Annotated in this window: 436 protein-coding genes, 13 tRNA genes, 1 other RNA gene and 1 pseudogene (1 of these 451 running past the window's edge); 167 read left to right on the top strand and 284 right to left on the bottom strand. The window is 71.5% G+C overall.

The window, feature by feature from the left end; genetic code table 11:
- The 6 genes from AAD528_RS02255 to AAD528_RS02230 all read left to right on the top strand — a co-directional run.
- Nucleotides 1-982, top strand: partial view of an aconitase X gene (locus tag AAD528_RS02255; RefSeq protein WP_345750402.1) — the 3' portion only. 293 nt of this gene lie to the left of the window's left edge; 982 of the gene's 1,275 nt are visible here — the last part of the coding sequence; the start codon falls outside the window, past its left edge; its stop codon occupies nt 980-982.
- A complete protein-coding gene (locus AAD528_RS02250; protein WP_345750401.1) occupies nt 979-1,428 on the top strand; it encodes an aconitase X swivel domain-containing protein in 450 nt (149 codons plus the stop codon). Before AAD528_RS02255 ends, AAD528_RS02250 begins: the two co-directional genes overlap by 4 nt.
- Before the next feature lie 90 nt (nt 1,429-1,518).
- Nucleotides 1,519-2,622 carry an ABC transporter substrate-binding protein gene (locus AAD528_RS02245; RefSeq protein WP_345750400.1) on the top strand — a complete coding sequence of 368 codons (1,104 nt, stop codon included), beginning with the start codon at nt 1,519-1,521 and terminating at the stop codon, nt 2,620-2,622.
- 87 nt (nt 2,623-2,709) lie between these two features.
- Nucleotides 2,710-3,540: an ABC transporter ATP-binding protein gene (locus AAD528_RS02240; RefSeq protein WP_345750399.1), complete on the top strand. Its 831-nt coding sequence runs from the start codon at nt 2,710-2,712 to the stop codon at nt 3,538-3,540.
- Nucleotides 3,540-4,337 carry an ABC transporter permease gene (locus tag AAD528_RS02235; protein WP_345750398.1) on the top strand — a complete coding sequence of 266 codons (798 nt, stop codon included), beginning with the start codon at nt 3,540-3,542 and terminating at the stop codon, nt 4,335-4,337. Before AAD528_RS02240 ends, AAD528_RS02235 begins: the two co-directional genes overlap by 1 nt.
- A 78-nt stretch (nt 4,338-4,415) precedes the next feature.
- Entirely contained in the window at nt 4,416-5,213 is a 798-nt protein-coding gene (locus AAD528_RS02230; RefSeq protein ID WP_345750397.1) for an IclR family transcriptional regulator domain-containing protein, read from the top strand.
- 5 nt (nt 5,214-5,218) lie between these two features.
- Here AAD528_RS02230 and AAD528_RS02225 read toward each other — a convergent pair whose 3' ends face one another.
- Together AAD528_RS02225 and AAD528_RS02220 are read right to left on the bottom strand one after the other, a co-directional pair.
- Nucleotides 5,219-6,589, bottom strand: coding sequence for an FAD-dependent oxidoreductase (locus AAD528_RS02225; protein WP_345750396.1), 1,371 nt, complete (start codon nt 6,587-6,589; stop codon nt 5,219-5,221).
- Nucleotides 6,586-8,304: a dihydroxy-acid dehydratase domain-containing protein gene (locus tag AAD528_RS02220; RefSeq protein ID WP_345750395.1), complete on the bottom strand. Its 1,719-nt coding sequence runs from the start codon at nt 8,302-8,304 to the stop codon at nt 6,586-6,588. Before AAD528_RS02220 ends, AAD528_RS02225 begins: the two co-directional genes overlap by 4 nt.
- 180 nt (nt 8,305-8,484) lie before the next feature.
- On the opposite strand from AAD528_RS02220, the gene AAD528_RS02215 reads away from it, so the two are divergent.
- The 7 genes from AAD528_RS02215 (at nt 8,485) to AAD528_RS02185 (ending at nt 14,369) form a co-directional block, all read left to right on the top strand.
- The gene (locus AAD528_RS02215; RefSeq protein WP_345750394.1) at nt 8,485-9,039 is read left to right on the top strand and encodes a UGSC family (seleno)protein; all 555 of its coding nucleotides are present in this window, start codon (nt 8,485-8,487) and stop codon (nt 9,037-9,039) included.
- Between the two features lie 22 nt (nt 9,040-9,061).
- Nucleotides 9,062-9,307, top strand: a complete 246-nt coding sequence (locus AAD528_RS02210) for a hypothetical protein (protein WP_345750393.1) — start codon at nt 9,062-9,064, stop codon at nt 9,305-9,307.
- A gap of 46 nt (nt 9,308-9,353) precedes the next feature.
- Nucleotides 9,354-9,833, top strand: coding sequence for an acyl-CoA thioesterase (locus tag AAD528_RS02205; RefSeq protein ID WP_345750392.1), 480 nt, complete (start codon nt 9,354-9,356; stop codon nt 9,831-9,833).
- A 71-nt stretch (nt 9,834-9,904) separates the two neighbouring features.
- Nucleotides 9,905-11,161, top strand: a complete 1,257-nt coding sequence (locus AAD528_RS02200; protein ID WP_345750391.1) for an aminotransferase class V-fold PLP-dependent enzyme — start codon at nt 9,905-9,907, stop codon at nt 11,159-11,161.
- 16 nt (nt 11,162-11,177) lie between these two features.
- Nucleotides 11,178-11,618 (top strand): Fe-S cluster assembly sulfur transfer protein SufU, encoded by a 441-nt coding sequence (gene sufU / locus AAD528_RS02195; RefSeq protein WP_345750390.1) that lies wholly within the window; start codon nt 11,178-11,180, stop codon nt 11,616-11,618.
- Nucleotides 11,619-11,682: 64 nt separating this feature from the next.
- The gene (locus AAD528_RS02190; protein ID WP_345750389.1) at nt 11,683-13,053 is read left to right on the top strand and encodes an O-acetylhomoserine aminocarboxypropyltransferase/cysteine synthase family protein; all 1,371 of its coding nucleotides are present in this window, start codon (nt 11,683-11,685) and stop codon (nt 13,051-13,053) included.
- Entirely contained in the window at nt 13,050-14,369 is a 1,320-nt protein-coding gene (locus tag AAD528_RS02185; RefSeq protein ID WP_345750388.1) for an LLM class flavin-dependent oxidoreductase, read from the top strand. Before AAD528_RS02190 ends, AAD528_RS02185 begins: the two co-directional genes overlap by 4 nt.
- Nucleotides 14,370-14,373: 4 nt before the next feature.
- Here the strand turns inward: AAD528_RS02185 and AAD528_RS02180 are convergent, their stop codons facing one another.
- Nucleotides 14,374-15,252: an acyl-CoA thioesterase gene (locus AAD528_RS02180; RefSeq protein WP_345750387.1), complete on the bottom strand. Its 879-nt coding sequence runs from the start codon at nt 15,250-15,252 to the stop codon at nt 14,374-14,376.
- Nucleotides 15,253-15,348: 96 nt separating this feature from the next.
- On the opposite strand from AAD528_RS02180, the gene AAD528_RS02175 reads away from it, so the two are divergent.
- A complete protein-coding gene (locus AAD528_RS02175) occupies nt 15,349-16,011 on the top strand; it encodes a DUF8185 domain-containing protein (protein WP_345750386.1) in 663 nt (220 codons plus the stop codon).
- A gap of 6 nt (nt 16,012-16,017) precedes the next feature.
- Here AAD528_RS02175 and AAD528_RS02170 read toward each other — a convergent pair whose 3' ends face one another.
- The 3 genes from AAD528_RS02170 to pepN form a co-directional block, all read right to left on the bottom strand.
- A complete protein-coding gene (locus AAD528_RS02170; RefSeq protein ID WP_345750385.1) occupies nt 16,018-16,449 on the bottom strand; it encodes a globin in 432 nt (143 codons plus the stop codon).
- A gap of 13 nt (nt 16,450-16,462) precedes the next feature.
- Nucleotides 16,463-17,686: a mechanosensitive ion channel domain-containing protein gene (locus AAD528_RS02165; protein ID WP_345750384.1), complete on the bottom strand. Its 1,224-nt coding sequence runs from the start codon at nt 17,684-17,686 to the stop codon at nt 16,463-16,465.
- A gap of 84 nt (nt 17,687-17,770) precedes the next feature.
- Nucleotides 17,771-20,320: an aminopeptidase N gene (pepN, locus tag AAD528_RS02160; RefSeq protein ID WP_345750383.1), complete on the bottom strand. Its 2,550-nt coding sequence runs from the start codon at nt 20,318-20,320 to the stop codon at nt 17,771-17,773.
- A gap of 222 nt (nt 20,321-20,542) precedes the next feature.
- On the opposite strand from pepN, the gene AAD528_RS02155 reads away from it, so the two are divergent.
- The 6 genes from AAD528_RS02155 to AAD528_RS02130 are packed head-to-tail and all read left to right on the top strand — an operon-like array spanning nt 20,543 to nt 26,033.
- Nucleotides 20,543-21,727: a ferrochelatase gene (locus AAD528_RS02155; protein WP_375339577.1), complete on the top strand. Its 1,185-nt coding sequence runs from the start codon at nt 20,543-20,545 to the stop codon at nt 21,725-21,727.
- A 32-nt stretch (nt 21,728-21,759) separates the two neighbouring features.
- The gene (locus AAD528_RS02150; RefSeq protein ID WP_345750382.1) at nt 21,760-22,275 is read left to right on the top strand and encodes a ribose-5-phosphate isomerase; all 516 of its coding nucleotides are present in this window, start codon (nt 21,760-21,762) and stop codon (nt 22,273-22,275) included.
- A complete protein-coding gene (locus tag AAD528_RS02145) occupies nt 22,275-23,303 on the top strand; it encodes an Fpg/Nei family DNA glycosylase (protein ID WP_345750381.1) in 1,029 nt (342 codons plus the stop codon). The genes AAD528_RS02150 and AAD528_RS02145 overlap by 1 nt, the downstream gene beginning before the upstream one ends.
- Nucleotides 23,282-23,845 (top strand): GNAT family N-acetyltransferase, encoded by a 564-nt coding sequence (locus AAD528_RS02140; RefSeq protein WP_345750380.1) that lies wholly within the window; start codon nt 23,282-23,284, stop codon nt 23,843-23,845. The genes AAD528_RS02145 and AAD528_RS02140 overlap by 22 nt, the downstream gene beginning before the upstream one ends.
- A gap of 20 nt (nt 23,846-23,865) precedes the next feature.
- A complete protein-coding gene (locus tag AAD528_RS02135) occupies nt 23,866-24,519 on the top strand; it encodes an FMN-binding negative transcriptional regulator (protein WP_345750379.1) in 654 nt (217 codons plus the stop codon).
- Nucleotides 24,516-26,033 (top strand): amidohydrolase, encoded by a 1,518-nt coding sequence (locus AAD528_RS02130; RefSeq protein ID WP_345750378.1) that lies wholly within the window; start codon nt 24,516-24,518, stop codon nt 26,031-26,033. Before AAD528_RS02135 ends, AAD528_RS02130 begins: the two co-directional genes overlap by 4 nt.
- A gap of 78 nt (nt 26,034-26,111) precedes the next feature.
- On the opposite strand, the gene AAD528_RS02125 is transcribed toward AAD528_RS02130, so the two are convergent.
- On the bottom strand, nt 26,112-26,594 hold the full coding sequence (locus tag AAD528_RS02125) for a Dps family protein (protein ID WP_345750377.1): 483 nt from the start codon (nt 26,592-26,594) through the stop codon (nt 26,112-26,114).
- 190 nt (nt 26,595-26,784) lie between these two features.
- Between AAD528_RS02125 and AAD528_RS02120 the strand changes: the two genes are divergently transcribed.
- The 5 genes from AAD528_RS02120 (at nt 26,785) to AAD528_RS02100 (ending at nt 30,396) form a co-directional block, all read left to right on the top strand.
- The gene (locus AAD528_RS02120; protein ID WP_345750376.1) at nt 26,785-27,339 is read left to right on the top strand and encodes a gamma carbonic anhydrase family protein; all 555 of its coding nucleotides are present in this window, start codon (nt 26,785-26,787) and stop codon (nt 27,337-27,339) included.
- Between the two features lie 95 nt (nt 27,340-27,434).
- Nucleotides 27,435-27,508: transfer RNA gene (locus tag AAD528_RS02115), tRNA-Gly, on the top strand.
- A gap of 693 nt (nt 27,509-28,201) precedes the next feature.
- Nucleotides 28,202-28,275 (top strand) — tRNA-Pro (locus tag AAD528_RS02110).
- A gap of 75 nt (nt 28,276-28,350) precedes the next feature.
- Nucleotides 28,351-29,832, top strand: a complete 1,482-nt coding sequence (gene tig, locus AAD528_RS02105) for a trigger factor (RefSeq protein WP_345750375.1) — start codon at nt 28,351-28,353, stop codon at nt 29,830-29,832.
- 72 nt (nt 29,833-29,904) lie between these two features.
- Nucleotides 29,905-30,396, top strand: coding sequence for a tetratricopeptide repeat protein (locus AAD528_RS02100; protein ID WP_345750374.1), 492 nt, complete (start codon nt 29,905-29,907; stop codon nt 30,394-30,396).
- Nucleotides 30,397-30,416: 20 nt separating this feature from the next.
- Here the strand turns inward: AAD528_RS02100 and treZ are convergent, their stop codons facing one another.
- From treZ to glgX, 3 genes are read right to left on the bottom strand one after another with little or no spacing between them, the layout of a single operon-like run.
- Nucleotides 30,417-32,117 carry a malto-oligosyltrehalose trehalohydrolase gene (gene treZ, locus AAD528_RS02095; RefSeq protein WP_345750373.1) on the bottom strand — a complete coding sequence of 567 codons (1,701 nt, stop codon included), beginning with the start codon at nt 32,115-32,117 and terminating at the stop codon, nt 30,417-30,419.
- On the bottom strand, nt 32,117-34,435 hold the full coding sequence (treY, locus tag AAD528_RS02090) for a malto-oligosyltrehalose synthase (RefSeq protein WP_345750372.1): 2,319 nt from the start codon (nt 34,433-34,435) through the stop codon (nt 32,117-32,119). Before treY ends, treZ begins: the two co-directional genes overlap by 1 nt.
- Nucleotides 34,432-36,606 carry a glycogen debranching protein GlgX gene (gene glgX / locus AAD528_RS02085; RefSeq protein WP_345750371.1) on the bottom strand — a complete coding sequence of 725 codons (2,175 nt, stop codon included), beginning with the start codon at nt 36,604-36,606 and terminating at the stop codon, nt 34,432-34,434. The genes treY and glgX overlap by 4 nt, the downstream gene beginning before the upstream one ends.
- A gap of 210 nt (nt 36,607-36,816) precedes the next feature.
- On the opposite strand from glgX, the gene AAD528_RS02080 reads away from it, so the two are divergent.
- The 4 genes from AAD528_RS02080 to AAD528_RS02065 all read left to right on the top strand — a co-directional run bounded on the left by AAD528_RS02080 (nt 36,817) and on the right by AAD528_RS02065 (nt 40,306).
- A complete protein-coding gene (locus AAD528_RS02080) occupies nt 36,817-37,410 on the top strand; it encodes an ATP-dependent Clp protease proteolytic subunit (RefSeq protein WP_345750370.1) in 594 nt (197 codons plus the stop codon).
- 38 nt (nt 37,411-37,448) lie between these two features.
- Nucleotides 37,449-38,117, top strand: a complete 669-nt coding sequence (locus AAD528_RS02075) for an ATP-dependent Clp protease proteolytic subunit (RefSeq protein WP_345750369.1) — start codon at nt 37,449-37,451, stop codon at nt 38,115-38,117.
- Between the two features lie 166 nt (nt 38,118-38,283).
- Nucleotides 38,284-39,555: an ATP-dependent Clp protease ATP-binding subunit ClpX gene (gene clpX / locus AAD528_RS02070; RefSeq protein WP_345750368.1), complete on the top strand. Its 1,272-nt coding sequence runs from the start codon at nt 38,284-38,286 to the stop codon at nt 39,553-39,555.
- Between the two features lie 22 nt (nt 39,556-39,577).
- The gene (locus AAD528_RS02065) at nt 39,578-40,306 is read left to right on the top strand and encodes a hypothetical protein (protein ID WP_345750367.1); all 729 of its coding nucleotides are present in this window, start codon (nt 39,578-39,580) and stop codon (nt 40,304-40,306) included.
- Between the two features lie 176 nt (nt 40,307-40,482).
- Here the strand turns inward: AAD528_RS02065 and AAD528_RS02060 are convergent, their stop codons facing one another.
- Nucleotides 40,483-42,540, bottom strand: a complete 2,058-nt coding sequence (locus tag AAD528_RS02060) for a M3 family metallopeptidase (protein ID WP_345750366.1) — start codon at nt 42,538-42,540, stop codon at nt 40,483-40,485.
- 86 nt (nt 42,541-42,626) lie between these two features.
- Between AAD528_RS02060 and AAD528_RS02055 the strand changes: the two genes are divergently transcribed.
- Nucleotides 42,627-43,235: an ArsR/SmtB family transcription factor gene (locus AAD528_RS02055; RefSeq protein ID WP_345750365.1), complete on the top strand. Its 609-nt coding sequence runs from the start codon at nt 42,627-42,629 to the stop codon at nt 43,233-43,235.
- Entirely contained in the window at nt 43,232-43,480 is a 249-nt protein-coding gene (locus AAD528_RS02050; protein ID WP_345750364.1) for a hypothetical protein, read from the top strand. Before AAD528_RS02055 ends, AAD528_RS02050 begins: the two co-directional genes overlap by 4 nt.
- 53 nt (nt 43,481-43,533) lie before the next feature.
- On the opposite strand, the gene AAD528_RS02045 is transcribed toward AAD528_RS02050, so the two are convergent.
- Both AAD528_RS02045 and valS read right to left on the bottom strand, forming a co-directional pair.
- The gene (locus tag AAD528_RS02045; protein ID WP_345750363.1) at nt 43,534-43,776 is read right to left on the bottom strand and encodes a hypothetical protein; all 243 of its coding nucleotides are present in this window, start codon (nt 43,774-43,776) and stop codon (nt 43,534-43,536) included.
- Nucleotides 43,776-46,340, bottom strand: a complete 2,565-nt coding sequence (gene valS / locus AAD528_RS02040) for a valine--tRNA ligase (RefSeq protein WP_345750362.1) — start codon at nt 46,338-46,340, stop codon at nt 43,776-43,778. The genes AAD528_RS02045 and valS overlap by 1 nt, the downstream gene beginning before the upstream one ends.
- Nucleotides 46,341-46,532: 192 nt before the next feature.
- Between valS and AAD528_RS02035 the strand changes: the two genes are divergently transcribed.
- Nucleotides 46,533-46,685, top strand: a complete 153-nt coding sequence (locus tag AAD528_RS02035) for a ribbon-helix-helix protein, CopG family (RefSeq protein ID WP_345750361.1) — start codon at nt 46,533-46,535, stop codon at nt 46,683-46,685.
- Complete coding sequence (locus tag AAD528_RS02030) at nt 46,682-47,404, top strand: hypothetical protein (protein ID WP_345750360.1); 723 nt, start codon at nt 46,682-46,684, stop codon at nt 47,402-47,404. The genes AAD528_RS02035 and AAD528_RS02030 overlap by 4 nt, the downstream gene beginning before the upstream one ends.
- Nucleotides 47,405-47,411: 7 nt before the next feature.
- Here the strand turns inward: AAD528_RS02030 and AAD528_RS02025 are convergent, their stop codons facing one another.
- Nucleotides 47,412-48,068 (bottom strand): pentapeptide repeat-containing protein, encoded by a 657-nt coding sequence (locus AAD528_RS02025; RefSeq protein ID WP_345750359.1) that lies wholly within the window; start codon nt 48,066-48,068, stop codon nt 47,412-47,414.
- A 234-nt stretch (nt 48,069-48,302) separates the two neighbouring features.
- On the opposite strand from AAD528_RS02025, the gene ileS reads away from it, so the two are divergent.
- The 4 genes from ileS (at nt 48,303) to ndk (ending at nt 53,939) form a co-directional block, all read left to right on the top strand.
- Entirely contained in the window at nt 48,303-51,659 is a 3,357-nt protein-coding gene (gene ileS / locus AAD528_RS02020; protein ID WP_345750358.1) for an isoleucine--tRNA ligase, read from the top strand.
- A 65-nt stretch (nt 51,660-51,724) separates the two neighbouring features.
- On the top strand, nt 51,725-53,095 hold the full coding sequence (locus AAD528_RS02015) for a bifunctional folylpolyglutamate synthase/dihydrofolate synthase (protein ID WP_345750742.1): 1,371 nt from the start codon (nt 51,725-51,727) through the stop codon (nt 53,093-53,095).
- Nucleotides 53,092-53,490 (top strand): DUF4233 domain-containing protein, encoded by a 399-nt coding sequence (locus AAD528_RS02010; RefSeq protein ID WP_345750357.1) that lies wholly within the window; start codon nt 53,092-53,094, stop codon nt 53,488-53,490. Before AAD528_RS02015 ends, AAD528_RS02010 begins: the two co-directional genes overlap by 4 nt.
- Before the next feature lie 32 nt (nt 53,491-53,522).
- Nucleotides 53,523-53,939 (top strand): nucleoside-diphosphate kinase, encoded by a 417-nt coding sequence (ndk, locus tag AAD528_RS02005; protein ID WP_345750356.1) that lies wholly within the window; start codon nt 53,523-53,525, stop codon nt 53,937-53,939.
- Between the two features lie 67 nt (nt 53,940-54,006).
- Here ndk and AAD528_RS02000 read toward each other — a convergent pair whose 3' ends face one another.
- Nucleotides 54,007-54,603 carry a vitamin K epoxide reductase family protein gene (locus AAD528_RS02000; RefSeq protein ID WP_375339563.1) on the bottom strand — a complete coding sequence of 199 codons (597 nt, stop codon included), beginning with the start codon at nt 54,601-54,603 and terminating at the stop codon, nt 54,007-54,009.
- A 265-nt stretch (nt 54,604-54,868) separates the two neighbouring features.
- On the opposite strand from AAD528_RS02000, the gene AAD528_RS01995 reads away from it, so the two are divergent.
- Nucleotides 54,869-57,337, top strand: coding sequence for an Rne/Rng family ribonuclease (locus AAD528_RS01995; protein ID WP_345750354.1), 2,469 nt, complete (start codon nt 54,869-54,871; stop codon nt 57,335-57,337).
- Between the two features lie 21 nt (nt 57,338-57,358).
- Here the strand turns inward: AAD528_RS01995 and AAD528_RS01990 are convergent, their stop codons facing one another.
- Nucleotides 57,359-57,631, bottom strand: a complete 273-nt coding sequence (locus AAD528_RS01990) for a DUF4031 domain-containing protein (protein ID WP_345750353.1) — start codon at nt 57,629-57,631, stop codon at nt 57,359-57,361.
- A 227-nt stretch (nt 57,632-57,858) separates the two neighbouring features.
- Between AAD528_RS01990 and rplU the strand changes: the two genes are divergently transcribed.
- The 10 genes from rplU to AAD528_RS01940 all read left to right on the top strand — a co-directional run bounded on the left by rplU (nt 57,859) and on the right by AAD528_RS01940 (nt 64,879).
- Nucleotides 57,859-58,167 (top strand): 50S ribosomal protein L21, encoded by a 309-nt coding sequence (gene rplU / locus AAD528_RS01985; RefSeq protein WP_345750352.1) that lies wholly within the window; start codon nt 57,859-57,861, stop codon nt 58,165-58,167.
- Between the two features lie 28 nt (nt 58,168-58,195).
- Nucleotides 58,196-58,450 (top strand): 50S ribosomal protein L27, encoded by a 255-nt coding sequence (gene rpmA / locus AAD528_RS01980; protein WP_055991412.1) that lies wholly within the window; start codon nt 58,196-58,198, stop codon nt 58,448-58,450.
- 115 nt (nt 58,451-58,565) lie between these two features.
- On the top strand, nt 58,566-60,089 hold the full coding sequence (gene obgE / locus AAD528_RS01975; protein WP_345750351.1) for a GTPase ObgE: 1,524 nt from the start codon (nt 58,566-58,568) through the stop codon (nt 60,087-60,089).
- Entirely contained in the window at nt 60,086-60,898 is an 813-nt protein-coding gene (gene proB / locus AAD528_RS01970; protein WP_345750350.1) for a glutamate 5-kinase, read from the top strand. The genes obgE and proB overlap by 4 nt, the downstream gene beginning before the upstream one ends.
- A 74-nt stretch (nt 60,899-60,972) precedes the next feature.
- Nucleotides 60,973-62,250, top strand: coding sequence for a glutamate-5-semialdehyde dehydrogenase (locus AAD528_RS01965; protein WP_345750349.1), 1,278 nt, complete (start codon nt 60,973-60,975; stop codon nt 62,248-62,250).
- 59 nt (nt 62,251-62,309) lie between these two features.
- Nucleotides 62,310-62,531, top strand: a complete 222-nt coding sequence (locus tag AAD528_RS01960; protein ID WP_345750348.1) for a hypothetical protein — start codon at nt 62,310-62,312, stop codon at nt 62,529-62,531.
- 9 nt (nt 62,532-62,540) lie between these two features.
- Nucleotides 62,541-63,140 (top strand): nicotinate-nucleotide adenylyltransferase, encoded by a 600-nt coding sequence (gene nadD, locus AAD528_RS01955; RefSeq protein WP_345750347.1) that lies wholly within the window; start codon nt 62,541-62,543, stop codon nt 63,138-63,140.
- Entirely contained in the window at nt 63,137-64,345 is a 1,209-nt protein-coding gene (locus AAD528_RS01950; RefSeq protein ID WP_345750346.1) for a hypothetical protein, read from the top strand. Before nadD ends, AAD528_RS01950 begins: the two co-directional genes overlap by 4 nt.
- Nucleotides 64,342-64,731: a ribosome silencing factor gene (rsfS, locus tag AAD528_RS01945; RefSeq protein ID WP_345750741.1), complete on the top strand. Its 390-nt coding sequence runs from the start codon at nt 64,342-64,344 to the stop codon at nt 64,729-64,731. The genes AAD528_RS01950 and rsfS overlap by 4 nt, the downstream gene beginning before the upstream one ends.
- Nucleotides 64,732-64,803: 72 nt before the next feature.
- Nucleotides 64,804-64,879, top strand: a tRNA-Ala gene (locus AAD528_RS01940).
- A 50-nt stretch (nt 64,880-64,929) separates the two neighbouring features.
- Here AAD528_RS01940 and AAD528_RS01935 read toward each other — a convergent pair.
- Nucleotides 64,930-65,427 carry a MarR family winged helix-turn-helix transcriptional regulator gene (locus tag AAD528_RS01935; RefSeq protein WP_345750345.1) on the bottom strand — a complete coding sequence of 166 codons (498 nt, stop codon included), beginning with the start codon at nt 65,425-65,427 and terminating at the stop codon, nt 64,930-64,932.
- Between the two features lie 99 nt (nt 65,428-65,526).
- Between AAD528_RS01935 and AAD528_RS01930 the strand changes: the two genes are divergently transcribed.
- On the top strand, nt 65,527-68,847 hold the full coding sequence (locus AAD528_RS01930) for an efflux RND transporter permease subunit (protein ID WP_345750344.1): 3,321 nt from the start codon (nt 65,527-65,529) through the stop codon (nt 68,845-68,847).
- A 45-nt stretch (nt 68,848-68,892) separates the two neighbouring features.
- The gene (locus AAD528_RS01925) at nt 68,893-70,356 is read left to right on the top strand and encodes a protein adenylyltransferase SelO (protein WP_345750343.1); all 1,464 of its coding nucleotides are present in this window, start codon (nt 68,893-68,895) and stop codon (nt 70,354-70,356) included.
- Between the two features lie 6 nt (nt 70,357-70,362).
- Here AAD528_RS01925 and AAD528_RS01920 read toward each other — a convergent pair whose 3' ends face one another.
- Nucleotides 70,363-70,641 (bottom strand): hypothetical protein, encoded by a 279-nt coding sequence (locus AAD528_RS01920; protein WP_345750342.1) that lies wholly within the window; start codon nt 70,639-70,641, stop codon nt 70,363-70,365.
- 62 nt (nt 70,642-70,703) lie between these two features.
- The gene (locus AAD528_RS01915) at nt 70,704-71,030 is read right to left on the bottom strand and encodes a DUF2200 domain-containing protein (RefSeq protein ID WP_345750740.1); all 327 of its coding nucleotides are present in this window, start codon (nt 71,028-71,030) and stop codon (nt 70,704-70,706) included.
- Nucleotides 71,031-71,164: 134 nt separating this feature from the next.
- Here AAD528_RS01915 and AAD528_RS01910 point away from each other — a divergent pair, with 134 nt between their 5' ends.
- A complete protein-coding gene (locus AAD528_RS01910; RefSeq protein ID WP_345750341.1) occupies nt 71,165-72,811 on the top strand; it encodes an NAD-dependent epimerase/dehydratase family protein in 1,647 nt (548 codons plus the stop codon).
- A gap of 6 nt (nt 72,812-72,817) precedes the next feature.
- Here the strand turns inward: AAD528_RS01910 and AAD528_RS01905 are convergent, their stop codons facing one another.
- The gene (locus AAD528_RS01905) at nt 72,818-73,339 is read right to left on the bottom strand and encodes a pyridoxamine 5'-phosphate oxidase family protein (RefSeq protein ID WP_345750340.1); all 522 of its coding nucleotides are present in this window, start codon (nt 73,337-73,339) and stop codon (nt 72,818-72,820) included.
- 122 nt (nt 73,340-73,461) lie between these two features.
- Here AAD528_RS01905 and AAD528_RS01900 point away from each other — a divergent pair, with 122 nt between their 5' ends.
- A complete protein-coding gene (locus AAD528_RS01900; RefSeq protein ID WP_345750739.1) occupies nt 73,462-74,823 on the top strand; it encodes an MFS transporter in 1,362 nt (453 codons plus the stop codon).
- Nucleotides 74,824-74,829: 6 nt separating this feature from the next.
- Here the strand turns inward: AAD528_RS01900 and AAD528_RS01895 are convergent, their stop codons facing one another.
- Nucleotides 74,830-76,050 (bottom strand): saccharopine dehydrogenase family protein, encoded by a 1,221-nt coding sequence (locus tag AAD528_RS01895; protein WP_345750738.1) that lies wholly within the window; start codon nt 76,048-76,050, stop codon nt 74,830-74,832.
- Nucleotides 76,050-77,588, bottom strand: a complete 1,539-nt coding sequence (locus tag AAD528_RS01890) for an APC family permease (protein ID WP_345750339.1) — start codon at nt 77,586-77,588, stop codon at nt 76,050-76,052. The genes AAD528_RS01895 and AAD528_RS01890 overlap by 1 nt, the downstream gene beginning before the upstream one ends.
- 129 nt (nt 77,589-77,717) lie before the next feature.
- Between AAD528_RS01890 and AAD528_RS01885 the strand changes: the two genes are divergently transcribed.
- The gene (locus AAD528_RS01885) at nt 77,718-80,024 is read left to right on the top strand and encodes an FdhF/YdeP family oxidoreductase (RefSeq protein WP_345750338.1); all 2,307 of its coding nucleotides are present in this window, start codon (nt 77,718-77,720) and stop codon (nt 80,022-80,024) included.
- A 10-nt stretch (nt 80,025-80,034) separates the two neighbouring features.
- Nucleotides 80,035-80,886, top strand: a complete 852-nt coding sequence (gene fdhD, locus AAD528_RS01880; RefSeq protein WP_345750337.1) for a formate dehydrogenase accessory sulfurtransferase FdhD — start codon at nt 80,035-80,037, stop codon at nt 80,884-80,886.
- Between the two features lie 4 nt (nt 80,887-80,890).
- Here fdhD and AAD528_RS01875 read toward each other — a convergent pair whose 3' ends face one another.
- The 12 genes from AAD528_RS01875 to AAD528_RS01820 form a co-directional block, all read right to left on the bottom strand.
- Complete coding sequence (locus AAD528_RS01875; RefSeq protein WP_345750336.1) at nt 80,891-81,955, bottom strand: FUSC family protein; 1,065 nt, start codon at nt 81,953-81,955, stop codon at nt 80,891-80,893.
- A 29-nt stretch (nt 81,956-81,984) separates the two neighbouring features.
- On the bottom strand, nt 81,985-82,821 hold the full coding sequence (locus tag AAD528_RS01870; protein ID WP_345750335.1) for a Cof-type HAD-IIB family hydrolase: 837 nt from the start codon (nt 82,819-82,821) through the stop codon (nt 81,985-81,987).
- 46 nt (nt 82,822-82,867) lie between these two features.
- On the bottom strand, nt 82,868-83,719 hold the full coding sequence (locus AAD528_RS01865) for a transposase (RefSeq protein WP_345750334.1): 852 nt from the start codon (nt 83,717-83,719) through the stop codon (nt 82,868-82,870).
- A gap of 10 nt (nt 83,720-83,729) precedes the next feature.
- Entirely contained in the window at nt 83,730-85,376 is a 1,647-nt protein-coding gene (locus AAD528_RS01860; protein ID WP_345750333.1) for an ABC transporter ATP-binding protein, read from the bottom strand.
- Entirely contained in the window at nt 85,376-86,368 is a 993-nt protein-coding gene (locus AAD528_RS01855) for an ABC transporter permease (protein ID WP_345750332.1), read from the bottom strand. Before AAD528_RS01855 ends, AAD528_RS01860 begins: the two co-directional genes overlap by 1 nt.
- Before the next feature lies 1 nt (nt 86,369).
- Entirely contained in the window at nt 86,370-87,437 is a 1,068-nt protein-coding gene (locus tag AAD528_RS01850) for an ABC transporter permease (RefSeq protein WP_345750737.1), read from the bottom strand.
- Between the two features lie 157 nt (nt 87,438-87,594).
- Nucleotides 87,595-89,241, bottom strand: coding sequence for an ABC transporter substrate-binding protein (locus AAD528_RS01845; RefSeq protein ID WP_345750331.1), 1,647 nt, complete (start codon nt 89,239-89,241; stop codon nt 87,595-87,597).
- 167 nt (nt 89,242-89,408) lie between these two features.
- The gene (locus AAD528_RS01840) at nt 89,409-90,332 is read right to left on the bottom strand and encodes a 3-methyladenine DNA glycosylase (RefSeq protein WP_345750330.1); all 924 of its coding nucleotides are present in this window, start codon (nt 90,330-90,332) and stop codon (nt 89,409-89,411) included.
- 1 nt (nt 90,333) lies between these two features.
- Nucleotides 90,334-91,626 (bottom strand): M18 family aminopeptidase, encoded by a 1,293-nt coding sequence (locus AAD528_RS01835; RefSeq protein WP_345750329.1) that lies wholly within the window; start codon nt 91,624-91,626, stop codon nt 90,334-90,336.
- Nucleotides 91,627-91,662: 36 nt separating this feature from the next.
- The gene (locus tag AAD528_RS01830; RefSeq protein ID WP_345750328.1) at nt 91,663-92,379 is read right to left on the bottom strand and encodes an SOS response-associated peptidase; all 717 of its coding nucleotides are present in this window, start codon (nt 92,377-92,379) and stop codon (nt 91,663-91,665) included.
- Between the two features lie 57 nt (nt 92,380-92,436).
- Nucleotides 92,437-93,471, bottom strand: coding sequence for an App1 family protein phosphatidate phosphatase (locus AAD528_RS01825; protein WP_345750327.1), 1,035 nt, complete (start codon nt 93,469-93,471; stop codon nt 92,437-92,439).
- Nucleotides 93,472-93,522: 51 nt separating this feature from the next.
- Nucleotides 93,523-94,161 carry a DedA family protein gene (locus AAD528_RS01820; protein ID WP_345750326.1) on the bottom strand — a complete coding sequence of 213 codons (639 nt, stop codon included), beginning with the start codon at nt 94,159-94,161 and terminating at the stop codon, nt 93,523-93,525.
- Between the two features lie 80 nt (nt 94,162-94,241).
- Here AAD528_RS01820 and leuS point away from each other — a divergent pair, with 80 nt between their 5' ends.
- From leuS to holA, 4 genes are all read left to right on the top strand, one after another.
- On the top strand, nt 94,242-96,830 hold the full coding sequence (gene leuS, locus AAD528_RS01815) for a leucine--tRNA ligase (RefSeq protein ID WP_345750325.1): 2,589 nt from the start codon (nt 94,242-94,244) through the stop codon (nt 96,828-96,830).
- Between the two features lie 100 nt (nt 96,831-96,930).
- A complete protein-coding gene (locus tag AAD528_RS01810; RefSeq protein ID WP_345750324.1) occupies nt 96,931-97,575 on the top strand; it encodes a helix-hairpin-helix domain-containing protein in 645 nt (214 codons plus the stop codon).
- Nucleotides 97,572-99,926 carry a ComEC/Rec2 family competence protein gene (locus AAD528_RS01805; RefSeq protein WP_345750323.1) on the top strand — a complete coding sequence of 785 codons (2,355 nt, stop codon included), beginning with the start codon at nt 97,572-97,574 and terminating at the stop codon, nt 99,924-99,926. The genes AAD528_RS01810 and AAD528_RS01805 overlap by 4 nt, the downstream gene beginning before the upstream one ends.
- Before the next feature lie 38 nt (nt 99,927-99,964).
- A complete protein-coding gene (holA, locus tag AAD528_RS01800) occupies nt 99,965-101,005 on the top strand; it encodes a DNA polymerase III subunit delta (protein ID WP_345750322.1) in 1,041 nt (346 codons plus the stop codon).
- 46 nt (nt 101,006-101,051) lie between these two features.
- Here holA and rpsT read toward each other — a convergent pair whose 3' ends face one another.
- From rpsT to AAD528_RS01770, 6 genes are all read right to left on the bottom strand, one after another.
- Nucleotides 101,052-101,312 (bottom strand): 30S ribosomal protein S20, encoded by a 261-nt coding sequence (gene rpsT, locus AAD528_RS01795; protein ID WP_345750321.1) that lies wholly within the window; start codon nt 101,310-101,312, stop codon nt 101,052-101,054.
- A gap of 117 nt (nt 101,313-101,429) precedes the next feature.
- Nucleotides 101,430-102,170 (bottom strand): alpha/beta fold hydrolase, encoded by a 741-nt coding sequence (locus AAD528_RS01790; RefSeq protein WP_345750320.1) that lies wholly within the window; start codon nt 102,168-102,170, stop codon nt 101,430-101,432.
- An 87-nt stretch (nt 102,171-102,257) separates the two neighbouring features.
- Nucleotides 102,258-103,979, bottom strand: a complete 1,722-nt coding sequence (locus AAD528_RS01785) for an ABC transporter family substrate-binding protein (RefSeq protein ID WP_345750319.1) — start codon at nt 103,977-103,979, stop codon at nt 102,258-102,260.
- Nucleotides 103,980-104,062: 83 nt separating this feature from the next.
- Entirely contained in the window at nt 104,063-106,150 is a 2,088-nt protein-coding gene (locus tag AAD528_RS01780; protein WP_345750318.1) for an ABC transporter ATP-binding protein, read from the bottom strand.
- Nucleotides 106,147-107,091: an ABC transporter permease gene (locus AAD528_RS01775; protein ID WP_345750317.1), complete on the bottom strand. Its 945-nt coding sequence runs from the start codon at nt 107,089-107,091 to the stop codon at nt 106,147-106,149. Before AAD528_RS01775 ends, AAD528_RS01780 begins: the two co-directional genes overlap by 4 nt.
- Before the next feature lies 1 nt (nt 107,092).
- Nucleotides 107,093-108,076, bottom strand: coding sequence for an ABC transporter permease (locus AAD528_RS01770; RefSeq protein ID WP_345750316.1), 984 nt, complete (start codon nt 108,074-108,076; stop codon nt 107,093-107,095).
- A 251-nt stretch (nt 108,077-108,327) separates the two neighbouring features.
- Between AAD528_RS01770 and lepA the strand changes: the two genes are divergently transcribed.
- From lepA to era, 11 genes are all read left to right on the top strand, one after another.
- Entirely contained in the window at nt 108,328-110,175 is a 1,848-nt protein-coding gene (gene lepA / locus AAD528_RS01765; protein WP_345750315.1) for a translation elongation factor 4, read from the top strand.
- A gap of 31 nt (nt 110,176-110,206) precedes the next feature.
- The gene (locus AAD528_RS01760; protein WP_345750314.1) at nt 110,207-110,860 is read left to right on the top strand and encodes a DUF1990 domain-containing protein; all 654 of its coding nucleotides are present in this window, start codon (nt 110,207-110,209) and stop codon (nt 110,858-110,860) included.
- The gene (hemW, locus tag AAD528_RS01755) at nt 110,860-112,077 is read left to right on the top strand and encodes a radical SAM family heme chaperone HemW (RefSeq protein ID WP_345750313.1); all 1,218 of its coding nucleotides are present in this window, start codon (nt 110,860-110,862) and stop codon (nt 112,075-112,077) included. The genes AAD528_RS01760 and hemW overlap by 1 nt, the downstream gene beginning before the upstream one ends.
- 171 nt (nt 112,078-112,248) lie before the next feature.
- The gene (gene hrcA / locus AAD528_RS01750; RefSeq protein ID WP_345750312.1) at nt 112,249-113,289 is read left to right on the top strand and encodes a heat-inducible transcriptional repressor HrcA; all 1,041 of its coding nucleotides are present in this window, start codon (nt 112,249-112,251) and stop codon (nt 113,287-113,289) included.
- An 87-nt stretch (nt 113,290-113,376) separates the two neighbouring features.
- Complete coding sequence (gene dnaJ / locus AAD528_RS01745; RefSeq protein ID WP_345750311.1) at nt 113,377-114,492, top strand: molecular chaperone DnaJ; 1,116 nt, start codon at nt 113,377-113,379, stop codon at nt 114,490-114,492.
- Nucleotides 114,493-114,498: 6 nt separating this feature from the next.
- Nucleotides 114,499-115,224: a 16S rRNA (uracil(1498)-N(3))-methyltransferase gene (locus AAD528_RS01740; RefSeq protein ID WP_345750310.1), complete on the top strand. Its 726-nt coding sequence runs from the start codon at nt 114,499-114,501 to the stop codon at nt 115,222-115,224.
- A gap of 60 nt (nt 115,225-115,284) precedes the next feature.
- Nucleotides 115,285-115,623: an HIT domain-containing protein gene (locus tag AAD528_RS01735; RefSeq protein ID WP_345750309.1), complete on the top strand. Its 339-nt coding sequence runs from the start codon at nt 115,285-115,287 to the stop codon at nt 115,621-115,623.
- Between the two features lie 52 nt (nt 115,624-115,675).
- The gene (locus AAD528_RS01730) at nt 115,676-116,719 is read left to right on the top strand and encodes a PhoH family protein (protein ID WP_345750736.1); all 1,044 of its coding nucleotides are present in this window, start codon (nt 115,676-115,678) and stop codon (nt 116,717-116,719) included.
- Nucleotides 116,713-117,180, top strand: a complete 468-nt coding sequence (gene ybeY / locus AAD528_RS01725) for an rRNA maturation RNase YbeY (protein ID WP_345750735.1) — start codon at nt 116,713-116,715, stop codon at nt 117,178-117,180. Before AAD528_RS01730 ends, ybeY begins: the two co-directional genes overlap by 7 nt.
- 28 nt (nt 117,181-117,208) lie before the next feature.
- Nucleotides 117,209-118,585, top strand: a complete 1,377-nt coding sequence (locus AAD528_RS01720; RefSeq protein WP_345750308.1) for a hemolysin family protein — start codon at nt 117,209-117,211, stop codon at nt 118,583-118,585.
- A complete protein-coding gene (era, locus tag AAD528_RS01715) occupies nt 118,578-119,477 on the top strand; it encodes a GTPase Era (protein WP_345750307.1) in 900 nt (299 codons plus the stop codon). Before AAD528_RS01720 ends, era begins: the two co-directional genes overlap by 8 nt.
- Before the next feature lie 10 nt (nt 119,478-119,487).
- Here the strand turns inward: era and AAD528_RS01710 are convergent, their stop codons facing one another.
- The 3 genes from AAD528_RS01710 to AAD528_RS01700 all read right to left on the bottom strand — a co-directional run bounded on the left by AAD528_RS01710 (nt 119,488) and on the right by AAD528_RS01700 (nt 124,275).
- Nucleotides 119,488-120,834: a hypothetical protein gene (locus AAD528_RS01710; RefSeq protein ID WP_345750306.1), complete on the bottom strand. Its 1,347-nt coding sequence runs from the start codon at nt 120,832-120,834 to the stop codon at nt 119,488-119,490.
- Nucleotides 120,835-120,848: 14 nt separating this feature from the next.
- Nucleotides 120,849-122,966 carry a CHAT domain-containing protein gene (locus AAD528_RS01705; protein ID WP_345750305.1) on the bottom strand — a complete coding sequence of 706 codons (2,118 nt, stop codon included), beginning with the start codon at nt 122,964-122,966 and terminating at the stop codon, nt 120,849-120,851.
- A 142-nt stretch (nt 122,967-123,108) separates the two neighbouring features.
- Nucleotides 123,109-124,275 carry a hypothetical protein gene (locus tag AAD528_RS01700; protein ID WP_345750304.1) on the bottom strand — a complete coding sequence of 389 codons (1,167 nt, stop codon included), beginning with the start codon at nt 124,273-124,275 and terminating at the stop codon, nt 123,109-123,111.
- 224 nt (nt 124,276-124,499) lie between these two features.
- On the opposite strand from AAD528_RS01700, the gene leuA reads away from it, so the two are divergent.
- Nucleotides 124,500-126,254, top strand: a complete 1,755-nt coding sequence (leuA, locus tag AAD528_RS01695; protein ID WP_345750303.1) for a 2-isopropylmalate synthase — start codon at nt 124,500-124,502, stop codon at nt 126,252-126,254.
- A 189-nt stretch (nt 126,255-126,443) separates the two neighbouring features.
- Here the strand turns inward: leuA and AAD528_RS01690 are convergent.
- Nucleotides 126,444-127,127: pseudogene (locus AAD528_RS01690) on the bottom strand (trimeric intracellular cation channel family protein); the annotation flags it as partial.
- 232 nt (nt 127,128-127,359) lie between these two features.
- Here AAD528_RS01690 and recO point away from each other — a divergent pair.
- Genes recO through AAD528_RS01675 form a run of 3 tightly spaced genes read left to right on the top strand, consistent with a single transcriptional unit; the run spans nt 127,360 to nt 129,634 of the window.
- Nucleotides 127,360-128,103 carry a DNA repair protein RecO gene (gene recO, locus AAD528_RS01685; RefSeq protein WP_345750302.1) on the top strand — a complete coding sequence of 248 codons (744 nt, stop codon included), beginning with the start codon at nt 127,360-127,362 and terminating at the stop codon, nt 128,101-128,103.
- Nucleotides 128,100-128,900: an isoprenyl transferase gene (locus AAD528_RS01680; RefSeq protein WP_345750301.1), complete on the top strand. Its 801-nt coding sequence runs from the start codon at nt 128,100-128,102 to the stop codon at nt 128,898-128,900. Before recO ends, AAD528_RS01680 begins: the two co-directional genes overlap by 4 nt.
- 41 nt (nt 128,901-128,941) lie before the next feature.
- Nucleotides 128,942-129,634 (top strand): DsbA family oxidoreductase, encoded by a 693-nt coding sequence (locus tag AAD528_RS01675; protein ID WP_345750300.1) that lies wholly within the window; start codon nt 128,942-128,944, stop codon nt 129,632-129,634.
- A 3-nt stretch (nt 129,635-129,637) separates the two neighbouring features.
- Here AAD528_RS01675 and AAD528_RS01670 read toward each other — a convergent pair whose 3' ends face one another.
- The gene (locus AAD528_RS01670) at nt 129,638-130,138 is read right to left on the bottom strand and encodes a glutathione peroxidase (protein ID WP_345750299.1); all 501 of its coding nucleotides are present in this window, start codon (nt 130,136-130,138) and stop codon (nt 129,638-129,640) included.
- A gap of 56 nt (nt 130,139-130,194) precedes the next feature.
- Between AAD528_RS01670 and dusB the strand changes: the two genes are divergently transcribed.
- The 5 genes from dusB (at nt 130,195) to AAD528_RS01645 (ending at nt 135,570) form a co-directional block, all read left to right on the top strand.
- A complete protein-coding gene (gene dusB, locus AAD528_RS01665; protein ID WP_345750298.1) occupies nt 130,195-131,349 on the top strand; it encodes a tRNA dihydrouridine synthase DusB in 1,155 nt (384 codons plus the stop codon).
- A 4-nt stretch (nt 131,350-131,353) separates the two neighbouring features.
- Nucleotides 131,354-132,736, top strand: coding sequence for a deoxyguanosinetriphosphate triphosphohydrolase (locus AAD528_RS01660; protein WP_345750297.1), 1,383 nt, complete (start codon nt 131,354-131,356; stop codon nt 132,734-132,736).
- Nucleotides 132,736-134,616, top strand: coding sequence for a DNA primase (dnaG, locus tag AAD528_RS01655; RefSeq protein ID WP_345750296.1), 1,881 nt, complete (start codon nt 132,736-132,738; stop codon nt 134,614-134,616). Before AAD528_RS01660 ends, dnaG begins: the two co-directional genes overlap by 1 nt.
- 41 nt (nt 134,617-134,657) lie before the next feature.
- On the top strand, nt 134,658-135,437 hold the full coding sequence (locus AAD528_RS01650) for an ATP-binding cassette domain-containing protein (RefSeq protein ID WP_345750295.1): 780 nt from the start codon (nt 134,658-134,660) through the stop codon (nt 135,435-135,437).
- Nucleotides 135,438-135,494: 57 nt separating this feature from the next.
- Nucleotides 135,495-135,570 (top strand) — tRNA-Asn (locus tag AAD528_RS01645).
- Nucleotides 135,571-135,650: 80 nt separating this feature from the next.
- Here the strand turns inward: AAD528_RS01645 and AAD528_RS01640 are convergent.
- From AAD528_RS01640 to def, 5 genes are all read right to left on the bottom strand, one after another.
- On the bottom strand, nt 135,651-135,908 hold the full coding sequence (locus AAD528_RS01640) for a DUF6510 family protein (RefSeq protein ID WP_345750294.1): 258 nt from the start codon (nt 135,906-135,908) through the stop codon (nt 135,651-135,653).
- Nucleotides 135,908-136,639 carry an FAD-binding oxidoreductase gene (locus tag AAD528_RS01635; RefSeq protein WP_345750293.1) on the bottom strand — a complete coding sequence of 244 codons (732 nt, stop codon included), beginning with the start codon at nt 136,637-136,639 and terminating at the stop codon, nt 135,908-135,910. Before AAD528_RS01635 ends, AAD528_RS01640 begins: the two co-directional genes overlap by 1 nt.
- Nucleotides 136,636-137,229, bottom strand: a complete 594-nt coding sequence (locus tag AAD528_RS01630; protein WP_345750292.1) for a molybdopterin-dependent oxidoreductase — start codon at nt 137,227-137,229, stop codon at nt 136,636-136,638. The genes AAD528_RS01635 and AAD528_RS01630 overlap by 4 nt, the downstream gene beginning before the upstream one ends.
- 102 nt (nt 137,230-137,331) lie before the next feature.
- Nucleotides 137,332-137,859: a septum formation family protein gene (locus AAD528_RS01625; protein WP_345750291.1), complete on the bottom strand. Its 528-nt coding sequence runs from the start codon at nt 137,857-137,859 to the stop codon at nt 137,332-137,334.
- 116 nt (nt 137,860-137,975) lie between these two features.
- On the bottom strand, nt 137,976-138,542 hold the full coding sequence (def, locus tag AAD528_RS01620; protein WP_345750290.1) for a peptide deformylase: 567 nt from the start codon (nt 138,540-138,542) through the stop codon (nt 137,976-137,978).
- 74 nt (nt 138,543-138,616) lie between these two features.
- Here def and AAD528_RS01615 point away from each other — a divergent pair, with 74 nt between their 5' ends.
- Both AAD528_RS01615 and AAD528_RS01610 read left to right on the top strand, forming a co-directional pair.
- Nucleotides 138,617-139,759 (top strand): DMT family transporter, encoded by a 1,143-nt coding sequence (locus AAD528_RS01615; protein ID WP_375339562.1) that lies wholly within the window; start codon nt 138,617-138,619, stop codon nt 139,757-139,759.
- 13 nt (nt 139,760-139,772) lie between these two features.
- A tRNA-Ile gene (locus AAD528_RS01610) sits at nt 139,773-139,847 on the top strand.
- A 545-nt stretch (nt 139,848-140,392) separates the two neighbouring features.
- On the opposite strand, the gene AAD528_RS01605 is transcribed toward AAD528_RS01610, so the two are convergent.
- A complete protein-coding gene (locus AAD528_RS01605; protein WP_345750289.1) occupies nt 140,393-143,878 on the bottom strand; it encodes a cutinase family protein in 3,486 nt (1,161 codons plus the stop codon).
- A 287-nt stretch (nt 143,879-144,165) separates the two neighbouring features.
- Here AAD528_RS01605 and AAD528_RS01600 point away from each other — a divergent pair, with 287 nt between their 5' ends.
- The 4 genes from AAD528_RS01600 to AAD528_RS01585 all read left to right on the top strand — a co-directional run bounded on the left by AAD528_RS01600 (nt 144,166) and on the right by AAD528_RS01585 (nt 147,477).
- Entirely contained in the window at nt 144,166-145,419 is a 1,254-nt protein-coding gene (locus tag AAD528_RS01600; protein ID WP_345750288.1) for a Kelch repeat-containing protein, read from the top strand.
- The gene (locus tag AAD528_RS01595; RefSeq protein WP_345750287.1) at nt 145,404-145,685 is read left to right on the top strand and encodes a hypothetical protein; all 282 of its coding nucleotides are present in this window, start codon (nt 145,404-145,406) and stop codon (nt 145,683-145,685) included. Before AAD528_RS01600 ends, AAD528_RS01595 begins: the two co-directional genes overlap by 16 nt.
- A 56-nt stretch (nt 145,686-145,741) precedes the next feature.
- Nucleotides 145,742-146,842 (top strand): carboxylate-amine ligase, encoded by a 1,101-nt coding sequence (locus tag AAD528_RS01590; RefSeq protein WP_345750286.1) that lies wholly within the window; start codon nt 145,742-145,744, stop codon nt 146,840-146,842.
- Nucleotides 146,843-146,973: 131 nt separating this feature from the next.
- Entirely contained in the window at nt 146,974-147,477 is a 504-nt protein-coding gene (locus AAD528_RS01585) for a DUF3145 domain-containing protein (protein WP_345750285.1), read from the top strand.
- A gap of 150 nt (nt 147,478-147,627) precedes the next feature.
- On the opposite strand, the gene AAD528_RS01580 is transcribed toward AAD528_RS01585, so the two are convergent.
- The 6 genes from AAD528_RS01580 to aceE form a co-directional block, all read right to left on the bottom strand.
- Nucleotides 147,628-148,869 (bottom strand): beta-ketoacyl-[acyl-carrier-protein] synthase family protein, encoded by a 1,242-nt coding sequence (locus tag AAD528_RS01580; RefSeq protein ID WP_345750284.1) that lies wholly within the window; start codon nt 148,867-148,869, stop codon nt 147,628-147,630.
- Between the two features lie 76 nt (nt 148,870-148,945).
- Entirely contained in the window at nt 148,946-149,191 is a 246-nt protein-coding gene (locus AAD528_RS01575; protein WP_345750283.1) for an acyl carrier protein, read from the bottom strand.
- Nucleotides 149,192-149,274: 83 nt separating this feature from the next.
- Entirely contained in the window at nt 149,275-150,276 is a 1,002-nt protein-coding gene (locus AAD528_RS01570) for a beta-ketoacyl-ACP synthase III (RefSeq protein WP_345750282.1), read from the bottom strand.
- 31 nt (nt 150,277-150,307) lie between these two features.
- A complete protein-coding gene (locus AAD528_RS01565) occupies nt 150,308-151,219 on the bottom strand; it encodes an ACP S-malonyltransferase (protein WP_345750281.1) in 912 nt (303 codons plus the stop codon).
- A 144-nt stretch (nt 151,220-151,363) separates the two neighbouring features.
- The gene (locus AAD528_RS01560; RefSeq protein ID WP_345750280.1) at nt 151,364-152,632 is read right to left on the bottom strand and encodes a PucR family transcriptional regulator; all 1,269 of its coding nucleotides are present in this window, start codon (nt 152,630-152,632) and stop codon (nt 151,364-151,366) included.
- A gap of 8 nt (nt 152,633-152,640) precedes the next feature.
- Nucleotides 152,641-155,367: a pyruvate dehydrogenase (acetyl-transferring), homodimeric type gene (aceE, locus tag AAD528_RS01555; protein ID WP_345750279.1), complete on the bottom strand. Its 2,727-nt coding sequence runs from the start codon at nt 155,365-155,367 to the stop codon at nt 152,641-152,643.
- Between the two features lie 126 nt (nt 155,368-155,493).
- Between aceE and AAD528_RS01550 the strand changes: the two genes are divergently transcribed.
- Both AAD528_RS01550 and AAD528_RS01545 read left to right on the top strand, forming a co-directional pair.
- Nucleotides 155,494-156,282 carry an MOSC domain-containing protein gene (locus AAD528_RS01550; RefSeq protein WP_345750278.1) on the top strand — a complete coding sequence of 263 codons (789 nt, stop codon included), beginning with the start codon at nt 155,494-155,496 and terminating at the stop codon, nt 156,280-156,282.
- A gap of 24 nt (nt 156,283-156,306) precedes the next feature.
- Nucleotides 156,307-156,382 (top strand) — tRNA-Val (locus AAD528_RS01545).
- A gap of 12 nt (nt 156,383-156,394) precedes the next feature.
- Here the strand turns inward: AAD528_RS01545 and AAD528_RS01540 are convergent.
- Nucleotides 156,395-157,360 carry an LLM class F420-dependent oxidoreductase gene (locus AAD528_RS01540; protein WP_345750277.1) on the bottom strand — a complete coding sequence of 322 codons (966 nt, stop codon included), beginning with the start codon at nt 157,358-157,360 and terminating at the stop codon, nt 156,395-156,397.
- A gap of 154 nt (nt 157,361-157,514) precedes the next feature.
- Between AAD528_RS01540 and AAD528_RS01535 the strand changes: the two genes are divergently transcribed.
- The 4 genes from AAD528_RS01535 (at nt 157,515) to rnpB (ending at nt 160,863) form a co-directional block, all read left to right on the top strand.
- A complete protein-coding gene (locus AAD528_RS01535) occupies nt 157,515-158,246 on the top strand; it encodes a zinc ribbon domain-containing protein (protein WP_345750276.1) in 732 nt (243 codons plus the stop codon).
- Entirely contained in the window at nt 158,243-158,713 is a 471-nt protein-coding gene (locus AAD528_RS01530; RefSeq protein WP_345750275.1) for a reverse transcriptase-like protein, read from the top strand. The genes AAD528_RS01535 and AAD528_RS01530 overlap by 4 nt, the downstream gene beginning before the upstream one ends.
- Entirely contained in the window at nt 158,697-160,463 is a 1,767-nt protein-coding gene (locus AAD528_RS01525; protein WP_375339561.1) for a bifunctional 3'-5' exonuclease/DNA polymerase, read from the top strand. Before AAD528_RS01530 ends, AAD528_RS01525 begins: the two co-directional genes overlap by 17 nt.
- Before the next feature lie 32 nt (nt 160,464-160,495).
- Nucleotides 160,496-160,863: RNase P RNA component class A (gene rnpB, locus AAD528_RS01520), an RNA gene on the top strand.
- Nucleotides 160,864-160,923: 60 nt separating this feature from the next.
- Here the strand turns inward: rnpB and ppgK are convergent.
- The 5 genes from ppgK to AAD528_RS01495 all read right to left on the bottom strand — a co-directional run bounded on the left by ppgK (nt 160,924) and on the right by AAD528_RS01495 (nt 164,440).
- Entirely contained in the window at nt 160,924-161,676 is a 753-nt protein-coding gene (gene ppgK / locus AAD528_RS01515) for a polyphosphate--glucose phosphotransferase (protein WP_345750274.1), read from the bottom strand.
- A 117-nt stretch (nt 161,677-161,793) separates the two neighbouring features.
- Entirely contained in the window at nt 161,794-162,174 is a 381-nt protein-coding gene (locus tag AAD528_RS01510) for an RNA polymerase-binding protein RbpA (RefSeq protein ID WP_345750273.1), read from the bottom strand.
- A 119-nt stretch (nt 162,175-162,293) separates the two neighbouring features.
- A complete protein-coding gene (locus AAD528_RS01505; protein ID WP_345750272.1) occupies nt 162,294-163,052 on the bottom strand; it encodes a glycerophosphodiester phosphodiesterase family protein in 759 nt (252 codons plus the stop codon).
- Complete coding sequence (locus AAD528_RS01500) at nt 163,049-163,954, bottom strand: SPFH domain-containing protein (protein WP_345750271.1); 906 nt, start codon at nt 163,952-163,954, stop codon at nt 163,049-163,051. The genes AAD528_RS01505 and AAD528_RS01500 overlap by 4 nt, the downstream gene beginning before the upstream one ends.
- Before the next feature lie 3 nt (nt 163,955-163,957).
- A complete protein-coding gene (locus AAD528_RS01495; RefSeq protein ID WP_345750270.1) occupies nt 163,958-164,440 on the bottom strand; it encodes an NfeD family protein in 483 nt (160 codons plus the stop codon).
- 189 nt (nt 164,441-164,629) lie between these two features.
- Here AAD528_RS01495 and AAD528_RS01490 point away from each other — a divergent pair, with 189 nt between their 5' ends.
- From AAD528_RS01490 to AAD528_RS01480, 3 genes are read left to right on the top strand one after another with little or no spacing between them, the layout of a single operon-like run.
- On the top strand, nt 164,630-165,406 hold the full coding sequence (locus AAD528_RS01490; protein ID WP_345750269.1) for an SDR family oxidoreductase: 777 nt from the start codon (nt 164,630-164,632) through the stop codon (nt 165,404-165,406).
- 45 nt (nt 165,407-165,451) lie between these two features.
- On the top strand, nt 165,452-166,024 hold the full coding sequence (locus AAD528_RS01485) for an anthranilate synthase component II (RefSeq protein WP_345750268.1): 573 nt from the start codon (nt 165,452-165,454) through the stop codon (nt 166,022-166,024).
- A gap of 44 nt (nt 166,025-166,068) precedes the next feature.
- A complete protein-coding gene (locus AAD528_RS01480; protein WP_345750267.1) occupies nt 166,069-167,235 on the top strand; it encodes an anthranilate synthase component I family protein in 1,167 nt (388 codons plus the stop codon).
- Between the two features lie 58 nt (nt 167,236-167,293).
- Here AAD528_RS01480 and AAD528_RS01475 read toward each other — a convergent pair whose 3' ends face one another.
- Nucleotides 167,294-168,226, bottom strand: coding sequence for an AEC family transporter (locus AAD528_RS01475; protein ID WP_345750266.1), 933 nt, complete (start codon nt 168,224-168,226; stop codon nt 167,294-167,296).
- Nucleotides 168,227-168,315: 89 nt separating this feature from the next.
- Between AAD528_RS01475 and AAD528_RS01470 the strand changes: the two genes are divergently transcribed.
- The 5 genes from AAD528_RS01470 to AAD528_RS01450 are packed head-to-tail and all read left to right on the top strand — an operon-like array spanning nt 168,316 to nt 172,759.
- Complete coding sequence (locus AAD528_RS01470) at nt 168,316-168,936, top strand: LOG family protein (RefSeq protein WP_345750265.1); 621 nt, start codon at nt 168,316-168,318, stop codon at nt 168,934-168,936.
- Nucleotides 168,937-168,969: 33 nt separating this feature from the next.
- Nucleotides 168,970-169,416: a helix-turn-helix transcriptional regulator gene (locus AAD528_RS01465; protein WP_345750264.1), complete on the top strand. Its 447-nt coding sequence runs from the start codon at nt 168,970-168,972 to the stop codon at nt 169,414-169,416.
- Nucleotides 169,417-169,421: 5 nt separating this feature from the next.
- Nucleotides 169,422-169,835 (top strand): VOC family protein, encoded by a 414-nt coding sequence (locus AAD528_RS01460; protein ID WP_345750263.1) that lies wholly within the window; start codon nt 169,422-169,424, stop codon nt 169,833-169,835.
- 39 nt (nt 169,836-169,874) lie between these two features.
- Nucleotides 169,875-172,220 carry an ATP-binding cassette domain-containing protein gene (locus AAD528_RS01455; RefSeq protein ID WP_345750262.1) on the top strand — a complete coding sequence of 782 codons (2,346 nt, stop codon included), beginning with the start codon at nt 169,875-169,877 and terminating at the stop codon, nt 172,218-172,220.
- On the top strand, nt 172,217-172,759 hold the full coding sequence (locus AAD528_RS01450; RefSeq protein ID WP_345750261.1) for a P-loop NTPase family protein: 543 nt from the start codon (nt 172,217-172,219) through the stop codon (nt 172,757-172,759). Before AAD528_RS01455 ends, AAD528_RS01450 begins: the two co-directional genes overlap by 4 nt.
- Before the next feature lie 388 nt (nt 172,760-173,147).
- Here the strand turns inward: AAD528_RS01450 and AAD528_RS01445 are convergent, their stop codons facing one another.
- From AAD528_RS01445 to AAD528_RS01405, 9 genes are all read right to left on the bottom strand, one after another.
- Entirely contained in the window at nt 173,148-175,772 is a 2,625-nt protein-coding gene (locus AAD528_RS01445; RefSeq protein WP_345750260.1) for an ATP-binding protein, read from the bottom strand.
- 221 nt (nt 175,773-175,993) lie between these two features.
- Nucleotides 175,994-176,386 carry an ester cyclase gene (locus AAD528_RS01440; protein ID WP_345750259.1) on the bottom strand — a complete coding sequence of 131 codons (393 nt, stop codon included), beginning with the start codon at nt 176,384-176,386 and terminating at the stop codon, nt 175,994-175,996.
- A 21-nt stretch (nt 176,387-176,407) separates the two neighbouring features.
- Nucleotides 176,408-176,881, bottom strand: coding sequence for a DUF1990 family protein (locus tag AAD528_RS01435; RefSeq protein WP_345750258.1), 474 nt, complete (start codon nt 176,879-176,881; stop codon nt 176,408-176,410).
- Nucleotides 176,878-177,465, bottom strand: coding sequence for a uridine kinase family protein (locus AAD528_RS01430; RefSeq protein ID WP_345750257.1), 588 nt, complete (start codon nt 177,463-177,465; stop codon nt 176,878-176,880). Before AAD528_RS01430 ends, AAD528_RS01435 begins: the two co-directional genes overlap by 4 nt.
- A gap of 136 nt (nt 177,466-177,601) precedes the next feature.
- Complete coding sequence (locus AAD528_RS01425; protein WP_345750256.1) at nt 177,602-178,306, bottom strand: transglycosylase family protein; 705 nt, start codon at nt 178,304-178,306, stop codon at nt 177,602-177,604.
- Between the two features lie 201 nt (nt 178,307-178,507).
- Complete coding sequence (locus AAD528_RS01420; protein ID WP_345750255.1) at nt 178,508-179,260, bottom strand: GH25 family lysozyme; 753 nt, start codon at nt 179,258-179,260, stop codon at nt 178,508-178,510.
- Complete coding sequence (locus AAD528_RS01415; RefSeq protein ID WP_345750254.1) at nt 179,253-179,756, bottom strand: GNAT family N-acetyltransferase; 504 nt, start codon at nt 179,754-179,756, stop codon at nt 179,253-179,255. The genes AAD528_RS01420 and AAD528_RS01415 overlap by 8 nt, the downstream gene beginning before the upstream one ends.
- Nucleotides 179,757-179,783: 27 nt before the next feature.
- Complete coding sequence (locus tag AAD528_RS01410; protein WP_345750253.1) at nt 179,784-180,191, bottom strand: VOC family protein; 408 nt, start codon at nt 180,189-180,191, stop codon at nt 179,784-179,786.
- Between the two features lie 120 nt (nt 180,192-180,311).
- On the bottom strand, nt 180,312-181,391 hold the full coding sequence (locus AAD528_RS01405) for a DNA polymerase IV (protein ID WP_345750252.1): 1,080 nt from the start codon (nt 181,389-181,391) through the stop codon (nt 180,312-180,314).
- Nucleotides 181,392-181,492: 101 nt separating this feature from the next.
- Here AAD528_RS01405 and AAD528_RS01400 point away from each other — a divergent pair, with 101 nt between their 5' ends.
- Both AAD528_RS01400 and AAD528_RS01395 read left to right on the top strand, forming a co-directional pair.
- The gene (locus AAD528_RS01400; protein ID WP_345750251.1) at nt 181,493-182,242 is read left to right on the top strand and encodes an alpha/beta fold hydrolase; all 750 of its coding nucleotides are present in this window, start codon (nt 181,493-181,495) and stop codon (nt 182,240-182,242) included.
- A complete protein-coding gene (locus tag AAD528_RS01395) occupies nt 182,239-182,925 on the top strand; it encodes an esterase/lipase family protein (RefSeq protein ID WP_345750250.1) in 687 nt (228 codons plus the stop codon). Before AAD528_RS01400 ends, AAD528_RS01395 begins: the two co-directional genes overlap by 4 nt.
- A gap of 5 nt (nt 182,926-182,930) precedes the next feature.
- Here the strand turns inward: AAD528_RS01395 and AAD528_RS01390 are convergent, their stop codons facing one another.
- Nucleotides 182,931-183,680 (bottom strand): formylglycine-generating enzyme family protein, encoded by a 750-nt coding sequence (locus AAD528_RS01390; protein WP_345750249.1) that lies wholly within the window; start codon nt 183,678-183,680, stop codon nt 182,931-182,933.
- Nucleotides 183,681-183,912: 232 nt separating this feature from the next.
- Between AAD528_RS01390 and AAD528_RS01385 the strand changes: the two genes are divergently transcribed.
- Complete coding sequence (locus AAD528_RS01385) at nt 183,913-184,323, top strand: isochorismatase family protein (RefSeq protein WP_345750248.1); 411 nt, start codon at nt 183,913-183,915, stop codon at nt 184,321-184,323.
- A gap of 18 nt (nt 184,324-184,341) precedes the next feature.
- Here AAD528_RS01385 and AAD528_RS01380 read toward each other — a convergent pair whose 3' ends face one another.
- From AAD528_RS01380 to polA, 6 genes are read right to left on the bottom strand one after another with little or no spacing between them, the layout of a single operon-like run.
- The gene (locus tag AAD528_RS01380; protein WP_345750247.1) at nt 184,342-185,367 is read right to left on the bottom strand and encodes an LLM class flavin-dependent oxidoreductase; all 1,026 of its coding nucleotides are present in this window, start codon (nt 185,365-185,367) and stop codon (nt 184,342-184,344) included.
- 34 nt (nt 185,368-185,401) lie between these two features.
- Nucleotides 185,402-186,193, bottom strand: a complete 792-nt coding sequence (locus AAD528_RS01375) for an SGNH/GDSL hydrolase family protein (protein ID WP_345750246.1) — start codon at nt 186,191-186,193, stop codon at nt 185,402-185,404.
- A 51-nt stretch (nt 186,194-186,244) separates the two neighbouring features.
- The gene (locus AAD528_RS01370) at nt 186,245-187,594 is read right to left on the bottom strand and encodes an MFS transporter (protein WP_345750245.1); all 1,350 of its coding nucleotides are present in this window, start codon (nt 187,592-187,594) and stop codon (nt 186,245-186,247) included.
- 35 nt (nt 187,595-187,629) lie between these two features.
- A complete protein-coding gene (locus AAD528_RS01365) occupies nt 187,630-188,670 on the bottom strand; it encodes an LLM class flavin-dependent oxidoreductase (protein WP_345750244.1) in 1,041 nt (346 codons plus the stop codon).
- 60 nt (nt 188,671-188,730) lie between these two features.
- Nucleotides 188,731-190,404: a DUF885 domain-containing protein gene (locus tag AAD528_RS01360; RefSeq protein WP_345750243.1), complete on the bottom strand. Its 1,674-nt coding sequence runs from the start codon at nt 190,402-190,404 to the stop codon at nt 188,731-188,733.
- 31 nt (nt 190,405-190,435) lie between these two features.
- Nucleotides 190,436-193,063 carry a DNA polymerase I gene (gene polA, locus AAD528_RS01355; RefSeq protein ID WP_345750242.1) on the bottom strand — a complete coding sequence of 876 codons (2,628 nt, stop codon included), beginning with the start codon at nt 193,061-193,063 and terminating at the stop codon, nt 190,436-190,438.
- Nucleotides 193,064-193,105: 42 nt separating this feature from the next.
- On the opposite strand from polA, the gene AAD528_RS01350 reads away from it, so the two are divergent.
- A complete protein-coding gene (locus tag AAD528_RS01350) occupies nt 193,106-193,540 on the top strand; it encodes a hotdog fold thioesterase (RefSeq protein WP_345750241.1) in 435 nt (144 codons plus the stop codon).
- Between the two features lie 57 nt (nt 193,541-193,597).
- Here the strand turns inward: AAD528_RS01350 and AAD528_RS01345 are convergent, their stop codons facing one another.
- The 8 genes from AAD528_RS01345 to AAD528_RS01310 all read right to left on the bottom strand — a co-directional run bounded on the left by AAD528_RS01345 (nt 193,598) and on the right by AAD528_RS01310 (nt 205,744).
- Nucleotides 193,598-194,212 carry an ANTAR domain-containing response regulator gene (locus AAD528_RS01345; protein ID WP_203138586.1) on the bottom strand — a complete coding sequence of 205 codons (615 nt, stop codon included), beginning with the start codon at nt 194,210-194,212 and terminating at the stop codon, nt 193,598-193,600.
- Between the two features lie 60 nt (nt 194,213-194,272).
- Nucleotides 194,273-194,355: transfer RNA gene (locus AAD528_RS01340), tRNA-Leu, on the bottom strand.
- A 61-nt stretch (nt 194,356-194,416) separates the two neighbouring features.
- A complete protein-coding gene (pyk, locus tag AAD528_RS01335; protein ID WP_345750732.1) occupies nt 194,417-195,859 on the bottom strand; it encodes a pyruvate kinase in 1,443 nt (480 codons plus the stop codon).
- A gap of 95 nt (nt 195,860-195,954) precedes the next feature.
- Nucleotides 195,955-197,421, bottom strand: coding sequence for a glutamate synthase subunit beta (locus AAD528_RS01330; protein WP_345750240.1), 1,467 nt, complete (start codon nt 197,419-197,421; stop codon nt 195,955-195,957).
- Nucleotides 197,414-201,997 (bottom strand): glutamate synthase large subunit, encoded by a 4,584-nt coding sequence (gene gltB, locus AAD528_RS01325; protein ID WP_345750239.1) that lies wholly within the window; start codon nt 201,995-201,997, stop codon nt 197,414-197,416. The genes AAD528_RS01330 and gltB overlap by 8 nt, the downstream gene beginning before the upstream one ends.
- Before the next feature lie 120 nt (nt 201,998-202,117).
- Nucleotides 202,118-203,095, bottom strand: a complete 978-nt coding sequence (lgt, locus tag AAD528_RS01320; protein WP_345750238.1) for a prolipoprotein diacylglyceryl transferase — start codon at nt 203,093-203,095, stop codon at nt 202,118-202,120.
- 42 nt (nt 203,096-203,137) lie between these two features.
- Entirely contained in the window at nt 203,138-204,412 is a 1,275-nt protein-coding gene (locus AAD528_RS01315; RefSeq protein WP_345750237.1) for a serpin family protein, read from the bottom strand.
- Between the two features lie 42 nt (nt 204,413-204,454).
- Nucleotides 204,455-205,744 (bottom strand): serpin family protein, encoded by a 1,290-nt coding sequence (locus tag AAD528_RS01310; RefSeq protein ID WP_345750236.1) that lies wholly within the window; start codon nt 205,742-205,744, stop codon nt 204,455-204,457.
- 406 nt (nt 205,745-206,150) lie between these two features.
- Between AAD528_RS01310 and AAD528_RS01305 the strand changes: the two genes are divergently transcribed.
- On the top strand, nt 206,151-207,563 hold the full coding sequence (locus tag AAD528_RS01305; RefSeq protein WP_345750235.1) for an HNH endonuclease signature motif containing protein: 1,413 nt from the start codon (nt 206,151-206,153) through the stop codon (nt 207,561-207,563).
- A gap of 172 nt (nt 207,564-207,735) precedes the next feature.
- Here AAD528_RS01305 and trpA read toward each other — a convergent pair whose 3' ends face one another.
- The 11 genes from trpA to rpe form a co-directional block, all read right to left on the bottom strand.
- The gene (gene trpA / locus AAD528_RS01300; protein WP_345750234.1) at nt 207,736-208,524 is read right to left on the bottom strand and encodes a tryptophan synthase subunit alpha; all 789 of its coding nucleotides are present in this window, start codon (nt 208,522-208,524) and stop codon (nt 207,736-207,738) included.
- Entirely contained in the window at nt 208,521-209,705 is a 1,185-nt protein-coding gene (gene trpB, locus AAD528_RS01295) for a tryptophan synthase subunit beta (RefSeq protein ID WP_345750731.1), read from the bottom strand. The genes trpA and trpB overlap by 4 nt, the downstream gene beginning before the upstream one ends.
- A 62-nt stretch (nt 209,706-209,767) precedes the next feature.
- Entirely contained in the window at nt 209,768-210,544 is a 777-nt protein-coding gene (gene trpC, locus AAD528_RS01290; RefSeq protein WP_345750730.1) for an indole-3-glycerol phosphate synthase TrpC, read from the bottom strand.
- A gap of 2 nt (nt 210,545-210,546) precedes the next feature.
- A complete protein-coding gene (locus tag AAD528_RS01285; RefSeq protein ID WP_345750233.1) occupies nt 210,547-210,777 on the bottom strand; it encodes an HGxxPAAW family protein in 231 nt (76 codons plus the stop codon).
- A 102-nt stretch (nt 210,778-210,879) separates the two neighbouring features.
- On the bottom strand, nt 210,880-212,979 hold the full coding sequence (locus tag AAD528_RS01280; RefSeq protein WP_345750232.1) for a LasA N-terminal domain-containing protein: 2,100 nt from the start codon (nt 212,977-212,979) through the stop codon (nt 210,880-210,882).
- A 39-nt stretch (nt 212,980-213,018) separates the two neighbouring features.
- Nucleotides 213,019-213,603 carry a Trp biosynthesis-associated membrane protein gene (locus tag AAD528_RS01275; RefSeq protein WP_345750231.1) on the bottom strand — a complete coding sequence of 195 codons (585 nt, stop codon included), beginning with the start codon at nt 213,601-213,603 and terminating at the stop codon, nt 213,019-213,021.
- Entirely contained in the window at nt 213,600-213,983 is a 384-nt protein-coding gene (gene hisI, locus AAD528_RS01270; RefSeq protein ID WP_345750230.1) for a phosphoribosyl-AMP cyclohydrolase, read from the bottom strand. The genes AAD528_RS01275 and hisI overlap by 4 nt, the downstream gene beginning before the upstream one ends.
- A complete protein-coding gene (gene hisF, locus AAD528_RS01265; protein ID WP_345750229.1) occupies nt 213,980-214,741 on the bottom strand; it encodes an imidazole glycerol phosphate synthase subunit HisF in 762 nt (253 codons plus the stop codon). The genes hisI and hisF overlap by 4 nt, the downstream gene beginning before the upstream one ends.
- Before the next feature lie 3 nt (nt 214,742-214,744).
- Nucleotides 214,745-215,584, bottom strand: coding sequence for an ATP phosphoribosyltransferase (gene hisG, locus AAD528_RS01260; RefSeq protein WP_345750228.1), 840 nt, complete (start codon nt 215,582-215,584; stop codon nt 214,745-214,747).
- A 41-nt stretch (nt 215,585-215,625) separates the two neighbouring features.
- A complete protein-coding gene (locus AAD528_RS01255) occupies nt 215,626-215,889 on the bottom strand; it encodes a phosphoribosyl-ATP diphosphatase (RefSeq protein ID WP_345750227.1) in 264 nt (87 codons plus the stop codon).
- A 96-nt stretch (nt 215,890-215,985) separates the two neighbouring features.
- Nucleotides 215,986-216,666, bottom strand: a complete 681-nt coding sequence (gene rpe / locus AAD528_RS01250; RefSeq protein WP_345750226.1) for a ribulose-phosphate 3-epimerase — start codon at nt 216,664-216,666, stop codon at nt 215,986-215,988.
- A gap of 159 nt (nt 216,667-216,825) precedes the next feature.
- Here rpe and AAD528_RS01245 point away from each other — a divergent pair, with 159 nt between their 5' ends.
- A complete protein-coding gene (locus tag AAD528_RS01245; protein ID WP_345750225.1) occupies nt 216,826-217,983 on the top strand; it encodes a hypothetical protein in 1,158 nt (385 codons plus the stop codon).
- Between the two features lie 12 nt (nt 217,984-217,995).
- On the opposite strand, the gene AAD528_RS01240 is transcribed toward AAD528_RS01245, so the two are convergent.
- From AAD528_RS01240 to pyrR, 13 genes are all read right to left on the bottom strand, one after another.
- Nucleotides 217,996-219,462, bottom strand: a complete 1,467-nt coding sequence (locus AAD528_RS01240) for an RsmB/NOP family class I SAM-dependent RNA methyltransferase (protein WP_345750224.1) — start codon at nt 219,460-219,462, stop codon at nt 217,996-217,998.
- On the bottom strand, nt 219,462-220,400 hold the full coding sequence (fmt, locus tag AAD528_RS01235) for a methionyl-tRNA formyltransferase (protein ID WP_345750729.1): 939 nt from the start codon (nt 220,398-220,400) through the stop codon (nt 219,462-219,464). Before fmt ends, AAD528_RS01240 begins: the two co-directional genes overlap by 1 nt.
- Before the next feature lie 58 nt (nt 220,401-220,458).
- Nucleotides 220,459-222,453, bottom strand: coding sequence for a primosomal protein N' family DNA-binding protein (locus AAD528_RS01230; RefSeq protein ID WP_345750223.1), 1,995 nt, complete (start codon nt 222,451-222,453; stop codon nt 220,459-220,461).
- A gap of 16 nt (nt 222,454-222,469) precedes the next feature.
- Nucleotides 222,470-223,657, bottom strand: coding sequence for a methionine adenosyltransferase (gene metK / locus AAD528_RS01225; RefSeq protein WP_345750222.1), 1,188 nt, complete (start codon nt 223,655-223,657; stop codon nt 222,470-222,472).
- A gap of 121 nt (nt 223,658-223,778) precedes the next feature.
- On the bottom strand, nt 223,779-224,033 hold the full coding sequence (gene rpoZ / locus AAD528_RS01220; RefSeq protein WP_345750221.1) for a DNA-directed RNA polymerase subunit omega: 255 nt from the start codon (nt 224,031-224,033) through the stop codon (nt 223,779-223,781).
- A gap of 25 nt (nt 224,034-224,058) precedes the next feature.
- The gene (gmk, locus tag AAD528_RS01215) at nt 224,059-225,042 is read right to left on the bottom strand and encodes a guanylate kinase (protein WP_345750220.1); all 984 of its coding nucleotides are present in this window, start codon (nt 225,040-225,042) and stop codon (nt 224,059-224,061) included.
- A complete protein-coding gene (gene pyrF / locus AAD528_RS01210) occupies nt 225,035-225,904 on the bottom strand; it encodes an orotidine-5'-phosphate decarboxylase (RefSeq protein WP_345750219.1) in 870 nt (289 codons plus the stop codon). Before pyrF ends, gmk begins: the two co-directional genes overlap by 8 nt.
- Nucleotides 225,901-229,209 (bottom strand): carbamoyl-phosphate synthase large subunit, encoded by a 3,309-nt coding sequence (gene carB / locus AAD528_RS01205; RefSeq protein WP_345750218.1) that lies wholly within the window; start codon nt 229,207-229,209, stop codon nt 225,901-225,903. The genes pyrF and carB overlap by 4 nt, the downstream gene beginning before the upstream one ends.
- Nucleotides 229,202-230,362 carry a glutamine-hydrolyzing carbamoyl-phosphate synthase small subunit gene (gene carA, locus AAD528_RS01200; protein ID WP_345750217.1) on the bottom strand — a complete coding sequence of 387 codons (1,161 nt, stop codon included), beginning with the start codon at nt 230,360-230,362 and terminating at the stop codon, nt 229,202-229,204. Before carA ends, carB begins: the two co-directional genes overlap by 8 nt.
- Nucleotides 230,359-230,877, bottom strand: a complete 519-nt coding sequence (locus AAD528_RS01195; RefSeq protein ID WP_345750216.1) for a PH-like domain-containing protein — start codon at nt 230,875-230,877, stop codon at nt 230,359-230,361. The genes carA and AAD528_RS01195 overlap by 4 nt, the downstream gene beginning before the upstream one ends.
- A complete protein-coding gene (locus tag AAD528_RS01190; protein ID WP_345750215.1) occupies nt 230,874-232,184 on the bottom strand; it encodes a dihydroorotase in 1,311 nt (436 codons plus the stop codon). The genes AAD528_RS01195 and AAD528_RS01190 overlap by 4 nt, the downstream gene beginning before the upstream one ends.
- The gene (locus AAD528_RS01185) at nt 232,181-233,146 is read right to left on the bottom strand and encodes an aspartate carbamoyltransferase catalytic subunit (protein WP_345750214.1); all 966 of its coding nucleotides are present in this window, start codon (nt 233,144-233,146) and stop codon (nt 232,181-232,183) included. Before AAD528_RS01185 ends, AAD528_RS01190 begins: the two co-directional genes overlap by 4 nt.
- Nucleotides 233,143-233,685, bottom strand: a complete 543-nt coding sequence (gene pyrR, locus AAD528_RS01180; protein WP_345750213.1) for a bifunctional pyr operon transcriptional regulator/uracil phosphoribosyltransferase PyrR — start codon at nt 233,683-233,685, stop codon at nt 233,143-233,145. The genes AAD528_RS01185 and pyrR overlap by 4 nt, the downstream gene beginning before the upstream one ends.
- A 207-nt stretch (nt 233,686-233,892) precedes the next feature.
- On the opposite strand from pyrR, the gene AAD528_RS01175 reads away from it, so the two are divergent.
- The gene (locus AAD528_RS01175) at nt 233,893-234,258 is read left to right on the top strand and encodes an endonuclease domain-containing protein (protein ID WP_345750212.1); all 366 of its coding nucleotides are present in this window, start codon (nt 233,893-233,895) and stop codon (nt 234,256-234,258) included.
- Between the two features lie 143 nt (nt 234,259-234,401).
- On the opposite strand, the gene nusB is transcribed toward AAD528_RS01175, so the two are convergent.
- The 17 genes from nusB to AAD528_RS01090 all read right to left on the bottom strand — a co-directional run bounded on the left by nusB (nt 234,402) and on the right by AAD528_RS01090 (nt 250,942).
- On the bottom strand, nt 234,402-234,812 hold the full coding sequence (gene nusB / locus AAD528_RS01170; RefSeq protein WP_345750211.1) for a transcription antitermination factor NusB: 411 nt from the start codon (nt 234,810-234,812) through the stop codon (nt 234,402-234,404).
- Between the two features lie 19 nt (nt 234,813-234,831).
- Nucleotides 234,832-235,392: an elongation factor P gene (gene efp, locus AAD528_RS01165; protein ID WP_345750210.1), complete on the bottom strand. Its 561-nt coding sequence runs from the start codon at nt 235,390-235,392 to the stop codon at nt 234,832-234,834.
- Between the two features lie 73 nt (nt 235,393-235,465).
- Nucleotides 235,466-235,612, bottom strand: a complete 147-nt coding sequence (locus AAD528_RS01160) for a hypothetical protein (RefSeq protein WP_345750209.1) — start codon at nt 235,610-235,612, stop codon at nt 235,466-235,468.
- 1 nt (nt 235,613) lies between these two features.
- A complete protein-coding gene (gene aroB, locus AAD528_RS01155; protein ID WP_345750208.1) occupies nt 235,614-236,774 on the bottom strand; it encodes a 3-dehydroquinate synthase in 1,161 nt (386 codons plus the stop codon).
- Entirely contained in the window at nt 236,771-237,370 is a 600-nt protein-coding gene (locus AAD528_RS01150) for a shikimate kinase (protein ID WP_345750207.1), read from the bottom strand. Before AAD528_RS01150 ends, aroB begins: the two co-directional genes overlap by 4 nt.
- Nucleotides 237,354-238,577 carry a chorismate synthase gene (gene aroC / locus AAD528_RS01145; RefSeq protein WP_345750206.1) on the bottom strand — a complete coding sequence of 408 codons (1,224 nt, stop codon included), beginning with the start codon at nt 238,575-238,577 and terminating at the stop codon, nt 237,354-237,356. Before aroC ends, AAD528_RS01150 begins: the two co-directional genes overlap by 17 nt.
- Nucleotides 238,578-238,581: 4 nt before the next feature.
- The gene (locus tag AAD528_RS01140) at nt 238,582-239,436 is read right to left on the bottom strand and encodes a shikimate dehydrogenase (protein WP_345750205.1); all 855 of its coding nucleotides are present in this window, start codon (nt 239,434-239,436) and stop codon (nt 238,582-238,584) included.
- Nucleotides 239,433-240,887 carry an endolytic transglycosylase MltG gene (gene mltG, locus AAD528_RS01135; RefSeq protein ID WP_345750204.1) on the bottom strand — a complete coding sequence of 485 codons (1,455 nt, stop codon included), beginning with the start codon at nt 240,885-240,887 and terminating at the stop codon, nt 239,433-239,435. Before mltG ends, AAD528_RS01140 begins: the two co-directional genes overlap by 4 nt.
- A gap of 8 nt (nt 240,888-240,895) precedes the next feature.
- The gene (gene ruvX / locus AAD528_RS01130) at nt 240,896-241,363 is read right to left on the bottom strand and encodes a Holliday junction resolvase RuvX (protein WP_345750203.1); all 468 of its coding nucleotides are present in this window, start codon (nt 241,361-241,363) and stop codon (nt 240,896-240,898) included.
- Nucleotides 241,360-244,020 (bottom strand): alanine--tRNA ligase, encoded by a 2,661-nt coding sequence (gene alaS / locus AAD528_RS01125; protein ID WP_345750202.1) that lies wholly within the window; start codon nt 244,018-244,020, stop codon nt 241,360-241,362. Before alaS ends, ruvX begins: the two co-directional genes overlap by 4 nt.
- 95 nt (nt 244,021-244,115) lie before the next feature.
- Nucleotides 244,116-244,316 carry a hypothetical protein gene (locus tag AAD528_RS01120; RefSeq protein WP_345750201.1) on the bottom strand — a complete coding sequence of 67 codons (201 nt, stop codon included), beginning with the start codon at nt 244,314-244,316 and terminating at the stop codon, nt 244,116-244,118.
- Nucleotides 244,317-244,426: 110 nt separating this feature from the next.
- Complete coding sequence (gene rpsD / locus AAD528_RS01115; RefSeq protein ID WP_345750200.1) at nt 244,427-245,056, bottom strand: 30S ribosomal protein S4; 630 nt, start codon at nt 245,054-245,056, stop codon at nt 244,427-244,429.
- Nucleotides 245,057-245,131: 75 nt separating this feature from the next.
- Nucleotides 245,132-246,445 carry an acyltransferase family protein gene (locus tag AAD528_RS01110; protein ID WP_345750199.1) on the bottom strand — a complete coding sequence of 438 codons (1,314 nt, stop codon included), beginning with the start codon at nt 246,443-246,445 and terminating at the stop codon, nt 245,132-245,134.
- 19 nt (nt 246,446-246,464) lie between these two features.
- A complete protein-coding gene (locus AAD528_RS01105) occupies nt 246,465-247,733 on the bottom strand; it encodes an ABC transporter permease (protein ID WP_345750198.1) in 1,269 nt (422 codons plus the stop codon).
- Nucleotides 247,730-248,470: an ABC transporter ATP-binding protein gene (locus AAD528_RS01100; protein ID WP_345750197.1), complete on the bottom strand. Its 741-nt coding sequence runs from the start codon at nt 248,468-248,470 to the stop codon at nt 247,730-247,732. The genes AAD528_RS01105 and AAD528_RS01100 overlap by 4 nt, the downstream gene beginning before the upstream one ends.
- The gene (locus AAD528_RS01095) at nt 248,467-249,423 is read right to left on the bottom strand and encodes an efflux RND transporter periplasmic adaptor subunit (protein WP_345750196.1); all 957 of its coding nucleotides are present in this window, start codon (nt 249,421-249,423) and stop codon (nt 248,467-248,469) included. Before AAD528_RS01095 ends, AAD528_RS01100 begins: the two co-directional genes overlap by 4 nt.
- Nucleotides 249,424-249,583: 160 nt before the next feature.
- On the bottom strand, nt 249,584-250,942 hold the full coding sequence (locus AAD528_RS01090; protein WP_345750195.1) for a replication-associated recombination protein A: 1,359 nt from the start codon (nt 250,940-250,942) through the stop codon (nt 249,584-249,586).
- Between the two features lie 210 nt (nt 250,943-251,152).
- Here AAD528_RS01090 and AAD528_RS01085 point away from each other — a divergent pair, with 210 nt between their 5' ends.
- From AAD528_RS01085 to AAD528_RS01075, 3 genes are all read left to right on the top strand, one after another.
- A complete protein-coding gene (locus tag AAD528_RS01085; RefSeq protein ID WP_345750194.1) occupies nt 251,153-251,497 on the top strand; it encodes a dioxygenase in 345 nt (114 codons plus the stop codon).
- 81 nt (nt 251,498-251,578) lie between these two features.
- Nucleotides 251,579-253,306, top strand: a complete 1,728-nt coding sequence (locus AAD528_RS01080; RefSeq protein ID WP_345750193.1) for a DUF349 domain-containing protein — start codon at nt 251,579-251,581, stop codon at nt 253,304-253,306.
- An 83-nt stretch (nt 253,307-253,389) separates the two neighbouring features.
- Entirely contained in the window at nt 253,390-253,935 is a 546-nt protein-coding gene (locus AAD528_RS01075) for a type IV toxin-antitoxin system AbiEi family antitoxin (RefSeq protein ID WP_345750192.1), read from the top strand.
- Here AAD528_RS01075 and AAD528_RS01070 read toward each other — a convergent pair.
- The 10 genes from AAD528_RS01070 to AAD528_RS01025 form a co-directional block, all read right to left on the bottom strand.
- Complete coding sequence (locus tag AAD528_RS01070; RefSeq protein WP_345750191.1) at nt 253,914-256,163, bottom strand: RelA/SpoT family protein; 2,250 nt, start codon at nt 256,161-256,163, stop codon at nt 253,914-253,916. The genes AAD528_RS01075 and AAD528_RS01070 overlap by 22 nt on opposite strands.
- Nucleotides 256,164-256,239: 76 nt before the next feature.
- A complete protein-coding gene (secF, locus tag AAD528_RS01065; RefSeq protein WP_345750190.1) occupies nt 256,240-257,214 on the bottom strand; it encodes a protein translocase subunit SecF in 975 nt (324 codons plus the stop codon).
- The gene (gene secD, locus AAD528_RS01060) at nt 257,214-258,959 is read right to left on the bottom strand and encodes a protein translocase subunit SecD (protein WP_345750189.1); all 1,746 of its coding nucleotides are present in this window, start codon (nt 258,957-258,959) and stop codon (nt 257,214-257,216) included. Before secD ends, secF begins: the two co-directional genes overlap by 1 nt.
- A gap of 48 nt (nt 258,960-259,007) precedes the next feature.
- Complete coding sequence (locus AAD528_RS01055) at nt 259,008-259,424, bottom strand: preprotein translocase subunit YajC (RefSeq protein ID WP_345750188.1); 417 nt, start codon at nt 259,422-259,424, stop codon at nt 259,008-259,010.
- 88 nt (nt 259,425-259,512) lie between these two features.
- Nucleotides 259,513-260,544 carry a Holliday junction branch migration DNA helicase RuvB gene (ruvB, locus tag AAD528_RS01050; RefSeq protein WP_345750187.1) on the bottom strand — a complete coding sequence of 344 codons (1,032 nt, stop codon included), beginning with the start codon at nt 260,542-260,544 and terminating at the stop codon, nt 259,513-259,515.
- On the bottom strand, nt 260,537-261,157 hold the full coding sequence (ruvA, locus tag AAD528_RS01045) for a Holliday junction branch migration protein RuvA (protein WP_345750186.1): 621 nt from the start codon (nt 261,155-261,157) through the stop codon (nt 260,537-260,539). The genes ruvB and ruvA overlap by 8 nt, the downstream gene beginning before the upstream one ends.
- A gap of 27 nt (nt 261,158-261,184) precedes the next feature.
- Entirely contained in the window at nt 261,185-261,763 is a 579-nt protein-coding gene (gene ruvC, locus AAD528_RS01040) for a crossover junction endodeoxyribonuclease RuvC (RefSeq protein ID WP_345750728.1), read from the bottom strand.
- Between the two features lie 209 nt (nt 261,764-261,972).
- Nucleotides 261,973-262,698, bottom strand: coding sequence for a phosphotransferase (locus AAD528_RS01035; protein ID WP_345750185.1), 726 nt, complete (start codon nt 262,696-262,698; stop codon nt 261,973-261,975).
- A gap of 103 nt (nt 262,699-262,801) precedes the next feature.
- Nucleotides 262,802-263,563: a YebC/PmpR family DNA-binding transcriptional regulator gene (locus AAD528_RS01030; RefSeq protein WP_345750184.1), complete on the bottom strand. Its 762-nt coding sequence runs from the start codon at nt 263,561-263,563 to the stop codon at nt 262,802-262,804.
- Between the two features lie 100 nt (nt 263,564-263,663).
- Nucleotides 263,664-264,572: a L,D-transpeptidase gene (locus tag AAD528_RS01025; protein WP_345750183.1), complete on the bottom strand. Its 909-nt coding sequence runs from the start codon at nt 264,570-264,572 to the stop codon at nt 263,664-263,666.
- Between the two features lie 38 nt (nt 264,573-264,610).
- Between AAD528_RS01025 and pdxY the strand changes: the two genes are divergently transcribed.
- A complete protein-coding gene (pdxY, locus tag AAD528_RS01020) occupies nt 264,611-265,462 on the top strand; it encodes a pyridoxal kinase PdxY (RefSeq protein WP_345750182.1) in 852 nt (283 codons plus the stop codon).
- Nucleotides 265,463-265,505: 43 nt separating this feature from the next.
- Here the strand turns inward: pdxY and pdxT are convergent, their stop codons facing one another.
- Together pdxT and pdxS are read right to left on the bottom strand one after the other, a co-directional pair.
- On the bottom strand, nt 265,506-266,102 hold the full coding sequence (pdxT, locus tag AAD528_RS01015; RefSeq protein WP_345750727.1) for a pyridoxal 5'-phosphate synthase glutaminase subunit PdxT: 597 nt from the start codon (nt 266,100-266,102) through the stop codon (nt 265,506-265,508).
- Nucleotides 266,096-266,992, bottom strand: coding sequence for a pyridoxal 5'-phosphate synthase lyase subunit PdxS (pdxS, locus tag AAD528_RS01010; protein ID WP_345750181.1), 897 nt, complete (start codon nt 266,990-266,992; stop codon nt 266,096-266,098). The genes pdxT and pdxS overlap by 7 nt, the downstream gene beginning before the upstream one ends.
- 95 nt (nt 266,993-267,087) lie before the next feature.
- Here pdxS and AAD528_RS01005 point away from each other — a divergent pair, with 95 nt between their 5' ends.
- Entirely contained in the window at nt 267,088-268,422 is a 1,335-nt protein-coding gene (locus tag AAD528_RS01005) for an aminotransferase class I/II-fold pyridoxal phosphate-dependent enzyme (protein WP_345750180.1), read from the top strand.
- 33 nt (nt 268,423-268,455) lie between these two features.
- Here AAD528_RS01005 and AAD528_RS01000 read toward each other — a convergent pair whose 3' ends face one another.
- The 4 genes from AAD528_RS01000 to AAD528_RS00985 all read right to left on the bottom strand — a co-directional run bounded on the left by AAD528_RS01000 (nt 268,456) and on the right by AAD528_RS00985 (nt 273,047).
- Entirely contained in the window at nt 268,456-269,541 is a 1,086-nt protein-coding gene (locus tag AAD528_RS01000) for a hypothetical protein (RefSeq protein ID WP_345750179.1), read from the bottom strand.
- A gap of 97 nt (nt 269,542-269,638) precedes the next feature.
- A complete protein-coding gene (locus AAD528_RS00995) occupies nt 269,639-270,175 on the bottom strand; it encodes an HIT family protein (RefSeq protein WP_345750178.1) in 537 nt (178 codons plus the stop codon).
- Between the two features lie 16 nt (nt 270,176-270,191).
- Nucleotides 270,192-272,123 carry a threonine--tRNA ligase gene (gene thrS, locus AAD528_RS00990; protein WP_345750726.1) on the bottom strand — a complete coding sequence of 644 codons (1,932 nt, stop codon included), beginning with the start codon at nt 272,121-272,123 and terminating at the stop codon, nt 270,192-270,194.
- Between the two features lie 54 nt (nt 272,124-272,177).
- A complete protein-coding gene (locus tag AAD528_RS00985) occupies nt 272,178-273,047 on the bottom strand; it encodes a helix-turn-helix transcriptional regulator (RefSeq protein WP_345750177.1) in 870 nt (289 codons plus the stop codon).
- Between the two features lie 101 nt (nt 273,048-273,148).
- On the opposite strand from AAD528_RS00985, the gene AAD528_RS00980 reads away from it, so the two are divergent.
- Complete coding sequence (locus AAD528_RS00980; RefSeq protein WP_345750176.1) at nt 273,149-273,913, top strand: SDR family oxidoreductase; 765 nt, start codon at nt 273,149-273,151, stop codon at nt 273,911-273,913.
- A gap of 16 nt (nt 273,914-273,929) precedes the next feature.
- Here AAD528_RS00980 and AAD528_RS00975 read toward each other — a convergent pair whose 3' ends face one another.
- From AAD528_RS00975 to AAD528_RS00955, 5 genes are all read right to left on the bottom strand, one after another.
- A complete protein-coding gene (locus AAD528_RS00975) occupies nt 273,930-274,307 on the bottom strand; it encodes an ankyrin repeat domain-containing protein (protein WP_345750175.1) in 378 nt (125 codons plus the stop codon).
- A 67-nt stretch (nt 274,308-274,374) separates the two neighbouring features.
- Nucleotides 274,375-274,447: transfer RNA gene (locus AAD528_RS00970), tRNA-Gly, on the bottom strand.
- A gap of 27 nt (nt 274,448-274,474) precedes the next feature.
- Nucleotides 274,475-274,546, bottom strand: a tRNA-Val gene (locus AAD528_RS00965).
- A gap of 29 nt (nt 274,547-274,575) precedes the next feature.
- Nucleotides 274,576-274,646: transfer RNA gene (locus tag AAD528_RS00960), tRNA-Cys, on the bottom strand.
- A gap of 48 nt (nt 274,647-274,694) precedes the next feature.
- Nucleotides 274,695-274,767: transfer RNA gene (locus tag AAD528_RS00955), tRNA-Gly, on the bottom strand.
- A 167-nt stretch (nt 274,768-274,934) separates the two neighbouring features.
- On the opposite strand from AAD528_RS00955, the gene AAD528_RS00950 reads away from it, so the two are divergent.
- On the top strand, nt 274,935-275,126 hold the full coding sequence (locus tag AAD528_RS00950) for a hypothetical protein (protein ID WP_345750174.1): 192 nt from the start codon (nt 274,935-274,937) through the stop codon (nt 275,124-275,126).
- Between the two features lie 44 nt (nt 275,127-275,170).
- Here AAD528_RS00950 and AAD528_RS00945 read toward each other — a convergent pair.
- From AAD528_RS00945 to zapE, 4 genes are all read right to left on the bottom strand, one after another.
- Nucleotides 275,171-275,243 (bottom strand) — tRNA-Val (locus tag AAD528_RS00945).
- Nucleotides 275,244-275,336: 93 nt separating this feature from the next.
- Nucleotides 275,337-275,912, bottom strand: a complete 576-nt coding sequence (locus AAD528_RS00940) for a type II toxin-antitoxin system PemK/MazF family toxin (protein ID WP_345750173.1) — start codon at nt 275,910-275,912, stop codon at nt 275,337-275,339.
- Between the two features lie 80 nt (nt 275,913-275,992).
- Nucleotides 275,993-277,252 (bottom strand): ammonium transporter, encoded by a 1,260-nt coding sequence (locus AAD528_RS00935; protein ID WP_345750172.1) that lies wholly within the window; start codon nt 277,250-277,252, stop codon nt 275,993-275,995.
- Nucleotides 277,253-277,428: 176 nt separating this feature from the next.
- Nucleotides 277,429-278,448 (bottom strand): cell division protein ZapE, encoded by a 1,020-nt coding sequence (gene zapE, locus AAD528_RS00930; protein WP_345750171.1) that lies wholly within the window; start codon nt 278,446-278,448, stop codon nt 277,429-277,431.
- Between the two features lie 154 nt (nt 278,449-278,602).
- Here zapE and AAD528_RS00925 point away from each other — a divergent pair, with 154 nt between their 5' ends.
- A complete protein-coding gene (locus AAD528_RS00925) occupies nt 278,603-279,502 on the top strand; it encodes a sulfurtransferase (RefSeq protein WP_345750170.1) in 900 nt (299 codons plus the stop codon).
- Nucleotides 279,503-279,536: 34 nt separating this feature from the next.
- Complete coding sequence (locus AAD528_RS00920; RefSeq protein WP_345750169.1) at nt 279,537-279,980, top strand: SufE family protein; 444 nt, start codon at nt 279,537-279,539, stop codon at nt 279,978-279,980.
- A gap of 3 nt (nt 279,981-279,983) precedes the next feature.
- On the opposite strand, the gene AAD528_RS00915 is transcribed toward AAD528_RS00920, so the two are convergent.
- A complete protein-coding gene (locus AAD528_RS00915) occupies nt 279,984-281,177 on the bottom strand; it encodes an alpha/beta hydrolase family protein (protein WP_345750168.1) in 1,194 nt (397 codons plus the stop codon).
- 25 nt (nt 281,178-281,202) lie between these two features.
- On the opposite strand from AAD528_RS00915, the gene AAD528_RS00910 reads away from it, so the two are divergent.
- From AAD528_RS00910 to AAD528_RS00895, 4 genes are all read left to right on the top strand, one after another.
- Nucleotides 281,203-281,784: a DUF3000 domain-containing protein gene (locus AAD528_RS00910; protein ID WP_345750167.1), complete on the top strand. Its 582-nt coding sequence runs from the start codon at nt 281,203-281,205 to the stop codon at nt 281,782-281,784.
- Nucleotides 281,777-282,979 (top strand): HRDC domain-containing protein, encoded by a 1,203-nt coding sequence (locus AAD528_RS00905; RefSeq protein WP_345750166.1) that lies wholly within the window; start codon nt 281,777-281,779, stop codon nt 282,977-282,979. The genes AAD528_RS00910 and AAD528_RS00905 overlap by 8 nt, the downstream gene beginning before the upstream one ends.
- A gap of 108 nt (nt 282,980-283,087) precedes the next feature.
- Nucleotides 283,088-284,314, top strand: a complete 1,227-nt coding sequence (locus AAD528_RS00900; RefSeq protein ID WP_345750165.1) for a thiolase family protein — start codon at nt 283,088-283,090, stop codon at nt 284,312-284,314.
- Nucleotides 284,315-284,322: 8 nt separating this feature from the next.
- The gene (locus AAD528_RS00895; protein WP_345750725.1) at nt 284,323-286,482 is read left to right on the top strand and encodes a 3-hydroxyacyl-CoA dehydrogenase NAD-binding domain-containing protein; all 2,160 of its coding nucleotides are present in this window, start codon (nt 284,323-284,325) and stop codon (nt 286,480-286,482) included.
- A gap of 117 nt (nt 286,483-286,599) precedes the next feature.
- On the opposite strand, the gene dxs is transcribed toward AAD528_RS00895, so the two are convergent.
- The 5 genes from dxs to dut form a co-directional block, all read right to left on the bottom strand.
- Nucleotides 286,600-288,549 (bottom strand): 1-deoxy-D-xylulose-5-phosphate synthase, encoded by a 1,950-nt coding sequence (dxs, locus tag AAD528_RS00890; protein ID WP_345750164.1) that lies wholly within the window; start codon nt 288,547-288,549, stop codon nt 286,600-286,602.
- Nucleotides 288,550-288,635: 86 nt separating this feature from the next.
- Nucleotides 288,636-291,509: an aconitate hydratase gene (locus AAD528_RS00885; protein WP_375339560.1), complete on the bottom strand. Its 2,874-nt coding sequence runs from the start codon at nt 291,507-291,509 to the stop codon at nt 288,636-288,638.
- 165 nt (nt 291,510-291,674) lie between these two features.
- Nucleotides 291,675-292,409: a DUF3159 domain-containing protein gene (locus tag AAD528_RS00880; RefSeq protein ID WP_345750162.1), complete on the bottom strand. Its 735-nt coding sequence runs from the start codon at nt 292,407-292,409 to the stop codon at nt 291,675-291,677.
- Nucleotides 292,410-292,416: 7 nt separating this feature from the next.
- On the bottom strand, nt 292,417-293,004 hold the full coding sequence (locus tag AAD528_RS00875; RefSeq protein WP_345750161.1) for a DUF3710 domain-containing protein: 588 nt from the start codon (nt 293,002-293,004) through the stop codon (nt 292,417-292,419).
- 3 nt (nt 293,005-293,007) lie between these two features.
- On the bottom strand, nt 293,008-293,457 hold the full coding sequence (gene dut / locus AAD528_RS00870) for a dUTP diphosphatase (protein ID WP_345750160.1): 450 nt from the start codon (nt 293,455-293,457) through the stop codon (nt 293,008-293,010).
- 12 nt (nt 293,458-293,469) lie between these two features.
- On the opposite strand from dut, the gene AAD528_RS00865 reads away from it, so the two are divergent.
- Complete coding sequence (locus AAD528_RS00865; protein WP_345750159.1) at nt 293,470-293,979, top strand: DUF3093 domain-containing protein; 510 nt, start codon at nt 293,470-293,472, stop codon at nt 293,977-293,979.
- A 1-nt stretch (nt 293,980) separates the two neighbouring features.
- Here AAD528_RS00865 and AAD528_RS00860 read toward each other — a convergent pair whose 3' ends face one another.
- Nucleotides 293,981-294,277: a DUF4193 domain-containing protein gene (locus AAD528_RS00860; protein WP_345750158.1), complete on the bottom strand. Its 297-nt coding sequence runs from the start codon at nt 294,275-294,277 to the stop codon at nt 293,981-293,983.
- Nucleotides 294,278-294,520: 243 nt separating this feature from the next.
- Here AAD528_RS00860 and sepH point away from each other — a divergent pair, with 243 nt between their 5' ends.
- On the top strand, nt 294,521-295,597 hold the full coding sequence (gene sepH / locus AAD528_RS00855) for a septation protein SepH (RefSeq protein WP_345750157.1): 1,077 nt from the start codon (nt 294,521-294,523) through the stop codon (nt 295,595-295,597).
- Between the two features lie 25 nt (nt 295,598-295,622).
- On the opposite strand, the gene AAD528_RS00850 is transcribed toward sepH, so the two are convergent.
- A complete protein-coding gene (locus AAD528_RS00850) occupies nt 295,623-296,753 on the bottom strand; it encodes an alkaline phosphatase family protein (protein ID WP_345750156.1) in 1,131 nt (376 codons plus the stop codon).
- Nucleotides 296,754-296,879: 126 nt separating this feature from the next.
- Here AAD528_RS00850 and AAD528_RS00845 point away from each other — a divergent pair, with 126 nt between their 5' ends.
- Entirely contained in the window at nt 296,880-299,333 is a 2,454-nt protein-coding gene (locus AAD528_RS00845) for a DNA gyrase/topoisomerase IV subunit A (RefSeq protein ID WP_345750155.1), read from the top strand.
- Nucleotides 299,334-299,469: 136 nt separating this feature from the next.
- Here the strand turns inward: AAD528_RS00845 and AAD528_RS00840 are convergent, their stop codons facing one another.
- Nucleotides 299,470-301,566 carry a DNA gyrase/topoisomerase IV subunit B gene (locus tag AAD528_RS00840; protein WP_345750154.1) on the bottom strand — a complete coding sequence of 699 codons (2,097 nt, stop codon included), beginning with the start codon at nt 301,564-301,566 and terminating at the stop codon, nt 299,470-299,472.
- 195 nt (nt 301,567-301,761) lie between these two features.
- Between AAD528_RS00840 and AAD528_RS00835 the strand changes: the two genes are divergently transcribed.
- Nucleotides 301,762-301,974: a DUF7455 domain-containing protein gene (locus AAD528_RS00835; protein WP_375339559.1), complete on the top strand. Its 213-nt coding sequence runs from the start codon at nt 301,762-301,764 to the stop codon at nt 301,972-301,974.
- Nucleotides 301,975-302,142: 168 nt separating this feature from the next.
- Here AAD528_RS00835 and AAD528_RS00830 read toward each other — a convergent pair whose 3' ends face one another.
- Nucleotides 302,143-303,174: an alanine racemase gene (locus AAD528_RS00830; RefSeq protein WP_345750153.1), complete on the bottom strand. Its 1,032-nt coding sequence runs from the start codon at nt 303,172-303,174 to the stop codon at nt 302,143-302,145.
- Nucleotides 303,171-303,848: an alanine racemase gene (locus AAD528_RS00825; protein ID WP_345750152.1), complete on the bottom strand. Its 678-nt coding sequence runs from the start codon at nt 303,846-303,848 to the stop codon at nt 303,171-303,173. Before AAD528_RS00825 ends, AAD528_RS00830 begins: the two co-directional genes overlap by 4 nt.
- Before the next feature lie 53 nt (nt 303,849-303,901).
- On the opposite strand from AAD528_RS00825, the gene AAD528_RS00820 reads away from it, so the two are divergent.
- The gene (locus tag AAD528_RS00820) at nt 303,902-304,924 is read left to right on the top strand and encodes a sugar-transfer associated ATP-grasp domain-containing protein (protein WP_345750151.1); all 1,023 of its coding nucleotides are present in this window, start codon (nt 303,902-303,904) and stop codon (nt 304,922-304,924) included.
- A gap of 68 nt (nt 304,925-304,992) precedes the next feature.
- Here AAD528_RS00820 and AAD528_RS00815 read toward each other — a convergent pair whose 3' ends face one another.
- The 3 genes from AAD528_RS00815 to AAD528_RS00805 form a co-directional block, all read right to left on the bottom strand.
- On the bottom strand, nt 304,993-305,712 hold the full coding sequence (locus AAD528_RS00815) for a coenzyme F420-0:L-glutamate ligase (protein ID WP_345750150.1): 720 nt from the start codon (nt 305,710-305,712) through the stop codon (nt 304,993-304,995).
- Entirely contained in the window at nt 305,709-307,070 is a 1,362-nt protein-coding gene (locus AAD528_RS00810; RefSeq protein ID WP_345750149.1) for an RNA polymerase sigma factor, read from the bottom strand. Before AAD528_RS00810 ends, AAD528_RS00815 begins: the two co-directional genes overlap by 4 nt.
- Nucleotides 307,071-307,330: 260 nt before the next feature.
- Nucleotides 307,331-308,266: a PAC2 family protein gene (locus tag AAD528_RS00805; protein WP_345750148.1), complete on the bottom strand. Its 936-nt coding sequence runs from the start codon at nt 308,264-308,266 to the stop codon at nt 307,331-307,333.
- A 68-nt stretch (nt 308,267-308,334) separates the two neighbouring features.
- Between AAD528_RS00805 and AAD528_RS00800 the strand changes: the two genes are divergently transcribed.
- From AAD528_RS00800 to sucB, 3 genes are all read left to right on the top strand, one after another.
- On the top strand, nt 308,335-309,822 hold the full coding sequence (locus AAD528_RS00800) for a leucyl aminopeptidase (protein WP_345750147.1): 1,488 nt from the start codon (nt 308,335-308,337) through the stop codon (nt 309,820-309,822).
- Nucleotides 309,819-311,192, top strand: a complete 1,374-nt coding sequence (gene lpdA, locus AAD528_RS00795; RefSeq protein WP_345750146.1) for a dihydrolipoyl dehydrogenase — start codon at nt 309,819-309,821, stop codon at nt 311,190-311,192. The genes AAD528_RS00800 and lpdA overlap by 4 nt, the downstream gene beginning before the upstream one ends.
- Nucleotides 311,193-311,268: 76 nt before the next feature.
- On the top strand, nt 311,269-313,050 hold the full coding sequence (sucB, locus tag AAD528_RS00790) for a 2-oxoglutarate dehydrogenase, E2 component, dihydrolipoamide succinyltransferase (RefSeq protein WP_345750145.1): 1,782 nt from the start codon (nt 311,269-311,271) through the stop codon (nt 313,048-313,050).
- A gap of 63 nt (nt 313,051-313,113) precedes the next feature.
- On the opposite strand, the gene AAD528_RS00785 is transcribed toward sucB, so the two are convergent.
- A complete protein-coding gene (locus AAD528_RS00785; RefSeq protein WP_345750144.1) occupies nt 313,114-314,484 on the bottom strand; it encodes a hypothetical protein in 1,371 nt (456 codons plus the stop codon).
- Between the two features lie 142 nt (nt 314,485-314,626).
- On the opposite strand from AAD528_RS00785, the gene AAD528_RS00780 reads away from it, so the two are divergent.
- Complete coding sequence (locus AAD528_RS00780) at nt 314,627-315,334, top strand: DUF4191 family protein (RefSeq protein ID WP_345750143.1); 708 nt, start codon at nt 314,627-314,629, stop codon at nt 315,332-315,334.
- A gap of 69 nt (nt 315,335-315,403) precedes the next feature.
- Here AAD528_RS00780 and AAD528_RS00775 read toward each other — a convergent pair whose 3' ends face one another.
- The gene (locus AAD528_RS00775) at nt 315,404-315,799 is read right to left on the bottom strand and encodes an RDD family protein (protein WP_345750142.1); all 396 of its coding nucleotides are present in this window, start codon (nt 315,797-315,799) and stop codon (nt 315,404-315,406) included.
- A gap of 159 nt (nt 315,800-315,958) precedes the next feature.
- Here AAD528_RS00775 and glnA point away from each other — a divergent pair, with 159 nt between their 5' ends.
- Both glnA and AAD528_RS00765 read left to right on the top strand, forming a co-directional pair.
- The gene (gene glnA, locus AAD528_RS00770) at nt 315,959-317,383 is read left to right on the top strand and encodes a type I glutamate--ammonia ligase (RefSeq protein WP_345750141.1); all 1,425 of its coding nucleotides are present in this window, start codon (nt 315,959-315,961) and stop codon (nt 317,381-317,383) included.
- A gap of 213 nt (nt 317,384-317,596) precedes the next feature.
- The gene (locus AAD528_RS00765; RefSeq protein WP_345750140.1) at nt 317,597-317,872 is read left to right on the top strand and encodes a hypothetical protein; all 276 of its coding nucleotides are present in this window, start codon (nt 317,597-317,599) and stop codon (nt 317,870-317,872) included.
- Nucleotides 317,873-317,971: 99 nt separating this feature from the next.
- Here AAD528_RS00765 and AAD528_RS00760 read toward each other — a convergent pair whose 3' ends face one another.
- Entirely contained in the window at nt 317,972-318,331 is a 360-nt protein-coding gene (locus AAD528_RS00760; RefSeq protein ID WP_345750139.1) for a hypothetical protein, read from the bottom strand.
- Nucleotides 318,332-318,465: 134 nt separating this feature from the next.
- Between AAD528_RS00760 and AAD528_RS00755 the strand changes: the two genes are divergently transcribed.
- The 5 genes from AAD528_RS00755 to AAD528_RS00735 are packed head-to-tail and all read left to right on the top strand — an operon-like array spanning nt 318,466 to nt 320,478.
- Nucleotides 318,466-318,717, top strand: coding sequence for a hypothetical protein (locus tag AAD528_RS00755; protein WP_345750138.1), 252 nt, complete (start codon nt 318,466-318,468; stop codon nt 318,715-318,717).
- 3 nt (nt 318,718-318,720) lie between these two features.
- Nucleotides 318,721-319,056 (top strand): hypothetical protein, encoded by a 336-nt coding sequence (locus tag AAD528_RS00750; protein ID WP_345750137.1) that lies wholly within the window; start codon nt 318,721-318,723, stop codon nt 319,054-319,056.
- A complete protein-coding gene (locus AAD528_RS00745) occupies nt 319,053-319,367 on the top strand; it encodes a helix-turn-helix transcriptional regulator (RefSeq protein ID WP_345750136.1) in 315 nt (104 codons plus the stop codon). Before AAD528_RS00750 ends, AAD528_RS00745 begins: the two co-directional genes overlap by 4 nt.
- Nucleotides 319,364-320,296 carry a tyrosine-type recombinase/integrase gene (locus AAD528_RS00740; protein WP_345750135.1) on the top strand — a complete coding sequence of 311 codons (933 nt, stop codon included), beginning with the start codon at nt 319,364-319,366 and terminating at the stop codon, nt 320,294-320,296. Before AAD528_RS00745 ends, AAD528_RS00740 begins: the two co-directional genes overlap by 4 nt.
- Complete coding sequence (locus AAD528_RS00735; protein ID WP_345750134.1) at nt 320,293-320,478, top strand: hypothetical protein; 186 nt, start codon at nt 320,293-320,295, stop codon at nt 320,476-320,478. The genes AAD528_RS00740 and AAD528_RS00735 overlap by 4 nt, the downstream gene beginning before the upstream one ends.
- 121 nt (nt 320,479-320,599) lie before the next feature.
- Here AAD528_RS00735 and AAD528_RS00730 read toward each other — a convergent pair whose 3' ends face one another.
- The 12 genes from AAD528_RS00730 to AAD528_RS00675 all read right to left on the bottom strand — a co-directional run bounded on the left by AAD528_RS00730 (nt 320,600) and on the right by AAD528_RS00675 (nt 329,068).
- Nucleotides 320,600-321,148, bottom strand: a complete 549-nt coding sequence (locus tag AAD528_RS00730; RefSeq protein WP_345750133.1) for a holin — start codon at nt 321,146-321,148, stop codon at nt 320,600-320,602.
- Between the two features lie 9 nt (nt 321,149-321,157).
- A complete protein-coding gene (locus tag AAD528_RS00725) occupies nt 321,158-321,550 on the bottom strand; it encodes a nucleotide exchange factor GrpE (RefSeq protein WP_345750132.1) in 393 nt (130 codons plus the stop codon).
- On the bottom strand, nt 321,547-321,963 hold the full coding sequence (locus AAD528_RS00720) for a hypothetical protein (protein ID WP_345750131.1): 417 nt from the start codon (nt 321,961-321,963) through the stop codon (nt 321,547-321,549). Before AAD528_RS00720 ends, AAD528_RS00725 begins: the two co-directional genes overlap by 4 nt.
- A gap of 32 nt (nt 321,964-321,995) precedes the next feature.
- Nucleotides 321,996-322,952, bottom strand: coding sequence for a D-alanyl-D-alanine carboxypeptidase family protein (locus AAD528_RS00715; protein ID WP_345750130.1), 957 nt, complete (start codon nt 322,950-322,952; stop codon nt 321,996-321,998).
- Nucleotides 322,952-323,164 (bottom strand): hypothetical protein, encoded by a 213-nt coding sequence (locus AAD528_RS00710; RefSeq protein ID WP_345750129.1) that lies wholly within the window; start codon nt 323,162-323,164, stop codon nt 322,952-322,954. Before AAD528_RS00710 ends, AAD528_RS00715 begins: the two co-directional genes overlap by 1 nt.
- A gap of 120 nt (nt 323,165-323,284) precedes the next feature.
- Nucleotides 323,285-324,652: an O-antigen ligase family protein gene (locus AAD528_RS00705; protein WP_345750128.1), complete on the bottom strand. Its 1,368-nt coding sequence runs from the start codon at nt 324,650-324,652 to the stop codon at nt 323,285-323,287.
- Between the two features lie 84 nt (nt 324,653-324,736).
- Nucleotides 324,737-324,880 (bottom strand): hypothetical protein, encoded by a 144-nt coding sequence (locus tag AAD528_RS00700; protein WP_345750127.1) that lies wholly within the window; start codon nt 324,878-324,880, stop codon nt 324,737-324,739.
- Entirely contained in the window at nt 324,880-326,220 is a 1,341-nt protein-coding gene (locus AAD528_RS00695) for a hypothetical protein (protein ID WP_345750126.1), read from the bottom strand. Before AAD528_RS00695 ends, AAD528_RS00700 begins: the two co-directional genes overlap by 1 nt.
- A gap of 2 nt (nt 326,221-326,222) precedes the next feature.
- Nucleotides 326,223-326,921 (bottom strand): hypothetical protein, encoded by a 699-nt coding sequence (locus tag AAD528_RS00690; protein WP_345750125.1) that lies wholly within the window; start codon nt 326,919-326,921, stop codon nt 326,223-326,225.
- A 33-nt stretch (nt 326,922-326,954) separates the two neighbouring features.
- Nucleotides 326,955-327,416, bottom strand: a complete 462-nt coding sequence (locus tag AAD528_RS00685; protein ID WP_345750124.1) for a hypothetical protein — start codon at nt 327,414-327,416, stop codon at nt 326,955-326,957.
- Nucleotides 327,417-327,428: 12 nt separating this feature from the next.
- Nucleotides 327,429-328,628 carry an SGNH/GDSL hydrolase family protein gene (locus tag AAD528_RS00680; protein ID WP_345750123.1) on the bottom strand — a complete coding sequence of 400 codons (1,200 nt, stop codon included), beginning with the start codon at nt 328,626-328,628 and terminating at the stop codon, nt 327,429-327,431.
- Nucleotides 328,628-329,068, bottom strand: coding sequence for a hypothetical protein (locus AAD528_RS00675; protein ID WP_345750122.1), 441 nt, complete (start codon nt 329,066-329,068; stop codon nt 328,628-328,630). Before AAD528_RS00675 ends, AAD528_RS00680 begins: the two co-directional genes overlap by 1 nt.
- Before the next feature lie 50 nt (nt 329,069-329,118).
- Between AAD528_RS00675 and AAD528_RS00670 the strand changes: the two genes are divergently transcribed.
- From AAD528_RS00670 to AAD528_RS00660, 3 genes are read left to right on the top strand one after another with little or no spacing between them, the layout of a single operon-like run.
- Complete coding sequence (locus tag AAD528_RS00670; RefSeq protein WP_345750121.1) at nt 329,119-329,259, top strand: hypothetical protein; 141 nt, start codon at nt 329,119-329,121, stop codon at nt 329,257-329,259.
- Complete coding sequence (locus AAD528_RS00665) at nt 329,256-329,471, top strand: hypothetical protein (protein WP_345750120.1); 216 nt, start codon at nt 329,256-329,258, stop codon at nt 329,469-329,471. The genes AAD528_RS00670 and AAD528_RS00665 overlap by 4 nt, the downstream gene beginning before the upstream one ends.
- Nucleotides 329,468-329,914, top strand: coding sequence for a hypothetical protein (locus AAD528_RS00660; RefSeq protein ID WP_345750119.1), 447 nt, complete (start codon nt 329,468-329,470; stop codon nt 329,912-329,914). The genes AAD528_RS00665 and AAD528_RS00660 overlap by 4 nt, the downstream gene beginning before the upstream one ends.
- Here AAD528_RS00660 and AAD528_RS00655 read toward each other — a convergent pair.
- From AAD528_RS00655 to AAD528_RS00445, 43 genes are all read right to left on the bottom strand, one after another.
- Entirely contained in the window at nt 329,911-331,014 is a 1,104-nt protein-coding gene (locus AAD528_RS00655) for a M23 family metallopeptidase (protein ID WP_345750118.1), read from the bottom strand. The genes AAD528_RS00660 and AAD528_RS00655 overlap by 4 nt on opposite strands.
- Nucleotides 331,001-332,086 carry a hypothetical protein gene (locus AAD528_RS00650; protein WP_345750117.1) on the bottom strand — a complete coding sequence of 362 codons (1,086 nt, stop codon included), beginning with the start codon at nt 332,084-332,086 and terminating at the stop codon, nt 331,001-331,003. Before AAD528_RS00650 ends, AAD528_RS00655 begins: the two co-directional genes overlap by 14 nt.
- 11 nt (nt 332,087-332,097) lie before the next feature.
- Entirely contained in the window at nt 332,098-332,874 is a 777-nt protein-coding gene (locus AAD528_RS00645) for a hypothetical protein (protein WP_345750116.1), read from the bottom strand.
- A gap of 10 nt (nt 332,875-332,884) precedes the next feature.
- Nucleotides 332,885-335,635, bottom strand: a complete 2,751-nt coding sequence (locus tag AAD528_RS00640; protein WP_345750115.1) for a phage tail tape measure protein — start codon at nt 335,633-335,635, stop codon at nt 332,885-332,887.
- Between the two features lie 33 nt (nt 335,636-335,668).
- Nucleotides 335,669-335,896, bottom strand: coding sequence for a hypothetical protein (locus AAD528_RS00635; RefSeq protein WP_345750114.1), 228 nt, complete (start codon nt 335,894-335,896; stop codon nt 335,669-335,671).
- 65 nt (nt 335,897-335,961) lie between these two features.
- Nucleotides 335,962-336,606, bottom strand: a complete 645-nt coding sequence (locus AAD528_RS00630; RefSeq protein ID WP_345750113.1) for a hypothetical protein — start codon at nt 336,604-336,606, stop codon at nt 335,962-335,964.
- A gap of 85 nt (nt 336,607-336,691) precedes the next feature.
- Nucleotides 336,692-337,204, bottom strand: coding sequence for a phage tail tube protein (locus AAD528_RS00625; protein ID WP_445974731.1), 513 nt, complete (start codon nt 337,202-337,204; stop codon nt 336,692-336,694).
- Between the two features lie 62 nt (nt 337,205-337,266).
- Complete coding sequence (locus tag AAD528_RS00620) at nt 337,267-337,479, bottom strand: hypothetical protein (RefSeq protein WP_345750111.1); 213 nt, start codon at nt 337,477-337,479, stop codon at nt 337,267-337,269.
- Entirely contained in the window at nt 337,479-337,910 is a 432-nt protein-coding gene (locus tag AAD528_RS00615) for a hypothetical protein (protein WP_345750110.1), read from the bottom strand. The genes AAD528_RS00620 and AAD528_RS00615 overlap by 1 nt, the downstream gene beginning before the upstream one ends.
- Entirely contained in the window at nt 337,907-338,365 is a 459-nt protein-coding gene (locus AAD528_RS00610) for a hypothetical protein (RefSeq protein WP_345750109.1), read from the bottom strand. Before AAD528_RS00610 ends, AAD528_RS00615 begins: the two co-directional genes overlap by 4 nt.
- A gap of 12 nt (nt 338,366-338,377) precedes the next feature.
- Nucleotides 338,378-338,800 (bottom strand): DUF6093 family protein, encoded by a 423-nt coding sequence (locus tag AAD528_RS00605; RefSeq protein ID WP_345750108.1) that lies wholly within the window; start codon nt 338,798-338,800, stop codon nt 338,378-338,380.
- The gene (locus AAD528_RS00600; protein ID WP_345750107.1) at nt 338,797-339,216 is read right to left on the bottom strand and encodes a hypothetical protein; all 420 of its coding nucleotides are present in this window, start codon (nt 339,214-339,216) and stop codon (nt 338,797-338,799) included. The genes AAD528_RS00605 and AAD528_RS00600 overlap by 4 nt, the downstream gene beginning before the upstream one ends.
- A gap of 2 nt (nt 339,217-339,218) precedes the next feature.
- Complete coding sequence (locus tag AAD528_RS00595) at nt 339,219-339,734, bottom strand: hypothetical protein (protein WP_345750106.1); 516 nt, start codon at nt 339,732-339,734, stop codon at nt 339,219-339,221.
- A 61-nt stretch (nt 339,735-339,795) separates the two neighbouring features.
- Nucleotides 339,796-340,812: a major capsid protein gene (locus AAD528_RS00590; RefSeq protein WP_345750105.1), complete on the bottom strand. Its 1,017-nt coding sequence runs from the start codon at nt 340,810-340,812 to the stop codon at nt 339,796-339,798.
- A 17-nt stretch (nt 340,813-340,829) separates the two neighbouring features.
- The gene (locus AAD528_RS00585; protein WP_345750104.1) at nt 340,830-341,228 is read right to left on the bottom strand and encodes a hypothetical protein; all 399 of its coding nucleotides are present in this window, start codon (nt 341,226-341,228) and stop codon (nt 340,830-340,832) included.
- A 2-nt stretch (nt 341,229-341,230) separates the two neighbouring features.
- Nucleotides 341,231-341,881: a hypothetical protein gene (locus AAD528_RS00580; RefSeq protein ID WP_345750103.1), complete on the bottom strand. Its 651-nt coding sequence runs from the start codon at nt 341,879-341,881 to the stop codon at nt 341,231-341,233.
- 213 nt (nt 341,882-342,094) lie between these two features.
- The gene (locus AAD528_RS00575) at nt 342,095-343,471 is read right to left on the bottom strand and encodes a VG15 protein (RefSeq protein WP_345750102.1); all 1,377 of its coding nucleotides are present in this window, start codon (nt 343,469-343,471) and stop codon (nt 342,095-342,097) included.
- A complete protein-coding gene (locus AAD528_RS00570) occupies nt 343,449-344,834 on the bottom strand; it encodes a phage portal protein (protein ID WP_345750101.1) in 1,386 nt (461 codons plus the stop codon). The genes AAD528_RS00575 and AAD528_RS00570 overlap by 23 nt, the downstream gene beginning before the upstream one ends.
- Before the next feature lie 13 nt (nt 344,835-344,847).
- Complete coding sequence (locus tag AAD528_RS00565; RefSeq protein WP_345750100.1) at nt 344,848-346,506, bottom strand: terminase large subunit domain-containing protein; 1,659 nt, start codon at nt 346,504-346,506, stop codon at nt 344,848-344,850.
- Nucleotides 346,493-347,089 (bottom strand): hypothetical protein, encoded by a 597-nt coding sequence (locus tag AAD528_RS00560; RefSeq protein WP_345750099.1) that lies wholly within the window; start codon nt 347,087-347,089, stop codon nt 346,493-346,495. The genes AAD528_RS00565 and AAD528_RS00560 overlap by 14 nt, the downstream gene beginning before the upstream one ends.
- Nucleotides 347,090-347,163: 74 nt before the next feature.
- Complete coding sequence (locus AAD528_RS00555) at nt 347,164-347,484, bottom strand: V-type ATP synthase subunit E family protein (RefSeq protein WP_345750098.1); 321 nt, start codon at nt 347,482-347,484, stop codon at nt 347,164-347,166.
- 932 nt (nt 347,485-348,416) lie between these two features.
- Entirely contained in the window at nt 348,417-349,283 is an 867-nt protein-coding gene (locus AAD528_RS00550) for a hypothetical protein (protein WP_345750097.1), read from the bottom strand.
- Nucleotides 349,270-349,920 (bottom strand): hypothetical protein, encoded by a 651-nt coding sequence (locus tag AAD528_RS00545; RefSeq protein ID WP_345750096.1) that lies wholly within the window; start codon nt 349,918-349,920, stop codon nt 349,270-349,272. Before AAD528_RS00545 ends, AAD528_RS00550 begins: the two co-directional genes overlap by 14 nt.
- A 609-nt stretch (nt 349,921-350,529) precedes the next feature.
- A complete protein-coding gene (locus tag AAD528_RS00540; protein WP_345750095.1) occupies nt 350,530-350,739 on the bottom strand; it encodes a hypothetical protein in 210 nt (69 codons plus the stop codon).
- On the bottom strand, nt 350,736-352,457 hold the full coding sequence (locus tag AAD528_RS00535; RefSeq protein WP_345750094.1) for an SNF2-related protein: 1,722 nt from the start codon (nt 352,455-352,457) through the stop codon (nt 350,736-350,738). Before AAD528_RS00535 ends, AAD528_RS00540 begins: the two co-directional genes overlap by 4 nt.
- Nucleotides 352,454-352,837: a hypothetical protein gene (locus AAD528_RS00530; RefSeq protein WP_345750093.1), complete on the bottom strand. Its 384-nt coding sequence runs from the start codon at nt 352,835-352,837 to the stop codon at nt 352,454-352,456. The genes AAD528_RS00535 and AAD528_RS00530 overlap by 4 nt, the downstream gene beginning before the upstream one ends.
- A gap of 63 nt (nt 352,838-352,900) precedes the next feature.
- Nucleotides 352,901-354,295, bottom strand: coding sequence for an Lsr2 family DNA-binding protein (locus tag AAD528_RS00525; protein WP_345750092.1), 1,395 nt, complete (start codon nt 354,293-354,295; stop codon nt 352,901-352,903).
- Nucleotides 354,292-354,489, bottom strand: coding sequence for a hypothetical protein (locus AAD528_RS00520; protein WP_345750091.1), 198 nt, complete (start codon nt 354,487-354,489; stop codon nt 354,292-354,294). The genes AAD528_RS00525 and AAD528_RS00520 overlap by 4 nt, the downstream gene beginning before the upstream one ends.
- Entirely contained in the window at nt 354,486-356,102 is a 1,617-nt protein-coding gene (locus tag AAD528_RS00515) for a ParB/RepB/Spo0J family partition protein (protein WP_345750090.1), read from the bottom strand. Before AAD528_RS00515 ends, AAD528_RS00520 begins: the two co-directional genes overlap by 4 nt.
- Nucleotides 356,103-356,116: 14 nt before the next feature.
- Entirely contained in the window at nt 356,117-356,458 is a 342-nt protein-coding gene (locus tag AAD528_RS00510) for a DUF3263 domain-containing protein (RefSeq protein WP_345750089.1), read from the bottom strand.
- Nucleotides 356,455-356,868 carry a hypothetical protein gene (locus AAD528_RS00505; protein ID WP_345750088.1) on the bottom strand — a complete coding sequence of 138 codons (414 nt, stop codon included), beginning with the start codon at nt 356,866-356,868 and terminating at the stop codon, nt 356,455-356,457. The genes AAD528_RS00510 and AAD528_RS00505 overlap by 4 nt, the downstream gene beginning before the upstream one ends.
- 10 nt (nt 356,869-356,878) lie before the next feature.
- Entirely contained in the window at nt 356,879-357,769 is an 891-nt protein-coding gene (locus AAD528_RS00500; RefSeq protein ID WP_345750087.1) for a hypothetical protein, read from the bottom strand.
- The gene (locus AAD528_RS00495) at nt 357,766-358,257 is read right to left on the bottom strand and encodes a RusA family crossover junction endodeoxyribonuclease (protein ID WP_345750086.1); all 492 of its coding nucleotides are present in this window, start codon (nt 358,255-358,257) and stop codon (nt 357,766-357,768) included. The genes AAD528_RS00500 and AAD528_RS00495 overlap by 4 nt, the downstream gene beginning before the upstream one ends.
- The gene (locus AAD528_RS00490; protein ID WP_345750085.1) at nt 358,254-358,652 is read right to left on the bottom strand and encodes a hypothetical protein; all 399 of its coding nucleotides are present in this window, start codon (nt 358,650-358,652) and stop codon (nt 358,254-358,256) included. Before AAD528_RS00490 ends, AAD528_RS00495 begins: the two co-directional genes overlap by 4 nt.
- Nucleotides 358,649-359,560, bottom strand: a complete 912-nt coding sequence (locus AAD528_RS00485; protein ID WP_345750084.1) for a helix-turn-helix domain-containing protein — start codon at nt 359,558-359,560, stop codon at nt 358,649-358,651. The genes AAD528_RS00490 and AAD528_RS00485 overlap by 4 nt, the downstream gene beginning before the upstream one ends.
- Nucleotides 359,557-360,228 (bottom strand): hypothetical protein, encoded by a 672-nt coding sequence (locus AAD528_RS00480; RefSeq protein ID WP_345750083.1) that lies wholly within the window; start codon nt 360,226-360,228, stop codon nt 359,557-359,559. Before AAD528_RS00480 ends, AAD528_RS00485 begins: the two co-directional genes overlap by 4 nt.
- A gap of 145 nt (nt 360,229-360,373) precedes the next feature.
- Nucleotides 360,374-361,036: a phage antirepressor KilAC domain-containing protein gene (locus tag AAD528_RS00475; protein WP_345750082.1), complete on the bottom strand. Its 663-nt coding sequence runs from the start codon at nt 361,034-361,036 to the stop codon at nt 360,374-360,376.
- Nucleotides 361,036-361,530: an ASCH domain-containing protein gene (locus tag AAD528_RS00470; protein ID WP_345750081.1), complete on the bottom strand. Its 495-nt coding sequence runs from the start codon at nt 361,528-361,530 to the stop codon at nt 361,036-361,038. The genes AAD528_RS00475 and AAD528_RS00470 overlap by 1 nt, the downstream gene beginning before the upstream one ends.
- Entirely contained in the window at nt 361,527-361,814 is a 288-nt protein-coding gene (locus AAD528_RS00465; RefSeq protein ID WP_345750080.1) for a hypothetical protein, read from the bottom strand. The genes AAD528_RS00470 and AAD528_RS00465 overlap by 4 nt, the downstream gene beginning before the upstream one ends.
- The gene (locus AAD528_RS00460) at nt 361,814-362,038 is read right to left on the bottom strand and encodes a hypothetical protein (protein WP_345750079.1); all 225 of its coding nucleotides are present in this window, start codon (nt 362,036-362,038) and stop codon (nt 361,814-361,816) included. Before AAD528_RS00460 ends, AAD528_RS00465 begins: the two co-directional genes overlap by 1 nt.
- A gap of 39 nt (nt 362,039-362,077) precedes the next feature.
- A complete protein-coding gene (locus tag AAD528_RS00455; RefSeq protein ID WP_345750078.1) occupies nt 362,078-362,326 on the bottom strand; it encodes a hypothetical protein in 249 nt (82 codons plus the stop codon).
- On the bottom strand, nt 362,326-362,523 hold the full coding sequence (locus AAD528_RS00450) for a helix-turn-helix domain-containing protein (RefSeq protein ID WP_345750077.1): 198 nt from the start codon (nt 362,521-362,523) through the stop codon (nt 362,326-362,328). Before AAD528_RS00450 ends, AAD528_RS00455 begins: the two co-directional genes overlap by 1 nt.
- Complete coding sequence (locus tag AAD528_RS00445) at nt 362,520-362,771, bottom strand: hypothetical protein (RefSeq protein ID WP_345750076.1); 252 nt, start codon at nt 362,769-362,771, stop codon at nt 362,520-362,522. The genes AAD528_RS00450 and AAD528_RS00445 overlap by 4 nt, the downstream gene beginning before the upstream one ends.
- 120 nt (nt 362,772-362,891) lie before the next feature.
- Here AAD528_RS00445 and AAD528_RS00440 point away from each other — a divergent pair, with 120 nt between their 5' ends.
- Nucleotides 362,892-363,461: a hypothetical protein gene (locus AAD528_RS00440; protein ID WP_345750075.1), complete on the top strand. Its 570-nt coding sequence runs from the start codon at nt 362,892-362,894 to the stop codon at nt 363,459-363,461.
- On the top strand, nt 363,461-364,747 hold the full coding sequence (locus AAD528_RS00435) for a tyrosine-type recombinase/integrase (protein ID WP_345750074.1): 1,287 nt from the start codon (nt 363,461-363,463) through the stop codon (nt 364,745-364,747). Before AAD528_RS00440 ends, AAD528_RS00435 begins: the two co-directional genes overlap by 1 nt.
- A gap of 324 nt (nt 364,748-365,071) precedes the next feature.
- On the opposite strand, the gene AAD528_RS00430 is transcribed toward AAD528_RS00435, so the two are convergent.
- From AAD528_RS00430 to AAD528_RS00375, 12 genes are all read right to left on the bottom strand, one after another.
- Nucleotides 365,072-368,065, bottom strand: coding sequence for a bifunctional [glutamine synthetase] adenylyltransferase/[glutamine synthetase]-adenylyl-L-tyrosine phosphorylase (locus tag AAD528_RS00430; RefSeq protein WP_345750073.1), 2,994 nt, complete (start codon nt 368,063-368,065; stop codon nt 365,072-365,074).
- A gap of 10 nt (nt 368,066-368,075) precedes the next feature.
- Nucleotides 368,076-369,413, bottom strand: a complete 1,338-nt coding sequence (locus tag AAD528_RS00425) for a glutamine synthetase family protein (protein ID WP_345750072.1) — start codon at nt 369,411-369,413, stop codon at nt 368,076-368,078.
- 105 nt (nt 369,414-369,518) lie between these two features.
- Complete coding sequence (locus AAD528_RS00420; protein WP_345750071.1) at nt 369,519-369,737, bottom strand: hypothetical protein; 219 nt, start codon at nt 369,735-369,737, stop codon at nt 369,519-369,521.
- Between the two features lie 156 nt (nt 369,738-369,893).
- On the bottom strand, nt 369,894-371,561 hold the full coding sequence (gene lnt, locus AAD528_RS00415) for an apolipoprotein N-acyltransferase (RefSeq protein WP_345750070.1): 1,668 nt from the start codon (nt 371,559-371,561) through the stop codon (nt 369,894-369,896).
- Nucleotides 371,558-374,002, bottom strand: a complete 2,445-nt coding sequence (locus AAD528_RS00410) for a DEAD/DEAH box helicase (protein WP_345750069.1) — start codon at nt 374,000-374,002, stop codon at nt 371,558-371,560. The genes lnt and AAD528_RS00410 overlap by 4 nt, the downstream gene beginning before the upstream one ends.
- Nucleotides 373,999-374,757: a twin-arginine translocase subunit TatC gene (tatC, locus tag AAD528_RS00405; RefSeq protein ID WP_345750723.1), complete on the bottom strand. Its 759-nt coding sequence runs from the start codon at nt 374,755-374,757 to the stop codon at nt 373,999-374,001. The genes AAD528_RS00410 and tatC overlap by 4 nt, the downstream gene beginning before the upstream one ends.
- Nucleotides 374,758-374,816: 59 nt before the next feature.
- Nucleotides 374,817-375,083, bottom strand: coding sequence for a Sec-independent protein translocase subunit TatA (gene tatA / locus AAD528_RS00400; RefSeq protein ID WP_375339558.1), 267 nt, complete (start codon nt 375,081-375,083; stop codon nt 374,817-374,819).
- A gap of 80 nt (nt 375,084-375,163) precedes the next feature.
- Complete coding sequence (locus tag AAD528_RS00395; protein ID WP_345750068.1) at nt 375,164-376,111, bottom strand: helix-turn-helix transcriptional regulator; 948 nt, start codon at nt 376,109-376,111, stop codon at nt 375,164-375,166.
- Entirely contained in the window at nt 376,108-377,034 is a 927-nt protein-coding gene (locus AAD528_RS00390; protein WP_375339575.1) for a helix-turn-helix transcriptional regulator, read from the bottom strand. Before AAD528_RS00390 ends, AAD528_RS00395 begins: the two co-directional genes overlap by 4 nt.
- A gap of 100 nt (nt 377,035-377,134) precedes the next feature.
- Entirely contained in the window at nt 377,135-378,139 is a 1,005-nt protein-coding gene (locus AAD528_RS00385) for an FKBP-type peptidyl-prolyl cis-trans isomerase (RefSeq protein WP_345750066.1), read from the bottom strand.
- A gap of 10 nt (nt 378,140-378,149) precedes the next feature.
- A complete protein-coding gene (locus tag AAD528_RS00380; protein ID WP_345750065.1) occupies nt 378,150-379,184 on the bottom strand; it encodes a tRNA (adenine-N1)-methyltransferase in 1,035 nt (344 codons plus the stop codon).
- Nucleotides 379,181-379,831, bottom strand: a complete 651-nt coding sequence (locus AAD528_RS00375) for an HAD family hydrolase (protein ID WP_375339574.1) — start codon at nt 379,829-379,831, stop codon at nt 379,181-379,183. The genes AAD528_RS00380 and AAD528_RS00375 overlap by 4 nt, the downstream gene beginning before the upstream one ends.
- Before the next feature lie 219 nt (nt 379,832-380,050).
- On the opposite strand from AAD528_RS00375, the gene AAD528_RS00370 reads away from it, so the two are divergent.
- Nucleotides 380,051-380,950, top strand: a complete 900-nt coding sequence (locus tag AAD528_RS00370) for a PAC2 family protein (RefSeq protein WP_345750063.1) — start codon at nt 380,051-380,053, stop codon at nt 380,948-380,950.
- A 99-nt stretch (nt 380,951-381,049) separates the two neighbouring features.
- Here AAD528_RS00370 and AAD528_RS00365 read toward each other — a convergent pair whose 3' ends face one another.
- The 6 genes from AAD528_RS00365 to AAD528_RS00340 form a co-directional block, all read right to left on the bottom strand.
- Nucleotides 381,050-381,883, bottom strand: a complete 834-nt coding sequence (locus tag AAD528_RS00365) for an undecaprenyl-diphosphate phosphatase (protein ID WP_345750062.1) — start codon at nt 381,881-381,883, stop codon at nt 381,050-381,052.
- A 58-nt stretch (nt 381,884-381,941) separates the two neighbouring features.
- Entirely contained in the window at nt 381,942-383,240 is a 1,299-nt protein-coding gene (locus AAD528_RS00360; RefSeq protein WP_345750061.1) for a M20/M25/M40 family metallo-hydrolase, read from the bottom strand.
- A 59-nt stretch (nt 383,241-383,299) separates the two neighbouring features.
- Nucleotides 383,300-383,384: transfer RNA gene (locus tag AAD528_RS00355), tRNA-Leu, on the bottom strand.
- 118 nt (nt 383,385-383,502) lie between these two features.
- Nucleotides 383,503-384,576 (bottom strand): VIT1/CCC1 transporter family protein, encoded by a 1,074-nt coding sequence (locus AAD528_RS00350; protein WP_345750060.1) that lies wholly within the window; start codon nt 384,574-384,576, stop codon nt 383,503-383,505.
- 66 nt (nt 384,577-384,642) lie between these two features.
- Entirely contained in the window at nt 384,643-385,170 is a 528-nt protein-coding gene (locus AAD528_RS00345; RefSeq protein ID WP_345750059.1) for an SRPBCC family protein, read from the bottom strand.
- Complete coding sequence (locus AAD528_RS00340) at nt 385,167-386,912, bottom strand: DEAD/DEAH box helicase (protein ID WP_345750058.1); 1,746 nt, start codon at nt 386,910-386,912, stop codon at nt 385,167-385,169. Before AAD528_RS00340 ends, AAD528_RS00345 begins: the two co-directional genes overlap by 4 nt.
- Nucleotides 386,913-386,942: 30 nt before the next feature.
- Here AAD528_RS00340 and AAD528_RS00335 point away from each other — a divergent pair, with 30 nt between their 5' ends.
- Complete coding sequence (locus AAD528_RS00335) at nt 386,943-387,779, top strand: SGNH/GDSL hydrolase family protein (RefSeq protein ID WP_345750057.1); 837 nt, start codon at nt 386,943-386,945, stop codon at nt 387,777-387,779.
- 3 nt (nt 387,780-387,782) lie between these two features.
- Here AAD528_RS00335 and AAD528_RS00330 read toward each other — a convergent pair whose 3' ends face one another.
- Nucleotides 387,783-388,598, bottom strand: coding sequence for a TrmH family RNA methyltransferase (locus AAD528_RS00330; RefSeq protein ID WP_345750056.1), 816 nt, complete (start codon nt 388,596-388,598; stop codon nt 387,783-387,785).
- Between the two features lie 28 nt (nt 388,599-388,626).
- On the opposite strand from AAD528_RS00330, the gene AAD528_RS00325 reads away from it, so the two are divergent.
- The 4 genes from AAD528_RS00325 to AAD528_RS00310 all read left to right on the top strand — a co-directional run bounded on the left by AAD528_RS00325 (nt 388,627) and on the right by AAD528_RS00310 (nt 391,740).
- Nucleotides 388,627-389,475 carry a Sir2 family NAD-dependent protein deacetylase gene (locus tag AAD528_RS00325; RefSeq protein WP_345750055.1) on the top strand — a complete coding sequence of 283 codons (849 nt, stop codon included), beginning with the start codon at nt 388,627-388,629 and terminating at the stop codon, nt 389,473-389,475.
- Nucleotides 389,476-389,524: 49 nt separating this feature from the next.
- Complete coding sequence (locus AAD528_RS00320) at nt 389,525-390,103, top strand: histidine phosphatase family protein (protein WP_345750054.1); 579 nt, start codon at nt 389,525-389,527, stop codon at nt 390,101-390,103.
- 27 nt (nt 390,104-390,130) lie between these two features.
- Nucleotides 390,131-391,153: a DNA topoisomerase IB gene (locus AAD528_RS00315; RefSeq protein ID WP_345750053.1), complete on the top strand. Its 1,023-nt coding sequence runs from the start codon at nt 390,131-390,133 to the stop codon at nt 391,151-391,153.
- 113 nt (nt 391,154-391,266) lie between these two features.
- Entirely contained in the window at nt 391,267-391,740 is a 474-nt protein-coding gene (locus tag AAD528_RS00310) for an Lrp/AsnC family transcriptional regulator (RefSeq protein ID WP_345750052.1), read from the top strand.
- 3 nt (nt 391,741-391,743) lie between these two features.
- On the opposite strand, the gene AAD528_RS00305 is transcribed toward AAD528_RS00310, so the two are convergent.
- Complete coding sequence (locus AAD528_RS00305; RefSeq protein WP_345750051.1) at nt 391,744-392,622, bottom strand: alpha/beta fold hydrolase; 879 nt, start codon at nt 392,620-392,622, stop codon at nt 391,744-391,746.
- Between the two features lie 94 nt (nt 392,623-392,716).
- Here AAD528_RS00305 and AAD528_RS00300 point away from each other — a divergent pair, with 94 nt between their 5' ends.
- Both AAD528_RS00300 and AAD528_RS00295 read left to right on the top strand, forming a co-directional pair.
- The gene (locus AAD528_RS00300) at nt 392,717-393,586 is read left to right on the top strand and encodes a 3'-5' exonuclease (RefSeq protein ID WP_345750050.1); all 870 of its coding nucleotides are present in this window, start codon (nt 392,717-392,719) and stop codon (nt 393,584-393,586) included.
- Between the two features lie 20 nt (nt 393,587-393,606).
- Nucleotides 393,607-393,828, top strand: a complete 222-nt coding sequence (locus tag AAD528_RS00295; protein ID WP_345750049.1) for a hypothetical protein — start codon at nt 393,607-393,609, stop codon at nt 393,826-393,828.
- A 3-nt stretch (nt 393,829-393,831) separates the two neighbouring features.
- Here the strand turns inward: AAD528_RS00295 and AAD528_RS00290 are convergent, their stop codons facing one another.
- From AAD528_RS00290 to AAD528_RS00280, 3 genes are all read right to left on the bottom strand, one after another.
- Complete coding sequence (locus AAD528_RS00290; protein ID WP_345750048.1) at nt 393,832-394,143, bottom strand: PASTA domain-containing protein; 312 nt, start codon at nt 394,141-394,143, stop codon at nt 393,832-393,834.
- A 91-nt stretch (nt 394,144-394,234) separates the two neighbouring features.
- Nucleotides 394,235-394,486 carry a type B 50S ribosomal protein L31 gene (locus tag AAD528_RS00285; RefSeq protein WP_345750047.1) on the bottom strand — a complete coding sequence of 84 codons (252 nt, stop codon included), beginning with the start codon at nt 394,484-394,486 and terminating at the stop codon, nt 394,235-394,237.
- A 99-nt stretch (nt 394,487-394,585) separates the two neighbouring features.
- The gene (locus AAD528_RS00280; RefSeq protein ID WP_345750046.1) at nt 394,586-395,368 is read right to left on the bottom strand and encodes an ABC transporter ATP-binding protein; all 783 of its coding nucleotides are present in this window, start codon (nt 395,366-395,368) and stop codon (nt 394,586-394,588) included.
- Nucleotides 395,369-395,440: 72 nt separating this feature from the next.
- On the opposite strand from AAD528_RS00280, the gene serB reads away from it, so the two are divergent.
- From serB to AAD528_RS00250, 6 genes are all read left to right on the top strand, one after another.
- Nucleotides 395,441-396,073, top strand: a complete 633-nt coding sequence (gene serB / locus AAD528_RS00275) for a phosphoserine phosphatase SerB (protein WP_375339557.1) — start codon at nt 395,441-395,443, stop codon at nt 396,071-396,073.
- A 30-nt stretch (nt 396,074-396,103) separates the two neighbouring features.
- Nucleotides 396,104-396,550, top strand: coding sequence for an NUDIX domain-containing protein (locus AAD528_RS00270; protein WP_345750044.1), 447 nt, complete (start codon nt 396,104-396,106; stop codon nt 396,548-396,550).
- Between the two features lie 79 nt (nt 396,551-396,629).
- Nucleotides 396,630-397,949: an HNH endonuclease signature motif containing protein gene (locus tag AAD528_RS00265; protein WP_345750043.1), complete on the top strand. Its 1,320-nt coding sequence runs from the start codon at nt 396,630-396,632 to the stop codon at nt 397,947-397,949.
- Nucleotides 397,950-397,978: 29 nt separating this feature from the next.
- On the top strand, nt 397,979-398,398 hold the full coding sequence (locus tag AAD528_RS00260) for a hypothetical protein (RefSeq protein ID WP_345750042.1): 420 nt from the start codon (nt 397,979-397,981) through the stop codon (nt 398,396-398,398).
- Entirely contained in the window at nt 398,395-399,150 is a 756-nt protein-coding gene (locus tag AAD528_RS00255; protein WP_345750041.1) for an alpha/beta fold hydrolase, read from the top strand. Before AAD528_RS00260 ends, AAD528_RS00255 begins: the two co-directional genes overlap by 4 nt.
- 9 nt (nt 399,151-399,159) lie before the next feature.
- Nucleotides 399,160-399,855, top strand: coding sequence for an alpha/beta fold hydrolase (locus tag AAD528_RS00250; protein WP_345750040.1), 696 nt, complete (start codon nt 399,160-399,162; stop codon nt 399,853-399,855).
- Between the two features lies 1 nt (nt 399,856).
- On the opposite strand, the gene fabG is transcribed toward AAD528_RS00250, so the two are convergent.
- Nucleotides 399,857-400,576 (bottom strand): 3-oxoacyl-ACP reductase FabG, encoded by a 720-nt coding sequence (gene fabG / locus AAD528_RS00245; protein WP_345750039.1) that lies wholly within the window; start codon nt 400,574-400,576, stop codon nt 399,857-399,859.
- Between the two features lie 130 nt (nt 400,577-400,706).
- Here fabG and AAD528_RS00240 point away from each other — a divergent pair, with 130 nt between their 5' ends.
- From AAD528_RS00240 to AAD528_RS00230, 3 genes are read left to right on the top strand one after another with little or no spacing between them, the layout of a single operon-like run.
- The gene (locus tag AAD528_RS00240; RefSeq protein ID WP_345750038.1) at nt 400,707-401,147 is read left to right on the top strand and encodes a DUF3099 domain-containing protein; all 441 of its coding nucleotides are present in this window, start codon (nt 400,707-400,709) and stop codon (nt 401,145-401,147) included.
- Nucleotides 401,144-401,401 (top strand): hypothetical protein, encoded by a 258-nt coding sequence (locus AAD528_RS00235; RefSeq protein WP_345750037.1) that lies wholly within the window; start codon nt 401,144-401,146, stop codon nt 401,399-401,401. The genes AAD528_RS00240 and AAD528_RS00235 overlap by 4 nt, the downstream gene beginning before the upstream one ends.
- Nucleotides 401,398-402,258 (top strand): SURF1 family cytochrome oxidase biogenesis protein, encoded by an 861-nt coding sequence (locus AAD528_RS00230; RefSeq protein WP_345750036.1) that lies wholly within the window; start codon nt 401,398-401,400, stop codon nt 402,256-402,258. Before AAD528_RS00235 ends, AAD528_RS00230 begins: the two co-directional genes overlap by 4 nt.
- 41 nt (nt 402,259-402,299) lie before the next feature.
- Here AAD528_RS00230 and abc-f read toward each other — a convergent pair whose 3' ends face one another.
- The 5 genes from abc-f to AAD528_RS00205 all read right to left on the bottom strand — a co-directional run bounded on the left by abc-f (nt 402,300) and on the right by AAD528_RS00205 (nt 406,276).
- Nucleotides 402,300-403,898 carry a ribosomal protection-like ABC-F family protein gene (gene abc-f / locus AAD528_RS00225; protein WP_345750035.1) on the bottom strand — a complete coding sequence of 533 codons (1,599 nt, stop codon included), beginning with the start codon at nt 403,896-403,898 and terminating at the stop codon, nt 402,300-402,302.
- A 110-nt stretch (nt 403,899-404,008) separates the two neighbouring features.
- The gene (locus tag AAD528_RS00220; protein ID WP_345750034.1) at nt 404,009-404,338 is read right to left on the bottom strand and encodes a CHY zinc finger protein; all 330 of its coding nucleotides are present in this window, start codon (nt 404,336-404,338) and stop codon (nt 404,009-404,011) included.
- Entirely contained in the window at nt 404,335-404,928 is a 594-nt protein-coding gene (locus tag AAD528_RS00215) for an energy-coupling factor transporter transmembrane component T family protein (protein ID WP_345750033.1), read from the bottom strand. The genes AAD528_RS00220 and AAD528_RS00215 overlap by 4 nt, the downstream gene beginning before the upstream one ends.
- Entirely contained in the window at nt 404,925-405,671 is a 747-nt protein-coding gene (locus AAD528_RS00210; RefSeq protein WP_345750032.1) for an energy-coupling factor ABC transporter ATP-binding protein, read from the bottom strand. The genes AAD528_RS00215 and AAD528_RS00210 overlap by 4 nt, the downstream gene beginning before the upstream one ends.
- Nucleotides 405,668-406,276 (bottom strand): biotin transporter BioY, encoded by a 609-nt coding sequence (locus tag AAD528_RS00205; RefSeq protein ID WP_345750031.1) that lies wholly within the window; start codon nt 406,274-406,276, stop codon nt 405,668-405,670. Before AAD528_RS00205 ends, AAD528_RS00210 begins: the two co-directional genes overlap by 4 nt.
- An 82-nt stretch (nt 406,277-406,358) precedes the next feature.
- Here AAD528_RS00205 and AAD528_RS00200 point away from each other — a divergent pair, with 82 nt between their 5' ends.
- Entirely contained in the window at nt 406,359-406,919 is a 561-nt protein-coding gene (locus AAD528_RS00200) for a TetR family transcriptional regulator (protein ID WP_345750030.1), read from the top strand.
- A gap of 4 nt (nt 406,920-406,923) precedes the next feature.
- On the opposite strand, the gene AAD528_RS00195 is transcribed toward AAD528_RS00200, so the two are convergent.
- The 8 genes from AAD528_RS00195 to sufB form a co-directional block, all read right to left on the bottom strand.
- Nucleotides 406,924-407,883, bottom strand: coding sequence for a siderophore-interacting protein (locus AAD528_RS00195; RefSeq protein ID WP_345750029.1), 960 nt, complete (start codon nt 407,881-407,883; stop codon nt 406,924-406,926).
- Between the two features lie 27 nt (nt 407,884-407,910).
- Complete coding sequence (locus AAD528_RS00190; RefSeq protein ID WP_345750028.1) at nt 407,911-409,347, bottom strand: MFS transporter; 1,437 nt, start codon at nt 409,345-409,347, stop codon at nt 407,911-407,913.
- Entirely contained in the window at nt 409,344-410,522 is a 1,179-nt protein-coding gene (locus tag AAD528_RS00185) for a MalY/PatB family protein (protein WP_345750027.1), read from the bottom strand. The genes AAD528_RS00190 and AAD528_RS00185 overlap by 4 nt, the downstream gene beginning before the upstream one ends.
- A 134-nt stretch (nt 410,523-410,656) precedes the next feature.
- Nucleotides 410,657-410,986 (bottom strand): metal-sulfur cluster assembly factor, encoded by a 330-nt coding sequence (locus AAD528_RS00180; RefSeq protein WP_345750026.1) that lies wholly within the window; start codon nt 410,984-410,986, stop codon nt 410,657-410,659.
- Nucleotides 410,987-410,996: 10 nt separating this feature from the next.
- Nucleotides 410,997-411,767: a Fe-S cluster assembly ATPase SufC gene (gene sufC / locus AAD528_RS00175; protein WP_345750025.1), complete on the bottom strand. Its 771-nt coding sequence runs from the start codon at nt 411,765-411,767 to the stop codon at nt 410,997-410,999.
- A 1-nt stretch (nt 411,768) separates the two neighbouring features.
- Nucleotides 411,769-412,095 carry a non-heme iron oxygenase ferredoxin subunit gene (locus tag AAD528_RS00170; RefSeq protein WP_345750024.1) on the bottom strand — a complete coding sequence of 109 codons (327 nt, stop codon included), beginning with the start codon at nt 412,093-412,095 and terminating at the stop codon, nt 411,769-411,771.
- A complete protein-coding gene (gene sufD, locus AAD528_RS00165) occupies nt 412,092-413,339 on the bottom strand; it encodes a Fe-S cluster assembly protein SufD (protein ID WP_345750023.1) in 1,248 nt (415 codons plus the stop codon). The genes AAD528_RS00170 and sufD overlap by 4 nt, the downstream gene beginning before the upstream one ends.
- Entirely contained in the window at nt 413,339-414,757 is a 1,419-nt protein-coding gene (gene sufB / locus AAD528_RS00160; protein WP_345750022.1) for a Fe-S cluster assembly protein SufB, read from the bottom strand. The genes sufD and sufB overlap by 1 nt, the downstream gene beginning before the upstream one ends.
- A 234-nt stretch (nt 414,758-414,991) precedes the next feature.
- On the opposite strand from sufB, the gene AAD528_RS00155 reads away from it, so the two are divergent.
- Nucleotides 414,992-416,065, top strand: coding sequence for a COX15/CtaA family protein (locus AAD528_RS00155; protein WP_345750021.1), 1,074 nt, complete (start codon nt 414,992-414,994; stop codon nt 416,063-416,065).
- Between the two features lie 5 nt (nt 416,066-416,070).
- Here the strand turns inward: AAD528_RS00155 and AAD528_RS00150 are convergent, their stop codons facing one another.
- Nucleotides 416,071-416,583: a YbhB/YbcL family Raf kinase inhibitor-like protein gene (locus AAD528_RS00150; protein ID WP_345750020.1), complete on the bottom strand. Its 513-nt coding sequence runs from the start codon at nt 416,581-416,583 to the stop codon at nt 416,071-416,073.
- A 148-nt stretch (nt 416,584-416,731) separates the two neighbouring features.
- Here AAD528_RS00150 and AAD528_RS00145 point away from each other — a divergent pair, with 148 nt between their 5' ends.
- Nucleotides 416,732-417,136, top strand: coding sequence for a dinucleotide-utilizing enzyme (locus tag AAD528_RS00145; protein WP_345750019.1), 405 nt, complete (start codon nt 416,732-416,734; stop codon nt 417,134-417,136).
- 7 nt (nt 417,137-417,143) lie between these two features.
- Here AAD528_RS00145 and AAD528_RS00140 read toward each other — a convergent pair whose 3' ends face one another.
- The 3 genes from AAD528_RS00140 to AAD528_RS00130 all read right to left on the bottom strand — a co-directional run bounded on the left by AAD528_RS00140 (nt 417,144) and on the right by AAD528_RS00130 (nt 420,367).
- On the bottom strand, nt 417,144-417,905 hold the full coding sequence (locus AAD528_RS00140; protein ID WP_345750018.1) for a lysoplasmalogenase: 762 nt from the start codon (nt 417,903-417,905) through the stop codon (nt 417,144-417,146).
- A gap of 70 nt (nt 417,906-417,975) precedes the next feature.
- Complete coding sequence (locus tag AAD528_RS00135) at nt 417,976-419,439, bottom strand: MFS transporter (RefSeq protein ID WP_345750017.1); 1,464 nt, start codon at nt 419,437-419,439, stop codon at nt 417,976-417,978.
- Between the two features lies 1 nt (nt 419,440).
- Nucleotides 419,441-420,367: a heme o synthase gene (locus tag AAD528_RS00130; protein ID WP_345750016.1), complete on the bottom strand. Its 927-nt coding sequence runs from the start codon at nt 420,365-420,367 to the stop codon at nt 419,441-419,443.
- 325 nt (nt 420,368-420,692) lie between these two features.
- Between AAD528_RS00130 and tkt the strand changes: the two genes are divergently transcribed.
- Genes tkt through pgl form a run of 6 tightly spaced genes read left to right on the top strand, consistent with a single transcriptional unit; the run spans nt 420,693 to nt 428,775 of the window.
- Complete coding sequence (gene tkt, locus AAD528_RS00125; protein ID WP_345750015.1) at nt 420,693-422,789, top strand: transketolase; 2,097 nt, start codon at nt 420,693-420,695, stop codon at nt 422,787-422,789.
- On the top strand, nt 422,786-423,907 hold the full coding sequence (gene tal, locus AAD528_RS00120) for a transaldolase (protein WP_345750014.1): 1,122 nt from the start codon (nt 422,786-422,788) through the stop codon (nt 423,905-423,907). Before tkt ends, tal begins: the two co-directional genes overlap by 4 nt.
- Nucleotides 423,904-425,517, top strand: coding sequence for a glucose-6-phosphate isomerase (locus AAD528_RS00115; RefSeq protein WP_345750013.1), 1,614 nt, complete (start codon nt 423,904-423,906; stop codon nt 425,515-425,517). Before tal ends, AAD528_RS00115 begins: the two co-directional genes overlap by 4 nt.
- Nucleotides 425,514-427,076 (top strand): glucose-6-phosphate dehydrogenase, encoded by a 1,563-nt coding sequence (gene zwf / locus AAD528_RS00110; protein WP_345750012.1) that lies wholly within the window; start codon nt 425,514-425,516, stop codon nt 427,074-427,076. The genes AAD528_RS00115 and zwf overlap by 4 nt, the downstream gene beginning before the upstream one ends.
- Entirely contained in the window at nt 427,073-428,011 is a 939-nt protein-coding gene (locus tag AAD528_RS00105; RefSeq protein ID WP_345750011.1) for a glucose-6-phosphate dehydrogenase assembly protein OpcA, read from the top strand. The genes zwf and AAD528_RS00105 overlap by 4 nt, the downstream gene beginning before the upstream one ends.
- Nucleotides 428,008-428,775 (top strand): 6-phosphogluconolactonase, encoded by a 768-nt coding sequence (gene pgl, locus AAD528_RS00100; protein ID WP_345750010.1) that lies wholly within the window; start codon nt 428,008-428,010, stop codon nt 428,773-428,775. Before AAD528_RS00105 ends, pgl begins: the two co-directional genes overlap by 4 nt.
- 51 nt (nt 428,776-428,826) lie before the next feature.
- Here the strand turns inward: pgl and AAD528_RS00095 are convergent, their stop codons facing one another.
- The 11 genes from AAD528_RS00095 to AAD528_RS00045 all read right to left on the bottom strand — a co-directional run bounded on the left by AAD528_RS00095 (nt 428,827) and on the right by AAD528_RS00045 (nt 440,746).
- Nucleotides 428,827-429,180, bottom strand: coding sequence for an RNA polymerase-binding protein RbpA (locus AAD528_RS00095; RefSeq protein ID WP_345750009.1), 354 nt, complete (start codon nt 429,178-429,180; stop codon nt 428,827-428,829).
- A gap of 1 nt (nt 429,181) precedes the next feature.
- Complete coding sequence (secG, locus tag AAD528_RS00090; RefSeq protein ID WP_345750008.1) at nt 429,182-429,430, bottom strand: preprotein translocase subunit SecG; 249 nt, start codon at nt 429,428-429,430, stop codon at nt 429,182-429,184.
- Nucleotides 429,431-429,444: 14 nt separating this feature from the next.
- Nucleotides 429,445-430,236, bottom strand: a complete 792-nt coding sequence (tpiA, locus tag AAD528_RS00085) for a triose-phosphate isomerase (protein ID WP_345750007.1) — start codon at nt 430,234-430,236, stop codon at nt 429,445-429,447.
- The gene (locus tag AAD528_RS00080; RefSeq protein ID WP_345750006.1) at nt 430,224-431,441 is read right to left on the bottom strand and encodes a phosphoglycerate kinase; all 1,218 of its coding nucleotides are present in this window, start codon (nt 431,439-431,441) and stop codon (nt 430,224-430,226) included. Before AAD528_RS00080 ends, tpiA begins: the two co-directional genes overlap by 13 nt.
- Nucleotides 431,442-431,544: 103 nt before the next feature.
- Nucleotides 431,545-432,552 (bottom strand): type I glyceraldehyde-3-phosphate dehydrogenase, encoded by a 1,008-nt coding sequence (gap, locus tag AAD528_RS00075; protein ID WP_345750005.1) that lies wholly within the window; start codon nt 432,550-432,552, stop codon nt 431,545-431,547.
- Nucleotides 432,553-432,647: 95 nt separating this feature from the next.
- Nucleotides 432,648-433,274: a superoxide dismutase gene (locus tag AAD528_RS00070; RefSeq protein WP_345750004.1), complete on the bottom strand. Its 627-nt coding sequence runs from the start codon at nt 433,272-433,274 to the stop codon at nt 432,648-432,650.
- Between the two features lie 139 nt (nt 433,275-433,413).
- The gene (gene whiA, locus AAD528_RS00065; RefSeq protein WP_345750003.1) at nt 433,414-434,385 is read right to left on the bottom strand and encodes a DNA-binding protein WhiA; all 972 of its coding nucleotides are present in this window, start codon (nt 434,383-434,385) and stop codon (nt 433,414-433,416) included.
- A 104-nt stretch (nt 434,386-434,489) separates the two neighbouring features.
- Nucleotides 434,490-435,377, bottom strand: a complete 888-nt coding sequence (rapZ, locus tag AAD528_RS00060; protein WP_345750002.1) for an RNase adapter RapZ — start codon at nt 435,375-435,377, stop codon at nt 434,490-434,492.
- A gap of 11 nt (nt 435,378-435,388) precedes the next feature.
- Nucleotides 435,389-437,317 (bottom strand): excinuclease ABC subunit UvrC, encoded by a 1,929-nt coding sequence (gene uvrC / locus AAD528_RS00055; RefSeq protein ID WP_345750001.1) that lies wholly within the window; start codon nt 437,315-437,317, stop codon nt 435,389-435,391.
- A complete protein-coding gene (gene uvrA / locus AAD528_RS00050; RefSeq protein ID WP_345750000.1) occupies nt 437,317-440,220 on the bottom strand; it encodes an excinuclease ABC subunit UvrA in 2,904 nt (967 codons plus the stop codon). Before uvrA ends, uvrC begins: the two co-directional genes overlap by 1 nt.
- Nucleotides 440,221-440,299: 79 nt before the next feature.
- Nucleotides 440,300-440,746 (bottom strand): MarR family winged helix-turn-helix transcriptional regulator, encoded by a 447-nt coding sequence (locus AAD528_RS00045; protein ID WP_345749999.1) that lies wholly within the window; start codon nt 440,744-440,746, stop codon nt 440,300-440,302.
- 42 nt (nt 440,747-440,788) lie between these two features.
- On the opposite strand from AAD528_RS00045, the gene AAD528_RS00040 reads away from it, so the two are divergent.
- Nucleotides 440,789-440,998 (top strand): hypothetical protein, encoded by a 210-nt coding sequence (locus tag AAD528_RS00040; protein WP_345749998.1) that lies wholly within the window; start codon nt 440,789-440,791, stop codon nt 440,996-440,998.
- A gap of 86 nt (nt 440,999-441,084) precedes the next feature.
- Here the strand turns inward: AAD528_RS00040 and uvrB are convergent, their stop codons facing one another.
- The 6 genes from uvrB to AAD528_RS00010 form a co-directional block, all read right to left on the bottom strand.
- Nucleotides 441,085-443,166, bottom strand: a complete 2,082-nt coding sequence (uvrB, locus tag AAD528_RS00035; protein ID WP_345749997.1) for an excinuclease ABC subunit UvrB — start codon at nt 443,164-443,166, stop codon at nt 441,085-441,087.
- A gap of 70 nt (nt 443,167-443,236) precedes the next feature.
- Nucleotides 443,237-444,961 (bottom strand): acetyl/propionyl/methylcrotonyl-CoA carboxylase subunit alpha, encoded by a 1,725-nt coding sequence (locus AAD528_RS00030; protein WP_345749996.1) that lies wholly within the window; start codon nt 444,959-444,961, stop codon nt 443,237-443,239.
- 1 nt (nt 444,962) lies between these two features.
- On the bottom strand, nt 444,963-446,573 hold the full coding sequence (locus tag AAD528_RS00025; protein ID WP_345749995.1) for a 5-oxoprolinase subunit B/C family protein: 1,611 nt from the start codon (nt 446,571-446,573) through the stop codon (nt 444,963-444,965).
- On the bottom strand, nt 446,570-447,343 hold the full coding sequence (locus AAD528_RS00020) for a putative hydro-lyase (RefSeq protein ID WP_345749994.1): 774 nt from the start codon (nt 447,341-447,343) through the stop codon (nt 446,570-446,572). The genes AAD528_RS00025 and AAD528_RS00020 overlap by 4 nt, the downstream gene beginning before the upstream one ends.
- Nucleotides 447,344-447,354: 11 nt before the next feature.
- On the bottom strand, nt 447,355-448,125 hold the full coding sequence (locus AAD528_RS00015; RefSeq protein ID WP_345749993.1) for a LamB/YcsF family protein: 771 nt from the start codon (nt 448,123-448,125) through the stop codon (nt 447,355-447,357).
- A 2-nt stretch (nt 448,126-448,127) separates the two neighbouring features.
- Nucleotides 448,128-449,387, bottom strand: a complete 1,260-nt coding sequence (locus tag AAD528_RS00010; RefSeq protein ID WP_345749992.1) for an NRAMP family divalent metal transporter — start codon at nt 449,385-449,387, stop codon at nt 448,128-448,130.
- A 164-nt stretch (nt 449,388-449,551) separates the two neighbouring features.
- Between AAD528_RS00010 and AAD528_RS00005 the strand changes: the two genes are divergently transcribed.
- Nucleotides 449,552-450,193, top strand: a complete 642-nt coding sequence (locus tag AAD528_RS00005) for a GntR family transcriptional regulator (protein ID WP_345749991.1) — start codon at nt 449,552-449,554, stop codon at nt 450,191-450,193.
- Nucleotides 450,194-450,335: the final 142 nt, after the last annotated feature.

Raw genomic sequence — 450,335 nt, 5'->3', positions numbered from 1 at the left:
CGCCGCGGGGCTGACGTCGTACCCGCCGCAGCTCATCCAGCTGCAGGACGACGCGGAGTCGTACTTCTCGGAGCGCGGGGTGAACATCCTCGCCACCTGCACGCCGTACCAGGTCGGCAACCTCCCGGTGCGGAACGAGCACTGCGCGTGGATGGAGTCCTCGGCCGTCGTGTACTGCAACTCGGTGCTGGGGGCCCGCACGAACTGCGAGGGCGCGGCGTCCACGGGCGCCGCGGGCCTCACGGGGAAGATCCCGTACTGGGGCAACCACGTGCCCGAGAACCGGTTCGCGACGCACGTCGTCGACGCCGGGGTGCCGGTCGACTCCTTCCAGGAGTGGGGGATGTTCGGCTACTACGTGGGCGAGGCGGTGCAGGAGGCGCGGCCGGCGATCACGGGCGCCGTCGGTCAGCCGGACCTGGCCGACCTCAAGCACTTCGGCGCGGCGACGGCGACCTCCGGCGGCGTGGAGCTGTTCCATATCCCCGGGCTCACCCCCGAGGCGCCGACGCTCGACGCGGCGTTCGGCGGGCGGCCCGCGCCCGAGGCGATCCCGTACGGCGAGGCCGAGCGGCGCTGGGTGTACGAGACGCTCAACGCGCAGGGGACGAGCACGGACGTCGACTTCGTGCTGCTGGGATGCCCGCATGCGTCGCTCGACCAGGTCGCCCGGATCGCGCAGCTGCTCGAGGGGCGCCGGATCCGGGGCGAGCTGTGGGTGATGACGCCGCGCGCGCTGCGGACGATGGCGGACCGCAACGGGTACACGCGCGCCATCGAGGCAGCGGGCGGTCGGGTGCTGACCGACTCCTGCCCCGCGATGTCGAAGGCCGCGCCGGCCGGCACGCGCGTGTTCGCGACCGACTCCGCGAAGCAGGCGCACTACCTGCCGGCGATCCTCGGCATCGAGGCGTGGTTCGGCACGCTCGAGGAGTGCGTGGACGCCGCGGTGACCGGCCGCTGGCGGGGCGGGCTCGCGTGATCCTGCTGCGGGGGCGGGGCATCGTGCCCGGCGTGGTCGAGGCCGAGGCGCTCGTCACCCGCGAGCCGATCTCCGGCTTCGGCGGCATCGACGTGGCGACGGGAACGGTCATCGAGCCACGACACGAGCTGCACGGCGTCCGCTTCACGGGCAGGGTGCTGGTCTTCCCGGGCGCGAAGGGCTCGTCCGGCTGGTCGGGGTTCTTCCAGAGCACCCGGCTGCTCGGCACGGCTCCGGCGGCGATGGTGTTCAGCGTGCTGACGACGAAGGCGGTGCTCGGGGCGATCGTGACCCGCGTGCCGACGGTCGTGGAGCTCGATGGGGATCCCGTGGAGCTCATCCGCACGGGCGACCTCGTGCGGGTCGACGGCGACGCGGGACTCGTGACCGTGACGCGCCGGGAGCCGGCGGCGCCGCGTTCCTCGGTCGATGATTTCATCCAGTAAAAACAGCTGTTTGCAGTCGTCGCCGCAGTCGGCATGCTCGAGTCGACCGACCGCAACGATGCGGACGTCCCACCCGACACAGGAGTCGAAATGATCACAGCAGTGCAGCCCCGCGGCACCGGATCTGCTCATCGGCGTCGCTTCCGAACCACGGCCACGGCGCTCCTCGCCGCCGGCGCCCTCGCCCTCAGCGCCTGCTCCTCGACGCAGACGCCGGCCGCCGAGGAAGGCGAGGAGGCGCCCGCGGACCTGACCAAGATGGTCGTGGTCTCCTTCCTCCCGCTCGAGTCGTTCACCTTCACCCCCGAGATGTACGCGTACGCGTCGGGCCTCTTCGAGGAGCACGGCCTCGACGTGCAGCTGCAGCCCGTGCAGGGCACGGCCGCTGCCATCCAGACCCTGATCGGCGGCGCGACCCCGATCACGCGCGTCAGCACGGTCGACGTCCTGCCCGGCATGGAGGAGGGACAGCCGATCGTCGCGATCGGCACCATGGCCTACCGGTCGAACCTGCGCATCATCTCCACCGCGGACAACCCCATCGAGGACGCCGCCGACATGGAGGGCGCGACGATCGGCATGGGGTCGGTCGGAGGCACGAGTGAGAAGATGCTGAACTTCGCGCTGGATGACGCGGGCGTGCCGCGCGACTCGGTCACTCGGCAGGCGGTCCCCGTCACCGCGGCGACGTACGAGCTCGTGAAGCAGGGCCAGCTCGACGGCTACATCGTGAGCCTGGACACCTCGATCGCGATCACGAACCAGAACGAGGACGCCGTCTCGAGCCCGGCGGGCCTCGTCGACGCCCCCGAGCGCCAGGTGTGGATCACGACCCAGACCAACACCGAGGACGAAGCCAAGAAGGAGCAGATCACGGCGTTCCTCGCCGCGATCAAGGAGTCGACCCAGGCGCTGATCGACGATGCCGACAACGACTTCGCGAACGTGCTCAAGACGATCCGCGACAGCGGCGACTTCACGTTCGCGGCCCTGGAGGACGACGCGATCGCCGTCGAGGCGCTCAAGACGTACACGTCCGAGACGTGGATCGATTCGACGGGGGCCGTCGGCCTGCTCGAGAACGATGACGCCGCCTGGACGGACATCTACGATTCGTACGTCGAGGGCGGGCTGCTCAAGGGCGGTGCGAAGCCGGAGGACTGGATCACCAGCGATCTGCTGCCGGCGGACTGACACCGGACGCTCCACCGACGGACAGCGCGGCCGCCTCGCGAGCGCGAGGCGGCCGCTTCCCCCCAGAGAGAGGCGACGATGCCCACCATGACGAACCAGACCGAGCCGACGACCGCGAGCAGCGGGGAGGCCGGCCCCGTCCCTCGGCTGCGGATCCAGGGGATCGGCCGCGATTTCGCCACGCGCGCCGGGGTCACCCACGCGGTGTCCGGCATCGACCTCACGATCGAGCGCGGCGAGTTCGTCGCCCTCATCGGCCGGTCGGGCTGCGGCAAGACGACCCTGCTGCGCATGATCGGCGGACTGCTGCCGCCGAGCGCCGGCACGATCGAGGTCGACGGCAACAACCTGTGGCGCGGCGACCACGTCGACTCCCGCGCCGTGACGAAGCTCGGCTTCGTCTTCCAGGAGAGCAACCTGTTCCCGTGGCTGTCGGTGCTCGACAACATCGCCCTGCCGATGAAGCTGCGCGGCGTGGGGAAGACGGATCGCCGGGCGCGCGCGGGCGAGCTGGCTGAGCTCGTCGGCCTCCGCGGCTTCGAACGGTCCTATCCCCGGGAGCTGTCGGGCGGGATGCGGCAGCGCGCGGCGATCGCGCGCGCCCTGTCCACCGAGCCGGAGCTGCTGCTCATGGACGAGCCGTTCGGCGCGCTGGACGCGCTCACGCGCGAGCGGATGAACCTCGAGCTGCAGCGCATCGTCCTGGAGACGAAGTCGACGGTCGTGTTCGTGACGCACGACATCCCGGAGGCGGTGTTCCTCGCCGACCGGGTGGTGCACATGACGCCGCGGCCGGGGCGCATCCGGCAGATCCTGCCCGTTGCGGCGGGCAAGCCCCGCTCGGTGGACATCACGACGACGCCCGAGTTCAACGACATCGTGCGCACGCTTCGCCACGACATCGACGAGGAGGACTGATGAGCCGCTCGCGGATCTTCCGGCTGCTGCCCTGGCTGGTCACCCCCGCCCTGGTGATCGTCATCGTGCTGGCGTGGCACCTCATCGTCACGCTGCTCAACGTGAACCCGTTCCTGTTCCCGCCGCCGGCCAGCGTCGGGGAGAAGTTCGTCGGGCTGCTGACCGGGGCGCAGCTGTGGGGGCACACGCTCACGACGCTCACGGAGATCCTCGCGGGCTTCGCGATCGCGGTCGTCACGGGAGTGGTCGTGGGCGTCGCGCTCGGCAAGCTGCCGTGGCTCGAGGTGAGCCTGCGTCCGCTCATCGTGATCAGTCAGGTCGCGCCGAAGGTCGCGTTCATCCCGATCTTCGTCATCTGGTTCGGCTTCGGCCTCACGTCGAAGGTCGTGCTGTCCGCCCTGCTGGCGTTCTTCCCGATCATGCTCAACATGCTCCTCGGCGTCCGCTCGGTCGAGCAGGGGCACCGCGAGGTCATGCGCAGCCTGAACGCGACGCGCGCGCAGACGCTGCTTCAGCTCGAGATGCGCAGCCTCCAGCCGTACCTGTTCGCGGGCATGGAGGTCGCGATCGTGCTGGCGACCACCGGAGCGATCGTGGGCGAGTACCTGTCGGGCAGCGAGGGGCTCGGATTCATGGTGGTGTCCTCCATGAACTCGCTCGACGCGGCCATGACGTTCGCGCTGATCCTGTGGCTCTCGCTGATCGGCCTCGCGCTGTACCTCGTCGTCAACGAGCTCAAGCGCTTCTTCATCCCGTGGCACGAGTCGGTGTACGGCCTGCGGAACACGGGGGCGTGAGCCGGATCCTCGGCCGGCGGCGCGCTTTCATAGGATGAGGGGCGCGGTGGCGCCATGGGGGCACCCGCGGACGGGGACATGACGGACGAGAGATCGCGGGATCGGATCCAGAGCATCGAGCGCGGCGTCGCGGTGCTGCGGTCGTTCAGCGGGCGCGAGGCGTCGCTGAGCGTCGCGGAGATCGCGGCGCGCGCGGGCCTGGCCCGTCCCGTGGTGCGGCGCATCCTGCTCACGTTCGAGCACCTGGGCTACGCGGAGTCGCGTGGCGCCGCCTGGACGCTCACGCCGCGCGTGCTGGAGATCGGCGCCGGGTACTTCGCGGCCTCCTCGCTGCCGGAGATCTCCTACCGGTACATGTCGCACGTCGTGGAGCGCACGGGCGACACGTGCAGCGTCGGGGTGCTCGACGGGCACGAGATCATCCACGTCGCGCGCGTGGAGGACCACCGACCGCTGCCGGACTCGGTGCGGATCGGGCAGCGGCTGCCCGCGCATGCGACCGCGCTCGGCAAGGTGCTGCTGGCGCACCTGGCGCCGGAGGAGCTCGAGGCCACGCTCGCGGCGGCGCCCCTCGAGGCGCACACTCCGCGCACGATCACGTCGGCCGACCGGCTGCGCGAGCGGCTGGCCGTCGTCCGCGCGCGGGACTACGACGTGTCGATCGAGGAGCTGTACCCCGGGCAGGTGGCGGTGGCCGTCCCGATCCTTGTCGACCGCCGCCCCGTGGGCGGACTCGGCGTGTCCTCGAGCACCGTCCGGGAGACCGAGCAGTCCCTCACCGAGGTCGTCATGCCGCTGCTGCGGGAGGTCGCCGGCGCGATCGCGAGCGCCTACCGCAACGCGAATCCGCAGCGGTTCCGCCGCTCCGCGGTCTGAAGCGGCTAGGCGACGGGCACGGCGATGCCGTCGGGGATCCGCGTGCCCAGGTAGGCGCCGCCGTCCTCGAGTCGCCGCTGCAGCGCGGGGACGTCGACGCCGGCCCCGGTGCCGTCGCCCGACAGTGCGAGATCGGCGGCCTCGCCCGCGGCCTGGCCCATCACGAAGCACGGCCCGGTCACGCGACCCGACGACTGGCCACCCTGCGTCATGGAGGCGCAGCGGCCGGCGACGAGGAGGTTGCCCACGCGCTGCGGCACCAGCATGCGATACGGCAGCTGGTTGAACCCGCGCGACCCGACCGGGGCGAAGCGGAACTCGACGTCGCCCTCGACGTGCGCCTCGACGGGCCAGCCGTTCACGCCGATCGTGTCCTCGAAGTCGGCGCAGCCGAGCACGTCCCGCTCCGTGAGCTGGTAGGCGCCGACGATGCGCCGCGTCTCGCGGATCCCGATCGACGGCGCGATGTCGACGATGTACGCGTCCTGGAACCCGGGCGTGACGGCCTTGATGAACGCGAACGCGTCCTTGACCTGCCGACGCCCCTGCACCTCGCCGCGCGTGAGCTGGCGGACGTCGGTGCCGTCGACGGGCGAGCCGTCCTCGTTCGAGAGCTGCGTCAGGTTGGAGCGCCACTCGAGCGGGTTGCGCTGCGGTCGCACGATGGGCTTCTTGCGCGGGAAGCGGTGCGTTCCGGCGGCCTCGGCCTCCTCCATGAGGCGCCGCACGGTGCGCCACGCCTCCCCGGCCTCCGCGGGATGCACGCCGTTGATCCGGAACATCAGCGAGGGGTACATGAGCTTCTCGCTGCGCTCGAACGGAGCACCCGCCCACGCCGCGACGTCGCCGTCGCCCGAGCCGTCGATGAAGAACCGGCCGCGGATCGCCCCGCGGCCGGACTTCGACTCGACGATCACGGCGTCGATGTGCGCGTCGTCGGCCATGGCGACGCCGACCACCGAGGTGTGGAACAGCAGCTCGGCGCCGCCGGCGAGCACCAGCTCGTCGGCCGCGATCTTGAGCGCCGAGATGTCGTACGACAGCGCCTGGATGCGGTCGTCCACCGACAGGTGCGGCTCGTTGAGCCCGTCCATGGCGCGCATCCGGTCCAGCAGCTCGTCGGCGTAGCCGTGCACGGACTGGATGTCCGTGCCGTAGACGCGGGCGTGCATGCCGCAGAAGGTCGCGAGCCCGCCCATCGTGCCCGCGCCGCCGAGGAAGCCGTACTTCTCGATCAGGAGGGTCGAGCGGCCCGCGCGGGAGGCCGCGGTGGCCGCCAGGAGTCCCGCCGGCCCGCCGCCGATCACGACGACCTCGTAGTCGCCGATCACGGGGAGGTCGCGCGCGGGCTCGCGGATCGTCGCGGAGGTGCTCATGAGGGGACCTTCTCCTTTCGCCCCGCACCGGATGCGCAGGGACGGGCGCACAGGACGGCGCCGCAGCTGAGCGGCTGGACGAGCGCCTCGTACTGGTCGAGGTAGCCGCCGCCGCTGTCGCGGTCGGCGGGCGCCGCGTGATCGGGTCGCGCGGCGAGCTCGCCGGGGTCGACCCGCAGGTCGACGGTGCCGGCCTCGAGGTCGATGTCGATGACGTCGTCGTCGCGGACGCGCCCGAGCGGCGACCCCGGGGCCGCGGCCTCCGGCGAGACCTCGCCGACCGTGATGCCCTGGTTCACGAGGCCGCTGAACTGGCCGTCCGTCACGAGCGCGACCTTCTCGGCGAGGTCGCGCGCGTGCAGGGCGAAGATGAACGCCGAGGTCATGCCGAGGCCCGGGGCGCCGGTGACGCCGATGCCGCGGATGACCGCCACGTCTCCCTCCCGGAGCCTGCCGCTGGAGATCCCCGCGATGGCCTCCTCGCGGTTCGCGAACACGCGGGCGGGGCCGGTGAACCGTCGCGGTCCCGGGTCGGGCACGGGGCGCTTGGCGACCGCGCCGCCGGGGGCGAGCGTGCCCTTCACGACCGTGATGGCGGGATCCGTGCCGAACGGATCGGCGATGCCCCGGATGACGTCGCCGTCGCCGGGCCGCGCCCGGCCCGCGTTCTCGGTCACGGTCAGCCCGCTGACCGTGAGCTGCCCGCCGTCGAGCAGCGGCAGCAGCTCGCGCAGGATCGTCGCGGCGCCGCCGGCATCCTCGAACTCCTCCGTGAGCCGGGGGCCGTTGGGCCGCACCGAGCAGAGCAGCGGCGTCTCGCGTCCGAGCCGGCGGAACTCCTCCCACACGTCGATGTCGAGGCCCGCCTCGATCGCGATCGCCTGGAGGTGCTTGATGGTCGTGATCGACCCGCCGACGGCGAGCATCGCGCGCACCGCGTTCCGGATCGAGCCGGCGGTGATGATGGCACGGGGGCGGACGTCGTCCTCGATCAGGCGGGCCAGGGCCGCCGCCGACCGGCGCGCCGTGTCCCACATCCGCTCGCTCAGGGCCCGCACCGGCGCGGCCCCGGGCAGCGCCATCCCGAGCGCCTCGGCGACGATGTGCATGGAGTTGGCGGTCGCGAGGCCCGCGCACACGCCGGGTCCCAGGATGGCGTCCTCCGCCAGCGCCTCCAGCTCGTCGGTCGGCTCGCCGGTCACGGCGGCCTTCGAGGCCTGCAGGAAGATGTCCTCGATGTCGGTGCCGCGCCCCTCGGCGAGCCCCGAGTGCTGGTAGCCGCAGGGGACGACGATCGTGGGGATGTCGAGGCGGCCGGCGGCCATGAGGTGCGCGGGCGTGGTCTTGTCGCACGAGCTCAGGCAGATCATCGCGTCGAGCTTGGCCCCCTCGACGGCCGCCTCGATGTCGTCGACGATCAGGTCGCGGCTGGGCAGGATGTAGCGCCCCGCGCGTCCGGCGCTCGTGATGAAGTCCGACGGGGCCGTGGTGCGGATCTCGAACGGCAGCAGGCCCGCGGCGCGCAGCTCGGGCTTGAGCGCCGCGGCGATGTCGTCGAGGTGGGAGAAGCACGCCGCGAGCTCCGAGGAGGTGTTGACGATCGCGACCTTGGGCTTCTCCCAGTCCTCGCGCGGGATCCCGAGGGCCCGGTAGTGCGCGCGCCGCGTGATCGCGAGCGCGGAGGTGGGCGGCAGGTTGCTGCGCAGCTCGGGCATCTTCGTCCTCGTTCCCTGCGCGACGCCTCGAGGTCGCGCGCTGTCAGGCTATGCAGGCGATCCGCTCGCCGCGGACGTGCTTTCCGGAGGGTGAAAACGGGGCCTCCGGGCGGCCGCGGGCGGGAGCACCCTGGGTGGGCGGCCCGGCGCGGGCCGCGCCGGACCGACGGAGGCGCCCGCATGACCATCACGACCGCACGCGAAGCACTGCTCGACCCCACCGGCCTGTCGGACAGCGAGAACGACAGCACGCTGTCCCCGCGGCCCGTGAGCCTGAGGGGCCTCACCATCGGCCTGCTGGACAACACCAAGCCGAACGCGATGCTCCTGCTCGACCAGATCGCGGCAGACCTGGAGCGAGACCACGGCGTCGCCGGCGTGCGCCGCTACGCCAAGGACTACTTCGGCACGCCGATCAAGCAGGAGCTGCTGGACGAGATCGTGTCGGACGTCGACGTCGTGATCACCGCGGTCGGGGACTGCGGATCGTGCTCGGCCGCGACCGTCGCCGACGGCATCCTGTTCGAGCGCGCGGGCATCCCCACCGTCAGCATCTGCTCCGACTCGTTCGCGATGTCCGGGCAGGCGATGGCCGACGTGCAGGGCTTCCCGGGCTTCGAGTTCGTGATGGTCCAGCACCCCATGGCGAGTCTGGACGCCCCGCACATCCGCGAGCGCGCCGACCAGGCGCTGCCCGAGGTGCTGCGCATCCTCGGCGTGACCGAGACCGCCTGATCCACCACAGAGGGAGCCCACCATGACCGAATCCGTCTCCGTCGACGACGCCCTCGCGTCGTTCCGCGACATGATGTCGTCCGACGGCTACATCCTGAGCTGGACGCCCGCGGGCGAGGACAGGGTCGTCGTCACGATCGACGCGACCGAGGGGGCCTGCGAGGACTGCCTCGTCCCGCTGCCGATCATGACCAACATCATGTCCAAGGCCCTCGCGCCGACCGCGTACGAGCTCGATCACGTGGTGCTGCCGGGCAAGGCGCACTGACGCGTCGGGCACGGGCTGCGGGCGCCCACCTGGAAGAGTGGGGCGCATGACGCGCGTCCACATCCCGATCCACCGCCGCTGGGGCGACCTCGACGCCCTGGGGCACGTCAACAACACCTCGATGCTCAAGCTGCTCGAGGAGGCGCGCCTGCGCGCGTTCTGGAAATCGGAGGATCCTGCCGATCAGGCGCCCACCGCGGTGTTCGAGGCGGGGGTGCTGGAGGGCGGCGGGCCCGTCGCCACGCTCATCGCGCGGCAGGAGATCGAGTACCTCGCGCCCGTGCCGTACGAGCACAAGCCGCTCGACGTGCAGGTGTGGCTCGGGCGGCTCGGCGGCTCGAGCGCCGAGGTCTGCTACGAGGTGTTCAGCCCGATCGGCCGCGACCCGCAGGTGCTCTACGCCCGCGCGGCCGCCGTGGTCGTGCTGGTCGACACGACGACGGGGCGGCCCACGCGCCTGCCCGACGCGGTGCGCGAGACCTGGGCGCCCTACGTCGAGGATCCGATCGCGTTCGGCCGGCGCTGAGCGCGCGCGACCCGCGCCGGGCGGGGATGGGGGAGACTGGAAGACGGTCTTCGCGACGACCAGGGAGCCTGATGGACACGACCTCGACCACGCCGACCGCCTTCGCGCGGGGCGCCTATCCGTACCTGCGTCACAACGCGGATCGGGTCTATCTCGACTCCGCGGCGACGTCGCAGCGTCCCGACGCGGTGCTGGAGGCCGAGGACGGCTTCGCCCGGACGGAGTACGCGGCCGTGCACCGCGGATCCAGCATGGCCACCGGCGAGGCGACCTGGGCGTTCGAGGGCGCGCGGGAGCGGATCGCCGGATTCGTCGGCGCGGGGGAGCGCGAGATCGTCTTCACCGAGAACGCGACCGACGCGCTCAACGTCGTCGCGCTCGGCCTGTCCGATGCCGCGGCGTTCGGCGCGCCGCAGCTCGCGCTCGGCCCCGGCGACGAGATCGTCGTGACCGAGGCCGAGCACCACGCCAACCTGATCCCATGGCAGCGTCTCGCGCGTCGCACGGGCGCGACCCTGCGGGCCGTGCCGGTCGACGACCGCGGCCTGTGGGCGATCGACGACCTCGCCGCCGTCGTGAGCGCGCGCACGAGGCTCATCGCCTTCGCGCACGTGTCGAACGTGACCGGATACATCGCGCCGGTCGCCGACGTCGTGCAGCTCGCGCGCGAGTGCGGCGCGCTCACGGTGCTCGACGCGTGCCAGTCGGCCCCGCACCTGCCGCTGGACCTCGGCGCGCTCGGCGTCGACTTCGCGGCCTTCTCGTCGCACAAGATGCTCGGACCGACCGGCGTCGGCGCGCTGTACGGCCGCGCCGAGCTGCTCGATCAGCTGCCGCCGGCCCGGACGGGCGGATCCACGATCACGACCGTCACGCTCGACGACGCCGAGTTCCTGCCCGCCCCGCAGCGCTTCGAGGCCGGCACGCAGCCCGTGACGCAGGCCGTCGGCTTCGGCGCCGCGGCCGAGTACCTCTCGGGCATCGGGATGGACCGCGTCCGCGCGCACGAGGCGGAGATGGCGGGGCTGCTCGTCGACGCGGCCCGGGCCGTGCCGGGCGTGCGGCTCGTCGGCCCGGAGGCCGGCGCCGCGCGCGCGGGCCTCGTGAGCTTCGTGGTCGACGGCGTGCACGCGCACGACGTGGGCCAGTTCCTGGACGACCGCGGCATCACGGTGCGCACCGGGCACCACTGCGCCCAGCCGCTGCACCGCCGGCTCGGTGTCGCGGCGACCACGCGCGCGAGCGCCTACGTCTACACGACCGCGGACGACGTGGCCCGCTTCGGCGCGGCCCTCGCCGAGGTGCGCGGCTTCTTCGGGGCCGCCTGATGGGAAGGACCGGCCGATGAGCGCCGAGCTGGAGGAGCTGTACCGTGAGGTGATCCTGGATCACTCGCGCAATCCGCAGGGCAAGGGCGATCCGGCGACGGCGGCGCACACGCACCACGAGCTGAACCCCTCGTGCGGCGACGAGATCACGATGGGCGTGACGGTCGGCGAGGACGGCCGGATCAGCCGCCTCGTGTGGGACGGCCAGGGCTGCAGCATCTCGATGGCATCGGCCTCGGTGATGGCCGATCTGCTCGCGGGCGCGCCGCGCGAGGACGCCGTCGCCCGGATCGGCGAGTTCCGCACGATGCTGCGCGCGCGCGGCGCCGGCGAGCCTCCCGAGAGCCTGGAGGACGCGGCGGCGTTCCAGGGCGTCGCCAAGTACGTGATGCGTGTGAAGTGCGCGATGCTCGGCTGGGTCGCCCTGGAGGCGTGCCTGGCCCAGGACGGCGCGTAACAGGACGACGCACGATCCGTCGCGCGCGCCGCGCAGGTGTCACGATGGGGCCGGAGGAGACCCCATGACCCTGTTCATCGACCCGACGTCCGCCGACACCCGGCGCGAGGACCCGACGCCCGAGGGGCACGCGCCCGGCGATCCGGCGCGCCGCCAGGGATTCAGCACGCGCCAGGTGCACGCGGGCGAGCGCGCCGTCGCGGGGACACCGCGAGCCACGCCCATCTATCTGACCGCGGGCTTCAGCTTCGATGAATACGACGCCGCGGAGTCGCACTTCCGCGACGGCGAGGGCTACGCGTACACGCGCGTCGCGAACCCCACGATCGACACGGTCGAGTCGCGCATCGCCGCTCTCGAGGGCGGCACCGAGGCGCTGCTGGTCTCGAGCGGGCAGGCCGCCATGTCGGTGGCGCTCCTGAGCCTCGTGTCCGCCGGAGGACACGTGGTGTCGTCCGCCCACGTGTACGAGGGCACGCGCGGGCTGATCGCCGACAACCTGTCACGATTCGGCGTGACGAGCGACTTCGTCTGGGACATCGGCGATCCCGACGCGTGGCGCGCGCGCATCCGCCCCGAGACCCGGGCGCTCGTGGCCGAATCGCTCTCGAACGCGCGCAATGAGGTGCTCGACATCGCCGCGATCGCGGAGATCGCGCACGAGCACGGAATCCCGCTCGTCGTGGACAACACGATGGCGACCCCGTACCTGCTGCGGCCGCTGGAGCACGGCGCCGACCTCGTGGTGCACTCCGCGAGCAAGTTCCTCGCCGGGCAGGGCGCGGTCATCGGCGGCGTGATCGTCGACGGCGGCCGCTTCGACGCCGCGCACGGCGCCCTGTTCCCGCACCTGCTCGCGCCGCAGGGCCCGGGAGGCGCGAGCGTCGCCGAGCGCGCGGGCGGCCGCGCCTGGATCGCCTACGCGCGTGAGACCGTCGCGCCGCGCTTCGGATCGACCCTGTCGCCCTTCAATGCGTTCCTGATCGGGCAGGGGATCGAGACGCTGAGCCTGCGCGTCGAGCGGCAGTCGGCCAACGCGCTCGTCGCCGCGCGCTGGCTCGAGGAGCGGGACGAGGTGGTCTCGGTCGACTACGCGGGCCTCGCCTCCCACCCCCGCCCCGACCTCGCCGCACGCTACCTGCCGGACGGCCACGGCGCAGTGTTCACCTTCACGCTGCGCGGCGGGCAGGCCGCCGCGCGCGGCTTCGTCGAGGCGCTGCGGACCTTCACGCACATGACGCACATCGGCGACGTCCGCTCGCTCGTGCTGCACCCGGCGACCACGAGCCACGTGGGCCGCACGCCGGCCGAGCAGGCCGCGGCGGGCGTGCACCCGGGCACGCTGCGGCTGTCGGTCGGGATCGAGGATGTCGCGGATCTGCTGGACGACCTGGCGCGCGGCATCGCGGCGGTGCGGGTCGGGTTCGGCTCGTGAGCCGGCTGCAGCACTTCGGCTGGTTCCTCGCGCGCGGCTTCGGGCCGCACGGATGGGGGGCGCCCGCGCTCGAGTGGGACTACCGGTGGACGGCGCCCGACCTGTACCAGGAGTCCGCCCGCACGCTCGAGCAGGCGGGCTTCGACCTGCTGCTGATCGAGGACGCGCCGTCGCTCGGCTCGCCCGAGACCATCGATCTGCGCGTGCGGCAGGCGTTCGGCGGTCCCAAGCACGACCCGCTGCTGCTCGCGCCGTACCTGTTCCAGGCGACGCGGCACCTCGGGATCGTGCCGACCGTGAACCCGGCCGCGTACCTGCCGTACACGGCGGCGCGGCAGTTCGCGACGCTGCAGCATCTGAGCGAGGACCGGCTCGGGCTCAACGTCGTGACCGACACCGGCAGCGCCCGCCACTTCGGCGACGCGCCGCAGCTCGGCCACGACCAGGCGTACGACCGCGCGGAGGAGTGGCTTGCGGGACTGCGCGAGCTCTGGAGCAGCTGGGACGAGGGCGCACTGATCGCCGACCCGGCCCGCGGCCGCTACGCGGACGGGTCGCGCCTGCGCGCCGTGCGGCACCGCGGCGACCACTTCGCGTTCGACGGGCCGCTCAACGCGCTGCCGTTCGGCGACGGCGGCGAGCCCGTCATCGCCTCGCCGGGCGGATCGGGCCGTGGCCTCGCGTTCGCGGGCGCCAACTCGGACATCCAGCTCGCGCTGTCGCCCATGGACGAGCGCAGCGTCCGCGACTACCGCGCCCGCATCCACGACGCCGCTCGCGCGCGCGGCCGGCGCCCGGAGGACATCCGGATCCTGTTCGCCCTGCAGCCCGTGATCGTCGCGAGCGCGGAGGAGGCGGACCGGATCGTCGCGCGCTCGGCCGATCCGGACGACGCGACCGTGCGCCAGATCGCCGAGAAGCAGTCCAGCGACCTCGAGACCGACCTGACCGCGCTGGATCCGGATCGCCCGCTCGACCTGTCGGTCTTCGGGCCGCACGTGTCCCAGGGCAGCATCCGGCGCCTCGTCGGCCACCACGACGTCGCGACCACGCCGCTGCGCGTGCTGCTGGGCGGGCTCGCGCGCGCCGGGCGGCTCTCCGACCGGAGCGGGTTCGTCGGGACGGCGGACGAGTTCGCCGACTACATCGAGGAGCTCGGCGAGTGGGGCAACGACGGCATCCTGCTGTGGGGCGACCTGCACCCCGTCACGGTGCACCGCACGCTCGACGAGCTCGTTCCGATCCTGCGTCGCCGCGGCATCCTGCGCTCGGAGCACGTACCGGGCGGCCTGCGCGCCAACCTGCGCGCGTTCTGAGGTGTCAGCCCCGGTCGGGCACGCGCAGCATGATCTCCTGCGCCACGGTCGCGAGCAGCCGTCCGTCGCGCGAGTACAGGTGGCCCTGCGCCAGCCCGCGGCCGCCGCGGGCGCTCGGCGACTCCTGCACGTACAGCATCCACTCGTCGGCGCGGCCGAATCGGTGCCACCAGATCGCGTGGTCGAGACTCGCGGTGCGGATGCCGGGCGTCGACCACGGCACGCCGTGCGCGCGCAGCACGGATTCCTGGATCGTGAAGTCGGTGAGGTACGCCAGCGCGGCGCGGTGCAGCACCGGGTCGTCGCCGATCGGGCGCCGCAGGCGGGTCCACACGGCCTGGCGCGGCTCCTTCTCGTCGACCGACAGGTAGATGTCGGATCCGACGTGGCGCACCTCGATGGCGTTCTGCCGGATCAGCAGCGACGCCTCGGGGCGGTCCGTCACGAGCGGGGACGGGCCGTTCAGCTGCTCGGGAGCCGGCACGTCGGGCATCGGGAGCTGGTGCTCGAGGCCCGGATCCTCGTCCTGGAACGACGCGATGCCGGAGAAGATCGGCTCGCCGTTCTGGAACGCCTGGATGCGGCGGCGCGAGAACGAGCGGCCGTCGTGGATCCGGTCGACCGCGAACGTCAGAGGTCTGGTCACGTCGCCGGGACGCAGGAAGTAGCCGTGGAACGAGTGCGGGGCGCGGTCGGGCGGGAGCGTGCGCGCGGCGGCGATGATCGACTGGCTCAGCACCTGGCCGCCGAAGATGCGGCCGCCGGGCATGGGATGCGACGACGCCGTGAAGATGTCCTCGCTCGTGCGGGCGCCGGTCTCGCCGAGGGCCAGCACGCCCAGCAGCACCTCGACGGGGTCGGCGGACGGGGTCGCGTCGGTCATCCCGCCAGTCTAGATTCCCGTGCGGGAACGGCCGGATCCGTCGGCGGACCCGCGCAGGACGGTCCCGCCGCTCCGCCCCGACGTAGGGTTGATCCGGTGACGACCGCCCGCCTCGTGCTCGCCGATGCCCCCTCCGCCCAGGACGCGCTGACCTTCGCGCGCCGGGCCGCCCGGATCGGCGACGAGGGCGTGCGCCTGCAGGCCTCGCGCGGCGTGCTCGCGATGTCGACCGCGGCACTCGCACCCCGCGGACTGCTGGACCGCACGCCGACCGTGCTGGGCATGCGGGTGGTCGCCGCCGATCCCGAGCTGGAGTGCGATCTCGTGGTCGCCGAGCTCACCGAGACGGACGACGACGCGGCGCTGGCGCTGCCGGGGACCGCGCTCGCCCCGGCATGGGCGGGCGTGGCGCCGCCGCGGGGCGGCTGGGAGCCGCGCGGCGCGATCGCGGCCGCGACGCTGGCCTCGCGCGCGCAGTGGGGGATCGCCGCGGTCGCCGAGCGGGTGCCGACGGATGCGGGCGAGGACGTCGTGCGCGCGGTCCGGGGCGACGTGTGGGGTGCCCCTGACGAGGCACTGCTCGGGCTGCCGCTGGGGGTCGCGTTCGCCGCGTTCTCGCTCGGCTTCGTCGGCGGCGAGGAGGAGGCCCGCGTCACGGCCTCGGGACGCTGGACGCGCGTGACGCTGCACCGTGGGCACATCCTCTCCCGCGGCCCCGCGGCCTCGGGCCTCACCCCGGTGCGCCGGACCGGGGTCTGAGCCCCGTCAGGCGCCCGGCGTCGGGTCGAACGTATTGACCATGGCGTGTGCGGCGCGCTGCAGGTAGTCCCACAGGGTCTCCTCGTGCAGCGGCGCGAGGCCGAGCTCGTCGACCGCCGTGCGCATGTGGCGCAGCCAGCGGTCGCGGGCGTCGGGATTGACGTGGAACGGCATGTGCCGCTGGCGCAGGCGCGGGTGGCCGCGGTTCTCGCTGTACGTGGTGGGTCCGCCCCAGTACTGCTCGAGGAACAGCGTCAGGCGCTCCTTGGCCGGGCCGAGGTCCTCCTCCGGGTACATCGGCTTCAGCACGGGGTCGTCGGCGACGTCGCGGTAGAACGCGTCGACGAGCCGCACGAACGTGGCGTGCCCGCCGATCGCCTCGTAGAACGTGATCGACGGGTTCTCGCCGTGGCCCTCGGGCCGGATCCCGAGGGTCATGCCCGCTCCCCGCTCACAGCGCCCGGTCCTTGCCGGGGTGGTCGTCGTCGCCGTCCGGCGCCTCGCGCGGCGCGTCCGCGGACGGCGCGCTCTCGTCGATCTCGCCGTCCCGGATCGGCTCGTCGTCCTGCGTCGACGCCGGGGCCGCCTGGCGCGCCGGCTTGTCGTCCGGGGCGGGCGTGGTGAGCGGGGCCGCGTCGCCGGCGGTGGTCTTCTTGCGGCCGAACGGGCGCCACGACGGGCGCTCGGGGAGCGGCTGAGGCTCCGTGCGCGGCGGGTTCGCCCCGCGCACGCGCAGCGCCCCGTCCGCGCCGGCGAGGGCGATGGTCTCCAGCGAGGCGAGATCGAGCCCCAGGTCGTGCACCGCCTCGCGCAGGCGCATGCGCAGCGCATGCGCGACGTCGTCCTTCGCGCTGGGCTTGGCGCGCAGCACCAGGCGGATGCTGAGCGTCTCGCCGGACACCGACTCCAGGCCCCACACCTCGGGACGGTCGATGATGCGCGAGCGCCACCGCTTGTCCTTCGCGAGCGCCTCGGCGGTGTCCAGCAGCGTGTGCTCGACCGCCTCGACGTCGACGTCGGCGGGCAGGCCCACGTCGATCACGACGCGCGACCAGCCCTGCGACATGTTGCCGATGCGCGTGATCTCGCCGTTGCGGACGTACCAGAGCGTGCCGTTCACATCGCGCACGTGCGTGATCCGGACGCTCACGAACTCCACGACGCCGGTCGCGAGCCCGAGGTCCACGACGTCGCCGATGCCGACCTGGTCCTCGGCGACGATCAGGATGCCGTTCAGCACGTCCTTGACGATGTTCTGCGCGCCGAAGCCGAGACCGGCGCCGATCGCGGCGCTGATCAGCGCGAAAGAGCTGAGGATGCCGGAGTCGATCGCGCCGACGATCAGGATGATCGCGACGATCACGACCGTCGTGTTGATGATGTTGGTCAGGATCGAGCCGAGCGTGCGGGTGCGCTGCACGAGCCGCACGGAGGCGAGCGGCGAGCGGTCCAGCGCACGCGTGTCGTCGATCTTGGCCTTGCTCTTCGCGCCCCGCACGATCCGGTCCACGACGCGGCGCACGAGCAGCCGGAGCACCCAGGCGATCAGCGCGCACACGACGATGATGATCGCGATGTTGAGGGCGACCATCCCGGCCGCCCCGAGCCACTGGAGGAACTGTTCGCCGAAGGTCAGCGCCTGGTCGACGGCATCATCGGTGTTGGTGGAAGTCATCCCCTCCAGCGTAAGACGCGAGCCCCGGCGCACGTGTCGTGTCGCCGGGGCTCGCCGAGGATGTTCAGGCGGTGCGGAGGGAACTCACTCCGCGTCCCGAGCCTGGGCGGCCAGCGCCCGCTCGACGCCCGCGAGGTTCTCCAGCACGATGCGACGCAGCGCCCCCGGGGCCTCGGGGTTCCCGGTCAGCCAGGCGCGCGTCGCCTCGCGCAGCGCCGCGTCGGCCAGCGGGGCCGGGTAGAGCAGCTCGCACAGGTACTCGGCGATCTTGTACGACCGCGAGCCCCAGATCGGCAGCAGCATGTCGAAGTAGCGCCCCACGTAGTCGCCCAGCAGCGACCGTCCCGCCGGGTGGACGAAGCCCACGGCCGCGGAGCGCACGATCGTGTTGGGCAGCGTGTCCTGGTCGATCAGCGACGCCCAGGCGGCGGCCTTGGCCTCGGCGGTGGGGATCGCCGCGCGCGCCTGCGCGGCGAACTCGCCGCCCTTGGCGGTGTTGTCCGCCGCCAGCGCCGCGTCGATCGCGGCGTCGTCGGCCACGCCGCTCGCGGCGAGCGAGACGAGGAGCTGCCACGACAGGTCGGTGTCGATCGTCAGGCCCTCGAGCACGATCTCGCCGTCGCGCAGCCCGCGGACGATCTGGCCCTGCTCGGCGGTCGTGGCAGCGGACGCGAACGCGGTCACGAACTGCAGCTGCGCGTCGCTGCCGGCCCCGGCCGCCTGAGCCAGCGCCCAGAGTCCGTCGGCGACGCGGAGCCTCGTGACGTCGCGGTGCTCGGGCGCGACATAGGCGTTGGCCGCCAGCTGCAGCTGCGCGAGCGTCGTGCGGATCGTCGTCGACTCGGTCTCGCGGCCGATGTTGCGCAGGACGAGGTCGACGTAGTCGCTCGCCGCGGACTCGGCATCGCGCGTCTGGTCCCACGCGGCGCCCCACACGAGCGAGCGCGCCAGCGGGTCCGCGATGTCGGCCAGGTGGTCGATCGCGGTGGCGAGGGAGCGGTCGTCCAGGCGGATCTTCGCGTACGCCAGATCCTCGTCGTTCAGCAGCACGAGGTCGGGGCGGCGCACGCCCTTCAGCTGCGGCACCTCGGTGAGGTCGCCGTCCACGTCCAGCTCGACGCTGTGCGTGCGCGTGAGGGCGCCGTCCTTCAGATCGTAGAAGCCGATGCCCAGGCGGTGCGGCCGGATCGTCGGGTAGTCGGCGGGTGCGGTCTGGGTGATCGCGAAGCGCGAGATGGTGCCGTCGCCGGACTCGTCGATCACGGGGGAGAGGGTGTTGACACCGGCCGTCTCGAGCCACTTCCTCGACCAGCCGGACAGGTCGCGGCCGCTCGTGCGCTCGAGCTCGACGAGCAGATCGCTCAGCTCCGTGTTGGAGAACGCGTGCTTCTTGAAGTACGCGCCCACGCCCGAGAAGAACCCGTCGATGCCGACCCAGGCGGCGAGCTGCTTGAGCACCGAGCCGCCCTTGGCGTACGTGATGCCGTCGAAGTTCACCTGCACGTCCTCGAGGTCGTTGATCTCGGCGACGACGGGGTGGGTCGAGGGGAGCTGGTCCTGGCGGTACGCCCAGGTCTTCTCCATGGCGTTGAACGTGGTCCACGCCTCGGTCCACTCGGTGGCCTCGGCGGTGGCGATGGTCGACGCCCACTCGGCGAACGACTCGTTCAGCCACAGGTCGTTCCACCACTTCATGGTGACGAGGTCGCCGAACCACATGTGCGCGAGCTCGTGCAGGATCGTCACGACGCGGCGTTCCTTGACCGCGTCGGTGACCTTGCTGCGGAACACGTACGTCTCCGTGAAGGTCACGGCACCGGCGTTCTCCATCGCGCCCGCGTTGAACTCGGGCACGAACAGCTGGTCGTACTTCTCGAACGGGTACGGGTACCCGAACCTGTCCTCGAAGTACGCGAATCCCTGGCGGGTCTTCTCGAAGATGTAGTCGGCGTCGATGTGCTGCCACAGGCTCCTGCGCGCGAACACGCCGAGCGGGATGACCCGGCCCTCGGAGTTGGTCAGCTCCGATCGGGTCTCCTCGTACGGACCCGCGATCAGCGCCGTGATGTACGACGAGATGCGCTGCGTCGGGGCGAAGCCCCAGGTCGCGGTCGAGGCCTCGTCGTGCGTGATGGGCTCCGGCGTCGGGGCGTTCGAGACGACCTTCCACCTCGCGGGAGCCGTGACCGTGAACTGGAACGTGGCCTTGAGATCGGGCTGCTCGAACACCGCGAACATCCGGCGCGAGTCGGGCACCTCGAACTGCGAATACAGGTACGCCTCCCCGTCGACGGGGTCGACGAAGCGGTGCAGGCCCTCTCCGGTGTTCGTGTAGAGGCAGTCGGCGTCGACGACGAGCTCGTTCTCCTCCTCGAGGCCGTCGAGCTGGATCCGCGAGTCGCGGAAGACGACGGACGGGTCGAGCTCGCGCCCGTTCAGCGTGATCTCGCGCACCTCGCGGGCGATCAGGTCGATGAACGTCGCGGAACCGGGCGTCGCGGCGAAGCGGACCACGCTGCGCGAACCGAACACCTCCGCGCCCTTGGTCAGGTCGAGCGCGACCTCGTAGGAGCGGGTGTCGATGACGGCGCGGCGCTCGTGCGCCTCGATGCGGGTGAGGTTCTCTCCAGGCACTGCTGAGCTCCCGTGGGGGTGAGGATCGGGGGTCCGCGCGGCAGGTGTGACGCCGGCGGCAACTCGACAAGACTACGTCGTCGCGCGGCGAGGCTCGTGGGTCCGCATGGGCGGGACCCGTCGGGGTGGCATCGCGACTTCTACAGAGGTGCGAAAATAGAGGACGTGAACGAGCAGCGCGACGAGAACCAGACTTCCGGATCGACCCCCGCCACCGCCACCATCGAGCAGCGCGGGCCGCTGTTCGCGTCGGCAGCCGCGGCCTCCGGCGAGAAGTTCATCGAGGCGCCGGTCGCGTACGACGCGATCCTGCTGGCGAGCTTCGGCGGCCCCGAGGGCCAGGATGACGTGATCCCGTTCCTGCGCAACGTCACGCGCGGGCGCGGCATCCCCGACGAGCGCCTCGAGGAGGTCGCGACCCACTACCGCCACTTCGGCGGCGTCAGCCCGATCAACGAGCAGAACCGCGCGCTCAAGGCCGCGCTCGAGGCCGAGATCGGGCGCCGTGGCCTGGACCTGCCGATCTACTGGGGCAACCGCAACTGGGACCCCTTCCTCGAGGACGCCGTGCGCGCGGCGCACGCGGACGGCCACCGCACGCTGCTCGCGATCGCCACGAGCGCCTACAGCTCGTACTCGAGCGACCGCCAGTACCGCGAGGACTTCGCGCGCGTGCTGATCGACACCGGGCTCGGTGAGGGGGATGACCCCGTCACGATCGACAAGGTGCGGCTGTTCTTCGACCACCCCGGCTTCGTCGAGCCGTTCTACGAGGGCGTGCGCGTCGCGGTCGCCGGATTCCTCGCGGACGGCATCGAGGCGCCCGCCATCCGCGTGCTGTTCTCGACGCACAGCATCCCGACGTCGGACGCCGAGCGCTCCGGCCCGCGCGACGTCGACTGGGGCGAGGGCGGCGCCTACGCCGCCCAGCACCGCGCGGTCGCGGAGCACCTCATGGCCCGCCTCGCCCAGGAGCTGCCCGAGGCCGCCGCGTCCGACTGGAAGCTCGTCTACCAGTCGCGCTCAGGCCCCGCATCGCAGCCGTGGCTGGAGCCCGACATCAACGACGAGATCGCCGAGCTGCCCGCGCAGGGCGTGAAAGCCGTCGCGATCGTGCCGCTCGGCTTCATCAGCGACCACATGGAGGTGCTCTGGGACCTCGACAACGAGGCCATGGCCTCCGCGGCCGAGGCCGGGCTGGCGTCGGTCCGGACGCAGACGCCGGGCGTGCACCCCGCGTTCGTCGCGGGCCTGATCGACCTCGTGGAGGAGCGGCTGCACGGCACGCCGGCCTCCGCGCGTCCGGCGCTCACGCCGCTCGGCCCGTGGTTCGACGTCTCCCGCCCCGGTGACAGCGAGAACGTCCGCCTCGGCTTCCGGCCCGCGGCCGCGGGCATCCTGCCCTGATCGCGCCCGCGCCGATCAATAGGATCGTCAGCATGCGCATCCACATCGCGACCGACCACGCCGGCCTCGAGTTCTCCACCCAGCTCCAGCACCACCTCGCGGAGCAGGGGCACGAGGTGGTCGACCACGGGCCGATCGAGTACGACCCGGTCGACGACTACCCGGCGTTCTGCATCCGCGCCGCGCAGGCGGTCGTGGCGGACCAGGCCGCGGGTGTCGCCGCGCTCGGCATCGTGTTCGGCGGCTCCGGCAACGGCGAGCAGATCGCCGCGAACAAGGTCCGGGGCGCGCGCGCCGCGCTCGTGTGGAACACCGCCACGGCCGAACTCGCGCGGGAGCACAACGACGCCAACGTGATCGCGATCGGCGCACGCCAGCACCCGTTCGAGGACGTCGTGCGCTTCATCGACCGGTTCATCGAGACGCCGTTCTCGGGCGACGAGCGCCACGCGCGCCGCATCGCGCAGGTCGCCGCGTACGAGACGGACGGATCGCTGCTGCCGGATCCGCGTCAGGGGGATGTCGGCTCCTCCGACGGGCGCGCCTGATGCCCGAGGGCCACTCCGTCCATCGCATCGCGCGCCAGTTCGCCCGCAACTTCGTCGGCCGCCCTGTGCGGGCGTCGAGCCCGCAGGGCCGGTTCGCCGCCGGCGCCGCGCAGCTCAGCGGCCGCACGCCCACCCGCGCGCACGCCGTGGGCAAGCAGATGTTCCTCGAGTTCGACGAGGAGCTCTGGCTGCGCGTCCACCTCGGCCTCTACGGTGCGTGGGACTTCGCCGGCGAGATCCTCGTGGACCCGACGATCGCCTCGGCGAACGGGCGCATGGGCCAGACGAACCAGCGCGGCACGGACCTCGCCACGCAGGGCGAGACGCCGGTCTTCGACGACGCGGGCGAGAACTCGCTGAGCTCGATCGGCGCGCCGCGGAAGACCCGCGTGCACGTGCGGATGTCCGAGCAGACCAGGGGGCTGGACGAGTCCGACGGCCTCGAGGCGCCGGATGCGCAGTGGCCGCCGCCCGTGATCGGCCAGGTGCGGCTGCGCCTCATGACGGAGGTCACGTGCGCCGACCTGCGCGGACCCACCGCGTGCGCGGTCGAGACACCCGAGCAGGTCGCCGCCGTGATCGCGCGCCTCGGCCCGGATCCGCTCGTCGGCGACCCGGTGGAGAACGAGGAGCGCTTCGTCGCCGCGGTGCGCCGGCGGAACGTCGCGATCGGGCAGCTGCTCATGGACCAGTCGGTGGTCAGCGGCATCGGCAACGTCTACCGCGCCGAGATGCTGTTCCGCGCGAACCTGGATCCGCACACGCCGGGCCGGGCGATCCCCGAGGAGGTCGTGCGCGGCATGTGGCGCGACTGGGTCGACCTGCTGCGGATCGGCGTCGAGACGGGGCAGATGATGACCATGGACGGGCTCGAAGGCGACGCCTGGCGCAGGGCCATGGCGCACCGCGACGACCGCCACTGGGTGTACCACCGCGCGGGCCTGCCGTGCCGCGTGTGCGGTACCGAGATCGTGCTCGAGGAGATGCAGGCGCGCAAGCTCTACTGGTGCCCGAATTGCCAGCGCTGAGCGAGCCCGTCTACGCGGGCGACCTCGTCCTGTCGCCGGTCGCGCGCGACGATCTGCCGGAGATCCACCGGCTGCACGCGGATCCGGCCTCCTGGCGCCATCTGCCGTCCGGCCGGCACCGCACGCTGCTGCGCACCCGCGAGATGATCGAGCACTACATCGAGGACTGGCGCCACGGCGTCGGGTACTGGACCGCGCGCCTGCGCACCTCCGGCGACTACGTCGGCATCGGCGGCTGCCGCCTGCGCGAGGACACGGCCTGGAACATCTACTACCGCATCGACCCGGTGCACCAGGGCCGCGGCTTCGCGACCGAGATCGCGCGCGCCGGCATGGGCGCCGCGACCCACGTCGATCCGGACATCCCGATCTCGGCGATCCTGCTCGAGCACAACCTCGCCTCGAAGGCCGTCGCCGAGAAGCTCGGCCTGCGCCTCGTCTGGCGCGGCCCCGATGAGGGGAATCCGGATCCGGCCGCCGTGCGGCTGATCTACGCGGATCGCGAGGTCACGGCCGAGCAGCTCGACGTGCTGCGCGGCTGACCCGCCGTACGATCGGATCCATGCGCCAGAACCCGAGCTTCGCGTTCACCGACGTGACCGAGCTGCGCCGCCTGATCGACCGGAACCCGTGGGTCACGCTCGTCAGCGCGACGCCCGAGGGGCTCACGGCCTCCCACTACGCCGTGCTCCTGGACGAGGAGCGCGACGACCTCACCATCGTGGGCCATGTCGGACGCCCCGACGACGCGATCCACGGGCTGGGGCAGCGCGAGCTGCTCGTCGTGGTGCAGGGGCCGCACGGCTACGTCTCGCCGAGCTGGTACGGCGACGGCCCGGCCGTGCCGACCTGGAACTTCGTCTCGGCGCACCTCACGGGCGTGCCGGAGATCCTGACCGCGGAGGAGAACCTCGCCGTACTCGACCGACTGGTCGCGCGATTCGAGGCGCGCCTGCCGGATCCGCGGATGATGTGGGAGCGCCCGAACGACGCCGACTTCGTGACGAAGCTCGAGCGCGGCACGGTCGGCTTCCGCCTCACGCCGACGAAGGTCACGGCCAAGCGCAAGCTGAGTCAGAACCGGCCGGACGACGTGGTCGAGACCATCATCGCCGAGCTGTCCGGCGACGGCCCGTTCGGCAACCCGGCCCTCGCGGCCGAGATGCGCCGCTCCCAGGACGCCCGCGCCGCGGCGCGCGCCGGGGGAGCCGGATGACCGCGCGCGGATCGCGGATCGACGTCATCGCGGATGTCCGGATCACGGGGGAGGGGCGCGAGCTGCTGCCGTTCGCCGGCGTCGACGACGCCGCGCTCTACGACGTGATCCTCGCGGACGGCCTGATCGCCGACATCGCGCCGGCCCGCGCGCTGCCGCGCCGTGGGGAGGTGCTCGACGGCGGCGGCGCGTGGCTGATCCCGGGGCTCTGGGATCACCACGTGCACGCGCTGCAGTGGGCGCTCGGCGTCGAGCGCGCCTCGGTGCGCGAGGCCGCCTCCGCCGCGGAGGCCGCCGCGCTGGCCGCGCACGCCCCGGTGCGCTCCGACGGCCGGCGCATCGCCGTGGAGATGCGCGACGCGCTCTGGCCCGAGCCGGCGACCGTGGAGCCGCTGGACGCCGCCACCGGCGACGTGCCGACGTACGTGCTGAACCTCGACCTGCACTCCGTATGGCTCAACTCGGCCGCGCTGCGCCGCGAGGGCATCGCGCCCGACGAGAGCGGCCTGGTGCGCGAGGAGGCGGCGTTCGCGATCGCCCGGATCCTGAACGACGTGCCCGCCGCGGATGCCGACGCCGCGGTCGCCCGGGCCGGCCGCGCCGCGGCGGCGCGGGGCGTCGTCGGCATGGTGGATCTCGACATGACGTGGAACGAGGAGACCTGGCGGCGCCGCATCGCGGGCGGCTTCGACAGCCTGCGCGTCGACTTCGGGATCTACCCGCAGCACCTGGACCGCGCGATCGCGCTGGGCCTGCGGTCGGGCGATCCGCTCCGGGATGCGGGCACCGACCTGGTGCGCGTCGGCCCGCTGAAGGTCATCACCGACGGCTCGCTCGGCACCCGCACGGCCGCGTGCTCGCACGGCTACGGAGACGATCCGCACAACCGCGGCCTGCTCACGGTCGCGCCGGACGAGCTCGCCTCGTTGATGACCGCGGCGACGGGCGCAGGCATCGGCTGTGCGATCCACGCCATCGGCGACGTGGCCGGCTCCCACGCGCTCGACGCGTTCGCGACCACGGGCGCCGTCGGCCGCATCGAGCACGCGCAGCTGATGCGCCACGCCGACCTCGCCCGCTTCGCCCGCCTCGGGGTGGGCGCGAGCGTGCAGCCCGAGCACGCGATCGACGACCGCGACCTCGCGGACGAGCTGTGGGCGTCGCAGACCGCGCTGGCCTTCCCGCTGCGATCGCTCCGCGACGCGGGAGCGAACCTGCTGCTCGGCTCGGACGCCCCCGTCGCGCCCCTCGACCCGTGGGTCACGATGGCGGCGGCGGTGTTCCGCACGCACGGGGCCCGGGCGCCGTGGCGGGCGGAGGAGAGGCTCGACGCCGAGACGGCGCTGGCGGCGTCCACCTACGGCGGCTCGCTCGAGGGATCGCGGATCGAGCCGGGCGCCCTGGCCGACCTGGCCCTGGTGGCGGACGACCCGCTCGGGGTGACGGAGCCGGAGCTCCGCACGATGGCGGTCCACGCGACCCTGATCGGCGGGCGCCTCACGCACGTCGCGTAGCGCGGCCCCGAGACACGACTTCCCTGGACGCGACGAAGGCCCCGGCGCGAGCCGGGGCCTTCGGTCGAAGCGCGCCGATCACTCCGCGATGTGCGCCACGAGGAACCAGCGGTCCTTCTCGAGGCCGGCCTTGATGCCGATCGCCACGTCCTGGCTGGTGAGGTCGATCTCGTCGAGGCCCTCGATCGCGGCGTCGAGGTCGGTGATCACCTTGTCGATGTCGGCCACGACCGCGCGGATCGTGTCGGTCGACTGCGAGAAGCCGGCCGCGACGGTGGTCTCGTTCGCCTTCGCGACCGCCTCGAGGCGGGCGTCGATCGGCAGGCCCAGGGCGACGATGCGCTCGGCGGCCTCGTCCGCCCAGCCGCCCGCGTGCTCGACCAGCGTGTCGAGGAACTCGTGCACGCCGATGAAGTTGGCGCCGCGCACGTGCCAGTGCGCCTGCTTGCCGTTGACGGTCAGAGCCTGCAGACCCAGGACGACGGGCGAGAGGAACTGCGAGGCGCCGGCGGCGACGGTCGGGTCGGCGGCGGTGGTGGCGACGGTCTGGTTGCTGCTCATATCGATCCTCCGAAGTTTTTCGGCCCGACACGCGTCGTGATCGTGCCGTTCAGTGAGTACAACGCTACTCACCTGCCGGCATTCCGCAAGCAAGACAAGGCTGGGCTAAATCGTCGCTCATCTGGGAAAAGCAAGGCCAGGCAAACCTCACCACGCGGATCGGGGCTTGACACCGCCTAGAGTCGGCGTCATGCCGATCTCGCCCCGTGCCTCGATCCTTCCGCTGACCTCCTCGACGGGGGAGGAGGACCTCCCGGCGATCCACCCCGACGCGTTCGTCGCGGACGGCGCGCGGCTGGTCGGATCCGTCGCCCTCGGCGAGGGGACGAGCGTCTGGTACAACGCGGTCGTGCGCGGCGACATGGCCCCGATCTCGATCGGCCCGTTCAGCAACATCCAGGACAACGTCTCGGTGCACGTCGATGCGTCCCACCCCGTCGAGATCGGCGAGTACGTGTCGGTCGGGCACAACGCCGTGGTGCATGGCTGTGTGATCGGCGACGGCGCGCTGATCGGGATGGGCAGCGTCGTCCTGTCGGGAGCGGTCGTCGGCGCGGGCTCGCTCGTGGCCGGCGGGGCGGTCGTGCTCGAGGGCACCGAGATCCCGCCGCGCTCGCTCGTCGCGGGCGTGCCCGCCAAGGTGCGGCGCGAGCTGACCGACGACGAGGTGGAGGGCCTGCGCGGCAACGCCGAGCGGTATCTCGCGATCGCCGAGCGCCACGGCGCCGGCCTCGCGGCCGGCTGACGCGTCAGCCCGCGACCTCGGCTCCCGCGTCGGGAGAGGGGCGCGGAGTCGGCTAGACTCGAACGCGCTGCTCGATCCGGCTCGGATCGCGTCGCGGGGATGTAGCTCAATGGTAGAGCCTCAGTCTTCCAAACTGATTACGCGGGTTCGATTCCCGTCATCCCCTCCAATGGAGAGTAGGGCAAGGTCGGTCGTTATCGATCGCTTGGCTACATTCCCGGCTACATACCCCTCGCAGATGCTCCACGATGTGCATATCAGCGAGCGGTTCGCGGCTACGATTCCTGCCGAACTTCGCGCCGAAGCGGTGCGCGACGGCGTCACGCTGGACGTCTTGTAGAGCGGGCGGGCCTGAGTAGGCCCAGCGTGCAGCGCTACCTCAACGGCAATCCCGGATCCGGACGACCTCGTTCCTCGACTTGCGCGCCCCCCTCAGGTTGACGCCGCCCCCGCGCGGTACTCAGTGCGTTGACGCAGGCGCCGAACCTGTGCGTGTAGCCACGGCTACATATCGTGGTGTGCGAGGGTTCCCGGCGAAGTGCTTAATGCTGACCAAACCGCGGAAAATCAACTTCAAGCAGGGCTGAAGGCGGTGTCCACGCGGGTTCGATTCCCGTCATCCCCTCCACTGACTCACCCGCTTCGCGTCGCCAGGGGCCCGGACTTCACCAGGATCCCGGATGAAATCGCGCGGCGCGATCCGGGATCCTGGCGATCTCCGGGATCCTGGCGCCACACCTCCGGGGCCTCCGGGAACGGGCTGTCCGGATGACCGGAGCGAGGCTGACAGGCCGTGAGAGGCCGGTTGGGCATCGTCGGCTAGACTTCACGGGGTCGTTTCGTGTCCCCGGCGGGGACTCCCCGGGGCGTAGCTCAGCTTGGTAGAGCGCCCGCTTTGGGAGCGGGAGGCCGCAGGTTCAAATCCTGTCGCCCCGACGATCGGCCCACCCAGACCTACGATCCCGTCGCGCGGCCTGCGCGCGGGAGGAGTCACGAGGAGAACGAACCCCTATGGTCACCAGCACCGTCGAGAAGCTCAGCCCCACCCGGGTGAAGCTGCACATCACGGTCAGCCCCGAGGAGCTCAAGCCGAGCATCCAGCACGCGTACGAGCACATCGCGCAGGACGTGCAGGTCCCTGGCTTCCGCAAGGGCAAGGTTCCCGCTCCGATCATCGACCAGCGTGTCGGCCGCGGCGCCGTCATGGAGCACGCCGTGAACGAGGGCCTCGACACGTTCTTCCGCGCCGCGGTCGCCGAGCACGACGTCAAGATGCTCGGCCGCCCGGCGGCCGACATCGTCGAGTGGCCGAACGAGAAGGACTTCTCGGGCGACCTGATCGTCGACGTCGAGGTCGACGTGCGCCCCGAGTTCGAGATCCCGGACTACGAGAGCCTGACGATCACGGTCGACGCGGCCGAGGTCGAGGACGCTGCCCTGGACGAGGAGCTCGACCGCCTGCGCGCCCGCTTCGGCACGCTGAGCCCCGTCGACCGTCCCGCCGCCAAGGGCGACTTCGTCGAGCTCGACATGGTCGCCACGATCGACGGCGCCGAGATCGACCGCGCCGAGGGCGTCTCGTACGAGGTCGGCTCGGGCGAGCTGCTCCCTGGCATCGACGAGGCCATCGATTCGCTGACCGCGGGCGAGGACACCACGTTCCGCTCGACGCTGGTCGGCGGCGACCACGCCGGCGAGGAGGCCGAGGTCTCCGTGTCGGTCAAGGCCGTCAAGGAGCGCGAGCTTCCCGAGGCCGACGACGACTTCGCCCAGATGGCCAGCGAGTTCGACACGATCGCCGAGCTGCGCGACAGCCTGCGCGAGCAGGTCGAGTCGCGCGGCGCCTTCTCGCAGGGCTCGGCCGCGCGCGACAAGCTCATCGAGACCCTGCTCGAGAAGGTCGAGATCCCCGTCCCCGCGCAGCTGATCGAGGACGAGGTGCACAGCCACCTCGAGGGCGAGAACCGCCTCGAGGACGACGTGCACCGCGCCGAGGTCGCCGAGGCCAGCGAGAAGCAGTTCCGCACGCAGATGCTGCTCGACGCGATCGCCGAGAAGCTCGAGGTGCAGGTCTCGCAGGACGAGTTCACGCAGTACCTGATCCAGATGTCGGGCCAGTACGGCATGGCGCCGCAGCAGTTCATCGAGGCGCTGCAGCAGGGCAACCAGCTGCAGGCCGTGATCGGCGACGTCGCCCGCAACAAGGCGCTCGCGATCGTCCTGGGCAAGGTCGAGGTCGTCGACAGCAACGGCAAGGCCGTCGACCTGTCGGGCTTCGCCGCGACCGACGACGACACCGAGGCCGAGGAGGCCCCCGAGACGTCGACCGAGGAGGCCCCGGCCGCCGAGGAGAAGCCCAAGAAGTCGCGCGCCAAGAAGGCCGCCCCGGCCGAGGCGGCTCCCGCCGAGGCGGCTCCCGCCGAGGAGGCCGCCGCCGAGGAGAAGCCGAAGCGCACGCGCAAGAAGAAGACCGAGGAGCCGGCGGCCGAGTGATCGCCCGCTGACCTCGAAGGGGGACGGATGCCGCGTGCATCCGTCCCCCTTCTCGTTCACGGAAGGATGTCGATGGGAACCTCGTTCGATGACTGGCAGCACCGGATCGACGCGGTCTGGCAGGATCGCGCGCTGAGCGATGAGGACCGGATCACGCGGATCGACGCCCTGGCCGCGGAGCTCGGTGCGGACCACCCCGTCGCGCTGTTCGAGCGCGCGGGGGCACGCGACAGCGCCGGGCGCGAGGCGGAGGCCGAGCCGCTGTACCGCCGCGCGATCGAGCGCGGGCTCGACGACGGCCGCCGCGCCCGCGCGACGATCCAGCTCGCGAGCACGATCCGGAACCTCGGCAAGGTGGACGAGGCGCTCGCGCTGCTCGAGGCGGAGCGGGCCCGTGGCTCGGCGGACCTGCGGGACGAGCTCGCCGCGTTCACGGCGCTGACGCTCGTGTCGGCGGGCGATCCGGTCCGGGCGGTGTCGCTCGCGCTCACGGCACTCGCGCCGCACCTGACGCACTACTCGCGGTCGGTCGCGGGCTACGCGGCGGAGCTCGCCAAGGGATGAGCCTCCCCGGTTCGGTGCGGTCAGGGCCGGATGATCGCGCCCGCGCGCGGCGGGATGCCGTCGGCCTCCGCGCCGAGCGGCTTCGTGGCGAACAGCACCTCGCGGGGCGGATCGATCGCCAGCGGCACGTCGCCGAGGTTCACGACGATCTCGAGTGCGCCGCGGCGGATCCGGATCCACGTGGGGTCCTCGCCGAAGGTCGCGGAGAGCCGGTCGAAGCGCGGGTCGGTCAGCTCGGGCTCCCGGCGGCGCAGCGCGATCAGCTCGCGGTGCACCGCGAGCAGGCGCGCGTGGCGGCCCGCGGTGGGCTCGTCCCAGTCGAGTTTCGAGCGGCGGAACGTCTCGGGATCCTGCGGATCCGGCACGACCGCGGGATCCCAGCCCATGCGCTCGAACTCCGCGATGCGCCCCTCGGCGGTCGCCCTGCCCAGCTCCGGCTCCGGGTGGGCGGTGAAGAACTGCCACGGGGTGGACGCGCCCCACTCCTCGCCCATGAACAGCATCGGCGTGAACGGCCCCGCCAGCGCGAGCAGGGCCGCGACCGCGAGCAGGTCCTCGTCCAGCGTCTGCGACAGCCGGTCGCCCGTGGCGCGGTTGCCGATCTGGTCGTGATCCTGTGCGTAGGCGACGAGACGCCACGTGGGCGTCTCGGGCGGGATCGGGAAGCCGTGGTCGCGGCCGCGGAACGACGAGAACGTGCCGTCGTGGAAGAACCCGCGCGTGGCGGCCTTGGCGAGCGCCTCGATGGGCTCGAAGTCCGCGTAGTAGCCGGCGGTCTCGCCGGTGAGCGCGACGTGCACGGCGTGGTGGTAGTCGTCGCTCCACTGGGCGTGCAGCCCGTATCCGCCGGCCTCCCGCGGCGTGATCAGCTTCGGGTCGTTCAGGTCCGACTCGGCGATGAGCGTCAGCGGTCGGCGCAGGTGCGCGCTCAGCGCATCCACGCGCTCGGCCATCTCCTGCAGCACGTGCTTCGGCGAGTCGTCGACCAGGGCGTGCACGGCGTCCAGGCGCAGCCCGTCGACGTGGAAGTCGCGCAGCCACATCAGGGCGTTCTCGAGGATGTACTCGCGCACCTCGGGACGGGAGAGGTCGAGCGAGGAGCCCCACGTGTTCGCGCTGGCGTCCTGCAGGTACGGCGCGTACATCGGGAGGTAGTTGCCGCTCGGGCCGAGGTGGTTGTAGACGACGTCCTGGACGACGCCGAGCCTCGCCGCGTGGCACGCGTCGACGAACCGCTGATAGGCCTCGGGACCGCCGTAGGTCTCGTCCACGGCGTACCAGAGCACGCCGTCGTAGCCCCAGTTCCAGGCGCCGTTGAACGAGTTCACCGGCAGCACCTCGACGAGGTCGATGCCCAGCTCGACGAGGTGCGGCAGCCGCGCGATCGCGGCGTCCAGCGTGCCCTCGGGCGTGAACGTGCCGATGTGCATCTCGTAGATCACGGAACCCGCCAGCTGGCGTCCGGTCCATCCGGTGTCCGTCCACGCGAACGCGAGGTCGTGCACCTGGCTGAGGTCGTGGACGCCGTCGGGCTGGCGCAGCGACCGCGGATCCGGCACCGGATCGGCGCGGTCGTCCAGCAGATACCCGTAGCGCTGGCCCGGGCGCGGCATGGCCTCGGCCCGCCACCAGCCCGCGTCGTCGCGGGTCATCTCGTGCGTCTCGCCGTCCAGCAGCAGCCGCACCGACGCGGGTCGCGGCGCCCAGACCTCGAAGCCCATCAGCCGTCCTCCCTCAGCAGCAGCGCGACGGGGTAGCGTCCCAGGACCTCCGTGAGCGGCAGCGCGTCGCCGGAGACCGCGTCGCCCGTGATCGCGTCGACGTACCGGCCCGCGGGCACCATGACGCGCGTGTCGCGCCAGCCGCCCGCCCGCTCGAGGCCGAGCGGCAGGCGCGTGGCGATCGCGATCGCGCCGCCGCGGTCGAAGGCGACGGCATGGGCCGCGGTGGCGCCGACGACGTCCAGACCGGCGTAGCGCGTGAAAAGCTCGGGCCGATCCCGGCGGGCCCGAAGCGCGCGCGTCGTGACGAGCAGCTTGGCCGCGGCGGTCTCATCCAGCTCCGGCAGCTCGCCGCCGTCGATGCGCGCGAGCACCGCCCGCCGTTCGTCGTAGTCGACCGGCAGCCGATTGTCCGGATCCACCAGCGACCGGTTCCAGAGCTCGGAGCCCTGGTACACGTCAGGCACGCCGGGAGCGGCCAGCTGCAGCAGCTTGGCCGACAGTGAGTTCGCCCATCCGGCCGCCCGCACGAACCCGACGCACTCTTCGACCACGGCGTGGGCGACGTCGTCGTCGAAGGCCGCGTCGACCAGGGCGTGCAGCGCGCGCTCGAACTCCTCGTCGGGCTCGGTCCACGTCGTCCGGGTGCCGGCCTCGCGCGCGGCCTTCTCGGCGTATGCGTGCGCGCGCTCGCGCGACAGCGGCCACGCGCCGATGAGCGACGCCCACAGCAGCGCCTCGAACGGGCCGTCGCCGAGCGGCGCGCGCGACCGCAGCGTGCGCAGCGTGCTGCGCCACAGGGCCGGCACCTCCGCGAGCGCGTCGATCCGCGCGCGCGTGTCCTCGCCGCGCTTCGTGTCGTGCGTGGACAGGGTGGTCATCGACGTCGGCCACGACGCGTGCCGCAGCGCCTGCCGGCGGTGGAACTCCGCGACGTCGACCGCGAACTCCGACGGATCCCCGCCCACCTCGTTGAGCGACACCAGGCGGCCGTGGCGGTAGAACGCCGTGTCCTCGACGCCCTTCGCCATGACCGCTCCGGACGTCTGCTGGAAGCGGATGGCCGCGGGATGATCCGGATCGGACAGACGGGGGAGCAGCCGCTCGATCGCGCCCGCGAGATCCCTTCGGCGGGTCTTCGCCTGCGCGGCGGCCTCGTGCAGGTGCTCGAGCCCGGCGGGCAGGTACGAGCGGTACACGGGAAAGCACGCGAGCAGCTCGGCCAGCGCGTCCTCGGCGCCCTCGACGTCGGGGACGAGGCGCGAGAGCCGGCGCACCTCGGCCCGCAGCAGCCCGTCCGCGATCGCGCGCTTGCCGTCGTGCACCATGCGCGGCCAGTCGGCGCCTCCGGGCTGCGGCGAGTCGGCGCGCAGCTCGGCCTCGAGCTCGTCCAGCGCGGTCTGCGCGGCGGGGTCGACCAGCACGCGGTCGATGTCTCCGAGCGCGTCGTAGCCCGTCGTGCCGGCCGTGACCCAGTGCGAGGGGAGCGGCTCGCCGGGCTCGAGGATCTTCTCCACGAGCACGTACGCGCCGTCCGTGGCGTCCGCGAGCCGCGCGAGATAGCCGCCCGGATCCGTCAGGCCGTCCGGATGGTCGATGCGCAGCCCGTCGACGAGCCCCTCGCGCAGCCACCGCAGGATCTCGGCGTGGCTGTCGTCGAAGATCCGCGGATCCTCCACGCGCACGGCGGCGAGGCTCGACACCGCGAAGAACCGGCGGTAGTTGAGCTCGCCGTCGCCCCGGCGCCAGCTGATCAGCTCGTAGTGCTGCCGTGCGTGCACGACGCCCGGGGACGCGCCGTCGTCCGCGGTCCCCGGCGCGATCGGGAACGCGTGCTCGTAGTAGCGCAGCGTGCCGTCCTCGATCCGCAGGCCGAGGTCCGTCAGGCCCGCGTCCTCGTCGCCGAGCACCGGGATCCGGATCCGTCCGCCGCCCGCGTCCCAGTCGATGTCGAACGCGTCGGCGTGCCGCGAGGCGCGGCCGTGGGTCAGCACGTCCCACCACCAGGGATTCAGGCGCGGCGTGGCGATGCCGACGTGGTTCGGCACGATGTCGGCGAGCACGCCGAGCCCCGCCGCTCGCGCGGCGGCCGAGAACCGCGCGAGCCCCGCGGCGCCGCCGCGATCCGGATCCACGCGGGAGTGGTCGACGACGTCGTAGCCGTGGTTGGATCCGGGCTCGCTCGCGAGCAGCGGCGAGAGGTACACCGTGTCCACGCCGAGCGCGGCGAGGTAGTCAACCAGGGCGGCGGCCGCGTCCAGGTCGAACTCGCGCCGGATCTGCAGTCGGTACGTCGTGCGGGGCACGCGCCCGGTCATGACGTCCCGCCCGCACCGAGCGCGCGCCGCACCGAGGCCGCGGGCGACCACTCCGCCTCCGGGTCCTGCTCCTGCCATTCGCGCAGCACCAGGATGGACCGCGCCGCCACGGACGTGGTGGAGCCCGCCTCGCGCGGCGTCAGGTCGCGTCCGTCCGCGGTGTTCAGGACGATCTCCCACGCGCCGGCGAACTCCTCCTCGGGCAGCGTGAAGTCCACGGGCTCGCTGTGCGCGTTGAAGAACAGCAGGAAGTTCCGGTCGACGATGCGCTCGCCCCGGGAACCGCGTTCCCGGATCCCCTGGCCGTTCAGGAACACGCCCAGCGTGCGCGCATAGCTCGTCTGCCAGTCGCCGTCGTCCATGGGAGTGCCGTCGGGCGTGAGCCACACGATGTCGGGCAGCGGGTCGCCCTCGCCGCGCCGCACCGTCAGGCCGTCGAAGAACACCCAGCGCCGGAAGGTCGGATGATCGCGCCGCAGGCGCGACACCCGCGCGGTGAACTCGATCAGCGGCTCGTCCGCCTCGTCCCAGTGGATCCACGTGAGAGGGGAGTCCTGCGCATAGCCGTTGTTGTTCCCCTGCTGGGTGCGGCCGAGCTCGTCGCCGTGCAGCAGCATCGGGACGCCCTGCGACAGCACCAGCGTCGTGATCAGGTTGCGCTGCTGCCGGGCGCGCAGCTCCAGGATCTCCGGATCGTCGGTCGGACCCTCGACGCCGAGGTTGTAGGAGCGGTTGTGCGACTCCCCGTCTCGTCCGTCCTCGCCGTTGGCGTCGTTGTGCTTCTCGTTGTACGACACGAGGTCGCGCAGGGTGAAGCCGTCGTGCGCGGTGACGAAGTTGATCGAGGCGAACGGTCGCCGTGCCGAGTTCTCGTACAGATCGGCGGACCCGGTGAAGCGCGAGGCGAACTCACCCAGGGTGGCGGGCTCGCCGCGCCAGAAGTCGCGCACGGTGTCGCGGAACTTGCCGTTCCACTCCGTCCACTGCGGCGGGAAGTTGCCCACCTGGTAGCCGCCGGGGCCGACGTCCCACGGCTCGGCGATCAGCTTCACCTGCGAGACCACCGGATCCTGCTGCACGAGCTCGAAGAAGCTCGACAGCCGGTCGACCTCGTAGAACTCGCGGGCCAGCGCGGCGGCGAGGTCGAAGCGGAATCCGTCGACGTGCATCTCTGTCACCCAGTACCGCAGCGAGTCCATGATGAGCTGCAGCGCGTGCGGGTTGCGGACGTTGAGGGTGTTGCCGGTGCCCGTGTAGTCCATGTAGTACTGCTCGTCGTCCTCGACCAGCCGGTAGTACGCGGCGTTGTCGATGCCCTTGAACGACAGGGTGGGACCCAGGTGGTTGCCCTCCGCGGTGTGGTTGTAGACCACGTCCAGGATGACCTCGATCCCGGCGGCGTGCATCGCGCGCACCATGGCCTTGAACTCCTGCACCTGCTCGCCGCGGTCGCCGCTCGAGGAGTACTCGTTGTGCGGCGCGAGGAAGCCGAGCGTGTTGTAGCCCCAGTAGTTGCGCAGGCCCTTCTCGAGCAGCACGGAGTCCTGCACGAACTGGTGCACGGGCATGAGCTCGATCGCCGTCACGCCGAGGCGCTTGAGGTGGGCGATGACCGCGGGGTGCGCGACGCCGGCGTACGTGCCGCGCTGCGCCTCGGGGATGTCCGGATGCAGCTCGGTGAGGCCCTTCACGTGCGCCTCGTAGATCAGGGTGCGGCTGTAGGGGATGCCCGGACGGCGGTCGCCGCGCCAGTCGAAGTACGGGTTGATCACGACGGAGCGCATGGTGTGCGCCGCGGAATCGTCCTCGTTGCGCACGTCGGGATCGTCGAAGTCGTGATCGAACAGCGACGGATCCCAGTCGATCGCGCCCGACAGGGCCTTCGCGTACGGATCGACGAGCAGCTTGCTCGGATCGCAGCGCTGGCCCGTCGCGGGATCGAACGCGCCGTGCACCCGGTAGCCGTACTGCTGCCCGGGACCGACATCGGGAAGGTATGCGTGCCACACGTTCGCGTCGACCTCGATGACGTCCACGCGCGTCTCCGCGCCGGCGTCGTCGAACAGGCACAGCTCGACCTTGTCGGCGACCTCGCTGAAGAGCGCGAAGTTGGTGCCGTCGCCGTCGTACGTCGCGCCGAGGGGGTAGGGCCGTCCTGGCCACGTCTCCATGTGATCCTGCCGTTCTCGATGGGGAGCCGGGACAGCTCGCTGAGGCGACGCTAACCCGCGGGGGGCGCGGCCGGAAAGGGCTTGCCAACCCCGGGACACCCCGGTTAAGGCGCGCGGCGCGGCGCGCACGTATGCCCACGGCGAACACGCGCCGGGGCCCCGATACCCCGCGGGTAGGGTCATATCGACGCCGCACCGAATGGAGTGAGAATGCCCGAACCGCTGATGGCACAGAGTGCCTTCGACCGGCTGCTGAAGGACCGCATCATCTGGCTTGGCTCGGAGGTGCGCGACGACAACGCGAACGAGATCTGCGCCAAGATCCTGCTGCTCGCCGCCGAGGACTCCGAGAAGGACATCTACCTCTACATCAACTCGCCCGGCGGCTCGATCACGGCCGGCATGGCGATCTACGACACCATGCAGTTCGTGCCGAACGACATCGTCACGGTCGGCATCGGCATGGCCGCCTCGATGGGCCAGCTGCTGCTGACGAGCGGCACCAAGGGCAAGCGCTACATCACGCCGAACGCCCGCGTGCTGCTGCACCAGCCGCACGGCGGCTTCGGCGGCACCTCGAGCGACATCCAGACCCAGGCGCAGCTCATCCTCGACATGAAGCGCCGCCTCGCCGAGATCACCGCGGCGCAGACCGGAAAGTCCGTCGAGCAGATCAACGAGGACGGCGACCGCGACCGCTGGTTCTCGGCCGACGAGGCCCTCGAGTACGGCTTCGTCGACCACATCCGCGAGCACGCGGCCGACGTCGCCGGCGGCGGCGGCACCGACCGGTCCGCCAACTGAGCGCCGAGCAGCTGAGCACAGAGAAGGACGTATCGAAGATGCACACCCCCTACACCGGCGCCGCCTCGCCCCAGGGCCTGCAGATGCCCGGCAGCCGCTACATCCTGCCCCAGTTCGAGGAGCGCACGGCCTACGGCTACAAGCGCCAGGACCCGTACAACAAGCTGTTCGAGGACCGCGTGATCTTCCTCGGCGTGCAGGTCGACGACGCGTCGGCCGACGACGTGATGGCGCAGCTGCTGGTGCTCGAGAGCCAGGACCCGGACCGCGACATCATCATGTACATCAACTCGCCCGGCGGCTCGTTCACGGCCATGACGGCGATCTACGACACGATGCAGTACATCTCGCCCCAGATCCAGACGGTCGTGCTGGGTCAGGCGGCCTCGGCCGCCGCGGTGCTGCTGGCCGCCGGTGCGCCCGGTAAGCGCCTCGCGCTGCCGAACGCGCGCGTGCTGATCCACCAGCCCGCCGTCGGCGAGGCGGGCCACGGCCAGGCGTCGGACATCGAGATCCAGGCGGCCGAGATCCTGCGCATGCGCACGTGGCTCGAGGAGACGCTGGCGAGGCACTCCAACCGCACGGTCGAGCAGGTGAACAAGGACATCGACCGCGACAAGATCCTGAGCGGTCCCGAGGCCGTGGAGTACGGCCTGGTCGACCAGGTGCTGACCACGCGCAAGCGCCAGCCGGCGATCTCGAAGTAGGCCGCGAGACGGTCGGATGCCCCGGGCCCGCGCCCGGGGCATCCGTCGTCTGTCGGGACCACCGTGACCGGACCGACACGCGATTCGGCGTGTGCCGCCGTCCCGGTGTCCGTGGCAGAGGTTAGGCTCATGGGGACTCGAACGGAAAGGTCCGAGGAGGACACGCATGGCACGTATCGGTGAGAGCGCCGACCTCTTCAAGTGCTCCTTCTGCGGCAAGAGCCAGAAGCAGGTGCAGCAGCTGATCGCCGGCCCCGGCGTGTACATCTGCGACGAGTGCGTCGAACTCTGCAACGAGATCATCGAGGAGCGGATGGCCGAGTCGGCCGGATCCGGCGAGGTCGCCGAGTTCGACCTGCCGAAGCCGCGCGAGATCTTCTCCTTCCTCGAGGAGTACGTCGTCGGCCAGGAGCCCGCCAAGCGCGCCCTCGCGGTCGCGGTCTACAACCACTACAAGCGCGTGCGCGCCCGCGGCGAGCTCAAGCCCGCCGACCAGAAGGCCGAGGACGTCGAGGTCGCCAAGAGCAACATCCTGATGCTCGGGCCGACCGGCTGCGGCAAGACCTACCTCGCCCAGACGCTCGCGAAGCGGCTCAACGTGCCGTTCGCCGTCGCGGACGCCACGGCCCTGACCGAGGCGGGCTACGTCGGCGAGGACGTCGAGAACATCCTGCTCAAGCTGCTGCAGGCGGCCGACTTCGACGTCAAGCGGGCCGAGACCGGCATCATCTACATCGACGAGATCGACAAGATCGCGCGCAAGGCCGAGAACCCGTCGATCACGCGCGACGTGTCGGGCGAGGGCGTGCAGCAGGCGCTGCTGAAGATCCTCGAGGGCACGGTGGCGTCGGTGCCGCCGCAGGGCGGGCGCAAGCACCCGCACCAGGAGTTCATCCAGATCGACACGACGAACGTGCTGTTCATCGTCGCCGGGGCGTTCGCGGGGCTGGAGGACATCATCTCCGCCCGCGTCGGCAAGCACGGCGTCGGCTTCGGCGCCCCGCTGCACGACAAGAACGACGACAGCGCGCTGTTCGGCGAGGTGCTGCCGGAGGACCTGCACAAGTTCGGCCTGATCCCCGAGTTCATCGGCCGCCTGCCCGTCGTGGCGTCGGTGCAGCCGCTCGACCAGGACGCGCTCATGGAGATCCTGACCACCCCGCGCAATGCGCTCGTGAAGCAGTATCAGCGCATGTTCGAGCTCGACGGCGTGCAGCTCGAGTTCGACGACGAGGCGCTGCGCGAGATCGCGGATCTCGCGGTGGAGCGCAAGACCGGGGCGCGCGGCCTCCGCGCGATCCTCGAGGACGTGCTGGGCCCGATCATGTTCGACATCCCCTCGACCGAGGACGTCGCCAAGGTCGTCGTGACCCGCGCCTCCGTCGTCGACGGCGCCGAACCCACATTCGTCCTGGCGCAGAAGAAGAAGTCGGCCTAGGCGCCGCCGGGCGGCGGATCGCATGGACAGCCTGAAGATCTTCCGCCGGGTCGCGATCTGGGTGATCGTCGTCTCGCTGTCGATCGCGGCCCTGACGGGCATCTACGTGATCCTCACCGGCGACATCGGAGAGCTCGCGGGCAGGGTCATGGCGACCACCTCGGCGGTCGGCGCGTTCGGCATCCTCGTGCTGTGCGATCTGGCGCCCCTCGGCAAGCCCTTCCAGTGGGTCGGTCTGGTCGGAATGCCGGTCGCCGCCGTCGCCTTCGTGCTCTGGCTCGTGCAGATCTGGGCGCCGGAGCGGTTCTGGGTCTTCGACCCGCTGTGGCGATGGCTCTGGGCCGCGACGCTGTTCGCGTTCGCCCTCGCGCACGCCTCCCTCATCGTGCAGCTGATCCTGCGGCCGCAGCCCGTCGTGCGGTGGATCGTGGGCGCCACGCTCGCGACGATCGGCGCGTATGCGGTGATGGGCGCGATCACGTCGCTCGTCCCGGGGTTCCAGCCGGGCGACTGGTACTGGCGCACGCTCTCGGTGGTGGTCATCCTGTGCGTGCTCGGCACCATCGTCTCTCCCGTCGTGGGGGCGATCCTCGGGCCGCGCGCCGCGGACACCGTCCGGGTCGCGGTCGACCTGCCGCACGACCTCGTCGCGCGCATCGACGCCGCAGGGCCGCGGGAGGAGACGATCGCAGCCGCTCTGCAGCGAGCCTTCTCGCCGGCTGCGGCCGACTCCGAGTCACCCGCGCGCTGAGCGGATCGGGGCCGCGCGGACCGAGTCGGGAGCGCGACGGCGGTCTCAGGCGATGAGCCCGCGGCGCTTCAGCAGCGCGGCGGTTTCGGCGTCGCGGCCCCGGGGACCGCGGGGCCCGGTTCCGACACCCGCGCCTGCGTGGCCGCCGGCTGAACGGACGGTCACGATCGGCTGTCTCACGCGCCCAGGCCGCGGCGCTTCAGCAACGGCGCGATCTCGGCGTCGCGGCCGCGGAAGTCGCGATACGCCTCGAGCGGGTCCTTCGCCCCGCCGACGCCGAGCAGACGCCGGCGGAAGCGGTCGCCGTTCGCGCGGGTGAGGCCGCCGTTGTCGCGGAACCACTCCACGGTGTCCGCGTCGAGGACCTCGGCCCAGATGTACGAGTAGTAGCCCGCGCTGTACCCGCCCGAGAACACATGCGCGAAGTACGTCGAGGAGTAGCGCGGCGGGATCGCCGGCTCGTCGAGGCCGACGTCCGCGAGCGCGGCGGCCTCGAACGCCGCGACGTCCGCCACCGCCTCGGCCTCGCCGCGTGACAGCGAGTGCCACGCCTGGTCGAGCCAGGCCGCCGCGAGGTACTCGCTCGTGGCGAAGCCCTGGTTGAAGGTCTCCGTCGCGCGGAGGCGCTCGACGACGTCGGCCGGCAGCGGCGCACCGGTCTCGTGGTGCACGGCGTACTCGGCGAGCACCTCGGGCCACAGGATCCACATCTCGTTGACCTGGCTCGGGAACTCGACGAAGTCGCGATGCACCGCGGTGCCCGCGAAGTGCGGGTAGGTCACGGTAGCGAACAGGCCGTGCAGGGCGTGGCCGAACTCGTGGAACAGGGTGGTGACCTGGTCCAGCGTGAGCAGCGTGGGGGAGCCCTCGGCGGGCTTCGGAACGTTGAGGTTGTTCACGACGACCGGCCGCGTGCCGCGCAGGGCCGACTGCTTCACGATCGAGTTCATCCACGCGCCGCCGCGCTTGGTGTCGCGCGTGTACAGGTCGAGCACGTACAGGCCGAGCGCCGATCCGTCCTCGTCGAGGATCTCGAACGTGCGCGCGTCGGGGTGGTGCGACGGGATGTCGGCGCGCTCGCGGAACGTCACGCCGTACAGCAGCGTGGCGGCGCGGAAGACGCCGTCGCGCAGCACCCGCTCGGCCTCGAACCAGGGACGCAGCGCGGCCGCGTCGAGGTCGTGCTCGACGGCGCGCACCTTCTCCGTCCAGTAGGCCCAGTCGTGCGCGGCCACCGCGTCGGGCCGGTCCTCGGTCGCGTCGATCAGGCGCTGCAGGGCGGCCTTCTCGGCCTGCGCATTGCGGGCGGCCGGCGCCGCGAGCTCGCGCAGCAGCGAGCGCACCGCCTCCGGCGTGCCCGCGGTCTGGTCGGCCGTGATGTAGGCCGCGTGCGAGGCGTAGCCCAGGAGCTCGGCGCGCTCGGCCCGCAGCCGCACGATCTCGAGCAGCACGCCGCCGTTGTCGTGCGCGTCGCCGCGCGAGGCGCGTGCCCGCGAGGCGGACATGATCCGCTCGCGCGACCCGCGGTTGGTCAGCTGCGCCAGATACGGATGCCCCGAGAAGAGCGTCAGCGTCACGAGCAGGCGCCCGTCCAGGCCGCGCTCGCGCGCGGCCTCCGCGGCGGCGGACAGCTCGCCCTCGGTCAGCCCGTCCAGCTCGGACGTGTCGTCGAACACGACCGCCAGCTCGTTCGTGTCGGCGAGGAGGTTCTTCTCGAACCGGGTGGTCAGCTCGGACAGCCGGCGGTTGAGATCGGTGAGCCGGGCCTTGGCGGCGTCGTCGACGGCCGCGCCGGCGTGGGTCATCTCGCGGAAGCGGCGCTCGACGAGCCGGCGCGCCTCGGGGTCGAGCTGCAGATCGTCGAGGCGCTCGTGCAGCGCGCGGATCCGCGCGTAGAGGCGCGCGTCGAGCTCGATCGCGTCGTTGTGCGCCGCCATCAGGGGTGCGAGCTGCTCGTCGATCTGCTGGATGGCGGCGGTCGCGTCCGCGGAGCTGACCGTGTAGAACGCCAGGGAGACCCGCTCCAGCAGCTCGCCCGAGCGCTCGAGCGCGAGCATCGTGTTGTCGAATGTCGGCTCGTCTTCGCGGGAGGCGATGACCTCGACCTCTTTCCGGTGCTCGGCGAACGCGACCTGGAACGCCGGCAGGTAGTGCGCGGGCTCGATCGCGGCGTAGTCCGGTACGCCGTAGGGGAGCGGCGACGGCGCGAGCAGCGGGTTGAAGGCGTCGGTCATGGGCTCCACCCTAACTGCGCATAGGCAGGCAAATCTCTGCAAAGAAACAGTTGCAAAGAATCCTTTGCATCCGTATCATGAGGACCATGAGCGAAGAGAAGGTGCAGCCGGAGCCCCGCCAGAGGCGGACGCTCGACGTCGCCGCGCTGCGCGCGCTCGGCCATCCGCTGCGCATGCGCATCCTGGACCTGCTGAGCCAGCACGGGCCGCAGACGTCCAGCACGCTCGCAGAGCTGACCGGGGAGTCCTCGGGCTCGACGAGCTACCACCTGCGGATCCTCGCGAAGCAGGATCTGATCCGCGAGATCCCGGAGCGCAGCGCGGGTCGCGAGCGGTGGTGGGAGCGTCCGCCCGGATCGGTGTCGTGGGGCGACGGCGCCGAGACCCGTTCCCCGGCGGGGCGCGCGGCCCTCCAGGCCGCCACGGCGGAGTTCCACCGCCTCCGCAACGACGAGACCACCGACTACTTCACGCGCCGCGCCGACCGCGAGCCGGAGGAGTGGCGCGAGGTCAGTGCCTCGTTCACCACGATCGCGCGGATGACCCCCGCGCAGCTCGCCGAGCTCTCCCAGCAGGTCGAGGAGCTCATCACGGCGGCGGGCGCGCGGTATCGCGATCAGGAGGGTGAGGGCGTGCGCGCCGTCACCGTCCGCGCGGACCTGTTCCCCCTCAAGCAGCTCGGAGGTGCCTCATGACCGCGGTCTCCCTATCCGCCTGCGCTGCGGCGCTCCATCCGCCGACCGCGGCGATCCGAACGCTGCGCATCACGCCGAGCGAGCGCCTGGCGCTGCGTGCGGCCGACGCGCTGGCGTCGTACATCCATCGCCGCGCGGCGAGCCGCGACGCGCGGCTGCTCGCGGATATCGAGCGCGAGCGCGTGCTCGGCGAGAGCCGCCTCGCCGCGATGCGCGCCATGGCGCACGACGTGCCGCGACGGTGAGCGACGAAGGGGCTGGAGGATCGGACCTCCAGCCCCCTTGGTCGTGCACCCGGTCAGCGCTCGTCGTCGTCCATGCCGTCGACGTGGCCGACCACGGCCCGGCCGTCGGCGGCCAGCGACACGGTCACGCCGGTGTCGAGCTCCGCGATCGGACGACCCTCGAGCCAGGTGAGCGTCCAGCCGGGCCTGGGGCCCTCGGGCAGGTGCTCCTCGACCTTCGCGATCGTCTCGCGGAGCTCGGCCGGCACCGAGGCCGGCGGCTGCGATCCTGCGGTCCAGCGGGTTCCGAGCTGCATCATGCCTCCGTGTCCGCGAGGTCGATCCGCGTCACCGCGAACTCCTCGCCCTCCGTGATCTCCAGCTCCTGGATGCGGCCCACGGCCTTCAGGTCGCCGGCCACCAGGCGCAGGGCCGCAGCGATCGCGGCCGGCGCGGTGATCGCCGCGTGGGCCACGGGGGTCTTCTGCGACGCCTTCGCCTCGGTCTTGGCGCGGCGGATGCCGATCAGGGCCTCGCTCGCCGCCGTGAGCACCGCGAGGTCGCCGTCGACGCCGGCGGGCACCGGCCAGTCGGCCGTGTGGACCGAGCCCTCCCGGAACCACGACCAGGTCTCCTCCGCCGCGAAGGCGAGCACCGGCGCGAACAGCCGCACGAGCGTCTCGAGCGCGGTGCGCAGGGCCAGGGCGGCGGATGCCTGGCCCGGGTTGGCCTGGTCGTACGCGCGCTCCTTGACGAGCTCGAGGTAGTCGTCGCAGAACGTCCAGAAGAACGACTCCGACACCTCGAGCGCGCGGGCGTGGTCGTACGACTCGAGCGCCTTGGTGGCGTCGGCCACCACGCCATCGAGCGTCGCGAGCATCGCGAGGTCGAGCGGATCCGTCACCGCCGCGCCCTCGGGAACCGGGAAGCCGAGCACGAACTTGGCCGCGTTCAGCAGCTTGATCGCCAGGCGCCGGCCGATCTTGATCTGCGTCGGGTTCTGCGGGTCGAACGCCGCGTCGGTGCCGAGGCGGCTGGAGGCGGCCCAGTAGCGCACCGCGTCGGATCCGTGCTGCGCCAGGACGTCCGCGGGCGTGACGACGTTGCCCTTCGACTTCGACATCTTCTTGCGATCCGGATCCACGATGAAGCCCGAGATCGACGCGTTCGCCCACGGGGTGCGGTCGTCCTCGAGCGCGCTGCGCAGCAGCGTCGAGAACAGCCACGTGCGGATGATGTCCTGGCCCTGCGGGCGCACGTCGAACGGCGCCACGAGGTTCCACAGCTCCTCGTCGCGCTGCCAGCCCCCCACGATCTGCGGCGTGAGCGACGAGGTCGCCCAGGTGTCGAGCACGTCCGTCTCGCCGACGAAGCCGCCGGGCACGCCGCGCTGCCCCTCGGTGAAGCCGGCCGGCGCATCCGTCGACGGGTCGACCGGCAGCTGCTCGGCCGCGGCGTACAGGACGTCGCCCTGCTCGCCGTTCTCGTCGAGCGCGTACCAGACGGGGATCGGCACGCCGAAGAAGCGCTGCCGCGACACGAGCCAGTCGCCCGTGAGACCGTTCACCCAGTTCTCGTAGCGGACGCGCATGAACTCGGGGTGCCACTCGATCCGGCGGCCGAGCTCGAGAAGGCGCTCCTTGAGCTTCTCGTCGCGTGCGCCGTTGGTGAGGTACCACTGCTTGGTCGAGACGATCTCGAGCGGGCGGTCGCCCTTCTCGAAGAACTTCACGGGGTGCATGAAGGGCTTGCCGACCTCGAGCAGGCGGCCGGACGCCTCGAGCAGCTCGACCATCTTCTTCTTGGCGCTGAACACCGTCAGGCCCACGAGCTCGGCGTATGCCGCCTTGCCCTCGTCCGACGCGATCGCCTCGGGGGCATCCGCGACCACACGGCCGTCCAGGCCGATGATCGTGCGGATCGGCAGGTCGAGCTCGCGCCACCAGATCATGTCGGTGACGTCGCCGAACGTGCAGATCATGGCGATGCCGGTGCCCTTGTCCTGCTGCGCGAGCGGGTGGGGCAGCACGGGCACCTCGACGCCGAACACGGGCGTCGTGACGGTCTTGCCGAAGTACGCCTGGTAGCGCTCGTCGTCGGGATGCGCCACGAGCGCCACGCACGCGGCGAGCAGCTCCGGCCGCGTGGTCATGATCTCGATGTCGCCGGATCCGTCGGTCTTCGCGAACGCGACGCGGTGGTACGAGGCCTGCTGCTCGCGATCCTCGAGCTCGGCCTGCGCGATCGCGCTGCGGAAGTCCACGTCCCACAGCGTCGGGGCGAGCGACCGGTACGCCTCGCCGCGGTCGGCCGACCGCAGGAACGCGAGCTGGCTCGTCCGGATCGTGTCGTCCGAGATCGTGCGGTAGGTCTGCGTCCAGTCGACCGAGAGGCCGAGGTCGCGCCACAGCTCCTCGAACGTCTTCTCGTCCTCGACCGTGAGGGTCTCGCACAGCTCGATGAAGTTGCGCCGGCTGACCGGGATCTGGTCGGCGGCCTTCAGGCTCTTGGCGTCGCCGGCGAACGGCGGGGTGAAGTCGGGGTCGTACGGCAGCGACGGATCGCAGCGCACGCCGTAGTAGTTCTGCACGCGGCGCTCGGTGGGCAGGCCGTTGTCGTCCCAGCCGATCGGGTAGAACACGGTCTTGCCGCGCATGCGCTCGAAGCGCGCCTTGACGTCGGTGTGCGTGTACGAGAAGACGTGGCCGATGTGCAGCGATCCCGACGCCGTGGGCGGGGGAGTGTCGACCGAGTACACGCTCTCGCGGCCGCCGGCCCGGGCGGCGGCGCGGTCGAACAGGTACGTGCCCTGCTCCTCCCACGCGGAGCCCCACTTGTCTTCGAGACCCTCGAGCGCGGGCTTGTCGGGAATGGCGGCCATACGGGATCTCCTCGTTATATGCGGCACGGTGTCTGCGTGCCTGAGTGTGGGGTGCCCTCCGAGTCTAACGGGCGGTCTTGCGCAGGCCGTCGAGAGGAGATCCGGCGTCCAGAGGAGATCCGAGCGTGCGGGCGTCCTCGTCACTCCGGATCTTCTCTGGACGGGGCGGGACATCAGAGCTATGTTGCTAGCATGCGAGCGGATGAGTCGAAGGTGCAGTTCAACGTGTACCTGCCGAGAGACCTCGTGCGCGCGGTGAAGCACCGCGCGATCGACGAGGGCACCAGCCTGTCGGCGCTGGTGGAGCGCGTGCTGCGCGCCGAGATCGAGGGGAGCGGACGATGAGTCGCGTCGAGCAGATGCTGTACACCGGTCACCCCGAGCGGTGGTGGACGATCGCGCCGGCCCTCGGGTTCGCCGCGCCGTACCCGCCGACGCCGGAGTGGGGGATGTTCGACGGCGGCGGCGCGCTCGCCCTGCACCACGCCTCGGCGGATCACCCGGCGGGCTCGGTGCACCTGCACGTCCAGGTCGACGACCTCGACGCGGCCGAGCGCGCGCTGGACGGCTTCGCCGTGACGCGCGGCGAGATGTCCGGGGTCGGCACGCTGCTGACGGTGACCACGCGCGAGGGCGTCGCGCTCACGGTGGCGGCACGGCCCGCGCACGCGATGCCGGATGACCCGGAGGTGGCTGTGGAGCCGATCTGGTTCGCGAACGACCTGGACGAGCCGCGCCGCATCCTCGAGGCCCTCGGGTTCCGCGCGGGCATCGTCGGCGACGCGGGCGGCTGGGTGGAGCTCACGGCGCCGGGCGGCGGGATGGTCGCGCTGCACGCGCTCGGATCGGCGGAGACGGCGGACGAGGCGTCCATCGGTCTGTCGTTCCTCGCCCGCGGCGATCTCGACGCGCTTGCCGAGCGGATCCGCGCCGCGGGAGTCGACGCGGCCGTGATCGACGAGGCGTTCGGACGGACGATACGCTTCCCGCACCCGGACGGCGGCCACGAGGTCTGGATCAACGGCCTCCAGGACGACCTCCACGGCTACCACCGCGAGGGCTGAGGAGTCCTCAGTCGCGCACGTCGATGCCCGCCGCGGCGGCGAACGCCGGCGCCAGCCGCTCGACCTGGAACGGCGAGAGGGTCACGCCCCGCAGCGACATCACATCGAGGAACGAGCCCGCGTCGAGCCCGCGCAGGTCGACGTCCGCCGCGCGCAGGCCGCGCGGATCCACCTCGTCGGCCCGGCAGTCCTCGAACGCGACCCGCGTGAGCGCCGCCTGCGGCAGATCCAGCGCGCGGATCGCGCAGCCGGAGATCAGGATGTCCTCGCCGCGGGCGCCGCCGAGCGTCAGGTAGTCGATGCGCACGTCGCGGAGCTCGAACTCGGCGATCCGCGCGCTCGTGAGGTCGAGGGATCCGATCCTGCCGCCGGATATCCGCAGCCGGCGGATCGTCGTGTCCCGCGCCGACACGGACGCCGCGCGGAGGTCGCGCACGTCGACGTCGATCAGGGTCGCGCCGAGCAGGTCGAGCGCGTCGACCGCGGCGTCCTCGATCGCGCACTCCTCGAGCGCGGAGTGCGCGAGATCGACCGAGCCCGACAGCCCCGCGAAGCGCACCTGGTGCTCGTCGCCGTGCCGGCGCGGCACCGCGTCGGCCAGCCGGGCCGGCAGATCCGGGGCCGAGACGCGGGGGCGGATCGGACGATCGGTCTTCTTGGCCATGCCGCCACGGTATCCCCGGCGGCCGACAGCCCGTAGAATCGTGGGAACGGCATCGATCCGGCATCACCGGGGAGCTCGCGGAAGAACAGGCGCACGCCCTACTAGAACCGCGCGGGGCAGGCCCGTCACAGCCGCAGTGAGAGCGGCGGTCTCCGTGAGGAGGCCGCAACGCGGGGTGGTACCGCGGCCGACTGGTCGTCCTCGCAGTCCGTATCCGGATCTGCTGGAGTGCTGATGACCTACCCGAAGTCCTCGTTCGGCCCCGCCGCCGACGCCGCCACCGCACAGGCGATCGTGCCGAGCCCGCGCTTCCCCGACATCGAGCGCGACGTCCTGGCGTTCTGGAAGCAGGACGACACCTTCCGCGCCTCGATCGCGCAGCGCGAAGGGTCCGAGGAGTGGGTCTTCTACGACGGCCCGCCGTTCGCCAACGGCCTGCCGCACTACGGCCACCTCCTCACCGGCTACGCCAAGGACCTCTTCCCGCGCTTCCAGACGATGCGCGGCCGCAAGGTCGACCGCGTGTTCGGCTGGGACACGCACGGCCTGCCGGCGGAGCTCGAGGCCATGAAGCAGCTCGGGATCACCGAGAAGAGCGAGATCCTCGACATGGGCATCGACGCCTTCAACGCGAAGGCGCGCGAGTCCGTGCTCGCCTACACGCGCGAGTGGGAGGACTACGTCACGCGCCAGGCGCGCTGGGTCGACTTCGAGCGCGGCTACAAGACGCTCGACACCACGTTCATGGAGAGCGTGCTGTGGGCCTTCAAGCAGCTGTTCGACAAGGGCCTCGCATACGAGGGCTACCGCGTGCTGCCGTACTGCTGGCGCGACCAGACGCCGCTGTCCAACCACGAGCTGCGGATGGACGACGACGTCTACAAGATGCGTCAGGATCCGTCGGTCACGGTGACCTTCCCGCTCACGGGCGAGAAGGCGGCCGCGCTCGGCATCGAGGGCGCGCGTGCGCTGGCGTGGACGACCACGCCGTGGACCCTGCCGACCAACATGGCCCTCGCCGTCGGCCCCGCGATCTCGTACGCCGTCGTGCCCGCGGGTCCGAACGGCGCGAAGGAGGGCGCGGCGGGAGAGGACTTCCTGCTCGCCGAGGAGCTCCTGGGCGGCTACGCGAAGGACCTCGGCTACGAGTCGGCGGACGACGCCAAGGCCGCCGTGCGCACGCGCGTCGTCGGCGCCGACCTCGCCGACGTGACGTTCGAGCGGCTGTTCGACTACTACGCCGACGCCGAGACCTGGGGCACGCAGAACGCGTGGCGAATCCTCGTCGACGACTACGTCTCCACCGGCGACGGCACCGGCATCGTCCACCAGGCCCCGGCCTACGGCGAGGACGACAAGCGCCTGAGCGACGCCGCCGGCATCCCGACCATCGTCTCGGTGGGCGACGACGGCCGCTTCCTCCACGTCGTCACGGACGTCGCGGGCGAGCTCTGGATGGACGCCAACACGCCGCTCGTGCGCCTGCTGCGCCAGAACGGGCGCCTCCTGCGCCTGCAGTCGTACGAGCACTCGTACCCGCACTGCTGGCGCTGCCGGAACCCCCTGATCTACAAGGCCGTGTCGAGCTGGTTCGTGCGCGTGACGGACGTCAAGGACCGCATGGTCGAGCTCAACGAGCAGATCACGTGGGCGCCCGAGAACGTCAAGCACGGGCAGTTCGGCAAGTGGGTCGAGGGCGCGCGCGACTGGTCGATCAGCCGCAACCGGTTCTGGGGCTCGCCGATCCCGGTGTGGAAGTCGGACGACCCGAACCACCCGCGCGTTGACGCGTACGGCTCGCTCGAGGAGCTGGAGCGGGACTTCGGCACGCTGCCGCGCAACGAAAAGGGCGAGGTGGATCTGCACCGCCCCTACATCGACCAGCTGACGCGCCCGAACCCGGACGACCCGACGGGCCAGAGCACGATGCGCCGCATCGAGGACGTCTTCGACGTCTGGTTCGACTCGGGATCCATGCCGTTCGCGCAGGTGCACTACCCGTTCGAGAACGCCGAGTGGTTCGAGGCGCACGCTCCCGCGGACTTCATCGTCGAGTACATCGGCCAGACCCGCGGCTGGTTCTACGTCATGCACGTGCTCTCGACCGCGCTGTTCGACCGGCCCGCGTTCTCGGGAGTCTCGTGCCACGGCATCGTGCTCGGCAACGACGGCCAGAAGATGTCGAAGTCGCTGCGCAACTACCCGGACGTGTCCGAAGTGTTCGACCGCGACGGATCCGACGCCATGCGCTGGTTCCTGATGTCCTCGAGCGTGCTGCGCGGCGGCAATCTGATTGTGACGGAGGAGGGGATCCGCGCCGGCGTGCGCGAGTTCCTGCTGCCGCTGTGGAACTCGTGGTACTTCTTCGCGACGTACTCGAACGCCGCTCGCGCCGGTGGCTCCAACGCGGGGGGCGGAGCATCCGGATCCGCCTACGAGGCCACCTGGCGCACCGACTCCACCGACGTGCTCGACCGGTACATCCTGGCGCTGCTGGGCGACCTGGTCCGCGACGTCGCGACCGACCTCGACGCGCTCGACTCGACCACGGCGGCGGCGCGGCTGCGGGACTTCGCCGAGGTGCTCACGAACTGGTACATCCGCCGCTCGCGCGACCGGTTCTGGACGGGCGTGACGGATGACCCGCGCAGCCGGGAGGCGTTCGACACGCTGTACACGGTGCTCGAGACGCTCACGCGCGTCGCGGCCCCGCTGATCCCGCTCGTGTCCGAGCGCGTGTGGCAGGGTCTGACGGGCGGGCGCAGCGTGCACCTGACCGACTGGCCGGAGGCGACGGCGTTTCCCGACGCGGCCGACATCCGCGAGGCCATGGACGCCGTGCGCGAGGCGTCGAGCGTCGCGAACGCCCTCCGCAAGAAGGAGGGCCTGCGCGTGCGCCTGCCGCTCGCGCGGCTCACGGTCGTCACGGCCCACGCAGGACTCGGCCAGTTCGAGGACATCCTGCGCGAGGAGCTCAACGTCAAGTCGGTCGAGCTCGTGCCGCTGGGCGAGGGCACGGCCGCCGAGTACGGCATCTCCCACCGCCTCACGGTGAACGCGCGCGCCGCCGGACCGCGCCTGGGCAAGCAGGTGCAGCAGGCCATCCGCGCCGCCAAGGAAGGCTTCTGGTCCGAGCGGGACGGCGTCGTGACGGTCGACGGCCTGGCGCTCGAGCCGGGGGAGTACGAGCTCGTGCTCGAGACCACCGGACGGCCCGAGGGCGAGGCGCTCGCGCTGCTGCCGACGGGCGGCTTCGTGCTGCTGGACACCACGACCACGCCCGAGCTCGAGGCCGAGGGCCTTGCGCGCGACGTGATCCGCGCCGTGCAGGACACCCGCAAGGCCGCCGGCTTCGACGTGAGCGACCGGATCCGCCTGACGCTCGCGTTCGCGGACGAGGCGGACGCGGAGGCCGTGCGCCGCGCGTTCGACGTCGCCGACGTCGCGGGCGAGACGCTCGCGCTCGAGCACCTCGTCACGACGGGATCCGACGCCGGGGACGCCGAGCACACGGGCGTGATCGCGAAGGGCACCTACGCCAATCGAGGCGACTTCACGGTCGCCGTGAGCCGGATCGGAGCGAACGCGTGAGCGACGACGAAGGAATCCTCGACCCGCTGCCGGGCGACGACGGGGCCGGCGGAGCCTCCGACGACGTGATCGTCGAGGGCACGCCGCAGGACCGCCGCCGCGCCGACGCCGTCTACGAGACGCTGCTGTCGCGCGCGGGGGAGCGCTGGGTGCAGCCCCGCAAGGAGCGCACGGCGCGCGTGCTCGAGCTGCTGGACGACCCGCAGCGCACGTACCGCGTCGTTCACGTCACGGGCACGAACGGGAAGACCTCGACGAGCCGGATCATCGAGAGCCTGATCCGGGCGCACGGACTGCGCACGGGCCTGTTCACGAGCCCGCATCTCGAGCGCTTCACCGAGCGGATCCTGATCGACGGCCGGCCGGTCGCGGACGCCGCGGTGGCGGACGCGTGGGACGAGATCGAGCCGTTCGTGAGCATCGTCGACGCCGAGCTGGAGGCGCAGGACGAGGAGCCGCTGACGTTCTTCGAGCTGCTCACCGTGCTCGCCTTCGTCGCGTGCGCGGACGCGCCGATCGACGTGCTCGTGCTCGAGGTCGGCATGGGCGGCGCGTGGGACTCGACCAACACGGCCGACGGCGACGTCGCGGTGTTCGCCCCGATCGACCTGGACCACGCGGATCGCCTGGGCGACACGATCGCGGAGATCGCGACCGTCAAGGCGGGGATCATCAAGGACGGCGCGCGCGTCGTCTCGGCCCGGCAGAGGCCGGAGGCCGAGCAGGTGCTGCGCCGCGTCGCGGCCGAGATGGGCGCCGAGATCGCGTTCGAGGGGGCCGAGTTCGCCCTCGCCGAGGACAAGCTCGCCGTCGGCGGTCAGCTCATCACGGTGCGGGGCCTCGCGGGGCAGTACGACGAGGAGTACCTGCCGCTGTACGGCCGCCACCAGGGCTCGAACGCGGCGCTCGCGATCGCCGCGGTCGAGTCGCTCATCGGCGCGACCACCCAGCCGATCCCCGGCCCGGTGCTGACCGAGGGCCTCGCCGAGGTCACGTCTCCCGGGCGCCTGCAGCTGGTCGGCATCGAGCCGACCGTGCTCGTCGACGCCGCGCACAACCCGCACGGCGCCGCGGCCCTGGCCGCCGCACTGCGCGAGGCGTTCGACTTCGACGAGTGGGGACTCGTGCTGGGAGTCCTGGGCGACAAGGACGCGATCGGCATCCTGCGCGAGCTCGGCCCGGTCGCCGCCCACGTGTTCGTGACGGCTCCCGATTCCGAGCGCGCGACGGATCCGGACGCCCTCGCCGACCTCGTCGAGAGCGCGGGACTGCGCGTGACGGTGCACCCGAACCTCGCCGACGCCGCCGACGCCGCGCGCGAGTGGGCGTCGGATTCGCCGCGTCGCGCTGTCGCGATCGCCGGATCCGTCGTGCTCGCCGGCGAGGCGATCGCGCTCTCGGCGGAGGAGGACTGGAAGTCGGGGTGGCGCGGATGACCGACGCCGCGCCGAAGGCGCCCCGCTATCGGTCGCTGCCCGAGAAGCTCGGCCAGGTCGTGCTCGGCTTCGAGGCGATCGTGGTGTTCCTCGCGGGCCTCGTCGTCTACGGCCTCGGCGCGCTGCCCGATCCTATCCCGCAGTGGTGGGGCATCGTGGCCGGCGCCGTCGTGGGCCTCGCGATGCTGGTCACCACGGGGCTGCTGCGCCGGCCGTGGGGATTCACCCTCGGCTGGGTGCTGCAGGGCGTCGTCGCCCTCGGCGCGATCGTCGTGCCCGCGATCCTGTTCGTCGTGCTCGTCTTCGGCGGCATGTGGGCGTATGCGACGATCGGAGGCGGACGGATCGAGCGCCGGATCGCCGCGCAGCGGGCCTCGGACGACGCCTCGAACTGACCTGAATCAACGCGCAACGGAGAGAGAAGCACATGGCCACCGAAGAGACCCTCGTCCTCGTCAAGCCGGACGGCGTCGCCCGCGGGCTGACCGGGACCATCCTGGCCCGCATCGAGGCGAAGGGCTACTCGCTCGTCGACATCCGCCTCGTGGAGCCCAGCCGCGACCTGCTCGCGCAGCACTACGCCGAGCACGAGGGCAAGCCGTTCTACGAGCCGCTGCTCGAGTTCATGATGTCGGGCCCCGTCGTCGCGATCCGCCTCGCCGGCAACCGGGTGATCGAGGGCTTCCGCTCGCTCGCCGGCACGACGGACCCGACCACGGCCGCGCCCGGCACCATCCGCGGCGACCTCGGCCGCGACTGGGGCGTCGCCGTGCAGCAGAACCTCGTGCACGGGTCCGATTCGCCCGAGTCCGCCGCCCGCGAGCTCGGCATCTGGTTCGCCTGATCCTGTAGTCGACCCGATCGGCCCGAATTCCGCCCGGAATTCGGGCCGATTCGGTCAACCGGGCGTCTCAGAACAGGTTGTCCAGGACGTCCAGGCGCAGCTGAGCGATGACCGCGATCACGGCGAAGCTGACGATCGCCAGGAGCGGCAGCCAGCCGGTGAGCCGGGCCGCGGTGCGCGAGATCGCCCCGGTGCCGACGATCCGCAGCGTGTGCAGCAGCACGGCATAGAACGACGGGATCGTCACGACCCACGTGACCATGCACCACGGGCACAGCGTGCCGAGCACGAAGATGCTCTGCCCGATCAGCCACAGCACGAAGCCGAACGCGAATGTCATCCCGGCCAGGAACAGCAGCCAGAACCAGGTCGCGAAGCGCGCGCCCGCCAGGATCGCCATGCCGACGACGATCGGGGCGACCCAGCACGCGAGCCCCAGGATCGGGTTCGGGAAGCCGAACGCCGAGCCCTGCGGTGACTCGAGATTGGCGGTGCACTGCACCAGCACGCTGAAGTCGCAGGATGCCGCGGCCCCCGGATTCGCGAGCAGCTCGAAGCGCTCCATCGTGAGCGAGTACGCCGCCCACCAGCCGACGGCGCCGGCGATCACGAGCCAGACGGCGAGGGCGACGGGGCGGGTGCGGGTGTCGGTCACGGGGCCCATTGTCTCCCGGCTCGCGCGGGACGCGGGACCGCGCGGAGGCGCATGCGTGCGATTCGCGCGCGGGGAGTGCGATAATGGATCCTGACGCATATCGCGGCCGCGCCGTGACCCGCGTCGAATGAAGACTTCGGGGCAAGGGATGCCCCGCGTGACCAGAGCCGAGAGCCGGTCGCAGGCCGAACGAGTTCGCGGATCCGCCGAGAGCGGAGCCGCCAGAGATTTCCGGGCGACGCGCGGATGTCCGCCCGCAGGGAGCACGCCAGCGATGGCTGAACAGAACAATGAACACGACGATCGCACCTTCGACGAGAACGCGGACGCCGTAGCGCCCGAGTCCCTCGAGGTCGCGCAGCCCGTCGAGGACGCGCCCGCGGGGGACGCCCCGGTCCAGGACGCTCCCGCCGAGCAGCCCGTCGAGGAGACTCCCGCGGAGGAGGCGCCGGCCGAGGAAACCGCCGTCGACGAGCCCGTCGCGGATGCCGAGACGCCGGATGAGGCACCCGCCGAGCCCGTCGCGGAGCCTGACGCCGCCGAGGCGGCAGGGTCCCCCGCGGAGCCTGAGGCCCCGGCCGAGCCCGAGACGCCCGCGCAGCCCACGGCCGTGAGCCTCGGCCTGCTGCCCGAGGAGTTCGTGTCGCAGGTCTCCACCGCGCTGCACTTCTACGCCCCCGACGTGCAGCCGCTGCCCGCGCTGCCGGCGCCGGAGGAGCCCGCCGCGGGCCGGCCCGCGCGCCGGCGCCGCCGTCGCGGTGAGCCCGGCGACGCCGATGCCCCCGCGCAGGCCCCGCAGCCCGAGGAGGGCGGTCGCCGTCGCCAGCGCGTGGTGGAGGTCGTCACGGAGCCGCAGCGGATCAAGGGCTCCACGCGCCTGGAGGCCAAGAAGCAGCGCCGCCGCGACGGCCGCGAGGCCGGCCGCCGCCGCCCCGTCGTCACCGAGGCAGAGTTCCTCGCCCGCCGCGAGGCCGTGGACCGCGAGATGATCGTCCGCTCCAAGGGCGGCCGCGTGCAGATCGCGGTGCTCGAGGACAAGGTGCTGGTCGAGCACTACGTCGCCCGCAGCCAGGACGCGTCCCTGATCGGCAACGTGTACCTCGGCCGCGTGCAGAACGTCCTGCCCAGCATGGAGGCGGCGTTCGTCGACATCGGACGCGGCCGCAACGCCGTGCTGTACTCCGGCGAGGTCGACTGGGACTCGGTCGAGACCGGTAACCAGCCCCGCCGCATCGAGCTCGCGCTCAAGCCCGGCGACAAGGTCCTCGTGCAGGTCACGAAGGATCCGGTCGGCCACAAGGGCGCGCGCCTGACGAGCCAGATCTCGCTGCCGGGCCGCTACCTGGTCTACGTGCCGGGCGGTGCCATGAACGGCATCTCGCGCAAGCTGCCCGACACCGAGCGCTCGCGCCTGAAGCGGATCCTCAAGGAGGTCCTGCCCGAGTCGTCGGGCGTGATCGTCCGCACCGCCGCCGAGGGCGCCACGGAGGACCAGCTGACGCGCGACGTCAACCGCCTCACCTCGCAGTGGACGCACATCAGCGCGATGGTCGAGAAGGGCAACGCCCCGAGCCTGCTGCACAGCGAGCCCGACCTCCTGGTGAAGATCGTCCGCGACGTCTTCAACGAGGACTTCACGAAGATGCTCATCCAGGGCGCGGACGCGCAGAGCACCATCACGAGCTACCTCGAGGGCGTCGCGCCCGACCTTCTCGACCGCATCGAGAAGTACGAGGACGAGCAGGATCCCTTCGACGCGTTCCGCATCACGGAGCAGATCGAGAAGGCGCTGGACCGCAAGGTCTGGCTGCCCTCGGGCGGATCGCTCGTGATCGACCGCACCGAGGCCATGACGGTCGTCGACGTCAACACGGGCAAGTTCGTCGGCTCCGGCGGCAACCTCGAGGAGACTGTCACCAAGAACAACCTCGAGGCGGCCGAGGAGATCGTGCGCCAACTGCGCCTGCGCGACATCGGCGGCATCATCGTCGTCGACTTCATCGACATGGTCCTCGAGTCCAACCGCGACCTCGTGCTGCGCCGCCTCGTGGAGTGCCTGAGCCGCGACCGCACGAAGCACCAGGTCGCCGAGGTCACCTCGCTCGGCCTCGTGCAGATGACCCGCAAGAAGCTCGGCCTCGGCCTGCTCGAGACGTTCAGCGAGCCGTGCGAGGTCTGCGCCGGCCGCGGCGTGATCGTGCACCACGACCCCGTGGCGAAGCACCGCCCGGTCGCGAGCGCCGGCGGCAACGGCAGCGGCGGCGCGGGATCCGGACGCCGTTCGCGCGGCGGCTCCTCGAGCGGCCAGAACGGCAACGGCGGCGGCCAGGCGTCGACCGCGGCGGCGAGCACCACGGGCACGCACGTGATCACCGAGGGCGTGAAGTCGGCGCTCGCGCAGATCGCGGCCTCGACCCTCTCGCACCCGGCCGACAAGCCCGAGTCCTCGCCCGAGGTCCTGATCGACCTCCCCGAGGGCCCGCGCACTCCGGCGAAGCAGGACGGCGCGCCGCGCGAGGACCGGCCGAAGAAGCCGCGTCGCAAGCGTCCCGCCGCCGCACCGGCCGAGCCGCAGCAGCAGCCGCGCAGGTCGTCGACCGAGCAGCTGCTCGACTCGGTGCTGAACGCGCTGCCCGAGCCCAAGGCCCCGGGTCAGGGACGCAGTCGCAGCCGTCGTGTGACGACCGCGGCGCTCACCGGCACGGCCGTCTCGGTCACCCCGGCCCAGCCCGCCGAGGACTGACGAGCGGAGGGGGTGCTGGGATCAGCGCCCCCTCCGCTCGCGCGCGGTGACGCGCAGCCCGGAGGCGATCAGCGCGCGCACCAGCTCCTTGCCCGATACGCGGCGCGCGCCCGCCTGCACGAGGCGCGGGACGAGGTCCTGGGGTACGTCGTAGTGGTCGCGGTCGAACGCGCGGGCCGGCACCTGGTGCGCCCGGGCGAACGCGTGCAGCTCGTCGAGATCGGCGTCGCTGACGAGGTGAGCCCACAGTCGTCCGTGGGCGGGCCAGACCGGATCGTCCACGAGGATCGCCATCGCTCGATGGTAACCAGCCGGGAGAAGCGACGCGCCGGGCCCCCGCTTTTGCCGGATGCCCGTTGGATCGGGTAGAGTATTCCTTTGGTGCGTCCCCTGTGTCGCGCGCCTTCCAGGGCGCCGCGACGAAAGTCTTGCAGACGCCCCTCGCGGCCAGCGAGAGCAAGCGAAGTCTTCCCGTGAGATATCGGAGCCGGACGAGGCTCCCCAATGAAAACAGGTGTGAAGTGGTTTACGCAGTTGTGCGCGCCGGTGGCCGGCAGGAGAAGGTCGAGGTCGGCACCATCGTTCAGCTCGACCGTGTGCAGGCTGCCGCGGGCGAGACGATCGAGCTGCCCGCCGTCCTCCTCGTCGACGGCGACACCGTGACGACCGACGCTGAGAAGCTCGCGAAGGTCAAGGTCACGGCTGAGGTCGTCGGCAACCTGCGCGGTCCGAAGATCGTCATCCAGAAGTTCAAGAACAAGACCGGTTACAAGAAGCGCCAGGGCCACCGTCAGGACCTCACGCGCGTCAAGATCACCGGCATCAAGTAAGTCACTCCCAGAGAGCAGAGGCTGAGCAATGGCACATAAGAAGGGCGCGAGCTCCACTCGCAACGGTCGCGACTCCAACGCCCAGCGACTGGGCGTGAAGCGCTTCGGCGGTCAGGTCGTCAGCGCGGGCGAGATCCTCGTCCGCCAGCGTGGCACCCACTTCCACCCGGGCGCCAACGTCGGTCGCGGTGGCGACGACACGCTGTTCGCCCTCGCCGCGGGTGCGGTCGAGTTCGGCAACAAGGGCGGCCGCAAGGTCGTCAACATCGTCGCGGGCGAGTAACTCCTTCGGGCGGGTGCCGCCGGGCGGCGCCCTTCCTCCGCGCGAGCACATTCATTGTTGAACGGGGCGGGCTTCGGCTCGTCCCGTTCTTCTATCTATCCCGGGAGTCCGATTCATGGTCACGTTCGTCGACGAGGTGACGCTTCATCTGCGCGCCGGCAAGGGCGGCAATGGCTGCGTCTCGGTGCACCGCGAGAAGTTCAAGCCGCTCGGTGGCCCTGATGGGGCGAACGGCGGCGACGGCGGCGACGTCATCCTGGTCGCCGACCCGCAGACCACCACGCTCCTGAGCTACCACCACTCGCCGCACCGCGCCGCGGGCAACGGCGGATTCGGCATGGGCGACATGCGCTCGGGCGCGCAGGGCGAGGACCTCGAGCTGCCCGTGCCGGTCGGCACGGTGGTGAAGGACCCGTCGGGCGAGGTGCTCGTCGACATGATCGAGCCCGGGATGCGCTTCGTCGCGGCCCCGGGCGGGCGCGGCGGCCTCGGCAACGCGGCGCTCGCGTCGCCCAAGCGCAAGGCCCCCGGCTTCGCGTTGCTCGGCACGCCCGGCTGGGAGGGCGACGTCGTCCTCGAGCTGAAGACCGTCGCCGATGTCGCGCTGGTGGGCTTCCCGTCGGCCGGCAAGTCGAGCCTGATCGCCGCGATCTCGGCGGCGCGGCCGAAGATCGCCGACTACCCGTTCACGACGCTGCACCCGAACCTGGGCGTGGTCCAGGCCGGCGACGTGCGCTACACCGTCGCCGACGTGCCCGGTCTGATCGAGGGCGCGAGCGAGGGCCGCGGCCTCGGTCTCGAGTTCCTGCGCCACGTCGAGCGCTGCACCGCGCTGGTGCACGTGCTCGACTGCGCCACGCTCGAGCCCGGGCGCGACCCGCTGAGCGACCTCGAGGTCATCCGCGCCGAGCTCGGCGCCTACCCGGTGCCCGAGGGGCAGACGCCGCTGCTCGAGCGGCCGCAGATCGTCGTCCTGAACAAGATCGACGTGCCCGAGGCCCAGGAGCTCGCCGAGTTCGTCCGCCCCGACCTCGAGGCGCTGGGCTACCGCGTGTTCGAGATCTCCGCCGTGGCCCGCACGGGCATGCGGGAGCTGAGCTTCGCGCTCGGCGAGATCATCGATCAGCACCGCAAGGCGGCGCCCGCCGCGCCCGTCACGCCGCGCGTCGTCATCCGGCCCAAGGGCTCCGAGAAGGAGTTCTCGGTCCGCGTCGAGGGCGGCACGTACGGCAACATCTACCGGATCCTCGGCGAGAAGCCGACCCGCTGGGTGCAGCAGACCGACTTCCAGAACGAGGAGGCCGTGGGCTTCCTGTCCGACCGCCTCGACAAGCTGGGCGTCGAGGACGAGCTGTTCCGCGCGGGTGCCACGCCGGGATCCACCGTGGTCATCGGCGAGGGCGACTCGGTCGTGTTCGACTGGGAGCCGTCGATCGGCTCGGCCGCCGAGCTGATCCAGGCGCCGCGCGGCACCGATCCGCGCCTCATGCAGGGCGGCCGCCGCACGAGCAACGAGCGCCGCGAGCAGTACCACGCGCGTCAGGACGCCCGTGCGGCCGCACGCGCGGAGGCGGAGGAGCTCCGCAAGGCCCGCCGCGTCGACGCCGGGGATGAGGCCGCCGAGGGCGACGCGTCGTGACGGCGCGGGATCGCGCGGGGCTCGCGGTTGCGCGCCGCATCGTCGTGAAGGTCGGCTCGTCGTCGATCAGCGGCGAGTCGTCGTGGCGCATCCCCATGATCGTGAAGGCCCTGGCGGACGCCCACCGACGCGGCACCGAGGTGCTGCTCGTGTCGTCGGGCGCCATCGCGACCGGCATGCCGTTCCTCGAGCTCGACTCGCGTCCGACGGACCTCGCGACCCAGCAGGCCGCCGCGGCGGTGGGGCAGAACGTGCTCGTGTTCCGCTACCAGGAGGCGCTGCGCCCGTTCGGCATCGTCGCCGGTCAGGTGCTGCTGACGGCCGGGGACTTCGAGGATCCGACGCACCGCAGCAACGCGCAGCGCGCGATCGAGCGGCTGCTCGGCCTGCGGATCCTGCCGATCATCAACGAGAACGACACGGTCGCGACGCACGAGATCCGCTTCGGCGACAACGACCGGCTCGCCGCGCTCGTGGCGAAGCTGGTGGCGGCCGACGCGCTCGTGCTGCTGAGCGACGTCGACTCGCTGTACACGAAGCCGCCGACCGAGCCGGACGCCGAGCCGCTCGCCGTGATCGCGCACGACGCCGACCTCGGCGAGCTGGAGTTCGGATCGACCGTGGTCAACAGCGTCGGCACCGGGGGAGCGGCCACCAAGGTCTCCGCCGCGCGCCTGGCGGCGGGCGCCGGGATCGGCGTGCTCGTGACGAGCGCCGACCGGGTCGGCGAGGCGCTGACCGGTGCCGAGATCGGCACGTGGTTCGAGCCGTCTCCCGGCGCAGTGCCGCTCGGTACACTCTCGGAATAGCCCCGTTCCGTCCCCGGGTCACCGACCCGCGGACGAACGCGTGCACATCCTGATCCGCACAGGAGGACCGCGCCATGAGCATCGCCCTCACCCCCGAGGTGGCCGTCGACACGCCGCAGGATCGTCTGCGCCTCGCCAAGGACGCCGCGCGCGTCACGGCGCGGCTGACGAGCGGCGAGAAGGCGGCCGCGCTGCACGCGATCGCCGACGCGCTGCACGCGCACGCGGACGAGATCATCGCCGCGAACGCCGACGATCTCGCCCGGGGCGAGCGCGACGGCATCGGCTCCGGGCTCCTGGACCGCCTGCGCCTCGACACCCGTCGCGTGGGCGCGCTGGCGGACGCGGTCCGCGAGATCGCGGCCCTGCCCGATCCGGTCGGCGAGGTCGTCCGCGGTCACCGCATGCCCAACGGCGTGAACCTCGCGCAGGTGCGCGTGCCGTTCGGCGTCGTCGGGGCCATCTACGAGGCGCGGCCCAACGTGACGGTCGACATCGCAGCGATCGCGCTGCGCTCCGGCAACGCGGTCGTGCTGCGCGGCGGCAGCGCCGCGCTGTCGTCCAACACCGTGCTCGTCGCCGTGATGCGCGACGCGCTCGAGGCGCAGGGCATCTCGCCCGACGCGATCCAGTCGGTCGACGCCTTCGGGCGCGACGGCGCGAAGGCGCTCATGCACGGCCGCGGCTTCGTCGACGTGCTCGTGCCGCGGGGGAGCGCGGGGCTCATCGAGACGGTCGTGACGGAGTCCACGGTTCCCGTGATCGAGACGGGCGCGGGCAACGTGCACATCGTCCTCGACGACACGGCGCCCGAGGAGTGGGCGCGCGAGATCGTCGTGAACGCGAAGGTGCAGCGGCCGAGCGTGTGCAACGCCGCGGAGACCGTCCTCGTGCTGCGCGGCGCCGCCGAGCGCCTCGTCCCTCCCGTCGCCGCGGCGCTGCAGGCGCAGGGCGTCACGATCCACGGCGACGACGCCGTCCGCGCCCTCACCATCGGCGTCGAGCCCGCGACCGAGGAGGACTGGGCGACCGAGTACCTGAGCCTGGACATCGCGATGCGCGTGGTCGACTCGCTCGATGACGCGCTCGAGCACATCCGCCGCTACTCGACGGGGCACACCGAGTCGATCGTCACGACCGACGTGCGCAACGCCGAGCGCTTCCTCGCGGAGGTCGACTCGGCGGTCGTCCTCGCGAACGCGTCGACGCGCTTCACCGACGGCGGCGAGTTCGGCTTCGGCGCCGAGGTCGGCATCTCGACGCAGAAGCTGCACGCACGCGGTCCCATGGGTCTGCCCGAGCTCACGAGCACGAAGTGGCTCGGCCGTGGCTCCGGTCAGGTGCGGGTCTGAGCGATAAGCTGGGAGGGCACGTCGCCATCGCGCGTGCCACGACCTGAAACGGAGCACGAATGCAATTCGCCGCAGCGCTTGTCGCCGCCGCCGCCGAGGCCGAGCACGAGGGCAACGTCATGATGACGACCTGGCCGTTCTTCCTGATCGCGGCCGTCATCTTCACGCTGCTCGCGCTCGTCACCGCGTCGTACCGCAACGTCTCCAACCGCCATGCGGACCCCGTCGACCTCCACGCCGCCGACGGCCACCCCGAGCACGAGACGGGACACGGCCACTAGGTCGTCCGCGTGACGGTGCAGCCGAGGCCACCGCGGATCGGGGTGATGGGCGGGACGTTCGATCCCATCCACCATGGACACCTCGTGGCCGCGAGCGAGGTCGCGCAGTCGTTCGACCTCGACGAGGTCGTCTTCGTGCCGACCGGTCAGCCCTGGCAGAAGCAGGAGGTCTCGCCGGCCGAGCAGCGGTACGAGATGACCGTGATCGCGACCGCGTCGAACCCGCGCTTCACGGTGAGTCGCGTGGACGTCGACCGCGAGGGCCTCACCTACACCGTCGACACCCTGCGCGATCTCAAGGCCCGCCGCCCCGAGGCCGACTTGTTCTTCATCACGGGCGCGGACGCCGTGGCGCAGATTCTCAGCTGGAGGGACCACGATGAACTGTGGGATCTCGCCCATTTCGTCGCGGTATCGCGACCCGGCCACGTCCTCGATATCGAAGGGCTGCCGAGCGCGGAGGTCAGCCAGTTGGAGATCCCGGCGCTGGCGATCTCGTCGACAGACTGCCGTGACCGCGTGAGCCGCGGATTCCCGGTCTGGTACCTCGTGCCGGACGGGGTCGTGCAGTACATCGCGAAGCATCATCTGTATCGGAGCAACGCATGAGCACACCGGACGAGACGTCGCAGCCGCTGACGCGCCGGCAGCTGCGTGAGCGCGGCCTGACCGGGCAGAACCCCGTGATCAGCGCGGAGGAGATCGAGGCCGCCAGGGTCGCGCGCGACGCAGAGAAGGCGCAGGCCGCCGCCGAGGTGCCCGCGGCCGAGCCCGCCGAGGCGGAGCCGGACGTCGTCGAGGCGGAGCCGGAAGCGGCCGAACCGGAGACCATCGAGGAGGAGCGCGCCGAGGAGGCCGCATCGCTCGAGACCGCCGCGCAGGAGTCGTCGGCGCCCGCGTTCCCCGTCGACGGATCGCGTCCGCTCACACGCCGCGAGGTGCGCGAGCAGGAGCGACTGCGCACCAATCAGCTTCCGGTGATCACGCCCGCCGAGGTCGGCGAGGACGCCGCCACGGAGGCGGAGGAGCCCATCGTCGCGGCGATCGAGACGAAGATCGTGGGCGAGAACGAGACCTCCGTCGTGTACGAGGTCGTCGAGGTGCCGTTCGAGCAGACCCTGCGCCCGGCTCCCGAGGCGGAGGCCGAGCCCGACGAGCGCGAGACGCCGGTGGCGGAGCTCGTGTACGACGACGCCGCGACCGAGCAGGAGCCCGAGCCCGCGCCCCGCGCGGACGAGGAGTTCGCCGAGGCGCAGGTCGAGACGGTCTACATCGCCGAGGACGCTCCGGTCGCCGACGACGAGTCGGATCGGCCCACGGTCGCGCCCGCGTTCGGGTCGATGCTGCTGAAGGCTCCCGCCCCCGAGACGCCGTCGCGGTCGTTCGAGGACATCCTGTCGCACGCGTCGGACTCGAGCGGCACGGCGACCGCGTCGAGCGCGCTGATCCTCGCAACCGATCCCGGATCGATGCCGCTGTCCGCGCCCATCGACGCGACCGGCGAGATCCTGATCACGAGCACCCACGCGCTTCCCGACGGGTTCGGGTCGCGCGGTCACGCGGTCGGCACGACCGACGGCAAGGATGTGGACGTCGTGCTGATCGACGGCGAGCTCCCGCTCGCCTCGTCGCCGACGCCGATCTCCGCGAGCGACGCGGTGAGCACCTCGAAGAGCCCGGCGGAGGTGATCCGTCCGCCGGCACCGGAGAAGACACACCGCCTCACTCTGATCCTCGGCATCGCGGCGGGTGTGCTGGGCCTCGCACTCATCGGCGTGGTGGTCGCCGCATTCATGAATGGACTACTCGGCTGATGGCCTCTCCTGATTCCCTGGACATGCTCGAGATCGCCGCTGCGGCGGCTGATGCGAAGGGCGGTGAGGATCTCGTCGCCCTCGACGTCTCCGAGCCGCTGCCGCTCGTCGACGTCTTCCTCCTCGTCACCGGACGCAACGAGCGCAACGTCGCCGCGATCGCAGACGAGGTCGAGGACAAGCTGCACGAGGCGGGGCACAAGCGACTGCGTCGCGAGGGCCGCGCCGAGTCGCGCTGGATCCTGCTCGACTTCGGCGACCTCGTGGTGCACGTCTTCCACCAGGAGGAGCGCTCCTTCTACGCGCTCGAGCGGCTCTGGAAGGACTGCCCGGTGCTTCCGGTCTCCGTCCCCGCTCACGACGCGCCGACGCGCCCGGCGGAGTGACACGATTTCACCTGCGCGTCGACGTGTTGTAAGCTGAATGAGTTGTCCGGGGCTTCTACCCGGACAGCACCTGGGTCTGTGGCGCAGCTGGTAGCGCACCTGCATGGCATGCAGGGGGTCAGGGGTTCGAGTCCCCTCAGATCCACCAGGAATCCCCGGCTGAGCCGGGGATTTTCTCGTCTCTCGGGAAAGCGCCCCTCAGCCGGCCGTTCCGGCGGGCGCCTGGTTCGTGCCCTCGGCCGCCAGTTCGCGCGTGACGCGCACGAGCCCAGCCACGCCGCGGGTGAGGGCGCGCAGCTCATCGATCGTGAGCCGTGCGAGGACCGCCTCGTTCACCTGCGGCTGGGTGTTCGCGAGCTGCTTCATGACGTCCCGGCCCGCGTCGGTCGGAATGAGGAGCCGCACCCGCTGGTCCCGGGGATCCTGCGTGCGCGCGACCATGTCGGCGGCCTCCAGGCGGTCCACGATCCCGGACAGGGTGGCGAGCGAGACGCCGAGGCTCGTGGCGACGGACTGCATCCCGACCCCGGTGTGCGTCAGCGCCAGGATCGCGAGCACCTTCAGCTGCTGCATCGTGAGCCGCGTCGACAGCACCGGCTCGATGAACGCGGGCGCCGTCGTGGTCTCCATCTCGCGCTGCAGGCCGTGCAGCTCCGCGAGAAGTGCGTCGCGCGCATCGGCCTGGGGCTGGTCCATGGATCGAGGGTATCCGCACCCAGTCCGTTCATAGGCTGAAAACATCGTGTCAGGCTAAGCTTCGTGTGATCCGAAGTTCTTTCGCCTCGTCCCCCGGTGGTGCCTGTGTTCCGTCTCGCGCGTTTCAGCCTCGCGAACCGTGTCCTCGTCGCGCTCGTGACGCTGCTGATCGCCGGCTTCGGCGTGTTCTCCATGACGCAGCTGCGGCAGGAGCTGATCCCGTCCATCGAGCTGCCACAGACCACGATCGTCACGGTCGTCCCGGGGTCGAGCCCGGAGGTCGTGGACGAGCAGATCAGCCAGCCCATCTCGAGCGCGATCTCCAGCCTGGGCGACGTCGAGCAGGTCGTCGCGACATCCTCGAGCGGCATGTCGATGGTCACGGTGTCGTCGACCTATGGGGTGGATGCGGACGAGTTCCGTTCGTCGATCGAGGACGCGATCGACGGGGTCTCGCTTCCGGAGGACGCCGAGCCGCAGATCGCGGCCGGCAGCACCGCCGACATCCCGATCGTGTACCTGACGGCATCCGCCCCGGACCTCGGCGAGAGCGAGCTGTCGGCACTGCTGACCGATACGGTCGTCCCCGAGCTCGAGGCGGTGCCCGACGTGCGCGCGGTCAGCGTCAGCGGCGCCGCGACCGAGCGTCTGGTGATCACGCCGGATCAGGGCGCCCTCGCCGCCCACGGCCTGTCCCCCCAGTCGATCTCCGACGCCCTCGACGTCAACGGCATCACGATGCCCCTCGGCAGCATCGACTCCGACGGAGCCTCGGCCCCTGTCCAGGGCGGCACGCCGGTCGACTCGCTCGACGCGATGCGTGCGATCCCGCTGGCGAGCGCCACCGAGCCCGGCCGGGTCCTGACGCTCGACGAGGTCGCGGACGTCGACGTCGTGACCGAGGAGAAGACCTCGATCACGCGCATGAACGGCGAGGAAGCCCTGTCGCTGTCGATCACCGCGGTGCCGGATGGCGACGTCGTGGCGATCTCGCACGGCGTCGCGGACGCCAGCACCGCCCTCACCGAGGAGCACGACGAGCTCGATCTCGCGGTCGTCTTCGACCAGGCCCCCTTCATCGAGGAGTCGATCCAGCACCTCGCGATCGAGGGCGCGCTGGGACTGCTGTTCGCCGTCGTGGTCATCCTGATCTTCCTGCTGTCGCTGAGCTCCACGCTCGTGACGGCCATCTCGATCCCGCTGTCCGTGCTCGTGACCTTCATCGGCCTGAACCTGGGCGGCCACTCGCTCAACATGCTGACGCTCGGCGCGCTCACGATCGCGATCGGACGCGTCGTCGACGACTCGATCGTGGTGATCGAGAACATCAAGCGCCACCTGGCGTACGGCGAGGAGAAGGCGCATGCGATCCTCACGGCGGTGAGGGAGGTCGCCGGCGCGATCACGTCCTCGACCCTGACCACTGTCGCCGTGTTCCTGCCGATCGCGCTGGTCGGCGGCATGGTGGGCGAGCTGTTCGCGCCGTTCGCGCTCACCGTGACGATCGCCATGCTCTCGTCGCTGCTGGTCGCGCTCACGATCGTGCCCGTGCTGTCGTATTGGTTCCTGCGCCGCCCGAAGACCACGGCATCGGCCGCGGAGATCCGCGCCGAGGCCGAGGACAAGGAGCACCGCAGCTGGCTGCAGCGCGGCTACGCGCCGATCCTGCGCGGCACGCAGAAGCACCCCGTGCTCACGCTCGTCGCCTCGGCGCTGCTGCTCGTGATCACGGGATCGCTCGTGCCCCTGATGAAGGTCGACTTCCTCGGCAGCACCGGCCAGAACATGGTGATGGTGACGCAGGAGTTCGAGCCCGGCACCGATCTCGACGCGGTATCGGAGGGTGCCGAGAAGGTCGAGGACGCGCTCGCGGACATCGACGGCGTGACCGACGTGATGCTGACGGCCGGATCGGGCGGGGAGTTCTCGTCGATGCTCGGCGGCGGAGGCGGCACCGCGACGTTCATCGCGAACACGGACGCGGATGTCGACCAGCTCGCCCTGAAGGAGACGATCGGCGACCGCCTCGACGAGATCACGGGCGCCGGGGAGATCGGCATCAGCGACCAGGCCGCCGCGAGCGGGTTCGGCGGCGCGGTCGACGTGACCGTCGTCGCGGACGACGAGGAGGGGCTCGAGACCGCGAGCGCCGCGGTGCTGGACGCGCTGGAGGGCACGCCCCACGCGTCGGACGTGACCTCGGACCGCGCGCCGGCGCAGCCCGTCGTGACCGTCGAGGTGGACCGCGAGGCGGCACTGCAGCGCGGCATGACCGAGCTGCAGGTGCTCGGCATGGTCGGCAGCGTGCTGTCGCCGCAGAGCATCGGCAACGCGACGATCGACGGCGAGGAGCTGCGGATCTACGTGGACGCGGCGCCCGCCCCGGCCACCCTCGAGGAGCTCCGGGACCTTCAGGTGCCGACCGCGCAGGGGATGCTCCCGCTCTCGGACATCGCCGCGGTCGACTCGGTCGAGGTCGCCACCTCGATCGCCCGACAGGACGGCGAGCTGTTCGCCACCGTGTCGGTCACGCCCGAGGAGGGTGAGCTCGGCGCCGTCACCACGGCGGTCACCGAGCGCCTCGACGATGCCGACCTCCCTGACGGCGCGCGCGCCACGATCGGCGGCGTCGCACAGCAGCAGACCGAGTCGTTCGAACAGCTGGGTCTGGCGATGCTGGTCGCGATCGCGATCGTCTTCCTGCTCCTGGTCGCGACGTTCCGTTCGCTCGCCCAGCCGCTGATCCTGCTGGTCTCGATCCCGTTCGCGGCGACCGGCGCCCTGGCGCTGCTGCTGATCACGGGGACGCCGCTGGGCATCTCGGCGCTGATCGGCATGCTGATGCTGATCGGCATCGTCGTCACCAACGCCATCGTGCTGATCGACCTCGTCAACCAGTACCGCCGCCAGGGGCAGAGCGTGCGCGACGCCGTCTACAACGGCGCGCGCCAGCGGCTGCGGCCCATCCTGATGACGGCGCTCGCGACGATCTTCGCCCTGCTTCCGATGGCGCTCGGCGTGACCGGATCGAGCGGTTTCATCTCGCAGGACCTCGCGATCGTCGTGATCGGCGGCCTGGTCTCGTCGACCCTGCTCACGCTGATCCTCGTCCCGGTGCTGTACCTGCTGTTCGAGGGACGCCGTGAGCGGCGCGGCGCGGATGACGCCCGATTCGACGACGACATGCCTGTGACGGCCGTCGACGGCCCTTCTGAGGACGATGCGCCGGTCCTGCCTCCGCAGGCCGACGTGGATCGCGGCACGCTGCGTCGGCGTCGCGACGACGCCGAGCCCCCGGCGGGCGCGCTGCCGACCGCTCCCACCGTCGACGTCACGCGCGTCGCGGGGGAGACCGGCGCGCTGCCGACGGTGACCGTCACGGTGTCGTTCGGTCGGGGGAGCGAGGAAGCGCAGGCATGACCGTGGTCTGACGTCGGGCGCGGTCGCGGAGCTATCGTGGACGGCATGAGCGCCGCTGTGTCCTCCACGGTGGCTCTGGGCGGCGACTTCGCGGGCGCGCTCCCGGAGCTGGCGGTTCCGTGGCGCGCGGAGCAGTTCCCGGATGCGCGGCTGCTCGTGCTGAACGAGGCGCTCGCGATCGAGCTGGGGCTGGATCCGTCGTTCCTGCGTTCCGCGGACGGCGTGCGCATCCTGACCGGCGATCTGGTCCCGGAGGGAGCGACGCCGGTGGCCCAGGCGTATGCCGGGCACCAGTTCGGCGGGTACTCGCCGAGACTCGGCGACGGCCGCGCCCTGCTGCTGGGCGAGCTCCGCGGCGCCGACGGACGGCTTCGCGATCTGCATCTCAAGGGCTCCGGGATGACGCCCTTCGCGCGGGCCGGCGACGGCCTCGCGGCGGTCGGACCCATGTTGCGCGAGTACCTCGTCAGCGAGGCCATGCACGCGCTCGGCGTCCCCACCACGAGGTCTCTGGCGGTCGTCGCGACGGGTCGCGCGGTGCGCCGCGAGACGATGCTGCCCGGCGCGCTGCTCGCGCGGATCGCGAGCAGCCACCTGCGGGTCGGGAGCTTCCAGTACGTCGCCGCGAGCCGCGATCTCGACCTCCTGCGCCGACTCGTCGACCACGCCATCCGGCGTCACCATCCGCACCTCGCCGACGCGGAGAATCCCGCGCTCGCCCTGTTCGAGGCTGTGGTCGCCGCGCAGGCGTCGCTCGTCGCGCGGTGGATGCTCGTGGGCTTCGTGCACGGGGTGATGAACACGGACAACATGACGATCTCGGGCGAGACGATCGACTACGGGCCGTGCGCCTTCCTCGACGCGTTCGATCCCGCCACCGTGTACAGCTCGATCGACGCGGGCGGACGCTACGCGTACGGCAATCAGCCGCTCGTCGCCGAGTGGAACCTGGCCCGATTCGCCGAGACGCTCCTGCCGCTGATGCACGAAGATCCCGACGAGGCGATCGCGCTCGCCCAGGAGGCGCTCGGCCGGTTCCGCCCGACGTACGAGACGGCCTGGACGGCCGGTATGCTCCGCAAGCTCGGCCTGGGCGACGGCGCGGACGCGGGCGAGGCGTCCGCCGTGATCGCCGAGCTGATCCCGTTGATGAGGGACAGCCGCGTGGACTGGACGTCGTTCTTCCGCGGGCTCGCCACGGTCGCGCGCGGCGGCGCGGACCCGGTGCGCGGGCGCTTCATCGACCTGGCGGGCTTCGACGCGTGGGCGCGGCGCTGGACGGCGCTCGGGCCCGACGCCGACGCGATGGACGCCGCGAACCCGGTCTACATCCCGCGCAATCACCTCGTCGAGGAGGCCCTCGCCTCCGCCACCGCGGGCGACCTGGGGCCGCTCGAGCGCCTGCTGGGTGCCGTCACGGCCCCGTACGTCCCGCGCCCCGGGCTGGAGCGCTACGCGGAACCGGCGCCGGAGGACTTCGGCGCCTACCGCACCTTCTGCGGCACCTGACTCCGGCTAGTAGTCGTAGAGGCCGCCGAAGGGCGTGCCCTCGTCGCCGGTGTCGCGGGGGTCGAACTGCACGGTCTCGACCGAGAACGCGACGTGCGCGGCTGCCGTGACGAGGACGCTGACCGCGCGATTGCCCACCACGGTGAACTCGACGAAGCGCCCGCCCTCCGCGACGGCGCGCTCGATGCTCTGCTTCAGCGCATCCAGGTCCTGGCCCTGCGCGAGGAAGAAGCTGGCGCCGTTGACGGAGACCTCGGTGCGGATCATCGTCTGGAGGTCGCTCATGGTGCCACCCTAGGGGCGCATTCGCGCGGGGCGAGGGGGGTTGCGCCACGGCGCGAAGTACGTCACGCGGCGCGCAGCACCTTGGTCATCGCCTTGCCGCGCGCGAGCTCGTCGACGAGCTTGTCGAGGTACCGGATGCGCTGCATCAGCGGGTCCTCGATCTCCTCGACGCGCATGCCGCAGATCACGCCCGTGATCTGGGACGCCAGAGGATTGAGATCGGCCTGGGCGAAGAACTCGCGGAACGAGGTGCCGGCCTCCAGGTGCGCCGCCAGCGCGCGCTCTTCGAAGCCCGTGAGCCACCGGATGACCTCGTCGAGCTCCGCCCGCGTGCGGCCCTTCTTCTCCACCTTCTCGACGTACAGCGGGTAGACCGCCGAGACGGCCATCTCGAAGACCCGCTGCCGGTTGCGCTCTGCCCTGTCCACGTCGTGATCGTATCCCGTCGAACCACGCCTTACGACGAGGCGGATCGGATCGCAAGCCCGTGTTCTGCCGCGCGCGGTGCGGGGAGGATCGCAGCATGCCGATGCCAGAGCACACGCCCCTGAAGGTCGCGATCGTCGGCGCCACCGGCAACGTCGGGACGGCGCTCCTGCACGCGCTGCGCGGCGAGGACCGGATCGGCGAGATCGTCGGGATCGCGCGCCGCGCCCCCGACACGGGCGCCGCGCCGTACGACGCCGCGACATGGGATCGGATCGACATCGCCGCCCCGGCGCCGGACGAGGCGGGGGAGGAGCTCGTCGTCTCGCGGCTGGCGGCGGCGTTCGAGGGCGTCGACACCGTGGTGCACCTCGCCTGGCTGATCCAGCCGAACCGCGACCGGGACCTCATCCGGCGCGCGAACGTGGACGGCACGCGCCGCGTGGTCGAGGCGTGCGTGCGCGCGGGGGTCGGGCACCTCGTGTGCGCGTCGTCGGTGGGCGCCTACACGGGCGTGCACGACGACCGCCCCCGCGACGAGTCCTGGCCGACGGACGGCATCCCCACGGCGCACTACGCGGTCGACAAGGCCGCGCAGGAACGGGTGCTGGACGACGCGGAGCGCCGTGGCCTCGCGGTCGCGCGCGTGCGGCCCGCGCTGGTGTTCGACGCCGCCGCCGGCGCCGAGATCACCCGCCTGTTCGTCGGCGCGCTGCTGCCGCCCGGGGTGCTGCGCCCCGGCGCGCTGCCGATCCTGCCGCTGCCGGCCGGGATCCGGATGCAGGTCGTGCACGGGGCCGACCTCGCCGATGGCTACCGGCGCATCGTGGTGGGCCGCGCGACGGGAGCGTTCAACCTGGCGACCGCGCCGGTGCTGCGTGCGCCGGACATCGCCGAGGTGCTCAGCCACGCGCGGCACGTCGATGTCCCGGCCCGCGTGCTGCGCCCTCTCCTGAACGTCGCGTGGCGGACGCATGCCGTGGCGGCGGACCCGGGGTGGCTCGACATGGCCATGACGGCGCCGATCATGGACACCTCGCGCGCGCAGCGCGAACTGGACTGGCGTCCGCGGCACGGCGCGAAGGAGGCGCTGCGCGAGCTGCTCACCGCGATGGCCGACGGCCGGGGGACCGGCAGCGCGCCGATGCGCCCGCGTGCCGACTGGCCGCAGGATCAGCTGCCGCCGGGGGATGTCACGCCGGACGGCGTGGCGCAGCCGCCCGCCGACTCGTCGGCGCACCGCGTACCCGCCGACCTCGAGCGCGACATCCTGGGGCTGTACCTGTCCGATCACCTGACCGGGGCGACCGCCGGGGCGGACCGGTTCGACCGCATGGCGAAGGCGTACCGGGACACGGATCTCGGTCCGGATCTCGCCCGGATCGCGCGCGAGGTGCGGGCCGAGCGGACGTTCCTGAAGGACCTCATCTCGACGCTCGAGCTGCGGCGGCGGCCCTATCGGCAGGCGGCGGCATGGGCGGCCGAGAAGGTCGGACGACTCAAGACCAACGGCCGCCCGCTCGGGTCTCCCATGACGCCGCTGCTCGAGATCGAGGTGATGCGCAGCGCCCTCGTCGGAAAGCTCGGCGGCTGGGAGACGCTCGCCGAGCTCGCCCCGGATCTGGGTCTGCCGCGGCGGATGTTCACGGACCTGGTGGACCGCGCGCGCGAGCAGGTCGCGACGCTCGACAGGCTGCACGCGCACGTCGTGCCCGAGGCGTTCCGCGCGGGGCACATCGACTGACGGCCGCTACCAGGTCGGCGGGAAGTGCGGGATCGGCGTGGGCCGGCCCGGCGCGTCGGCGCGGGGAGCGCCGTGATGCGGCGCCTCCGCGGCGACCTCGCCCGGGGCGCGCTTGGCGAATCGTCGCCCGGTGATGCCGGCGGGGACGATCCGCACCACGTGCGGCTTGTGCGACGGGTCGTGGCTGATCAGGTGCGCGGCTCCCGAGGCGAGGATCTCCGAATCGGCCTCGATCTGCGACGCGGCGCCGCGCACCACCACGCTCCAGTAGAAGTCGTCGTCCTCGCCGTCCACCTCGAGCGCGACGGCGGGACGGGCCGCCATGCTGCGCAGCTTCCGACCCGCGCCGGAGCGGATGTAGAGGTTGCCGCGGTGCGCGACGTAGTTGAGCGGGAAGATGTCGGGCGCGCCGTCGCCATGCGTCACGGCGAGTCGTGCGACGTCCCGGCTCTCGACGAGCCGCCAGCACTCCGCGGTCGTCAGCTCCTCGATCTCGCGATGGTCGTCCGCGGTTCCCGTCGTGGCCATGTCCCCCTCTTCCGGTCGCGTGAGTCCTTCCCTCCAGTCAAGGACACCTTCGCCCGAGACGGAAGGGGCCGGAGACGGGAGGACGATCGCGGGACTATGGTGCAGAGGTGTCGGATGAGCGGATGGACGCGAGCGGGCGTCGGGTGCTGACGGTCGCCATCCTGGCGTCCTTCGTCGCGTTCCTCGACTCGAGCATCGTGAACGTCGCCCTGCCGGCGATCCGCGCGGATCTCGGCGGGGGACTGGCCGGGCAGCAGTGGGTCGTGAACGCGTACCTCGTCACGCTGGGCGCGCTCATCCTGGTGGCGGGATCCCTGAGCGACCTGTACGGGCGCAAGGTCGTGCTGCGCGTGGGACTGATCGGATTCCTCGTCACATCCGTCGCGATCGCCGCGGCGCCCGGCATCGCGTTCGCGATCGTCGCACGCGCCCTGCAGGGGATCGCCGGGGCGCTGCTCGTGCCCAGCTCGCTCGCACTGATCACGACGCACTTTGGCGACGCGATGCGCGGCCGCGCGATCGGCGCGTGGACGGCCGCGACGAGCGGCGCGATGCTCGTGGCGCCGCTGATCGGCGGCCTGTTCATCGACCTCGCGTCGTGGCGCTGGGCGTTCCTGATCAACGTGCTGCCGATCGCGGTGACGCTGTGGCTGCTCGCGGGCCTCGAGACCCCGGATGTCCGCAGGCCCGGCGCGCGCGTCGACCTGATCTCGTGCGCGCTGTGCGCACTGGGACTCGGCGGCGTGGTCTTCGCCCTGATCGAGGGATCGCGGCTGGGCTGGGGCGATCCGCTGGTCCTCGCGGCGCTCGCGATCGGCGTGGTGCTGTTCGCGGGGTTCCTGCTGCGCGAGCGGCGCGCGCGCGAGCCGATCCTGCCGATGGACCTGTTCCGGATCCGCAACTTCTGGGCCGGCAACGTCGCGACGACCTTCGTGTACGCGGCGCTCGCGCTCAACGGCTTCGCGGTCGTGGTGTTCCTGCAGGAGACAGCCGGGTTCACCGCCACGTTCGCGGGCCTGGCGTCGCTGCCGACCACCGTGGTCATGGTGCTCGCGTCCTCGCGCGTCGGCCGCTGGGCGGACCGGATCGGCCCGCGTCCGTTCATGACGATCGGCCCGCTGGTCATGTCGCTCGGCGCCGCGCTGCTGCTGACCGCGGGGGATCCGTTCGACTACTGGCTGCAGATGCTGCCCGGAATCGTCCTGCTGGGCGTCGGACTCACGCTCACCGTCAGCCCGCTGACGAGCGCCGTGCTCGGATCCGTCGGCACGGGACATGAGGGGATCGCGTCCGCCGTCAACAACGCCGTGGCGCGCGTCGCCGGCCTGCTGGTCGTCGCGATGATCGCGATGATCGCGGGCGGCGACCTCGACCTCGACGGGTTCCACCGCACGGCCGCGGCGACCGCCGTGCTGTTCGCGGCGGGCGGCATCGCCTCGTGGCTCGGGATCCGCAACCCGCACGCGGTCAGCGCCGCGTCGTAGCCCGGCTCACTGCTCGCGCATGCCCCACGGCGAGTCGTAGCCCGCGGGCGCGGGGGCGGCGAGCAGGTCGAGGAACGGCTTCGCGTCGAACGCCTCGGGGCCGAGCACGCCGGCCCCGCCCCACGCCCCGGCCGCCAGCAGCTCCAGCGCGATCACGGGGTTGAGCGCCGTCTGCCACACCACGGCCTGCGAGCCGTACTCCCGCATCGTGTGCTCGTTGTCGGCCACGTGGTACAGGTAGGTCGAGCGCGGCCGTCCATCCTTGCCCTTGCCGGTCACCCACACGCCCGCGCACGTCTTGCCGGTCATCCGGTCGCCGATCGTGGCGGGATCCGGCAGGCACGCCGCGACGACGTCGCGCGGCGAGACCTCCACGCCGCCCACCTTCACCTTGTCGGTGCGGTCGAGGCCCAGCTTGTTCAGCACCTTGAGCACCTCGATGAACTCGTCGCCGAGGCCGTACTTGAACGTGACGCGCTTGGCCTTCGTCCACCGCGGCATCAGGAGCACCTCCTCGTGCTCCACGTTGACGCACTCGACCGGGCCGATCCCGTCCGGGAAGTCGAACACCTCCGGCTCCGAGAACGGCTCGGTCGTGAACCAGCCGCGGCCCTCCTCATAGACCACGGGAGGGTTCAGGCACTCCTCGATCGTGGTCCAGATCGAGAACGACGGTGCGAAGTCGTAGCCCGCGACGACGAGGTTCGCGCCGTCGCGCACGCCGAGCTCGTCGATCTCGTCGAACAGCTCGTCCTCCGCGTAGCGCGCGAACACGTCGGACAGCCCCGGCTCGACGCCGATCCCGACGAGCGCGAGGCGTCCCGCGTCGCGCCACCGGTCGTCCTGCGCGAACTGCTCGTCGCCCAGCTTCACGCCCGGCAGCTCGTAGGGGCGCTCGGGATGCCGCGAGGACAGGCTCATCGCCATGTCGAGGTAGGTCGCCCCGGCGGCGAAGCAGCCGTCGAAGATCGGCATCACGAAGCGCGGATCGACCGCGTTCAGCACGTGGGTGATGCCGTGCTCGCGGATGAGCGCCGCGACCGAGTCGGCGCTCGACGCGTCGACCTCCGCCGCGGTGAAGCGATCGTCGCCGAGCTCGTCGACGATCGCCCGAGCCCGGGCCGCCGCGTAGTCGGCGATGACGAGCGCCTCGTAGAAGTCGCGCCGCACGGCGATCCGCGCCGCCGCGGTGCCGACGCCGCCGGCGCCGAGGATCAGGATGCGCATCACGCCAGACCTCCGTCGATGGATCGCCCGTATTCGGGATCGGGCACGAGCACGTCCGTGTCGCGGTTGAGGCTCTCGCCCCGGAAGAACCGCTTCGAGCGCGGGAAGAAGAACCACACGACCATGAGCACGACGCCCACGAGCAGCGATCCGATGCCCACGACGAACGTGCCTCCGATGCCGAGCAGGGTCGTGTAGCCATAGTCCACGTCCCACATGTCGATGGCGGACTGCACGAACGCGTAGGTCAGCATCAGCGCGCCGATCAGCGGCAGCAGCCCCTGCAGGAAGAAGTTGCGCGCCGAGGCGAACAGCTGCGCGCGGAAGTACCAGACGCATGCGTAACCCGTGATCGCGTAGTAGAACGCGATCGCCAGCCCCAGCGACAGGATCGAGTCCTGCAGGATGTTGTCGCTGATGAGCGTCATCCCGACGTAGTACAGGATCGCCACGACGCCCATCACGATGGTCGAGAAGGACGGCGTGCGGTACCGCGGGTGCACCTGCTTGAAGCGCTCGGGCAGCGCGCGGTACACGCCCATCGCGAGCGTGCCGCGGGCCGTGGGCAGGATCGTCGTCTGCGTCGACGAGACCGCCGAGATCAGCACGGCCACGAGCAGCACCCAGCCGAACGGTCCGAGCAGGCCGTCCTTGATCGCGAGGAAGAAGTCGTCGGCGTTCGCCTCGTTGCCGAGCCCCACGCCGTCCTCGCCCACGCCGGCGTACATCATGGCCGCGATCGTGACAGCGACGTACGTCACGAGCAGGATGACCGTCGTCAGCAGCGCCGCCAGCCCCGGGATGCGCTTGGGGTCCTTCGTCTCCTCGTTCAGGGCCAGGCACGTGTCCCAGCCCCAGTAGATGAACAGCGCCAGCAGCACCGCCTCGACGAAGCCGCTGCCGTCCGTGAACGCGAACGGGTTCATCCACTCCCAGTCGAACGGCGTCGGGTTCGGGGCGGTGCCGGCGGCGAACTGCCAGAACGCCGCCACCACGAACACCGCGAGCGCGACGTACTGCACCGCGAGCAGGAGGTTCTGCAGCCGCTCGCCGATCTCGATGCCGCGCCAGCTGACCCACGTCATGGCGGCGATGAACACCACGCCCGTCGCGGTGACGAGAGGCACGTTCTCGGCCAGCGAGCCGTCGCCGAACAGCGACCAGAAGTAGATGCCCGCGATCTGCGCCAGGTTGGCGAGCACCACCATGCCCGCGACCGCCACGCCCCAGCCGCCCATCCAGCCGACCCACGGCCCGAACGCCTTGGTCGCCCACGTGAAGGTCGTGCCGCAGTCGGGCACGGCGTTGTTGAGCTCGCGGTAGGCGAAGGCGATCAGCAGCATCGGCACGAACGCGACGATGAAGGCGATGGGCGCCTGCGCTCCCACGGCGAGCACGACCCAGCCGAGGGTCGCGACGAGGGAATACACGGGCGCGGTGGACGCGAGGCCGATGACGGTGGATCCCCAGAGGCCCAGGGTCCCCGCCGCCAGCCCCTTGCCGTCGGGCCGGCCGAGCTGGATGGGTGTGGTCGACATGAGGTGAACATAGAGCCGCGGGCGCGGCGGGGATGGGACCGGCGCGCCGCGCGTGTGCTCCGCAGACCGGGAATCACGCGCCCGGGGCCCCCGGCCGGGCGTAGCCTGGCAGCAGACGAAGGAGGGACGATGGCGACGAAGCCCCCCACCGAGGACATCGACGAGTCCGAGCTGCGGATCGGCGAGCCCGAGAAGTACGCGGTCGGCGTGCCCGCCGTGATGCACGCGCTGAAGATCTCGTTCGAGCAGATGGGCGTGCTGCGCAGCGCCCAGACCCTGCTGCGCGTGAACCAGAAGAGCGGCTTCGACTGCCCGGGGTGCGCCTGGCCGGAGGAGGACCGCCGTCACGCCGCGGAGTTCTGCGAGAACGGCGCCAAGGCGGTGGCCGAGGAGGCCACGCTGCGGAAGGTGGGTCCGGCGTTCTTCGCCCACCACAGCGTCGCCGAGCTGCGCGAGCACGACGACTACTGGCTCGGGCAGCAGGGACGCCTGACGACGCCGATGCTGCTCGAGGAGGGCGGCACGCACTATCGGCCGATCACGTGGGACGCGGCGCTGGGGGAGATCGCCACAGCGCTGCGCGACCTCGACGACCCCGACGAGGCGGTGTTCTACACGTCCGGGCGCACCTCGAACGAGGCGGCCTTCCTGTACCAGCTGCTCGTGCGCGGGCTCGGCACCAACAACCTGCCCGACTGCTCGAACATGTGCCACGAGTCGAGCGGATCGGCGCTGAACCAGACCATCGGGATCGGCAAGGGCACGGTGTCCATCACCGACATCCACGAGGCCGACCTGCTGATCGTGGCGGGCCAGAACCCCGGCACGAACCACCCCCGTATGCTCAGCGCGCTCGAGAAGGCCAAAGAGAACGGCGCCACGATCATCGCGGTGAACCCGCTGCCCGAGGCCGGCCTGTTCCAGTTCAAGAACCCGCAGACCCCCAAGGGCGTGCTGCTGGGCGGCACCAAGCTCGCGGACGACTTCGTGCAGATCCGGCTCGGCGGCGATCAGGCGCTGTTCCAGGCCATCGGCAAGCACCTGCTGGAGGTCGAGGCGCGCGCGGGCGGCGTGCTCGACCACGAGTTCATCGACGCGCACACGGCGGGCTTCGCCGAGTACGCCGCGCACGTCGCGAGCCTGCCGTGGGAGCCGCTCGAGGAGGCGACCGGCCTCACCGAGGAACGGCTGCGCGGCATCGCCGAGATCGTGCGCGAGTCGAAGTCGACCATCGTGTGCTGGGCCATGGGCCTGACGCAGCACAAGCACTCGGTCCCGACCCTGCGCGACGTCGTCAACGTGCTGCTGCTGCAGGGCAACATCGGCCGCCCGGGGGCGGGCGTGTGCCCCGTGCGCGGCCACTCCAACGTGCAGGGCGACCGCACGGTCGGCATCTACGAGAAGCCCGCCGAGGCCTTCCTCGCCGCGCTCGACCGCGAGTTCGCCTTCACCGCCCCGCGCAAGCACGGCTACGACACCGTCGAGGCGATCCGCGCGATGCGCGACGGCAAGGTGCGCGTGTTCATGGCCGTCGGCGGCAACTTCATCAGCGCCACGCCCGACACGCGCGTGGTCGAGGAGGGCATGTCGAACGTGGGCCTGACGGTGCAGGTGTCGACGAAGCTGAACCGCTCGCACGTCGTGCACGGCCGACGGGCCATCATCCTGCCGACGCTCGGCCGCACCGACCGCGACCGGCGCGGCGGCGTGGATCAGCGCGTCACGGTGGAGGACTCCATGGGCGCCGTGCACGGCTCCCGCGGCCGCCTCGCCCCGCCCGCGGACGACCTGCTGAGCGAGGTGGCGATCCTGTCGCGGCTGTGCGACCTCGTGTTCGCGGAGCGGCCGCAGGCGCCGCGCGCCGACTGGCGCGCGCTGGAGGGCGACTACGGCGCGATCCGCGGGCACATCTCGCGCGTCATCCCCGGCTTCGAGGACTACGACGAGCGGATCGACAAGGGACGCACGTTCTTCCTGCCGAACGGACCGCGCGACGAGCGCCGGTTCACCACCGCGAACGGCAAGGCCAACTTCACGGCGAACCCGCTCGAGTACCCCGTGATCCCCGAGGGCCGTGTGCTGCTGCAGACCCTCCGGTCGCACGACCAGTACAACACCACGATCTACGGCAAGGACGACCGCTACCGCGGCATCCACGACGGCCGGCGGGTGGTGCTGATCAACACCGAGGACATCCGCGCGCTGGGCTTCACGGCGGGCGAGATGGTCGATCTCGTGTCGGAATGGAACGGTCCGGGCGGGATCGAGGAGCGCCGGGCGGAGGAGTTCCGCCTCGTGCCGTACGACACGCCCCGGCGCAACGCCGCCGCGTACTACCCCGAGACGAACGTGCTCGTGCCGCTCGACTCGACCGCCGACGTCAGCGGCACGCCGACGTCGAAGGCCGTGGTCGTCCGGCTCGAGAAGCGCGCATAGGAGGATCCGGATGGGACGCATCACGCAGCGCCGGCCGGTCGTGCGGATCGCGCTGAACGGCGCGACCTCGCGCCGCCCCGACACGCTCGCGGTCGAGGAGCCGCTCGAGATCCGCGTCGCGGGCATGCCGCTCGCGGTGACCATGCGCACGCCCGGGCACGACGTCGAGCTCGCGGCCGGCTTCCTGGTCTCCGAGGGAGTGGTGCGCACGGGATCCGACTTCCGCTCGGCCATCCACTGCGGCGGACCCGGCACCGGCGGCATGGAGAACACGTACAACGTGCTCGATGTCGCGCTCGCGCCGGGGGTCGAGCCGCCGAGCACGGATCTCGCCCGCAACTTCTACACGACCAGCTCGTGCGGCATGTGCGGCAAGGCGAGCATCGAGGCCGTGCAGTCGGTGTCGGCGTACGACGTGGCGGCGGACGATGTTCGCGTCCACGCGGCGACGCTCGCCGGGCTGCCGGATGCGCTGCGCGCGCACCAGGACGTCTTCGACAAGACCGGCGGGCTCCACGCGGCGGGGCTGTTCGACGCCGAGACGGGAGAGCTCATCGTGCTGCGCGAGGACGTGGGCCGGCACAACGCCGTAGACAAGGTCGTGGGCTGGGCGGTCATGAACGACCGCCTGCCGCTGCGCCGGCACGTGCTGATGGTGTCGGGCCGGGCGAGCTTCGAGTTGGCGCAGAAGGCGATCATGGCGGGCATCCCGGTGCTCGCGGCCGTCTCGGCGCCGTCCTCGCTCGCGGTCGAGCTCGCGGCCGAGCAGGGCCTGACGCTGGTGGGCTTCCTGCGCGGCGAGACCATGAACGTCTACGCGGGCGCCGAGCGCGTCCTGGCGCCCGTGCCGGCGGCGGTCTGACCGGTCAGACGAACGGACGCGACGCGTCGATCATGCGGCGCAGGCAGACCGCGGCGGTGATCTCCTCGGCGACGCCGGAGGGCGACGCAAGGGCCTCGGCGCCCGACGCGGCCTCGTCGAGGGCCGACGTGTAGCGCTCGAGGGCCGCGGAGGCCGCTTCCAGATGCTCGGCCGCCGTCTCGCTGCCGGGTGGCTGGCCGATCAGGTCGGCGGATCGACGCATCGCCTCGGCGAGCAGATCGTGGGCGGCCTCGCGGGAGCTGTCGCGATCGTCGGCGCGCGCCAGGACATCGGCGAGGTCTCGGATCGAGAACACCGTGCGCTCGAGGGCGTGGAGGCGGCGCCGGTTCAGCTCCCGGTCCTCCCTGCGGCGCCGCGCGCGCGGATTGGCCTGGCTGCTCTCGTCGGCGTCCTCGACGGCCTCGGTGACCTTCCCGACGGTGTCGTGCAGGTCGCGCACGATGTCGGTCAGGTGGTCGCGCGAGAGCTCGCCCGTCTCCACCGCGTCGGCGATGTCGTGCAGGTGCCGCGCGGCGGCGTCCCTCAGCGTCGAGAGCCGTGCGGCCGCCTGCTGCAGGTACAGCGGCGGGAACAGCACCATGTTGACGACGAGGCCGATGGCGACGCCGAACGCCATCGTGACGAGGTACGAGACGGAGAAGTCCTCAGGGGTCGCGCCGCCGAGCAGGAGCACGAACAGTCCGGCCATCGCGATCCAGTCGCGACCGGCGTCGAGCGATTCGATGCCCCCGAGCCAGACGCCGATGCCGACGACGAGGCCGAGGGCGACGATCCCGGGCGCGCCCAGCCAGACCAGGCTGATCCCGCCGATGCCGAGCGCGATGCCGATGGCGAGCCCGAGGAGTGTCTGGGCGCCCGAGCGCGCGGAGCGCGCGAGCGTCGGATACATGCTGACCAGGACGCCGAGCGGCGCGTAGTAGGAGTACTCGGCCTCGGCGAACGGCACGAACGGCGCGAGATACCACGCGAGGGCCGCGGCGATCGCCGTGCGCACCGCGAGCACGATGCGCGACAGCGCGAACAGGCCGCGCAGGCGAGGGATGGCCATCCGGATCGGCATGGGCGTGTCTCGCGGTGTCAGACCGCGAGCTCGGCGCGCCAGCGGGTCAGGTGCGCGGCGGTGATGTCGTCCTCGGCGTGGCCCTCCCGGAACGTGGGGATCTCGCGCAGCACGGCGTAGGGCGTGACGGGCTGGTCGCCGCTGGGCCTCACATCGAGGTGGGTGGCGTCGTAGCCGGCGTCGTGCAGCCAGGCGGCCATGTCGTAGTCGCCGCTCGAGTCGCCCGCGGTGAACCAGCGGCGCGGGACCTCCATGCGCGCCTCGACGAGCCGGATGGCGCGCTCGGCGCCGCGCGCCTTCCCGGCCGTGCGGTGCTCGAGGTCGATCGAGATGACGGTCGGCACGGTGTGGAACCGGTCGCGGGCTCCCGCGGCGGTGATGGCCTCGTCGAGCTCGGCCGTGACCTCGGGCTGCCGGGCGAGGTAGACCTCGTTCGAGACGTCGAGGTTCTGCTCGAGCGAGACCATGGTGCGCTTCGTGTCGTCCCAGAACATCAGGTCCCCGTGACGCTGCGCGATGGCGCGGCACGCGGCGACGAGCTCGTCGGGCACCGCGAGGGCCCGGTCGACCTCGACCGCGCCGATCCGGCCGTCCACGACGGCGAACCACGTGGCGCCCTTCTCGCCGATGCCCCACACGGGCGCGTCGGCGCCGAGGCCCGCGCGCACCAGATCCGGGATGACCTGCTCGGCGAGGAACCCGTCCGAGCGGCCCGTGTTGAACACGACCGGGCAGCCGGCGTTCGCGATGGCGACGAGATCGGCCGCGATCGAGGGGACGCGGATGGAGCGGGTCACGGTGCTGGCCAGCGGCCCGTCGACGTCGAGCAGCAGGCCGTAGGGCGCAGGGGTCATGAGGATATCCTCCCGGATCCCGCGAGCCGGCAGCACCGGCTTGCGCTCAGCCGTCGAGCATGCCTCGGGCGACGTCGAGCGCCTTCGCCGCGCGCGTCGCGTCGCGGTCGGCCTCGGTCTGCGCGGTCCCGAGCGCGCCCGTCTCCTGCTCGGCCCGCTCGAGGTCCCGCTCGACCGACGCGAGCTCGGCGCGCAGGTCTTCGCGGCGGTCGTGCAGCTCCGCCCGCCGGCGCCCGTTCTCGGTGGTCCGGCGTCGCGCCGTCTCGGCCCGCTCCCGGGCGCGCTCGAGGGTCTGCTCGGCCTCCCGCACGGCGCGCTCGGCCGCGCGGCGGGCCCGGCGGGCGGACAGCTCGTCGACCGCAGGCTCGGCGGCGGCGGATCCGTCGGGGGCGGGGCCCGCCACGGCGTCCGTGAGGTCGACCGGATCGAACCCGACGGCCTCGAGCGCTCGGATCAGCCGGCCCGAGGTCACCGCGGCCGCGGCGTCGGCGTCGGCCATCGCGGCCTGCAGTGTCTGCGCCACCTCGTCGAGCACCGCGGGCGGCGCGTTGACCTCGCGCTGCGCGGCCAGGGCCGCGCCCTCGCGGGCGAGCGCGGCGGTCAGCGCGCGCCGGTCGCGGGTGAGCTGCACGAGGGCGGCGGCATCCAGATCCTGCTGCGCCTCCCGCAGCTCTGCGCCCAGCTCGAGCACCTGTGCGAGGCGGTCGGCGCGATGCCGCACGAGCTGGCCGACGATCCACGCGGGGGCGGACGCGCGCCGCAGCCCGGCGATCCGCTTCGCCAGGGCGGCGTCCTCGGCCTTCACCTCCTTCGCGCGCGCGTTGCGCTCGGCGGTGAAGCGTGCCGGCGGCAGGTCGTACAGCTTCCACGCGACGTCGACGAGCGGATCGGAGGCCATGCCTGGGAAGCTACCCCCGTGCGGCGCGGCGGGCGGCCTGCTCGACCGGATCCGGCACCGGCAGCGACGCGATCAGCCGGCGCGTGTACTCGTCCTGCGGGGCGCCCAGCACCTGCGCGGTCGGGCCCTGCTCGGCGATCCGGCCCTGGTGCAGCACCACGACGCGGTGCGCGAGCAGGTCGACGACCGCGAGGTCGTGCGTGATGAACAGCGCGGCGAAGCCGAACCGCTCCTGCAGCTCCACGAACAGGTCGAGCACGCGCGCCTGCACCGACACGTCCAGCGCGCTGGTGGGCTCGTCGGCGATCAGCAGCTTCGGGTCGAGCGCGAGCGCGCGGGCGAGCGAGGCGCGCTGGCGCTGGCCGCCGGACAGCTCGTGCGGGTACCGGTCGCCGAAGTCCCCCGGCAGCTGCACGGCGTCGAGCAGCTCGTCGACGCGGTCGCGCGCGTCGGCGGCGTTGCGCGAGACGCCGTGCACGACGAACGGCTCCGCGACGCACTCCGCGATCGTCAGGAGCGGGTTGAAGCTCGACGCCGGGTCCTGGAACACGAAGCCCAGCTCGCGGCGCCTGGGGCGGAACTCGCGCTCGCGCATCCCGAGCATCTCGTGTCCGAGCACGCGCAGCGATCCGCCCGTCACCGGCGCCAGACCCGCGATCGCGCGGCCGATCGTGGTCTTGCCCGAGCCCGACTCGCCGACGAGGCCGAGCACCTCGCCGGGGCGGATCTCGAAGTCCACGGCCTGCACGGCCTTGAAGGCCTTCCGGCCGAGGCGGCCGGGGTACTCGATCTCCAGTCCGAGGGCCTGCACGAGCGGCGCGGCCGTCGCATCGCCCGTGAACGCGCGGTCGGCGACCTCGAGGCGCGGCACGGCTCCGAGCAGCCGTTGGGTGTACTCGTGCCGCGGCGCCGCGAACAGCTCGCGCACCGGTGCGGTCTCGACGATGTCGCCGAGGTACATCACGGCCACGCGGTCGGCGAGATCGGCGACCACGCCCATGTTGTGCGTGATCAGGACGATCGCGGTGCCGAACTCGTCGCGCGCGAGGCGCAGCAGATCCAGGATCTCGGCCTGCACCGTGACGTCGAGCGCGGTCGTCGGCTCGTCCGCGATGATCACCGACGGATCCAGCGCGAGCGCCTGCGCGATCACGATGCGCTGCTTCTGGCCGCCCGAGAACTGGTGCGGGTAGTCGTCGACGCGCTTGTCCGGGTCCGGGATGCCGACGCGGCGCAGGATGTCGATCGCCTTCGCGCGCGCCTCGCGGCGCGAGACGCGGCCATGAGCGCGCAGGCCCTCCGCGATCTGCCACCCCACCGTGAAGACGGGGTTGAGCGCGGTCATCGGCTCCTGGAAGATCATGGCGGCCTCCGTGCCGCGGATCTGCCGCAGGCGGCCGCCCGAGAGCGGCACGACGTCGGTGCCGTTCAGCACCACGGCGCCTTCGACGCGCGCGGTCTCGGGCAGGAGGCCCAGGATGCTGCGTGCCGTGACGGTCTTGCCCGATCCGGACTCGCCCACGATCGCGAGCACCTCGCCCGGCCGGACGTCGAGGTCGATGCCCTTGACCGCGGCGACGTCGCCGCCGTCGGTCGCGAACGTGATCCGGAGATCCCGGATCTCCACGGCCCGGGTCTCTGCAGTCGGCGTGCTCATCACTCCACCTCTCCCATGTCCTGGCGCGCGATCGGCATCGAGGCGGCCGCGGCGTCCGCCGGGGTCGCGGCCGCGGCGCGGCGGCGGGTGCGCAGCCGCGGGTCGGCGAGGTCGTTGAGGCTCTCGCCGACGAGCGTGATGCCGAGCACGACCAGCACGATCGCCGCGCCGGGGAACACCGAGGTCCACCAGATGCCGCTCGTGACGTCGGCGATCGAGCGGTTCAGGTCATAGCCCCACTCGGACGCCTGCGTCGGCTCGATGCCGAAGCCGAGGTAGCCGAGGCCCGCGAGCGTCAGGATCGCCTCCGACGCGTTGAGCGTGAAGATCAGCGGCAGCGTGCGGGTCGCGTTGCGCAGCACGTGGCGGAACATCACCCGCGTGGTGGGCGCGCCGATCACCTGCGCCGATTCGACGAACGCCTCGGCCTTGATCCGGATCGTCTCGGCCCGGATCACGCGGAAGTACTGCGGGATGAAGACCACGGTGATCGAGATGGCGGCGGCGAACACGCCGCCCCACAGGTTCGACTGGCCGCCCGAGATCACGATGGCCGCGACGATCGCGAGGAGCAGGGTCGGAAACGCGTAGATCGCGTCGGCGATGACGACGAGGACCCGGTCAAGCCAGCCGCCGAAGTAGCCGGAGACGAGGCCGAGCAGGATGCCGAGGAAGATCGACAGCACGACCGCGATCACGATGACGAGCACCGCGGTCTGCGTGCCCCAGATCACGCGCGAGAGCACGTCGAAGCCGCCGACCGTCGTGCCGAGGGGGTGGGCCGCGCTCGGCGGCTGCTGGGCGCCGAACCGCTCGCCGCCGGCGGACAGCTGCCCGAAGCCGTACGGCGCGACGACGGGCGCGAGCAGCGCCGTGAGCAGGAACACGCCGCAGATCAGCAGGCCCGCGGTGAGCATGCCGCGCTGCAGTCCGACCGACTGCCGGTACTGGTGCACGACGGGGAGGCGCGAGATCAGGTCGCGGATCTTCATGTCAGTACCTCACGCGCGGGTCGATGAGCGCCGCGATGATGTCCACGACGAAGTTGGTCACGGCGACGATCACGGCGAGCAGCGCGACGATGCCCTGCACGGCCACGAAGTCGCGCGCACCGAGATAGTGCGACAGCTGGAAGCCGAGGCCCTGCCACTCGAACGTGGTCTCGGTCAGCACCGCGCCGCCGAGCAGAAGCGCGACCTGCAGGCCGATCACGGTGACGATCGGGATGAGCGCGGGCTTGTACGCGTGCGTGCGCACGAGCCGCGTCTCGGAGACGCCGCGCGAGCGGGCGGCGTCGATGTACGGCATCGCGAGGGTGCCGATCACGTTGGTGCGCACGAGCCGCAGGAACACGCCCGCCGTCAGCAGGCCGAGCGCCAGGCCCGGCAGCAGCGCGTGCGACAGGACGTCCGAGATCGCATTGGGGCTGCCGGAGCGGAGGGCGTCGATGAGGTAGATGCCGGTGGGGGAGTCGATGCGCCCCAGCATGATCTCGACGCGGGGCGAGGCGCGCCCGGAGGTGGGCAGCACACCGAGCCACACCGAGAAGACGAGCTTCAGCAGCAGACCCGCGAAGAACACCGGGGTGGCGTAGCAGAGGATGGCGAACACGCGCAGGACGGCGTCGCCCCAGCGGTCGCGCAGCGCCGCGGCGATCATGCCGAGCGGGATGCCGACGACGAACGCGACGATGAGCGCGTAGAACGCCAGCTCGAGCGTGGCCCCGCCGTAGCGCAGCAGCACATCGGAGACGCGCTGGTTGTCCGTGATGGTCGTGCCGAAGTCGCCCGTGAAGATCTGTCCGAGGTACTCGAGGTACTGCACGATCAGGGGCCGGTCGTAGCCCGCGGCGTGGATGCGCTCCTGCAGCTGGTCGGCCGGCAGGCGCCCGCCGAGCGCGGCGGTGAGCGGGTCGCCCGTGAGCCGCATGAACAGGAACACGGTGGTCACGAGGATGAACACGGTCGGGAAGATCAGCAGGAAGCGGATCAGGATGTAGCGTCCCAGCGAGCCGCCGGACCGCGGGCGACGCAGCGGCTCCGGCGCATCCGGCCGCGGCAGCGGCGGCTGGTCGGGCACGAGGGTGAGTTCGGTCACGAGGTGGTTCCTCACGGGGTTCCGGGCGCGTCGGCCCTGTTCGTCCAGCAGTCCATGACGGCGGGCATCCCGGTCATGGTGAAGGGGCGGCCTCAAGGCGAGGCCGCCCCTTCCGACGCGGTCAGCGCGTCAGCGGCGCGAAGCGCAGCTTGAACGAGGCGTCGAGCATGACGCCGTTGATGTCGGCCGCGCTGACGAGCGTCTGCGCGCCCTGCAGCAGCGGCACGGTCGAGAGGTCCTCGGCCACCTTCGCCTGGATGTCCTCGATCAGCGCGGTGCGCTCACCGACATCCGGGGTCACGGCCTGCTGCAGGATCAGGTCGTTCACCTCGGGGTTGTCGTAGTGGTTGCCGAGGAAGTTCTCCTTGAGGAAGAACGGCGTGAGGTAGTTGTCGGCGTCCGAGTAGTCCGGGAACCAGCCGAGCTGGTAGGCCGGGTACACGTCGGCGGTGCGGTCCTCCGAGTACTGCACCCACTCGGTGGACTGCAGGCTCACGTCGAACAGGCCGTCGGCCTCCAGCTGCTCCTCGACCAGGGCGTACTCGTCGGCCGAGTTCGGGCCGTAGTGGTCGGGGCTGTACTGCAGGCTCAGCTCGACGGGCGTCTCGACGCCGGCGGCCTCGAGGGTCTCCGTGGCCTTGGCCGCGTCGGGTCCGCCGTCGCCGTCGCCGTAGAGGCCCTTCAGCGCCTCCGTGGCGCCGGCGAAGCCGTCCGGCACGTACGAGTACAGCGGCGTGTACGTGCCGTTGTAGACCTGGTCGCTGAGCGCCTCGCGGTCGACGAGGTCGGCGACGGCCTGGCGCACGGCCAGGGCCTTGGCCTCGTCGGCTTCGCCGGTCTTCGCGCCGTACGGCTGCGTGTCGAAGTTGAACACGATGTAGCGGATCTCGCCGCCGGGACCCTCGTGCACGGTGAGGGCGTCGTCGGCCGACAGGTCCTCGATGTCCGTGGGCGCGAGGCTGCGGTACGCCACGTCGACGTCGCCCTGCTGCACGCCGAGCTTCAGGTTCGACGACTCCGAGTAGTAGCTCAGGATGACGCCGTCGTTCGCCGGGGCGTCCAGAAGGCCCTTGTAGTCGGGGTTCGGGCTGAACTCGACCGTCTCGTTGAAGTTGTACGAGGTGATCGTGTACGGGCCCGCGAACGCGTTCGCGTCGACGATCTCCTGGTCCGGTGTGATCGCGTCGGGCGAGAACACGTCCTCATCCACGATGGCGCCGGGGAAGCTCGTCAGGATGAACGGGAAGACCTGGTCGTTCTCGGTCTTGAGGTTGAACACGACGGTCGTCTCGTCCGGGGCCTCGACCGAGTCGAGGTTGTACAGCAGCGACGAGGCGCCGTTCGGGTCCGCGATCTTCAGGTTGCGGTCGAACGAGAACTTCACGTCGCTCGAGGTGAGCTCGTTGCCGTTGGCCCACTTCAGGCCCTCCGGGAGGGTGACCGTGTACTGCGTCGGCGACGTGAACTCGGCGCTCTCGGCGAGGTCGGGGACGACCTCGGTGCTGTTGTAGTCGGTGTTGACGAGGTACGGGAACACCTGCGTCTGCACCGCGAGGGAGCCGTTGTCGTACGAGCCGGCAGGATCGAGCGTCGTGACCTTGTCGGTGGTGCCGACCAGGATCAGGTTGTCGCCGCCGCCCGACGCGTCGTCGCCGCCATCGGTGCCGCCGGTGCCGCCGGCCGCGCAGCCGGCGAGGGCCAGCGCGGCGACCGCGGGAACGGCCACGACGAGCGCGCGAGCGCGCTTCGACTTTCTGGGGGAAGCCATCATTGTGCCTCTTTCTGGATTGCAGACCGCACGACTCGTCCGGCTGTGCCGGGGCACGTCGGGTGAGCGTGCGACACGGGTGCGCCGGTGGGGAAGGCGCATGATCCTGGATCTAAGCACACGGTCGCCGATGTGACGAACGCCACTCACCGGGCTGGGCGATCTGTTTACAACACTGCAATCTCGCGACGCGATGTGCGGGGATCCGGATGACTGCCGGGGAGCCATGCGTCGAGGATGCGGCGGCGCAGGTCGTTGCCGCGCTCGGCGAACGCGCGCTGCCGCCGCACGTACTCCGCCTTGCCCTCGGGCGTCTCGATCCGCACGGGCGCGAAGCCCCACTCGGCGAGGTCGTACGGCGCGGCCTCCATGTCGAGCCGGCGGATGTCGCGCGCCAGCTCGAACGCGTCGAGCATCAGCTCGCCCGGCACGAGCGGGCCGAGCTTGACGGCCCACTTGTAGACGTCCATGCCCGCGTGCAGGCACCCGGGCTGGTCGAGCGCGGGCTGCAGGTCGCGCGTCGGACGGTGCTGGTTGCGCGGCACCGCGTCGGGCGTGAAGAACCGGAACGCGTCGAAGTGCGTGCACCTCAGCTCGTGCGCGTCCACGACCGCGTCGGTGCCGTCCTGCCCCAGACGCAGCGGGACCGGATGACGGTGGTCGCGCTGCCGGTAGACCATCGCCCACTCGTGCAGGCCGAAGCAGTCGAAGCGACCGGGGCGCTCGGACGGGCGGCGCAGCATGATCTCGATCAGCCGGGCCAGCGGCGCCTTCTCGCGCGCGAACGCGTCGCGATCGACGACGAGCGATCCGGGACCCGACCCGGGGGCGTACCAGCGCCATCCGGACCGGGCGTCGTCCGCCGCGTCCGCGAGCTCGACGCCGGGCCCGGGGTGCCAGCGCCGCAGCGTCGCCGGCTTGTAGGAGTAGTACGTGAACAGGAAGTCCCAGACCGGGTGCCGCTCGCCCCGGGACGCGCGGGCGCGGTGCGCGGCCGTGAGGGCGTCGGCCCGCTCCTCGTGCGCCCGCTCGCGCGCGCGCCATTCCTCCTGCGCGAGGCGGAAGCGGACGGGACCGGGAGCCGGGTCCATGTCAGCGATCGAGGACGGCGCGCATCGCGCGTGAGAGGTACCAGGGGTCCACGACGGCCGTGAGCTCGCGCGCGGAGTGCATCGACAGGATGGGCACGCCCACGTCGACCGTGCGGATGCCGAGCCGGGTGGCGGTGATCGGGCCGATCGTCGAGCCGCACGGCATGGCGTTGTTCGACACGAACTCCTGCGTCGGCACGTCGGCCGCCTCGCACGCGGCGTTCCACGCGGCGGCGCCGTGGGCGTCGGTCGCGTAGCGCTGGTTCGCGTTGATCTTCAGGATCGGCCCGCCGCCCGCCACGGGCTTGTTGACCGGGTCGTGGCGCTCGGGGTAGTTCGGGTGGATCGCGTGTCCCACGTCGCTCGAGATGTGCAGCGATGCGGCGAACGCCCGCGCGCGCTCCTCGGCGCCGGCGCCGAGGGCCGCGGAGATCCGCAGCAGCACGTCCTCGAGGAACGGGCCGGCCGCGCCCGACCGCGATGCGCTGCCGATCTCCTCGTGGTCGAACGACGCGAACATCGCGATCGAGCGCGCCGGCGTCGCCTCGAGCTGGGCGACGAGGCCCGCGTGCGTGGACAGCAGGTTGTCCAGGCGCCCCGACGCGAACAGCTCCTGGAAGTGGCCGAAGGCGCGGGGCTCCTGCGTGTCGGCGACCACGATGTCGTAGCCGCCGATGTCTGCCGCGTCGATTCCCGCCCGCGCGGCGAGCGCCTGCAGGATGTCTGCGCTCTCGGGCTCGCCGACGCCCCAGACCGGCTGCGTGTGGCGCTGCTTGTCGAGGGTCAGCCCGTCGTTGTTGACGCCGCGGTCGAGATGGACGGCGAGCTGCGGGATGCGCAGCAGCGAGCCCGTGCGCACCAGGTGCTCGTCGCCGCCGAGCGTGACGATGCGGCCGGCGAGCTCGAGCTCGCGGTCGAGCCACGAGTTCAGCAGCGGCCCGCCGTACACCTCGAGCCCGAGCTGCCACCAGCCGCCGGGGCCGTACGTCGTGGGCTTCGGCTTCAGCTTGAAGCCGGGGGAGTCGGTGTGCGCTCCCACGATCGTGAACGGCGTCGTGGCCGCCGCGGCCTCGGGCAGCGCGAACACCGCCGCGGACCCGTCGCGCAGCACCACGTACCGCCCGCCTGGGGTGATCTCCCACGCCTCGGCCTCGGAGAGCCGCGTGCACCCGGCCTCCTCGGCGCGCCGGGCGATCTCCGCGGCCGCGTGGTACGAGGACGGCGAGGCCATCACGAAGGCGGCGAGATCCTCGATGTGGGTGCGGGCGTCGGCGGGAACTCGGTCGGCGGTCATGCTCTCGATTATCGCGTGGGCGGCCGGGCGCGAGGCTCAGGCGGCCGGCAGCGGCTCGATCAGGGCGGGGGAGTTGCTGCGCACGTTGCCCACGTCCTTCGCGACCGGATGGAACTCGAGGGTCTCCGCCACGTACGGCGCCGCGTCGACCGCGGCGTCGAGCACGTCGCGCGGGTAGTCGACCGTCGGATCGAGCCACGCGTCGGCGTGATCGACGTCGAGGAACACCGGCATGCGGCCGTGGATCGACCCGAGCTCGCCGATCGACTCGCGGGTCAGGATCGTGAAGCTCAGCACCCAGCGGGCCGGATCGTCGTCGGCCTTGGACGGGTCCTTCCACCACTCGTAGAGGCCCGCGAACAGCAGCGGCGACCCGTCGGCCGGGTGGATGAAGTGCGGCACCTTCTCGCCGGCCTGCTGCTGCCACTCGTAGTAGCCGCTGGAGGGGATGATCGCGCGGCGCTTCTGCAGCGCGTTCTGGAACATCCGCTTCTCCTCGAGCTCTTCCGAGCGCGCGTTGAAGGCGCGGGCGCCGATCGAGGTGTCCTTCGCCCACGACGGGATCAGCCCCCAGCGCGCGATCTCGAGCCGGCGCGTGGGCGGCTCGGTCTTGGCGGAGTCGAGCACGATCGCGACCGGATCCGTCGGGGCGACGTTGTACGAGGGCGGCGGCAGCTCGTCGGCCACGAGGTCCACCCGCAGCTCGCCCACCAGCTCGTTCCCGACCTTCGCCACGACGAATCGACCGCACATGCACTCAGGCTATGCCGCGCCTCCGACATCCGCGGGCAGGCGCGAGAACGACCGGCGTCAGCTCTCGGGGGCGAGCAGGCCCACGGCCTCGAGACGCTCGGCGAGCCCGCCGCCGTCGTCCGCCGCGACCCAGGGGATGGACGCGCCGGAGTGGTCGTTGACCGCCGTGCGGCCACCGGCGAGGACGGCCTCCGCGGGCGACAGGCGGCGGATCGCCACGCCGGCGACCGACGTCGGATGCTCGGCGGTGAACTCCGTGTAGATCGCGTCGTCGTGCTGGCCGTCGTCGCCGATCAGCAGCCAGCGCACATCCGGGAACTCCTCGGCCAGGCGGCGCAGGCTCGTCGTCTTGTGGTCGCGGCCGCTGCGGAACCAGCGGTCGTGGGTGGGACCCCAGTCGGTCAGCAGCAGCGAGCCGGCGGGGTACAGGTGGCGGTTCAGGAAGCGCGTCAGGGTGGGCGCGACGTTCCACGCGCCCGTGGAGAGGTAGATCATCGGCGCGCCGGGGTGCTGCCGGGTCAGCCGTCCGAGCAGCACGGCCATGCCCGGGACCGCCTGGCGGGCGTGCTCGTCCAGCACGAACGAGTTCCACGCCGCAAGCAGCGGACGGGGGAGCGCGGTGACCATCACGGTGTCGTCGATGTCGCTCACGACGCCGTGGCGCACACCCGGCGCCACGATCTGCACCAGCGACTCGCTCGGCTCGCCGCCCTCGACGGACATCGTCACCAGCTGCCAGCCGGGCTGCAGCTTCGCCTCGATGCGGGCGTCGATCACGCCGCCGCGATCGGCGACGACCTCGTGCGTCTCGTCGCCGATCGTGATGCGCACGGTCGCGTAGCCGACCGGGATCCCGAGGAAGCTGCGCCACCCGCGCACGCTCGCGAGCTCGCCGCTGGAGGTGCGCTTGATCGCCGGGACGATCAGGACGCGGCCGAGCACGCGCGCCCAGCCGTCCCCGCCGTATCCGGGGAAGACGAGCACCGAGGGCTTGCGGCCCCGCCTGCGCGCGCGGCGCTCGCGCCACGTGTGCATGCGGCGCTCGATGCGGGCGATCCAGTGGATCCGGTCACGGGGCGCGGTGGTGGACATCGCGAACAGTCTTCCATGTCCGTGGCGCCGGGCCTGAGACAGTTCTGCCCGTCAGTCGTTCAGGTGACGCCGCTCGGCGCGAGCGATGACCTTCTTCGCCGCGAACACCCCCACGACCAGCAGCAGGATGCCGCCGACGAAGACGTACGCGGCCCAGTGCGCCGTGTCCGACAGCTGCCGGTACGAGGCGGCGGCGCCCGCCGCGATCGAGACGTACAGGGTGGCCCAGATCACGCACGCGGGCAGCGTCCAGAGGAGGAAGCGGCGATACGAGTACGTGCTCATGCCGACCGTGAGCGGCACGAGCGAGTGCATCACGGGCAGGAAACGCGACAGGAAGATCGCGATGCCGCCGCGGCGCTGCACGTAGCGCTCGGCGCGGACCCAGTTCTTCTCGCCGATCCAGCGCCCCGCCCGGGACGTGCGGAGATGCGGTCCGAGCCAGCGTCCGATCCCGAATCCCATGGACTCCCCGGCGAGGGATCCGATGATCGCCACGATCGCGAGGATGACGCCCTCGGCGAACGAGGTGACGCCCGTCGCGGCGACGATGACGACGGTGTCGCCCGGCACCACGACCCCGACGAGCACGCTCGTCTCGAGCATGATGGCGAGGCCGGCGAGCGTGGTGCGCAGCACGGGGTCGACCGACGCCACCGTGTCGAGCAGCCAGCGCAGCGCCTCATCCACGCGTCGAGCATAGGGGCGGGATCCGGGCGCTAACCTGGAATCTCGCACCGACGCGCCCGATTCGGCGCGCTCTCGATCGATTGGCTGTCCCACCCGTGTCGCAGATCTCCACCCCCTCCACCGCCGCGCCCGACGAGGGCGGCTTCGACGTCCACGCGCTGCACGCCAAGTGGCAGAAGCACTGGGCCGAGAACGAGACGTTCCTCGCGGGCGGCGAGGACGACACGCGCCCCCGCAAGTACGTGCTGGCGATGTTCCCGTACCCCTCGGGCGACATGCACATGGGGCACGCCGAGAACTACCTCTACAGCGACATCGTGGCGCGCTTCTGGCGCCATCGCGGCTACAACGTGCTGCACCCGATCGGGTGGGACTCGTTCGGCCTGCCGGCCGAGAACGCGGCGATCCAGCGCGGCGCCGATCCGCGCCAGTGGACCTACGACAACATCGCGCAGCAGCGCGCGAGCCTGAACGCGTACGGCGTCTCGTTCGACTGGAGCCGCGTGCTCCACACGAGCGACCCCGACTACTACCACTGGAACCAGTGGCTGTTCCAGCAGCTGCACGAGCGCGGCCTGGCCTACCGCAAGGAGAGCCCGGTCAACTGGTGCCCCAACGACCAGACCGTGCTGGCGAACGAGCAGGTCATCGACGGCCGCTGCGACCGCTGCGGCTACGAGGTCGTGAAGAAGAAGCTGACCCAGTGGTACTTCCGCATCACCGAGTACGCGGACCGCCTGTTGGACGACCTGAACCAGCTCGAGGGCCGCTGGCCGCACAAGGTGCTGCAGATGCAGCGCAACTGGATCGGCCGCTCGATCGGCGCCGACATCGACTTCGAGATCGAGGGCCGGGCCGAGAAGGTCACGGTGTTCTCGACGCGCCCCGACACGCTGCACGGCGCGACCTTCATGGTCGTCGCGCCCGACAGCGACCTGGCCGCCGAGCTGGTCTCGGACGCGTCGCCCGAGGCGCGCACGCGCTTCCAGGACTACCTGGAGCAGACGCAGAAGCAGACCGACATCGAGCGTCAGTCGGCCGACCGTCCCAAGACGGGCGTCTTCCTGGAGCGCTACGCGACCAACCCGATCAACGGCGAGCGCCTGCCGATCTGGGCCGCCGACTACGTGCTGGCCGACTACGGCCACGGCGCGGTCATGGCCGTGCCCGCGCACGACCAGCGCGACCTCGACTTCGCGCGCACGTTCGACCTGCCGGTGCGCGTCGTGGTGGACACCACCGCGCCGATCACGGGCGCGATCCCCGTGATCGAGGTGGACGAGGACGGCGTGCCGATCGACCCGCAGCTGAGCGGGCTCGACCCGCGCCACACGGGCGAGGCGCTGACCGGCGAGGGCCGGATGATCAACTCCGGATCGCTGGACGGGCTGTCCAAGCGCAACGCGATCGCGCGCGTGATCGAGCAGCTGCAGGCCGCCGGCACGGGCCGCGCCGCCAAGCAGTACCGCCTGCGCGACTGGCTGATCTCGCGTCAGCGCTTCTGGGGCACGCCGATCCCGATGATCCACACGCAGGACGGCGAGATCGTCCCGGTCCCGGCCGACGAGCTGCCGGTGCGCCTGCCCGACGCGGTGGGCCTGGACCTGAAGCCGAAGGGCTCCTCGCCGCTCGGAGCGGCGACCGGCTGGGTCGAGACGACCGATCCGCGCACGGGCGAGCCCGCCCTGCGCGACCCCGACACGATGGACACGTTCGTCGACAGCTCCTGGTACTTCCTGCGCTTCCTGTCGCCGGGCAACGCCGAGAAGGCGTTCGACCCGCGGGACGCGGACCGGTGGGCGCCCGTCGACTCGTACATCGGCGGCGTGGAGCACGCCATCCTGCACCTGCTGTACGCCCGGTTCATCACCAAGGTGCTGTTCGACATGGGCCTGGTCGACTTCACCGAGCCGTTCTCGAGCCTGATCAACCAGGGCATGGTGCTGCTCGACGGCGCGAAGATGTCGAAGTCCAAGGGCAACCTGGTGCTGTTCAGCGAGGAGCTCGGCAAGCACGGCGCGGATGCGGTGCGCATCGCGCTCGCGTTCGCCGGCCCCGTGGAGGACGACAAGGACTGGAAGGACGTCTCGACCACGGGCGCCCAGAAGTTCCTGGCCCGCGCGCTGCGCCTCGCGCAGGAGGTCTCGAGCCGTCAGGACGTCGTGTGGGCGGAGGGCGACGCCGGCCTGCGCCGCGTGACGCACCGCCTGCTGGCCGATGCGCCGGTGCTCGTCGAGCAGACGAAGTTCAACGTCGTCGTGGCGCGCCTGATGGAGCTCGTGAACGCGATCCGCAAGGCCGTCGACGGTGCCGCGGGACCGGCCGATCCGGCCGTGCGCGAGGCCGTCGAGGCGACCGCGATGATCCTGGACCTGTTCGCGCCCCACACGGCCGAGGAGATGTGGGAGCTGCTGGGCTACGAGGCCTCGGTCGGCCATGCGACCTGGCGCAACGCCGACCCGGCGCTGCTGGTCGAGGAGTCCGTCACGGCGGTCGTGCAGATCGACGGCAAGGTGCGCGCCACGCTCGAGGTGCCCGCGAAGATCGACACCGAGGCGCTGGAGCGCCTGGCGCGCGCCGACGAGCGCGTGCTGCGCGCGCTGGGCGACCGGGAGATCGTGCGCGCCATCGTGCGAGCGCCCAAGGTCGTGAGCTTCTCCACGAAGTAGCGGCACGCGCATGCTCGTCCCCAGGATCGCTCCGTCGCGCGCTCTCCCGCGGGGGCGGGATCCGCGTCGGCGGCCGGGCGCGGATCCCTAGCGTGGGAACGTGGCGGGCAGCGACGGGACGGATGCCGGGCCGATCGCCGAGATCGGGGCGCCGCCGCGCCGGGCGAGGCTCGGTCTGGGTGCCGTCGTCGTGCTCGTCCTGGCGGCGCTGGCCGTCACGGTCGCGATCGGCGTGTGGCGCGGCGCCACGGCGCCCACCGAGCACGTCGCGGGTCCGACGCCCACGCCGGGCGCGACGGTCGCGGCCGGGCGGATCTACGTGCACGTGGACGGCCAGGTGCGCGCGCCAGGGCTGTACGTGCTCCCGGCCGGATCGCGCGTGGTCGACGCCGTCGCGTCGGCGGGCGGATTCGCCGACAAGGCGGACCGCGCCGCCGTGAACCTCGCGCGGGTCGTCGCCGACGGTGAGCAGCTCGTCGTCCCCGAGAAGGGCGCCGCGCCCCCGGCCGCGGGCCCCGCGACCACGGGCTCGGCGCCTGCCGGCGGTGCGGCGACGATCGACCTGAACACGGCGGACTCCGCCGCGCTCGAGGAGCTGCCGCGCATCGGCCCCGCGCTGGCGCAGCGGATCCTCGAGTGGCGCGACGCGAACGGCCGGTTCACCGCGGTCGAGGACCTGCTCGCGGTGCCGGGCATCGGCGACAAGATGCTCGAGTCGCTGCGCCCGCACGTGAGGGTCGGATGACCGCCGTCCGTCCGGTGAGCGAGGGTGCGGAGAGCGCGCTGCGCGCCCGCGACCTCCGCCTGCTGCCGATCGCGGGCGCGACGTGGGCGGCCGCGCTGCTGGTCGTCATCCTTCCGCAGAGCGCTGTGGCGACGGCGGTCGCCGCATGGGTGGTCGCCGCGGTCGGCCTCTGCGCGTGGGGCCGGGTCGCCGCGCACCGGCGCGCGCTCCTCGCGATCCTGCTGCTGTCGTGCGCCGCCGTCGGCGCGCTGGCGACGCACGTCGCGGTGGCGATGCCGTCGCGCGACGCGGTCGTGGAATTCGCGGTCGGCGGCGGGCGCTCCGTGGAGCTCACGGTGGTGGCGACGTCGAAGGTGGAGCAGCACGGCGAGACCCTCTGGTTCGACGGCGAGGCGCAGCGGATCGCGCGCGGCAGGGAGGAGCTGCGCGGGTCCGTGCCGGTCACCGTGAGCGTCCCCGCGGACGCGGTGGAGGGCCCGCGCCTGGATCTCGGCTCCGCGGTGGTCGTGACCGGAGCCGCGCAGGCCGGAGACGCGGGGGACCGGGCCGCGCTGCTGGTGTTCGCGCGCGGCGCCGAGGTGACGGCGGGGCCGTTCGGGCCGCTGGCGGCGGCGGTGTCGCTGCGAGACGGCTTCGTCGAACGGGCGGTCGCGCTGCCGGCGCCGGGATCCATGCTGCTGCCCGGCCTCGCCGTGGGCGACACCCGCGCGGTGTCCGACGAGCTCGACGCGCAGATGAAGGCGACGTCCCTCAGTCACCTGACCGCCGTCTCCGGGGCCAACTGCGCGCTGGTCGTCGGCATCGCGTTCGGCGCGGCCGCGCTGTGCGGAGCGCCGCGCGGCATGCGGATCGCGCTCTCCGTCACCGCGCTGGCGGGCTTCGTCGTGCTGGTGACGCCCGAGCCGAGCGTCATGCGCGCCGCGGCGATGGCGCTGGTCGCCCTGCTGGGGCTCGCGCTCGGCCGCATGGGCGCCGGCGTGTCCGTGCTGTCCCTCGCGGCGACGATCCTGCTGCTCGGGGATCCCTGGCTCGCCACGAGCTACGGCTTCGCCCTGTCGGTCGTCGCGACCGGATCGCTGCTGCTGCTCGCCGGCCCCCTCGCGCGCGGGTTGTCGCGCTGGCTGCCGATGCCGCTCGCCGCGGCGCTCAGCGTGCCGCTCGCGGCTCAGCTCGCCTGCGGGCCGGTGCTGGTGCTGCTGGCGCCCGAGGTGCCGCTCTACGGCGTCACGGCGAACCTCCTCGCGGGCCCCGCGGCGCCCGTGGTCACGATCGTGGGGCTCGCCGCCTGTCTGGCGGCGCCCATCCCCGTGCTCGCGGACGGCCTGGCGGCCATCGCCTGGCTGCCGTCGGCCTGGATCGCGGCCACGGCGCAGACGCTCGCGACCCTGCCGGGTGGCCGGCTCGCATGGGTGCCGGGGCTCGCGGGCGCGCTGGTGCTCGGGCTGCTCGGCGCCGCCGCGGGCGTGGCGCTGGTCCGTGCGGGCCGCGACGGGATCGCCGGCCGGCGCCTGCGCGGCGTCGCGGCCGTGGTGCTCGCCGTCGCTGCCGGGATCTCGACGGGCTTCAGCGCGCTGAGCGGCGTCGCGGGTCCGCTGACCGTGCCGCGGGACTGGGCGGTCGCCGCGTGCGACGTCGGCCAGGGCGACGGGCTGGTGCTGCGCTCGGCCGGCGCGGTCGCAGTGGTCGACGTGGGACCGGAGTCCGAGCCGATGGCCGCCTGCCTCGCGCGGCTCGGCATCGACCGGATCGACCTCCTCGTGCTGAGCCACTTCGACCTGGATCACGTGGGCGGCATCACGGCCCTGCGCGACCGGGTGAGCACGGTGCTGCACGGCCCACTCGCGGACGCCTCGGACGCCCGCGTCCTCGACGACCTCGGAGTCGCGGAGCGCGTCGCCGCGACCGCGGGCATGACCGGCGCGCTCGGCGCCGCGCGCTGGACCGTGCTGTGGCCGCGCGCGCAGTCCCGCGCCTTCCCGGCCGGCAACGACGCGAGCGTCGTGATCGAGATCGCCGGTCCCGACCTTCCGCGCACGATCCTGCTCGGCGACCTGTCGGCCTCGGCGCAGGCCGCGATGCTCGCCACGGGCAGGATCGCCGGGACCTACCCGATCGTGAAGGTCGCGCACCACGGCAGCGCCGACCAGCTGCCCGCGCTGTACGCGGAGCTGCGCCCGGCGGTCGGGCTCATCTCGGTCGGCATCGACAACGACTACGACCACCCGCGCGACGAGATCCTCGCCACGCTCGGCGCCCTGGGCGCGGTGATCGCACGCACAGATCTGTCCGGCCTCGTCCTGATCGCGCCGTCTGCCGACGGCGTCACGGTGTGGCGCGAGCGGCCGCCGTGACCCGGGGCGGTGTCCGGGTCCGCCGGTAGGCTGGAGGCATGGCTCCCGCACCCGCTTCCCGGTCGAAGGCGGCCGGTGCGAAGTCGGCCATCCCGCAGCTGCCGTGGCGCAGCCCCCGCCCCGCGCCGGTCGTGCTGGTGACGGGCCCCGAGGAGGTCTGCGCCGAACGCGCGATCGCGGGCGTGCGCGACTACCTGAAGGCCGAGGACCCGGCGCTCGAGATCGCCGACATCCGTGCCGACGACTACACGGCCGGCACGCTGCTGGCCGTATCGGCGCCGTCGCTGTTCGGCGAGCCGCGGCTCGTGCGCGTGTCGGGCGTCGAGAAGTGCAGCGACGCGTTCCTGGCCGAGGCCCTGGCGTACATCGAGCATCCCCAGGAGGGCGCGACCGTCGTGCTGCGTCACACGGGCGCGACCGTGCGCGGCAAGAAGCTGCTCGACGCGGTCCGCGCCGGCGTCGGCGGGGGAGCCGAGGTGCCGTGCCCGGCCATCAAGCGCGACGCCGACCGGCAGGACTTCGCGGCCGGCGAGTTCAAGGCCGTCGGGCGCCGCATCGCCCCGAAGGCGCTGCACTCCCTCGTGTCGGCCTTCAGCGGCGACCTCGGCGAACTGGCCTCCGCGTGCCAGCAGCTGATCGCCGACGTCGAGGGCGACATCACCGAGGCGATCGTGAACCGCTACTACGGCGGACGGGTCGAACTCAACGCATTCGCGGTGGCCGACAGTGCGATCGCCGGCCGCTACGGGGACGCGCTCGTCGGCCTGCGTCACGCCCTGGCGTCGGGCGCCGATCCGGTGCCGATCGTGGCGGCGTTCGCCATGAAGCTGCGCACGATGGCGAAGGTCGCGGGATCCCGGGAGTCGTCGCGGGCGCTCGCCTCGCGCCTCGGGATGAGGGACTGGCAGGTCGACAACGCCAAGCGCGATCTCGTCGGCTGGACCCAGTCGACGCTGGGCCTCGCGATCCAGGCCACAGCCCGCGCCGACGCCGAGGTCAAGGGCGCGTCGCGCGATCCGGTCTTCGCACTCGAGCGCATGATCGCCGTCATCGCCACCCGCCGCCCCTTCGGGGAATGAGAAAGGCCCGCCCCAGACGGGACGGGCCTTTCTCGGCGAGATCGGGTCAGAGACCGGCGACCTTCGACGCGAGAGCCGACTTGCGGTTCGCGGCCTGGTTCTTGTGGATGACGCCCTTGCTGGCGGCCTTGTCGAGCTTCTTGGACGCCTTGACGAGCGCGGCCTCGGCGGCGGCCTTGTCGCCGGCGGCGATGGCGTCGCGCGTGCGGCGGACGAAGGACTTCAGCTCGCTCTTGACGGCCTTGTTGCGCTCGCGCGCCTTCTCGTTGGTCTTGATGCGCTTGATCTGCGACTTGATGTTTGCCACGTGTCGAAAGACTTTCGTTCAGAGGTTGTTCGGACGATGTCGATTGACGGTAGAGGGGCGTCGCACGACGGGTGCGGGGTGGGACCCACACGCAAGCCAAAGACCGAGTCTAGCAGGTCAGGCCGCGTCCCCCGTGCCCGCTCGGGCGTGCACCGTGGCGACTGCGAGGTCGAGCACCGCGTTGAACACGGCGGGCCGCATCGCCGTCACCAGGTGCGTCGCGCGGGGGACCAGGATCAGCTCCGCGTGCGGCACCATCCGGGCGAACAGCTTCTCGTTGAGCCGCAGCTGATCCCACTGCCCGTTCACGAACCACATCGGGATCCGGATGCGTCGCAGCGCCGCCATGAGGTCGAGGACGGAGAGGCTGCGCAGCGCGATGTCCTGCGCCAGGTACGCGTAGCCGCCGGCCCCGAAGTCGGCGCGCGTCTCGAGCGGCAGCGTCGCCCTGAGCACCGCGTCGGTGAGACGCTGCCCGCGGCCCGGCAGCGCGTTCAGCCCGGCCGCGAGCGCGCGGTAGGCGCGCAACCCGATGCCGCGGGGGACCGCGGTGCACGAGGAGGCGATGAACGCGGCGACGGGCGGCGGGTCCTCGGCGCCGACGTACACGCTCGAGAGCAGCCCGCCCATGGAGTGCCCCACGAGCAGGACGGGACCGCGCCGGGCGGCGTCGCGCACCGCGGCGTCGATGGTCTCGAACGCGCCGTCGAGCGTGAACGTCTCCTCCAGGCGCGTGCCGTGACCCGGCAGATCCACGGCGGTCGCGGCGATCCCGCGCTCCTGCAGATGTGCGACCTGCGCCCGCCACATGCTCGCGGACGTGCGGATCCCGTGGACCAGCACGACCTGCACAGACATGCATCCAAAGCTACCGAAACGACTTCGGGGCCGGCGGCGTGAGCCACCGACCCCGAAGCGGATCAGATCAGAGATCGAACGAGGGGACTACTCCGCCGCGCCCTTCTCCCAGCCGACGTTCTCGACCGGCTGGAGACCGAAGAGGTCCAGACCCGTGTAGGTCTCCGGCGTGAGGTTCGCCAGGCCCTCCTTGGCCATCGAGATCCACGGACCCATGTACAGCGGCAGGATGCCCCAGGTCTGCGAGATGATCTCGGACTCGAGCTTCAGGCCGGCGGCCGTCTGCTCCTCGGCCGTCGGCAGAGCCGCGACCTCGTTGGCGATGCGCTCGTCGATCTCCGGCGTGCCGGTGGCCGACAGGTTCAGGCTGCTGTCCGAGCAGTACAGCTGGCACATGTAGGCCACACCGTACGGGTCGCTCGAGGAGAAGCCGAGCAGGACGAGGTCCCAGTCCTTCGTCGACAGCACGGTCGAGAAGTCGGCCGCGGGGCGGACGTCGATCTCGACCTTGACGCCGATCGCGGAGAGCTGCTGCTGGATGACCTGGGCACGCGCCTGCGTGATGGGGTCGTCGCCGAAGATGGGCAGGCGACCCTCGAGGGCCACGCCGTCCTTCTCGCGGACGTCGCCGTTCAGCTCCCAGCCGGCCTCGTCGAGGATGGCGTTCGCGTCATCGACGTTGAACTCCCAGCCGGCCTCGGACAGGGCGTCGACATAGCCCTCCTGGAACGGGAAGAGGTTCAGCGAGCCCACCGGGTCCTCGGTGTAGTTGAGGCCGTCCCACATGACCTCCTTGATCTGCTCGCGGTCGATCGCCTTGAGCATCGCCTCGCGGACCTCGAGGTCGGCGAACTGCGGGCGCTCGGCGTTCAGCTGCAGCAGGTTGGTGGCCGTGCGCTGGGCGCGGTACGTCACGGCGCCCTCGAGGTCCTTTAGCTGCTCGAGGTTGTCGGCCGTCAGGTTGTCGGCGTAGTCGATCTCGCCGTTCTGGAACGCGTTGACCATCGCGACCGGCTCGAGCACGCGGAACGTGACCTTGTCGAGCAGGGGCTCGTCGCCCCACCAGTTCTCGTTCGGGACGAGCGAGACGGTGCCGCCGTTGAGGTCGAGGTCGTCGATCTTGTAGGGACCGGCGCCCCACTCGGGGTGCGCCTCCTCCAGGTAGCCGGTGTTGAAGGCCTCGGGGCTGTTGACCTCGGGGTTCAGCGGGTTCCAGAACAGGCCCTGCCACCAGGGGTAGACCTGCTTGAACGTGACGACGGCCTGGAACTCGTCATCGCCCTGCTCGACCGACTCGATGAGCGAGTAGCCGTCGGTGCTGCTGGGCGAGTACTCCTCGTTGGTGCCGTTGAGGGCCTCCCACGTGGTCTTGTACGTCTCCCACGTGATCGGATCGCCGTTGTTGTACTTGGCCTCGGGGTTGATCGTGAAGGTCAGGACCGTCTTGCCGTCGACCTCCTCGGCTTCCCAGCCGGTGAGGTAGTTCGGGTTGGCCGAGGCCTCGCCGTCCGGCGTCATGAGGATGAACTGCGGGTTGTACCAGGTCCACAGCGTGGTCGTGTCGACCGAGCCGTCGCCGTGGTTCGGGTTCATCTGCGGGGTGATCTCGGTGATCGGGAAGACCACCTCGCCGCCCTGCTCGAGGGCCTCGCGCGGCTGCGGGTTGTAGTCCGCGCCGGTGATGGTCTCGGCCGGCGTCTCCTCGGCGGAACCGCCGTCGCCGTTGCCGCCGCCGGCGCAGCCGGCGAGGGTCAGAGCGAGCGCGCCGCCTGCGGCGACGACGCCCAGCAGCTTGTGCTGCAGCTTCATTCTGGTGCTCCTTTCGACGCCTCGTGGGCGCCACTGGGATGGTGGGGACTGTTGAGTTGTGAGTATGTGAGTGCGTGTGTCCGTCAGCGGTAGTGGCAGGCGTTCACGTGGACCCCCTCGCGACCGGTGAGAGGCGGAAGCTCCGTCTCGCAGCGCGTTCGCTCCGCGTCTCCGAGCGTCTTGTACAGCGGGCAGCGGCTGACGAAGGGGCAGCCCTTCGGCTGCTCGGTCGGGCTCGGCAGATCGCCCGTGAGCACGATGCGCTCGCGGGTCCGCTCCTTCTGGGGATCGGGAACGGGGATCGCCGACAGCAGTGCCTGCGTGTACGGATGCTGCGGATTGTCGAACACCTCGTCCACGTCGCCGTGCTCGACGAAGCTTCCGAGGTACATCACCGCTACGCGGTCGGCGATGTGACGCACGACCGAGAGGTCATGCGCGACGAACAGGTACGACAGCCCGAGTCTGACCTTGAGCTCGTCGAGGAGATTGATGACGCCGGCCTGGATCGACACGTCGAGCGCCGAGACCGGCTCGTCGAGGACGACGACCTTGGGGTTGGTCGCGAGCGCGCGGGCGATGCCGATGCGCTGGCGCTGACCGCCGGAGAACGCGGTCGGGAACCGGTCGCTGTGCGCCGGGTTCAGGCCCACGAGGTCCATGAGCTCGTCGACGCGGGCTTCGATCCGGTCCTTCGGCTCGCCGATCGTGCGCAGCGGCTCGGCGATGATGTCGAACACCGTCATGCGCGGGTCGAGGGCGCCCATCGGGTCCTGGAAGACGATCTGGATGTCGCGCCGCAGGTCGCGCTCGGCGCGCCCGGCCTTGATGTCGGCGACGCTCACGCCGTTGATCCGGATGTCCCCGTCGATCTGCGGGGCGAGATCCATGATCTGCAGCAGCGTGGTCGTCTTGCCCGAGCCCGACTCGCCGACGATCGCCATGCACTCGCCCTCGCGGACGTCGAACGTGACGTTCTTTACGGCGTGGACGTCGCCGATGCGGCGCTTGAAGAACGCTCCCTTGGTGAGGGGGAACGTCTTGACGAGGTTCTGGACCTCGAGTGTGGCCGGGCGCTCCTCGCGGGGCGTGCGGACGAGCTCGGACGTCGGGATGATCGGCACGGGGTAGACCGGGTGGCCGTCGATGAAGCCGGCGCGGATCTCCTCGGCGCGGATGCACGCCGCCCGGTGGTCGGTCTTGCCGCTCACCGGCAGCAGCTCGGGCTCCCTGCGGCGGCATGCGTCGACCGCGATGGGACAGCGGTCGGCGAACGGGCACGCGTCGGGCAGATCCACGAGCAGCGGCGGGTTGCCCTTGATGGGCACGAGCGGCTGCTTCTCCGCCTTGTCCACGCGCGGGATCGCGCCCAGCAGGCCGATGGAGTACGGCATCCGGGTGTCGGCGAACAGCTCGACGACCGGCGCCTGCTCGATCGGCTTGCCGGCGTACATCACGAGCACGTCGTCGGCGATGTTGGCCACCACGCCCATGTCGTGCGTGATCATGATCACGGCGGCGCCGGTCTCGCGCTGGGCGGTCTTGATCAGCTCGAGGATCTGCGCCTGGATCGTGACGTCGAGCGCCGTGGTGGGCTCGTCCGCGATGATCAGCTTCGGGCGGTTCGCCATCGCGATCGCGATCACCACGCGCTGGCGCATGCCGCCCGAGAACTCGTGCGGGAACGACTTCAGGCGCTTCTCGGGGTTCGGGATGCCGACGAGACGCAGCAGCTCGATCGCGCGCGTCGTGGCGGCCTGGCGCGAGATCTTCGAGTCGTGCACCGTGAGCGCCTCGATGATCTGGTCGCCGATCGTGAAGACCGGGGTCAGCGACGTCAGCGGATCCTGGAAGATCATCGCGATGCCGTTGCCCCGCAGCTTCGACAGCTGCGCGTCGCTCTTGCCGAGCAGCTCCTGGCCGTCGAAGCTGATCGAGCCGCCGACGCGGGCGTTGTCGTCGAGCAGGCCCATGACCGCGAGCGACGTGACCGACTTGCCGGAGCCGGACTCGCCGACGATGCCGAGGGTGCGGCCCGGCAGCAGGTCGAACGACACGCCGCGGACGGCGTCCACGCGCCCCGCCTCGGACGGGAAGCTGACCGTGAGGTCGCGGACCGTGAGGACCGGCTTCGTGAGGACAGTGCCGGAGGTGGTGTCAGCGATCGTCATGCGCGGCCTCCCGCCGCCGAGGTCGGGTCGAGCGCGTCGCGGAGGCCGTCGGCGATGAGGGCCATCGACACGGTCAGCAGCGTCAGGGCGCCGGCGGGGAAGTAGAACAGCCAGGGGGCGCTCGAGACGCTGTTCGCGCCGATGCCGATGAGCGAGCCGAGCGACACGTCGGGCAGCTTCACGCCGAAGCCGATGAACGACAGGCCGGTCTCCGTGAGCACGGCCGCCACCACGCCGAGCGTGAAGTTGATCACCAGCAGCGAGCCGATGTTCGGCAGCATGTGGCGCAGCACGATCGTGAAGCCCTTGACGCCCATGTAGCGCGCGGCCTGCACGTACTCGCGCTCGCGGATGGACAGCGACAGCGTCCAGATCACGCGAGCCGAGAAGAACCAGCCCGTCAGGATCATCACGAGCGAGATGATCCGCCAGTCGCCGCCGGCGTCGTTGGAGATCATCGCCAGGATGAGGAACGTCGGCGTCACCATCAGGAAGTGGATGACGAGCAGCGTGATGCGCTCGAACCAGCCGCCGAAGTAGGCGGCCGCGGCGCCGATCACCGCGGACAGGATCGTCGTTCCGATGGACACCACCAGCGCGATCAGGAGGGAGCGCTGCAGCCCCACGACGACCATGGCGAACAGGTCGTTGCCCGCGCCGCTCGTGCCGAACCAGTGCTCGGCGCTCGGCGGGTCGCTCAGTGAGAGGAAGTCGAGCTCGATGTGGTCGAACTGCTGCAGGAACGGCCCGAAGACCGCGAACAGCGCGAGCAGGAGGAAGATGCCGAGGCCCGCGAGGGCGCCGCGGTTGCGGGCGAAGCGGCGGCTGTACAGCTCCCACTTCGACATGCGCTTGCGGCCGGGGGCGCGCAGCTCGCGCTCGCTGGGCGGCGGGTTGTCGCCGTGCTCCAGCGGATCGATCAGGTCGGTGGTCACGCTCATGTCAGCTCACCCGCACTCGGGGGTCGAGGACCACGACGGCGATATCCGACAGCACGGCGCCGACGGCCGTGAAGACCGCGCCGAAGGCCGCGACGGCGACGACGCCGTGGATGTCGTTGTTCGTGATCGTGTCGAGGAAGTACTTGCCCATGCCCTGCCAGGCGAAGATCCCCTCGGTGAGGATCGCGCCGGTGAAGATCGCGGGGATGGAGAACGCGACCTGCGTCGCGACGGGGATCAGCGACGTGCGCAGCGCGTGGCGGCGCACGGCCTGCGCCTTGGTCAGGCCCTTGGCCCGGGCCATGCGCACGTAGTCCGTCTTGATGTTGTCGAGCAGCAGCGAGCGCTGCAGGAAGTGGTACTGCGCGTAGCCGGTGATCACCAGCGCGAGCGTGGGGAGCACGAGATGCTGCAGGGTGTCGAGGACGGCGGGGAAGAAGCCGTCGACTCCTCGAGACGCGGCGCCGGTCACGTAGAAGATGCGCGTGCCGACGGCGTTGTTGAGCGCGATCGCGAGGAGCACGATGCCCAGCGCGCCGACCACGATCGGGATGTTCATCGTCACGATCGAGATGCCCTGCCACACGCGGTCGGCGGTCTTGTACTGGCGGGCCGCGGTGTAGACGCCGAGGCCGACGCCGACGAGGGTCAGCAGGATCGTCGCGCCCAGCATCAGCTCGGCGGAGATCCACATGCGGTAGGCGACCTGCTCGTTGACGGACTGCCCGACGGGGCTCACGCCCCAGTCCCAGCGGAGCAGGATGCCGCTGATCCAGCCCCACCAGCGCTCGATGAGCGGCACCTTGTCGTCGAGGTTGCGCGGGCGCAGCAGACCGACGATCTGCTCTTCGGACAGGGGAGGGCGGCGTCCGACGTAGTTCGCGCGCGGGTCCAGATAGCCCCAGGCGAGGAAGTACGTCAGATTGGTCACCGCCAGGATCATCAGCAGCCAGCCCGCAGTGCGGCGCAGCAGGAAACGGATCAAGGCGTGGAGCTTCTTTCGTGACAGACGTTTCGGCGACTCTACGCTCGGGCGCGTGCTCCACCAGCACGAGCGGGCAGCCGTGCGAAAAGCGTTACCGTTCTGTGTTCTCCCTGTGAAAAGCACGCAACATGGTGGGAATGACAACGCAACCTGCATGGTGCACGCGGGCGCGGGGATCGAAGACCGGGCGTTCTGCGCGTCGGGCGTCCGGGCGGGGTGACGGACCTGGCGCACCGTAGAATCGAGGGGACATGTCACCCCGCGCCTCTACACCGCTCGAGCCCGCCGCGACGCCCCCCGAGCGCATCCGCAACTTCTGCATCATCGCCCACATCGACCACGGCAAGTCCACGCTGGCCGATCGCATGCTGCAGATCACCGGCGTGGTCTCGGACCGCGACATGCGTGCGCAGTACCTCGACCGGATGGACATCGAGCGCGAGCGCGGCATCACGATCAAGTCGCAGGCCGTGCGCATGCCGTGGGAGCAGGACGGCGAGACGTTCGCGCTGAACATGATCGACACGCCGGGTCACGTCGACTTCACCTACGAGGTGTCCCGCTCGCTCGCCGCGTGCGAGGGCGCGATCCTGCTCGTCGACGCGGCACAGGGCATCGAGGCCCAGACGCTGGCGAACCTCTACCTCGCGCTCGAGAACGACCTGACGATCGTCCCGGTGCTGAACAAGATCGACCTGCCGGCGGCCGATCCGGATCGCTTCGCGAAAGAGCTCGCCGACCTCATCGGCGGCGACCCCGACGACGTGCTGCGGGTGTCGGGCAAGACGGGGCAGGGCGTCGAGGAGCTGCTGGACCGCCTCGTCAGGGAGATCCCCGCGCCGAAGGGCGACGCCGAGGCGCCGGCCCGCGCGATGATCTTCGACTCGGTCTACGACGCCTACCGCGGCGTGGTGACGTACGTCCGCATGATCGACGGCACCCTCACGCCGCGCGAGCGGATCCAGATGATGTCGACGCGCGCCACGCACGAGCTGCTCGAGATCGGCGTCTCCGCGCCGGAGCCCGTGCCTTCGAAGGGCCTCGGCGTCGGCGAGGTGGGCTACCTCATCACCGGTGTGAAGGACGTGCGGCAGTCGAAGGTCGGCGACACGATCACCAACGCGCGCACGCCCGCGACCGAGGCGCTGGCGGGGTACGTCGACCCGAAGCCGATGGTCTACTCGGGTCTGTATCCGATCGACGCCAGTGACTATCCCGACCTGCGCGAGGCGCTCGACAAGCTGAAGCTGTCGGATGCCTCGCTGGCCTACGAGCCGGAGACCTCCGTCGCGCTGGGCTTCGGGTTCCGCTGCGGCTTCCTCGGCCTGCTGCACCTGGAGATCATCACCGAGCGCCTCGAGCGCGAGTTCGGGCTCGACCTGATCACGACGGCGCCGAGCGTGATCTACGAGGTGACGTCCGAGACGGGCGAGAACATCGTCGTGACCAACCCGAGCGAGTATCCGGACGGCAAGATCAATGCCGTGACCGAGCCGATCGTGAAGGCGTCGGTCCTCGCACCCAAGGACTACGTCGGCACGATCATGGACCTGTGCCAGAGCCGGCGCGGCACGCTGCTCGGCATGGACTACCTGTCGGAGGAGCGCGTCGAGTTGAAGTACACGATGCCGCTCGGCGAGATCGTGTTCGACTTCTTCGACCAGCTCAAGAGCCGCACGCAGGGCTACGCGAGCCTCGACTACGAGCCCGCCGGGCGCCAGGAGGCCGACCTCGTGAAGGTCGACATCCTGCTGCAGGGCGACCGCGTCGACGCGTTCAGCGCGATCGTGCACCGCGACAAGGCCTACGCGTACGGCACCACGATGACCGAGCGGCTGCGCAAGCTGATCCCGCGTCAGCACTTCGAGGTGCCGATCCAGGCCGCGATCGGCGCGCGCATCATCGCGCGCGAGAACATCCGCGCGATCCGCAAGGACGTGCTGGCCAAGTGCTACGGCGGTGACATCACCCGCAAGCGCAAGCTGCTCGAGAAGCAGAAGGAAGGCAAGAAGCGGATGAAGACCATCGGCCGGGTCGAGGTGCCGCAGAACGCGTTCATCGCGGCCCTGTCCGGCGACGTCGAGACCAAGGCCAAGTAGGCGCTCAGGCTCGGCACGTAGGGTGGATGACATGCGTCGCGGGACCTTCCAGGACGAGACGGTCGACTATGCGGCGGTCGGCGCCACGCAGGCGCACGACCTGCTGCAGTACCCGCCGGAGCACAGCCTCCCGGCGGCCGATTCGTGGCGCATCGGCAGCGGCGAGGACCGCTTCCGCTCGGCGGGCGACGCGCTGCTGTCCTGGGGAGCGCTGAAGGGCGCGGGCCTGAAGGTGACCGACGTGCGGCCCGCTCCGGGCCCGGCGTACTCCGGCGTCAGCTTCGACGGCGAGGGCAACGCGATCGCCCCCTCCAAGCTCGAGACCGACCAGCGCTACGACGCCGAGGGCACGCCGTACGCGGGCCCGGGCACCACGCTGCGCGTGCACGGTCGCGTGAACGGCATGCGCGCCGATGCCGAGCTGCGCGTCATCTTCGTGATCGAGGAGGCCCGTCGCGTCGGCTTCGCGCTCGGCACCGTCGGCGGCTCCATGGTGAGCGGCGAGGAGTCGTTCACGATCGAGTGGCGCGACAACGACGAGGTCTGGTTCACCGTGAAGGCCTTCGACCGGCCCGTGGGCCTGCTGTACCGGATGTTCCGCGGCTTCGTGCGCCGTCGGCGCCGGGCCCTGTCCGCCGGCTACCTGCGCGCGATCTCCCCGCTGTTCGCCACGCCGGGGTCCTGATGGCCGGTGCGCTTCCGCTGGGCGATCCCGCTCCGGCGGACGGACGCCTGCCCGCGCAGGTGCGGATCGATCCGGATGTCGACTTCGGCGTCTACCTGCACGTGCCGTTCTGCCGTGTGCGATGCGGTTACTGCGACTTCAACACCTACACGTCGGGTGAGCTGCGCGGCGCGCGCCAGGACGAGTACGCCGACACCCTGCTGCGCGAGGTCGCGCTGGGGCGGGAGGTGCTCGCCGAGGCGGGCGCGCTGCGCGCCGCGAGCACGGTGTTCTTCGGCGGCGGCACGCCCACGCTGCTGCCGGCGGGCGACCTGGGCCGGATGCTCGACGGCGTGATCTCCGCGTTCGGGCTCGCCGACGGCGCCGAGATCACGATCGAGGCGAACCCCGACACGGTGACGCCCGCCGTCGCGCGCGAGCTCGCGGCATCCGGCGTCACGCGGATCTCGGTCGGCATGCAGTCGTCCGTGCCGCACGTGCTCGCCGCGCTCGACCGCACCCACACGCCCGGCAACGTCCGCACTGCCGTGGACGCCGCGCGCGGGGCCGGGCTCGACGTGAGCGTCGACCTGATCTACGGCGCGCCGGGGGAGACCCTCGCCGACTGGGAGGCGTCGCTGGACGCCGCCCTCGCGCTCGAGTCGGATCACATCTCGGCCTACGCGCTCATCATCGAGGACGGCACCAAGCTCGCGCGGCAGATCCGCCGCGGCGAGGTGCCCGCCCCGGATGACGACCTGCAGGCCGACATGTACGAGCTGGCGGACGCGAAGCTCGGGACGGCGGGCTTCGACTGGTACGAGGTCAGCAACTGGTCGCGCGGCGTGGAGCACCGCTCGCGCCACAACCTGGCCTACTGGCGCGGCCTCGACTGGTGGGGCTTCGGTCCGGGCGCCCACAGCCACGTCGGCGGTCTGCGCTGGTGGAACGTCAAGCATCCGGCCGCCTATGCGCAGCGCCTCTCGCTCGGCGAGTCGCCGGCGGCGGGACGCGAGATCCCGGATGCGGAGGCCCGGGCCCTGGAGCGCGTGCTGCTGGAGAGCCGGATCCGCGAGGGTCTGGCCGTCGATGCCCTCGCGCCGGACGCGCGCCGCGCGGTCGCGGGCCTCGTCGCCGACGGCCTGGTCGACGGCGCCGCGGCGGTGCGCGGCCGCGTGGTCCTGACGTTGCGCGGGCGGCTGCTCGCCGACGCCGTGGTGCGCGCGCTCACGGAGTGACACGTTCTCCGGAGATGCCGGCTTCTCAGGACTTCGCGAGCGCAATCGATCCTGAGAACGCGGGATCCCCTGAGAAGCGACCTGCGGTGCGGGCTTACAACCTGCGCGAGGGATTCTCGCTAGAATTGGCACTCAGAAGGATCGAGTGCCAAGCGCGACGGGGAGGTGCCCATGGTCACGGAACGCGGACTGCAGGTCCTCCGTGCGATCGTGCAGGACTACGTCGACACGCACGAGCCGGTCGGCAGCAAGTCGATCGTCGAGCGGCATGCCTTCGGGGTGTCGGCCGCGACGATCCGCAACGACATGGCGCTGCTCGAGGACGAGGAGCTGATCGCCGCTCCGCACACGTCCTCGGGGCGGGTGCCGACCGACAAGGGGTATCGGGTCTTCGTCGACCACCTCGCCGAGCTGCGCCCGCTGTCCGCGGCGCAGCGCGCGGCGATCTCGACGTTCCTCGCGGATCCCGCCGACCTCGACGACCTGCTCGCCCGCACCGTGCGGCTGCTCACGCAGCTCACGGGCCAGGTCGCGCTGGTCCAGTACCCGTCATTCGCCTCCGCGAACGTCACGCACGTCGAGCTCGTGCGGCTCGACGAGTTCCGGATGCTCGTGATCATCGTCACCGACACCGGACGCGTCTCGCAGCGACTCACGGCCACGCCGCGGGGCGTGGACGAGGAGGACGTCGCGGTGCTGCGCGCGCAGCTCGCGGCGCTCATCGCGGGGCGCTCCGTGCGATCCGGATCCGAGCGGATCGACGCGCTGCGCGCATCCGCCCCCGGCGAGCGGTCGCGGCTCGACGAGGCGCTCATCACGATCGCGGCGGTGGTGGGCGAGGAGCTCGACGAGTTCCGGCAGGACCGGCTGGTGATGGCCGGGGCCGCGACGCTCGCCAGGCGGGAGCAGGACTTCCGCGGCAGCATCCATCCGCTGCTCGAGGCGATCGAGGAGCAGGTGACGCTGCTGCGGCTGATGTCGGAGATGGCCGCGGACGACAAGGGCCTGTCCGCCAGCATCGGCCGCGAGAACGCCGCGTTCGGTCTGGGTGAGGCCTCGATCATCGCGAGCGACTACGACGCGACGATCGGCCGCGCGCGCGTGGGACTCATGGGACCCGTGCGCATGGACTACCCCAGCAACCTGGCGGCGGCACGCGCGGTGGCGCGGTACCTGACCCGGCTGCTGGACGAGGACGACAACCGCCGGTAGGCGGACCGAAGGTGTACCCGGATCGCGCTGGGCGCGATCCTCGACGAGATGCGGATCGCGCGGCGCGCGATCCATCGAGAGGCGAGTGTGGCTGATCACTACGAGGTGCTCGGGGTGTCGCGCGAGGCGACGTCCGACGAGATCAAGAAGGCGTACCGCAGGCTCGCGCGCCAGCTTCATCCCGACGTGAACCCCAGCGAGGACGCGTCGGAGAAGTTCAAGGCCGTCACGCACGCCTACGAGGTGCTGAGCGACGACGAGAAGCGCCGCCGCTACGACATGGGCGGCGACGACGGCATGTTCGGCGGCGCCGGGGGCGGCTTCGGCGGGTTCAGCGACATCTTCGAGACGTTCTTCGGTGCGGGAGGCGGCGGCCGGGGCGGACGCCCGCGGTCGCGCCGGGAGCGCGGTCAGGACGCGCTCGTGCGCGTCACGCTCGAGCTCGGCGACGTGGTCTTCGGGGCGCACCGCGACCTCGAGGTCGACACGGCCGTCCTGTGCGAGACCTGCCAGGGCTCGTGCTGCCAGCCCGGCACCAGTCCCGAACGCTGCGAGATCTGCGGCGGCTCGGGCCACGTGCAGCGCCAGGTGCGCAGCCTCCTCGGCAACGTCGTGACCTCGCAGCCCTGCGGCGCGTGCCAGGGGTACGGCACCACGATCCCGCACCCGTGCCCGACATGCGGCGGCCAGGGCCGCGTCCGCTCGCGCCGCACGGTGTCGGTCGACATCCCGGCGGGTGTCGAGTCGGGTCTGCGCCTGCAGCTGCCCGGATCGGGCGAGGTCGGCCCCGCGGGCGGCCCGAACGGCGACCTCTACATCGAGGTGCAGGTCACGCCGCACGCCGTGTTCAGCCGCGACGGCGACGACCTGCTCGCGACGCTGGAGGTGTCGATGACCGACGCCATCCTGGGCACGACGACCACGATCGACGCGCTCGACGGCACGGTTGACCTCGAGCTGCGCGCGGGCGTGCAGGGCGGCGACGTCCTGACGATCAAGGACCGCGGCATCACCGGGCTGCGCTCGGGGCAGCGCGGCGACCTGCGCGTGGGCGTGCACGTCGTGACCCCGACGCGCCTGGACGCCAAGGAGCGCGCCTTGGTGGAGGAGCTCGCCAAGCGCACGAAGTCCCCGAAGCCGCAGCTGGCGGAGTTCCAGCAGGGCCTGTTCTCGAAGCTGCGCGACCGGTTCCGGAACGGCTGATCCGCCGTGGCGCTGCACTTCATCGACGAGACCGCCGGATCCGCCGGGGCCGGCGACACGCTGACGCTCACGGGCGCGGAGGCGCATCATGCCGCCGCCGTGCGGCGCGTCCGCGTGGGCGAGGCGGTCACGGTCACCGACGGCCGCGGCGCCTGGCTCGAGGGGGAGTGCGAGAGCGTGGCCCCGCGAGAGGTCGTGGTCCGGATCGTCGCGCGCCGCGACGAGGACGCGCCGAGCCCGCGCATCGCGCTCGCGCAGGCCCTCGCCAAGGGCGACCGCGACGAGCTCGCCGTGCAGGCGGCGACCGAGCTCGGCGTCGACGAGATCGTGCCGTGGCAGGCCTCGCGCAGCGTGTCGCGCTGGGAGGGCCCCAAGGCGGAGAAGGGCCGCGCGCGCTGGGCGACCATCGTGCGCGAGGCCGCCAAGCAGGCGCACCGCGCCTGGCTGCCCGAGGTGACGCCGATCGCCACCACGGCGGCGCTCGCGGCGCGCGCCGACCGGATCCTGGTGCTCGAGCCGACCGCGGACGTGCGACTGAGCGCGCTCGACCTGTCGGGCGCGGAGTCGATCCTGCTCGTCGTCGGGCCCGAGGGCGGCATCTCGCCGGACGAGCTCGACCGCCTCGCGGCCGCGGGTGCCGCGCGGGTGCGGCTCGGCGACACCGTGCTGCGCACCTCCACCGCGGGCCCGGCCGCCCTGGCACTGGTGAACGCCGCCCTCGGGCGCTGGTGATGGTGCGCGCTCGGCGAACGAGCCCGGACCGCCGGGCACCCCGCGCATAGACTGGACCACATGAGCGAACCCTCGATCTTCACCCGCATCCTGCGGGGCGACATCCCGGGCGAGATCGTGGCCGAGACCGAGCGCGTCTTCGCCATCAAGGACATCTCGCCGCAGGCGCCCGTGCACCTGCTGGTGATCCCGAAGACGCAGGAGTACCGCGACGTCACCGAGCTGGCCGCGGGCGATCCGTCGCTGCTCGCCGAGATGGTCGAGGTCGCGAAGGGCGTCGCCGGCGGCGACTTCCGTCTGCTGTTCAACACCGGCGCGAGCGCCGGCCAGACGGTCTTCCACGTGCACGCGCACGTGCTCGCCGGCGGACTGGGAGAGAAGAGCCTCGTCGGTGCCTGACCCGAGCGACGACAGCGACGTCACCCAGACCGTGACGGCCGACGGCGTGGCCATGGTGCAGCTGCTCGGCCCGCAGGACCGCCTGCTGCGGATGGTCGAGAAGGCGCATCCGGCCGTCGACGTCCACGTGCGCGGCAACGAGATCACCCTGCGCGGCCCGGCCGACGACGTGCGCGCCGCGCGCGCCCTGGTCGACGAGCTGCTCGAGATGACCCGGGCCGGCCACGCGCTCGGCCCCGCCGACGTGCAGAGCTCGGCGCGCATGCTGCGCGACGAGGGCGGCCCGCGCCCCAGCGAGGTGATGGGCGAGGCGATCCTGTCCAGCCGCGGCAAGACCATCCGGCCCAAGACCGTGGGCCAGAAGGAGTACGTCGACGCGATCGACGAGAACACCATCGTGTTCGGCATCGGCCCCGCCGGCACCGGCAAGACCTACCTCGCCATGGCCAAGGCGGTGCAGGCGCTGCAGCGGCGCGAGGTCGACCGGATCATCCTCACCCGTCCCGCCGTCGAGGCGGGCGAGCGGCTCGGATTCCTGCCCGGCACGCTCACGGACAAGATCGACCCGTACCTGCGCCCGCTGTACGACGCGCTCAACGAGATGATGGATCCGGAGCTCGTCCCCAAGCTCATGGCGACCGGCACGATCGAGGTCGCACCGCTGGCGTACATGCGCGGCCGCACGCTCAACAACTCGTTCGTGGTGCTCGACGAGGCGCAGAACACGACGCCCGAGCAGATGAAGATGTTCCTCACGCGCCTCGGCTTCGGCACGAAGATGGTCGTCACGGGCGACATCACGCAGGTCGACCTGCCGCAGGGCGCGTCGGGACTGCGCCTGGTGACCCGCGTGCTCGACCGGATCGACGACATCCATTTCACGCGCCTGACGAGCGACGACGTCGTGCGGCACTCGCTGGTCGGCCGGATCGTCGACGCGTACAGCGAGTACGACGAGCGCCGGATGGCCGCACGCCACGAGCGCGACGAGGCCAGCGAGTTCGCCAACCGCGCCGAGCGCCGCACCGCACGGCACCCATCTTCTCAGGGCCCCTCCGGTCCCCGGGACCGCATGCCCAAGCGAGGACGATCGTGATCGACATCAACAACGAGTCCGCCGTCGAGATCGACGAGTCGGTGCTGCTGCGGCTGACGCAGGAGAACCTCGCGGCCCTGCACGTGTCGTCCGACGCCGACGTGGCGATCGTGCTCGTCGACGAGGGCGCGATGGAGCAGCTGCACCTGCAGTGGATGGACGAGCCGGGCCCGACCGACGTGCTCAGCTTCCCGATGGACGAGCTGCGCCCGGGCACCGAGGACCAGCCGACGCCGCCCGGCCTGCTCGGCGACATCGTGCTGTGCCCGCAGGTGGCGGAGTCCCAGGCCGAGACCGCCGGGCACTCCACCATGGACGAGCTCATCCTGCTCACGACCCACGGCCTGCTGCACCTGCTGGGCTACGACCACGCGGAGCCCGAGGAGGAACGCGAGATGTTCGGCCTGCAGCGCGAGCTGATCGCCGCGTTCGCCGCCGCGGAGCGTCGCCGCACCGCATGAGACCCGTCCGGCGCATGAGAGGCGGCGCATGACCGACCTGCCGCCCGACGTCCTGGCGCCCGTGGCCTCGCTGCTGCTCGGCGGCGCCCTGGTGCTCGTCGTGCTCGCGGGGCTGATGTCCGCGCTCGACGCGGCGCTGTCGGTGACCTCGCGCGGCGACCTCGTCGACATGGCGGGCTCCGGGCGCAACGCGACGGCGCTCGCGCGCATCGCGGCGGACCCGGATCGCCACGCCGGCGTCGTCGTGTTCGTCCGCGTGTTCGCGGAGACGGCGGCCGCCGTGCTGGTCACGGCGGCGTCCTCGCTCATCCTGCACAGCATCTGGTGGGCGCTGCTGGTCGCGGCGCTGCTGATGACCGGCGTGTCGTTCGTCGGGGTGTCGTCGATCCCCGCGACGCTGGGCCGGCGCTACGCGTCGTCTCTGCTTCCCTTCGCGGCGCCGCTCGTGCGCGGCGTGCTGATCGTGCTCGGCCCCCTGTCGGGGCTCCTCGCGGCGTTCGGCAACCGGCTCACGCCCGGCGGCGGGCGGCGCAGCTTCGAGTCGGAGGAGCAGCTGCTGAGCATCGTCGACGAGGCCGCCTCGCACGCGCTGATCGAGGCGGACGATCGCGAGCTGATCCACTCGGTGTTCGACTTCACGGATCAGGTGGTGCGCGCCGTGATGGTGCCGCGCACCGAGATGGTCACGGTCGAGGCGGACGCGACGATCCGCGAGGCGATGGCGCTGTTCCTCGATCGCGGCATCTCGCGCATGCCGGTGGTCGACGGCGAGGTCGACGACATCATCGGCGTGCTGTACCTGAAGGACGTGGTGCAGTTCGGCTTCCGCGACGCCGCGGCGCCGGCGGCATCCGGCGAGCGGCCGCCGCTGAACGTGGTGGCCACGAGCGACACGTGGCGCGACGCGGGCATCCGCGCGATCGCACGGCCCGCCGTGTTCGTGCCCGAGCAGATGCGCGCGGAGACGCTGCTGCAGCAGATGAAGCGGGACGCCGTGCACGTGTGCCTCGTGGTGGACGAGTACGGCGGGATCGCGGGCCTCGTCACGCTCGAGGACCTGATCGAGGAGCTCGTGGGCGAGATCGCCGACGAATACGACGCCCCGTCGAAGGAGATCGTCGAGCTCGCGGGAGGCCGCTACCGCGTGAGCTCGCGGCTCTCGCTCGACGAGGTGGGCGACCTGTTCGGCATCGAGCTGGAGGACGAGGACGTCGACTCGATCGGCGGCCTGCTGGGCAAGACGCTGGGTCGCGTGCCGCAGCCGGGCGACATCGCCGAGGTCGCGGGCCTGATCGTGACCGGCGGCACGTCGCGCGGTCGCGGGCGGGGCATCGCGACGGTGTTCGTCGAGCGCGGCGAGGCGCTGCGCACGATCGAGGAGTACAGGGAGAGAGAAGATGGCTGAATCCGGCAGGTCCGGCTTCGTGACGTTCGTGGGACGTCCGAACGTGGGCAAGTCCACGCTGATGAACGCGCTCGTGGGCGAGAAGGTCGCCATCACGAGCGAGAAGCCGCAGACCACGCGGCGCGCGATCCGCGGCATCCTGAACCGGCCAGGGGGACAGCTGGTGGTGGTCGACACCCCCGGCATCCACAAGCCGCGCACGCTGCTCGGCCAGCGTCTCAACGACCTCGTGGAGCAGGTGCTGGGGGACGTCGACGTGATCGCGTTCTGCGCCCCCGCACCGGAGAAGGTCGGCCCGGGCGATCGCCGCATCGCGGAGTCGCTCAGCGGCTATCCGCGCGCCAAGAAGGTCGCGATCGTGACCAAGACGGATGCCGCGAGCCCGGATCAGATCATGGAGCGACTGATCGAGGTCAACGCGCTTCGCGAGGACTGGGCCGCCGTGATCCCGCTGTCCTCCCTCACGGGGGACCAGCTCGAGGTGCTGAGCGACGAGCTGCTCGCGCTCATGCCGGAGGGGCCGCCGCTCTACGAGGAGGGCGTCGTCACCGACGAGAGCACCGAGGACCGCATCGCCGAGATCATCCGCGAGGCCGCGCTCGAGGGCGTGCGCGACGAGCTGCCGCACTCGATCGCTGTGACGGTCGACGAGGTGATGCCGCGCGAGGACCGTGACGATCTCACGGACGTGCACGCCAGCATCGTGGTGGAGCGCGACAGCCAGAAGGGCATCATCATCGGCCCGAAGGGCTCGCGCCTGCGCGACGTCGGCGCCCGCGCCCGCGCGCAGGTCGAGCCGCTTCTCGGCACCAAGGTGTTCCTGAAGCTGCACGTGCGGGTGGCGAAGGAATGGCAGCGCGACCCGAAGCAGCTCGGCCGCCTGGGGTTCTGACGCCCGGAGCCTAACGCGCCAGGGCCGCGTGCCACGCGAGCCGGCGCAGCTCGGCGTGGGCGACGTCGTTGTGCGCGCCGGCCGCGCCCGCGAGGCGCGAGATCACCGCGCTCGCGTCGACGTTGTGCACGACCCCGTCCGCGAGGCCGGGGTCGGCGGTGTCGCCGGGCTGGAGCGCGGGCAGCTCGACCGCGCCCGCCACGCCCTGGATGCCCCAGGCGCCGATCCCGCCGAACTTCGGCAGCTCCTCGCCGAGCAGGTACTGGCCGACGATGCCCACCGCGAGCGGGTAGAACCGGCCGACCGCGTAGTCCCACCGCGAGCGCGTCGCGACGATCGGGCCGCGCACGAACTCGGGCGCCACGATGTCGGCGAAGTATCCGATGCCGCCACCGAACTGGCCCGGCGCGCGGTCGGCGAACGCCCACAGCGACACCGCGCCCTGCATCAGGAACAGCGAGTCGACGGGCCGCGGCGGTGGGTCGGGGAACTCCCCGGGTCCGCGCACCGCGCCCGCCATCACGATCGTGCCGAAGCTGTGCCCGATCAGGTGCACGCGGGCGTCGGTGCCTCCCATGACGCGGCGCAGCAGGTCGGCCACCGCGCCCTCGCCGAACTCGCGCGCGTGGTTCTTCGAGTGCCAGAAGGTGAGCTGGCGCAGGGGAGTGAGCACGGCGTCGCGCAGTCCGCGCAGCCAGTCGCCGACGCCGAGCAGGCCGCCGTCGTCCTCCGCCTGCGCGCTCGTGGCCTCCGCGAAGACGGCGTCCGGATCCCATCCGCCCGACAGCAGCGGATCGTCCGCGTCCGCGCCCACCGCTCCGGCGAGCGTCCGGTAGGCGTCGACGACGTCGGGCGGCAGCTGCTCGGTTCCCTCCGCCTGCGTCTCGGGATCGATCTCCGCCGCGTACGCGAGGACGGTCTCCAGCGCGTCGCGGACCTCCGGGCCGTCGCCGAGCTCGGCGATCAGGTCCTCGACCGCCTCCTCGACGGAGACCGTGGACTCGGCCTCGGCGGGCATCTCCTCGAGCAGACCGCTGGGCGCGGAGCGCAGCTCGCGGTCGCTCCAGGCCTTGCTCGGCCAGTGCACCCCGATGACGAACGGACGCACGGCGTCGTCCCGGCGATCCGGTCCCGGACCGTCCAGCCACGCGTCGTACTGCGCGATGGCGTCGACGTAGTCGCCCTGCCAGCCGTGGCTCAGCAGGAAGACATCCGTGATGTCGCGGCCGGGCGATGACAGCTCCTCGACGGCGCGGTCGCTCGCGACCGTGCCCTCGAGATCAGGCAGCTCGTGGCCGCGCTTGTCGTAGGCGATCAGGTGGTACTCGAGACCGCCGGGGGTGCGGCGCAGCGCCATGTCGTGCTCCTCGTTCAGGGTCGCGCGGGCAGCGCCGGCGCGACGATCGTGTCGGCATCCGCATACACGCCGTACAGCAGGCCGAGCGGGTTGTTGTGCTCGGCGAGGAAACGCCGGCGCAGCTCGAGCACCGTCTCGCCGAGGGGCCGCCCGGCGAACAGCTCGTCGAAGAACGCCTTCGCCCACTCGGCCGCGAACAGCCCGGGCGTCTTGCACTCCGTGCCGATCACGCCGCGGGCGCCCTTGGTCAGGAAGTACGGCACGAAGCCGTCGTAGAAGCTCGGCGAGAGCTCCGCCGATTCGCACGCGTTGAGGAACACCAGCGGCCGGCCCGCGAGCTGGTCCTCGCGCGGCGCGTGCACCCACAGGTCGCCGAGCGTCACGCCCTGCGAGCCGGTCAGGATGAGCCGCGCGTCGTCGGGATCGTCGGCCGACGCGGTCGCGTGGCAGAACAGGTAGAGCACCTGGTCGGACGCGCCCGCGGCGAGCGCGGCGCGGACGAGGTCGTCGGCGGTGGTCCCCTCGGTGAGGCGCACGCCGCGCGCGCCCCAGTACGCGCGCTGCCCGGCGACGGGGCGGGAGGGCATGTCCTCGTCGATGCCGTCGTTGTAGATCGCGCGCACCGCCAGGTCCGGCGTGGAGGCGATCGCGACCGCGGGCGGGCCGACGTCTATCTGCGCGAGGGGCAGCTGCTCGACCACATGGCGCATGCCGATGAAGTCGTCCCACGTCAGCGCGGCGGCGTCGAAGCGCTCGACGAGGTACATGAGCGGCCACGGCACCGGGAACCCGGACGAGACGACCTGCAGCGTCGTGACGTCTCGCGAGAGCGTCTCCCGCAGCCAGCGGCCGACGTCGCGCAGAGCAGGCGAGGCCTGCGGGCCGTCGAAGACCGCCTGGAAGAGCCGGAAGCCGGCGAAGGCGAGCTCGTGCAGGAGGGCGTCGCCGTCCTGCGGCGTGATCGTCATCTCGAGCGCGACCGCGCGCTTCTTGACGGCGGCCAGCAGTGCCGCGCGCACGTCGTCGATCCGCGCGGCGAGCTGCGGCGGCGTGATGGGGACGGCGATCGGCTCGGGATGGACCTCCTTGGCGATGAGCTCGAAGCCCCAGTCCATCGGCCGGATCTGCAGCGTGGCGAGCCGCTCGTGCAGCACCTCGGCGGCGGCGATGGGTCGGCCGTAGCCCTCGGCGTCGGGCGTCGCGGTGGTGCCGACGCCGTAGGTGAGATCGAGCCGCTGCACGAAGTTGCCGCGGACGTGCACGTGCACGCTCAGCCGCGAGGGGCCGTCGTGGCGGGGCGTGATCTCGAACAGCGCGCGGCCTTCCGACGTCCCGTCGCGGCCCACGGTGAGGCGCTGCGGATGCCTCGGCACGTCGAAGTCCGCGCTGGTGAGCTGCACGTCGACGTCGATGGACGCCTCCCCGGTGGCCACCGGAAGGCCGATCGCGGTCGCCTGCCCGCGCGTGGTCTTCTCGCCGAAGTGCACCGCGAGCAGCGATGGCGCGGAGGCAGTGAGCGCGGGGCCGGCGAGCTCGGCGTTGAGCCAGCTCTGCACGACGTCGGCCGCAGGCGGGGGCTCTGCCTCCGCCTGGGGCTCGGGTGCGGCGTCTGGTGCGGGGGCGGCCTCGGCGTCGATCCCGGGCGGCGTCACCGGACCCGGTGCGAACTCCGCCACCGTACCGTCGGCGCCGAGTAGGCCGTCACTCGGCGGAGCGACCGGCGGGGGCCCCGGCGGCGCCATGGGCGGGGGAGGTTGCGGGGGCGCCATGGACGGAGGCGGCGGCGGGGGCGGAGGCGACTCCGCGTACCCGCCCATCCGGTCGACGACCTCCTCGATCGCGCGATCGACCTCGTCGTCCTCGCCCGCCCCGAAGCCGTACAGGCCCGCGACGACCTCCGCGCGATACCGGCCGGCGAGTCCGGCATCACGCCGCAGGACCCGCGCGATCACGAGCGCGCGGGTCGTGAGATCCGCTGTCGCCCATTCCGGATCCGCCACGGCCGCGTCGTACAGCGCGGCGGCGGACGGCGGCAGGGATTCGGCCACGAACGCGCGCCCTCGCCCGAAGGCGGACGCGAGCGCCACGACCTCGAAAGCCGCCCCGGCGGGGTCGTCCTCGGCGTCGGACATCGGCCCTCCGCTCCTCGGCGCGCGGCGGACGCCGACGCACTCCTGAACCTAATGAGGGCGGGCCCCGCGGAACAGATACCTTCTCGAGTCACCGGAGAGCTAGACCGTCCCGACACGGGAGCGTCCCCGGTGAGTCTCGGGGTCAGGGGGCGTCGGGCGCCCAGATCGCGCTGTCGACGACGACCGCTCCGATGCCGAACTCGGCGTCGGCCGCGCGCTGGTACGTCCCGTCGTCCCACACGACGGTGACGAGGACGCGGCCGTTCGCCGCGGTCGAGACCCGGAGCTCGTGGCCCAGCCGCTCGCCGATCTCGGCCAGAACCGCGGCCGCATCCGCTTCGGAGAGCGGGCCCGCCCCGGCGGGGAGGTCGTCGCTGCGCTGCGGCCGCTCGGCGGCGCGGTCGCACAGGGCCTCGGGGATGTGCGAGGTGACGTGGAACCGGCTCCCGTCGTAGTCGCCCGAGACGCAGGTGAGGACCGGATCGGCGATGCCGGCGTCGTCGAGACCCGTCACGGGGATCGGGTCGCAGGGCCGCGCGGGGCGCGGGTCCGGCCACGCATCGAGGCAGAGGGTCACCCGGGCTCCCTTGCCCTGCAGGATTCCCGTCGCGGTCACCTCCCCGCTCGGCGGCGCGGGGCGCTCGGCGCCGAGCCTGCCGGCGGTCAGGCTCGACGCCGGCACCGGCTCGACGGGGCGCATGAGCCGCTCGACGATCACGACGCGCGCGCCGAACTCGGCGTCCGCCGCGTCCTGGTAGGTGCCGTCGTCCCACACGACCTCCAGTCGCACGTAGCCGTCCTCGACCCGCGGGGAGGCGGCATCGCCCATCCGCTGCCGGATGGTCGCGGCGATCCGCTCGAGGCGTCCGTCGGGGGTCGTGCCGGCGACTCCGCCGGTCGGGTCCTCGGGAACCATCGGATCGAACAGGGCCAGCAGCACCGGATCGGCCGTGACCGTCAGCTGCTCGCCGTCGTAGGTGCCGGTGACGGCGTAGCTGCCGAACGTGCTGTCCGCCGCGGTCTCCTCGCCCTCCACGGCGTCCCAGTTCCAGCCGTCGAGCGGCACGCCGCGGCACTGCGGTGGATTCGACAGGAGCATCTCCCCGTGGCAGAGCTGGATCTCGGTGCCCGCCTTGTCCATCACCATGCCCTGCATCAGGACGTCGCCCTTCGGCGGCGCCGGATGGACGTCGCCCAGCCGCGGCGGCGGGGCGGCGGCCGGCGCGGCGGCGGGGATCGCGGCGCACGCGGAGAGCGCGAGGGCGAGGAGCGCGATGGCCGTAGCCGCGGCGCGACGGGAGGTGCTCATACCGAGGAGTGTCCGAGGACCCGGATCCGTCTCATCCTGAGCATCCTGCTCATCCGGACCCCACCCGGGCCCGTCGTCACCGTGCACAGTGCGTGTTAGCCTTGCTCCATGCGCCTCGGTGGGCTCCTGCTTCTTAGCCGCCGCGACGAGACCTCGATCTAGGGCCTCCTCGTCGCGGAGTTCGTCGTCGGCCCGACACATACGACGAGACGAAGGCAAGCGACATGGAGAACACCCAGAAGCCCAGCGGCATGCCGGTGCACAAGTACCGGCCGTATCACGAGCAGATCGCCGTCGACCTGCCCGACCGCACGTGGCCGTCGAGGCGGATCGAGAAGGCGCCCCGCTGGTGCGCCGTCGACCTGCGCGACGGCAACCAGGCCCTCATCGACCCGATGAGCCCCGAGCGCAAGCGCGTCATGTTCGAGCTGCTCGTCCAGATGGGCTACAAGGAGATCGAGGTCGGCTTTCCGTCTGCGAGCCAGACCGACTTCGACTTCGTCCGCCAGCTCATCGAAGAGGACCTGATCCCGGACGACGTCACGATCCAGGTCCTGACGCAGGCGCGCGAGCACCTGATCGCCCGCACCTACGAGTCCATCAAGGGTGCCAAGCAGGCCATCGTGCACCTGTACAACTCGACGAGCGTGCTGCAGCGCGACGTGGTGTTCCGCACCGACCGGCAGGGCATCATCGACATCGCGCTCGAGGGCGCGCGCTGGTGCAGGCAGTACGAGCAGACCGTGCCCGAGACCGCGGTGTACTACGAGTACTCGCCCGAGAGCTACACCGGCACCGAGCTCGAGTTCGCCGCCGACGTCTGCAACCAGGTGCTCGAGATCTTCGAGCCCACGCCCGAGCGCAAGGTGATCATCAACCTGCCCGCGACGGTCGAGATGGCCACGCCCAACGTCTACGCCGACTCGATCGAGTGGATGGGCCGGCACCTGAACCACCGTGAGAACGTCCTCATCTCGCTGCACCCGCACAACGACCGGGGCACCGCGATCGCGGCGGCTGAGCTCGGCTACATGGCTGGGGCCGACCGCATCGAGGGCTGTCTGTTCGGCAACGGCGAGCGCACCGGCAACGTCGACATCGTCGCGCTGGGCATCAACCTGTTCACGCAGGGCATCGACCCCCAGATCGACTTCGGCGACATCGACCACGTCAAGCGCACGGTCGAGTACTGCAACCAGCTGCCGGTTCCCGAGCGCAGCCCGTGGGCGGGCGACCTGGTCTTCACCGCCTTCAGCGGATCGCATCAGGACGCCATCAAGAAGGGCTTCGAGGCCATGGCCGCCACGGCGCAGGCCCGGGGCGTGACTGTGGACGACATCGAGTGGGCCGTGCCGTACCTGCCGATCGACCCGAAGGACCTGGGGCGCTCGTACGAGGCGGTCATCCGCGTCAACTCGCAGTCGGGCAAGGGCGGCGTCGCCTACCTGCTCAAGACCGACCACGCGATCGATCTGCCGCGCAAGCTGCAGATCGAGTTCTCGAACGTCGTGCAGGCCAAGACCGATGCCGAGGGCGGCGAGGTCACAAGCGACCAGATCTGGGCGATCTTCCAGGACGAGTACCTGCCGTCGGCGCACGAGGATGCCCGCTGGGGTCGCTTCGAGCTGCTCGGCACGAGCACCCAGTCGAAGCTCGACGGCGACGTCGCGCTCGAGGTCGTGCTGCGCGACGGCGAGGCGCAGGCGCAGCACGCGGGTCACGGCAACGGCCCGATCGCGGCCTTCCTCGAGGTGCTGCGCGAGCAGGGCCTCGACGTCACGCTGTACGACTACGTGGAGCACACGCTCAGCGCGTCGGGCGACGCGGAGGCGGCGGCGTACGTCGAGCTGCAGGTCGACGGCGAGCGCCTGTGGGGCGTCGGCATCGACGGCGACATCTCCACGGCATCGCTCAAGGCGATCGTCTCGGGTGTGAACCGCTCGATCCGGGCCCGCAAGCCCGAGCTCGCCGGGGTCTGAATCCGCTCAGCGGGCCGGGAGGTCGTCGTCGCCGGCGGCCTCCGCGGCCTGCTCGGCGGCGGCCTGCGCCTGCTCGGCGGCCTCGGTCGCCTGTTCGTTCGCCTCGTTCGCGAGCTCCATGGCCTCGACCGCCTGGGCCGCGGCGGCCTGCGCCTGCTCGACGCCCGCCTGCGCCTGGGCGATCATCTCGGACGAGATGACCGGGATCGCGGAGGTCTCCAGCGCGACGCGGCGACGGTGGATCCGGCGCTGCTCGGGCAGCGACACGTCGAAGATCACCGCGAGCAGGCGGATCACGATGGTCACGGCGACGCCCGCGATCGCGGCGGGGACGATGTCGAGGCCCGCCTGGAAGCTCACGCCGAGCACTGTGCATCCGGCCGCCGCGGCGACCGCGTAGAGCGATCCGACGTGCATGATCGCGATGGGGAGGCCCATCGCCACGTCGCGCGCCACGCCGCCGCCGACCGCGGCCAGCGCGCCGATGAAGATCGACGGCACGAGCGGCAGGCCGAACGCGAGGGCCTTGCTCGTGCCGAAAGCGCCGAACAGGCCGATGAGCACGGCGTCGAGCCCGACGATCACCTTGTTCAGGCGATGGAACAGCCCCGCCAGCAGCATGCCCGTGAGCGACGCGACGATCGCGGTCAGGATGTACCAGTTGGACTGCAGCGTCGCGGGCGTGATGCCGAGCAGGATGTCGCGGATGAGGCCGCCGCCCATCCCGACGATGATGCCGATGAGCGCGACGCCGAGCAGATCCAGCCGGCGCTGCCCCTGGAACCCGGACGCGAACATCGCGCCCTGCACGCCGCCGAACGCCACGGCGACGAGGTCGGCCCACAGCGGCAGCACGAACGTCGGATCGGTCACGGTTCCATGGTGTCACCGCCGCGCGCCGCACCCGACTCCGCATCCGCCGGGCGCGTCGCGGGGCGCGCCGGTGCCAGAACTCCGGAGATCGCCAGGATCCCGGAGCGCCGGGGCGCCGGGATCCGGGATCGTGGCGATCTCCGGGATGCGGGTGGGCGTGCGGATGCGGGTGGGGCGCGAGGACGCGGCTCGGCGCGGGGCGGATGTCGGGGGCTGGCCGGATAATGGATCGGTGCCCACCTATCGAGACGAAGCGGTCGTGCTGCGCACGCACAAGCTCGGCGAGGCCGACCGCATCGTCACGATGCTGAGCCGGCGGCACGGCAAGGTGCGCGCGGTCGCGAAGGGCGTGCGCCGCACGTCCTCCCGGTTCGGTTCGCGGCTCGAGCCGTTCATGGTCGCCGACCTGCAGCTGTACGCGGGGCGCAGCCTCGACATCGTGCAGCAGGCCGAGTCCCTGGGCGCCTACGGTGCGGACATCGCGGCCGACTACGACCGCTACACGGCGGCCAGCGCCATGGTGGAGATCGCCGACCGGCTCACGCACGACGAGCCCGTGCCGAACCAGTACTACCTGCTGGTGGGCGCGCTGCGGTCGCTGTCGCGCGGCGAGCATGTCGCCCGCGCGATCCTGGACTCGTACCTGCTGCGCGCGCTGTCGCTCGCCGGCTGGGCGCCCGCGCTCGACGCGTGCGGTCGCTGCGGCCGCGAGGGGCCGCACGGGATGTTCCTCGCGCAGCTCGGCGGCGTCGTGTGCGAGAACTGCGCACCGCCCGGCACCCCGCACGTGCAGCCCGCGGTGCTCGCGCTCACGCAGGCCCTGCTGGCGGGCGAGTGGGAGGTCGTCGACGCCGCGCCGTCGCGCGACGCGGACGCCGCATCCGGCCTCGTCGCCGCGTACGTGCAGTTCACGATGGAGCGCGGACTGCGCGCGCTCGGACAGCCGCAGCCCGTCTGGAACCGAGGAGCTCGATGACCCCGAAGCCCTACACGCACCGCGACGCCGTGCCGTACCGCCCGATCGACTGGACGGGGCTGCAGGCTCCGGACTACGGGACGGACGCGCCCGCGCACGTCGCGATCGTGATGGACGGCAACGGCCGCTGGGCGAACCGTCGCGGGCTATCGCGCATCGAGGGGCACAAGGCGGGGGAGGAGGTGCTGCTCGACGTCGTCGCCGGCGCGATCCAGGCGGGCGTGAAGCACCTCTCGGTATATGCGTTCTCGACCGAGAACTGGCGCCGCTCGCCCGACGAGGTGCGCTTCCTGATGGGCTACAACCGCGACGTCCTGCACCGCCGCCGCGACCAGCTGAACGAGTGGGGCGTCCGGATCCGGTGGGCCGGCCGCACGCCGCGGCTGTGGGGCTCGGTCATCAAGGAGCTGAAGTTCGCCGAGCAGCTCACCGCGGGGAACGACGTGCTGACGCTCACGATGTGCATCAACTACGGCGGGCGCAATGAGATCGTCGACGCGGTCCGCGCGCTGGCCGTGGAGGTCGCGGCCGGCAGGCTGAAGCCCTCCGGCGTCACGGAGAAGGCCCTGCGGCGGCACTTCTACGTGCCCGACATGCCCGACGTCGACCTGTTCGTGCGCTCGAGCGGCGAGCAGCGCACGTCGAACTTCCTGCTGTGGCAGTCGGCGTATGCGGAGATGGTGTTCCTCGACACGCTGTGGCCCGACTTCGGCCGCGCCGACCTCTGGCACGCCATCGACCTGTATCTCGGGCGCGAGCGCCGCTTCGGCGGGGCGGTCGACGCGCCGACCGCATGACCGATCCGGAATACACGGGCGTGCCGGGCGTTGAGACTGACGTGACTGACACGACCGCGTCCCCCGCCCCGATCCGGATCGACGTCTGGAGCGACATCGCCTGCCCGTGGTGCTACATCGGCAAGCGCAACCTCGAGAACGGCCTCGCGGCCGCCGCGCAGGATGAGGACGCCCCGCAGGTCGAGATCACCTACCACTCGTTCGAGCTGTCGCCCGACACGCCCGTCGACTTCCACGGGTCCAGCACCGACTTCCTCGCGCAGCACAAGGGCGTCACGCGCGAGCAGGCGCAGCAGATGAACGACCGCGTCGCGCAGATCGCGAAGGACCAGGCCGACCTGCACTACCGCTTCGATCTCCAGCAGCACACCAACACGGTCAAGGGCCACGAGCTCATCCACTTCGCCAAGGAGCACGGCAAGCAGCTCGAGATGAAGGAGCGCCTGCTGTCGGCGTACTTCGTCGAGGGCCGCCACGTGGGTCGCATCGACGAGCTGGTGTCACTCGCGGGCGAGGTCGGCCTCGACGAGGCCGCAGCGCGCGATGCGCTCGAGAACGACGAGTTCCTCCCCGCGGTCCGCCAGGATCAGGCGCAGGCGACCGCGTACGGCATCAACGGCGTGCCGTTCTTCGTGATCGACGGCAAGTACGGCGTCAGCGGCGCCCAGCCGCCCGAGGCGTTCACGCAGGTCGCCCGCCAGGTCTGGTCGGAGCACCGCGCCGAGGAGCTCTGAGCGTCAGCGTGTCAGCGCGGCCTCGATCTCGCCGACGATCTCCGGGTCATCCGGCTTCTGCTGCGGACGGAAGCGCTTGACGGATCCGTCGGGCAGGACGAGGAACTTCTCGAAGTTCCAGGCGACGCGGCCGGCCTTGCCGTGTCCGTCCTGGGTCCTCTTGAGCGCCTTGTAGAGCGGATGCGCGTTCGGGCCGTTCACCTTGATCTTGTCGTTCACGGGGAACGTGACGCCCCACGTAGAGACGCAGTACTCGAGGATCTGCTCGATGGATCCGGGCTCCTGCCCCATGAACTGGTTGCACGGGAAGCCCACGACCGTGAAGCCCCGCTCGCCGTACGAGCGCTGCAGCTGCTCGAGCTGCTCGTACTGCGGCGTCATGCCGCACTTGGAGGCGACGTTGACGACCAGCACCGGGCCGTCGAACTGGGACAGGGTGTGCTCCACGCCGGACGCGTCGGCGAAGGGGATGTCGCGCACAGGGGGAAGGTCGGGGTCAGCCATGCCCACAGGCTACGACTCTCGGCGACCGCGCCGGGCGAGTCTGTGAGAATGGATCCGTGACCTCCGTTCTCGCCCGCCCCCGCGCCCTGCGGATCGGCACGATCGACCTCGACGTGCCGGTCGTCCTCGCACCCATGGCGGGCATCACGAACACCGCCTTCCGCCGGCTCTGCCGCGAATACGGCGCGGGCCTGTACGTCAGCGAGATGATCACGACGCGCGCGCTCGTCGAGCGCAACGACGCCACGATGCGCCTCATCCGGCACCACGAGTCCGAGACACCCCGGTCGATCCAGCTCTACGGCGTCGACGCGAAGGTGACCGCCGAGGCCGCGCGCATCATCGCCGAGGAGGACCGGGCCGATCACATCGACCTGAACTTCGGATGCCCGGTGCCGAAGGTGACGCGCAAGGGCGGCGGATCCGCGCTGCCGTGGAAGACGGGGCTGTTCCGCGACATCGTCGAGGGCGCCGTCAGGGCCGCCGGCGACGTGCCGGTCACGGTGAAGATGCGCAAGGGCATCGATGCCGACCACCTCACCTACCTCGACGCCGGCCGCATCGCGGAGGACGCGGGCGCCGCCGCCGTCGCGCTGCACGCCCGCACGGCCGCCGAGTTCTACTCCGGCACCGCGGACTGGTCGGCCATCGCCAAGCTCAAGGAGACCGTCACGAGCATCCCCGTGCTCGGCAACGGCGACATCTGGAGTGCCGACGACGCGGTGCGGATGATGGACGAGACCGGCTGCGACGGCGTCGTCGTCGGCCGTGGCTGCCTCGGCCGGCCCTGGCTGTTCGGCGAGCTCGCCGCCGCGTTCGGCGCCGACGCCCCCGTCGTCGACGCGACGCTCGGCTTCGTGGCGGCCGGATTCCGCCGTCACGCCGAGCTGCTCGTGGAGTTCTTCGAGGACGAGGATCGCGGATGCCGCGACATCCGCAAGCACGTCGCGTGGTACTTCAAGGGCTATCCGGTCGGCGGCGACCTGCGCGCGAGCCTCGCGACCGCGTCGAGTCTCGCCGAGATCGACGACCTCCTCGCGCAGCTCGACCACGATGCGCCGTACCCCGGTGCCGCGGCCGAGGGTCAGCGCGGCCGGGCCGGCACCCCCAAGCGTCCGGTGCTGCCGCAGGGCTGGCTGGACTCCCGCGAGATGGGCGAGGACGCGAGCTGCGAGCTGCAGGAAGCGGAGCTGGACACCAGTGGCGGCTGACGGCATGCGCCCTTCGTCGGAGAGGCCCGGCGGGTACGACGAGCGCGACGCCGAACGCTTCTTCGCCGAAAGGCACCGCTCCGAGCGCGACGATTTCGCCCGCGACCGGGCGCGCGTCCTGCACTCCGCCGGCCTGCGCCGCCTCGCCGCCAAGACGCAGGTGCTGAGCCCGGCGAGCACGGCCGACTTCGCGCGCAACCGCCTGACGCACTCGCTCGAGGTCGCTCAGATCGGCCGCGAACTCGCCATCTCGCTCGGACTGTCGGCCGACGTGGTCGACACCGCCTGCCTCAGCCACGACCTCGGCCATCCGCCGTTCGGGCACAACGGCGAGCGCGCGCTCAACGAGTGGGCCGACGGCATCGGCGGGTTCGAGGGCAACGCGCAGTCGCTGCGCATCCTGACCCGGCTCGAGGCGAAGGTGCTCGACGACAGCGAGCGCTCGGTCGGCCTGAACCTGACGCGCGCGAGCCTCGACGCCACGTGCAAGTACCCGTGGACGGTCGACGCCCCCGTGCCGGATCCCGGCGGGCGGCTGAAGTTCGGCGTCTACCCGGAGGACGAGGACGTCTTCCACTGGATGCGCCAGGGGGCGCCGGGCCGGCTGCGCTGCGTCGAGGCCGAGGTCATGGACCTCTCCGACGACATCGCGTACTCGGTGCACGACTTCGAGGACGCCGTCGTGAACGGCTACATCGACCTGGAGGCCCTCGCCGATCCGGTCCAGCATCACCCGCTGATCGGCCGGATCCAGCAGTGGGTCGGCTACGACTACACGCGCGAGGAGCTCGCGGACGGGCTGTATCGACTGACGCGCCAGCCGATGTGGCTGAAGTCGTTCGACCGGTCCCGGCAGGATCTCGCGCGCCTGAAGAACCTCACGAGCGACCTCATCGGGCGCTTCGCGCGCGCCGCCGTCGGTGCGACGCGGGACGCGTACGCCGGACCGTCGCTCGCGCGGTACAACGCGCACGTCGTGGTGCCGCGCGTGGTCGAGGTCGAGATCGCGGTGCTCAAGGGCATCATGGGCTCGTCGATCGTGACCATCGAGGCGCGCAAGGGCGTCTACAAGGAGCAGCGCCGCGTGCTCAAGCGGCTCGCGGACGCGCTGCTGTCGACCGACACGCTGTGGTCGGCCGGCGGCGAGGTCTTCGAGCCCGCGTTCGCCGCCGACTTCCACGCGGCTCGGACGGACGCCGAGCGGATGCGCGTGGTCGTCGATCAGGTCGCGAGCCTCACGGACCAGACCGCGATCGACTGGCACAACCGGCTCGTGGGGGAGATCGACCCCGCAGAGGTCGGCATCTGGACGCCGCGCCACGCGCGTCCGGGCGCGCTTGCACGGTCCGCGGCGGTGCCGCAGGTCGCGGACGTCGGGGCGGACTGATGCCGCGCATCCGGCAGGCCGACGTCGAAGAGGTCAAGGCCCGCACCAACATCGCCGACGTGGTCGGCGAGCGCGTGGCGCTGCGGTCGGCGGGCATCGGCTCGCTCAAGGGGCTGTGCCCGTTCCACGACGAGAAGAGCCCGAGCTTCCACGTGCGCCCCCAGGTGGGGTACTACCACTGCTTCGGCTGCGGCGAGTCGGGCGACGTGTACACGTTCCTGCGGGAGATGGACCACGTCACCTTCACCGAGGCGGTCGAGCGACTGGCCGGCAAGATCGGGTACACGCTGCACTACGAGGACGGCGGACCGGCGCCGGAGACGAGCGGGCGCTCGCGCCTGTTCGCGGCCAACTCCGCCGCGGCCGAGTTCTTCCGCGCGCAGCTCGTGAGCCCCGAGGCGGAGCCCGCCCGGCGGTTCCTCGGAGAGCGCGGCTTCGACGCGGGCGCCGCGGCGCACTTCGGCGTCGGCTACGCGCCCAAGGGCTGGGACGCGATGCTCAAGGCGCTCACGGCCCAGGGCTTCACGCGCGAGGAGCTGACGACGGCCGGCCTGGTCTCGACCAACCAGCGCGGCGGCGTCTACGACCGGTTCCGCGGCCGCCTGGTGTGGCCCATCCGCGACGTCACGGGACAGACGATCGGCTTCGGCGCGCGCAAGCTCTACGAGGACGATCAGGGCCCGAAGTACCTCAACACCCCCGAGACGCCCATCTACAAGAAGGCGCAGGTGCTGTACGGCCTGGATCTCGCCAAGCGCGACATCTCGCGCGGCGACCCGAAGCGGGTCGTGGTGGTCGAGGGATACACGGACGTCATGGCCTGTCACCTCGCGGGCATCACCACCGCGATCGCGACGTGCGGCACGGCGTTCGGCTCCGAGCACGTCACGGTGCTGCGGCGCGTGATGGGCGACGACTCGGCATCCGGCGAGGTCGTTTTCACGTTCGACGGCGACGAGGCCGGCCAGAAGGCCGCCATCCGCGCGTTCGCCGAGGACGGCCGTTTCAACGCCCAGACGTACGTGGCCGTGGCGCCGGACGGGCTCGACCCGTGCGACCTGCGCCTGCAGCGCGGCGACGGGGCCGTTCGCGGCCTGCTCGACCACCGCGTGCCCATGTTCGAGTTCGTGATCGACCGCCGCATCGGAGGGTTCGACCTCTCCAGCGTCGAGGGGCGGATCGGCGCGCTCCGCTCGGCCGCGCCCATCGTCGCCGCCATCCGCGACCGGATGGTGCGGGCCGGCTACGAGCGCGTCCTCGCCCGGAAGCTCGGCATGGAGCCGCGCGACGTGCACGGCGCGGTCGAGCAGGCGGCGCGGAAGGCCGGCGACGCCGGCGCCAAGACCGCCACGCGATCCGAGGCGCGCCCGATGCCGGGCTCGGAGCCCGCCGTGCAGGCCCCGCTGCAGCGCGTCACGCTCACGTCGCTGCCGCGCTCGACGGACGTCGCTCTCGAGCGCGATGCGCTCACGGGCATCCTGCTCTACGGGCACCGGATCGATCCCGCCCTGCTGGCGCGTGCCCTGGGCCTGCCGTTCCGCACGACGGCGCTCGAGGCCGTGCGCGCGGCCGTCGCCGCGGCGGCGGACCGCACGCGCCCCGGCTGGGCCATGAGCGCCGTGGAGACCGTGCGCGAGCCGTACCGCCAGCTCGCGGGGGAGCTGCTCGCGCGCGACTTCCCGGCCCGCGACGACGACCACGCGGTGGCATCGGTGAAGGACATCTGCCGCCGGCTGATCCTGCGCTCGCTCGACCAGGAGAAGACCGAGCTCCTCGGCGCCGTGCAGCGTGCTGCGCCGACCTCCGACGAGGGCCGCACGCTGCGCGTCCGCCTGCGCGAGCTCGACGGCGAGCGACGCGCCCTGATCGACGTCGAGTGAGCCTCCTGGCCCGGGCGGACCGCACGGGGCAGGATGGACGCATGTTCCGCGTCCCGGATGATCCCGTCAACGCCGTCGTGTGCGACGACCTCAGCATCAGCCGCTGGGGGCACGGGCCCGAGACGCGGGCGGTCGACGGCGTCACGTTCACGCTGAAGGCGGGGGAGATCCTCGTGGTCTCCGGCCCGACCGGCGCGGGGAAGTCGAGCCTGCTCGACGTGCTGGCCGGCCAGAGCGACGACAGGCTCGCCGCCTCGGGAGGCGACGCGCGCGTGTGCGGCATCCCCGTGCGCCGCAAGGGCCGCGACCGCCGCGTGCTCACGTACCGCGTCGGGTACGTGCCGCAGGGAGCGGGGGCGTCGCTGCCCGCGCGCCTGACGGTGGGGGAGACCATCGCCGAGCCGATCACCTCGCGGGACCGCCGCGTGAACGGCCGTGCCGTCGCCGTGCGCGTCGCGGCGCTGCTGGACGAGATGCACCTGCCGCTCGGCACGGCCGACCGCTTCCCGTTCGAGCTCAGCGCGGGCATGCGTCAGCGCGTCGCGTTCGCGCGCGCGCTCATCCTGGATCCGCGCGTGCTGATCGCCGACGAGCCGCTCGCCAACATCGACCTCGAGGTGCGGCACGTCGTGTTCGACGCCATCGTGCGCCGGCGCCGGGAACGAGGGATGGCGGCCCTCGTCGCGAGCAACGACGAGGCCTTCGCCCGCGAGCTCGGGGCGGCCCAGCTGCGGCTGCGCGGCGGACACGTCGTCGCGCAGTCGGCCGGCGGCCAGGTGCTCTGGACGCCCGACACGCCAGGCCGCGCACCCGTGTCGTGAGCACCCGTCCGGCTTTGCTAAGATTGTGGGGTTGCCCCGCGAGGGGCAGAGGAATGATCCTCGGTAGCTCAATTGGCAGAGCAGCCGGCTGTTAACCGGCAGGTTCTTGGTTCGAGTCCAAGCCGGGGAGCCACAGGGCCCGTCCATCGGACGGGCCCTTTCCCTTTGCCCGGCATCATCGCGGGCGTCCTCGTGCTGTTCTCATCGAGCCGACTACTCGCGCGGCACGGTGATGTACGCGAGCCCGGAGAGGTTCACGATGCTCTCGCCCCTCGCGTCGACGACCACGGCGAGCACGGCGTCGCATCCGGCGCAGCCCATGACCGCGCCCATCGGCGAGACGAACGCGCGGGCGCGGCCGAGCTCGAACGTCCGCCCGCAGCCGCCGCAGCGCCCGACCGCCGTCGTGATGTCGAGGCCGAGCACCTCCTCGAACCCACCCGCGAGAGCGTTCCCGTCCAGATGACTCATCAGCTTCCTCCGAATCGCTCGGTGCGGATGCGCTGCGGATCGTGGCCCAGCGCGAGCAGCCAGTCGGCGACGGCCTCGACGAACGGCGTGGGACCGCAGACGTAGACGCGCGGCGCCGCCGAAGCCGGGAACGTCCGCTCGGCGACCGCCTCGAGTGTGAGGCGCCCCGGCGGGCGCGTGGATCCCGGGGGTGCCTCCCGCGTGTGCACGATCTCGACCACGGTGCGCGAGAGCGCGCTCAGCTCCTCGGCGAAGAACACGTCGCGCGGCGTGCGGACCGAGTACAGCAGGCGGAAGTCCTCGCCGTCCGCCTCCCGCTCGCGGGCGGCCGCCATCGCGAACAGCGGCACGACGCCGGATCCGCCCGCGATGAGCTGCACGGGGGACCGGTCGGCGTCGGACGGCGCCCACACGAAGAAGCGACCGAGCGGCCCGTGCACCTCCATCTCCTCGCCCACCGCGAGATCGCGCACGAGATAGGGGGACACCTCGCCGTCGGGCACCTCGTCGACCGCGAGGACGACGGTGGTCGAGGCACCGGAGGACGCGATCGAGTACGACCGCGTCGCCTGGTAGCCGTCGGGCGCGGTCAGGCGGATGTCGAGGTGCGAGCCGGCGGGATTGCCGGGCCAGGTCGGCACATCCAGCTCCAGGCGCACCGCGGACCCGGTCTCCGGCCGGCGTGCCGCGACGCGGGCGACGTGCCAGGCGACCGGGATGCGCGGCGTCACCAGTAGCGCTCCTCGAGCCAGGGGTCGCCGCGCAGGTGGTAGCCGTTCTGCTCCCAGAAGCCCGGCTCGTCGGAGGGCATCATCCGCATGCCGCGCACCCACTTGGCGCTCTTCCAGAAGTAGAGGTGCGGCACCAGCAGGCGCGCGGGTCCGCCGTGCTCGGGCGTGAGGGGCTCGCCCTCCGCCTCCGTCGCGATCCAGGCCTTCCCGTCGAGCAGGTCGTCGAGCGGCACGTTGGTTGTGTAGCCGCCGTAGCTGTGGACCATGACGTAGTCGTAGGACGTCTCGACGTCCTCGAACAGGCGGTCCAGCGGAACCCCCCGCCAGGCCATGCCGAGCTTGGACCAGTGGGTGACGCAGTGGATGTCCGTGACGATGTCCTCCACGCCGACGTCCTGGAGCTCGTTCCAGTCCCAGCGATGCTCGGTCCCGGTCTCCGTCGCGATGCTGAAGCTCCACTCGTGCGCCCCGATGTCGGGCGTGAGCCCGGCGCTCAGCACCGGCCAGTCGCCGACGAGGGTCTGCCCGGGCGGGAGCCGCTCGTCCCGGGCGCCGCGCCTGCCGCCGAATCCGCTGTTGATCAACCCCATGACCTGCACCGTCGCTTTCGGATGCGCCGCTCGCTTCGGGAGGCGGCCTGAGCCGATTGTGACGGGTCCGACGGCGCGACGGTAGATCGCCGGGTGAGGAGATCAGCGCGCGGCGCCCTCGAGGGATCCGGTGAGCTTCTTCGCGCCGCCCTCGCCGGGCTCGTAGATCACGCACTGCACGAGCCGGTCCTTCACGTTCGGATCGTTCCAGCCGTCCTCCAGCGGGGCGAGGAAGACGTAGTCGAGCACCGAGTCCTCGAAGGCCTTGCCGACGAACGACTCGAACTCGGCGTAGCAGCCCTCGTCGGCGGCCTGGTCGATCGCGTCCTTGCCGGGCCAGTCGCCCTCGGGCATCTCGAACTCGTGGAAGATCTCCTCGGTGTGCGGCTCGGTGCACGGCACGACCGCCGCCGACGAGAGCTCGCCGTTCTCGCCCAGGTTCAGGCAGTCGCCGATCTTCAGCTGGAAGACGTCGACGTCCCCGCTCTCGGTGACCTGGCCCGTCTCCTCGTCGCGCTGGGGACCCCCGCCGCCCAGGAGCTGGCCGATGGCCGCGCAGCCGCACAGCGCGAACAGCAGGGCGAGCGCACCGGTCGCGGCGGCGAGGCGAACGGGGCCGATGCGGGTCATGCGCCTCTCCTGTCGATCGCGCGGAGGCGGACGGCCGCCCTTGCGCTCACAGTAGCCACCGCGCCCGCAGCGGGCGAGGGACTGTCGTGGGCAGCGCTCACCGTGTAGGGATCCGATCAGCCCTCGAGGTCGTCGACGCCCGGCTGCCAGCTCAGGCCCGGTCGCCCCCATCCGCGCTTGCGCGCGATCTTCTGCACGAGCTTCGCGTCCGATCCGGTCAGCCGGTCGACGTAGAGCACCCCGTCGAGGTGGTCGAACTCGTGCTGCATGATGCGGGCGCGCCAGCCGTCGACCTCGATCCGGACCGGCTCGTCGTCGAGATCCATGCCGGTCACGACGACGCGCTCCGAGCGGCGCAGCGCGAAGCGCTCGCCGGGGAACGACAGGCAGCCCTCCGACTCCTCGTCCTCGTCGGGCTCGCCCGGCACGAGGGGAATCATCCAGAGCTCGGGGTTGACGATCACCCCGCGCCACGGCTCACCCTTGTCGTCCTCGTACGAGTACGTGTAGATGCGCAGCGGCACGCCCACCTGGGGCGCCGCGAGGCCGACCCCCGGCGCGGTGTCCATCGTCTCGAACATGTCGGCGACCAGGGTGCGGATCTCGTCCGTGATCTCCTCGACGTCGACGGCGGGGGCGTGGAGCACGGGATCGCCCATGATGCGGATCGGGAGCACGGCCATGCTTCCAGCGTAGATTCATCGGCCGCTGCGATTCGAATCGCGGTGTTCGCGGGCCCGCCGGGTACCCTCGGAGAGTGCATCCGGGGATCGTTCAGCTGGCGTTCGGCAGCGGTTTCGCCGGTGTGGAGGACGTCGGCGACCAGCTCGTGGGCGCGTTCCAGAATCCGGGACTGCTGCTGGGCATCCCGCTCGCCCTCGCCGGCGCGGTCTTCATGTCGCTGGGTGCGCAGTACCAGAGCCAGGGGGTGCGCAAGGTCGAGCGGATCTCCGGATCGACCGCCGACACCGGGCTCGCGCCGTCGCACCTGCTGCGCCTGCTCACGCGCCCGTCGTGGGTCATCGGGACGGTCCTGCTGTGCGTCGCCATCACCTGCCAGCTGAGTGCCCTCGCCGTCGCGCCGCTGATCGTGGTGCAGCCGCTGGGAGCCGTGTCGCTCGTGATCACGACGCTGCTCAACGCGCAGGCGACGGGACACGTCCCGACGAGGAAGTCGCTCACGTCGATTGGCCTGTGCGTCGGTGGGATCTTCCTGTTCGTGATCGTGGCCGCCCTGTTCGCGACCGAGCACCCCGTGACCGAGGTCGAGCTGCTCGTGGTGTTCGCGATCCTGCTGGTCGTGATCATCCTCGTCGGCGTGGCCTGGCTGATGCTGCGGCACCGGATGGGTGCGCTGTTCTACATATCGGCAGCCGGCGTGCTGTACGGCTTCGTCGCGACGCTCGCGAAGATCGTGATCAGCCGGATCCAGCAGGGCGACTTCGATTGGCTCACGATCGTCTGTCTCGGAGCGCTGCTCGCGGCCGCCGCGGTCGGCGGATACTTCGTGCAGACGGCGTACTCGTCCGGGCCGCCCGATCTCGTGATCGCCGGCCTCACCGTGATCGATCCGATCGTCGCGGTCCTGATCGGCGCGATCGTCCTGGGCGAGGCATCCGACGCGCACCTGTGGGCGCTGATCGTCTTCGTCGTCGCGGGCGCGGCCGCGGCGTACGGCGTGTTCCTGCTCGCGCGCCACCACCCGCAGGTCGTGAGCGAGAGCCAGGAGCTGGCCATCGCGCGGGGCCGGGACGAGGGGATCGACCGGGCCGCGCGCGAGACCGGCGAGCCGGCGAAGGACGGCGAGACCGCGCTCGACCAGCTGCGCGCGATGCGCGACCCCGACGACCTGCTCAACCGGCGCCTGCCTCCGGACGAGGACGGCGATCGGGCGCGATAGGCTCGGAGATCGCGGGGCGGTGGCCAAGATGGTCAAGGCAGCGGGCTCATAACCCGACGATGCGTGGGTTCGAGTCCCACCCGCCCCACAAGTAAACCCACTCAGACGCGTAATCATGCGGAAGAACGGCGTTTTCTTCATGTCGGACGAGCAGGCGCTCGACACCGCCAGAAGGTCCGCTAAATGGTCCACAACTGGGGGTGGTGACGCCTCCTCGAGGGCGTCTGCGAAAGAGTTGATCGTGGGGAAGCGCGGTGTCGCGATCAGCGCCAGAGACATCGATGTTGCGCCATCACATCGGGCGCTGAAGCAGTTGACGGCTTCGTTGCCTGGATGCTCGAGCACCGCTTCGTCGAGGGCATGGGCGTGTTCTCGCCGACGTCGCGAGGAGCGGTGTGGAAATGAAGTGCGCCGGGGGCGCCGCCGCAAGAGGATGGGCGCGCGCCTACGTACGAGGAGTGACGTGAACGATCGGACGAGTATCGCTGGTCATCAGCTCGAAGTGCTGAGCGCGTACGTCTCGCGGGCGCAACGCGGCGGCGCCAGTTGGCACGCCGAGGCCGGATCCGACCGAGGGGTGATTTAGGGGAGGGCGGGACTCGCGCCGGAACAGCGCCGGTGTCTAGGAAAGGGCTACTTCTTCACCAGGACCGTCGCCTTGCTCGTCGTTTCTACCGACCGGTAGCCCGCTTTCGTACCCGTGACCTTGACGGCGATCTTCTTTCCGGCGTCTGCGGCAACGAGCTTGTAGGTCGATTTCGTCCCGCCGGAGATGGCTTTGCCGTCCCGCAGCCACTGGTACTTGAATGCCGTGCCGGACGTCCATGCCCCGGGCTTCGCGCTGAGCGTCTGCCCGACCTTGACCGTGCCGGCGATGGTCGGAGTCTTCGTCACCAGCGTCTGCAGCGGAATCGACTTCGCAGCGCTCGTCTTCGACGCCGTCGTGTAGCCGGTCTTGGTGCCTGTGACCTTGACTGTCACCTTCGTTCCGGCGTCCGCGGCGCTGAGCTTGTAGCTCGATTTCGTCGCGCCGGAGATGGCCTTGCCGCCACGCAGCCACTGGTACTTGAATGCCGTGTCGAAGGTCCATGCCCCGGGCTTCGCGCTGAGCGTCTGCCCGACCTTGACCGTGCCGGCGATGGTCGGAATCTTCGTCATCAGCATCTGCAACGGCACCGGCTTGACGGCGCTCGTCTTCGGCGCGGTGTTGTAGCCGGCCAGCGTGCCGGTGACCTTCACAGAGACAGTCTTGCCCGCATCGGAGGCAGTGACCGTATAGGTCGCCGCTGTCGCCTTGTTGATCGCCTTGCCGTCGCGCAGCCACTGGTAGGTGAACCTCGTGCCGGCGGTCCATGTGCCGGGTATTGCCGTCAGCTTCTGGCCGACTGTCACGGCGCCTGAGAACGTCGGCGTAGCTGTCTTCAGCGTCCGTAACGGGACCAACTTCGCAGCGCTGGTCTTCGATGTCGTGGTGTGTCCGGACTTGGTGCCGGTGACCTTGACTGTGACCTTCTTCCCGGCATCGGCGACGGCGATCTCGTAGGTCGACTTCGTCGCGCCGGAGATAGCTTTGCCGTCTCGGAGCCACTGGTAGGTGAATTTCGTGCCGGCCGTCCAGTTGCCCGGAATCGCAGTGAGAGTTTGGCCCACCGCTGAGGTGCCGCCGATCGTGGGCGTGGCTGCGGTCAGCGTGTTCGCAACGATTATCGGCTCCGATGTGCGCGTAGTGAGCTCGTATCCGAGCCGTTTCGCTGTCACGGACACCCAAATCTGTTCTCCAACATCGGCGGCAGTCGGGGAGTAAGTCGATTCCGTCGCGCCCTGGATCGGAGTGGTGTTTCTCATCCATTGATACGTCACAACCGTAGGCTTTGGCGACCAGGTCCCGATGGTTGCCGTGAGCGTGCCACCAACAGCCGTCGAACCGGACACGACAGGGTCCAGCACTGAGGCGAAGCGGTCATCTGGCTCCTTGTCGATCTCGTAGCGTGAGGCACCAGGATCCAGCACGATCTCTGTCGCGTTCGACAACGTGAGCGATTCATCCCAGTACGTACCCGAGTCGACGAACTCGATCTTGTAAGTGCCCGAGGGCAAGTTCCAGAACCAGTAGTCGAGGAGAGTCACCTTGCGGCTGTCGTCCCAGTACATGACGCTGCTGGGATCATTTCGCCACAGTTCATACACGCCTCGGCCGGGATCGAGTCGGTACAGCCGTGGTTCGGAGACGCCGTCGCCCCACAACATCTCGTTCCACGTCATGGTGCCCGCGATGGTTGCTCCAGCGCCAAGGACCTGATCAACACCGATCAGCGGTTCTCGATCGAGCACTTCGATCGCTTGACTGTCGTGAGGGTGCAGGGCGCCTCCGAGCCACAGCTCGGACTCATATGTAGAGTACGCGCCCGTAACGATGTACTGCAGCCGGTATTCTCCAGGGGGTAGAGATGTGATCTCATAGCGACCGCGATAATCCGCTTCTCCGGATCCCGCGTATTCTCCGTCCGGCCGATAGGCGTCGACGCGAGCCTTGGAGATCGGGTGGCCGGAAGTCCCTGTGATGTGGCCGGAAACTGCGGCGCCAGAAGCGATTGCGACGTCGTAACCCGAGTGCGGCATCTCCGAGTTGAACGCGAACGGATGGAGGTCGTCGGGATCGAGTGACGCTATCCAAGCCGTGATACCGGGCCACCCCTCTTCGATGGTGTGAAGTCCGCCCCACGTTGTCGTGTAATTCGTACCAGGTGACGCGGAGAAACGCAGCTTCAAGGTGCCTTCAGGGAGATCACCCAGGGCATACGTACCATCTGCCGCCGTGACGGCGCGCCCTTGCCAGCGATAATCGTCACCGTCTCCCAGCCGCCAGTATGCGTCTATCTGGACGCCTGCGGCATCGGAGTCGTCGGCCACGTTGGAGATGTGGCCAGTCAGAAGAGGCGACCCTAGCGTGATGTTCAGAACATGCCAGCTACCCCTCGCGAGGCGCATAGTCGGCGTGTCTGCTACGTCAAGAACACCGGTGTTCCACCTGGCTCGATAGCCAGATCCTGATGGGGGAGTGAACAGCACTCGGTACGCGCCGATGGGTAGATTCGAGATCGCGTAGTTTCCCTGGGAGTCCGTTAACGCGGAAGCGAATTCCTCGCCGATCCCGCCGCCACCATCGGCGCGGTACACGGTCACCGTGACGTCCCCAAATCGTTTCCAATTGGCACCGCCATCCAGCACGTTACCGGTGATCGAGGTGTTGCTGCCTGCCCACATGGTGTGCACGGCATCCTGTATCTGCTGGCGCGTGTACGAACTTGTGTGAATGTCTATGCCGGCAGCTGCCACGCCGGCGATGGTGGCGAGCCCGGCAGGGTCCGGTGAGAGGCCATAAACGGACATCAGATTCTCGGTGTCGCACACGAGATCCATAGCGTTGCAGAGCTCCAGGATCCTTGTCGTCCGTGTCGCCGGCAGATCGAAGAGCAAGTAGGCTCCCGGCAACGCTCGGGTCCACTCGTTGAGACCGCTGCCGGGAGAGGCGGTTCCCGCGTTTTCCACCGGACGGTCCTTGCGGTGGCCGGGATTCGCAATCTGAAGCACTCCGGCAATTCGGCTCGCTGGGTACGAGTGACTCAGCACTTGATCGATGACCAGCGCTCCTTGCGAGTAGCCGATCAAGACCCACTGCTCATCGGGACAGTTGAGCAGTGATTCACCGAGGATTTGTTGCAGCCTCGTCACGCCCGTGGAAATCGAGTTGTAGTAGTCAAGGTCGCTATCGCCTCGGAACGCCAGAGCGAGGTCGGCGATGAGCACACTCACTGGTGCTGCCGTGTAATCGACGGCGAGGCTGCGATGACTCATCGGAGACAGCTTCCGCTCGGCTTCTGAGACCGCCTGACCGACGATCGTCCCATACTCGCTGGTCTCACCGGACCCCTTCACTCCGACGATCAGATAGTCCCGGCAGAATGACGCTGCCGTCGTCGCTTCTGTCGATTGAGCGGCCACTGATGTCGATGACGGAGCGATGATGAGCCCGATGAGGAGCGCGAGAGCACCGACGATCGCCAGCACATTGCGGTTCGCGCTTGCTCGCCAGCGAGAGGCAGATACCAGAGCGCGCATTCGATCACCATTCTGCGGCCAAGGTGCCGCTCAGAACGTGGAGCCGCGGTCCGGGTGTGCCGCTACCGCTGACCTTAGCGATTGCTATGAACGACGTCGAGCTCGTCGTGTCGACAATCGTGATCGATGCGTAGTTGAAGCGGCAACCAGGTCCGAAACCACGTGGTCATGCGGGGAAATCGCAACAGGGCTCATAACCCGACGATGCGTGGGTTCGAGTCCCACCCGCCCCACCACGTCCGCGCTGGTCCGGTGAGACGATGCGCGGTGCGGCGACACTGTCGGGTATGAGCCGCATGCGCGCCCTCGCCGCCTCGTCTGCCCTCGTCGTGGTCGCGTCGCTCGTCCTCACCGGATGCGAGGGGCCGCGCGCGGCCGTGGGCCCGAGCTCCACACGGGCGACCCCCGCAGGCGAGGAGGCCGTCGCGTCGCCCGGCTGGATCGCGGTGGATGACCTCCCGATCGCGCCCCGCGACGCTGCGGTCACCGCGTGGACAGGCGAGGAGCTGCTGGTCTTCGGCGGCTATGTCGGCCCGCCGTGCCCGCCGCGGGCGGACTGCATGCTGTCCGAGTGGGCGGCGGACGGTGCGGCGCTCGACCCGATCTCGGGGGAGTGGCGACCGCTGGCGGCGGCGCCGCGGTCCTGGCAGGGGCAGGCCGAGGCCGCCTACGCGAACGGCCGGGTCTACGTGAACGCGTCGTCGGAGGACGGCGAGCTGCTCGTCTACGACATCGCGGCGGACGAGTGGTCGATGGCGCGAGGCGTGCCGGCCGTCCGCGGCACCCGGATGCGGCCCGACGGCGATCGACTCCTGTTCTACGCCCGCTCGGAGGAACACGGCGAGACGCCCGATCGCGTGCTCGATGCCGCCGGCGGAGAGTGGTCGGAGCTTCCGGATGATCCGTTCCCGCCGGCGTTCGACCGCGACCTGATCCCGACGGATCACGGACTCGCTCTCGTCGCGACCGACCTGCGGGCGGTCGAGGATGCGGAGCGGTACGGACGCACGCAGGTCGCCCTGCTCGCCCCGGGGACCGCCGAGTGGCGCGTCCTGCCGCCGACGACGCAGACCCACAGCTGGAACTGGGTGGCCACGGACGACCGGCTCGCGTCGCTGCAGCTGGATCCGACGCAGGCCGGCACCGTCCCGTTGCCGAGCGGCGGCTGGCAGCCGGGCTTCGCACCCGATCCGCAGCAGGCGGACCCCTGGCTCCCGGACGCCTTGGGGCGGCGGTTCTCGGTCGTGAACGGTCGGCGCTACGACGCGATCGCCGACCGCTGGACGGCCCTGCCGCGACCGGACGGGCCCCGGAGTTCGGCGGGCCCACGGCATGGGCGGGGGATCGGCTCGTGCTGCTGGGCGGGATCGAGGCGCCGTACGAGACGCGCTCGCCCCGCTCCTGGATCTATACGCCGCCCGAGACGCTGCCTCGGCCCGAGCCGGGGACGATCCCCGCGACCGAGGGCACCCAGCGCGCGGGTGGCACCATCCTGTTCGCGGAGACGGTCGACAGCGACCTGGCGATGGACGCTCTGGTGACCGGACGGCTGATCCGGACGGACGGGGGATGCCTGGCGCTCGAGAGCGGCGCGCCGGAGCCGAGCATCGTGCTGTTCCCGTTCGGGACCGCGCTCGCGCCCGACGGGCGCAGTGCCGACGTGCCCTGGTACGGCACCGTGCGCGAGGGCGATCCCGTCGACGGCGGCGGCGGGTACGTGGGCCCCGGAGCACTGGCCGATGACACGGCGCGCGCCGCACTGCGGGACGAGTGCGGAAGCGAGAGGGTCGTCGCCTGGCAGCAGTAGTCCGGCCACCGGGTCCCGCCCTCGTGCATCTGCGCGGTTCGTGCGCATACTGGCTCATGCGGACGTTCGGCGTGGAGGAGGAGCTGCTCCTCGTCGATGCCGCGAGCGGGGTGCCGCGGGCGCTCGCGCCGGACATCCTGGATCGCTTCGGTCACGGCGACCGCGAGGGCTTCGCGCTCGAGGCCGAGATGCAGCAGGAGATGATCGAGGTCGTCTCCGCGCCGTGCACCGACCGGCTCGACATGCTTCGCCTCATGCGCGCCGGCCGTCGGGCCGCGGACGGGCTCGCCCGCGATCGGGGCGCGCGGGCCGTCGCGCTGGCGAGCTCGCCGCTGCCCGTGCGTCCTCACGTCACGACCCGACGCCGCTACCAGGCGATCGCCGAGGGCTATGCGGGCATGGCGCGCACGACGCTGGAGTGCGGCTTCCACGTGCACGTGGGCATCTCCGATCCGGAGGAGGGCGTGGCCGTGCTGAACCGGATCCGCGCGTGGCTCCCGGTCATTCTGGCGCTCTCGGCGAACTCGCCGTTCCGCGACGGCGAGGACACGGGGCATGCGAGTTTCCGCTTCGTGGCGTGGCATCACTGGCCGACGGCCGGTCCGATCGACGTCTTCCCCGACGTCGAGGCCTACCGGGCGTTCGAGCGGGAGCTCGTCGCGACCGGCGCGATCCTGGACACCGGGATGCTCTACTTCGACGCGCGCCTGTCGCACGCCCACGAGACGGTCGAGATCCGGATCGCGGACGTCTGCCTGTCGGCGGAGGACGGCGCGGCGCTGGCGTGCGTGATCCGGGCGCTCGTGGATCAGGCGGCCGACGACTGGCGCGGGGGAGTGCCGCCGCTCGCGGCGTCGACGGCCGCGATCCGGCTCGCGTCGTGGATGGCGGCGCGCCACGGGATGCGTCATCACCTGGTCGATCCGACCACCGGCACGGCGCGCTCCGCGGGCTCGGTCGTCGACCGCATGCTCGCGTGGGCCGGCCCGGCGCTGCGGCGGCACGGAGACGAGGACGCCGTGCGTCACGCATTGCGCGACATCGCCCGCCGCGGGACGGGCGCGGATCGTCAGTGGGCGGTCCACGCGAAGACGGGCTCCATCGCGGCGATCGTCGCGGACGCCGCCGAGACGACGCAGGGTCGCGATCGCGCGTGACGACGCGACCGGAATGACACGCTTGTGATTCGGGCCGCGTCCGGTCATAATGCTGGGAGAACTGAAGACACGTCAGCCGGATCCGCCGGTCAGGTCGTAGGGGAAGACGCACCTGACGAAACGGAGAGATCATGGCGACACCTATTGCGCGCGGAGTGGTCTACATCCACTCAGCGCCACGCGCGTTGTGCCCCCACCTCGAGTGGGCCGTCGGCCGCTCGCTCGGCCGTGCCGTGAACTTCGAGTGGGCCGAGCAGCCCGTGCTCGACGGGGCGCGTCGCGCGGAGTTCTACTGGGAGGGCCCGGCCGGCACCGGCGCGGCCCTGGCCACGGGCATCCGCGGCTGGGAGCACCTGCGCTTCGAGGTGACCGAGGATCCCACCCCCCGCAGCGACGGCGGCCGCTGGATGCACACGCCCGATCTCGGCATCCACTTCGCGCAGATGGACACCGCGGGCAACGTCGTCGTCCCCGAGGATCGCATCCGCTATGCCATGGAGGTCGCCGCGGGAGATCCGATGGAGCTGCAGCGGGAGCTGGACATCGCGCTCGGATCCGCGTGGGACCAGGAGCTCGAGCCCTTCCGCCACGCGAGCGACGACGCACCCGTCGTCTGGCTCCACAAGGTCGGCTGAGCCGCGCCGCGATCGATCCGCGTCACAGGTCACGGAGCGGCGCCGGTACCGCCTGCCGGTGAGGATCCCCGGCGGGTGAGACAGCGTCACTCCGGAACGAGAGAACGGCCCCTGGTTCACCCAGGGGCCGTTCTGCGCGTGGAGACGGGATCAGCCGTCGTACGAGGCGAAGACCGCGACGGCGTTGTGTCCACCGAAGCCGAAGGAATTGCAGATCGCCAGCTGCGGATCGGCGCTCAGCTGCTGCGTCGAGCTCGACGCCTTCAGCGGGATCGCCGGATCCTGATCGACGAGGTTGATCGTCGGGGGAGCGACGCGGTCGCGCAGCGCCAGGATCGTGAACACCGACTCGAGCGCGCCCGTGCCGCCGAGCAGGTGGCCCGTCGACGCCTTGGTGGCGGAGACGGGGATGTCGTGCACGCGGTCGCCGAACACCGACAGCAGCGCGGCGTACTCGGCCGGGTCGCCCACGGGAGTCGACGTCGCGTGCGCGTTGATGTGCGTGACGTCGTCGGCCGCGCGACCCGCCTGCTCGAGCGCCTGGCGCACCGCGCGGGAGGCGCCGGCGCCGCTGGGGTCGTTCGCCGTGATGTGGTGGGCGTCCGCCGTCACGGCCGTGCCCTCGAGGCGCGCGTAGATGCGCGCACCGCGGGCCAGCGCGTGCTCCTCGGTCTCGAGGATCAGCGCGGCCGCGCCCTCGCCCATGACGAAGCCGTCGCGGTCCACAGAGAACGGACGCGACGCCGTCTCGGGCGAGTCGTTGCGGCGCGACAGCGCCTGCATCGAGGCGAACGCCGCGACCGTGATGGGGTGGATCGCCGACTCGGTGCCGCCCGCGATCACGACGTCCGCGAGACCCAGCTGCAGGTGCTCGTAGGCGCTCGCGATCGACTCCACGCTGGACGCGCAGGCCGAGGCGACCGTGCGTGCGAAGGCGCGCGCGCCGAAGTGCAGCGACAGGTTGCCGGCGGCCGCGTTCGGCATCAGCATCGGGACCGTCATCGGCATGACCCGGCGCGGCCCCTTCTCGCGGAGCGTGTCCCACGCGTCGAGCAGGGTCCACACGCCGCCGATGCCGGTGGCGAAGTCGATGCCGAGCCGCTCGGGCGCGACGTCAGGCGCGCCTGCGTCGGCCCAGGCCTCCATCGCCGCCACCATCGCGAACTGCGATGCGGGGTCGAGGCGCTTGGCCTGCGGGCGCTCCAGCACGGTCTCCGGGCGGACGACGGCCTCGGCGGCGAACGTCACCGGCAGCTCGTACTGGGCGACCCAGTCGTGCTCCAGCGAACGGGTCCCCGACACGCCGGCGAGAAGATTCTGCCAGTTCTCGGGGACGGTGCCGCCGAGCGCCGATGTGGCGCCCATGCCGGTCACGACGATGCGCTTGCTCATGAGTTGGTTCCTCGTGCTCCGATGAAGCGGATCCGGTGCCGCGCCCGTGTCGTCAGGGGGCGCGGCACCGCGGATGTCACTGGTTGTTCGTGATGAAGTCGACGGCGTCCTTCACCGTCTTGAGGTTCTTGACCTCGTCGTCGGGGATGGTCACGCCGAACTTCTCCTCGGCGTTGACGACGATCGTCATCATCGAGATCGAGTCGATGTCGAGGTCGTCGGTGAACGACTTCTCGAGCGACACCTCCTCGGCGGCGATGCCCGTCTCGTCGGTGATCAGCTCGGCCAGGCCGGCGAGGACCTCGTCAGTGGTGAATGCCATGGGGTGCTCCTCTTTCTCAGGATGTTTCGAATGGATCGGGGACGACGGAACCGAGGTTCAGTCTAGGGTCGCGCCTCGCGGCGTCACGGGAGGACGACCACCTGCGCGGCGTACACGAGGCCGGCGCCGAAGCCGATCTGCAGTGCGAGGCCGCCGCTCAGCTCGGGGTTCTCCTGCAGCAGCCGGTGCGTCGCGAGCGGGATCGACGCGGCGGACGTGTTGCCGGTCGTCTCGATGTCGCGCGCGACCCTCACCGTCTCCGGCAGGCCGAGCTGCTTGGCGAACTCGTCGATGATGCGCATGTTCGCCTGGTGAGGGATGAACGCGGCGAGATCGTCGGGCGTGACGCCGGCGGCCTCGAGGGCCTGCTTCGCGACCTTCGCCATCTCCCAGACCGCCCAGCGGAACACCGTGGGGCCCTCCTGGCGCAGCGTCGGCCACTCCGCGACGCCGTCGCGGAACTCGGTCAGCGTGTGGTTCATCCCCACGGCACCGGCCTTGGAGCCGTCGGAGCCCCAGATGGACGCGGAGACGCCGGGGGTGTCGCTCGGCCCGAGCAGCGCGGCACCCGCGCCGTCGCCGAGCAGGAACGAGATGCTGCGGTCGGTGGGGTCGACGACGTCGCTGAGCTTCTCGGTGCCGATCACCAGCGCGTAGCGGGCCGCGCCGGAGCGGATGAGCGCGTCGGCCTGGGCGATCGCGTAGCAGTAGCCGGCGCACGCGGCGTTGACGTCGTACGCGGCGGCGGGGTTGGCGCCCACGCGATCGGCGACGATCGCGGACGCCGAGGGCGTCTGCTTCGGGTTGCTGATGGTCGAGACGATCACGAGGTCGACGTCGGCGGGGTCGACGCCCGCGCGCTCGATGGCCTCCCGGCCCGCGATCGTCGCGAGGTCGATCGCATCGGTCTCCGCGACGGCGCGCACACGGGTGATGATGCCGGTGCGCTGACGGATCCACTCGTCGCTCGAGGCGATCGGACCGATCAGGTCGTCGTTGGGCACCGCGATCTCGCCGCGGGCGGCGCCGAGCGCGTAGATCCGGGAGTGCGGGGCGCCGACGGCCTCCTTGAGGATGACGGTCATGTCTCGTCCGTTCTTTCGGGTCGGGCCGTCGTCACGCCGCGAGCAGCTCGAGCGCTGCGGCGAGGTCCTCGGGCGTCTTGACGGCCACGCTCGGCACGCCCCGCAGGCCGCGCTTGGCGAGGCCCACGAGCGCGCCCGCGGGAGCGAGCTCGATGATGCCGGTCACGCCCTCTTCCGCGAAGGAGGCCATGCAGAGGTCCCAGCGCACGGGGTTCGCGATCTGGTGCACGATCAGCTCGAGCGCGCGCGGCCCGTTGTCCACGGTGCCGCCGTCGCTGTTGGTCCAGAGCGCGATGTGCGGGTGGCCGACCGCGGCGATGTCGTCGACGGCGGTCTTCAGCGTCGCCTGCGCGGGCGCCATGAAGCGCGTGTGGAACGCGCCCGCGACCTGCAGCGGGATCACCCGCGCCCCGCGGGGGGCGTTCTCGGCCAGGGCCGCGAGACCGGGCAGCTCGCCGGCCGCGACGATCTGACCGCCGCCGTTGTAGTTCGCGGGGCTCAGCCCGTTGTCCGCGATCGCCTGCAGGACCTGCGCCTCGTCGCCGCCCACGACGGCGCTCATGCGGGTCTCGACGAGCGCGGCGGCATCCGCCATCGCGCGGCCGCGCACACCCACCAGGCGCATGCCGGTGTCGGCATCGATGACGCCCGAGGCCACCAGGGCGGCGATCTCGCCGACGGAGTGTCCGGCGACGCCGGCCGGGCGGGCGTCACCCGCCGTCAGCTGCTCCCACGCGAGGATGCTGGCCGCCACGATGAGCGGCTGCGCGATGCGCGTGTCGCGGATGGTGTCGGCATCCGAGTCGGTGCCATGGGCGATGAGGTCGACCTGCGCGGCGTCCGAGAACGCGGCGAGGCGTTCGGCCGCGCCGTCGAGCTCGAGCCAGGGCGCGAGGAAGCCGGGGGTCTGCGAGCCCTGTCCAGGGCAGACGACGACGATCACCCGTCAAGTCTGCCGAACCGCGCGACCGCATGCTGGCGGTCGCGGTACAAGAATGCTCGGATCCTTTGTGCGCGCCTTACAGGGGCTGTGTGCTCCCTGCGCTCGCGCCGCGCGGATCGATGGCTCGGCCGACGCTCCGCCGCGTCAGCGGGCCGAGCCGTCGCGCGGGCGACGCACCGCCGTGCGGCGGCGGCCGACGTCCGCGGATCCGATGGAGCCCAGGATCAGCGCGGTCTGCAGGATGAGCGCCTCGCGCGGGCCCGTGGCATCCCACCCGATGACGTCGCTCACCCGCTTGAGGCGGTAGCGCACCGTGTTCGGGTGCACGAACAGCTCGCGCGCCGTGGCCTCGAGCGAGCGGCCGTTGTCGAGGTAGCTCCACAGAGTCGTGACGAGATCGGTCGAGTGCGCCGCGAGCGGGCGGTAGATCTTCTCCACGAGCGTCTGCTTCGCGACCGGATCGCCCGCGAGCGCGCGCTCGGGCAGGAGGTCGTCCGCCTCGACGGGGCGGGGAGCGTGGCGCCAGCCGCGGGCGACGGCGAAGCCGGCCAGCGCCGCGCGCGCGCTCTGGCTCGCGTCGACGAGCGCGGGGACGGTCGGGCCGAGCACCAGGTACCCCTCGCCGAACGCGGGCTCGAGCTGACGGGCGACATCGATGAAGGGCATGCCCTCCGGCTCGGTGTCCTCGTCGGCGTCGGCCTCCTGCGCGCGGCCGATCACGATCACGAGCCGCGAGCCCTGCACGCCGACGAGCACGTCGACGCCCAGCTTGCGCGACGTGCGCCGCACCTGGTCGACGTCGAACTGCGGGGGAGCGGTGCCGACCAGCACGCACGCCTGTCCGTGCCCGTGCCAGCCAAGCGCCGCGATCCGGCTCGGCAGCTCCTCGTCGGCCTCGCCCGTGAGGATCGAGTCGACGACCAGGGCTTCCAGTCGCGCGTCCCACAGCCCCCGCGACTCCGCCGCGCGGGCATAGACGTCGGCGGCCGTGAAGGCGACCTCGCGCGAGTAGAGCAGGATGGCCTCGCGGAGGTCCTCGCTCTTGGACGCGACGCGCTCCTCGACGACCTCCACCGTGATCCGAATCAGCTGCAGCGTCTGCTGCAGGCTCACGCTGCGCAGCAGCTCCCGGGGCGCGGCGGCGAAGATGTCGGCGGCGATCCACGGCGTCGACGTGGGGTCGTCGAACCACTGGATGAACGACGTGATGCCCGCCTGCGCCACGAGGCCGACGGCGGATCGGCGCGCGGGCGGCATCCCGGCGTACCACGACAGCGACTGCTCGAGCCGCGTCGTGGTCGCCGTCGCCAGGTCACCCGAGATGCGGCGCAGCCACGCCAGGGTGGCCGCCCTGTCGAGGACGGCCCCCTCGGTCGATGCCGTCCCCCGGGCGGGCGTGGCGTCCTGACTCACGCGTGAACTCAGCTCTCCCCGCCGGCGTTGCCCGAGGTGCCGGCGCTGACGTCGTGCAGGCGGTACTTCTCGATCGCCTGGCCGACGACGGCGCGGTCGACCTTGCCCTCGTCCGCGAGCCCCTGCAGGGCGCGCACCGCCATGGAGGGGCCGTCGATCTTGAAGAACCGGCGTGCCGCGGCGCGCGTGTCCGAGAAGCCGAAGCCGTCGGCGCCGAGCGTCAGGTAGCGCTGCGTGATCCAGGGACGGATCTGGTCCTGCACGGCGTGCATGAAGTCGCTGACCGCGATGACCGGGCCCTCGGCGTCCTTGAGCTTGTCGGTGATGTACGCGGTCGTCGGCTCGGCCTCGGGGTGGAGGAAGTTGTGTTCGTCGGCGGCGAGGCCGTCGCGGCGCAGCTCGGTCCAGCTGGTGACCGACCACACGTCGGCGGCGACGCCCCAATCCTTCTTGAGCAGCTCCTGCGCCTCGAGCGCCCACGGCACGCCGACGCCCGATGCGAGCAGCTGCGTGCGGGGTCCGTCACCCGTGCCCTCGGAGATGCGGTGGATGCCGCGGAGGATGCCGTCGACGTCCACGCCCTCCGGCTCGGCCGGCATCACGATCGGCTCGTTGTAGACGGTGATGTAGTACATCACGTTCGGGTCCTCGTGCTGGCCGCCGTACATCCGCTCGATGCCCGCGCGCACGATGTGCGAGATCTCGTAGCCGTACGCCGGGTCGTACGACACCGTGGCGGGGTTCGTCGACGCGAGCAGGTGGGAGTGTCCGTCGGCGTGCTGCAGGCCCTCGCCCGTGAGGGTGGTGCGACCCGCGGTCGCGCCGATGATGAAGCCGCGCGCCATCTGGTCGCCCGCGGCCCACTGGGCGTCGCCCGTGCGCTGGAAGCCGAACATCGAGTAGAAGATGTAGATCGGGATCAGCGGCTCGCCGTGCGTCGCGTACGACGTGCCCGTGCCGGTGAACGCGGCCATCGCGCCGGCCTCGTTGATGCCCACGTGCATGATCTGGCCCTGCGGGCTCTCCTTGTAGGCCAGGAGCAGCGCGCGGTCGACCGACGTGTAGTTCTGGCCGTTCGGGTTGTAGATCTTCGCGGTCGGGAAGTACGAGTCCATGCCGAACGTGCGCGCCTCGTCCGGGATCACCGGCACGATGCGGTTGCCGAACCCGTCGACGCGCAGGAGGTCCTTCACGAGGCGCACGAACGCCATCGTCGTCGCGATCTCCTGCGTGCCCGAGCCCTTCTTCAGCAGGGCGTAGTCCTTGTCCTGCGGCAGGGGGATCTGCGTGTACCTGCTGCGGCGCTCCGGCAGGAAGCCGCCGAGCGCGCGGCGGCGCTCCAGCATGTACTGGATCGTCTCGTCGTTCTCGCCCGGGTGGTAGTACGGCGGGCGGTACGGGTCGTCCTCGAGCTGCTTGTCCGTGACCGGGATGTGCATGGTGTCGCGGAAGAGCTTCAGGTCGTCCAGCGTCATCTTCTTCATCTGGTGGGTCGCGTTGCGGCCCTCGAAGTGCGGCCCGAGGCCGTAGCCCTTGATGGTGTGGGCGATGATGACGGTCGGCTGGCCCTTGTGCTCCTGAGCCGCCTTGAAGGCCGCGTACACCTTGCGGTAGTCGTGGCCGCCGCGACGCAGGCCCCAGACCTGGTCGTCGCTGTAGTCCTTGACGAGCTCGAGCGCGCGCGGGTCGCGTCCGAAGAAGTTCTCGCGCACGTACGCGCCGGACTCGGTCTTGTAGGTCTGGAAGTCGCCGTCGGGGGTGACGTTCATCAGGTTGCGCAGCGCGCCGTCGTCGTCGCGGGCGAGCAGCTCGTCCCACTCGCGGCCCCAGATGACCTTGATGACGTTCCATCCGGCGCCGCGGAAGTAGCTCTCGAGCTCCTGGATGATCTTGCCGTTGCCGCGCACCGGGCCGTCGAGGCGCTGGAGGTTCGCGTTGATCACGAACGTGAGGTTGTCGAGGCCCTCGTTCGCGGCGACCTGCAGCTGTCCGCGGCTCTCGACCTCGTCCATCTCGCCGTCGCCGAGGAACGCCCAGACATGGCTGTCGGCGGTGTCCTTGATGCCGCGGTTGGCGAGGTACTTGTTCGTCATCGCCTGGTAGATCGCGTTGATCGGTCCGAGACCCATCGACACGGTCGGGAACTGCCAGAACTCGGGCATCAGGCGAGGGTGCGGGTACGACGGGATGCCGTTCGCGCCGGCCGACTTCTCCTGGCGGAAGCCGTCGAGCTGCGCCTCGGACAGGCGGCCCTCGAGGAACGCGCGGGCGTACGGGCCGGGGGAGGCGTGGCCCTGGATGAAGATCTGGTCGCCGCCGGAGGGGTGGTCCTGGCCGCGGAAGAAGTGGTTGAAGCCGACCTCGTACAGCGAGGCGGACGACGCGTACGTCGAGATGTGGCCGCCGACGCCGATCCCGGGGCGCTGCGCGCGGTGCACGGTGAGGGCCGCGTTCCAGCGGATCCACGAGCGGTAGCGGCGCTCGAGCTCCTCGTCGCCGGGGAACTCCGGCTCGTCCTCGGGCGCGATCGTGTTGACGTAGTCGGTCGTCGGGACCATCGGCACGCCCAGGTGCAGATCCTTCGAGCGCTTCAGCAGGCTCAGCATGATCTCGCGACCGCGCTGGTGGCCCTTCGCGTCGACGAGCTCATCCAGCGACTGCTGCCACTCGCTGGTCTCCTCCGGGTCGCTGTCCTGCGGTCCCTGCGAGTACGGATCCTGGTCGTGTACTGCCACCGGATGACCTTTCGTCGAGCGGGGCAGATCGTGCCTCGCGAACATACCTGCGCGTGCGCTGACGGGTCAGGGCGCACGCGTGATCGCCTTTCAGCCTAGCCCTCCTGGGCAGGGCAGGATGGACGGGTGCCGTTCGTGAGCGCCCTCTACCGCTACCCCGTGAAGGGCTTCACTCCCGAGGCCCGCGACAGCCTGGCCGTGCTCGATGGCGGGCGGATCGAAGGGGACCGCGTGCTGGCGTTCCGCTTCGCGGACGCGGCCGAGCCGGAGGAGCGCGACGGCCTCGACCACTGGCCGAAGAGCCGCGGGCTCTCGCTCATGGACTTCCCGTCGCTGGCGCGCGTCCGCCTCGACTGGGACGGGCGGCGGCTGCGCCTGGAGGTCGACGGCGCACCGCTCGCGGAGGAAGGGCTGGACGCCGAGGGACGCCGCCGACTGTCGGAGGCGGTGACCGGGTACGTGCTCGGCACGCCCGACGCGCGGAGACTGCGCGCGAGCGGACGACTGCCGCTCACGCTGGTCGGCGACGGCGAGACCTCCCGGTTCCAGGACCGGGCGCGCGGCTTCGTCTCCGCCCACAGCGCGTCCTCGGTCGCCGCGCTGGATGCGCTCGTCGACGCCCCGGTGGACGACCGGCGCTTCCGCTCGAACATCGTCATCCAGGGCGTCGACGCCTGGGCGGAGCTCGAGTGGGCGGGAAGGGTCCGGATCGGCGACGTCGCCTTCGAGGTGCAGAAGCCGATCGTGCGCTGCCTGGCGATCCACGCCAACCCCGACACGGGTGAGCGCGACGCCCGCCTGCTGCCGACCCTGACCCGCGAGGTCGGCCAGACCGAGCCGACCCTCGGGATCCTGCTGCTGCCCGCCGGATCCGGCGGTGTGATCCACGTGGGCGACGAGGTCCGGATCGGCTGACGCGCGCCCGTAGACTCGTGGCGAGGGCCTTTAGCTCAGCTGGTAGAGCGCCACGTTTACACCGTGGATGTCGTCGGTTCGATCCCGGCAGGGCCCACCATCGGCGTAGGCCTCACAGGGCGCGCAGGCGCTCCAGCAGCGGCCCGGCCGCCTCATCCAGGAACTGCTGCTGCTTCTCGTCGCCGATCTGCACGATCGCGATGTCGGTGAAGCCGGCGTCGAGGAACGGGCGCACGCCCTCCGCGAGCGCGTCCAGATCCGGTCCGCACGGGATCGCGGCGGCGACGTCCTCCGGACGGACGAACTGCGACGCGGCCTCGAAGCCGGCCGGGGTCGGCAGATCCGCGTTCACGGCCCAGCCGCCCCCGAACCAGCGGAACTGATCGTGCGCGCGGGTGATCGCGGCATCCCGATCCGGATCCCAGCTGATCGGCACCTGCCCGATCTTGCGCGATCCGGCGCCGTGGTGCTCGTCCCATCCCGTGACGAGGTCGCCCTCGGGCTGCACCGCGATCATGTGGTCTCCGAGCGGTGCGAGCTTCGACAGCGAGCTCTCGCCCGACACGGCCACGCCGATCGGGACGCCGCCGTCCGGCGCATCCCAGACCCGCGCGGAGTCGACGCGGAAGTAGGCGCCGTCGTACGTGACGAGGTCGCCGGTGTGCAGAGCGCGGATGATCTCGATGGCCTCCGCGAGCATGTCCTGCCGCTGAGCCACGCCGGGCCAGCCCTCGCCGACCACGTGCTCGTTGAGGCTTTCGCCCGCGCCGAGGCCCAGCGTGAAGCGGCCCTCCGACAGCAGCTGCAGGGTCGCGGCCTTCTGGGCCACGACCGCGGGGTGGTAGCGCAGCGTCGGGCAGGTCACGTAGGTCATCAGCTCGACCCGCGAGGTGGCATGCGCGACGGCGCCCAGCACCGTCCAGGCGTACGGCGCGTGTCCCTGGCTGACCAGCCAGGGGGAGTAGTGGTCGCTCGAGACCTCGAAGTCGAAGCCCACGTCCTCCGCCTGCTCCGCGTAGCGCACGAGCTCGCGCGGGCCGCTCTGCTCGGTCATCAGCGTGTAGCCGAAGCGCGTCATCGGTTCTCTCCTTCTCGGGCCTTCGTCCCGTCCGCGTCCGACGGTACGGGCGCACCCCCGAGCGCGCACGGGGCTTGCGGACGGCCCGCGGATGAGGCACGCGGGGCGGGCGGGCGACCCCGTGAGCGATGCGCCCGCGGGGTAGGTTGGAGGGGTGAAAGCCAGCCCTGCCGACCAGCTCCTCCTGCTCGACGTCGTCGACATCGACCGCCGCCTCGCGCAGGCCGAGGCCGTGCGCAGGAACCCGCCGCAGGCGGCGCGCGTGCAGGAGCTGATCGCGCGGCGCACGAGCCTCGGGCGCGAGCTCGCCGATCGCGCCGGCGCGCGGGACGACCTCCGCGCCGAGCTGAAGCGGATCGAGGGCGACGTCGAGGTCGTGAGCGCCCGTCGCGCGCGCGACGCGGAGCGCCTGAACGTCGCGACGAGCCCCAAGGACGCGCAGGGCCTCGAGCACGAGATCGCGAGCCTCGACCGGCGTCGCAGCGACCTCGAGGACGCCGAGCTGGAGGTCATGGAGAAGCTCGAGGCCGCCGACGCGGCGCTCGCCGAGCAGCAGGCGCTCATGGACGAGGTCACGTCCGAGGGCCAGCGCCTCAGCGGCGAGGCGAAGGAGCTCGTGGCGAAGGCGACGAGCGACATCGACGCCCTCACGCGCGATCGCGGCGCGGTCGCCGGCCGGATCCCCGCCGACCTGCTCGCCCTCTACGAGCGGCTCGCCGCCCGCGGGACCGGCACGGCGGTGTTCACCCGCGGAATGTGCGGCGCGTGCAACATGAACCTGGCGCCGAGCGACCTCGCGGTGCTGCGCTCGACTCCCGCGGACGAGGTGGCGCTGTGCCCCGAGTGCGGCGGCATCATGGTGCGCACCGCGGAATCCGGCCTGTGACCCGCACGCTCATCGTCGAGGCAGACGGCGGTTCGCGCGGCAACCCCGGCACCGCGGCCGGCGGAGCGGTCGTGATCGATCCCGCGACGGGAAGCGTGCTGAGCGAGGTCGGCGTCTACGTCGGCGTCGCGTCGAACAACGTGGCCGAGTACAACGGCATGATCGCGGGGGTCGAGGCCGCGCTGGAGCGCGACCCGGACGCGATCCACGTGCGCATGGACTCGAAGCTCGTGGTCGAGCAGATGACCGGCCGCTGGAAGATCAAGCACCCCGACATGCAGACGCTCGCGCGCCGTGCCCGCGAGCTCGTGGCGGGGCGCACCGTGACCTTCGAGTGGGTGCCGCGCAACGAGAACAAGCTCGCGGATGCCGCCGCCAACGAGTCGATGGACGCGCGCGCGAGCTTCCGCCGCGACCTCGGCTCGGCGCGGGCGCCGGAGGCCGCCGGGGGTGACGCCGTCCTCTGAGCCGGGCGTCGACGCGTCATCCGCGCCGTCGCCGTGGGCCGACGCCGAGCGGATCGCGCTGGGTCGCGCCGCGGACGGCGGAATCGTCGCCGTGGTGCTCGACCGGGCCGGGGAGCGCGGACGCCGCCCGCTGACTGCTGCGGAGCTGCCCGCCTGGGTGGCCGAGCGGGAGGCCGAGGGGGCCGCGAGCGGCCGCGGCGTGCGCTGGATCTGGTCGAGCACGGCCGAGTGGTATCCGGCGCTCCTGGCGGCCGGGGTGCGCGTGACGCGGTGCCACGACCTTCGCCTGGGCCACGCGATCCTGCGCGACGCGGTGCCCGAGGCGACGGCGCTGCGCGCGGCGACCGCGTGGGACGCAGCGGCGGGGACGGGCGGCGCGCCGGATCTCGACGCGCTGTTCGCGCTCGACGCGCCCGCCCCGGTGCGCGGTCGCGACGATGTCCGCGAGGTGGTCGACGAGCTCGAGCGACAGGACGCCGCGGTGCCGCACGCGGCGGACCCGGGCCGGATGCGCCTGCTGCTCGCGGCCGAGTCGGCGGGCGCCCTCGTGGCGGCCGAGATGCGCGTCGCGGGCGTCCCCTGGGACGCGGATCACCACCGGCGGATCCTGACGGACGTCCTGGGCCGGCGCGGAGCCGGTGGCGTGCCCGAGCGGATGGCGCACCACGCCGCGGAGGTCCGCGCGGCGCTGGAGGACCCGTCGCTCGCCCTGGACTCGCCGCCGCGCCTGCTGCGCGCGCTGCACAACGCCGGGATCCTCGTCGAGTCGACGAGCAAGTGGGAGCTGCGCGAGGTCGACCATCCGGCGATCCCGCCCCTGCTGGAGTACAAGCGGCTCTCCCGCCTGCTGAGCGCGAACGGCTGGGCATGGCTGGACGAGTGGGTGCACGACGGGCGCTTCCGGCCCGTCTACGTGCCGGGCGGCGTCGTGACGGGCCGCTGGGCGTCATCCGGCGGGGGCGCGCTGCAGCTGCCCCGGCAGCTGCGCGACGCGCTGCGCGCCGACCCCGGCTGGCGGATCGTGGGCGCCGACGTCGCGCAGCTCGAGCCGCGGGTGCTCGCCGCCATGGCGCGGGACGAGCGGATGGCCGACGCCGCGCGAGGCCGGGATCTGTACGCGGGCATCGTCGCGGACGGCGCCGTGGCGACGCGGGCCGAGGCGAAGGTCGCGGTGCTGGGCGCGATGTACGGCGCGACCACGGGCGACTCCGGGCGCCTGGTGCCGCGCCTGCGGAAGGTCTACCCACAGGCGATGGGCCTCGTCGACGCCGCCGCGCGCACGGGCGAGGACGGCGGACGGGTGGCGACGTGGCTCGGTCGCACGTCGCCCGGGCCCGACGACGCGTGGCGCACCGCGCAGGGCCGCGCCGGCGCCTCCGCGGCCGAGGAGACCCGAGCGCGGCGCATCGCGCGCGATCGCGGTCGGTTCACGCGCAACTTCATCGTGCAGGGCACGGCGGCCGAGTGGGCGCTCGCGTGGCTCGCCGATCTCCGGCTGCGCCTGGCGCAGCTTCCGCCGGTCGATCCGGATCACGGCGCCCCGCGATCCGGCGCCGCCTTCGCGCGCCGCGCGCACCTGGCGTTCTTCCTGCACGACGAGGTGCTCGTGCACGCGCCCGCCGAGCAGGCCGAGGCCGCCGCCGATGCGCTGCGCGCCTCCGCCGAGGCCGCTGGCCGGCTGCTGTTCGGCTCGTTCCCCATCGACTTCCCCCTCGACCTGCGGATCTCCGACAGCGCCGGGAAGGACTGACAGCTCGCACGCCGTAGACTGGCGGGTGCGAATGGGTCGGCTGGACGACCGCGTCGCGGACGGTCCGCCGTCGCGCGCCGAGGAACGTCCGGGCTCCCCAGGGCAGGGCGGTGGGTAACACCCACCCGGAGCGATCCGCGAGACAGTGCCACAGAAAGCAGACCGCCGAGCTCGTCTCGGTAAGGGTGAAACGGTGGTGTAAGAGACCACCAGGGGTCGCGGTGACGCGATCCGCTCGGTAAACCTCGCCCGGAGCAAGACCAGACAGAGGATGTTGACGCGGCCCGCCGAGTCCTCGGGTAGGTCGCTAGAGCGTCACGGCAACGTGCCGCCGAGAGAGATGGTCGTCGACGGGGCGCGAGCCCCCGAACAGAACCCGGCGTACAGGCCGGCCCATTCGCCTCCGACCACGCAGACGCGCCCGGATCCGATCAGGATCCGGGCGCGTCTGCGTGCGGAGTCAGAGCGCGAGCGACGCGGCTCCGATGATGCCCGCGTTGTTCGCGTGCGTCGCGACGCGGATGTCCGCGCGCGTCTTGATGCGGGGCAGGAACTTCTCGGGGTTCTTCGACACGCCGCCGCCGATCAGGATCAGATCGGGGGAGAACAGGAACTCGAGGTGGTCGTAGAACTCCTGCAGGCGCCCGGCCCACTCCTCCCACGAGAGGCCCTCGCGCTCGCGCGCAGACGTGGCGGCGTACTTCTCGATCGACTCGCCGTTCCACTGCAGGTGGCCGATCTCGACGTTCGGCACGAGCTGGCCGTTGAACAGGAACGCGCCGCCGATCCCGGTGCCGAGGGTCGTCAGGATCGTCAGGCCCTGCTGGTCCTTCGCGCCGCCGAAGCGCAGCTCCGCGAGTCCCGCCGCATCGGCGTCGTTCACGAAGTGGATGGGCTTGCCCAGGCCCTCCTCGAAGAACGCGTCGGCCTCGAAGTCGAGCCACTTCTTCGACACGTTCGCGGCCGACAGCGTTCGGCCGTTCTTCACGATGGTCGGAAAGCAGATGCCGACGGGGAGATCCGCGGCGTCCGGGCCGAGCTTCTCGAGGAGCTCCTTCACGGTCGCCAGAACGTCCTTGGGCTTCGCTCCGTCGGGGGTGGGAATCCGGACGCGGTCGCTGAGCAGCTCGCCCTTCGCGAGGTCCACGATCCCCGCCTTCATGCCGGTGCCGCCGATGTCGATGCCGACGGCCCGGTCCACGCTCTTCGCCATGCGCCCAGCCTATTGGAGCACGGCGGATGCTCACGACGCGCGTGCCACGATGGCGGGCGGCGGATGAACGAAAGACGCCGACCCCGAAAGGGGCCGGCGTCGTCGTCGGAAGTCGGATCAGGCCGACTTGGCGCGCGTCGGGTCCTCGCCGGCGCCGCGGCGCGCGCGCACGAACGCCAGGCGCTCCGCGAGGATCTCCTCGAGCTCGGGGAGCGTGCGCCGCTCGAGCAGCATGTCCCAGTGCGTGCGGGCGACCTTGTCGCCGCTGTGGTCGACCTCGACCGTGCCGCCCTCGACGCGGAGCAGGGCCTCGGAGCCGCACGTGCGGCACTCCCAGGTCTCGGGCGCCTCGGCGTCGGCGGCGAAGGTGAGGGTGGTGTCGCGGTCGCACGCGGCACAGTGGTACGTGTACTGGGCGCGCTCCATGAACACGACGCCCTCCTCGCTCTGGAGGCTCTGGGCGCCGAGTCGGATTCCGCGAAGGCTGCGATCTGCCATTGTGTGGTCCTCTCGTCGGTCCCAGGTATAACGCTCCCGGCTGTGCGCATCATCCGAAGACCGGACCGCAGGCCGCCTTTCTCAGGCGAATCCCAGCGTCATGACGCAGGGGAGGCGGATCAGCGCGTGAGCGTCTCGAGCGCGACGTCCGCGCGATCCGTGACGATGCCGTCGACGCCCATCGCGACGAGGTCGCGCATGCGCTGCGGATCGTTGATCGTCCAGACGTGGATCTCCACGCCGGCCTCGTGCGCCCAGCGGATCAGGCGCGGCGTGAGCACCTGGATGATGCCCTGCCGCTCCGGGATCTGCAGCGCGTCCAGGCCATCCAACAGTCGCATCGCGACGGGCCGGATGCCCGCACCGACGGCGGCGACGAGACGCGTCAGTGTGCGCGAGCCGGGGGAGGTGGCCGGCCGCGCGGGCGCGGCGGCCGCGAGCGCGATGCGCCGCCGGTCGTCGGAGAAGCTCGTCACCAGCACGCGGTGCGCGTCCTCCGCGACCAGGCGGCCGACGCCCACCGCCGCCGCGGCGGCCTTGACGTCGAGGTTGAACCGCGTGCCGGGGAAAGACTCGAGCGACTGCGCGAGCGTCGCGAGCCCGCCCCGTGCCGCCATCTGCTGCTCGAGCTCGCGCAGCGGCACGTCCCGGACGGCGCGCGGATCGCCCGTGACGCGCTCGAGCGTCTCGTCGTGGAACAGCACCACGTGCCCGTCCGAGGTCACGTGGCAGTCCGATTCGACATACTCCGCCCCGGCCGCGTGCGCCGCGGCGATCGCGGCGAACGAGTTCTCGGCGATGTGCTGATCCGGCACGACGAGGCCGCGGTGCGCGAGCACGCGCGGGTGCGCCGCGCCGAGCAGGTAGGGGTGCGTCACGCGCGATCGGCGGGGGACGCGCCGCGCCCGAAGCCGCTCGCGATGCCCTTGAGGGCCTCGGTGAGCTCGCTCGGGATGATCCACAGCTTGCTCGACTGGCTCTCCGCGAGCTTCGGAAGCGTCTGCAGGTACTGGTAGGCGAGCAGCTTCTCGTCCGGCGCGCCCGCGTGGATCGCGTCGAAGACGTTCTGGATCGCCTCAGACTCGCCCTGCGCGCGCAGCACCTGGGCCTGCTTGTCGCCCTCGGCCTTGAGGATCTCCGCCTGCCGCGCACCCTCGGCCACGAGGATCTGCGACTGCTTCTGACCCTCGGCGGTCAGGATCGCCGCGCGGCGGTCCCGCTCGGCGCGCATCTGCTTCTCCATCGCGTCGCGCAGAGTGGCGGGCGGGTCGATGGCCTTGATCTCGACGCGGCCGACCTTGATGCCCCACTGGCCGGTCGCCTCGTCCAACGTCGCACTCAACTTGGCGTTGATGAGATCGCGGCTGACCAGCGCCTCCTCGAGATTCAGTCCGCCGACCACGTTGCGCAGCGTCGTGATCGACAGCTGCTCGACCGCGCCGAGGTAGTTCGCGATCTCGTACGTCGCTGCGCGCGGATCCGTCACCCGGAAGTAGACGACGACGTCCACCGCGACCGACAGGTTGTCCTCCGTGATCACCTGCTGCGGCGGGAAGGAGACCACCTGCTCGCGCAGGTCCACGCGCGAGCGGGCCCGGTCGATGATCGGCACCAGAAGGTGCGGGCCGCCGAACAGCGTCCGGTGGTACCGGCCGAGGCGCTCGATGATGAACGCCTCGCTCTGCGGCACGATGCGGATCGCCTGCACGAGGATCGTGACCACGAAGATCACGACCGCGATGGCGAGGATCCACAGCAGGATCGGTCCGAGGGCATCCATGGGTCAGCTCTCCTGGGTCGGGGCGGGGGCGCCGGCGGGGGTGACGATGGCGGTGGCGCCCTGGATGGCGGCCACCACGACGGGGGTCTGGGGCGGCAGGTCGCTGCCGTGCTGGACGCGGGCGGTCCACGCGTCGCCGTTGGCGAGCTTGACGCGGCCGCCGAGGGCCGTGACCGTCTCGGTGACGACGCCGTCGAGGCCGATGAGCCGCTCCACGTTGAACTTCTCGGGATCGGAGCTGCGCTGGAGGCGACGCAGCAGGGGCGGCCTCAGCAGGCCGAGGAACGCGACGGCCGCGGCCGCCGCGACGATCACCTGCAGCCACAGCGGCGCCCGCGCGACCGCGGCGACGATGCCGGCGAGCGAACCCAGCGCGAGCATCAGGAAGGTCATCTCTCCGGCCATCACCTCGATGGCCAGGAAGAGGGCGATCAGGACGAGCCACCCGACCCATGACCACTGTTCGATGAACGAGAAGAACTCCATCGCCCGCCTCCCTTTTTCCGCACACTATCAGCGGCCGTGAGGTGCCGCGCCGGACAACGGGAGGGACGCGACATTGGAGCCTCGCGACAGGGCTCGGGGCGGCCCCGTTGGTACTGTCGAACAGACCCCGGCGGCGCCGGATGTCCCCATCCGGCCCGTCCGATCCGCCGTCCGACCTCAGGAGATCTCGTGACCGACGCCCCCTCGCAGCCCATCGCCACCGGCACGCTCACGGGCAGGGTCGCCCTCGTCACGGGATCGTCGCGGGGTATCGGCGCCGACACCGTCCGCTACCTCGCGCAGGGCGGCGCGGACGTCGTGATCAACTTCCGCAACAAGGCGCCCCGCGCGGAGAAGCTCGCCGCCGAGGTGCGCGAGCTCGGCGTGCGCGCGCTGGTCGTGGGCGCGGATCTCACCGACCCCGCGTCGGTCGAGGCGATGTTCGCCGCCGTGAAGGACGAGTTCGGGACGCTGGACATCCTCGTGCTGAACGCCTCGGGCGGCATGGAGTCGGGCATGGCCGAGGACTACGCGCTGACGCTCAACCGCGACGCGCAGGTCGGCGCGCTGCAGGCGGCGCTGCCGCTGCTCACGGCCGGATCGCGCGTGGTGTTCGTCACGAGCCACCAGGCGCACTTCATCCGCACCACGCCGACCATGCCCGAGTACGAGCCCGTCGCGCTGTCCAAGCGCGCCGGCGAGGACGCGCTGCGCGAGCTGATCCCGTCGCTCGCGGAGAAGGGGATCGGCCTCACCGTCGTGTCGGGCGACATGATCGAGGGCACCATCACGGCGACCCTGCTCGAGCGCGCCAACCCGGGGGCGATCGCCCAGCGCCGCGAGTCCGCGGGCAAGCTCTACAACGTGTCGGAGTTCGCCGCCGAGGTCGCTCAGGCCGCGGTCGATCCGGTGCCGGCGGACAACACGCGCCTGGTCGGCGACGTCAGCGCCTTCGCCGCCGAGTGAGACCGCCGGCGCCTGGCATGTCCCGCGGCACCGCAGAATAGGCGCATGCCCTCGCACGATGTGGTCGTCGTCGACCACCACGACAGCTACACGGGCAACCTCGTGCATCTCATCGCCGGGGTGACCGGCGGCCTGCCGCGCGTCGTCGAGCACGACGAGTGCACGGCCGCCGAGGTGCTCGCGCACGACTTCGTGGTGCTCTCGCCGGGACCGGGGCATCCTGCCGATCCGCACGACTTCGCCGTGGGGCGCGAGGTGCTGCGGGCGGGGGAGCGGCCCGTGCTCGGCGTGTGCCTCGGCATGCAGGGCATCGTGACGGCGTTCGGCGGTCGCGTCGAGCGCGTCGACCCGGGGCACGGCATCGACGCGACCGTGCGGCACGACGGGGCCGGACTGTTCGCGGACGTCCCCGACGGCTTCCGGGCGATCCGGTATCACTCGCTCGCGGCGCTCGAGCTGCCCGATGACGTGGTCGTGACGGCGACGGACGAGCGCACCGGCCTCGTGATGGGCGTCGCGCACCGGCGGCTGCCGATCGCGGGCGTGCAGTTCCACCCCGAGTCGGTCCTGACCGAGCACGGCGAGCGGATCGTGCGCAACTTCCTGGGTGCGGCGTGAGGGACCGGATCGCGGAGGCCGCTCGCAGCGGCCGGTGCGCCTGGATGCACGCCGGTGACGGCGGCCCCCAGCTCGCGTGGCTCGATCCGGAGGACGTGTCGCTGACGTACGACGCGGCCCGGCGCGAGGTGACGCGGCACGCGGGCGGACGCGCGGAGGTCGTGGGAGACGACGTCTTCGCGGCGCTCGAGGTCGAGCTCGCCGCGGGCACGCCCGATGACCGCTGGTTCGGCTACTTCGGGTACGCCGCGCGCGCCGACCTGCCCGCCCGTCCGGACGGCGTCCTGCCCGACGCGGTGTGGATGCGCCCCTCGCACGTCGAGCGCCTCGAGCTGCCGATCGCGCCCGATGAGGTGGCCGGGGGAGCGGCCGCCTCGGAGCCGGCCCCCTCGTGGTACCGAGAGGCGTTCGACGCTGTGCAGGAGCATCTGCACGCCGGCAACTCGTACGAGGTCAACCTCACCTACCGGGCGTCCGCGCCGAGCGCGCTCGCGCCGCTCGACGTCTTCGCGGGGCTGTGGGCGGTGAACCCGGCGCCGTACGCGGCCTACCTGCAGCACGACGTGCCCGGCGCGCGCGCCTTCGTCGCCGGTTCCTCGCCCGAGCGCTACGCCCGGATCTCCGGGGGAGCGGGGGAGCGGCGGACTCTCGAGGCGAAGCCGATCAAGGGCACGACCCCGCGCGGCGCGACGCCGGAGGAGGACGCCGCGGCGGCGGAGCTGCTGCGCACCGACCAGCGCTTCCGCTCGGAGAACCTCATGATCGTCGACCTGCTGCGCCATGACCTGTCGCAGGTGTGCGAGGTCGGGACGGTCGAGGTGCCGTCGCTCATGGCGGTCGAGTCCTACGCGTCCGTGCACCAGCTGGTGTCGACGGTGCGCGGCGTCCTGCGCGAGGACGTCGGATCCCTCGAGGCGCTGCGGGCCCTGTTCCCCGCGGGCTCCATGACGGGCGCCCCGAAGCTGCGGACCATGCAGATCATCGACGAGGTCGAGCGGACGCCTCGCGGCGCCTACGCGGGGGCGCTCGGCTGGATCGCCGGCGACGGGCGCGCGGATCTCGGGGTGATCATCCGGACGCTCCTCACCGACGGATCCGGCACCTACAGGCTCGGCACGGGCGGCGGCGTGACGGTGCAGTCGACCGCGGACGACGAGTACGTCGAGTCGCGCTGGAAGGCCGAGCGGCTGCTGCGCGCGCTGGAGGGCTGAGGCGGGTCGTCTCGACTCGCCCGCGGCTCGCTCGGCACCGGCGGCGGCGTGACCTGTCTCAGCCGCCGAGCAGCACCGCGGCCGCGAAGACGGTCGGGATGCAGCCGAACGTCGTGAGGAACACGACGTCGCGCGCGAGCACCTCGCCCACGCCGTAGCGCTGGGCGTAGTTGAACACGTTCTGCGCGCTGGGCAGGCTCGCGAGCACGACCACGACGAGCATGGCGTGCGCGTCGAGGTGGAACAGCAGGCCGAGGGCCCAGGCGGTCACTGGCATGACGAGCAGCTTCATCGCGGTCGCCAGCAGCACGTCGGGACGCGAGGCCTGCGTCGTCAGCACGCGCTTCCCGAACAGCGACATGCCGAAGCTCAGCAGCAGCACCGGCACCGCGGCCCCGGCCAGCAGGCCGATGGGCTCGGTGACGATGGCGGGCAGCTCGATGCCGGTCACGGCGACGAGCAGCCCGAGCGCGGCCCCGATGATCATCGGATTGCGCAGCGACCGCCGCAGCGCGCGGGCGAGGCCCCGCCATCCTGCCGCTCCGCCGCTCGAGACGCTGTCCAGGATCGCCAGCACGATGGGCGTGATCACCAGCAGCTGGACGAGGATCACCGGGGCCGAGTAGGCGCCGCTGCCGAGCAGGTAGGTCGAGATGGGGATGCCGATGTTGTTCGCGTTGACGTAGCCGGCACCGAGCGCGCCGAGCACGATCTCGCCGAGCGAGCGCCTCCACGCGAGCTTCGCGATCAGGCCGTAGACCAGGAACATCGCGAACGCGGCCAGGATCGACACGGGCAGCAGGGCCGAGAACAGCAGCGTGAGGTCCGCATCCGAAAGGACAGTGAAGAGCAGGAACGGATTGAGCACGAAGAAGGTCAGCCGGCTCAGGACGTACTGCGCGTGCTCGCCGAGCAGGTCGATCCGCGCGACGATGTAGCCGGTCACGATCGCGAGGCCGACGACCGCGAAGCCGGTCAGGACGCCGATCACGACTGCGGGGGCGCCGCCGGGGCGGCCTGGACGAGCGGCTCGGCGCAGGGGATCACCTCTCCAACCTACGGCGTCCGTAGGGTGGGGTCATGAGCACCGCACCGGCACCGCGCAGCCCCGCCCCGATTCGGAGCGTGACGGTCTTCACCGGCTCGTCCGCGGGAGCCGATCCCGCGTACGCGCGCGCCGCGGTCGATGTGGGGCAGGCGCTCGCGGCCCGCGGCATGGGCGTGGTGTACGGCGGCGGCAACGTCGGGCTCATGGGCGCCGTCTCCACCGCGGCGCGCGAGGCCGGCGGCGAGGTGCACGGCGTGATGCCCGAGGCGCTGGTCGACAAGGAGATCGCGCATCCGGATCTCACGACGTTCGAGATCGTGCCCGATATGCACGCGCGGAAGATGCGCATGGCCGAGCTCGCCGACGCGTTCGTCGCGCTGCCCGGCGGCATCGGCACGGTCGAGGAGTTCTTCGAGGTGTGGACGTGGCTGCAGCTCGGCATCCACCGCAAGCCCGTCGCCGTGTACGACGTGCGCGGGTTCTGGCGGCCGATGCTGACGATGGTCGACCGGATGGTGGAGGAGGGCTTCGTCGCGGACACGTTCCGAGACTCGCTGATCGTCGTCTCCACGCCGCGCGGGCTCATCCGGGCGCTCGAGACGTGGGAGCCCCCGGCGCCCAAGTTCGCCCAAGGCGAGGCGCCGCGGGCGTAGGCCGGCGGCGGCGAGCCGTGGCACGATCGACTCGTGGCCAGGGACGTCGATGAAGCCCGCCTGCGCGAGCTGGCGCTGCTGCGACGCGTGCGCGACCGGATGGATCGCGAGTACGCGCGGCCGCTGGACGTCGAGGCGCTCGCGCGCGGCGTGCACATGTCGGCCGGGCACCTGAGCCGCCAGTTCAAGGCGGCCTACGGCGAGTCGCCCTACGCGTACCTGATGACGCGGCGCATCGAGCGCGCCATGACATTGCTGCGGCGCGGAGATCTGACGGTCACGGAGGTCTGCTTCGAGGTCGGCTGCGCGTCGCTCGGCACCTTCAGCTCGCGGTTCACCGAACTGGTCGGCATGCCGCCGAGCGTCTACCGCCGCGAGGCGCAGGACGGCTTCGGCGGTCTGCCGTCGCTCGTCGTGAAGTCGGTCACGAGACCGGTCAGGAATCGAGAAGCGCGGCGCGAGAGCGCCCGGATAGCGTGACCGACATGGACATCACCATCAACGCCAGCTTCCTTCCGCACACCGATCCGGAGGCCTCGCTCGCCTTCTACCGCGACGTGCTCGGCTTCGAGGTGCGCCTCGACGTCGGCTACGAGACCATGCGCTGGATCACGGTCGGCCCCGCCGGCCAACCGGACACGTCGATCGTGCTCACGCCGCCGGCGGTCGATCCCGGCATCACGGACGACGAGAGGCGCACGATCTCCGAGATGATGGCGAAGGGCACGTTCGCCGGGATCGTGCTCGCGACGCCCGACGTCGATGCCGTGTTCGAGAGGATCCAGGCCATGCCCGACGTGGACATCGTGCAGGAGCCGATCGACCAGGACTACGGCCTGCGCGACTTCGCCCTGCGCGATCCGGCGGGCAACATGATCCGCATCCAGCAGCGCGGCTGAGCCCACCCCCGTCCCCGAGCCAGACCCTAAGGAGCGCCGGTGCATCCCGCCGACACCCATGACCTCATCCGCGTGCAGGGCGCGCGCGAGAACAACCTGAAGGACGTCAGCGTCGAGATCCCGAAGCGACGCCTGACGGTGTTCACGGGCGTGTCGGGATCGGGCAAGAGCTCGCTGGTCTTCGACACGATCGCCGCCGAGTCGCGCCGCATGATCGACGAGACGTACAGCGCGTTCGTGCAGGGCTTCATGCCGTCCGTGCCCCGCCCGGACGTGGACGTGCTCGAGGGGCTGACGACCGCGATCATCGTCGACCAGGAGCGGCTCGGCGCGAACCCGCGCTCCACGGTCGGGACGGTCACCGACGCGAACGCGATGCTGCGCATCCTGTTCAGCCGGCTGGGCGAGCCCTACATCGGCGGTCCCACGGCCTTCTCGTTCAACATCCCGACGCAGAAGGCCAGCGGCGTGATGACGGGGCCCAAGGGCGAGAAGAAGATCGTGAAGGACGCGATCTACCTCGGCGGCATGTGCCCGCGCTGCGAGGGACGCGGCGCCGTGTCGGACATCGACCTCGCGCAGATCGTCGACGAGTCGAAGTCGCTGAACGAGGGCGCCATCATGGTGCCCGGCTACACGGCCGACGGGTGGATGGTGAAGGGCTTCTCGCTGTCGGGCTTCTACCCCGCGGACAAGCCCATCTCGAGCTTCAGCGAGAAGCAACGGCAGATGTTCCTGTACGGCGAGGTGACCAAGGTCAAGATCTCCGGCATCAACATGACGTATGAAGGCCTGATCCCGAAGATCACGAAGGCGATGCTGTCGAAGGACCTCGACGCGCTGCAGCCGCACATCCGTGCGTTCGTGGAGCGCGTGGCGACCTTCGCGACGTGCCCGGAGTGCGACGGCACCCGCCTGACCGAGGGCGCGCGCTCGTCGAAGATCGACGGGATCAGCATCGCCGACGCGTGCCGCATGCAGGTCACCGACCTGGCGGACTGGGTGCGCGGGCTCGACAGGCCGGGCGCGGGCCCGCTGCTGACCGCCCTCGGCGCGAACCTCGCCGCGTTCGTGACCCTCGGCCTCGGGTACCTCAGCCTGGAGCGGCCGTCGGGCACGCTCAGCGGGGGAGAGGCGCAGCGGATCAAGATGCTGCGCCACCTCGGATCGTCCCTGACCGACGTCACGTACGTGTTCGACGAGCCGACCATCGGGCTGCATCCGCACGACATCCAGCGCATGAACGGGCTGCTCGAGCAGCTGCGCGACAAGGGCAACACGGTGCTGGTCGTCGAGCACAAGCCGGAGACCATCGCGATCGCCGACCACGTGATCGACCTCGGCCCTGCCGCCGGCAGCGCGGGCGGCACGATCTGCTTCGAGGGCACCGTGGACGGCCTCAAGATCAGCGGCACGCTCACGGGCCAGCACCTCGACGACCGCGCGTCGCTGAAGCCGGCGGTCCGTTCGGCCACCGGGGCGATCGAGGTGCGCGGCGCCACGTCCCACAACCTGCAGGACGTGTCCGTGAACATCCCGCTGGGCGTCCTGACGGTCGTGACCGGGGTCGCCGGGTCCGGCAAGAGCTCGCTGATCCACGGATCCGTCTCGCCGCGCGACGGCGTCGTGGCCATCGACCAGGGCGCGATCCGGGGCTCGCGGCGCAGCAACCCGGCCACCTACACGGGGCTGCTCGAGCCGATCCGCAAGGCCTTCGCGAAGGCCAACGGCGTCAAACCGGCGCTGTTCAGCGCGAACTCCGAGGGCGCGTGCCCGACGTGCAAGGGCGCGGGCGTGATCATCACGGAGCTCGGCTTCATGGACACGGTCGAGACGCCCTGTGAGGACTGCGGCGGCAAGCGGTTCCAGGCGAGCGTGCTCGATTACAAGCTCGGCGGCAAGGACATCACGGAGGTGCTCGATCTGCCGGTCGGCGAGGCTCGCCCGTTCTTCTCCGAGGGCGAGGCGAAGATCCCGGCCGCCGCGGCCATCCTGGGTCGTCTGGAGGACGTCGGGCTCGGCTACCTGACGCTCGGCCAGCCGCTGTCGACCCTGTCCGGCGGCGAGCGGCAGCGGATCAAACTCGCGAACCAGATGGGGGAGAAGGCCGACGTCTACGTCCTCGACGAGCCGACGACGGGCCTGCACCTCGCGGACGTCGCGAACCTGCTCGGGCTTCTGGATCGACTCGTCGACGCGGGCCGCACGGTGATCGTGATCGAGCATCACCAGGCGGTCATGGCGCACGCCGACTGGATCATCGACCTCGGCCCCGGGGCCGGGCACGACGGCGGGCGGATCGTGTTCGAGGGCACACCCGCGGACCTCGTCGCCGCGAAGTCGACGGTGACGGGGGAGCACCTCGCGGCGTACGTGGGCGCGTGAGCGCGGGCGATCCGACGGCCCCCGTGCCGCATCGCATCCTGCTGTACGGCGTCACCGGTTCTGGCAAGTCGACCGCGGCACTGCGGATCGGCGAACGGCTCGGCATCCCGGTGACTCTGGCGGATGAGATCGGCTGGCTGCCGGGATGGGTCAACCGTCCGCTGGCCGAGCAGATCGCGCTGGTCGACGACGTGGTCGCGCAGGAAGCGTGGATCCTCGACAGCGCCTACAGCAGCTGGAAGGACCGCGTCATACCGCGCGTCGAGCTGATCGTGGGGCTGGACTACCCGCGCTGGTTCTCGCTGCAGCGGCTGATCCGCCGCACGCTGCGACGCATCAGGACGCGCGAGGAGGTCTTCCAGGGCAACGTCGAGACCTGGAAGGTGCAGCTCTCGCGCGAGTCGATCATCCGCTGGCACTTCGCGTCCTGGGCCCGCAAGCGGGCACGGATGCGCGCGTGGGCCGCGGATCCCGCAGCACCACCCGTCCTGCTTTTCCGCCGCGCGCGGGATCTCGAGCGATGGGTGGAGCGCCTGTGAGCGGTCCGGTCATCGAGGTACTGGAGCGGTCGCACGCGCCCGCGGAGCGGGTCTGGGATTGCTACAGGCAGTGCTTCGACGACGTCGCGGACTATGAGACGTGGCACGCCGATCTGTTCGAGCGTCACGCGGCCCGTGAGGGCTACCGGCTCGTGGTCGCTTCGGAGGGTTCGCGAGTCGTCGGATTCTCCTGGGGCTACACCGGGGCGCGAGAGCCTCGAGCCGCAGCTGCGCGATAGCCGATAATGCACATTATGTCAGTTCAGCCAGGCCATGTCGTCGGATCCGCGAATCCGCCCGGTCGTTGCGACTCCCCTGTTGTCAGCTTCTGCGAGTGAGCCGGTGCTCGCTTGCCGCCGACCGTGCGTGCGGATGCCGCCGGCCGCGCTCACCAACGGGCCAGCTCCGGCGCGAGCTGCTCGCGCTCGTGCCCGGGAAGCGCGAGGGCGATCGCCTCCGGCACCGTCAGCTCCGCGCCCCGCCGCTCCCCCGCGGCGACCGCCTCCGGCTGCGCCGAGCGGATGGCGTCCAGCTGCGGCATGTGCACGGTGAACGCCTCCGCGTCGAACACGCCGATGCGCTGCCGGATGGCGTGGGAGACGGCCGAGAGCATCCCCGCCCGCTCCGCATCGCCGCGTGCCGCGGCGACCGCGCAGAGCCCCTCGAGCGCGTAGGCGACCCCCTCCTCGAAGTGCAGCCGCACCGAGACGAGCAGGGTGCGCACGCAACCAGCCTCCGCGGCGTCGATGTCGCCCCGCACGAGCTGCAGCCTCGCCTGGTGGTTGCCCGCGACCGAGACGGTGAACTGGTCGCCGACCGACTCGGCGACCTCCGTCGCCCGGTCGAAGCACGACTGCGCCTCGTCGGTGAGGCCGCGCAGCCACGCGAGCCGGCCGCGCGACACCTCCGTGATCGCCTCCGCCCACGGGTTGCCGAGGTCCCGCAGCTGGTGGACCGCATCCGCCAGCTCCCGCTCGGCGGTGTCGAGGTCGGGGAGCGGCAGCTGCAGCCGCGCGGTCGCGCGCGCCGCGGTCGCCATCGCGGCCGCGTCGCCGTCGCCGCTCTCGGTGAACAACCGCACGCACTCGCCGAGCCCCGCCACGACCTCCTCCGTCGGGTGCTGCCACATCTCGCTCCACAGGGCGAAGAACCACGCGACCGCGCGCGTGTGCGGCCTGACGGACTGGTCCTTGCCGAGCAACTCGAGCATCCAGACTCGCACCTCGCCGAAGAATCCGGCTATCCACCAGTAGACGAGCAGCCGCCACGCGAACTCCCCCGCGTCGTCGAGCCGGTCGATGTACACGAGGTGGCGCACAGCGGCGCGCAGGTTCGGCAGCTCAAGGCCGAGTTGCACGACTGCCTCGCTCTGCCCGGCGCCCCGGAGCCCCGGCGCGATCGCGGCGACGAGGTCGCTGTAGTAGTCGGCGTGGGCCGCGCGCATCCGCCCCGACTCGCCGTGCTCCTTCAGACGGCCGAGCGCGTACTCCCGCACGACGGCGAGCAGCGACAGCACCGACCGTCCGCCGACCTCCGCCTGCCGCACGAGCGAGGCGTCGACGAGGCCGGCGATGCCGTCGAGCGCCTGGCCCTCCCACACGCGACCCGCACCGAGTGCCTCCATCGCCTCGAGCGTGAACTGGCGCGCGAAGACGCCGAGGTCCTCGAGCTGCGCGCGCTGCTCGGCGGGCAGCAGGCTCACGCTCCAGTCGATCGTCGCGCGCATCGTGCGGTGGCGGTCGGGCAGGTCCCTGGCGGCGGCGGTGAGGAGCGGCAGGCTCTCCTCGAGCCGCTGCGCGATGCCATGCGGGGTGAGCAACCGCACCTTCGCGGCGGCGAGCTCGATCGCGAGCGGCAGCCCCTCTAGCCGTCGGCAGATGTCGGCGACCGCGGGCGCGTTCTCCGCCGAGAGCTCGAAGTCGGGCTTCACGGCTTGCGCGCGGTCGACGAAGAGCGCGCCGGCAGGCGAGCGCCGCACCCGCTCGATGCTCGGGTGGGCCACGGTGTCGGGCACGCCGAGCGCCTTCACCTCGAAGACGCGCTCCCCTCGGATCCGCAGCACCGTGCGGCTCGTGACGAGCAGGGACGCAGACGGCGCGACGTCGAGCAGCCGCACGAGCAGCGGCGCCGCCTCCACGATCTGCTCGAAGTTGTCGAGCACGAGCAGCACGCGCCGGCTCGCGAGCGCTCGCGAGATGCGCTCCTCGAGCGCGGTCTCGCCGGTGTCGCGGATGCCGAGCACATATGCGACCGTCGGCAGCAGCAGTCCCGGCTCGAACACCCCCTCGAGCGGGAGGAAGTACCGCCCGTCCGGGAACAGATCCGCGGTCCCCTGCGCGACCTCGATCGCGAGCCTGCTCTTGCCGATGCCGCCCGGGCCCACCAGGCTCACGAGCTTCGTCCCGCGCTCGAAGAGCGACCTCACCTCGGCGATCTCGCGGTCGCGGCCGATCGTGCTCGTCGGAGGCACCGGGATGCGCGACTCGGGGGTCGGCGGGATCTCCTCCGGCCCGCCCCCGTTCTGCAGCCGCGACTCGTCGAAGCGCTCGGCGAGCAGCGTCGCGAGGTCGTTCGACACGAACTCCTCGAGCTCCGACGCCGTCGCGAACGGCAAGTACGCCGCGGTGTCGTCCGAGCGGATGCGCGCGATGAGGTCCTCGAGCCGCGGCTCCCGGTGCTCAGAGGCGCGCACGTAGATGAGCTTCGGCATGTCCCGCGGTGCGAGCGCGTACTCGTCCTCGAGGCCCGAGACCTGCTCGTCGGGCGCGACCCAGCCGTAGCTGTCGCCGTAGATGCCGACGAACACGTCGCTCTGCGCAAGGTACGAGCGGTAGAGCGCGCGCGGCGGATGCGGCCGGGCGCCGAGCTCGAACATCACGGGCGCGAGCCGCATGCGCTCGATCGCGGCTCGAACGGCGCGGCGCTCCTCTGCGAGCTCGCGCAGGGTCGAGCTCACGAACACCCGGATCCGCTGGTCGGGTGTGCGGATCACGGGCCGGTGCGCGCCGGTCATGCCGACATCTTGGCCCCGCGGCGCGTTGCGCGCCAGCTCGAACCTTCCCTGGGGCGCGGCTTGGCCGACGCAGCAGGCACCGTCGCACGATCGAGGGGACTCGAGCAGCGAGGGATCGTGAGCGGTTTCGATCCGACTTCGAACCCGATCCGCATGTTCAAGAAGCGCGAAGTGACGGCTCCGGGTCACTGCCGCTCGTCTTCGAGCGACCCCGTATGCGGTCAGCGCGCACCAAGCTGCGTGATCAGCTCCAGATCGTCCGAGCCGGTGACCTCGGCGATCCGGCCGTTCGTGACGCGATACATCGCGAACTCCGCGACGTTGACGTGTCGGCGCGACGGGGCGATGCCTTTGAACTCCCCGAGATGCGTTCCGCTCCCCCGCAGGTGGACGGCGATCCGGTCCTCCTCCGCGACTACCTGGATCCGGCGCCAGCGCCAATCCGGGAAGGCATGGAAGAGATCGGCCAGATCGGTCAGCCAGGCGTCCACACCGCCCGGCAGATGCGCGCGCCGCACATCCGTCCCGATGAACGCGCGGATGGCCTCGAGATCGTGCCGGTTGCAGGCATCCAGGAACTCGGCGTGCCACTCGTGCATCTCCCAGGGCTCCACCTGCCCATTATCCGGGGGCGATCAGCGCAGCGCGCGAAGGTACCGTCGGCGCACGAGTCGCTGGACGACGCGCAGCAGCGGAAACGCCAGACGCCATCCGCCGCGCTCGGCGGGACGCGTGATCGATCGCACCGTCAGGTGCACGAGATCGCCGTCGCGGTGGACGATGAACGCCTCCTCGCCGGACACCGGATGACCGGGGAGCGTGCGATAGCTGAATCCGACGCGCGCGGCTCCGGCCACGACGTGGACCACCTCCACCGGCTCGACGATGCGGATCCATCCGATCCGCGCCGAGATCCTGAGGCGATCGCCCACGGCGACCTGCCCCGCGGTGTCGACGGCGAACCCGCTCCGGGTCTTCACGGCCCACGACAGCACGTCCTCCGACGCGGAGCGCCAGACGGCATCGCCCGCGCCGATCACGGCGGACACCTCGGACGCCCGGCCCTCGCCGCGCGGCGGCCGCCAGTCGTGAGCGGAGGGATCCGTCACCGCTGCCCCGCGTCCGCCGTCGAAGGCCGCCCGGACGTGTCGAGCAGGAAGTCCGCGCGCTCCCGGGCGCCGTCGGCGGCGAAGAACGCCGCCTCCTCGGCCTGCCATCGCTCCCACAGCGGCCGATGGCTTTCCCCGTCGCGCGCGATGCCTCGGGCGAGGCGCAGCTCCGCCGGTGCGTCGACCCAGACGCGGCACGCAAGGCGGTCGGCGACGGCACGGCGTGTCGATGTCACGCCCTCGAGGACCACGATCGGCGCCCACGGAAGGACGCGCCACTCCCCCAGCGCCGTGCCGAATTCGTCGCCCTCCCAGTCGCGGCGCTGATAGCGGGCGTCCCGTCCTGCGAGCAGCGGCGCGAGGACCTGCTCCTCGAGACGCGGCCACCAGCCGGCGAAGTCCCCCCACGAGACGAAGTCGTCGATCTCCACGACCGGGGCGTCCAGCCGCTCGGCGACGGCGCGTGCGACCGTCGACTTGCCGGCACCCGCCGGGCCGTCCATCCCGACGATCCGCACGGGACGGATGGGCGACGCATCCACGTGCGCGGCGATCCGCTCGACGAGGCTTCCGGACGCATCCATAGCCGCAGGTTAGTCGGCAGCGAGACCGCATCCCTTGCGCGAGACAGCGACGCCCCGCCGAGACAGCGGCGGTCACCTGCTGTCTCGGCGGGGCGGTGTAGTGTCGCGTGCGGGCAGGCCCGCACGCGCGCGGTGATTACTCCGCGGGGAGGACGAGCTCGTCGCCGACCTCGATGAGGTCGGGGTCGGCGATCGCGTCCTGGTTGACGGCGAAGATGCCGAGCCAGCTGCTCTCCACGCCGTTCTTCTCGGCGATCTCGAACAGCGTGTCGCCGGACTCGACCGTGTAGGTCTTGTCGGACGGCTCGACGTCGGGAAGCGCGTACTCCTCCTCGGCGGGCGCCGCGGGAGCGGCGGCCGGCGCCGCGGGCTGCGCCGGGGCGGCGGGAGCCGGAGCCGCCTCCTCCGCCGGAGCGGGAGCCGGGGCGGCCTCGGGAGCGCTGGGCTCTGCGGCGCCGCTGGCGCCGATCTGCGCCGAGCAGCTGGGCCAGGCGCCCCAGCCCTGCGAGGCCAGAACGTTCTCCGCCACGCGGATCTGCTCTTCGCGCGACGCGTCGGCCGGGTTGCCCGAGCCGCCGTTCGCCGCCCACGTCGACTGCGTGAACTGCAGGCCGCCGTAGTAGCCGTTGCCGGTGTTGATCGCCCAGTTGCCGCCGGACTCGCACTGCGCGAGGGCGTCCCAGGTGGCGTCGTCCGCGGCGTTCGCCGCGGTCGGGACGAGCGCACCGGCCGCGGCGGCGAGAACGCCGGCGGCCACGAGGCCACCGCGTGCCATCCGCGTCGAGCGGGTCGTGCCGGTGCTGTTGAGGGGATACTTGTTCAGGATCACTCGGAACTCCACGGCCCCGTCTCGGCACGCGATCGGGATCGCCTGCTCTCCCGCCCGACCGGAAAAGGTGGTCTCGATTCCAGGCACGAAGGACTCTCGGGGCGGTTCGACGGCGGTCCCTCGCGGTTCGACGTGCCACCCTACGCGACGGTCACGAGGAAGTAACAATCGTGTTCAGGCCCTTGCCAGGATCGCTCACGCGCGTCTTCCTAATCAGCCGCGGTCCCCAAGCGCTCGCAGCTCCGCGGGCGAGCCACGGAAGGCGTTCATGTCGATATACGCCTCGTCCCCCTCGTACCCGGTGAGCCGGTCTCGGTGAGAGTACTGCCACAGCGTCCAGTCACGGCGATCGTCGAGTACGGGCGGCAAGACGACGGAGCGGATCCAGATCGGGTTGTCGGCGTAGCCGCCGGAGATGTAGCGGCGGTACGCATCGGGCGTCGCGTAGATGACGGGCGGGACGCCGTAATGCTCCTCCAGGCGCTGGAGGAGCGGCGCGAGGATCGCGTCGACCGTCGCCCGGGTCGGCGGTGCGTCGAAGAAGTCGCCGTAGAACTCGACGTCCACCGCGACCGGGAGCGAGCCGTCGTCGGCAACGGTGTCGATCACGTGCTCGGCCTGACGCAGACCCGGGGTCTCGAAGCTCAGGAAGTGGTACGCGCCGACGAGCAGATCGGTGTCGCGCGCGGCGTCCCAGTTCGCGTCGAACCGCGAGTCGACGGTCGACGACCCCTCGGTCGCCTTGATGTAGGCGAAGTCGATCCCCTGACCGGCCAGCACTCGCCAGTCGATGTCGCCCTGGTAGGACGACACATCCACGCCGCGGGTCTCGATGCCGGCCGCGAGGATCCTGCCCGGCCAGATCAGCCCCGAGGCAACGAACCCGGCCAGCGCGCCGAGCGCCGCGAGGATCGCGGCGACGAGCACGGCCAGGCGCGCCCGGCGGCCCAGCAGGCGGTCACGCACGGAGCGGCAGCTCCATCTCAACCTCGTCGCCGTACGGCGGGAGCTCGTACGGGCGCCGGCTGCCGGTCGGCTCGAATCCGCGCCGGCGGTAGAAGGCGATCGCGCGCGGGTTGTCCGCGTGCACCTCGAGGCGCAGGGTCTCCCCCTCGCCCCGGGCCCACGCGATCACGGCGTCGAGCAGCGCGTCGGCGATGCCCGCCTCGCGTCCGCGCCATGCCGGGTCCACGAAGACGCTCACGAGCATCGGCCCGCGCATGCGCGACACGAAACCGCGCATCATCCCGATCCATGCGCCGTCCTCAGCGACGGCCACGTACGTGGCGTTGTGGGGTTCTTGGCCGCGGCCCGCGCGCGCACGCCACTCGTCCTCGCCGATGCGCAGCGACGCCTCGTACGTCTCGCCGTAGGCGAGCGGCGTGTCCTGCACCATGCGCAGCCGGATCTCGCGGAAGGACTCCCACTCGTCGGCCGAGATGCCGCGCACGATGAAGCTCATCCGGTCACCGTATCGCCCGGCGCGACCTCACTCGCTCGGGATACCCGCGGGCGCGACGCGGCGCAGGGCCCATCCGCTCCAGTCTGCCGAGTCGACGACACAGAACCGGTTGCCCTCCGGATCCTGCATGATCACGTAGTCGGCGTCGGCCGGACGCTTGTCCCAGTGCACCTCGACGGCGCCCAGCTCGGTGAGACGAGCCACCTCGGCCGCCTGGTCCTCCGCGTACAGATCCAGGTGGATGCGCGGAGGCAGCACCCGCGCAGAGCGTTGGACGTCGAGCGAGACCTGCGGCCCCGTCCCCGTGCGCGGCACGAGCGGGATGAAGTCGTCGGCGTGCGCGCCGCGCACGACGTAGTCGAGCGCCTCCATCCAGAACCGCGTCTGCCGCGCGGCGTCATCGACGCGGATCACGATGGCTCCCACGATCAGCATGCCGCCACCCTAGGCCCGGTCCGCTTGCGACTCCAGGGTTCATGTCGCGGCGCCCTCGAGACGTCGCATCCTCGGGACATCGCACCCTCGAGACATCGTCCAGCTCAACTGACCGCCGCGCTACAGACGGCCGCGCACCGGAGTCCGCTCGACGGGATCACCGTCGTCGGGCATCTGCATCTCGGCGCGCACGCCCAGCAGGCGCACCTCGCGATCCTCGAGCGTCGCGCCCAGCGCGAGCACCGCATCCACCACGTCCTCGCGCCGCAGCGTCGGCGCGGACAGCTTCCGCCCGAGGGTCCTCGTCTCGAACGGCGCGTACCGCACCTTGAGGTGCACCCGGATGACGGCTCGCCCCTCGGCGGCGCAGTCCTCGAAGGCCTGCTCGGCGAGCACGCGCACGGCGTCCGCGACCTCCCCGCGCGTGGTGAGGTTGCGCTGGTAGGTCGTCTCGCGGCTGTGGCTGCGCGCCACCCAGGGCGTGTCGTCCACTGCTGTGGGCCCGATCCCCCACCCGAGCTCGTGGTACCAGACGCCCATCCTCGGCCCGAATTCCGCGACCAGCTCATCGCGGTCGGCGTCGGCCAGCTCCCGCACGGTGCGGATCCCGTGCGCCGCGAGCCGCTTCTCGACCTTCGCACCGACGCCCCACAGGGCGCGCGTGGGCCGCTCCCCCATCACCTCGAACCAGTTCGCCTCGGTGAGGCGGAACGTGCCGCGCGGTTTCCCGAACTCGGTCGCGATCTTCGCGCGCACCTTGTTGTCGCCGATCCCGACCGTGCAGTGCAGCCGCGTCTCGTCGAGCACCGCGGTCTGCGCGGTCCGCGCGACGGACTCCGGATCGTCGGTCGTCACGCCGACGAAGCACTCGTCCCAGCCCAGCACCTCCACGACGACCCCCGGAACGCCTCGCAGCGCCGACATGACGTGACCCGATGCCTCCTCGTACGCGGCGTGGTCCACCGGCAGGAACACGGCGTCCTCCGGGGCCTTGCGCGCGGCGATCTTGAGCGGCATCCCCGATCCGATCCCGAACGCCCGCGCCTCGTACGACGCGGTCGACACGACGGCGCGTTCGGTGGGGTCGCCGCGCCCGCCGACGATCACCGGCAGGCCCGCGAGCTCGGGTCGCCGCAGGATCTCGACGGCCGCGATGAACTGATCCATGTCGACGTGCAGCACCCATGCTCCGGCGGTCATGGCTCGAGTGTGTCCGGTTGTCCTCTCCGTGGCCACCCCGGCGCGGCGGCCCGCTGTCAAGCCATGGCCGCCCGCCCGCGGCGCATTGCAGGATGGAGCGCATGCCCACGCTGCGCCTCCTCGACGTCGACGGCCGGACCTACCGGGTCTTCGCCTCACGGCGCGCCGGGGCGAAGACGGCCTTCGTCCTGATCCACGGGATCGGCATCTCGCACCGGCTGTTCTCGCGCCTGCATCGGGTCCTCGGCGAGCGGCACACGGTGTACACGCTGGACCTCCCGGGCTTCGGCGGGCTGCCGGCGCCGCGCGACGCACCGGACGTCTCGGACATCGCCGCTGGCATCGCCTCCGTCCTCGAGCGGATCGGCACCGGTCCGGTCGTGGCGGTCGGCAACTCCATGGGCACGCAGTGGGCCGTCGAGCTGGGCGTGCGGCGCCCGGACCTCGTGACGCACGTCGTCGCGATCGGCCCGGTCGCGGATGAGCGGCACCGCAGTCCGCTGGCGCAGGCGATCGCGCTCGGCTCGGACACGCTCCGCGAGCCGCCGTCCGCGAACATGCGCGTCCTCACCGAGTACACGCGCGCCGGCCCGCGCTGGTACCTCCGCCAGCTGCCGCACATGCTCGACTATCGGATCGAGGATCGGGTCACCGAGCTGGCGCAGCCGCTGCTCGTGCTGCGGGGCGGCCGGGACCCGATCGCGGGACGCCAGTGGTGCGTGCGCGTCCGCGCTCGTGCGCGGCGGAGCCGCCTGATCGAGGTGCCCCGGCACGCGCATCTGGTGCAGCACACGGCGCCTCACACCGTCGCCTCGGCGATCGAGTGGTTCGTGCGGGACACGGGCGCATGATCGAGTCGCTGAGACGCGCGGGCTGGTGGATCGCGGACTACGCGTACGCCGTGGTGTGGCAGGCGCGAGCCTTCGCCAACCGGACGGACCCGGCGGGATTCGAAGACGGCGTGCTCGCCCCGATCCTGATCATCCCGGGCGTGTACGAGTCGTGGAAGTTCCTGCAGCCCCTCGCGGTCGCGCTGCACGATCGGGGGCATCCGGTGCACGTCGTCGCGCCGCTGCGCCACAACCGCCGGCCGGTCGCGACCGGGGCGGCGCTCGTGGCCGATCACCTGATCCATCACGATCTCCGCGATGTGGTCGTCGTCGCGCACAGCAAGGGCGGGCTGATCGGCAAGCACGTGATGGCGATCGGATCGGCGGGCGAGCGGATCCGGGGCATGGTCGCGGTCGCGGCCCCCTTCGGAGGCTCGCGATATGCGCAGCTCATGGTGATCCCGACGCTGCGGGTCCTCTCGCCGCGGGACGCCACGATCGTCGGTCTGGCGCGCGAGACCGCCGTGAATGCCCGGATCGTGTCGCTGTACGGCCGGTTCGACCCGCACATCCCGGGCGGCAGCGCGCTCGCGGGCGCCCACAACGTGGTGCTCGAGACGGGCGGCCACTTCCGGATCCTGGCCCATCCGCGGGTGATCGCCGAGGTCGCGGCGATGGCGGAGGGCAGACGGGCGGTCCCCTGACGCCCTCAGCGCCGCGGAGTCCACCCCGGCGGCAGCGGGCCGTCGTCCGCCGCGCGCTCACGGTCGGCCGCCGCCGACCAGCCCTGCGCGTCGGGACCGTCGAACGCGCCGCGCGCGACCCGGAACCCGAGGTCCTCGTGGTGCATGCGCGGCGACCCGCCGCGCCGCACCGAGGCGCGCACGTTCCAGGCGTCGTCCGCGTACCCGCCGCCGCGGAGCACCCGATACTCGTCGTACCGCAGCGGATCGAGCAGATCCCAGCACCACTCCCAGACGTTGCCGAGGGTGTCGAACAGCCCGAAGAGGTTGGGCATCCTGCCGCCCACATCGCGCGGTGCGCGCGAGCCGTCGGCTGCCGTCCATGCCACCTCCGCGAGCGGCCCGTAATGGGGCCCGCTCGATCCCGCCCGGCACGCGTACTCCCACTCCGCCTCGGTCGGCAGGCGGTAGCCGTCGACGTCGACATGCCACGTGACGTCCTCGCCGTCGAACGAGTACGCGGGGTCGAGGCCCTCCCATTCGGACGCCGCGTTGCAGAACCGGATCGCGCGCTGCCAGCTGATTCCCGTCGCGGGGCGTCGCGGATGCGGGTGCTCCTCGCCGGTGTCGCCGAGGATCTCCGCGAGCTGCTCCTGCGTCACCGCGAAGACGCCGATCTCGAAGGGCTGGAGCTCCACGACGCGCCTCGTCTCGCGCCGGGCGTCGTGAAGCGTCACGGTGCCCGCCGGGATGCGTGCCAGCTCGATGTCGACCACAGCACCATCCTGCGCTCTTGGCAGGAATCCGGCGTCACGCGGCCGGGGCCATCACCCGCGGGGCGGGCGCGGGCGTGTGGAATGGAGGCATGACCACCGCCCTCGTCGTGATCGACATGCAGCAGGGATTCCTGGATCCGTTCTGGGACCGACCGCCAACCACCCGCAGTGCGAGGAGAACGTCGCGCGGCTGGTCGCCCGCTGGACCGATGCGGGGGATCCGATCGTCGTGGTGCGGCACGACAGCGCGAACCCGGCCTCTCCCCTGCACCCCGGGAACCCGGGCAACGCGTTCGTGGAGGCGGTGGCCCGCGTGCGGCCGCAGCTGTCGGTGACCAAGGCGGTGAATTCGGCCTTCTACGGCACGCCGGATCTCGAGTCGTGGCTGCGTGACTCGCGGATCGAGCGGATCGTGCTGTGCGGCATCCAGACCAACATGTGCGTCGAGACCACCGCGCGGATGGGCGGCAACCTCGGCTTCGACGTGGTCGTGCCGCTCGATGCGACCCGGACGTTCGATCTCGCAGGTCCCGACGGCGCCGTGACACCGGCGGCGACGCTCATGGCCGCCACCGCCACCAACCTCCACGGCGGCGGTTTCGCCACCGTGACGACGACCGACGCCGTGCTCGGGGACGCCTGAGCGGGTGCCGGCCGTGCGTCAGCGCCAGCCGAGCGCGGGCGCGACGTTCGTGACGATCGACTCGATCAGGTGCGCGTTGTAGTCCACGCCCAGCTGGCTCGGGATCGTGATCAGCACCGTGTCCGACTCGGCGATCGCCTCGTCGCGGCGCAGCTCCTCGATCAGGGCCTCCGGCTCCGCGGCGTAGGAGCGACCGAAGATCGCGCGCGTGCTGGCGTCGATGTAGCCGATCTGATCCTCGTGGTCGCCGCCGCCGACGAAGTAGCGGCGATCGCGGTCATCCGTGATCGCGACGATCGAGCGGGATACCGACACGCGCGGCTCGAAGTCCCAGTCGTGCTTGGCCCACTCCTCGCGGAACAGGCGGATCTGCTGCGCCTGCTGCACGTGGAACGCCTCGCCGGTCTCGTCGTTCTTGAGCGTCGAGCTCATCAGGTTCATGCCGCGCTCAGCCGCCCAGACGGCGGTCGAGTTCGACCCTGCGCCCCACCAGATGCGCTCCCGCAGGCCCCCGCTGTGCGGTTCCAGCCTCAGCAGCCCGGGCGGATTGGGGAACATCGGCCGCGGGTTGGGCTGGGCGAATCCGCGCCCCTCCAGCAGCTGCAGCAGCAGCTCGGTCTTGCGACGGGCCATCTGCGCGCCGTCGGCGTCGTCCTCCGCGCTCGCGTACCCGAAGTGCTTCCAGCCGTCGATCACCTGCTCGGGTGAGCCGCGAGAGATGCCCAGCTGCAGGCGCCCCTCCGCGATCAGGTCGGCGGATCCGGCATCCTCGATCATGTACAGCGGGTTCTCGTAGCGCATGTCGATCACGCCCGTGCCGATCTCGATGCGCGACGTCTTCGCGCCGATCGCGGCGAGCAGCGGGAACGGCGAGCTCATCTGACGCGCGAAGTGGTGCACGCGGAAGTACGCGCCGTCTCCCCCGACGTCCTCCACGGCCTGCGCGAGGTCGATGGCCTGCAGCAGCATGTCGCCCGCGCTGCGCGTGCCCGGCTGCGGATGCGGCGTCCAATGGCCGAAGGACAGGAACCCGATCTTCTTCACAGTGTCCCCTTCACGATCACGGCCCTCTTCACGATCACGCCAACCCCTCCCCCGCGACGGGCATTCCGCGCGACGGTCGGATGGTCTGCCACTCGGCGAACTTCGGCAGCCGGTCATCGCCCGACGACGTGCGCGTCAGGCGGCGCCGCACCCAGGGGCCGACGTGCGTGCGATAGTACGCGGCCCCGCGCAGGCGCACGCCCGAGTCCTCCTCGGGCAGTGACCACCATCCGGGATCGGGCTCGAGATCCAGCGCCGTGAGCACGCGCGCGGCCACGCGGTGGTGGCCCCGCGCGTTCATGTGGAGGCGGTCCTGCGACCAGTACGGCGACCGCGCGAGCTCGCGGTCCGGCCAGTTGAGCGCGCGCACGACATCGTCACGGTCACGGAGACGGGCGTCGACCGCGGCGGAGAGCTGGTCGCCGCGGCGCCGGACCAGCGCGCCCAGCGGCAGCCCCTCGGTCGGGTCGGCCCCGGAGAGCAGGATCAGGCGGACGCCCTCCTCGTCGCAACGGCGCAGGACCTGCGAGAACGCGTCGGCGATGCGGGAGATCGGCGTCCGCGGCCGGAGCATGTCGTTGCCGCCGCCGTTGAACGACAGGTGCGTGGGTCGCAGCGCGAGCGCGGCCTCGAGCTGCTCGTCGACGATGGGCCAGGCGAGCCTGCCGCGGATCGCGAGGTTGGCGTACTCGATCGGCTGACCGAGCGAGTCCGCCCAGCCCTGCGCCACGAGGTCCGCCCAGCCGCGGGGCGTGCCGTCCGGGAGCTCGTCGCCGACGCCCTCCGTGAACGAGTCTCCGATCGCCACATAACGCACCTCTGCCACGGCGCCAGTCTATGCCGGGGGGCGCATACGCGGGCCCGCCCACCGCTCCGTTCAGACGGCGGGCAGTCGCTCCTCCAGCGCGGTGCCCCGGCGCTCCACGAGCGGGATCACGCCCACCGCGGCGATCGCGAAGAACACCGAGAACACCGTGAACAGCAGCGGTGCGCCGCCAGCCGCCATCGCCCACGGCACGAACAGCGGCGCCACGATCGACGCGATCCGTCCGACCGCGGCCGCCCAGCCGGCGCCCGTCGCGCGTGTCGCCGTCGGGTACAGCTCGGGCGTGACGGCGTACAGCGCGCCCCACGCGCCGAGATTGAAGAACGACAGCGCCATGCCGGAGGCGATGATCTGCCACGCCTCGGTGGAGTTGCCGAACAGCACGGCGGCGACCGCCGAGCCCGCGAGGAACGTCGCGAGGGTGGGGCGGCGCCCCCACGCCTCGATGAGCCAGGCGGCGGCCGCGTAGCCCGGCAGCTGGGCCAGCGTGATGATCAGCGTGAAGCCGAACGACCGCACGAGGTCGAAGCCCTGGGCGAACAGGATCGACGGGATCCAGATGAAGGCGCCGTAATACGAGAAGTTGACGCAGAACCAGACGAGCCAGAGCGCGCCCGTTCGCATCCGCAGTGCGGGGGCCCACAGCGTGGCGACGGCGGCGAGCCCGCGCGGAGCGGCCGGTGCGTCGCTGCGCGTCGAGGCGGCGACGGGGGACTCGGAAGGGGTCACCGGGCGTCCCGCGGACGCCTCGAAGCCGCGCACGATCGCGTCGGCCTCTTCGAGGCGTCCCTTGCTCTCGAGGAACCGCGGCGACTCGGGAAGCCCCCAGCGCACGACGAGCGCGTACACCGCGGGGATCGCCCCGACCGCGAACGCCCAGCGCCATCCCTCCTCGAGCGGCACCACGAAGTACCCGATCAGCGCCGACGCCGTCCATCCGACCGCCCAGAACGCCTCGAGGATCACGACGAGGCGCCCGCGCATGCGCGTCGGCGCGAACTCGCTGACGTAGGTCGACGCGACGGGCAGCTCCGAGCCGAGACCGAGGCCGACGAAGAACCGCAGCACGAGCAGCGCCGCCACGCCCCCGACGAGCGCGCTCGCGCCCGTGGCGATGCCGTAGATGAGCAGGGTCAGGGCGAACACCTGGCGCCGACCGAGGCGGTCGGCGAGCAGGCCGCCGAGGCTCGCCCCGATCGCCATGCCGATGAAGCCGACCGACGCGATCCAGGATGTCTCGACCGGCGTGAGCTGCCACTCGGCCGCAAGGGCCGCGATGATGAACGAGATCAGGCCCACGTCCATGGCGTCGAGGGCCCAGCCGACGCCGGATCCCGTGAGCAGACGCAGGTGCTTCCGGGTGAACGGCAGCGAGTCGAGGCGAGCGGACGGTGCGGTCATGTCGCCAGCCTAATGGTCATTGTGACCTTTTGGCGTCAGGCGGCGTCCTCCGCGAGCAGTTCCCGCACCCGCGGTGCCACCTGCGTGCCGTACAGCTCGATGCTCTTGAGGAGCTTGTCGTGCTCGAGGCCGCCATTGGCGAACTTGAGGTCGAAGCGGCTGAGGCCGAGCGTGCGCACCGTGTCGGCGATCTTGCGTGCGACGCGCTCGGGCGATCCGGCGAACACCGCGCCCTCCGGACCGACCTCGTTCTGGAACTGCAGGCGGTTGTAGCCGCCGACCCAGCCACGCTCGCGACCGATCTTCTCGCGCATCGCAGCCATCTCCGGGTAGAGCTCGTCCCAGGCCTGCTCGTCCGTGTCGGCGATGTGGCCGGGCGAGTGCACGCCCACCGGCGCGTCGGACCTCTCGAAGGACGCGAGAGAGCGGTGGAACAGATCGACGTAGGGGCGGAAGCGTGCCGGCGCCCCGCCGATGATCGCGAGCATCAGCCCGAGGCCGTGGCGGGCGGTGCGCACGACCGATTCGGGAGACCCGCCGACGCCCACCCACGCGGTGAGGCCCCGCGCGGTCTTCGGGAACACGTCGGCGCCGTCCAGCGCCGGCCGCATCGTCCCCTGCCACGACACCGGGCGCTCCCCCATGAGCTGCACGAACAGGTCGAGCTTCTCCTCGAACAGCGCCTCGTAGTCACGCAGATCGTAGCCGAACAGCGGGAACGACTCGATGAACGATCCGCGTCCCAGGATGACCTCGGCCCGCCCGTTCGACACCGCGTCGAGCGTCGCGAAGCGCTCGTAGACCCGCACCGGGTCGTCGCTCGAGAGCACGGTGACGGCGGTGCCGAGGCGGATGCGCTCCGTCACCGACGCGATCGCGGCGAGCACGATCTCGGGGCTGGAGACCGCGAACTCGTGTCGGTGGTGCTCTCCGATGCCGAAGAACGACAGCCCCACCTCGTCGGCGAGCTTCGCCTGCGCGACGATGTTGCGGATGGTCTCCGCGTCGCTGAGCGTGCGTCCATCCGGTCCGCGCGTGACGTCCCCGAAGGTGTCCAGCCCGAGCTCGATCTCCATATGTCGATCCTCCCTATTCACATGCATGGAACTCGGGAATCGGTCGACGTATTCCACGCGTCAGCCGAGCAGCGCGGTCCGCAGCGTGTCGAGCCCCACCCCGCCGAGGTCGAGCGCGCGCTTGTGGAACTCCTTCATCGAGAACTCGTCGCCGCGCGCGGCGCGGTACGCGTCGCGCACCTGCTCCCAGAGGCGCTGGCCGACCTTGTAGGACGGAGCCTGCCCCGGCCAGCCGAGGTAGCGGTTCACCTCGAAGCGCACGAACTCGTCGGGCATGTTCACGTTGGCCCGCATGAACTCCAGCGCGTAGTCGGCATCCCACGTGCCGCCGCCGTCCGGACGGGGCTTGCCGAGGTGCACGCCGATGTCGAGCACGACGCGGGCGGCGCGCATCCGCTGCCCGTCGAGCATCCCGAGCCTGTCGGCGGGGTCGTCGAGGTAGCCGAGCTGCTCCATCAGCCGCTCGGCGTACAGCGCCCAGCCCTCGGCATGCCCCGAGGTGCCGGCGAGCAGCCGGCGCCAGGAGTTGAGCTGCGCGCGGTTGTAGACCGCCTGCCCGATCTGGAGGTGATGGCCCGGCACGCCCTCGTGGTAGACGGTCGTCAGCTCGCGCCACGTGTCGAACTCGGTGACACCCTCGGGCACCGACCACCACATCCGACCCGGCCGCGAGAAGTCGTCCGTGGGGCCCGTGTAGTAGATGCCGCCCTCCTGGGTGGGCGCGATCATGCACTCCAGCCGGCGCACCGGATCCGGGATGTCGAAGTGCGTGCGGCCGAGCTCCTCGACCGCGCGATCGCTCGTCGCCTGCATCCACTCCCGCAGCGCCTCGGTGCCGGCGAGCTTGCGCGAGGCGTCCGCCTCGAGATGCGCGACCGCCTCGGCGACCGTCGCGCCGGGAAGGATCTCGCGCGCGATCGTCTCCTGCTCCTCGGTCATGCGGGCGAGCTCCTCGATGCCCCACTCGTAGGTCTCGTCGAGGTCGACGCGCGCGCCGAGGAAGCGCCGCGAATGCAGCGCGTAGAGGTCGCGCCCCACGGCGTCCGTGTCGGAGGCCGCGCGCTCCAGGGTCGTGCCGAGGAACTCGCCCAGCCGGTCGTACGCCGCGCGAGCGGAGGTCGCGGCCCGCTCGAGGTCGACGCGCACCGATCCGGGAAGCGCCTCGCCGTCGGCAGTCGCGCCGGAGACGAGCGTCGCGAAGAACCCGTCGTCGGCCGTGTAGCGGGTGATCTGGGTGGCGACCTCGCGCACCTGTCGCGCGGCCGGCACCACGCCGGCGCGGATGCCCTCGGCCAGCGTCTCGACATACCCGTCGAGCGCGGCCGGCACCGCCGCGAGCCGGCGGGAGATCGTGGCCCAGTCCTCGGCGGTCGCCGTCGGCATCAGGTCGTAGACCTGGCGGACGTCCTGCGCCGCGCTCGCGATCACGTTGAGGTCGCGCAGGTGCCAGCCCGCGTCGCTCAGCTCGGCCGCGAGGCGCAGCTCCGCCCCCAGGTCGACCTGCGTGACGCGGTCGATGTCGTCGGCGGGCGTCGCCGCCTCCAGCGCCGCCAGGGTGCGGCGTCCCGACTCGAGCGCGTCCGCATGACCGGCCGGGCTGAAGTCGTCGTAGCGATCGCCGGCCTCGAGGCGGCCGATGTACGTGGCCGCGATCGGCGACAGCCGCACGACCTCGTCGACCCAGCCCTCCGCGATCCGGTCGATCTCGGTCTGCTCACGCTGCTGATCGGTCATCCTGGCGCGTCCTCTCTTGTGCGTCACGCGCTCAGTGCGCGGCTTCGTTCCAGTCCGCTCCGCGGCCGACCTGGACGTCGAGCGGCACCGTCAGCTCGGCGGCCGAGCCCATGCGCTCGCGGACGATGCGCTCCACAGCGTCCCACTCCCCCGGCGCGACCTCCACCACGAGCTCGTCGTGGATCTGCAGCAGCACCCGCGAGTCCATGTCGCGCAGGTCGTCGTGGATGCGGAACAGCGCGATCTTCATGATGTCGGCGGCGCTGCCCTGGATGGGCGCGTTGAGCGCCGCGCGTTCGGCGTTCTCGCGCAGCTGCCGGTTGGGGCTCGTCAGGTCGGGGAACGGCCGACGACGGCCGAAGATCGTCTCGGTGTAGCCGTCGACACGGGCCTGCTCGACGGACGAGCGCAGGTAGTCGCGCACCGCGCCGAACCGCGCGAAGTACTCGAGCATGAGCGACTTCGCCTCGGACTGCTCGATGCGCAGCTGCTTGGAGAGTCCGAACGCCGAGAGGCCGTAGACGAGGCCGTACGACATCGCCTTGACCTTGGTGCGCATGGCCGGCGTGACGTCCTCGGGGGTGACGCCGAACACACGGGCGCCGACGAACCGGTGCAGGTCCTCGCCCGTGTTGAAGGCCTCGATCAGCCCCGGATCGCCCGAGAGGTGCGCCATGATCCGCATCTCGATCTGCGAGTAGTCGGCCGTCAGCAGCGCGTCGTAGCCCGCGCCCACCTCGAAGGCGGCGCGGATCCGGCGGGACTCCTCCGTGCGCACGGGGATGTTCTGCAGGTTCGGATCGGTGCTCGACAGGCGACCGGTCTGGCTGCCCGTCTGGACGTACGTGGTGCGGACGCGGCCGTCGGAGCCGATCGCGGCGTCCAGGCCGTCGATGATCTGCTTGAGCTTCGTGGCCTCGCGGTGCTGCAGCAGCAGGTCGAGGAACGGGTGGTGGGCCTTGTCCTGCAGGTCGGCCAGCGCCGCCGCGTCGGTCGTGTAGCCCGTCTTCGTCTTGCGCGTCTTGGGGAGCTGCAGCTCCTCGAACAGCACCTCCTGCAGCTGCTTCGGGGAGCCGAGGTTCACCTCGTGGCCGATCGCCGCGTAGGCGTCCTGCGCGAGCCCCTCCGCGCGTCCGCCGAGCTCTCCCGAGAACCCGGAGAGCTTCTCGTGCGAGACGGCGACCCCCGCGAGCTCCATGTCGGCGAGAGCAGACAGCGTCGGCAGCTCGATGTCGGTCAGCACACCGCGCACCGGCTCCGGCAGCTCGTCGCGCAGGCCCGCGACGACGCGCACGGTGTACCAGGACAGCTGCCCCGGGGTCGCGCCCTCCGTCTCGGGGACCAGCTGCGAGGGATCCGCCTCGGGGAGCTTCTCGCCCAGGTAGCGCTCGACGAGGTGGCCGAGCGTCCGGTCGGGGAAGCTCGGGCGCAGCAGCCAGCCTGCCACGATCGTGTCGAAGGCGAGGCCGCCCACCGTCACGCCCCCGCGGCCGAGCGCCTTCACCTGCGGCTTCGCGTCGGACAGCACTTTGGGGGCGTCCGAGGCGAGCCAGGGTCCGAGGGCCCGCGCCACGTCGTCCGACCAGCCGGCCTCGACCGCCTCCGAGCCCGACGCGAGGCCGATGCGGTCGGGAAGGCCGCCGTGGATCGTCACGGTGACGCCGACCTCGCCGTGCGCATCCTCCGCCCAGGCGGCGAGGTCGGTCGCGCTCAGCTCGCGCGGTGCGGGCGCCGGCTCCGCGGCCGCCTGCGGCTCGTCATCGGCGGTGGCCCCCGCGGCCTCGAACACGCGCGGCAGCAGCGTGCGGAACTCGAGCCGCGCGAAGATGTCCCGCACGGCCTGCGCGTCGAGCGGCTTCACCGCGAGCTCGCCGGGGCCGTACGGCAGCTCGACGTCGCGCAGCAGGCGGTTCAGCCTGCGGTTGCGGCGCACGTCCTCGACGTGCTCGCGGAGGTTGCCGCCGACGACGCCCTTGATCGTGTCGGCGCCGTCGAGCAGGGCGTCGAGCGAACCGAACTGGGTCAGCCACTTGACCGCGGTCTTCTCGCCGACCTTGGGCACGCCGGGCAGGTTGTCGCTGGTCTCGCCCACGAGGGCCGCGATGTCCGGATACTGCTCGGGGGCCAGTCCGTACTTCTCCACCACGGCCGCAGGGTCGTAGCGCTTCAGCTGCGACACGCCCTGCACCGACGGGTACAGCAGCGTGACGTCATCGGTGACGAGCTGGATCGTGTCGCGGTCGCCCGAGCAGACGAGCACGCGGAACCCCTGCTCGGCGCCCTGCGTCGCGAGCGTCGCGAGGATGTCGTCGGCCTCGAAGTCGGGCTTGGTGAGCACCGTGACGCCCATGGCCGCGAGGCACTCCTGCAGCAGCGGGATCTGGCCCTTGAACTCGTTCGGCGTCTCCGACCGGTTGGCCTTGTACTCGGTGTACTCGCGGGTGCGGAACGACTCGCGCGACGTGTCGAACGCGACCGCGAGGTGAGTGGGCTTCTCGGCCTTGATCAGGTTGACGAACATCGACAGGAACCCGTAGATCCCGTTCGTGTGCTGCCCGTCCTTCGTCGTGAAGTTCTCGACCGGCAGCGCGTAGAACGCCCGATACGCGAGCGAATGGCCGTCGACGACGAGAAGGGTAGGCTTTGCGGAGTCCGTCACCCTGCAAGCCTAACGAGCGCCAGGGACATACCGAGGAGCCCGATGTCCGACGTCTCGACCGACCTCTCCCCCGGACTCGAGTGGCTGCGCTGGCGCGGGATCGGCGTGCTCGCCGAGCGCATGGGCGTGCAGTTCAGCGAGTTCACCGCCGAACGCTCCGTGGCCACGATGCCCGTCGAGGGCAATACGCAGCCCGTCGGTCTCATGCACGGTGGGGCATACGTCGTCCTGGGCGAGACCATGGGCTCGATGGCTGCGAACTATCACGCCGGCGCGGGCAGGCTCGCCGTGGGGCTGGACATCAACGCGACCCACACCACGTCGGCGCGGGAGGGTGTCGTGACCGCCACGTGCACCGCGATCCATCTCGGGCGCACCACCACGGTGCACGAGATCGTGGTGGTCGACGAGGCGGGCCGCCGCTGTTCGACCGTGCGCATCACGAACCTCATCAAGGACCTGCCGCCGCAGTCCTGAACGCGACGAGGGCGGCCCCGGATGGTCCGGGGCCGCCCTCGCGATGTGCGTGGGTGCTTACGCCTTCTTCGGCGAGAGCTGCTCGATGATGGCCTTCGCGACGTCCTGCATCGTGAGGCGGCGGTCCATCGACGCCTTCTGGATCCAGCGGAACGCCTCAGGCTCCGAGAGTCCCATCTTCTCGTTCAGCAGGCCCTTCGCCCGGTCGACGAGCTTGCGGGTCTCGAAGCGCTCGACCATGTCGGCGACCTCGGCCTCGAGCGTGATGATCTGCTCGTAGCGGGCCAGGGCGATCTCGATCGCCGGCAGCAGATCGTTCGGCGTGAACGGCTTGACGACGTAGGCCAGCGCGCCCGCCTCGCTCGCGCGCTCGACGAGCTCCTTCTGGCTGAAGGCGGTCAGGAGGACGACCGGCGCGATGTGGTTCTTACTGAGGCGCTCGGCCGCGCTGATGCCGTCGAGCTGCGGCATCTTGACGTCCATGATGACGAGATCGGGACGCAGCTCGGTGGCCAGCTGCACGGCGGTCTCGCCGTCACCCGCCTCACCGACGACGTCGAATCCGTTGTCCCGGAGGATCTCGACGATGTCGAGGCGGATGAGGGACTCGTCCTCGGCGACGACGACGCGGCGCGGTGCCGCGGGTGCCTGCCCGGTCTGCTCTTCGGTCACGTGTCCATCCTAGTTCGTCGAGGTCCTCGGGCCTGGGAGCCACGTCGGCCCAGCCCTTTGTGCCGGTGGTGGGACTCGAACCCACACGCCCTCACGGACAGCGCATTTTGAGTGCGCCGCGTCTGCCATTCCGCCACACCGGCCCTGAACGACGATACCGCCTCGCCCGGGGCCAACCGGACGAGGCGGTATCGAGGTGCGGGTCTACTGCTGGTAGATCGGCGCGGCGCCGTGGATGGCGTCTCCGACCTTGTGCACGCGCAGGTCGTTGGTCGAGCCGATGATCCCGGGAGGGGAACCCGAGATCACCACGACCTTGTCGCCGATCTGCGCGAGGCCCTCCTCGAGGAGGTACTGGTCGACCTGGTGGAACATGGCGTCGGTGTGCTCGACCATCTCGACGAGCTTCGAGCGGATGCCCCACGTCAGCGCCATCCGGTTCTGGATCGCGGCGTCGGGCGTGAAGGCGATCATCGGCCGGCTGGAGCGCAGGCGCGACATGCGACGCGCGGAGTCGCCCGACTGCGTGAAGATGCAGAGGAACTTCGCCTCGACGAAGTCCGCGACCTCGACGGCCGCGAGGGTGATCGCGCCGCCCTGCGTGCGGGGCTTGGTGTTGAGCGGCGGGATGCGCTCGAGGCCGTGCTCCTCGGTCGACTCGACGATGCGCGCCATGGTCGCGACCGTGACGATCGGGTAGTCTCCGACGCTCGTCTCGCCCGACAGCATGACGGCGTCGGCGCCGTCGAGGACGGCGTTGGCGACGTCGCTCGTCTCGGCGCGCGTGGGCACCGGGTTCGAGATCATCGACTCGAGCATCTGCGTCGCCACGATGACGGGCTTCGCCATGCGGCGGGCCAGCTCGACGGCCCTCTTCTGCACGATCGGCACGGCCTCGAGCGGCAGCTCGACGCCCAGATCGCCGCGGGCGACCATGATGCCGTCGAACGCGTCGATGATGTCCTCGAGGGCCTCGACGGCCTGGGGCTTCTCGATCTTCGCGATGATCGGGACGCGGCGTCCCTCCTCCGCCATGATCACGTGCGCGCGCTGGACGTCCTTGGCGTTGCGCACGAACGACAGCGCGATGATGTCGGCGCCCTTGCGCAGCGCCCAGCGCAGATCCTGCTCGTCCTTCTCGCTCAGGGCGGGGACGTTCACGGCGGCGCTCGGGATGTTGATGCCCTTGTTGTTGGACACGTTGCCCGCGACGATCGTCTTCGTCGTGACCGTGCGCTCGTCGGCCTCGGTCACCTGCAGACGCACCTTGCCATCGTCGATCAGCAGGTAGTCGCCGGGCTTCACGTCCTGGGGCAGGCCCTTGTACGTGGTGCCGCAGATCTCCTTGGTGCCCTCGATCTCGTCGATCGTGATCTTGAAGATGTCGCCCTCGGCGAGGTAGTGCGGTCCGTCGGAGAACTTGCCGAGGCGGATCTTGGGGCCCTGCAGGTCCACGAGGACGGCGACGGGCTTGCCGAGGTCCTCGGCCGCGCCGCGGACGTTGTCGTAGTTCGCGTCGTGGACCGAGTAGTCGCCGTGGCTGAGGTTCAGACGCGCGACGTCGACCCCCGCCTCGATCAGCTCACGGACCTTCTCGCGTGTCGATGTCGCGGGCCCTAGGGTGGCGACGATCTTGGCACGTCTCAACTGCATACCTCCGCACAAGGTTCTTCAGGGTGGGGAATCCAGCTCGCCACGGAACTTCCGATCCTCGTGGCGGGCCGTCGGGTTCGCTCGTCAGCCTACGCGGGCTGCAGACCGATCGCGACATCCGTGGGGCGCACCGGCGAGGGCAGGGACGTCTCCCCCATCAGGTGCGCGTCGACCTCGGCGGCGACCGAACGGCCCTCGGCGATCGCCCACACGATGAGCGACTGACCGCGGCCCGCATCGCCGGCCACGAACACGCCCGGCGCGGTCGACTGGAAGGCCGCGTCGCGCTCGACGTTGCCGCGCGGGGTGAACTGCGCCTGCAGCTGCGACTCGAGCGCGTCGCGCTCGGGACCCGTGAAGCCCATGGCGATCAGCACGAGGTCGGCGGGGATCTCGCGCTCGGTGCCGGCCTTGGGCACGCGGCGGCCGTCGACGAACTCGGTCTCCGCGACCACGAGGGCGCGCACCTCGCCCGCGTCGTTGCCGACGAACTCGACGGTCGAGGCGAGGTACTGGCGTTCGCCGCCCTCCTCGTGAGCCGAGGAGACCTCGAACACCGTCGGCGTCATGGGCCACGGCTGGTGGTCGGGCCGGTCCTTGCCGGGCTGCTTGCCGATCGCGAGGTTGGTCACGCTGATCGCGCCCTGGCGGTGCGCCGTGCCGATGCAGTCGGCGCCGGTGTCGCCGCCGCCGATCACGACGACATGCTTGCCCTCGGCGCTGATCTGCTGCGGCACGCTGTCGCCCGCCACGACCTTGTTCGACTCGACGAGGTACTCCATGGCGTAATGCACGCCCGCGAGGTCGCGGCCGGGGATCGGCAGGTCGCGCGGCACCGTGGATCCGGTCGCGACGACCACGGCGTCGTACCGGGCGCGGAGGTCGCTCCACGTGATGTCCCGGCCGATCTCGACGCCGGCGCGGAAGCGCGTGCCTTCGTCCTGCATCTGGCGAAGACGCGCCTCGACGTGCTTCTTCTCCATCTTGAAGTCGGGGATGCCGTAGCGCAGCAGGCCGCCGATGCGGTCGTCGCGCTCGTACACGGCTACCGTGTGACCCGCGCGCGTGAGCTGCTGCGCGGCCGCGAGGCCCGCGGGGCCCGAGCCGACGACCGCGACGGTCTTGCCCGTGAGGCGTGCCGGCGGCTTGGGCTCGACCCAGCCGTTGCCGAACGCGTCGTCGATGATCGAGACCTCGATCTGCTTGATCGTGACGGCGGGCTGGTTGATGCCGAGCACGCACGCGCTCTCGCACGGCGCCGGGCAGAGGCGGCCCGTGAACTCCGGGAAGTTGTTGGTCGCGTGCAGGCGCTCGATCGCGGTGCGGCCCTCGCCGCGCCACGTGAGGTCGTTCCACTCGGGGATGAGGTTGCCGAGCGGGCACCCCTGGTGACAGAACGGGATGCCGCAGTCCATGCAGCGCCCGGCCTGGCGGCGGAGCACGGCCGAATCTCCCGGCTCGTACACCTCCTTCCAGTCCAGGATGCGCACGGGCACGGGACGACGAGCGGGCAGCTCCCGCTCGGTCACCTTCAGAAAGCCCTTGGGATCAGCCACCGGTCACCTCCATGATGCGGCTCCAGACGACGTCGCCGTCGGGGTCGAGCCCCTCGGCGACCGCCTCCTGGCGGGTCTGCAGAACCGCGGCGTAGTCGCGCGGCAGGACGCGGACGAAGTCGGCCACCGCGGCCTCGAAGTCGTCGAGCATGCCCTGCGCCAGCTCGGATCCGGTCTCCGCGACGTGCTGCTCCAGCAGGTCGCGCAGGATCTCGGCGTCGCCCGAGCCGAGCTCGGTCAGGGTCAGCTCGCCCGAGGACAGGGCCTCGCGGTTGACGAGGTCCGTGTTGAGCTTGTGGATGTAGGCGGTGCCGCCCGACATGCCCGCGCCCAGGTTCCGTCCGGTGCGGCCGAGGATGACGGCCAGGCCGCCCGTCATGTACTCGAGCGCGTGGTCGCCCACGCCCTCGACGACCGCGGTCGCACCCGAGTTGCGGACGAAGAAGCGCTCTCCCACGACGCCGCGGAGGAACATGGTGCCCTGCGTCGCGCCGTAGCCGATCACGTTGCCGGCGATCACGTTCTCGGACGCGTCGAACGTCGCGCCCCGCGGCGGGCGGATCACGATCTGCCCGCCCGAGAGGCCCTTGCCGACGTAGTCGTTCGAGTCGCCCTCGAGGCGCAGCGTGATGCCGTTCGGCAGGAACGCGCCGAAGGACTGGCCGGCCGAGCCGGTGAGCGAGACGTCGATCGACCCGGCGGGCAGCCCGAACTCGCCCCGCGCCTTCGTCACGTGGTGGCCGAGCAGGGTGCCGGCCGCGCGCGCCGTGTTGCGCACCGGCATCTCGATCCTGACGGTGCCGCCGTTCGCGATCACGTCCTGCGCGCGCTCGATCAGCGGCACGTCGAAGTGCCCCTCGAGCTCGTGCGCCTGGTCGCGCTGGTGGCGACGCGGCTCGTCGTCGGCGAAGCGCGGACCCTCCAGGATCGGCGTGAGGTCGAGACCGCGCGCCTTCCAGTGCGCGATCGCGCCGTCGATGTCGAGCAGCTCGGCGTGGCCGATCGCCTCGTCCAGGCTCCGGAAGCCCAGGGCGGCGAGGTACTCGCGCACCTCCTCGGCGATGAACTCCATGAAGTTCACGACGTGCTCGGCCTTGCCCGTGAAGCGCGACCGCAGCACGGGGTTCTGCGTCGCGACGCCGACGGGGCACGTGTCGAGGTGGCACACGCGCATCATGATGCAGCCGCTCACGACGAGCGGCGCCGTCGCGAAGCCGAACTCCTCGGCGCCCAGCAGCGCGCCGATGATCACGTCGCGGCCGGTCTTGAGCTGGCCGTCGACCTGCACCACGACGCGGTCGCGCATGCCGTTGAGCATGAGCGTCTGCTGCGTCTCCGCCAGTCCCAGCTCCCACGGTGTGCCGGCGTGCTTCAGCGAGTTGAGCGGGCTGGCGCCCGTGCCGCCGTCGTGGCCGGAGACCAGGATGACGTCGCTCAGCGCCTTCGCGACGCCGGCCGCGACCGCGCCGATGCCCGACTGGCTCACCAGCTTGGTGTGGATGCGGGCGTTCGGGTTCGCGCGCTTCAGATCGAAGATCAGCTGCTTGAGATCCTCGATCGAGTAGATGTCGTGGTGCGGCGGCGGCGAGATCAGTCCGACGCCGGCGGTCGCGTGACGCGTGCGCGCGACCCACGGGTAGACCTTGCCCGGGGGCAGCTGGCCGCCCTCGCCCGGCTTGGCGCCCTGCGCGAGCTTGATCTGGATGTCGTCGGCCTCGGTCAGGTACAGGCTCGTGACGCCGAACCGACCCGACGCGACCTGCTTGATCGAACTGCGGCGCTCGGGGTCGAGCAGCCGGTCGACGTCCTCGCCGCCCTCGCCGGTGTTCGACTTGCCGCCGATCCGGTTCATGGCGATCGCGAGCGTCTCGTGCGCCTCGCGCGAGATGGATCCGTAGCTCATCGCGCCGGTCGAGAACCGCTTCACGATGGACGAGACCGACTCGACCTCGTCGATCGGCACCGCCGGGCGCGCGTCGGTGCGCAGCTGGAACAGCCCGCGCAACGTCTTCAGCTCGGCCGCCTGGTCGTCCACGAGCTTGGTGTACTCGCGGAAGATGTCGTAGCGGCGCGTGCGCGTGGAGTGCTGCAGCCGGAACACGGTCTCCGGGTTGAACAGGTGCGGGGAGCCGTCGCGGCGCCACTGGTACTCGCCGCCGGTCCAGAGGCGCTCGTGTGCGCGCGGCGCGCGGTCCTCGGGGTACGCGAACGCGTGGCGCGCGGCGTTCTCGGCCGCGATCACGTCGAGGTCCACGCCGCCGAGCTTGCTCTCGGTGCCCGTGAAGTACGCGTCGATGAGCTCCTGAGACAGGCCGACCGCCTCGAACACCTGCGCGCCGGCGTACGACGACACGGTCGAGATGCCCATCTTCGACATGATCTTCAGCACGCCCTTGCCGAGCGCGTAGATCAGGTTCTTGACGGCCTTCTCGGTGGTGACGCCCTGCACGGACCCGGATCGGACGAGGTTCTCGACCGTCTCCATGGCCAGGTACGGGTTGACCGCAGACGCGCCGTAGCCGATCAGCGTCGCGACGTGGTGCACCTCCCGGACGTCGCCCGCCTCGACCACGAGTCCCACCTTCATGCGCGTCTCGTTGCGGATGAGGTGGTGGTGGATCGCCGACAGCATGAGGAGCGACGGGATCGGCGCGAGGTCCTGGTTCGAGTCGCGGTCGCTGAGCACGATGAACTCGGCGCCGTCCTCGATGGCCTTGTCCGCCTCGCGGCACAGCTGCGCGAGGCGCTTCTCGAGGCCCTTGCGGCCCGCCGCCACGCGGTAGAGGCCACGCAGGGTCACGGATGTCCGCCCCGGCATCGCGGTGTCGATGTGCTGGATCTTCGCGAGCTCGTCGTTGTCGATCACCGGGAAGTCAAGGCCGACCGTGCGGGCATGGTCCGCACCCCAGGCGAGCAGGTTCGCCTCCGGGCCGAGGCCGAGCCGGAGGCTGGTGACGACCTCTTCGCGGATCGAGTCGAGCGGTGGGTTCGTGACCTGGGCGAACTGCTGGGTGAAGTAGTCGAACAGCAGGCGCGGGCGCTCGCTGAGCACGGCGATCGGCGTGTCCGATCCCATCGCGCCGAGCGGCTCGGCGCCGGTGCGGCCCATCGGGGCGAGGAGGATCCGCACCTCCTCCTCCGTGTAGCCGAAGGTGCGCAGGCGCCGGTTGATCGAGGCGATGGGGTGCACGATGTGCTCGCGCTCGGGCAGGTCGGCGAGGCGAACAGTGCCCTTGTCGAGCCACTCCTGCCACGGGTGCATGGCGGCGAGGTCGCGCTTGATCTCCTCGTCGCCGATGATGCGGCCCTGCGCGGTGTCGACCACGAACATGCGTCCGGGCAGCAGCCGGCCACGGCGCTCGATGCGCTCGGGGGCGAAGTCGAGCACGCCGGTCTCGCTGCCGATCACGACCAGGCCGTCCTTCGTGACGGTCCAGCGGCCGGGGCGCAGGCCGTTGCGGTCGAGCATGCCGCCGACCAGCGTGCCGTCGGTGAAGATCAGCGACGCCGGGCCGTCCCAGGGCTCCATCTGCAGCGAGTGGTACTCGTAGAACGCCCGCACATCCGGATCCATGTCCGGCTGCTTCTCGTACGCCTCGGGCACCATCATCAGCATGGCGTGCGGCAGGCTGCGGCCGGTGAGCGTGAGCAGCTCGAGCACCTCGTCGAACGAGGCGGAGTCGCTCTGGCCGTCCTCGCAGATGGGGAGCAGCGGGCGGATGTCGCCCAGCAGGTCGGATGCGAGCTGCGACTGGCGCGCGCGCATCCAGTTGCGGTTTCCGCCGACCGTGTTGATCTCGCCGTTGTGCGCGAGCATGCGCAGCGGCTGCGCGAGCGGCCACGACGGGAACGTGTTGGTCGAGTAGCGGCTGTGCACGACGGCGAGCTCGGTGACGAACCGCTCGTCCTGCAGATCGGGGTAGAACGGCTCGAGCTGCAGGGTCGTGACCATTCCCTTGTAGCCAAGGGTGCGGCTGGACAGCGACACGAAGTAGGCGTCGAGCTCGTGCTGCGCGCGCTTGCGGAGGCGGTACACGCGGCGGTCGAGCTCGATGCCCGACAGCGCGAGGGCGTCATCCGTCGCAGGGTGAGCGACGAAAAGCTGCTCGAACGCGGGGCGCGCGTCGAACGCGAGCTTGCCGAGGTTCTCCTCCTCCGTCGGCACGTCGCGCCAGCCGAGCACGGCGATGCCCTCGCTCTCGGCGACGCTCTCGATCGAGGCCTTCATGGCCTCGCGCGCGTCGTCGTCGCGCGGCAGGAAGATCATGCCGGCGGCGTACTCCCCCGCCGGCGGCAGGTCGAAGTCGACGACCGCACGCAGGAACGCGTCCGGCATCTGGGTCAGGATGCCCGCGCCGTCGCCCGTGCCCGCGTCGGAGCCGATCGCGCCGCGGTGCTCGAGGTTGCGCAGCGCCGTCAGGGCCAGGTCGACGATGTCGTGACCCGGCTCGCCGCGCAGGGTCGCGACCATCGCCAGACCGCACGCGTCCTTCTCGAACGCGGGGTTGTACATCCCCTGCTTCTCGGGGAAGCCCTGAAGCCGGGATGCCGATGCGTAACGGGGGCGAGATGCCATGCCTACCGTCCTTGAGGTTGGTGCTCAGCCGGGACGACATCGGCCCTGTACTGCTGCAGAGGTGCGTCGCCGCAAGCGACCCGCGAGGTCCCGCCCGCCCCCGAGCAGGAGCGGTCGTGTCTACTTCGCGGCTGCGGTGCTTGTGGCAGCGGCCTGGTGGTGGTCGACCTCCGACGCAGGCGGTTCGCTGACGTCGACGAAGTCGGTGGGGTCCTCCGAGTGTAGCGCGTCGCCATCGCCGCGCTTGCGTCCGGGAACGTACGGCGACGGCTCGTCGCCGAGGTGCCGGCGCTGCACGACCAGGATCACGATGCCGACCAGGATGCCGAGGATCGCGGCCCAGACGTTGGTGCGCAGGCCCAGGTAGATCTCGCTCGGGTCGATGCGGATCGACTCCCACACGACGCGGCCGGCGCTGTACCAGATCAGGTAGAGCGCGAACAGGCGACCCCACTGCAGGCGCAGGCGCTTGCCGATCCAGAACAGGAAGATGACGCCCAGCGTGTTCCAGACCACCTCGTACAGGAACGTGGGGTGGAACAGCGTGCCCTCGGGCAGGCCGAGCGGGCGGGCGACGTTGTCGGCGTCGATCTCGAGCCCCCACGGCAGGTCGGTCGGCCAGCCGAACAGCTCCTGGTTGAACCAGTTGCCGAAGCGGCCGATCGCCTGCGCGAGCAGCAGGCCCGGGGCGAGCGCGTCGGCGAAGGTCCAGAACCGGATGCCGGTCCAGCGGCAACCGAGCCACGCGCCGACGGCGCCGCCGATCAGCGCGCCGAAGATCGCGATGCCGCCCTCCCAGATGCGGAAGATCGCCCAGATGTCGGTGCCCTCGCCGAAGTAGAAGCCCGGGTGGGTCAGCACGTGGAAGATGCGTGCGCCGATGATCGCGAGCGGCACCGCGAGCAGCGCGATGTCGATCACGACCCACGCCTCCGCACCGCGCTTGGTCAGGCGACGATTCGTCATCAGCGTGGCGACCACGATGCCGGCGATGATGCACAGCGCGTAGAAGTGGATGCGCAGCGGGCCGAGGTCGACGTAGCTGACCGGCGGGCTGGGGATGCTCGTCACGACGGACGCGAGCGCGGAAGACAGCATGAAGCCGAGTCTAGTTCGACGTGCGGGCCGTCCCCGACTCGTTCAGTGCCGCGGATCGCGGATCGCCGCGAGGAACAGCGGCCAGTCCGTCTGGTCGTGCGAGACGGTGAAGAGGAACGGGCGGTCGAACAGGAACTCGGCCTCGACGTGCGGCATGGACAGCTGCACGACGCCGAGTTCCGTGACGGCGGCGGCGACCGTGCCCGCCTCGTCCACCTGCAGCACCGCCTGCTGCTTCGCCTGTCCGACGCACAGGTCCCCGGGATCGCCGGCGATGCCCGACAGGTCGGCCGCGCCGGAGCACTCCGGCAGCGTCGCGAGCCCGAGTCCCGGCAGCATCGACAGCAGATCGGTCTCGGACTCGATGTCGAGCGTCGGAAGCGTCAGATGGATCGGGCCGGGCACCGCGGCGTCGAGGGCCGAATCCAGGTCTGCGAGCACGTCCGCGGTCGCCGCCGCCGGATCCTGCCCCTCGGGCGGCAGCAGGACGTCCGCGTGCAGAGCCTCGGTGTATGGCAGCCGCACCGCGGCCCAGCCGTCGACCTCCGCGTGCGCGAACTCCTTCTCCAGAGCGCCCATGGTCGCGGTCCGCACGACGGTGCCGTCGGCCAGGGTGAAGGACTCATCGCTCGCAGGGCCGAACGGCGTCTTCCACCGCGCGGCCAGCAGCACGGCATCCTGCAGCACCGCCTTCAGCAGCGGGTCGGGCTCGATCGCGGACTTCTCGATCAGTCCGCCGGTGTGCTCGCGCACCCACTCGTGCAACGGCGCCAGCCCCTGCTCTGTGCTGAGGTCGGTGTGCTGCACGCCGGCGTCGAACGTGCCGGTGAGGCTCTCGAGGAACTCGTCGCGCACCCCGACCCCGTCGTCGATCACGACCTGATCCGCGACGTGCAGGATCGGCCTCTCCGGCAGCTCGTCGGCGGTCGCAGCCGCGGGGTCCCCGTCGAGCAGGGCCAGCGCGCCCCGGAGCGCGGCGAACGCCTCTGCGCGCTCCGGTCCTGCGGCGCCCAGCACCGCCTCGAGCTCGGCGAGGCTCTCCCCGCGCGCGCCCTCCGCGAGCATGGCAAGGGCGGTCGCCAGGCTTCCGGGCGAGAGCACCACGTTCTCGTCCTCGTCCGAGAGGCCGAGCGTCGCGACGCCGAGGGTTCGGGCGGCGTCGACCACGTCGTCGAGCGCCGGCGCATCCGCGAGGCCGACCGTCTGCGCGGTGACGCCCTCGGCGCGCAGGACCACGGGTCCGGGCGACGCGCACGACGCGATCGAGATGATGAGAGCGAGCGCGGCGCATCCGCCGATCACACGGTGAAGTGTCATACCCCTGAGTGTCGCGATCGGCATGGTCGTCTCACTCTCGCGTCAGTGCCGCGGATCCCGGATCGCGGCGAGGAACAGGGGCCAGCCCGTCTCGTCGTGCGACACCGTGAACAGGAACGGCCGATCGAACCGGATCTCATCGTCCGGAGGCTGCGGCGCGGACGCCTCGCCGACGCCGATCTCCGTCACGGCGGCCGCGACCGTGCCCTCCTCGTCCACCTCGAGCACCGCCTGGTGCGCGGCCTGCGCGACGCACAGATCCCCCGGCGCACCCGCGATGCCCGACAGATCGACGCCCGTCGCGCGGCAGGTGAGCGCATCGAGCCCGAGATCCGGCAGCAGCGGAAGCAGATCCGTCTTCGTGGTGCCGGTGTCGATCGTCGGCAGCGCGACGGCGATCGACACCGGCTCGGCCTCGTCCAGGCGGGCGCGGATCCTCCCGAGGATCTCGTCGGTGACATCCGCGGGGTCGGCGTCCTCGGGAGGCAGCAGGATGTCCGCGTGCAGCGCCTCCGTGTACGGCAGGCGCACGGCGATCCAGCCGTCGACCCCGGCGGACGCGAAGGAGCCGACGGTCGCCATGGTCTCGACCTCGACGGGCGAGCCGTCGGAGAGCGCGAACGCGTCCTGGTGCGTCCCGGACGCCGGGAAGGGCGACCGCCAGCGCGCGGCGAGCAGCACAGAGTCCTGCAGCACGAGACGGAGCAGGTCATCCGGCTCGATCGCCGTCTTCTCGATCAGCCCCCCGGTGTGGTGGCGGATCCAGGCGCTGAGCACGCCCATCCCGGCCTCGGATCCGAGGTCGGCGCGCTGCATGCCCGCGTCGAACGCGCCCGCGAGCGACTCGAGGTATTCGGGGCGCGCCTCGAACTCGTCGTCGAGCACGATCTGATCCGCCACGTGCAGGATGGGCCGCTCGGGCAGATCGTCGGCGGTCGCGGCTGCCGGGTCGCCGTCGAGCGGCGCCAGCGCACCGCGCAGCGCCGCGAAGGCTTCGACGCGGCCATCGCCCGAGGCGCCGAGGAGCGCCTCGAGCCCGGCGAGGCTCTCGCCGCGCGCGCCCTCGGCGAGCATCGCGAACGCGGTGGCCAGGCTCCCGGGCGACAGGACGACGTTCCCCTCGCGGTCCGCGACCGCGAGGGCCGAGATGCCGAAGGCCCGCGCAGCGGCCGTGACGGCATCTAGATCGGTCGCCTCGACGACCGCCACGGCGCGCGGCTGCACGCCTTCGGCGCGGACGAGCCCCTCGTCGGCCGGAGCTCCCCCGCACGCCGCGAGCGTCGCCATGAGGACGACGGCGGCCACGCCGCCGAGGACGCGATGGGGTGCCATACCGCACAGTGTCCCGCGAACCGCGACCGTCTCGGAGGATCGGGTGCTGTGCAGGTCCTCGCTGCGGCCGCCGGGCATCGTCGTTCGCTGGTTGAGCGAGGCACCTCTCCGCGCCGGTGTGTCCGCTGCGGCTGCGGGGTGTCGTCCCCCAGCGGGGGCCCGGTTCGCGCTTCGCGCTCACCCCCTACTGGGGGCCGACACCCCTCCGCCTCCGCTGAGTGTTCGCGCCCTTTCGGTGGTTGAGCGGGTCGCAGCCGAATCGAGCCCCCGCACCGTTCCCACGGCGATGGGCGCCTCTGTCGTCCACAGGCGGGCACCGGGTCGAGTTTTCCACCGTTTCGTGGATATGTGGGTTGAACTGGGGATTACCGGTTGGAATGTCGGTGGCCCGGAGGAGACTTCGGGCATGGACTTCCTCACCGACCTCGCACAGCGCGTGGACACGATCGACGCGTTCACCGCCGTCGATGTCACCTCGGTGTCCGCGTTCACGGACGAGGACGTGGTGCGGTTCATGACTCTGGGGGCGGCCCTCGCGAGGGCGGGGCAGCGGATGCAGACCCTCGGCGCGGGCGTGGCTGCCGCCCGCTCGGCGCGGGAGGCGGGGCATGGCGGGCTGGCGCAGTCGCGGGGGCACCGCAACGCCGTCACCCTCGTGCAGGAGCTGTCAGGATCCACCCGGGCGGAGGCCGTGAAGCACGTCCGGCTCGGGGAAGCACTGATGGAAGGAGTAGCGCCGGTGGCCACCGCGGACCCCACCGTCGACGTGGAGCCGGCGCCGATCTTGCCGTGGCATGCGCCGATCGATGCCGCGCTGCTGGAAGGGCAGATCTCCACCGCCCAGGCGGACGCGATCCTCCGCGGCCTGGCCGAACCGCCGGTCGCGCCCGGCGGTGAGACCGCTGCCGTGGATACCGTGGAGGCATGGCGGGCGGCCGCGGAGCAGCTGCTGGGGGAGGTCGGGTCGCTGACCGTGGAGGACCTCGCCGCGGCGGCGCGGCAGGTCCGCGACCGCCTCGACCCCGCCGGCGCAGAGGCCCGGTACCTGGCCCGTCATGAGGCCCGGTCCTTCACGATGTGGACCGACGCCACCGGTGTCCATCACGGGAGGATCCGGTTCGACGACCACGGCCACGCCTGGGTGCGCACCATCCTCGACACCGCCCTCCGCCCCCGCCGCGGCGGGCCCCGGTTCGTCGACCCGGCCGAGCAGCAGAAGGCGCAGCAGCTCGTGGAGGATCCGCGCACGAACGAGCAGCTCACCTACGACCTGATCATGGATGTGCTGCGGGCCGGGGTGACCGCGGACGCGGAGGCCGTGTTCGGCACCCGACAAGCCGGCGTGCGCGTCGTCGTGGCCAAGGACGACCCGGTCGGGCACTACGAAGACGGCGGGGACCCGATCCCCGCACCCGCCGTGGAGCAGCAGATCTGCACCACCGGGACCGTGCCGGTCACCGTCGACCCGGCCGGGAACCCCCTCGACGTCGGGCGGGAGCAGCGACTGTTCACCCCGAAACAGCGCATCGCCCTCGCCGTCCGAGACGGCGGATGCGTCTGGCCGAACTGCACCCTCCCCGCCTCCTACTGCGAAGCCCACCACATCGACGAATGGCACGCCCACGACGGACGCACCGACATCGACCGCGGCGTGCTGCTGTGCCGCTACCACCACATGAACCTCCACCACCACGGCCATCGCATCCGCAGAGAAGGGCAGGAGCCGCTGATGCTGCACCCGCCCGAGGGACCACCGATCCCGCTGCGATCGAAGTCGCCGCTGCGGTGGCTGTGGGACCCACCACCACGCGCCGCATAGCCGCGGGCACCGCTACGGGCGGACCGGAGACAGCGCGCTTGCGTCCTCCTGGCGGCGAGCTCGCGCCTGACCGAGGCGAGTCCCTCGACGCCGCGGTGGCGTAGGGTACGGACCAAGGCGGTATCGCGGAGCTCGCAGGCGGCGGACCGAACGAGCGGTCAGATGCGGTCGATCAGCGAGAGAGCGTCGTGCCTGCGGCGAGGTCGCGCGTGACGGAGGCAAGGCCTTCGACGCCGCCGTCACGCAGGGCGCGCACGAGGGCGGTGCCGACGATCGCGCCGTCGGCGTACTGCAGCACGTCCGAGATCTGCTGCGCCGTCGAGATGCCGATGCCGACGCACGAACGGGCGGCGCCGTGCTCGCGCAGGCGCTCGACCAGCGTGCGGGCAGCCGCATCCAGCTGCGCGCGCTCGCCTGTGATGCCCATGGTCGAGACCGTGTACACGAAGCCCGTCGTATTGCGGATCACGAGGTCGAGGCGCTCGTCGCTCGAGGTGGGAGCCGCGAGGAAGACGCGATCCAGCCCCGTGCGCTCGCTCGCCGCGATCCACTCGGGCGCGGCTTCCGGCGTGATGTCGGGGGTGATGAGCCCCGCTCCCCCGGCCGCGACGAGATCGTCGGCGTAGCGATCGACGCCGTACTGCACGACCGGGTTCCAGTACGTCATCACGAGGACCGGCACGTCCGTGCGCGCGGTGATCTCGCGCAGGGCCGTGAACAGATCGCGCGTGCGGAAGCCGGCGGCCAGCGCGGCCTGCGTCGCCTCCTGGATCAGCGGGCCGTCCATCACCGGGTCGCTGTAGGGCGGGCCGAGCTCGATGACGTCCACGCCGTTCTCGGCGAGGGCGACCGCGGCGTCGATGCTCGTCTGCAGGTCGGGGTAGCCGACGGGCAGGTAGCCGACGAAGGCGCCGCGCCCCTCGGCGTGGGCCTTCGCGATGGCGTCCTCGACGGCGCTCATGCCTGTGCTCCCTGCGTTCCGTGCTCGGCGGCGGTCTGCGCGTCGTCGTACAGCTCGAAGTACCGCGCGGCGGTGTCCATGTCCTTGTCGCCGCGCCCGGACAGGCAGATCGCGATGACGGCGTCCGGGCCGAGCTCGCGTCCGACGCGCAGCGCACCCGCCAGGGCGTGCGCGGACTCGATCGCCGGGATGATGCCCTCGGTGCGGCTCAGCAGGCGCAGCGCCTGCATGGCCTCGTCGTCGGTCGCGGGGATGTACTCCGCGCGCCCGATGTCGGACAGCCACGCGTGCTCGGGGCCGACGCCCGGGTAGTCGAGGCCCGCGGAGATCGAGTGCGATTCGACCGTCTGGCCGTCCTCATCCTGCAGCACGTACGTGCGCGAGCCGTGCAGCACGCCGGGGCGGCCGCGCTCGATCGACGCGGCGTGCTTGGGCGTGTCGACGCCGTCGCCCGCCGCCTCGACGCCGTACAGCTTCACGCCCTCGTCGTCGAGGAACGCGTCGAACATGCCGATGGCGTTGGACCCGCCTCCCACGCAGGCGAAGACCGCGTCGGGCAGCCGGCCGGCGCGTTCGATCAGCTGGGCGCGCGCCTCCTCGCCGATGATCTTCTGGAAGTCGCGCACCATGGCCGGGAACGGGTGCGGGCCCGCCGCCGTGCCGAAGATGTAGTTGGTGGTCTCGACGCTCGCGACCCAGTCGCGGTACGCCTCGTTGATCGCGTCCTTGAGCGTGCGCGATCCGGTCGTCACGGGGATCACCTCGGCGCCCAGCAGGCGCATGCGGGCGACGTTGAGCGCCTGGCGCTCGGTGTCGACCTCGCCCATGTAGATCGTGCACTCCATGCCGAACAGCGCCGCGGCGGTCGCGGTGGCGACGCCGTGCTGTCCCGCGCCGGTCTCCGCGATCACGCGCGTCTTGCCGAGGCGCTTGGTCAGCAGCGCCTGGCCGAGCACGTTGTTGATCTTGTGGGATCCGGTGTGGTTGAGGTCCTCGCGCTTGAGGAACACGCGCGCGCCGCCGGCGTGCTCCGCGAACCGCGCCACCTCGGTGAGCGCAGACGGACGTCCCGCATAGTCGGCGAGCAGCCCGGCGAGCTCGGCGCGGAACGCCGAATCGGCCATCGCGTCGGCGTGCGCGCGGGCGAGTTCGTCGATCGCCGCCACGAGCGACTCGGGCATGAAGCGGCCGCCGAAATCGCCGAAGAACGGACCGTGCTGGTCGCGCAGGCTTGTCGTGTCGGTCAAGATCCGGCCTCCAGGAATGCGTTGAGGGTGGCGACGGGATCGCCCGTCACGAGCGCCTCGCCGATCAGGACGACATCCGCGCCCGCGGCGCGGTAGTGCGCCACATCGGCGGGCTGCAGCACGGCGGACTCGGCGACCTTGATCACCCCGGCCGGGATCGCCTCGGCGAGGCGGCCGAACAGGTCGCGGTCGAGCTCGAACGTCGACAGGTCGCGGGCGTTCACGCCGATCAGGTCGGCGCCGAGGTCGGCGGCGCGCGCGACCTCATCGGCCGAATGGGCCTCGACGAGCGGCGTCATGCCGAGCTCGCGGACCAGCGCGTACAGCTCGCCGAGCAGCGGCTGCTCGAGCGCCGCCACGATGAGCAGCACGAGGTCGGCCCCGGCGGCGCGCGCCTCGAGCACCTGGTACGGCGTGGCGATGAAGTCCTTGCGCAGCACCGGCAGCGAGACCGACTGCCGCACGGCGGTCAGGTCGGCGAGGCTGCCCTTGAACCGCCGCTGCTCGGTCAGCACGCTGATCGCCGAAGCGCCGCCCTGCTCGTAGAGCGCCGCCTGATGCGCGGGATCCGGGATCGCCGCGAGGTCGCCGCGGGACGGGCTCGCGCGCTTCACCTCGGCGATGATGCGCACGCGATCCGCGGGCGCCAGAACGGCGAGGGCGTCGCGCGCGGCCGGCTGCGCGAGCGCCGCGGCCTCGACCTCCGCCAGGGAGCGGGTCAGTCTGCGGTTCTCCGCGTCCTCCACCGCGCCGGCCGTGAGGTCGGCCAGCAGCATCAGTGGGCCTTCGTCTGGTACTTCGGTCCGTTGGCTCCGTAGCCGGCCTTGCCCAGGATCCAGCCCGCGAGCGCGCCGACCACGAGGAGCCCGACGGCCACCCAGAACAGCACCCACACGTCGATGAACAGCGCCACGGTGCCGAGTGCGACGGCGATCAGCATGATGATCACGGCCGTCCAGGCGGCGGGCGAGTGTCCGTGACCGGGGTCGTCGGTGTGGTTGCTCATCGCGTCAGTGCTCCTTCGATGCGTGGGACGTGGGCAAGTCTATCGGGCGGGCGCGCCCGGATCCGTCGTCCTCGGCAGGCTGACGGCGCGCCGGGCGTGCGACTACTTCGCGATGGTCCTGCTCGCGGACGTCTTCGCCGCGGTCGTGTAGCCGGGCTTCTTCCCCGTCACCTTGACGGCGATCTTGCGGCCGCCGTCCGCGGACTTCAGCGCGTAGGTCGTGCCCGAGGCGCCGGCGATCGCCTTCCCGTCGCGCAGCCACTGGTAGAACAGCGTGGTCCCCGATGTCCACGCGCCCGGCTTCGCCGTGAGCTTCTGGCCGACCTTTGCGGTGCCGGCGATCGTCGGCGTCGCGGTGACGAGCGTTCCGGCGGCGCCGGTGACCGTCGAGGAGGTCTTCGCGGCGTTCGCGTAGCCCGTCAGCTTCCCCGTGACCTTCACCGAGAGCTTCCGGCCGACATCGGACGCGGTGAGCCGGTACGTGGAGCCGGATGCCCCGCTGATCGCCCGCCCGTCGCGCAGCCACTGGTAGGAGAACTTCGTGCCCGTGGTCCAGGTCCCGGTCTTCGCGGTCAGCAGCTGACCCGTCTTCGCGGTTCCCGCGATCACCGGGGTCTTGGCGGCCAGCGTTCCGAGCGTCACTGTCTTGGACGCGGACGTCTTCGCGGCGCTTGCGTAGCCCGTCTGCCTGCCCGTGACCTTCACGGAGAACTTCCTGCCGTGGTCGGCGGGCTTCAGCGCGAACGTGCGTGCGGTGGCGCCGGCGATCGCCTTCCCGTCGCGCAGCCACTGATACGAGAAGGCGGTGCCCGACGTCCACGCGCCCGGGACGGCGGTGATCGTCTTGTCGACGGCCACGGTCCCGGAGATCGTGGGCGTCGCCGTGGTCACCGTCCCGGTCGCGACGGTCTTCGCGGTCGACGGCTTCGTCACGGCGGCGTATCCCGAGCGCGTGCCGCTGATCCGGACCGAGATGCCGCGCGCCAGATCCGCGGCCTTCGGCGTGTAGGTCGATGCGGTCGCCCCGCTGATCGCCGCACCGTCGCGCAGCCACTGGTACGTGAACGCCGTGCGCCAGGTCCAGTCGCCGGGGAAGGCCGTCAGCGTCCGGCCGACCGCCGCCGTGCCGATCACCGTCGGCGTTCCGGCGGTGAACGTCGGGGCCGCGGTGCCGCCGCCGGTCGTCTCGAACCAGGCGCGGAACACCGTGTAGAAGTTGCGATTGCCGTAGGACGAGCATGAGTCGCCCTCGCCCGCCCCGGCCGCGAGGGCGGCCGCGTTCGGCTGGTACGGCGTGTAGTAGTAGAGGTTCGCGGTCGCCTGGTTCTTGATGAGCACGGGCGCCGTGCCGCACGCCTCGTCGGGGTTGTACAGGATGTCGTGTGTCGCGCCCGGCGCGTACCAGGAGAAGTACGCGGTGTCCTTCGCATAGACCCGCATCTGGCGCGCGGCGCCGTACACCTGGTTGAAGAAGCCCTGCAGCTTCTTGTCGCACTCCGCGTTGTCGGGACAGCCCATGCCCATCGCCTTCGTGAAGCGGAACTCGCTCGGCCAGTCGTGCGTGACGAGACCCTGCTCCTTCTGCAGCATCACGAGGAGGACCTGCGGGTTGATGCCGCAGGCCTGGGACACGTTGTAGATGATCCGCGCGGCGCTCTCCCTCGAAGCGCCGGTGTACTGCGAGCAGTACCCGTCCGCCGCACGCGTGGTCGTGGTCTCGCTGTAGTCCTCGAGGCAGGTGTAGCCCGTCTGGCACGCGCCGACCTTGCTCTCGATGAAGTCCGACACCTGCGTCAGCGTCATCGCGGAGCGGTTCGCGAAGACCGCGTCGCTGATGATGTCCCCGGGCGTGAAGCCGACGACTCCGGCCGCCGCCGCGCGGGACTCGCGGGCCGGCATGCGCGCCGAGCCCGCGGCGTCGCCGTGGGCCTCGGAGAACGACGGCCCGTCCGGATCCGCCTCGTCCGTCGTGACGTCGCCGGCGGCATCCGCCTCGCTCAGCGGCGTGGTCGCGGCGACATGGGAGAGGTCGTCGCGTTCGAGGAGGGCCGCGGGCGGCGTCGGGTCGCCGCCGGGCGTGGGCGAATCGGGTGCGATGCCGAGCGGCAGGAGGGAGGCGACGAGCACGATCGTCGCGAGCGCCGAGGAGAGGACGCGCCCCGCGCCGCCGACGCTCGACGCATGTCGGAGCAGGTCACGCATACGACCAGTCTGGCAAAGCCCGTGCGGCCCGACCGCGCGTCAGCGGGTCGGGTCGTCGCCGCGGGACAGGTCGTCCCACGAGTCGACCGCGTCCAGCGACGCGCGCTCGTCGCGGGGCGCCGCCGCTGCCGTCGTGTACCGGCGTCCGCCGCGCACCCAGAGGTGCGCGGTCGCCAGCACGGCCGCGCCCGCGAGGGCGATGAGCACCGCGGCGACCAGCGTGACGACCGGCCACGGCGTGGATGCCACATCCTGCACCGCGTCCGCGATCGCCTCGGCACCGGCCAGGCCCGTCCGCTCGGTCACGGCGGGCGCGACCGCCGACAGCGGCGGGGTTGCGATCAGCGGCGCGGAGAGGACGGCGACGGCTCCCCCGACCAGGATCGCGAGGGCGCCGAGGATGTAGCGCAGCAGGCGCCCGACGAGCGTGAGCACGAGGCCCAGCGCGAGGGCCGTCAGCATCAGCGGCTGCAGCACAGGGACCGCGATGCCGCCGGAGACCGGCAGGTCGCCGTCCGCGAGCGTGGCCACCGCCCATGTCTGGGTGGAGCCGATGAGCCCGACGGCGCCGGCGAGGAGGATCGCGACGACGGTGAGCGAGCGGGCGCGTGAACGCAACGTCATGCCGTGGCGGTCCCGTCGTCGCCGAGATCCGCGGGCACGGCGTGCAGGTCATCCGCGTCGAAGCAGGTGCGCGTGCCCGTGTGGCACGCAGGTCCGGTCTGCTCGACCTTCAGGAGCACGGCGTCGCCGTCGCAGTCCAGGCGCGCCTCGACGATGCGCTGGATGTGGCCCGAGGTGTCGCCCTTCCGCCAGTACTCCTGCCGCGATCGCGACCAGTACGTGACGCGACCGGTCGTGAGCGTGCGGCGCAGCGCCTCGGCATCGAGCCAGGCGAGCATCAGCACCTCACCGCTGTCCCACTGCTGCACGATCGCGGGGACGAGTCCGTCCGCGTCGAACGCGACGCGGGCGATCCGCTCGTCGAGATCCTGATCGCTCATCGGGTCACCGCCCCCTCGGCGCGCAGCGCGCGCTTGACGTCGTCGATCGTGAGCTGCCCCGAGTGGAACACGCTCGCCGCGAGCACCGCGTCGGCGCCGGCCGCGACGGCCGGCGGGAAGTGCTCGGGTGCGCCCGCGCCGCCCGAGGCGATCACGGGCACGGTCGAGAGCTCCCGCATCAGGCGGATCAGCTCGAGATCGAAGCCCTGCTTCGTGCCGTCCGCGTCGATGGAGTTCACGAGGAGCTCCCCCGCCCCGCGGTCGATCGCCTCCCGGGCCCAGGCGAGCGCGTCGAGGTCGGTCTCGGTGCGACCGCCGTGCGTCGTGACGACGAAGCCGGAGGGCGTCCGGGGTGAGCGCTTCACGTCCAGCGACAGCACGAGCGCCTGCGCCCCGAACCGGTCGGCGATCTCGCTCAGCAGCCCGGGACGCGCGATCGCCGCGGAGTTCACGCCGACCTTATCGGCGCCGACGCCCTGCAGCCGCGCGACGTCGTCGGCGGTGCGGACGCCGCCGCCCACCGTCAGCGGGATGAACACCTCCTCGGCGGTGCGGCGCACGACGTCGTACATCGTGGCGCGCTCGTCGACCGTCGCGGTCACATCCAGGAACGTGAGCTCGTCGGCTCCCTGCGAGAAGTATTCGCGCGCGAGCTCGACCGGATCGCCCATCTCGCGCAGGTTCTCGAAGTTCACGCCCTTGACGACGCGGCCGGCGGCCACGTCGAGGCACGGGATCACGCGCGTCGCGACGCTCACGGCTCAGAGCCTCGCGTTGTCGATCGCCGTGACCAGGATCGCGCGGGCGCCGAGCTCGTACAGCTCGTCCATGACGCGGTTGACGCCCTTGCGCGGCACCATGACGCGCACGGCCACCCACTCGGGATCGCGCAGCGGCGAGACCGTGGGCGACTCGATGCCCGAGGCGATCTCGACCGCGCGGTCGACCAGGTGCACAGGCAGGTCGTAGTCGACCATGACGTAGCGGCGCGCGACCATCACGCCGCGCAGGCGCCGCAGCAGGGTGTCGGTGCCGTCGGCGTCCTTCGGGCCGGCGATCAGGACGGCCTCGGACTCGAGCAGCACGGGGCCGAAGATCTCCAGGCCCGCCTGGCGCAGGGTGGTGCCGGTCGAGACGACGTCCGCGACCGCGTCGGCGACGCCGAGCTGCACGGCCGACTCCACGGCGCCGTCCAGCGGCACGATGTCGACCGCGATGCCGCGCTCGTCGAGGAACGCGTCGACGAGGCCGGGGTAGGCGGTCGCGACGCGGAGGCCTTCGAGGTCCTCGAGCGCCTGGAACCGGCCGGGACGGCCGGCGAAGCGGAACGTCGAGTCGGCGAAGCCGAGCTGCTCGATCTCGCGCGCGGGCATCCGGACGTCCAGGAGCAGGTCGCGGCCGGTGATCCCGACGTCGAGCGCGCCGAGCGCGACGTAGGTGGCGATGTCGCGCGGGCGCAGGAAGAAGAACTCGACGTCGTTCGCGGAGTCGATGAGGTGCAGCTGCTTGCTGTCGCGGCGACCGGCGTACCCGGCCTCTGCGAGCATCTCAGCGGCGGTCTCGGACAGGGATCCCTTATTCGGGACGGCGATGCGGAGCATGGTGGCTTTCGGATGTGGGGTCGACGGGGCCGGAGACGGGCTCACAGATGTCGGTAGACGTCCGCCGGCGTCAGGCCCTTCGCGATCATCATCACCTGCAGGTGGTACAGCAGCTGCGAGATCTCCTCCGCAGCCTCCTCGTCCGACTGGTACTCCGCGGCCATCCAGACCTCGGCCGCCTCCTCGACGATCTTCTTGCCGATGGCGTGCACGCCCGCGTCCAGCTGCGCGACGGTGCCGGATCCCTCCGGGCGCGTCTGAGCCTTCTCGGCCAGCTCGGCGAACAAGTCGTCGAAAGTCTTCACCGTTCTAGTTTATGGGCTCGCTGCGCTCGTCCGTCGCACGCGCTCCGCGCTGCGGGCCCCATCCGGGGCACGCTCGCTTCGCTCGCACATGGGGAGTCAGTGCTTGTGCCTTGCGGCTTCCGCCGTCTTCCTCAGGTCGGCGATGGCCTGGTCGATGTCGTCGGCACCGAAGACGGCGGATCCGGCGACGAACGTGTCGGCGCCCGCCTCGGCCGCCTGCGCGATCGTGCCGGCGGAGATCCCGCCGTCGACCTGCAGCCAGACGTCCGCACCGCGACGCCGCGTCTCCTCGGCCAGGCGCCGCAGCTTCGGCATGGTCTCGGGCATGAAGCCCTGGCCGCCGAATCCGGGCTCGACGGTCATCACCAGGATCTGGTCGAACTCGTGCAGATGCTCGAACAGGCCGTCGACGTCCGTGCCCGGCTTGACGGCCACGCCCGCGCGCGATCCGATCTCCCGCAGCCGACGCGCGAGCGCGGCCGGATCGGCGGCCGCCTCGAGATGGAACGTCACGGAGGCGGCGCCCAGCTCCGCGTATCCGGGAGCCCAGCGATCCGGGTCGTCGATCATCAGGTGCACGTCCAGCGGCACGGGGCTCGTCGCCTGGATCCGCTCGACCATCTGCGGGCCGAACGTGAGGTTCGGCACGAAGTGGTTGTCCATCACGTCGACGTGCACGAAGTCGGCCGACGCGATCCGAGCGAGGTCGGCCTGCATGTTGACGAAGTCGGCGGCGAGGATGCTCGGGTTGATCCGGGGCGCGTCGGGGAGTGCCATGGCTCGATTATCCCGGGTGTCCTCGCACCCGCCCGCTCACAGGCGGGAAGTGACGGGTTCGGACGCGCGTGACGCGTGAGCCTGCGCCGGGGACCGTCGGCCTGTCAGCGGGCGAAGCTCCAGCCGGGATATCGGCGCGGCGCCGCCAGAATGGCGCTGATGACCTTCTTCGAGACGCCACCCGAGCGCCCGCGACGGCGCTCCAGCGGCGCCGCCTGGCTGCTCACGGCCGTCGTCGCGGGCGGGGTCGCCGCCGGGGCGACCGGGCCGCTCGGCTCCCTGCTGCCGTGGACGGATCAGGATGTCCCCACCCCGCCGTTCGCCGTCACCGGCGATCCCGACCTCCCCGGCGACATCGCGCCCGTGCTGCCGGCTTGGGAGCCGACGCCCGACGTCGCCGCCCTGCTCCCCCAGATGTCGCTGACGGACGCGGGGCGGGCGCTGTTCCTCTCCACGCGGCCGGAGCTGGTCGACGTCGGAGGCGTGCGGCGGCTGTGCGAGAATGCCGGCGACACGCCGGATGCCGGGTGGCACGTGGCGGGCTGCTACTTCGGACAGGGGCGCATCGCGATCCTCCGGCCGGCGGATCCGAGGCTCGCCGAGCGCGCCGTCACGACAGCGGTGCACGAGCTCCTGCACGCCGCATACGCCTCCCTCGACGCCGTGGAGCAGGCGGACGTCGGCCGGATGCTGGAGGCCGCCGCCGCGAGTCTGCCCGCCGACGCACCCGTGCACGCGTCCATCGCCGCCTCGGTCGGCGACGACCCGCGGTCCCTCGCCACGGAGCGGTTCGCCTATCTCGGCAGTCAGCTGCGCCACGTCCCGGATTGGGATCCCGCGCTCGAGAACGTGTACGCGCGCTGGATCGCCGACCGCGGCGCCGTCGTGGACGTCCACGATCGCGCCCAGGCGGTCGTGCCGGATGCGACCGCGGCGGTGCAGCAGCGCTGGGCGGAGGTCACCGGACGCGAGCAGGCGGAGGCCGGCGAGGACGCACAGCTCGCCGCGGAGGAGGGCGCCTACGCGCAGGCATGGGCGGACTATGCACCCGATCGGCAGCGGTTCGACGCCATGCCTCCGGCGGAGCGGGCCCTCTACACGGCGACGCGGACCTACGCCGACGGTCGCGTCGAGCAGATGCCGTGGGAGCAGTCCCTGATCACGCGCCGCGGGGAGCTGGACGCCCGCCGCGCCGAGCTCGACGCCCGCGCCACGGATCTCACGGCCCGTCGCGCTGAGACGGCGCGGCTCCGGCTCGATGCCGAGGCGGCCGCCGCCGATCTGGACGCGCTCCTCCGGGCGGCCGAGTCGTCCTGAGCCGCAGGCCCGTCAGCGGGTCTTGCGCAGCAGCGCGAGGAACATGCCGTCCGTGCCGTGGCGGTGGGGCCAGAGCTGGGCGTGTCCGGCGCCCGACGCGGGGGCGGGGAGGTCGATCGCGCCGCGCGAGACGCGACGGAGCACGGCCCGGGCGTCGAGCTCCTCGGCGCGATCGCCGAGTTCGTCGCGCACCTGGGCCACGATCGCGGCGGTCTCGGCCAGGTGCGGCGAGCAGGTCACATAGGCGACGGTGCCGCCCGGCTTCAGCGCGTCGAAGGCCGCGCGCAGGAGCCCGGCCTGCACCTGGGCGAGCTCCGCGACGTCGGCGGGCCGCTTGCGCCAGCGCGCCTCCGGACGGCGACGCAGGGCGCCGAGGCCCGTGCAGGGGGCGTCGACGAGGATGCGGTCGTAGGTGTCCGGCCGCTCGGCCCCGAGGTCGCGGCCGTCGCGCTCGGACACGGTCACCTCGAGCGGCACGGCCGCGATCGCCTTGCGCACCAGACCCGCGCGCGCCGGGATGAGCTCGTTCGCGTCGAGCACGGCGCCGTGGGCGAGCGCCTCGGCGGCGAGGAGCGCGGTCTTGCCGCCGGGGCCCGCGCAGAGGTCGAGCCAGCGCTCGCCCTCCGCGATCGGCGCGAGGCGCGTCAGCGCCAGCGCGACCAGCTGGGATCCCTCGTCCTGCACGCGCACGGCGCCGCCGGACGCGCGCACCACGGGCTCGGGGTCGCCGCCGCGCAGGCGGAACCCGACCGGCGAGTACGACGTGCGCGTCCCGTCCGGCTCGGCCAGCCGGGGCAGCGCCGCCATCGTGACGCGCGGGGAGACGTTGTCGGCGTCGAGCAGGTCGTCGAGCTCGTCCGCGCGCCCCTCGGCGGCCAGCGCGCGGCGGAACGCGCGCACGATCCACACCGGATGCGACGACTCGAGGCCGATCCGCTCGTCGTCCGATCGCGCCGTGTCGGCGACCCGGGTGAGCCAGTCGCCGGGGTTGTCGCGGGCGATGCGGCGCAGCACCGCGTTCGCGAAGCCCGCGGCCCCCGCCCCGGATGCCTCCCGCGCGAGAGCCACGGACTCGTTCACCGCGGCGTGCGACGCGACGCGCGTCGACATCAGCTGGTGGACGCCGAGCCGCAGCGCGTCGAGCACCGCCGCGTCGATCGTGGTCGGATCGCGGTCGGACGCGAGGGCGATGACGGCGTCGTAGGTGCCCAGGCGCCGGAGCGTGCCGTACGTGAGCTCGGTGGCGAGGGCCGCGTCGCCGCCCGAGATGCCGGCGCGCTCGAGTTCGCGGGGCAGCAGGAGGTTCGCGTAGGCGTCGGAGTCCTGCACGGCGCGCAGCACGCCGTACGCGACGCGGCGCGCGGGCTGCACCTGCGTCCAGGGCTTGTCGCTGGTGCGCTGCGGCTGCCGGTGCCGCACGGGGGCGGGGTTCTGGCGCGCGCCGCTGCGACGGCCGCCGCCCTCGCGGTGCTCGACCATCACGCCTCTCCCCCGGAATCGCCGTCGCCGAAGACCGGCCGGCCGCGGAGGCCTCGAGCCCAGTCGCCCGCCGCCATCGCCGGCTTGCCCGCGGGCTGGACGCGCTCGACGAGGATCGGATCCGTGCCCGTGCCGACGAGGACGCCTCGCTTCACCGGGGAGAGCTCTCCCGGAGCGAGCGGGGTCCGGTCGTCCGCGCGCCGGGCGGCGAGGATCTTCACGCGCGCGCCGTCCAGCACGGTGTGGGCGCCGGGTTCGGGCGTGACGCCGCGGAACCGGTCGAGCACGCGCTCGACGGGCTCGTCCCAGGACAGCGCGCCGTCGTCGATCGCGAGCTTGGCCGCATGTGTCGGCTCACCCTCCTGCGCCACCGCGGTCGCCGTCCCGTCCGCGATCCCCGCGACGACGTCGACGAGCAGTCCCGCGCCGCTGTCCGCGAGCGCCTCCAGCACGTCCCCCGCCGTCGCGTCGGCCGGAACCTCGTAGCGGATCTCGCCGAACACGTCGCCGGCGTCGAGCTCGGGCACGAGCTGGAACACGGCGGCGCCCGTCACGCGGTCGCCGGCCATCAGCGCGCGCTGCACCGGAGCCGCCCCGCGCCAGCGCGGCAGCAGCGAGAAGTGCAGGTTGATCCAGCCGTGCGGCGGCAGCGAGAGCAGGGGCTCGCGCACGAGCCCGCCGTACGCGACCACGACGGCGAGGTCGGGCGAGAGCGCGGCGATCCGCTCGGTCGCCTCCGCGTCGAGCCGGGCGGCCCTGATCACGGCCAGGCCGAGCTCCTCGGCCGCGGCGGCCACGGGTGACGGGGTGAGCACGCGCTTGCGTCCGAGCGCGGCGTCGGGGCGGGTGACCACCGCGGCGATGTCGTGTCCCGCGGCGTGCAGCGCGCGCAGCGACGGCACGGCCACCGAGGGCGTCCCCGCGAACACGAGCCTCAGACGTCCAGCGGTCACAGATCCACCCTCTCGCGGCGCATGCGGACGGATCCGGCGCCTTTCACAACTCCGGCTCGACGATGTCGAGCCTTGCCGTGAGTATATTCCGGGGCGCTCGGGACTTCGCCGAGCCGCGGCGGGAGGAGCGCGCGTTCACGGCCTCGGACACCACGGATGCGCGCAGGCTCGCCGCGACCGCCGCGCCCCGTGCGTAGTCGAACCGGATGAGCGCCCGCGCGCCCGGCCAGCCCTGCCGGTCCAGCGGCACGGGGCCCAGCACGGCGTCGGCGGGCAGATCCGGCACGTCGGCGCGGAGCGTGTCGAGCGCCCGGTCGACCGCCGGGACGTCGCCCTCGAGCCGCGCGACGCGAGCAGTCGGCGGCATGCGCAGGGGCGACCGGTCGCGCAGCTCGGCACGCGCGTACGCCGCCTGGGTCCAGCTCGCCAGCGCGCGGGCGACCGCCCCGGTGACGCCCACGAGGTGCACGGGCGCGCCGGGCGCCGCGAGGGCCGCGGCGTTCGACCACCAGCGCAGGCACGCCTCGCCGATCCGCAGCTCGGGCGCCTGCAGCATCCGGTCGCCGTCCAGCAGCAGCACGGCGCGGTAGCCGCCCTCGGCGAGCGGCTCGGCACCGCGGGTCGCGACGACCAGCGCGGGACGCGCATCCACCTCGCGGACAGGGTGCGCGCCGTCGGCGACGATCACACGGGCGCCCGGGAACGCGCGCCCGAGCTCGTCCGCCGTGCGCTCGCTGCCCGAAGACGCCAGGCGCACGCGAGGCGAGGAGCACTGCACGCACGTCCATGCGGTCGCGGAGCGCCCGCACCAGCCGCACACCGGGGTCGCGCCGCGGCCGGGCGCGTGCAGCGGCCCGCCGCAGTGCCGGCAGCGGGCGGGAGCGCGGCAGTCCGCGCACACGAGCGTCGGCGCGTAGCCCGGGCGCGCCACCTGCACGAGCACCGGGCCCTGCTCGAGCCCCTCGCGCGCCGCGCGGAAGGCCGCGGACGGGATCCGCGCGCCGGGCCGCTCGCTCTCGGTCACGGCGCTCAGGATCACGCTCGGCGCGTAGCGGCGGGCGGGCGCGATCTCCTGGACCCAGCCCATCGCCACCAGCCGCTCGACATCGGACGTGCGCGTGTGCCCCGCGAGCAGCAGGGCCGGCCTGTCGCCCGTGGCCGCGTCGGCGAGCTCCTGCCGGACGAGCGCGGCGTCCCGCGCGTGCACGTAGGGCGACAGCGGCTCCTCGAGCAGCGGATCGCCGTCGTCCCAGAGCGCGATCAGCCCCGGACGCGAGACGGGCGAGTACACCGCCGAGCGGTTGCCGATCACGACGCAGGGCGCCTCCTCAAGCGTGCGCAGGAACCCGCGGTACCGCTCGGGCCCCGTCTGCCGCGCGTCGTGCCGCACGATGGCCCCGGCCGGCAGCACCTCGTTCACGGCGCCGTGCAGGACGTCGAGATCGCGGTGATCGGGCACGGCGAGCACGGCCGAGCGTCCCGCCGCCAGCACCAGGGTCGCGGCGGCCGCGAGCACGGTCGCCCACGCCGGCCGCGCCCCCTCGAGGCGCGCGGGCGCGTCCAGCGCGACGCGCCCGCCGCCCGCGATCCGGTCGGCGAGCCCGGGATAGGCGTCCAGGATCGCCCGCGCCGCGGCGAGGTGCTCCTCCGCCACCACGGGGGCGGTCGGCCGCTCCGCCGCGAGCCACTGCTTCTCGACGCGCACCTGGCGCTTCGGGATCGCGAGGCGCAGGATGTCGACCGCCGAACCCGCCGCGCGGTCCGCGACGCGGCGGGCGAGCGCGTACAGCCGTTCCGGCAGCACCTCGGCGGCGGAGACGACGGACTCGATCTCCGACAGCGGACGGTCGCCGTCGGCCTCGTCCGCCAGCTCGACCACGTAGCCGTCGACCACGCGCCCGGCGGTGCGCAGCGGCGCCTTGATCCGGACGCCCGGCCGGGCCTCGTCCGCGAGCGCGGCCGGGATCGCGTAGTCGAACAGCCGGTCGAGCTGCGGCAGCGGCGAGTCGATCAGCACCCGCGCGACGCGGCGCGACATCCCAGGCCCCTGCGCGTCAGAGGCCGGCGGCGCGGCGCAGCTCGTCGACGCGCGTGATCTGCTCCCACGTGAAGTCCGGCAGCTCGCGGCCGAAGTGGCCGTACGCCGCCGTCTGCGCGTAGATCGGACGCTTCAGGTCGAGCTGCTCGATGATCGCGGCGGGACGCAGGTCGAAGACCGAGCGGATCGCGTCGACGATCGCGTCGTCGGAGACCGCGCCCGTGCCGAAGGACTCGACGTACAGGCCGACGGGGTTCGCCTTGCCGATCGCGTACGCGACCTGCACCTCGAGGCGCTCGGCGAGGCCGGCCGCGACGGCGTTCTTGGCGACCCAGCGCATGGCGTACGCGGCCGAGCGGTCGACCTTGGACGGGTCCTTGCCGCTGAACGCCCCGCCGCCGTGCCGCGCGGCGCCGCCGTACGTGTCGATGATGATCTTGCGGCCCGTGAGGCCCGCGTCGCCCTTGGGCCCGCCCGTCACGAACGGACCGGCCGGATTGATGTACAGCTTGACGCCCTCGTGGTCGAGACCGGTCTGCTCGAGCACGGGCCGGATCACGCGCGCCTCGATCTCGGCGCGGATCTCCTCCTGGGTGAGCTTCGGGTGGTGCTGCGTGGAGACGACGACCGCGTCGACCGTCTTGGGCGTGAACCCCTCGTAGCCGAGCGTCACCTGGGTCTTGCCGTCCGGGCGCAGGAACGGCATCTCGCCGTTGCGGCGCACCTCGGTGAGCCGCTCGGCGAGGCGGTGCGAGGCCCACGCGGCCATCGGCATGAGCTGCGGGGTCTCGTTCGCGGCGAAGCCGAACATGATGCCCTGGTCGCCCGCACCCAGCTCGTCGTACGCGTCGGACGAGCCCTCGCGCGTCTCGAGCGCGTGGTCGACGCCCGCCGCGATGTCGCCGGACTGCTCGCCCACCGACACGCTGACGCCGCACGAGTCGCCGTCGAAGCCCATGTCGCTGGACGTGTAGCCGATGCCGTTGATCACGCGGCGCACGATCGCGGGGATCTCGACGTACGCCTCGGTGCGGATCTCGCCCGCGACGTGCACCAGTCCGGTCGTGACGAGCGTCTCGACCGCCACGCGGCTCTCGGTGTCCTGCGCGAGCAGGCCGTCGAGGATGCTGTCGGAGATCTGGTCGCAGATCTTGTCGGGGTGGCCCTCGGTGACCGACTCCGACGTGAAAAGGCGAAGGCTCATGCTGCTCCTATCGAGGGGATGCTCAGGCGAGGCGGGACGACGCGGCACGGCTCAGACGAGAAGGTGGTCGCCACCCAGGATGGGGGCGACCACCGACATCGGCTGTCTCAGGCGGACCGGATCACTCCGCGTGACGCAGGCGCAGCTTGTCCTGGTGGATCTCGTGCAGCGCGATCGTGAGCGGCTTGTCCTCGACCGACGAGTCGACCAGCGGGCCGACGTTGTCGAACAGGTTCCCCTCGTGGAGATCCGTGTAGTAGTCGTTGATCTGGCGGGCGCGCTTGGCGCCGTAGATCACGAGCTGGTACTTCGAATCGACCTTGCCGAGCAGCTCGTCGATGGGCGGGTCGATGATGCCCTTGTTCTCCGTGGTCACGTGGATCCTCCTGTTGGTCGCGCGCTTATGGGCGCACGGAAGCATCTGACAAGTCTACGACCTGCCGCGCGGCGGTGGCGACGTCCTCGTTCACGATGTGGAAGTCGAACTCCCGCTGGGCGCTCAGCTCGACGCGGGCGGTGCGCAGCCGGCGGGCGCGCTCCTCGGCGTCCTCCGTGCCGCGGCCGACGAGGCGCTGCACCAGCTCGTCCCAGCTCGGCGGCAGCAGGAACACCAGCGACGCGCGCGGATCGGCCGCGCGCACCTGCCGCGCGCCCTGCAGGTCGATCTCGAGCAGCACCGTGCGGCCCTCGGCCAGCGCGGCCTCGATCGGGCCGCGGGGCGTGCCGTAGCGGTACCTGTTGTGCACGACGGCGTGCTCGAGCAGCTCGTCCTCGGCCAGCATCCGGTCGAACTCGGCGTCGTCCACGAAGAAGTAGTGCACGCCGTCGATCTCGCCGGGCCGCGGCGGGCGGGTCGTGGCCGACACCGACACCAGGATCTCGGGGTGGTCCTCGCGGATGCGCGCCGACACGGTGCCCTTGCCGACGGCCGTGGGACCGGCGAGCACGAGCAGCCGACTGCGGCCCGGACGCGGCCGCGGCTCGGGCATGCGCATGTCGAGCCATGCCTCCAGCGCCCCGCGCTGACGCGCCCCGAGCCCGCCCAGGCGCTTGACGGGCGAGATGCCCAGCTCGGCCAGGATGCGGTCGCGCTTGCCCTCGCCGATCGCCGGCAGCGAGGTGAGGAAGTCCGGCACGCGCAGGGTGCCGGCGGGCGAAGCCGGGTCGGTCACGGCGCGGCGGAGGACCTCCTGCGGCGTCACGACGCGCGTGGCGAGGTCGCGCTTGAGCGAGGCGCGCGCCCGGCGGGCCGCGACGGCGCGACGCGAGGCGGCGGCGCGATCCACCTCGGGCGGGCGCTGCGCGGAGGGGGCCTCCGGCGACCGCTGCGCGGAACCGGGCTCGGGCGCCCGCGTCGCCGTGACGTTCTCGGTCGCGTCAGACATGGACGCCTCCTTCGGCGACGGTCGGGTAGGACGCGGCGGCCGCGGCGATCGCCTCGGCGATGCCGGCGGGGCCGGCCGACAGGATGCTCCGGCTCTCGCTCGCGACGACGGCGTGCGCCATCGCGCCGTACACGGCCGCGAGCTGATCGGGGCGCGCGCCCTGGTGGCCGAAGCCGGGCGCGAGGATCGGGGCGGCGGGCGCGAACGCGGCGATCCCCGCCTCGTCCCAATCCACCGTCGCGCCGATGACGAGGCCGAGGCTCCCCCACTCCCCCGCCGCGGCGGCCTGCGCATTGCGTCGTGACACCTCCGCGACGATACCGGCCGAGACGGTGGCGCCGTCGGCGGTCCGCGCGCGCTGCAGGCCGGTCGCCTCGGGATTGCTCGTGGCGGCCAGGACGAACGCGCCCTTGCCATGCGCGTGCGCGACGTCGAACGTGCCCGACAGCGCGCCGACCCCGAGATACGGGCTCACGGTCAGCGCGTCGGCCTCGAGCGGCGCGCCGGGCGCGAGCCAGGCGGCCGCGTACGCGTCCATGGTCGAGCCGATGTCGCCGCGCTTGGCGTCCGCGATCGTCAGCAGCCCTGCCGCGCGCGCGGCGGACAGGACGTCCTCGAGCGCCGCGATGCCGGCCGATCCGTGACGCTCGAAGAACGACACCTGCGGCTTGACGAAGCCCGCGCGGCCGGCGGCGGCGTCGACGACCCGCAGTCCGAACTCGCGCACGCCGGCGGCGTGGGGGCTCAGCCCCCACGCCGCCAGCAGCGGATCGTGCGGGTCGATGCCGACGCAGAGGTGCCCGCGCCGCGCGATGGCGGCGCGGGCGCGCTCTCCGAACGACGCGGTCGCGGATCCGGTCACACGGCCCCCACGGTCACGGCGATGCGCTGCGCGCGCTCGGCGGCGTACTCCTGCAGGCTCTTCACGCGGAAGCCGTCGCGCATGGTGTCCATGGCGCTCACGGCCGCGCCGAGCGTCGCGATCGTGGTGAACAGCGCCTTGTCGCCGCCCACCGCCGCCGCGCGGATCTCGTAGCCGTCGGCGCGCGCCGACATCCCGCTCGGGGTGTTCACGATCATGTCCACGCGGCCGTCGTTGATCAGGTCGACGATGTTCTCCTCGCCCGACTCCTGGGTCGCGCTGTACTTGCCGACGACCTCCGCGCGGATGCCGTTGCGCAGCAGGATCTCGGCCGTGCCCTCGGTCGCGAGGATCGAGAAGCCGAGCTGCTGCAGGCGGTGCGCCGGCAGGATGACGTCGCGCTTGTCCGCGTCGGCCACCGAGATGAACACCGTGCCGCCGAGCGGGATGCCGCCGTAGGCAGCCGCCTGGCTCTTCGCGAACGCCGTCGGGAAGTCACGGTCGATCCCCATGACCTCGCCGGTCGAGCGCATCTCCGGGCCCAGCACCGAGTCGACGATGTGCCCCTCGCGCGTGCGGAACCGCTTGAACGGCAGCACGGCCTCCTTGACCGACACGGGCGAGTCGAGCGGCACGCGCGATCCGTCCGTCTCCGGCAGCAGGCCCTCGGTGCGCAGCGCGTCGATCGTCTCGCCGCCCATGATGCGCGATGCGGCCTTGGCGAGCGGGATGCCGAGCGCCTTCGACACGAACGGCACCGTGCGGCTGGCGCGCGGGTTGGCCTCGATCACGTAGAGCACGCCGGCGCTGATCGCGAACTGCACGTTGAGCAGGCCGCGCACGCCGACGCCCTGCGCGATCGCGAGGGTCGCCTCGCGCACGCGGTCGATCTCGGTGCGGCCGAGCGACATCGGCGGCAGGGCGCAGCTCGAGTCGCCCGAGTGGATGCCGGCCTCCTCGAGGTGCTCCATGACGCCGCCGATGTACAGCTCGTGACCGTCGTAGAGCGCGTCGACGTCGATCTCCACGGCGTCATCGAGGAAGCGGTCGACGAGCAGCGGAGCGTCCTCGCCGATGATCGCGTGCTCCGCGATCCGAGCGAAGTAGTCGCGCAGGCTCGGGGTGTCGTAGACGATCTCCATGCCGCGGCCGCCGAGCACGAAGCTGGGCCGCACGAGCACCGGGTAGCCGATCTCCTCGGCGATGCGCACGGCCTCGTCCTCGTTCGTCGCGGTGCCGTTGCGCGGCGCCACGAGGCCGCCGCGCTCCAGGATCTCGCCGAACAGCTTGCGGTCCTCCGCCAGGTCGATCGCGGCGGGGCTGGTGCCGAGGATCGTGTAGCCGGCCTGCGCGATGCCCTTCGCCAGACCGAGGGGGGTCTGCCCGCCGAGCTGACAGACGACGCCGTGGATCTCGCCCGACTGCGCCTCGGCGTGCAGCACCTCGAGCACGTCCTCGAGCGTGAGCGGCTCGAAGTAGAGCCGGTCGGACGTGTCGTAGTCGGTCGAGACCGTCTCGGGGTTGCAGTTGACCATGACGGTCTCGAAGCCGGCGGCCGACAGCGCGAACGACGCGTGCACGCACGAGTAGTCGAACTCGACGCCCTGGCCGATGCGGTTCGGGCCCGAGCCGATGATGACCACCTTCCGGCGCTCGGACGGCGTCACCTCGCTCTCGAAGTCGTAGCTCGAGTAGTGGTACGGCGTGAGCGCGGGGAACTCGCCCGCGCACGTGTCGACCGTCTTGAACACCGGGCGCAGGCCCAGCGCGTGGCGGACCGCGCGCACCTCGGTCTCGCCGAGTCCGCGCAGCTGCGCGATCTGGGCGTCCGAGAAGCCGTGCTCCTTCGCGAGGCGCAGCACGCGCTCGTCGAGCTCGGCCGAGCCGGCGACGAGCTCGGCGACCTCGTTGATCAGGACGATCTGGTCCAGGAACCACGGGTCGATCGCGGTCGCGTCGAAGGCCTCGGCGACGGTCGCGCCCTTGCGCAGCGCCTGCTGCACGAGCACGATCCGGCCGTCGGTCGGGGTGCGCGCCTCGAGCAGCAGCTCCTCGGCGGAGCGCGCCTCCTCGCCCCAGTGGAAGCTGGAACCGCGCTTCTCGACCGAGCGCAGGGCCTTCTGCAGCGCCGTCGTGTAGTTGCGGCCGATGGCCATCGCCTCGCCGACCGACTTCATGGTCGTGGTGAGGGTCGGATCGGCCGCGGGGAACTTCTCGAACGCGAACCGCGGCACCTTGACCACGACGTAGTCGAGCGTGGGCTCGAACGACGCCGGGGTGACCTTGGTGATGTCGTTCGGCACCTCGTCGAGGCGGTAGCCGAGCGCGAGCTTCGCGGCGAGCTTCGCGATCGGGAAGCCGGTCGCCTTGGACGCGAGCGCCGACGACCGCGAGACGCGCGGGTTCATCTCGATCACGATGATCCGGCCGTCGGCGGGGTTGACGGCGAACTGGATGTTGCAGCCGCCGGTGTCCACGCCCACGGCGCGGATGATGTCGATGCCGATGTCGCGCAGCTTCTGATACTCGCGGTCGGTGAGGGTCAGCGCCGGGGCGACCGTGATCGAGTCGCCCGTGTGGACGCCGACCGGGTCGACGTTCTCGATCGAGCACACGACGACCGTGTTGTCGGCCGTGTCGCGCATCAGCTCGAGCTCGTACTCCTTCCAGCCGAGGATCGACTCCTCGAGCAGGACCTCGGTCGTGGTCGACTCGCGCAGGCCCTGCCCGGCGATGCGGCGCAGGTCCGCCTCGTCGAACGCGAAGCCCGAGCCCAGGCCGCCCATCGTGAAGGACGGGCGCACGACCATCGGGTAGCCGAGCTCCTCGGCGCCGGCGAGCACCTCGTCCATCGTGTGGGCGATCACGCTGCGCGCCACCTCGGCGCCGGCGTCGATCACCAGCTGCTTGAAGATCTGGCGGTCCTCGCCCTTGCGGATGGCGTCGACCTTGGCGCCGATCAGCTCGACGTCGTACTTCTCGAGGATGCCGCGCTCGTGCAGCGCCATGGCCGCGTTCAGCGCGGTCTGGCCGCCGAGCGTCGGCAGGATCGCGTCGGGCCTCTCCTTGGCGATGATCGACTCGATGACCTCGGGGGTGATCGGCTCGATGTACGTCGCGTCCGCGAACTCCGGGTCGGTCATGATCGTGGCCGGGTTCGAGTTCACCAGGATGACGCGCACGCCCTCCTCGCGGAGCACGCGGCACGCCTGGGTGCCGGAGTAGTCGAACTCGACGGCCTGACCGATGACGATCGGGCCCGATCCGATGACGAGGACGGACTGGATGTCGTCGCGCTTAGGCATTCGCGTCCTTCTTGCTGAGGTGGGCGACCACCATGTCCTTGAAGCGGTCGAAGAGGTAGTTGGCGTCGTTGGGGCCGCCCGCGGCCTCGGGGTGGTACTGCACCGAGAACGCCGGGATGTCGAGGGCGCGCAGGCCCTCCACGACGTCGTCGTTCAGGCCCACGTGGCTGACCTCGACGCGGCCGTAGCCGGCCGGGCTGTCGAACTCGCCCTCGAGGGGGGCGTCGACCGCGAAGCCGTGGTTGTGCGCCGTGATCTCGACGCGGCCCGTGAGCTTGTCCTTCACCGGCTGGTTGATGCCGCGGTGGCCGAACGGCAGTTTGTACGTGCCGAGGCCCAGCGCGCGGCCGAGCAGCTGGTTGCCGAAGCAGATGCCGAAGAAGGGCACGCCCTCCTCCAGGATGCCGCGCAGCAGCTCGACGTGCGTCTCGGACGCGGCGGGGTCGCCGGGGCCGTTGGAGTAGAACGCGGCGACCGGGTCGATCGCGAGCAGCTGCTCGCGCGTGACGCTCTGCGGCAGCACGTGCACCTCGAAGCCGCGGCGCGCGAGGTTGTTCACGGTGGCCTGCTTGATCCCGAGATCGATCACGGCGAGGTTGCCGATCTTCTCCCCGACGGCCGGCGTGACCGCGGCGACCTCGACCGACACCTGCTCGGACAGGTTCTGGCCCGCCATCTGCGGAGCGTCCGTCACGAGGCGCAGCTGCTCGTCGGCTTCGATCGCGGCGGCCTCACCCGAGAAGATGCCGCCGCGCATGCTGCCGGCGGAGCGGATGTGGCGCGTGATGGCGCGCGTGTCGATCCCGCTGATGCCGACGATCCCGTCGCGCTCGAGCGCGTCGTCCAGCGACTCCTCGGCGCGCCAGCTCGAGACCACGCGCGAGGGGTCGCGCACGATGTAGCCGGCGACCCACACGCGGCGGGACTCGGGGTCCTCGGTGTTGACGCCGGTGTTGCCGATGTGAGGCGCGGTCTGCAGCACGATCTGGCCCGCGTAGGACGGGTCGGTGAGGGTCTCCTGGTAGCCGGTCATGCCGGTCGTGAAGACGACCTCGCCGAGCGTGGTGCCGTGCGCGCCGTAGGCGTGCCCGGGGTAGCGGGTGCCGTCCTCGAGGACGAGCACCGCCGGCTGGCGGTCGAGGAGCGATGTCATCGCTGTGCTCCCATCTGGGTGGAGTCGGAGTCTGAGGTGCCGCGGAGGCGCTGGATCTCGGCCACGAGGGCGTCGGGATCGGCCTCCTGCAGGCGGAGGTAGGTGTCGCACACCGTGCCGTCGTCGGCGGCCCATGCCATCAGCACGAGCCCGTCGCTCTCGACGACGCGGTCGATGGTCCAGGTGGCGCGTCCCGTGCCGCGCAGGCGCGCGGTGTCGAGGAACACGGTGGGCTCGCCCGGCATGTCCAGTGCGACGCCCGCGTCGGTCACGGTGACCGCGACGCGGGAGCGGAACGCCAGGTGGCGCACGTTCAGGCGGTCGAGCGGCGCCTCGTGCCGGGTCGTCGCGACGTACAGCCCGGTGAAGCTCGCGCGGATCTCGCCGCGCCGCTCGGCGACGGGTGCGGCCACGCCCCCGTCGCGCCTGGCTCGTCGTCGCCAGCCCCACGCCATGAGCGCGAGTGCGATCACCGCGATCGCGACGAAGATCATCGAGGCGGCCTCCTGGCTCACGCGCGCACCCCCTCGAGCTCGACGACGTCGCCGTCGGCGACGGTCGCGTAGCCGCGGTGGATCGTCCACATCACGCGGCCGGGGAGCTCGCGTCCGAGGTAGGGCGAGTTGACGCTTCGACCGCGCAGGTCGGCGGTGGCGAAGGCGCCGCCGGCCGAGGGGTCGTACAGCGTGAGCTCGGCGGGCTGCCCGGCCGCCAGCGGCGTGCCGTGGCCGGCCAGGCGGCCGATGCGCGCGGGCGTCGCCGACATCACGCGCGCCACGCCGGCCCAGTCGAGCAGACCGGTCTCCACCATGGACTGGTGCACGACGCGCAGCGCGCTCTCGAGCCCGACCATGCCGTTCGCGGCGGCCTGCCACTCGCACGCCTTGGCCTCGGCCGGGTGCGGGGCGTGGTCGGTCGCGACGATGTCGATCGTGCCGTCCGCGAGGCCCTCGCGCACCGCCTGCACGTCCTCGGCCGTGCGCAGCGGCGGGTTGACCTTGTAGCGCGCGTCGTAGTCGCGCACCAGCTCGTCCGTCAGCAGCAGGTGGTGCGGCGTGACCTCGGCGGTCACGTCGATGCCGCGCTTCTTGGCCCAGCGGATGATGTCGACGGATCCGGCCGTGGAGAGATGGCAGACGTGCAGGCGCGAGCCGACGTGCTCGGCGAGCAGCACGTCGCGCGCGATGATCGACTCCTCCGCGACCGCGGGCGAGCCGGCGAGCCCCAGCTCGGCCGAGACGACGCCCTCGTTCATCTGCGCGCCCTCCGTGAGGCGCGGATCCTGCGCGTGCTGCGCCACCACGCCGTCGAACGCCTTCACGTACTCGAGCGCGCGGCGCATGATCAGCGGGTCCCACACGCAGAAGCCGTCGTCGCTGAAGACGCGCACGCGGGCGCGGGAGTCGGCCATGGCGCCGAGCTCGGCGAGACGCTCGCCCTTCTGCCCGACCGTGACGGCGCCGATGGGCTGCACGGTCGCGTACCCCGCGGCCTCGCCGAGCGCCAACTCCTGCTCGACGACGCCCGCCGTATCGGCGACCGGGGACGTGTTGGGCATCGCGAACACGGCGGTGAAGCCGCCCGCGGCGGCCGCGCGCGTGCCCGTCAGGATCGTCTCGCTCGCCTCGTAGCCCGGCTCGCGCAGGTGCGTGTGCAGGTCGACCAGCCCCGGCAGCGCGATCAGACCGTCGGCGTCGACGCGCGTGGCTCTGTCGCGCGACAGGCCCGTCCCGACCTCCGCGATCCGCCCGTCCTCGATCAGCAGGTCGGCGCGCTCTCCGCCCTCGATGGATGCTCCGGTGATGAGGAAGACATCGCTCATCGCTCCCCCTCACTCGAGTTCGTCCGCTCGCCCGCCAGCAGCAGGTACAGCACCGCCATCCGCACCGACACCCCGGCCTTGACCTGCTCCAGAACGGTCGAGCGGGGCGAGTTCGCGGCCTCCGCGGAGATCTCCAGGCCGCGGTTCATGGGCCCGGGGTGCATCACAATGCTACCTTCTGGCAGGCTGACCAGGCGCCGAGGGTCGAGCCCCCAGCGCCGGGAATACTCCCGCTCAGAGGGGAAATACGCCGCGTTCATGCGCTCCAGCTGGATGCGCAGCATCATGAGCGCGTCCGGCTCCTGCGCGATCGCCTCGTCCAGGTCGTAGCGCACAGCGACCGGCCACGCCGAGATGTCCTGCGGCAGCAGCGTCGGCGGGGCCACGAGCGTGACCTCCGCGCCGAGCGTGTGCAGCAGCCAGACGTTGGAGCGGGCGACGCGCGAGTGCAGGATGTCGCCCACGATCGTGACGCGGAATCCCGCGAGATCCCGGCCGCGGCTGCCGGCCCCGTGGCGGCGCTTGCGCATCGTGAACGCGTCGAGCAGCGCCTGCGTCGGATGCTCGTGCGTGCCGTCGCCGGCGTTCACGACGCCCGCGTCGATCCATCCGCTCGTCGCGAGCGTCCGCGGCGCGCCGGAGGCGCCGTGCCGGATGACCACGGCGTCCGCGCCCATGGCCTGCAGCGTCTGGGCGGTGTCCTGCAGGCTCTCGCCCTTCGAGACGCTCGAGCCCTTGGCCGCGAAGTTGATGACGTCGGCCGAGAGCCGCTTGGCGGCGGCCTCGAAGGAGATGCGCGTGCGCGTGGAGTCCTCGAAGAACAGGTTCACGACGGTCTTGCCGCGCAGCGTCGGCAGCTTCTTCACCTCGCGCGACTGCGTGTCGGCCATGTCCTCGGCGATGTCGAGGATCCGGATCGCGTCCTCCCGCGCGAGCGTGCGCGTGTCGAGCAGGTGCCTCATGCGTCGCCGCCCTCGATCGAGACCTCGTCGGCTCCGCCGTCGATCTCCGCGACGTGCACGTTCACGCGCTCGCTGCGGGAGGACGGCAGGTTCTTCCCGACGAAGTCGGGCCGGATCGGCAGCTCACGGTGCCCGCGATCGACCAGGATCGCGAGGCGCACGGCGGCGGGCCGGCCGATGTCGTTCAGGGCGTCGAGGGCCGCGCGGATGCTGCGCCCCGAGAAGAGCACGTCGTCGACCAGGACGACGACCCGGCCGTCGATGCCTCCCGCGGGGATCTCGGTCGGCCGCGGCGTGCGCGTGGGGTGCCGGGCGAGGTCGTCGCGGTACATCGTGACGTCGAGCGACCCGGTGGGCACCGCGACGCCCGCGAAGCGCTCGATCAGCGCGGCGAGCCGGTGGGCCAGGGTGACGCCGCGCGTCGGGATCCCCAGCAGGATCAGTCCGTCCGGGCCCCTGTTGGACTCGAGGATCTCATGGGCGATCCGAGTCAGGGCCCGCGTGATGTCGGCTTCATGCAGCACGGTGCGCGTGCTCATCCGCCTCTCCCTTCTCCGCCTCACGGGACGGTGTTAAAGGTGCAGGTGAGTTCATCCTATCCGGCCCGACGGCGCGGCCGCTGCGCGCTCCTGTCGTCCACAGGCCGAACCTGCCTCCGGGAGCGCCACGCACCTGTGTGCCAGCCGCATGAACGCGCACTCGCGACCTGGGACTCCGCGTTCCGCCGCGGCCTCGTCTCGCGAGACGTGTTCGGGCGATACGACCTCAAGCCGGCCGCTCGGCGACTGCTCTCGGAGATCTCGCCGTGGCTCGACTCGGGCCTCGAGACCTTCGTCTTCACGCGGCTGCGCTGGCTGCGCATCCGGACCCATCCGCAGGTGGTGCTGCTCGGCCGCCGCGTGGACTTCCTGATCGGCGACAGGCGGGTCCTCCAGATCGACGGCGGGCACCATGTCGGCGCCCAGCGCGAGGACGACATCGCGCACGACGCACTTCTGCGACTGCACGGCTACACCGTCATCCGCGTCGGCTGCTTCCAGGTCACCGACCGGTGGCCGGAGGTGCAGGATCTGCTCCTTCGCGCGATCGCCCAGGGTCTCCACCTCGCGTGAACGCCAGCACTCGCGAGGAGATCGGCGCTCTCTCGTCTCGAGATCTCCTCTCGATCGCCGGCCTCCTCCCGACGGCAGGCGCAGGGCGGAACACGGACGGCCGGACCCGCGAGGGATCCGGCCGTCCGTGGACAGGCGGCGCGTCAGCTGGACCGCGAGATGCGGGCCAGCACTCCGTGCACGAACGCGCCGGAGTCGTCGGTCGAGAACTCCTTGGCGAGCTCGACCGCCTCGTCGATCGCGACGGCGGTCGGAACCTCGTCGTTGTGCAGGATCTCCCACGTCGCGATGCGCAGCAGCGCACGGTCGACCGCCGGCATGCGGTCGATCTTCCAGTCGCGGCTGTGGGTCGCGATCTGCTCGTCGATCTCCTCGGCGTGGTCGATCACGCCGTCCACGATCTCACGCGCGTAGAGCCACGACGCCTCGCGGGCGGGCTCGGACGCCGCGCGCTTCGCCTCGGAGGCGAGGGCGACGGAGAGCCGGTCGCCGCGGACGTCGGCGGAGAACAGGATGTCGAGGGCGCGCTTGCGCGCCTTGGTGCGGGCGCTCATCGCTTATCGCTCTTGGCGCTCACTTCTCGCGGCCGAGGTAGTCGCCCGTGCGGGTGTCGACCTTGACGCGCGTGCCGGTCTCGAGGAACAGCGGCACCTGGATCTCGGCGCCGGTCTCGACCGTGGCGGGCTTCGTGCCCGCCGACGAGCGGTCGCCCTGCAGGCCCGGCTCGGTGTAGGTGATCTCGAGGATCACCGAGGCGGGGAGGTCGACGTACAGCGGCGTGCCGTCGTGCAGCGCGATCGTGACCTCCTGGTTCTCGAGCAGGAACTTCGCCGCGTCGCCGACCGTGGCGGCCGGGACGTTGATCTGGTCGTAGTCCTTCTGGTCCATGAACACGAAGCTCTCGCCGTCGTTGTACAGGTACGAGTAGTCGCGGCGGTCGACGTTCTGGATGTCGACCTTCGCGCCGGCGTTGAACGTGCGGTCGACGACCTTGCCGCTCACGACGTTCTTGAGCTTGGTGCGGACGAACGCGCCGCCCTTGCCGGGCTTGACGTGCTGGAACTCCACGACGCTCCAGAGCTGGGAGTCGATGCTCAGCACGACGCCGTTCTTGATGTCTGCGGTGGATGCCATGGGATTCCGTTCGTTCGATTGAGTCGCGCGGATCGCGCGCAAGTACGCAGGCCGTGACGGCCGAGGTCCGATTCTACCGTGCCGCCTCGATCGCTCCGCTGAGCGGCGGCCCGCCGAGCACGGCGACGATCGGAGCCGGGACGTCCTCGAGCGGCACCGCCTCCGCGAACAGCCGGTCGCTCTCGCCCCCGACGAGGACGTCGGGGTCGGGCCCGTCCATGTCAGTCGCGGCGCGTGCTGATGATCCGGCCCTGCTCCTCGGCGCCGATCTCCTGGTACGCCGCGAACAGCAGCGACTCGTCGGGCGCCTGGTGCACGGTGGGCTTGGCGATGTCGTCCAGCAGGATGAACCGCAGCATGCCGCCACGGGACTTCTTGTCGCGCTGCATCGTCGCCAGCAGCGTCTGCCACGCGCCGGCGCGGTAGGTCGTCGGCAGACCCAGCAGCTCGAGCACGCGGCGGTGGCGGTCGACGGCCGCGTCGGACAGGCGCCCGGCCAGGCGCGACAGCTCGGCGGCGTACATCATGCCGACCGAGATCGCGGCGCCGTGGCGCCACCGGTACCGCTCGGCGTGCTCGATCGCGTGGCCGAGCGTGTGGCCGTAGTTCAGGATCTCCCGCAGGCCCGCTTCGCGGAAGTCCTCCCCCACGACGTCGGCCTTCATGCCGATCGCGAGCTCCACGCAGCGGCGGAACTCGGGGGTGGTCACATCGACCGCGCGCACGGGATCCGCCTCCACGATGTCGAGGATCTCGGGGTGCCGGATGAAGCCCGCCTTCACGACCTCCGCGAAGCCGGCGAGCACCTCGTTCTCGGACAGGGTGGCGAGCAGATCCAGGTCGCAGATCACCGCGCGCGGCGCCCAGAACGCGCCGACGAGGTTCTTGCCCTCGGCGGTGTTCACGCCGGTCTTGCCGCCCACGGCCGCGTCGACCATGCCGAGCACGGTGGTCGGCACCTGCACGATCTCGACGCCGCGCAGCCAGCTCGCGGCGACGAAGCCGGCGAGGTCGGTGACGGCGCCGCCGCCGAAGCCGACGACCGCGTCGGTGCGGGTGAAGTCGGCCTGGCCCATGATCTGCCAGCAGAACGCCGCGACCTCGATGCGCTTGCCCGACTCCGCGTCGGGGATCTCCGCCAGCAGCACCTCGCGTCCGCCGTCGGCGAGCAGGGCCTCGCGCAGCTCGGCGGCCTGAGCCGAGAGCGTCGGCGGGTGCACGACCAGCACCTTGCGGGCGGCCGGGGGCAGCGCCGCGCCGACGCGCGACACGATGCCGTGGCCGATCGTGATGTCGTAGCCCGGGGTTCCGGCCACGTGGACGACCGTCTCCGCGGCGGCCCCGCCCGTGGTCTCGCCGGGCGTCTCGGTCGTGTCGCTCATCGGGCGCTCTCCTTCTCGTCGGGTGCGGTCTGGTCCGCGGGCGTCGACGCCGCGGCGTACGCCGGATCGTGCTGCCCCGCCCACTCCGCGATCGCCGTCACGACGTCCTGCAACGGCCCGTGCGACGTGTCGAACGCGACGTCGGCGACCTCCCGGTACAGCGGCTCGCGGGCGTCCCGGATCCGGATCCAGGTGTCCAGCGGATCCTCGCCCGTGTTGAGCAGGGGACGCTTCTGGGAGCGGATGCGCCCGGCGACGACGCGCTCCTCGACCGTCAGCAGGATCACGTGGTGCGCGCGCAGCGCCTCGCGCGTGCCCGCATGCGTCACGGCCCCGCCGCCGAGGGCGACGACGCCGCCGCGGCCCAGTGCAGCGAGGACCGCCTCGTGCTCGAGCTCGCGGAAGCGCGGCTCGCCGTGGTCCGCGAAGATCTGCGTGATGGGGCCGTGCGCCTTCACGATCTCGCTGTCGGTGTCGCGGAACCGCGCGCCGAGCGCTCGGGCCAGGCGACGGCCGATGCTCGACTTGCCGGCGCCCATGGGGCCGACCAGGACGAGCGCGCGCGGCGGCGTCGGCGCGTCAGAGGGCGAGGTCATGCGCGAGGTCGGCCGCCCCCGGCGACGTCCGCAGCGTGTCCGCGATGCCGTCCAGGTAGGCCTTCAGGTTGCGGCGCGTCTCGCGCACCGAGTCGCCGCCGAACTTCTCCAGCACGACGTCGGCGAGCGTGATGGCGACCATCGCCTCGGCCACGACGCCCGCGGCCGGCACGGCGCAGACGTCGGAGCGCTGGTGGTGCGCCGCGGCGGTTTCGCCCGTGGCGACGTCGACCGTGCGCAGCGCGTGGGGCACGGTCGCGATGGGCTTCATGCCCGCGCGCACGCGCAGCACGGTTCCCGTGGACATGCCGCCCTCGGTGCCGCCCGCGCGGTCGCTGCCGCGCACGATGCCGTCGGCCGTGGCGAACAGCTCGTCGTGCGCGGCGGATCCGCGCCGGCGCGTGGTCTCGAAGCCGTCGCCGACCTCGACGCCCTTGATGGCCTGGATGCTCATGAGCGCCTGTGCGAGCTTGCCGTCGAGGCGCCGGTCCCAGTGCACGTGCGAGCCGAGCCCCGGCGGCAGGCCGTAGGCGAGCACCTCGACGATGCCGCCGATCGTGTCGCCCTCCTTGCGGGCGTCGTCGACCTCGGCGACCATCCGCTCGGAGGTCTCGGGGTGGAAGCAGCGCAGCGGATCGGCGTCCAGCGCGTCGACGTCGTCGGGCGTCGGCAGGGCCGCGTCGTCGGGCACGCGCACGGGTCCGATCGACAGCGTGTGGCTGACGAGGCGGATGCCGAGCTCGGACAGGAACGCGCGGGCGACGGCCCCGAGGGCGACGCGGGCCGCGGTCTCCCGGGCGCTCGCGCGCTCGAGGATCGGGCGGGCCTCGTCGAAGTCGTACTTCTGCATGCCGACGAGGTCGGCGTGACCGGGGCGCGGGCGGGTCAGTGCGGCGCCGCGGCCGCGCGACTTCTCGGTGAGCTCGACCGGCTCCGCGCTCATCACCTCGGTCCACTTGGGCCACTCGGTGTTGCCGATGCGCAGCGCGATCGGGCTGCCGAGCGTGAGCCCGTGGCGCACGCCGCCGGAGATCGCGAGCTCGTCCTGCTCGAACTTCATGCGCGATCCGCGACCGTAGCCGAGCTTGCGGCGCTGCAGGTCGGCCTGGATGTCCGAGGCGAGGATCGGCACGCCCGAGGGCAGGCCCTCCATCACGGCGATGAGTTCGGGGCCGTGCGATTCGCCGGCCGTGAGCACGCGGAGCATGACCTCAGTCTCCCATGAGCGCCGAGCGCATCGCGGCGCGCACGTCATCCTCCGACGCGAGCGGCGCGTCGACCGACCCCGTGGTGAACGCGCGCACCTGCAGCACGGCCTGATGCAGCAGCATCCCGTGCCCGGGGATCGCGCGGTCGACCCAGCGGCTCGCGAGGTGCGAGGGCCACGGATGGTACGCCACGTCGAACAGCGGCCCGCCCGCGGCGGCCAGCGCATCCGCGTGCGCGTCGGGCAGGATCGTGCCGCCCGGCAGCGCGCAGATCGTCAGGTCGGCGGCCGCGAGCGGGCCGCCGAACGCCTCGACCTCGCTCGCGAGCCCCAGCCGCCGGGCGATGTCGACGAGCGGCCGCGCGCGCTCGGGGCGGCGCGCCACGATCGCCGCGCGGCGGGCGCCGAGCTCGGACGCCGCGACCAGCGCCGACGCCGACGTCGCGCCCGCCCCGACGATCCGCACCGAGGCGGCCTCCGCGATGCCCTCGTCCGCGAGGGCCGCGACGATGCCGCCGACGTCCGTGTTGAAGCCGAGGACCGCGTCCGGCGCCGCCCCGGCCGGCCGGGGCACGTCGGCGCCCGGCAGCACGAGCGTGTTCACGGCGCCGGTCAGCTCGGCGCGGCCGTCGCGCCACGCGCTCGCGCGCCACGCCCGCTCCTTGAGCGGCATCGTCACGGCGAGCCCGCGCCACGACGCATCGAGGCCGGCGAGCACGCCGTCGAAGGCGTCCTCCGAGACGCGCACGCGCTCGAAGGTCCAGTCGAGCCCCAGCTCGCCGTACGCCGCGCCGTGCAGCTGCGGCGACCGGCTGTGCGCGATCGGATCGCCCCAGACCGCCAGGCGGGTCGCGGTCACCCGCCGCAACCCGCGTGACCCGGGTGCGCGTCGCACCAGGCGTGGAGCTTCGCCTCGTTCTGCTGCTGCTCTCCGTACGTCGCCGCGAACAGGGTCTCCCCCGTCTCGAAGTCCACCGTCACGAAGTACTGCCAGTCGCCCGTCTCCGGGTTCATGGCGGCCGCGATGGCCTCGTCGCCCGCGTTGGCGATGGGTCCCGCCGGCAGACCGGCGTGCACGTACGTGTTCCACGGGTTGGGGTCGTCCAGCTGCTCCTGCGTGCTGAATGCGGTCGTCTGCTCGGGCACGTCGGGGTGCGTCATCCAGTAGCCGAACTGGGCCGTCGAATCCATCTGCAGCAGGCCGTCGGTATCGCTGATCTCGGGGTCGAGGCGGTTCAGGATGACGCGCGCGACCTTCCCGAAGTCCGCCGACCCGCCCTCGCGCTGGATGATCGACGCGATCGTCAGGATCCGCTGCTCCTCGCCCTCGGGGACGCCCGCCTCGGCGAGCGACTCGCGCGTGCGATCCACCATCGCGCGGATCACGTCCTCCGCGCCCGTCTCCGGGTCGAACGTGTAGTTGGCCGGGAACAGCCAGCCCTCGAGGCTGTCCGCGTCGACGCCGAAGGCCGACGGATCCTCCGCGGCCTTCTCCAGCTCCTCGATGGGCATGTCGAGCCCCGCCGCGGCGGCCTCGAGCGTGGCCTCCACCGTCAGCCCCTCGCGCAGCGCGACGGAGTTCTCGAGCCGGGTCGCGGGATCCTCGAGCGCGGTCACGACCGCCTCGGACGTCATCTGCTTCTGGAGCCGGTACACGCCCGGATAGAAGGTCGGGATCGACTCGCGGCCGATCAGGTGCTCGTAGAACGAGTCGGAGTTCAGCGTGACGCCGGCCTCGTACAGCGTCTGCGAGATGACCTCGCCGCCGTCGCCCTCCTCGATCGTGATGATCGCCTCGCCGGTCGCCTCGCCCGCGGGGTAGTCGTTGGGGCCGTCCCAGCCGAGCTTCTCCTGGATCACCGGGCCGTACGTGTTCCAGAGGTAGAAGCCGCCGCCGACGATGCCGCCGAGGATCACCAGCAGGATGATCGACGTCACGAGGCAGCCTCGGCCGCCGCCGCGGCGCTGCTTGGCGTCGACCGTGTTCTCGGGCACGAACAGGTCCTCGAGGGACGCGGCCTCCGGGCCGCTGGGCGCCGGCTCCTGCGCGGTGAGCGCGGCGGTCTCGGCGAGGGTCGCGGGTTCCGTGCGCGCGGCGGTGGGCGCGCCGGCGCCGACGTCGCGGAAGACGGCGTCGTCCCACGGCACGGCGCTCTCGGCGCGGATCGGGGTGTGCGCCGCATCTCCGTCAGAGCCGTCGACATCCCGCGCGGCGTCGGCCGGCAGCACCGGGCCCGATGCCGGGCGCGAGGACTCGCGCGCCTGGCGTCGGGTCAGCGGGGCGCTCTCGTCTCGGGAGGGATCGGTCATCTGCGGGTCTACTCCTCGGGAATGCCGGCCGGGTTGCCGGCGGCCGCTCCGGTGCGTTTCTCGCTGTCGATGGCGTGCTGGAGAAGCACCACCGCGGCGACCTGATCGACAATGCTACGAGAACCCTTCTGAGATCTCCCGGACTGCCGCAGCGCGGAGTGCGCCGACACGGTGCTGAGCCGCTCGTCGACGAGCCGCACGGGCGCGCTCTGCGCCCCGGCCAGCTCGGCCGCGAACTCGCGCGCGTCGGTCGTGGAGAGGGTGTCCTCGCCGCGCATGTTCAGCGGCAGCCCCACGACGATCTCGAGCGGCTCGTACTCGGCCGCGAGCTCCACGAGCCGGGCGATCGAGCGGTCGTCCCGCGGCACCGTCTCGACGGGGACCGCGAGCATCCCGTCCGGGTCGCAGCGCGCGACGCCGACGCGGGCCCTGCCCACGTCGACGCCGAGGCGCACGCCGCGCCGGAAGCCGGTCACGCCGTCCGCAGCTGCGCGCGCACGGCGTCCAGCGCCGCGGGCACACCCGACGCGTCGGAGCCGGCGCCCTGCGCCATGTCGTCGCGCCCGCCGCCGCGGCCGCCGATGGGCTCGAGCGCCGCCTTCACGAGCGCGCCGGCCTTCGCGCCCGCCGCGCGAGCGGCCTCGTTCGTGGCGACGATGACCAGCACCTTGTCGCCCGCGACGCCGGTCAGGGCGACCACGGCCGGCTCCGACCCGAGGCGCTCGCGCACCGAGGTGGCGAGGCTGCGCAGATCGTCGGCCGTGGCGACCTGGCCGACCGACTCGGCCACGAGGTTCACCGATCCGGTGCGCTGTGCCGTCTGCGCGAGCGCGGGAACCCGGTCGGCGAGGGCGCGCGCCTCGAAGGCGGCGATCTTCTTCTCGGCGGCCTTCAGGCTCGCGGACAGCTCGGCGATGCGCGCGGAGAGCTGGTCCTTCGGCGCCTTGAGCGACGCGGACAGCTCGGCCACGAGCGCGCGCTCGGCGGTCAGCTCGCGGAACGCGTCCAGGCCGACGAGCGCCTCGACGCGGCGGTTCGACGCGCCGACGGACGACTCGCCGATCAGGCTCACGAGCCCGATCTCCGCGCTCGAGGAGACGTGCGTGCCGCCGCACAGCTCGCGCGACCAGGGGCCGCCGATGTCGACCATGCGCACGGTCGAGCCGTACTTCTCGCCGAACAGCGCCATCGCGCCCGCGGCCTTGGCCTCGTCGAGCGAGAGCACGCGCGTGGTGACCTCGAGGTTGTCGCGCACGGCGTTGTTGGCGATCTCCTCGATCTCGGAGCGGGTCTCGACGCTCAGCGCCTGGCCCCACGTGAAGTCGAAGCGCAGGTAGCCGGCGCGGTTGAGCGATCCGGCCTGCGTCGCCCCCTTGCCGAGCGTGTCCCGCAGCGCCGCGTGCACGAGGTGCGTGGCGGAGTGCGCCTGCTGCGCCGCGCGCCGGTTGGCGGCGTCCACGACCGAGGTGGCGGGCTGGTCGATGGCGACCTCGCCGCGCGTGACCTCGACCGTGTGGCTGATGAGGCCGGGCACGGGGCGCTGCACGTCGAGCACCTCGAGCTCGTAGCCGGGGCCCACGATCGTGCCCTTGTCGGCGACCTGGCCGCCCGACTCGGCGTACAGCGCGGTCTCCGCGAGGATCACCTCGGCGATCTGGCCCTCGGTCGCGCGACCCGTCGCCAGGCCGTCGACGAGGACGCCCAGCACGCGGCTCTCGGTCTCGAGGTCGGTGAAGCCGGTGAACGTCGTCTCGCCCAGGGCGCGGAAGTCGCGGTACACGCTGACGTCCGCGATCGCGCGCTTGCGCGAGCGCGCGTCGGCCTTGGCCCGCTGGCGCTGCTCCTGCATGAGCGTGTCGAAGCCGTCGCGGTCGACGCCGATGCCGGCCTCCTCGGCGATCTCGAGCGTGAGGTCGATCGGGAAGCCGTAGGTGTCGTGCAGCAGGAACGCCTGGTCGCCCGCGAGCGCCGCGCCGCCCTCCGCCTTGGTCTTCTGCACCGCGGTGTCGAGGATGGTGGATCCGGACGACAGCGTGCGCAGGAAGGTCTCCTCCTCCGCGATCGCGTACGACGAGATCCGCTGCCAGTCGGCGTCGACGACCGGGTACGCCTCCTTCATGGCGTCGCGCGACGCCTCGAACAGGGCCGGGAAGGTCGCCTCGTGCACGCCCAGCAGGCGCATGGCCCGGACGCTCCGGCGCATCAGGCGGCGCAGGATGTAGCCGCGCCCCTCGTTGGAGGGCGTCACGCCGTCCGAGAGCAGCATGAGCGAGGACCGCACGTGGTCCGCGATGATGCGGAACCGCACGTCGTCCTCGTGGTCCCTGCCGTACCGGCGGCCCGAGATCTCGGACGCGAGGTCGAGGACCGGACGCACCTGGTCGATCTCGTACATGTTCTCGACGCCCTGCTTGAGGAACGCGACGCGCTCGAGGCCCATGCCGGTGTCGATGTTCTTCGCCGGAAGGTCGCCGACGATGTCGAACTCGGTCTTGGACCGCACGTTCGTGATCTCGTTCTGCATGAAGACGAGGTTCCAGATCTCCAGGAACCGGTTGTCGTCGACGATCGGTCCGCCGTCGCGGCCGTACGCGGGGCCGCGGTCGAAGTAGATCTCCGAGCACGGGCCGGCGGGACCGGGCTGGCCCGTGGTCCAGAAGTTGTCCTCGCGGCCGAGTCGCTGGATCCGCTCGGCGGGCAGGCCCGCGACGCGCTGCCACAGGTCGGCGGCCTCGTCGTCGGTCTCGTAGACCGTGACCCACAGGTCCTTCTCCGCGAAGCCCAGGCCGCCGTCCGCCTCCGAGGACGTCAGCAGCTCCCACGCGTACGCGATCGCCCCCTCCTTGAAGTAGTCGCCGAACGACCAGTTGCCGAGCATCTGGAAGAACGTGCCGTGGCGGGCGGTCTTGCCGACCTCCTCGATGTCGTTCGTGCGGATGCACTTCTGCACATCGGCGGCGCGCGCGTACGGGGCGGGGACGACACCCGTCAGGTACGGGATGAACGGCACCATGCCGGCGATCGTGAACAGGATCGACGGGTCGTCGCTCACGAGCGAGGCGGACGGCACGATGGTGTGGTCGTTCTTCTCGAAGTAGTCGAGGTAGCGCTTCGCGATGTCCGCGGTCTTCATGTGGGGTGGTTCGTCCTTGACTGGTGCGGCCGCCGTCGGCGGCTGTGCATGCGGGACCGGCCGCCTCGGGCCGGCGGCCGGTGGGCGAGCGGGGTTCAGAGGGCGGGTGTGCCGTCGCCCGCCGAGGAGTGGCGCGCTTCCTCGAGGCGGTAGGCCTCGCCGATGCGGTCGATGAACTCGTCGATCCGGGCGTCGATGTCGGCGAGCACCTCGGCGCCGCGCGGGTCCTTGTTCAGGAAGTGGGCCGCGACGAAGCCGCCGACGATGCCGAGCAGGAACCACAGCACGTTCTTCATGTCACCCATCCTCCGTCCGGGCCGCGCGTCGGCGACGTCGTTCCATCGTAGACGCGAAACACGAAGGGCATCGGGACCAGGTCCCGATGCCCTTCGACGGCTGCGATGGATCAGCGCGCCGCGTAGTACTCGACGACCAGCTGGACCTCACAGGTCACGGGGACCTGCGCGCGCTTCGGGCGGGCGACGAGCTTCGCCTGGAGCTTGTCGAGCTCGACCTCGAGATAGGCCGGGACGTTCGGGAGCACCTCGGCGTGACCGCCGGCGGCCGCGACCTGGAACGGCTCCATGGCCTCGCTCTTGGCCTTGACCTCGATGGTCTGGCCCGGCTTGACGCGGAACGACGGGCGGTCGACGATCTTGCCGTCGACGAGGATGTGGCGGTGCACCACGAACTGGCGCGACTGCGCCGTGGTGCGGGCGAAGCCCGCGCGGAGCACGAGGGCGTCGAGACGCATCTCGAGCAGCTCGACGAGGTTCTCACCCGTCAGGCCGTCGGTGCGGCGAGCCTCGTTGAAGGCGATGCGCAGCTGCTTCTCGCGGATGCCGTACTGCTCGCGCAGACGCTGCTTCTCGCGCAGACGGACGGCGTAGTCGCTGTCCTGCTTGCGCTTCGTGCGGCCGTGCTGGCCGGGGCCGTAGGGGCGCTTCTCGAGGTAGCGCGCGGCCTTCGGGGTCAGCGCGACGCCGAGGGCGCGCGACAGGCGCACCTTCCGGCGGTCCTGGGACTTGGTAACCATGGTTTCCTTTCACGAGGCCGCGGCTGTCGCGACGCTCGGACGTACAGTCCCCTCCCATCCGGTTCGGGCGTACGTCTACCCACCCGAGGGATCAAGCGAAAGGGGATGTGCCCGGATTTCGAGCCGATCCAGCCTATCAGACCGGCCCGATCGCGCCGGACCGCCGACGGTCAGCCACCCCACCGTCCCCGCGAGCAGCGCGACCGCGACGGCGGTGAGCGGCGTCAGGTATCCCTGAGTCAGAACCCAGCCGACCGCGGCGATCAGGATGACGGTCGCCGTCAGGGCCGCCCACAGCGGCATCCGGCGCTCGCGCTCCCGCGGCCAGAGCGCCTCGATCCGGGGCACGATCGCGCAGCACGCGGCGATCACGACGACGATCGCGAGGAACCACGGCAGGCGCGTCACCCACCACGTCGGACCCAGCACGGACGGGAACGGCAGGCCGAGCGCGAGCTGCGCGCCCGCGACGACCGCCATCGCGACGGTGTGCCACAGGTAGATCACCATCCCGTACGTGCCGAGCACGCCGACGAAGACGAGCGCGCCGCGGTGCGTCATCATCCGCCGGATCGCGGGCTGCAGCAGCGTGAACAGGTAGACCTGCGCGAGGCCGAGCAGCAGCAGGACGATGGTGGGCGGGTTGAGGTTGGCGATCATGTCCGGCGAGTACCCGAGCGCGAACACCGCCACGGCGATCAGGCCGTAGGCGGCCAGGGTCAGCACGACCAGCACCCATCGCGGGCGGCGCGCGTACCAGGAGTCGCGCACCCCGAAGCCCAGCTGCTGGACGAACAGCCAGATGAACAGCCAGTTGAGCGCGCCGACGGGCAGGTGAAGCAGGCGCACCGCGCCGTCGACCAGCAGTGCGAGCGCCGCGAGCCCGAAGAACGTCGGCCACGCCCAGTGCCGGTGCAGGAACGCCATGACGGGCACGAACGACGTGCAGATCGCGTACACGGCGATGAACCACAGCGGCTCCGCGAGCCGGAACGCGAACGTGCGCAGGAACTCCGCATCGGCGCCGCACCAGGCCATGACGCCCAGTGCCGCCAGCACGGCGAGCATCGCGAACAGCACCGGCCGCGCCAGCCGCAGCGTGCGGACCCGGATGTAGTGCCCCGCGCTCTCGCCCTGGTGATGCAGGCGCCGCCACGTCGTGATGCCCGCGAAGCCGCCCGCGATGAAGAACGTCGGCATGATCATGCCGATCCACGTCAGGCCCGCGAGCGGCGCCCAGTCCGCGAGGGCGTTGAACGCGCGCGGCGGCGATCCCTCGATCCCCATCTGCAGCGCGTGCAGCACGACCACGACCGGGAGGCAGATCGCCCGCACGAAGTCGACGGACAGGTCGCGGTCCGGCGGGATCCGCGGCAGAGGTCTGGTCATGGCGCTCACACCGGGGCGATCAGTATCTGATCGCATCGATCGGCCTGACCCGCACGGCGACGAGTGCCGGCACGAGCCCGGCGAGCGCTCCGACGCCCGCGGAGACGAGCAGACCGATGACGGCCGCCGACATCGGGAAGCCGGGCGGATCCTGCAGTCCATTGAAGACCGCATCCGTGATCAGCGGCAGCCGCAGGGCGAAGATCACCACCACGATGCCGATGCCGCCGGCGATCACCGTGGCCACGACGCTCTCGAGCATGACCGAGAAGAACACGCGGGCTCCGGTGGCGCCGAACGCCCGCCGCACGCCGATCTCGCGGATCCGGTGACGCACCGTCACGAGCGTGATGTTCAGCAGGCTCAGCCCTCCGAGACCCAGGATGAGCGCCGCGATGCCGCCGAGCACGAGGAACATCGGGCCGAACGGGTCGTACCCCTGCTCCTGCTGGAAGAGGTAGTCGTTGCGGTACACGTCGACCTGCATGCTGTCCGCGAGGCTCGACGCGAAGGACGCCCGCATCGCCTCCATGAGCTCGTCCGCGCCGTCGACCGGGATCCAGGCCTCGCGGCTGGTGTTCGCCGCCAGGGTGTCGCCGACGAGCGCGAGCGCGTCGTCGTAGACGATGAAGCCGCTGTAGCACTCCGGGTCCGGGCAGGTCGTCGTCACTCCGACGACGACCGCCTCCGCCTCCACGGGGGTCGTCGGGGTGCCATCCGGCCCGTACACCGACAGCCGCAGCGGCACCGTCGGATTGCTCTCCATCGCGGGCGATCCGATCGCGTGCCACCACGTCTCGTTGATCACGACGATAGGCACGAGCCGCTGCGTGTCCGCATCCGTGAACCACCGGCCGCTGCTGATCGGGACCCGATGCATGACCCCGTAGTCGGGATCGGTGGCCTGGAACCCCGCGGACACGCCGTGCGGCAGCTGCGCGTCGAGCCACGACGACCGTGCACTCCAGTCCACGCCGAAGCGCGCGGTGGTGCGATCGAAGGCCGCGTCGATGGCCGTCGAGTCCACGGCGCCCGGTACCGCGACGGGGGCGCTGCCCTCGACACCCGCGTCGTACGCCTGGAACGACACGAGGGCTGGGCGACCGCCGCCGCGCTCCATCTGCTCCACGAACCCCTGCGACAGCATCTGGCCGAGTGCCACGACACCGGTGAACGCGGCCACCGAGACCGCGACGACGATGAGGCTGAGCAGCACCCGCAGGCGGTGGACCCGCAGCTCCTGCCAGGCCTCGGCAAGCGGACCGGCGATCGAGGCGAGCGCGTTCACGATGCGTCCCCCGCTCCGGCCAGGGCTGCCGCGGTCGGCTCGAGCACGGGCACCGTCTCGTGCAGCACGCCGTCGGCGAGCCGGTAGGCGCGCTGCGCGCGGGCCGCCACGTGCGGATCGTGCGTGATGGTGATGAGAGCGGCGCCCGCCTGCGTCGCGATCGCATCGAGCAGATCCATGATCACGGCGCCCGTGTCCACGTCGAGGGCACCGGTGGGCTCGTCCGCGAGGATCAGCCGCGGCGACCGCACGAGCGCCCGCGCGATCGCGACGCGCTGCTGCTCGCCGCCCGAGAGACGGTCGGGCATCTGGTCGAGGCGCGCGCCGAGCCCGACCCGCTCGAGCATCTCCGTGGCGAGGGCACGGCGCCGCCAGAAGCCGCGGCCCCCCTCGTACAGCAGCGGCATCTCGACGTTCTCGCGCGCGGTGCGCCCCGGCAGCAGGTTGAACTGCTGGAACACGAAGCCGACGCCGCGCCCGCGCGTGCGGTCGCGCCGACCGGCGCTCATGCGCTGCAGCGGGACGCCGTCGAACTCGAGCGTGCCGTCCGAGGGCGCGTCGAGCAGACCCAGGATGTTCAGCAGCGTCGACTTCCCGGAGCCCGAGCGCCCCATGATGCTGATGTGATCGCCGACCGCCACGTCGAGGTCGACGCCGCGCAGGATTTGCAGCGCGGCCGCGTCCGGCAGCTCGACCGTGCGGGTCAGGCCGCGCGCGCGCAGGATCGGCGCGTTCACCCCTGGGCCTCGGCCGTGGTCTCGTCGCCCTCAGCCGGCGTCACCGGGACGAACTCGAGCACGGGCTCGCCCTCGTCCAGCCCCTCGCGCACCTCGATCACCTCGCCGTCGTTCAGGCCCAGCACGACCTCGCGCTGCTCGGGAGTCCCGTCCGGCCCCGGCACGTAGACCACGCCGGCCTCGTTCGATCCGAGGACGGCGGTCATCGGGACCACGAGCACGTCCTCTGCGACGCCGCCCGAGAGCGTGATGGTCGCGCCGAGGCCGGGGAAGACGCGCACGCCGTCCGGCACGGGGCAGCGGACGGTGGTCGAAGTCGGCCCCTCCGCGCTCTCTGCCGTGAGTCCGGCGAGCGGCGTCTCGAGCACGAGGCCCGTGCACGTGAACGGCGCGGGACCGCCGGCGATCGCCACCTGGGCTTCGGTGGGCTCGGTGCTCAGCCGGTAGCGATCCGCCGGAGCGATGGTCCCCTGGATGCGGAAGGTCGCCGGCGCGACCGCGCCCACCACGTCCGCGGGCGCGATCGCCTGCCCGGGGGCGAGCGAGAGCTCCGACAGCGTGCCGGTCGCGGGCGCCACGATCTCGCTCCACAGGTCGAACGTCGACCCGTCGTCCTGCGAGACCTGCTCGCGCACGCTCGCGAGGATCGCTCCGGCCTGCACCTGCTTCCCCTCCGCGGCGAACACGTCGACCACGACGCCCGCCTTGAACGCGGTGACGGCGACCGCGGGATCGTTCGACACCGTCGCGGGCAGCTCCAGGTCGTTCACGATCGTGCCGCGCTCGACGGGCACCTGCGGCTCGGACAGGGCGCCGGTCGGCTCGGCACCGGCGCCGATGCCGGGCGTCACGGTCTGGTCGGGGAAGAAGGCGAGCTTCGCGAGAGCGACAGCCGCGACGGCGCCGATCGCGAGCCAGAAGACGGGCAGGAGGACACGACGGAACACGGCCATGGGGGCAGACCTCGGATCGGGAACGGGGGGATGGAGCGGGGGGACGTGTGCTCACCCTCCCGGACGGCCGCCGCGGGGTCAAGGATCGCGCGACGAAACCGGGGGCATCCCTGACCCGGATCAGGGGCGGTGCTCCCGAAGGCCGGGATGCCGCGCTCCGTCAGTCGCCGAGGATCCTCCGCAGGCGCTCGAGCCGAGCGCCCACCTCCCGCTCCGTGCCGTGCGGCTTGGGCTCGTAGTAGCGCCGCCCGCGCAGCTCGTCGGGCAGGTACTGCTGAGGCACCACTCCGAGGTCGTGGTCGTGCGGGTAGACGTAGCCCTTGCCGTGCCCGAGCCGCTTCGCGCCCGGATAGTGGGCGTCGCGCAGATGCTTCGGGACCGGGCCCATCCTGCCCGCCTTGATGTCGGCCATCGCGGCGTTGATCGCGTTGTATGCGGCGTTGGACTTCGCCGCGGTCGCGAGATACGCGGTCGCCTCGGCGAGCGGGATCCGCCCCTCCGGCATGCCGATGAACGCGACCGCGTCGGCCGCCGCGACGGCGATCTGCAGGGCCTGCGGGTCGGCGAGGCCGATGTCCTCGGACGCCGAGATCACGAGACGCCGGGCGATGAACCGCGGATCCTCCCCCGCCTCGATCATGCGCGCGAGGTAGTGCATCGCGGCGTCGACGTCGGAGCCCCTGATCGACTTGATGAACGCGCTGATGACGTCGTAGTGCTCGTCGCCCTGGCGGTCGTAGCGCAGCAGCGCGCGGTCGACGGCCTGGGCCACGTGCTCGGCGGTGACGGCCGGCCTGTCGGCGCCTTCCGACGCCTCGGAGACCGCCACCCCCGCGCTCGCCTCCAGCGCGGTCAGCGCGCGACGTGCGTCGCCCGACGCGAGCCGGATGAGCGCCGCCCGCGCCTCGGCCTCGAGCTCGACGTCGCCGCCCAGCCCGCGCGCATCCGTCACGGCGCGGTCGACGAGCCGCCCGAGATCCTCGTCCGTGAGCGGCTGCAGCGTGAGCAGCAGCGACCGCGACAGCAGCGGCGAGATGACCGAGAACGAGGGATTCTCGGTGGTGGCGGCGATCAGGATCACCCAGCCGTTCTCGACGCCCGGCAGCAGCGCATCCTGCTGGGCCTTCGTGAAGCGGTGGATCTCGTCCAGGAACAGGATCGTGGACTGCCCGTACAGGTCGCGCTGGTTGAGCGCCTCCTGCATGACCTCGCGCACGTCCTTGACGCCCGCGGTGATGGCCGAGAGCTCGACGAAGCGGCGGCCGGACGAGCGCGCGATGGCCTGCGCGAGCGTCGTCTTGCCCGTTCCGGGCGGACCCCACAGGATCACCGACACCGTGCCCGGCGCCTGCGCCTCCGGATCGGCGAGCGCCACGATGGGCGAGCCCGGCCGCAGCAGGTGCGCCTGGCCCGCGACCTCGTCGAGCGACGTGGGCCGCATCCGCACGGCCAGCGGCGTGAGACCGCGGCCGCCGCCCATGAGCGAGCCGCTCGCCGCCCCGTTCGTCCCGCCTGCCATCCCTACAGGCTATGCGCCGCCTCCGACATCGGCGGCCGGGACCCCACGCCGCGGTTGACCCGGCCGGCCCGAACTCCCGCCCGGATTCGGGCGCATTCGGTCATCTGCCGCGGGCCCGTGTCGATTTCGACGTGCACGGTGGACATGCGTAGGCTCGATCCCGCTCTGCAGGAGGCGCCGCCCGGCGCCCGTCGAGAGGATCCGCGAGTCATGGCCGCAGGGGGCAAGGCATCCGCACGGGAGCGCGCCGAGCGCGAGGCGCGCGAGCGGTCGCGTCTGTACGCGGCGCGCGTACAGCACCACCAGACGCAGGACCACCGCCGCCGCCGCGACAACGTCCTCGCGACGAGCGTGGCCGGCGTCGTGATCGCCGCCGCCATCGGCGGGCAGGCGCTGTTCTACGGTGTCGGCCCCGGCGCGGCCCCCGCCCCCGCCGAGACGCCCGCGGTCACCGACACGCCCGGCCCCGCGATCACCGGCACTCCCGCGCCGACCGACACGGGATCGCCCGCCCCGACGGAGGCACCGGAGCCCACCGAGACGCCGGAGGGCTGAGGCCCGGCCGCCCGTTCGGCGGCGTACTAGGCTGGGGCGCGTCCTGTCCCCTCCCGCGGTCACCGCGCAAGGAGCCTCCCCGTGACGAGTCACGCTCACACCCCCGCTGAAGATCCGACCACCGCCGGCGACGACGCCGCAGAGGTCGCCGAGACCGCGCCCGAGGGCATCGAGAGCGAGGCCGCCGCGCCCGCCGCCGACGAAGCCGCTGCGGCAGAGCCCGTCGAGACGGAGACGGCCCAGGCCGACGCCGAGACGCCCGCAGAGGCGGAGACCCCGGAGACGGCCGAGCCCGCCGACGCGGACCCGACCCCGGCGGAACCCGAGGCACCGGCGACGGCGGAGCCCGAGGCAGAGGCGACGACGGAGCCCGAGGCCGCAACCAGCCCCGAGGCCGAGGCAGCGGCCACGACCGAGCCCGAGGCCGGGAGCGCCGACGAGCCCGAGGCCACAGCCAGCCCCGAGGCCGAGGCTGAGCCCGAGGCGCCGAAGCCGGCCGCCCCCGCCCCGGTCCCGGCCGCGCCCACCAAGTCGGCGACCCCCGCCGCGCCCACCAAGCCCGCGGTCCCCGCCGAGCCCGCGGACACCACCGAGTGGGGCCGCGTCGACGAGGCCGGCGTCGTATCGGTGCGCGAGGGCGACGAGTGGCGCGTGGTCGGCGAGTACCCGGACGGCACGCCGGACGAGGCGCTCGCCTACTACAAGCGCAAGTTCGACGACCTCGCGCTGCGCGTCCGCACGCTCGCCCAGCGGCGCCTCCGCGGCGGCGCCTCGGCCGCCGACCTGCGCGGCCAGGCGAAGAAGCTCAAGGACGAGGTGGTCGGCGCCGCGGTCGTCGGCGACATCAAGGGCCTGACCGACCTGCTCGACGCCCTGACCGACTCGCTGGCCGAGGCCAGCGCCGAGGAGGCCGCCGCCCACCGCGCCGCGGTCGACGAGGCCGTCGCGCAGCGCACCGCGATCGTGGAGCGCGTCGAGGCGCTCGCCGCGCGCGACCCGAAGTCCGTGCAGTGGAAGCAGGCCACCACCGACCTGAACGCCGCGTTCGAGGAGTGGCAGCAGCACCAGCAGTCGGCGCCGCGCCTGCCGAAGTCCACGGGCCAGGCCCTGTGGAAGCGGTTCCGCGATGCGCGCTCGACCGTCGAGCGCCACCGCCGCGCGTTCTTCGCCGACCTCGACGAGACCCACAAGTCGGCCCGCGACACCAAGACCCGGATCCTGGAGCGCGCCGAGGCCCTCGCGCCGAAGGGCGAGGACGGCATCCCGGCGTACCGCGCCCTGCTCGACGAGTGGAAGGCCGCGGGCCGCGCCGGCCGCAAGGTCGACGACGCCCTCTGGGCGCGCTTCAAGGCCGCGGGCGACGCGCTGTACGGCGCGCGCGCCGAGCGCGACGCCGCCGAGCAGGCGGAGTCGGCCCCGCGGATCGAGGCCCGCAAGGCACTGCTGGAGGAAGCCGGGGTCGTCGGCGACACCGCCGACCTGAAGCGCGCCCGCCAGCTGCTCACGGGCATCCAGCGCCGCTGGGACGAGGTCGGCCGGATCTTCCCCCGCGACGTCGAGCGCGGCCTCGACGACCAGATGCGCAAGATCGAGTCCGACCTGCGCTCGCGCGAAGAGGTCGAATGGAAGCGCAACAACCCCGAGACCAAGGCGCGCGCGAACGACGCGACGCGTCAGCTCGAGGACGCGATCGAGAAGCTCGAGAAGGAGCTCGCGGCCGCGCGGGCCAAGGGCGACAAGAGGGCGGAGACCGCGGCCCTCGAGGCGCTCGACGCCCGCCGCGCCTGGCTCAAGGCCATCGGCGGCTGACGCCTGAGATCCGCCAGGGGCGCGTGGCACCGGTTATCCACACCGCGCCGCGCGCCCCTGGCGTCTGCGGGCACACTGCCCGTATGCCCCGCGTCCACTTCCCGCACGAGATCCTGTCCCCCGCAGAGCTGTCCGCCGCGCGCCTCGACGGCGAGCTCGCCCCGATCGGCGACGGGTTCGCGCCGGCCGACGCCCTCGAGTCGCCCGCGCTGCGCGCCGCGAGCCTGCGCCCGCTGCTGGGCGACGGCCTCGTCGCCATCGGCCTGTCCGCCGCGTGGGTGCACGGCGCGCTCGGCCTGCCGCCCGCGGTGCACCACGTCCAGCGCGGTGCGCACCGCGTCTCGCGGCCGGTGCGGCGCGACATCCGGTTCCGCGACACGCCGCTGGACGCCGCCGACACGGTCGCCCTCGGCGGCGTGCGCGTCGCGAGTCCCGCGCGCACGCTCGTCGAGCTCGCGCGCGAGGCGTCCGATGCGGTCTCGGCCGGCGCCGCTCGGCGCCTGGCCACGCCGGAACTCGTGGCCGAGGCGCACGGCTGGCTCCTCGCGCACCGGCGCTTCCCCGGCCGACAGCCCGCGATGGCGTTCCTCGCGCGCCTCGCGGCGGCTCAGGACGACGTGACGCGGTAGACGTCGTACACGCCGTCGATCCGGCGCACGGCGTTCAGCACGCGATCCAGGTGCACGGCGTCGCCCATCTCGAACACGAAGCGGCTGAGCGCCAGGCGCTCCTTCGTGGTGGAGACCGTCGCCGACAGGATGTTCACGTGGTGCTCGGTGAGCACGCGCGTCACGTCCGACAGCAGTCCCGAGCGGTCGAGCGCCTCGACCTGGATGTGCACGAGGAACACGCTCTTGGTCGTCGGCGCCCACGAGACGTCGACCATCCGCTCGGGATCGGCCTTGAGCGACTGGACGTTCGTGCAGTCGGCGCGATGCACGGAGACGCCGCTGCCGCGCGTGATGAACCCGACGATCTCGTCACCCGGCACCGGCGTGCAGCACTTCGCGAGCTTGACCAGGATGTCGTCCGCGCCGCGCACGAGCACGCCCGAGTCGCCGCCGCGCGGGCGGCGCTGGCTGACGGTCGGGGGCAGCTCGACCTGCTCGGTCGTGGGCTCCTCGTTCGCCTGCAGCAGGCCCGTGACCTTCTCGAGCACCGACTGCGTGGAGACGTGCCCCTCGCCGACCGCGGCGTAGAGGGCCGAGACGTCCTCGTAGTGCATGATCTCGACGACGTCCTGCAGCGACTCCTTCAGCCGCTGCAGCGGCAGGTGGTGCCGGCGCATCGCGCGGGCGATCGCGTCCTTGCCCTGCTCGATCGCCTCGTCGCGGCGCTCCTTGGTGAACCAGCCCCGGATCTTGTTGCGGGCGCGGGTGCTCTTGACGAACGTGAGCCAGTCCTGGCTGGGGCTCGCGTCGGGGTTCTTGGAGGTGAACACCTCGACGACGTCACCGGAGCTCAGCGTGGACTCGAGCGGCACGAGGCGCCCGTTGACCTTGGCGCCCATCGTGCGGTGCCCGATCTCGGTGTGCACGGCGTACGCGAAGTCGACGGGCGTCGCACCGGACGGCAGGCCGATGACCTTGCCCTTCGGGGTGAAGACGTAGACGTCCTTCGCGCCGATCTCGAAGCGCAGCGAGTCGAGGAACTCCCCCGGGTCCTTCGTCTCCGACTCCCAGTCGGAGATGCGGGCGAGCCACGCCATGTCGGTGTCGATCGACTTCGGGTCGGCGACGGTCTTGCCGCCGGCCATCCGCTCCTTGTACTTCCAGTGCGCCGCGACACCGAACTCGGCCTGCTGGTGCATCTCGTGGGTGCGGATCTGGATCTCGACCGTGCGGCCGCCGGGTCCGATCACCGTGGTGTGCAGCGAGCGGTAGAGGTTGAACTTCGGCGTCGCGATGTAGTCCTTGAAGCGGCCGGGCAGCGGGCGCCAGCGCGCGTGGATCGATCCGAGCACGGCGTAGCAGTCGCGCACCGTGGCGACGATCACGCGGATGCCGATCAGGTCGTAGATGTCGTCGAACTCGCGTCCGCGCACGACCATCTTCTGGTACACGGAGTACAGCTGCTTGGGACGCCCCGCGACCGTGCCCCGGATCCGCAGCTCGTGCAGGTCGCGGCTGACGTCGTCGATCACATTCTGGATGTACTGCTCTCGCTGCGGCGTGCGCTGCTTCACGAGGCTGTCGATCTCGTTGTAGATCTTCGGGTGCAGCACCGCGAACGAGAGGTCCTCGAGCTCGGACTTGATCGTCTGGATTCCCAGGCGGTGCGCGAGCGGGGCGTAGATCTCGAGGGTCTCGGTGGCCTTCTTCTTCGCCTTCTCGGGCGGCACGAAGCCCCACGTGCGGGCGTTGTGCAGGCGGTCGGCGAGCTTGATGACCAGCACGCGGATGTCCTTGGACATCGCGACGATCATCTTGCGGACGGTCTCGGCCTGCGCGCTCTCGCCGTACTTGACCTTGTCGAGCTTCGTGACGCCGTCGACAAGCAGGGCGACCTCGTCGCCGAACTCGGCCTGCAGCTCGGCGAGCGGATAGCCGGTGTCCTCCACCGTGTCGTGCAGCAGCGCGGCCGCGATCGCCCGCGGCCCGAGTCCCAGCTCCGCCAGGATCTGCGCGACGGCGAGCGGGTGCGTGATGTACGGCTCGCCGCTCTGACGCTTCTGGCCGCGGTGCTTCTCCTCGGCCACCGCGTACGCGCGCTCCACGATCGCCAGGTCGCCGCGCGGGTGATTCGCGCGCACGGTCGTGATCAGGCGCGTGAGGTCGGCGTGCCGCGCGGCGCGCGAGAAGATGCGCGGCACCAGGCGCCGCAGACTCGGCGTCGTGGTCGTCACGGAGTCAGCCATGCCGCGCCCCCTCCCACGTTCACCGGCCCGCCATGCGGATCCGTCAATCCTACGCCGGACCGGGGCGGGGTCAGGCTCAGCCACGTGCGGCGAGCACCCTCTCGTCGGCCTGGCGGATCGCCGGCTCGCCCTCACGGAACAGCGAGTACAGCGGGGCGGCGACGAACAGCGTCGAGTACGTCGCCACGATGATGCCCACGAAGATCGACAGCGAGATGTCCGACAGCGTCTCCGCACCGAGCCAGAACGCCCCGATGAACAGGATCGCCGCGACCGGCAGGGCCGCCACGACCGAGGTGTTGATCGAGCGGACGAGCGTCTGGTTCACCGCGAGGTTCACCGACTCGCCGAACGTGCGGCCGGATGCCTCGGCATCCTCGGTCGTGTTCTCCCGGATCTTGTCGAACACGACCGTGGTGTCGTACAGCGAGTACGCCAGGATCGTCAGGAAGCCGATGACGGCCGCGGGCGAGATCTCGAAGCCGCACAGCGCGTAGATGCCGACCGTGACGATCAGCACGTCGATCAGGCCGATGATGGCCGCGGCCGACATCTTCCAGGTGCGGAAGTAGATCGCCAGGATCAGGAACGTCAGCGCGAGGAAGATCGCCAGGCCCCACAGCGACTGCCGGGTGACGTCCTGGCCCCACGTCGATCCGATGAACGACGCGGTCACCTCGTCGGGCTCCACCTCGTACGCCTCGGCGAGGGCGTTCGTGACGGCGTGGGTCTGCTCGTCGCTCAGCTGCGAGGTCTGCACGCGGATGTCGCGCTCGTTGACCGTGGCGACCTTCGTCGTCGTGCCGGGCACGGCCTCCTCGACCGCGTCGGTCGCGAGCGCCTGGTCGACCGTGGCGGGCGCCGAGACGAGGAACTGCGAGCCGCCGGTGAACTCGACCGAGAACTGGAAGCCGCCGCGGACGAACGGCGCGAGCGCCGAGAGCACGACCAGCACGATCGCGACGATGAACCACGTCCGGCGGCGACCGACGAACGGGAAGGAGGTCTTGCCCGTGTAGAGGTCGTTGCCGACCTCGGCCATGGAGCGCATCAGTCGCCTACCTCCTCGGCGCGCGCGGCGCCCTTGTTCGATCCGTTCTGCGACGCCGCGAGCTCGGCGGCCTTGCGCTCGGCGATGGTCTGGCGGCGCTCGGCCTCACCGCGCGAGCGCTGCGCGCGGCCGCCCGCGGCGACCGGCGCACGGAACGCCGCGCGACCGCGGTACACGGCGCCGAGGGCCGTCGGGTCGAGCCCCGACAGCGGGTGCCCGCCGCCGAAGAACGGCGTGCGCACCAGCAGCTGCATGACCGGGTGCGTGAACATCACGAAGATCAGCACGTCGAGCAGGGTGGTCAGACCCAGCGTGAACGCGAAGCCCTTCACGGTGGCGTCGGCCAGGATGTACAGCACCACGGCGGCCAGCACGTTGATCGACTTCGAGATGTAGATCGTGCGCTTGGCGCGCGCCCAGCCGTCCTCGACGGCGACCGTGACGGCCTTGCCGTCGCGCAGCTCGTCGCGGATGCGCTCGAAGTAGACGATGAACGAGTCGGCCGTGAAGCCGATCGTGACGATCAGGCCCGCGACGCCGGCGAGCGACAGGCGGTAGCCGAGACGCCATGACAGCAGGCAGAGCAGGATGTACGTCAGCACCGCCATCACGACGAGCGACGCGATGATCACGAAGCCCAGCGCGCGATAGCTCACCAGCACGACGAACAGGCCGACGAGCACGAGGCCGATGAGGCCCGCGATCAGACCGCTCTGCAGCTGCTGCGTGCCGAGGGTCGCGGAGATCGTGTCGGAGCTGACCACCTCGAAGCTCAGCGGCAGCGCGCCGAACTTCAGCTGGTCGGCGAGCGACTTCGATGTCTCCTGGTCGAAGCTGCCCGAGATGCTGGGGCGGCCGTCGGTGATGACGGCGTTCATCGTCGGCGCCGAGATCACGCGGCCGTCCAGCACGAAGGCGAACTGGCTGCGCGGGTCGTTCTGCCCCGCCTGCTCGGCCATCTGGCGGATCGCGTTCAGCCGCTCGCTGATGCCGCCGAAGGTCTGCGCGCCATCCTGGTCGAACTCGAGGTTGACGCTCCACACGCCGGTCTGCGGGTCGACGCCGTTGGTCGCGTCGGAGATCGACGAGCCGTCCATCTCGACCGGACCGAGGATGTACTTCTGCGCATTCTCGATGTCGCACGTGATGAGCGGCTGGTCGGCCGGAGCGGACGACGGGTCGTTGCCCTCGTCGGCGCAGCTGTAGGCCTGGAACTCGGCGAACAGTCGCTCGCTGACCCAGTTCGGGTCGGATCCGTCCGAGGGCTCCGCCGTCGGGGTCGCGTTGAGAGAGGGATCCGGCGCCGGGTACGGCGTCTCCTCGCCGTCCTCGCCCACGAACGTGTTCGTGGGTCCGCTCGCGAAGATCACGGCGCGCAGCTGCAGCTGGGCGCTGGCCTGGATGCGCTCGCGCGTCTGCTCGTCCGCGTTGCCGGGGATCTGCACGACGATGTTCTTCGATCCCTGGGTCGAGATCTCCGACTCGCCGACGCCCGAGGCGTCCACGCGCTGGCGGATGATCGCGACCGCCTGCGTGAGCTGCTCGGCCGACGGCTCTGCGCCCTCGGTCTGCGCCTCGAGCACGATCTGGGTGCCGCCCTGGAGGTCGAGCGCGAGCTCGGGGATCCAGGTGCCGCCCTTGATGACGTGCACGCCGAGGGCGTTGGCGCCGAAGAGGACGGCGGTGATGACCAGCAGGCCGGTCAGGACGCGCCAGGCACGGCGCGCAGGAGTGGATGTCGCCACGGACGGGTCAGCTTTCTGCAGCGGGAGGTGGACGAGCCGGATTCCGGCTCAGTCCTTCTTGTCGTCGCCCTTGTCGGTGGAGGTGCCCGAGCCGGGCAGCTCGTCGGTCTCGGCGCCGTTCACGGTGTAGGTGCCGGGCTGCGCGTCGGCGGCCGTCTCGGACTCGAGGGGCTCGTCGGCGACGGGGGCGTCCGCGGTCTCCGGAGCGAGGTCGACGGACTGCGTGTGCAGCTCCACGACGACGCCCGGGGCGATCTCCACCTGGGCGGGCTTCGAGAGGTCTTCCTTGTCGTAGTCGACGAGCGTGCCGAACAGGCCCGAGCGCGTCATGACGCGGGCGCCGGGCACCATGAGCTCCGCCTTGCGGCTCTGCTCCTCGCGCATCTTCTGCTGCCGGCGGCGCGAGCTGAAGAACATCCAGACGAGCAGCGCGACCAGGACGACCAGGAGCAGGATGTTTTCCATGGGGCGGGGAGAGCCTTTCGCGTGGGCGCACGCGCCGTCATCGGCGCGAGAGAGGGGAAATCGGCGGAAGCCGCCAGACCTTCAGCGATTATAGGTCATCGAATTTCAGCGCCCCGTCCGCGTGCGGCACGCCGAGGTGCGCGTAGGCCTCGGGCGTCGCGACGCGGCCGCGCGGGGTGCGGCCCATGAAGCCGATCCGCACGAGGTACGGCTCGACCACGCTCTCGACCGTGTCGGGCTCCTCGCCCACCGTGACCGCGAGCGTCGACAGCCCGACGGGGCCGCCGCGGAACCGCCGGACGACGGCGTCCAGCACCGCGCGATCCAGCCGGTCCAGCCCGATCGCGTCCACGTCGTACAGCTCGAGCGCCGCGCGCACGTCGTCGAGGGCGGCCGCGTCGCCGCCCGCGTGAACGAGCGCGTAGTCGCGCACGCGGCGCAGCAGGCGGTTCGCGATGCGCGGCGTGCCGCGGGAGCGCCGCGCGATCTCGGCCCGCTGCGGCGAGCCGAGCTCGACGCCGAGGACGGCGGCCGAGCGCTCGACCACGCGCTCCAGCTCGGCCGGCTCGTAGTACTCGAGGTGCGCCGTGAAGCCGAAGCGGTCGCGCAGGGGGTTCGGCAGCATGCCGGAGCGCGTCGTGGCGCCCACGAGCGTGAACGGCGCCAGGTCGAGCGGGATGCTCGTGGCGCCCGCGCCCTTGCCGACCATGATGTCGATGCGGAAGTCCTCCATCGCGAGGTACAGCATCTCCTCCGCGGAGCGCGCCATCCGGTGGATCTCGTCGATGAACAGCACCTCGCCGGGCGTCAGGCTCGACAGCAGCGCGGCGAGGTCGCCCGCGTGCTGGATCGCCGGGCCGCTCGACAGGCGCAGCGGCCGCTCGCTCTCGTGCGCGACGATCATCGCGAGCGTCGTCTTGCCGAGCCCGGGAGGCCCCGCGAGCAGGATGTGGTCCGGCGGGCGCTGCTGGATGCGCGCGGCGTCGAGCAGCAGCTGCAGCTGGCCGCGCACCTTGTGCTGGCCGACGAACTCCGCGAGGCTGCCGGGGCGCAGCGCGCCCTCGACGGCGAGCTCGGCCTCGTCGATGGGTTCGGGCCGCGTCACGTCGTCGTCAGCCACGCGCGACTCCCGCGGGCTTGGCCGGTCCCAGCAGCGCGAGCGTCAGGCGCAGCAGCGCCTGCACCGACGCGCGGTCCGCCTCGGACGCGCCCTCCGCAGCCTGCGCCACGGCGTCCCCGGCCACGCGCTCGGGCCAGCCGAGGCCCGCGACGGCCTGCACCACGCGATCCGTGACGTCCGAGGGCGCGCTCGAGGACGCGGCGCTCGGCGCCGGCGGGGCGAGCTTGCCCTGCAGCTGCACCACGATGAGCTTGGCCGTCTTGGGCCCGATGCCCGACACGCGGCGGAAGGGCTTGTCGTCGTCCTCCGCGACGGCGGCCGCGATCTGATCCACCGTCAGTGCCGACAGCACGCCGAGCGCGGACTTCGGGCCGACGCCCGAGACCGTGAGCATGGTGCCGAACACCTCGAGCTCGTCGCGCGTGGCGAAGCCGAACAGCGACAGCGCGTCCTCTCGGACGATCAGGCTCGTGTGCAGCGCCAGGGTCTCCCCCGTCCGGGCGGTGCGGGCGACGTCCGGCGGCACCGCCACGGAGAACCCCACGCCTCCCACCTCGACGATGACGCTGTCGGCGGCGGCGTGCAGGACGGTGCCGCGCAGGGAGGAGATCATGCCGACAGCCTACGTGCGGGTTCGCACCTATGTTCGAGCGACACGCGACCCGCGCGAGCGCTTCTCCGCCTCGGCCCACGCGCGCTGCGCGGGGGTGAGCGACGTGTCCGCCGCATGCGCCTGCGCCGACACCCCGCCGCCCCACGCATGGCACAGCGCGAGGGCGAGCGCGTCGGCGGCGTCGGCGGGCTGCGGCAGCGCGTCGAGCCGCAGCACGCGCTGGATCATGGTCTGCACCTGCCGCTTGTCGGCGGATCCGTATCCCGTGACGGCGGCCTTCACCTCGCTCGGCGTGTGCGTGGCCGCGGGGATCCCCCGCTCGGCCGCGAGCATCAGCGCCACGCCGCTCGCCTGCGCCGTGCCCGTGACGGAGTGCAGGTTGTGCTGCGCGAAGACGCGCTCCACGGCCACCACGTCGGGCGCGTGCGCGTCCAGCACCTCGCGGATGCCTCGCGCGATGGTCGCGAGCCGCTCCGCGATGGGCATCTCGGCCGCCGAGCGCACCACGCCGACGTGCACGAGCGTCGCCGTGCGGTTGCGCGCCACGTCCACCACGCCGACACCGCATCGGGTCAGGCCGGGGTCGATCCCGAGGACGCGCAGCATGCTCACCCGCCCACCATAGGCGCGCCCTCCCCCACCCCCGACGCGCACCGCCGCACCCGCCCGCTTACAGGCCCGTCAGCCCCGGCGCAGGCTCACGAGCCCCACGAGCCCTCACCCGTCACATCCGGCCTGCACACGGGCGGCCGCCCCGCCACGGCGGGAGGGATCGGATGGATCCCGCACCCGCCCGGCGCTCGAAGCGCGGCTGCTCAGTCGCGCAGCAGGCCGGCGTCGCGGCGGTACATCACGGCGTGGACCGCGAGATCGGCGCGGCCGGTGTCGGCGGCGCGGTCCTCGGTGAAGGCCGCGAGCTCGTCCAGACGGGCCGCCGCCGCGGCGCGGACCTCCGTCGCCGACCAGTCGGCGCCGTACGCCGTCACGAGCTCGCCGACCCGGGCGACGGGCGATCCGAACCTCTCCGGATCGAAGCCCGGCGCGTCCTCGGCGAGCGGCGCGATCCGGTACGCCAGGTACGCGACGTCCCACAGTCGGGGACCGGGCGAGGCGAAGTCGAAGTCGATCGCTCCCGCCAGCGTGCCGCCGCTCATCAGCAGGTTGTACGGTGCGAAGTCGTTGTGGCAGATCACCTCGGCGGGCGCGTGCGCGGGCGCCCGCCAGCTCAGCGGAGCGCCGACGAGCCCGGCACCGGCGTCGTGGATGCGACGCATCAGCCGCGCGGCCTCCACCAGCACGTCGCGCGACCACAGGATCTCTGCCGCCGCGTCCGCGAGCACGTCGCCGGGCACGAAGCTCAGGACCTCCCGGCCGCGCTCGTCGACGCCGCGGGCGCGCGGCACGCCCTCGACGCCCGCCGCCTCGCAGCGGTCCAGCAGCGCGTGCACCGCGGGGGTCCACGGCCCGGTCTCGCGCCGGACGGTGTCGCCGATCCGGACGACGGGCATCATGTTGCCGCCGGTCAGGATCACCTCGTCCACCGCTCCACCGTAGCGAGACGGCGCCCCCGAAGACCGGACCGGCCGGAGACACGACGCCGCCCCACCCGGATGACCGGATGGGGCGGCGCGAGCGGGCGACGGATTACTCGTCGTCCTCCTCGAGCTCGGCCTGCACCTCGGGGGTGAGGTCGAAGTTCGTGTAGACGTTCTGCACGTCGTCGCTGTCCTCGAGCGCGTCGATCAGGCGGAAGACCTTGCGTGCGGTCTCGGCGTCCACGGGGACCTTGACGTTCGCGACGAACTCGGCATCGGCCGACTCGTACTCGATGCCCGCCTCCTGCAGCGCGGTGCGGACGGCGACCATGTCGGTGGCCTCGGTCACGATCTCGAAGCCCTGCGGATGGGGCTCGACCTCGAGCGCGCCGGCCTCGAGGGCCGCGAGCATCACGTCGTCCTCGGTCGTGCCCTCGGCCGAGGCGACGATGACGCCCTTGCGCTCGAAGTTGAACGCGACCGAGCCGGGGTCGGCCATGTTGCCGCCGTTGCGGGTGACCGCGGTGCGCACCTCGGCCGCGGCGCGGTTCTTGTTGTCCGTCAGACACTCGATGAGCATCGCGACGCCGCCGGGCGCGTAGCACTCGTACATGATCGTCGTGTAGTCGACCGCCTCGCCGCCGATGCCCGCCCCGCGCTTGATCGCGCGATCGATGTTGTCCTTGGGGACCGAGGTCTTCTTGGCCTTGAGCACCGCGTCGAACAGGGTCGGGTTGCCCGACTCGTCGGGACCGCCGATGCGCGCCGCGACCTCGATGTTCTTGATCAGCTTCGCCCACGACTTGGCGCGGCGGGCGTCGATGACCGCCTTCTTGTGCTTGGTCGTGGCCCACTTGGAATGACCTGACATGACTCTCCCGCTCCGATGATCGTGGCCCGGGCGCCGCTGAGGCGCGCACGAGGGCCTCTCCCCAGTCTACGAGAACCGTCGGCACGCCGACGGTCCGCCGTCAGTCGCGGATGTACACCGGCGTACCCGCGGGCAGCTCGCTCAGCGCGCCGATCGTCTCGACGGACACCCGGAGGCATCCGTTCGAGATCGCCCCGCTGCGGTAGTCGTGGTAGTGGAACGCCGTGACGGCCACGGGCTGCCCGCCGAAGCCGGGCAGCGTGGGCGACTGCACGGACAGGTACACGAGCGGATGCCCGCGCGTGTACGCGAACGACTCGACCACGTCCTCGAACATGATGAAGGCGCGCCCGACGGGCGTAGGGCTCGCCGTCGCCCCCGATCCGAAGTCCGTCGCGACGACCCGCTCGCTCTCGCCGGATCCGTCGTCCGTCACGATCCGGATCGTCCGGTCGGACAGATCCACCTCCACGCGCTGTGGGAGCTCGTCGAGGGTCACGTCGGCGGCGCGCAGCCAGCCCGTCACCTGGCGCGGATCGCCGTCGGCAGGCAGCGCCTGCCGTCCGGTGAGCAGCACGCGCACCCAGTGGTCGTGCTGCTCGATCACGGGCACGACCGTGCCGCCGTACGTCTGCTCGCGCGGCAGCTGCGCGACGGGCTCGCCGCCCTCGTCCGCGAACACGGGGGCGCCGCCCTCGATCGGCTGCGCCACGAGCCCGGTCGTCGGGGCGAACGGATCGTCGTCGACCGGCAGCCGCGGGTTGACCGCGAAGACGTCCGCGACCGGCAGACCGCCGAGGTCGTATGCCGCGGTGTCGGCGGGCTCCCCCACGAGCGTCGGCGTGGGGGTCGGAGTGGGGGTCGGGGTCGGCGCGGGGCTCGGGGCTCCGACCGACCGGACGACCGGGGCGGGCTGCTGTGGTGCGAGCACGCCGCTCACGCCCACGGCCGTCACGCCGACGAGCAGCAGCGCGATCCCGCCCCACAGCACCGCCCGACGCCCGTTCATGTGTCCATTCCACCATCCGGTGGTGGGAGGATCGAGGGATGAAGATCCTCTCGATCCAGTCGGCGGTCGCGTACGGGCACGTCGGCAACTCCGCCGCGGTGTTCCCCCTGCAGCGCATCGGCGTCGAGGTGCTGCCGGTCTACACCGTGAACTTCTCGAACCACACCGGCTACGGCGCCTGGCGCGGCCCGCTCATCGCGCCCGACGACGTGCGCGAGGTCATCACCGGCATCGAGGAGCGCGGCGCGTTCGGGCACATCGACGCGATCCTGTCCGGCTACCAGGGCGGCGAGGGAATCGCGGACGTGATCGTCGACGCGGTCGCGCGCGTGAAGGCCGCGAACCCCGACGCGATCTACGCGTGCGACCCCGTGATGGGCAACGCCAAGTCGGGCTGCTTCGTCGCGCCCGCGATCCCGATCCTGCTGCGCGACAAGGTCGTGCCGGTCGCCGACCTCATCACGCCGAACCAGTTCGAGCTCGGCTACCTGACCGGCACGGAGCCGGCCGATCTCGCCTCGACGCTCGAGTCGGTCGACCGCGCGCGCGACATGGGCCCCCGCACGGTGCTCGTCACGAGCGTCGAGCGCCCGGATCGCGAGGACGGCACGCTCGAGATGCTCGCGGCCGACGACGCCGGCGCCTGGCTTGTGGCCACGCCGCAGCTGCCGTTCAAGGCGAACGGATCCGGCGACGTCACGGCCGCGCTGTTCACGGCTCACTACCGCGCGACCGGATCCGCCGCGGACGCGCTCGCGCGCACGGCATCGAGCGTGTTCGGGCTGCTCGAGCAGACGCTCGCGTCGGGCGAGCGCGAGCTGCAGCTCGTCGAGGCGCAGGAGCACTACGCGAACCCGCGCATGCAGTTCGAGGCGCGCCAGGTGCGCTGAGCGGGGGCACATCGGGTCGCGATGATCCGCCGGAGTCCGCGGATCAGGCGCGGCCCGCGACGTTCGCGAGGAACCGTCGGTGGAACCGGTCGTCGCCCGTCACCTCGGGATGGAAGGCCGTGCCGAGGAGGTCGCCCTGCGCGACCGCGACGACGCCGCCGTCCGGCAGCGACGCCAGGACCGTGGCGCCCGGGCCCACGTCCTCGACGAGGGGCGCGCGGATGAAGGCCGCGTGCACCGGATCGCCGCCCAGCTCGGGAACGTCCAGGTCGGTCTCGAACGACTCCACCTGGCCGCCGAAGGCATTGCGGCGCACCGTGACGTCGAGACCGCCGAACGTCTGCTGTCCCGAGATGCCGTCCGCGAGCCGATCCGCGAGCAGGATGAGCCCCGCGCATGTCCCGTACATGGGCATCCCCGCCGCGATCGCGTCCCGGATCGGATCCCGCAGGTCGAAGGCCCGCGAGAGCTTGTCGATCACGCTGGACTCGCCGCCCGGCAGCACCAGGCCGTCGACCTCCGCGAGCTCGGACACGCGTCGCACGAGCGTCACGCGCGCCCCGAGGTCCGCCAGCACGCGCGCGTGCTCGCGCACGTCGCCCTGCAGCGCGAGGACGCCGACCCGCGGGGTCGTCACCAGCCCCGCTCGGCGAGGCGGTGCGGCGCGGGCAGGTCGGACACGTTGATGCCGACCATGGCCTCGCCGAGGCCGCGGGAGACCTCCGCGACGACCTTCGGGTCGTCGTGGAACGTCGTCGCCTTCACGATGGCTGCGGCGCGACGGGCGGGATCGCCCGACTTGAAGATGCCGGATCCGACGAACACGCCGTCGGCGCCGAGCTGCATCATCATGGCGGCGTCGGCGGGGGTCGCCACGCCGCCCGCGGTGAACAGCACGACGGGCAGCGTGCCCGTCTCGGCGATCTCGGCCACGAGGTCGTACGGCGCCTGCAGCTCCTTCGCGGCGACGTAGAGCTCGTCCTTCGTCATGGATCGCAGCTGGTTGATCTCGCTCGTGATCCTGCGGATGTGCTTGGTCGCCTCGGAGACGTCGCCCGTGCCGGCCTCGCCCTTGGAGCGGATCATCGCCGCGCCCTCGCTGATGCGCCGCAGCGCCTCGCCGAGGTTGGTGGCGCCGCACACGAACGGCACCGTGAACCGGTGCTTGTCGATGTGATTGACGTAGTCGGCGGGCGAAAGCACCTCGGACTCGTCGATATAGTCGACGCCGAGCTCCTGCAGCACCTGCGCCTCGACGAAGTGCCCGATGCGGGCCTTGGCCATGACCGGGATCGAGACGGCCGAGATGATGCCGTCGATCATGTCGGGGTCGCTCATCCGCGAGACCCCGCCCTGCGCGCGGATGTCGGCCGGGACGCGCTCGAGCGCCATGACGGCGACCGCGCCGGCGTCCTCCGCGATGCGGGCCTGCTCGGCGGTGACGACGTCCATGATCACGCCGCCCTTCAGCATCTCGGCGAGGCCGCGCTTGACGCGCCCCGTGCCGGTCGTGGATGTGGCGTCGGTCACAGCCGATCTCCTCTGGTCTGGCCCGCGGGGGCGTTTGGCATAGGTCGAACTACGGCCTAGGCCAAAAACTACCATGGCCCAGTAGGCTCGGTGCGATGGATGACGTCGCAGGTCGGATCGAAGGACGCACGGCCGCCGAGATCGCCGGCAGCGTGCGCACCCTGCTGGAGCGCGGCGACCTGCGCGCAGGCGACGCGCTGCCCCCGGTCCGCGCGCTCGCCGAGCGCCTCGGCGTCAATCGCAACACCGCGGTCGCCGCGTACGGGCTGCTGAGCCGCTCCGGCCTGGTCGTCGCGGGCGGCCGCGCCGGGACCCGGATCGCGCATCCCGAGCCGGTCGCGCAGGAGGGCTTCGCCCGCCCGATCCCGGATCCGACGCTCCCCCTCCGCGACGTCGGGGCGGGCAATCCGGATCCCGCGTGGATCCCGGATCCCACCCGATACCTGGGCGCGCTCGCCGGAAGGCCCGTGCTCTACGGCGAGCCGGTGATCGACCCGGACCTCGAGACGGACGCCCGCGCCTGGATGCGCGCGGACGCCGCGCCGGCGGATCTGGGCCTCACGCTCACGAGCGGGGCGGTCGACGCGGTCGAGCGGCTGCTCGCGCAGGCGCTGACGCGCGACGACGCGATCGCGCTCGAGGATCCCTGCTGGCTCGCGAACATCCACACCGTGCGCCTCGCCGGCTACCGCGCCGTGCCCGTGCCGGTCGACGACGAGGGCATGACGGTGGACGGGCTGCGCGGCGCGCTCGCGCAGGGCGTGCGCGCCGTGATCTGCACGCCGCGGGCGCAGAACCCCACCGGTTCCGGGCTCTCGGAGCGTCGCGCGGCCGAGCTGCGCACCGTGCTCGCCGACCACCCGTACGTGCTGGTGATCGAGGACGACCACTTCTCGCTGCTGTCGCAGCAGCCGTTCCGCTCGATCGTCGGGCCGGACCACCGCCGCTGGGCGCTGGTGCGCTCGGTGTCGAAGTTCCTGGGGCCCGACATGTGCCTCGCGGTGACGGCCTCGGACCCGCACACGGCCGAGCGGCTCGCACTGCGCCTCAGCTCGGGCACGACCTGGGTCAGCCACCTGCTGCAGCGTCTGACGCACGCGATCCTCGCCGATCCGGAGGTGCAGGAGCTGATCGCCCGCGCCGGCGCGCACTACGCCGCGCGCAACGCCGCGTTCTCCGCGCTGCTCGCCGCCCGGGGGCTCGCCGCGGGCGCGACGGACGGCCTGAGCCTCTGGGTGCGCCTGCCCGCCCCGGCCGCCGCCGTGGCCGAGGAGCTGAAGCGCCGCGGCTGGCTCGCGCGCACGGGCGACGAGTTCTACCTCGACGGCCCCGCCGATCCGCACCTGCGCCTCACGGTGCACGACCTCACGGACGCCGAGGCGACCGCCCTCGCGGACGACCTCGCCGCCGCGATCACCGCCTCCCACTGACGGCGGCGACGGCGAGACAGCCCGCGCCTCGGGTCAGGCCGTGATGTCCACGACGGCGTAGACGCCATCCGCCGCGTGGGTGATCCGCACGCGAGAGGTGTCCACGCCGGCATCCTGCGCCACCGAGAGCAGCTCCTCCTCGCCTCGCAGGTGCAGGTCCGGCCAGCCGACCGCGCGCTGGTTGTAGAGCAGATGAGGACGCGTCTTGAGCATGTTCGACACGATCATGGGCGCCCCCGGCTTCAGCTTCCGGAGGCAGACGCGCAGGAAGGTGACGGCCTGGCGATGGGAGAGGTACTCCCACAGTCCCAGCGCGTCCACGGCGTCGAGCGAGCCGTCGGGGACCGCGTGGCGGATCTCCAGGTAGCTGCGCCCCGCGAAGCCGGCGACCCCGGCCTCGGCCGCCGCCGGCCCGAGGTCGAATGTCGAGCGGCGGATGGGAGCCTCCGCGATCAGCTCGGCCGCGGCCTGCAGAGCGCGGGGATCGAGATCGAACATGCGCCACTCGATGCGTCCGCCCTGCGCCTCGACGGCCAGGGTCGCCTCGATGTTCGGCACTGCCGCCCCGCTGCCGAGACTCGCGATCCGCAGCGTGTCCGCCTCCGCCGCGGACGCGCGTGACACAAGGAGATCGCGATACACCCGCTGCCGGCTGCGCAGCCCGATCCCGTCGCTCATGTAGCGAAAGAGCTCGGCCGTTCGCGCATCGAGTCTGCCGCCCGGGAGGAACCGACCGCCTCGCTCGAGGCGCTGCAGCCCCTCGAGCGCGATCGCCTCCTTCATCTGCGCGCCCCATGCGGTCATCTGGGTGGGCCGACCGCTCTCATCGAGGTAGAGCTGCCGGGCGGGGACGTTCTCGGTGCCGATCGCCAGCGCGCCGTCCGCCTGCCGCGCGGTCGCCTCCCAATCGGGATGTTCGCTCAGGAGCGACTCGTGCGCGTCGGTGCGCTGCCAGTAGTCGGCGCGCAGCAGCGGATCCTCGTCGCTCTCGTCGGCGACCTCCACGTGACGACGCACGAACGGCCGGCCGTCGAGGTCCTGCGTCCGTGCCTCGCGCACCACGAGCACCTCGCGATAGTGCGGAAGCGTCTCCGCCTGCCCATCCGATACGAGCTCCATCGTGTCCTCTCCGAGATCCGTCAGCGACAGTCAAGCGCCGGCCACGAGCGAGAGGCCGTGCGGAAGCGACCGGATCGGAGGATCCGGAAAATCCGGATCAGACCGGCCAAGCGTCGGCGATCGCGCGCCGGACGTCGCCCAGGAGCTGCGGCAGCGCCTTCGTCTTGGCGATGATCGGGAAGAAGTTCGCGTCGCTCCCCCACCGCGGCACGATGTGCTGGTGCAGGTGCTCCTCCACACCCGCGCCGGCCACGTGCCCCTGGTTCATGCCGATGTTGAACCCGTCGCAGCGCGACACCTGACGCAGCACGCGCATGGCGGTCTGCGTGATGGCCGAGATCTCGGCGACCTCAGCCGGCGTCGCCTCGTCGTACAGGCCGATGTGACGGTAGGGGCACACCAGCAGGTGGCCCGAGTTGTACGGGAACAGGTTCAGCAGCGCGAACGCGTGCTCGCCGCGGTGCACGATCAGCCCGGTCTCGTCGTCCTTGCCGGGCGCCGCGCAGAAGGGGCAGCCGGATCCGCGGTTCACGTCCGCGCCGGCCGCGATGTACGCCATCCGGTGCGGCGTCCACAGGCGCTGGAACTCGTCGGGCACCGCGGCGAAGGCCGCGGCGTCCTCGATCTCGCTCATCAGGCCGGTTCCCCGGTCACGCCAGATCCTCCGCCGTCTGGATCAGGGCCTTCGACGCCACCGCGTTCGTCACGAGCGCGATCGCCTCGTCCACCGGCACGCCGTTGCGCTGCGAGCCGTCGCGGAAGCGGAACGACACCGTGCCGGCCGTGCGATCCTGCTCGCCCGCGATCAGAAGCACCGGCACCTTGGCGGTGGTGTGCGTGCGGATCTTCTTCTGCATGCGGTCGTCGGAGTGGTCGACCTCGGCGCGGATGCCGGCGGCGCGCAGGTTGCCCACGACGCCGTCGAGGTACTCCGAGAACTCGTCCGCCACGGGCACGCCCATGATCTGCACGGGCGCGAGCCACAGCGGGAAGTCGCCGGCGTAGTGCTCCAGCAGGATCGCGAAGAACCGCTCGATCGAGCCGAACAGCGCGCGGTGGATCATGATCGGGCGCTGCTTGCTGCCGTCGCGGTCGGTGAACTCCAGCTCGAAGCGCTCGGGCAGGTTGAAGTCGAGCTGCACGGTCGACAGCTGCCACGAGCGGCCGATCGCGTCGGTCACCTTCAGGTCGATCTTCGGGCCGTAGAACGCGGCCTCGCCGGGCTCCTCGACGAGGTGCAGGCCGGTGGACAGCGCCACACGGCGCAGCGCGTCCGTCGCCGTCTCCCACACCGACTCCTCGCCGATCCACTTCTCCTTCTCGTCGTCGCGCATCGACAGCTCGAGGCGGAAGTCGGTCAGGCCGAAGTCCTTCAGCAGCGACAGCACGAACTCGAGCACCTTGGTCGTCTCCGCCTCGAGCTGCTCGGGCGTGACGAACAGGTGCGCGTCGTCCTGCGTGAAGCCGCGCACGCGCGTGAGGCCGTGCAGCGCGCCGGAGAGCTCGTTGCGGTACACCGTGCCGTTCTCGGCGAGGCGCAGCGGCAGCTCGCGATAGCTGCGCCCGCGCTCCTTGTAGATCAGGATGTGCATCGGGCAGTTCATCGGCTTCAGGTAGTAGTCAACGCCCTGCTTGGTGACGTAGCCCTCGTCGTCGCGCTCCTCGTCCATCCGGATCGGCGGCCAGATGCCGTCCGCGTAGGTGACGAGGTGGTTGGAGGTCACGAAGAGGTCCTTCTTCGTGATGTGGGGGGTGTAGACGTAGCTGTAGCCCTCGGCGATGTGGCGGCGGCGCGCGTGCTGCTCCATCTCGCCGCGGACGATGCCGCCCTTCGGGTGCCACACGGACAGGCCGGATCCGATCTCGTCGGGGAACGAGAACAGGTCGAGCTCGCGGCCGAGCTTGCGGTGGTCGCGGCGCGCGGCCTCCGCGAGGCGGTCCTGGTACGCCCGCAGGTCGTCCTTCGACGCCCACGCGGTGCCGTAGATGCGCTGCAGCTGCGGGTTCTTCTCGCTGCCGCGCCAGTAGGCGCCCGCGATGCGCAGGATGTCCCAGCCGTTGCCGACCATGCGCGTGGAGGGCACGTGCGGGCCGCGGCAGAGGTCCTTCCAGACGGTCTCGCCGGTGCGGCCGTCGACGTTGTCGTAGATCGTCAGCTCGCCCTCGCCGACCTCGACGCCGGCGCCCTCGGCGGCCTCCTTCTTGCCGCCCTTGAGGCCGATGAGCTCCAGCTTGAACGGCTCGTCGGCGAGCTCGGCGCGCGCCTCGTCGTCCGTCACGACGCGGCGGCGGAAGCGCTGCGCATCCTTGACGATGCGCTGCATCTCCCTCTTGACGGCCTTGAGGTCGTCGGGCGTGAAGGGGTCCTCGACGCCGAAGTCGTAGTAGAAGCCGTCCGTGATGAACGGGCCGATGCCGAGCTTCGCCGCGGGACGCAGCGTCTGCACGGCCTGCGCGAGCACGTGCGCGGTGGAGTGGCGCAGGATGTTCAGACCGTCCTGGCTGTCGATCGTGACCGGCTCCGTCGTCTGGGTCTCCCCGACCTCGGCGGCGAGGTCCGTCAGCTCACCGTCGACGCGCATGGCGACGACGTTCTTCTCGGGGTACAGATCGAATCCGGTGGTCACCCGACCATCCTAGTTCGGCGGAAGTACCCGCTCCTCCGCCCCGAACCGCTGCGTTCCGAGCACCGACAGCAGCCGCAGCTTCTCCCAGCCCTCCGTGCGCGGCGGCGCCGTCAGCACCAGCAGCGCCTGCGACTGGTCCTCCGTGAACAGCACCTGGCAGTCGACCTCGATCGGCCCGAGCTCCGGATGGATCAGCGTCTTGTGGTCCTCGAACCGGCGGGCGACCTCGTGCCGGTCCCACAGCGCGGCGAACTCCGGGCTGCGGGCCTGCAGAGTGCGCACGAGCTCGCCCGCGCGGGACCGGTCGCCGAGCGCGCCGTATGCCGCGCGCAGGTTCGCCACGAGCGCCCGCGCGTGGCGGGGCCGCTCGTCCGGCGGGTACACCTCGCGCGACGCCGGGTCCGCGAACCACCGGTGCACGTCGCTGCGGTCCAGTCCCGTGCGCGCGGTGTGGTCGCCGAACAGCGCCACGGCCATCCGGTTCGCGACGAGGGTCTCGCCCAGGCTCGACAGGATCAGCGCCGGGGTGTCGTCGAGCCGGTCCAGGACGCGCAGCAGGGCGGGCGCGACGTGCGTCGCGGCGTCGAAGCGGTCGGGGGCGGGATGCCCCGCGACGCGGAACAGATAGTCGCGCTCGTCGGCGCTCAGCCGCAGCGTCCGCGCGAGGGCCGCGAGCATCTGCTCGCTCGGCTGCGGACCGCGGGACTGCTCGAGGCGCGTGTAGTAGTCGACCGACATGCCCGTCAGCTGCGCCACCTCCTCGCGTCGCAGGCCGGGCGCCCGGCGGCGCGCGCCCGCGGGCATGCCGACGTCCTCGGGCTGGAGCGCGGCGCGGCGCGTGCGCAGGAACTCCGCCAGGGCGGCGCGATCGACGTTCATCGCTCCATCATCCGCCGATGCCGGCGCGCGAACCAGGGACCGCGGATCCCCCGATCCACGGGTCTCTCCCGCAGCCGCGGAAGCCGGATCACGCTGGAGCCATGGACACCACACGAGACACCGTCTTCATCCCGGGCGCCACGAGCGGCATCGGCCTGGCGTTGGCCCGGCGCCTGCGGGCGCGCGGCGCCACGGTCATCATCGGCGGACGCCGCCAGGAGCTCCTCGACGAGCTGTCGGCCACCCACGGCTTCGGCGCCGTCCGCATCGACACCGCCGACGCCGACAGCATCCGCGACGCGTCGGCGGAGGTCATCCGCCGCTGGCCCGACGTGAACGCCGTCGTGCTGATGGCGGGCATCATGGTCGCCGAGGACTGGCGCACGGCCGACGGCTTCCTCGCCACGTCGGAGTCGATCGTGACGACCAATGTGCTCGGCCCGATCCGCCTCATCGCGGCGTTCGTCGAGCACCTGCGCACGAAGCGGGATGCGACGCTCATCACCGTGTCGAGCGGGCTCGCGTCCGTGCCGCTGCGGCCCACGCCGACCTACAACGCCAGCAAGGCGTTCATCCACATGCTGAGCGAGTCGATCCGCCTCCAGCTCCGGGGCAGCGGCGTGCGCGTCGTCGAGCTGGTGCCGCCGGCCGTGCGGACCACGCTGATGCCGGGCCAGGAGGACGCGCCGAACGCGCTGCCGCTCGACGACTTCGCCGACGAGGTGATGACGCTGCTGGAGACCCAGCCGGAGGCCCGTGAGATCCTCGTCGAGCGCGTGAAGTTCCTGCGCTACGCGGAGGTGCGGGGCGACTACGACGAGGTCGTCGGCGTCCTGAACGCGACCGATCCGCACGCGGCGGACTGATCCGCCCGCCGGCGCACTACTCGGTGGGAAGCGTCCGGCCGAACATCTCGGCCGTGCCGCGCGCCGAGGGCGAGCCCGCGTCGGGGTCGGCGCCGGCGGCGAGCAGCACGCGGATCACGTCGTCGTGCTGCTTGAACACGGCGCCGGCCAGCGGCGTCTGGCCGCGGCCGCTGATCCGGTCGACGTCGGCGCCGCGCTGCGCGAGGCCGGCCACGAGCTCTGCGTGGCCGTGGTAGGCGGCCAGGGTGAGCAGCGTGCTGCCCTGCGCGTCGGCCAGGTCGACCGGCACACCCGCGTCGATCTGGTCGAGCACCGCCCCGCTCTCGCCCGCGCGGACGAGGTCGAACAGGCGGTCGGCGAAGGCATCTGCGTCGGCGGGAGTCCGGTCGGTCATGCCTCCAGTCAACCACTCCCGCCAACGACGAAGCCCCGGCGACCGCCGGGGCTTTCTCGTGATTCGGAGCGGATGACGAGACTCGAACTCGCGACCCTCACCTTGGCAAGGTGATGCGCTACCAACTGCGCTACATCCGCAGAGCCGATCCCGAGGGATCCTGCTCGTGCGCGATACTGGGATCGAACCAGTGACCTCTTCCGTGTCAGGGAAGCGCGCTACCGCTGCGCCAATCGCGCTCATCAAGAGCCTGTGTTCAGTTGTGTCGAGGTGGCGACGGGATTCGAACCCGTGTAAACGGCTTTGCAGGCCGGTGCCTAGCCACTCGGCCACGCCACCACGGGGATGAGACCCGCATGCCGAGATCCTGATGGACCTCTGCACTCGAGCGGATGACGAGACTCGAACTCGCGACCCCAACCTTGGCAAGGTTGTGCGCTACCAACTGCGCTACATCCGCATCGCACCCGATCGCGCCGGGCACTTGTTACACATTAGCCGACGACGGCGGCGGAACCAAACCACGACCCGCGTTCGGGCGTGTCCCCCACGACCCGCTCGCGGGCGATCCACCGCCGCGTGTCAAGCCGCTCCCGCCGGCCCGCTCGCACGCCTAACGTGGCCGACATGGGCATCGAGAACGACATGACGGATGAGGAGAAGCGCCGCGACCAGCTGACGGCCGCGCCGGACGCGACCGAGGAGGACGCGAAGCCGCGCATCGTGGTGTCCGAGCACGACGGCGTGAAGCGCATCGACATCGCCGAGGACGCCGCGGTGCGCCCGGGAGATCCGACCACCGAGCCCCCGGAGCGCTGACCCGGAACGAGGAAAGCCCCCGGCGGACCGGGGGCTTTCTGCGGTGGGCGATACCAGACTCGAACTGATGACCTCTTCCGTGTGAAGGAAGCGCGCTACCAACTGCGCCAATCGCCCATGTTGTTCGGTTACCGGCCTTGCGGGCCGAGAACCGATACTACCCGATCCGGCGCCGCCTGCCGAACCGCGGCCGCGCACGGGCGTGGCGCCCTAGTCGGCCGCCGTCCAGCCGTAGCGTCCCCGCAGCGCCGCCGCGACGCGCGTGAAACGCTCCGGGTCGAGCGCCGCCGCCTCGCGGCGCATGCCGTCCACGTGCACGCTGTAGAGCTGGTCGAGATCGACCCACGACTCGCGGCCCGCGCCGTCCCACGGGCCGGAGCCCAGTGGCAGGAACTCCCGGTCCCCGTCCTTCGACCTGCTGGTGAGCTTGACCGCGTAGACGCGTTCGGCGCTGTGCCGGCCGACGACCAGGACGGGCCGGTCCTTGCCGCGTCCGTCGTTCTCGGCGTACGGCACCCACGTCCAGACGATCTCCCCCGCATCCGGATCGCCGTCACGATCCGGTGCGTACGACAGGCGCAGATCCCGGACCCGCTCGGGCCGCACCTCGATGGTCTCGATACCGCCCGGGGCTGCGACCGGCGACGCGCTCTCGACCCGCGAGCCGCGCTCGCGCCGCGTCGTGCCGCCGCGCTGCACCGAACGCTCCGCGGGGCGCCGCGTCGCCGCCTCGACCGCGCCCAGTGCGAGTCTCGCGATGGTGCCCAGGATGCCGCCTCGTGCCATGAGCCGAGCCTAGCGACGGGTGGACGCACGAAACGGGGCGCCGCGGCCTGAGCCGCGACGCCCCGTTCCCGGGTTCATCGTCAGTCGGCCAGGGTGTAGCCGGCCTCGCCGTGCACGACCGTGTCGATGCCGGCGAGCTCGTCCTCGTTCTTCACGCGGAAGCCGATGGTCTTCTCGACCGCGAAGCCGATGACCAGCGCCAGCACGAAGGAGTACACCAGCACCGAGACCGCGGCGATCGCCTGCACGAGCAGCTGCGTGAAGCCGCCGCCCATGAACAGGCCCGTGCCGTTGGCGAAGAAGCCGAGGTACAGCGTGCCGATGAGGCCGCCGACGAGGTGGATTCCCACGACGTCCAGCGAGTCGTCGAAGCCGAGCTTCCACTTCAGCTCGATCGCGAAGGCGCAGACGACACCGGCGATGAAGCCGAGCAGCAGGGCCCAGATCGGGTGCAGCGAGGCGCACGCGGGGGTGATCGCGACGAGACCGGCGACGGCGCCCGAGGCGGCGCCCACGGAGGTGGCCTTGCCGTCCTTGACCTTCTCGACGATCAGCCAGCCGAGCAGGGCCGCGGCGGGGGCCGCGATCGTGTTCACGAACGCCAGGGCGGCGACACCGTCGGCGGCGAGCTCCGAGCCGGCGTTGAAGCCGAACCAGCCGAACCACAGCAGGCCCGCGCCGAGCAGGACGAACGGCGGGTTGTGGGGGACGTGCACGCCCTTCTGGAATCCGACGCGCTTGCCGAGCACGAGGGCGAGCGCCAGGGCTGCGGCGCCGGCGTTGATGTGCACCGCGGTGCCGCCGGCGAAGTCGATGGTGCCGACGCCGAAGGCCTCCTGCAGGCCGTAGGTGATCCAGCCGCCGTACGCGAAGCTGCCGTCGTCGGCGAGGCCGAAGTTGAACACCCAGCTCGCGACGGGGAAGTAGACGATCGTCGCCCACAGGCCGGCGAAGACCATCCAGCCGCCGAACTTGGCGCGGTCGGCGATGGCGCCCGAGACGAGCGCGACGGTGATGATGGCGAACGTCGCCTGGAACGCGACGAACGCGAGCGGCGGGTAGGCGGCGTCCTCGGGGACCTCGAGCAGGCTGTTCAGGCCGATGGCCGAGGCGTCGATCGACCAGGGGCCGAGCAGGCCCTCAGAGCCGGGGAACGCGATGGCGTAGCCGTACAGAACCCAGAGCACGCCGATCAGGCCGAGTGCGCCGAAGCTGAGCATCATCATGCTGATGACGCTCTTGGCCTTGACCAGGCCGCCGTAGAAGAACGCCAGTCCGGGCGTCATGAGCAGCACGAGTGCTGCTGCGATGAGCATGAATGCTGTGTTGCCTTGATCCATGATCGAGCGGGAACCTCTCTGCTGGGACGCAGGGTGAAGCGTCGGGTTCCCGCAGTCTTGCCGCCGCCCGTTTCACAGACAGTTCGAAGCGTGTTTCGGGTGGGTTACGCGATGCTCACTTCTGTAAACATCGCGTTTCGCGCCGCGCGGCACGCCACCGAGGGCGCGCGGGCCGATCAGGCGTGCGTCGAGGCGACCAGGCGCGAGATCGCGCGCAGGTACTTCTTGCGGTATCCGCCCGCCAGCATGTCCTCGCCGAACACCTCGTCCAGCGGCACGCCCGTGGCCCGGATCGGCAGCTCGGCGTCGTAAACCCGGTCGACGAAAGCGACGAAGCGCAGCGCCTCCGACTGGTCCGTCAGCCGGCGCACGTCCCGCAGGCCGATCGCCTCGACGCCGTCGATGAGGCGGATGTAGCGCGACGGATGCACGCGGGCCAGATGCCCGATCAGCGCGTCGAACGCGTCGTCGCTCGCCGTGCCGAAGCCCGCGAGGGCCTCCTCGTATGCCGCCGTCTCGAGCACGGGCGCGTGCCCGTCGAACGAGCGCTGCCGGAAGTCGACGCCGTCGATGCGGATCGTCTGGAAGCTGTCGGACATCGCGTGGATCTCGCGCAGGAAGTCCTGCGCCGCGAAGCGACCCTCGCCGAGAGCGTTCGGCGGGGTGTTGCTCGTGGCGGCGAGCCGGGTGCCGCTGGCGACGAGCTCGCCGAGCAGGCGCGTCATCACCATGGTGTCGCCCGGGTCGTCGAGCTCGAACTCGTCGATGCACAGCAGCGCAGAGCCGCGCAGCAGATCGACCGTCTGCTTGTAGCCGAGCGCGCCCACCAGCGCGGTGTACTCGATGAAGGATCCGAAGTACTTCCGGCGGGCCGGCATCGCGTGGTAGATCGCCGCGAGCAGGTGCGTCTTGCCGACGCCGAACCCACCGTCGAGGTACACGCCGGGCTTCATGTCGGGAGCCTTCGGCTTGCGCGAGAAGAGCCCGCCGCGCTTGGCGGGCGGCGCGCCGACCGCGAACGTCGTGAGCAGCTCCTTCGACTCCTCCTGCGACGGGTGCTCGGGGTCGGACCGGTACGAGTCGAACGTCGCGTCGTCGAACTGCGGCGGCGGCACCAGGCTCGCGAGCATCTCCTCGCCGCTGAGCTGCGGTTGCCGCTCGGTGAGGTGGACGATGCCGGTCGCGGTGGAGGTCATGGGCGTCAGGTTTCCGATCGTTACGCGGGGAGCGGACCGCCGGAGCCGGCGGGTGCGGGGACGCCTACGCTCGGAACCGGGACGCAATCAGCCTAGTTGCGTCGCCTGAGCGCCCGAGCACGGGCTCCCATCCGCACACTCCCAGGAGGATCCCGTGACCGTCGAGTTCGATCCGTCGCCCCAGTTCGCCGACTACGCGGAGCCCGGGCGACTCGTGTCCACCGCGTGGGTCGAGGAGCACCTGGACACCCCGGGCCTCGTGATCGTGGAGTCGGATGAGGACGTGCTGCTGTACGAGACGGGACACATCCCGGGCGCCGTCAAGGTCGACTGGCACACGGAGCTCAACGACTCGGTCGTGCGCGACTACGTCGACGGCGAGGGATTCGCGAAGCTGCTGAGCGCCAAGGGCATCTCGCGCGACGACACCATCGTGATCTACGGCGACAAGAACAACTGGTGGGCGGCGTACGCCCTGTGGGTGTTCTCGCTGTTCGGCCACGAGGACGTCCGGCTCGTCGACGGCGGCCGCGACCGCTGGATCGCGGAGGGCCGCCCGATCACGACGGAGCGCACGGCCCGTCCCGCGACCGAGTACCCGGTCGTCGAGCGCGACGACGCGACGCTGCGCGCGTTCAAGGAGGACGTGCTCGCCCACCTCGGCAGGCCGCTCGTGGACGTCCGCTCCCCCGAGGAGTTCTCGGGCGAGCGCACGTCCGCCCCGGCGTACCCGGAGGAGGGTGCGCTGCGCGCCGGACACATCCCGACCGCTCAGAACGTGCCGTGGGCGAAGGCCGTGGCGGAGGACGGCGGGTTCAAGCCGCGCGCCGAGCTCGAGGCGATCTATCGCGATCAGGCCGGTCTCGGCGACGCCGACCGGATCGTCGCGTACTGCCGCATCGGCGAGCGGTCGAGCCACACGTGGTTCGTCCTGAAGCACCTGCTCGGCTATCCGGACGTCCGCAACTACGACGGATCCTGGACCGAGTGGGGATCGGCCGTGCGCGTCCCGATCGCGACCGGCGCCGAACCGGGCACCGCGCCCACCCGCTGAACCGCTCCGCCCGCGCGGTGGGAGGATGGACGTCATGACGCCCGACACGCTTCCCGCCGCGCTCGCGGACATCCGCGACGAGTTCCTCGAGCTCGACGAGCCCGAGCGCCTCGAGCTGCTGCTGGAGTTCTCGCGCGCCCTTCCGGACGTGCCTGCCGAGTACGCGGATCATCCCGAGCGCACCGAGCGGGTGGCCGAGTGCCAGTCCCCCGTGTTCATCGTGGTGGAGGTCGCCGACGACGACAGGGTCGCGATGCACGCGGTCGCGCCCGCCGAGGCGCCCACCACGCGCGGCTTCGCGAGCATCCTGGTGCAGGGCATCACGGGGCTGTCCGCGGCGGACGTGCTCGCGATCCCGTCGGACTACCCGCAGTCGCTCGGGCTCACGCGCGCGGTCTCGCCGCTGCGCATCGCCGGCATGACCGGCATGCTGATGCGGGCCAAGCGCCAGGTGCAGGCGCGCCTCGACGCGCGCTGAGGCTCAGCGGCCGAAGTCGTGCGCGGCGAGCCAGCCGCGGATCGCCGCGGTCCAGCGGTGCTCGTCGTAGTTCCACAGCTTGGTGTGGCGCGCGACCGAGAACGTCTCCATCGTGACGATGTCGGGCCGGGCCTGCGCCAGCGCGTGCGACGCGTCCGATGGCACGAAGCCGTCGTCGTCGCTGTGCAGCAGCAGGATGGGCACGCGCAGCTCGCCGGCGCGGGCGACCATGTCCAGATCGTCGAACGGGATCCCCCGACCCGCGCCCGCCGCCCGGGCGGTCCAGGACGACTCGAGCGTGCCCATCGCGGCCCGGGCGGCGAAGGCCGGGACCCCGAGCTCGCGCGCATGGAAGTCGAGCACGATCCGCCAGTCCACCACGGGCGACTCCAGGATGATCCCCGCGATCGCGTCGCGGTGCTCCGACTGCACGGCCGTCTGCAGCACGATCGCGCCGCCCATCGACCAGCCCATCAGCAGGACGCGCTCCGCGCCGTGCGCCAGCGCCCATCCCACCGCGGCGTCCACGTCGCGCCACTCCGTCGCGCCCAGGCCGTACAGGCCGCTGCGGCTCGGCGGCGCCTCGCCGTCGTTGCGATACGACACCACGAGCGAGGAGATGCCCGCGGCGTGGAGCACCGGCACGGCCCGCAGCGTCTCGGCGCGCGTCGTGCCGCGGCCGTGCACCAGCACGACCCACGTGTCGCCGCGGCCGGCGGAGAACACCCACGCGGGCGCGAGGCCGACCGGGGTCTCGATCAGCTCCTCGTGGTGCGGCAGGTGCAGCTGGGCCGGGTCGTCGAAGTACCACCCGCTGAACGAGCCGCGCGGACCCAGCCGCGTCGCGGCGTCGACGTGGCTCAGCAGCTTGCGCGTCACGCCGCGGTCGTCCTGCGACAGCACGGCGCCGAGCTTGACGTAGCCCGCGCCGTTCGTGAAGACGCCGTAGCGCCCCGGCAGCATCGTGTCGGGCGTGCGCGTCAGCGTGATGGTCTGGGCGGCCCGGTCCACGCCGAGGATCTCCACGTCGGCCACGCGCGGCGCGGGCGTCACGACGCGGCGCGCGACGCCCGCGATCCGGACGCTCAGGGCCGTCGCCACACCCGTGAGCAGGACGCCGAGACCGATGGCCGACAGGAGCGTCGAGGCGCCGGGCGCCGATGCGGGCGTGGAAGCGGCGCGCCTGAAGTGCTTCATGACCCCTCCACTCTAATCTGACAGCGTGAGTGCAGGAGGAGGCCCGGCCGACGTGTTCGCCGCCGCGGAGGAGCAGTTGCGCGCCTCGACATTCCGCAGCGATTTCGTCGTGCGGGAGATCCCCTCGCCGCAGGGCGTGGCGCCGTTCAGCCTCGCGCTGGCGGGCGACGTGCGTCCGACGGAAGACGGCGAGTCGCCGTACGGCACCGGCCGGTTCATCCTGCTGCACGACCCGGCCGAGCCCGACGCGTGGGGCGGGGCCTGGCGCATCGTCGCCTTCGCCCAGGCGCCGCTCGAGCCCGAGATCGGCACGGACCCGCTGCTCGCGGACGTCACGTGGTCCTGGCTCGTCGACGCGCTCGACTCCCGGGGCGCGGAGTACCACTCGGCCTCCGGCACGGCCACCAAGATCCTGTCCAAGGGCTTCGGCTCCCTCGCGGAGGAGGGCGACGGCGCGCAGATCGAGCTGCGGGCGTCGTGGTCGCCGGACGGCCCGTTCGACGCCCACCTCGACGCGTGGGCCGAGCTCGTGTGCATGCTGGCGGGGCTCCCGCCGGGGTCCGAGGGCATCGCGGTCCTCGGAGAGCGGAGGAACCTGAATGACTGACGCCCCCCGATACGACGTGATCGACACGGCCGACGAGCTGGGCGCCGCGTGCGCGGCGCTCGCCGCCGGCACGGGGCCCGTCGCGGTCGACGTGGAGCGCGCCTCCGGCTTCCGCTACTCGCAGCGCGCGTACCTCGTGCAGGTGTTCCGCCGCGGCGCGGGCGTGTTTCTGTTCGACCCGCCCGCGCTCGAGGACCTCTCGGCACTGCAGGACGCGATCGGCGACGAGGAGTGGGTGCTGCACGCCGCCAGCCAGGATCTGCCGTCGCTGCGCGAGCTGGACCTGCTGCCCCCGCGCCTCTTCGACACCGAGCTCGCCGCGCGCCTGCTCGGCTGGGAGCGCGTGGGCCTGGCCGCGGTGGTGGAGGCGACGCTCGGCGTCGTGCTGAAGAAGGAGCACTCGGCGGCCGACTGGTCGACGCGCCCCCTGCCGCAGGCGTGGCTGGAGTACGCCGCGCTGGACGTGGAGCACCTGGTCGACGTGCGCGACGCGCTGGTCGACGCGCTCGAGGAGGCCGGCAAGACGGCGTACGCCGCGCAGGAGTTCGAGGCCACGCGGCTGCGCGAGGCCAAGCCGCCGCGCGCCGAGCCGTGGCGACGCCTGAGCGGGCTGCACACCGTCCGCGGCCGCCGCAACCTCGCGATCGCGCGCCAGCTGTGGCTCGCGCGCGAGGAGTACGCGATGCAGCAGGACATCTCCCCGGGCCGGCTCGTGCCCGATCGCGCGCTGGTCGCGGCGGTGCTCGCGGCGCCCGCGTCCAAGAGCGAGCTCGCGGCTCTCAAGGCCTTCAACGGCCGCGCGAGCCGGACGCAGCTGGACAGGTGGTGGAACGCGATCGTGCTCGGACGGGAGAGCGGAGATCTTCCCGTCGAGCGCGTGCCGAGCGACACCCTGCCGCCGCCGCGCGCGTGGGCCGACCGCAATCCGGAGGCGGATGCGCGGCTGAAGCAGGCGCGCCCCGCTGTCGAGGAGCGGGCCGAGCAGCTGTCGATGCCGACCGAGAACCTGCTGACGCCCGACACGCTGCGCCGCGTCGCGTGGGAGACCCCGGTGCCGGTCGACGCCGGCGCCATCGCGGACGCCCTGCGACGCCTCGGCGCACGCGACTGGCAGATTGAACAGACTGCACAGATCATCGCCGCAGCGTTTGTACGGGCCGTGCAACCGGGCGACGAGGCCGTCGAACCCTCTTAGTGGAACCAGGCCAACCGCTTCGTGCCCTTCGAGGCCCCTCCATAGGCTGGACGGGACCGATACAGGTCGGCCGGCACGCCTGGTCGACCGGATCCAACTGGAGGCAGAGTGGCCGAGCTGGCTGATGTCTATTTCGTCGATGGAGTGCGCACCCCCTTCGGGCGCGCGGGCGAGAAGGGCATGTACTGGAACACGCGAGCGGATGACCTCGCCGTCAAGGCGATGAAGGGTCTCCTGGAGCGCAACACCGAGATCCCGAAGGATCGGATCGACGATGTCGCGATCGCGGCGACCTCGCAGACGGGCGACCAGGGGCTCACGCTCGGTCGCACCACGGCGATCCTGGCGGGCCTGCCGATGACGGTGCCGGGTCTCGCGATCGAGCGCATGTGCGCGGGCGCGATGACGAGCGTCACGACGATGGCCGCCTCGATCGGCGTCGGCATGTACGACCTGGCGATCGCCGGCGGCGTCGAGCACATGGGCAAGCACCCCATCGGCTCCAACGCCGACCCGAACCCCCGCTTCGTGGCGGAGAAGCTCGTCGATCCGGGCGCCCTGAACATGGGCGTCACGGCCGAGCGCATCCACGACCGCTTCCCCGCGCTCACGAAGGAGCGCGCGGACCGCTACGGCATGCTCAGCCAGCACAAGGCGCAGGCCGCGTATGACGCCGGCAAGATCCAGCCGGACTTGGTGTCCGTCGCGGTCACCGGACCCGATGGCCAGTGGGGCCTCGCGACCGAGGACGAGGGCCGCCGCCCCGAGACGACGATGGAGGGCCTCGCGGGCCTGAAGACGCCGTTCCGGCCGCACGGCCGCGTCACGGCCGGCACCTCGTCGCCGCTGACGGACGGCGCGACCGTGAGCCTGCTCGCGAGCGGCGCGGCCGTGAAGGAGTTCGGCCTGACGCCGAAGATGAAGCTCGTCTCGTTCGCGTTCGCGGGCGTCGAGCCGGAGATCATGGGCATCGGCCCGATCCCCGCCACGGAGAAGGCGCTCGCCAAGGCGGGCCTCACGATCGACGACATCGGCCTGTTCGAGCTCAACGAGGCCTTCGCGATCCAGGTGCTGTCGCTGCTCGACCACTTCGGCATCGCGGACGACGACCCGCGCGTGAACCCCTGGGGCGGCGCGATCGCGGTCGGCCACCCGCTGGCCGCCTCCGGCGTGCGCCTGATGATCCAGCTCGCGGCGCAGTTCGCCGAGCACCCGGAGGTCCGGTACGGCCTCACCGCGATGTGCGTGGGTCTCGGCCAGGGCGGCACCGTGATCTGGGAGAACCCCCACTACTCCCCCAAGGCCGCCAAGGCCGCGGACAAGAAGAAGAAGTGAGCGCAGCCGTGACCGACTACACCACGATCGACTTCTCCCCCCTCGTCGCCGCCTCGGCCGACGAGGTCGTCACGCACTCGCTCGTCAGCGATGTGCGCCTTCCCAGCGGCCGCACGATCGCACTGATCACGCTGCACAACGGCAAGGACCACACCCGTCCGAACACGCTCGGCCCGGCCACGCTCAGCGAGCTCGGCGAGAAGCTCGATGCGCTGAAGGCACGCGCCGCCGCGGGCGAGATCGACGCCGTCGCCGTGACCGGCAAGCCGTACATCTTCGCGGCGGGCGCCGACCTGTCCGGCGTGGGCGACCTGCCCTCCAAGGACGTCGCGCGCCTGATCGCGCAGCTGGGTCACCACACGCTCGGCAAGCTTTCGAAGCTGGGTGTGCCCTCGTTCTCGTTCGTCAACGGGCTCGCGCTCGGCGGCGCGGTCGAGATCGCGCTGAACTCGACCTACCGCACGGTCGACTCGTCCGCCGCCGCGATCGCGCTGCCCGAGGTGTTCCTCGGTCTCGTGCCCGGATGGGGCGGCGTCACCCTGCTGCCGAACCTCATCGGCATCGAGAACGCGCTCGAGGTGATCGTCTCGAATCCCCTCAAGCAGAACCGCACGCTCAAGCCGCAGCAGGCGTTCGACCTGGGCATGTTCGACGCGATCTTCGGCCCCGCCTCGTACCTCGAGGACTCGCTGCGCTGGGCCGACGGCGTGCTCGCCGGCACGATCAAGGTCGAGCGCAGGAACGAGCCCGGCCGGATCGAGCGGCTCACCAAGTGGCCCATCGCGATCAAGGTCGCCCGCAACATGCTGGAGAGCCGGATCGGCACGGTCCCCCGGTCGCCGTACCTCGCGCTCGACCTGATGGACAAGGCCCGGAACGTCGACGTCGGGAAGAGCGGATCCGTCGAGGAGGGCTTCGCCCGCGAGGACGAGGCGCTGGCCGAGCTCATCGCGGGCGACCAGTTCGTCGCGTCGATGTACGCGTTCGACCTCGTGCAGAAGCGCGCCAAGCGCCCCGTCGGCGCGCCCGACAAGGAGCTCGCGAAGAAGGTCACCAAGGTCGGCGTGATCGGCGCGGGCCTGATGGCCAGCCAGTTCGCGCTGCTGTTCGTGCGCCGCCTGCAGGTGCCGGTGCTCATCACCGACATCGACCAGGCGCGCGTCGACAAGGGCCTGTCGTACATCCGCGACGAGATCTCGGCGCTCGAGGCCAAGGGCCGCATCGACGGCGACGAGGCGAACCGCCTGCGTGCCCTCGTGCACGGCACGGTCGACAAGAGCGAGTACGCCGACTGCGACTTCGTGATCGAGGCGGTCTTCGAGGAGACCGGCGTGAAGCAGCAGGTGTTCCGCGAGATCGAGCAGATCATCGCGCCCGACGCGATCCTGGCGACCAACACGTCGTCGCTGTCGGTGGAGGAGATCGGATCCGTCCTCGAGCACCCCGAGCGGCTCGTCGGCTTCCACTTCTTCAACCCGGTCGCGGTGATGCCGCTGATCGAGATCGTGAGGACGCCGCAGTCGAGCGACGAGGCGCTGTCCACGGCGTTCGTCGTGGCGAAGAACCTCCGCAAGAACGCCGTGCTGACGGCGGATGCGCCGGGCTTCGTGGTGAACCGACTCCTCGCCAAGGTGATGGGCGAGGCCGCGCGCGCCGTCGACGAGGGCACGCCGCTGCTGACGGTCGAGAAGGCGTTCGCGCCGCTCGGACTGCCGATGACGCCGTTCCAGCTGATCGACCTGGTCGGATGGAAGGTCGCGGCCCACGTGCAGGACACGATGGTGCGCCACTTCCCCGAGCGCTTCTACGCCTCGGAGAACCTGCACCGCGCGGCCGAGGTGGGCGACGTGGTCGAGAAGGACAAGAACGGCCGCGTCACCGGCTGGACCAAGCAGGCCCAGAAGGCGATGACGGTCGGCAAGTCGCCGGCGACGGAGGACCAGATCCTCCGCCTCGTCGAGGACGGCCTCGCGAGCGAGATCAGGCTGATGCTGGACGAGGGCGTCGTGCCCGAGGTCGAGGACATCGACCTGTGCCTCATCCTCGGCGCGGGCTGGCCGTTCATCGACGGCGGCGCCTCGCCGTACCTCGACCGCTCCGGCGCCTCGGAGCGCGCGACCGGCGGCACGTTCCACACCCCGCCGCTGCGCGGCGCCGCGCACCGCTGAGCCGCACCGAAGACGGCCGGAACCCGCTGCGGGTTCCGGCCGTCGTCGTTCCTGCCGTGTGCGAGCGCTGCCCGCACGGTGCCCGAGCGCGCGGGACGCGCTCGCGAAGCGAGCGAACTAACCCGTGTGCAGCTTGAACTCGCCGGTCACCGCCGGCAGGCCGCGGCCGTGCGCCTGCCGCGCCTTGGGGACGCGCGTGCCGAGCACCTGCGCCACGACGTCCTGCGCGATCTTCGCGGGCGTGAGGCCCGCGTCCTCCAGGATCTGCTCGCGCGACGCGTGGTCGAGGAACTCGTCCGGAAGGCCCAGCTCGTCCACCGCCGTGTCGATGCCCGCCTCGCGCAGCACCTGGCGCACGCGCGTGCCGATGCCGCCGACGCGGATGCCGTCCTCGAGCGTGATCACCAGGCGGTGCCGCGCCGCGAGCTCGACGATCGTGGCGGGGACGGGCACGACCCAGCGAGGGTCGACGACCGTGGCGCCGATGCCCTGCGCCCGCAGGCGCGCGGCGACGTCCAGGCCGAGGCTCGCGAACGGCCCCGTGCCGACGATCAGCACGTCCTCCGCCTCGCCGCGTGCCAGGACGTCCACGCCGTCGCCCAGTCGCTCGACGGCCGGGATGTCCTGCGGGACCGCGCCCTTCGGGAACCGGATGACCGTGGGCGCGTCGCGCACGGCGACGGCCTCGCGCAGCGCCTCGCGCAGACGGCTCTCGTCGCGCGGGGCGGCGATCCGGATCCGGGGCACGATGTGCAGCAGCGCGAGGTCCCACATGCCGTGGTGGCTGGGGCCGTCGGGACCGGTCACGCCCGAACGGTCCAGCACGAACGTGACGCCCGCGCGGTGCAGCGCGACGTCCATCAGCACCTGGTCGAACGCGCGGTTCACGAACGTCGAGTACAGCGCGACCACGGGGTGCAGGCCGCCGTAGGCGAGGCCGGCGGCCGAGGTCACGGCGTGCTGCTCGGCGATGCCCACGTCGTACACGCGCTCGGGGAACCGCTCGGCGAACGGCGCCAGGCCCGTCGGGCGCAGCATGGCCGCGGTCATGGCGATGACGTCGGAGCGCTCCTCGCCGATCCGCACGAGCTCCTCGGCGAACACGTCGGTCCATCCGGGAGCGGACGAGCCGAGCGCGCCGCCCGTGGCGGGGTCGATGCGGCCCACCGCGTGGAACTGGTCGGCCTCGTCGTCCAGGGCGGGCTGGTACCCGCGGCCCTTCTCCGTGATGACGTGCACGATCACGGGAGCGCCGTACGACTTCGCCAGCGCGAGCGTCTCGAGCAGTGCGGGCAGGTCGTGCCCGTCGACCGGCCCGAGGTACTTCACGTCGAGGTTCGAGTACAGCGCCGAGTTGTTCGTGAAGCGCGACAGGAAGCCGTGGGTGCCGCCGCGCACGCCGCGGTACAGCGCACGCCCCACGGCGCCGAAGCGGCCCGCGATGCGCGACGAGCGCTGCGAGAGGTCGCGATAGGTCTCGGTCGTGCGCACGCGATTCAGGTGGCGCGCCATGCCGCCGATCGTCGGGGCGTAGGAGCGGCCGTTGTCGTTCACGACGATCACGAGGTTGCGGTCGTTGTCGTCCGTGATGTTGTTCAGGGCCTCCCACGTCATGCCGCCCGTGAGGGCGCCGTCGCCCACGACCGCGACCACGTGGCGGTCGCCGCGGCCCGTGCGGCTGAACGCGCGCGAGATGCCGTCCGCCCAGCTCAGCGAGCTGGACGCGTGGGACGACTCGACGACGTCGTGAGGGCTCTCCGAGCGCTGCGGGTAGCCGGCCAGGCCGCCGCGCGCGCGGAGCGCCGTGAAGTCCTGACGGCCCGTCAGGAGCTTGTGCACGTACGACTGGTGGCCCGTGTCGAAGATGATCGGATCGTCCGGAGACGCGAACACGCGGTGCAGGGCGATCGTGAGCTCGACCACGCCGAGGTTGGGCCCCAGGTGCCCGCCCGTGCGCGCGACGTTCTCGACGAGGAACGTCCGGATCTCCGCGGCGAGATCCGTCAGCTGCTCCTGCGTGAGTGCGTCGAGGTCGCGCGGACCGCGGATCCCGTCGAGAAGACTCATGGTCCCGAGCCTACGCCGGTGCCCCTGGGATCAGCGTGAACGCCGAACGGCCCCCGGGAGTCCCGGGGGCCGCTCGCGAGGATGCGTCAGACGAGGCTGCGCAGCACGTACTGCAGGATGCCGCCGTTGCGGTAGTAGTCCGCCTCACCGGGGGTGTCGATGCGCACGACCGCGTCGAACTCGATGGGCTGCTTGCCCTCGGCCGAGTGCTCGCTCGGGGCCGCGGTGACCCTGACCGTCTTCGGCGTCGTGCCGCTGTTGAGCTCGTCCAGGCCCTCGATCGAGACGATCTCGGTGCCGTCCAGGCCCAGCGACTCCCAGCTCTCGCCGGCGGGGAACTGCAGCGGGACGACGCCCATGCCGATGAGGTTCGAGCGGTGGATGCGCTCGAAGCTCTCGGTGATGACCGCCTTCACGCCCAGCAGGCTCGTGCCCTTGGCCGCCCAGTCGCGCGACGAGCCGGAGCCGTACTCCTTGCCGCCGAAGATGACCAGCGGCGTGCCCTGCTCCTGGTAGTGCTGCGAGGCGTCGTAGATGTACGCCTGCGGGCCCTCGGGCTGCGTGAAGTCGCGCGTGAAGCCGCCCTCGATCTGCTGACCGTCGTTGACCGCCTTGACCAGCGCGTTCTTCAGGCGGATGTTCGCGAACGTGCCGCGGATCATCACCTCGTGGTTGCCGCGGCGCGAGCCGTAGGAGTTGAAGTCGCGCTGGGCGACGCCGTGCTCCGTCAGGTACTGCGCGGCGGGCGTGCCGGCCTTGATGTTGCCCGCGGGGCTGATGTGGTCGGTCGTGACCGAGTCGCCGAGCGTGGCGAGCACGCGTGCGCCGGCGATGTCCTCGACCGGCGTGAGGTCCATGCTCATGCCGTCGAAGTACGGCGCCTTGCGCACGTAGGTCGACTGCTCGTCCCACTCGAACACGGGGCCCTCGGGCGTCGGCAGGTTCTTCCAGCGCTCGTCGCCGTCGAAGACCGTGGCGTACTGCTTGATGAACTGCTCGCGCGAGATCGACGAGTCGATGATCTCCTGCACCTCGGCCGGCTCGGGCCAGATGTCCTTCAGGAACACGTCGTTGCCGTCCGCGTCCTTGCCGAGCGCGTCGGTCTCGAAGTCGAAGTTCATCGAGCCGGCGAGCGAGTAGGCCACGACCAGCGGCGGCGACGCGAGGTAGTTCATCTTCACGTCGGGGCTGATACGGCCCTCGAAGTTGCGGTTGCCCGAGAGCACCGCGGTGACGGCGAGGTCGTTGTCGTTGATCGCGGCCGAGACCTCCTCGATGAGGGGGCCCGAGTTGCCGATGCAGATCGTGCAGCCATAGCCGACCGTGTAGAAGCCGAGGCTCTCGAGGTCCTTGTCCAGGCCCGACTTCTCGTAGTAGTCGGTGACGACCTTCGAGCCGGGGCCCAGCGTCGTCTTGACCCAGGGCTTGCGCGTGAGGCCCTTCTGCGCGGCCTTGCGAGCCAGCAGGCCCGCGGCGATCATGACCGACGGGTTCGACGTGTTGGTGCAGGACGTGATTGCCGCCAGGGTCACGGCGCCGTTGTCGAGCAGGTACTCCTGACCCTCGGGCGTGGTGACCTTGACGGGGTTCGACGCCGCGTGGCGCGCGCCGCTGGCCAGCAGGCCCGCGTGGGCGTGCTCGTGCTGCTCGCCCTCGTGCTGGTGCGAGGTGCCGTTGGCCGACACGGTCTCGTGCTCGACGCCGGGACCGTTGCCCGGATCGGAGGCGGGGAAGGTGCCCTCGACCTCGACGGGCTCCTCGGCGCGCTCCGTGTAGTTCAGGATGTCCTTCTCGAACTGCGACTTCGCCTCCGACAGCAGGATGCGGTCCTGCGGGCGCTTCGGGCCGGCGATCGAGGGGACGACCGTCGACAGGTCGAGCTCCATGTACTCGCTGAAGACGAGCTCGCGCGACGGGTCGTGCCAGAGGTGCTGCTCCTTGGCGTACGCCTCGACGAGCGCGACGGTCTGCTCGTCGCGACCGGTGAGGCGCAGGTAGTCGAGCGTGACGTCGTCGATCGGGAACATCGCGGCGGTCGAGCCGAACTCCGGCGACATGTTGCCGATCGTGGCCCGGTTCGCGAGCGGCACCGAGGCGACGCCCTCTCCGTAGAACTCGACGAACTTGCCGACCACACCGTGCTTGCGGAGCATGTCGGTGATCGTGAGCACGACGTCGGTCGCGGTCACGCCGGCGGGGATCTCGCCCGTGAGCTTGAAGCCCACGACGCGCGGGATGAGCATCGACACGGGCTGGCCGAGCATCGCGGCCTCTGCCTCGATGCCGCCGACGCCCCAGCCGAGCACGCCCAGGCCGTTGACCATCGTGGTGTGCGAGTCGGTGCCGACGCAGGTGTCGGGGTAGGCGCGCAGGACGCCGTCGACCTCGCGGTCGTAGATGACCTTGGCGAGGTGCTCGATGTTCACCTGGTGCACGATGCCCGTGCCCGGCGGCACGACCTTGAAGTCCTGGAAGGCGGTCTGGCCCCAGCGCAGGAACTGGTAGCGCTCGCCGTTGCGCTCGTACTCGATCTCGACGTTGCGCTCGAGCGCGTTCTCGGATCCGAAGAGGTCGGCGATGACCGAGTGGTCGATGACCATCTCGGCGGGGGAGAGCGGGTTGATCCGGTTCGCGTCGCCGCCGAGCGCCGTGACGGCCTCGCGCATGGTGGCGAGGTCGACGATGCAGGGCACGCCGGTGAAGTCCTGCATGACCACGCGGGCGGGCGTGAACTGGATCTCGGTGTTCGGCTCGGCCGCGGCATCCCACGATCCGAGCGCACCGATCTGCTCCTTGGTGATGTTCGCGCCGTCCTCGGTGCGAAGCAGGTTCTCGAGCAGCACCTTGAGGCTGAAGGGCAGCTTCTCGTAGCCGTCGACCGCGTCGATGCGGAAGATCTCGTAGTCGGTGCTGCCGACCGTCAGGGTGCTCTTGGCACCGAAGCTGTTCACCGTGGACACGGGCTGTCTCCTCCTGGTCGACCGCGCTTGCGCTCCCATCTTGCTCCCACCTGGACCGCGGTGGCCAGCAAGGCGGACCTAACAGCAGGGGGTCGCGGGACGTCCCGCGGAGAGCGCAATTTATCTTGACGTCGAGATAAATCTACCACGCACCGCGGGGCCGCATCATGCCCGGCGCGCGGGATAGAGCGCGCGCACGGCGAGCCAGGTGACCGCGACCAGCGGCGCGAACAGCGGCAGGCCCATCAGGAGCTTGAGCGTGCCGAGCAGCGTCGTCTCGTTCGCCAGGTACAGCGGCAGCTGCACCGCGAGCCGCGCATAGAACAGGGCGGCCCACGCGATCGCCAGCCACAGGAAGACGCGACGCTTGCGGCGATCCTGACGCCACTGCGTGCCCTCGTTCATGAGGAAGCCGGCCGCGAGGCCGATGAGCGACCAGCCGATCACCGCCGAGACCAGGAACGCGGTGCCGTAGACCGCGTTCGTCACCAGGCCGATCACGAAGTTGTCGCGCCCCTGCCCCGTGAATAGCGCGAGCGCCGCCGCGGCGGCCGCGGCGACCAGGCCACCCAGGGCCGCGGAAGGCGGAGACTTCTGGGCGAAGCGCACGATCGTGAACACGGCGGCGATGCCCACCGACAGACCGAGCGACAGGATGAGCGGATCGGGCCAGAGCGTGTAGACGACGACGAAGACGAGGCTCGGCAGGATCGACTCGAGCACGCCGCGCATGCCGCCCATCGCCTTCCAGACCACGTCGCCGGTCGTGGCCTCCTCGGCCGGGTCGATGCCGGCGCGGCGCGCGACGCCGCCGATCGCCGCCCCGAGCACGTCGGAGGCGGAGGTCTCGTCCCTCTCGTCGGAGCGGGAGTCACCCGGCTGCGGCGGCTGCGAACTCATCGAGGCGTCAGGCCGAGGCGGGCGACGACGGCATCTTGAGCGGGATCAGGTCGCGCGGGGGCATGGGGGCCCCGCCGCGCACGACCACGATCGAGCGGAACAGGTCCTCGATCTGCTCAGCCGCCGCGGGGTCGGACGCGCCGGCCCCGCCGATCACGCCGCGCAGGAACCAGCGCGGCCCGTCGACGCCGACGAAGCGCGCGAGGCGCATCTGGGCATCCTGGCCGGCGACCACCGGCACCTCGGCGAGCAGCTCGGCGCCGAGCGGGCCCTCGCGCTCCTCGACGCGGCCGCCCTGCTGGCGCACCTGATCGCGGATCTGCGCGCGCGTCTCATCCCACAGCCCCGTCGTGCGGGGAGCGGCGAAGGGCTGCACCTGCAGCGTCGATTCGGCGTAGTCCAGACCCACGGCCACGATGCGCTTGGTCTGCTCCTCGACCTCGAGACGCAGGTTCAGACCCTCGCGCGGCAGCACCTTGATGCCGCCGAGATCGATGTAGGGGCGGACCGGGTTCGCCTCGGTCTCGTCCAGCGGTCCGGACGTGGCGCGGTCGCCGGGGGCCGACTTGCGGCCGATCTCGAGCTCATCGCTCATGCGTCAGTTCTCTCCCTGCGTCTGGTAGCCCGTCGAGCCGAAGCCGCCCTCGCCGCGCACGTGCTCGGGGAGCTCGTCGACCGGGATGAAGCGCGCCTGCGGGACGGGCATCAGGATCAGCTGCGCGATCCGGTCCCCCGCGGCGACGTCGTACGCCTCGCGCGCGTCGGTGTTCAGCAGCGCCACCTTGATCTCCCCGCGGTAACCCGCGTCGATCGTGCCGGGCGCGTTGACGATCGTGATGCCGTGCTTGGCGGCCAGGCCGCTGCGCGGCACGACGAACGCGGCGTACCCGTCGGGCAGCGCGATCCGCACGCCCGTGCCCACGAGCGCGCGCCCGCCGGGCTCGAGGCGCACCGCCTCGGCCGCCACCAGATCCGCACCCGCGTCGCCGGGGTGCGCGTACACCGGCGGGGCCGGTGCGATGATGGGGACGTCCACGGTTTCGGTCACTCCACGAGGGTAATGCAGAACACATCACCGCCCGCCCGGTCCGGCTCGGCCGCCCGTCCCGGCTCCGACGCCCGGCCGCTCTATCGCGAGCGGCTCTCGCCCTCGCTCTGGATCCTCGGCGGCGCCGCGGTGGTGGCGCCCATGGCCGCGCTGGTGTTCGTGCAGTACGACCGGACCCTCTCGCTCGCGATCGGGCTCGTCGTCGGCGTGCTGGTCGTGGCGGCGCTGATCCTCTCCTCCCCCGTCATCGAGGTGTCGGGGGGCGACCTCCGCGCCGGCCGCGCGCACATCGACGTGGCGCTGCTGGGCGAGCCCGTCGCGCTGATGGACGAGGACGCGCGCACCGCGCGCGGTCCGGGCCTCGATTCGCGCGGCTGGCACCTGATACGCGGAGGGGTCGTCGGGATCGTCGTCCTTCCGGACCTGGATCCCGACGACCCCGTGTCGTCGTGGACGCTCTCCTCGCGCACGCCCGACCGCCTCGCGGCGGCGGTGCGTCACGCGCAGAGCGCGCGCGCCTGAATCAGGCGGCGCAGTCGTGGCAGATCGGCCCGCTGCCGTCCTCGTGGTCGATCTGCGAGCGGTGCTTCACGAGGAAGCAGTTCATGCACGTGAACTCGTCGTCCTGGGGCGGGAGCACCACGACGTCCAGTTCGACGTTCGACAGGTCGGCGCCCGGCAGGTCGAAGCTGGACGGGTTGTCCGCGTCCTCCACGTCGACCGAGCCCGACATCGTGTCGGGAACGCGCGCCTTCAGGGCCTCGATCGACTCGTTGCCGTCGTCCTCGGTCTTGCGCGGGGCGTCGTAATCGGTTGCCATGGTGAGTGGGTCACGCTTCTTTCATCAGCTGTGGTGCGTCCTCCGCCGTGCGGCGGAGCGGCGATAGTCTGCACGCCCGTCGCCGGATAAGCAAATGCGCGCGCGTGCTGGGGTCGAAACTCGCGGCGCGCCCGTTCTATTCCCGGTGATCGGCCCGCCACGTGAAACCATGACAGCGTCGTGAATGCCAGCGGCGCGTCGTGTTCTGAAGCGGCGCACAGGGCGAGCCAGAGGAGGATGAGCATGGAATCGCTCACCATCATCGGAACCGAGGACGGCCGACTGGTCCTGGCCACCGAGTCGGGTCAGCGCTTCACGCTCGCGATGGACGACGTGCTGCGCTCGGAGCTCCGCAAGGCACAGCGCGACCAGACCCCGGCCGAGGCCCGCGCACCGCTGCCGAGCCCGCGCGAGATCCAGGCGCACATCCGGTCCGGCATGTCCGCCGAGGATGTCGCGGAGCTGCTGGGCGCGTCGATCGAGGCGATCCGCCGATTCGAGGGCCCGGTGATCGCCGAGCGCGAGCACATCGTCGGCCAGGCGCTCTCCGTGCCGGTGCTGATGGGCATCGAGCTGGAGCAGGACGAGAACCCCACGTTCGGCGTCGCCATCCGTGCCAAGCTCGCCGAGCTGGGCGCGGCGGGCGAGCGCTGGACCAGCTGGAAGGAGTCCTCGGGCTGGATCGTGAAGCTCGAGTTCACCGCGAACGACGTCGACCACGACGCCCGCTGGAGCTTCGAGCCGCGCCGCAGCGCGCTGTCGCCGCTGAACGGCGACGCCACCCAGCTCTCGCGCCAGGGGCCGATGCCCGAGGGCCTGATCCCGCGCCTGCGCGCGCTCGACACCGTCGCTCCCCTGCACGGCGACGGCGGATCGCCCGCGGAGACCGCTGACGAGCGGTTCGACTCCGGCGCCTTCGGCCCGCGCCGCCTTCCGGCGCCCGATCCGGAATCCGAGCAGGCCCCTCCGTCCTCGCCCGCCGCGCGCGAGCTCGCGACCAAGCGCGCTCCCGACGCCCAGTCGCCGAACCCCGACACGGCCGACCTGCTCGAGGCGCTGCGCCGCCGCCGCGGTCAGCGCGAGCCCGCCCCCGCCTTCGAGTCCGACGCTCCCGAGCCGGCAGCCGGTCATCCCGCGAACGGCCGCGCGTCCGAGCCCGCCGAGCGCCGCGCGCCTGTCGCGCTGTTCGACTCGATGCCGTCCTCGGACGACGAGCACCCGGAGGCGACCGCCGAGGCTGACGAGGCGCCGCGCCGCCGCGGCCGACCGTCCATGCCGTCCTGGGACGAGATCGTCTTCGGCGCCCGCAGCGACGAGTGAATCCTCTCGCTGCTCCCGCCCTCGCTCAGCGGGCGAGGGCGTAGGCGCCCAGGCGCAGCAGGGGGACCGTGACCTCCTCGGGTGTGACCGAGCCGTGCTGGCCGATCATGTCCTGGGGGCGCTTGTCCTCGAGCCGGTCGTCGTAGAACGCCCAGGTGCCGCGCGCGGCGACCACGAGGTCGCCGATCCGGCCGCGCACCTCGTCGGCCACGGCGCCGAACAGCCCGGCGGCGATCGCCTCGTCGCGCGTGACGACGTCCGCGGTGCGCCCGCTCTCGGAGCCCCAGGCGGCCGCCGCGGCGTCGGCGTCCACTCCGGCCTCGAGGTACACGTGCAGCAGCCGCGGCTCGCCGCCCAGGTGCGCGACGCCGTCCAGGCGCGGATCGCCGTCGCGCAGCAGCACGTGCCGGTGCCGCGGCACGTCGACCATGCCGTGATCGGCCGTCACGACGGCGCCGACCCCGGCCGGGACCGCGGCCGCGAACGCGGCGTCCACGTCCTCGAGCGCGGAGATCCAGGCATCCGAGTCGATCCCGCGCTTGTGACCGGCCTTGTCGATCTCCGGCAGGTAGCAGTACACGAGCGATCCGGGCTCGCCGGCGGCCAGCTCGTACGCGAGGCGCACGCGCATCCGCACGTCGTCGGACGACACGTACTCCGCGCCGCGCAGGATCGCCGCGGTGAGCCCGCTGCGCGCGAACTCCGCCAGCCCCACCGCGAACGTGCGGCGCCCCTCGGCCGCGGCGCGCTCGAACATCGTCGGCCGGCGCTGCCACGTCGCCGGGTCCAGGCCGTCCTTCTCGTAGCCGTTCAGCTGGTTCGCGAGCCGTCCGCGATCCGGATCCAGCACGCGATAGCCGACGAGCCCGTGCTCGCCCGGATCGGATCCCGTGAGGATGGACGTCAGCGCCGCGGCCGTCGTCGATGGGAAGACCGTGCGCGCGACATCCTTCTTCCCCCCGAACGACGCGAGCCGGCGGGCGTGGCCCGCGTGCGCGCGCAGCTGGTGCGCGCCGAGACCGTCGATCACGAACAGGACGGCGGATCGCGCGGGCGCGAGGACGTCGGATCCGCCCGACAGCGACAGCAGGATCTCCGGCGCAACTCCGGTGAGGCTCCGGGCGGACAGGGCGCCCGTCGGTACGATGGGTGGCATCCGGGCAAGTCTCGCACAACGCGCTTCGCCCGCTCCGGGGCCCGAGCCCGGAGCCCACGGGTCTCCTCCGGAGGCCGTTCGAGAGATCCGCCCCTCCCGCCGGAGGGGCTCCGACGGAAGAGAAGCATGGCCCGAAAGTCCTCCGCATCCCCGAGCTCGTCCGAACCGGTCGACGAGCGCATCGAGGACATCGACCTCGAGGCGGAGATGCAGGGGTCGTACCTCGAGTACGCCTACTCGGTCATCTACTCCCGAGCCCTCCCCGACGCGCGCGACGGCCTGAAGCCGGTGCAGCGGCGCATCCTGTACCAGATGGCCGACATGGGCCTGCGTCCCGACCGCGGACACGTCAAGAGCGCGCGCGTGGTCGGCGAGGTGATGGGAAAGCTGCACCCCCACGGCGACACCGCGATCTACGACGCGCTCGTGCGCCTGGCCCAGCACTGGGCGCTGCGCGTGCCGCTCGTCGACGGCCACGGCAACTTCGGATCGCTCGACGACGGCCCCGCCGCCGCGCGCTACACCGAGGCGCGCCTGGCGTCCCCGGCGCTGTCGCTCACGGAGAACCTCGACGAGGACGTCGTCGACTTCATCCCGAACTACGACGGCCAGTTCCAGCAGCCCTCGGTGCTGCCGGCCGCGTATCCGAACCTGCTCGTGAACGGCGCCAGCGGCATCGCGGTCGGCATGGCCACCAACATGGCGCCGCACAACCTCAGCGAGGTCGTCGCGGCCGCCACGCACCTGCTCGACCATCCCGAGGCGACGACCGCCGAGCTGATGGAGTTCGTGCCCGGGCCCGACTTCCCGTCGGGCGGCATCCTGGTCGGCCTCGACGGCGTGCGCGACGCGTACGAGACCGGCCGCGGCGCGTTCAAGCTGCGCGGCAAGGTGTCGGTCGAGCAGGTCGCGCCCCGCCGCACGGGCATCGTCATCACCGAGCTGCCGTACATGGTCGGCCCGGAGCGCGTGATCGAGAAGCTCAAGGACGCCGTGCAGTCCAAGAAGCTGCAGGGCATCAGCGACGTGGCCGACCTCACCGACCGCAACAACGGCCTGCGGCTCGTGATCGGCATCAAGACCGGCTTCGACCCGCACGCCGTGCTCGAGCTGCTCTACAAGCTGACGCCGCTCGAGGACTCGTTCAGCATCAACAACGTCGCGCTCGTCGACGGCCAGCCGCGCACGCTCGGTCTCAAGGACCTGCTGCGCGTCTACATCGACCACCGCCTCGAGGTCGTCACGCGCCGCAGCCGCTACCGGCTCGCCCGCCGCCGCGAGCGGCTGCACCTGGTGTCGGGCCTTCTGATCGCGATCCTGGACATCGACGAGGTGATCCAGGTGATCCGCTCGTCCGACACGTCGGAGCAGGCGCGCGAGCGGCTGTGCACGGTGTTCGACCTCGACGATGTGCAGGCCGAGTACATCCTGGAGCTGCGCCTGCGGCGCCTGACGAAGTTCTCGCGCATCGAGCTCGAGCAGGAGCGCGACGCCCTGCTCGCCGAGATCGCGCAGCTCGAGGAGCTGCTCGGATCCGATGTGCTGCTGCGGGGGCAGGTCGCGCTCGAGCTGGATGCCACGGCCGAGAAGCACGCGACCCCGCGCCGCACGCTGCTCATGAACGGCAAGCCCGCCGCTCCCCGCCCGAAGAAGGGCCAGCCGGATCTGCAGATCGCCGACGGGCCGACCACGATTGCGCTGTCGACGACCGGACGCGCCGTGCGCGTCGAGCTGCAGGAGGGTCAGCGCCTGCAGGCCCCCGCGCGCCGCAGCAAGCACGACGCGCTGCTCACGACCGTCGACGCGACCATCCGGGGCGAGGCCGGCGCGATCACGTCGAAGGGGCGCCTCGTGCGCTTCTCCCCCGTCGACCTGCCGTCCGTGCCCGCGAACTCGGTGCAGCTCGGCGTCGGCACGCGGCTGCACGATTACATCGGCCTCGCCGACCGCAGCGAGCGGATCGTCGGCCTGGTCCGCCTGGACGACGACACCCCGCTCGCGCTCGGCACGGCGCAGGGCGTCGTCAAGCGCATCGTCCCCTCGGCGCTGCCGCCCAAGCCCGAGCTCGAGATCATCGGCCTGAAGCCGGGCGACACCGTGATCGGCGCGGCCGCCGCCGGTGACGACACCGAGCTCGTGTTCGTCACGTCCGACGCGCAGCTGCTGCGCTTCGCGGCCTCGTCGGTGCGCCCGCAGGGCGCGCCCGCGGGCGGCATGGCGGGGCTCAAGCTCGGCGCGGGGGCGGCGGCGATCTTCTTCGGCGCCGCCACGGGCGACGAGAACGTGGTCGTGACGATCTCCGGATCCTCGGAGGCGCTCGCGGGCATGGACGCGGGCCGCGCGAAGATCACCGACTTCTCGGAGTTCCCCACCAAGGGCCGCGCGACGGGCGGCGTCCGCTCGCACGCGTTCCTGAAGGGCGAGGACCGCCTCACGCTCGCCTGGGTCGGGCCCGACCCGGCCCGCGCGGTCGACGCGACCGGCGCGGTGCGCAAGCTGCCCGAGACCCTCGCGCGCCGCGACGCCTCCGGCCAGCCGCTCGAGGCCCCGATCGGCTCGATCGGCCGCACCCTGCGCTGATCCGGGCGATCCGCGCCCGCCAGGATCCCGGAGATCGCACAGATCCCGGATCCATCCGGCCCTATCCATCCGGATTCCCGGTGATCTCCGGGATCTGGGCGTGCGCAGCGCCCGCCGGCGGAGAGGCGCTCGCGCCTCAGGCGTCGATGGACTCGCGGCTGAGGCGGTCGGCGGACTCGATGATGAACTCGCGGCGCGGGGCGACCTCGTTGCCCATCAGCATCTCGAAGACGCGGCCGGCGGCCTCGGCGTCCTCGAGGCGCACGCGACGCAGCAGTCGGCCGTCGCGCATCATCGTGGTCTCGGCCAGCTGATCCGCGTCCATCTCGCCCAGGCCCTTGTAGCGCTGGATCGGCTCCTGCCAGCGCTTGCCCGACTTGCGCAACTTGTCGAGCAGGCGATGCAGCTCGGCCTCGCTGTAGGTGTAGATCGTCTCGTTCGGCTTCGAGCCGGGATTGATCACGATGATCCGGTGCAGCGGCGGCACGGCCGAGAACACGCGGCCCGCCTCCACCAGCGGGCGCATGTACCGGTAGAACAGCGTGAGCAGCAGCGTTCGGATGTGGGCCCCGTCGACGTCGGCGTCGCTCATCATGATGACCTTGCCGTAGCGTGCGGCGCTGAGGTCGAACGTGCGACCCGATCCGGCGCCGACGACCTGGATGATCGACGCGCACTCGGCGTTCGAGAGCATGTCGCTGATCGAGGCCTTCTGCACGTTCAGGATCTTGCCGCGGATCGGCAGCAGCGCCTGGTACTCGCTGTTGCGCGCGAGCTTCGCGGTGCCGAGCGCCGAATCGCCCTCGACGATGAACAGCTCGGACTGCGCGACGTCCTGCGTGCGGCAGTCGACGAGCTTGGTCGGCAGCGACGAGCTCTCGAGCGCGTTCTTGCGGCGCTGGGTCTCCTTGTGGGCGCGCGCCGAGACGCGGGCCTTCATCTCGGAGACGACCTTGTCGAGCAGCATCGACGTCTGGTTCTTGTCGTCGCGCTTGGACGACGCGAAGCGGGCCTTGAGCTCCTCGCGCACGACCTTCGCGACGATGGCGCGCACGGCGGGGGTGCCGAGCACCTCCTTGGTCTGGCCCTCGAACTGCGGCTCGGGCACCGTCACGGTCAGCACGGCGCTGAGGCCGGCGAGCACGTCGTCCTTCTCGATCTTGTCGTTGCCGACCTTCAGCCGCCGCGCGTTCGCGGACACCTGGTCGCGCAGCTGCTTGAGCAGCTCCTGCTCGAAGCCCTGCTGGTGCGTGCCGCCCTTGGGCGTGGAGATGATGTTCACGAACGACCGGATGTACGTGTCGTAGCCGGTGCCCCAGCGCAGCGCGATGTCGACGGTGCAGACGCGCTCGACCTCGGTCGAGACCATGTGCCCGTTCTCCTGCAGCATCGGCACGGTCTCGGTGAAGGTGCCGGACCCCGTGAGGCGCCACGTGTCCGTGACGGGCGCGTCGGTCGCGAGGAAGTCGACGAACTCAGAGATGCCGCCCTCGTAGGAGAACGACGTCTCGATCGGATCCGTCTCGCCGTCGGCTCGCGGGCGCTCGTCGCGGATGACGATCTCGAGCCCGGGAACGAGGAACGCCGTCTGCCGCGCACGGGTCACGAGGTCGTCGAGCTGGAAGGCCGCGTCCTTCGTGAAGATCTGGCGGTCGGCCCAGTACCGCACGCGCGTGCCGGTGGCGCCCTTCGCGACCTTGCCGACCACGCGCAGCTCGCTGTTCTCCTCGAACGGCGTGAAGGGCGCATCCGGTCGCGCCTCGCCCTTGCCGTCGGCGAACACGCCCGGCTCGCCGCGGTGGAACGACATCGCCCAGGTCCTGCCGCCGCGATCGACCTCGACGTCCAGGCGCTCGGACAGCGCGTTGACGACCGAGGCGCCGACGCCGTGCAGACCGCCCGAGGCGGCGTACGATCCGCCGCCGAACTTGCCGCCCGCATGGAGCTTCGTGTAGACCACCTCGACGCCCGACAAGCCGGTGCGGGGCTCGACGTCGACCGGCACGCCTCGACCGCGGTCGCGCACCTCGACGCTGCCGTCGGCATGCAGGATCACATCGATCCGCGAGCCGTTGCCGGCGACGGCCTCGTCGACGGAGTTGTCGATGATCTCCCAGAGGCAGTGCATGAGGCCGGGCGAGCCGTTCGAGCCGATGTACATGCCCGGGCGCTTGCGGACGGCCTCGAGGCCCTCCAGGACCTGGAGATGATGGGCGGAGTACTCGGCGGTCACAATCTTCGATGCTATCCGCGGCGGCGGACATCTCCCGGCTGACACTCCCTCGTCCCCCTGCTCCCGTCCGGCCTGGCCGGCTGCGGCGTACGCGGTGAGCGAAACATGCCGCACGCTGGGCAGGATTGTCAGGACCGCGTGGTTATATGTGGAGCATCCAGCACGCAGCACGGATGGAAGAACGAGGAGGCAGACATGATGACCACGACCGAAGCTCCCGCCCCCTCCTACCGCCTGTCGGCGGCGGACCGCTGCGACTCGTGCGGAGCGCAGGCGTACATCGCCGCTGAGGTGAACGGCAGCGAGCTGCTGTTCTGCGCCCACCACGGCCGCAAGTACGAGGAGAAGCTGCGCTCCGTCGCGACCTCCTGGCACGACGAGACGTCGCGCCTGGTCGACGCCGACTGACTGCAGCCACAGGCCTCACGCGCCCGCCGCCCTTCGGGGCCGCGGGCGCGTTCTCGTTCCCGCGCCGTCTCGCGCGCGCGAGACGGCATCCCCCGTGTGAGACTGCATCCCCCGCGCGAGACTGCGTGTGACACCGGCAGTCTCGGCTGAGCGCTGCAGTCTCGAGGATCAGTCGACGACGACGCGCGGGATGAGCGGCGAGAGGCGCAGCAGGGGCTCTTCGCCCACCGTGTCGATCGCCTCCGCGAGGGTGGTGGCCGAAGACTCGCCCGAGGAGCCCGGGCCCCAGATCGCGACCTCGTCGCCGACCGCGGCGCCGGGCCAGGACTCCACGACGCTCGCGCCGAGTCCCACGCGCCGCAGCTCGCGACCCCCGGCGGGAGTGCCGACCGAGACGCGGCCGCCGAGCGAGGACGGCAGACCGTCGAGGGATCCGATCCCGATCTCCACATCCGCGTCGCGGACCGCCGTGACACGGGCGACGAGCGTCGCGGCCGGCGCGATGCCGGGCCGGTCAGGGCCGTCCGCCGAGCGGATGCCGTAGACGAACGCGCCGAAGCGCACGAGGTCGTAGCGGAACTCGGCCCGGGCCCACCCCGCGGCGCTCGCGGCGAGGTGGCGCACCTCGGGCGCGAGCCCCGCGGCGCGCGCGGCCTTGATCGCGGCCTCGAACGCCGCGCGGGCGTCGTCGTCGTCCGCGTCGCTCGCCTCGGAGATGTGGCTCCAGATCCCGGCGACGCGGATGCGCCCGGCTCGCTCGAGCTCGGCCGCCCGCGCGACGAAGGCGGGCCAGGCCTCGGGGCGCACGCCGTTGCGGTGCAGGCCGGTGTCGATCTTGAGGTGCACCACGGCCGGCTGGGTCGCGAGCTCGGCGATGCGCTCGAGGTAGCCCGCGTCCCCCACGCCGAGCTCGAGCCCGGCGTCCAGCGCCTCGCGCGTCTCGGTCGGGCTCAGCGTCAGCCAGCAGAACACCCGCGCCCGGTCGCCCGCCTCGGCCTTGGCGCGCCGGGCGCTCGGCAGGTCGATGGCACCGAGCCAGCCCACGCCGGCCTCGACGGCCACCGAGGTCACGGCCTCGACGCCGTGGCCGTAGGCGTCGTCCTTCACGACGACCAGCACGCCGGCGGGCGCGACGCGCGCCTGCAGCGACGCGATGTTCGCCGCGAGACGCGCCCGGGAGATCCGCAGCTCGGCGCTCATGCGACCACCTCGCGCTGCACGTGCAGGCCGACGGCGCACACGAGCTCGGCCGGAGCCAGCCCGGTGATCTCGGCCCACTCGGCGAGGCCGTCGCGCACGAGGCCCGACCCGAAGTACACGGCCTCGTCTCCGGGCGCGGCGTCGGCGATGTCGATGACGCACACGTCCATGGCGACGCGCCCGACGATGGGACGCACGGCGCCCGCCAGCTCGACGCGCGCCCGGTTGCCGAGGGCGCGCACGACGCCCTCGGCGTAGCCGCCGCCGATCAGCGCCACGCGCGTGTCCGCCGCGGCGCGGTGCGTGTACCCGTACGACACGCCCTCGCCCGCCAGCAGCGGCTTGATGGACAGGATCGGCGACGCCAGCGACAGCGCCGGCTCCCCACCGGATCCGGGAAGCCCGTAGAGCAGCTCGCCCCCGGCGGGCTCGGCGTCGACGAGCGACAGCCCGGCGGCGCGCGCGACGTCGGCGTGCCGCGGATCCGCGTGCGCGATCCGGATCCCGGCGTCGGCGACGGCCGAGGCGACGACGTCGATCCCGTGCCCCCAGGCGTCGCGGCGCAGGTCGGCGATCGCGCCCGGACTGGCCGCCAGGCGGCGCGCGTTGGAGAGGAGGGCCGAGCTCGAGATGCGGGCGAGCGGAGCCGCTCGCCGGGGGTTCGGCCAGGTCACCGACCTAGACTAACCCGGGGGCCCACCGGTCCCGCTGACCCCTCGGAGTGTGAATGTCTGACAACCGCCTCGGCCTCGCCGGCAAGTTCCGCTACCTCGCCGAGCGCGCCCGTCGCATCGACGTGAAGTCGGTCGCGGAGCGCGCCCGGGAGGTGCACGAGCAGCACGGGGCGTGGACCCCGCGGGTGCTCGCGGACATGCTGTGGTCGGCCGCGCGCCACGACGTCGCGTTCCAGGACTACGTCGACTACGACTTCGCGATCCTGTCGAAGCAGGAGCGCGCGACCTACATGACGCACCCTGTCTCGATGCAGCTCGCGCAGCGCTTCGCGCAGAAGGACAAGCGCGTCCTGTTCGAGAACAAGATCGAGTTCAACAAGCTGTTCTCTCGCTTCCTGAAGCGGGAGTGGCTCGTGGTCGAGGCCGGCAACGCCGACGCCGTGCGCGCGTTCGGCGAGAAGCACGGCACGTTCATCGCGAAGGTGCCCGTGAGCCACATGGGCCTGGGCGTGCGCCGCTATCAGGCGGCCGACGTGTCGGACTGGGGGGCGTTCCACCGCGGCCTGATCGAGCGCGACGAGCTGCTGCTGGAGGAGGTCATCCGCCAGCACGACGACCTCGCCGCGGTGTGCCCCGGCACCGTCAACACCACGCGCATCACCGCGTTCTTCGACGGCACGGATGTGCACATCCTGGCGGTCGCGCAGAAGTTCGGCCGCGGCGCGGTGAGCGACCAGATGTCCTACGGCGGCTTCTACACGATGCTCCACGACGACGGCCGGGCGTTCGGCGCGGGCTACGACTCACACGGCCACGTGCACGAGAAGCACCCCGACACGGGCTTCCCCATCGCGGAGTTCCGGCTGCCGTTCATCGACGAGGTGCGCGCGTTCGTGGACGAGGTCGCGCGCGTCGTGCCCGAGGTGCCGTATGTCGGGTGGGACGTCGTCGTGAGCCCGGACGGCCCCGTGCTCGTGGAGGGCAACTGGGGTGCCGGCGTGTACGAGAACAAGCCCAGCGTCACCGGCATCCGCACGGGCCACAAGCCCCGCTACCAGAGCGCCATCGGCTTCTGACCCCGGTGTTGACCGAATCGGCCCGAATTCTTCGCAGAGTTCGGGCCGATTCGGTCAACGGGTGAGGCTCACACGGGCCGGACGATGCCCAGCGGCGTCGACTGGTGGCCCTGGCCGAGGGGGTTGTCGCCGAGGATGCGCACGAGGCGCTTCTCCCCCGCCTTGTCGAGCGTCGAGCCGAGGATGTTGCCGCCGATGTCGTTGATGTCGACCACGGCCACGTCGACCGCGCCGCCCAGCAGCGACTTCAGGCGCGCGGCCACCTCGCGCGGGCGATCCGGTCCCAGCACGACGGCCTGGTTGTACGGCGGGATCGTGTTCTTCGTGGGGCCGTCGATCGCGCGGGCCTTGTCTCCCGCGATGCGGTAGAAGTCGCCCCTGCGGCCGAACGCCTTGGTCACGGCGGCGACTGCCGCGGCGAACAGGATGCGCGGCGTGCCGCACTCCCGCAGCGCCATCTCCATGGTCTCGGGCATGCCGAGGCCGATGCCGTACGGCGTCTTGACGACGTACTTCGACAGGAAGCGCGCCAGCGGACGCACCTTGATGTCGGTGAGCAGGTACGAGCGGCCCTGCGTGATCGCGACGATCTTCTCGGTCACGAACAGCAGGTCGCCCGGCCGCACGGCGTCCTTCGCGTACTCGACGACCACCTGGTCGATGTCGTCCTCGGGCATCACGACGCGCGTGCGCAGCGGGATGCGCTGGACCGTCTCGCCGTCGACCTCGACCTCGAGGGCCTTGCCGTCGTTGGCCGCGTTCGCGGCGCCCGCGTTCGCGTCGCTCACTCGAGGTAGTCCCGCAGCGACTGCGAGCGGCTCGGGTGGCGCAGCTTCGCCATGGTCTTCGACTCGATCTGGCGGATCCGCTCGCGGGTCACGCCGAACGTGTCGCCGATCTGGTCGAGTGTCTTCGGCTGGCCGTCGCCGAGGCCGAAGCGCATCCGGATCACGCCGGCCTCGCGCTCGGAGAGCGAGTCGAGCAGGCTCTCGAGCTGACGCTGCAGCATCGTGAAGCCCACCGCGTCGGCCGGCACGACCGCCTCGGTGTCCTCGATCAGGTCGCCGAACTCGCTGTCGCCGTCCTCACCCAGGGGCGTGTGCAGCGAGATCGGCTCGCGGCCGTACTTCTGCACCTCGATGACCTTCTCGGGGGTCATGTCGAGCTCCTTGGAGAGCTCCTCGGGTGTGGGCTCGCGGCCCAGGTCCTGCAGCATCTGGCGCTGCACGCGGGCGAGCTTGTTGATGACCTCGACCATGTGCACCGGGATGCGGATGGTGCGGGCCTGGTCGGCCATGGCGCGCGTGATCGCCTGGCGGATCCACCACGTCGCGTACGTGGAGAACTTGAAGCCCTTGGTGTAGTCGAACTTCTCGACCGCGCGGATCAGACCGAGGTTGCCCTCCTGGATCAGGTCCAGGAACTGCATGCCGCGGCCGGTGTAGCGCTTGGCGAGCGAGACGACCAGGCGCAGGTTCGCGCCGAGCAGGTGCGACTTGGCACGCTGACCGTCGCGCGCGACCCACTGCAGATCGAGACCCAGCTGGTTCGACTTCTCGGCCGCCGACATCTTCGACAGCTTCTCCTCGGCGAACAGGCCCGCCTCGATCCGCATGGCGAGGTCGACCTCCTCCGCCGCGTTCAGCAGCGGGACCTTGCCGATCTGCTTCAGGTAGTCCTTGACCGGGTCCGCCGTGGCGCCCGTGATCTGCGTCGAGTAGACGGGGACCTCGTCCTCGTCGCTCGAGCTGATGACGATCGCGCCCGTGGGCAGCGGCTCGGTGACGGTCGCCTTGGGCGCCTCGTCCTCGTCGCCGGCCTCGGCGGCGTCGTCCTTGCCGGCCTCGTCGAGCTCGACCTCCTCGACCTCGACGGCCTCGTCGTCGTCGGGCTCGTCGCCGGCCTTCTTGGCCGTCTTCTTCGGCGCGGCCTTCTTCGGAGCGGCCTTCGCGGCGGTCTTGCGAGCCGACGCCTTGCGGGCGGGCTTGTCGGCCTCCGCGGCCTCGTCCGTCTTCGCGGCCGTCTTGCGCGCCGTCGCCTTGGCGGCGGGCGCCTTCTTCGCGGCGGCGGCCTCGACGACCTCGTCCGCTTCGACTGTGTCCTTCTTCTTCGCGGTGCTCCGCGGAGCCTTCGTGGCAGTAGTCACGTTTCGCCTTTCACCGGCGGCGCTGCGCGCCGCACCCCCGGGTGTGTTCGGGCACTAGTAAGACCCTTGTCAAGTCCGGCGCCGTCACATGCGCCGCCTCGACAACGGGTCGGACACCCATTCTCTCATACGTCGGGCGGCGCTTTACCCATCCCGACCGTTCGGCGAGGCGACGTCGCCTCGCTCGTCCCTGGAGACAACGATCCGGGCGCGTCCGGTATTCCACCGCGGCGCCTCCGACGGCGCCTCCGGGCGGCGGCTCAGCCGCCGCGCTTGTCGTCGTCGCCCGTGGGGCGCGACGCGAGGAAGCGCTCGAGCTCGGCCGCGAGCTCGTCCGCGCTGGGCAGCTCGCCCTCGCGCAGGCCGCCGACCGTCGGCTCGCCACCGCCCGCGAGGCCCGCCGCGTACGCGTCGTAGCGCTCCTCGAGGCCCTGCACCATGCGCCCGAGCTCGTCGTTGCCCGCGATCTGGTCCTCGACCTTGCCGAGGTACTCGCGGTTCTCGCCGTACAGCTCGTCGAGCGTGAACACGAGGCCGGTCGCCGCCATCAGCTTGTCCAGCGCCGCGATCGTCGCCGCCGGGTAGTCCGTCTCGGCGAGGTAGTGCGGCACGAGCAGCACGAAGCCCGCCGTGTCGAAGCCCGACTCGATGAAGCGGTACTCGAGGAGGTGCCCCACGGTTGCGGGCACCTGCGTGCGCGGGTGCCAGATGGAGTGCGCCTCGATGAGGTCGGTGCGATTGCCGCTGACCGTCACGCCGAGCGTGCGGGTGTGCGGGACGGGCATCGCGATCGCGTGCACCCAGGTCACGGTGCCCACGGCGAACCGATCGGCGAAGCCCACCGCGGCGGCCGCGAACGCGTCCCACGCGAAGTCCGGCTCGTAGCCCGACAGCAGCAGGAAGGGCTGACCGAGCGCGTCGTGCGCGAGCGAGAGCTCCAGGCGCGGCGGACGGTAATCGGTCAGGTGATCCTGCTCGAACGTGACGATGGGACGCCGCGCGCGGTAGTCCAGCAGCGCGTCGTTCGAGAACACGACGAGCGGACGCGGGCCCAGTTCGTCGCGCGCGAAGTCGATCAGGTTCGACACGGCGCCGCCGGCATCGGTGAAGCCGGTCATCAGGATGACGAGCGGCAGTCCGTCCGGCACGATCGGGGCGTTCGCGACCCGCTCGAAGATGTCACCAGTCGAGGGCATGCCTCCATGCTACGAGCCGCCGGAGGGGCCGGGCCCGGTTCCGCTCTGCGCGTACCTAGGATGGAGGAATGCCGATTCCCGCTCTCGCGCTGACCGATCACCCGTTCCCCGACGAGAGCGCGGAGGCCGCCGTGCTGGCGATCCCGGCCTTCGGCGAGGACGACCGGCTCGACGTCCCGGGTCTTCGCCCGGCGCTCGACGCGATCGGCTTCACGGGCGCGAAGAACTCGTTCGCGCGCGTCTACGCGCCCGAGGTGACCGCCCGGCCGCTCGCCGTCGTCGGCCTGGGCTCGGACCCCGACGCCGCGGCCGTGCGCGAGGCCATCGGCACGGCCGCCCGCCAGCTGACGGGCTTCTCGACCGTCGCCGTGCAGATCGTCGGCGCCGTCGACGACGCGTGGCGCGCGGCGGCCGAGGGCGCGGCGCTCGGCGCGTACTCGTTCGACACGTACAAGACGCACGATCCCGAGAAGGCCCGGAAGAAGCGGCGCGCCGAGAAGGTGCTGGTGCACGCCCCGGGCCCGGTGGACGACGCCGAGCTGGCCACCGTGCGCGCCGGCGCCGAGGCCGTCGCCCTCGTGAAGGACCTCGTCTCGACCACCGCCGACCGCCAGAGTCCCGAGCAGCTCGCCGCGTCGGCCGTCGCCGCGACCGCGGGCCTCGGCATCGACGTGACCGTGTACGACGAGGCGGCCCTCGAGCAGGGCGGCTTCGGCGGCATCCTCGGCGTCGGCAAGGGATCGGATCGTCCGCCGCGCCTGGTGCGCCTCGACTGGGCGCCGGAGGGCGCCGAGCGCCACGTCGCGCTGGTCGGCAAGGGCATCACGTTCGACACGGGCGGCCTGTCGCTGAAGCCGGCCGCTTCCATGCTCGGCATGAACGAGGACATGACGGGCGCCGCCGAGGTGCTCGCCGTCGTCCGCGCCGCCGCACAGCTGAAGCTCCCGGTGCGCGTGACCGCGTGGATGTGCATCGCCGACAACATGCCGTCGGGTCGTGCCACCCGCCCCGGCGACGTGCTCACGATGCTCGACGGCACGACCGTCGAGGTCACGAACACCGACGCTGAGGGCCGCCTCGTGCTGGCGGACGGTCTGGTCGCGGCGAGCCGCGAGAAGCCGGACGTGATCGTCGACGTCGCCACCCTGACCGGCGCGATCCTGGTCGCGCTCGGCACGCGCCACACGGGCGTGATGGGGCACGGCGACGCGGTCGACGCGTTCCTGCGCTCGGCCGACCGCACGGGCGAGCTCGCCTGGCCGCTCCCGCTGCCGGAGCACATCGCGGATCAGCTCGACTCGCGCGTCGCCGACATGCGCAACGCCGACATGGGCAACCGCAACGGCGGCTCGATGTTCGCGGGCCTGTTCCTGCAGCGCTTCGTGGGCCGCACCGGCGACGGCGACGACACCCCGCGCATCCCGTGGGTGCACCTGGACATCGCCGGTTCGGCGATGAGCGCGAGCGGCGCCTACGGCTACACGGACAAGGGCCCGACGGGCGCCACGGTCCGCGCGCTGATCGACTTCGTCGCGGCGGGCGGCGAGGTCCAGTGACCGCGCACGAGTTCGACCTCGTCGTCCTCGGCGGCGGCAGCGGCGGCTACGCGGCGGCGATCCGCGCGTCGGAGCTCGGCCGCAGCGTCGCGCTCATCGAGAAGGACAAGGTCGGCGGCACCTGCCTGCACCGCGGCTGCATCCCCACCAAGGCGCTGCTGCACGCGGCCGAGATCGCCGACTCGGTGCGCGAGTCCGCGTCGTACGGGATCTCCGCCACGCTCGGCGGCGTCGACGCCGCGGGCCTGCGCGCCTACCGCGAGGGCATCGTCGCCAAGAAGTTCAAAGGCCTCGAGGGGCTCGTTGCCCGCCGCGGGATCACCGTGGTCCCGGGCGAGGGCCGGCTCGAGGCGGGCCGCACCGTGCGCGTGGGCGAGGACACCTACACGGGCCGGGACGTCGTGCTCGCGACCGGCTCGTACAGCCGGAGCCTGCCCGGCCTCGAAGTCGGCGGCCGCATCCTGACCAGCGAGGGCGCGCTCGCGCTCGACGAGGTGCCAGGCAGCGTCGTCATCCTGGGCGGCGGCGTGATCGGCGTCGAGTTCGCGAGCGTGTGGCGCTCGTTCGGCGCCGAGGTGACGATCGTCGAGGCGCTGGACCACCTGGTGCCGAACGAGGACATCGCGCTCAGCAAGGGCCTCGAGCGGGCGTACCGCCGGCGCGGCATCCAGGCGCGCCTGGGCGTCCGGTTCGCGTCGGCGACGCAGGACGCGGACGGCGTGACCGTCGCGCTGGAGGACGGCTTCGAGATCCGCGCCGACCGCCTGCTCGTCGCGGTCGGTCGCGGCCCCGCCACGGCGGGCCTCGGGTTCGAGGAGGCCGGCGTCGCCCTCGACCGCGGCTTCGTCGCGGTCGACGACCGGCTCCGCACGAGCGCCGAAGGCGTCTGGGCCGTGGGCGACATCGTCCCGGGCCTGCAGCTCGCGCACCGCGGCTTCCAGCAGGGCGTGTTCGTCGCCGAGGCCATCGCGGGCCTCGACCCCGTGCCGGTGCCCGAGACGCAGATCCCCAAGGTCACGTACTCGCACCCCGAGGTCGCCTCGGTCGGCCTGACCGAGGCGCAGGCCGCCGCGGAGCACGGCGCCGACGCGGTGACCGCGTACGAGTACAACCTCGCGGGCAACGGCAAGAGCGAGATCATCGGCACCGGCGGCCTGGTCAAGGTCGTGCGCCGCGTGGACGGGCCGGTCCTGGGCGTCCACCTGCTGGGCGACCGGGTCGGCGAGCTCATCACCGAGGGGCAGCTCGCGGTCGCCTGGGAGGCGCACCCCGAGGACATCGCCCCGCTCATCCACGCGCACCCCACGCAGAGCGAGGCCCTCGGCGAGGCGTTCCTCGCTCTCGCGGGCAAGCCGCTGCACGCCATCTGAACCTCGCGCGGTCCTCTCCGCGCACCGCACGTCACTAAGCTGTTAGATGTCATCGAATCCTGAAGGAGACTCCGACATGAGTACTTCCGTGGTCCTCCCCGAGCTCGGCGAGAGCGTCACCGAGGGAACGGTCACCCGCTGGCTGAAGAAGGTCGGCGACACGATCGCCGTCGACGAGGCCCTGCTGGAGATCTCGACCGACAAGGTCGACACCGAGATCCCGTCGCCCGTCGCGGGTGTGATCGAGGAGATCCTCGTCCAGGAGGATGAGACCGTCGAGGTCGGCGCCGTCCTCGCGAAGATCGGCGACGGCACGGGTGCCGGATCGTCCGACGACGCTCCCGCCGCGGAGCAGCCGGCCGCCGAGGCCGCCCCCGCCGAGCAGCCGGTGCCCGCGCCCGAGGAGCAGGCGGAGGCCCCCGCCGAGGAGCCGGCCGAGGCGCCCTCGACCGAGCAGGACGCCCCCGCGGCGGCGCCCGCCGCCGACGCACAGCCCTCCGGAGACGCCACCGACATCGTGCTCCCCGAACTGGGCGAGAGCGTGACCGAGGGCACCGTGACCCGCTGGCTGAAGCAGGTGGGCGACGAGATCGCCGTCGACGAGGCCCTGCTGGAGATCTCGACCGACAAGGTCGACACCGAGATCCCCTCGCCCGTCGCGGGCGTCATCCAGGAGATCCTCGTCCAGGAGGACGAGACCGTCGAGGTCGGCGCCGTGCTCGCGCGCGTCGGCAGCGGCGCCCCCGCCTCGGCTCCGGCCCAGGAGGCCCCCGCGGCCCCCGCGCAGGAGGCCCCGGCCCAGGAGGCCCCCGCGCAGGAGGCGCCGGCCGCCCCGGCTCAGGAGGCTCCGGCTCAGGAGGCCCCGGCTGCCCCGGCTCAGCCGGCGCCCGCGCAGGAGGCGCCGAAGGCCGAGCCCGCCGCCCCGACGTTCACCCCGTCGGCCGATGACGACAAGGTCTACGTGACGCCGCTGGTGCGCCGCCTCGCCGCTCAGAACGGCGTCGACCTGGCCACCGTGACCGGTACGGGCGTGGGCGGACGCATCCGCAAGGAGGACGTCCTCAAGGCCGCCGAGTCCGCATCGGCTCCGGCCGCCGCCGCCCCGGCCCAGGCCGCGCCCGCCACGAAGCTCGAGGTCTCGGAGCTGCGCGGCACGACCCAGCCGATGTCGCGCCTGCGCAAGGTGCTCGCGTCCCGCGCGGTCGAGTCGATGAACTCGACGGCCCAGCTGACGACGGTCGTCGAGGTCGACGTCACGAAGGTCGCCGCCTTCCGCCAGCAGGTCCAGGGCGACTTCGTCGCCAAGACCGGCGGCAAGCTGTCGTTCCTGCCGTTCTTCGCCCTGGCCGCGGCCGAGGCGCTGCAGGCGTTCCCGATCGTCAACTCGACGCTGGACGGCGAGAACATCGTCTACCCCGCGTCCGAGAACATCTCGATCGCGGTCGACACGCCGCGCGGCCTGCTCACGCCGGTGCTGCGCGACGCGGGCTCGAAGAACCTCGCGCAGATCTCGACCGAGATCGCCGACCTCGCCGCGCGCACGCGCGACAACAAGCTGAAGCCCGACGAGCTCGCGGGCGGCACCTTCACGCTGACCAACACCGGCTCGCGCGGCGCGCTGTTCGACACCCCCGTCGTGTTCCTGCCGCAGTCGGCCATCCTCGGCACGGGCATCGTCTACAAGCGCCCCGGCGTCGTGAAGGTCGACGGGGTCGAGGCCATCGGCATCCGCTCGTACGTGTACCTCGCGCTCTCGTACGACCACCGCACGATCGACGGCGCCGACGCTGCGCGCTTCCTCAGCGCGGTGAAGGCCCGCCTCGAGGAGGCGGCGTTCTCGGACGACCTCGGCATCTGATCGCACGATCCCGAAGGGGCTCGGCCCGGCGCTTCGCCGGCCGGGCCCCTTTCGCATGTCCTCTCAGCCGCGCCCGGCGAGGGACTGGGCGCCGCGCACCAGCCATCGTCCGTCGAGGCGGACGAGCTGCAGCAGCACGGCCTCTCGCTCGCCCGACGGATCGTCGACCCGGAACACCGCGACGTCGCCGTAGTCGTCCAGGAGCGCCGCCTCGCCGTGGCCGCCGAGGACGTCGAGCGCCTCCCGCGGCAGCGGCTCCGCGGCCTCGTCCCGCACCTCGGCGCAGAGAGGATCGCCGTGCACGTCGCACTCCGCGATCGCGCTCCTCAGCCGTTCGGCCGCCGCCTGCGCGTCCTCGCTCGGCGCGGTGGTCGGTGTCGACGGCGGTGTGCCCGGAGGCGTCGCCGCGGGACGCGGGCTCGGCGGCGCCGACACGACGCGGGCCGGCGCGCCCGCGCGGCCCGGATCGTGGGCGCCGGCAGGTTCGGGATCCGACGGCCACAGCAGACCCACGCCGATCACGAGGGCCGCCGCCACTCCGCCCACCAGCAGCGGCACCCTGCGGCCGCCGCCGAGCGTGCGGCGCGCGGCGACCCTGGTGCGATCCACCGCGTCGCCCACCGCATCCGCGAAGCCGGCGTCCGTGAACCGCTCGAGGAGGCCGGTCAGCGCGGCGCCCGAGACCCGACGCGGCGCCTCCGGCTCGGGGTCCGGCTCTCCCCGGCGGCTCCCGCCGTCCGGCGCGCGCGGGTCCGCGCGCGCGATCGGCCGCGGCGCGAAGGCCTCGAACAGCGCGTCCTCCAGCGGATCCGACGTGCGGCGCAGCCGCCGCGGGCGCTCGAGCGCGTCGCGGGCCTCCTCGATCAACCGCAGCAGCACGCGATCCCGCGTGTGCGACGCGGCCTGCCCGAGCAGGGCGCTCGCCTCGTCCGCGACGGGTCCGCCGTCGCCGGCCGGAGCGAACAGCGGGCGGCCGTCGTCGTCGATCCACCATCGTCCGGGCGGCGGCTCGGACTCGGGCGGCACGTCCTGCCACGCCTCGCGCGTGCCGCGCAACAGGCTCACCGCCAGCGTCACCAGCTCCCCGCCGACGAGCGGCCGCGACTCCCGCGCCCGGGCGTCGAGCAGGCGCGCGAGCGGATCGCGGCACCACGGCAGCTCCAGGTCGTGCCCGTCGGCGCGCCGCACCAGGTCGAGCGGCGCGAGCAGGTGCTGCGGCGCCTGCTGGGGTCCGAGGAACACCCGCGACGCGGCCGTCTCGGCATCCGCGAGCACGACGCGCCGCTCCCCCGCGGCCGCGAGGATGCCGTCGACCGGCGCCTGCGGCGCGGACACCCGCCGGATCGGCCGGTACGCGTCCGTGAGCGGCATCGCCACGGACCCGGGTTCCGCGATCGGATCCGGCGGTTCGGTGGCGTGGCGGCCGGAGGTCATGCCGTCATCCTGGGCTCTCCCGTGGTGCCGCGGCGCCGACCCGAGCGCATGTGGCCTCCCGTCCGCGCATCCGGCGCTGTGGACGAGTGTCCGCGGCGCCGGACGGGTCGGCGCGGCCGCGGCGACTCGGTAGGCTGGGGGTATGGCAGCACGTACCCCCGAGGCAGAGAAGCGCCCGGGATTCTTCAGGCAGATCCGGTCTCTGTTCACCTTCACGCGCGAGGTGTACCCCTGGCTGGGCTGGCTGCTGCTCGGCATCCTCATCGTCGGAGTCGCGCTCGGCGTCCTGCTCGGCTTCCTGATCCAGCCGTCGGTGTGGGGCGTCATCCTGTGGGGCCTCGCGGGCCTCATGCTGGGCCTGCTCGCCGCCATGATGACGATGACGCGGCTGTCGACCACCGCGATGTACCGCAAGCTCGACGGCATGCCCGGAGCCACCGGCCACGTGCTGTCGACGATGCTCGGCCGCAACTGGCGCGCGAGCGAGATGCCCGTGGGCGTCAACCCCAAGACCCAGGAGGCCGTCTACCGCGCGGTCGGCCGCGGCGGCGTCGTGATCGTCGGCGAGGGCACGCGAGGACGCCTCACGCGCCTGATGCGCGACGAGCGGATGAAGGTGAGCCGCGTCGCCACGGGCGTGCCCGTGCACGAGCTGTACGTCGGCCACGGTCAGGACGAGGTCCCGATCTCGCAGCTCTCGCGCACCATCAAGGGCTACCCGAAGGCCATCGACCGCGCCACGATGGGCGCCGTCGTGCAGCGCATCGAGTCCGTGTCGCAGTCGCTCGCGTCGCTGCCGATCCCGAAGGGGATCGACCCGACCAAGGCGCGCGCGCCGCGCCCGCGCTGACGCCCCGCGCACACGGCCCCAGCACACATGACGAAGCCCCGCCGATCGGCGGGGCTTCGTCGTCGCGTGTCAGGCGCGGACCAGGACCGTGCCGGCCACGCGATCGTGCAGACCGCGCTGATCCGGATCCCAGATCACGGCGGGGATCACCAGGACCAGCAGGACGGTCCGCACGATCGGGCGCCACACGCCCGTCCAGCCGCCGCCCTCGAGCTGCATCCGCATGCCCGCGATGCGGTGACCAGGGCTGCCGCCGATCGTCGGGATGAACAGGATGTGGATCACCGCGAAGACGATCATGGTCGCCACGGCGTCGTACTGGAAGAACGCGATGGAGATCACGATCGTCGCGATCCAGTCGATCGCCAGCCCCGCCAGCCGGCGGGGGACGCGGGCGATGCTGCCGGGTCCGGTCTCGGGCAGGCCCAGTCGCTGGCCGGGATAGGCGTCGGCGGAGGTGCTCACCCGACAAGCCTATGCGGCGCCCGACGGCGCGCCTCCCGGCACCCGCGTAACATCCCGGAAACATAAGGGACACCCTTGGGCAATGCCCCGCCGATACGGTCGTGGCGTCACCTGCGTTCCAGGCGATCCCACCCGAAGTCCCACCAATCTGGAGCCTCAATGTTCAACGACTCATCCGAGGTGCTGAAGTTCATCAAGGACAACGATGTCAAGTTCCTCGACATCCGCTTCACCGATCTCCCCGGTGTTCAGCAGCACTTCAACATCCCGGCCTCGACCGTCGACGAGGACTTCTTCACGGTGGGCCAGCTGTTCGACGGCTCCTCGATCCGCGGCTTCGCGAACATCCACGAGTCGGACATGCAGCTCATCCCGGACGTGACGACCGCATACCTCGACCCGTTCCGCGAGGCGAAGACGCTCGTGATGGTGTTCGACATCTACAACCCGCGCAACGGAGAGATCTACTCGAAGGACCCGCGCCAGGTCGCCAAGAAGGCCGAGAAGTACCTCGCCTCCACCGGCATCGCCGACACCGCGTTCTTCGCCCCCGAGGCCGAGTTCTACATCTTCGACGACGTGCGCTACGAGGTGAAGCAGAACAGCAGCTTCTACTCCGTCGACTCCGAGGAGGGCGCCTGGAACAGCGGCCGCGTCGAGGAGGGCGGCAACCTCGCCAACAAGACCCCGTACAAGGGCGGCTACTTCCCCGTGGCCCCGGTCGACAAGACCGCGGACCTGCGCGACGACATCAGCCTGCACCTGATCGACGCGGGCCTCGAGCTCGAGCGCGCGCACCACGAGGTGGGCACGGGCGGCCAGCAGGAGATCAACTACCGCTTCGACACGATGGTGCACGCGGCCGACGACATCCTGAAGTTCAAGTACATCGTGAAGAACGTGGCCGAGCAGTGGGGCAAGGTCGCGACCTTCATGCCGAAGCCGCTCTTCGGCGACAACGGCTCGGGCATGCACACGCACCAGTCGCTGTGGAACGACGGCAAGCCGCTGTTCTACGACGAGAAGGGCTACGGCCAGCTCTCCGACATCGCGCGCTGGTACATCGGCGGCATCCTGAAGCACGCCCCCGCCGTGCTCGCGTTCACGAACCCCACGCTGAACAGCTACCACCGCCTGGTGAAGGGCTTCGAGGCGCCGGTCAACCTGGTCTACTCGGCCGGCAACCGCTCGGCGGCCATCCGCATCCCGATCACGGGCTCGAACCCGAAGGCCAAGCGCATCGAGTTCCGCGCCCCCGACGCGTCGGGCAACCCGTACCTCGCCTTCGCGGCGCAGCTGATGGCGGGCCTGGACGGCATCAAGAACCGCATCGAGCCGCACGAGCCGGTCGACAAGGACCTCTACGAGCTGCCCCCCGAGGAGGCCAAGGAGATCCCGCAGGTTCCGAACTCGCTGCAGGACTCGCTCGAGGCGCTCGACAAGGACCGCGAGTTCCTCACCGCCGGTGGAGTGTTCACCGACGAGCTGATCGACACCTGGATCGACTACAAGCTCGAGAACGAGATCAAGCCGATGGCCCAGCGCCCGCACCCGTTCGAGTTCGAGCTCTACTTCGGCGTGTGAAACTCGCCTGATCGCGGCAGAGGCCCCGATCCCAGTGATAGCGCCGGAAGGCGTTCTCTCGACTGGGGTCGGGGCCTCATTCGTGGCCGCTCCTCGGTCCTCCCCGGTCCTCCTCGCTCCTCCCGAATCTGCTCCGTTTACACCCCAGATGCACCCGGGTGCAGAGGTCAGAACGCGCGAAGGCGCGCGCAGCGATGTGGGTAGGCTCGAGGGGTGCTGATCGGGAAAATTCGACCCCAGGAGACCCGTGAGCTCACCGCCGAGGGCGAGTCCCTCGAAGCGATCGCCGCAGGGTTCCGCGCGCAGACGCCGGCCGGGTGGGAGCTGCTGCAGCAGCACGCCGAGCTCGTGAAGGGCTCCACGCAGCTGGCTGCGACGGCGACGATCGCGCGGTGGGGTGAGGTGCAGGAGATCGAGGGCGACGACATGCCCGCGCTCGAGGCGAAGGTCCCTGCGGGATGGCGGCTGCTGTCGGTACGTCGTGTCTGACCTCGACGTCGGCGCGCAGCCGCGATGCCCGGACTGCTCGGTCGTGATGCGGCCGACGCCCGCGGGTGATGTGTGCCCCGAGTGCGGCCGCGTGGCGCCTTACGATGCCGTGGAGCGACCGGAGGACGACTCCCCCGGACTTCGTGGGTGGTGACCGAAGCTCGCGCCGTGCACACCCTGCCCAGCGCGATACCGGCCCAGCCGCACCGCCTCATCCAGACCCGGTAGGTCCATGGCCTTGATCGCCGTCACGAGCGGCTGCGCGTGCCGGTCCTGCTCGCAGTACCCCGCCCACCGCCCGGCTGCATCCGCGAGGATGTCCAGACGGTCGCCCGCTTCCCGCCGCAGCTCCTCGATCGCCGGACCCGGGTCCGCGTCCCATCGGTGACGCTCGCAGATGGCCGACAGGTGGATGTCGAGCAGCGTCTCCGGTGAGAGGGGATTCCGGGAGCGGGCCATGCCGGGAGAGTACGCCGGGGTGGGGACACGGAGAAGATTTCTCAGATCACCGCTTGACATGTCCCCAACATGGGTACAGAATAGAGACATGAGCAAGGGGCACCGGCCCCGGCCAGATCCTTCAGGAGGACACCATGGACAGCATCACCGCCACCAGCATCGCCACCGAGCAGGGCGTCGAGGTCGGACAGATCTGGACCCGCGACGGCAAGCAGACCCGCATCACCCGCATCATCCCCTCGGTCACCCGTGCCGGCCGCGTGATGGTCATCCACACCGTGCCCACGCAGCGCTCGGAGAACCTCTTCGGCGAGATCGAGACCTTCGACGGCGACACCGACACCGTCCTCGAGGTCTTCACCGGGCTGTACACCAAGGAGGCGTGACCCGTGACCTACTACAGCGACATCGCCGCCCGCGTCTTCCAGGACGCGGGCGGCGACCCCGTCCACTCCACTGCCCTCGCCACCTGGGCCGAGACCGCTCGGGACCGGGGCAGGTCCGGGGTGATCGTCGGGCAGGACGGCACGATCCTCGCCGAGACCACCCGCGTCCGCGGCCGCGTGAGCGCCGACTACGTGACCGAGCAGGGCACTAAGCGGTGGGGGCTGCGCAGCAACGTCCGCGACCTGGCGGTCGGGGCGATTTCCCGCCAGGCTGGACAGCCCGCGATCTGGATCTCGACCGCCGACCTCACCCGCGGCGCAGGGGCATTCGCTCGATGACCGGCGCGGAGATCGCCGCCACGCGGCAGCTGCTCGGCCTGTCGCAGGCTGAGCTCGCGGACATGCTCGGTGTCTCCCGCGACGCCGTGAAGTCGTGGGAATCGGACAAGCGCAACGCGCGGCCCGGTGTGGTCGCCGATCTCTCGGACCTGCTCGCACAGCACACGCGGGAGGTGGAGCGCCTCACCCGCGGGGCCGCGGATGGGATCCCGATCGAGCTCCCCTCCGGGCCGAAGCCACGCGGCTGGTACGTGGCGCTCGGAGCGCGGGTGCTCGACCGGGTCCCGGACGCGATGCTCACCTGGGCATGACCCGCCCCGATCCCGCTGACCTGCACCCCTGGATCGCCGGATACCTCACGCCCTACACGGGACGCACACGACAGAATGCGACGCAGTACCTGCGGCGGTGGGAGACATGGTGCGGACAGCGCGGCACCAGCATCGAGGACGCCACCCGCACCGATATCGAAGCGTGGCGCGCTCACCTGTCCGCCCGCGGCGTGCGCGCCCGCGGCATCGGAGCTGCGCTCTCCCCCGTCCGCGGCCTCTACCTCTGGGCCGCGCAGAGCTACCTCATCACACATGACCCCGCCCACCTCGTCCGCATGCCTCGGCGACCCACCCGCTCACAGCGCCCCTGGCTCGACCGCCACCAGCTGCGCCGCCTCCTGGACTACGTCGACCACGCCGGCGACCCGGCGATGCGCGCCGCCGTCCACCTGTGGTCGCTGTGCGGCCTACGGCCTGCCGAACCTCGACAGCTACTCATCTCCGACCTCGGCACCTACGAAGGGCGGATGAGCATCGGCCTGTCCTACCGGAAAGCCGGAGGCGCCGACCGGCTCACCGTCTCCCCGCCCGTCGAAGCGGCTATCCGCGCGGCCGTCGCAGGCCGCGGCCGTGGGCCCGTGCTCTACAACGAGAACACGGGCACGGCACTGTCGAAGGCGATCGCGCGGCTCCGGCTGATCCGCATCCTCGATGCAGCGCGCGTGCCCCACGTCACCCCGTACGGGTTGCGCGCTGGATTCATCACCCTCTCCCTCGAAGCGGGCGTCCCCGAGCGCGACGTCATGTACGCCGCCGGGCACTCCTCGAGCGCGCAGACCGCCTACTACGACCGCATGCGGCACACCATCCGAGCCCGTGCCGTCCACGAGCTCACAGACTGGCTCGACCTCACCGGGACACCCGGCGTCACACCGATGTCCGACGTACCCGCTACGCTCCCGCCATGACACCAGAGATGCCCAACCTGGGCGAGATGATCCTCACCGCTCTCCTCCAAGCGCCCGGCATCTGGTGGAATGCTGTGCTCGCCTACCCCGGACCCTGGATCGTCTTCGCCGCCGTGCTGAGCGTCGTAATACTGCTGCGCTTCATCGAGGGCAAGCTGAAACGACGCCGCCCGCGCCGCTGACACGACGAAAGACGCCCCTCCCGGAGAGCCGGCCACCGCATGCGGTGTCAGTAGCTCACCCGGGAGGGGCGTCATGGTGTGCTCGGCCAGTCCGAGCGTGGTCCGCCGCGGGTGGCCGATGTCAGGGCTTCGGGGGGTCCTCGTTGGTGACCGCGACGATGCGTCCGCTCTCGTCCAGACCGAGGTACTTCGTCGTCGCGCCGCCGGCGACGGGCAGCACACCACCGGAGGCGTCGGGCGGAAGGATGAACGTCTGATTCACGGTGCGCGCGGGACCCGCGGTGGGATCCGCCGGCAGAGTGGCGAGGATCAGCCGCAGCAGAGTGCCGAGGGTGGACAGCGCGGCGAACTGCAAGACGACAGCCCAGTCCACGTCGGTCAGCAGTGTCGCGCCGACGTAGCCGGACACGAGCGCCTGGGCGAAGGTCTTCGCAGTGCGCTCGAGCATGGCGAGCCACCAAGGCAGGTCGACGCCGACCGTCTCGGGCAGGCCCGCGAGGGAGGTCAGGAGCGACGTGATGAACCCGAGGGCGCCGGCGGACAGGATGGTCAGCCACGGCACCGCCGTGATCAGGGTGCCGCCGAGGTAGGGCACGGCGATCATGAGCGCCGTGTAGAGCGCGCGCAGCAGCGCGGCACGCCACCATGTGGCGTCGGTGAGCTTGGACATGCGGTTCTCCTAGATGTCGTTGGCGATGTCGACGGGCGGTGCGGGGATCGTCACGTCGGCGGGGTCGATGTTGCGGTCGATCAGGGTGCGGAGCACGCGGATGTAGCCGACGGCGCGCCAGTACCGCGAGCGCTCCTCCGAGGCCTCGTTGCGCGCCGTGGTGAGGTCGCGCTTGACCTGGTCGAGCTCGGACTTGAGCCCGTCGATCTGGGCCTGCAGCGGCTGGATCAGCGCCTCTGTCTGCGTCCGGACCAGCGCTTCCCAGCGCTTGACGAGCGCGTCGTCCTCGGTCACGTCCTGACCACGGTCGGCGAGGCGCCGAGAGTGGCGGATGTTCAGCAGCTGCACGATCGTGCCGCCGCCGAGCAGGGCGATCACCGCGAGGACGACTTCTCCGATCACGCGCTGTCGCCCTTCGTCACGGAGATGGGGGTAGAGGGCGTCGCGAGGTCGCGCATGCGGTTCGAGAACGCCATGCAGTGTGCGGACCTGAGCAGCGGATACGCCACGAGGAACGTGGCGGTGATCGCTCGTGCCGCGCCGAAGCCGTCGTCGAGGAGCACCCACCATGCCGTCACCAGGTACGGGATCGCGCCGAGCGGGGCCACCGCGGCGCCGAGCCACTCGAGGCGCCACCGGTTCATGACGATGCCGGCGAGTGCGATCAGAGCGGTGAGCGCGGTGACGGCGCCGCCGACAGCGAAGGACCACTGGGCGGTGAAGCGGCCGACGAGGGACGCGCCGGGGTCGATGACGGAGGCGACGGCCGCGGCTGCCTCCACGGCCCAGAGCGCTCCCACTGCGGCGCGGAGCATGAACGCGTCGCGAGGCCGGTACAGGCTGAACATCAGCTGCGCCAGGCCAGCTTCGAGTACTCGGTGCGCTCGAGCGCGACACCGGGCTGCAGGGCCTGGACGTGGATCGTCGCCTGCGCGTTCGGGCCGAGGTTGTACGCGTCCATCAGCTGCCCGGTGGAGCCGCCGCTGGTGGCGATGATCTCGACCGGCTCGCCGCGGAAGACGACCTCGAGCTCGTCGCCGTGCTTCTCCTCGACGACGATGCGGGCGTTGGCGATCGCGTCGCCCTTCGTGCCGCCGGAGAACACGAGCGTCGCGATGACGACGCCCTCCTCGCGGTTCACTCCGAAGGTCGCGGCGAAGCGGTGCTCGTCCTTTCCGGAGAGGCGGACGGGCCAGCCGCGGGCCTGTTCGATCTGCTGACGGAAGCCGTACCGCTTCCGCTCGGACGTGCTGGGCATGGGGTCCTCCTTGTCGACGTCGGTGGACGTGCTCGTGAGCTCGGGGGGGCCGGCGCGGAACGCCGCCCACTGGTCGCCGGTGAAGCGGATGTGCCACGGCTCCTCGAAGTCGCGGTAGCCGTCCGCGTCGAAGCCGTACTCGGCGGCGTGGTCGCGAATCCACGCCGAGCGGGCGTTGCCGTACCTGGTCACGCCGGCGTCGGCGCCCGAGTCGCGGATGTCGAGTGCTCGGCCGTCGCCGTGGTTCGACGTCCCCGGCTGCGCGACCGTGCCGGCGGCGCTGATGCGCGCGTACAGGATCCCGTTCCACCAGCGGTAGTCGTAGACGCGGCGAGCGCCGACCTGCGAGGCGGGCACGTACCGCTCGAGGAAGATCTGCGTCTGCAGCAGCACCGATCGCCAGCCGGAGTAGACGTGCAGGGTGATGCCGGGGAAGGCGCGCTCGAAGCCGGCCTTGAGGCGGGCGAACGCGGCCGCGGTGCCGGCGGCGCATGGGAGCCCGTCGACGTAGACGACCGGACCCGGCGCGAGCGTCGCGGCGGCCATCAGAGGTCGCCCTCCGAGACGCTGACCGTGTCCGCGACGGTGACGCCCGACACGACGGTTAGTCGGCCGAACGCGTCGAGCCCGTAGAAGTCAGGCGCCCCGTCGACGTCGACGTCGCGGTACACGGGGATCACGGGCTGCTCGGTGCCGGCCGCCCGCCACGCGAGGAGCGTGTCGCGGATCGCTGCCTTCTCGGCGTCGGTGACGTCCACGGCGCCCTCCTTCCATGCGGAAGGGCCGCCCCCGTGGGGACGGCCCTTCATGCGGTTCTATGTACGGCGCGGACGGACACCCCTCGCGGGGAACTGGACTATCTGCGGGGAAGTGTGCGGTTAGACGCTCAGGTGCACGGCGGGGCGGCGCTGGCGCGGTGCTCTTCTTCCCTCAACGCGTGGCGAAGTTTCGCGACGGTCCCGCGCATACGCCAGGCACAGGCCGAGCAGCATCCACGTCACAGGCTGGAACACGGCGTTGGAGAAGAGGCTGTTCACGAGCACCAGCACGAGCAACTGCGCCTGGATCGTCCGAGCCGCGACCAACGGTGCAATGAGGAGCACCAGGATCAGAGGAATCGCAAGCCACGCGCCATCGACCCACATCGACACGATCCAGTTCGATCCGACGTTGTTGGTGGAGTCACCCGTGAGCGTGAGTCGACCGGAGACGCCCACACGTCCACTCGCACTGATCCCCCACCCGTTCCACGGGGCGGTCTGCGCGAGGTGCAGCAGGCCTTCGTTCTGCTGAACGCGCGCTTGAGCCGAAACGTCATCGGCGCGCGCGACCAGAGTTCGCGAGAGCCGGTTGAACAGATCCTCGCGGAGGCTCGGGACTGTCGCCAGGACCACGAGACCCGAGATGACGAGCAGCACAACAGCGACGCCACGGCCCGTCCGTGGGCGGCGCGGGGCGGGCGATCGGTGCCGCAGTCGGTGCGGTTGAGGCCGCCGCTTCACTCGGCGCGTCATCATCGCCGGCCGGTCCCTTCGCCGAGTGAACATCCGGATCACGGCGACGAACACGACCGCGACTGCAACGGCGACCCACGCGGCGCGCGCGAACGCCAACACCCATGCCGCAGCGTTGACGAGCACCAAGAGGACCCTCGTGCGCGGCCCCATCGGGAGCCGCCATGCGAGGAGCAAGGCGATGCCAGCGAACATTCCCAGCCAGTCAGGCTCCGGGTAGAAACCTGTCGGACGGCCGAGCGAGGAGACGTCAAGATGCCACGCATCATTCGGCGCGATGCCCACGACCTGTAGCACTGCCCACGCGCTCGACAAAGAGGTGACGACCAGAAGTCCAACGAGCATGGTGTCGTACTCGTGCCGGTTGCCGTGCAACACGAGGATGACCGTGCAGATAGAGAGCGCGAGCAGCTGCAGCCCGAGCGTCGGGCTGTTCACCAATTCGCCATACAGCGCTGTGGACGCGAGTAACGCGGCGGAGACGAGCGGAAGCACCACTTCCCTCGGCGTCCAGGAGCGGCTCGCGCGCTGTCCGTCGATCGCCCATATGACAACGAAGATCGTGAACAGGTGCACGTCGAAGACCTGCGCCGCGACGAGAGCAGCGCTTCCGCCGACCAGGAATGAGAGCACCTTCCGTCGCCTGTCCGCAGCGAGGGTGAACAACACGACAGCAGCGAGGAAGATCAACGATCCCCCCGCCACCGCGGAAAGTATCTCCGTGCCGTCCATGCCCCCGATACTAGGCGGCAGGAGGCGGCGCGCCCGGCTTCCGCTCCTCGGCACTCTCACTCCGCAGGAGCGTGACGTGCCCGACTACTCCGCCGCGGCGAGCTCCTCCGCCAGTTCGCGCTTCGCCGTTCCGAGACGCTGTGCCAGCTCATCGAAGTTCGAGGCGGCGACCGAGATCTGCACGTTGCCGAGCAGCTCGTGCAGAACCTCGAGGGTGGACTTGCTCATCATGCGGCGATCAATCCAATCGTGCGGAGACGCGCGAGAAGCGCGTTCAGTTGGGTGATGACGGTGGCAGCGTCAGTCGCGTCGGTGACTGCAGTAGGGCGGGCCACGGGGGTCGCGCCCCAGAATCCGAGAAGCTGCGTTGCGGCCGTGGCGAGCTTGTAGCCCGTGCCCTGTGTCGTCAGCCCGGTTCCGCTCGTGGTGATGAGGTTGCCGGACTGGTCGATCTCGATCATCACCGCCGTGCCGGGACGCGAGAACGAGATCCGGTTATTCTCGAGCGCGATACGGAAGTCGATGGTGCCCGACGCGAACTCGATACCGATTCCCGCGTTGGTGCCCCGGCCCACGTACACGCCGCGCGGCGTCGTAGAACTGCCCGGCAGAGTGCCCGCGGCCCCGTCGACCTTCAGTCCATCAGCGAACTCGACCTTGCCCTCCGAAAACAGCGACCAGTACTGCGCGGGCGCATCCGCGCTCGGCTTCCGGAGATAGAGGTTGTAACCCTTGTCGATCGTGCCGGCGTCCCTCGCCAGAGGCGGGTGCAGATACGTCGTGTAGGCGTTGTCAGCGTGACCTCCGCTGCTGACTTCCATCTGCGCCGAGAACGCGTTGGCGGTCCCGTAGTCGGCATCCGGTGCCCAAGAGTGGAACTCGACGATGCGCGCATAGGCGCTCGTGATGCCGAGCATGTCGCCTTCATCACTGCCGGTGACGATGAAGTCATTCGCTCCGAGGATGTCGTGCGGGTTGTTGACGCCGAGGGCTTCCTCGCCGCTGAAGTCACCTCTCATGGTGACGTTGTTCGAGAACCCGACCTTGTCATACCCGTACGTACCCGGCACGTGCCCGGCTGCGATCGCGTCGCCATCGAGCACGATGTTGCCGTGGATGGGGACGCGCTGCGAGGGTGCGATTGTGCCAACACCGTCACCAAGGATCAGCAGACCCTTGAGGTGCTTGTTGCCGGTGACGACCTGACGCTTGCGTCCACCGACGCTCGTCTCGGTCGGGGACTCCGCCGCGGTGACCTTTCCGGCTACTTCGTTGACGAGCGGCTCCGAGAACTGGTCATACGCCTGGGATAGTCCAGTGTTCGCGGGGGTGCCGGGGGTGAGGATCTCGTCCGCGATGAGTTGCTTCGCGCCCACCGGGTCGCCCGACAGCGCGGCGGCCGCGGCGGCCTCCTGCGCCTGCGTGCGCGCGGTCTCCGCGGCGGTGCGGGCCGTCTGCGCTGCGACCACGTTCGCGGCCACGGACGGCGGCGCGTACGCGTCGGGGAAGCGGCCGTCATCGTCCAGGATCGGCACCCGCGCCGACGCGATCTCCACAGGATCAGCCATGTTCAGTCTCCAATCGGGAGGACGAGCGAGGTGCCGTCATCGCCCTCGAGATACGTCGGGTAGGTGAGGATCAGCAGGTCCGGGTTCTCCGGATCCGCGGTCGCCGTGACCGTGCGGGCGCGGATCTCCGCCAGCGCTTCGGCCGCGGCCGCGGCCACTGCCGACGCCGCGGCGGCGACCTGAGCTGCGGCCTGCTGCGCCGATGCCGCAGCCGCCGTGGCCGACGCCTCCGCGGCGAGACGGTCCTCGTGGGAGACGACGACCACCACGCCGGGGATCCCGCCGGGCGGGAAGAAGTCCGCCAGCTGCGTCTCCGCCGGGTAGGGGTAGACCTCGATGACACGCTCCGCGAACTTCCGGTCCTTGCCGTCCGGGGTGCGCAGCTGCTTGAACGACACCTTGTACCGGAACTCCGCCGGCACACCCAGCGGCTGCGACGTCGCCAGCAGCGGCGCGCCCTCCGGGGCGCCGGTGAACTTCGGATAGATCCGCCCGTTGCTGACCCGGAACTCCTCCGAGCCGAGGGACATCACCCGCCCCAGCGTGGGGAACGCGATCTCCCCCACCGTCGGGGTGATCGTGATCTCCCCCGACAGCAGCACCTCGTCCGGGACCTGCCCGGAGTCCGCGCTGTCCGCCACGGCCGCGGTGATCAGGCCCTTCAGGACGCCCCACTGCACGCCACCAGGAACATCAGCCATCAGCGGTCCCCTTCCGGGTCAGGATCGAGCAGGTCAGACGGCCGGCGGGAGGAAGCCCGGCCACGCACGATCCGTGGGCCACACGAAGTACGCCTGCCCGAACATCACCGTTCCCGAGTGCATCGTGCAGCGGATGCCCGAGCCGCCCGACGTCCAGAACGAGAAGTCGAACGCCTCGCCCGTGTGCCGCGGCAGGACGAAGTTCGACGACAGCGGCAGGAAGTTGATCGAGATCGCCGGAGCGGCCGACCCGAACGCGATGAACCGCGGATCCGTCGCCGCCGCGCCGTTCAGGCTGCTCACCAGGAACCGCACCGTGTCATCGACGCGGCGGATCTGCGCGCTGCCGGCCCATCCGTTCACGAGCGCGCCGGACGCGTCGCGCCAGCCCGTGTCCCGCGTCATCCGGTTGAGCTCGGTGTGGATGGCCTCGTGCTGGGCGATGTGGCCGGTGCTGCCCGAAGACAGGTCCTCCGGCAGAGAAAGGTTAGGCACCGTGATCTCCGATCAGTAGATGAAGTACGAGTAGAGGAAGTCGGTCAGGATCTCCTGCCCCTCGGGGATGAGGTGCGTGAGGTCCTCCTGCATGATCTGCAGCGGGTCGTCACCGTCCGACGCGATCCCGATCTCCTTGAACGGCATCGTCAGATCCACGAACAGCACGTTGCGGCGGCCCTGCGCGATGAGCGCCTGCTGTGCGCCGTACAGGGTGAACTCGTACGTCGACGGGCTGTACCCGAGGCGGGCGTAGGACTGCACCAGCACATGCGTGCACGTCGCCGGCAGCCGCGCGTCGAAGTAATTCAGCTTCGCCTCGATATTCGCCCGGTAGGAGGCCGGGTTGACCTGGCTGGTGTAGTCGTTCGCGCCGATCATGTGCACGATCACGGCCGGGTCCAGGGCGACGATCTTGTCCATCGTCTCGCTCGTGGCGTAGTCGGAGCTCTTCGAGCCGCCGATGCCGGCGTTGTACGAGTGGATACCCGCCTCGGCGTGCTCGACGAAGTCGGCCGACGACGCACGCTGGAACGTGGACACGCCCTCCGGGTACATCGCCTCGTTCAGCCGCGGCGGCAGCATCTTCGGGTACGCCGTCTCCGCGGCCGTCGTCGACGAACCGAGGAACACCATCGGCACCGGCGCGTCCAGGCGCCGGGCCTTGTTGACCAGCCCCCAGAACATGTACGGCTTCTCCTGCGCACCCACCGCGCCCGGGCTCGTGACGACCTCCGCGATCGAATCCTCGAGCGCCGCGACCTTCTCGTTCACATACGCCACCCGCGCGGCCGTCGACGGGATCAGCTTGTCGCTGAGGGTGCCGCCCGCGCCGACCAGCGCGACGTCGCCCATCTGCGCCGAACCGTCGACCCAGGAGCCCACGTACTCATCGACGTAGGAGTCGCCGTACGGGTCCGACATCGTCTTGTGCCGCCACCGCACCGGCACCTTCGAAAGCCCCGACCGGGAGATCGGGACCTCCGGGTACGCCATCAGGATCGACTCGCTCGCCACCGCCTCGGTGACCGCCTCATCCGCCGCGGCCTCCGCCGCCGCGACCACCGTGGGGTTCCCGGCGATGATCCCGGCCGCGACGCCCTGAATCCGGCCGTCGACGGCCGCGCGCGTCTGCGACGGCTGCTTCACCAGCTCCGCGGTCGTCAGATCCGCGGCCGCCTCCAGCTCGCCGAAGGGAATCAGTCCCGCCATCAGCTCACTCCCTCCGGGATCCAGAACACCGGCTTCTCACCGGAAATGTCGATGTACGCGACGTCCTCCAGGCCCGCAGGCGGCGGGCCGTAGTCGAACACGATCCCGTTGACGACGCCGCTGACGGTCGGCTGCGCGCCGATTGCGCCCGAGATCACTGCGCGGAACGGCTTCCACTCGCAATACCCGCCGCGATCGTTCTCAGTGGACGCTTCACCCGTGAGCCAGTCCATAAACGGCATGTAGAGCACGCCCTTCTCCAGCGGGACGGAACCCGCCCCGGTGGTGGCGTTGAGGCTTCCCCAGACCTCCCGGTTCGTCATCAGCCCGTTCGCGTACGACGTTCGCAGCGGACGGAACCCGACCCTCGGTTGCCGCGACGCGGGCACAACCTCCCGGTTGTGGTCCCATGCGTTGTACGTGACCGTGACGAGCGGCATGTGAAACTCCCTCTTGACATTGTGGCCACACTGGACCTACAGTTCGGGACATGGCAGAGACACCGGTCCGCAAGGTCCGCATCGACGACGACACGTGGACCGCGTTCGAACGGATCGCCCGCGCGGACGGCGAGACCGCCAGCGGGCGACTGCGCCGCCTCATCACTCAGGACGTGAAGGAACACTCATGAACGCGCTCGACATCCTCTTGCTGCTGGTACTGATCGCCGTGACTCTCGGCATCCTGTACTGGGTGATCTACGCCGCCGTGAAGGCCGCGATCGTCGCCGCCCACTTCCGCCTACAGGAAGAGATCGCCACCAAGGCCGCGCGCGAGGCGCAGCGTGCAGAGTGGGCGCGCCAGGCCGAGGCCGGCCACCAGACCGAGACGGACCAGGCATGAAGACCAGCACCATCGCCGCGCTCGGTGCTGTGCTCGCCGTCGCCGCCATCGGAGGCGGCACCGCCTACGCCCTGAACCAGCCCGAGCCAGTCGAAACGCCCGCGGCCGTGGCCACCGAGACGCCGGCGCCCGCAGAGACGACGCCGGCACCCGAGGCCACCGATACGACCGAGCCCGCGGCGAGCGCGGGGCCCAGCGCTGAGCCGGTCGAGACGACGCCCGCGCCGACGTACAGCGCGGCGGAGGCGGAGCTGATTCGGGTTACCCGTGTCGGAGACCTGCGCGACCTGGCTGTCTCAGACGAGCAGATCCTCGCGGCGGCGCAGACTGCATGCGAAGTGAGCGCCGCAGCCGACTATGCGGCATCCGGCGATCTTCCCGGGGCGACGACTGAGCAGGCCGCGCAGTTCTGGTCGAACGCGCGCGCTCACCTCTGCCCTTAGCCTGCATCCTGCGCGGCCATGTACGCCTCGAGGTCCTCGGTTGCGGAGAACGCCGGCATCGAGCTCGACGGCCCCGACCAGAACGTGATGTGCGCGTGCGGGCGGTAGCCGTTCTCGCTGCCAAACCCCGAGGCACCGGAGTAGCCGAGGATCGCGCCTTGAGCGACAACCGCGCCGGCGCTGACCGCAACGGACGACAGATGCAGGATCCGGAACCAGGCATCGCCATCTGTCCGGAGCGTGACATACCGTCCGGTTGCGCCGTCCGTCGTCGTATGGATCGCAGCTACCGTGCCATCTGCCGGAGCATAGATCGGTGTGCCAGGCGGCGTCATCACGTCGACACCAGGCTCAAGTGAACCGCGCGCGATGTGAGCCGCGTAGTTGTCAGAGATCCCGTATAGCGCCGGATCAGCGGGCCAGATGTAGCCCTCCGGGTTCAGCTCGGGCGGCGTGCCGCCACCGCCGTCGCCGTACCCGGCGACCTTCACCATCCGGCCGTCATTGAGCCCGAGCAGATGGTCTGCGCTCATCTCCGGGAGCCCAGTGGGATAGATCCCATCCTCGAGCACAGAGTCACCGTCAGCGATGGTGACTCCGAAGTTGCTCGTGCCGACTGTGACCGTGTGCTCCCGGACTGTCACGTGCGTCTGCCCGGAGAACATCTCGATCTGCTTCCCCGCGGTCGACGAGTAAAGCTGGGTGCCGTTCGCGAACGTCACCGCACCACCACCCGTGGTCGGGTCGATGGTCATGTTCCCCGCGGTGATCTTGCCCGTCGACCCGTCCAGCACGACCTTCGCAGATCCGACGCCAACCGTGATCCTGCCGTTCCCCGTCGGCTCGATCACCACGTTCCCGACCGTGATCTTCGCGTTCGCACCGCTCACCGTCATCGGACCCTGAAGCAGGATCTGCCCGATCACCTGCAGGACTCCATACAGCTCGAGCCGCGAGTTCTCCTCCATCCGGAGGATGCCGCGGACGAACCGCATCATCCCGTCCTTGACGGTCGAGTTCTCCAGGTTGCGAGCAGCGAGGATGCGGTAGATCGTTTTGATGTCGCGCCGCAGGGACTTCAGAGGGTCAAGCCGCGACACTCTGCACCTCCGGACGCACGATCGTGCTCAGGTCCATCTCGAGCGCCACCGTGCGCTTCTTGGTCAGCCCGTCATCGAGGCTGAGCGCCCCGTACGACCACAGGTCGAGGACACGGCCCGGATCCGCGACAGCGGGCCCCTCCGCGTACGTCCACATCGGCAGGGAGAACGTCGTCTGCTCCACCGGGCCCTTGTGCGCCTCGTAGTGCGCGGTCGCCGCGCGCTGCAGGCGTGTCGTGTCCTCCAGGTCCTGAAAGTGCACGAAGTCGTCCATGACCGGATCGACCGTCGCGCCCGAGCCCGTCGCCGGCGCGTAGCGGTAGAGCTTGTCCTCGCCCGTGCCGTTTCCGAAGCCGCCCACGCCGGTCAGCTGCTCCGACCAGTCGTGATCGACCTCGAGACTTGCGAGTCCGACGATGCCCGGTCCACCGGCGACCACCTCGGTCGCCGTGCCGTGCGTGATGGCCTGCGCGATCCGCGGCGCGTGCCGCACCTGCTGTCCCGAGAAATACGGTCGCAGGTCGACCTCGTATCCCTCATCGCGGATCTGCTCGATCATGTCGCCGACCTTCAGCGCTTCCTCGTGCAGCCACTCGGCGGAGAACGGCCCGGACGTGTTCGCGAGCGCGTCAATCGGCAGCGACCACTCCGAGGAGGGCGCCATGCCCGCCTGAAGGATCATGCTCGCCGCGGTCGCGAACGACCGTCCGGTGATCGCGAACTTCCCGTCCTCCGCGTCGTACTGGTTCACGCCGAAGAACGATCGGCGCGCGAGGATCGCGGACGGCAGCTCCTTCGTCCGCAGCGCGACTTGGCCGGTGGCTTCGTTGATGCGCCGGCCGAGGATCACCCCGTCGTAGGCGCAGTGGGTGGTGCCCGCCCATCCGATCGCCAGCGAGTAGCGGTTGCCGACCAGGATCTCCTTGATCAACGACCGGCCGAGCTGCTGACCGGCGAGGACGTGCTGTCCTGTGCCGGTCCCGTCAAGCGTCCGGTTCGCTCGGCTCTGCATCGGCTCGACCGGCATGACGAGATCGCCCGTACGCGTCTCGTGGATCCAGAACTCCCACATCTGGACTCCCCTCAGAACGTGTCGAGCAGCTTCACCGTCAGCGATCCGGACCCGGAGACCGGGTCGAGGGTGTGCACGACGTGCGCGCCCTTCTCGATCGCCCAGAGCTGTCGAGGATGCGCGTACACGCCGCGCTGCAGCGCACCGTTGCGGTACACGAGCCCGCCGTCAGCGAAGTCGATGGTGTGCTTCTGTCCCGACGTGAGCGCCTGCGTCACCGTGAACGTCCCCAGGCTCGACTCGATCGCGTAGCCCGAGGGCATCGATCCGGTCACCTCGAAAGACGGCAGCGCGTCCGTCGAGCCGCGATGGGAGGCGGCCTCACCGGACGAGAACGTGTGCTCCTCGCCGTAGCGGAACGACCCCGGGCAGTACATCCGCACCCGGTACCGCGCGACTCGTCCCGGCACGAGCACCTCGGGCGTCGGGGCGTCGTCCAGCTGCGCATCCGCCCATGTCTCCGCCACAGGCCCTTCCGGCGACCGCACGGTCAGCCGGATCAGATCACCGTCCCCGAGGAGCGGCGCGAGGTCACTGATCGCCTTGTTCTGCTGAGCCAGCGAGTCGGTGAGGATCAGACCCTCCCACGCGGGGAGCTTGCTCTGGCGCCATGCGGGCGCGAGGAAGTTGCCATTCCCCTGCATCTTCTCCGTGCGCTCCTGCTTCACCCCCGGCCGCTCGAACCAGCCGGTGAGCTTGCCGCGCTCAACCGTGTACCGCACGCCCGGTCGATCGTCGCCGACGAACTTCCCTCCGTGGGGGGTCATGATCAGCAGCTCATCGGCCATCACGACCCCCTCACTTCAGCTTGAACGCCAGCTCCTCGGCTGCCACCTGCGCGATCCGCCCGTCCGAGACACCCGGGCGCTGCTGGATCGTGATCGGCGCGTGCACCTCGCGGCCCCCACCGCCGGCGCCCGACTGCTGCGCGAGCACGTAGGACGGGGCCGACTGCCAGGCGCCGATCCGGCTCCCGACCTCGCCCATCAGCCCGAGCGACCGCGAGCGGTACTTTGGGTCGGTGCTGATGATCGCCTCGTCGTAGCCCGCCTCGGCGACCCGCATCAGGCCGCCTGGAACCGCGTTGGCCCAGCCGCCGGCCGCGAGGTCCTTCAGCTTGCCGCGCTGGTAGAACGCGCCCGCCGCGTGATCGGGCGGCACGACGCCGATCCCGACCGCGCTGCCGAGCTGCGCGTCGATCTGCGTCTGCGACAGCGGCGTCCCGTTGGGGTACACCGTGTTCACGTTGACGGTGATCGACTTGCCGTGCAGCCCGTCGATGATCGCCTGCAGTTCGCCGGCCTTGTCCTTCGCCTCCTGCGTCTCCGCGATGACCTTCCACTCCGTCTCGGACGGGATCTGGAAGATCTGATCCGCGAGGGCCTTCGCGGCATCCTTGTTGCCGGTCAGGTCCGTGATGCGGTCCTCGAGCGCCTGACGGCCGTTCTCAAGCGACTCCCGGTACGCCTGCGTGTTCCCGTCGAGCTCGAACTGCGCGGTCGCTGCCTCCTGCGCGTCGCGCGCGAGGTCGGCGAACATCTGCTGGTTCTTCGACCCCGCCTCCGTCGCTGCATCCAGCGACGTCGAGTACCCGTCGGCGCCCTCATGCGCCTTCTTGATCGTCTCGTCAACCTCGGCGAGCGCGGCGCGGTAGTTCGCGTTCGTGCTGATCGCGTCCTGCCCGACACCATTGAGCTCGTTGAGCTTGTCGATCAGGCCCTGCAGCTCGCCATTCACGTCCTCGACGGCGGCGGATTCCTCGAGGTACTGAGCGGCCGCGGTGGATGCCGCGTCGCCCGCGGCGCCCGTCGCATCGGCCTTCTGCTTGGCGAGGCCAGCACCCTTCTCGACCACGCCGTTCTCGTCCCGCACCGCAGCCTCGAGCAGAGCTGCGGCTGCGGTGTACTCCGGGTTCTTCGCGACGATCTCGTCGAGCCGTGCAGAGAACGCCTCGACAGCGGCGTCTCCCCCCGTCGCGGCGTCGATCACGTCGTCCATCGCGATCCCGAGCTGGTCGGCGAAGTCGAGGGCGCTCTTTCCGCCGTGGGTGAGGTTACCCAGTCCCAGGAATCCGCCGTCCGCCTCCGAGAGGTTCTCAGCGGCGAGCTCCCGCGCGGACTGGGTGATCTTGCCCGCGCCCTCTGTGAAGGTGTCCGCGTACGACTTCGCGCTCTGGCGGGCTTTCTCCTGCTCGGCTGCGACGGCTGCGACCACGCCGATCACGGCCATCAGCGCCAGGCCGACAGCGCCTCCGGCGAGCGCGGTGCGCCCCATGGACAGGTTGAGGTTCGAGAAGGTCGTTCGCAGGCCCGCGACCTTCGGCACGGCCAGCAGCGCCAGCCCGCCGGCAACGCCGATCGCGGCACCCGCGAGGCCCGCGTAGGTGCCGACGTCCTTGAGCCAGTCCGGGGCTTCGTTGAAGCCGTTCACCAGGCCGGTGAGTCCCTGCACGAACATGCGCAGCGGGCCGTCCGCGGCCTCGCCCATGCTGATCATGGCGGTGTCGACGGAGCCGGTGAGCGCCTCCCAGTCGCCGCGGAGGTTGTCGAGCCGGATGGAGGCGGTCTCGGCCGCGTATCCCTGGTCGTCGACGGCGGTGATCCAGTTGCGGATGCCTGCGGAGCCGTTGTCGATGAGGATGTTGGCGGCGCGGATCGCGTCGGAGCCGAAGATGACGCCGAGGGCGGCGTTGCGCGCCTCGGTGTCCATCTCGCCGAACACGCCCGAAAGGTTCCCCGCGAACGCCTCCAGGCCGATGAACTCGCCCTTGGAGTCGTAGGCGCTGACGCCGAGCTCGCGCATGGCGTCTTCGGCTTCCTTGGACTGCGGGGTGAGCCGCATCAGCATCGACCGGAAGCTGGTGCCCGCGTCGGATCCGAGGATGCCCTGCTCGGCGAACGCCGCCAGGCCCGCCGTCGTCTCCTCCAGCGAGAGGCCCGTCGACGACGCGACGGTGCCCGCCTGTGACAGCGCCTGCGAGATGTCGGAGACGGATCCCTGCGCCTTGCCGGCGCCCGCGGCGAGCAGGTCCGCGACGTGCGTCATCTCGGAGCCGCGCAGGCCGAACGTCTTCAGCGCCGTCGCGGCGATCGATCCCGCGTCCGCCACGGCAAGGCCGCCGGCGGCCGCGAGGTCCAGCGCGCCCTTCAGCCCGCCGCCGAGGATGTCCCTGGTGGACACGCCCGCCTTCGCGAGCTCCTCTACGGCCCCGGCCGCCTCGGTGGCGGAGTAGACGGTCTGCGCGCCCGCCTCGAGGGATGCCTGGCGCAGCCGGTCCATGTTGGCCGCGGTCTCGTGCGTGGCCGCCTGCACGTACGACATCTGCTGGTCGAACTCGGCGTACTTCGACACCGCCATGCCGACACCGACGCCGACCGCCGCGCCGAACCCGATCGCCGAGCGGCCGAGCGACTCGAAGGCCTGCCGCTTCTGCTCGAGCTTCTCCGTCTCGGTGCCGAGCTCGCGGGTCTTCTTGGCAGCCTGGTCGATGCCCTGGAAGTATCCCTGCGCCTGGAGGACGAGACTGACCCGGACGGTGCGATCGGCCATCAGCACCTCCCGGCGTGGAGCGGCTACCTGCCGCTAGTGATCGACGCGCACCGCCGTGAAGATGCGGGCGCGGGACGGGTCGTCCTTGAAGTCCTTCTCCCGCTGCTCGATCGCATCGATGGAGAAGTCCCGCACCACCCGCGCCTCCCAGTGGAATGACGCCGCCGGGTTGTTCGGGTCGCCGTCCGGCGACGTCGCCTCATCGAGCGGGATGCCGTGCGAGTTCAGGCCCGCCTCGTACTCGGCGAGCGCGGTGAGCATGGCGTACTGCTCCTGGTCGAACTCCGGCTCGCGCGTGACGTGGACGATCTGTCGGCCCTGCGGGTCTACTTCCGCGACGCGGACCTCTTCCGGCTCCCAGCCCCAGAGACGGCGCGGGGCGATGCCGAGGCTCCGCGCGACCCGGAGATCCCGAAGGAGTCGGTGGTCGTGTCGGAGCCGTTCTCGAAAAAACCGACGTCCTGGCCGCCGAGGCTGCGGTTGACGTAGATGACGGCCTGGGCGATGCGGTCGTGCTCGCCGTCGGTCATGTTCTTGTCGATCAGCGCCCACTCCTCGGCGGTGATCTCGTGCTCCGCGCCGGCGCCGTCGACGTAGACGGCGCTGTTCTTCGCGGCGTGCATGAAGAACTTCGAGGAGTCGAACGGCTCCTGCTTGTTCTTGCGGGGCGGGCAGGCGAGCATCCACCCGTTGTAGGTGGCACGGTCGACGCCCATGATGCGGAGGGTAAGCGACGCGGCGTTGATGCGGGTCTCGACGTCGGCGACGGCGCGGCGCGCTTCGGCGACACCTGCCGGCTTCGCGGAGATCATGCGGCCGTCGCTCTCCTCGGCCTTGTCCTTGTTCGTGATGGCACGCACGAGTGCGTTCTTCGCGCGTGCGTGCTCTTCGAGCAGCGCGGGGTCGAGGCAGATTCGGACGTCCTGCTGCGGCATCTTGCGCTGCGCGAGACGGTCAAGAAGATCGGACACGGGTGTACTCCTTCACGGGATGAGTTCACGGGATGAGGGAAGGCCGGCCCGCCCAGCCCCGTGAAAACTGGGCGGGCCGGAGCGTTTACGCGGCGGCGAACTGCTTGAGCTCGGTGAGCTTGCTGCGCACGAACGCGGGCTGATGGATGCGGTCGACCGCGTTGTCCTCCACGGGCACCGGGACCTGCTTGCCTGCTCGGATCGCGACGGCGCGGTACCAGTTGTCGACCGTGAAGACGTCCTCGACGTCCGGATCGACCTGCACGACCTCGACGAGCACGCCCTCCACGCCCCGTGCGAGCGTGGTACGGGCGACGTCCTCGGTCGGCTCGGCCACGTTGTACACGTAGTCCAGCGCGACGTTGACCGTCTCGTTGCCCTCGAGCTGCAGGTCCTGCGTCGAGCAGGCGCGGCCGTCGACGATCACCGTCTGCTCATCGGTGATCTGCGCGCCGTTGACCGTCAGGTAGCAGGACAGCATGACGCCGGAGTTCACCTCGGCGAGGGTGATCGCGTCGAGATCTGCGACCGGTCCCGAGATGAACACGTGGCGACGGGAGCCCCGGGCCTGGACAGCCGTAGGAAGAGTGAACGACATGAGCGTTCTCCTTTCAGGATGGGTGCCCTTGACGGGGCGGATTGGGTGAGTTCACGGAGAGGTCAGGAAGCCGACTCGCGGTCGGCGAGATCGGGTGAGGCGGTCGTCTTCGCGCGCTTGCCGAGCGGCAGGAACGTCTTCGGGCGACGCGGGCGCGGCGTCTCCGGATATCGATCCGGGTCGACACGCGTGTAGAGCTCGTCGTCGAACAGCTGCACAGGCAGGTCGAACTCGTGCTTGGTGGCCTTGGACTTCACGCGGATGTACTTGGTCATCAACTGCTCCTCGGGATCGAGTGGAGGATGTAGCGACGTACCGCGAGGAACCGCGGATCGGTGGGGATGCTCGTGTCCTTCTGGACTGGCTGGGTACCGGCTGGCTGCAGCGCGAAGCACCGGCGGCCGGGCACGGTGAGGATGTGGTCATTCAGGAGCGCCAGTACTCGGCCGTCCACCCACGTCGCCTGCCAGCGGTCGCGGCCGACCGCGTGGAGCGTGAACGACACGTCGACGTCCTGGTGCTCACCGAGGATCGTCCGGGGGGTGAAGAACCCGGTATCGTGCCAGACGTTCACGTACCGGTCTGGATCGCCGTGCACGTCCCCGTCGAACACCGCGTCCGCCAGCTGCTCATCGCTCCGTATGCGGTTGAGCAGCGCGGTGACGTGCCGCTCGATGAGGTCCGCTTCGGTGACGAACGCGCTCACAGCAGGCCCGCCGATCGCAGGCCGTCGTCTATCGCGCGGTCGATGCCGCGCTCGAAGTCGGCCTCGTTGGCCTGCAGCGCGCCGTGCATGATGCCCTGGGGCGGGTTGTTCCTCGAGCCGTACTCGATCAGGTTGCCGAGCGCGCCCTGCGGGCGCTCCTTGTCCGGGCCGATCTCCGCCGTGAGCGTCGATGCCCGAGCCGAGCGGATCGACCCGGTGACGAGCGATGCGGCCGCCTGGCCGAGGGACTGGTCGTATCCGATGCCGACGTCGTAGGTGATCGAGTAGGGGAAGGCCGGCGCGTGCTCCAGACCCTGGGCGTTCTCCCGCGCGGTGTCGCGCACGTTCCGCGCTGTTACCTCGAGCGCCTGCATCGCGAACTTCCCCGTCTGCTCCGGCAGGGATCCGAGGTCGGAGGCGAGCTTGGACAGGTCCGAGTTGTCGACGTCGGCCATGCTCTGCTCCGATCAGGTGGGGCTCACGACCTCCACGGGGAGACGACGAGCGGTGGCGTGCGACTTGAGGTGGCGGCCGGCGACCTTGAAGCGGATGCCGACGTTCCCCGGGTTGTCGGGGTCGGTCATCACCTGGCCGACGTCGTCGAACTGGACAGCCGCAGCCGCGGCTGCGTGCTCGCCGATCATGGGCAGCTTCACGAGCGGGCCCTGCTCGGCGATCCGCTGCCCGGCGACGTCGTTCCCCGTCGGATCCGTGTCGCTGATCTGCAGCTCGGCGGGGCCCTCGTAGACGAGAGTCAGCGCCGGGGTCACGGTGCCCGTCGCGGGGTCGCGGACGGGGGCGCCGGCGCGGGAGACGCGCACGGTGGCGCGCATGCGCGTGAGCGCGAGCTCGCGGCCGCGTAGGACGATGTCTGGGGTGTAGCCGATCACGACTGCCCCAGGTGGATCGAGAACGCGCCGCGCTTGCGGCGGCGACGTGGGACGAGCTTGTCGATCTCGTCGTCGGAAAGGTAGACGAGCCCGCCGGAGACGGACTTGTCGCGGCGGCGCGTGCGGTCGTAGTCGTCGATCGCCTCGCGCTCCTCGAGCCACCCGTCCGGGTTGATGAGGTAGCGGCGCACCGCGTCCACGATCGTCACCCGGTACCGGCTCTCCCACGCATCGACGGCATCCGGAGATGCCAGCGGCGGGATGCCAGGAGTGCCATCGACGCCGCGGAGGCGGAGCTCGTCCTGCAGCTCCGCCTCCACGTCCTCGATGCGCTTGGCTGCGACCGCCTGCTCAGCTTCGGTGAGCGGACGCCACCGGTCGGCGATGTCGCTCGCCTGAACAGTCGGCCACGCCATGATCACTCCGTCGGGATGTCGGCCGACTCGAGCGCCTCGACGATGTCGTCGCGCGTCGCGTCCTCCGGGATGTCGATGTTCAGGCCGGCGGCCGCGGTCGCGGCGAGCGCGTACGCGCGCCACTCAGCCTTGCCGGAGCCCTTGCCACCCTTCGGCGGGATCGCGACGTCCATCACCGGAGTGTCGTCGTCGCCGGTCGACGCGCCCTCGACCTCGGCCGGGGTGTCGTCGCCGTCTTCGACCCGGTCACCGACGAGCTCGACGGCGTCGCCGTCGGCGTCGTCGGAGACGATCTCGTCGGCCTCGGAGTCGTCTTCGTCGGGCTCCGGTTCGGGCTTCGGCGCGCTCTTCGCGGCCGTCTTGCCCTTGCTCGCCTTGCGCTTCGTGGGCGCCTCGGCCCAGACGTTCGGGTTCGTGATGACCTTCTCCGCCCACTCGGGGATCTCCGAGTCCGGGCCGAGCACGTGCGTCACGCTGTTCTCGTCGCGGATGACGACGGTCGTGTTCAGCTTCGCCATGATGGCTCCTTCCACAGCGGTGGGAAGCCGCCCGTCAGGACGACTCCCCACCGCGGATGGGTCAGGACGACAGGACCGTCGCCGCGAGGGACAGGTTCGCGTTCGCGAGGACCGGGAGGTTGATCGAGTCGCCGACCACCTCAGCGATCATCGGGGGCTTCTCACCGCGGTACACGCCCGCGACGATGCCGGGCTGCTCCGACTCCTCGAGGCCGTAGCGCTCGTCCGTGGAGGTCAGCGTCTGACCCCAGAACGTCGCGCCCAGCTCCGTGGCCTGCCAGTCGTCCGGCTCGACCGGCTCCGGCAGGAGGAACAGCTTGTTGTCGTCGAGTACGCGGCCCGCCGACGTCCGACGGTTGAAGATGTGGATGTCCGGCAGACCCGCTCCGGTGATCACATCGCGCACCTGCTGCTCGGTGGCCGGACGGCTGCCGCCCGCGAACAGAGTGCGGAACTGGTCGCCGGCGGCGAGCGCGCGGAACACGCGGCGGGTCATGACGAGGGCACCGGGAGAGGTGCCGTTCGTCGACTCGTAGACGTCCATGATGTCTTCGAGGAACCCGATGCGGTCCACGCTGGCCGTGGTCCACAGCGACGGGGCGTTGACGTCGTGCGACGCCGACCGTCCGAAGCTGTCGGCCGCGCCGATCTCGGGGATCGTCGCGACGCCCGTGTTGATCACGATGCCGCGCAGACGCTCCGCGCGATCCGAGATCGCGCGGACGACCTGGCGGGCCGTGTTCAGGATGGAGCGGCGGAGCGTGTCGTCCGACGCGTTGCGGGTGCGCAGCTGGTCGTACTCGCTGACCGGGATGTTCTGCGACAGGGCGGGCAGCTCGAGCACGATGCGCTGACCGGTCGGCTGCTTGCCGATCTCGGGCTCCGCGTCGTACGCGCGGTACGTCGCCTCGGCGACGAGACCGTTCTGCCCCTTGCGGAAGCGCACGACGATGTCGGGCACCTCACGGTTCGGGAGCCAGCGCGCCAGGGTGCCCTGGTTGCGCTCGTAGTCCTCCTGAGCCTCGCGGACGTAGCCGGTGAGCTCAGCGGGGTCGATGATGTCGGTCCAGAGGGCCATGATCTATCCCTTCCCCGTCAGACGTAGACGATGTTCGTGGCGTTCTTCGTCGCGATGGGAGCGACGAAGGTGGACCAGGCGGACAGGATGGCCGCGACCTTGGCCGCGATCACGCGGCCGTGGTCGAACAGCGGGACGCCGAAGTCGGCGGTCCCCACGACCTTCTGATCGGTGAGGATGTGACCGGCGAGCACGCCGGCGCCCGTGACCGTGCCGACCGTGGGGTCGTAGGGCACGAGCATCCCGCCGACCTTGGCGACGGGCGTGCCGGACGGGATGTAGCCGTCCGGGTAGTGGTTGGCGGCGGTGAAGGCCGAGATGTCGAGGATCTCCGTGCGCGCATTGCGGATGCCGTGCGTCGAACCGAGCCACGACTGGTCACCGCTACCGAAGTTCTCCGTGCGGAGCTTGGGCATGGTCAGTCCTTTCGTGTGGGCTTCTTTTCGCTGATGAACAGGTCACGACCGGACTGGACGGATCCGCCCGATGCGGACACGTCGCGCTCCCCCTGGCCGCGGAGTCGACGGTCGGCCTTGGGGGCCTCCGCCGAGTTGTCCTTGACCCAGGCGGCGAGCGCCGCGTCGTCGACGGTCTTCCCGTCGTCCTTCACGAACTGCGCGCGGTCGAGGCTGAACAGCTTCGACGCCGAGACCACGCGGCCCTCGAGCGCCTTGTCGAGACGATCGCTGACGCGCTCGATCGCGAGCTCCTTGTCCTTCGCCGCGAGCGCATCGGCGATGCGCTTGTCGACGTCGGTCTCGGTGACCCCCGACGGCTTGCCGTCGTCGTCCTTCTTGCCGCCCTTGTCCTCGGGCTTCTGCTGCTCGGCGGTGAGCTTCTTCCGCTCGTCCTCCCGGGCGTTGCGCTCAGCGCGCGCCACCCGCTCACGAACGATGCGGTCGAACTCCTCCTGCGAGGCCGGGGGCTTGAACTCGGAGCCGGCGTTGTCGCCGTCTCCGCCCTTGCCCTCGCCACCGTCGCCGCCTCCGGCGCCGGCACCGTCGTCCGAGAAGAACGAACGGATGTGCAGGGATGCGGGCATCAGCTGCCCGAACGCGTTGCGCTTCATGTCGTGTGTGACCTTTCCGCTTACGGCCCGTCGGCCATCACCGTTTAGGGCCCGTCGGCCGACCGCGATCACGCTCGCGTAGCGCTACCCGCCGAGACAGCGGGGAAGAGTGGGGTGGGAGGGGCGCAGGTGTACCTCGCGCGAACAGAGACACGCGTCATGGGCAGCCTTCGCGGTGCCGATGAGAAACCGCGTTGACGCCCCTCCCGGGGGTCACCGACGCCGCCGCGGGTTCGCGGTGGCGCGGGCGACGTTCTGCAGCCGGATCCGGTCGAAGACCACTGCGGCCGCGTCGCTGTCCAACCCGAGGGCCTGCATCAGGCGGTACAGGCCGGGCGTCTTCTTCGGGTCGATCCCGGTGATCTGCCGCGCGAGCTCGGCCTCCAGCTGCTCGATGCGCTCCGGTGTCGCGACGACACCGCGCGCGCCCGACGCCGCGTCGGCGCTGTTCAAGCCCACTGAGCGCGGGACGTACCCGTTGCGGCGGGCGTACTCGAGCCGGTAGGTGGCGTCGTACAGGCGCCGCTCGGCGGCCGTCATCGTCGCCCGGTTCAGCGGATCCCGCTGCCCCGACGCTGCAGCATCGAACCGCTGCGCGCGCCCGGTGACGACCCGCTGGTCACCGACCAGGAACGTCCCCCCACCGCGGCCCGCGGCGAGCACCTGCGCGTCCGTGCGGACGCCCGGTGCGTAGCGCACCGCGACCTGTCCACGCGGGAGGATGTATCCCTCATCGCGCATCATCGCGATCGCGCGCGCCCGGTCCCCATTCGACTTCGCGTATATGTCCTCGATGGTCAGCCGGGACGGTGTGCCGTACCGGCGCGCGCTTCGTGCGGTCGCGAGGCCGCGGTTGGAGACGTTCACGGCACGGTAGATGTCGCCGCCGTCGCGGATCGCGCGCGCCTCCGCAGCGCCGAACACCGCGTCCTGCTCGGCGACCGACAGGCTCCGGAAGTACGCGTACGGGTCGGTGCGCAGATCTCCGCCGACATCCTCGACCGCGGGAATGTGCTGGCAGTCGCACCGCGGGTGTCGCTGAAATCCCTCGTTCCACCGGTACCAGCGGCCCGCGAGGATCGCGCAGCGCCTGCAGCTGGGCGGGTTCAGCATCCGCACGTAGCCGGTCAGCGCGGGGCGCTGGGTGATGTCGGCGGCGAACACCTCGCGGCGCGTGTCCGCGAGGACGGTCAGCGTCGTCATCGTCAGCCAGCGGCCCGCGACGTCGCGCGCGAGCGCGGGCGCCGTGCCCTGCTTCACTGCCGTCTTGGCCTTGATCACCGCCGTGTCGTACAGCGACCCGAGGTCGCGGCCGTCCGGCGCCGTGGTCACGAACGCAGCGGCCGACAGGGCCCCGGTCGCCGCGGCGTTCTGCCCGGTCTCCTCGAGCACCGCCGCGGTGTATGGAAGCGCGAGGCTTACCGCCGCGCGCCGCCCCGCGTCCACGACGCCGAGCGCCTGGTCCCGGACACGCCCCCACTCGTCGAAGTCGTCGCCGATCGTCGACCAGAGGCGGCGCACCGCCGTGGCGGTCGTGCCGGTGACCTTCTGCTGCGCCCGGTACTGGTCAGACGCCGCCTGCGGCAGCATCTTCCAGCTCCCTCTGCGACGCCGCGATCTGCGCGTCCAGGACCGTGTTCTGGTCCCAGTCGCGCATGCGCTCCTGCTGCATCGGCGTGTAGCCGAGGTCCTGCCGTGCCTGTTCGATCGGGAGAATCGAACGACCGGAGAAGTCCTTCGCCTGCACCAGCTTCACGATCGCGTCGGCCTTCTGCGCGATGGTCGGCGTCGAAGGGTCACGCCAGATCGTCTCGATGTTCTTCGGGCGCGCGTCCTCCGCGCGACCGAGCTCCATCAGCATGAGGCGCTGCACCTGCTCCCACCGCACGCCGTACGCCTGCTGCTTCCGCTCGGCGCGCTTGACCAGCTGCGCCTCCGAGGATCGGATGGCATCGGCCGACGGCGGGTTGTCGCCCTGGAACAGCAGGTAGTGCGCCGGGAGACCGAGCTGCATCGCGACGATCTGCATCAGCAGCTTGATCGTCTCGTGGAAATTCGTCAGCGCGGCCTCGGGGAACTGCCCGAACTTGGCCTTTTCCGACTCGGTGCCCCACATGCGGCCCGCGATCATCGAGAACGTGTTGAGCGGCTTGCCGTCCTCGCCCACGAAGTCGTCCTCGTCAAGGCCGGTCGCCCAGCGGCGCGGGAGCGCGTGGAACTCGCTGGACACCATCATGTCCGACGCTTCCTTGTTGAGCGCGTCCAGCGGGGACAGAATCGGCTGGAACACCGGGCGCCCGAGACGCTGGTCCGACTTCCCGGGACGGTGACGGCCGAGGACGCGCGCGTCGTTCATCAGCGGCACAAGCGCGCACAGGCGCTGCTCGTTGCCCTCGGTGCTGTCGTCCTCGATCCAGTCGCCGCGCCGCTGACGCCAGGTGATGGTGCCCTCCTGGTGGAGGTAGGTCATCCATCGGACCTTGTCCGGGTCCGTCCAGCGCTTGATGCCGTGGCGGACACGCTTGGTCCGCGGGTCGTCCTCGTGGATCGCGTCGAAGGGGGACTCGATCGTCAGCACCGGGGCGTCGTCGTCGCCCTCGCCGGGCCCGACCATGGCGTAGCCGCGGCCGAGCGCGAGGGATTCCTGGGTGACCTGCTGCGAGACGAACGGTCCCTCGTTCTCCTGCCACGCATCCCAGAGCTCGTCGTCCGACTCCGTGCCGGCGCCGACACGGAAACCCTCGATATCGAGGCGGTTCTCGTAGACCTCCACCGCGAACAGGGCGAGGTTCAGCACGATCGGCGAGAGCCGGTAGCCGAGCTCCCGCTCGAGCACCGGCGAGACGAACCGCAGCGGCTGCTCGCCCTCGTAGTACGCGTCGAACCGCTCCAGCGGCCGGCGCTCGCGCGACAGGATCCGGGACAGCCGCTGAGCCTCGTCGAGTTCCGTCAACGTCCACCTCCTGTCATCGCCACACGCGGACCTTCGATCGCCGCTTCTCCGGCTTCTCGCCAGCAGCGATGGCGTCCATCACCGCCTCGTGCGCGAGCACCGAGGACATGGCGTAGTCGATCTTCTGGTGCTCCAACGGCTTGCCGAGGATGTACACCCGCCGCTTCGTCAGCGGATCGAGCTTCCGGGCACGCACGATCGCGTTGCGCACGTGTGTCTCCGTCTGCGGGTCACCGTCATGCGTGAAGGGCGACTCGTCGTTGTAGACGTCGCCGCGTAGCCGCTCGAGCGCGCCGTGCGCTGCGGTGACGCGCTCTGTGCGCCAGCCGATGAACACGCTCTCGCCGTACTCGGCCGCCCACTGGTCGATCTCCGACTCCCACATCTGCACGTCGCAGTATGCGCGCACGATCTCGTACCGCTTCGCGAGTTCGTCGACGGCGGCATTCACCTCGGCGCGCGGGATGCGCCCGCCCCAGTCGGCCGGCTCCCACTGCGTCGGCAGGTTCGCGTCGCCGTACGTCGGCGTGAACTGGTGCTGGGACAGCGTCTCGAGCCGGATGCCGGTGTAGTCATCGTTGTCTGACCCGTCGAAGCCCAGGCACACGCGCGTGCGCGGGGCCACCAGGATCGGCGGGTCCGCGCGCTTGCCCTTCCACTTCGCCATGTCCATCCAGGAGCCCGCGCCGGACACGATCCGGTTGCCGAAGAACCGCTCGGCGTCCGCCGGGTCGGTCTCGATGAGCTCGGCGGCTTCGCGCTCGATCGCGTTGATCGATACCCACGGCGCCGCGCGGTAGTTGAACGCGAAGATCTTCCGGCGATCCGCCTTCTTGGCGAAGTCGAGGTCCGCGGGCGGCTGCTGGAAGTCCTTGTTGATGTCGCGCGCCTTGGACTGGTACGTCTGCTGCGCTGTCGAGTTCTCCGCCGGGTTCCAGGCGTTGGTCGTCTCGATCGAGCGACCGCCCATGCCCGCCAGACCACGACGCTGCGTGCGCGCGAGCTTGTGGCCGCCGTTCGTCTCCAACCACAGGCCCGTCTCGTCCTGCGCCGAGAACGTGATCCGCTGGCCCAGGCGGGAGTTCGCCTTCGACGTCACCGCGTCGATCCGACCGCCACCCGGCAGACGGATGAACTCCTCACCCGTCTTCGGGATCACGTCCGCGAGCGGGCCGAGCTCGATCATCGGCCGCAACGCGTCGTACGTGTTGTCCGTCTGGTCCTCGGTGGTCGCCGTGATCTGGATCAGCGGCGTCGCCCACGGCTTGCCCATCGGCTCGCCCGGCTCGAACACGTACGGCTCGAACGCGCTGCGCTCGGTGCCCCATCCGCATCCGCATCTGAAGTCCCGGCAGTCGTAGACCTCGCCGCCCTCAGCACGTCCGGCGAACGTCGCGGGCCCCACACCTTCGAGGCACACGAAGCCCGCGACGAGAGGCGACTTCCCCCACTTCTGCGCACGCACCAGCAGCGACCGGCGGAACACGAACGCATCCACCGGCTTCACGATCCGCGCCGGCGTCGCGTCCGGGCGCACCCGGTAGTGGTTCACCACGAACGCGAACTGCTCCGAACCGAGCGCGAACGGCTCGCCACGGTGCTCCTGGTCCGGGATGACGCAGTGCGACTCGATCCACGCCGCCGCGACGCCGAGCGTCTCAGTCGCTTCCATTGACAGCCCTCAACCGGTCCTTCATCGAAGAACGGCGAACGCTGACACGGGGAGCCACCTCCTCGCGCCGAGCCGCAAGCTCATCCGTCGAGAACTTCCACCGCAGCTGGTGCATCCCCGGCAGGGACAGACCGATCTCCGCGCTCATCCGAAGTACCGCGGTCTTCATGCTCGCCGGGGCGCCGGCGGCGACGGAGTCGTGAAAGGCGCGGACGTAGGAAGCCACCTGCAGCTCGAGCCCGAGCTTGGACCACTGGTACGCCTGCGGCTTCTCCCACAGCTCGGCCCAGAGGTCGAGCTCGTCCTGCCATCGCTGCTCGGTGGCTTCGACGTTGAGTTCCTTGATGCGCTTCTTATCGACGACATACACGTCGTAGATCGCGATCTTCGTCAGCGGGAACTCGGGAACATCACCGACGTATCCCTCGATCGGAAGGGTGACCCATGCAGCATCATCCTTGCGATCGCGACGCAGTGCGTTCGGGTCCGGCGCTGGCCCGGAGCGGCCGCGAGTACCACCAGAGGTCATCCCCACCACCCCCAGAACCGCAAACGTTTTGAACCTGACCGGGACTTTTTCCACCTCCCCGGCGGTACGGTGAGGTCCGCTCTTGGGGTCCCTCCCCCACCCCCTCGGAGGCGGGCCGCACCGGGGCCTCAGCGAGTCGTGCGGAGAGTGCGTGCGGCGACCTGGGCAACCGCGGTGGCGTCGATGCCAGGGGCGGGGTTGACGATGATCGGGGGCCGCTCGGCGTTCTGGTCGAGCCACGCCTGCAGTTGGTTGCGATGGCCGATGAGCGCCGCACGATCCCGAGCGTCGTTCTCGATGCGTTGGGTCAGCGCGTCGATCCGCGCGTCCGTGTCGGCCTGCGCTTCCTCGACGTGCTCGCGGACCGCTTGACGGATGTCCTCGACGCTCGTCGCGGGCTCGGTGCCGATGATCGGCGAGTGGAGTTCAGGCTTGAGGCGACGTGCCATGGTGTTCTCCTGTTCACGGGGTGGAGTGCGCCGCTCGTCCGCCGGCGCTGCGGTTGCACGTCACGTGCTCGGGGCCGCGGTAGCGTCCGCGGTCGTGGTCGTCGTGACCGAGGTCGAATGCCTCATCGGGTCGGATCAGTTGCTCGCACCGCCAGCATCTGACGCGGCCTGTCGCGACCCTCGGCGCCCACCATGCGCGGCGCCGGTCATGCTTCGCGTCATAGCCGCGCTGCTGTCGACTGCCGCGCGCACGCTCACGCTCGCGGCGATGCGCCGAGCAACGGCCCGCCTCCACGAGCTCCGGACACCCGGGCTCAGCGCAGACACGCATGGATCAGAGGTGGCGACGCTGCACCCGGCATCGCGTGCAGGTCCGGACGTAGTCGTAGACGGGATCCGTCGCGCCGACGAAACATGTAGCGCCCGCGGTGGATGCCGAGCCAGCAGAGGATCATGCGTGCTCCGTGTACATGCCGGCTGGGTTCCAGTTGGAATCGTTCTTCACCCGGGAACCGATCTGGAAGCCGCGACACCGCGGGCAATTCGCGATCTCGCACGACGCATCGCAGTGCGTACAGACGAGCACCTTCCGAGACTGGTGCGGGTACATCACCTCGCCGCATGCGCAGCGGGTCCCGGCGCGCAGAGCGACCATGGGCTATTCCCCTCGAGCGGGTGAAGAGTGGCGTCCCGCCTGGCCCACATCGATCCGTGGATGCAGGTGGCGCCCGTGAGGAGTTCGCTGCGCGTTATCGATCGCTTCCCCACGAAGCGGTCGCGCGGTCGTGGCGACGGGGCCCGGTGCCGGAGTCGTGAACGTGTGGCGGCGGGACGAGCACCAGAAACGCCGAGAGCCCCACCCGAAGGTGAGGCTCTCTGGTCATAGTTCTTGTGCACGCACAGCGTAACACGCGTTGTGGAAGTACCTGGAACTACGCGGATCCCATCGCTTCTTCGGCGTGTCGTCTCAATCGAGTCGCCGCCTGGCGCCCAGCCATCACCGCGGCCGCGGCGTCGATGTCGGACGCCTTGAACCACACAATCGTCTGCCCCTGCGAACTGCGTCCCCTCTTGTCGCGCAGGACGCCAGCAGTTCGCAGCTTGGCCACGGGCTCGATCACCTCGTCCTTCACCCAGGTCCGCAGCTGGCGCTCGGAGATACCCGCACGCTTCGCCGCGTCCGCGAACTGCAGGAGCGGGTCGTACCACTCGCGCACCGGCGTGACCACGACGACGCCGGGCTCCTCCTCGGCCGGATAGACGTACCGGTCACGGCGCTCGATCCCCCACCGCGCGTGCGCGTCGGCGAGCGTCCACTCCGCGATCGGCCACCCGGTGTACGACTCGTCCGCGTCTGCCGGTCGCTCGTGCAACTCGAGGAGGTCCGCGATCAGGTCGCGAGCCACGCCCTCGTCGCTCAGCGCAGCGTCGAGCGTGGCCCGGCCGTTGCGGATCCAGCCGCCCCACCGCTTGAGCTTCGCGGCGACCACGTGCGTTGCCTCGAGGAGGTCCGCGTCGACCTGATCCGGCGCACCCGAGCCCGACGAGGCCGGCGCCGCCGAGTAGACGACCGCCTTGCCCTGCTGAGCGAGCGTGCGCATCCGGCCGAGGATGTCACTCGCGCTGTGCAGCAGGAACCGCAGGCGTCGGTAGCAGCGATCGCAGATCAGCGTCCCGTCGACGCGAGGGGCCGGCGCGCATCCGGGGCACGTGCCCTCCGGGTTCCCGTAGGCCGGGCAGGCGGCGAAGTGATCCGCCATGCACCCGCGGATGCACCCCTGGTCGTCAGAACGGGTCATCGCCCCACCTCTCCTCGAAGATCGACAGCTGCTCGACGTACTGCTGCTTCACGAGGAACGCCCTCCGACGCTCCCTCGCTGTGCCGCACGGACCGCAGGGCTCCCGCGTTCCCTCCGGATGCTCGGCGCAGCCGATGGGCGGAGCATCCAGGAGCGCAGGACGCAGGGGTCGGAGCGGCTTGGTGCTGGTGGCGTACTCGGCTTCCCAGGCTGCCCAGCGTTCCGAGCGTGCCTGGTCCTCGGCGGCGGCTTGCGCCCGCGCTCTCTCGCGCGCCCTCGCCCGCGCTTCCTCTCTCTCTTCCTCTCTCTCCCCAGCCGTTGAAAATAGGGGCGGCTCGGTGAACGACACGGACGGCGCCGGCGGCGCCGGCGGCGCCTGCAAGGCGCTCGGGGGCGACTCGAACGGGACGAGCAGTGCAAGCCACTCGCGGCCGTCCTGCACCCATGTGCGCAGGTGCCCGGCCTCCTCGAGCATCAGGATGTGCAGCACCACCCGCTCCGATGCGGCCGCGCGCGGCTCCGCCGGGTACAGCATCGCCGCGATCCGCTGCGGATCCACGAGCAGCCGGTTCTCCACCCCGACCAGGAACCGCAGGCCCCACGCAGTGGGCGCCGCCTCGGCCGGCAGCCCGAGCACGCTGGGCGCCGGTGAGGGCGCGCCTCCACGCGGTGGTGGCTGGGGGGTTGTGTCCAAAGTTGTTCCCTTCTCGGAGCATCGCGCGCAACGCGACGTCGTATGCGAGCTGCAGGTCGCCGCGCTCCACGAGGAAGCACTCCGACCAGCCACGGCCGCGGTAGAGGATCCGGTCGGCACGGTGCACGCCGTCACCGCTCGGACCGGTGAAAGCGGGGTCGAACAGCGCGCGCAGCGCCCGCAAGCCGGCGGCCTCCCACGTGTCGTCGGTGCCTGGTGCGTCGAGCAGCACCACGGCGCCGGTCTGGCGCATCATGTCGAGGCGGGCGTCGCGGAACGTCCGCCCGATCTTGAGGACGCCGAGCGTCGGCCACCACACGATGTAGGTGGTCCCGTACTTCAGCATCCGCGACGGATCCCGCACACACTCGCGGCACGAGAGCGCCCGCCCCGCGCGCAGCGCACGCCCCTGCTCGATGGTGCGGCGCCCGCAGGCGCACACGCAGCCCCAGACGGGCTGGCGTGCGCCGCTGGGCGTCACAGCGTCCCGAAGGCGGGCACGTACGGTCAGGCGGCCGAAGCGGCGCCCTGCGAGGTCGATAAGCGCGCCCATCAGTCCTCGCCCTCGGCGAGCGCGCCCTCGGCGAGGCGATCGATGGTGCGCTGCAATAGGTCGACGCCGGCGACGTTGTCCCGTCCGACGTTGACGCGCTCTCCGCACGACAGGACGACCCGCACTACGCCGAATGCACCGTCTCGTGTGACGGCTGCGACCTCTCGCGGGTTGACCCAGTCGTGCTGGGTGATCTTGACGAGGATCATGGTCGCTCTCCTTCGCTTGCGGCCTGGATGCCGAGGATCTGTTCGGCGAGAGCGCGGGCGCGGGTGGTGTCGGTCGTTGCGTCGGTGCGGAGCTTGCCGTCCGGAGTGGTGATCGGTTCGGACTGCTGCCGCTTCACGTTCAGGGCCTGGAGGATCGTCGGGTCTGAGCCCTCCTCGGCGTGGAGGAAGTAAGCGACGGGCGGGGCTTCGCCCATGCCGTCGCGGCGGACGCGGCCGATGGCCTGCTCGTGGACCTGGGGTGACCAGTCGAGTTCGCCGAACACGACGACGTTGGTCGCCTTCTGCAGGCCGTCGACGCCGGCCCCGGATCGCAGGGACATGATGAGGACGCGAGCGTTGCCGGTGACGAAGGCGTCTTCGGCTGCGGCTTTCTGCGTGGGTGACTCGCTGCCCGTGTACATGACGGGCTTGTACTCGGCGAGCTGCTGGAGCCAGATGTCGTAGACGGCGCGGTGCCATCCGAAGAGGACGACTTTGCGCTCGGACTGGAGGATCAGCTTGACGAACTCCGCGACGTACGGCGCCTTCGCGATGCCGGTGGCTTCGCGCATCTTCCAGTCGAGGTCACCGGAGGCCTTCCACCGGTCGGTGCGGGTGGCGGAGTTGTCGAGGATCAGGCGGGCGAGGGCGCGAGCGTCGCCGGCGATGGACTCGAGGGCGGCGGGGTCGGCGTCAACGAGCTGCGGGACCTTGACCGTCTTGGGGAGCTCGCGGCCGACTTCGGCGCGAGTGCGGCCGAGCATGACGCCCTCCTCGCGGAGGTAGGAGCCGAGGGCGGCGGGATCGGAGACGACCATGTGCTGCTGCTGCCAGCGACCGACCCACTCGCGCACGAACTCGGTCTGTGTCCCGAGCACGCCGGGGGCGAGGATGTTGAACAGCTCCCAGATCTCGCCGGCGTAGTTGTAGACCGGGGTGGCGGTGAGGCCGAGAACGAAGGGCGCGTCTTTCGAGACCTGCGCGGCCGCGGCACCCTTCTGTGTTCCGACGCCGCGGCGAAGCTCCTGGACCTCGTCGAACACGACCGACGACGCCCAGCCCTCGAGGTGGTCCCGCCACCCGTTGAGACGCGAGTAGGGGACGATGAGCACGTCTGGGTGCTCGCCGGCGAGGAATGCGTCCGTGGGTGTCGTCTTGGCGGCCAGGTGCACGTCGAGCCACGGGAATGCTTCCTCGAGCTCGGTCATCCAGCGGCGCGGAAGGTGGGTAGGCGGCACGATAAGGGCGGGAAGCGCGTCCTCGTGAACGAGGTTCAGGAGGCCGGTGAAGGTCTTGCCCAGCCCGAGGTCATCGGTGAGGAGCAGCCTGCCGCGAGCGCGTAGCAGTTCGACGGCGGCGAGCTGGTAGTCGCGCGGCGTCTTGACTGGCTGGGTCGGCAGCTCGAGGCGGGCGTTCTTGCCTTCGGTGACGCGCGCGACGGCGGCCATCGTCTCGCGGTGTGCGTCCGCGCGTGAGCGCAACTGCTGTTCTGCGGCGGGCCGGAATGGCACGAGCGGGTAGCGCTCCATCAGCCATTCGATGTCGCGAGCGACGTCGTCCGCGTCGCTGATGAGCAGCATGCCTGCGCGGTCCTGGTTGACGCGGGTGAAGATCCGCTTCGCGCGGACGGCGACGGCCGGCTCGAGCTTGAGCCCCCACTGCCCGCGGGAGCGCCCATTGCCGGGCACGTAGTCGTAGGTGCCGTAGGTACGGGTCACAGGCCGGCTCCGATCAGCGAGCAGACGAACACTGGCTTGTCGGTGGTCGGTTCGTTGAGGACGTGAGAGTGGGCGACGCGGGTCGTAACGAGAACGAGCGCGCTGATCTCGGAGCACTGCGCGTAGCGTGCGAGCTGCCGGGCAACGTCGGAGGTCCCGCCACCGACCTTCACTTCGATGCCGACGCGTCCGGCGAGCAGGTCAATCCGCGACTGCCCGTCCGACAACCGCACCTCGCGCGTTGCGGCGATGTCAGCGTCGGCCAGCAGGTCGGCGATCGCGGCCTGCAGGTCGTCCTCATTTCGGTACGTGGGGCGAGCGTCGGCGAGCGCCCTGCAGATAGCCTCGGCACAGGCCTCCGCCTCGATGTCAGCGCTCACCGACTGCCACCTTCCTTTCGAGTTCGTCTGCCTGTTGCCGGAGCTTCGGGTCCTTCGGGCGCCTCATGAGTTCCTCCAGGAGACGCGGCGGCGGCCGGGCCGCTCGGCGCGCTGGTTGAGCTCGTTGCTGAGGCGGGTGTTCTGGCTGGTCTTGGCTTCGAGGGCTCGGCTGAGCATGTCGATGGTGCCCTGCTGGTGGGCGACCGTGTTGCGCAGGTCGTCGATGTGGCCGACGTCGTGCGTGTGCGTGCGGCGCTGGTGCTCGAGGTCGAGGCGCTGGCGGTCCCAGCGCTCCAGCGTCGTCTCGAACGCGGTCTTGAGGGTCGCGACCTCGGCGAGCGCGGTGTCGCGTTCCTGCTCTGCGCGGGCGAGTTCCTGCTCGAGGAGGACCGCGGTGGTACGGGCGCGTTCGACGTCGACTGCCTCGGCGACGTCGCCCCACGCGGGCCGGACGGCCTGCGCGGCGCTGGCTGCGGCGTCGCCGACGAACTGGACGATCTCCTCGACGCAGCCGTCGCAGAGGTCGTCGCTGGACAGGGTGTCGGCGGGGCCGCCGCAGCGGTCGCAGGTGCGGGCCGGCTCGGGGATCTGCTCGCAGGCGCAGCCGATGCAGATCCCTCCGAGGCGGGGGTTGTGGTTGCCGTGGTCGCCGGCGAGGCAGGCACTGCAGATGCGGGTCTTGTCGTCGAGCTCGCCGACGGCGGGCGCCTCTTGCTCGACAGCGGCGGCCACGGGGCCGACGGTGACCGGCCCGTCGATGACGATGGTCTCGGCCTTGGGGTCCTTGTCGAGGGCGATGGAGGCGGCTGCTTCCCGGCCCAAGAGCGTGCCCCGCACGGCGGCGACCGCTTCTTCGGGGGTCGGCTCCGCGGCGCGGTGGGTCTCGTCGTAGTGCTCGATGACCTCGACGGGCAGCGGCCCCTTGAGGCCGACCGTGTACCCCTTCTCTCGGGCCCACGTGCGGATCTGGGCGTTGCGCTCCCGCTTCTCGGCGGCGGTGAGCTCGGCGGGCTGGGTCGGCGCCGTGGGCGTCTCGGGCTCGGCGGGCTTGCTCGTGGCGGTGTGCGCCTTGCCGAGTTCCACGAGGTTCGCCGCGGCGGTCTCGATCGGGTCCGCCTTGGCGGCGGCGATGTCGGGCACGGGCGTCGGCGCCGGCGCCTTGACTTTCGGCGGGGCGGGCTTCGGTGCGGGCTTGGTGGTCATGGTGTGCTCCTCGGTGGGGGTGGGAGTCTTGGCGGGGTAGAACCGGCCGTCGAGTTCGGCGGCGATCTCGGCCGGGGTGAGGCCCTGGCGGGCGAGCTTGTTGTACCGGTAGTCGCCCTTCGAGGCGATCCAGGCGCGGGCGCAGGACAGGCCCCATTCGAGCTGGCCGGGACATCCGGAGCCGCGGCAGCCGCGGTCGTAGCCGTCGGGGGTGCCGTGCGGGAAGCCGTCCTCGAAGAGGTCTGCGCTGCTCATCGCGTCTCCTTGTCGGGGAGCTTGTCGAGGGTGGTGGTCCACCAGATGCCGGTGGGCGTGTTCGTCGCCTCGAGCTCGACCTGCTCGCCGACGAGGGTGCGGATCACCCAGCGGGTGGATCCGAGGACGACCAGGTCCCCGATCCGCCAACCGAGCGCCTTCGGCCGCGGCGCCGGCTCGATCCGGGCGCTCATGCGAAGTCATCGCCTTCGTCGTCCGCGCTCTCTGCCGCGGCTTCGTCCTCGGCCCGGCCCGCGCGGCGCTTACCTTCGAGCGCCACGCGGCGATCGAGGATGATCTGCTCCTCCTCGGTGAGGCGGTAGCCGTTGTCTACGAGCCACTGCATGTAGCGAGGGCTGAGCTTCTCCCAACCGCCGCGGACCTCCATCGCCGACTCGTGCCGCTGGATCGCGAGCGCGAGGATCGCGTGGTCCGGGCGCTTGGCGAGCTCCGCGCGGAAGCGGGACGCGACGTCGCTGGTGCTGACGTACCGGTAGCCGGTCTGATGCTCGGACTCGCTCACCCTGACTCCGAGCGCGAGGATGCGATTCAGCACGACCGGGTTCCCGGAGAGGCCGAGGTGGGCGGTGTAGTGCTCGTGCTCGGACATCAGGTCGTCTGCGATGAACAGCTGCCACCCGTTCGGCAGCTTCTTGAGCGGCAGCAGGTGATCCCGGATCCAGTCGAGACGTACCTCGGTGACCTCCGGCCATGCCTTATTCAGGTGAGTGTTCTGCTTCTTGAGTGCCTTCTCCTCGTCGCTCATCTGCGGCTTCCCGGCGGCGGCCCTGCCTGCGGCGAGCGCGTGGCCGTGGGCCTTCGGGTCAAGGCAGACGGGCATGATGTCGATGTTCGTGTCGTGGTGGTACCCGTGCTGTCCGATCCAGACGGCGTGGCCGGGGCAGTTCTCGTGCTCCTTGGCGCTGACCTGCTTCTCGGTCTTCGCGTCGATGAGGTCCCGCACCCATGCGGCCTTGGTGTCCTTGTTGGGGGTGCCGTAGTCGTCGGTCGGGGCGACCTTGGTGACCTGCACGCCGGCCGCACGATGCTTGTCCGTCTCTGACTGGACGGCGACGCGGATCTCCTTGTTCCGGACGGCGCGCTGCAGCTCCATCTCCGGGTTCCACCGTGCCTCGAACACGGGCTTGGCTTCCTCCTCGGTGAGGCCGGAGTCGGCGACTGCTGCGAGCAGTTCGAGCGAGAGACCGTCCTTGTCGAGTCCGGCGAGCGCGACAGGTGCGTCGGCGACCTTGAGGGCGTGGTCGATGTCCTTGCGGGCGAGGGTGGTGCGCTTGGCGATCTGCGCAGCTGGGAGCTTGAAGTCGAAGGCGAGCTGCTTGGCCGCGGCGACCTGGTCTGCGCGGGTCATCGGCGCGCGGGCGGTGTTCTCCACGAGCTGCGCGAGGGTGGTCGACTCCGGCTTGGCGATGATGCGGACCGGGATAGACGTCGCACCTGCCTCGACGGCGGCGTTCGTGCGGGTCTGGCCGGTGACGATCTCGAGCTGCCCGTCCTCTGTGACGAACGCGGTGACCGCCTCGAGCACGCCGAGTTCGGCGATCGAGCCGACGAGGGCCTTGTACGCCTCGGGGTCGGTGGTCTTGCGGACGTTCGGGCCGATGAGGAGCGTGGTCGGGTCGACGTGGACGATCTGGTCCACGGCGAGCGTGGGCGAGGTGGCGGGCGCTTCGGCGAGCGCGTCGACGGCCGACGTGGTGCCGGTCGTGTCGACGGTAGGGATGGGCTTGCGAGATCGCGTCGGCTTCTTGGCGGTCGAGCGGTCTACGAGGCTGATGCTGTCGGTCATGGCGTGGGGTCCTTTCAGCGGCGGCGGGCGCTGCGGTCGCGGCGCTCGAGGAGGTGGTTGGTGAGCTGCGGGTTGTGTGCGACGGCGGCGGCACTGTCGAGGGCGCGGCCGAGGAGTTGGTAGAAGCGGGCGGGTTTGAGGCCGAGGACGGCGCGGATCGCCTCGTCTTTGCGGCCGGTGTGCTTCTCGCCCCACTCGACCTCGAAGTCGAGCAACTCCTGCACTGTGTGCTTCGGCTCGGGAGCGCCCGCGGTCCCAGGCCGGCCACGGCGGTCCTGCACTTCGTGGGCAGTGTCGAACTCCTGCTGCCGCTCGTGGATCTGGGCGGCGAGGCGGTGGCGGGCGTGGATGGTCATGCGGTCCTGCCCATCCACGCCGGCGGGCCGGGGATGAGCGAGCCGCCCCGGGTCCGCCAGCCGCAGTCGGTGCGGACCGTGTCGAGCCCGGTCAGTCGGTCGAACTCGTCGCGGGTGATCTCCCTCGTCTCGCTCACGAGGTGGTGGGTGAGTCGGCCGCTCACGACGGCGCAGTCTTGGCGGTGCTCGGTTCGGCGCCCGGCGTCGGCTCCGCAGTCGCACGGGCCGGTGACGGGGATCCCGAGGGTGACGTAGAGCATGACGTCGCGCTCGTCGAGATGCACGAACGCGCCTACGGCGCGGCGGTGGATGCCGCCCTCGTAGGTGAGGCCGGTGACGGTGCCCCGCTCCCCCTGCACGTGGCAAATGGTGCCGGGCACTTCGGTGTAGACGCGTTCGTGCTCGCTCATGGTGGGTGACTCAGTTGGCGTCGATGAGGCGGCCGAGCAGCTCGATGCCGTCGGTGATGTTGTCGGCACGGGCTGCGGCGAGCGCGGGCAGCTCGAGGACCGCCTTGCGGTAGATCGGGTAGACGCGCTCGTACGTCTCCCGGCGGATCGCGTACCAGCGGTCGGAGTACCGCGCGGCAGCGTCAGCGTCAGCGGCAGCGTCAGCGGCAGCGGCAGCGGCAGCGGCAGCGTCAGCGGCAGCGTCAGCGGCAGCGTCAGCGTCAGCGTCAGCGACAGCGGCAGCGTCAGCGGCAGCGACAGCGTCAGCGTCAGCGGCAGCGACAGCGGCAGCGACAGCGGCAGCGACAGCGGCAGCGACAGCGGCAGCGGCAGATCCGGGCTCGGCGTCGGGGTTCTTCGCGAGCTCGGCCTTCACAGCCTCGGTTGCCGCGGCGCGGACCTTGTCTCGCCAGCCCTTGCGCTTCTCCCAGGTGAGGTCGCTGATGCGGCGGACGAGCGGGAGGGCGACGTCGCGGGTGGCCCAGTCGATGATCGGGGCGAGCTCGCGCAGCTGCTGTGCCTGCTCGGTGAGGCCGGCGGCGTCGAGCCAGCGGGGCAGGCCGGTGCGGACGGCCCAGTCGATCGCCAGCCAGCGACGCTTGTCGTCCTTCCCGTCTCCGGCGGTGCCGACCATGCGCGGGATGTACGGCTTGAGGCGCTGCCGGTCCTCGTCGGCGAGACGGTCGTTGAGGCGGCGGCCGTACGCGCCGAGCACCGGGCTGACGCACTGCGGGTGGTCACTGAACGGCTCGCCGGTGAAGTAGCTGACTGCCTCGAGGAGGCACATGCCCTCGGCGGGGTTGGAGTGCCCGCCGGATGCGAGCTCAAGGTCCTCGGGGACCGCGATCGGTGTGGCGTTCATCGGTGGTTCCTTCCAGTGGGGGTGGTGTGGTGATCGGTGGTGGTCTGCGTGACGGACAGGACGAAGCCGGGGCGGGTGACCAGCCCGTCCGCGTCGCTGAGGTGGCGGATGAGGCCGCGGGGCTTGTCCATGAACTGGGGTCGGTCGTCGACGACGACGCCGGCCTTGACGATCGCGTCGAACAGGCGCTTCTCGAGATCGCCGAGGTTGTCGGGGTCGCGGACCCGGTAGTCCGGCACCCACCAGGTGAGCTGCGCGGTCACTCGGTACAGCTCGGGGAGCTTCGCGAGGGTGATCAGCTGGTAGGCGTGGTTCTTCACCATCGACGCCTGCCTCGCGTGCCGCCGCCATCCCTGCCCTCGACCGCCGTTCATCGGCAGCGGGTTCGTGGGCCAGGCGAAGTGGAACAGCCACGTACGCGGTTCCTGGTGCGCCCAGCCACGCACCTCGAGCGGACTGCGCAGGCCGTCGAACCACCGACTGCTCATCGGAGGTTCCTCGCCGCCCGCTCGTTCGCGTACGCGATCGCCTGCTCGAACCGCGGGAAGTCGCGTGATGGGGCGACGATCGCTTCGATGCTCGGCGCGACGCCACGAGCCGGGATGGGCTCGGCGCGGAACACGTACACCGACGCGGCACCGTTGTGGACGAGCACCTTCCGGCGCACGCGCCACCGGCCCGTGGTGAGGCCAGTCGGGTCCTGGAAGCGCAGCGGCGTGAGGTCGCTGGTCTCGACGATGATCCTGTCGCCGCCGGCGAGGTGGACGTACGACATCCACTCGCCGCCGTACCCGACTCGGCCGATCTCGGGTGCTCGGTCCTCACCGAAGAATGCGACGCGCACGATCTGGCCGGCCTCGAGGACGGGTGCGGTGATGCTCATGCTGCGACCTCCATGCCGTCGCTGTGGTCGTGGGCGAGCGCGGCCCGGTCACGCTCGATGGTCTTGGACGTGACACCCAGCAGCAGGGCGATCTCGTTCGCACTGCGGCCGCGGGCGGTGAGCTCCGCGACGGCGACGTGCCGCTCCACGGTGGTGAGCTCGACCCGCGCGCCCTCGACTGCGAGGTCGATCGCGATGACGTCGATGTCGGCGCCGAGCTCGGTCGCGTCCTCGGCAGCCGGCGGCTCCGGATCGGTGTCGATGTCGTCCCATGCGAGAGGCGGGAGCCAGCCGAGGGCATCCGCGCGGCGGCGTGTGCGCAGTTCGGAGCGGCGATCCCATCGCGTGTCGGCCGGCGGATCGGCGTTCCACAGCTGCTCGTACATCCCGGCGATCCGCTGATGGGTCGCGACGGTGATGTGCGACTGGCTGCAGAGGATCTTGGACAGGCGGCCGCGCGAGGGCCCCGTGGTGCGCGCGATCGCTTCGAGCGCCCAGCCGCGGGCGCCGAGCGCCTGCAGTCGGCGCCGGGCGCCACGCGAGGGGACGAGCGTGAGCGGGTCGAGGTCCTGCAGACGGGGGTGCACGCCGAGGATGGCGCGACCGATGTCACCGAAGACGAACTTGAGCTTGCCGTGGACGACGCGGTACGGGGTGGCCTCGTTGACGCCGGCCGCACGGGCGATCTGCTCGAAGCTGTAGCCGAACTCCATGAGGTGTCGGACATGGTCGGCGATCGGCTCAGGATCGAGGCGTCCCGGGATCCCCGCGGCGACCAGCTGGCGCGAGAGTCGCTGCCGGTCGGTGTTCGCCTTGGTGCAGGGCACGCAACGGCACTTGTGATGCGTGTAGCAGGTGGTCTTGCCGCCGTGCTTGTGGTCCGCGGGGCAGACGTGCACGACGCTCACAGGAGGCCGCCCTTGCGGAGCGCCGACTCAGCGAGCGAGACGCGATGGAAGAGCTCCGGGTCGCCGTCCTGGTCGGGGTGCGCACGGCGCTGAGCCAGGCGGAGCAGGACGCGGGGCGAGGCCTTCTCCGCACGCTCCACGTCGGAGAACGTCGCGAGCCAGGCGATCGCCTCGTCCGCGTCCCGGAAGCCGGCGGGCGCCGCGGTGGCCTGGATCGCGAGGAAGCCGCGGTACTGCTCGCCCCGCTTGGTGACGCCGTAGCGGTCCACCTTGCGCAGCGCCTCGAGGGCGAGAGTCACGGCGCGGAGGTTCGACTCCCAGGTCGTGAAGGCGTCGCAGGGATAGGACACATGCCCGACGTTCGGGATGTCGAACGACAGGATGATGCCCGGGTGCTCGGCACGAGCGTTGGCGTACGGCCGCCCGTCCATCCGGAACTGTGCCGGATCGATCGCCACGAGAAGCTCGGTGCCTTTCGCGCCCAGCTCGCGGAGCTCGCGATCCAGGTCCCGCAGCGTCTGACCCAGCGGAACGGGAGTGCCCGGAACACGCTTGCCGTCGACGTACTTCGGCGGTCGATTGAACGGCGACGCCACGCGCGACGTCCTCAGAGCGCCCGGCCACTCCCGGATCGGGCCGACGTTCATCGTGTCCGGCCAGGCGCTCATCGGATCACCACCAGGGCGATGGCGAGCAGTGCGAGGGGGATCAGGCCGACCAGCGCCGAGGTGATCGCGAGGCGGTCACGGCCAGCGGGTCGCGTGTCGAGGTTGGGGTCGCTCATGAGCGTGGGGTCCTTGAGTCGTGGGGTGGTCAGTCGAAGAGGGGGATGCGCGTGTCGTCGACCGGCGCCGGTTCGGCGATGGCGCGGAGAGTGGTGCGCAGCTGGGTCATGCCGACGGGCGTGATGTAGACCTGCTCGTACGAGGCGTGTCGGTCCCTGCCCGGCGCCGGGTGCTTCATCCGGCGGATCGTCACCCACCCGTTCGCGCGGGCCATGACGGTCGGCTGCCAGCAGTCGTCGCCGCGGGTGATCCAGCCCTCGCGCTCGAGGTGCGCGAAGAGGGTGTTCTGCCCGATCGTGATCGCCGGGTCACGGTCGAGGGTGCGTGCCGCCTGGCGCACGGTGAGGCTGTTCATGAAGCCGACGTCGCGGCGGGCACGGGCGAGCGACTCAGGATCGAGGAGGCCGGGCAGCGCGGAGTCGAGCCAGGCGAGGAACTGGCGGGCGGTCTCCTTGCCGGCGTGCTCGTTGACCTTCGTGATCGCGGCGTCGACCGGGTAGAACGGGATGCCGTCGAGCTCTTCGGGCCAGGCTTCGCCGAGCACCGTCTCGCCGGCGCCCCACGCGGGCACGTCGGCCAGGCGCTCTACGTCGTCGGCGCGGAGGTAGGTGTAGGCCCCGTCGACCATGATCGTGAGGTCGCCGTGGCCCGGCCACCGGGCGATCATCTTCACCGGCTGCTGCAGCTCCATCAGGCCACCGCCTCGAGGACCCTGCCGGCGGCAGCCTCGTCGAGCGTGCGGAGTCCGAGCGCACCGCGGTACGGGATCGGCTCGGCCAGCGGACGCGGGTTCGCGAGCACCAGGTGCTCGTGGTACGCCTGCGCCCAGGGCGAGCAGAGCTCGTACTCGTGGCACTTGAGGCCCCGCGAGCACTCCATCCCCGACCAGTGCACGTCGGTCAGGTCGACCACGCCGATGATGCGCCCATGATCGCGTGCCCATGGCACGGTCTCCACCGACTTCGGCCGCGCCCTGGTCGCGGCATCCATCCACCGCGCGGCGGCCGCATCGAGCACCTCTCGCGTTTCCGACAGCGAGAAGGCGTTCGCGTCCTCCGTCTGAGCGACGTGGATCGCGACTGGACCGCGGTAGTCGCCGGCGATGTTCCGGACGCGGTTCTCCACGTCCTTCCCGCCGTGGATGATCGCCCACGCCCATGGCTGGCGCACGGTCAGGACCCTCACGACGTCACCTCGTGCAACGGGATGAGCTCGACGCCGGCGTGGAAGCCGATCGGCTTGGCCGCACCGCAGCTCACGCATGTCCACTGATCGCCAGCCCGCATGGCGCGATCGAAGATCGACCGGACCTGCGCGGCGTGAGCCTCGCACGCGATGACCGTGCTGCCACAGCAGCGGTGCCGCATCACCAGCACGGCGTCGTGCTCAGGGGTGTGCGGACTCTGGCAGCGCGGCACGAAGTCCAGCGACTCGAGGACCGCGGCGTCCTGGTTCTGAGGCGTGCTCATCACACCGCCTCCGCGTCGCAGTAGCTGTGCTGGTCGTAGAAGTCGGCGTGGAACCCCGGGTCGTCTCCGCGGCTGAAGGCGCGTGCTCCGCAGGAGCATGTCGCGAACGCGCGAGCCGAGGCAGGGAACGTGCCCCGCGCGAAGAACAGCGCGTTCTCGCAGCGGTGGGTCAGGATGCGCTTGCGGCGGTCGTGCCGGCGACGGCGCTTCATCTTGGCGCTCATGGTGGGTCTCCTAGTGGGGTTCGGAGGGCGTGGAAGGGCTCAGCGACGGTCGACGTCGTCGAGCTGGTCGAGCCGAGAGGGCTCCGGCGCGGGGTCGTCCTCGACCCACGCGTCGGCGTGGAACAGGTCGGCAGCCGCCGACCACAGGTCGGCCACGAGCTGCGGACGAACGGCGAGCACAGCGAGGAGCGCCGCGAGCAGCGCGACTCCATTGACACGCTCGGTCAGCAGCACGTGCACGAGGCACGAGGCCGCGGCGAGCGCGAAGGCCCAGCGGAGGGTGGCCATCAGTCGGCCTCTTCGCGGTGTGCGCGTTCGTAGCGCTCGACGGCGGCCTGCTCGAAGCGGGTGTATCGGCCGACCTTGATGGACGCGAGGTCCTTCTTGCGGGCGAGCTCGAGCACGTACTTGCGGCGGACCTTCCACCGCTCGGCGATGTCGTCGGGCGTGAGCAGCGGCGGGCGCTTGGTGGCGGTGGCGCTCATGCTGCGTCCGCGGTCTCGACGACGGTGACGATGCTGTCGAGCGACCAACCGGTCTTCAGGGCGATGCGGGTGAGCAACGTCTCCCCGATCACGCCTGTGTCATAGGCGCGGGTCACCGAGGAGACTGCGACGCCGAGGCCTCGGGCCATTTTCGTGGCATTGAGGGTGCCGTCGAGCCGGCCGCTCTGGTGCATCCAGCCGTACTCGCGCGCTACCCGCTCGAGGGTCTGGGGAGTGATCTTGAGCATCGGGGCTCCTTTGTCTGGTGCTCGCAACATCCGGTGTGGCGTTCACCATATAACGAGTGTCTGGTGCGCGCAACATTCATGCCGCTTTACTTTTCGTTGCGCACACGCAACACTTGTCCCGTGAAGCAGGAGACAGCACCCCAGTGGGCAACCTGGCTGCAGGCGCAACTCGATGTACGTGGCTGGCGACAAGCCGACCTCGTTCGTGAGTCACAGGGCCTCATCAAGCGCGATCGCGTGAGTAAGTGGTTGCGCGGGGCCGAGCGCCCCACCCATCGCATGGCCGTGATCACTGCGAACACGCTCGGCGTCTCGAGGGATGAGGTACTCGGTGCCGCCGGCTACGAAGCTGAGGGCGAGCCGGTGACCTACTCCACGCTCCCCTCCGGCGGTCAGTTGACAGCCCAGACGCCGCCCCGCGAACTGGCGCTCGCTCTCGCTGCGGTTTCCGACGTTGCACTCTTGGAGTTGCTGCTCGAGCGGGCCCAGACCCGCGATGGACAGCGGCTCCCCCTGCCGCCGGAGGTCCCGGAGGTCCACCCTGCCGCCGCTCCCCCGGTGTACGAGGCCGTCTCGGAGTTCATGGACGAGGCTGGGCGCGCTGACTTCGACCCCTTCACGCGGACGTCTCGTTCTCACCTCCAAGCCGAAGACCTCGCGCGGGACACGCCTGATTCGGAGCGCTTCTAATGCCGGTCGTTGACCGCTGGTACCGGCGTGACAAGAAGACGGGCAAGAAGATCCGCACCGAGCGCTATGGCGTCGGGCTCCGCTGGCGTGTCCAGTGGGAGACGGAGGACGGGCGTCGGCCGTCGAAGTCGTTCGCAACCAAAGACGAGGCGGAGAAGAACTATGCCGCGATTAAGGCCGACCTCTATCGCGGCGCCTACATCGACCCCGAGCTCGGCAAGATCACGCTCAAGGAGTACGCCGAGCAGTGGCTCGCGGCCCGTGACCACGCCGCGCTCAGCGCCGAGGGGACGCGCAACCGCCTCGAGAAGCACGTCTACCCGCATCTCGGCCACATCCCCCTGCGGAAGATCCGTCCCACGACGATCCAGACGTGGGTGAAGGGCCTCGCCGCGACCCGCTCCGAGCACGACAGGTCGAAGGCCGGCGAGGTGCCGCGGATGCTCGGCGGCACGACGCGCGAGCGGATCTTCGCGAACGTCGCCTCGATCCTGCAGGCCGCCGTTGACGACGGGATCCTCGCGCGCAACCCGGCGAAGGCCGGCAGCGTCGTGAAGCCGCGGAAGGACACCAAGCCCGCCATCCCGTGGGCGCGCAGCCGGATCATCGCGGTGGAGAAGAACTTGCCCGAGCGGTGGAAGCCGATCATCTCGCTCGGGACCGGCGAGGGGCTGCGGCGCGGCGAGATGTTCGGGCTCGACCCCGAGGCGGACATCGACTGGCTCGCGCGCGAGATCACCGTGCGCCGGCAGGTGATCGTCCTCGGAGGCAACAAGCTCGTGTTCGCGCTGCCGAAGTACGAGAAGACGCGCACCGTTCCGCTCTCGCCGTACGTGGCTGCGCAGCTGGCCGCGTACATGCAGAAGTTCCCACCCCGCGAGGTGACGCTGCCATGGATGGATCTCGACGGGCCGCCGGTCACGGCGAAGCTGCTGTTCACCTCCCGTGAAGGCAAGGCGGCGAACGGGAACTACGTCGGGCAGAGGATCTGGCGTCCCGCCTGCCGGGCGGCCGGATTCGAGCCGACGAACCGCGACGGCTTCCACGTGCTGCGCCACACCTACGCGAGCGTGCTGCTCGACGCCGGCGAGTCGATCATCACCGTCGCCGAGCACCTCGGGCACGCGGACTCGTCGTTCACGCTCAAGACGTACGGACACCTCATGCCGGAGTCCGCCGACCGCTCGCGCGCGGCGATCGACGCCTTCATGCGCGGCGACAAGGACGACGAGGAGTCGGACGCCGGCGACGACGCGGCGGGCGCAGAGGGATCGTCGGCCGGCTGATTACACCCGGATTACACCCGAGCGCCCCGAGGGTGCTCCGCTCGCCCTAGAAATCAGGGGCCACGGCGGAATGGTCGAGCTCTACTTCGGCGTCTGACCCCGGACCGGCGCAGGGGCCCCGTCACCTTCCAGGTGGCGGGGCCTTCGTCGTTCCCGACGAGACAGCACCGCCCCGCCGAGGCAGCAGTGGCCACACGCTGTCTCGCGCGGGCGGTGCTGTCTCGCGCGGGCGGTGCAGTCTCGCCGGGCGGTGCAGTCTCGCCGGGCGGTGCTGTCTCGCGCGGGCGGTGCAGTCTCGCGCCGGCGGTGCTGTCTCGCCGGGGCTCAGCCGTAGAAGAGGCGGTCGAAGACGCGGCGGGCGCGGCGAGCCGTGCCCAGCCAGTCCTGCTCGACCTGCGTGGCGCAGTGCGCGGGGTACTCCAGGATGCGGCCGATGCCGTCGAGCAGACGGCGGTCCGTCGGCAGGACGTCGCTGGTCTGGCCCGACAGGAGCGTGTTCGCCGAGCGCAGGCGGGCGGCCAGCAGCCACGCGGCCCGCAGCAGGGCGGCGTCGTCCGCGCCGACGAGATCCGCCTCCACGGCCGCCTGCAGGGCGGCGAGCGTCGAGGTCGTGCGCAGGCCGGGGACGGCGTGCGCGTGCTGCAGCTGCAGCAGCTGCACGAGCCACTCCACGTCGCTCAGGCCCCCCGGGCCCAGCTTGAGGTGCCGCGTCGGGTCGATGCGCTTCGGCAGCCGCTCGGTCTCGACGCGCGCCTTGATCCGCTTGATCTCGCGCACGGCCTGCGCGTCCGGGTGCTCCGGGTAGCGCACGTCGTCCGCCAGGCGCATGAACGCGTCGGTGAGCTTCGCGGATCCGCCCACGCCGCGGGCGCGCAGCAGCGCCTGCGCCTCCCACGACACCGACCAGCGGCGGTAGTACTCGGCGTATGCGTCGAGCGAGCGGACGATCGGCCCCTTGCGTCCCTCGGGGCGCAGGTCGGCGTCGAGCTCGAGCGGCAGGCGGAAGTCCTCCGACACGCGCCGCAGCTCCGCGACGATCTTGAGCGCGAGCGACTCGGCCCGATGGGCCTCGACGCCCTCGGGGCGGTAGACGAACAGCACGTCCGCGTCCGAGCCGAAGCCCAGCTCGGCCCCGCCGAAGCGGCCCATGCCGATGATCGCGAAGTCGAGCGACGCGTCCTCCTCCGGCACGACCTCGCGGCGCACGGCGCGCAGGGTCGCCTGCAGCGTCACCTCCGTGATCGTGGTGAGCGCCTCGCTCAGCTGATCCAGCGTCGTGACGCCCAGCACGGCACCCATCGCGGTGCGCAGCATCTCGCGACGGCGCAGCGCGCGCACGGCGCGCATGGCGTCCTCGATCGTCTCGTGCCGGGTCCGGATCGCGCGCGCCTCCTCCTCGAGCGCGGCGCCGGAGCGGGGCTTCAGCTGCTCGTCGCTGTCCAGCCACGGGACGGACTCGGGGATCCACTCCATCAGCTCGCCCGCGTAGCGCGAGGCCGACAGCAGGCGCGTGAGACGCTCGGCCGCGCCGGACGAGTCGCGCAGCATCCGCAGGAACCAGGGCGTCTCCCCCAGTCGCTCGCTGACGCGACGGAACGCGACCAGGCCGTAGTCCGGATCCGTGCCCTCCGCGAACATCCGCAGCATGACCGGCATGAGGTGGCGCTGGATGGTCGCCTTGCGGCTGAGGCCGCTCGTGACGGCCCCGATGTGGCGCAGCGCCACGGCGGGTTCGCGGAACCCGATCGCGGCGAGCCGGTCGCGCGCCTGCTGCTCGGTGAGCGATCCCTCGTCCTGCGGCAGGCTCGCCACCGCCGACAGCAGCGGGCGGTAGAACAGGCGCACGTGGATCTCGCGCACCTCGCGCTTGATGTGCTCCCATATGCGCGTGATGCCCTCGGCCGATTCGGCCAGCCGCGTGGCCCGCGCGAGCGCGCGCAGCCCGCCCTCGACGCGCGGCATCAGGTGCGTGCGCGACAGCCCCACCAGCTGCAGGCGGTGCTCGATCAGGCGCAGCACCCGGTAGTCGCGCGAGAAGACGGCGGCCTCCTGCCGGCCGATGTAGCCGCCCTCCTCCAGCGCGTCGATCGCGCCGAGCGTCCCGCGCTGCCGGATCGCGTCGTCCGAGCGTCCGTGAACGAGCTGCAGCAGCTGCACCGCGAACTCGATGTCGCGGATGCCGCCCGGGCCGAGCTTCACCTGGTGGGGGACGTCGTCGGCCGGGATGTGCTCCATGACGCGCTCGCGCATCCGCTGCACGTTGTCGACGAAGTCGTCGCGGCCGGAGCTGGCCCACACCATGGGCTGGATCGCCGCGACGTACGCGTCGCCGAGGGCCGGATCGCCCGCGAGCGGGCGGGCCTTCAGCAGAGCCTGGAACTCCCAGCTCTTGGCCCAGCGGTCGTAGTACGCGATGTGCGACTCGAGCGTGCGCACGAGCGCTCCCTGCTTGCCCTCGGGGCGCAGGTTCGGGTCGACCTCCCACAGCGGCGGCTCGGCCTCGATCCCGTCGATGCCGCGCATGGTCTGGATCGCGAGCCGCGTCGCGATCTCGATCGCGCGCGCCTCGGACAGGTCGGATCCCTCGGCCGCCTCGCCGACGAAGATCACGTCGACGTCGCTGACGTAGTTGAGCTCGCGCGCGCCCGACTTGCCCATCCCGATGATCGCCAGGCGTGTCTGCGCGACCTCCTCGCGCGCGAACCCGCCGAACCCGCCGGCGCTCGTGACCTTCGCGCGCGCGACGGCGAGCGAGGCGTCGAGCACCGCCCCCGCGGCATCCGCGAGCGCCGCCGTCACGGCGTGCACGACCGACACGGGATCCTGGTGCATCAGGTCGAACACCGCGATCTCGGCGATCAGCGCGCGGTACGCGACACGCAGGGCGATCCACGACGCATCGTCGCCCGAGGCGGCGAAGCCGTCCGCGTCGGCGCCCACCGCCTGCCGCAGGGCGCGCCGCATGTCCTCGGCCGCGGGCAGCCGGCGGCCGGCCGCGGGCAGGTCGGCGAGGCGCTCGGGGCGGCGCAGGTAGAAGTCGGCGAAGCCGCGGGACGCACCCAGCAGGCGCCACGCGACCGCGCTGCCGCGCTCGTCGCGCAGCACGTCGCGCACCGTCTGCTCGCGGCGCCGAGCGATCCGCACGAGCCCGGCGAGGGCCTCATCCGGATCCGCGGCCTGTCCCGCGTCGGCGAGCAGCGCCTCCCGGTCCAGCCCGATCAGCCCCGCCAGCTCGCCGAGCTGCTCGTCCGCCTCGTCGAAGCGCGAGAAGCCCAGCCGGGCGAGGTGCGTGAGCGACGACGCGCGATCCGGAGCCATACGGTGCGGTTCAGATGATGTCGAGGCTGTGCTTCAGCTCGAACTGCGTCACCTGCGAGCGGTACTGCTCGTACTCGCGGCGCTTGTTGCTGAGGACGTAGCTGAAGACCTGCTCACCGAGCGTCTCGGCGACCAGCTCGCTCTCCTCCATGTGCGCGATCGCGTCGTACAGGCTCGAGGGCAGGCGGCGGTAGCCCAGCGCGCGGCGCTCCGAGTTGCTGAGCGCCCACACGTTGTCCTCCGCCTCGGCGGGGAGCTCGTACTCCTCCTCGATGCCCTTCAGGCCCGCCGCCAGCATGAGGGCGTACGAGAGGTACGGGTTCGCCGCCGAGTCGATGCCGCGGTGCTCGATGCGCGCCGACTGGCTCTTGCCCGGCTTGTACATCGGCACGCGCACGAGCGCCGAGCGGTTGTTGTGACCCCACGTGATGTAGCTGGGGGCCTCGTCGCCGCCCCAGAGTCGCTTGTACGAGTTGACGAACTGGTTCGTCACGAGCGCGATCTCGTTCGCGTGGCGCAGCAGGCCGGCGATGAAGTGACGGCCCGTCTTGGAGAGCTGGTACTGGGCGCCCTCCTCGTAGAAGGCGTTGACGTCGCCCTCGAACAGCGACATGTGCGTGTGCATGCCGCTGCCGGGCTCGCCGTCGAGGGGCTTCGGCATGAACGTGGCGTGCACGCCCTCCTCGATCGCGACCTCCTTGACGACCGTGCGGAACGTCATGATGTTGTCCGCCATCGTGAGGCCGTCGGCGTAGCGCAGGTCGATCTCGTTCTGGCCGGGGCCGCCCTCGTGGTGGCTGTACTCGACGGAGATCCCGAGGTCCTCGAGCATCCGCACCGACCGACGCCGGAAGTCGTGCGCGGTGCCGCCGGGCACGTTGTCGAAGTAGCCGGCGCGGTCGACCGGCTCGAGTCCGTCCGGGCCGGGCGTGCCCGACTTCAGCAGGTAGAACTCGATCTCGGGGTGCGTGTAGAACGTGAACCCCGCATCCGCCGCCTTCGCGAGCGTGCGCTTCAGGACGTTGCGCGGATCCGCGACCGCGGGCTGGCCGTCGGGCGTCGTCAGGTCGCAGAACATGCGGGCGGTCGGATCGATCTCGCCGCGCCATGGCAGGATCTGGAACGTCGTCGGGTCCGGATGCGCCAGCAGGTCGGACTCGTACGTGCGCGTGAGGCCCTCGATCGCGGAGCCGTCGAAGCCGATGCCCTCGTTGAAGGCGCCCTCGACCTCGGCCGGCGCGATCGCGACCGACTTCAGCGTGCCGATGACGTCCGTGAACCAGAGGCGCACGAACTTGACGCCGCGCTCCTCGATCGTGCGCAGTACGAAGTCACGCTGCTTGTCCATCGTGTCCCTTCGGGGGTAGGGCGAAAGTGGCGGCCTCGCCGCTCGTTCAGCCTACTGGTCGGAGGGCGCGCGACAGCGTCACCGGCACGCGCCGGTGACGGCGGGTCAGGGGGTGCCGCCCCAGCTGTCCTCGCGCTTCTCCTCCTCCGCCCATGCCTTCGAGCGGGCCTCGATCACGGCCGGGGCGCGCTTGGCCTCCTCGGCGCTCGCGAACGGTCCGATCCGATGGATCGACGGCGACTCCGGCCCGTGCTCCACCTCGCCCGTGCGCGAGTTGTACCACCAGCTGTTCTCGATCTCTTCGGGGCTCTCGTCCATGCTCATGCCCCGATCCTAAGCACCCCTGCCGAGCCCGCCGAGGGGCTTGCGCGCCCGCATGCAGGCTGGATGTGACCCACGTCACCTCGAGCGCCTGATGAGCCTGCAGCCGGGCAGGCGAGCCTGTGCGCGGGCGATGGCCGCGACGCCGATGGCCCGGGCTCAGCGGAACATCGCCGCGACGCGGTCGGCGTCCGAGCGGCGGGGACGGGCCGCGGGCCGGCCGCGCGCGGCCGGGCGGCGCGCGGGCCGCCGGCGTGTGAAGTGCAGGATCGCGACGAGCGCCAGGCCGAGGACGGAGCCCCACAGCAGCACGAGCTGCACCCACGGGCCGAGCACGACGCCGGGCGTGAGACCCTCGCGCAGCTCGACCTCGCCGACCAGCAGGCCCGCCTGGTCCACGCCGAGCGCGGAGACCATCGTGCCGTCCGGGGCCATGATCTGACTCGTGCCCACCGTGGAGAGGTTCACCACCGTGCGGCCGGTCTCGATCGCCCGCATGCGCGCGAACGCGAGCTGCTGCAGGTTCTCGTCCGTGCCGCGGAAGTCCGCGTTGTTGGTCTGGAACATGTAGACCTGCGCGCCGTCCTCGGCGCCCTCGCGGATCAGGTCGTCCGAGATCACGTCGAAGCAGATCGCGAGGCCCACGACCGTGTCGCCGACGTCGACGACCGGCGCGTCGGTGCCGGGCGTGTACTCGCGGCCGATCATGCCGATGAGATCCGGGACGATCGCCTCGAAGAAGGCCCGCTCCGGCACGTACTCGCCGAACGGCACCGGATGCCGCTTGGCGTGCGTCTGCAGGCCGCCGGCGACGGCGGCGCCCTCCGCGGTCCACAGCATCGACGTGTTGAAGACCTCATCGCCCTTCTCGGACGCCGTGTTCATCAGGATCGGCGCACCGTACGACCGCGCGGCGGCCGAGAGCTCGAGCGCCGTGGACGGCTCGCGCAGCGGGTCGTAGTCGACCCCGCCCTCGGGCCACACCACGAGGTCGACCCGCTCGTCCTTCAGCGGCTCCGATGCGTCCAGCTGCGACTCCAGGATGGCCCAGTCCTCGCGCTCGTCGAAGTACGCCGTGGGGCCGTTGCCCTGCACGGCGCCGACACGGAGCGTCCCGGCCGGGGCCGTCTGCCACTGCGGCACGACGAGCAGGACCGCCGCGACGGCGACGGCCGGCGCGAACGAAGACACGCGCCACGACCGGAGCCGGACGAGCTCGATCGCGGCCGCGCAGAACGCCACGATCAGGAACGTCAGCCCGCTCACGCCCACCCACGACGCGACGTGCGCGAGGGGGCTCTCGGACTGGCTCATGCCGATCCGGCCCCACGCGAAGCCGCCGTACGGCCAGTTGCCCATGATGAGCTCGCGCGCGGTCCACAGCGCGCCGATCAGCAGCGGCAGCGCGACCAGCCGCGCCCAGCGGCCGCCGCGGAACCAGCCGTATGCGAGCGCGATCGGGATCGCGCCGAGCCCCGTGAAGACGGTCTGCAGTCCCGCGAGCGCGACCCACGGCAGCCACGCCTGCGCGTTGTCGCCCAGGAAGCTCGCGGCCCAGTCGATGTGCGGGAACCAGAACGCCGCGCCGAACGCGAGCCCCACGAGCAGGGCGCCGCCCGCGCGGCGCCCGATCAGCGAGATCAGCGACAGGATGACCGCGAGGGGCGCGAGCGCCCAGATCCCGAGCGACGGGAAGGACGCGTCCAGCGCCAGGCCGCCCAGCGCGGCCACGACGACGCCGGCCCAGAGCGGCAGGACCGGGCGGATCGGGGCGGGACGGCGGCTCCTCCCGGATCGCGCGCGGGCCGCCGGGCGGGCGCGGCTCATAGCGAGCTGTACGCGACGATGCCGCGCCGCACGGCGTCGAGCGCCCGCCGCGCCGTGCGGGCGAGCTCGCCGTCGGCCACCTGCGAGAGCTGGTCGAGCAGGTCGATGGTCTGCTTGGCCCAGCGCACGAAGTCGCCCGCGGCCATGTCGGCCTCGGTCAGCACGCGGTCGAGCAGCCCGCCGCGCGCCCACAGGTGCATGGCGGCCGCGAGCCCGGTCGCGACCGGCTCCGTGCCCGGCAGGCGGTTGTCCTGCTCGAGGTCGTCCAGGCGCGCCCACAGCTCCTCGGTCTCGGCCAGCGCGAGGCGGAACGCGCCGCGGGGCAGGGACCGCGGATCCGCTCCCCCGTCGTCGCGCCCGCGCGGCTCGTACACGAGGCAGCACGCCAGCGCGGCGAGAGATGCCGCGTCGAGGTTCTTCCAGATCCCGGTGCGCAACGCCTCGGCCACCAGCAGGTCGCGCTCGCCGTAGATCCGGCGCATCCGGCGGCCGGCCTCCGTGAGCGTCGCGTCGTCCTCGTCGAGCCGGACGTAGTCGAGCGTCGTGAGCACGTCGATGATCCGGTCGAACACGCGCGCGACCGTGCCCGTGCGGTTCTCGATCTGCCGCCGGGTCTTGTCGGTCTGGCGGCGCAGCTTCCAGTACCGCTCGGCCCAGCGCGCGTGCTTCTCGCGGTCGGGGCACCGGTGGCAGGGGTGGCGCTGCATCCGGCGGCGCAGGCCGTTGATCTCGCGCTGCCGCTTCTCGCGCGTGCCGCGCCCGGCGGTGACGTCCTTGCGGTTGAGCTTCTCGAGGTCGCTCAGGTCGCGGCGAATCGCGGAGTACTCGGTGAAGTCGCCGTGCTCGCACGTCATGGCCTTCTCGTAGCCCGCGAGCGACTCCTCGGCGTCCTTGACCTGGCGCGCGAGCCCGACCACGGCGCGGTCGGCTTGGAACTGCGCGAACGACGACTCCAGCACCTCGCGTGCCCGCGGCCGGCCGAACTGGTCGATCAGGTTCACGGCCATGTTGTACGTGGGACGGAAGCTCGAGTTCAGCGGGTAGGTGCGCCGCGAGGCGAGCGCGGCGACCGCCTGCGGATCCAGGCCCTCGCTCCACTGCACGACCGCATGTCCCTCGACGTCGATGCCGCGGCGCCCGGCGCGGCCGGTGAGCTGCGTGTACTCCCCCGACGTGATCGCGACACGCGCCTCGCCGTTGAACTTCTCGAGCTTCTCGAGCACCACCGTGCGCGCCGGCATGTTGATGCCGAGCGCGAGCGTCTCGGTCGCGAACACCGCCTTGACCAGCTTGCGTCGGAACAGCTCCTCGACGACCTCCTTGAACGCCGGCAGCATGCCCGCGTGGTGCGAGGCGATGCCGCGCTCGAGGTTCTCGACCCACTCCCAGTACCCGAGGGCCGCGAGATCCTCGTCGGGCAGCGTGGCCGTGCGCGACTGCACGATCTCGCGGATCTCCCGGCGCTCGTCCGACGTCGTCAGGCGCAGCCCGGAGCGGCGCACCTGCTGCACGGCCGCGTCGCAGCCGACGCGGCTGAAAATGAAGAAGATCGCCGGCAGCAGGTTCGAGCGGTCCAGCAGCTCGACGACCTCGGGCCGGTCGATCCGCTCCGCCCGGCGCGGCGGGCCTGGACGGTGGTAGCCGCCGCGGCGCTTGCCGTTCCGGCGCGCCTCCTGCAGCGAGCTGTTGGCCGCGTACGCCTGGCCGCCGCGCATTCGGACGAGCTCCTGGTTCACCTGGGCCGTGGCGACGCCCGCGCGGTCGTCGAACAGCGGCAGCAGGTCGCCGCGCACGAGCACGTGCTGCTCGAGCGGCACGGGCCGCGTCTCGGACACGATCACGTCCGTGTCGCCGCGCACGGTGTCCAGCCAGTCGCCGAACTCCTCGGCGTTGGACACGGTCGCGCTGAGGGACACCAGGCGCACGTCGGCCGGGAGGTGGATGATGACCTCCTCCCACACCGCGCCGCGGAAGCGGTCGGCGAGGTAATGCACCTCGTCCATCACGACGTACCGCAGGCCGCGCAGGGCCGGCGAGTCGGCGTACAGCATGTTGCGCAGCACCTCGGTCGTCATGACCAGCACGCGCGCGTCGCCGTTGATGTTGGTGTCGCCCGTCAGCAGGCCCACCTCGTCGTCGCCGTAGACGTCCTGCAGCTCGCGGAACTTCTGGTTCGACAGCGCCTTCATCGGCGTCGTGTAGAACGCCTTCTGATTCGGCGTCTGCATGGCCAGGTGCACGGCGAACTCGCCCACGATGGTCTTGCCCGCACCGGTCGGGGCGGCCACGAGCACGCTGCGCCCGTCCTCGAGTGAGCGGCACGCCTCGACCTGGAACTCGTCGAGCTCGAACCGCTGCGCCTCGGCGAACGCGTGCGTGCGTGGATGCTCCCGGTTCTCGCGCGCGTCGCTGTAGCGCTCGGCCGGCGTCGCCTCGGTCACGACGCCTCCGTCTCGAGCGCCTTCTCGCGCCGTCGCCTCGCCCGGTCGAACAGCAGCGCGACGCCCGCGGCGGCGAAGTAGAGCACGACCAGCACGGCGGCCAGCAGCAGCATCGACACGACGTCGGCGGAGGGCGTCGCGAGCGCCGCGAACGCGGTCGCGACGATCACCGCGATCCGCCAGCCCCGCAGGATCTCCATGCCGGACAGGATGCCGGCGAGGTTCAGCGCCACGAGGAACACGGGGATCACGAACGCGACGCCGACGGCGATCAGCGTCTTGAAGACGAGGTCGTAGTAGCGGTCCGCCTCGTAGATCTGCGAGGCGAAGTCCGAGTCCGGCACGAAGGACGACAGCACCAGCAGCATGTGCGGCAGGATCAGCACGCCCACGGCGCACCCGGCGAAGAACAGCGGCACGGCGGTCGCCATGAATCCGATCGTGTACCGCACCTCGCGGCGCGTGAGCCCAGGCATGACGTACGCCCAGATCTGCCAGAGCCAGATGGGCGCGGAGATCAGCAGGCCGATCGCGAACGCGATCCGCAACCGCATGTCGAACGAGCTCGTAGCGCCCGTGTACGTCAGGCGCGTGAAGTCGTCGCCCAGCTGCTCCGCGACCAGCTCGATCGGGTGCAGCAGGAACTGGATGATGGGGTCGGTGATGAAGAACGCCACCACCATTCCGACGACCAGCGCGGCGGCCGCGATCATCAGCCGGCGCCGCAGCTCGACCAGGTGGTCGCCCAGCGACATCCGGCGGTCGCGATACGGCTGGTCGTCCTTCGAGACCGTGGGCTCGGTTGCCACCACGGTTACGGGTTCGAGGGAGAGCCCGGTTCGTCCGCGCGCTTGTCACCCGGGAGCCGGTCGACCGGCTGCCCGTTCAGCGTGTAGCCCGAGGACTGCTCCGTGGCGGCGGACTGCGGCTCGTCCTCGGCCTTCATCTGCTTCATCTCGCCCTTGAACACCCGGGCCGACTGGCCGAGGCTGCGCGCGAGCGCGGGGAGACGGGCGGCGCCGAACAGCAGCAGGATGACGGCGAGCAGGATGAGAAGGTGCCAGCCGGTCAGATTGGCCATGATGGATCTCCGTCGTTCGGCGTTCGGGAAGGCACGGCCAGTCTAGCCGTCGCACCCCCGAGCGAGGCTCAGCCCCGCCGTCAGGCGCCGTCGCCGTAGAGCGCCAGGGCCTCGGCCGCCCACTCCGCCGCGGCGCGGCGCGCGGAGGTGGGCTCGAGGATCTCCACGCGCCCGGCGCGGCGCGCGGCGAGTCGCTTGAGGCTGCGGGCGTCGGACACGCGCAGCCGGGCGGTCGTGACACCGCCCGACGAGGTCGTCTCCGCCCCGGAGAGATAGTCGCCCACGAGGGGCGCGAGCTCGTCCGCGAAGCGCACCACCGCGATCTCGTCGTTCTCGCCGGGCTCGAACAGCTCCGGCACGGGGTCGTGCGCGTGTTCGATGGGCGCGTCGGTCACACGGGGGTCGCTGACGCGCTCGAGCAGGAAGTTCCGCATGGCGCGGCGCATGTGGCACCACCCCTGCAGGTACCACTGCCCCTCGGTCACGATGACCTTGACCGGATCGACCGTGCGCGTCGTGGGCTCGGAGTCGGGGCGCCGGTAGGTGAACGACAGCGCGACCTGGTCGCGCAGCGCCTGCGACACCAGGGCGCGCACCTCGTCGACCGGCTCCGGCACGACGACGACCTCCGCCGGCGCCGACGACGCGCCGCGGGACAGCTTGGCCAGCAGGCCGGCGAACACCTCGCCGCCCGCGACGCCGGGGAGCGAGCCCGCGAGCCGCAGCCCTCCGAGCAGGGCCGCCGCCTCGCGCGCCGTGAGCCGGGGCGAGCGCTCCAGCCCGACGGACTGCGTGATCTCGATCACGCCCTGCTCGTCCAGCAGGTCCCAGTTGATGTCGAACAGGTCGTCCGGCATCTGCTCGGGACGCCCGATGAGCGTGAGCTTCTCGACCATCGTGCGCATCTGCGCGGGGGTCACGTCGAAGTCGCGCGCGGCGTCCCCGAGCGAGACCTCGCCGCGCTCGACGAGATACGGCACGAGCGTGAGGTACAGCGTCACGCGGTCGGGGGTGAGGAGCTTGCTCACGCGGCGGCCTCCCCGTGCGCGTCGCGCGCGGCGCGCAGCCGCGCGACGACCGCCTCGCGCAGGGCGTCGGGCTCGACGACCCGCGCCTCGGGCCCGTAGGAGGCGAGCTCGTCGGCGAAGATGTGCAGGTCGACGAACGGCACGCGGATCCCCTGCGCGGCCGGCTCGCCGCGGCGCGCGAGGCGCAGCGCCGCCTCGGATCCGGGCGTGATCTCCAGCAGCGCGCGATTGCGGGACGCGACGTCCCGCAGGCCCTGCATGGCGCGCTCCCCCGCGCCCTCGCGGAGCTCGGGATCGAAGCGGTCGCGGGTCGCGACGACGTCCCCGACGATCCGCGTCAGCAGGAACATCCGCTCCCCGTCCGCGTCCACGTCGTGCGCGGACACGTGCCAGCGGCCCTCGTAGTCCACCAGCGCGAGCGGGCGGACGGTGCGGCGACGAGGCTTCTCCTCCCCGGGCTTGAGGTAGTCGAAGGTCACCACGCGGCACGCCTCGATCGCGTCGCGCAGCGGCGCGAACGACGGCTCGCGCACGGTCATCCGGGGCGCGAAGCCGATGATGGGCTCGTCGACCTCGATCCCGAGCGCGCGGATCTTCCGCAGCCCGGTCGTGGCGTCCTTGGACAGCGATCCCTCGCTCCACACGGAGCCCGCCAGCACGAGGATCGCGACCTCCGCCGGCGTGAAGGAGATATCGGGCGGCAGGTCGTATTCCGCCTTCGGGATGCGGTACCGCGCCTCGCGCAGGTCATTCGGGTCTGCGCTGTCGCCGATCGTCTCGATCGGCACACCGAGGTCGCGGAGGTCGTCCTTGTCGCGCTCGAACATCTTCTCGAGCGCGTCGGATCTCCCACCCGACCGCTGCCGGTAGCCCGACACGGTCTGGAGGATCTGCTGCTTGGTCAGCCCGATCTCCGTGGCCATCAGGGCCACGATCAGGTTCAGCTGGCGCTCTTCCGCCTGGATCCGCTCGACCACCTGGCCATCCTAGGCGGTGAGCCCGCGGCTCAGGACGCGCAGCGCGTCACTGCACCGGAGCGGTCGCCGCCGGGACGCCGCCCAGGATGTCGATGACGAACACGAGCGTCGAGTTCGCGGGGATCGCACCCTGCGCCTGGTCGCCGTAGCCCTGGTCCGGCGGGATGACCACCAGCACCTGCGAGCCGGCCGTCTGGCCCTCGAGGGCCTTCGCGAAGCCGGGCACGACCTGGCTGGGCGAGAGGACCGCGGGCGAGGCCGGCGTGCCGGAGTCGCTCTGCCATGTCGAGTCGAAGACCTCGCGCTGATCCCACGTCACGCCCGTGTAGTGCACGACGGCGGACTCGTCCGCGCCGAGCACGGGGCCGTCGCCCTCGATGAGCGTCTGCACCACGACCTCGTCCGGCGCCTCGGCGTCGGGGACGATGATGCCGGGCACGCCGTCGGGCGTGCGCACGACGGTGGGCAGGCCCAGACCGTCGTTGAACTGCACCCGGCCCGATGCCGCGCGCGGCATCACCTTGCGCACGTCGAGCACCGCGATCAGCGAGCCCTCCTCGGGAACGCCCGCCTGCGCGTACTGCGCGCGAACATTCGGATCGATGCCGTCCTGCGACACCGCGACCGCGATCCGGGATCCCTCGGTGGCGCACATCAGCGCGTCCTCGAAGGCGGGGAACTGCTGGCTCCAGCCCGACAGCGCGCCGACCGTCGAGACGTCGCCGCTGTAGGCAGTGCCGAGCAGCATCGAACCCGTCTCGCCGTCGTACAGCGTGACGTCGAGCACGCCGGGCTGGTCGATGTCGGTGATCGCCATGCCCTCGCCGCGCACGACGTCGGCGTGCGCGTCGTTCTCGGTCACGAACGGCGTGCGGACGTCGACGGTCGGCGCCGACTCGAGGTCTCCCGTGACGTCGATGAGCGACATGGTCTCGGGATCGCTGTCCGCGATCCGGTCGCAGCTCGCACCGGCCGTGCCGGCGGGCGCGCAGCCCACGAGGGCGACACCGACGAGGGCCGCGATCGACAGGACGGCCGAAGTTCTCCGCATGCCGTTCAGTCTATGCATCCCGCTCGGGTGCCTCCGACGCGTCGGAAGCCTCGGCGCCCCCCGCGCGACCCGACGCCACGCGCGCGCCCTGCGCGCCCTTCTGCGCCTCGCGGATGCGCTTGCGGAGGTTCTTGTCGGTGATCTCGCGGTCGCCGACGGCTCCGGGCGTCCAGATCTCGACGTCCTCGTCCGAGAAGCTCTTCTTCGACGCGCGGCGCTTGACCTCGGGCGGCACGACGCCCGGCGCGAGCCGGCGCGCGGAGATCAGGAACGCGGTGTGCGCGACCATCCGGTGGTCGGGGCGCACGGCCAGGCCCTCGACGTGCCAGCCGCGCACCATGGTCTCGCTGGCCTCGGGGTCGGTGAACGCGCCCGTGCCGCGGATGTACTCGGCGACGCGCGACAGCTGGGTGGCGGTGGCGACATAGCAGATCACGACGCCGCCGGGCGTGAGCGCATCCGCGACGGCGTCCATGACCTCCCACGGCGCGAGCATGTCGAGCACGACGCGGTCGACCGATCCGGGCTCGACGGCGAGCGGGAGCGCCTCCGCGAGATCGCCCTCGCGCACCTCCCACGATGCGGGCGTCGCGCCGAAGAACGTCTCGATGTTCGCGTGGGCGACGTCGGCGAACTCGGCGCGGCGCTCGAACGAGATCAGGCGCCCCTCCGCGCCCACCGCGCGCAGCAGCGACAGCGACAGCGCGCCCGAGCCGACACCCGCCTCGACCACGACCGCGCCCGGGAAGATGTCGGCCTGCGAGACGATCGCGGCCGCATCCTTCGGGTAGATGATCGCCGCTCCGCGCGGCATCGACATCACGAAGTCGCGCAGCAGCGGACGCAGCGCCAGATACTCGTGGCCCGCGCTGTTCTCGAACACCGAGCCGTCGGGGTGGCCGATCAGCTGCTCGTGCTTGAGCACGCCGTGGTGCGTGTGCAGCTCGCCGCCCTCGCGCAGCGTGACGGTGTGCATGCGCGCCTTCGGACCGGTCAGCTGGACGCGGTCGCCGTAGCGGAACGGACCGCGGGGCATGCCGCTCATGCGCGGCTCTCCGCGGTGCGGGCGTGCGCGGCGTGCAGCGCGCCGAGGTCGGCCGCGCTGCGCCCGGCCAGCGTGGGCCAGAGCGCGTGGGCGCCGACGTCGTCCAGCGACAGGATGTTCGGGATGCCGAGCGTGACGGCGCCGGACGCGAGCGCCGAGCGCAGGCCGTTCGGCGAGTCCTCGATCGCGACCGTGTCGGCGATGTCCACGCCGAGCGCCGAGGCGCCCTGCAGGTACGGATCCGGGAACGGCTTGGGGCGGCTGACCTCATCCCCCGCGACGACCACGTCGAACGCCTCGAAGCCGATGAGCTCGACGATCGCGAGCGCCATGTGGCGGTACGACATGGTCACCAGGCCGGTCTTGATGTCGGATGCGCGCAGGTCGCGCAGCAGCTCGAGCGCGCCGGGACGGAACGGCACTCCCTTGTCGGCGCACATCGCGATCACGCGGGCCGTGAGCGTCGAGATGATCTCGTCCACGCTCAGGCGCACGCCGGCGCCCTGCAGGATCCGCGCGGACTGGTCGAGGCTGAGGCCGACCAGCTGCAGCGCGTCCTCGTGCGTCCACGAGCCGCCGTACTCCTGCACGAGCGGCGCCTCCGCCGCGATCCAGTACGGCTCGGTGTCCACGAGCGTGCCGTCCATGTCCCACAGGACGGCGGCGGGCCGCGGGTCGCTCTGCGCGCCGGCGAGGTCAAGGGGTGAAGTCACCGAGACAGCCTAGCCGCCGTCGCCTGGCAGCCCCCGGGGGTGCGCCCGGTGCCCGAGCGGATGCGTGAGGCGCGAGCCAATATGAACGCGACGTGCCTATCCTGGGACGAAGTCCCGCCGGGCAGACGGCACGGCGGGAAGGAGAGGAGCCGAGTGGAGCACGAGGCGGACACCGCAGGCGCGACCCCGTCGGGCCCGACCCTCGGACGCAGGATCATCGTGGCCGCGTTCGACGGATGGAACGACGCGGGTGAGGCCGCGACCAGCGCCGTCGGCCTGCTGCTCGCCGACGGCGGGTACGAGCCGGTCCTGAGCGTCGATCCGGAGCTCTACTTCGACTACCAGTACACGCGCCCGACCGTCGAGGCCGACAGCGAGGGGCGCCGTCGGCTGCGCTGGCCGGAGGCCACGCTGCACCGCCCCCTCCACACGCCGGACGGCGCGACGGAGTTCTGGATCCTGTCGGGCGTCGAGCCGGCGCGCGCCTGGCAGGCCTTCGCGGCCGAGTTCGTGGACGCCGCGCTGCGCGAGGACATCACGGGCTTCGTCACGCTCGGCTCGATGATGGCCGATGTGCCGCACACGCGCCCGATCTCGATCTTCGCCGGCAGCGACAACGACGGCCTGCGCGCGGCGCTGAGCCTCGAGCGCAGCAGCTACGAGGGGCCGGTGGGCGTGCTCAGCGTCCTGGGCGACGCCGCGGAGCGAGCCGGCATCCCGTCCGCGAGCCTGTGGGCCAGCGTGCCCCACTACGTCGCGGGCCACACGCCCTCGCCCAAGGCGACCCTGGCGCTGCTCGACCGGCTCGAGGAGCTCGCCGCCGCCGACGTGCCGCGCGGCACGCTCGCCGCCGAGGCCGCCACGTGGGAGGCGACGATCGACGCCGCCGCGGCCGACGACGACGAGATGCGCGAGTACATCCACCAGCTCGAGCAGGCCCGCGACACGGTCGAGTCCCCCGAGGCCTCGGGAGACGCGATCGCGCAGGCGTTCGAGAGCTACCTGCGCCGCAGCGACGGCCGCGGCGGCAAGGACGACCGCCCCGGGCGCTGAGCCCACGCCGGAACATCGGCCGAGGCTGACCCCTGTGCGAGCGCAGCGAGCGTGGAGCGGAGCGACTGCCGACCATCCCGATGACGCGACAACCGGGAATCAGAACGCCTGGAGCACGCCCGTCGCGAGGAGCACCAGGAGGACGGCGCCGAGCGCGACGCGGTAGATCACGAACGGCAGGAAGCTGCCGGTCTTGAGGTAGCGCATCAGGTAGGCGATCACGAGCCAGCCGACGACGCCCGCGACGATCGTGGCGACGGCGGTCTCGCCGAGGCCGTACGGGCCGCTCTCGGGCTCGGTCAGCGCGTGCAGCAGCTCGTACAGCCCGCTCGCGAACACGGCCGGCACCGCCAGCAGGAACGAGTACTCGGCGGCGGCGGAGCGCTTGTAGCCCAGCAGGCGGCCGGCGGTCGTGGTCGCGCCGGAGCGCGAGACGCCGGGGACGAGCGCGAGCGCCTGCGCGATGCCCATCGTGAGGCCCGAGGGGTAGGTGACGTCGTCGAAGTCGCGCACGCGCTTCGCGTAGCGGTCCGCGACGCCCAGGATGATGCCGAACACGATCAGCACGATCGCGATGATCCAGAGGTTGCGGTTGAACGTGCGGATCTGGTCCTGCAGCAGGAAGCCCGCGACGCCGATCGGGATCGTGCCGATGATGACGATCCAGCCCATCCGGGCGTCCGGGTCGCTGTGGGGCACCCTGCCGGCGAGCGACTGCGCCCAGCGCGAGATGATCCGCGCGATCTTCTTCCGGAAGTACACGAGGACGGCGGCCTCGGTGCCGATCTGCGTGATGGCGGTGAACGTGGCGCCCGGGTCCGTCGCGGACGGCAGGAACTCGCCGAGGATGCGGAGGTGGGCGCTCGACGAGATCGGGAGGAACTCGGTGAGGCCCTGCACCAGGCCGAGGATGATCGCTTCGATGAACGGCACGAAAGTCGACTCTAGGTCACGAGCGCCGGGCGTTCCGTCAGACTCCCGGATGATGCCGTCAGTACGCGCGGATGAGATCCGTCAGCACCCGCACGCCGAAGTCGAGCGCGTCGAGCGGCACGCGCTCGTCGACGCCGTGGAACATGCCGGTGAAGTCGAGGTCGGCCGGCAGCTTGAGCGGCGCGAACCCGTAGCCGTCGATGCCGAGCGCCGCGAGGGCCTTGTTGTCGGTGCCCGCGCCGAGCAGGTACGGCAGCACCGGGACGCCCGGATCGTGCCGCCCGAGCGCGCCGACCATGGCGTCGACGAGCGCGCCCTCGAACGGGATCTCCAGCCCGATGTCGCGATGGAACATCCGGATCTCGATGTCGTCGCCCACGATGCGCTGCACCTCGGCGAGCACGGCGTCCTCCGCGCCCGGCAGTACGCGGATGTCGACCGTCGCCTGCGCGGCGTCCGGGATCACGTTGTGCTTGTACCCGGCGGTCAGGCCGGTCGGGTTCGTGATGGTGCGGAACGTGGACGCCACGAACGCCGCGGCGGGGCCCGTGCACGCGGCGAGGGCGTCGGGATCCGAGGCGGGATCCATCCCGGCGATGTCCGCGATGCCGGCCAGCAGGCGCTCGGTCGTGGCGGTCATCTCGACGGGCCAGTCGGTCGAGCCCAGGCGCGCGACCGCGGCGGCGAGGCGCGTGATCGCGTTGTCGGGGTGCACGCGGCTGCCGTGACCGGCGCGCCCGCGGGCGACGAGCGTGACCCACATCAGCGCCTTCTCCCCCACCTGCAGCAGGTACGCGCCGCGGTCGCCGACGGGGATCGAGTAGCCGCCGACCTCGCTGATCGCCTCGGTCGCACCCGCGAACCACTCGGGCCGATCGCGCACGACGAGCTGCGATCCCTCGACGCCGCCGTTCTCCTCGTCCGCGAAGAACGCCAGCACGAGGTCCCGCTCGGGCTGCTCCCCCGCGCGCAGCAGGTCTCCCACCGTGCTCAGGATCATCGCGTCCATGTTCTTCATGTCGACGGCGCCCCGGCCCCACAGCATGCCGTCGCGGATCTCGCCCGCGAACGGATCCACCGACCAGTCGTCCGCCATGGCGGGCACGACATCCAGGTGGCCGTGCAGCACGAGCGCCGGCTTGGACGCATCCCGGCCGGGCACGCGCGCCATCACGTTGGTGCGCCGGTCGATCGGCTCGAAGTACTCGGGCGTCAGGCCCAGGTCCTCCAGGCGGGCTCCGACGTACTCGGCGGCCTCGCGCTCGCCCCTCGACCGGCCGCCGCCCCAGTTGGTGGTGTCGATCCGGATCAGGTCGCGTGCGATCCGCGCGACCTCGGGCAGCTCGGGAGTCGACATGCGTTCCAACCTAGCCCGGAACGACGAAGGCCCCGGATCTCTCCGGGGCCTTCGAGCTGTGCGCGAGGGGGGACTTGAACCCCCACGCCCTATACGGGCACTAGCACCTCAAGCTAGCGCGTCTACCTATTCCGCCACCCGCGCAACCAGGTGCCCGACCCTGCGATCGGGGCTGTGGTCGCTTTCACGACCGAAGAGAAACATTACCACGCAGTGAACGGGCTGACGAATCGCGCCGCGCCCCCGGGCGCGTCCATCCGGCTCACCCCAGGGTCACGCCGAAGGCGAGGCCCAGCAGGTACGTCAAGGCCGCGGCGCCGAAGCCGATCGCGAGCTGACGCAGCGCGCGCTTCAGCGGCGGGGCGCCCGACAGCAGCCCCACGGTCGCGCCCGTGCCGAGCAGCGCGAGGCCGACCAGGACGAGCGCCACCAGGACCGCGGGAACGCCCGTCAGGCCGAGGATCCAGGGCAGGACCGGGATGACCGCGCCGCTCGCAAAGAACAGGAAGCTCGAGGAGGCCGCGCGCCACGCGCCGCCGACGACCTCGTGGATGTCGATCGCGCCGGTGCGCACCGGCACCCGGCCGGCGTGCGCCTCGGCGATCGCCCGGCGCGCGCGGTCGATCGCCTCGTCCTCGGGCATGCCGCGGGCCCGGTAGACCAGCGCGAGCTCGTTGGAGTCGATGTCGAGGTCCGGCAGCGCCTGCACGCCGAACGTCGTCGGCTCGGTCGCGTCGAGCAGCTCGCGCTGCGACCGCACCGACACGAACTCGCCCGCCCCCATCGACAGCGCGCCGGCGAGCAGCCCCGCGACGCCGCTGAACAGCACGACCTGCGGCGAGACCCCCGTCGCGCCGATACCGAGCACGAGCGCGAGGTTCGACACCAGGCCGTCGTTGGCACCGAACACCGCCGCGCGGAACGTGCCCGACAGGCGCCGCCGGCCGCGGGCCGCGAGCCCGCGCACGACCTCGTGGTGCACCTTCTCATCGGCGCGCATCGCGGGGGTCGCGAAGCGCTCGGTGTCGTACGGCGACCGGGCCTCGGCCTGCTGCGTGAGCGCGAGGACGAACAGCGTGCCGAACCGACCGGCCATCCATCCGAGCATGCGCGTCCGCACGCTCGCGCGCGGCATGCGCGGCGGCTCGCCCCCCAGCAGCGTCAGCCAGTGTGCCTCGTGTCGCCCCTCGGCCGCGGCGAGCTGCTCGAAGATCGCGCGCGTCTCGCCGGTCTTCGACGCCGCGAGCCGGCGGTAGACGTTGGCCTCGGCGCGCTCGTCGGCGAGGTACTGCGCCCAGCGTCGGCGGTCGGCGGGCGTGGCGGCGGGCGCGCTCAAGGGGCCTCCTTGGAGGGACGAGGACGGATCCCTCCACGCTACCCAGCACGCCCGCACGCGCCCGGCTCAGTCGCCGGGATTGGGAGGATTTCGGATCCCCGAAGCGTCGCGTTCCAGGACGCGGCGCAGGCCGCGCTCCCCCGCCCGCATGACCGCCGCGTGCGCCCCCGCGAACGCCGGCCGCAGCACGGGGCCGAGGGCCCGCATCCACGGCCGGCGCACGGTCACGTCCCAGTCGATCCGGATCCGCGTGCCGCGCGCGTGGGGCGCGATCTCGATCCGGCCGCGGCCCGTCAGATCGCCGTCGCTGTCGGCCGCCAGGGAGGCGCCCGGATCCACCTCCGCGATCCGCAGGGTGCATCTCAGCCGGTAGCCGAGCGGCGCGCGCACGAGCATGGCGATCCGCGCGTCAGGCACGAGAGCGCCCGCCGGCTCGACGATCCGCATACCCGGCCACCAGGGCGACGCGGCGCCGGTCGCGGTGCGCTCGAGCTCGGCCCAGCAGCGCTCCGGAGCGGCGGCGACATGCCACGTCGTCCGGAACGAGTATCTGCCGCGGGCGCGCGGGGCCGCGGGAGACCGCCTCCGGATCACGAGCGCACGCGCTTGCGCAGCACGTCGATGCGCGACTGCAGCTGAGCCACGGTGGCCTTGGCGACCTCCGGTCCGCCGCAGCGGCGGCGCAGCTCGGCGTGGATCACGCCGTGCGGGTCGCCGGTCTGCCGCGCGTACACGCCCACCAGGCTGTTGAGCAGCTGGCGCTGCTCCTTCAGCGTGCGGTGCAGCGGCGCGGGCATGGCGGGCTCGATCTCGCCCGACTGCTCGCGCGCCTCGCGCACCGAGCGGTGGCGCGACTGCCGCGCCACCCGCTGCATCAGCAGGTCGTGCACGTGCTCGGGCTCGAGGAGCCCCGGCAGGCCGATGAACTCCTGCTCCTCCTCGGTGCCGGGCACCGCGAGCTGGCCGAACTCCTTGCCGTCGAACACCACGCGGTCGAAGTGCGCGACCGAGCCGAGCGCCTCGAAGGACCCCTCCTCGGTGAGCGCGTCGGAGGCCTTGTCCTCGCGCTCGGCGGCCTCGAGCAGGCCGTCGTCGAGGCCGTCCTCGTCCTTCTCCCCGCGATCGAGCACGTGATCGCGCTGACGCTCCATCTCGTTCGCGAGCGTCATCAGGGTCGGCACGTGCGGCAGGAACACGCTCGCGGCCTCGCCGCGGCGCCGCGCGCGCACGAAGCGGCCGATGGCCTGCGCGAAGAACAGCGGCGTGGACGACGACGTGGCGTACACCCCGACCGCGAGCCGCGGCACGTCGACGCCCTCCGACACCATGCGCACCGCGACCATCCACCGATCCGTGCTGTCCGCGAAGCGCTCGATGCGCGCGGACGCCTCCGCGTCGTCCGAGAGCACGACCGTCGCGCGCTGACCCGTGATCGAGTGCAGCAGCTTGGCGTACGCCCGTGCCGCGGTCTGGTCGGTGGCGAGCACGAGGCCGCCGGCATCCGGAACGTGATGGCGGATCTCCGTGAGCCGCAGATCGGCGGACCTCAGCACGGCGGACATCCACTCGCCCTGCGGATCCAGCGCCGTGCGCCAGGCCTGCGACGTGACGTCCTTGATGTTGTCCTGGCCGAGGTGCGCCTCGAGCTCGTCCCCCGCGCGCGTGCGCCACTTCATGTGGCCCGAATAGACGTGGAACAGCACGGGCCGGACGACGCCGTCGGCCAGGGCGCGGCCGTACCCGTACGCGTAGTCGGTGATGGAGGTGCGCAGGCCCTGCGCATCCGGCGCGTAGTCGACGAACGGGATCGGCGCGTCGTCGCTGCGGAACGGCGTGCCGCTCAGCAGCAGGCGGCGCCTCGCCGGCCCGTACGCCTCGCGCAGCGCGTCGCCCCAGCTGAGCGCCTCGCCGCCGTGGTGCACCTCGTCGAGGATCACGAGCGTGCGCCCGCCCTCGGTCAGCGCCCGGTGCACGGATGCCTTCACCGCGACCTGCGCGTACGTCACGACGACGCCGTGGTACTGCCGCGAGAAGGTCGTGTGGCTGTTGCGGAACACGGGATCGAGCCGGATGTGCGCGCGCGCCGCCGCGTCGGCCCACTGGGTCTTGAGGTGCTCGGTCGGCGCGACCACGACGATCCGGTCGATGTCGCGCGTGCGCAGCAGCTCGCCCGCCAGCGTCAGCGCGAAGGTCGTCTTTCCGGCGCCGGGCGTCGCCGCCACGAGGAAGTCGCGCTTGTCGGCCTCGAAGTAGGCATCGAGGGCCTCCTGCTGCCAGGCGCGCAGCTTGCCCGCGGTGCCCCACGGAGCTCTCTGCGGGTAGGACGGTGACAGCATGGGAGAACAACGATAACCGTTAGGACCGACATGACCGATCAGAACTCGGACACCGTCCGCACCCCCTTCGTAGACAACGAGGAACCCCACCCCTGGCGCCGCTTCGTCGCGATCGGCGACTCGTTCACGGAGGGCATCGGCGATCCCGAGCCCGGCTCCCCCGGCGGCCACCGCGGCTGGGCCGATCGCGTCGCCGAGGTGCTCTCGCGCCAGGTGGACGATTTCGCGTATGCCAACCTCGCCGTCCGCGGGCGGCTCATCGCGCAGATCGTGGCGGAGCAGCTCGAGCCGGCGATCGCGCTCAAGCCCGACCTCGTGACCTTCTGCGCGGGCGGAAACGACGTCATCCGGCCGGGCGGCGATCCCGATGCCGTGGCGGCCCAGTTCGAGGACGCCGTCGCGCGGCTGAGCGCCGAGGGCGCGACGGTCGTGGTGATCACGGGCATCGACACGAGCTTCACGCCGGTGTTCCGTCCGCTGCGGGGCCGCGTCGCGATCTACAACGAGAACCTGCGCGCGATCGCAGACAGGTACGACTGCATCGTGGCCGACCAGTGGGCGCTGAAGACGATCCAGGACGCGCGGTTCTTCGACGACGACCGCCTGCACATGAATCCTCTGGGGCACCACGAGGTCGCCCGCATGGTGCTGCGCGCGCTGAACGTTCCGAACGACCTGCAGCCCATGCAGCCCGACCCGCTCCCGGCCGCGACGTGGCGCGAGGCGCGCCGCGGCGACCTGGTGTGGGCGCGCACGCACTTCGTGCCCTGGGTGCTGCGGCGCCTGCGTCACCAGTCCTCGGGCGACAACGTCACGGCCAAGCGCCCCGAGGCGATGCCGTTCGGCGCGCTCGAGCCGCGCGACTGAGCCTCAGCCTCGCTGCCCGCGGCTCACGGCCCACAGCGCGACCGCGCTCGCCGAGGCGACGTTGAGCGAGTCGACGCCCCCCGCCATCGGGATCGTGACGACCCCGTCGGCGGCCGCCAGCGCGCGGCGCGACAGTCCGTCCCCCTCCGCGCCCATCAGCAGCGCGACGCGCTCGGGCGGGGTCGCTGCGAAGTCGTCGAGCGAGACGGCGTCGTCCGCGAGCGCGAGCGCCGCGATGTGGAAGCCCGCGGCGTGCAGCTGCTCGCGCGCCTCGGGCCACTCGGGCAGGCGGGTCCAGGGCACCTGGAACACCGTGCCCATGCTGACGCGGACGCTGCGCCGGTAGAGCGGATCCGCGCAGCGCGGGGTGACGAGGACGGCATCCGCGCCGAGCCCCGCGGCCGCCCGGAACGCCGCTCCCACGTTGGTGTGGTCCACGATGTCCTCCAGGATGACCGCGAGACGTGCCCCGGCGAGAACGTCGGCGACCGCCGGGGGCTCGGGGCGGTGCATCGAGGCGAGCACTCCCCGATGGACCGCGTAGCCCGTGACGCCCTCGGCGACGTCGGCGGGCACGACGTACACCGGGACGTCCTCGTGACCCGCGAGGACGTCCGCCAGCTCCGGGATCCACCGCTCCTGCGTCAGGACCGACCGCGGCCGGTGGCCCGCGGCCAGGGCGCGGGCGAGCACCTTGGCGGACTCGGCCATGTACAGGCCGCCCGCGGGCTCGAGCACGCGCCGCAGCGCGACGTCCGTGAGGTCGCGGTAGTCGGCGAGCCGCGAGTCGGCCGGGTCTTCGACGGGGAGGATCTGCACCCGTCCAGCATTCCCTAGACTCGGCTTCGTGCCCGTCCCCCACCTCGACGACCCCACGACCGCGGGCCTCGGCCGCGCGATCGAGGCCCTCGCGGGCCGGCGCGTCGCCGTGCTCACGGGCGCCGGCGTGTCGACAGACTCGGGCATCCCCGACTACCGCGGCCAGGGCGCCCCGCGCCGCACGCCCATGACGGCCCAGACCTTCCTGAGCGACGAGGCCGCGCGCCGGCGCTACTGGGTCGGCTCGCACCTCGGCTGGCGGGCGTTCACCGCCGCAGCCCCGAACGCCGGCCACGAGGCCCTGGCGTCCCTCGAGCGCGACGGCGTCGCGACCGGCGTCATCACGCAGAACGTCGACGGCCTGCACCTGCGCGCCGGCAGCCACCGCGTCGTCGAGCTGCACGGCACGATGCGCCGCGTGTTCTGCACGCACTGCGGGCAGGTCTTCGACCGGCGCGACATCGCGGAGCGGCTCGAGCGCGACAACCCGTGGATCGCCGTGCCGGAGAACGTCAGGCTCGGGCCCGACGGCGACGTGCTGCCGGAGTCGGCGGAGGACTTCGTGATCCCCGAGTGCAGCGTGTGCGGCGGCATGCTCAAACCCGATGTCGTGTTCTTCGGCGAGTTCATCCCCGCAGAGAAGTTCCGCGAGGCGGAGCAGCTGCTGCACAGCAGCGAGGCGCTGCTGATCGCGGGATCCTCGCTCGCGGTGAACTCCGGCATCCGCTTCGTCGAGCGCGCCCGGCGCCGCAAGCTGCCCGTCGTGATCGTGAACCGCGGCGAGACGCGCGCCGACAGCCGCGCGACCGTGCGGATCGAGGCGGGCACGACCGAGGTCCTGGGCGAGCTCGCGCGCGCCCTCCCCGCCGCCCGCTGAACGACGCCTCGCCGAGCCTCGGCCCAGGAACACGCCATACGATCGAACGGTGACTCTCCTCGCTCTCGTGCGCCACGGCCAGACCGACTGGAACGCCGAGCGGCGCATCCAGGGACGCACCGACATCCCGCTCAACGACACCGGGCGCGCGCAGGCGCTGCTCGCCGCCGAGGCGCTGCGGGAGGGCGGCTGGGCGCGCGTGACGTCCAGCACGCTGCAGCGCGCGAGCGAGACCGCGCGGATCATCGCCGACGCGCTCGGGCTCCAGGCGCCGACGACGTACGCAGGGCTCGTCGAGCGCGACTACGGCGTCGGCGAGGGCACGCTCGTGTCCGACTTCCACGAGCGCTACGGCACGGGCGTGGTGCCGGGCGGCGAGTCGACCGACGAGCTCGCCGAGCGCGCGCTGCGGGCCCTGGGCGCGGTCGTCGAGCACGCCCCCGGCGAGCCGACCGTCGTGGTCGCGCACGGCGGCGTCATCCGGGTACTGCTGGGGCTCGCGACGGACGGCGCGCTCCCCCGTCCCGGAGAGCGGATCGACAACGCATCGGTGACGCTGTTCCGCCTCACCGCCGACGGCCTCGTGCTCGAGTCGGCGTCGCTCGTCGCCCCGGAGGCCGGGGCCTGACGGCCCCGGGCGCGGTCCCCACCCGTGGTGCGCCTGCGCCGGTCCTCGCCCGATCAGCCCGGCTGGACCCGTCGTCGCGCCGGTCGCGGCTTCCTCTACCTCGACGAGCACGGCGACCGCCTGCCGGAGGAGGACGTCGCCCGGATCCGCGCCCTCGCGATTCCACCCGCGTGGCGCGACGTGTGGATCTGCCCATACCCGCACGGGCATCTGCAGGCCGTCGGGACGGATGACGCGGGCCGTCGGCAGTACCTCTACCACCCCGATTGGCGCACGCGCCGGGACGCCGCCAAGTTCGACCGCGTGCTGGACTTCGGGCGGGCGCTCGGCAGCGCGCGGGCGCGGGTGCTCGACGACCTCGCCCTGGACGGCATGCCGCCGCAGCGCGCCTGCGCTCTCGCCGTGCGGCTGCTCGACCTCGGCTGCTTCCGGATCGGCAACGACGTCTACGCCGACGCGCACGGCAGCTTCGGCCTCACCACCCTGCGCCGCGATCACGTCACGCGCCACGGGCGCGCGCTCGTCTTCGCCTTCACCGGCAAGTCGGGCGTGGATCACCGCATCGAGATCGAGGACGAGCCCGTCACGGCGGCCGTCGAGACCCTGCGACGACGGCGCGACGACGGCGAGACGCTGCTCGCGTGTCGCAACGGCGGTTGGCGCTCCGTGACGCCCGCGATGGTGAACGAATACGTGCGCGACATCACCGGCATGGAGGCCACCGCGAAGGACTTCCGGACGTGGCACGCCACGGTCCTCGCCGCCGCGGAGATCGCAGCGGGCGCCGACGAGCTCGAGCGCGAGGGACGCGGCGGCGTGACGCGACGGCGGCGCGTCGTGACGGATGCGATGCGCGAGGTCGCCGACTTCCTCGGCAACACGCCCACGCTCGCGCGCACGTCGTACGTGGATCCGCGGGTCGTGTCGGCGTACGAGGAGGGCCGCACGATCGTGCGCGCCGTGCGCCGCTCCTACGAGTCGCCCGACGAGCGTCAGCTGGCGCTCGAGCGCGCGACGCGCCGGCTCATCCGGGAGCTCGCGTCGGCGTGACCGGATCGCGCAGAGTCGCCGCGCGGCATGCAGGCCAGCCCGCGCAATCGATCCGATAACGACTGAGCAGGATGCGCAAATCGGGCCGCGAGATCCTGCTAATGTCTCGCACTATGGCTTCCCTGGATCACGTCGACCTCGAGTTGCTGGCCGCCCTCAGCGAGGACCCCCGCGCCACCGTCGTGGCGCTCGCCGAGCGCCTGCGCCTTTCGCGCAACACCGTGCAGGCCCGCATGGCGCGCCTCGACAAGGCCGGCGTGTTCCGCTCGTTCGAGCGCTCGATCTCGACCGCGGCCCTCGGCTTCCCGCTCGAGGCGTTCCTGTCGATCGGCGTGCGCCAGGTCGACCTGCCGCGCATCACGAACGAGCTCGCGTCGGTGCCCGAGGTCGTCCAGGTGCACGGTATGTCGGGCCAGACCGACCTGCTGGCGCTCGTGGCATGCCGCGACGCGCGCCACCTGTTCGACGTGGACGCGCGGATCCTCGGCATCGAGGGCGTCGAGCGCACCGAGACGTCGCTCGTGATGAGCGAGGCCGTGCCCTACCGGGTCAGCGGCCTGATGCAGCTCGCACGCCGCGAGCCGTGACCCTCACGCGATGAAGGACCGGACGGCCGCGGCCGCCTCGCCCGGCTTCTCGTAGTGGATGAGGTGACCGACGCCGGCGATCTCGACGAGCGACGCATCCGCGAACCTCGTCGCGAGCACGCGCTCCGCCTCGATGGGCGTGATGTCGTCGCGGTCGGCCGCGACCAGCAGCGTGGGCACGGCGATCCGCTCGGCGTACTCGCTGACGTCGTGGGACACGCTCGTGACGAAGGCGTCGTGCAGCACCTCGCGGTCGGAGAAGCTCGAGAAGTACCGATCGTGCTGGTCGTGGATGAACGCGCGCAGGCCGCGGTCGCGGGTCTTCGCCATGGCGACCGACATGATCCGCACGACGACCCTGCTGCGCAGCACCCACGTGCCGATCGCGCGGGGAAGGCGGGCCCCGGCCCAGTAGTAGAGGATCGCCAGCCGGGTCAGGATGCCGCGCGGACCCTCGAGCGCCGGCGCGCCGATCGGGTTGACCAGGATCAGCCGGGGCGTCGCGAGGCCGCGGGCGACGGCGGCCGACGCGACGATGGATCCGAACGAGTGCCCGAGCACGATGCTCTCGGGCGCCACGGCCGCGTGGAACGCGTCGAGCCAGTCGGCGTAGGCGTCGATGTCGTGGCGCCGTCCCGGCAGCGGCGGCGTCTCGCCGAAGCCGGGCAGGTCGGGCATGATCACGCGCACGTCGGGCAGGAACGCGACGACCGGCTCGAGCCCGTGGTGCTCGCCGCGGAAGCCGTGCACCGCGAGGATCGTCGTGGCCGCGTCATCCGGTCCATAGGTCCAGTAGGCCGTGCGGCCGCCCAGGATCGCGGCCTCGCGGCGGACGACCGGGATCTCGGCGAGCGGGGCGGCGTAGGGCGAGGCGACGGGCACGGATCGAGTCTACGGACGGGCGTCTGGGCGTTCGTTCGCCGTCGCCGGTGTGGCAGCCGGGGAATGTCGGCCCCGCGCCCTACGGTGTGGAGGTATGACGAGGTCGTGGCCGGATCCGCCCCCGCTGTTCGAGCTGGATGAGCTGGATCACCCCGGTGAGACGACCACGTGGGTGCCGCGCGTCGAGGCCGCGGCGTCCGTGGAGGTCGAGACGGTCGTCGAGGTCGAGGTCGAGACGGTGGTCGAGGTCGAGGCCGTCGTCGACGTCCCGGTGGATCGCTGGACGAACCGGATCGGCGTGTTCGATCTCGAGACCACGGGCGTCGACGTCACCGAGGACCGGATCGTCACGGCGTACGTCGGTCTGCTCGACGCCGCGGGCGAGGTCGTGCACGAGGAGCACTGGCTCGCCGACCCCGGCGTCGACATCCCCGAGGGCGCGACGGCCGTGCACGGCATCACGACCGAGCACGCGCGCACGCACGGGCGTCCCGCGGTCGAGGTCGTGGCCGAGGTCACGGCGGCCCTGCGCACGCTGCTGTCCGCGGGCATCCCGGTGGTCGCGTACAACGCCGCGTACGACTTCTCGCTGCTGAAGTACGAGGGCGAGCGCCACGCGCTCGACTGCCTCGACGGGCCCGCGCCCGTGATCGATCCGCTCGTGATCGACAAGACGCTCGACCGCTACCGCAAGGGCAAGCGCACGCTCGACGTGGTCGCCGCGCACTATGCCGTGCCGCTGGAGTCCGCGCACGAGGCGTCGGCGGACGCGATCGCGGCCGGCCGCGTCGCCCTGGCCCTCGCGGAGCGCTACGCCGATCACCTGCCCGAGGATGTGCTCGAGCTGCACACCCGTCAGGTCGGCTGGGCGCGGGAGCAGGCCGAGAGCCTCACGGAGTACTTCATCAAGATCGGCCGCCTCGAGCCCTCCGAGGCGCTGGACGGCTCGTGGCCGGTGCGCTGACGACGGCGTAACCTCGCCTCATGGCCCGCGACGACGGCATGGAGCGCCTGCGGCGCAAGTACCCGCTGCAGGGCGCCGGATCGGCCATGGACGCGGTGTGGCGCCCCTCGGCGCACGACGCCGACATCGAGGCCCAGTCCCTGAAGATCGTGCCCGTTCCCGCGCCGTCGCCCGACAAGGGCCCGGGCGTCCTCGACTTCGACAACGGGACCATCGAGATCCGGGTCGACGACGAGACCTGAGCGTCAATCCTCCGGCTCGGCGGCCCGCGCATCCTGACGGCTGCCCGCCGGAGGCGGCTCGCGGACCATCGCCGCCGCGTCCGGGCCCTCGTCCTTCCGGATCTCGACCCGCACGGAGTCCCATCGGGGCAACCGTGTGCCGGGCGCGGGATCCTGGCTGACGATCCAGAACAGTCCCGGCCACGCGAGCGCTCCGATCGGCGGACCGTCCGGATCCGGGTTGGCGAGAGAGACGCCCGCCTCCATGGCGAGATCCCGCCCCATGTGGAACGGCAAGCCCACCACGTCGGGGACGATCATCATCGGCCTGGTCATGCCGCGACTGTAGATCCAGCACGCCGGACGCAGGAAGCCCGCAGACGCAGAAAGACCCCGCCGGAGCGGGGTCTTTCGGAGGAACGAGGGCTTACTTGGAGCCGAAGTTCTTGAAGCGCGCGTTGAACTTCTCGATGCGGCCGGCCGAGTCCATGATGCGTTGCTTGCCAGTGTAGAACGGGTGCGAGGCCGACGAGATCTCGACATCGATGACGGGGTACTCGACGCCGTCCAGCTCGATCGTCTTGTCGCTGCTCACGGTCGAACGCGTGAGGAAGGTCTCGCCCGAACCGAGGTCGCGGAACACGACCGCCTTGTACTCGGGGTGGATGTCAGTCTTCATGGGGGTCCTTGCCAAGAGGGTTTGAAAGTCTTCCGGTGCTTGGGCACCAGCGGACGAGTCTACCAGATATCGCGCGGGAGGCGATCCGGACGGCTCCGGTCAGTGCGCTCGGGCGGCGAAGCGGCCGCCGTCCTCGGTGAGCGTGATCGCCAGGCCGAAGGCCTCCGAGAGGTTCGCGTCCGTGAGGGTCTCCGCGATCGGGCCGGCGGCGACGGCCTTGCCGTCGCGCAGCAGCAGCACGTGCGTGAAGCCGACGGGGATCTCCTCCACGTGATGCGTCACCATCACGAGTGCCGGGGTCACGGGCGACTTCGCGTACTCGCTCAGCAGGCCCACGAGCACCTCGCGCGAACCGAGATCGAGGCTCGCGGTGGGCTCGTCGAGCAGCAGCAGCTCGGGGTCGGTCATGATCGCGCGGGCCACCTGCACGCGCTTCTGCTCGCCCTCGCTGAGCGTGCCGAACGTGCGGTCGGCGAGGTGGTCGAGACGCCACTCCTGCAGCACCCGCAGCGCGCGGCGCTCGTCGATGTTCTCGTACTGCTCGTTCCAGCGGCCGAGCACCGAGTACGCGGCGGTCAGCACCGCGTTCAGGACGGTCTCATCGGCCGGGATCCGGCGGGCGAGCGCGGCGGAGGCGAAGCCGATGCGGGGACGCAGCTCGAAGACGTCGGTGCGGCCGAGCTTCTCGTCCAGGATCTCGACGGTGCCGGACGTCGGGTGGATCAGCGTGTCAGCGAGCTGCAGGATCGTCGTCTTGCCGGCGCCGTTGGGGCCGAGCACGACCCAGCGCTCGTCGTCGTTCACCGCCCAGGTGAGTCCATCCACGATGTTCCGGCCTTCTCGGCGGACCACGACGTCTTCGAAGGAGAGCACAGTGGGCATGCCCCGAGCCTACCCGCGCGGGCGGCGCCGCCCGGCCGGACGCGCGGTCCGCTGCCGGTACGCTCGTTGCTCGTGACCGCGCGCCTCCTCGTCGTCCTCGACGCCGACTCGACCCTGATCCGCAACGAGGTCATCGAGCTGATCGCCGACGAGGCCGGGCGCGGCGCCGCGGTCGCCGCCGCCACCGAGGCCGCCATGCGCGGCGAGGTCGACTTCGCCCAGAGCCTGCGTTCGCGCGTGCGCGAGCTCACCGGCGTGCCGGTCGCGTCGTTCGCGCGCGTGCGCGCCCGGATCGAGCCGACCCCGGGCGTGACGGCGCTGATCGACGCGGTGCACGCGCGCGGTGGCCTGGTCGGCGTGGTCTCGGGCGGCTTCCACGAGATCCTCGACGAGCTCGCCCCGCACCTCGGCGTCGACCTGTGGCGCGCGAACCGCCTGGTCGCGGCCGACGGCGCGCTCACGGGCGAAGTCGACGGCCCGATCGTCGACGCCGCCGCGAAGCGCGAGTGGCTCGTGCGCTGGGCCGACGAGCACGGCGTGCCGCTGTCCCGCACGATCGCGATCGGCGACGGGGCGAACGACCTCCTGATGCTCGAGGCCGCGGGCCTCGGCCTCGCCTTCAACGCGAAGCCCGCCGTCCGCCGAGCCGCTCCCCTGGTGATCGGCCCCGTCGACCTGGCCCAGGTCATCCCGCTGCTGCCCTGAGCGACGCTCGGCCGCTCGTAGGGTGGGCCCATGCCGATGTCGTCCTACGTCCGATCCGTGCGCGCGAAGATCGGGCACGATCTGCTGATCCTGCCGGGCGTCACCGCGGTCATCCGCGACGGGGATCGATTCCTGCTCGCGCGGCAACGGGACACGAAGCGCTGGAGTCTCGTCGGCGGAGGCGTCGAGCCGGACGAGCAGCCGCGCGACGCGATCGCGCGGGAGGTGCGAGAGGAGCTCGGCGTGGCGCCGCGGATCGTGCGCGTCGTCGGCGCCTACGGCGGCCCCGAGCTGCGCTCGGTGCTGCCCAACGGCGACGAGGTGGCGTACGTCACGATCGCCTACGAGTGCGCGCTGCCGGCGGGTGAGCTCGCGCTGGAGGAGCACGAACTGCTGGAGACCGCGTGGTTCACGCGCACTGAGGTCGCATCGCTGACGCGACACGTGTGGATCGACCGGGTGCTCGCGGACGCCTGACGGTTCACCGGGGCGACGAGTTGTCCACAGCCACCCCGACTTTCGAACGAATGTCCGAGGCTGGTGGGAGACTGGAGGCATGCCGAGGTTCACGGATGCGGATGACGTCAGCTGGGGGTTCACCCCCGCTGAGCGCACACGCACCCGTGCCGCGATCGCGGAGCTCCAGTCCATCCGCGCGCGACGCGCGAAGCTGGACGCCCGCGAGGCGGAGCTGCTCGCCGGCGTGACAGGGATCGCGTTGGATCAGATCTCCCGCGACCCGAACGGCAGCGACTACGCGTTCCCGATCCGGTCCATGGCCGTCGAGCTCGCGCTCGCGCTGAAGGAGTCCCCGCGTGCGATGCAGGGGCGGATGGACCGGGCGTGGCAGCTGGTGGAGCGGTTCCCGGTGACGCACGCCGCCCTCGCGGAGGGCCGGATCACCGACCGGCACGCGCGGGAGATCGTCGCCGCCGGGGCGGACATCTCCCGGCCCGAGGCGCGCGTCGCCTACGAGACGGAGATCGCCGCGCTTGCGGAGCACGCGACGCCGCACCGGATCAAGGACACCGCCAAGCAGGTCGCCGAACGGCACCAGCCCACCACCCTCGCCGAGCGGCACGAGCGCGCCCGCGCCGACCGGCGCACGTTCGTCGAGGACCTGCCCGACGGGATGGCGATGCTCGGCGTCATCGGTCCCGCCCCGGCCGTCCACGGCGCCCACGACCACCTGACCCAGACCGCGCAGGCCGTCAAGCGCGATCGCCGCGCCGTCACGCGGGAACTTGACGGCATCGAGCCCGCCCCGGACGACCCGGCGTACGCGAAGTACACGGACGACCGTCACCTCGCCCAGCTGCGCGCCGACATCGCCCTCGACCTGCTGCTCACCGGCGAGCCCACCGGCCACGACCTCGACCGGGCCGTCACCGCCACGATCGAGATCACCATCCCGGTGACGACCCTGGTCGGGCTCGACGACGGGCCGGCGCTGCTCGCCGGGTACGGCCCCATCGACCCCGACACGGCCCGCCGCCTCGCCGCAGACGCCACCGGCTGGGAGCGGGTCTTCCTCCACCCCGACACCGGAGCGCTCCTCACGGTCGACCACTACACGCCCAGCGCCGCGCAGCGCCGGCACCTCCTCGCGCGCGACCGCACCTGCCGCGTCCCCGGGTGCACCACCCGGGCGAAGCACTGCGACATCGACCACACGATCCCGTACTCCCGCGGCGGTCCCACCGACGTCGGCAACCTCGCCGCGCTCTGCGAGCCCCACCACACGATGAAGCACCACTCCCCCTGGCGTTTCCGGCACCTCGGCCACGGCCGCCTTCGCTTCACCAGTCCCGCCGGCTACGACTACATCGACAGCCCGCCGATGATCTTCACCGGCGGCCCGCCGGCGCCCTTCTAGCGAACGGGCCGAGGATGGATGATCGGACCATGACCGACCGACCCGGTTCACCCGCGAGGCGTCTCTCGCCGCAGCGCATCCTGCAGTCCGTGACGCTCGCCCTCACCGTCGTCGCGGGCCTGGTCGTGCTGCTCGGGCCGGGCTACACGGTCGCGACGGCCGATTCGAGCGGCGTGCAGACCCTCCGCTCCGCGACGGTCCTCGAGGAGCTGGGGCCCGGCGCCGTGCTGATCGCGCTCGTCCCGGTCGGCCTCGCGGCGATGCCGCTGCTCGCGGGCCCGCGCGTGCGGCAGGCGGTGACCATCGCGGCGGCGATCCTCCTCCTCGCGTGGGGCGTCCTCGGCGCGCTGACCATCGGCATCTTCTACGCCCCCGCGACCCTCTCCGCGATCGCTGCGGTGTTCGTCCCACGACACCCCGCGACATCGCTCGTCCGAGGACACGCGTGACTGCGCGAATGCCGCTGAACATCGTCGAGAGCGGGAGCGGTGACCGCTGCGCCGTGCTGCTGCACGGGATGATGGGGTCCGCGGAGAGCTGGTGGCGCATCGCACCGCGGCTCGTCGACGCCGGTTACCGCGTGCTCGCTCTGGATCTGCCGGGGCATGGCCTGTCCCCTCGCGATCCGACAATCACTCTCGACGGCGCGATCGAAGCCGTCGTCGAGACCCTGCGCCAGGTGACCACCCCGCCGCCGATCGTCGCGATCGGGCACTCCTATGGCGGCCGGCTTCTCGCCGCGGCGGCGGACCGGATCAAGCCCGAGCTCTCGATCTATGTGGACGCGCCGTTCTCGGTCGCCGGCGGAGCGGATCGCGAGGCGGTGCTGGCCGGGTACGAGACCGCTCGTCGGCGACGCACCCCGGCCTGGCTGCGCACCACGCGCCCCCACTACCGCGAGACGGACGCGGTCGTCGAGGGACGTGCGGCCGCGCGCTTCGACCCCGCGACGTCGGCCTCGATCGCCGCGAGCACGGGCGGTGCCTGGCTGCCCACACCCGGATCGATCGTCGTGCGGGCGGAGCCGAGCGAGTTCGTGTCCGCGCGCGACGCGGCCGATCTCGAAGCTCGCGGTGTCCGTGTCCGCAGCATCCCGAGCGCCTCGCACAGCGTCTGGTACAGCCACTTCGACGAGTTCGTGGCGGTGCTTCCCGAGGTGTTCACGCCTCCCGCGGTTCCGGATGTCGGCGGCCCGGAATAGCCTTCCGGCATGGCGGACATCATCCTGATCCCTGGTCTGTGGCTCGACGCGGCGTCGTGGGATCCGATCGTTCCCGCGCTCGAGGAGGCCGGGCATCGCGCGCATCCGCTGACCATGCCGGGCGTGGGCGCGTCCCGGGACGAGTCGGCCGGCATCGGGATCGAGGACTGGGTCGACGCTGTCGTCGAGCGGATCGACGCGGTCGACGGACCGGTGGTCGTCGTGGGGCACTCCGGCGGCGGGAACGTCGCCTACGGGGCGGCGGACCGACGGCCGGACAAGGTCGGGCGGCTCGTGCTGGTCGACACCATGCCGCCGCCCGACGGCCAGGGCATCTCCGAGTTCCCCGTCGTCGACGGCGTCGTGCCGTTCCCCGGATGGGACTTCTTCGACGACGAGGACGTGCACGACCTCGATGCCGAGACCCGCGCCCGCACGGCGCCGCTGGCCAGGTCGGTGCCCGCCCGCGTGCCGACCGACGCGCTGCGGCTGAGCGACGACCGGCGCTTCGCGGTGCCCGTCACGATCCTCTCCGGCGGTCAGGACGAGGCGGCGCTGCGAGAGATGCTCGCGCAGTGGCCCGCGTGGGGCGCGAACTTCGACGCGATCGAGTCCGTCGAGGTCGTCACGCTCGGCACCGGGCACTGGCCGCAGTTCTCGAAGCCCGACATCCTCGCCGAGGCGATCCTGGAGGCCGTGCGGTAGGTCAGTGACCCATGCCGAGGCCGCCGTCGACCGGGATCACGGCGCCCGAGATGTACGCGGCGTCGTCCGAGGCGAGCCATGTCACGGCCGCGGCGACCTCCGCGGCGCTGCCGTAGCGGCCCGCCGGGATGGCCTTGCGGTACTCGGCCTGCGTCGCCTCCGGCAGCTCGGCGGTCATGTCCGTCTCGATGAAGCCCGGCGCGACGACGTTCGCGGTGATGCCGCGCCCGCCGAGCTCGCGCGTGAGCGAGCGCGCGAAGCCCACCAGCGCGCTCTTCGACGAGGCGTAGTTGACCTGGCCGGCCGAGCCGTAGAGGCCCACGACGCTCGAGATCAGGATCACGCGGCCGAAGCGCGCCTTGAGCATGCCCTTCGACGCGCGCTTGACGACGCGGAAGGATCCGCCGAGGTTGGTCGCGACGACGCTGTCGAAGTCGTCCTCGCTCATCCGCATGAGCAGCGTGTCCTTGGTGATGCCGGCATTCGCGACGACGACCTCCACCGACCCGAGCTGCCGCTCGACCTCGGTGAACGCCGCGTCGATCGACGCACCGTCCGTCACGTCCGCGCGCACCGTGAGCGTGCCCTCAGGGCCCTCCCCGCTGCGCGCGGTCACGGCGACGCGGAAGCCCTCCTGCACGAACCGCTCGGCGATCGCGCGGCCGATGCCGCGGTTGCCCCCGGTGACGAGGACCACACGGCCCGTGTTGTCGGTGCTCACGATGCTGCTCTCCTATCGCTGGCGATCCTGGCCAGCCTACTGACGAGGCCGCGGCCTGCCCGGGTGCGCGCGCACAACGCTGGGCACGCACGGCTGTGCGCGAAGGACAGCGGCGTAGGCTGGAGGAACCGTGAGATCCGCCCGCCGAACCCCTCCCTCCGCCGCGCAGTCGGCGACGTCGCTGCCGGTCGCACCGGCCGACGATGCGGGCGTCCGCGTGCGCAACTACCTGCTGACGATGGGGATCCGGATCGCGTGCCTCGTGCTGATGGTGGTGGTGCAGCCGTACGGCTGGTACAGCTTCGTCTTCGCCGCGGGCGCGATCTTCCTGCCGTACTTCGCCGTCGTCGGCGCGAACGCCGCCAGCGCCCGCAGCGTCGCCGTGGCGGAGCGCCCGGAGATCGCGCTCGAGGCGCCGCCGTCCGAGAAGCCCGAGGCGGCCGCCGCCGAGGAGCGGCCGGTGCCGCCCACGGTCATCCGGATCGCCGAGGCGCCCGCGCCGGCCCCGCACCCCGCGCCGGGCCCGCAGCATCAGCCGGGCGAGCACCCCGGTCCGGCGGAGCGCGCATGATCGGCGATCTGCTGCGCGGGCTTCAGCAGGGCGGCGGTCCCGGGGTCCCCACCTGCTCGCGCGCCGGCTGCACGGACCCCGCGACGTGGTCGATCGCGTGGCGCAACCCGAAGATCCACACCGAGGACCGCCGCAAGACCTGGCTCGCGTGCGACGAGCACGTCGGCTATCTGCGCGAGTTCCTCGCCGCGCGAGACTTCCCGCTCGAGGTCGGCCCCCTCGAGGCCGGCGCGACGAACGAGGCCGACGCATGAGCCGCCCGTTCCTGCAGCGCCGCGCGGCGCGCTGGGGCGTGTACGCCCTGATCGCAGTGCTGTTCGCGATCGCGTGCGGGTTCCTGTCGCACTGGCAGTTCTCCCGCAACGAGGAGCGCGCCACGATGCTCGCGCTCGTGGCGGCGAACTACGACGCCGATCCCCTGCCCGTCGAGGACGTCCTCGACCGCGGCTTCGCCCCCGGCGACGAGTGGCACCCCGTGCTGCTGACCGGCCGCTACCTGGCCGACGACCAGCTGCTCGTGCGCAACCGGGCGCAGGGCGGCACGAGCGCGTTCGAGGTGCTGGTGCCGTTCGAGCTGGCGGACGGCCGGATCGTCGTGATCGACCGCGGCTGGGTCGCGCCGGGCGAGGATGCGGTGCCGGACGACGTCCCCGCCGCACCCGACGGCGAGGTCACGGTCATCGCGCGCCTGCGTCCGGGCGAGCCCCTGCCGTCCTCCGGCCGCAGCGCGCCCAACGGCCAGCTGCCGACCATCCACCTGCCATCGGTGGCCGAGCGCACGGGACCGCAGACCGAGACCGCGTTCTACGGCCTGATGGTCACCGAGGATCCCGCCCCGGCCGCGCGCCCGAGCGAGCTCGCGGCGCCGACCGACGATCCGGGACCGCACCTGTCGTACGCGATCCAGTGGATCCTGTTCGCGATCATGGGCTTCGTCTTCATCGCGTACATGATCCGGACCGAGATCCGCGCCCGCCGCGAGGACGCGCAGGTCGCAGACCCCGATTCGGGCGACGACGAGGAATGGACGCCCCGCCCCCGTCCCGTGCGACGGCGCCGGAAGGACCGCGACGCCGACGAGGAGGACGCGCTGATCGACGCGGGCGGCTGAGCCGCCGCCCGACAGGCGACGTCAGGCGGACGCGACGCGGCTCAGGCCAGCGTGATCAGGTCGAGGTACGACTTGTTCCAGATGTCCTCGACGCCGTCCGGCAGCAGCAGCACGCGCTCGGGGTTGAGCGCCTCGACGGCGCCCTCGTCGTGCGAGACCAGCACGACCGCGCCCTCGTAGTGCGACAGCGCGCCGAGGATCTCCTCGCGCGAGGCGGGGTCGAGGTTGTTGGTGGGCTCGTCGAGCAGCAGGACGTTCGCACTCGAGACCACGAGGGTCGCGAGCGACAGGCGCGTCTTCTCGCCGCCCGACAGCACACCGGCGGGCTTGTGCACGTCGTCGCCCGTGAACAGGAACGAGCCCAGCACCTTGCGGGCCTCGGTCTCGTTCAGGTTCGGCGCCGCCGAGACCATGTTCTCCAGCACCGAGCGCTTCACGTCGAGGTTCTCGTGCTCCTGCGCGTAGTAGCCGATCTTCAGCCCGTGACCGGGCTCGATCTGGCCGGTGTCGCTCTTGTCGGCGCCCGCGAGGATCCGCAGCAGCGTGGTCTTGCCCGCGCCGTTCAGGCCCAGCACGACGACCTTCGAGCCCCGGTCGATCGCGAGGTCCACACCCGCGAAGATCTCCAGCGCGCCGTAGGACTTCGACAGCGACGAGGCCATGAGCGGTGTCTTGCCGCACGGCGCCGGCTTCGGGAAGCGCAGGGCGGCGACGCGCTCGACCTGGCGCACCTCCTCCAGACCTTCGAGCAGCTTCTCCGCGCGCGCGACCATCTGGTGCGCCGCGGCGGCCTTCGACGCCTTCGCGCCGAAGCGCGCGGCGCGATCCTGCAGCGCCGATGCCTTCTTCTCGGCGTTGGCGCGCTCCTTCTTGCGGCGCTCCTCGTCGGCCACGCGCTGGCGCAGATAGTGCTTCCAGCCCATGTTGTAGATGTCGATCACCTGGCGGTTGCCGTCCAGGTAGAACACGCGGTTGACGGTCTCCTCGACGAGGTCGACGTCGTGGCTGATCACGATCAGCCCGCCGCGGTATGACTTCAGGAACTCGCGCAGCCAGATGACGCTGTCGGCGTCCAGGTGGTTCGTGGGCTCGTCAAGGATCATCGACTCGGCATCCGAGAACAGGATGCGCGCGAGCTCGATGCGCCGGCGCTGGCCGCCGGAGAGCGTCTTGAGCGGCTGATCCAGGATCCGGTCCGGCAGCGAGAGGTTGTTCGCGATCGTCGCGGCCTCCGCCTCGGCCGTGTAGCCGCCGAGGGCCTCGAAGCGCTCCATGAAGTGCGCGTAGCGCTTCATGGCCTTCGCCGCGACCTTCTCGTCCGCGTCCCCCATCTCGACCGACGCCTCGTGCATGCCGAGCTGCAGCGAGCCGAGCCCGCGGGCGTCGAGGATGCGCGTGCGCGCGAGCTGCTCCGGATCGCCGCTGCGCGGGTCCTGCGGCAGGTAGCCCAGCTCGCCCGTGCGGTCGACGCGCCCGTTCGCGGGGACCAGGTCGCCCGCGAGCACCTTCGTCAGCGTGGTCTTGCCGGCGCCGTTGCGGCCGACGAGGCCCACCTTGTCGCCCGGGCCGACGCGGAACGAGACGTCGGACATGAGCATGCGCGCGCCGACGCGGATCTCGAGGTCGTGCACGGCGAGCACAGGCGGGTGTCCGTTCTGCGGAGGGGGCGGGAGGATCGGCCCGAGAGTCCGGATCAGGATGGGCCAGCTGACCAGTATAGGAGGCGCTTCCTGTGGTGTTCTCGACCGCGCTACGCGAAGTAGAGCGGGTGGTGCAGGCGGCAGTTCGGATTGAACGCGCCGCCGCAGCGTGCGCACGTGGACGCGGCGAGGTACTCGTCGATGGAGGATGTCCGTCCGCACACGCCGCACAGCAGCGCGTGCGTGCCGCGCGCGTCGGCCGGCCAGCGGCGCGCGGGATGATCCGCGTCCTCCTCGTGGCAGGAGTGGCAGGGATACCAGCGCCCGCAGCACGGGAACAGGATCGCGAGCACGTCGAGCGGGCCCGCCCAGTGCGCGCAGCGCGTCTGCGCGTCCACCACCGCGCCGTGCACGAGGTGCGCGCCCACGGCGACCGTCATGCGATCCCCCGCGCCGTGAGCGCGTCCGCGACGTCGTCGGCGTGACGCAGCGACATCACCAGCAGGGTCACGATCGCGCGCGGCCCCAGGCGCACGCCCCGCGCGCGCTGGGCGTCGCGGATGCGCGCGGCGAAGTCGGCCACGACGGGCACCAGCGCGATCGTGAGGGTCAGGGTGAAGCCCACGCGCCACGGATCCACGCCCACCCGCCGCAGCGGCGAGAGCACGCGCTGCAGCGCCTCGAGGAGGTCCGACGTCCGCGTCGTGAGCGTCAGCAGGCCCGCGAGCATCACCACTGAGACGACGCGCGTGGTGTTCACGAGCGCGTCGGCGGGCGTCAGGAAGATCAGCTGCGTCGCCGCGACGAACACCGCGATCCACCGCGCGGCCCACAGCTGCCGCAGCCACGTGACCGGGCCGAAGCCGCCGAACGCGAACGCCACCGCCACGACCGCCAGCGCGATCCCCGCGAGCGGCACCGTGCGCGCCCCGAGGGAGATGACGAGCGCCAGCACCGCCAGGCCGGCGAGCTTCGCCCCGGCGGGGGCACGGTGCAGCGGGCTGGAGCCGGGGCGGTAGAGCGAGATCACGGGCCCGTCTCCCCATGGGCCGACTCTCCGTGGGAGGCGTCCTCGTGCACGGCGCGGTAGCGGGCGATCACCTCGGCGGGATCCCCGGCCTCCGCGAGCCGGCCGTCCGCGAAGCGCAGCACCACGTCGCAGCGCGCCGCGAGGTCGAGATCGTGCGTCACGACGACGACCTGCGCCGCGACGTCGCGCATCAGCAGGTCGCCGATCCGGCGCGCGTTCCCCAGGTCGAGCAGCGTGGTGGGCTCGTCCGCGACGACGAGCCCGGGTTCGCGGATCAGCACCGAGATCAGCGCGACCAGCTGCTTCTGACCGCCCGAGAGGCTGTAGACGGGCTGGTCGGCGCGGTCCGCGAGGCCGTGCCGCGCGAGCTCAGCCGCGACGCGCTCGGCGACCGCGGCGCGATCCATCCCGCTGCCGCGCAGTGACAGCGCGATGTCCTCCGCCACGGTCGGCATCAGGATCTGCGCATCCGGGTTCGTGAAGACGAAGCCCACGTGCTCGCGGATCCGCTTCGCTTCGCGGCGCACGTCGATGCCGTGCACCGCGACGCGCCCCGACGTCGGGGCGACCAGGCCGTTCAGCAGCCGCGCGAACGTGGACTTCCCGGATCCGTTCGCCCCGATCACCGCGATGCGGGGCTGGTCGAGGCGCACGGAGAGGTCGCGCAGCACGGGGCGTCCGCCGAGCTCGACCGACACCCGGTCGAGCGCGATCGCGCCTCCGTGCCCCGCGCGGGTCGTCATCGGAGGGCGTCCGCGGGCTCCTCGGCGGCGCGGGCGGGCGCGATCCCGAACGCCGGCGGGTACGCGCGCCACAGCGCGACCGAGAGCAGGGTCGCGACGACCACCTTGGCGAGGTCGCCGGGCAGGAACACGACGTTCGAGACGGCGGCGTCCGCGAGGGGGATGCCGGTGACGAGCGAAAGACCGGGGATGCCGAACGCGTACACGACGAGGACGCCGCCGATCGTCGCGCCGAGCGCCACGCGCCACCACCGGATAAGGGCTCCCGCGGCCTGCGAGCGCGCGATCAGCCCCGTCACGATCACGCCCGGGACCCAGCCGATGAGGTAGCCGACCGTGGGACCGACGAAGACGCCGAGCCCGCCGCTGCCGCCGGTCAGGACGGGCAGTCCCACCGCGGCCAGGACGATCACGACGAGCACCGCGGCCGCGCCCCGGAGCGGGCCCAGCACGATGCCCGCGAGCATCACGCCGAGGGTCTGCAGCGTGACCGGCACCCCCGTGGGCAGCGGGATCTGGCCCGCGATCCCGAGCACGATGACGATCGCGGCGAAGATCGCGATGCGCGCCAGATCGCGCGCCTCGAAGCGGGTGGACTCGGCCATTGCTGCTCCTCCTGAACCGCGTCGCGCCGGCGACGCCTCCTGAACACCGTTCACCTGAACGCCGTTCAGTATAGTGAGCCGCATGGATGCCCGTGACGCCCCACCCGTCACGGAGCGCCATACGCGCGACGGCATCGTCGACACGGCGCTGCGCCTGCTGGAGGAGACCGGCCTGCCGGATCTGTCGATGCGCCGCCTCGCCGCCGCGCTCGGCGTGCAGCCCAGCGCCCTGTACTGGCACTTCGAGAACAAGCAGTCGCTGCTCGCCGCGGTCGCCGACCGGATCGTGGCGGCCGCCCCCGCCGTGCCGGCCACGAGCGACGGCCACGCCCGGGTCACGGCCGTCGCCTTCGCGGTGCGCGATGCGCTCCTCGCCCACCGCGACGGCGCGGAGATCGTGATGAGCACGCAGGCGCTGGGCCTGGGCTCCGACGCGTCGCACACGCGCCTGCGGGAGGCGCTGGGCGGCGACGCGGGCGCGGCCACGGTGCTGCTGCAGTTCATCCTGGGACACGCGTCGCTCGTGCAGCAGCGGATCCAGGCCGCCCGTTTCGGCGCCTATCCGCAGACCGAGGCCGAGGTCGTCGCGCAGACGTCGGCCGACTTCGCCGCCGGCATCCGGATGATCCTCGCCGGACGGTGACGCCTCAACCCGTGCGCTCGGCGATGCCCCGACGCCAGTAGCCCATGAACGCGACGCGGCGGCGGTCGACGCCGTGGCCGGACACCAGCAGGCGGCGCAGCGACTTGATCGTCGCGGCCTCCCCCGCGATCCACGCGTAGAACTCGCCCTCGATCGGCTCGGGACTGTCCCACAGCAGCTCGACGTCGACGTCGACGTCGGCCAGCTCCTGCGGCCGCGGCGACGCCGCGAGCGACAGCACGTCGCCGTGCCCGTGCGCCCAGTCGGTCACGGCCTCGATCAGGCCCTCGCCGTGCTCGCGGTCGGGCCGGCCCTCGCGCTCGCGCACGATCCAGCGGACGTCGGCGTGTGCGGGAGCGGCGAACACGCCGATGTCGGCGACGCTCGGCACCTCGACGAACACGTCCGCGACGCGGTCGGCGGGGAGGCTCTCCAGGATGCCGCCGATCGCCGGCACGGCGGTCTCGTCGCCGATCAGCAGCACGCGCGAGGCGTTCGCGGGGCGCCAGTCGATGCCGCCGCGGGAGTGCGGGCTGCGCTCGTCGGGTCCGACGATCACGATCTCCTCGCCGCCGCGCACGTTCTCGGCCCACGTGCCGGCGGGACCCGCGTCGTGGTGCACGACGAAGTCGACCGTGAGCTCGCGCGCCGCCGGGTCGATCCGGCGCACGGTGTACGTGCGGAACGGGTTGCGGCGCTCGTCGGGGAGAGCGCGCCACACGTCGTACCAGTCGCCCGTCAGCTGCCGGTCCTCGTCGTCCTGCCCGATGTCGCACATCGAGCCGTCCGCGAGCGGGAAGATCAGCTTGATCCGCTGATCCAGGCCCGCGGTGCCGAAGTGCTCGAAGTCGTCGCCCCCGAACGTCACGCGCGCGAAGTGCGGGCTCAGGCGCTCGACGCGCCGCACGACGGCCCGGTACGGCCGGTACGCGGGACGGACGGGCGGCGGGGCGAGATGGGTCACGAGAAGACAGTGTACGTTAGGCCAGCCTTACCTCTCGTGCGCGTGCCCCAGGCGCACGCCCGGGGCGAGTGCGAGCAGCGCGAGCACCGCCGCGATGCCGAACACGACGGGGAACCCCGCGCCCGTCGCGGCGAGCGACGTGAACGCCAGGCCCATGATCGCGATCGTCGCGGAGGCCCCGACCGAGTCGCTGATCTGCAGCGCCGACGAGTTGAAGCCCTCGTTCGCGCGATCCGAGTAGGCCAGGGTCAGCACCGTCAGGCGCGGGTACATCAGGCCCATGCCGAATCCCGCGAACGCCCACATCGCGATCGGCACGATGGCCGGCAGCGACAGCAGCGCGGTGACGGCGCATGCGACCGCGGCCGTCAGCAGCAGGACGACGCCGAGCACCGCGATCCGCGTGTTGCCGATCCGGTCGCCGTGACGCCCCGACACCTGGGCGCTGATGGCCCACGCGATCGCCGCCGTCGTGAGCCCGAGGCCCGCGAACGCCGGCGAGAAGCCGAAGCGGTCGATCAGCAGGTACGGCACGTAGATCTCCGCGCCGAACAGCGAACCCGCGATGAGCCCGCGCATCAGGATCACGCTCGGCAGCCCGTGCCGGCCGCGCAGGGTGCCGCGCGGCAGCAGCGGCAGGACGGCGAAGCCGATCACGACGATCGCGCCCGCCGCGATCCCCCATCCCACGGCCGGGGCGAGCGAGTGGGCGAGCTCGCCGGTCAGGCCCAGGGCCAGCGCGGCCACGGCCACGAAGACCGCGAACAGGAGCCGGCGCGCGGCGGTGAGGTCGCGCGCACCGGCGGACCCGCCGGACAGGTGCCGCAGCCGCGGCGCGACCATCGCGAAGGCCACGACCGTGAGCGCGGCCAGCCCGCCGAAGACCCAGCGCCAGTGCAGCTGCTCCGTGACGATTCCCGCCAGGAACGGCCCGACGAGCGAGGGCACGACCCACGCGGCGGAGAACAGCGCCATGACGCGGCCGTGCAGGGCCGCCGGGTACACGCGCGCGACGACCACGTAGAGCGCCACGACCTGCGCGCCCGAGCCGAGGCCGGTGATGAGCCGGCCGAGCACCAGGATCTCCATGGTCGGCGCGGCCGTGTCGATCGCGAGACCGACCACGAACAGCGCCACGGCGATCGTGAGCGGCGCGACCGGGCCGGAGCGGTCGGACCACGCGCCCGCCGCCACCATCCCGATCACACCCGTCGCGAGCGTGCCCGAGAACGCGAGCGCGTACAGCGCGTCGCCGGACAGGTCGGCGCTCACGATCGGCATCACCGTGGTGAGCGCGAGCGACGTCAGCGCCGCAAGGAAGATCAGCGACACGGATCCGAGCGTCACCCACAGCGCCCGCGGGTCCCACAGCGACGTCAGGGCCGGCTCGGCCACGGCCTCGGGGCGCGCCGTGGGCACCGGGCCCGTGAATCCGCGCGGATCGGCGCTCAGCGGATCCGTCACTTCGACTCGCCCGGCACGGCGCCGCCGACCAGCGCGCCGATGCGGGTCACGGCCTCGGTCAGGATCTCCGGGCCGGTGCCGAAGTTGACCCGGACGTGGCCACGCCCCTCGTCGCCGAACAGCGGCCCGAGGTGCAGGGCCACGCGCGCCTCCTTGCGGATCCGCACGGCGGGGTTGTCACCCCAGCCGAGCGCGGACAGATCCACCCACGCCAGGTAGCCCGCCTGGCCGGGGAGATAGCGCGCACCCGGGACGTGCTCGGCGAGCAGGTCGCGCAGCAGGATGCGGTTGAGGTCGAGCCGCGCGATCAGCGCGTCGAGCCATGCGTCGCTCTCCGCGAAGGCCGCGACGTTCGCGAACACGCCGAACAGCGACGTCCGCCACTCCACCTCGGCGGGCAGCGCGCGCACGATCGCGTCGGGGCCGTCGGCCGCCGTGACGACGAACGCGCACTTCAGGCCCGCGAGGTTGAACGCCTTGCTCGCGCTGGTGAGGGCGAAGCCGAACTCGGCCGCCTCGGGCGCGGCGTCCAGGAACGGCGTGAACGTCGCACCCGGCAGGGTCAGCGGCGCGTGGATCTCGTCGCTGATGATCCAGGCGCCGTGTCGCTGCGCGATGCGCGCCAGCTCGGCGAGCGTCTCCCGCGGGTGCACCGTGCCGGTCGGGTTGTGCGGGTTGCACAGCAGCATGGCCTTCGCGCCGCCCGCGAACGCCGCCTCGATGCCCTCGAGGTCCAGGTGCCAGCCGTCGGCCTCGGCGATGAGCGGCACGCGCTCGATCTGCGTGCGCGACTCGTCGTTCACCGCGAAGAACGGCGGATAGACCGGCGGGGTCACGACGACGCGGTCGCCCGGCTCGGTCACGGCGCGCAGCAGCTCGGCGACGGCCATCATCACATCGCATGTGGTGCGCACGCGCGCGGGGTCGGGCGTCCAGCCGAAGCGCCGCTCGGCGAAGCCCGCGAACGCTTCGGGCAGCGGGGTGCGCGGCGGCGTGTATCCCGTGTCGCCGCGCTCGACCGCCTCGCTCAGCGCGCGCGTGATCGCCGGCGCGAGCGGGAAGTCGGTCTCGGCCACGAACAGCGGCAGGACGTCCTCGGGGTACGTCCGCCATTTCGAGCTGCTCCGCCGGCGCAGCTCGGCGAGCGGCAGGGCTTCGAGGGGGGTGATGCTCACCGGATCGAGCCTAACGTCCGCCGGAGACGACGGAAGGCCCGGGGTCTCCCCCGGGCCTTCCGAGAACTGCGAACCAGACCCACTCGCGAGCGCGAAGCGCGTGCGAGCGAAGCGCGTGCGAGCGAAGCGAGCTGTCAGATAGCGAACCCGAGCGCGCGCATCATGTCGCGGCCGTCGTCCGTGATCCGCTCCGGACCCCACGGCGGCATCCAGACCCAGTTGATCCGGAATCGCTCCACCACGTCGTCCAGCGCCTGCGCGGTCTGCTCCTCGAGCACGTCGGTGAGCGGGCATCCGGCGCTCGTGAGCGTCATGTGGATGATCAGCGCGTCGTTCTCGTCATCCCACGCGAGGTCGTAGATGAGACCGAGATCGACGACGTTGACCCCGAGCTCGGGGTCCATGACGTCCTTGAGGGCCTCGGTGACCTCGTCGTACTTCTCGGGCGTGAGGGTCGCGGTCATGGCGGCGATCCTACGCCTCGAGCGGCGCGTCGGCCGGGAGGTACGCCGTGTAGCCCTCGTTCTCGAGACGCTCGGCCAGCTCGGGGCCGCCCTCCTCGACGATCTGGCCCTTGACCATCACGTGCACGAAGTCCGGCTTGATGTAGCGCAGGATGCGCGTGTAGTGCGTGATCAGCAGCACGCCGAGGTCGGTGCCCTCCTTCGCGCGGTTCACACCCTCCGACACGATCTTCAGCGCGTCGACGTCCAGGCCCGAGTCGGTCTCGTCGAGGATCGCGAGCTTCGGCTTGAGCAGCTCGAGCTGGAGGATCTCGTGGCGCTTCTTCTCGCCGCCCGAGAAGCCCTCGTTGACGTTGCGCTGAGCGAACTTGCTGTCCATGCGGAGGTTCTTCATGCCCTCCTTGACCTCCTTGGTCCAGGTCCGCAGCGACGGCGCCTCGCCGTCGATCGCGGTCTTGGCCGTGCGGAGGAAGTTCGTCACGGTGACGCCCGGGATCTCGACCGGGTACTGCATCGCGAGGAACAGGCCGGCGCGGGCCCGCTCGTCCACCGCCATCTCGAGGACGTCCTCGCCGTCGAACGTGATGGTGCCGCTCGTGACGGTGTACTTCGGGTGGCCTGCGATGGTCGACGCAAGCGTCGACTTGCCCGAGCCGTTGGGGCCCATGATGGCGTGCGTCTCGCCGGAGCGGACCGTGAGGTTCACACCGTTGAGGATCGGGATGACGCCTTCGTCGGTTTCGACCGTGACGTGCAGGTCGCGGATCTCGAGAACGGACATTTCAGACTTCCTTCTTCAGGGTGGGATCGATGAGCACGTCGTCGCCGTCGATCTGGACGGCGAACACCGGGACGGGCTCGTAAGCGGGGAGGTTGAGCGGCTTGCCGGTGCGCAGCGAGAACGCCGAGCCGTGGGCCCAGCACTCGAGCGTGTCGCCCTCGACGAAGCCCTCCGAGAGGGAGATGTCGCCGTGGGTGCAGGTGTCGCCGATGGCGTGCACCTCTCCGGCGGAGTCGAGCACGACCGCGATCGCGGTGCCGTCGACTTCGACCTTGAGCGGGGTGTCCCGCTCGAGATCGCTCAGTGCGCAGACGCGCGTCGCGCTCACGCGCCGGCTCCGATCGGATCCGCTCCCTCGGCGAGCTCCTTCTCGATGAGCGCGGTGAGCTCCTCCTCCAGGGAGGGGATGCCGATCTTCTGCACGGTCTCCGACAGGAAGCCGAGCACGACGAGGCGGCGCGCCTCCTCCTCGGAGATCCCGCGGGCCTGCAGGTAGAACAGCTGCTCGTCGTCGAAGCGACCGGTGGCCGACGCGTGGCCGGCCCCCTTGATGTCGCCCGTCTGGATCTCGAGGTTCGGGATCGAGTCGGCGCGCGCGCCGTTGGTGAGCACCAGGTTGCGGTTCGCCTCGTACGAGTCGGTGCCGGTCGCGCCGGGGCCGATCAGCACGTCGCCGATCCACACGGTGCGGGCGCTCTCGCCCTGCAGCGCGCCCTTGTAGAGCACGTCGCCCGTGGTCTCGGCGCCTTTGTGGTGCAGGTACACCTGGCTCTCGAGGTGCTGGCCCGCATCGCTGAACGCCAGGCCGAACATCTCGCCGTTCGCGCCCGTGCCCGACAGCTCGAGGGTCGGGTTGACGCGCACGACGCCGCCGCCGAAGCTGACGACGATGTGGCGCACCGATGCGTCGCGGTCGACGCGGGTCTGGTGCGCGGACGCGTGGATGGCGTCGTCGTTCCACTGCTGCACGGTCACGATCGAGAGCTGCGCGCCGTCGCGCGCGATGATCTCGACGTTCTGCGCGTACTGGGCCGAGCCCGTGTGGCGCAGCACGACCGTCGCCTTGCTGTGCTCGAGGGCCTCGATCACGAGGTGGCCGTCGGCGCGCCGGTCGGCGCCCTGGCCGGTGACCTGGATCACGATGGGGTCGGCGACCTCGGCCTCGCGCGGCACGCGCACGTGCAGGGCCTCCGACGCGCCCTGCCAGGCGAGCGCGGCCGGCAGGTCCTCCGGGACGAAGAACTCGCCGCGCGGCGCGGCGCCGGCGGCCAGCGGCGCGCCGACGTACTCGGCGCCCGCGGTCACCTCGACCGTGACGCCGTCGTTCGCCTCGGCCGGCTGGAACAGCGGCTTCAGGCGCGCCACCGGCGCGTGCTTCCAGTTCACCTCGCGGCCCGTGGGCACGCCGAAGTCGGCCGGCTCGAACGAGCGCAGCCGCTCGGAGCGGGTCTGCACCGGCACGTTCTTGTCAGACACGGTGACGCCGGACGCCGCGGCCCGCACCTGGGCGGCGGGGTCCACGTGGGCGTGCTCATCCTGCGGCGCCTGCGGCGCCGTCGTCGACGTCGTCATCAGCCGACCGATCCTTCCATGCCCATCTCGATGAGCTTGTTCAGCTCGAGGGCGTACTCCATGGGCAGCTCGCGGGCGATCGGCTCGATGAAGCCGCGCACGATCATGGCCATCGCCTCGTCCTCCGGCATGCCGCGGGACATCAGGTAGAACAGCTGCTCCTCGCTGACCTTCGAGACCGTGGCCTCGTGGCCGAGCTGCACGTCGTCGACGCGGATGTCGATGGCCGGGTACGTGTCCGAGCGCGAGAACGTGTCGACGAGCAGGGCGTCGCAGCGCACGGTGTTCGCCGAGTGGTGCGCGTTCGCGTCCACCCGGACCTCGCCGCGGTAGCCGGCGCGGCCGCCGCCGCGGGCGATCGACTTGGAGACGATCGACGACTGCGTGTACGGCGCCATGTGGATCATCTTCGCGCCGGCGTCCTGGTGCTGACCGGGGCCCGCGAACGCGACGGAGAGCGTCTCGCCCTTGGCGTGCTCGCCCATCAGGAAGATCGACGGGTACTTCATCGTGACCTTCGAGCCGATGTTGCCGTCGATCCACTCCATGGTCGCGCCCTCGTGCGCCACGGCGCGCTTGGTGACCAGGTTGTAGACGTTGTTCGACCAGTTCTGGATCGTCGTGTAGCGCACGCGGGCGTTCTTCTTCACGATGATCTCGACCACGGCCGAGTGCAGCGAGTCGCTCTTGTAGATCGGGGCGGTGCAGCCCTCGATGTAGTGGACGTAGGAGTCCTCGTCCGCGATGATCAGGGTCCGCTCGAACTGGCCCATGTTCTCGGTGTTGATGCGGAAGTACGCCTGCAGCGGGATCTCGACGTGCACGCCCTTCGGCACGTACACGAACGAGCCGCCCGACCACACGGCCGTGTTCAGCGCCGCGAACTTGTTGTCGCCGGCCGGGATGACCGTGCCGAAGTACTCCTCGAAGAACTCGGGGTGCTCGCGCAGCGCCGTGTCGGTGTCCATGAAGATGACGCCCTGCTGCTCCAGGTCCTCGCGGATCTGGTGGTAGACGACCTCGGACTCGTACTGGGCGGCGACGCCCGCGACGAGACGCTGGCGCTCGGCCTCGGGGATGCCGAGCTTCTCGTACGTGTTGCGGATGTCCTCCGGAAGGTCCTCCCAGGACTGGGCCTGCTTCTCGGTGGAGCGCACGAAGTACTTGATGTTGTCGAAGTCGATCTCGCTGAGGTCGGCGCCCCAGGTCGGCATCGGCTTCTTCCCGAACAGGTCGAGACCCTTCAGCCGGGTCTTCAGCATCCACTCGGGCTCGTTCTTGAGGGCCGAGATGCCGCGCACGACGGCGTCGCTCAGACCGCGCTTCGCGGTGGCTCCGGCGGCATCCGTGTCGTGCCAGCCGAACTCGTACACCCCCAGCCCCTCGAGCTCGGGACGGTCGATCAGCACATCGGACATGGCGTCACACTCTCCTCATCAGGCCTCAGACGGTGTCAGCCGCTCCAGCGCCCCGGAGGGGGACGCTGTGGTGGACCTTTCACATGAGGCGCGAAGAACTCGCGCCTAGACTTGGAGCGGCGCGGCGAGACTCCTCGCGCGCATCCGCAGCACTTCCCGATTCTACAGGCTCCGCCCCTCACCGGGCCGACCGGGGGCCTGTCTCACGGGGTACCGCCAGGAGGCTCCACCGTCATGTCCGCCGCGACCGTCTCCCCCTCGATCCCCACGGCGGGAGCCGCGGCCCCGCGTCCCGGGCGTGCGCTCCGGATCGTCGCGTGGCTGTCGTTCCTCGCCGAGGTCGTGATCATCGGAACGGGCGGCGCGGTGCGGCTCACGGGCTCGGGCCTGGGCTGCTCGCAGTGGCCACTGTGCACCCCCGAGTCCCTCGTGCCGACGCCGGAACTGGGCATCCACGGGCTGATCGAGTTCGGCAACCGCACGATGACGGGCGTGGTCGGCCTGCTGGCGCTGGCCGTGCTGGTGCTGACGCTCCTGCACGCGCGCGCGCGCCGTCAGCTCGCCACCGTGGGCTGGTTCGCACTGGGCGGCGTCGTGCTCGCCGGCGCCGCGATGGCCGCGACGCGGTCGTTCGTGGTCGCCGTGGCGGTCGCGCTCGTCGCCGTGATCGCGGCCGCGGTCGTCACGATCCGCCGCGTCCGGGAGCGGCGCGATCTGCTCGTGCTCGGCTGGCTGGTCCTGATCGGCATCGTGGCGCAGGGCCTGGTCGGCGGCATCACCGTGCTGACCGGCCTGAATCCGTTCATCGTCGGCTTCCACTACGCCAGCTCGGTCGTGCTCGTGACGCTGACGGCCGCGTACCTGGTGCGCATGTACGACGTGCCGGGACCGCGCGAGCGCGCCGTGCCGGCGTGGTTCGCGATCCTGACGCACGTCACGACGCTCGCCCTCGCGGTCACGATCGCGTTCGGCGTCCTGACGACGGGCAACGGGCCGCACTCGGGCGACGCCGACGTGATCCGCACGGGGTTCGACGCGACCGTCCTCGCGCACGTGCACTCGTGGCCCGGCTACATCCTGCTGGCGCTCGTGGTCGTCCTGACGGCGGGGGCCGCCGTCCTGCGACTGCGTCCGCTGCCGTGGCTCGTCGCCCTGCTCGGCGTGATCGCCGTGCAGGTCGTCGTCGGCATCGTCCAGGCGCGCAACGGCCTGCCCGAGCTGCTCGTGGGCATCCACATGGTGCTCGCGGCGCTGTCGGCCGCCGCGTTCACGGTCGTGGTGCTGCGGCTGAAGCGCCCCGTCGCGTAGCCCCGTCAGTCGCTCGTCGCGGTGGGCACGAGGATCCCCCGCGCGAGCGAGTGGAAGTGCCGGTTGAAGCCCAGGATCGCGGGCGTCGCGTTCTCGGGCAGGTCCAGGTGCTCGACGTCGAGGGCGTCCACCACGAAGAAGTAGCGGTGCACGCCCGTGCCGGGAGGCGGGCCGGCGCCGATGAAGCCACGGATCGCCATCTCGTTCGGGAGGGTGATCCCCGCGGGCGTCTCGCCCGTCGGGAACGACGTCACGTCCGCCGGGATGTCGTGGACCGCCCAGTGCCAGAATCCGGATCCGGTCGGCGCATCCGGATCGAAGCACGACAGCGCGAACGACTTCGTGCCCTCGGGAGCGCCCGACCAGCTCAGCTGCGGCGACGTGTCGGATCCCCCTCCCGCGGCGCCCCACTGGGCCTTCGGCAGCGGCTGGTCGTGCGAGATGTCTGTGCTGGTGAGCGTCAGCGGCGCGAAGTCGCGCAGCGTGGCGAGCTCGGCGTACGGGTCGTGAGAGAACATCGTCGGCTCCTTCCGGTCGTGGTGCCAGCCTATTCACGGCGCGGGGCGGGCGGACCGATCCATCCAGCGGATCCATAGGGAGCGCATCACGCGCACACGGAGGCGGTCGGCAGGGTGGGACGCCGTTGTCTACCGACCCAGGAGGATCATGTCCCACGCTCAGACCATCCCGCCCCGCCGCCCGCGCCTCGCGCGCAGCATCGCTTTCTGGCTGCTGCTGCTCGGCTCGCTCGCGAGCCTCGCGGCGGGAGCGCTGCTGACGGTGCCGAACATCGGCGTCATGACCGCGAGCCTGCTCGACGGCACGGCCACGGGCGTCGAGGTCTATGCGGGCCAGGCCTGGGCGACGCTCGGCGCGGCTCTCGCCGGCGCCGGCATCCTCGGGCTCCTGCTGACGCTCGCCCTCGCGGCCGGCGCGTCGCTCATCCCGCGCGCCGTCGCCGCGGCCGAGCCGGTCGTGTCCGAGCCGGATGTCGCCGAGCCGGACGTCGCCGAGACCGCGGACGAGACGGCCGACGCCGAGCGCGGCGACCCGGTGGGTGCGCGCGGCTGAATGCGCCTCAGGCCCGGCCCGGGGTCGCCGTGTCCATCGCGGACGCGCGGTCACGGGCCGGGCCTGACCCGTCCGCGGCCCGCTCGCCGCGGCCCGCCGCCGCGAGCCGCCGCACCACGCCGTACGCGATGAGCCCCTCCCCCGCGCAGTAGAGCGCCATCACGGCCATGTCCTGCCAGGGGTCCGGGAACACGCGGCCGAAGTCGGGCCAGAACAGCCGGAACGCCAGCAGTGAATCGGAGGCGAGGAACAGCGCCCCGCCGGCCGCGGTCACGGTGCTCACGCCCGTCGCCGTCGCCGCCGTGCCGGCCAGCACGAAGCCGTACAGCAGCACGATCGTGGCCATGCCGCCGAGGTGCGGCCACAGCACGGGGACCAGCGCCGCGGTCCACCCGACCGGGATCAGCGCCCACGCGGTGGGCCGGTGCACCCGTCCCGGCCCCGTGAACACCGCGATGTAGGCGACATGCGCCGCCGCGAAGCTCGCGAGGCCCGGCAGCAGCCGATCGGCCGCGAGCAGGATGTCGCCGACGCAGGACAGCACGATGCCGGCCGGGAGCCCGACGAGCCCGGCCACCGCGCGTCCGCCGCGGAACGCGTCGCGCTCCGGTCCCAGGGCGACGTACAGCACGACGCCCAGCAGCACGGGCATCAGCAGGGCCTTGCCCGTCGCGCGGTCCGGGTCGGCGACCGCGATCTGCCCGAGATGGATCACGACGATCGCCGCATAGGCGAGGAAGGGCGTCCACGCCCGGATGCTCCGCTGCACGGATCGACTCTAGGGCCGCAGCGGCCGACGCCCCCGGCAAGACCACGCGACCGCGCCGGGCGGCACCGCGTCAGTCGTCGACGCGGCGCCGCCGCGCGAGATCCGCGACGCCGGCGGCCAGCGCGATCAGCAGGAAGCCGCCGACCGCCGCCATTCCGAGCGCGTACGCGTCGTGGTAGACGACCACGTCGTCCGCGGTGCCCTGCTCCCGGTACACCGTGGCGTAGAAGAGCGACAGCGCGACGGCCGTGCCGATCGCGGTGCCGAAGCGCTGCCCGAGCTGGCCGACGGATCCCGCCAGCCCCGCCTGCTGCACGGGCACCTCGGCGTACATCAGCGCCTGGTTCGGCGCCACCACGAGGCCGCCGCCGAGCCCGGCCACGACCATCACGCCCGCCATCGCGAAGCCGACGGCGCTCGCGGGGACGAACACGGCGGATGCGACGAGGGCCGCGACGCCGGCGATCATCGTGACGAGGCCCGCGACCACCAGTGGTCGGCCCATGCGCACCACGAGCCGGCCGCCGAGCCAGGAGGTGACGGCGCTCGAGAGCGCGAAGCCGATCGTGACGAGCGCCGCGTGCAGCGGGTCGAAGCGCACGCCCGTCTGCAGGAACAGCGTCGTGATCAGGAACATCGCCGGCATCGCCGTGAAGTACGCCGTGCCGACGAGCGCGCCGTTGCGGAACGACGGCGCGCCGAACAGGCCCAGCGGCAGCAGCGGGGTGCGGCCCGTGGCCGCGTAGCGCCGCTCCCACCACACGGTGACCGCCAGCAGCGCGGCGAACGCCGCGAGCGACCACCACCGCGCGGGCGGGTCGTCCGGCGATCCGGTCGTGAACAGGAACGGCAGCATGAGCGCCAGCACGCTCGCGCCGAACAGCGCGATGCCGACCGGATCGAGCTCGAGCCGCGGGCGCCTCCCCGCCACCGGAGCGTCGCGCGGCAGCAAGCGCAGCGCGAACCAGATCGCGACGAGCCCGACCGGCAGGTTCATCCAGAAGATCCCGCGCCAGCCGTCCTGCGGTCCGCCGAGACCGATCAGCAGCCCGCCCGTGAGCGGGCCGAAGGCCGTCGCGAGGCCGACCGTCGCGCCGAAGAGTCCGAAGGCGCGCCCGCGCTCCGCGCCGCGGAAGAGGTGCTGGATGAGGCCCATCACCTGCGGCATGTGGATGCCCGCCGCGACGCCCTGCAGCACGCGGCCGATCAGCAGCACCTCGGCGCCGGGCGCGACAGCGCACAGCACGGACGCCAGGGTGAACAGGCTCAGGCCGATCACGAACAGCGTGCGGCGCGAACGCTGGTCGCCCACACGCCCCATCGGAACCATCAGCAGACCGAGCGCCAGGACGTACCCGGAGACGACCAGCTGCAGCTCGGTCGATCCGACGCCGAAGGCCTGCTCGATCGACGGCAGCGCGACGTTGACCTTGGTCATGTCGAGGATCGTCAGGCTCGCGACCCCCGCGCACACCCAGAAGGCGGGCCAGCGTCCGCCCGCGGACGGCGACTCGGGCGATCCGTCCCCGTTCACGTCAGAACGGCAGCAGCGGGTCGATCGCGACGGCCACGAAGACGAGCGTGAGGTACGTGATGGAGGCGTGGAAGACGCGCATCGGACCGGCCGTGGCGCCCCGCACCGTGAGGTTGTAGAGGCGGTGCGACTCGTAGATGAACCAGCCGCCGAACACGAGCGCGGACACCGTGTACACCAGGCCCATGCCCGCGACCGGGATCAGCAGCAGCGAGCACGCCACCGTGGCCCACGCGTACAGGATGATCTGCAGGCCGACCTGCACGCCGTCGCGCGTCGCGCCGAGCATCGGAACGTCGGTGTTGGCGTAATCCGCCGCGTACTTGATCGACAGCGGCCAGTAGTGCGGCGGCGTCCACAGGAACACGAGCGCGAACAGGATGAACGGCGTCCAGTCGAGCGAGTTCGCCACGGCCGCCCAGCCGATGAGCACCGGGAAGCACCCCGCGATCCCGCCCCAGACGATGTTCTGCTCGGTGCGGCGCTTGAGGATCATCGTGTAGATCACGACGTAGAAGAAGATCGCCGTCGCCGACAGCGCCGCCGTCAGCAGGTTCGTCGTCAGCAGGAACCAGACCGTGGAGACGATCGCGAGCGTCCAGGCGAAGATCAGCGCGCCGCGCGGCGAGATCTCGCCCGTGACGATCGGCCGCTTCTCGGTGCGCTGCATGTGCGCGTCGATGTCGCGGTCGATGTACATGTTGAACGCGGCGGCGGATCCGGCGCTCAGCGATCCGCCGATCACGGTCGCGAGCACGAGCCACAGGTCGGGCAGGCCGTCGGCCGCGAGGAACATCACCGGCACGGTCGACACGAGCAGCAGCTCGAGCACGCGGGGCTTGGTGAGCGCGACGTACGCGCGGATCTTCCGGCCCAGCACGCTCGTGCGTCCCGCGGGCTCCAGGGTCTCCGGCGCGATCGTCGACATGGCGATGCTCTCCTCTACGACCTCGGGCGACCTCGGGACGCGCCCGGGCCGAGCCCGAGGCGACCTCTCGATTCTAGGGCATGGCCACCGCCTCACGACGCGCGGCGCGACCCCGTGAGCGACGCGACACGAGCCCGTCACGGCCGCGTCGCAGAGCGCGCGATCAGGTGTGTCACGCTCCGTCACGGGACTCGGTCCCGGCCATTTCCCCGGCGCTATGCTGGGGGCACACGAGCGCCTCGCGCCGGTTGCTCCACCCGTGCTTCCACGGCCCAGACAGAGCGGCCGCGCCGGCGCCCCCTACCCCACCACGAAAGGCGATCCGGTGACGGAACTGCGTTGGGATGAGATCGACAGGCGCGCCGTGGACACGGCCCGCGCCCTTGCGGCGGACTCCGTCGAGAAGGTCGGCAACGGCCACCCGGGCACGGCCATGAGCCTGGCCCCGGCGGCCTACCTGCTGTACCAGCGCGTGATGCGCCACGACCCGGCCGACGTGCACTGGCCCGGCCGCGACCGCTTCATCCTGTCCGCCGGTCACTCCTCGCTCACCCAGTACGTGCAGCTCTACCTCGGCGGCTTCGGTCTCGAGCTCGACGACCTGAAGTCGCTGCGCACGTGGGGCTCGCTCACCCCGGGCCACCCCGAGTACGGCCACACGGACGGCGTCGAGATCACGACCGGCCCGCTCGGCCAGGGCCTGGCCTCGTCGGTCGGCTTCGCCTACGCCGCGCGCTACGAGCGCGGCCTGTTCGACCCCGAGGCGCCCGCCGGCGAGAGCCCGTTCGACCACCACATCTTCGTGATCGCATCGGATGGCGACATCCAGGAGGGCGTCACGAACGAGGCGTCCTCGCTCGCCGGCCACCAGCAGCTCGGCAACCTCGTGGTGATCTACGACGCGAACCAGATCTCGATCGAGGACGACACCAACGTGGCGTTCACGGAGGACGTCGCGGCGCGCTACGCCGCGCTCGGCTGGCACGTGCAGACGGTCGACTGGAAGAAGACCGGCGAGTACGTCGAGGACGCCGTCGAGCTGTTCGGCGCGATCGAGGCGGCCAAGGCGGAGACCTCCAAGCCGTCGATCATCGTGCTGAAGACGATCATCGGATGGCCCTCGCCCGGCAAGCAGAACACCGGCAAGATCCACGGCTCGGCCCTCGGCGCCGACGAGCTGGCCGCCACGAAGAAGGTCCTCGGCTTCGACCCCGAGCAGACCTTCGTGGTCGCCGACGACGTCCTCGCCCACACCCGCTCCCTCTCCGAGCGCGCCGCGCCGGCGAAGGCCGAGTGGCAGGAGCGGTTCGACGCGTGGGCCTCCGCGAATCCCGAGCGCAAGGCGCTGTGGGACCGCCTGCAGTCGGGCGAGCTTCCCGCCGACATCGAGAGCGCGCTGCCCGTGTTCGAGACCGGCAAGGACGTCTCGACCCGCGCGGCCTCGGGCCAGGTCATCAACGCCCTCGCCGCGAAGCTCCCCGAGCTGTGGGGCGGATCCGCCGACCTCGCCGAGTCGAACCTCACGACGATCAAGGACGCCCCGTCCTTCATCCCGGACGAGTGGTCCACGCACGAGTGGGCCGGCAACCCGTACGGCCGCGTGCTGCACTTCGGCATCCGCGAGCACGCCATGGGCGCGATCGTGAACGGCATCGTGCTGCACGGTCCGACGCGCGCGTTCGGCGGCACGTTCCTGATCTTCAGCGACTACATGCGCCCGTCGGTGCGCCTGGCCGCGCTGATGGACATCCCGAGCATCTTCGTCTGGACGCACGACTCCGTCGCGCTCGGCGAGGACGGCCCGACCCACCAGCCCATCGAGCAGCTCACCGCGCTGCGCGCGATCCCGAACTTCACGGTCGTTCGCCCGGCGGATGCCAACGAGACCGCCGCCGTGTGGCTCGAGATCCTGCGCCGTCGCAAGGGCCCGGCCGGCATCGCGCTGACGCGCCAGAACATCCCCGTGTTCGCGCGCGGCGAGGGCGAGGCCTCGGGCGACGAGTTCGCCTCGGCGTCGCTGGCCGCGAGGGGCGCGTACGTGCTGGCGGAGGCTCCGAACGGCACGCCCGACGTGATCCTGATCGCCACCGGCTCCGAGGTGCAGCTGGCGGTCGCGGCCCGCGAGACGCTCGCCGCCGAGGGCGTGAACGCCCGCGTCGTCTCGGCCCCGTCGCTCGAGTGGTTCGCCGAGCAGGACGAGGCCTACCGCGAGAGCGTGCTGCCCGCGGGCGTCAAGGCGCGCGTCTCGGTCGAGGCCGGGCTCGGCCTCGCGTGGCGCCCGATCGTCGGCGACGCCGGCCGGTCCGTGTCGATCGAGCACTTCGGCGCCTCGGCCGACTACAAGACCCTGTTCGAGAAGTTCGGCATCACCGCCGAAGCCGTGGTGAACGCGGCGCGCGAGACCATCAAGGAGAACGCATGACCACCCCCACCGCAGCTCTCTCGGCCGCCGGCGTCAGCATCTGGCTCGACGACCTCTCTCGCCAGCGCATCACCACGGGCAACCTCGCCGAGCTCATCGAGACGCGCGACGTCACCGGCGTGACGACGAACCCGACGATCTTCCAGGGCGCGATCAGCGCGGGCATCGGCTACGAGGAGGCCATCGAGGCGCAGGCCGCCGCGGGCGCCTCGGTCGACGAGACGATCTTCTCGATCACGACGACGGACGTCCGCGACGCGTCGGACATCTTCCGCCCGGTCTACGACGCCACGAACGGCGTGGACGGCCGCGTGTCGATCGAGGTCTCCCCCGACCTCGCGCACGACACCGACGCGACCATCGCCCAGGCGAAGGAGCTGCACGCCGCGGTCGGCCGTGAGAACGTCCTGATCAAGATCCCCGCGACCCTGGCGGGCCTGCCGGCGATCACCGAGACGATCGGCGCGGGCATCAGCGTCAACGTCACGCTCATCTTCAGCCTCGAGCGCTACGACCTCGTGATCGACGCGTACCTCGCCGGCCTCGAGAAGGCGCAGGCCGCGGGCCTGGATCTGTCGAAGATCCACTCGGTCGCGTCGTTCTTCGTCTCGCGCGTGGACACCGAGGTCGACAAGCGCCTCGCGGCGATCGGCACGGACGAGGCGAAGGCCCTGTCGTCGCAGGCCGGTCTCGCGAACGCGCGCCTCGCGTACGAGCTGTTCGAGAAGCGCTTCGCCGAGAGCCGCGCCACCGACCTCGTCGCGGCGGGCGCCAACGTGCAGCGCCCGCTGTGGGCCTCCACCGGCGTCAAGGACCCGGCGCTGCCCGACACGCTCTACGTGACGGGCCTCGTCGCGCCCGGCACCGTCAACACCATGCCGGAGAAGACCCTGCAGGCGACGTTCGACCACGCCGAGGTCACGGGCGACACGGTCACCACGGCGTACGCCGAGGCGCACGAGGTGTTCGACAAGCTCGCCGCGGTGGGCATCGACCTGGTCGACGTCACCGAGGTGCTGGAGGTCGAGGGCGTCGACAAGTTCATCGCCTCCTGGCACGACCTGCAGCAGACCGTGAAGACGGCTCTGGAGGATCACGCGAAGGGGACGGAGGCGTGACCTTCTCGATCCGCGTCTCCGGCGATGCCGAGACCGCGGTCGCGGAGCACCTGCCGACCCTGATCGACGACCTCGTCGCGTCGAGCATCACGAACCTCGACTCCACGCTGTGGGGCCCCGAGGCCGAGGAGGAGGCGTCCAAGCGCCTCGGCTGGGTGCAGGCCGTGTCGGTCTCGCGCCCCCTGGTCGCCGAGATCGTCGCCCTGCGCGACGAGCTCGAGGCCAAGGGCGTCGACCGCTTCGTGCTGGGCGGCATGGGCGGCTCGTCGCTCGCCCCCGAGGTCATCACGCAGACCGCCGGCGTCGAGCTGACGATCCTCGACTCGACGTCGCCGGGCCAGGTGCTCGCGGCGCTCGACACGGGGCTGGAGCGCACGGCGCTGGTCGTGTCGTCGAAGTCGGGCTCCACGGTCGAGACCGACTCGCAGCGGCGCGCCTTCGAGGCCGCGTTCCGCGACCTCGGGATCGACCCGGCCGAGCGGATCATCGTGGTCACGGACCCCGGATCGCCGCTGGACGAGTCCGCGCGCGCCGCGGGCTACCGCGTGTTCAACGCCGACCCGGAGGTGGGCGGCCGCTACTCGGCCCTCACGGCCTTCGGCCTCGTGCCGTCCGGCCTCGCGGGCGCCGACATCGACGAGCTCCTGGACGAGGCCGAGGCCTCGCTGCTCGAGGTCGCGATCGACGCCCCCGAGAACCCGGCGCTCGTGCTCGCCGCCGCGATCGCGGCGACGCGCTCCCCCGGCGGCTCGGCGCGCCGCGACAAGCTCGGCCTCATCACGGACGGCACGCACATCGTGGGCCTGCCCGACTGGATCGAGCAGCTCATCGCGGAGTCCACCGGCAAGCAGGGCACGGGCATCCTGCCCGTCGTGCTGCTGCCCGTGTCGCCCGAGCTCGAGACGAAGCCCGCGGATCTTCAGATCGTGCGCCTCGTGGACGACGCCGAGGAGGTCGAGCACCGCCACCGCGGCGAGATCCTCGTCAGCGGCACGCTCGGCGCGCAGTTCGTGGTGTGGGAGTACGCCACGGCGATCGCCGGCCGCATGCTCGGCATCAACCCGTTCGACCAGCCCGACGTCGAGTCGGCCAAGGTCGCGGCGCGCGGCCTGCTGGACGCACGCCCCGAGCCCACGGCACCGGCGTTCGTCGAGGCGGGCGTCGAGGTGCGCGTGAGCGACCCGGCGCTCGCTGTCAGCGGCACCGTGCAGGGCGTGCTCGACGCGCTCTGGGCGACGCTCCCGGCCGACGGCTACGTCTCGGTCCAGGCGTATGTGAACCGCCTCGAGGTGCCGCAGCTGCAGGGCCTGCGCGAGATGGTCGCGGCCGACTCGGGCCGCCCCACCACGTTCGGCTGGGGTCCGCGCTTCCTGCACTCGACCGGCCAGTACCACAAGGGCGGTCCCGCGCAGGGCGTGTTCCTGCAGATCACCGAGCGCACGGACGTGGACGTCGAGATCCCCGAGCGGCCGTTCACGTTCGGCCAGCTGATCGAGGCGCAGGCCGCGGGCGACGCGGCCGTCCTGGCCGAGCACGGCCGTCCGGTCGTGACGCTCACGCTCACCGACCCGCAGGCCGAGGTGCTCGCGCTGTTCGAGGCGGCCCAGTGACGGACGCGGGCCGCAGCGCGGAGATCGCGCGGGGGGCGAACCCGCTGCGCGATCCCGCCGATCGGCGCCTGAACCGGATCGCGGGTCCCAGCGCCCTCGTGATCTTCGGCGTGACGGGCGACCTGTCCCGCAAGAAGCTCATGCCGGCGGTCTACGACCTCGCCAACCGCGGCCTGCTGCCCCCGGGCTTCGCGCTCGTCGGCTTCGCGCGCCGCGACTGGGAGGACCAGGACTTCGCGCAGGTCGTGCACGACGCCGTGAAGCAGTACGCCCGCACCGAGTTCCGCGAGGAGACCTGGCAGCAGCTGCAGCAGGGCATCCGCTTCGTGCAGGGCGAGTTCGACGACGCCGCGGCGTTCCGGCGCCTGCGGGAGACGGTCGACCGTCTGGATGTCGAGCGCGGCACGATGGGCAACCACGCGTTCTACCTGTCTATCCCGCCGAAGGCGTTCCCCGTCGTGGCCCAGCAGCTGCTGGACTCCGGCCTCGTGGACGACAACCCGGACGACGACCGCTGGCGCCGCGTGGTGATCGAGAAGCCGTTCGGCAACGACCGCGCCTCCGCGCGCGCGCTCAACGACGCGCTCGAGGCGGCGTTCCCGGCCGACTCGATCTTCCGGATCGACCACTACCTCGGCAAGGAGACGGTCCAGAACATCCTGGCGCTGCGCTTCGCGAACGAGCTCTACGAGCCGATCTGGAACCGCAACTACGTCGACCACGTGCAGATCACCATGGCCGAGGACATCGGCGTGGGCGGACGCGCCGGGTACTACGACGGCGTGGGAGCCGCCCGCGACGTCATCCAGAACCACCTGCTGCAGCTCCTCGCGCTCACCGCGATGGAGGAGCCCATCAGCATGTCGGCCGAGCATCTGCGCGCCGAGAAGGAGAAGGTGCTCGCGGCCGTGCACCTGCCCGACGACCTGGCCTCCGCCACGGCACGCGGCCAGTACGCGGGCGGCTGGCAGGGCGGCGAGCGGGTGTCCGGCTTCCTCGACGAGGAGGGCATGAAGCCTCACTCCACGACGGAGACCTACGCGGCGCTCAAGCTCGAGATCGCCACGCGCCGCTGGGCGGATGTGCCGTTCTACCTGCGCACGGGCAAGCGCCTGGGCCGCCGCGTCACGGAGATCGCCGTGGTGTTCAAGCGCGCGCCCGAGCATCTGTTCACGCGCGGCCAGACGGCCGAGCTCGGGCAGAACGCGCTCGTGATCCGCGTGCAGCCCGACGAGGGCGTCACGATCCGCTTCGGGTCCAAGGTCCCGGGCTACGGCACCCAGGTGCGCGACGTCACGATGGACTTCGGCTACGGCCACGCCTTCACCGAGGCGAGTCCCGAGGCGTACGAGCGACTCATCCTGGACGTCCTGCTGGGCGACCCGCCGCTGTTCCCCCGCCACGAGGAGGTCGACCTGTCGTGGCAGATCCTCGACCCGGTCGAGGAGTTCTGGGCGGCGCAGGAAGGACCGCTCGAGCAGTACGATCCCGGCTCGTGGGGGCCGCCGTCCGCCGATGAGCTCCTGGCCCGCGACGGCCGCGTCTGGAGGCGCCCGTGATCATCGATCTGCCCGACACCACCGTCAGCAAGGTGGCCCGCCAGCTCGTGGACGTGCGCGAGGAGGGCGGCGCGGTCGCCCTCGGACGCGTGCTGACCCTCGTGATCAAGTCGCACCGCGGCTTCGAGGAGGCGGCGATCGAGGCCGCGAACGACGCGTCCCGTGAGCACCCGATGCGCGTGATCGTGCTCGTCACGGATCCGGAGGGCGACGCCCGCCTGGACGCGCAGATCCGGGTCGGCAGCGACGCGGGCGCGAGCGAGGTCATCGTGCTGCAGGCCTACGGCGACGCCGCGGGCAACGAGTCCACGCTGCTCACGGGCCTGCTGCTGCCGGACGCCCCCGTGGTGGCCTGGTGGCCGGACGAGCCGCCGCAGCGGCCCGGCGCCTCGGCGCTCGGCCGGATCGCGCAGCGCCGCATCACGGACACGGCCACCGCGCCGTACTCGTCCGACCGGCTGACGCACCTGGAGAGCTCCTACTCCCCCGGTGACACGGATCTGGCGTGGACGCGCCTGACCCGCTGGCGCGAGCAGCTCGCGGCGGTGCTGGATCAGCCGCCGTACGAGCCCGTCACGGCCGTGGCGGTTCGCGGCGCCTCGACGTCGCCCTCCACCGCGCTGCTGGCGGCCTGGCTCGGGCTCGCGCTGGACCTGCCCGTCGACTGGCAGTACGAGGATCCGGCCGTCTGGGATCACGGCATCCACTCCGTGCGCCTCAGCCGCCCGAGCGGCGACATCCTGCTCGAGCGTCAGACCGAGTCGCTCGCGCTGCTGACCCAGCCGGGCCAGCCCGACCACGAGCTGCACCTGCCGCGCCGGTCGCTGCGGGAGTGCCTGGCCGAGGAGCTGCGCCGGCTCGACCCCGACACCCTCTACGGACGGGTGATCAGCGAGGGCTGGGGACGCCTGACCGAGCCGCGGGGGTCGGCGTGACCGACCGCCGCGTGGTCGTGCTGCCCGACAAGACGCGGCTCGCCGAGAACGTCGCGAACCGGTTCGTCGGCCGGCTGGCGCAGCTGACGCAGCAGGCGCGTCCGGTGCACGTGTCGCTCACGGGCGGCTCGATGGGCTCGGCCGTGCTGTCCGCGACGGCCGAGCACGGCTGGGCGTCGAACATCGACTGGTCGCTCGTGCACTTCTGGTGGAGCGACGAGCGCTTCGTGCCGCACGACGACGCCGAGCGCAACGCCGGCCAGGCGCGCGCTGCCCTGCTGGACCGCGTGGGCGTGCCCGCCGAGAACGTGCACGAGCCGGCGGCGACGGACGACGGGATCACGCTCGACGAGGCCGCGGACGCCTACGCCGCCGAGCTGGCGCGCTTCGGCGTGGACGGCCGGCCGTGGCCCGTGTTCGACATCTGCTTCCTGGGCGTGGGGCCGGACGGGCACATCGCGTCGCTGTTCCCCGACCGGGGCGAGGTGCTCGTGACGGACCGGGCGGTGCTGGCCGTGCGCGAGTCGCCGAAGCCGCCACCGGAGCGCATCACGTTCACGCTGCCGGTGATCAACGCCTCGGCGGACATCTGGATGGTCGTCGCGGGCGCCGACAAGGCCTCCGCGCTCGGCCTGATGCTGGCGGGCGCCGGCCACCCGAGCGTGCCCGCCGCGGGCGCCGAGGGCACGGCGGACACGGTCGTGTTCGTCGACGAGGACGCCGCGGCCGACGTGCCCGAGGACCTGATCGATCCGGACTACTGAGCCCGCGCACGAGAAAGCCCCCGCCGCGGCGGGGGCTTTCTCTGTGGTCTGTTACTGGCCGCGCTTCTCGCGGAGCTTCTGCAGCGCCTCGCCGAGCAGCTCCTCGGCCTCGTCGTCCGTGCGGCGCTCCTTCACGTAGGCGAGGTGCGTCTTGTACGGCTCGTTCTTCGCGACGGCCGGCGGGTTGTCCTTGTCGCGGCCCGCGGGAAGACCCGAGTGCGGGTGGTCGACGATGTCGGGGATCTCGTCCTCGGGCAGGCCCGCGGCATAGTGGCGCACGGTCTCGTTGCCCAGGCCGTCCCAGTAGCTCACGGTGATCCGGTCGGCGTGGTGGCCGTGGTCCTGCTCCCCCATGGGGCCCGATCCGACGCGCGTGCCGCGGATCGCGTTTCCGCCGACGGCCATGTCAGATCACCGAGAACTTCGTGATGAGGCCGAGGCCGACGATCGAGAAGAACCACACGAGCGCCAGCACGATCGTGAGGATGTTCAGGTTGCGCTCGGCGAGACCCGACGATCCGATCGCCTGCGACATGCCGCCGCCGAACATGTCCGACAGGCCGCCGCCGCGTCCCTTGTGGAGCAGGATCAGCAGCGTCAGGAGCAGGCTGGTGATGCCCAGCAGCACCTGGAGGATGAATTCGATGACCGGCACCAGATCACTTTACCTCAGACGCCGACGTGCTTCTGGAAGCGGATGATCGACGCGAACTCGTCGACCAGCAGGCTCGCCCCGCCCACGAGCGCGCCGTCGACGTCGGGCTGGCGCATGAAGCTCGCGATGTTGGCGGCCTTGACCGAGCCGCCGTACAGGATGCGCGTGCGCGCGGCCGCGTCTTCGCCGAGCTTGGCCTTCACGACATCGCGCAGCTTGGCGCACACCTCCTGAGCCTGCTCCGGGGTCGCGGCCTGACCGGATCCGATCGCCCAGACGGGCTCGTACGCCACCACGATGTCGGCCGAGGCGGCGACGCCGTCGAGGGCGATCTCCAGCTGGCCGACGGGCACCGCGCTGGCGCCGTGCTTCTCGAGGTCCTCCGCCGTCTCGCCCACGCAGATCACGGGCACGAGCTCGTGCTTCAGCGCGGCCTTGACCTTCGCCGCCACGACATCGTCACCCTCCGCGTGGTACTCGCGGCGCTCCGAATGCCCGATGATCACGGATCCGACATCCAGGCGCTTCAGGAACGCGCCCGAGATCTCGCCCGTGTACGCGCCGGAGTCGTGCACCGACAGGTCCTGCGCGCCGAGGCCGAACGGGATCTTGTCGGCGTCGATCAGCGTCTGCACGCTGCGGATGTCGGTGAACGGCGGGAACACCGACACCTCGACCGAATCGACCTCGTGCTTGGCGTCCTTGAGCGCCCAGTGCAGCTTCTGCACGAATGCGACCGCCTGCAGGTGATCGAGGTTCATCTTCCAGTTGCCCGCGATGAGCGGGACACGGTTCACGCCGACCATCCGAGGACCTCCAGTCCGGGGAGCTTCTTGCCCTCGAGGAACTCGAGGCTGGCTCCGCCGCCCGTCGAGATGTGGCCGAAGGCCGAGTCCTCGAAGCCGAGCTGGCGCACCGCCGCGGCCGAGTCGCCTCCGCCGACGACGCTCAGGCCGTCGACCTGCGTGAGCGCCTCAGCGACAGCCTTGGTGCCGGCCGCGAACGGGGCGAGCTCGAACACGCCCATGGGGCCGTTCCAGAACACGGTCTTGGAGCCGCGGATCGCGTCGGCGAACGCCGCCGCGGTGTCGGGCCCGATGTCGAGACCGAGGCCCGAGGCGCCGAACGCGGTGTCCTCGATCGCGTCGGCCGCGGTCACGACGTGCTCCGCGTCGGCGCCGAACTTCGAGGCCACGACGATGTCGGTGGGCAGGACGATCTCGACGCCCTTCTCCTCGGCCGTGCGGAGGTAGCCCTGCACCGTGCCGATCTGGTCCTGCTCGAGCAGGCTCGCGCCGACCCTGTGGCCCTGCGCGGCGAGGAAGGTGAACAGCATGCCGCCGCCGATCAGGAGGCGGTCCACGCGCGGCAGCAGGTGGTCGATGACGCCGAGCTTGTCGGAGACCTTGGAGCCGCCGAGGACGACCGTGTACGGGCGCTCGGGGCTCTCCGTGAGGCGGTCGAGCACGTCCAGCTCGGCCGCGATCAGCAGGCCGGCGGCGCTCGGCAGCTGCTGCGCGAGGTCGTAGACGCTCGCCTGCTTGCGGTGCACGACGCCGAAGCCGTCGGAGACCAGGAGGTCGCCCAGCGCGGCGAGCTGCTGCCCGAACGCGCCGCGCTCGGCGTCGTCCTTCGCGGTCTCGCCGGGGTTGAAGCGCAGGTTCTCGAGCACGGCGACCTGGCCGTCCTGAAGCGCCTCGACGGTCTGCTGCGCCGAGTCGCCCACGGTGTCGCGCGCGAACGCGACCGGCGAGCCGAGCAGCTCGGAGAGGCGGTGCGCGACGGGCTCGAGGCTGTACTTCGCGTCGGGCGCGCCCTCCGGGCGACCCAGGTGGGACACCACGACGACGCGGGCGCCCGCGTCGATCAGCGCGTTCAGGGTGGGGAGCGACGCGCGCACGCGCCCGTCGTCCGTGATCGTGCCGTCCTTGAGGGGGACGTTGAGGTCGCAGCGCACGATGACGCGCTTGCCGGCGACCGAACCGAGGGAATCGAGAGTTCGCAGAGACATCGATCCGACTCTACCGCGCGGCCCCATCCAGGTCAGGACGCATGACGAAGGCCCGCCGGCAGCCGGAGGGATCCGGTGCCGACGGGCCTTGTGAGGCGTCGGATCAGAGCTGGGCGCCCACGTACTCCGCGAGGTCGACCAGGCGGTTCGAGTAGCCCCACTCGTTGTCGTACCAGGCCGAGACCTTCGCGAGGTTGCCCGCGACGCTGGTCAGGCCCGAGTCGAAGATCGACGAGTGCGGGTTGAGCTGGATGTCGCTCGAGACCAGCGGGTCCTCCGAGTACTGCAGGTAGCCCGCGAGCGACCCCTCGGCCGCGGCGGCCTGGTACGCGGCGTTGATCTCGTCCTTCGTGAGACCGTCCTTCGTCACGAGGGTCAGGTCGACCACCGATCCGGTGGGGACCGGCACGCGGTAGCTCGTGCCGTCGAGCCTGCCCTTCAGCTCGGGCAGCACCAGGCCGATGGCCTTCGCGGCGCCCGTGGAGGTCGGCACGATGTTGACCGCGGCGGCACGCGCGCGGCGCAGGTCGCTGTGCGGGCCGTCCTGCAGGTTCTGGTCGGCCGTGTAGGCGTGCGCGGTCATCATGAAGCCGCGCTCGATGCCGAAGGCGTCGTTGAACACCTTGGCGAGCGGGGCCAGCGCGTTGGTGGTGCACGACGCGTTCGAGATGACGTGGTCGTTCGCCGCGTCGTACTCGCCCTCGTTCACGCCCATGACGAAGGTCGGGGCAGGGCCGCTGGCGGGCGCCGAGATGAGGACCTTCTTCGCGCCGCCCGCGAGGTGCTTGGCGGCGTCGTCCGGCTTGGTGAAGCGGCCGGTCGACTCGATCACGATGTCGGCGCCGATCTCACCCCAGGGCAGGGCCGCGGGGTCGCGCTCGGCGAAGGCGCGGATGACCTTGCCGTCGACCGTGATCGACTGCTCGTCGAACGTGACGTCCTTGCCGAGCGGCCCGCCGACAGAGTCGAACTTGAGCAGCTGTGCGAGCGCCTTGTTGTCGGTGAGGTCGTTGACGCCAACGATCTCGAAGTCCGCGCCCTGCGCGAGAGCTGCGCGGACGAAGTTGCGGCCGATGCGGCCGAAGCCGTTGATTCCGATCCTGACGGACACTGAGGGTCTCCTGTAGGGGTCATGCGCGCGTGCCGCGCGCGGTGGGGGTGACGGGGCGGGTCCGGCGGGCACGCACCCCGCCGGACCTCCGTCGATCAGCCGGCGATGAGCAGGCCGGCGGTCTTCTCGCGAGCGGCGGCGAAGCGGGCGGCGACATCCTGCCAGTTGGCGATGTTCCAGAACGCCTTGACGTACTCCGCCTTCACGTTGAGGTAGTCGAGGTAGAACGCGTGCTCCCACATGTCGAGCATGAGCAGCGGCGTGAGACCCAGCGGCACGTTGGCCTGCTGGTCGAACAGCTGGAAGATCGACAGGCGCTGCCCGATCGCGTCCCACGCCAGCACCGACCAGCCGGAGCCCTGGATGCCGTTGGCGACAGCGGCGAAGTGGGCCTGGAACGCGGCGAAGGAGCCGAACTGGTCGGCGATCGCCGCGGCGAGCTCGCCCTCGGGCTCTCCCCCGCCGTTCGGCGACAGGTTGTTCCAGAAGATGGTGTGGTTGGTGTGTCCGCCGAGGTGGAACGCCAGGTCCTTCTCGAGCTTGTTCACGTTCGCGAAGTCGCCGCTCTCGCGCGCCGCTGCCAGCTGCTCGAGGGCGGTGTTCGCCCCGGCGACGTAGGTGGCGTGGTGCTTGTCGTGGTGCAGCTCCATGATCTTGCCGCTGATGTGCGGCTCGAGCGCCGCGTAGTCGTAGGGCAGGTCGGGGAGGGTGTAGACAGCCATGCGATGTTCCCATCCGCGCCGGGCTGCCGGCGCTATCGGTGTGCCTCCACGTCGCTCGCGCGACGGGACCGGACGAGATTCATCCTAGTGACGCGGGGAGCCCTGGGGACGCCCCGTTGCGCGGATGGGCGCGGTGTGGTCAGGAACCGGCGGGAACGGCCGATTCCGTGTCCGGCACGCCGTCCTGCTCCGCGCGCTTGTCGGCCATCGCGAGCAGGCGCCGGATGCGGCCGGCGACCGCGTCCTTGGTCAGCGGCGGGTCGGCGTGGTGGCCGAGCTCGTCGAGGCTCGCGTCGCGGTGCGCGAGGCGCAGCTCGCCGGCCTGACGCAGATGCGGCGGCACCTCGTCGCCGAGGATCTCCAGCGCGCGCTCCACCCGGGCGCACGCGGCGACGGCGGCCTGGGCCGAGCGGCGGAGGTTCGCGTCGTCGAAGTTCACCAGGCGGTTCACGCCCGCGCGCACCTCGCGGCGCTGTCGCAGCTGGTCCCACTCGGTGGCCGTCTGGCCGGCGCCCATCGCGACGAGCATGCCCCGGATGGCCTCCGCCTCGCGCACCACGACGCGCGGTACGCCGCGCACCTCGCGGGCCTTGGCGGCGACGCCGATGCGGTGGGCGGCGCCGACGAGGGCCATGCCGGCCTCGCCCGTCGGGCAGGCGATCTCGAGCGAAGCCGAGCGGCCGGGCTCGGACAGGCTGCCGGACGCGAGGAACGCGCCGCGCCACACGGCCGCGAGGTCGTCGCGCGTGCCGGTCGTGAGCTTGTTCGGCAGGCCGCGCACGGGGCGGCGGCGGACGTCGAGCAGGCCGGTCTGACGGGCGAGCGTCTCGCCGCCGTCGACCACGCGCACGGCGAAGTACTCGCCCTCGCGGCTGCCGGAGCCCTGCACGCGGGCGAGCTCGGGACGCACGCCGTAGATCTCGGCGATGTCGCGCGCGGTGCGGCGGGCCAGGTCGGGGGTGTCGACCTCGGCCTCGACCGCCACGCGCCCGGCGATCGAGTGCAGCCCCCCGGCGAACCGCAGCAGGGCGGTCAGCTCGGCGACGCGCACCGACGGTCGCGGGTCGCGCACGGCGACCAGTTCGGCCTTGACATCGGCGGTCAGAGACACCGTTCTCCCAACTTCACAGACTGCGGGCGCCACGCTCGGCGCGAAGAAACAGCCTACCTGGCGAGGGGCGTCCGCCACCGGGGGCGACTTCCCAGGCGGTGGCGCTACTCGCGACCCAGATCGCGGTGCCGCACGCGCACGGCGACGCCCGGCACGTCCTTGAGCCGTTCGGCGAGGGCGATCGCCATCGCCACCGAACGGTGCTTGCCACCGGTGCAGCCGACCGCGACGGTCGAGTGGCGCTTGTTCTCGCGCTGGTAGCCCGCCAGCACGGGGCGCAGCGCCGCCGCGTAGGCGTCCAGGAACTCGGACGCGCCCTCCTGCGTCAGCACGTACTCGCTGACGTCGACGTCCTCGCCCGTGAGACCGCGCAGCTCGTCGACCCAGAACGGGTTCGGCAGGAAGCGCATGTCGGCCACGAGGTCGGCATCCGGGGGAACGCCGTACTTGAACCCGAAGCTCTGCACGGTCAGGACGTGCGCGGGGGCCTCTGCGTCGGCGAACAGGTCGCTGACGCGGTTGGCGAGCTGGTGGATGTTGAACCGCGACGTGTCGATGATGACGTCGGCGCCCTCGCGCAGCGGCGCCAGCAGCGTGCGCTCGCGGTGGATGCCGTCGACGATCGTGCCGCTGCCCTGGAGCGGGTGCGGGCGGCGCACGGCCTCGAAGCGGCGCACCAGGACGTCGTCGGAGGCGTCGAGGAACACCACGCGCAGGCTGCTGCTGTCGCGGATCGCCTGCGCCTCGGCCGGCAGCTCCGCGAACAGGTCGCGGCCGCGCACGTCGACGACGGCCGCCACGCGCGGCAGCCGGCCGCCGAGTCGGCCCGCGAGGTCGAGCAGGGGCCGCAGCATCTGCGGCGGCAGGTTGTCGACCACGTACCAGTCGAGGTCCTCGAGCGCGTTCGCGACGGTCGAGCGCCCCGCCCCGGACATGCCGGTGACGATGAGCACCTCCCCGGTGCCCGCCGTCTCGGGCGCGTCGTCGATCATCGGGGACAAGCCTATGCCGTCGGGGTCTCTTCCCGGAGATCGCCCTGCAGGTGGCGGAAGACGGTCTCGGCGAGCTTCGGCCCGATCCCGGGCAGCTCCTCGATCTGCGGGACGGTCGCGGTGCGCAGGGCGGCGACCGATCCGAAGTGGCGCAGCAGCGCCTTGATGCGGGCCTCCCCCAGCCCCGGCACCTCACTCAGCACGCTGCGGATGTCGCGCTTGCGACGCCGGCGCTGATGCGAGATCGCGAAGCGGTGGGCCTCGTCGCGCAGCCGCTGGACGAGGTACAGCGCCTCGCTCGTGCGCGGCAGGATCACGGGGAAGTCGTCGCCCGGCAGCCAGATCTCCTCGAGCCGCTTCGCGATGCCGCACAGCGCGATCTCCTCGTGCCCGGCCTCGCGCAGCGCCCGCGCGGCCGCCTCGACCTGCGGCCTGCCGCCGTCGACGATCAGCAGCTGCGGCGGGTAGGCGAAGCGGCGGCGCTTCCTGGTCTCGGTCTCCACGACCGCGTCGCCGTCGGTGACGTCGGGCACGACGGGGTCGGGCTCCTCCGGACGATCGAGGTGCGCGAGCCGGCGCGTGAGCACCTGGTGGATCGAGTCGGTGTCGTCCGTCGTGTGCGCGATCGAGAACGAGCGGTACTGATCCTTGCGCGGCAGCCCGTCCTCGAACACGACCATCGACCCGACGACGTTCGTGCCCTGCAGATGCGAGATGTCGAAGCACTCGATGCGCAGCGGCGCGGTGTCCATGCCGAGCGCATCCTGCAGGTCGCTCAGCGCCTGCGTGCGCGCGGCGTAGTCGCTCGTGCGGCGGGTCTTGTGCCGCAGCAGGGCCTGCTGCGCGTTCAGCGTCGCGTTGCGCAGCAGCTCGGCGCGCTGGCCGCGCTGCGCCACGGCGATCTCGACGGCCTTGCCGCGCCGCGCACGCAGCCACTGCTCGAGCTCCGCCGCGTCCGCGGGCAGCTCGGGCACCAGCACGCGACGGGGGATGTCGGCGGGCGCGGCGTCGCCGTAGACCCGCTGCAGGATCTGGTCGACGAGGTCGCCGCCCGAGATGTCGAGCTCCTTGTCGATCGTGGTCGAGCTGACGCCACGCACGCGACCGCCGCGGATCACGAAGTGCTGCACGGCCGCCGAGAGCTCGTCCTCCGCGATGCCGAACAGGTCGGCGTCCGTGTCGGCCGGCAGCACCAGGGCGCTCTTGTTGAGCACGGCCTCGATCGAGGCGAGCTTGTCGCGCAGGACGGCGGCCTGCTCGTAGTCCATGGCCGCCGCCGCGGCCTTCATGCGCGCCGTGAGGTCGCGCGTGAAGCGCTCGTCGCCGCCCTGCATGAAGGCGATGAAGTCGTCGACCATCGCCCGGTGCTCGGCGATCGTGACCTTGTGGGAGCACGGTCCGCCGCACTTGCCGATCTGCCCCGGGAAGCACGGGCGCCCGGTCTGCATGGCGCGCTTGTACGAAGAGTCGCTGCAGGTGCGGATCGGGAACACCTTGATCATCAGGTCGATCGTGTCGTGCACCGCCCACACCTTCGGGAACGGCCCGAAGTACTTCGCGCCCGGGATGCGGCGGTTGCGGGTGACCATGACGCGGGGCGCCTCGTCCGCGAGCGTGATCGCCATGAACGGGTAGGACTTGTCGTCGCGGTAGCGCACGTTGAACGGCGGATCGAACTCCTTGATCCACTGGTACTCGAGCTGCAGCGAGTCGACGTCGGTCGGCACGACGGTCCACTCGACGGACGCGGCGGTCGTGACCATCCGCCGCGTGCGCTCGTGCAGCGTGTGCAGCGGCGCGAAGTAGTTCGACAGCCGCTGGCGGAGGTTCTTGGCCTTGCCGACGTACAGCACGCGCCCGTGCGCGTCGCGGAACCGGTACACGCCCGGGTTGGTCGGGATCTCCCCCGGCTTGGGCTTGTAGGCGAGCGGCTCCCGCATCAGCCGGCCTTGCGGGCCCGGGCCTCGATCTCCCTCTGGCGCACGCCCAGCACCTCGGCGAGGAACGCGCCCGTGTGGCTCTCCTCGATCTCCGCCACCTTCTCCGGCGTGCCGGTCGCGATGATCTGGCCGCCGCCCGATCCGCCCTCCGGGCCGAGGTCGATGATCCAGTCGGCCGACTTGATCACGTCGAGGTTGTGCTCGATCACGATGACCGTGTTGCCCTTGTCGACGAGGCTGTTCAGCACCTCGAGCAGGCGGCGCACGTCCTCGAAGTGCAGACCCGTGGTCGGCTCGTCGAGCACGTACACGCTGCGCCCGTTGCTGCGGCGCTGGAGCTCGGTGGCGAGCTTCACGCGCTGCGCCTCGCCGCCCGAGAGCGTCGTGGCCGACTGGCCGAGTCGCACGTAGCCGAGGCCCACGTCGACGAGCGTCTTCATGTAGCGGTGGATCGCCTGGATCGGCTCGAAGAACTCGGCCGCCTCGGCGATCGACATCTCGAGCACCTCGGCGATGTTCTTGCCCTTGTAGTGCACCTGCAGCGTGTCGCGGTTGTACCGCTTGCCGTGGCACACCTCGCAGTCGACGTACACATCGGGCAGGAAGTTCATCTCGATCTTCAGCGTGCCGTCGCCGGAGCACGCCTCGCAGCGGCCGCCCTTGACGTTGAAGCTGAAACGGCCGGCCTGGTAGCCGCGCACCTTGGCCTCGGGCGTCTCGGCGAACAGGTTGCGGATGCGGTCGAACACGCCCGTGTAGGTCGCGGGGTTCGACCGCGGGGTGCGGCCGATCGGCGCCTGGTCGACGTGCACGACCTTGTCGAGCTGCTCGAGGCCCGTGACGCGCGTGTGCTTGCCGGCCACACGGCGGGCCCCGTTCAGGCGCGTCGCGAGCACCTCGTACAGGATGTCGTTCACGAGCGTCGACTTGCCCGATCCGCTGACGCCCGTCACGGCCGTCAGCACGCCGAGCGGGAAGTCGGCCGTGACGTCGCGCAGGTTGTTCTCTCGCGCGCCCACGACCGAGAGCATGCGCTTGCGATCGATGCGGCGGCGCTTCGAGGGCGTCGGGATCTCGCGACGCCCGGCGAGGTAGTCGCCCGTGATGGAGTTCTCGTCGGCCAGCAGCTTGGCGTACGGGCCCGAGTGGACGACCTCGCCGCCGCCCTCGCCCGCGCCCGGGCCGATGTCGACGATCCAGTCGGCGGCCTCGATGGTCTCCTCGTCGTGCTCGACCACGACGAGCGTGTTGCCGAGGTCGCGCAGCGTGACGAGCGTCTCGATCAGGCGCCGATTGTCGCGCTGGTGCAGGCCGATGGACGGCTCGTCGAGCACGTACAGCACGCCCGTGAGGCCCGTGCCGATCTGCGTGGCCAGGCGGATGCGCTGCGCCTCGCCGCCCGAGAGCGACCCTGCCGCGCGACTGAGCGTGAGATAGTTCAGGCCGACCCGGATCAGGAAGTCGAGGCGGACGCGGATCTCGCGCAGCACCTGCGCCGCGATGTGCGCCTCGCGGTCGGTGAGCGTGAGCAGCTCCATGAAGCTGCGTGCGTCCTCGAGGCTGAGGTGCGACACGTCCGCGATCGAGCGGTCGTGCACCTTGACCGCTAGCACCTCGGGCTTGAGGCGGTCGCCGTCGCATACGGGGCACGGCACCTCGCGGAGGTACTCGGCCCAGCGCTGGCGCTGGGTGTCGCTCTCGGCCTGCGCCCACTGGCGCTCGATGTACGGCACGACGCCCTCGAAGCCGCTCGCGTAGCGGACCTCGCGGCCCCATCGGTTCTTGTACCGGACGTCGACGTTGTAGCCCTCGCCGTGGAGCACGGCGTCCTTGACGGCCTTCGGCAGCGCGCGCCATGGCGTGTCCAGCGAGAACTTCAGGTCGTGCGCGAGGCCGACCAGCAGGCGCTCGTAGTACTGGAACAGGCCCTTGCCCTGCGTCGTCCACGGCACGATGACGCCCTCGCGGATCGACGCCTCCTCGTCGCCGAGCATGAGCTCGACGTCGACCGACATGCGGGTGCCGAGACCCGAGCACGCGGGGCACGCGCCGAACGGCGCGTTGAACGAGAACGTGCGCGGCTCGATCTCGGTCAGCTGCAGCGCGTGACCGTTCGGACACGACAGCTTCTCGGAGAACGACTGCCAGGCGTCCTCGCCCTGCTCGTCCACGAAGTTCACCTGCAGCACGCCGCCCGCGAGCCCGAGCGCGGTCTCGACCGAGTCGGTGATGCGGCCGAGCATGTCGTCGCGCGAGACGAGGCGGTCGATCACGACGGAGATGTCGTGCTTGTAGCTCTTCTTGAGCGTGGGCGGCTCGGCCAGCTGGATGAGGTCGCCGTCGACGATCGCGCGCGAGTAGCCCTTGGCGCCGAGCTCCTTGAAGAGGTCGACGAACTCGCCCTTCTTCTGGCTCACGACCGGCGCCACCACCTGGTAGCGCGTGCCCTCGGGCAGCGCGTTCAGCTGATCGGCGATCTGCTGCACGGTCTGCCGCTGGATCCGCTCGCCGCACTCGGGGCAGTGCGGCACGCCGATGCGCGCCCACAGCAGGCGCATGTAGTCGTAGATCTCGGTGATCGTGCCGACCGTCGAGCGCGGGTTGCGGTTGGTCGACTTCTGGTCGATCGACACCGCGGGGCTGAGGCCCTCGATGAAGTCGACGTCGGGACGGTCGACCTGGCCGAGGAACTGACGCGCGTACGCGCTGAGCGACTCGACGTAGCGGCGCTGGCCCTCCGCGAAGATCGTGTCGAAGGCCAGGCTCGACTTGCCCGAGCCGGACAGTCCCGTGAACACGACCATGGAGTCGCGTGGGATCTCGAGGTCGACGTTCTTCAGATTGTGCACGCGGGCGCCGCGCACACTGATCTTTCCGGGGCTGGAGACGGGGACGATCGGCACCCCCCAAGTCTAGGCGGGGCCACCGACACCCGGACCTTTGTTCGAACTCTGCGGCCGGATGCTCAGCGGAAGCCCAGCCTCAGGCGAGCTTGTCCAGGCGCCCCGAGAAGGGCTTCAGCGCGTCCCGCAGGCCCGCGACCTCGCTCGGCGTCATGCCGACGCGCTCCATGATCTGCAGCGGCACGGTCAGCGCCTGCTCGCGCAGCGCGCGCCCGGCGTCCGTGAGGTCGATGTCCAGTCGCCGCTCGTCGTCCGGCCGCCGCGTGCGGCGCACGAGCCCCTGCGACTCGAGGCGCTTCACGAGGGGCGAGGCCGTCGCGGGATCGAATGCGAGCTCCTCCGCGATCTCGCCGAGCGTGCGGGGGGACTGCTCCCACAGCGCCAGCATCACGAGGTACTGCGGATGCGTCAGCCCGAGGGGCTCGAGGACAGGACGGTAGATCGCGACGACGTTGCGCGCCGCGGTCACGATCGCGAAGCACAGCTGGTTCTCCAGCGAGAGAAGATCGTCCTCGAGATGCGGCACTCCACCAGTCTCACACACCGGGTGTTTAGTACACTAATGGTTATGGCAGAGAAGACTCCGCTGCGCGACCGGATCCGGGACGCGGGCGGCCTGTACCAGTGGTTCAACACGACCCTCATCCGTCTCGCGGGGCCGCCGCACGTGAGCCCGAACCTCCCCCGCAACCGCGACGCCGATCCGTGCGCGCGCTGCGGCCGGCGCAAGGACGAGCACCGCCCGGCCGTCGACGGCGGGCTGCGCTGCCCGTTGTAGGCGTCCCGGGCGGCGGTGTCATGCCTCCAGCGCACGACAGCCGCGTGTTCGCGACGAACTTCTAGACCGATCGAGACCGCGGGCCGCTACGCGTGGCCCGCCTTCTCCATCTGGCGGAGGTCGCGCTTGAGGTCCTGGACCTCGTCGCGCAGGCGGCCGGCGAGCTCGAACTTGAGCTCGTCGGCGGCCGCGAGCATCTGCTGCGTGAGGTCGGCGATCGTCTGCTCCAGCTGCTGCGCACCCTCGGCCGCGATGCCCTCGCGCTTGCGCACCGGAGTGGGCGTCCTGCCCTTGCCGCTCTTTGTCCGGGAGGCGTCGCGCTTCGACAGCATGGCGTCGGTGTCCGCGCCCTCGCGGGCGAGGGAATCCGTGATGTCCGCGATGCGCTTGCGCAGCGGCGTCGGATCGATGCCGTGCTCGAGGTTGTACGCGATCTGGATCTCGCGACGGCGCTCGGTCTCGTCGATCGCGCTGCGCATCGAGTCGGTGATCCGGTCGGCGTACATGTGCACCTGTCCCGACACGTTGCGGGCCGCCCGGCCGATGGTCTGGATGAGCGACGTCCCCGAGCGGAGGAAGCCCTCCTTGTCGGCGTCGAGGATCGCGACGAGCGACACTTCGGGCAGGTCGAGGCCCTCGCGCAGCAGGTTGATGCCCACCAGCACGTCGTACAGGCCCTGGCGCAGCTCGGTGAGCAGCTCGACGCGGCGCAGCGTGTCCACGTCGGAGTGCAGGTAGCGCACGCGCACGCCGTGCTCCCCGAGGAAGTCGGTGAGCTCCTCGGCCATCTTCTTGGTCAGCGTCGTGACGAGCACGCGCTCGTCGCGGTCGACCCGCAGGCGGATCTCCTCGAGCAGGTCGTCGATCTGGCCCTTCGACGGCTTCACGACGATCTCGGGGTCGACGAGGCCGGTCGGACGGATGATCTGCTCGACGACGCCGTCGGCGATGCCCATCTCGTACTTGCCGGGCGTGGCCGACAGGTACACGGTCTGGCCGATCCGGTTCTTGAACTCGTCCCAGCGCAGCGGCCGGTTGTCCATGGCGCTGGGCAGGCGGAAGCCGTGCTCGACCAGCGTCCGCTTGCGCGACGCGTCGCCCTCGTACATCGCGCCGATCTGCGGCACGGTGACGTGGGACTCGTCGATCACGAGCAGGAAGTCGTCCGGGAAGAAGTCGAGCAGCGTGTGCGGCGGCTCGCCCGCCATGCGCCCGTCGAGGTGGCGCGAGTAGTTCTCGATGCCCGAGCAGAAGCCGAGCTGCTGCAGCATCTCGAGGTCGAACGTCGTACGCATCCGCAGTCGCTGCGCCTCGAGCAGCTTGCCCTGCGACTCGAGCTCCTTGAGCCGCTCCTCGAGCTCGTGCTCGATCGTCTTGATGGCGCGCTGCACGGTGTCGGTGCCGGCCGCGTAGTGCGTGGCAGGGAAGATCGCGATCGCGTCGAGCCGCTCGATGACGTCGCCCGTGAGGGGGTGCAGCTTGTACAGCGCCTCGATCTCGTCTCCGAACAGCTCGATGCGGATCGCGTGCTCCTCGTACACGGGGATGATCTCGATCGTGTCGCCGCGCACGCGGAAGTTGCCGCGCGAGAAGTCCACGTCGTTGCGGTTGTACTGCATGCCGATGAACTGCCGGATGAGGGCGTCGCGGTCGTATCGCTCCCCCACCTGCAGCGCCACCAGCGCGCGCAGGTACTCCTCCGGCGAGCCCAGGCCGTAGATGCAGGACACCGTGCTGACCACGATGACGTCGCGGCGGCTCAGCAGCGAGTTGGTCGTCGAGTGGCGCAGGCGCTCGACCTCGGCGTTGATGGACGAGTCCTTCTCGATGAAGGTGTCCGTCTGCGGCACGTACGCCTCGGGCTGGTAGTAGTCGTAGTACGACACGAAGTACTCGACCGCGTTGTTCGGCATCAGGTCGCGGAACTCGTTCGCCAGCTGCGCCGCGAGCGTCTTGTTGTGCGCCATCACGAGCGTCGGGCGCTGCACCTGCTCCACGAGCCACGCGGTCGTCGCCGACTTGCCGGTGCCCGTGGCGCCGAGCAGCACGACGTCGGTCTCGCCCGCGTTGATGCGGGCCGCGAGCTCGGCGATCGCCTTGGGCTGATCGCCCGACGGCATGTACTCGCTGACCACCTCGAACGGGCGCACGCTCCGGGTCGTCTGCATGATCCCAGCCTAGAAGGGGCCACCGACATCGGGCCCGGGCTTCGCTGGGGGCGGAACCTCGGCCGGACGCTCAGGCGTCCACGGAGCCGAGCGGGTCGCCCACGGCGACCGCCGCGCCCTCCGGCACGCCGTGGCGCAGCACGCCCGCGCGGTGGGCGGGCACCTTGGTCTCCATCTTCATGGCGTCGATCACGGCGACGTCCTGGCCCGCCTCGACCGCCGCGCCGTCGTCGACGAGCCAGCGCACGAGCGTGCCGGGCACGGGCGCGTCGAGGACCGCGGGATCGCCCGGCGCCGATCCGGGTACGGCCGCGGTCGCGGGACCGGCCGCCGCGAGACCCGCCAGCAGCGCCGCGGGCAGCCCGACCACGACCCGGCGCCCGTCGAGCTCGATCGGGAATCGCGTCAGGCCCGCGTCGGGCGCGGGCTCGGGCCGGGGCTGGGTCTCGAGCCGCGGCATCAGCTCCGCCTCGATCCACTGCGTGTGCACCGCGAAGGTGTCGGTCGCGAACGCCGGATCGGCCAGCAGCTCGCGCGCGAACGGCACGACGGTCGCGACGCCCTCGACCGCCAGCTCCCGCAGGGCGCGGCGCGCCCGGATGATCGCGGCGTCCCGATCCGGCGCCGACATGATGAGCTTGGCGACGAGCGAGTCGAACGCGGGCTGCACGGCGTCGCCCGCCTCGATGCCGCCGTCCCAGCGCACGCCGGGGCCCGCGGGCACGCGCAGCGAGGTCACGACGCCCGGGCTCGGCAGGAAGCCGCGGCCCGGGTCCTCCGCGTTGATGCGCAGCTCGATCGCGTGGCCGTGGGCCTCCGGCGTCTCGGCGATCGACATGCCCTGGCCCGCCGCGATGCGGAGCTGCTCGCGCACGAGGTCCACGCCCGTGACGGCCTCGGTCACGGGGTGCTCGACCTGCAGGCGCGTGTTGACCTCGAGGAAGGAGATGACGCCGTCCTCCCCCATCAGGAACTCCACCGTGCCGGCCCCCCGGTAGGACACGGCCGCGCAGATGTCGCGCGCGGCGTCGTGGATGCGCGCCCGCTGCGCGGCGGTCAGGCCGGGTGCGGGCGCCTCCTCGACGAGCTTCTGATTGCGGCGCTGCAGCGAGCAGTCGCGGTCGCCGACCACGACGACCGCTCCCGTCCCGTCGCCCAGCACCTGCGCCTCGATGTGCCGCGGCCGGTCGAGGAAGCGCTCGACGAAGCACTCGCCGCGCCCGAAGGCCGCGAGGGCCTCGCGGGAGGCGGAGTCGAACGCCTCGGCGACGTCCTCCAGGCGCCGCACGACCTTGAGCCCGCGGCCGCCGCCGCCGAACGCGGCCTTGATCGCGATGGGCAGGCCGTGCTCGCGCGCGAACGCGACGGCCTCGTCGGGCGAGCCGAGCGGACCATCCGTCCCGGGCACGAGCGGAGCGCCCACGCCCTGCGCGATCCGGCGCGCCGTGATCTTGTCGCCGAGCGCCTCGATGCTCTCGGGCGTCGGGCCGATCCAGGTGAGCCCGGCGTCCTCGACCGCGCGCGCGAACTCGGCGCTCTCGGACAGGAAGCCGTAGCCCGGGTGCACGGCGTCCGCTCCCGAGGCGGCCGCGGCCGCGAGGAGCCGCTCGATGCTGAGGTAGCTGTCGGCTGCCGTGGCGCCGCCGAGCGCGCGCGCCTCGTCCGCGAGGCGCACGTGCAGCGCGTCGGCGTCCTGGTCCGCGTACACGGCGACGGACGTCATCCCGGCCTCCGAGAGCGCGCGGATCACGCGGACCGCGATCTCGCCCCGGTTGGCGATGAGCACCTTCTGCACGTCAGACTCCTGTCTCGCCTCGGCCGGCGTCGCCACTGAATGGATCGGACACGGCGCGGAAGCGGATGCGGGCGCCGGGCGGCAGCTGCCCGGCGAGGTCGAGGTCGGCGTCGATCACGGCGCCGATGATGGGGTAGCCGCCGGTCAGCGGATGATCGGGCAGGAACAGCACCGGCTGCCCGTCGGGCGGAACCTGGATGGCGCCCGTCACGGCGCCCTCGCTCGGCAGCTCACCCGGCACGGACCGCTCGAGCGGCGTCTCGCCCTCGAGCCGGATCCCGACGCGGTCCGAGCGCGGCGTCACGAGCCACTCCTGCCCCAGCAGCGTGCGCACGCCGGCGGCCGTGAACCAGTCGTCGCGCGGGCCGAGCGCCACGCGCAGGTCGACCACGGCGCCGGGCACGGGCAGCGCCGCGCGCGGCGCGGGCACGGCCTCGACGGCGTCCGGCGCCGCGGCGGGACCGCGCAGCGGCACGACGGCGCCCGCGGGCAGCGGTGCGCCGCCGTGCTCCGTGACGCCGAGGCCCGCGAGCGTGTCGCTCGACAGGCTGCCGAGGGCGGGCTCGAGATCGAGCCCGCCGCGCACCGCGATCGCCGCACGCAGCCCCTCGCGTGCGGGGCCGAGGCGCAGCTCGTCGCCGTCCTCGATCGCGGCGGGGACGCCGTCCGCGAGGGGCAGCTCGGTGCCGTCGGGGCGGACGAGGACCGGATCCATGGCCGCGCCCGCGACCGCGACCGCGCCGGCACCGCGGAAGCGCAGGACGGCGCCGCCGCCCGCGAGCTCGAAGGCCGCCTCGTCGAGGCGGTTGCCGACCGCGCGGTTGGCGCGGCGCAGCGCCCGGCGGTCGGCGGCTCCCGACGCCGAGACGCCGAGGGCCGCGTTGCCGGGACGGCCGGCGTCCTCGATCACGAGCTGCAGCCCCGGTCGGACGACCTCGACCGCGAACGGCCCGTCGTGGGCGGGGGCCGCCGGAGCGGGAGCGGAGGTCACGACCTCCCGGTCGGCCCGCTCGAAGCGGACGACCGCGCCGGGCGCGAGCAGCGCGGGGGGATCGCGGCGCAGGTCCCACATGTCGGCGCCCGTGCGCCCGATGAGCTGCCAGCCGCCCGGGCTCTCGCGCGGATAGACGCCCGAGAAATGGCCCGCGAGGCCGACGGATCCCGCCGGGATGCGCGTGCGCGGCGACGAGCGCCGCGGCACGTCGAACACCGGGTCGTCGCCCACGAGGTAGCCGAAGCCCGGCGCGTAGCCCGTGAACGCGACGCGCCACGTCGCCGCCACGTGCCGCGCGACGACCGCGTCCTCGCTCAGCCCCAGCAGGCCCGCGACCTCGGCGAGGTCCTCGCCGCCGTAGCGCACCGGGATGACGACCGAGCCGGCGTCCGCCGCCGCGTCCGCGACGGGCGGGACCTCCGCGATCCTGCGCGCGAGGTCCGCGGCGGTCGCGACCGTGGGATCGAACCGGACGAGCACCGTGCGCGCGGCCGGGATGAGCTCCTCGACGCCCGGCAGGGCCGCCGCGACGAGCGCCGCCTGCAGCCGCATCGCCGCCTCGAGGTCGTCCTCCTCCACGAGCAGCGCCCGGTCGGAGGCCGTGAGCACGCGCCTCACGCCAGGTACTCCGCATCCGGCACGTCGGTGACGAACATGTGCCCGGGGGCGTGCGTCAGCGCGAACGGCGGGCGCGACGCCATGATCGCCGCCTGCGGCGTGACGCCGCACGCCCAGAACACGGGCACCTCGCCGTCCCGGATCTCGGGGGCGTCGCCGAACTCGGGGGCGCCGAGGGCGGCGACGCCGAGGGCGGCGGGGTCCCCCACGTGCACGGGCGCGCCGTGCACGGCCGGATACCGTCCGGAGATCGTCACGGCATCGGCCACGCGGTCGGCGGGGATCGGCCGCATCGACACGACCAGCTCGCCGCGCAGCCGGCCGGCGGGCGCGCACTGCCGCGCCGTGCGGTACATCGGCACGTTCCGGCCGAGCTCGCGATGCCGGATCGGGATGCCCGCGTCGTCGAGGCCCGCCTCGAACGTGAAGCTGCACCCGATCAGGAACGACACCAGGTCGGGGTGCTCGTCCCACGCCGCCGACGCGTCCGCGGTCTCCTCGGCGAGCTCGCCGTCGCGCCAGATCCGGTACGCCGGCAGGTCCGTGCGCAGGTCGGACCCTGGCGCCAGGCGCGACTCGACCGCGCCCGCGTCGAGCACCTCGAGCACGGGGCACGGCTTCGGGTTGCGCTGCGCGAACAGCAGCACGTCATAGGCCCAGTCGGCCGGCACCGAGATCAGGTTCGCCTGCACGAGGCCGGGCGCGACGCCGCTCGTCGGCTCGACGCGACCCGCCCGGTAGGCGGCGCGCGCCGCGCGGGCCTCGTCCACGGCGCGCGCCCTCACGCGGTCGCCCCCGCGAACGGCGCGATCCGGATCCCCTCCGCCTCCAGCAGCTCGCGCGTGGCTCGGGCCATCGCGATCGCGCCGGCGCTGTCGCCGTGCACGCAGATCGAGTCGGCGCGGACGGACACGAGGGTGCCGTCGACGGCCTCGATCACGCCCTCGCGCGCGAGGCGCAGCATGCGCGCGGCGACCGCCTCCGGATCGTGCAGGACGGACCCGGGCAGCGTGCGCGAGACGAGTTCGCCACCCGGCGTGTAGGCACGGTCGGCGAACGCCTCGGCCGCCGTCGCGAGCCCGGCGCGCTCGGCGACGTCGATCGCGACCCCGCCCGCGAGGCCCAGCATGACGAGCGACGGATCGACCGCGCGGATGGCCGCCACGACGTCGCGCGCCTGCCGCTCGTCGCGCGCGATCGTGTTGTACAGCGCGCCGTGAGGCTTGACGTACCGCACCGTCCCCCCGACGCCCGACGCGAGGCCGGTGAGCGCTCCGAGCTGGTACTCGACATGCGCCTGCAGCGTCGCGGAGTCGACGTCCATCGGGTGGCGGCCGAAGCCCTCGTAGTCGCGATAGCCGGGGTGGGCGCCGATCGTCACGCCGTCCGCGACGGCGGCGGCGAGGGTCTCGCGGATGCCCTCGGGGCTTCCGGCGTGGAAGCCGCACGCCACGTTGGCGCTGCTCACGAGGGCGAGCATCGCCGCGTCGTCCGCGACCACGCGATCCGGCGTGTTCTCGCCGAGATCCGAGTTCAGATCGATCGCCGTCATGCTCAGCCTCCGATGCCGATGAAGGCGAAGATGGGCCCGACCGACACGATGCCCATGTACCAGCTGAGCAGCGTCGCGAGCGTGCCGACGACCAGCAGCCACACGGGGTACTTGTAGCCGCCGAGCAGGTCGCGCTGGCGGAACCATCCGATGTACATGAAGATCGACATGCCGATCGGCAGGATCAGTCCGTTGAAGCCGCCGACGAACACCAGGATCGCCGCGGGCGCCGCGCCGATCAGCAGGTAGAAGACCAGCGAGACGACGATGAAGGCGACCGTCGTCAGCTGCAGGCCCCAGCCGGCGCCCAGCTTCTTCGAGAACGTCGAGATGAAGGTCGCGGACGTGTAGGCGGCGCCGATCACCGACGTGATGGCGGCGGCCCAGAAGATCGCGCCGAAGATCCGGATGCCCGCATCGCCCAGCACGGCGCCGAACGCCTGACCCGCGGGGTTGGCGGCCTGGCTCGAGAGGTCGAGCGCCACGCCCGAGGCCACGACGCCCAGCACCGCGAGGAACAGCACGTAGCGCATCACGCCGGTGACGAGGATGCCCGTGACGGACGCGCGGTGCACGGCGGGGACGTTCTCGACCCCCGTGTGGCCCGAGTCGAGGTAGCGGTGCGCGCCCGCGTACGTGATGTACCCGCCGACGGTGCCGCCCACGATCGTCGTGATCGTGGCGAAGTTCAGCTCGTCCGGCACGAACGTCTGCCGCAGCGCGTCGCCGACCGGCGGCTGCGAGGCGATCGCGACGATCACGGTGAGCACGATCATCCCGACGCCCATCACGAGGACGACGGCGTCGACGACCCTGCCCGCGCGCTTGAACAGGAAGATGCCGATCGCGAGCAGCGCCGAGATCAGGCCGCCGATCTTCGGATCGATGCCGAGCAGGGCGTTCAGGCCCAGGCCGGCACCCGCGATGTTGCCGATGTTGAAGGCCAGGCCGCCGATCACGATCAGCACGGCGAGCACGTGGCCGGAGAACGGGATCGCCGCGTTGGCGAGATCGCCCGCGCGCTTGCCCGACACGGTGATCAGGCGCCACACGTTCATCTGCAGCGCGAAGTCGATCAGCACGGAGGCCAGGATCGCGAATGCGAACGAGGCACCGAGCTGAGCCGTGAACGTGGCGGTCTGGGTGATGAAGCCGGGGCCGATGGCCGACGTGGCCATCAGGAAGATCGCGCCGAGGATGGCTCCTCGGCGTGAGCGGACGAAGCCTGTCGCCCGCTCGGCGGTGGTCGTGGTGTCGGTCATCTCTGCGCTCCTGGGGAAGGGACGGTCGGTGGGGTGACGCTGCGTCGCGGTGGGGCTCGCGACATTATGTGGAACAACCTCCCACGGATTGTTCAACAATCCAAGTCATTCGTGTTTCGTCCGTGTGACAAGTCGGATCCGGTGCACGGCCATAGGATGCCTCCATGCCCGCCCCCGAGTCCACGCTCGCCGACGCCCTGCGCGAGCGGATCATCCTGGGCGAGTTCGCACCGGGCACGCGCCTGTCGGAGGCGACGCTCGCCGAGCTGCTCGGCGTCTCGCGCAACACGCTGCGCGAGGCGTTCCGCGTGCTGTCGGAGCAGGGACTGATCGAGCACGTGCCGCACCGCGGCGTCTCGGTCGCCTCGCCCACCATGGCGGACGTGGTCGACATCTACCGCGCCCGCCGCTACATCGAGCCGGCCGCGCTGGCGGCGGGATCTCCCCTGCACCCCGCCGTGGGCGACATGACGGCCGCGGTCGAGCGCAGCGAGGCGGGGCTCGAGGCGCGCGACTGGCGCGCGGTCGGCACGGCGAACATGGCCTTCCACCACGCGATCGTGGCGCTCGCCGACAGCCCGCGGCTCGGCCGGCTGTACCGCGACATCGCGGCCGAGCTGCGGCTCGCGTTCCTCGAGATCGACAGCCCCGAGGCCCTGCACGCGCCGTTCGTGAGCCGCAACCGGGCGCTGCTCGAGACCTTCCTCGCACGCGGCGGCGCGGCCGCCGCCCACGAGCTGCACGACTACCTCGTCTACTCCGAGCAGACCGTGCTGGGCGCCTTCACACGCCAGCGGCGCGGCTGACCCGACCCTCTCCGCGAGAACACGTCCTCTCAGCGAGGACACGCGATTTCCGCGCAGAAAGGGCATGTCATGTCGCAGGACATTGGTGACAGTTCTGTATCAGGACATCGGTGACACTTCGGGTGTGTTTGGTGGTGACACT

The organism is Microbacterium rhizophilum (assembly GCF_039605615.1).
GTDB classification, from domain to species: domain Bacteria; phylum Actinomycetota; class Actinomycetes; order Actinomycetales; family Microbacteriaceae; genus Microbacterium; species Microbacterium rhizophilus.
Note: the sequence above shows the minus strand (reverse complement) of the source record. Positions and strands in the feature narration are given on the sequence as shown.

Coding starts and splice junctions, on each gene's coding strand:
- AAD528_RS00490 (WP_345750085.1), bottom strand. CDS start 358,652: ATGAGCATCACCGCACCCGTCCTCGAGGCCGGCCAGATCGTGCGCGTC.
- AAD528_RS00205 (WP_345750031.1), bottom strand. CDS start 406,276: ATGGCCGAGTCCACCCGCTTCGAGGCGCGCGATCTGGCGCGCATCGCG.
- AAD528_RS02080 (WP_345750370.1), top strand. CDS start 36,817: ATGCCCGAACCGCTGATGGCACAGAGTGCCTTCGACCGGCTGCTGAAG.
- tpiA (WP_345750007.1), bottom strand. CDS start 430,236: ATGGTCGGCGTGAACCGTGTCCCGCTCATCGCGGGCAACTGGAAGATG.
- AAD528_RS01445 (WP_345750260.1), bottom strand. CDS start 175,772: ATGACCGGCGCGCACCGGCCCGTGATCCGCACACCCGACCAGCGGATC.
- ppgK (WP_345750274.1), bottom strand. CDS start 161,676: ATGGCGAAGAGCGTGGACCGGGCCGTCGGCATCGACATCGGCGGCACC.
- AAD528_RS00935 (WP_345750172.1), bottom strand. CDS start 277,252: ATGGATCAAGGCAACACAGCATTCATGCTCATCGCAGCAGCACTCGTG.
- AAD528_RS00005 (WP_345749991.1), top strand. CDS start 449,552: ATGCCCGCCCCCGAGTCCACGCTCGCCGACGCCCTGCGCGAGCGGATC.
- AAD528_RS01030 (WP_345750184.1), bottom strand. CDS start 263,563: ATGTCAGGTCATTCCAAGTGGGCCACGACCAAGCACAAGAAGGCGGTC.
- pdxY (WP_345750182.1), top strand. CDS start 264,611: ATGAAGATCCTCTCGATCCAGTCGGCGGTCGCGTACGGGCACGTCGGC.
- AAD528_RS01590 (WP_345750286.1), top strand. CDS start 145,742: ATGCGGACGTTCGGCGTGGAGGAGGAGCTGCTCCTCGTCGATGCCGCG.
- AAD528_RS01705 (WP_345750305.1), bottom strand. CDS start 122,966: ATGTCCGACGCCGAGGACGACCCCGCCGGGGCGGCTTTCGAGGTCGTG.
- ndk (WP_345750356.1), top strand. CDS start 53,523: ATGGCCACCGAAGAGACCCTCGTCCTCGTCAAGCCGGACGGCGTCGCC.
- AAD528_RS01845 (WP_345750331.1), bottom strand. CDS start 89,241: ATGGCTTCCCCCAGAAAGTCGAAGCGCGCTCGCGCGCTCGTCGTGGCC.
- AAD528_RS00460 (WP_345750079.1), bottom strand. CDS start 362,038: ATGAGCGCCAAGATGAAGCGCCGTCGCCGGCACGACCGCCGCAAGCGC.
- AAD528_RS00180 (WP_345750026.1), bottom strand. CDS start 410,986: ATGACCGCGACCCTCACGCCCGAGAAGTACGACGAGGTCACCGAGGCC.
- sufD (WP_345750023.1), bottom strand. CDS start 413,339: ATGACGACGTCGACGACGGCGCCGCAGGCGCCGCAGGATGAGCACGCC.
- AAD528_RS00780 (WP_345750143.1), top strand. CDS start 314,627: ATGGCAGCACGTACCCCCGAGGCAGAGAAGCGCCCGGGATTCTTCAGG.
- AAD528_RS00230 (WP_345750036.1), top strand. CDS start 401,398: ATGAGCCGCCCGTTCCTGCAGCGCCGCGCGGCGCGCTGGGGCGTGTAC.
- AAD528_RS01600 (WP_345750288.1), top strand. CDS start 144,166: ATGAGCCGCATGCGCGCCCTCGCCGCCTCGTCTGCCCTCGTCGTGGTC.
- AAD528_RS00510 (WP_345750089.1), bottom strand. CDS start 356,458: ATGACCATCCACGCCCGCCACCGCCTCGCCGCCCAGATCCACGAGCGG.
- AAD528_RS02230 (WP_345750397.1), top strand. CDS start 4,416: ATGACGGACGAGAGATCGCGGGATCGGATCCAGAGCATCGAGCGCGGC.
- AAD528_RS02100 (WP_345750374.1), top strand. CDS start 29,905: ATGGGAACCTCGTTCGATGACTGGCAGCACCGGATCGACGCGGTCTGG.
- secF (WP_345750190.1), bottom strand. CDS start 257,214: ATGCGCTCCATGGCCGAGGTCGGCAACGACCTCTACACGGGCAAGACC.
- hisG (WP_345750228.1), bottom strand. CDS start 215,584: ATGCTCCGCATCGCCGTCCCGAATAAGGGATCCCTGTCCGAGACCGCC.
- gmk (WP_345750220.1), bottom strand. CDS start 225,042: ATGTCTGACGCGACCGAGAACGTCACGGCGACGCGGGCGCCCGAGCCC.
- AAD528_RS01460 (WP_345750263.1), top strand. CDS start 169,422: ATGGACATCACCATCAACGCCAGCTTCCTTCCGCACACCGATCCGGAG.
- AAD528_RS00680 (WP_345750123.1), bottom strand. CDS start 328,628: ATGGCGGGACTGATTCCCTTCGGCGAGCTGGAGGCGGCCGCGGATCTG.
- AAD528_RS01405 (WP_345750252.1), bottom strand. CDS start 181,391: ATGACCGCCGGAGCATGGGTGCTGCACGTCGACATGGATCAGTTCATC.
- AAD528_RS00235 (WP_345750037.1), top strand. CDS start 401,144: ATGATCGGCGATCTGCTGCGCGGGCTTCAGCAGGGCGGCGGTCCCGGG.
- AAD528_RS01360 (WP_345750243.1), bottom strand. CDS start 190,404: ATGACCGATCAGCAGCGTGAGCAGACCGAGATCGACCGGATCGCGGAG.
- AAD528_RS00380 (WP_345750065.1), bottom strand. CDS start 379,184: ATGAGCGGCATGCCCCGCGGTCCGTTCCGCTACGGCGACCGCGTCCAG.
- AAD528_RS00940 (WP_345750173.1), bottom strand. CDS start 275,912: ATGGCACGAGGCGGCATCCTGGGCACCATCGCGAGACTCGCACTGGGC.
- AAD528_RS01075 (WP_345750192.1), top strand. CDS start 253,390: ATGCCCCGCGTCCACTTCCCGCACGAGATCCTGTCCCCCGCAGAGCTG.
- AAD528_RS00850 (WP_345750156.1), bottom strand. CDS start 296,753: ATGCCACCCATCGTACCGACGGGCGCCCTGTCCGCCCGGAGCCTCACC.
- treY (WP_345750372.1), bottom strand. CDS start 34,435: ATGACCGGGCGCGTGCCCCGCACGACGTACCGACTGCAGATCCGGCGC.
- AAD528_RS02120 (WP_345750376.1), top strand. CDS start 26,785: ATGCCGATCTCGCCCCGTGCCTCGATCCTTCCGCTGACCTCCTCGACG.
- AAD528_RS00835 (WP_375339559.1), top strand. CDS start 301,762: ATGATGACCACGACCGAAGCTCCCGCCCCCTCCTACCGCCTGTCGGCG.
- AAD528_RS00640 (WP_345750115.1), bottom strand. CDS start 335,635: ATGGCCGATCGCACCGTCCGGGTCAGTCTCGTCCTCCAGGCGCAGGGA.
- AAD528_RS01055 (WP_345750188.1), bottom strand. CDS start 259,424: ATGGAAAACATCCTGCTCCTGGTCGTCCTGGTCGCGCTGCTCGTCTGG.
- glnA (WP_345750141.1), top strand. CDS start 315,959: ATGTTCAACGACTCATCCGAGGTGCTGAAGTTCATCAAGGACAACGAT.
- AAD528_RS02150 (WP_345750382.1), top strand. CDS start 21,760: ATGCGCATCCACATCGCGACCGACCACGCCGGCCTCGAGTTCTCCACC.
- AAD528_RS01630 (WP_345750292.1), bottom strand. CDS start 137,229: ATGGGGTTGATCAACAGCGGATTCGGCGGCAGGCGCGGCGCCCGGGAC.
- AAD528_RS00310 (WP_345750052.1), top strand. CDS start 391,267: ATGGCTTCCCTGGATCACGTCGACCTCGAGTTGCTGGCCGCCCTCAGC.
- AAD528_RS01890 (WP_345750339.1), bottom strand. CDS start 77,588: ATGTCGACCACACCCATCCAGCTCGGCCGGCCCGACGGCAAGGGGCTG.
- AAD528_RS00820 (WP_345750151.1), top strand. CDS start 303,902: ATGTCTGACAACCGCCTCGGCCTCGCCGGCAAGTTCCGCTACCTCGCC.
- AAD528_RS02050 (WP_345750364.1), top strand. CDS start 43,232: ATGACCGCGGTCTCCCTATCCGCCTGCGCTGCGGCGCTCCATCCGCCG.
- AAD528_RS01870 (WP_345750335.1), bottom strand. CDS start 82,821: ATGACCCCTGCGCCCTACGGCCTGCTGCTCGACGTCGACGGGCCGCTG.
- era (WP_345750307.1), top strand. CDS start 118,578: ATGGCTGAATCCGGCAGGTCCGGCTTCGTGACGTTCGTGGGACGTCCG.
- AAD528_RS01580 (WP_345750284.1), bottom strand. CDS start 148,869: ATGAGCAAGCGCATCGTCGTGACCGGCATGGGCGCCACATCGGCGCTC.
- AAD528_RS00360 (WP_345750061.1), bottom strand. CDS start 383,240: ATGTCGACTCCCGAGCTGCCCGAGGTCGCGCGGATCGCACGCGACCTG.
- AAD528_RS01670 (WP_345750299.1), bottom strand. CDS start 130,138: ATGGCTGACCCCGACCTTCCCCCTGTGCGCGACATCCCCTTCGCCGAC.
- sufB (WP_345750022.1), bottom strand. CDS start 414,757: ATGTCCGATGTGCTGATCGACCGTCCCGAGCTCGAGGGGCTGGGGGTG.
- AAD528_RS00950 (WP_345750174.1), top strand. CDS start 274,935: ATGGGCATCGAGAACGACATGACGGATGAGGAGAAGCGCCGCGACCAG.
- AAD528_RS00525 (WP_345750092.1), bottom strand. CDS start 354,295: ATGAGCAGCGCAGACCTCTTCGAGGACGGCTTCCCGCACGGCACCCCC.
- AAD528_RS01365 (WP_345750244.1), bottom strand. CDS start 188,670: ATGGAGATCGAGCTCGGGCTGGACACCTTCGGGGACGTCACGCGCGGA.
- AAD528_RS01495 (WP_345750270.1), bottom strand. CDS start 164,440: ATGGAGTTCTTCTCGTTCATCGAACAGTGGTCATGGGTCGGGTGGCTC.
- AAD528_RS01415 (WP_345750254.1), bottom strand. CDS start 179,756: ATGAGCTTCATCGTGCGCGGCATCTCGGCCGACGAGTGGGAGTCCTTC.
- dnaG (WP_345750296.1), top strand. CDS start 132,736: ATGCCGCGCATCCGGCAGGCCGACGTCGAAGAGGTCAAGGCCCGCACC.
- AAD528_RS00735 (WP_345750134.1), top strand. CDS start 320,293: ATGACACCAGAGATGCCCAACCTGGGCGAGATGATCCTCACCGCTCTC.
- AAD528_RS00690 (WP_345750125.1), bottom strand. CDS start 326,921: ATGGCTGATGTTCCTGGTGGCGTGCAGTGGGGCGTCCTGAAGGGCCTG.
- AAD528_RS01860 (WP_345750333.1), bottom strand. CDS start 85,376: ATGAGCACGCCGACTGCAGAGACCCGGGCCGTGGAGATCCGGGATCTC.
- AAD528_RS00720 (WP_345750131.1), bottom strand. CDS start 321,963: ATGCTCCGCGCCGCAGTGGGAGCGCTCTGGGCCGTGGAGGCAGCCGCG.
- AAD528_RS00875 (WP_345750161.1), bottom strand. CDS start 293,004: ATGAGCGATGAGCTCGAGATCGGCCGCAAGTCGGCCCCCGGCGACCGC.
- AAD528_RS00340 (WP_345750058.1), bottom strand. CDS start 386,912: ATGCTGTCACCGTCCTACCCGCAGAGAGCTCCGTGGGGCACCGCGGGC.
- AAD528_RS00130 (WP_345750016.1), bottom strand. CDS start 420,367: ATGTCGACGATCGCGCCGGAGACCCTGGAGCCCGCGGGACGCACGAGC.
- alaS (WP_345750202.1), bottom strand. CDS start 244,020: ATGAAGACCGCGGACATCGCGAAGCGCTACCTCGACTACTTCGAGAAG.
- AAD528_RS01780 (WP_345750318.1), bottom strand. CDS start 106,150: ATGACGATCGCTGACACCACCTCCGGCACTGTCCTCACGAAGCCGGTC.
- sepH (WP_345750157.1), top strand. CDS start 294,521: ATGGAATCGCTCACCATCATCGGAACCGAGGACGGCCGACTGGTCCTG.
- AAD528_RS01570 (WP_345750282.1), bottom strand. CDS start 150,276: ATGACCGTCATCCTCAAGGAGGCCGTCGGCGCCCCGCACTCCCGGATC.
- AAD528_RS00975 (WP_345750175.1), bottom strand. CDS start 274,307: ATGACCGACCGGACTCCCGCCGACGCAGATGCCTTCGCCGACCGCCTG.
- AAD528_RS01245 (WP_345750225.1), top strand. CDS start 216,826: ATGACCTTCTTCGAGACGCCACCCGAGCGCCCGCGACGGCGCTCCAGC.
- treZ (WP_345750373.1), bottom strand. CDS start 32,117: ATGGGCTTCGAGGTCTGGGCGCCGCGACCCGCGTCGGTGCGGCTGCTG.
- AAD528_RS00585 (WP_345750104.1), bottom strand. CDS start 341,228: ATGCCCAAGCTCCGCACGGAGAACTTCGGTAGCGGTGACCAGTCGTGG.
- AAD528_RS00555 (WP_345750098.1), bottom strand. CDS start 347,484: ATGGCACGTCGCCTCAAGCCTGAACTCCACTCGCCGATCATCGGCACC.
- hisI (WP_345750230.1), bottom strand. CDS start 213,983: ATGAGCGATCAGGATCTCGACGAGCGGATCGCCCGCGTCGCGTTCGAC.
- rpsD (WP_345750200.1), bottom strand. CDS start 245,056: ATGGTTACCAAGTCCCAGGACCGCCGGAAGGTGCGCCTGTCGCGCGCC.
- AAD528_RS01280 (WP_345750232.1), bottom strand. CDS start 212,979: ATGCGTGACCTGCTCCGACATGCGTCGAGCGTCGGCGGCGCGGGGCGC.
- AAD528_RS00280 (WP_345750046.1), bottom strand. CDS start 395,368: ATGCCCACTGTGCTCTCCTTCGAAGACGTCGTGGTCCGCCGAGAAGGC.
- AAD528_RS01905 (WP_345750340.1), bottom strand. CDS start 73,339: ATGGCCACGACGGGAACCGCGGACGACCATCGCGAGATCGAGGAGCTG.
- AAD528_RS01305 (WP_345750235.1), top strand. CDS start 206,151: ATGGACTTCCTCACCGACCTCGCACAGCGCGTGGACACGATCGACGCG.
- AAD528_RS00420 (WP_345750071.1), bottom strand. CDS start 369,737: ATGAGCATGGACGAGAGCCCCGAAGAGATCGAGAACAGCTGGTGGTAC.
- AAD528_RS00290 (WP_345750048.1), bottom strand. CDS start 394,143: ATGACCAGGCCGATGATGATCGTCCCCGACGTGGTGGGCTTGCCGTTC.
- trpA (WP_345750234.1), bottom strand. CDS start 208,524: ATGAGCGCCGTCGAGGACGCCATCGCGAAGGCCCACGCCGAGGGGCGC.
- AAD528_RS01150 (WP_345750207.1), bottom strand. CDS start 237,370: ATGACCTCGCCCTCTGACGCGCCGACGCCGCCGCGCGCGCTCGTCCTG.
- AAD528_RS02225 (WP_345750396.1), bottom strand. CDS start 6,589: ATGAGCACCTCCGCGACGATCCGCGAGCCCGCGCGCGACCTCCCCGTG.
- AAD528_RS01950 (WP_345750346.1), top strand. CDS start 63,137: ATGAGCACACCGGACGAGACGTCGCAGCCGCTGACGCGCCGGCAGCTG.
- AAD528_RS00010 (WP_345749992.1), bottom strand. CDS start 449,387: ATGACCGACACCACGACCACCGCCGAGCGGGCGACAGGCTTCGTCCGC.
- tatA (WP_375339558.1), bottom strand. CDS start 375,083: ATGGCCAATCTGACCGGCTGGCACCTTCTCATCCTGCTCGCCGTCATC.
- fdhD (WP_345750337.1), top strand. CDS start 80,035: ATGGGACGCATCACGCAGCGCCGGCCGGTCGTGCGGATCGCGCTGAAC.
- AAD528_RS01275 (WP_345750231.1), bottom strand. CDS start 213,603: ATGACGTTGCGTTCACGCGCCCGCTCGCTCACCGTCGTCGCGATCCTC.
- AAD528_RS02130 (WP_345750378.1), top strand. CDS start 24,516: ATGACCGCGCGCGGATCGCGGATCGACGTCATCGCGGATGTCCGGATC.
- AAD528_RS01925 (WP_345750343.1), top strand. CDS start 68,893: ATGAGCGCCGCTGTGTCCTCCACGGTGGCTCTGGGCGGCGACTTCGCG.
- AAD528_RS00595 (WP_345750106.1), bottom strand. CDS start 339,734: ATGGCGAAGCTGAACACGACCGTCGTCATCCGCGACGAGAACAGCGTG.
- AAD528_RS00515 (WP_345750090.1), bottom strand. CDS start 356,102: ATGACCGACAGCATCAGCCTCGTAGACCGCTCGACCGCCAAGAAGCCG.
- AAD528_RS00285 (WP_345750047.1), bottom strand. CDS start 394,486: ATGAAGACTGACATCCACCCCGAGTACAAGGCGGTCGTGTTCCGCGAC.
- AAD528_RS01000 (WP_345750179.1), bottom strand. CDS start 269,541: ATGGAGCTCGTATCGGATGGGCAGGCGGAGACGCTTCCGCACTATCGC.
- AAD528_RS00295 (WP_345750049.1), top strand. CDS start 393,607: ATGGCCCGCGACGACGGCATGGAGCGCCTGCGGCGCAAGTACCCGCTG.
- tal (WP_345750014.1), top strand. CDS start 422,786: ATGACCACCCCCACCGCAGCTCTCTCGGCCGCCGGCGTCAGCATCTGG.
- AAD528_RS01085 (WP_345750194.1), top strand. CDS start 251,153: ATGGCCGCAGGGGGCAAGGCATCCGCACGGGAGCGCGCCGAGCGCGAG.
- AAD528_RS00335 (WP_345750057.1), top strand. CDS start 386,943: ATGACCGATCAGAACTCGGACACCGTCCGCACCCCCTTCGTAGACAAC.
- AAD528_RS01510 (WP_345750273.1), bottom strand. CDS start 162,174: ATGGCAGATCGCAGCCTTCGCGGAATCCGACTCGGCGCCCAGAGCCTC.
- AAD528_RS01875 (WP_345750336.1), bottom strand. CDS start 81,955: ATGGCCATCCCTCGCCTGCGCGGCCTGTTCGCGCTGTCGCGCATCGTG.
- AAD528_RS00445 (WP_345750076.1), bottom strand. CDS start 362,771: ATGCTCAAGATCACTCCCCAGACCCTCGAGCGGGTAGCGCGCGAGTAC.
- AAD528_RS00745 (WP_345750136.1), top strand. CDS start 319,053: ATGACCGGCGCGGAGATCGCCGCCACGCGGCAGCTGCTCGGCCTGTCG.
- AAD528_RS02210 (WP_345750393.1), top strand. CDS start 9,062: ATGACCGAATCCGTCTCCGTCGACGACGCCCTCGCGTCGTTCCGCGAC.
- dxs (WP_345750164.1), bottom strand. CDS start 288,549: ATGAGTCTTCTCGACGGGATCCGCGGTCCGCGCGACCTCGACGCACTC.
- AAD528_RS01370 (WP_345750245.1), bottom strand. CDS start 187,594: ATGACCGCACCGTCCGCTCGCCTCGACTCGCTGCCGTTCACCCGGAAG.
- thrS (WP_345750726.1), bottom strand. CDS start 272,123: ATGCGCGTCGACGGTGAGCTGACGGACCTCGCCGCCGAGGTCGGGGAG.
- AAD528_RS00760 (WP_345750139.1), bottom strand. CDS start 318,331: ATGGCCCGCTCCCGGAATCCCCTCTCACCGGAGACGCTGCTCGACATC.
- AAD528_RS01650 (WP_345750295.1), top strand. CDS start 134,658: ATGTTCCGCGTCCCGGATGATCCCGTCAACGCCGTCGTGTGCGACGAC.
- AAD528_RS00695 (WP_345750126.1), bottom strand. CDS start 326,220: ATGGCTGATCCTGTGGAGATCGCGTCGGCGCGGGTGCCGATCCTGGAC.
- AAD528_RS02060 (WP_345750366.1), bottom strand. CDS start 42,540: ATGACCGACGCCTTCAACCCGCTGCTCGCGCCGTCGCCGCTCCCCTAC.
- sucB (WP_345750145.1), top strand. CDS start 311,269: ATGAGTACTTCCGTGGTCCTCCCCGAGCTCGGCGAGAGCGTCACCGAG.
- carA (WP_345750217.1), bottom strand. CDS start 230,362: ATGACATCGCTCCTCGACCGCCAGCCGGCGGTGCTCGTCCTCGAGGAC.
- AAD528_RS01400 (WP_345750251.1), top strand. CDS start 181,493: ATGCCCACGCTGCGCCTCCTCGACGTCGACGGCCGGACCTACCGGGTC.
- AAD528_RS00505 (WP_345750088.1), bottom strand. CDS start 356,868: ATGAGCGAGCACGAACGCGTCTACACCGAAGTGCCCGGCACCATTTGC.
- AAD528_RS02125 (WP_345750377.1), bottom strand. CDS start 26,594: ATGAGCAGCAACCAGACCGTCGCCACCACCGCCGCCGACCCGACCGTC.
- AAD528_RS00070 (WP_345750004.1), bottom strand. CDS start 433,274: ATGGCTGTCTACACCCTCCCCGACCTGCCCTACGACTACGCGGCGCTC.
- AAD528_RS02220 (WP_345750395.1), bottom strand. CDS start 8,304: ATGCCCGAGCTGCGCAGCAACCTGCCGCCCACCTCCGCGCTCGCGATC.
- AAD528_RS00475 (WP_345750082.1), bottom strand. CDS start 361,036: ATGGAGCTGCAGCAGCCGGTGAAGATGATCGCCCGGTGGCCGGGCCAC.
- AAD528_RS02245 (WP_345750400.1), top strand. CDS start 1,519: ATGATCACAGCAGTGCAGCCCCGCGGCACCGGATCTGCTCATCGGCGT.
- AAD528_RS01785 (WP_345750319.1), bottom strand. CDS start 103,979: ATGAAGCTGCAGCACAAGCTGCTGGGCGTCGTCGCCGCAGGCGGCGCG.
- AAD528_RS02065 (WP_345750367.1), top strand. CDS start 39,578: ATGGACAGCCTGAAGATCTTCCGCCGGGTCGCGATCTGGGTGATCGTC.
- AAD528_RS01470 (WP_345750265.1), top strand. CDS start 168,316: ATGAGCACCGCACCGGCACCGCGCAGCCCCGCCCCGATTCGGAGCGTG.
- AAD528_RS02200 (WP_345750391.1), top strand. CDS start 9,905: ATGGACACGACCTCGACCACGCCGACCGCCTTCGCGCGGGGCGCCTAT.
- AAD528_RS00590 (WP_345750105.1), bottom strand. CDS start 340,812: ATGGCCCTCTGGACCGACATCATCGACCCCGCTGAGCTCACCGGCTAC.
- AAD528_RS00700 (WP_345750127.1), bottom strand. CDS start 324,880: ATGAGCAAGTCCACCCTCGAGGTTCTGCACGAGCTGCTCGGCAACGTG.
- AAD528_RS00625 (WP_445974731.1), bottom strand. CDS start 337,204: ATGTCGTTCACTCTTCCTACGGCTGTCCAGGCCCGGGGCTCCCGTCGC.
- AAD528_RS00520 (WP_345750091.1), bottom strand. CDS start 354,489: ATGAGCGCCCGGATCGAGCCGGCGCCGCGGCCGAAGGCGCTCGGTTGG.
- AAD528_RS01480 (WP_345750267.1), top strand. CDS start 166,069: ATGCACGCCGGTGACGGCGGCCCCCAGCTCGCGTGGCTCGATCCGGAG.
- AAD528_RS00635 (WP_345750114.1), bottom strand. CDS start 335,896: ATGCTCACCGCGCTCGCCGAGTACGAGGCGGGCCTGAACTCGCACGGC.
- lgt (WP_345750238.1), bottom strand. CDS start 203,095: ATGCTGTCTTCCGCGCTCGCGTCCGTCGTGACGAGCATCCCCAGCCCG.
- AAD528_RS01585 (WP_345750285.1), top strand. CDS start 146,974: ATGGCGACACCTATTGCGCGCGGAGTGGTCTACATCCACTCAGCGCCA.
- AAD528_RS00800 (WP_345750147.1), top strand. CDS start 308,335: ATGCCGATTCCCGCTCTCGCGCTGACCGATCACCCGTTCCCCGACGAG.
- clpX (WP_345750368.1), top strand. CDS start 38,284: ATGGCACGTATCGGTGAGAGCGCCGACCTCTTCAAGTGCTCCTTCTGC.
- AAD528_RS00645 (WP_345750116.1), bottom strand. CDS start 332,874: ATGGCCGATGAGCTGCTGATCATGACCCCCCACGGAGGGAAGTTCGTC.
- AAD528_RS01995 (WP_345750354.1), top strand. CDS start 54,869: ATGGCTGAACAGAACAATGAACACGACGATCGCACCTTCGACGAGAAC.
- AAD528_RS01025 (WP_345750183.1), bottom strand. CDS start 264,572: ATGAACGGGCGTCGGGCGGTGCTGTGGGGCGGGATCGCGCTGCTGCTC.
- AAD528_RS00575 (WP_345750102.1), bottom strand. CDS start 343,471: ATGCTGCCGCAGGCGGCGTCTGACCAGTACCGGGCGCAGCAGAAGGTC.
- AAD528_RS01730 (WP_345750736.1), top strand. CDS start 115,676: ATGGTGCAGCTGCTCGGCCCGCAGGACCGCCTGCTGCGGATGGTCGAG.
- hrcA (WP_345750312.1), top strand. CDS start 112,249: ATGGTCACGGAACGCGGACTGCAGGTCCTCCGTGCGATCGTGCAGGAC.
- AAD528_RS01900 (WP_345750739.1), top strand. CDS start 73,462: ATGGACGCGAGCGGGCGTCGGGTGCTGACGGTCGCCATCCTGGCGTCC.
- AAD528_RS00265 (WP_345750043.1), top strand. CDS start 396,630: ATGCCGAGGTTCACGGATGCGGATGACGTCAGCTGGGGGTTCACCCCC.
- AAD528_RS01720 (WP_345750308.1), top strand. CDS start 117,209: ATGACCGACCTGCCGCCCGACGTCCTGGCGCCCGTGGCCTCGCTGCTG.
- AAD528_RS00580 (WP_345750103.1), bottom strand. CDS start 341,881: ATGAAGCGCAACGCGTTCGGGCAGCTGATGCCCGCATCCCTGCACATC.
- AAD528_RS02055 (WP_345750365.1), top strand. CDS start 42,627: ATGAGCGAAGAGAAGGTGCAGCCGGAGCCCCGCCAGAGGCGGACGCTC.
- AAD528_RS01790 (WP_345750320.1), bottom strand. CDS start 102,170: ATGTCTGTGCAGGTCGTGCTGGTCCACGGGATCCGCACGTCCGCGAGC.
- AAD528_RS01840 (WP_345750330.1), bottom strand. CDS start 90,332: ATGGACCCGGCTCCCGGTCCCGTCCGCTTCCGCCTCGCGCAGGAGGAA.
- AAD528_RS00390 (WP_375339575.1), bottom strand. CDS start 377,034: ATGGCCACGGAGATCGGGCTGACCAAGCAGCAGATCCTCCAGACCGTG.
- AAD528_RS01595 (WP_345750287.1), top strand. CDS start 145,404: ATGGACGCTCTGGTGACCGGACGGCTGATCCGGACGGACGGGGGATGC.
- AAD528_RS02165 (WP_345750384.1), bottom strand. CDS start 17,686: ATGACTTCCACCAACACCGATGATGCCGTCGACCAGGCGCTGACCTTC.
- AAD528_RS02205 (WP_345750392.1), top strand. CDS start 9,354: ATGACGCGCGTCCACATCCCGATCCACCGCCGCTGGGGCGACCTCGAC.
- AAD528_RS00665 (WP_345750120.1), top strand. CDS start 329,256: ATGAACGCGCTCGACATCCTCTTGCTGCTGGTACTGATCGCCGTGACT.
- AAD528_RS01920 (WP_345750342.1), bottom strand. CDS start 70,641: ATGAGCGACCTCCAGACGATGATCCGCACCGAGGTCTCCGTCAACGGC.
- AAD528_RS00905 (WP_345750166.1), top strand. CDS start 281,777: ATGACTGACGCCCCCCGATACGACGTGATCGACACGGCCGACGAGCTG.
- AAD528_RS01005 (WP_345750180.1), top strand. CDS start 267,088: ATGGATGACGTCGCAGGTCGGATCGAAGGACGCACGGCCGCCGAGATC.
- AAD528_RS00880 (WP_345750162.1), bottom strand. CDS start 292,409: ATGAGTTCGCAGCCGCCGCAGCCGGGTGACTCCCGCTCCGACGAGAGG.
- AAD528_RS00650 (WP_345750117.1), bottom strand. CDS start 332,086: ATGTGGGAGTTCTGGATCCACGAGACGCGTACGGGCGATCTCGTCATG.
- AAD528_RS01500 (WP_345750271.1), bottom strand. CDS start 163,954: ATGGATGCCCTCGGACCGATCCTGCTGTGGATCCTCGCCATCGCGGTC.
- AAD528_RS00565 (WP_345750100.1), bottom strand. CDS start 346,506: ATGGAAGCGACTGAGACGCTCGGCGTCGCGGCGGCGTGGATCGAGTCG.
- AAD528_RS00830 (WP_345750153.1), bottom strand. CDS start 303,174: ATGAGCGCCGAGCTGCGGATCTCCCGGGCGCGTCTCGCGGCGAACATC.
- AAD528_RS02035 (WP_345750361.1), top strand. CDS start 46,533: ATGCGAGCGGATGAGTCGAAGGTGCAGTTCAACGTGTACCTGCCGAGA.
- AAD528_RS01965 (WP_345750349.1), top strand. CDS start 60,973: ATGAGCATCGCCCTCACCCCCGAGGTGGCCGTCGACACGCCGCAGGAT.
- AAD528_RS01395 (WP_345750250.1), top strand. CDS start 182,239: ATGATCGAGTCGCTGAGACGCGCGGGCTGGTGGATCGCGGACTACGCG.
- AAD528_RS01090 (WP_345750195.1), bottom strand. CDS start 250,942: ATGGCAGGCGGGACGAACGGGGCGGCGAGCGGCTCGCTCATGGGCGGC.
- AAD528_RS02025 (WP_345750359.1), bottom strand. CDS start 48,068: ATGGCCAAGAAGACCGATCGTCCGATCCGCCCCCGCGTCTCGGCCCCG.
- AAD528_RS00660 (WP_345750119.1), top strand. CDS start 329,468: ATGAAGACCAGCACCATCGCCGCGCTCGGTGCTGTGCTCGCCGTCGCC.
- AAD528_RS00155 (WP_345750021.1), top strand. CDS start 414,992: ATGTCCGCCGCGACCGTCTCCCCCTCGATCCCCACGGCGGGAGCCGCG.
- AAD528_RS01835 (WP_345750329.1), bottom strand. CDS start 91,626: ATGACCGCCGACCGAGTTCCCGCCGACGCCCGCACCCACATCGAGGAT.
- AAD528_RS00450 (WP_345750077.1), bottom strand. CDS start 362,523: ATGAGCGCCACCGCCACCAAGCGCCCGCCGCTGCTCACGCCCGACGAC.
- AAD528_RS00495 (WP_345750086.1), bottom strand. CDS start 358,257: ATGAGCAGTCGGTGGTTCGACGGCCTGCGCAGTCCGCTCGAGGTGCGT.
- AAD528_RS00980 (WP_345750176.1), top strand. CDS start 273,149: ATGGACACCACACGAGACACCGTCTTCATCCCGGGCGCCACGAGCGGC.
- AAD528_RS00730 (WP_345750133.1), bottom strand. CDS start 321,148: ATGTCCAAGCTCACCGACGCCACATGGTGGCGTGCCGCGCTGCTGCGC.
- AAD528_RS01240 (WP_345750224.1), bottom strand. CDS start 219,462: ATGGTCGAGCACCGCGAGGGCGGCGGCCGTCGCAGCGGCGCGCGCCAG.
- AAD528_RS00610 (WP_345750109.1), bottom strand. CDS start 338,365: ATGGCCGACGTCGACAACTCGGACCTGTCCAAGCTCGCCTCCGACCTC.
- AAD528_RS01540 (WP_345750277.1), bottom strand. CDS start 157,360: ATGACGCGCTTCGGCTACACGCTGATGACCGAGCAGAGCGGCCCGCGC.
- AAD528_RS02235 (WP_345750398.1), top strand. CDS start 3,540: ATGAGCCGCTCGCGGATCTTCCGGCTGCTGCCCTGGCTGGTCACCCCC.
- AAD528_RS00270 (WP_345750044.1), top strand. CDS start 396,104: ATGCCGATGTCGTCCTACGTCCGATCCGTGCGCGCGAAGATCGGGCAC.
- AAD528_RS00210 (WP_345750032.1), bottom strand. CDS start 405,671: ATGACGACCCGCGCGGGGCACGGAGGCGCGATCGCGCTCGACCGGGTG.
- sufU (WP_345750390.1), top strand. CDS start 11,178: ATGAGCGCCGAGCTGGAGGAGCTGTACCGTGAGGTGATCCTGGATCAC.
- obgE (WP_345750351.1), top strand. CDS start 58,566: ATGGTCACGTTCGTCGACGAGGTGACGCTTCATCTGCGCGCCGGCAAG.
- uvrC (WP_345750001.1), bottom strand. CDS start 437,317: ATGCGGGAGCCGCTCGCCTACAAGCCCAAGCCGGGGGAGATCCCGACC.
- AAD528_RS00805 (WP_345750148.1), bottom strand. CDS start 308,266: ATGCCCTCGACTGGTGACATCTTCGAGCGGGTCGCGAACGCCCCGATC.
- AAD528_RS00550 (WP_345750097.1), bottom strand. CDS start 349,283: ATGACCCGTTCTGACGACCAGGGGTGCATCCGCGGGTGCATGGCGGAT.
- AAD528_RS00600 (WP_345750107.1), bottom strand. CDS start 339,216: ATGGCGTGGCCGACTGTTCAGGCGAGCGACATCGCCGACCGGTGGCGT.
- AAD528_RS00200 (WP_345750030.1), top strand. CDS start 406,359: ATGGATGCCCGTGACGCCCCACCCGTCACGGAGCGCCATACGCGCGAC.
- AAD528_RS01350 (WP_345750241.1), top strand. CDS start 193,106: ATGTCCGACGTCTCGACCGACCTCTCCCCCGGACTCGAGTGGCTGCGC.
- AAD528_RS00455 (WP_345750078.1), bottom strand. CDS start 362,326: ATGGCCACCCTCCGCTGGGCCTTCGCGCTCGCCGCGGCCTCGTGCCTC.
- tig (WP_345750375.1), top strand. CDS start 28,351: ATGGTCACCAGCACCGTCGAGAAGCTCAGCCCCACCCGGGTGAAGCTG.
- AAD528_RS00705 (WP_345750128.1), bottom strand. CDS start 324,652: ATGGACGGCACGGAGATACTTTCCGCGGTGGCGGGGGGATCGTTGATC.
- AAD528_RS01660 (WP_345750297.1), top strand. CDS start 131,354: ATGCGCCCTTCGTCGGAGAGGCCCGGCGGGTACGACGAGCGCGACGCC.
- holA (WP_345750322.1), top strand. CDS start 99,965: ATGGCTCCCGCACCCGCTTCCCGGTCGAAGGCGGCCGGTGCGAAGTCG.
- AAD528_RS01410 (WP_345750253.1), bottom strand. CDS start 180,191: ATGCTGATCGTGGGAGCCATCGTGATCCGCGTCGATGACGCCGCGCGG.
- AAD528_RS00145 (WP_345750019.1), top strand. CDS start 416,732: ATGTCCCACGCTCAGACCATCCCGCCCCGCCGCCCGCGCCTCGCGCGC.
- AAD528_RS00845 (WP_345750155.1), top strand. CDS start 296,880: ATGGCCCGAAAGTCCTCCGCATCCCCGAGCTCGTCCGAACCGGTCGAC.
- AAD528_RS01575 (WP_345750283.1), bottom strand. CDS start 149,191: ATGGCATTCACCACTGACGAGGTCCTCGCCGGCCTGGCCGAGCTGATC.
- lnt (WP_345750070.1), bottom strand. CDS start 371,561: ATGAGCCGCGCCCGCCCGGCGGCCCGCGCGCGATCCGGGAGGAGCCGC.
- AAD528_RS01735 (WP_345750309.1), top strand. CDS start 115,285: ATGAGCGAACCCTCGATCTTCACCCGCATCCTGCGGGGCGACATCCCG.
- AAD528_RS00435 (WP_345750074.1), top strand. CDS start 363,461: ATGCCGGTCGTTGACCGCTGGTACCGGCGTGACAAGAAGACGGGCAAG.
- AAD528_RS00095 (WP_345750009.1), bottom strand. CDS start 429,180: ATGGCCGTCGGCGGAAACGCGATCCGCGGCACGCGCGTCGGATCGGGC.
- AAD528_RS00920 (WP_345750169.1), top strand. CDS start 279,537: ATGACGCCCGACACGCTTCCCGCCGCGCTCGCGGACATCCGCGACGAG.
- AAD528_RS00260 (WP_345750042.1), top strand. CDS start 397,979: ATGACCGACCGACCCGGTTCACCCGCGAGGCGTCTCTCGCCGCAGCGC.
- AAD528_RS02135 (WP_345750379.1), top strand. CDS start 23,866: ATGCGCCAGAACCCGAGCTTCGCGTTCACCGACGTGACCGAGCTGCGC.
- AAD528_RS01160 (WP_345750209.1), bottom strand. CDS start 235,612: ATGGACGGGCCCGACCCCGACGTCCTCGTCGGGGGCGAGAGCGACCGG.
- AAD528_RS00300 (WP_345750050.1), top strand. CDS start 392,717: ATGACGAGGTCGTGGCCGGATCCGCCCCCGCTGTTCGAGCTGGATGAG.
- AAD528_RS01190 (WP_345750215.1), bottom strand. CDS start 232,184: ATGAGCGATGTCTTCCTCATCACCGGAGCATCCATCGAGGGCGGAGAG.
- AAD528_RS02030 (WP_345750360.1), top strand. CDS start 46,682: ATGAGTCGCGTCGAGCAGATGCTGTACACCGGTCACCCCGAGCGGTGG.
- rpe (WP_345750226.1), bottom strand. CDS start 216,666: ATGGCACTCCCCGACGCGCCCCGGATCAACCCGAGCATCCTCGCCGCC.
- AAD528_RS00675 (WP_345750122.1), bottom strand. CDS start 329,068: ATGCCGCTCGTCACGGTCACGTACAACGCATGGGACCACAACCGGGAG.
- AAD528_RS01095 (WP_345750196.1), bottom strand. CDS start 249,423: ATGGCCGTGTTCCGTCGTGTCCTCCTGCCCGTCTTCTGGCTCGCGATC.
- AAD528_RS00015 (WP_345749993.1), bottom strand. CDS start 448,125: ATGACGGCGATCGATCTGAACTCGGATCTCGGCGAGAACACGCCGGAT.
- AAD528_RS00865 (WP_345750159.1), top strand. CDS start 293,470: ATGCAGAACACATCACCGCCCGCCCGGTCCGGCTCGGCCGCCCGTCCC.
- AAD528_RS00375 (WP_375339574.1), bottom strand. CDS start 379,831: ATGGACGGCACGCTCGTGGACACCGAGCCGTACTGGATCGCGGCGGAG.
- AAD528_RS00740 (WP_345750135.1), top strand. CDS start 319,364: ATGACCCGCCCCGATCCCGCTGACCTGCACCCCTGGATCGCCGGATAC.
- sufC (WP_345750025.1), bottom strand. CDS start 411,767: ATGTCCGTTCTCGAGATCCGCGACCTGCACGTCACGGTCGAAACCGAC.
- AAD528_RS01485 (WP_345750268.1), top strand. CDS start 165,452: ATGCCCTCGCACGATGTGGTCGTCGTCGACCACCACGACAGCTACACG.
- AAD528_RS00430 (WP_345750073.1), bottom strand. CDS start 368,065: ATGGCTCCGGATCGCGCGTCGTCGCTCACGCACCTCGCCCGGCTGGGC.
- AAD528_RS00500 (WP_345750087.1), bottom strand. CDS start 357,769: ATGAACGCCACACCGATCGCGGTCCCCGAGGACCTTGAGCTCGCATCC.
- AAD528_RS02045 (WP_345750363.1), bottom strand. CDS start 43,776: ATGCAGCTCGGAACCCGCTGGACCGCAGGATCGCAGCCGCCGGCCTCG.
- AAD528_RS01185 (WP_345750214.1), bottom strand. CDS start 233,146: ATGAGGCACCTGCTCGACACGCGCACGCTCGCGCGGGAGGACGCGATC.
- uvrB (WP_345749997.1), bottom strand. CDS start 443,166: ATGCAGACGACCCGGAGCGTGCGCCCGTTCGAGGTGGTCAGCGAGTAC.
- AAD528_RS01935 (WP_345750345.1), bottom strand. CDS start 65,427: ATGGACCAGCCCCAGGCCGATGCGCGCGACGCACTTCTCGCGGAGCTG.
- AAD528_RS01680 (WP_345750301.1), top strand. CDS start 128,100: ATGACCCCGAAGCCCTACACGCACCGCGACGCCGTGCCGTACCGCCCG.
- tatC (WP_345750723.1), bottom strand. CDS start 374,757: ATGTCGCTGGGCGACCACCTGGTCGAGCTGCGGCGCCGGCTGATGATC.
- AAD528_RS00995 (WP_345750178.1), bottom strand. CDS start 270,175: ATGAGCGAGATCGAGGACGCCGCGGCCTTCGCCGCGGTGCCCGACGAG.
- AAD528_RS01625 (WP_345750291.1), bottom strand. CDS start 137,859: ATGACCCGCATCGGCCCCGTTCGCCTCGCCGCCGCGACCGGTGCGCTC.
- AAD528_RS00715 (WP_345750130.1), bottom strand. CDS start 322,952: ATGGCCGCCGCGACGCTCGCGCCGGGTCCGGTCGTCTACGTCGACGGG.
- AAD528_RS01960 (WP_345750348.1), top strand. CDS start 62,310: ATGCAATTCGCCGCAGCGCTTGTCGCCGCCGCCGCCGAGGCCGAGCAC.
- AAD528_RS02180 (WP_345750387.1), bottom strand. CDS start 15,252: ATGACCGACGCGACCCCGTCCGCCGACCCCGTCGAGGTGCTGCTGGGC.
- mltG (WP_345750204.1), bottom strand. CDS start 240,887: ATGACCGATCCCTCCCGAGACGAGAGCGCCCCGCTGACCCGACGCCAG.
- AAD528_RS01120 (WP_345750201.1), bottom strand. CDS start 244,316: ATGAAGAACGTGCTGTGGTTCCTGCTCGGCATCGTCGGCGGCTTCGTC.
- AAD528_RS00480 (WP_345750083.1), bottom strand. CDS start 360,228: ATGAGCGCCTGGCCGGACACGATGAACGTCGGCCCGATCCGGGAGTGG.
- AAD528_RS00620 (WP_345750111.1), bottom strand. CDS start 337,479: ATGACCAAGTACATCCGCGTGAAGTCCAAGGCCACCAAGCACGAGTTC.
- nusB (WP_345750211.1), bottom strand. CDS start 234,812: ATGAGCGCCCGCACCAAGGCGCGCAAGCGCGCCCTCGACATCCTGTTC.
- leuA (WP_345750303.1), top strand. CDS start 124,500: ATGGAGAACACCCAGAAGCCCAGCGGCATGCCGGTGCACAAGTACCGG.
- AAD528_RS01315 (WP_345750237.1), bottom strand. CDS start 204,412: ATGACACTTCACCGTGTGATCGGCGGATGCGCCGCGCTCGCTCTCATC.
- AAD528_RS00755 (WP_345750138.1), top strand. CDS start 318,466: ATGGACAGCATCACCGCCACCAGCATCGCCACCGAGCAGGGCGTCGAG.
- AAD528_RS00915 (WP_345750168.1), bottom strand. CDS start 281,177: ATGAAGCACTTCAGGCGCGCCGCTTCCACGCCCGCATCGGCGCCCGGC.
- pyrR (WP_345750213.1), bottom strand. CDS start 233,685: ATGAGCACGCGCACCGTGCTGCATGAAGCCGACATCACGCGGGCCCTG.
- AAD528_RS01430 (WP_345750257.1), bottom strand. CDS start 177,465: ATGGATGCGTCCGGAAGCCTCGTCGAGCGGATCGCCGCGCACGTGGAT.
- ruvC (WP_345750728.1), bottom strand. CDS start 261,763: ATGCTGCGCGTCCTCGGGATCGACCCCGGCCTGACCCGATGCGGTGTC.
- rpmA (WP_055991412.1), top strand. CDS start 58,196: ATGGCACATAAGAAGGGCGCGAGCTCCACTCGCAACGGTCGCGACTCC.
- AAD528_RS00040 (WP_345749998.1), top strand. CDS start 440,789: ATGGCAGAGAAGACTCCGCTGCGCGACCGGATCCGGGACGCGGGCGGC.
- ruvA (WP_345750186.1), bottom strand. CDS start 261,157: ATGATCTCCTCCCTGCGCGGCACCGTCCTGCACGCCGCCGCCGACAGC.
- AAD528_RS00465 (WP_345750080.1), bottom strand. CDS start 361,814: ATGAGCACGCCTCAGAACCAGGACGCCGCGGTCCTCGAGTCGCTGGAC.
- AAD528_RS01830 (WP_345750328.1), bottom strand. CDS start 92,379: ATGTGCGGTCGATTCGTCGTGGCGAAGGTCGGGAACGAGCTGGTGGGC.
- AAD528_RS01710 (WP_345750306.1), bottom strand. CDS start 120,834: ATGGCGCTGCGCCGCACCCCCGGCGGTCTCGAGTACCACCTGATCGCC.
- hemW (WP_345750313.1), top strand. CDS start 110,860: ATGGCCGGTGCGCTTCCGCTGGGCGATCCCGCTCCGGCGGACGGACGC.
- AAD528_RS02000 (WP_375339563.1), bottom strand. CDS start 54,603: ATGGGCCCCGTGACCGACACCCGCACCCGCCCCGTCGCCCTCGCCGTC.
- AAD528_RS02215 (WP_345750394.1), top strand. CDS start 8,485: ATGACCATCACGACCGCACGCGAAGCACTGCTCGACCCCACCGGCCTG.
- AAD528_RS00425 (WP_345750072.1), bottom strand. CDS start 369,413: ATGGACAAGCAGCGTGACTTCGTACTGCGCACGATCGAGGAGCGCGGC.
- rapZ (WP_345750002.1), bottom strand. CDS start 435,377: ATGATCGACGACGCGCCCGAGACGGCGGGCACCGGGGAGGTGCTCATC.
- AAD528_RS02190 (WP_345750389.1), top strand. CDS start 11,683: ATGACCCTGTTCATCGACCCGACGTCCGCCGACACCCGGCGCGAGGAC.
- AAD528_RS01895 (WP_345750738.1), bottom strand. CDS start 76,050: ATGCGCATCCTGATCCTCGGCGCCGGCGGCGTCGGCACCGCGGCGGCG.
- AAD528_RS01990 (WP_345750353.1), bottom strand. CDS start 57,631: ATGGCGATCCTCGTGGACGATCCGGTCTGGCCCGCCCACGGACGACTG.
- def (WP_345750290.1), bottom strand. CDS start 138,542: ATGGCCGTGCTCCCGATCCGCATCATGGGCGATCCCGTGCTCCACGCC.
- AAD528_RS01885 (WP_345750338.1), top strand. CDS start 77,718: ATGGCGACGAAGCCCCCCACCGAGGACATCGACGAGTCCGAGCTGCGG.
- AAD528_RS02075 (WP_345750369.1), top strand. CDS start 37,449: ATGCACACCCCCTACACCGGCGCCGCCTCGCCCCAGGGCCTGCAGATG.
- AAD528_RS02240 (WP_345750399.1), top strand. CDS start 2,710: ATGACGAACCAGACCGAGCCGACGACCGCGAGCAGCGGGGAGGCCGGC.
- aroC (WP_345750206.1), bottom strand. CDS start 238,577: ATGCTCCGCGTGCTCACGGCCGGCGAATCGCACGGCCCCGAACTCATC.
- AAD528_RS01110 (WP_345750199.1), bottom strand. CDS start 246,445: ATGACCAGACCTCTGCCGCGGATCCCGCCGGACCGCGACCTGTCCGTC.
- AAD528_RS01070 (WP_345750191.1), bottom strand. CDS start 256,163: ATGGCTGACTCCGTGACGACCACGACGCCGAGTCTGCGGCGCCTGGTG.
- AAD528_RS01915 (WP_345750740.1), bottom strand. CDS start 71,030: ATGGCCGTCTCGGCGGTCTACCCGCTGTACGTCGAGAAGGTGGAGAAG.
- AAD528_RS01855 (WP_345750332.1), bottom strand. CDS start 86,368: ATGAAGATCCGCGACCTGATCTCGCGCCTCCCCGTCGTGCACCAGTAC.
- AAD528_RS01310 (WP_345750236.1), bottom strand. CDS start 205,744: ATGGCACCCCATCGCGTCCTCGGCGGCGTGGCCGCCGTCGTCCTCATG.
- trpB (WP_345750731.1), bottom strand. CDS start 209,705: ATGCCCGAGTCGCTCGTGGCGGCGATCGACGAACTCGCCCGCGCGCAC.
- AAD528_RS00670 (WP_345750121.1), top strand. CDS start 329,119: ATGGCAGAGACACCGGTCCGCAAGGTCCGCATCGACGACGACACGTGG.
- efp (WP_345750210.1), bottom strand. CDS start 235,392: ATGGCATCCACCGCAGACATCAAGAACGGCGTCGTGCTGAGCATCGAC.
- metK (WP_345750222.1), bottom strand. CDS start 223,657: ATGAGCCTTCGCCTTTTCACGTCGGAGTCGGTCACCGAGGGCCACCCC.
- AAD528_RS01285 (WP_345750233.1), bottom strand. CDS start 210,777: ATGAGCAACCACACCGACGACCCCGGTCACGGACACTCGCCCGCCGCC.
- AAD528_RS00985 (WP_345750177.1), bottom strand. CDS start 273,047: ATGAACGTCGATCGCGCCGCCCTGGCGGAGTTCCTGCGCACGCGCCGC.
- AAD528_RS02170 (WP_345750385.1), bottom strand. CDS start 16,449: ATGACCCTCGGGATCCGGCCCGAGGGCCACGGCGAGAACCCGTCGATC.
- AAD528_RS01805 (WP_345750323.1), top strand. CDS start 97,572: ATGACCGCCGTCCGTCCGGTGAGCGAGGGTGCGGAGAGCGCGCTGCGC.
- AAD528_RS01605 (WP_345750289.1), bottom strand. CDS start 143,878: ATGCGCGCTCTGGTATCTGCCTCTCGCTGGCGAGCAAGCGCGAACCGC.
- carB (WP_345750218.1), bottom strand. CDS start 229,209: ATGCCTAAGCGCGACGACATCCAGTCCGTCCTCGTCATCGGATCGGGC.
- AAD528_RS01640 (WP_345750294.1), bottom strand. CDS start 135,908: ATGAGTCATCTGGACGGGAACGCTCTCGCGGGTGGGTTCGAGGAGGTG.
- AAD528_RS02010 (WP_345750357.1), top strand. CDS start 53,092: ATGACCGACGCCGCGCCGAAGGCGCCCCGCTATCGGTCGCTGCCCGAG.
- glgX (WP_345750371.1), bottom strand. CDS start 36,606: ATGGAGACGTGGCCAGGACGGCCCTACCCCCTCGGCGCGACGTACGAC.
- AAD528_RS00385 (WP_345750066.1), bottom strand. CDS start 378,139: ATGCGGAGAACTTCGGCCGTCCTGTCGATCGCGGCCCTCGTCGGTGTC.
- AAD528_RS00540 (WP_345750095.1), bottom strand. CDS start 350,739: ATGATCCTCGTCAAGATCACCCAGCACGACTGGGTCAACCCGCGAGAG.
- AAD528_RS00250 (WP_345750040.1), top strand. CDS start 399,160: ATGGCGGACATCATCCTGATCCCTGGTCTGTGGCTCGACGCGGCGTCG.
- AAD528_RS01825 (WP_345750327.1), bottom strand. CDS start 93,471: ATGTCCACCACCGCGCCCCGTGACCGGATCCACTGGATCGCCCGCATC.
- valS (WP_345750362.1), bottom strand. CDS start 46,340: ATGGCCGCCATTCCCGACAAGCCCGCGCTCGAGGGTCTCGAAGACAAG.
- aroB (WP_345750208.1), bottom strand. CDS start 236,774: ATGAGCGACACGACCGAGACGCCCGGCGAGACCACGGGCGGGGCCGCC.
- AAD528_RS01230 (WP_345750223.1), bottom strand. CDS start 222,453: ATGTCGCGCCGCGTCGCGCGGGTGCTGATCGACTCGCCGCTGCCGCAG.
- AAD528_RS01865 (WP_345750334.1), bottom strand. CDS start 83,719: ATGGCCTCCGATCCGCTCGTCGACGTCGCGTGGAAGCTGTACGACCTG.
- AAD528_RS00080 (WP_345750006.1), bottom strand. CDS start 431,441: ATGTCTCTGCGAACTCTCGATTCCCTCGGTTCGGTCGCCGGCAAGCGC.
- AAD528_RS00150 (WP_345750020.1), bottom strand. CDS start 416,583: ATGTTCTCTCACGACCCGTACGCCGAGCTCGCCACGCTGCGCGACTTC.
- gltB (WP_345750239.1), bottom strand. CDS start 201,997: ATGGCATCTCGCCCCCGTTACGCATCGGCATCCCGGCTTCAGGGCTTC.
- AAD528_RS01760 (WP_345750314.1), top strand. CDS start 110,207: ATGCGTCGCGGGACCTTCCAGGACGAGACGGTCGACTATGCGGCGGTC.
- AAD528_RS00785 (WP_345750144.1), bottom strand. CDS start 314,484: ATGACCTCCGGCCGCCACGCCACCGAACCGCCGGATCCGATCGCGGAA.
- AAD528_RS00860 (WP_345750158.1), bottom strand. CDS start 294,277: ATGGCAACCGATTACGACGCCCCGCGCAAGACCGAGGACGACGGCAAC.
- AAD528_RS02145 (WP_345750381.1), top strand. CDS start 22,275: ATGCCCGAGGGCCACTCCGTCCATCGCATCGCGCGCCAGTTCGCCCGC.
- AAD528_RS01775 (WP_345750317.1), bottom strand. CDS start 107,091: ATGAGCGTGACCACCGACCTGATCGATCCGCTGGAGCACGGCGACAAC.
- AAD528_RS00220 (WP_345750034.1), bottom strand. CDS start 404,338: ATGACGGTCGCCGTGGGCGCGCACCTCGTGCACGGCGCGGTGGTGGAC.
- ileS (WP_345750358.1), top strand. CDS start 48,303: ATGACCTACCCGAAGTCCTCGTTCGGCCCCGCCGCCGACGCCGCCACC.
- lepA (WP_345750315.1), top strand. CDS start 108,328: ATGTCACCCCGCGCCTCTACACCGCTCGAGCCCGCCGCGACGCCCCCC.
- AAD528_RS01910 (WP_345750341.1), top strand. CDS start 71,165: ATGCCGATGCCAGAGCACACGCCCCTGAAGGTCGCGATCGTCGGCGCC.
- zapE (WP_345750171.1), bottom strand. CDS start 278,448: ATGACCTCCACCGCGACCGGCATCGTCCACCTCACCGAGCGGCAACCG.
- AAD528_RS01700 (WP_345750304.1), bottom strand. CDS start 124,275: ATGAGCACCTCCCGTCGCGCCGCGGCTACGGCCATCGCGCTCCTCGCC.